The 448,684-nt window shown below is 60.2% G+C and carries 433 protein-coding genes, 2 tRNA genes, 1 other RNA gene, 12 pseudogenes and 1 riboswitch (2 of these 449 cut by a window edge); of the genes and pseudogenes, 226 read left to right on the top strand and 222 right to left on the bottom strand.

The features are described from left to right. The 3 genes from ACQY1P_RS17045 to ACQY1P_RS17055 form a co-directional block, all read left to right on the top strand. Positions 1–923, top strand: partial view of an efflux RND transporter periplasmic adaptor subunit gene (locus ACQY1P_RS17045; RefSeq protein WP_430254553.1) — the 3' portion only. 322 nt of this gene lie to the left of the window's left edge; 923 of the gene's 1,245 nt are visible here — the last part of the coding sequence; its start codon lies beyond the left edge, outside the window; its stop codon occupies positions 921–923. Between the two features lie 10 nt (positions 924–933). Further along, positions 934–4,245, top strand: a complete 3,312-nt coding sequence (locus ACQY1P_RS17050; protein WP_430254555.1) for an efflux RND transporter permease subunit — start codon at positions 934–936, stop codon at positions 4,243–4,245. Between the two features lie 187 nt (positions 4,246–4,432). Next, positions 4,433–5,119 carry a Crp/Fnr family transcriptional regulator gene (locus ACQY1P_RS17055; protein ID WP_062455259.1) on the top strand — a complete coding sequence of 229 codons (687 nt, stop codon included), beginning with the start codon at positions 4,433–4,435 and terminating at the stop codon, positions 5,117–5,119. 107 nt (positions 5,120–5,226) lie between these two features. Here the strand turns inward: ACQY1P_RS17055 and ureG are convergent, their stop codons facing one another. From ureG to urtA, 18 genes are all read right to left on the bottom strand, one after another. After that, on the bottom strand, positions 5,227–5,838 hold the full coding sequence (gene ureG, locus ACQY1P_RS17060) for an urease accessory protein UreG (protein ID WP_062582696.1): 612 nt from the start codon (positions 5,836–5,838) through the stop codon (positions 5,227–5,229). Between the two features lie 42 nt (positions 5,839–5,880). Next, the gene (locus ACQY1P_RS17065) at positions 5,881–6,582 is read right to left on the bottom strand and encodes an urease accessory protein UreF (protein WP_244476123.1); all 702 of its coding nucleotides are present in this window, start codon (positions 6,580–6,582) and stop codon (positions 5,881–5,883) included. Between the two features lie 6 nt (positions 6,583–6,588). Beyond that, positions 6,589–7,065: an urease accessory protein UreE gene (gene ureE / locus ACQY1P_RS17070; protein WP_062457838.1), complete on the bottom strand. Its 477-nt coding sequence runs from the start codon at positions 7,063–7,065 to the stop codon at positions 6,589–6,591. A gap of 103 nt (positions 7,066–7,168) precedes the next feature. Next, the gene (locus tag ACQY1P_RS17075; protein ID WP_430254557.1) at positions 7,169–7,852 is read right to left on the bottom strand and encodes a TIGR02117 family protein; all 684 of its coding nucleotides are present in this window, start codon (positions 7,850–7,852) and stop codon (positions 7,169–7,171) included. Between the two features lie 25 nt (positions 7,853–7,877). Further along, entirely contained in the window at positions 7,878–9,587 is a 1,710-nt protein-coding gene (ureC, locus tag ACQY1P_RS17080; RefSeq protein WP_430254559.1) for an urease subunit alpha, read from the bottom strand. A 3-nt stretch (positions 9,588–9,590) separates the two neighbouring features. After that, positions 9,591–9,998 carry a PIN domain-containing protein gene (locus ACQY1P_RS17085; protein WP_113109901.1) on the bottom strand — a complete coding sequence of 136 codons (408 nt, stop codon included), beginning with the start codon at positions 9,996–9,998 and terminating at the stop codon, positions 9,591–9,593. Next, entirely contained in the window at positions 9,995–10,264 is a 270-nt protein-coding gene (locus ACQY1P_RS17090) for an AbrB/MazE/SpoVT family DNA-binding domain-containing protein (RefSeq protein WP_062455249.1), read from the bottom strand. The genes ACQY1P_RS17085 and ACQY1P_RS17090 overlap by 4 nt, the downstream gene beginning before the upstream one ends. Before the next feature lie 84 nt (positions 10,265–10,348). Beyond that, entirely contained in the window at positions 10,349–10,765 is a 417-nt protein-coding gene (locus ACQY1P_RS17095; protein WP_174196334.1) for a lysozyme inhibitor LprI family protein, read from the bottom strand. After that, on the bottom strand, positions 10,762–11,067 hold the full coding sequence (locus ACQY1P_RS17100; protein WP_430254561.1) for an urease subunit beta: 306 nt from the start codon (positions 11,065–11,067) through the stop codon (positions 10,762–10,764). Before ACQY1P_RS17100 ends, ACQY1P_RS17095 begins: the two co-directional genes overlap by 4 nt. 11 nt (positions 11,068–11,078) lie before the next feature. Then, entirely contained in the window at positions 11,079–11,357 is a 279-nt protein-coding gene (locus ACQY1P_RS17105; protein WP_430254563.1) for a DUF1272 domain-containing protein, read from the bottom strand. Positions 11,358–11,367: 10 nt separating this feature from the next. Beyond that, a complete protein-coding gene (locus ACQY1P_RS17110) occupies positions 11,368–11,670 on the bottom strand; it encodes an urease subunit gamma (RefSeq protein WP_062455242.1) in 303 nt (100 codons plus the stop codon). Between the two features lie 33 nt (positions 11,671–11,703). Then, positions 11,704–12,528 (bottom strand): urease accessory protein UreD, encoded by an 825-nt coding sequence (locus ACQY1P_RS17115; protein WP_430254565.1) that lies wholly within the window; start codon positions 12,526–12,528, stop codon positions 11,704–11,706. Further along, positions 12,465–13,619, bottom strand: a complete 1,155-nt coding sequence (locus ACQY1P_RS17120) for an alpha/beta hydrolase family esterase (RefSeq protein WP_209901560.1) — start codon at positions 13,617–13,619, stop codon at positions 12,465–12,467. The genes ACQY1P_RS17115 and ACQY1P_RS17120 overlap by 64 nt, the downstream gene beginning before the upstream one ends. Before the next feature lie 202 nt (positions 13,620–13,821). Beyond that, entirely contained in the window at positions 13,822–14,517 is a 696-nt protein-coding gene (urtE, locus tag ACQY1P_RS17125; RefSeq protein WP_113165714.1) for an urea ABC transporter ATP-binding subunit UrtE, read from the bottom strand. 184 nt (positions 14,518–14,701) lie between these two features. Next, complete coding sequence (gene urtD / locus ACQY1P_RS17130) at positions 14,702–15,463, bottom strand: urea ABC transporter ATP-binding protein UrtD (protein ID WP_430254568.1); 762 nt, start codon at positions 15,461–15,463, stop codon at positions 14,702–14,704. A 4-nt stretch (positions 15,464–15,467) separates the two neighbouring features. Beyond that, positions 15,468–16,643, bottom strand: coding sequence for an urea ABC transporter permease subunit UrtC (urtC, locus tag ACQY1P_RS17135; protein WP_430254570.1), 1,176 nt, complete (start codon positions 16,641–16,643; stop codon positions 15,468–15,470). Further along, entirely contained in the window at positions 16,640–18,247 is a 1,608-nt protein-coding gene (gene urtB, locus ACQY1P_RS17140; RefSeq protein WP_430254572.1) for an urea ABC transporter permease subunit UrtB, read from the bottom strand. The genes urtC and urtB overlap by 4 nt, the downstream gene beginning before the upstream one ends. 207 nt (positions 18,248–18,454) lie before the next feature. Beyond that, positions 18,455–19,747 (bottom strand): urea ABC transporter substrate-binding protein, encoded by a 1,293-nt coding sequence (urtA, locus tag ACQY1P_RS17145; RefSeq protein ID WP_430254574.1) that lies wholly within the window; start codon positions 19,745–19,747, stop codon positions 18,455–18,457. Between the two features lie 240 nt (positions 19,748–19,987). On the opposite strand from urtA, the gene ACQY1P_RS17150 reads away from it, so the two are divergent. The 4 genes from ACQY1P_RS17150 (at position 19,988) to ACQY1P_RS17165 (ending at position 22,935) form a co-directional block, all read left to right on the top strand. Continuing rightward, positions 19,988–20,299, top strand: a complete 312-nt coding sequence (locus tag ACQY1P_RS17150; RefSeq protein ID WP_430254576.1) for a hypothetical protein — start codon at positions 19,988–19,990, stop codon at positions 20,297–20,299. Between the two features lie 134 nt (positions 20,300–20,433). Next, entirely contained in the window at positions 20,434–20,910 is a 477-nt protein-coding gene (locus ACQY1P_RS17155) for a PepSY domain-containing protein (RefSeq protein WP_430254578.1), read from the top strand. A 4-nt stretch (positions 20,911–20,914) separates the two neighbouring features. Then, entirely contained in the window at positions 20,915–21,580 is a 666-nt protein-coding gene (locus ACQY1P_RS17160; protein ID WP_430254580.1) for a response regulator transcription factor, read from the top strand. After that, positions 21,577–22,935: a sensor histidine kinase gene (locus ACQY1P_RS17165; RefSeq protein ID WP_430254582.1), complete on the top strand. Its 1,359-nt coding sequence runs from the start codon at positions 21,577–21,579 to the stop codon at positions 22,933–22,935. The genes ACQY1P_RS17160 and ACQY1P_RS17165 overlap by 4 nt, the downstream gene beginning before the upstream one ends. 12 nt (positions 22,936–22,947) lie before the next feature. Here ACQY1P_RS17165 and ACQY1P_RS17170 read toward each other — a convergent pair whose 3' ends face one another. Continuing rightward, positions 22,948–23,076, bottom strand: a complete 129-nt coding sequence (locus ACQY1P_RS17170; RefSeq protein ID WP_256413792.1) for a hypothetical protein — start codon at positions 23,074–23,076, stop codon at positions 22,948–22,950. A 178-nt stretch (positions 23,077–23,254) separates the two neighbouring features. Between ACQY1P_RS17170 and ACQY1P_RS17175 the strand changes: the two genes are divergently transcribed. The 4 genes from ACQY1P_RS17175 to ACQY1P_RS17190 all read left to right on the top strand — a co-directional run bounded on the left by ACQY1P_RS17175 (position 23,255) and on the right by ACQY1P_RS17190 (position 30,677). Then, positions 23,255–24,916, top strand: coding sequence for an alpha-amylase family protein (locus ACQY1P_RS17175; protein ID WP_209901573.1), 1,662 nt, complete (start codon positions 23,255–23,257; stop codon positions 24,914–24,916). Between the two features lie 90 nt (positions 24,917–25,006). Then, positions 25,007–28,411: a hybrid sensor histidine kinase/response regulator gene (locus ACQY1P_RS17180; protein WP_430254584.1), complete on the top strand. Its 3,405-nt coding sequence runs from the start codon at positions 25,007–25,009 to the stop codon at positions 28,409–28,411. Beyond that, positions 28,404–29,339 carry a response regulator gene (locus tag ACQY1P_RS17185; RefSeq protein WP_430254586.1) on the top strand — a complete coding sequence of 312 codons (936 nt, stop codon included), beginning with the start codon at positions 28,404–28,406 and terminating at the stop codon, positions 29,337–29,339. The genes ACQY1P_RS17180 and ACQY1P_RS17185 overlap by 8 nt, the downstream gene beginning before the upstream one ends. Before the next feature lie 108 nt (positions 29,340–29,447). After that, positions 29,448–30,677 carry a hypothetical protein gene (locus ACQY1P_RS17190; protein ID WP_430254588.1) on the top strand — a complete coding sequence of 410 codons (1,230 nt, stop codon included), beginning with the start codon at positions 29,448–29,450 and terminating at the stop codon, positions 30,675–30,677. A 124-nt stretch (positions 30,678–30,801) separates the two neighbouring features. On the opposite strand, the gene ACQY1P_RS17195 is transcribed toward ACQY1P_RS17190, so the two are convergent. The 7 genes from ACQY1P_RS17195 to ACQY1P_RS17225 form a co-directional block, all read right to left on the bottom strand. Beyond that, complete coding sequence (locus ACQY1P_RS17195) at positions 30,802–31,926, bottom strand: branched-chain amino acid ABC transporter substrate-binding protein (RefSeq protein ID WP_062455215.1); 1,125 nt, start codon at positions 31,924–31,926, stop codon at positions 30,802–30,804. 140 nt (positions 31,927–32,066) lie between these two features. Further along, the gene (locus ACQY1P_RS17200) at positions 32,067–32,420 is read right to left on the bottom strand and encodes a DUF6867 family protein (protein ID WP_062455213.1); all 354 of its coding nucleotides are present in this window, start codon (positions 32,418–32,420) and stop codon (positions 32,067–32,069) included. A 39-nt stretch (positions 32,421–32,459) separates the two neighbouring features. Beyond that, entirely contained in the window at positions 32,460–33,188 is a 729-nt protein-coding gene (locus ACQY1P_RS17205; RefSeq protein ID WP_062455212.1) for an ABC transporter ATP-binding protein, read from the bottom strand. Further along, entirely contained in the window at positions 33,188–34,066 is an 879-nt protein-coding gene (locus tag ACQY1P_RS17210) for an ABC transporter ATP-binding protein (protein WP_062455210.1), read from the bottom strand. Before ACQY1P_RS17210 ends, ACQY1P_RS17205 begins: the two co-directional genes overlap by 1 nt. Beyond that, on the bottom strand, positions 34,066–35,454 hold the full coding sequence (gene livM / locus ACQY1P_RS17215; protein ID WP_092660116.1) for a high-affinity branched-chain amino acid ABC transporter permease LivM: 1,389 nt from the start codon (positions 35,452–35,454) through the stop codon (positions 34,066–34,068). The genes ACQY1P_RS17210 and livM overlap by 1 nt, the downstream gene beginning before the upstream one ends. Before the next feature lies 1 nt (position 35,455). Continuing rightward, positions 35,456–36,358, bottom strand: coding sequence for a branched-chain amino acid ABC transporter permease (locus ACQY1P_RS17220; protein ID WP_062455207.1), 903 nt, complete (start codon positions 36,356–36,358; stop codon positions 35,456–35,458). A 280-nt stretch (positions 36,359–36,638) separates the two neighbouring features. Next, positions 36,639–39,065, bottom strand: coding sequence for a GcvT family protein (locus ACQY1P_RS17225; protein ID WP_430254590.1), 2,427 nt, complete (start codon positions 39,063–39,065; stop codon positions 36,639–36,641). A 206-nt stretch (positions 39,066–39,271) separates the two neighbouring features. Between ACQY1P_RS17225 and ACQY1P_RS17230 the strand changes: the two genes are divergently transcribed. Both ACQY1P_RS17230 and ACQY1P_RS17235 read left to right on the top strand, forming a co-directional pair. Next, positions 39,272–39,538, top strand: a complete 267-nt coding sequence (locus tag ACQY1P_RS17230) for a hypothetical protein (RefSeq protein WP_062582644.1) — start codon at positions 39,272–39,274, stop codon at positions 39,536–39,538. Between the two features lie 80 nt (positions 39,539–39,618). Continuing rightward, complete coding sequence (locus ACQY1P_RS17235) at positions 39,619–39,921, top strand: HigA family addiction module antitoxin (protein WP_174196320.1); 303 nt, start codon at positions 39,619–39,621, stop codon at positions 39,919–39,921. 24 nt (positions 39,922–39,945) lie between these two features. Here the strand turns inward: ACQY1P_RS17235 and ACQY1P_RS17240 are convergent, their stop codons facing one another. Genes ACQY1P_RS17240 through ACQY1P_RS17255 form a run of 4 tightly spaced genes read right to left on the bottom strand, consistent with a single transcriptional unit; the run spans position 39,946 to position 45,038 of the window. Beyond that, on the bottom strand, positions 39,946–40,497 hold the full coding sequence (locus ACQY1P_RS17240) for a sarcosine oxidase subunit gamma (RefSeq protein ID WP_430254592.1): 552 nt from the start codon (positions 40,495–40,497) through the stop codon (positions 39,946–39,948). Positions 40,498–40,507: 10 nt separating this feature from the next. Continuing rightward, complete coding sequence (locus ACQY1P_RS17245) at positions 40,508–43,465, bottom strand: sarcosine oxidase subunit alpha family protein (protein ID WP_430254594.1); 2,958 nt, start codon at positions 43,463–43,465, stop codon at positions 40,508–40,510. Next, positions 43,462–43,734, bottom strand: coding sequence for a sarcosine oxidase subunit delta (locus ACQY1P_RS17250; RefSeq protein ID WP_062582640.1), 273 nt, complete (start codon positions 43,732–43,734; stop codon positions 43,462–43,464). Before ACQY1P_RS17250 ends, ACQY1P_RS17245 begins: the two co-directional genes overlap by 4 nt. 50 nt (positions 43,735–43,784) lie before the next feature. Further along, a complete protein-coding gene (locus ACQY1P_RS17255; RefSeq protein WP_430254596.1) occupies positions 43,785–45,038 on the bottom strand; it encodes a sarcosine oxidase subunit beta family protein in 1,254 nt (417 codons plus the stop codon). A gap of 263 nt (positions 45,039–45,301) precedes the next feature. On the opposite strand from ACQY1P_RS17255, the gene ACQY1P_RS17260 reads away from it, so the two are divergent. Then, on the top strand, positions 45,302–46,330 hold the full coding sequence (locus ACQY1P_RS17260; protein ID WP_430254598.1) for a DUF2793 domain-containing protein: 1,029 nt from the start codon (positions 45,302–45,304) through the stop codon (positions 46,328–46,330). Between the two features lie 288 nt (positions 46,331–46,618). Then, entirely contained in the window at positions 46,619–46,894 is a 276-nt protein-coding gene (locus ACQY1P_RS17265) for a DUF1153 domain-containing protein (RefSeq protein ID WP_062455190.1), read from the top strand. Positions 46,895–46,982: 88 nt separating this feature from the next. Here the strand turns inward: ACQY1P_RS17265 and ACQY1P_RS17270 are convergent, their stop codons facing one another. Together ACQY1P_RS17270 and ACQY1P_RS17275 are read right to left on the bottom strand one after the other, a co-directional pair. Then, a complete protein-coding gene (locus tag ACQY1P_RS17270) occupies positions 46,983–47,441 on the bottom strand; it encodes a paraquat-inducible protein A (protein ID WP_174196316.1) in 459 nt (152 codons plus the stop codon). A 154-nt stretch (positions 47,442–47,595) separates the two neighbouring features. Beyond that, positions 47,596–47,946 (bottom strand): hypothetical protein, encoded by a 351-nt coding sequence (locus tag ACQY1P_RS17275; protein ID WP_062455186.1) that lies wholly within the window; start codon positions 47,944–47,946, stop codon positions 47,596–47,598. Positions 47,947–48,373: 427 nt separating this feature from the next. On the opposite strand from ACQY1P_RS17275, the gene ctrA reads away from it, so the two are divergent. After that, positions 48,374–49,075: a response regulator transcription factor CtrA gene (gene ctrA, locus ACQY1P_RS17280; protein WP_062455185.1), complete on the top strand. Its 702-nt coding sequence runs from the start codon at positions 48,374–48,376 to the stop codon at positions 49,073–49,075. A gap of 117 nt (positions 49,076–49,192) precedes the next feature. Here the strand turns inward: ctrA and ACQY1P_RS17285 are convergent, their stop codons facing one another. The 3 genes from ACQY1P_RS17285 to chpT form a co-directional block, all read right to left on the bottom strand. Further along, positions 49,193–49,444: a hypothetical protein gene (locus ACQY1P_RS17285; protein ID WP_430242780.1), complete on the bottom strand. Its 252-nt coding sequence runs from the start codon at positions 49,442–49,444 to the stop codon at positions 49,193–49,195. Positions 49,445–49,498: 54 nt separating this feature from the next. Further along, positions 49,499–49,861, bottom strand: a complete 363-nt coding sequence (locus ACQY1P_RS17290) for a response regulator (RefSeq protein ID WP_062455181.1) — start codon at positions 49,859–49,861, stop codon at positions 49,499–49,501. Between the two features lie 153 nt (positions 49,862–50,014). Next, entirely contained in the window at positions 50,015–50,689 is a 675-nt protein-coding gene (gene chpT, locus ACQY1P_RS17295; protein ID WP_062455179.1) for a histidine phosphotransferase ChpT, read from the bottom strand. A 255-nt stretch (positions 50,690–50,944) separates the two neighbouring features. Here chpT and ACQY1P_RS17300 point away from each other — a divergent pair, with 255 nt between their 5' ends. Then, entirely contained in the window at positions 50,945–51,481 is a 537-nt protein-coding gene (locus ACQY1P_RS17300; RefSeq protein WP_062457827.1) for a DUF1134 domain-containing protein, read from the top strand. A gap of 100 nt (positions 51,482–51,581) precedes the next feature. Then, positions 51,582–52,832 carry a hypothetical protein gene (locus ACQY1P_RS17305; protein ID WP_430254600.1) on the top strand — a complete coding sequence of 417 codons (1,251 nt, stop codon included), beginning with the start codon at positions 51,582–51,584 and terminating at the stop codon, positions 52,830–52,832. Positions 52,833–52,848: 16 nt separating this feature from the next. Here ACQY1P_RS17305 and ACQY1P_RS17310 read toward each other — a convergent pair whose 3' ends face one another. Then, positions 52,849–53,670, bottom strand: coding sequence for a TrmH family RNA methyltransferase (locus ACQY1P_RS17310; protein ID WP_430256724.1), 822 nt, complete (start codon positions 53,668–53,670; stop codon positions 52,849–52,851). After that, entirely contained in the window at positions 53,670–54,059 is a 390-nt protein-coding gene (locus ACQY1P_RS17315; protein WP_430254602.1) for a hypothetical protein, read from the bottom strand. Before ACQY1P_RS17315 ends, ACQY1P_RS17310 begins: the two co-directional genes overlap by 1 nt. A gap of 45 nt (positions 54,060–54,104) precedes the next feature. Between ACQY1P_RS17315 and ACQY1P_RS17320 the strand changes: the two genes are divergently transcribed. After that, a complete protein-coding gene (locus ACQY1P_RS17320; protein WP_092660092.1) occupies positions 54,105–55,130 on the top strand; it encodes an RluA family pseudouridine synthase in 1,026 nt (341 codons plus the stop codon). Between the two features lie 205 nt (positions 55,131–55,335). Next, positions 55,336–56,238: an RNA polymerase sigma factor RpoH gene (gene rpoH / locus ACQY1P_RS17325; RefSeq protein ID WP_062455169.1), complete on the top strand. Its 903-nt coding sequence runs from the start codon at positions 55,336–55,338 to the stop codon at positions 56,236–56,238. Between the two features lie 150 nt (positions 56,239–56,388). On the opposite strand, the gene ACQY1P_RS17330 is transcribed toward rpoH, so the two are convergent. Together ACQY1P_RS17330 and ACQY1P_RS17335 are read right to left on the bottom strand one after the other, a co-directional pair. Next, complete coding sequence (locus tag ACQY1P_RS17330; protein ID WP_430254604.1) at positions 56,389–58,839, bottom strand: hypothetical protein; 2,451 nt, start codon at positions 58,837–58,839, stop codon at positions 56,389–56,391. 58 nt (positions 58,840–58,897) lie between these two features. Beyond that, positions 58,898–60,193, bottom strand: coding sequence for an adenylosuccinate synthase (locus ACQY1P_RS17335; RefSeq protein ID WP_062455165.1), 1,296 nt, complete (start codon positions 60,191–60,193; stop codon positions 58,898–58,900). Positions 60,194–60,530: 337 nt separating this feature from the next. Here ACQY1P_RS17335 and ACQY1P_RS17340 point away from each other — a divergent pair, with 337 nt between their 5' ends. Next, entirely contained in the window at positions 60,531–61,418 is an 888-nt protein-coding gene (locus tag ACQY1P_RS17340) for a DMT family transporter (protein WP_113109872.1), read from the top strand. An 83-nt stretch (positions 61,419–61,501) separates the two neighbouring features. Here the strand turns inward: ACQY1P_RS17340 and ACQY1P_RS17345 are convergent, their stop codons facing one another. Next, positions 61,502–62,056, bottom strand: coding sequence for a transglutaminase-like cysteine peptidase (locus tag ACQY1P_RS17345; RefSeq protein ID WP_430254606.1), 555 nt, complete (start codon positions 62,054–62,056; stop codon positions 61,502–61,504). 224 nt (positions 62,057–62,280) lie between these two features. Between ACQY1P_RS17345 and ACQY1P_RS17350 the strand changes: the two genes are divergently transcribed. From ACQY1P_RS17350 to ACQY1P_RS17360, 3 genes are all read left to right on the top strand, one after another. Continuing rightward, on the top strand, positions 62,281–62,628 hold the full coding sequence (locus tag ACQY1P_RS17350) for a hypothetical protein (RefSeq protein WP_062582620.1): 348 nt from the start codon (positions 62,281–62,283) through the stop codon (positions 62,626–62,628). Between the two features lie 160 nt (positions 62,629–62,788). Beyond that, positions 62,789–62,992 carry a hypothetical protein gene (locus tag ACQY1P_RS17355; RefSeq protein ID WP_139283786.1) on the top strand — a complete coding sequence of 68 codons (204 nt, stop codon included), beginning with the start codon at positions 62,789–62,791 and terminating at the stop codon, positions 62,990–62,992. Between the two features lie 177 nt (positions 62,993–63,169). Further along, the gene (locus ACQY1P_RS17360) at positions 63,170–63,745 is read left to right on the top strand and encodes a hypothetical protein (protein ID WP_062455153.1); all 576 of its coding nucleotides are present in this window, start codon (positions 63,170–63,172) and stop codon (positions 63,743–63,745) included. 35 nt (positions 63,746–63,780) lie between these two features. Here ACQY1P_RS17360 and ACQY1P_RS17365 read toward each other — a convergent pair whose 3' ends face one another. Both ACQY1P_RS17365 and ACQY1P_RS17370 read right to left on the bottom strand, forming a co-directional pair. Beyond that, positions 63,781–64,197 carry a L,D-transpeptidase gene (locus tag ACQY1P_RS17365; RefSeq protein WP_430256725.1) on the bottom strand — a complete coding sequence of 139 codons (417 nt, stop codon included), beginning with the start codon at positions 64,195–64,197 and terminating at the stop codon, positions 63,781–63,783. 210 nt (positions 64,198–64,407) lie between these two features. Next, a complete protein-coding gene (locus tag ACQY1P_RS17370) occupies positions 64,408–64,797 on the bottom strand; it encodes a RidA family protein (RefSeq protein ID WP_062582616.1) in 390 nt (129 codons plus the stop codon). Between the two features lie 180 nt (positions 64,798–64,977). Between ACQY1P_RS17370 and ACQY1P_RS17375 the strand changes: the two genes are divergently transcribed. Further along, the gene (locus tag ACQY1P_RS17375) at positions 64,978–66,018 is read left to right on the top strand and encodes a phytanoyl-CoA dioxygenase family protein (RefSeq protein ID WP_430254609.1); all 1,041 of its coding nucleotides are present in this window, start codon (positions 64,978–64,980) and stop codon (positions 66,016–66,018) included. Positions 66,019–66,061: 43 nt separating this feature from the next. Here ACQY1P_RS17375 and ACQY1P_RS17380 read toward each other — a convergent pair whose 3' ends face one another. From ACQY1P_RS17380 to galE, 5 genes are all read right to left on the bottom strand, one after another. Then, the gene (locus ACQY1P_RS17380) at positions 66,062–66,685 is read right to left on the bottom strand and encodes an alpha/beta hydrolase (RefSeq protein WP_184653820.1); all 624 of its coding nucleotides are present in this window, start codon (positions 66,683–66,685) and stop codon (positions 66,062–66,064) included. 11 nt (positions 66,686–66,696) lie between these two features. Continuing rightward, entirely contained in the window at positions 66,697–67,626 is a 930-nt protein-coding gene (locus tag ACQY1P_RS17385; RefSeq protein ID WP_430254611.1) for a VOC family protein, read from the bottom strand. Between the two features lie 143 nt (positions 67,627–67,769). Continuing rightward, positions 67,770–68,462 carry a uracil-DNA glycosylase gene (gene ung / locus ACQY1P_RS17390; protein WP_062455148.1) on the bottom strand — a complete coding sequence of 231 codons (693 nt, stop codon included), beginning with the start codon at positions 68,460–68,462 and terminating at the stop codon, positions 67,770–67,772. Positions 68,463–68,473: 11 nt separating this feature from the next. Next, a complete protein-coding gene (locus ACQY1P_RS17395) occupies positions 68,474–68,869 on the bottom strand; it encodes a VOC family protein (protein ID WP_430254613.1) in 396 nt (131 codons plus the stop codon). An 11-nt stretch (positions 68,870–68,880) separates the two neighbouring features. Next, positions 68,881–69,870, bottom strand: a complete 990-nt coding sequence (gene galE, locus ACQY1P_RS17400) for a UDP-glucose 4-epimerase GalE (RefSeq protein ID WP_430254615.1) — start codon at positions 69,868–69,870, stop codon at positions 68,881–68,883. A 193-nt stretch (positions 69,871–70,063) separates the two neighbouring features. Here galE and ACQY1P_RS17405 point away from each other — a divergent pair, with 193 nt between their 5' ends. Continuing rightward, on the top strand, positions 70,064–70,420 hold the full coding sequence (locus tag ACQY1P_RS17405) for a YbaN family protein (RefSeq protein WP_062582604.1): 357 nt from the start codon (positions 70,064–70,066) through the stop codon (positions 70,418–70,420). Between the two features lies 1 nt (position 70,421). Here the strand turns inward: ACQY1P_RS17405 and ACQY1P_RS17410 are convergent. The 3 genes and pseudogenes from ACQY1P_RS17410 to ACQY1P_RS17420 all read right to left on the bottom strand — a co-directional run. Then, a pseudogene (locus tag ACQY1P_RS17410) lies at positions 70,422–71,195 on the bottom strand (heme ABC transporter ATP-binding protein); the annotation flags it as partial. 31 nt (positions 71,196–71,226) lie between these two features. Continuing rightward, a complete protein-coding gene (locus ACQY1P_RS17415; RefSeq protein ID WP_082476258.1) occupies positions 71,227–72,315 on the bottom strand; it encodes a FecCD family ABC transporter permease in 1,089 nt (362 codons plus the stop codon). Further along, positions 72,315–73,214, bottom strand: a complete 900-nt coding sequence (locus tag ACQY1P_RS17420) for a heme/hemin ABC transporter substrate-binding protein (protein ID WP_430254617.1) — start codon at positions 73,212–73,214, stop codon at positions 72,315–72,317. The genes ACQY1P_RS17415 and ACQY1P_RS17420 overlap by 1 nt, the downstream gene beginning before the upstream one ends. Positions 73,215–73,375: 161 nt before the next feature. Here ACQY1P_RS17420 and ACQY1P_RS17425 point away from each other — a divergent pair, with 161 nt between their 5' ends. Continuing rightward, positions 73,376–73,723: an antibiotic biosynthesis monooxygenase family protein gene (locus ACQY1P_RS17425; protein ID WP_062582599.1), complete on the top strand. Its 348-nt coding sequence runs from the start codon at positions 73,376–73,378 to the stop codon at positions 73,721–73,723. Positions 73,724–73,731: 8 nt separating this feature from the next. Beyond that, complete coding sequence (hutX, locus tag ACQY1P_RS17430; protein ID WP_062582596.1) at positions 73,732–74,256, top strand: heme utilization cystosolic carrier protein HutX; 525 nt, start codon at positions 73,732–73,734, stop codon at positions 74,254–74,256. Between the two features lie 78 nt (positions 74,257–74,334). Here hutX and ACQY1P_RS17435 read toward each other — a convergent pair whose 3' ends face one another. Next, positions 74,335–74,577: a hypothetical protein gene (locus ACQY1P_RS17435; RefSeq protein WP_062455136.1), complete on the bottom strand. Its 243-nt coding sequence runs from the start codon at positions 74,575–74,577 to the stop codon at positions 74,335–74,337. 245 nt (positions 74,578–74,822) lie between these two features. On the opposite strand from ACQY1P_RS17435, the gene ACQY1P_RS17440 reads away from it, so the two are divergent. The 3 genes from ACQY1P_RS17440 to ACQY1P_RS17450 all read left to right on the top strand — a co-directional run bounded on the left by ACQY1P_RS17440 (position 74,823) and on the right by ACQY1P_RS17450 (position 75,982). Further along, positions 74,823–75,113 (top strand): hypothetical protein, encoded by a 291-nt coding sequence (locus ACQY1P_RS17440; protein ID WP_062455134.1) that lies wholly within the window; start codon positions 74,823–74,825, stop codon positions 75,111–75,113. A 128-nt stretch (positions 75,114–75,241) separates the two neighbouring features. Further along, the gene (locus ACQY1P_RS17445) at positions 75,242–75,634 is read left to right on the top strand and encodes a DUF983 domain-containing protein (protein ID WP_062455132.1); all 393 of its coding nucleotides are present in this window, start codon (positions 75,242–75,244) and stop codon (positions 75,632–75,634) included. 99 nt (positions 75,635–75,733) lie between these two features. Further along, a complete protein-coding gene (locus ACQY1P_RS17450) occupies positions 75,734–75,982 on the top strand; it encodes a hypothetical protein (protein ID WP_139283784.1) in 249 nt (82 codons plus the stop codon). A gap of 329 nt (positions 75,983–76,311) precedes the next feature. Here the strand turns inward: ACQY1P_RS17450 and treY are convergent, their stop codons facing one another. The 5 genes from treY to ACQY1P_RS17475 all read right to left on the bottom strand — a co-directional run bounded on the left by treY (position 76,312) and on the right by ACQY1P_RS17475 (position 82,747). Then, complete coding sequence (gene treY, locus ACQY1P_RS17455; protein ID WP_430254619.1) at positions 76,312–78,849, bottom strand: malto-oligosyltrehalose synthase; 2,538 nt, start codon at positions 78,847–78,849, stop codon at positions 76,312–76,314. Next, entirely contained in the window at positions 78,846–80,657 is a 1,812-nt protein-coding gene (gene treZ / locus ACQY1P_RS17460; protein ID WP_430254621.1) for a malto-oligosyltrehalose trehalohydrolase, read from the bottom strand. The genes treY and treZ overlap by 4 nt, the downstream gene beginning before the upstream one ends. A 129-nt stretch (positions 80,658–80,786) precedes the next feature. After that, positions 80,787–81,473: a metallophosphoesterase family protein gene (locus ACQY1P_RS17465; protein WP_062457815.1), complete on the bottom strand. Its 687-nt coding sequence runs from the start codon at positions 81,471–81,473 to the stop codon at positions 80,787–80,789. Positions 81,474–81,547: 74 nt separating this feature from the next. Next, on the bottom strand, positions 81,548–82,351 hold the full coding sequence (locus ACQY1P_RS17470; protein WP_062457812.1) for a nucleotidyltransferase family protein: 804 nt from the start codon (positions 82,349–82,351) through the stop codon (positions 81,548–81,550). Between the two features lie 162 nt (positions 82,352–82,513). Next, entirely contained in the window at positions 82,514–82,747 is a 234-nt protein-coding gene (locus tag ACQY1P_RS17475; protein WP_062455125.1) for a hypothetical protein, read from the bottom strand. A 137-nt stretch (positions 82,748–82,884) separates the two neighbouring features. Here ACQY1P_RS17475 and ACQY1P_RS17480 point away from each other — a divergent pair, with 137 nt between their 5' ends. Next, complete coding sequence (locus ACQY1P_RS17480) at positions 82,885–83,067, top strand: DUF3008 family protein (RefSeq protein ID WP_062582591.1); 183 nt, start codon at positions 82,885–82,887, stop codon at positions 83,065–83,067. A gap of 81 nt (positions 83,068–83,148) precedes the next feature. Next, positions 83,149–84,510, top strand: coding sequence for an amidase (locus ACQY1P_RS17485; RefSeq protein ID WP_430256726.1), 1,362 nt, complete (start codon positions 83,149–83,151; stop codon positions 84,508–84,510). 24 nt (positions 84,511–84,534) lie between these two features. Here ACQY1P_RS17485 and ACQY1P_RS17490 read toward each other — a convergent pair whose 3' ends face one another. Further along, positions 84,535–85,548 carry a zinc-binding alcohol dehydrogenase family protein gene (locus ACQY1P_RS17490; RefSeq protein ID WP_430254623.1) on the bottom strand — a complete coding sequence of 338 codons (1,014 nt, stop codon included), beginning with the start codon at positions 85,546–85,548 and terminating at the stop codon, positions 84,535–84,537. Positions 85,549–85,654: 106 nt separating this feature from the next. Here ACQY1P_RS17490 and ACQY1P_RS17495 point away from each other — a divergent pair, with 106 nt between their 5' ends. From ACQY1P_RS17495 to ACQY1P_RS17530, 8 genes are all read left to right on the top strand, one after another. Next, a complete protein-coding gene (locus ACQY1P_RS17495; RefSeq protein WP_430254625.1) occupies positions 85,655–86,044 on the top strand; it encodes a winged helix-turn-helix transcriptional regulator in 390 nt (129 codons plus the stop codon). Between the two features lie 113 nt (positions 86,045–86,157). Further along, positions 86,158–86,865, top strand: a complete 708-nt coding sequence (locus ACQY1P_RS17500; protein ID WP_062455117.1) for a hypothetical protein — start codon at positions 86,158–86,160, stop codon at positions 86,863–86,865. 132 nt (positions 86,866–86,997) lie between these two features. Beyond that, positions 86,998–87,759: a glycosyltransferase family 2 protein gene (locus ACQY1P_RS17505; RefSeq protein WP_430254626.1), complete on the top strand. Its 762-nt coding sequence runs from the start codon at positions 86,998–87,000 to the stop codon at positions 87,757–87,759. Continuing rightward, positions 87,756–88,412 carry a hypothetical protein gene (locus ACQY1P_RS17510; RefSeq protein WP_192086131.1) on the top strand — a complete coding sequence of 219 codons (657 nt, stop codon included), beginning with the start codon at positions 87,756–87,758 and terminating at the stop codon, positions 88,410–88,412. The genes ACQY1P_RS17505 and ACQY1P_RS17510 overlap by 4 nt, the downstream gene beginning before the upstream one ends. Before the next feature lie 25 nt (positions 88,413–88,437). Beyond that, the gene (locus ACQY1P_RS17515; RefSeq protein WP_174196299.1) at positions 88,438–89,097 is read left to right on the top strand and encodes an HAD family hydrolase; all 660 of its coding nucleotides are present in this window, start codon (positions 88,438–88,440) and stop codon (positions 89,095–89,097) included. Then, positions 89,094–89,801 (top strand): glycosyltransferase family 2 protein, encoded by a 708-nt coding sequence (locus ACQY1P_RS17520; RefSeq protein ID WP_092660047.1) that lies wholly within the window; start codon positions 89,094–89,096, stop codon positions 89,799–89,801. Before ACQY1P_RS17515 ends, ACQY1P_RS17520 begins: the two co-directional genes overlap by 4 nt. 9 nt (positions 89,802–89,810) lie before the next feature. Next, entirely contained in the window at positions 89,811–90,140 is a 330-nt protein-coding gene (locus ACQY1P_RS17525) for a cupin domain-containing protein (RefSeq protein ID WP_430254629.1), read from the top strand. Between the two features lie 206 nt (positions 90,141–90,346). Continuing rightward, positions 90,347–91,114 (top strand): 2-keto-4-pentenoate hydratase, encoded by a 768-nt coding sequence (locus ACQY1P_RS17530; RefSeq protein ID WP_325265811.1) that lies wholly within the window; start codon positions 90,347–90,349, stop codon positions 91,112–91,114. Between the two features lie 57 nt (positions 91,115–91,171). On the opposite strand, the gene ACQY1P_RS17535 is transcribed toward ACQY1P_RS17530, so the two are convergent. From ACQY1P_RS17535 to ACQY1P_RS17545, 3 genes are all read right to left on the bottom strand, one after another. Then, positions 91,172–91,798 carry a nuclear transport factor 2 family protein gene (locus ACQY1P_RS17535; protein WP_325265810.1) on the bottom strand — a complete coding sequence of 209 codons (627 nt, stop codon included), beginning with the start codon at positions 91,796–91,798 and terminating at the stop codon, positions 91,172–91,174. 100 nt (positions 91,799–91,898) lie between these two features. Beyond that, positions 91,899–92,726: a tetrahydrofolate dehydrogenase/cyclohydrolase catalytic domain-containing protein gene (locus ACQY1P_RS17540; RefSeq protein ID WP_430254632.1), complete on the bottom strand. Its 828-nt coding sequence runs from the start codon at positions 92,724–92,726 to the stop codon at positions 91,899–91,901. 9 nt (positions 92,727–92,735) lie between these two features. Further along, positions 92,736–93,500, bottom strand: a complete 765-nt coding sequence (locus ACQY1P_RS17545; protein WP_430254634.1) for an IclR family transcriptional regulator — start codon at positions 93,498–93,500, stop codon at positions 92,736–92,738. A gap of 129 nt (positions 93,501–93,629) precedes the next feature. Between ACQY1P_RS17545 and ACQY1P_RS17550 the strand changes: the two genes are divergently transcribed. Genes ACQY1P_RS17550 through ACQY1P_RS17585 form a run of 8 tightly spaced genes read left to right on the top strand, consistent with a single transcriptional unit; the run spans position 93,630 to position 101,516 of the window. Further along, positions 93,630–94,430 (top strand): creatininase family protein, encoded by an 801-nt coding sequence (locus ACQY1P_RS17550; RefSeq protein WP_430254636.1) that lies wholly within the window; start codon positions 93,630–93,632, stop codon positions 94,428–94,430. Further along, positions 94,427–95,722, top strand: a complete 1,296-nt coding sequence (locus ACQY1P_RS17555) for an amidohydrolase family protein (RefSeq protein WP_430254638.1) — start codon at positions 94,427–94,429, stop codon at positions 95,720–95,722. Before ACQY1P_RS17550 ends, ACQY1P_RS17555 begins: the two co-directional genes overlap by 4 nt. After that, on the top strand, positions 95,719–97,110 hold the full coding sequence (locus ACQY1P_RS17560; RefSeq protein ID WP_430254640.1) for an FAD-binding oxidoreductase: 1,392 nt from the start codon (positions 95,719–95,721) through the stop codon (positions 97,108–97,110). The genes ACQY1P_RS17555 and ACQY1P_RS17560 overlap by 4 nt, the downstream gene beginning before the upstream one ends. A 16-nt stretch (positions 97,111–97,126) precedes the next feature. Then, complete coding sequence (locus ACQY1P_RS17565) at positions 97,127–97,708, top strand: NAD(P)H-dependent oxidoreductase (protein WP_430254642.1); 582 nt, start codon at positions 97,127–97,129, stop codon at positions 97,706–97,708. Between the two features lie 34 nt (positions 97,709–97,742). Next, on the top strand, positions 97,743–98,543 hold the full coding sequence (locus ACQY1P_RS17570; RefSeq protein ID WP_430254644.1) for an ABC transporter ATP-binding protein: 801 nt from the start codon (positions 97,743–97,745) through the stop codon (positions 98,541–98,543). 5 nt (positions 98,544–98,548) lie between these two features. Next, a complete protein-coding gene (locus ACQY1P_RS17575) occupies positions 98,549–99,433 on the top strand; it encodes an ABC transporter permease (RefSeq protein WP_430254646.1) in 885 nt (294 codons plus the stop codon). Between the two features lie 47 nt (positions 99,434–99,480). Continuing rightward, entirely contained in the window at positions 99,481–100,653 is a 1,173-nt protein-coding gene (locus ACQY1P_RS17580; protein ID WP_430254647.1) for a hypothetical protein, read from the top strand. A 2-nt stretch (positions 100,654–100,655) separates the two neighbouring features. Further along, positions 100,656–101,516, top strand: a complete 861-nt coding sequence (locus ACQY1P_RS17585; RefSeq protein ID WP_430254649.1) for a bifunctional 5,10-methylenetetrahydrofolate dehydrogenase/5,10-methenyltetrahydrofolate cyclohydrolase — start codon at positions 100,656–100,658, stop codon at positions 101,514–101,516. 6 nt (positions 101,517–101,522) lie between these two features. On the opposite strand, the gene ACQY1P_RS17590 is transcribed toward ACQY1P_RS17585, so the two are convergent. The 3 genes from ACQY1P_RS17590 to ACQY1P_RS17600 form a co-directional block, all read right to left on the bottom strand. Then, the gene (locus ACQY1P_RS17590; RefSeq protein ID WP_430254651.1) at positions 101,523–102,308 is read right to left on the bottom strand and encodes an ABC transporter ATP-binding protein; all 786 of its coding nucleotides are present in this window, start codon (positions 102,306–102,308) and stop codon (positions 101,523–101,525) included. Continuing rightward, positions 102,305–103,336: a FecCD family ABC transporter permease gene (locus ACQY1P_RS17595; RefSeq protein ID WP_430251180.1), complete on the bottom strand. Its 1,032-nt coding sequence runs from the start codon at positions 103,334–103,336 to the stop codon at positions 102,305–102,307. Before ACQY1P_RS17595 ends, ACQY1P_RS17590 begins: the two co-directional genes overlap by 4 nt. Positions 103,337–103,417: 81 nt before the next feature. Further along, complete coding sequence (locus tag ACQY1P_RS17600) at positions 103,418–104,425, bottom strand: ABC transporter substrate-binding protein (protein ID WP_184653847.1); 1,008 nt, start codon at positions 104,423–104,425, stop codon at positions 103,418–103,420. A gap of 130 nt (positions 104,426–104,555) precedes the next feature. Further along, positions 104,556–104,750, bottom strand: a riboswitch (cobalamin riboswitch). A 293-nt stretch (positions 104,751–105,043) separates the two neighbouring features. Here ACQY1P_RS17600 and ftsZ point away from each other — a divergent pair. After that, the gene (gene ftsZ / locus ACQY1P_RS17605; RefSeq protein WP_062455086.1) at positions 105,044–106,039 is read left to right on the top strand and encodes a cell division protein FtsZ; all 996 of its coding nucleotides are present in this window, start codon (positions 105,044–105,046) and stop codon (positions 106,037–106,039) included. A 74-nt stretch (positions 106,040–106,113) separates the two neighbouring features. On the opposite strand, the gene ACQY1P_RS17610 is transcribed toward ftsZ, so the two are convergent. Further along, positions 106,114–108,675: a GcvT family protein gene (locus tag ACQY1P_RS17610; RefSeq protein ID WP_430254653.1), complete on the bottom strand. Its 2,562-nt coding sequence runs from the start codon at positions 108,673–108,675 to the stop codon at positions 106,114–106,116. A 174-nt stretch (positions 108,676–108,849) separates the two neighbouring features. Between ACQY1P_RS17610 and ACQY1P_RS17615 the strand changes: the two genes are divergently transcribed. Further along, positions 108,850–109,254, top strand: coding sequence for a hypothetical protein (locus ACQY1P_RS17615; RefSeq protein ID WP_192077489.1), 405 nt, complete (start codon positions 108,850–108,852; stop codon positions 109,252–109,254). A 62-nt stretch (positions 109,255–109,316) separates the two neighbouring features. Next, complete coding sequence (locus ACQY1P_RS17620) at positions 109,317–109,793, top strand: DUF3597 domain-containing protein (RefSeq protein WP_113109845.1); 477 nt, start codon at positions 109,317–109,319, stop codon at positions 109,791–109,793. Positions 109,794–109,917: 124 nt separating this feature from the next. Here the strand turns inward: ACQY1P_RS17620 and ACQY1P_RS17625 are convergent, their stop codons facing one another. After that, positions 109,918–110,295, bottom strand: coding sequence for a hypothetical protein (locus ACQY1P_RS17625; RefSeq protein ID WP_156466453.1), 378 nt, complete (start codon positions 110,293–110,295; stop codon positions 109,918–109,920). A gap of 54 nt (positions 110,296–110,349) precedes the next feature. Here ACQY1P_RS17625 and ACQY1P_RS17630 point away from each other — a divergent pair, with 54 nt between their 5' ends. Next, complete coding sequence (locus tag ACQY1P_RS17630) at positions 110,350–111,762, top strand: FAD/NAD(P)-binding protein (RefSeq protein WP_430254656.1); 1,413 nt, start codon at positions 110,350–110,352, stop codon at positions 111,760–111,762. Positions 111,763–111,813: 51 nt separating this feature from the next. Here the strand turns inward: ACQY1P_RS17630 and ACQY1P_RS17635 are convergent, their stop codons facing one another. After that, a complete protein-coding gene (locus ACQY1P_RS17635) occupies positions 111,814–112,122 on the bottom strand; it encodes a hypothetical protein (RefSeq protein WP_062455075.1) in 309 nt (102 codons plus the stop codon). Between the two features lie 151 nt (positions 112,123–112,273). Here ACQY1P_RS17635 and dinB point away from each other — a divergent pair. The 5 genes and pseudogenes from dinB to ACQY1P_RS17660 form a co-directional block, all read left to right on the top strand. Continuing rightward, positions 112,274–112,735: pseudogene (gene dinB, locus ACQY1P_RS17640) on the top strand (DNA polymerase IV); the annotation flags it as partial. 46 nt (positions 112,736–112,781) lie between these two features. Beyond that, positions 112,782–114,146 (top strand): tyrosine-type recombinase/integrase, encoded by a 1,365-nt coding sequence (locus ACQY1P_RS17645; RefSeq protein WP_430254658.1) that lies wholly within the window; start codon positions 112,782–112,784, stop codon positions 114,144–114,146. 64 nt (positions 114,147–114,210) lie between these two features. Beyond that, positions 114,211–115,752, top strand: coding sequence for a site-specific integrase (locus tag ACQY1P_RS17650; protein ID WP_430254660.1), 1,542 nt, complete (start codon positions 114,211–114,213; stop codon positions 115,750–115,752). Continuing rightward, entirely contained in the window at positions 115,749–117,794 is a 2,046-nt protein-coding gene (locus ACQY1P_RS17655) for a hypothetical protein (protein ID WP_430254662.1), read from the top strand. Before ACQY1P_RS17650 ends, ACQY1P_RS17655 begins: the two co-directional genes overlap by 4 nt. Positions 117,795–117,904: 110 nt before the next feature. Further along, entirely contained in the window at positions 117,905–118,228 is a 324-nt protein-coding gene (locus ACQY1P_RS17660; protein WP_430254664.1) for a hypothetical protein, read from the top strand. A 454-nt stretch (positions 118,229–118,682) separates the two neighbouring features. On the opposite strand, the gene ACQY1P_RS17665 is transcribed toward ACQY1P_RS17660, so the two are convergent. Next, positions 118,683–119,210: a helix-turn-helix domain-containing protein gene (locus ACQY1P_RS17665; protein WP_430254666.1), complete on the bottom strand. Its 528-nt coding sequence runs from the start codon at positions 119,208–119,210 to the stop codon at positions 118,683–118,685. Positions 119,211–119,685: 475 nt separating this feature from the next. Between ACQY1P_RS17665 and ACQY1P_RS17670 the strand changes: the two genes are divergently transcribed. Together ACQY1P_RS17670 and ACQY1P_RS17675 are read left to right on the top strand one after the other, a co-directional pair. Beyond that, a complete protein-coding gene (locus tag ACQY1P_RS17670; RefSeq protein WP_430254668.1) occupies positions 119,686–121,644 on the top strand; it encodes an AAA family ATPase in 1,959 nt (652 codons plus the stop codon). Positions 121,645–121,735: 91 nt separating this feature from the next. Then, complete coding sequence (locus tag ACQY1P_RS17675) at positions 121,736–122,548, top strand: metallophosphoesterase (protein ID WP_430254670.1); 813 nt, start codon at positions 121,736–121,738, stop codon at positions 122,546–122,548. A gap of 307 nt (positions 122,549–122,855) precedes the next feature. Here the strand turns inward: ACQY1P_RS17675 and ACQY1P_RS17680 are convergent, their stop codons facing one another. Genes ACQY1P_RS17680 through ACQY1P_RS17695 form a run of 4 tightly spaced genes read right to left on the bottom strand, consistent with a single transcriptional unit; the run spans position 122,856 to position 128,287 of the window. Next, a complete protein-coding gene (locus ACQY1P_RS17680; protein WP_430254671.1) occupies positions 122,856–123,317 on the bottom strand; it encodes a DUF411 domain-containing protein in 462 nt (153 codons plus the stop codon). Beyond that, the gene (locus ACQY1P_RS17685; protein ID WP_430254673.1) at positions 123,310–126,483 is read right to left on the bottom strand and encodes an efflux RND transporter permease subunit; all 3,174 of its coding nucleotides are present in this window, start codon (positions 126,481–126,483) and stop codon (positions 123,310–123,312) included. Before ACQY1P_RS17685 ends, ACQY1P_RS17680 begins: the two co-directional genes overlap by 8 nt. Beyond that, positions 126,480–127,892, bottom strand: coding sequence for an efflux RND transporter periplasmic adaptor subunit (locus ACQY1P_RS17690; protein ID WP_430254675.1), 1,413 nt, complete (start codon positions 127,890–127,892; stop codon positions 126,480–126,482). Before ACQY1P_RS17690 ends, ACQY1P_RS17685 begins: the two co-directional genes overlap by 4 nt. Next, positions 127,889–128,287, bottom strand: coding sequence for a FixH family protein (locus tag ACQY1P_RS17695; RefSeq protein ID WP_430254677.1), 399 nt, complete (start codon positions 128,285–128,287; stop codon positions 127,889–127,891). Before ACQY1P_RS17695 ends, ACQY1P_RS17690 begins: the two co-directional genes overlap by 4 nt. Positions 128,288–128,443: 156 nt before the next feature. Between ACQY1P_RS17695 and ACQY1P_RS17700 the strand changes: the two genes are divergently transcribed. From ACQY1P_RS17700 to ACQY1P_RS17720, 5 genes and pseudogenes are all read left to right on the top strand, one after another. Further along, entirely contained in the window at positions 128,444–128,731 is a 288-nt protein-coding gene (locus ACQY1P_RS17700) for a hypothetical protein (protein WP_430254679.1), read from the top strand. Between the two features lie 158 nt (positions 128,732–128,889). Then, positions 128,890–129,090 carry a heavy-metal-associated domain-containing protein gene (locus ACQY1P_RS17705; protein ID WP_430254681.1) on the top strand — a complete coding sequence of 67 codons (201 nt, stop codon included), beginning with the start codon at positions 128,890–128,892 and terminating at the stop codon, positions 129,088–129,090. A 121-nt stretch (positions 129,091–129,211) separates the two neighbouring features. After that, the gene (locus ACQY1P_RS17710) at positions 129,212–129,748 is read left to right on the top strand and encodes a hypothetical protein (protein ID WP_430254683.1); all 537 of its coding nucleotides are present in this window, start codon (positions 129,212–129,214) and stop codon (positions 129,746–129,748) included. Then, positions 129,738–130,373: pseudogene (gene arsH / locus ACQY1P_RS17715) on the top strand (arsenical resistance protein ArsH); the annotation flags it as partial. The gene ACQY1P_RS17710 and the pseudogene arsH, both read left to right, overlap by 11 nt. Positions 130,374–130,593: 220 nt before the next feature. Next, complete coding sequence (locus tag ACQY1P_RS17720; protein ID WP_430254685.1) at positions 130,594–131,607, top strand: Abi family protein; 1,014 nt, start codon at positions 130,594–130,596, stop codon at positions 131,605–131,607. Between the two features lie 368 nt (positions 131,608–131,975). Here ACQY1P_RS17720 and ACQY1P_RS17725 read toward each other — a convergent pair whose 3' ends face one another. Further along, positions 131,976–132,797 (bottom strand): hypothetical protein, encoded by an 822-nt coding sequence (locus ACQY1P_RS17725; protein ID WP_430254687.1) that lies wholly within the window; start codon positions 132,795–132,797, stop codon positions 131,976–131,978. Positions 132,798–132,862: 65 nt separating this feature from the next. Here ACQY1P_RS17725 and ACQY1P_RS17730 point away from each other — a divergent pair, with 65 nt between their 5' ends. From ACQY1P_RS17730 to ACQY1P_RS17740, 3 genes are all read left to right on the top strand, one after another. Further along, entirely contained in the window at positions 132,863–135,343 is a 2,481-nt protein-coding gene (locus ACQY1P_RS17730; protein WP_430254688.1) for a heavy metal translocating P-type ATPase, read from the top strand. 44 nt (positions 135,344–135,387) lie between these two features. After that, positions 135,388–135,828, top strand: a complete 441-nt coding sequence (cueR, locus tag ACQY1P_RS17735) for a Cu(I)-responsive transcriptional regulator (protein ID WP_430254690.1) — start codon at positions 135,388–135,390, stop codon at positions 135,826–135,828. Between the two features lie 67 nt (positions 135,829–135,895). Next, positions 135,896–136,786, top strand: a complete 891-nt coding sequence (locus tag ACQY1P_RS17740) for a hypothetical protein (RefSeq protein WP_430254692.1) — start codon at positions 135,896–135,898, stop codon at positions 136,784–136,786. Between the two features lie 2 nt (positions 136,787–136,788). On the opposite strand, the gene ACQY1P_RS17745 is transcribed toward ACQY1P_RS17740, so the two are convergent. Genes ACQY1P_RS17745 through ACQY1P_RS17755 form a run of 3 tightly spaced genes read right to left on the bottom strand, consistent with a single transcriptional unit; the run spans position 136,789 to position 139,059 of the window. Continuing rightward, the gene (locus ACQY1P_RS17745; RefSeq protein WP_430254694.1) at positions 136,789–137,448 is read right to left on the bottom strand and encodes a hypothetical protein; all 660 of its coding nucleotides are present in this window, start codon (positions 137,446–137,448) and stop codon (positions 136,789–136,791) included. After that, positions 137,435–138,031, bottom strand: a complete 597-nt coding sequence (locus tag ACQY1P_RS17750; protein WP_430254696.1) for a 7-cyano-7-deazaguanine synthase — start codon at positions 138,029–138,031, stop codon at positions 137,435–137,437. The genes ACQY1P_RS17745 and ACQY1P_RS17750 overlap by 14 nt, the downstream gene beginning before the upstream one ends. Further along, the gene (locus ACQY1P_RS17755) at positions 138,028–139,059 is read right to left on the bottom strand and encodes a PfkB family carbohydrate kinase (protein ID WP_430254698.1); all 1,032 of its coding nucleotides are present in this window, start codon (positions 139,057–139,059) and stop codon (positions 138,028–138,030) included. The genes ACQY1P_RS17750 and ACQY1P_RS17755 overlap by 4 nt, the downstream gene beginning before the upstream one ends. Positions 139,060–140,021: 962 nt before the next feature. Here ACQY1P_RS17755 and ACQY1P_RS17760 point away from each other — a divergent pair. Then, positions 140,022–141,236, top strand: coding sequence for an acyltransferase family protein (locus ACQY1P_RS17760; RefSeq protein WP_430254700.1), 1,215 nt, complete (start codon positions 140,022–140,024; stop codon positions 141,234–141,236). Positions 141,237–141,427: 191 nt separating this feature from the next. Here ACQY1P_RS17760 and ACQY1P_RS17765 read toward each other — a convergent pair whose 3' ends face one another. After that, positions 141,428–141,925: a cytochrome c gene (locus ACQY1P_RS17765; protein WP_430254702.1), complete on the bottom strand. Its 498-nt coding sequence runs from the start codon at positions 141,923–141,925 to the stop codon at positions 141,428–141,430. 585 nt (positions 141,926–142,510) lie between these two features. Between ACQY1P_RS17765 and ACQY1P_RS17770 the strand changes: the two genes are divergently transcribed. From ACQY1P_RS17770 to tnpC, 4 genes are all read left to right on the top strand, one after another. Then, positions 142,511–144,736 (top strand): copper-transporting P-type ATPase, encoded by a 2,226-nt coding sequence (locus ACQY1P_RS17770; protein WP_430254704.1) that lies wholly within the window; start codon positions 142,511–142,513, stop codon positions 144,734–144,736. A 313-nt stretch (positions 144,737–145,049) separates the two neighbouring features. Beyond that, positions 145,050–145,439 (top strand): IS66-like element accessory protein TnpA, encoded by a 390-nt coding sequence (tnpA, locus tag ACQY1P_RS17775; RefSeq protein ID WP_430254706.1) that lies wholly within the window; start codon positions 145,050–145,052, stop codon positions 145,437–145,439. Next, positions 145,436–145,789, top strand: coding sequence for an IS66 family insertion sequence element accessory protein TnpB (gene tnpB, locus ACQY1P_RS17780; protein WP_052637679.1), 354 nt, complete (start codon positions 145,436–145,438; stop codon positions 145,787–145,789). Before tnpA ends, tnpB begins: the two co-directional genes overlap by 4 nt. A gap of 69 nt (positions 145,790–145,858) precedes the next feature. Continuing rightward, on the top strand, positions 145,859–147,442 hold the full coding sequence (gene tnpC, locus ACQY1P_RS17785; protein WP_430254708.1) for an IS66 family transposase: 1,584 nt from the start codon (positions 145,859–145,861) through the stop codon (positions 147,440–147,442). A 62-nt stretch (positions 147,443–147,504) separates the two neighbouring features. On the opposite strand, the gene ACQY1P_RS17790 is transcribed toward tnpC, so the two are convergent. The 6 genes from ACQY1P_RS17790 to ACQY1P_RS17815 form a co-directional block, all read right to left on the bottom strand. After that, positions 147,505–147,927 (bottom strand): hypothetical protein, encoded by a 423-nt coding sequence (locus tag ACQY1P_RS17790; protein WP_430254710.1) that lies wholly within the window; start codon positions 147,925–147,927, stop codon positions 147,505–147,507. A gap of 292 nt (positions 147,928–148,219) precedes the next feature. Next, positions 148,220–148,675 (bottom strand): DUF305 domain-containing protein, encoded by a 456-nt coding sequence (locus ACQY1P_RS17795; RefSeq protein ID WP_430254712.1) that lies wholly within the window; start codon positions 148,673–148,675, stop codon positions 148,220–148,222. A gap of 257 nt (positions 148,676–148,932) precedes the next feature. Beyond that, positions 148,933–149,265, bottom strand: coding sequence for a four-helix bundle copper-binding protein (locus ACQY1P_RS17800; RefSeq protein WP_430254714.1), 333 nt, complete (start codon positions 149,263–149,265; stop codon positions 148,933–148,935). Next, positions 149,265–149,693: a DUF305 domain-containing protein gene (locus ACQY1P_RS17805; protein WP_430254715.1), complete on the bottom strand. Its 429-nt coding sequence runs from the start codon at positions 149,691–149,693 to the stop codon at positions 149,265–149,267. Before ACQY1P_RS17805 ends, ACQY1P_RS17800 begins: the two co-directional genes overlap by 1 nt. 898 nt (positions 149,694–150,591) lie before the next feature. Next, positions 150,592–151,947, bottom strand: a complete 1,356-nt coding sequence (locus ACQY1P_RS17810) for a sensor histidine kinase (protein WP_430254717.1) — start codon at positions 151,945–151,947, stop codon at positions 150,592–150,594. After that, entirely contained in the window at positions 151,934–152,611 is a 678-nt protein-coding gene (locus ACQY1P_RS17815) for a winged helix-turn-helix domain-containing protein (protein ID WP_233741726.1), read from the bottom strand. The genes ACQY1P_RS17810 and ACQY1P_RS17815 overlap by 14 nt, the downstream gene beginning before the upstream one ends. Before the next feature lie 173 nt (positions 152,612–152,784). Between ACQY1P_RS17815 and ACQY1P_RS17820 the strand changes: the two genes are divergently transcribed. The 12 genes and pseudogenes from ACQY1P_RS17820 to ACQY1P_RS17875 all read left to right on the top strand — a co-directional run bounded on the left by ACQY1P_RS17820 (position 152,785) and on the right by ACQY1P_RS17875 (position 160,899). Beyond that, positions 152,785–153,054: a hypothetical protein gene (locus tag ACQY1P_RS17820; protein WP_430254719.1), complete on the top strand. Its 270-nt coding sequence runs from the start codon at positions 152,785–152,787 to the stop codon at positions 153,052–153,054. A 322-nt stretch (positions 153,055–153,376) separates the two neighbouring features. Beyond that, positions 153,377–153,805: a hypothetical protein gene (locus ACQY1P_RS17825; protein WP_430254721.1), complete on the top strand. Its 429-nt coding sequence runs from the start codon at positions 153,377–153,379 to the stop codon at positions 153,803–153,805. Positions 153,806–153,893: 88 nt separating this feature from the next. Further along, positions 153,894–154,109 carry a hypothetical protein gene (locus tag ACQY1P_RS17830; RefSeq protein WP_233741723.1) on the top strand — a complete coding sequence of 72 codons (216 nt, stop codon included), beginning with the start codon at positions 153,894–153,896 and terminating at the stop codon, positions 154,107–154,109. 5 nt (positions 154,110–154,114) lie between these two features. Further along, positions 154,115–155,560: a TolC family protein gene (locus tag ACQY1P_RS17835; protein WP_430256727.1), complete on the top strand. Its 1,446-nt coding sequence runs from the start codon at positions 154,115–154,117 to the stop codon at positions 155,558–155,560. Positions 155,561–155,573: 13 nt separating this feature from the next. Next, positions 155,574–156,932 carry a multicopper oxidase family protein gene (locus ACQY1P_RS17840; protein WP_430254723.1) on the top strand — a complete coding sequence of 453 codons (1,359 nt, stop codon included), beginning with the start codon at positions 155,574–155,576 and terminating at the stop codon, positions 156,930–156,932. Between the two features lie 31 nt (positions 156,933–156,963). Continuing rightward, complete coding sequence (locus ACQY1P_RS17845) at positions 156,964–157,440, top strand: plastocyanin/azurin family copper-binding protein (RefSeq protein ID WP_325262896.1); 477 nt, start codon at positions 156,964–156,966, stop codon at positions 157,438–157,440. Between the two features lie 17 nt (positions 157,441–157,457). Next, positions 157,458–157,742: a copper-binding protein gene (locus tag ACQY1P_RS17850; protein ID WP_430254725.1), complete on the top strand. Its 285-nt coding sequence runs from the start codon at positions 157,458–157,460 to the stop codon at positions 157,740–157,742. Positions 157,743–158,212: 470 nt separating this feature from the next. Further along, positions 158,213–158,851: pseudogene (locus ACQY1P_RS17855) on the top strand (DNA polymerase thumb domain-containing protein); the annotation flags it as partial. A gap of 51 nt (positions 158,852–158,902) precedes the next feature. After that, the gene (locus tag ACQY1P_RS17860) at positions 158,903–159,652 is read left to right on the top strand and encodes a DNA polymerase III subunit epsilon (protein WP_430254727.1); all 750 of its coding nucleotides are present in this window, start codon (positions 158,903–158,905) and stop codon (positions 159,650–159,652) included. 28 nt (positions 159,653–159,680) lie between these two features. Continuing rightward, positions 159,681–159,998: a hypothetical protein gene (locus tag ACQY1P_RS17865; RefSeq protein ID WP_092660009.1), complete on the top strand. Its 318-nt coding sequence runs from the start codon at positions 159,681–159,683 to the stop codon at positions 159,996–159,998. 70 nt (positions 159,999–160,068) lie between these two features. Then, positions 160,069–160,650 (top strand): 2'-5' RNA ligase family protein, encoded by a 582-nt coding sequence (locus ACQY1P_RS17870; protein WP_430254729.1) that lies wholly within the window; start codon positions 160,069–160,071, stop codon positions 160,648–160,650. 6 nt (positions 160,651–160,656) lie between these two features. Beyond that, complete coding sequence (locus tag ACQY1P_RS17875; protein ID WP_192086110.1) at positions 160,657–160,899, top strand: hypothetical protein; 243 nt, start codon at positions 160,657–160,659, stop codon at positions 160,897–160,899. 63 nt (positions 160,900–160,962) lie between these two features. Here the strand turns inward: ACQY1P_RS17875 and ACQY1P_RS17880 are convergent, their stop codons facing one another. Further along, positions 160,963–161,445 carry a pyridoxamine 5'-phosphate oxidase family protein gene (locus ACQY1P_RS17880; RefSeq protein ID WP_062455064.1) on the bottom strand — a complete coding sequence of 161 codons (483 nt, stop codon included), beginning with the start codon at positions 161,443–161,445 and terminating at the stop codon, positions 160,963–160,965. A gap of 217 nt (positions 161,446–161,662) precedes the next feature. Between ACQY1P_RS17880 and ACQY1P_RS17885 the strand changes: the two genes are divergently transcribed. Beyond that, complete coding sequence (locus tag ACQY1P_RS17885; protein WP_062455061.1) at positions 161,663–161,881, top strand: hypothetical protein; 219 nt, start codon at positions 161,663–161,665, stop codon at positions 161,879–161,881. An 82-nt stretch (positions 161,882–161,963) separates the two neighbouring features. Continuing rightward, positions 161,964–162,680, top strand: coding sequence for an SDR family oxidoreductase (locus ACQY1P_RS17890; protein ID WP_430254731.1), 717 nt, complete (start codon positions 161,964–161,966; stop codon positions 162,678–162,680). Positions 162,681–162,690: 10 nt separating this feature from the next. On the opposite strand, the gene ACQY1P_RS17895 is transcribed toward ACQY1P_RS17890, so the two are convergent. Then, a complete protein-coding gene (locus tag ACQY1P_RS17895; RefSeq protein ID WP_325262910.1) occupies positions 162,691–163,530 on the bottom strand; it encodes a helix-turn-helix transcriptional regulator in 840 nt (279 codons plus the stop codon). Between the two features lie 98 nt (positions 163,531–163,628). Between ACQY1P_RS17895 and ACQY1P_RS17900 the strand changes: the two genes are divergently transcribed. After that, on the top strand, positions 163,629–164,513 hold the full coding sequence (locus tag ACQY1P_RS17900; protein WP_325262911.1) for an SDR family oxidoreductase: 885 nt from the start codon (positions 163,629–163,631) through the stop codon (positions 164,511–164,513). A 29-nt stretch (positions 164,514–164,542) separates the two neighbouring features. Here the strand turns inward: ACQY1P_RS17900 and ACQY1P_RS17905 are convergent, their stop codons facing one another. From ACQY1P_RS17905 to ACQY1P_RS17915, 3 genes are all read right to left on the bottom strand, one after another. After that, positions 164,543–165,799, bottom strand: a complete 1,257-nt coding sequence (locus tag ACQY1P_RS17905) for an arsenic transporter (protein ID WP_325262912.1) — start codon at positions 165,797–165,799, stop codon at positions 164,543–164,545. A gap of 20 nt (positions 165,800–165,819) precedes the next feature. After that, positions 165,820–167,079 (bottom strand): MFS transporter, encoded by a 1,260-nt coding sequence (locus tag ACQY1P_RS17910; RefSeq protein ID WP_430254734.1) that lies wholly within the window; start codon positions 167,077–167,079, stop codon positions 165,820–165,822. A 157-nt stretch (positions 167,080–167,236) separates the two neighbouring features. Next, positions 167,237–167,815, bottom strand: coding sequence for a hypothetical protein (locus tag ACQY1P_RS17915; protein WP_430251169.1), 579 nt, complete (start codon positions 167,813–167,815; stop codon positions 167,237–167,239). Between the two features lie 136 nt (positions 167,816–167,951). On the opposite strand from ACQY1P_RS17915, the gene ACQY1P_RS17920 reads away from it, so the two are divergent. Both ACQY1P_RS17920 and ACQY1P_RS17925 read left to right on the top strand, forming a co-directional pair. Continuing rightward, entirely contained in the window at positions 167,952–168,614 is a 663-nt protein-coding gene (locus ACQY1P_RS17920) for a response regulator transcription factor (protein ID WP_062455050.1), read from the top strand. After that, the gene (locus ACQY1P_RS17925) at positions 168,611–169,993 is read left to right on the top strand and encodes a sensor histidine kinase (protein ID WP_430254736.1); all 1,383 of its coding nucleotides are present in this window, start codon (positions 168,611–168,613) and stop codon (positions 169,991–169,993) included. The genes ACQY1P_RS17920 and ACQY1P_RS17925 overlap by 4 nt, the downstream gene beginning before the upstream one ends. A 120-nt stretch (positions 169,994–170,113) precedes the next feature. Here ACQY1P_RS17925 and ACQY1P_RS17930 read toward each other — a convergent pair whose 3' ends face one another. The 3 genes from ACQY1P_RS17930 to ACQY1P_RS17940 form a co-directional block, all read right to left on the bottom strand. Beyond that, positions 170,114–170,641, bottom strand: coding sequence for a DUF4142 domain-containing protein (locus ACQY1P_RS17930; protein WP_430254738.1), 528 nt, complete (start codon positions 170,639–170,641; stop codon positions 170,114–170,116). 11 nt (positions 170,642–170,652) lie between these two features. Beyond that, a complete protein-coding gene (locus ACQY1P_RS17935) occupies positions 170,653–171,705 on the bottom strand; it encodes an alpha/beta hydrolase (protein ID WP_197978013.1) in 1,053 nt (350 codons plus the stop codon). Positions 171,706–171,967: 262 nt separating this feature from the next. Next, the gene (locus ACQY1P_RS17940) at positions 171,968–172,399 is read right to left on the bottom strand and encodes an organic hydroperoxide resistance protein (protein ID WP_062582523.1); all 432 of its coding nucleotides are present in this window, start codon (positions 172,397–172,399) and stop codon (positions 171,968–171,970) included. Positions 172,400–172,526: 127 nt separating this feature from the next. Between ACQY1P_RS17940 and ACQY1P_RS17945 the strand changes: the two genes are divergently transcribed. Together ACQY1P_RS17945 and ACQY1P_RS17950 are read left to right on the top strand one after the other, a co-directional pair. Then, entirely contained in the window at positions 172,527–172,988 is a 462-nt protein-coding gene (locus ACQY1P_RS17945; RefSeq protein ID WP_082472002.1) for a MarR family winged helix-turn-helix transcriptional regulator, read from the top strand. A 113-nt stretch (positions 172,989–173,101) separates the two neighbouring features. After that, complete coding sequence (locus tag ACQY1P_RS17950; protein WP_430254740.1) at positions 173,102–173,911, top strand: formate/nitrite transporter family protein; 810 nt, start codon at positions 173,102–173,104, stop codon at positions 173,909–173,911. A gap of 7 nt (positions 173,912–173,918) precedes the next feature. Here ACQY1P_RS17950 and ACQY1P_RS17955 read toward each other — a convergent pair whose 3' ends face one another. Beyond that, on the bottom strand, positions 173,919–174,959 hold the full coding sequence (locus ACQY1P_RS17955; protein WP_062582519.1) for a phosphatidylglycerol lysyltransferase domain-containing protein: 1,041 nt from the start codon (positions 174,957–174,959) through the stop codon (positions 173,919–173,921). A gap of 142 nt (positions 174,960–175,101) precedes the next feature. Between ACQY1P_RS17955 and ACQY1P_RS17960 the strand changes: the two genes are divergently transcribed. The 7 genes from ACQY1P_RS17960 (at position 175,102) to ACQY1P_RS17990 (ending at position 180,762) form a co-directional block, all read left to right on the top strand. Next, positions 175,102–176,262 (top strand): flavin-containing monooxygenase, encoded by a 1,161-nt coding sequence (locus tag ACQY1P_RS17960; RefSeq protein WP_430254742.1) that lies wholly within the window; start codon positions 175,102–175,104, stop codon positions 176,260–176,262. Between the two features lie 117 nt (positions 176,263–176,379). Beyond that, positions 176,380–176,562 carry a hypothetical protein gene (locus ACQY1P_RS17965; RefSeq protein ID WP_062582515.1) on the top strand — a complete coding sequence of 61 codons (183 nt, stop codon included), beginning with the start codon at positions 176,380–176,382 and terminating at the stop codon, positions 176,560–176,562. A 14-nt stretch (positions 176,563–176,576) separates the two neighbouring features. Next, the gene (locus tag ACQY1P_RS17970) at positions 176,577–177,101 is read left to right on the top strand and encodes a GXWXG domain-containing protein (RefSeq protein WP_430254744.1); all 525 of its coding nucleotides are present in this window, start codon (positions 176,577–176,579) and stop codon (positions 177,099–177,101) included. Positions 177,102–177,212: 111 nt separating this feature from the next. After that, positions 177,213–177,614, top strand: coding sequence for a DUF2177 family protein (locus tag ACQY1P_RS17975; protein WP_092659988.1), 402 nt, complete (start codon positions 177,213–177,215; stop codon positions 177,612–177,614). A gap of 270 nt (positions 177,615–177,884) precedes the next feature. Then, a complete protein-coding gene (locus tag ACQY1P_RS17980) occupies positions 177,885–179,258 on the top strand; it encodes a PAS domain-containing sensor histidine kinase (RefSeq protein WP_162238002.1) in 1,374 nt (457 codons plus the stop codon). After that, complete coding sequence (locus ACQY1P_RS17985; protein WP_062455024.1) at positions 179,258–179,629, top strand: response regulator; 372 nt, start codon at positions 179,258–179,260, stop codon at positions 179,627–179,629. The genes ACQY1P_RS17980 and ACQY1P_RS17985 overlap by 1 nt, the downstream gene beginning before the upstream one ends. A gap of 41 nt (positions 179,630–179,670) precedes the next feature. Continuing rightward, a complete protein-coding gene (locus ACQY1P_RS17990; RefSeq protein WP_430254746.1) occupies positions 179,671–180,762 on the top strand; it encodes an HWE histidine kinase domain-containing protein in 1,092 nt (363 codons plus the stop codon). A 64-nt stretch (positions 180,763–180,826) separates the two neighbouring features. On the opposite strand, the gene ACQY1P_RS17995 is transcribed toward ACQY1P_RS17990, so the two are convergent. Next, the gene (locus ACQY1P_RS17995) at positions 180,827–181,243 is read right to left on the bottom strand and encodes a nuclear transport factor 2 family protein (protein ID WP_430254748.1); all 417 of its coding nucleotides are present in this window, start codon (positions 181,241–181,243) and stop codon (positions 180,827–180,829) included. Between the two features lie 89 nt (positions 181,244–181,332). Between ACQY1P_RS17995 and ACQY1P_RS18000 the strand changes: the two genes are divergently transcribed. Then, positions 181,333–181,710 (top strand): GFA family protein, encoded by a 378-nt coding sequence (locus ACQY1P_RS18000; RefSeq protein WP_430254750.1) that lies wholly within the window; start codon positions 181,333–181,335, stop codon positions 181,708–181,710. Positions 181,711–181,737: 27 nt separating this feature from the next. On the opposite strand, the gene ACQY1P_RS18005 is transcribed toward ACQY1P_RS18000, so the two are convergent. Together ACQY1P_RS18005 and ACQY1P_RS18010 are read right to left on the bottom strand one after the other, a co-directional pair. Then, a complete protein-coding gene (locus ACQY1P_RS18005) occupies positions 181,738–182,535 on the bottom strand; it encodes an alpha/beta hydrolase (RefSeq protein WP_430254752.1) in 798 nt (265 codons plus the stop codon). Positions 182,536–182,799: 264 nt separating this feature from the next. Further along, on the bottom strand, positions 182,800–182,976 hold the full coding sequence (locus ACQY1P_RS18010; RefSeq protein WP_165699875.1) for a hypothetical protein: 177 nt from the start codon (positions 182,974–182,976) through the stop codon (positions 182,800–182,802). Positions 182,977–183,298: 322 nt separating this feature from the next. On the opposite strand from ACQY1P_RS18010, the gene ACQY1P_RS18015 reads away from it, so the two are divergent. Together ACQY1P_RS18015 and ACQY1P_RS18020 are read left to right on the top strand one after the other, a co-directional pair. Continuing rightward, positions 183,299–183,934, top strand: coding sequence for a hypothetical protein (locus tag ACQY1P_RS18015; RefSeq protein WP_430242549.1), 636 nt, complete (start codon positions 183,299–183,301; stop codon positions 183,932–183,934). 131 nt (positions 183,935–184,065) lie between these two features. Further along, on the top strand, positions 184,066–184,569 hold the full coding sequence (locus ACQY1P_RS18020) for a CopD family protein (RefSeq protein ID WP_180215467.1): 504 nt from the start codon (positions 184,066–184,068) through the stop codon (positions 184,567–184,569). On the opposite strand, the gene ACQY1P_RS18025 is transcribed toward ACQY1P_RS18020, so the two are convergent. Then, positions 184,547–185,047, bottom strand: a complete 501-nt coding sequence (locus tag ACQY1P_RS18025) for a DUF2231 domain-containing protein (protein WP_062460587.1) — start codon at positions 185,045–185,047, stop codon at positions 184,547–184,549. The two genes, ACQY1P_RS18020 and ACQY1P_RS18025, sit on opposite strands and share 23 nt — an antisense overlap. A 60-nt stretch (positions 185,048–185,107) precedes the next feature. Between ACQY1P_RS18025 and coxB the strand changes: the two genes are divergently transcribed. From coxB to ACQY1P_RS18040, 3 genes are read left to right on the top strand one after another with little or no spacing between them, the layout of a single operon-like run. Then, positions 185,108–185,776, top strand: coding sequence for a cytochrome c oxidase subunit II (gene coxB / locus ACQY1P_RS18030; RefSeq protein ID WP_430256728.1), 669 nt, complete (start codon positions 185,108–185,110; stop codon positions 185,774–185,776). Then, positions 185,773–188,280 (top strand): cytochrome c oxidase subunit I, encoded by a 2,508-nt coding sequence (gene ctaD / locus ACQY1P_RS18035; protein ID WP_430254754.1) that lies wholly within the window; start codon positions 185,773–185,775, stop codon positions 188,278–188,280. Before coxB ends, ctaD begins: the two co-directional genes overlap by 4 nt. Then, positions 188,281–188,625 (top strand): hypothetical protein, encoded by a 345-nt coding sequence (locus tag ACQY1P_RS18040; protein ID WP_209901708.1) that lies wholly within the window; start codon positions 188,281–188,283, stop codon positions 188,623–188,625. Positions 188,626–188,647: 22 nt separating this feature from the next. On the opposite strand, the gene ACQY1P_RS18045 is transcribed toward ACQY1P_RS18040, so the two are convergent. Beyond that, on the bottom strand, positions 188,648–189,157 hold the full coding sequence (locus ACQY1P_RS18045) for a sigma-70 family RNA polymerase sigma factor (RefSeq protein WP_062460596.1): 510 nt from the start codon (positions 189,155–189,157) through the stop codon (positions 188,648–188,650). A gap of 199 nt (positions 189,158–189,356) precedes the next feature. Between ACQY1P_RS18045 and ACQY1P_RS18050 the strand changes: the two genes are divergently transcribed. After that, positions 189,357–189,791: a pyridoxamine 5'-phosphate oxidase family protein gene (locus ACQY1P_RS18050; RefSeq protein ID WP_174196260.1), complete on the top strand. Its 435-nt coding sequence runs from the start codon at positions 189,357–189,359 to the stop codon at positions 189,789–189,791. Positions 189,792–189,886: 95 nt separating this feature from the next. On the opposite strand, the gene msrA is transcribed toward ACQY1P_RS18050, so the two are convergent. Beyond that, positions 189,887–190,390 (bottom strand): peptide-methionine (S)-S-oxide reductase MsrA, encoded by a 504-nt coding sequence (msrA, locus tag ACQY1P_RS18055; protein WP_174196259.1) that lies wholly within the window; start codon positions 190,388–190,390, stop codon positions 189,887–189,889. Between the two features lie 160 nt (positions 190,391–190,550). Here msrA and ACQY1P_RS18060 point away from each other — a divergent pair, with 160 nt between their 5' ends. Both ACQY1P_RS18060 and ACQY1P_RS18065 read left to right on the top strand, forming a co-directional pair. Beyond that, a complete protein-coding gene (locus ACQY1P_RS18060; protein ID WP_430254757.1) occupies positions 190,551–190,994 on the top strand; it encodes a hypothetical protein in 444 nt (147 codons plus the stop codon). A 31-nt stretch (positions 190,995–191,025) separates the two neighbouring features. Continuing rightward, a complete protein-coding gene (locus ACQY1P_RS18065) occupies positions 191,026–191,403 on the top strand; it encodes a PH domain-containing protein (protein ID WP_430254759.1) in 378 nt (125 codons plus the stop codon). Positions 191,404–191,524: 121 nt separating this feature from the next. On the opposite strand, the gene ACQY1P_RS18070 is transcribed toward ACQY1P_RS18065, so the two are convergent. The 5 genes from ACQY1P_RS18070 to bdcA form a co-directional block, all read right to left on the bottom strand. Further along, positions 191,525–192,688, bottom strand: a complete 1,164-nt coding sequence (locus ACQY1P_RS18070; protein ID WP_062460610.1) for a zinc-dependent alcohol dehydrogenase — start codon at positions 192,686–192,688, stop codon at positions 191,525–191,527. Positions 192,689–192,743: 55 nt separating this feature from the next. Beyond that, a complete protein-coding gene (locus ACQY1P_RS18075; protein ID WP_113165546.1) occupies positions 192,744–193,700 on the bottom strand; it encodes an SDR family oxidoreductase in 957 nt (318 codons plus the stop codon). 204 nt (positions 193,701–193,904) lie between these two features. After that, the gene (locus ACQY1P_RS18080; RefSeq protein WP_092659955.1) at positions 193,905–194,276 is read right to left on the bottom strand and encodes a hypothetical protein; all 372 of its coding nucleotides are present in this window, start codon (positions 194,274–194,276) and stop codon (positions 193,905–193,907) included. Between the two features lie 9 nt (positions 194,277–194,285). Further along, entirely contained in the window at positions 194,286–195,086 is an 801-nt protein-coding gene (locus tag ACQY1P_RS18085) for an alpha/beta hydrolase (protein ID WP_062460619.1), read from the bottom strand. A 165-nt stretch (positions 195,087–195,251) separates the two neighbouring features. Continuing rightward, positions 195,252–195,965 carry an SDR family oxidoreductase gene (gene bdcA, locus ACQY1P_RS18090; protein ID WP_062460623.1) on the bottom strand — a complete coding sequence of 238 codons (714 nt, stop codon included), beginning with the start codon at positions 195,963–195,965 and terminating at the stop codon, positions 195,252–195,254. A gap of 74 nt (positions 195,966–196,039) precedes the next feature. On the opposite strand from bdcA, the gene ACQY1P_RS18095 reads away from it, so the two are divergent. Further along, positions 196,040–196,630 carry a TetR/AcrR family transcriptional regulator gene (locus ACQY1P_RS18095; protein ID WP_062460626.1) on the top strand — a complete coding sequence of 197 codons (591 nt, stop codon included), beginning with the start codon at positions 196,040–196,042 and terminating at the stop codon, positions 196,628–196,630. A gap of 99 nt (positions 196,631–196,729) precedes the next feature. On the opposite strand, the gene ACQY1P_RS18100 is transcribed toward ACQY1P_RS18095, so the two are convergent. Further along, the gene (locus ACQY1P_RS18100) at positions 196,730–198,031 is read right to left on the bottom strand and encodes a PQQ-dependent sugar dehydrogenase (RefSeq protein WP_062582477.1); all 1,302 of its coding nucleotides are present in this window, start codon (positions 198,029–198,031) and stop codon (positions 196,730–196,732) included. Between the two features lie 156 nt (positions 198,032–198,187). After that, on the bottom strand, positions 198,188–198,898 hold the full coding sequence (locus ACQY1P_RS18105) for a FadR/GntR family transcriptional regulator (RefSeq protein WP_092659950.1): 711 nt from the start codon (positions 198,896–198,898) through the stop codon (positions 198,188–198,190). Between the two features lie 156 nt (positions 198,899–199,054). Here ACQY1P_RS18105 and ACQY1P_RS18110 point away from each other — a divergent pair, with 156 nt between their 5' ends. The 5 genes from ACQY1P_RS18110 to hydA all read left to right on the top strand — a co-directional run bounded on the left by ACQY1P_RS18110 (position 199,055) and on the right by hydA (position 204,081). Continuing rightward, positions 199,055–199,852 (top strand): ABC transporter substrate-binding protein, encoded by a 798-nt coding sequence (locus ACQY1P_RS18110; protein ID WP_430254762.1) that lies wholly within the window; start codon positions 199,055–199,057, stop codon positions 199,850–199,852. Positions 199,853–199,930: 78 nt separating this feature from the next. Beyond that, positions 199,931–200,602 carry an amino acid ABC transporter permease gene (locus ACQY1P_RS18115; RefSeq protein WP_092659948.1) on the top strand — a complete coding sequence of 224 codons (672 nt, stop codon included), beginning with the start codon at positions 199,931–199,933 and terminating at the stop codon, positions 200,600–200,602. After that, a complete protein-coding gene (locus ACQY1P_RS18120; RefSeq protein WP_430254765.1) occupies positions 200,602–201,351 on the top strand; it encodes an amino acid ABC transporter ATP-binding protein in 750 nt (249 codons plus the stop codon). Before ACQY1P_RS18115 ends, ACQY1P_RS18120 begins: the two co-directional genes overlap by 1 nt. Before the next feature lie 28 nt (positions 201,352–201,379). Beyond that, the gene (locus tag ACQY1P_RS18125) at positions 201,380–202,648 is read left to right on the top strand and encodes a cysteine desulfurase-like protein (protein ID WP_430254767.1); all 1,269 of its coding nucleotides are present in this window, start codon (positions 201,380–201,382) and stop codon (positions 202,646–202,648) included. A 14-nt stretch (positions 202,649–202,662) separates the two neighbouring features. After that, a complete protein-coding gene (gene hydA, locus ACQY1P_RS18130) occupies positions 202,663–204,081 on the top strand; it encodes a dihydropyrimidinase (protein WP_430254769.1) in 1,419 nt (472 codons plus the stop codon). A 107-nt stretch (positions 204,082–204,188) separates the two neighbouring features. On the opposite strand, the gene ACQY1P_RS18135 is transcribed toward hydA, so the two are convergent. The 10 genes from ACQY1P_RS18135 to kdpF all read right to left on the bottom strand — a co-directional run bounded on the left by ACQY1P_RS18135 (position 204,189) and on the right by kdpF (position 214,631). Further along, on the bottom strand, positions 204,189–204,614 hold the full coding sequence (locus ACQY1P_RS18135; protein WP_062582465.1) for a plastocyanin/azurin family copper-binding protein: 426 nt from the start codon (positions 204,612–204,614) through the stop codon (positions 204,189–204,191). 100 nt (positions 204,615–204,714) lie between these two features. Further along, positions 204,715–205,533, bottom strand: a complete 819-nt coding sequence (locus tag ACQY1P_RS18140; RefSeq protein ID WP_062460654.1) for a GGDEF domain-containing protein — start codon at positions 205,531–205,533, stop codon at positions 204,715–204,717. 207 nt (positions 205,534–205,740) lie between these two features. Then, entirely contained in the window at positions 205,741–206,412 is a 672-nt protein-coding gene (locus ACQY1P_RS18145; protein WP_430254771.1) for a DUF2161 domain-containing phosphodiesterase, read from the bottom strand. Between the two features lie 75 nt (positions 206,413–206,487). Then, positions 206,488–207,177, bottom strand: coding sequence for a response regulator transcription factor (locus ACQY1P_RS18150; RefSeq protein WP_209901730.1), 690 nt, complete (start codon positions 207,175–207,177; stop codon positions 206,488–206,490). Further along, on the bottom strand, positions 207,174–209,876 hold the full coding sequence (locus ACQY1P_RS18155) for a DUF4118 domain-containing protein (protein ID WP_430254773.1): 2,703 nt from the start codon (positions 209,874–209,876) through the stop codon (positions 207,174–207,176). Before ACQY1P_RS18155 ends, ACQY1P_RS18150 begins: the two co-directional genes overlap by 4 nt. 55 nt (positions 209,877–209,931) lie before the next feature. Further along, positions 209,932–210,498, bottom strand: coding sequence for a potassium-transporting ATPase subunit KdpC (gene kdpC / locus ACQY1P_RS18160; protein WP_113109811.1), 567 nt, complete (start codon positions 210,496–210,498; stop codon positions 209,932–209,934). A 12-nt stretch (positions 210,499–210,510) separates the two neighbouring features. Then, positions 210,511–212,598, bottom strand: a complete 2,088-nt coding sequence (gene kdpB / locus ACQY1P_RS18165; protein ID WP_174196246.1) for a potassium-transporting ATPase subunit KdpB — start codon at positions 212,596–212,598, stop codon at positions 210,511–210,513. Between the two features lie 41 nt (positions 212,599–212,639). Continuing rightward, positions 212,640–212,795, bottom strand: coding sequence for a hypothetical protein (locus ACQY1P_RS18170; protein WP_156461899.1), 156 nt, complete (start codon positions 212,793–212,795; stop codon positions 212,640–212,642). Between the two features lie 9 nt (positions 212,796–212,804). Further along, a complete protein-coding gene (kdpA, locus tag ACQY1P_RS18175; RefSeq protein ID WP_430254775.1) occupies positions 212,805–214,508 on the bottom strand; it encodes a potassium-transporting ATPase subunit KdpA in 1,704 nt (567 codons plus the stop codon). A 33-nt stretch (positions 214,509–214,541) separates the two neighbouring features. Next, positions 214,542–214,631: a K(+)-transporting ATPase subunit F gene (gene kdpF / locus ACQY1P_RS18180; RefSeq protein ID WP_062460674.1), complete on the bottom strand. Its 90-nt coding sequence runs from the start codon at positions 214,629–214,631 to the stop codon at positions 214,542–214,544. 405 nt (positions 214,632–215,036) lie between these two features. On the opposite strand from kdpF, the gene ACQY1P_RS18185 reads away from it, so the two are divergent. The 3 genes from ACQY1P_RS18185 to ACQY1P_RS18195 all read left to right on the top strand — a co-directional run bounded on the left by ACQY1P_RS18185 (position 215,037) and on the right by ACQY1P_RS18195 (position 218,762). Then, positions 215,037–215,501 (top strand): hypothetical protein, encoded by a 465-nt coding sequence (locus tag ACQY1P_RS18185; RefSeq protein ID WP_139283775.1) that lies wholly within the window; start codon positions 215,037–215,039, stop codon positions 215,499–215,501. A gap of 195 nt (positions 215,502–215,696) precedes the next feature. Continuing rightward, positions 215,697–217,643 (top strand): AI-2E family transporter, encoded by a 1,947-nt coding sequence (locus tag ACQY1P_RS18190; RefSeq protein ID WP_113109808.1) that lies wholly within the window; start codon positions 215,697–215,699, stop codon positions 217,641–217,643. Between the two features lie 123 nt (positions 217,644–217,766). Next, positions 217,767–218,762, top strand: coding sequence for an MDR family oxidoreductase (locus ACQY1P_RS18195; RefSeq protein WP_062461830.1), 996 nt, complete (start codon positions 217,767–217,769; stop codon positions 218,760–218,762). A gap of 50 nt (positions 218,763–218,812) precedes the next feature. Here the strand turns inward: ACQY1P_RS18195 and ACQY1P_RS18200 are convergent, their stop codons facing one another. Beyond that, the gene (locus ACQY1P_RS18200; RefSeq protein WP_244631411.1) at positions 218,813–220,258 is read right to left on the bottom strand and encodes an aldehyde dehydrogenase; all 1,446 of its coding nucleotides are present in this window, start codon (positions 220,256–220,258) and stop codon (positions 218,813–218,815) included. Positions 220,259–220,667: 409 nt separating this feature from the next. Between ACQY1P_RS18200 and ACQY1P_RS18205 the strand changes: the two genes are divergently transcribed. The 6 genes from ACQY1P_RS18205 to ACQY1P_RS18230 all read left to right on the top strand — a co-directional run bounded on the left by ACQY1P_RS18205 (position 220,668) and on the right by ACQY1P_RS18230 (position 226,503). Next, positions 220,668–221,792: a metallophosphoesterase gene (locus ACQY1P_RS18205; protein WP_430254778.1), complete on the top strand. Its 1,125-nt coding sequence runs from the start codon at positions 220,668–220,670 to the stop codon at positions 221,790–221,792. 184 nt (positions 221,793–221,976) lie between these two features. Next, positions 221,977–223,281: a sn-glycerol-3-phosphate ABC transporter substrate-binding protein UgpB gene (gene ugpB / locus ACQY1P_RS18210; protein WP_062460687.1), complete on the top strand. Its 1,305-nt coding sequence runs from the start codon at positions 221,977–221,979 to the stop codon at positions 223,279–223,281. Between the two features lie 68 nt (positions 223,282–223,349). Then, positions 223,350–224,231 (top strand): sn-glycerol-3-phosphate ABC transporter permease UgpA, encoded by an 882-nt coding sequence (gene ugpA, locus ACQY1P_RS18215; RefSeq protein ID WP_062460690.1) that lies wholly within the window; start codon positions 223,350–223,352, stop codon positions 224,229–224,231. An 8-nt stretch (positions 224,232–224,239) separates the two neighbouring features. Further along, entirely contained in the window at positions 224,240–225,088 is an 849-nt protein-coding gene (gene ugpE / locus ACQY1P_RS18220; RefSeq protein WP_062460693.1) for a sn-glycerol-3-phosphate ABC transporter permease UgpE, read from the top strand. Further along, positions 225,088–226,137 (top strand): sn-glycerol-3-phosphate import ATP-binding protein UgpC, encoded by a 1,050-nt coding sequence (locus ACQY1P_RS18225; protein ID WP_062460696.1) that lies wholly within the window; start codon positions 225,088–225,090, stop codon positions 226,135–226,137. The genes ugpE and ACQY1P_RS18225 overlap by 1 nt, the downstream gene beginning before the upstream one ends. 120 nt (positions 226,138–226,257) lie before the next feature. After that, positions 226,258–226,503, top strand: a complete 246-nt coding sequence (locus tag ACQY1P_RS18230) for a hypothetical protein (RefSeq protein ID WP_062460699.1) — start codon at positions 226,258–226,260, stop codon at positions 226,501–226,503. A 141-nt stretch (positions 226,504–226,644) separates the two neighbouring features. On the opposite strand, the gene ACQY1P_RS18235 is transcribed toward ACQY1P_RS18230, so the two are convergent. The 3 genes from ACQY1P_RS18235 to ACQY1P_RS18245 all read right to left on the bottom strand — a co-directional run bounded on the left by ACQY1P_RS18235 (position 226,645) and on the right by ACQY1P_RS18245 (position 229,386). Further along, positions 226,645–226,721: transfer RNA gene (locus ACQY1P_RS18235), tRNA-Met, on the bottom strand. A 156-nt stretch (positions 226,722–226,877) separates the two neighbouring features. Next, entirely contained in the window at positions 226,878–228,074 is a 1,197-nt protein-coding gene (mnmA, locus tag ACQY1P_RS18240) for a tRNA 2-thiouridine(34) synthase MnmA (RefSeq protein WP_062460702.1), read from the bottom strand. A 178-nt stretch (positions 228,075–228,252) separates the two neighbouring features. Beyond that, a complete protein-coding gene (locus ACQY1P_RS18245) occupies positions 228,253–229,386 on the bottom strand; it encodes a mechanosensitive ion channel family protein (protein ID WP_430254781.1) in 1,134 nt (377 codons plus the stop codon). Positions 229,387–229,492: 106 nt separating this feature from the next. On the opposite strand from ACQY1P_RS18245, the gene ACQY1P_RS18250 reads away from it, so the two are divergent. Continuing rightward, entirely contained in the window at positions 229,493–229,933 is a 441-nt protein-coding gene (locus ACQY1P_RS18250) for a DUF1810 domain-containing protein (protein WP_092659917.1), read from the top strand. Here ACQY1P_RS18250 and ACQY1P_RS18255 read toward each other — a convergent pair whose 3' ends face one another. The 3 genes from ACQY1P_RS18255 to ACQY1P_RS18265 all read right to left on the bottom strand — a co-directional run bounded on the left by ACQY1P_RS18255 (position 229,934) and on the right by ACQY1P_RS18265 (position 234,117). After that, on the bottom strand, positions 229,934–231,007 hold the full coding sequence (locus ACQY1P_RS18255) for a Tim44 domain-containing protein (protein ID WP_062460715.1): 1,074 nt from the start codon (positions 231,005–231,007) through the stop codon (positions 229,934–229,936). Between the two features lie 244 nt (positions 231,008–231,251). Next, on the bottom strand, positions 231,252–232,847 hold the full coding sequence (serA, locus tag ACQY1P_RS18260; protein ID WP_062460720.1) for a phosphoglycerate dehydrogenase: 1,596 nt from the start codon (positions 232,845–232,847) through the stop codon (positions 231,252–231,254). A 91-nt stretch (positions 232,848–232,938) separates the two neighbouring features. Then, entirely contained in the window at positions 232,939–234,117 is a 1,179-nt protein-coding gene (locus tag ACQY1P_RS18265) for a phosphoserine transaminase (RefSeq protein ID WP_209901750.1), read from the bottom strand. A gap of 367 nt (positions 234,118–234,484) precedes the next feature. On the opposite strand from ACQY1P_RS18265, the gene ACQY1P_RS18270 reads away from it, so the two are divergent. Further along, positions 234,485–234,748 carry a hypothetical protein gene (locus tag ACQY1P_RS18270; RefSeq protein ID WP_062461833.1) on the top strand — a complete coding sequence of 88 codons (264 nt, stop codon included), beginning with the start codon at positions 234,485–234,487 and terminating at the stop codon, positions 234,746–234,748. 23 nt (positions 234,749–234,771) lie between these two features. On the opposite strand, the gene ACQY1P_RS18275 is transcribed toward ACQY1P_RS18270, so the two are convergent. The 3 genes from ACQY1P_RS18275 to ACQY1P_RS18285 all read right to left on the bottom strand — a co-directional run bounded on the left by ACQY1P_RS18275 (position 234,772) and on the right by ACQY1P_RS18285 (position 236,563). Next, entirely contained in the window at positions 234,772–235,071 is a 300-nt protein-coding gene (locus ACQY1P_RS18275; protein WP_430254784.1) for a hypothetical protein, read from the bottom strand. A 262-nt stretch (positions 235,072–235,333) separates the two neighbouring features. Then, positions 235,334–236,167, bottom strand: coding sequence for an outer membrane protein (locus ACQY1P_RS18280; RefSeq protein ID WP_174196167.1), 834 nt, complete (start codon positions 236,165–236,167; stop codon positions 235,334–235,336). A gap of 246 nt (positions 236,168–236,413) precedes the next feature. Continuing rightward, positions 236,414–236,563, bottom strand: a complete 150-nt coding sequence (locus ACQY1P_RS18285) for a hypothetical protein (protein ID WP_162728259.1) — start codon at positions 236,561–236,563, stop codon at positions 236,414–236,416. A gap of 153 nt (positions 236,564–236,716) precedes the next feature. Between ACQY1P_RS18285 and ACQY1P_RS18290 the strand changes: the two genes are divergently transcribed. Next, on the top strand, positions 236,717–238,552 hold the full coding sequence (locus tag ACQY1P_RS18290) for a glycoside hydrolase family 15 protein (protein ID WP_430254786.1): 1,836 nt from the start codon (positions 236,717–236,719) through the stop codon (positions 238,550–238,552). Between the two features lie 70 nt (positions 238,553–238,622). On the opposite strand, the gene glmM is transcribed toward ACQY1P_RS18290, so the two are convergent. From glmM to ybgC, 10 genes are all read right to left on the bottom strand, one after another. Continuing rightward, positions 238,623–239,978 (bottom strand): phosphoglucosamine mutase, encoded by a 1,356-nt coding sequence (glmM, locus tag ACQY1P_RS18295; protein ID WP_430254788.1) that lies wholly within the window; start codon positions 239,976–239,978, stop codon positions 238,623–238,625. Positions 239,979–240,230: 252 nt separating this feature from the next. Further along, positions 240,231–242,165 (bottom strand): ATP-dependent zinc metalloprotease FtsH, encoded by a 1,935-nt coding sequence (gene ftsH, locus ACQY1P_RS18300; protein ID WP_062461836.1) that lies wholly within the window; start codon positions 242,163–242,165, stop codon positions 240,231–240,233. Between the two features lie 103 nt (positions 242,166–242,268). Then, complete coding sequence (tilS, locus tag ACQY1P_RS18305) at positions 242,269–243,603, bottom strand: tRNA lysidine(34) synthetase TilS (RefSeq protein ID WP_430254790.1); 1,335 nt, start codon at positions 243,601–243,603, stop codon at positions 242,269–242,271. Between the two features lie 10 nt (positions 243,604–243,613). Then, a complete protein-coding gene (gene ybgF, locus ACQY1P_RS18310) occupies positions 243,614–244,636 on the bottom strand; it encodes a tol-pal system protein YbgF (protein ID WP_113109796.1) in 1,023 nt (340 codons plus the stop codon). Positions 244,637–244,941: 305 nt separating this feature from the next. Further along, positions 244,942–245,484 carry a peptidoglycan-associated lipoprotein Pal gene (pal, locus tag ACQY1P_RS18315; RefSeq protein WP_062460745.1) on the bottom strand — a complete coding sequence of 181 codons (543 nt, stop codon included), beginning with the start codon at positions 245,482–245,484 and terminating at the stop codon, positions 244,942–244,944. A 173-nt stretch (positions 245,485–245,657) separates the two neighbouring features. Further along, positions 245,658–246,962, bottom strand: coding sequence for a Tol-Pal system beta propeller repeat protein TolB (tolB, locus tag ACQY1P_RS18320; RefSeq protein ID WP_062460748.1), 1,305 nt, complete (start codon positions 246,960–246,962; stop codon positions 245,658–245,660). Between the two features lie 11 nt (positions 246,963–246,973). Further along, positions 246,974–248,155: a cell envelope integrity protein TolA gene (locus ACQY1P_RS18325; protein ID WP_062460751.1), complete on the bottom strand. Its 1,182-nt coding sequence runs from the start codon at positions 248,153–248,155 to the stop codon at positions 246,974–246,976. Positions 248,156–248,164: 9 nt separating this feature from the next. After that, the gene (tolR, locus tag ACQY1P_RS18330; protein WP_062460755.1) at positions 248,165–248,623 is read right to left on the bottom strand and encodes a protein TolR; all 459 of its coding nucleotides are present in this window, start codon (positions 248,621–248,623) and stop codon (positions 248,165–248,167) included. 27 nt (positions 248,624–248,650) lie between these two features. Then, positions 248,651–249,370: a protein TolQ gene (gene tolQ, locus ACQY1P_RS18335; protein WP_062460759.1), complete on the bottom strand. Its 720-nt coding sequence runs from the start codon at positions 249,368–249,370 to the stop codon at positions 248,651–248,653. Between the two features lie 267 nt (positions 249,371–249,637). Beyond that, positions 249,638–250,087, bottom strand: coding sequence for a tol-pal system-associated acyl-CoA thioesterase (gene ybgC, locus ACQY1P_RS18340; RefSeq protein ID WP_430256729.1), 450 nt, complete (start codon positions 250,085–250,087; stop codon positions 249,638–249,640). A gap of 122 nt (positions 250,088–250,209) precedes the next feature. On the opposite strand from ybgC, the gene ACQY1P_RS18345 reads away from it, so the two are divergent. The 3 genes from ACQY1P_RS18345 to ACQY1P_RS18355 are packed head-to-tail and all read left to right on the top strand — an operon-like array spanning position 250,210 to position 253,113. After that, positions 250,210–251,430 (top strand): NAD-dependent epimerase/dehydratase family protein, encoded by a 1,221-nt coding sequence (locus ACQY1P_RS18345; protein ID WP_113165977.1) that lies wholly within the window; start codon positions 250,210–250,212, stop codon positions 251,428–251,430. Between the two features lie 7 nt (positions 251,431–251,437). After that, a complete protein-coding gene (locus ACQY1P_RS18350; protein WP_430254792.1) occupies positions 251,438–252,247 on the top strand; it encodes a glycosyltransferase in 810 nt (269 codons plus the stop codon). Continuing rightward, a complete protein-coding gene (locus ACQY1P_RS18355; RefSeq protein WP_430254794.1) occupies positions 252,244–253,113 on the top strand; it encodes an NAD-dependent epimerase/dehydratase family protein in 870 nt (289 codons plus the stop codon). The genes ACQY1P_RS18350 and ACQY1P_RS18355 overlap by 4 nt, the downstream gene beginning before the upstream one ends. Before the next feature lie 18 nt (positions 253,114–253,131). On the opposite strand, the gene ACQY1P_RS18360 is transcribed toward ACQY1P_RS18355, so the two are convergent. The 6 genes from ACQY1P_RS18360 to ruvC all read right to left on the bottom strand — a co-directional run bounded on the left by ACQY1P_RS18360 (position 253,132) and on the right by ruvC (position 256,911). Then, on the bottom strand, positions 253,132–253,557 hold the full coding sequence (locus ACQY1P_RS18360) for a hypothetical protein (RefSeq protein ID WP_348270996.1): 426 nt from the start codon (positions 253,555–253,557) through the stop codon (positions 253,132–253,134). Next, positions 253,550–253,771 carry a DUF2945 domain-containing protein gene (locus ACQY1P_RS18365; RefSeq protein WP_113165980.1) on the bottom strand — a complete coding sequence of 74 codons (222 nt, stop codon included), beginning with the start codon at positions 253,769–253,771 and terminating at the stop codon, positions 253,550–253,552. The genes ACQY1P_RS18360 and ACQY1P_RS18365 overlap by 8 nt, the downstream gene beginning before the upstream one ends. A 55-nt stretch (positions 253,772–253,826) precedes the next feature. Further along, positions 253,827–254,315, bottom strand: coding sequence for an NUDIX hydrolase (locus ACQY1P_RS18370; RefSeq protein WP_430256731.1), 489 nt, complete (start codon positions 254,313–254,315; stop codon positions 253,827–253,829). Positions 254,316–254,346: 31 nt separating this feature from the next. Next, positions 254,347–255,387 (bottom strand): Holliday junction branch migration DNA helicase RuvB, encoded by a 1,041-nt coding sequence (ruvB, locus tag ACQY1P_RS18375; protein ID WP_062460777.1) that lies wholly within the window; start codon positions 255,385–255,387, stop codon positions 254,347–254,349. 215 nt (positions 255,388–255,602) lie between these two features. After that, positions 255,603–256,220, bottom strand: a complete 618-nt coding sequence (ruvA, locus tag ACQY1P_RS18380; RefSeq protein ID WP_430254797.1) for a Holliday junction branch migration protein RuvA — start codon at positions 256,218–256,220, stop codon at positions 255,603–255,605. Between the two features lie 181 nt (positions 256,221–256,401). Further along, a complete protein-coding gene (ruvC, locus tag ACQY1P_RS18385) occupies positions 256,402–256,911 on the bottom strand; it encodes a crossover junction endodeoxyribonuclease RuvC (RefSeq protein WP_062460782.1) in 510 nt (169 codons plus the stop codon). 218 nt (positions 256,912–257,129) lie between these two features. On the opposite strand from ruvC, the gene ACQY1P_RS18390 reads away from it, so the two are divergent. Further along, a complete protein-coding gene (locus ACQY1P_RS18390; protein ID WP_062460785.1) occupies positions 257,130–257,981 on the top strand; it encodes a methyl-accepting chemotaxis protein in 852 nt (283 codons plus the stop codon). 129 nt (positions 257,982–258,110) lie between these two features. After that, on the top strand, positions 258,111–259,121 hold the full coding sequence (locus ACQY1P_RS18395) for an LLM class flavin-dependent oxidoreductase (protein ID WP_062461844.1): 1,011 nt from the start codon (positions 258,111–258,113) through the stop codon (positions 259,119–259,121). A 57-nt stretch (positions 259,122–259,178) separates the two neighbouring features. Here the strand turns inward: ACQY1P_RS18395 and ACQY1P_RS18400 are convergent, their stop codons facing one another. After that, positions 259,179–259,925, bottom strand: coding sequence for a YebC/PmpR family DNA-binding transcriptional regulator (locus ACQY1P_RS18400; protein WP_062460788.1), 747 nt, complete (start codon positions 259,923–259,925; stop codon positions 259,179–259,181). Positions 259,926–260,066: 141 nt separating this feature from the next. Between ACQY1P_RS18400 and ACQY1P_RS18405 the strand changes: the two genes are divergently transcribed. Then, entirely contained in the window at positions 260,067–260,579 is a 513-nt protein-coding gene (locus ACQY1P_RS18405; RefSeq protein ID WP_062460791.1) for a pyridoxamine 5'-phosphate oxidase family protein, read from the top strand. A 33-nt stretch (positions 260,580–260,612) separates the two neighbouring features. On the opposite strand, the gene ACQY1P_RS18410 is transcribed toward ACQY1P_RS18405, so the two are convergent. The 8 genes from ACQY1P_RS18410 to ACQY1P_RS18445 all read right to left on the bottom strand — a co-directional run bounded on the left by ACQY1P_RS18410 (position 260,613) and on the right by ACQY1P_RS18445 (position 267,927). Next, positions 260,613–261,476, bottom strand: a complete 864-nt coding sequence (locus ACQY1P_RS18410; protein ID WP_430254800.1) for an MBL fold metallo-hydrolase — start codon at positions 261,474–261,476, stop codon at positions 260,613–260,615. A gap of 142 nt (positions 261,477–261,618) precedes the next feature. After that, positions 261,619–261,813, bottom strand: coding sequence for a hypothetical protein (locus ACQY1P_RS18415; RefSeq protein WP_156461898.1), 195 nt, complete (start codon positions 261,811–261,813; stop codon positions 261,619–261,621). A gap of 145 nt (positions 261,814–261,958) precedes the next feature. Next, the gene (locus tag ACQY1P_RS18420) at positions 261,959–262,783 is read right to left on the bottom strand and encodes a TIGR00282 family metallophosphoesterase (RefSeq protein ID WP_062460799.1); all 825 of its coding nucleotides are present in this window, start codon (positions 262,781–262,783) and stop codon (positions 261,959–261,961) included. An 11-nt stretch (positions 262,784–262,794) separates the two neighbouring features. Further along, on the bottom strand, positions 262,795–263,397 hold the full coding sequence (locus ACQY1P_RS18425; protein WP_430254802.1) for a 5-formyltetrahydrofolate cyclo-ligase: 603 nt from the start codon (positions 263,395–263,397) through the stop codon (positions 262,795–262,797). Between the two features lie 13 nt (positions 263,398–263,410). Then, positions 263,411–264,691 carry a hemolysin family protein gene (locus ACQY1P_RS18430; RefSeq protein WP_082476442.1) on the bottom strand — a complete coding sequence of 427 codons (1,281 nt, stop codon included), beginning with the start codon at positions 264,689–264,691 and terminating at the stop codon, positions 263,411–263,413. 255 nt (positions 264,692–264,946) lie between these two features. Next, the gene (locus ACQY1P_RS18435; RefSeq protein WP_062460805.1) at positions 264,947–265,978 is read right to left on the bottom strand and encodes a sensor histidine kinase; all 1,032 of its coding nucleotides are present in this window, start codon (positions 265,976–265,978) and stop codon (positions 264,947–264,949) included. Positions 265,979–265,987: 9 nt separating this feature from the next. Then, a complete protein-coding gene (locus ACQY1P_RS18440) occupies positions 265,988–266,431 on the bottom strand; it encodes a response regulator (protein ID WP_062460808.1) in 444 nt (147 codons plus the stop codon). After that, positions 266,428–267,927, bottom strand: a complete 1,500-nt coding sequence (locus tag ACQY1P_RS18445; protein WP_174196153.1) for a sensor histidine kinase — start codon at positions 267,925–267,927, stop codon at positions 266,428–266,430. Before ACQY1P_RS18445 ends, ACQY1P_RS18440 begins: the two co-directional genes overlap by 4 nt. A gap of 223 nt (positions 267,928–268,150) precedes the next feature. Here ACQY1P_RS18445 and ACQY1P_RS18450 point away from each other — a divergent pair, with 223 nt between their 5' ends. Beyond that, a complete protein-coding gene (locus ACQY1P_RS18450; protein ID WP_062460811.1) occupies positions 268,151–268,429 on the top strand; it encodes a BON domain-containing protein in 279 nt (92 codons plus the stop codon). A 96-nt stretch (positions 268,430–268,525) separates the two neighbouring features. Here ACQY1P_RS18450 and ssrS read toward each other — a convergent pair. The 3 genes from ssrS to ACQY1P_RS18465 form a co-directional block, all read right to left on the bottom strand. Continuing rightward, positions 268,526–268,684: non-coding RNA, 6S RNA (gene ssrS, locus ACQY1P_RS18455), on the bottom strand. Between the two features lie 99 nt (positions 268,685–268,783). Next, on the bottom strand, positions 268,784–269,155 hold the full coding sequence (locus ACQY1P_RS18460; protein ID WP_062460814.1) for a cell division protein ZapA: 372 nt from the start codon (positions 269,153–269,155) through the stop codon (positions 268,784–268,786). A gap of 10 nt (positions 269,156–269,165) precedes the next feature. Next, positions 269,166–269,438, bottom strand: coding sequence for a DUF4164 domain-containing protein (locus ACQY1P_RS18465; RefSeq protein WP_062460818.1), 273 nt, complete (start codon positions 269,436–269,438; stop codon positions 269,166–269,168). A 319-nt stretch (positions 269,439–269,757) separates the two neighbouring features. Between ACQY1P_RS18465 and tkt the strand changes: the two genes are divergently transcribed. Continuing rightward, positions 269,758–271,734, top strand: coding sequence for a transketolase (gene tkt, locus ACQY1P_RS18470; RefSeq protein ID WP_430254804.1), 1,977 nt, complete (start codon positions 269,758–269,760; stop codon positions 271,732–271,734). A 73-nt stretch (positions 271,735–271,807) separates the two neighbouring features. Further along, complete coding sequence (gene gap, locus ACQY1P_RS18475) at positions 271,808–272,818, top strand: type I glyceraldehyde-3-phosphate dehydrogenase (RefSeq protein ID WP_062460824.1); 1,011 nt, start codon at positions 271,808–271,810, stop codon at positions 272,816–272,818. A 128-nt stretch (positions 272,819–272,946) separates the two neighbouring features. Here the strand turns inward: gap and ACQY1P_RS18480 are convergent, their stop codons facing one another. Further along, on the bottom strand, positions 272,947–273,180 hold the full coding sequence (locus ACQY1P_RS18480) for a hypothetical protein (protein ID WP_092659879.1): 234 nt from the start codon (positions 273,178–273,180) through the stop codon (positions 272,947–272,949). A gap of 191 nt (positions 273,181–273,371) precedes the next feature. On the opposite strand from ACQY1P_RS18480, the gene ACQY1P_RS18485 reads away from it, so the two are divergent. From ACQY1P_RS18485 to ACQY1P_RS18505, 5 genes are all read left to right on the top strand, one after another. After that, on the top strand, positions 273,372–273,932 hold the full coding sequence (locus tag ACQY1P_RS18485) for a histidine phosphatase family protein (RefSeq protein WP_430254806.1): 561 nt from the start codon (positions 273,372–273,374) through the stop codon (positions 273,930–273,932). A gap of 370 nt (positions 273,933–274,302) precedes the next feature. After that, positions 274,303–276,129 carry a potassium/proton antiporter gene (locus ACQY1P_RS18490; RefSeq protein WP_430254808.1) on the top strand — a complete coding sequence of 609 codons (1,827 nt, stop codon included), beginning with the start codon at positions 274,303–274,305 and terminating at the stop codon, positions 276,127–276,129. Positions 276,130–276,246: 117 nt separating this feature from the next. Then, positions 276,247–277,446 carry a phosphoglycerate kinase gene (locus tag ACQY1P_RS18495; RefSeq protein WP_192086060.1) on the top strand — a complete coding sequence of 400 codons (1,200 nt, stop codon included), beginning with the start codon at positions 276,247–276,249 and terminating at the stop codon, positions 277,444–277,446. Positions 277,447–277,719: 273 nt separating this feature from the next. Continuing rightward, the gene (locus ACQY1P_RS18500; protein ID WP_113109778.1) at positions 277,720–278,616 is read left to right on the top strand and encodes a fructose bisphosphate aldolase; all 897 of its coding nucleotides are present in this window, start codon (positions 277,720–277,722) and stop codon (positions 278,614–278,616) included. A gap of 231 nt (positions 278,617–278,847) precedes the next feature. After that, entirely contained in the window at positions 278,848–279,765 is a 918-nt protein-coding gene (locus ACQY1P_RS18505; RefSeq protein ID WP_430254810.1) for a PhzF family phenazine biosynthesis protein, read from the top strand. Here the strand turns inward: ACQY1P_RS18505 and ACQY1P_RS18510 are convergent, their stop codons facing one another. Continuing rightward, positions 279,766–279,930, bottom strand: a complete 165-nt coding sequence (locus ACQY1P_RS18510; protein WP_174196147.1) for a hypothetical protein — start codon at positions 279,928–279,930, stop codon at positions 279,766–279,768. Positions 279,931–280,137: 207 nt separating this feature from the next. On the opposite strand from ACQY1P_RS18510, the gene ACQY1P_RS18515 reads away from it, so the two are divergent. The 3 genes from ACQY1P_RS18515 (at position 280,138) to ACQY1P_RS18525 (ending at position 282,579) form a co-directional block, all read left to right on the top strand. Then, positions 280,138–281,415: an MFS transporter gene (locus ACQY1P_RS18515; RefSeq protein ID WP_430254812.1), complete on the top strand. Its 1,278-nt coding sequence runs from the start codon at positions 280,138–280,140 to the stop codon at positions 281,413–281,415. An 18-nt stretch (positions 281,416–281,433) separates the two neighbouring features. Next, complete coding sequence (locus ACQY1P_RS18520) at positions 281,434–281,625, top strand: DUF1192 domain-containing protein (RefSeq protein ID WP_062460843.1); 192 nt, start codon at positions 281,434–281,436, stop codon at positions 281,623–281,625. 441 nt (positions 281,626–282,066) lie between these two features. After that, positions 282,067–282,579, top strand: a complete 513-nt coding sequence (locus ACQY1P_RS18525; RefSeq protein ID WP_062461855.1) for a DUF1465 family protein — start codon at positions 282,067–282,069, stop codon at positions 282,577–282,579. A 56-nt stretch (positions 282,580–282,635) separates the two neighbouring features. On the opposite strand, the gene ACQY1P_RS18530 is transcribed toward ACQY1P_RS18525, so the two are convergent. Both ACQY1P_RS18530 and rpmE read right to left on the bottom strand, forming a co-directional pair. Further along, positions 282,636–283,172: an AAA family ATPase gene (locus ACQY1P_RS18530; RefSeq protein ID WP_430254814.1), complete on the bottom strand. Its 537-nt coding sequence runs from the start codon at positions 283,170–283,172 to the stop codon at positions 282,636–282,638. Positions 283,173–283,237: 65 nt separating this feature from the next. Next, a complete protein-coding gene (gene rpmE / locus ACQY1P_RS18535; protein WP_062460846.1) occupies positions 283,238–283,459 on the bottom strand; it encodes a 50S ribosomal protein L31 in 222 nt (73 codons plus the stop codon). 188 nt (positions 283,460–283,647) lie between these two features. Here rpmE and ACQY1P_RS18540 point away from each other — a divergent pair. Next, a pseudogene (locus ACQY1P_RS18540) lies at positions 283,648–285,443 on the top strand (ABC transporter transmembrane domain-containing protein). Continuing rightward, positions 285,443–286,717, top strand: coding sequence for a glucoamylase family protein (locus ACQY1P_RS18545; protein WP_430254816.1), 1,275 nt, complete (start codon positions 285,443–285,445; stop codon positions 286,715–286,717). Before ACQY1P_RS18540 ends, ACQY1P_RS18545 begins: the two are co-directional and overlap by 1 nt. Here ACQY1P_RS18545 and ACQY1P_RS18550 read toward each other — a convergent pair whose 3' ends face one another. The 4 genes from ACQY1P_RS18550 to ACQY1P_RS18565 form a co-directional block, all read right to left on the bottom strand. Continuing rightward, positions 286,718–286,939, bottom strand: a complete 222-nt coding sequence (locus tag ACQY1P_RS18550; protein ID WP_062460856.1) for a hypothetical protein — start codon at positions 286,937–286,939, stop codon at positions 286,718–286,720. It lies immediately after the preceding gene. Between the two features lies 1 nt (position 286,940). After that, entirely contained in the window at positions 286,941–287,972 is a 1,032-nt protein-coding gene (locus ACQY1P_RS18555; RefSeq protein WP_062582385.1) for a peptidoglycan -binding protein, read from the bottom strand. 3 nt (positions 287,973–287,975) lie between these two features. Then, positions 287,976–289,046, bottom strand: a complete 1,071-nt coding sequence (locus ACQY1P_RS18560) for a hypothetical protein (RefSeq protein WP_062460863.1) — start codon at positions 289,044–289,046, stop codon at positions 287,976–287,978. A gap of 154 nt (positions 289,047–289,200) precedes the next feature. Next, entirely contained in the window at positions 289,201–290,001 is an 801-nt protein-coding gene (locus tag ACQY1P_RS18565; RefSeq protein ID WP_062461861.1) for an inositol monophosphatase family protein, read from the bottom strand. Between the two features lie 208 nt (positions 290,002–290,209). Between ACQY1P_RS18565 and ACQY1P_RS18570 the strand changes: the two genes are divergently transcribed. Beyond that, positions 290,210–290,566, top strand: a complete 357-nt coding sequence (locus ACQY1P_RS18570; protein WP_062460866.1) for a hypothetical protein — start codon at positions 290,210–290,212, stop codon at positions 290,564–290,566. 23 nt (positions 290,567–290,589) lie between these two features. Here ACQY1P_RS18570 and ACQY1P_RS18575 read toward each other — a convergent pair whose 3' ends face one another. Both ACQY1P_RS18575 and ACQY1P_RS18580 read right to left on the bottom strand, forming a co-directional pair. Next, positions 290,590–291,717 (bottom strand): tetratricopeptide repeat protein, encoded by a 1,128-nt coding sequence (locus ACQY1P_RS18575; protein WP_425503203.1) that lies wholly within the window; start codon positions 291,715–291,717, stop codon positions 290,590–290,592. Between the two features lie 8 nt (positions 291,718–291,725). Then, positions 291,726–292,379, bottom strand: coding sequence for a thiamine phosphate synthase (locus ACQY1P_RS18580; RefSeq protein WP_430254818.1), 654 nt, complete (start codon positions 292,377–292,379; stop codon positions 291,726–291,728). Between the two features lie 136 nt (positions 292,380–292,515). Between ACQY1P_RS18580 and ACQY1P_RS18585 the strand changes: the two genes are divergently transcribed. Together ACQY1P_RS18585 and ACQY1P_RS18590 are read left to right on the top strand one after the other, a co-directional pair. After that, positions 292,516–293,301, top strand: a complete 786-nt coding sequence (locus tag ACQY1P_RS18585; RefSeq protein WP_092659855.1) for a sulfite exporter TauE/SafE family protein — start codon at positions 292,516–292,518, stop codon at positions 293,299–293,301. Positions 293,302–293,408: 107 nt separating this feature from the next. Continuing rightward, positions 293,409–293,666 (top strand): ArsR/SmtB family transcription factor, encoded by a 258-nt coding sequence (locus tag ACQY1P_RS18590; protein ID WP_062460875.1) that lies wholly within the window; start codon positions 293,409–293,411, stop codon positions 293,664–293,666. Between the two features lie 118 nt (positions 293,667–293,784). Here ACQY1P_RS18590 and ACQY1P_RS18595 read toward each other — a convergent pair whose 3' ends face one another. Further along, the gene (locus ACQY1P_RS18595; protein WP_082471995.1) at positions 293,785–293,961 is read right to left on the bottom strand and encodes a YdcH family protein; all 177 of its coding nucleotides are present in this window, start codon (positions 293,959–293,961) and stop codon (positions 293,785–293,787) included. Between the two features lie 229 nt (positions 293,962–294,190). On the opposite strand from ACQY1P_RS18595, the gene ACQY1P_RS18600 reads away from it, so the two are divergent. The 6 genes from ACQY1P_RS18600 to ACQY1P_RS18625 all read left to right on the top strand — a co-directional run bounded on the left by ACQY1P_RS18600 (position 294,191) and on the right by ACQY1P_RS18625 (position 298,073). Beyond that, positions 294,191–294,394 (top strand): YdcH family protein, encoded by a 204-nt coding sequence (locus ACQY1P_RS18600; RefSeq protein ID WP_062461867.1) that lies wholly within the window; start codon positions 294,191–294,193, stop codon positions 294,392–294,394. A gap of 21 nt (positions 294,395–294,415) precedes the next feature. After that, positions 294,416–294,913 (top strand): 5-(carboxyamino)imidazole ribonucleotide mutase, encoded by a 498-nt coding sequence (gene purE, locus ACQY1P_RS18605; protein ID WP_062582383.1) that lies wholly within the window; start codon positions 294,416–294,418, stop codon positions 294,911–294,913. 8 nt (positions 294,914–294,921) lie between these two features. Beyond that, the gene (locus tag ACQY1P_RS18610; protein WP_430254820.1) at positions 294,922–295,995 is read left to right on the top strand and encodes a 5-(carboxyamino)imidazole ribonucleotide synthase; all 1,074 of its coding nucleotides are present in this window, start codon (positions 294,922–294,924) and stop codon (positions 295,993–295,995) included. 144 nt (positions 295,996–296,139) lie between these two features. Next, on the top strand, positions 296,140–296,265 hold the full coding sequence (ykgO, locus tag ACQY1P_RS18615; RefSeq protein ID WP_003497670.1) for a type B 50S ribosomal protein L36: 126 nt from the start codon (positions 296,140–296,142) through the stop codon (positions 296,263–296,265). 107 nt (positions 296,266–296,372) lie between these two features. Then, positions 296,373–297,026 carry a tetratricopeptide repeat protein gene (locus ACQY1P_RS18620; protein WP_430254822.1) on the top strand — a complete coding sequence of 218 codons (654 nt, stop codon included), beginning with the start codon at positions 296,373–296,375 and terminating at the stop codon, positions 297,024–297,026. A 9-nt stretch (positions 297,027–297,035) separates the two neighbouring features. Continuing rightward, on the top strand, positions 297,036–298,073 hold the full coding sequence (locus tag ACQY1P_RS18625) for an alpha/beta fold hydrolase (RefSeq protein WP_430254824.1): 1,038 nt from the start codon (positions 297,036–297,038) through the stop codon (positions 298,071–298,073). Between the two features lie 62 nt (positions 298,074–298,135). Here ACQY1P_RS18625 and pyk read toward each other — a convergent pair whose 3' ends face one another. Continuing rightward, positions 298,136–299,575, bottom strand: coding sequence for a pyruvate kinase (pyk, locus tag ACQY1P_RS18630; RefSeq protein ID WP_062460890.1), 1,440 nt, complete (start codon positions 299,573–299,575; stop codon positions 298,136–298,138). Further along, positions 299,575–299,949: pseudogene (locus ACQY1P_RS18635) on the bottom strand (DUF1036 domain-containing protein); the annotation flags it as partial. The pseudogene ACQY1P_RS18635 and the gene pyk, both read right to left, overlap by 1 nt. Positions 299,950–300,239: 290 nt before the next feature. Between ACQY1P_RS18635 and ACQY1P_RS18640 the strand changes: the two are divergent. The 4 genes and pseudogenes from ACQY1P_RS18640 to ACQY1P_RS18655 all read left to right on the top strand — a co-directional run bounded on the left by ACQY1P_RS18640 (position 300,240) and on the right by ACQY1P_RS18655 (position 301,975). Then, positions 300,240–301,037, top strand: coding sequence for an N-formylglutamate amidohydrolase (locus tag ACQY1P_RS18640; protein WP_246453970.1), 798 nt, complete (start codon positions 300,240–300,242; stop codon positions 301,035–301,037). Between the two features lie 23 nt (positions 301,038–301,060). Beyond that, positions 301,061–301,369 (top strand): DUF1244 domain-containing protein, encoded by a 309-nt coding sequence (locus ACQY1P_RS18645; RefSeq protein WP_113109767.1) that lies wholly within the window; start codon positions 301,061–301,063, stop codon positions 301,367–301,369. A gap of 97 nt (positions 301,370–301,466) precedes the next feature. Next, positions 301,467–301,601: pseudogene (locus ACQY1P_RS18650) on the top strand (GapR family DNA-binding domain-containing protein); the annotation flags it as partial. A gap of 116 nt (positions 301,602–301,717) precedes the next feature. After that, positions 301,718–301,975: a DUF2312 domain-containing protein gene (locus tag ACQY1P_RS18655; RefSeq protein WP_430254827.1), complete on the top strand. Its 258-nt coding sequence runs from the start codon at positions 301,718–301,720 to the stop codon at positions 301,973–301,975. Between the two features lie 47 nt (positions 301,976–302,022). On the opposite strand, the gene ACQY1P_RS18660 is transcribed toward ACQY1P_RS18655, so the two are convergent. The 3 genes from ACQY1P_RS18660 to ACQY1P_RS18670 are packed head-to-tail and all read right to left on the bottom strand — an operon-like array spanning position 302,023 to position 307,492. Continuing rightward, entirely contained in the window at positions 302,023–302,799 is a 777-nt protein-coding gene (locus ACQY1P_RS18660) for a hypothetical protein (protein WP_430254829.1), read from the bottom strand. Further along, positions 302,796–306,209, bottom strand: a complete 3,414-nt coding sequence (locus ACQY1P_RS18665) for a hypothetical protein (RefSeq protein ID WP_430254831.1) — start codon at positions 306,207–306,209, stop codon at positions 302,796–302,798. Before ACQY1P_RS18665 ends, ACQY1P_RS18660 begins: the two co-directional genes overlap by 4 nt. Next, positions 306,209–307,492, bottom strand: coding sequence for a hypothetical protein (locus tag ACQY1P_RS18670; protein WP_430254833.1), 1,284 nt, complete (start codon positions 307,490–307,492; stop codon positions 306,209–306,211). Before ACQY1P_RS18670 ends, ACQY1P_RS18665 begins: the two co-directional genes overlap by 1 nt. A gap of 913 nt (positions 307,493–308,405) precedes the next feature. On the opposite strand from ACQY1P_RS18670, the gene ACQY1P_RS18675 reads away from it, so the two are divergent. After that, entirely contained in the window at positions 308,406–309,245 is an 840-nt protein-coding gene (locus tag ACQY1P_RS18675) for a hypothetical protein (RefSeq protein ID WP_430254835.1), read from the top strand. 500 nt (positions 309,246–309,745) lie between these two features. Here the strand turns inward: ACQY1P_RS18675 and ACQY1P_RS18680 are convergent, their stop codons facing one another. Then, complete coding sequence (locus ACQY1P_RS18680; protein ID WP_430254837.1) at positions 309,746–310,774, bottom strand: response regulator; 1,029 nt, start codon at positions 310,772–310,774, stop codon at positions 309,746–309,748. Between the two features lie 143 nt (positions 310,775–310,917). On the opposite strand from ACQY1P_RS18680, the gene ACQY1P_RS18685 reads away from it, so the two are divergent. The 3 genes from ACQY1P_RS18685 (at position 310,918) to ACQY1P_RS18695 (ending at position 312,811) form a co-directional block, all read left to right on the top strand. After that, positions 310,918–311,073, top strand: coding sequence for a hypothetical protein (locus tag ACQY1P_RS18685; RefSeq protein ID WP_430254839.1), 156 nt, complete (start codon positions 310,918–310,920; stop codon positions 311,071–311,073). A 328-nt stretch (positions 311,074–311,401) separates the two neighbouring features. Then, complete coding sequence (locus ACQY1P_RS18690; RefSeq protein ID WP_430254841.1) at positions 311,402–311,779, top strand: hypothetical protein; 378 nt, start codon at positions 311,402–311,404, stop codon at positions 311,777–311,779. Then, positions 311,780–312,811, top strand: a complete 1,032-nt coding sequence (locus ACQY1P_RS18695; RefSeq protein ID WP_430254843.1) for a serine/threonine-protein kinase — start codon at positions 311,780–311,782, stop codon at positions 312,809–312,811. 444 nt (positions 312,812–313,255) lie between these two features. Here the strand turns inward: ACQY1P_RS18695 and ACQY1P_RS18700 are convergent, their stop codons facing one another. Next, positions 313,256–313,498 (bottom strand): hypothetical protein, encoded by a 243-nt coding sequence (locus ACQY1P_RS18700; protein WP_430254845.1) that lies wholly within the window; start codon positions 313,496–313,498, stop codon positions 313,256–313,258. A gap of 365 nt (positions 313,499–313,863) precedes the next feature. Between ACQY1P_RS18700 and avs3a the strand changes: the two genes are divergently transcribed. Then, positions 313,864–320,139, top strand: a complete 6,276-nt coding sequence (avs3a, locus tag ACQY1P_RS18705; RefSeq protein ID WP_430254847.1) for an AVAST type 3 anti-phage nuclease/ATPase Avs3a — start codon at positions 313,864–313,866, stop codon at positions 320,137–320,139. 13 nt (positions 320,140–320,152) lie between these two features. Continuing rightward, complete coding sequence (gene avs3b / locus ACQY1P_RS18710) at positions 320,153–320,872, top strand: AVAST type 3 anti-phage proein Avs3b (protein WP_430256732.1); 720 nt, start codon at positions 320,153–320,155, stop codon at positions 320,870–320,872. Between the two features lie 426 nt (positions 320,873–321,298). Here avs3b and ACQY1P_RS18715 read toward each other — a convergent pair whose 3' ends face one another. The 3 genes from ACQY1P_RS18715 to ACQY1P_RS18725 form a co-directional block, all read right to left on the bottom strand. Further along, complete coding sequence (locus ACQY1P_RS18715) at positions 321,299–322,579, bottom strand: AAA family ATPase (RefSeq protein ID WP_430254849.1); 1,281 nt, start codon at positions 322,577–322,579, stop codon at positions 321,299–321,301. Then, a complete protein-coding gene (locus ACQY1P_RS18720) occupies positions 322,537–323,166 on the bottom strand; it encodes a hypothetical protein (protein ID WP_430254851.1) in 630 nt (209 codons plus the stop codon). Before ACQY1P_RS18720 ends, ACQY1P_RS18715 begins: the two co-directional genes overlap by 43 nt. 100 nt (positions 323,167–323,266) lie before the next feature. Then, positions 323,267–323,560 carry a DUF6634 family protein gene (locus tag ACQY1P_RS18725; protein ID WP_430254853.1) on the bottom strand — a complete coding sequence of 98 codons (294 nt, stop codon included), beginning with the start codon at positions 323,558–323,560 and terminating at the stop codon, positions 323,267–323,269. Between the two features lie 168 nt (positions 323,561–323,728). Here ACQY1P_RS18725 and ACQY1P_RS18730 point away from each other — a divergent pair, with 168 nt between their 5' ends. The 5 genes and pseudogenes from ACQY1P_RS18730 to ACQY1P_RS18750 form a co-directional block, all read left to right on the top strand. Continuing rightward, positions 323,729–324,016 (top strand): helix-turn-helix domain-containing protein, encoded by a 288-nt coding sequence (locus ACQY1P_RS18730; protein ID WP_430254855.1) that lies wholly within the window; start codon positions 323,729–323,731, stop codon positions 324,014–324,016. A gap of 318 nt (positions 324,017–324,334) precedes the next feature. Then, on the top strand, positions 324,335–326,560 hold the full coding sequence (locus tag ACQY1P_RS18735) for an AAA family ATPase (RefSeq protein ID WP_430254857.1): 2,226 nt from the start codon (positions 324,335–324,337) through the stop codon (positions 326,558–326,560). Continuing rightward, entirely contained in the window at positions 326,560–327,459 is a 900-nt protein-coding gene (locus ACQY1P_RS18740; RefSeq protein WP_430254859.1) for an HNH endonuclease, read from the top strand. Before ACQY1P_RS18735 ends, ACQY1P_RS18740 begins: the two co-directional genes overlap by 1 nt. 382 nt (positions 327,460–327,841) lie before the next feature. Next, positions 327,842–327,985, top strand: a pseudogene (locus ACQY1P_RS18745) (GapR family DNA-binding domain-containing protein); the annotation flags it as partial. A gap of 73 nt (positions 327,986–328,058) precedes the next feature. Beyond that, a pseudogene (locus ACQY1P_RS18750) lies at positions 328,059–329,348 on the top strand (flavin monoamine oxidase family protein); the annotation flags it as partial. On the opposite strand, the gene ACQY1P_RS18755 reads toward ACQY1P_RS18750, so the two are convergent. The 3 genes and pseudogenes from ACQY1P_RS18755 to ACQY1P_RS18765 all read right to left on the bottom strand — a co-directional run. After that, the gene (locus ACQY1P_RS18755) at positions 329,332–331,311 is read right to left on the bottom strand and encodes a DUF882 domain-containing protein (RefSeq protein WP_180215466.1); all 1,980 of its coding nucleotides are present in this window, start codon (positions 331,309–331,311) and stop codon (positions 329,332–329,334) included. The pseudogene ACQY1P_RS18750 and the gene ACQY1P_RS18755 overlap by 17 nt on opposite strands. 195 nt (positions 331,312–331,506) lie before the next feature. Further along, a pseudogene (locus ACQY1P_RS18760) lies at positions 331,507–331,719 on the bottom strand (helix-turn-helix domain-containing protein); the annotation flags it as partial. A gap of 182 nt (positions 331,720–331,901) precedes the next feature. Further along, a pseudogene (locus tag ACQY1P_RS18765) lies at positions 331,902–333,090 on the bottom strand (sigma-54-dependent transcriptional regulator); the annotation flags it as partial. A 190-nt stretch (positions 333,091–333,280) separates the two neighbouring features. Here ACQY1P_RS18765 and ACQY1P_RS18770 point away from each other — a divergent pair. After that, on the top strand, positions 333,281–335,125 hold the full coding sequence (locus ACQY1P_RS18770) for a M3 family oligoendopeptidase (RefSeq protein ID WP_430256734.1): 1,845 nt from the start codon (positions 333,281–333,283) through the stop codon (positions 335,123–335,125). A gap of 36 nt (positions 335,126–335,161) precedes the next feature. Beyond that, positions 335,162–335,815 (top strand): aminotransferase class IV family protein, encoded by a 654-nt coding sequence (locus tag ACQY1P_RS18775; protein WP_062460911.1) that lies wholly within the window; start codon positions 335,162–335,164, stop codon positions 335,813–335,815. Between the two features lie 10 nt (positions 335,816–335,825). Here the strand turns inward: ACQY1P_RS18775 and ACQY1P_RS18780 are convergent, their stop codons facing one another. Together ACQY1P_RS18780 and ACQY1P_RS18785 are read right to left on the bottom strand one after the other, a co-directional pair. Then, the gene (locus ACQY1P_RS18780; RefSeq protein WP_092659841.1) at positions 335,826–336,158 is read right to left on the bottom strand and encodes an Atu4866 domain-containing protein; all 333 of its coding nucleotides are present in this window, start codon (positions 336,156–336,158) and stop codon (positions 335,826–335,828) included. Between the two features lie 14 nt (positions 336,159–336,172). Beyond that, positions 336,173–336,892, bottom strand: coding sequence for an SDR family oxidoreductase (locus ACQY1P_RS18785; RefSeq protein ID WP_430254861.1), 720 nt, complete (start codon positions 336,890–336,892; stop codon positions 336,173–336,175). Positions 336,893–337,004: 112 nt separating this feature from the next. Here ACQY1P_RS18785 and ACQY1P_RS18790 point away from each other — a divergent pair, with 112 nt between their 5' ends. The 6 genes from ACQY1P_RS18790 to ACQY1P_RS18815 all read left to right on the top strand — a co-directional run bounded on the left by ACQY1P_RS18790 (position 337,005) and on the right by ACQY1P_RS18815 (position 344,729). After that, positions 337,005–337,895, top strand: a complete 891-nt coding sequence (locus tag ACQY1P_RS18790; RefSeq protein WP_430254863.1) for a LysR substrate-binding domain-containing protein — start codon at positions 337,005–337,007, stop codon at positions 337,893–337,895. A 529-nt stretch (positions 337,896–338,424) separates the two neighbouring features. Then, the gene (locus tag ACQY1P_RS18795; protein WP_430254865.1) at positions 338,425–339,873 is read left to right on the top strand and encodes a homospermidine synthase; all 1,449 of its coding nucleotides are present in this window, start codon (positions 338,425–338,427) and stop codon (positions 339,871–339,873) included. Between the two features lie 285 nt (positions 339,874–340,158). Further along, the gene (gene omp10 / locus ACQY1P_RS18800; RefSeq protein WP_062460929.1) at positions 340,159–340,521 is read left to right on the top strand and encodes an outer membrane lipoprotein Omp10; all 363 of its coding nucleotides are present in this window, start codon (positions 340,159–340,161) and stop codon (positions 340,519–340,521) included. Between the two features lie 222 nt (positions 340,522–340,743). Beyond that, a complete protein-coding gene (locus ACQY1P_RS18805) occupies positions 340,744–342,858 on the top strand; it encodes a 5'-nucleotidase C-terminal domain-containing protein (RefSeq protein ID WP_430254867.1) in 2,115 nt (704 codons plus the stop codon). A gap of 132 nt (positions 342,859–342,990) precedes the next feature. Further along, positions 342,991–344,025 carry a ferrochelatase gene (hemH, locus tag ACQY1P_RS18810; RefSeq protein WP_430254869.1) on the top strand — a complete coding sequence of 345 codons (1,035 nt, stop codon included), beginning with the start codon at positions 342,991–342,993 and terminating at the stop codon, positions 344,023–344,025. A gap of 17 nt (positions 344,026–344,042) precedes the next feature. Continuing rightward, positions 344,043–344,729, top strand: coding sequence for an SDR family oxidoreductase (locus ACQY1P_RS18815; protein ID WP_430254871.1), 687 nt, complete (start codon positions 344,043–344,045; stop codon positions 344,727–344,729). Positions 344,730–344,732: 3 nt separating this feature from the next. Here ACQY1P_RS18815 and queC read toward each other — a convergent pair whose 3' ends face one another. Next, the gene (gene queC / locus ACQY1P_RS18820; RefSeq protein WP_430254872.1) at positions 344,733–345,443 is read right to left on the bottom strand and encodes a 7-cyano-7-deazaguanine synthase QueC; all 711 of its coding nucleotides are present in this window, start codon (positions 345,441–345,443) and stop codon (positions 344,733–344,735) included. A gap of 148 nt (positions 345,444–345,591) precedes the next feature. Here queC and ACQY1P_RS18825 point away from each other — a divergent pair, with 148 nt between their 5' ends. Together ACQY1P_RS18825 and ACQY1P_RS18830 are read left to right on the top strand one after the other, a co-directional pair. Then, positions 345,592–346,629: an SPFH domain-containing protein gene (locus tag ACQY1P_RS18825; protein WP_430242420.1), complete on the top strand. Its 1,038-nt coding sequence runs from the start codon at positions 345,592–345,594 to the stop codon at positions 346,627–346,629. Between the two features lie 7 nt (positions 346,630–346,636). After that, complete coding sequence (locus tag ACQY1P_RS18830) at positions 346,637–347,116, top strand: NfeD family protein (protein ID WP_430254874.1); 480 nt, start codon at positions 346,637–346,639, stop codon at positions 347,114–347,116. A gap of 14 nt (positions 347,117–347,130) precedes the next feature. Here the strand turns inward: ACQY1P_RS18830 and ACQY1P_RS18835 are convergent, their stop codons facing one another. Continuing rightward, a complete protein-coding gene (locus tag ACQY1P_RS18835; RefSeq protein WP_113109756.1) occupies positions 347,131–348,126 on the bottom strand; it encodes a KpsF/GutQ family sugar-phosphate isomerase in 996 nt (331 codons plus the stop codon). A gap of 307 nt (positions 348,127–348,433) precedes the next feature. Then, positions 348,434–348,619, bottom strand: a complete 186-nt coding sequence (locus ACQY1P_RS18840) for a Flp family type IVb pilin (RefSeq protein ID WP_062460949.1) — start codon at positions 348,617–348,619, stop codon at positions 348,434–348,436. 459 nt (positions 348,620–349,078) lie between these two features. On the opposite strand from ACQY1P_RS18840, the gene ACQY1P_RS18845 reads away from it, so the two are divergent. Both ACQY1P_RS18845 and fucP read left to right on the top strand, forming a co-directional pair. After that, the gene (locus ACQY1P_RS18845; RefSeq protein ID WP_139283774.1) at positions 349,079–350,602 is read left to right on the top strand and encodes an outer membrane beta-barrel protein; all 1,524 of its coding nucleotides are present in this window, start codon (positions 349,079–349,081) and stop codon (positions 350,600–350,602) included. A 393-nt stretch (positions 350,603–350,995) separates the two neighbouring features. Then, positions 350,996–352,273, top strand: a complete 1,278-nt coding sequence (fucP, locus tag ACQY1P_RS18850; protein ID WP_244474112.1) for an L-fucose:H+ symporter permease — start codon at positions 350,996–350,998, stop codon at positions 352,271–352,273. Positions 352,274–352,354: 81 nt separating this feature from the next. Here fucP and galU read toward each other — a convergent pair whose 3' ends face one another. After that, positions 352,355–353,242 (bottom strand): UTP--glucose-1-phosphate uridylyltransferase GalU, encoded by an 888-nt coding sequence (galU, locus tag ACQY1P_RS18855; protein WP_062460958.1) that lies wholly within the window; start codon positions 353,240–353,242, stop codon positions 352,355–352,357. 198 nt (positions 353,243–353,440) lie between these two features. On the opposite strand from galU, the gene ACQY1P_RS18860 reads away from it, so the two are divergent. From ACQY1P_RS18860 to ACQY1P_RS18870, 3 genes are all read left to right on the top strand, one after another. Then, on the top strand, positions 353,441–354,661 hold the full coding sequence (locus ACQY1P_RS18860) for a lytic murein transglycosylase (protein WP_082472037.1): 1,221 nt from the start codon (positions 353,441–353,443) through the stop codon (positions 354,659–354,661). Between the two features lie 109 nt (positions 354,662–354,770). Next, positions 354,771–355,937 (top strand): SGNH/GDSL hydrolase family protein, encoded by a 1,167-nt coding sequence (locus ACQY1P_RS18865; RefSeq protein WP_430254877.1) that lies wholly within the window; start codon positions 354,771–354,773, stop codon positions 355,935–355,937. A 118-nt stretch (positions 355,938–356,055) separates the two neighbouring features. Further along, positions 356,056–356,976: an alpha/beta hydrolase gene (locus ACQY1P_RS18870; RefSeq protein WP_325263139.1), complete on the top strand. Its 921-nt coding sequence runs from the start codon at positions 356,056–356,058 to the stop codon at positions 356,974–356,976. Between the two features lie 251 nt (positions 356,977–357,227). On the opposite strand, the gene ACQY1P_RS18875 is transcribed toward ACQY1P_RS18870, so the two are convergent. Together ACQY1P_RS18875 and gltB are read right to left on the bottom strand one after the other, a co-directional pair. After that, entirely contained in the window at positions 357,228–358,682 is a 1,455-nt protein-coding gene (locus ACQY1P_RS18875; protein ID WP_325263141.1) for a glutamate synthase subunit beta, read from the bottom strand. Between the two features lie 182 nt (positions 358,683–358,864). Beyond that, positions 358,865–363,601, bottom strand: coding sequence for a glutamate synthase large subunit (gene gltB / locus ACQY1P_RS18880; RefSeq protein WP_430254880.1), 4,737 nt, complete (start codon positions 363,599–363,601; stop codon positions 358,865–358,867). Between the two features lie 477 nt (positions 363,602–364,078). Here gltB and ACQY1P_RS18885 point away from each other — a divergent pair, with 477 nt between their 5' ends. Next, positions 364,079–365,131 carry a threonine aldolase family protein gene (locus tag ACQY1P_RS18885; protein WP_113109752.1) on the top strand — a complete coding sequence of 351 codons (1,053 nt, stop codon included), beginning with the start codon at positions 364,079–364,081 and terminating at the stop codon, positions 365,129–365,131. A 3-nt stretch (positions 365,132–365,134) separates the two neighbouring features. Here the strand turns inward: ACQY1P_RS18885 and ACQY1P_RS18890 are convergent, their stop codons facing one another. Then, positions 365,135–365,992 carry a LysR family transcriptional regulator gene (locus ACQY1P_RS18890; protein WP_062460971.1) on the bottom strand — a complete coding sequence of 286 codons (858 nt, stop codon included), beginning with the start codon at positions 365,990–365,992 and terminating at the stop codon, positions 365,135–365,137. A gap of 97 nt (positions 365,993–366,089) precedes the next feature. Here ACQY1P_RS18890 and ACQY1P_RS18895 point away from each other — a divergent pair, with 97 nt between their 5' ends. Next, complete coding sequence (locus tag ACQY1P_RS18895) at positions 366,090–367,091, top strand: bile acid:sodium symporter family protein (RefSeq protein ID WP_430254882.1); 1,002 nt, start codon at positions 366,090–366,092, stop codon at positions 367,089–367,091. Between the two features lie 16 nt (positions 367,092–367,107). On the opposite strand, the gene mazF is transcribed toward ACQY1P_RS18895, so the two are convergent. The 3 genes from mazF to ACQY1P_RS18910 form a co-directional block, all read right to left on the bottom strand. Then, positions 367,108–367,443: an endoribonuclease MazF gene (mazF, locus tag ACQY1P_RS18900; protein WP_113165486.1), complete on the bottom strand. Its 336-nt coding sequence runs from the start codon at positions 367,441–367,443 to the stop codon at positions 367,108–367,110. Further along, entirely contained in the window at positions 367,440–367,682 is a 243-nt protein-coding gene (locus tag ACQY1P_RS18905; RefSeq protein WP_430254885.1) for an AbrB/MazE/SpoVT family DNA-binding domain-containing protein, read from the bottom strand. The genes mazF and ACQY1P_RS18905 overlap by 4 nt, the downstream gene beginning before the upstream one ends. 168 nt (positions 367,683–367,850) lie before the next feature. Continuing rightward, positions 367,851–368,333 (bottom strand): Hsp20 family protein, encoded by a 483-nt coding sequence (locus ACQY1P_RS18910; RefSeq protein ID WP_062460976.1) that lies wholly within the window; start codon positions 368,331–368,333, stop codon positions 367,851–367,853. A gap of 291 nt (positions 368,334–368,624) precedes the next feature. On the opposite strand from ACQY1P_RS18910, the gene ACQY1P_RS18915 reads away from it, so the two are divergent. Continuing rightward, entirely contained in the window at positions 368,625–369,614 is a 990-nt protein-coding gene (locus ACQY1P_RS18915) for an alpha/beta fold hydrolase (RefSeq protein WP_430254887.1), read from the top strand. 6 nt (positions 369,615–369,620) lie between these two features. Here the strand turns inward: ACQY1P_RS18915 and hisN are convergent, their stop codons facing one another. After that, a complete protein-coding gene (gene hisN / locus ACQY1P_RS18920) occupies positions 369,621–370,397 on the bottom strand; it encodes a histidinol-phosphatase (RefSeq protein WP_062460982.1) in 777 nt (258 codons plus the stop codon). Positions 370,398–370,776: 379 nt separating this feature from the next. After that, positions 370,777–371,664: an N-formylglutamate amidohydrolase gene (locus ACQY1P_RS18925; RefSeq protein ID WP_430254890.1), complete on the bottom strand. Its 888-nt coding sequence runs from the start codon at positions 371,662–371,664 to the stop codon at positions 370,777–370,779. 180 nt (positions 371,665–371,844) lie between these two features. On the opposite strand from ACQY1P_RS18925, the gene cpdR1 reads away from it, so the two are divergent. Both cpdR1 and ACQY1P_RS18935 read left to right on the top strand, forming a co-directional pair. Further along, positions 371,845–372,207 carry a response regulator CpdR1 gene (cpdR1, locus tag ACQY1P_RS18930; RefSeq protein ID WP_062460988.1) on the top strand — a complete coding sequence of 121 codons (363 nt, stop codon included), beginning with the start codon at positions 371,845–371,847 and terminating at the stop codon, positions 372,205–372,207. A 97-nt stretch (positions 372,208–372,304) separates the two neighbouring features. Continuing rightward, positions 372,305–372,379 (top strand) — tRNA-Val (locus ACQY1P_RS18935). Between the two features lie 314 nt (positions 372,380–372,693). On the opposite strand, the gene ACQY1P_RS18940 is transcribed toward ACQY1P_RS18935, so the two are convergent. The 4 genes from ACQY1P_RS18940 to ACQY1P_RS18955 form a co-directional block, all read right to left on the bottom strand. After that, positions 372,694–372,867, bottom strand: coding sequence for a DUF1328 domain-containing protein (locus ACQY1P_RS18940; RefSeq protein WP_082471987.1), 174 nt, complete (start codon positions 372,865–372,867; stop codon positions 372,694–372,696). 100 nt (positions 372,868–372,967) lie between these two features. Continuing rightward, a complete protein-coding gene (locus ACQY1P_RS18945; RefSeq protein WP_430254892.1) occupies positions 372,968–374,029 on the bottom strand; it encodes an ABC transporter ATP-binding protein in 1,062 nt (353 codons plus the stop codon). Continuing rightward, a complete protein-coding gene (locus ACQY1P_RS18950; protein WP_430254894.1) occupies positions 374,026–375,606 on the bottom strand; it encodes an ABC transporter permease in 1,581 nt (526 codons plus the stop codon). The genes ACQY1P_RS18945 and ACQY1P_RS18950 overlap by 4 nt, the downstream gene beginning before the upstream one ends. 72 nt (positions 375,607–375,678) lie before the next feature. Then, positions 375,679–376,629 carry an iron ABC transporter substrate-binding protein gene (locus ACQY1P_RS18955; protein ID WP_430256735.1) on the bottom strand — a complete coding sequence of 317 codons (951 nt, stop codon included), beginning with the start codon at positions 376,627–376,629 and terminating at the stop codon, positions 375,679–375,681. Between the two features lie 221 nt (positions 376,630–376,850). On the opposite strand from ACQY1P_RS18955, the gene ACQY1P_RS18960 reads away from it, so the two are divergent. The 3 genes from ACQY1P_RS18960 to ACQY1P_RS18970 all read left to right on the top strand — a co-directional run bounded on the left by ACQY1P_RS18960 (position 376,851) and on the right by ACQY1P_RS18970 (position 380,727). Further along, the gene (locus ACQY1P_RS18960) at positions 376,851–378,920 is read left to right on the top strand and encodes an ATP-dependent helicase (protein ID WP_430254896.1); all 2,070 of its coding nucleotides are present in this window, start codon (positions 376,851–376,853) and stop codon (positions 378,918–378,920) included. Between the two features lie 52 nt (positions 378,921–378,972). Then, positions 378,973–379,713, top strand: coding sequence for a pentapeptide repeat-containing protein (locus tag ACQY1P_RS18965; protein WP_430254898.1), 741 nt, complete (start codon positions 378,973–378,975; stop codon positions 379,711–379,713). A 171-nt stretch (positions 379,714–379,884) separates the two neighbouring features. Then, positions 379,885–380,727, top strand: coding sequence for a DMT family transporter (locus ACQY1P_RS18970; RefSeq protein WP_062461885.1), 843 nt, complete (start codon positions 379,885–379,887; stop codon positions 380,725–380,727). Between the two features lie 7 nt (positions 380,728–380,734). On the opposite strand, the pseudogene ACQY1P_RS18975 reads toward ACQY1P_RS18970, so the two are convergent. From ACQY1P_RS18975 to ACQY1P_RS18995, 5 genes and pseudogenes are all read right to left on the bottom strand, one after another. Beyond that, positions 380,735–381,030 (bottom strand): annotated as a pseudogene (locus ACQY1P_RS18975) (type II toxin-antitoxin system RelE/ParE family toxin). Next, positions 381,030–381,284: a type II toxin-antitoxin system ParD family antitoxin gene (locus ACQY1P_RS18980; protein WP_430256736.1), complete on the bottom strand. Its 255-nt coding sequence runs from the start codon at positions 381,282–381,284 to the stop codon at positions 381,030–381,032. The pseudogene ACQY1P_RS18975 and the gene ACQY1P_RS18980 overlap by 1 nt, the downstream one beginning before the upstream one ends. 73 nt (positions 381,285–381,357) lie before the next feature. Beyond that, on the bottom strand, positions 381,358–382,065 hold the full coding sequence (locus ACQY1P_RS18985) for a DUF1003 domain-containing protein (RefSeq protein WP_092659788.1): 708 nt from the start codon (positions 382,063–382,065) through the stop codon (positions 381,358–381,360). A 4-nt stretch (positions 382,066–382,069) separates the two neighbouring features. Then, positions 382,070–383,863 carry an ABC transporter ATP-binding protein/permease gene (locus tag ACQY1P_RS18990; protein WP_430254899.1) on the bottom strand — a complete coding sequence of 598 codons (1,794 nt, stop codon included), beginning with the start codon at positions 383,861–383,863 and terminating at the stop codon, positions 382,070–382,072. Positions 383,864–384,000: 137 nt separating this feature from the next. Next, positions 384,001–385,224 (bottom strand): ROK family transcriptional regulator, encoded by a 1,224-nt coding sequence (locus ACQY1P_RS18995; protein ID WP_062461012.1) that lies wholly within the window; start codon positions 385,222–385,224, stop codon positions 384,001–384,003. A gap of 243 nt (positions 385,225–385,467) precedes the next feature. Here ACQY1P_RS18995 and ACQY1P_RS19000 point away from each other — a divergent pair, with 243 nt between their 5' ends. The 14 genes from ACQY1P_RS19000 to ACQY1P_RS19065 all read left to right on the top strand — a co-directional run bounded on the left by ACQY1P_RS19000 (position 385,468) and on the right by ACQY1P_RS19065 (position 408,920). Beyond that, positions 385,468–386,493, top strand: coding sequence for a sugar ABC transporter substrate-binding protein (locus ACQY1P_RS19000; RefSeq protein WP_062582192.1), 1,026 nt, complete (start codon positions 385,468–385,470; stop codon positions 386,491–386,493). Positions 386,494–386,683: 190 nt separating this feature from the next. Continuing rightward, a complete protein-coding gene (locus tag ACQY1P_RS19005; RefSeq protein WP_062461017.1) occupies positions 386,684–387,763 on the top strand; it encodes an ABC transporter permease in 1,080 nt (359 codons plus the stop codon). After that, positions 387,763–388,554, top strand: a complete 792-nt coding sequence (locus ACQY1P_RS19010; protein WP_062461891.1) for an ATP-binding cassette domain-containing protein — start codon at positions 387,763–387,765, stop codon at positions 388,552–388,554. Before ACQY1P_RS19005 ends, ACQY1P_RS19010 begins: the two co-directional genes overlap by 1 nt. Positions 388,555–388,854: 300 nt before the next feature. Next, entirely contained in the window at positions 388,855–392,214 is a 3,360-nt protein-coding gene (locus tag ACQY1P_RS19015) for a DUF2126 domain-containing protein (protein WP_430254901.1), read from the top strand. 39 nt (positions 392,215–392,253) lie between these two features. Further along, positions 392,254–394,695 (top strand): circularly permuted type 2 ATP-grasp protein, encoded by a 2,442-nt coding sequence (locus tag ACQY1P_RS19020; protein ID WP_430254903.1) that lies wholly within the window; start codon positions 392,254–392,256, stop codon positions 394,693–394,695. Between the two features lie 19 nt (positions 394,696–394,714). Then, entirely contained in the window at positions 394,715–395,593 is an 879-nt protein-coding gene (locus ACQY1P_RS19025; RefSeq protein ID WP_192077638.1) for a transglutaminase family protein, read from the top strand. A gap of 136 nt (positions 395,594–395,729) precedes the next feature. After that, positions 395,730–396,950, top strand: a complete 1,221-nt coding sequence (locus ACQY1P_RS19030; protein ID WP_430254905.1) for a vWA domain-containing protein — start codon at positions 395,730–395,732, stop codon at positions 396,948–396,950. Positions 396,951–397,171: 221 nt separating this feature from the next. Next, entirely contained in the window at positions 397,172–399,634 is a 2,463-nt protein-coding gene (locus tag ACQY1P_RS19035; RefSeq protein WP_062461031.1) for a glycogen/starch/alpha-glucan phosphorylase, read from the top strand. Beyond that, the gene (glgB, locus tag ACQY1P_RS19040) at positions 399,634–401,841 is read left to right on the top strand and encodes a 1,4-alpha-glucan branching protein GlgB (protein ID WP_430254907.1); all 2,208 of its coding nucleotides are present in this window, start codon (positions 399,634–399,636) and stop codon (positions 401,839–401,841) included. Before ACQY1P_RS19035 ends, glgB begins: the two co-directional genes overlap by 1 nt. An 18-nt stretch (positions 401,842–401,859) precedes the next feature. Next, positions 401,860–403,122 carry a glucose-1-phosphate adenylyltransferase gene (glgC, locus tag ACQY1P_RS19045; RefSeq protein ID WP_062461037.1) on the top strand — a complete coding sequence of 421 codons (1,263 nt, stop codon included), beginning with the start codon at positions 401,860–401,862 and terminating at the stop codon, positions 403,120–403,122. A gap of 13 nt (positions 403,123–403,135) precedes the next feature. Further along, positions 403,136–404,581, top strand: coding sequence for a glycogen synthase GlgA (glgA, locus tag ACQY1P_RS19050; protein WP_430254909.1), 1,446 nt, complete (start codon positions 403,136–403,138; stop codon positions 404,579–404,581). A 1-nt stretch (position 404,582) separates the two neighbouring features. Beyond that, positions 404,583–406,211: an alpha-D-glucose phosphate-specific phosphoglucomutase gene (locus ACQY1P_RS19055; RefSeq protein WP_430254911.1), complete on the top strand. Its 1,629-nt coding sequence runs from the start codon at positions 404,583–404,585 to the stop codon at positions 406,209–406,211. Between the two features lie 203 nt (positions 406,212–406,414). Continuing rightward, positions 406,415–408,358 (top strand): glycogen debranching protein GlgX, encoded by a 1,944-nt coding sequence (gene glgX / locus ACQY1P_RS19060; protein WP_430254913.1) that lies wholly within the window; start codon positions 406,415–406,417, stop codon positions 408,356–408,358. A gap of 76 nt (positions 408,359–408,434) precedes the next feature. Continuing rightward, positions 408,435–408,920 carry a MaoC family dehydratase gene (locus ACQY1P_RS19065; RefSeq protein ID WP_062461045.1) on the top strand — a complete coding sequence of 162 codons (486 nt, stop codon included), beginning with the start codon at positions 408,435–408,437 and terminating at the stop codon, positions 408,918–408,920. Between the two features lie 27 nt (positions 408,921–408,947). On the opposite strand, the gene ACQY1P_RS19070 is transcribed toward ACQY1P_RS19065, so the two are convergent. From ACQY1P_RS19070 to ACQY1P_RS19095, 6 genes are all read right to left on the bottom strand, one after another. Further along, the gene (locus tag ACQY1P_RS19070; protein WP_113109735.1) at positions 408,948–409,268 is read right to left on the bottom strand and encodes a hypothetical protein; all 321 of its coding nucleotides are present in this window, start codon (positions 409,266–409,268) and stop codon (positions 408,948–408,950) included. Between the two features lie 75 nt (positions 409,269–409,343). Further along, on the bottom strand, positions 409,344–409,898 hold the full coding sequence (locus tag ACQY1P_RS19075) for a sarcosine oxidase subunit gamma (RefSeq protein ID WP_113109734.1): 555 nt from the start codon (positions 409,896–409,898) through the stop codon (positions 409,344–409,346). Then, positions 409,891–412,866, bottom strand: a complete 2,976-nt coding sequence (locus ACQY1P_RS19080; protein WP_430254915.1) for a sarcosine oxidase subunit alpha — start codon at positions 412,864–412,866, stop codon at positions 409,891–409,893. The genes ACQY1P_RS19075 and ACQY1P_RS19080 overlap by 8 nt, the downstream gene beginning before the upstream one ends. Further along, complete coding sequence (locus ACQY1P_RS19085; protein ID WP_209901918.1) at positions 412,863–413,219, bottom strand: sarcosine oxidase subunit delta; 357 nt, start codon at positions 413,217–413,219, stop codon at positions 412,863–412,865. Before ACQY1P_RS19085 ends, ACQY1P_RS19080 begins: the two co-directional genes overlap by 4 nt. Positions 413,220–413,238: 19 nt before the next feature. Continuing rightward, positions 413,239–414,492: a sarcosine oxidase subunit beta family protein gene (locus ACQY1P_RS19090; protein WP_430254917.1), complete on the bottom strand. Its 1,254-nt coding sequence runs from the start codon at positions 414,490–414,492 to the stop codon at positions 413,239–413,241. Positions 414,493–414,791: 299 nt separating this feature from the next. Continuing rightward, complete coding sequence (locus tag ACQY1P_RS19095) at positions 414,792–415,766, bottom strand: zinc-binding dehydrogenase (protein ID WP_430254919.1); 975 nt, start codon at positions 415,764–415,766, stop codon at positions 414,792–414,794. Between the two features lie 310 nt (positions 415,767–416,076). Between ACQY1P_RS19095 and rpsU the strand changes: the two genes are divergently transcribed. The 3 genes from rpsU (at position 416,077) to ACQY1P_RS19110 (ending at position 418,458) form a co-directional block, all read left to right on the top strand. Beyond that, positions 416,077–416,325 (top strand): 30S ribosomal protein S21, encoded by a 249-nt coding sequence (gene rpsU / locus ACQY1P_RS19100; RefSeq protein WP_062461068.1) that lies wholly within the window; start codon positions 416,077–416,079, stop codon positions 416,323–416,325. A gap of 127 nt (positions 416,326–416,452) precedes the next feature. Next, entirely contained in the window at positions 416,453–417,349 is an 897-nt protein-coding gene (locus ACQY1P_RS19105) for a tetratricopeptide repeat protein (RefSeq protein ID WP_430254921.1), read from the top strand. Positions 417,350–417,363: 14 nt separating this feature from the next. Continuing rightward, a complete protein-coding gene (locus tag ACQY1P_RS19110) occupies positions 417,364–418,458 on the top strand; it encodes an NAD(P)/FAD-dependent oxidoreductase (RefSeq protein ID WP_430254923.1) in 1,095 nt (364 codons plus the stop codon). Between the two features lie 6 nt (positions 418,459–418,464). On the opposite strand, the gene ACQY1P_RS19115 is transcribed toward ACQY1P_RS19110, so the two are convergent. The 4 genes from ACQY1P_RS19115 to ACQY1P_RS19130 all read right to left on the bottom strand — a co-directional run bounded on the left by ACQY1P_RS19115 (position 418,465) and on the right by ACQY1P_RS19130 (position 423,354). Next, positions 418,465–419,487, bottom strand: a complete 1,023-nt coding sequence (locus tag ACQY1P_RS19115) for an LLM class flavin-dependent oxidoreductase (RefSeq protein ID WP_062461071.1) — start codon at positions 419,485–419,487, stop codon at positions 418,465–418,467. A 222-nt stretch (positions 419,488–419,709) separates the two neighbouring features. After that, positions 419,710–419,934, bottom strand: a complete 225-nt coding sequence (locus tag ACQY1P_RS19120; RefSeq protein WP_062582159.1) for an aa3-type cytochrome c oxidase subunit IV — start codon at positions 419,932–419,934, stop codon at positions 419,710–419,712. A gap of 171 nt (positions 419,935–420,105) precedes the next feature. After that, complete coding sequence (locus tag ACQY1P_RS19125; protein WP_430254925.1) at positions 420,106–420,864, bottom strand: N-acyl amino acid synthase FeeM domain-containing protein; 759 nt, start codon at positions 420,862–420,864, stop codon at positions 420,106–420,108. Positions 420,865–421,029: 165 nt separating this feature from the next. Continuing rightward, the gene (locus ACQY1P_RS19130) at positions 421,030–423,354 is read right to left on the bottom strand and encodes a putative bifunctional diguanylate cyclase/phosphodiesterase (protein WP_062461077.1); all 2,325 of its coding nucleotides are present in this window, start codon (positions 423,352–423,354) and stop codon (positions 421,030–421,032) included. A gap of 302 nt (positions 423,355–423,656) precedes the next feature. Between ACQY1P_RS19130 and ACQY1P_RS19135 the strand changes: the two genes are divergently transcribed. Both ACQY1P_RS19135 and ACQY1P_RS19140 read left to right on the top strand, forming a co-directional pair. Further along, positions 423,657–424,196, top strand: coding sequence for a TRAP transporter small permease subunit (locus ACQY1P_RS19135; RefSeq protein WP_062461080.1), 540 nt, complete (start codon positions 423,657–423,659; stop codon positions 424,194–424,196). A 31-nt stretch (positions 424,197–424,227) separates the two neighbouring features. Beyond that, positions 424,228–425,745 (top strand): TRAP transporter large permease, encoded by a 1,518-nt coding sequence (locus ACQY1P_RS19140; protein ID WP_430254927.1) that lies wholly within the window; start codon positions 424,228–424,230, stop codon positions 425,743–425,745. 434 nt (positions 425,746–426,179) lie between these two features. Here ACQY1P_RS19140 and ACQY1P_RS19145 read toward each other — a convergent pair whose 3' ends face one another. Continuing rightward, positions 426,180–427,298 carry a TRAP transporter substrate-binding protein gene (locus ACQY1P_RS19145; protein ID WP_062461086.1) on the bottom strand — a complete coding sequence of 373 codons (1,119 nt, stop codon included), beginning with the start codon at positions 427,296–427,298 and terminating at the stop codon, positions 426,180–426,182. Positions 427,299–427,556: 258 nt separating this feature from the next. On the opposite strand from ACQY1P_RS19145, the gene ACQY1P_RS19150 reads away from it, so the two are divergent. Further along, positions 427,557–428,357, top strand: a complete 801-nt coding sequence (locus tag ACQY1P_RS19150) for a gamma-glutamyl-gamma-aminobutyrate hydrolase family protein (protein WP_430254929.1) — start codon at positions 427,557–427,559, stop codon at positions 428,355–428,357. 27 nt (positions 428,358–428,384) lie between these two features. Here ACQY1P_RS19150 and ACQY1P_RS19155 read toward each other — a convergent pair whose 3' ends face one another. The 3 genes from ACQY1P_RS19155 to ACQY1P_RS19165 form a co-directional block, all read right to left on the bottom strand. Further along, positions 428,385–429,347 (bottom strand): 2-hydroxyacid dehydrogenase, encoded by a 963-nt coding sequence (locus tag ACQY1P_RS19155; RefSeq protein WP_430254931.1) that lies wholly within the window; start codon positions 429,345–429,347, stop codon positions 428,385–428,387. A gap of 25 nt (positions 429,348–429,372) precedes the next feature. Continuing rightward, a complete protein-coding gene (locus ACQY1P_RS19160) occupies positions 429,373–430,392 on the bottom strand; it encodes a LacI family DNA-binding transcriptional regulator (protein WP_062582147.1) in 1,020 nt (339 codons plus the stop codon). Positions 430,393–430,524: 132 nt separating this feature from the next. Beyond that, complete coding sequence (locus ACQY1P_RS19165) at positions 430,525–431,022, bottom strand: MarR family winged helix-turn-helix transcriptional regulator (RefSeq protein WP_062461102.1); 498 nt, start codon at positions 431,020–431,022, stop codon at positions 430,525–430,527. A gap of 83 nt (positions 431,023–431,105) precedes the next feature. On the opposite strand from ACQY1P_RS19165, the gene ACQY1P_RS19170 reads away from it, so the two are divergent. From ACQY1P_RS19170 to ACQY1P_RS19190, 5 genes are all read left to right on the top strand, one after another. Continuing rightward, complete coding sequence (locus ACQY1P_RS19170; RefSeq protein ID WP_430254933.1) at positions 431,106–431,906, top strand: creatininase family protein; 801 nt, start codon at positions 431,106–431,108, stop codon at positions 431,904–431,906. Between the two features lie 49 nt (positions 431,907–431,955). Then, positions 431,956–432,201, top strand: a complete 246-nt coding sequence (locus tag ACQY1P_RS19175) for a type II toxin-antitoxin system VapB family antitoxin (protein ID WP_062461108.1) — start codon at positions 431,956–431,958, stop codon at positions 432,199–432,201. 6 nt (positions 432,202–432,207) lie between these two features. Next, entirely contained in the window at positions 432,208–432,612 is a 405-nt protein-coding gene (locus tag ACQY1P_RS19180) for a type II toxin-antitoxin system VapC family toxin (protein ID WP_062461111.1), read from the top strand. Between the two features lie 109 nt (positions 432,613–432,721). Beyond that, complete coding sequence (locus ACQY1P_RS19185) at positions 432,722–433,870, top strand: CobW family GTP-binding protein (RefSeq protein WP_430254935.1); 1,149 nt, start codon at positions 432,722–432,724, stop codon at positions 433,868–433,870. Then, complete coding sequence (locus ACQY1P_RS19190) at positions 433,870–434,856, top strand: WD40 repeat domain-containing protein (protein WP_113109722.1); 987 nt, start codon at positions 433,870–433,872, stop codon at positions 434,854–434,856. Before ACQY1P_RS19185 ends, ACQY1P_RS19190 begins: the two co-directional genes overlap by 1 nt. A 79-nt stretch (positions 434,857–434,935) precedes the next feature. On the opposite strand, the gene ACQY1P_RS19195 is transcribed toward ACQY1P_RS19190, so the two are convergent. The 3 genes from ACQY1P_RS19195 to odc2 all read right to left on the bottom strand — a co-directional run bounded on the left by ACQY1P_RS19195 (position 434,936) and on the right by odc2 (position 437,950). After that, on the bottom strand, positions 434,936–435,967 hold the full coding sequence (locus ACQY1P_RS19195) for a serine hydrolase domain-containing protein (protein ID WP_430254937.1): 1,032 nt from the start codon (positions 435,965–435,967) through the stop codon (positions 434,936–434,938). Positions 435,968–436,136: 169 nt separating this feature from the next. Continuing rightward, positions 436,137–436,706 carry a GNAT family N-acetyltransferase gene (locus tag ACQY1P_RS19200; protein ID WP_430254939.1) on the bottom strand — a complete coding sequence of 190 codons (570 nt, stop codon included), beginning with the start codon at positions 436,704–436,706 and terminating at the stop codon, positions 436,137–436,139. A 110-nt stretch (positions 436,707–436,816) separates the two neighbouring features. After that, a complete protein-coding gene (gene odc2 / locus ACQY1P_RS19205) occupies positions 436,817–437,950 on the bottom strand; it encodes an ornithine/lysine decarboxylase (RefSeq protein WP_062461910.1) in 1,134 nt (377 codons plus the stop codon). Positions 437,951–438,503: 553 nt separating this feature from the next. Here odc2 and ACQY1P_RS19210 point away from each other — a divergent pair. From ACQY1P_RS19210 to ACQY1P_RS19230, 5 genes are all read left to right on the top strand, one after another. After that, complete coding sequence (locus ACQY1P_RS19210) at positions 438,504–438,728, top strand: hypothetical protein (protein WP_062461120.1); 225 nt, start codon at positions 438,504–438,506, stop codon at positions 438,726–438,728. Next, positions 438,725–438,925 (top strand): type II toxin-antitoxin system PemK/MazF family toxin, encoded by a 201-nt coding sequence (locus tag ACQY1P_RS19215; RefSeq protein WP_430242341.1) that lies wholly within the window; start codon positions 438,725–438,727, stop codon positions 438,923–438,925. The genes ACQY1P_RS19210 and ACQY1P_RS19215 overlap by 4 nt, the downstream gene beginning before the upstream one ends. 152 nt (positions 438,926–439,077) lie before the next feature. Beyond that, positions 439,078–439,971, top strand: coding sequence for a LysR family transcriptional regulator (locus ACQY1P_RS19220; protein ID WP_062461123.1), 894 nt, complete (start codon positions 439,078–439,080; stop codon positions 439,969–439,971). Between the two features lie 145 nt (positions 439,972–440,116). Next, positions 440,117–440,773, top strand: a complete 657-nt coding sequence (locus tag ACQY1P_RS19225) for a DUF1007 family protein (RefSeq protein WP_209901939.1) — start codon at positions 440,117–440,119, stop codon at positions 440,771–440,773. Beyond that, positions 440,767–441,852 carry a nickel/cobalt transporter gene (locus ACQY1P_RS19230; RefSeq protein WP_430254941.1) on the top strand — a complete coding sequence of 362 codons (1,086 nt, stop codon included), beginning with the start codon at positions 440,767–440,769 and terminating at the stop codon, positions 441,850–441,852. Before ACQY1P_RS19225 ends, ACQY1P_RS19230 begins: the two co-directional genes overlap by 7 nt. A 4-nt stretch (positions 441,853–441,856) precedes the next feature. On the opposite strand, the gene ACQY1P_RS19235 is transcribed toward ACQY1P_RS19230, so the two are convergent. Beyond that, positions 441,857–442,765 carry a LysR family transcriptional regulator gene (locus tag ACQY1P_RS19235; protein WP_430254943.1) on the bottom strand — a complete coding sequence of 303 codons (909 nt, stop codon included), beginning with the start codon at positions 442,763–442,765 and terminating at the stop codon, positions 441,857–441,859. Between the two features lie 93 nt (positions 442,766–442,858). On the opposite strand from ACQY1P_RS19235, the gene ACQY1P_RS19240 reads away from it, so the two are divergent. Beyond that, positions 442,859–443,734 (top strand): aldo/keto reductase family oxidoreductase, encoded by an 876-nt coding sequence (locus ACQY1P_RS19240; protein ID WP_430254945.1) that lies wholly within the window; start codon positions 442,859–442,861, stop codon positions 443,732–443,734. Between the two features lie 88 nt (positions 443,735–443,822). Here the strand turns inward: ACQY1P_RS19240 and ACQY1P_RS19245 are convergent, their stop codons facing one another. The 5 genes from ACQY1P_RS19245 to ACQY1P_RS19265 all read right to left on the bottom strand — a co-directional run bounded on the left by ACQY1P_RS19245 (position 443,823) and on the right by ACQY1P_RS19265 (position 446,698). Continuing rightward, complete coding sequence (locus ACQY1P_RS19245; protein ID WP_062582124.1) at positions 443,823–444,023, bottom strand: hypothetical protein; 201 nt, start codon at positions 444,021–444,023, stop codon at positions 443,823–443,825. Continuing rightward, positions 444,020–444,715 (bottom strand): GNAT family N-acetyltransferase, encoded by a 696-nt coding sequence (locus tag ACQY1P_RS19250; RefSeq protein ID WP_430254947.1) that lies wholly within the window; start codon positions 444,713–444,715, stop codon positions 444,020–444,022. The genes ACQY1P_RS19245 and ACQY1P_RS19250 overlap by 4 nt, the downstream gene beginning before the upstream one ends. A gap of 112 nt (positions 444,716–444,827) precedes the next feature. Continuing rightward, the gene (locus tag ACQY1P_RS19255; RefSeq protein WP_430254948.1) at positions 444,828–445,211 is read right to left on the bottom strand and encodes an ester cyclase; all 384 of its coding nucleotides are present in this window, start codon (positions 445,209–445,211) and stop codon (positions 444,828–444,830) included. Between the two features lie 11 nt (positions 445,212–445,222). Next, on the bottom strand, positions 445,223–445,936 hold the full coding sequence (locus ACQY1P_RS19260) for a tellurite resistance TerB family protein (protein WP_062461148.1): 714 nt from the start codon (positions 445,934–445,936) through the stop codon (positions 445,223–445,225). Between the two features lie 99 nt (positions 445,937–446,035). Next, the gene (locus ACQY1P_RS19265; protein ID WP_430254949.1) at positions 446,036–446,698 is read right to left on the bottom strand and encodes a 2-dehydro-3-deoxy-phosphogluconate aldolase; all 663 of its coding nucleotides are present in this window, start codon (positions 446,696–446,698) and stop codon (positions 446,036–446,038) included. Between the two features lie 217 nt (positions 446,699–446,915). Between ACQY1P_RS19265 and ACQY1P_RS19270 the strand changes: the two genes are divergently transcribed. The 3 genes in view from ACQY1P_RS19270 to ACQY1P_RS19280 are tightly spaced (at most 55 nt apart) and all read left to right on the top strand, a layout consistent with a single transcriptional unit that may run on beyond the window. Continuing rightward, the gene (locus tag ACQY1P_RS19270; RefSeq protein ID WP_062461154.1) at positions 446,916–447,413 is read left to right on the top strand and encodes a CYTH domain-containing protein; all 498 of its coding nucleotides are present in this window, start codon (positions 446,916–446,918) and stop codon (positions 447,411–447,413) included. After that, on the top strand, positions 447,388–448,296 hold the full coding sequence (locus ACQY1P_RS19275) for a CHAD domain-containing protein (RefSeq protein ID WP_062461157.1): 909 nt from the start codon (positions 447,388–447,390) through the stop codon (positions 448,294–448,296). The genes ACQY1P_RS19270 and ACQY1P_RS19275 overlap by 26 nt, the downstream gene beginning before the upstream one ends. 55 nt (positions 448,297–448,351) lie before the next feature. Beyond that, a protein-coding gene (locus ACQY1P_RS19280; RefSeq protein WP_430254952.1) for a rhodanese-related sulfurtransferase crosses the window boundary here: on the top strand, positions 448,352–448,684 show its start. The gene runs 612 nt beyond the window's last position; the window shows 333 of its 945 coding nt (coding positions 1–333); the start codon lies at positions 448,352–448,354; the stop codon falls past the right edge of the window.

The raw sequence follows: 448,684 nt of genomic DNA on the forward strand, positions 1-448,684 counted from the left end.
TGCAAAAAAGCCAGCTTGAGGCAAACAGGGCCAAGGCCGAGGCCGGCGTCGCGCAATACAAGGCGCAGGTGATCGAGGCCGAAGCCAATCTTGCCGACGCCATCCGCCAGCGCGACCGCACCAGAAAACTCGGACAAAACGGCACCAGCAGCCAGAGCCAGGTCGAACAGACGCAGGCCCAGGTTGAAGTCGCCGAAGCAAGGCTCAATGCCGCAAGACAGGCCGTTTCCGTCAGTGAAGCCGACGTCAAGGTCGTCGATGCGCAGATCAAGGACGTCGACCTCAACCTTGCCCGCACCGGCGTCAAAAGCCCGGTTGATGGCGTCGTCACGGCCAAGAATGCGCGGATCGGCGCGATTGCCGCCGGCGCCGGCGAACCGCTCTTCACCATCATCAAAGACGGCGCGATCGAACTCGTGGCCGATCTTTCGGAAACCGACATCCAGAAGGTGAAGCTCGGCCAGAAGGCGATCATCACCATCGCCGGCGGCACACGCAAGATCGAAGGCAAGGTGCGGATCGTTTCGCCCTCCGTCGATGCGACCACCCGCCTCGGCGCCGTGCATATCGTCGTCGATGACGAGAGTGGTGCCCGATCGGGCATGTATGGCAGTGCGGAGATCGTCATCACCGAAACGACGGCGCTGGCCCTGCCGCTCTCGGCCGTGACCACGGCGCCTTCGGGCTCGGTCACCCGCAAGGTGGAAGGCGACACCGTCAAGCAGGTCAAGATAGAAACCGGCATTCAGGACGGCGCCTTCATCCAGATCGTCAGTGGCATTGCCGAGGGCGACCGGGTCGTCGCCAAGGCCGGCGCCTTCGTGCGCGACGGCGACAAGATCAACCCGGTCCTGCCGGGCTCAAAGGCTGGCGCCGACAAGGCCGAAGCTGACCGGGCCCCGCCCGCCGCTGTTTCGAATTGAGGACGCGAAGATGAACTTCTCCGCCTGGTCCATCCGCAACCCGATCGCGCCGCTTCTCGGCTTTGCCCTGTTGCTGTACGTCGGCATTCAGTCCTTCTATGCGCTGCCGATCACCCGCTTCCCGAATATCGACGTGCCCGTCGTCTCCGTCACCGTCGTCCAGTCCGGCGCCTCGCCTGCCGAACTGGAAGTACAGGTGACCAAGGAGATCGAGGATGCCGTTGCCTCGATCAGCGGCATCGACGAAGTCCAGTCCACCATCACCGATGGCCAGTCGCAGACGGTCGTCGTCTTCCGCATCGAAAAGCCAACGCCCGAAGCTGTGCAGGATACCAAGGACGCGATCGACAAGATCCGCGGCGACCTGCCGGCCGGCATCGAGGAACCGATCGTCACCAAGGTCGATGTCGAAGGACAGGCGATCCAGACATTCGCCGTCTCATCGCCCAACATGACGCTTGAGGAACTCTCGTGGTTCGTCGACGACACGGTGACGCGGGCGCTGGAAGGCCAGGCCGGGATCGGCCGGATCGACCGTTACGGCGGCTCGGATCGCGAAGTGCGCGTGTCGCTCAATCCCGCCAAGCTCGATGCCTATGGTATCACGGCGGCCGACGTGAACCAGCAGATCCGCGGCACCAATGTCAATCTCGGCTCCGGCCGCGGCCAGGTTGCCGGCAACGAACAGACGATCCGCACGCTCGGCGATGCCCGCGATGTGGCGCAACTGGCCGAGACGTCGATCAGCCTTTCCAACAATCGTTTCGTGCGGCTGTCGGAACTCGGCACCGTCACCGATACCTATGAGGAGCAGAAATCCTTCTCGCGCTTCAACGGCACGCCGGCCGTCACCTTCGCGGTCTTCCGCGCCAAGGGTGCGAGCGAAGTCTCGGTCGCCGAAACCGTGGCGGAAAGCCTCGACGGCGTGCGCAAGGCGCATCCCGACGTTGCGATCGCCATGGTCGACGACTCCGTCTATTTCACCTACGGCAATTACGAAGCGGCCCTGCACACGCTGGTCGAAGGCTCGATCCTTGCCATCATCGTCGTCATGCTGTTCCTGCGCAACTGGCGCGCAACGCTGATCGCAGCCGTCGCCCTGCCGCTGTCGGCGATCCCCACCTTCTGGGTCATGGACTTGATGGGCTTCTCGCTCAACCTTGTCTCGTTCCTGGCGCTGACGCTTGCGACCGGTATTCTGGTGGATGACGCGATCGTCGAGATCGAAAACATCGCCCGCCATATCAAGATGGGCAAGACGCCATACAAGGCCGCACTCGAGGCGGCCGACGAGATCGGCCTCGCCGTCATCGCGACCAGCTTCACCATCATCGCCGTGTTCGTGCCCGTTTCCTTCATGCCGGGCGTTCCCGGACAGTATTTCATCCAGTTCGGCCTGACCGTCGCCTTCTCGGTCTTCTTCTCGCTGGCGGTCGCGCGCCTGATCACGCCGCTGATGGCGGCCTATCTTATGCGCGCCGAAGACGGGATGGAAGACCATCACGACAATGACGGCTGGATCATGCGCGCCTATACGCGCCTCGTCACCGGCACGACCCGCAAATGGTACTGGCGCTATGCGACGCTTCTCGGCGCCATCGCCTTCCTCGCCGGCTCGCTCATGCTGCTGAGCAAGGTGCCCGGCAGCTTCCTGCCGCCCGACGATTCCTCGCGCGTCGTTCTCTCCGTCGAGCTGCCGCCCAATGCGACGCTGGAGGAGACCGCCGAGACGTCTGAAAGGATCGACCACGCGGTTCGCGATATCGACGGCGTCGAAAGCGTCTTCGTGCTCGGTGGCGCCTCGCCCAAGGGTGATCTCGAACTGCGCCGCTCGACCGTCCGCGTCATCCTCGAAAACATCGACCATTCGCTGATCAAGACGCTAGTCAACAAGGGGCTGGGCGGCCTGCCGCTGATCGGTTCCTATATGCCGAAGATCGAGGAACACGGCCGCACCCGTCCGCAATGGGACGTGGAGAAGGATATCTTCGCGGCCGTCCGCGATATTCCGGACGTGCGGATTTCCAAGGTCAACGACCGGGCCGAGCGCGAGCTTGCGTTCAACTTCCTCTCCGACAACGAGGCCGACCTGAACGACGCGATCGGGCTCCTGGAATCGCGCCTGCGCGCTTCGCCGATCCTTGCCAATGTTTCCTCCGATGGTGCCTTGCCCCGGCCGGAACTGCAGATCCGTCCGCGTATGGCCGAAGCCGCGCGCCTCGGCATCACGCCGCAGCAGATCTCCGAGACCGTACGCGTCGCGACCATCGGCGATATCGACGCCAATCTCGCCAAGATCAATCTGGATGACCGGCAGATCCCGATCCGTGTCCAGACCTCGCTCGATGTGCGGCGCGATCTGGCATCCATCAAGGCGTTGAAGCTTCGGACTTCAAGCGGCGCCACCGTGCCGCTTGCGAGCGTTGCCGACGTGGACTATTCGGAAGGCCCGAGTTCGATCAAGCGAAACGACCGCAACCGCGTCGTGGCGATCGGCTCCGACGTCCCCTTCGGCACCGCCCTCGATACGTCGTCGGCCGAGTTCAAACGCATCGTCGACGAAACCAACCTTCCGCCATCCGTTCGGCTGGCCGAAAGCGGCGACGCCAAGGTGCAGGCGGAAATGACCCAGAGCTTCGGCAATGCCATGCTGATGGGCCTGCTTCTGGTTCTGGTCGTGCTGATCCTGCTGTTCAAGGACGTCATCCAGCCGCTGACCATCCTGTTCTCGCTGCCGCTTGCGATCGGCGGCGTGGCGGTGGCGCTGATCGTCACCCAGAACGCGCTGTCGATGCCGGTTCTGATCGGTATCCTGATGCTGATGGGGATTGTCACGAAGAACGCCATCCTGCTCGTGGATTTCGCCATCGAGATGAAACGCCACGGACTGGAGCGTGTTCACGCGATGGTCGAAGCCGGCCGCAAGCGCGCCCGCCCGATCATCATGACGTCTATCGCCATGTCGGCCGGCATGTTGCCCTCGGCGATGGGTATCGGCGAAGGCGGATCGTTCCGCGCCCCGATGGCAATCGCCGTGATCGGCGGCATCATCGTTTCCACCGTCCTGTCGCTCCTCGTTGTCCCCGCCTTCTTCCTCATCATGGACGATCTTTCCGGCCTGCTCGGGCGGATCTTCGGTCGCCTGGTCGGCAAGAAAGAAGAGGAGGATTTCGGCCTTTCCAACGAGGAACTGACCCAGGAGAACCGTGACCTTGGCGAGCGGCTTCGCCGGCTGGAACGCGAAAACGGCATCGACCACGATATGCTCAGCGCCTCTGGCGGCGCCAAGGTCCTGCGGCTTCCGCCCATGGCTGCGGAGTAAAAACACCGGTCCGAGCAAGCAATTCCGGGTGGGGCAGAAGACGTCGAAGGGTGCGGAAATGCAAAAGCGCATCCCGATCGCAAAGAATCTTGGACGATTTGATCGACGTCAAAACGCGCTTCGGAGCACGTGTTAATTTAGAATAATTACATTCTAGGAAGCTCCCCGCCAGAAAAGAAGAACGGACATGGGCAACGGCGACATCAAACTCAACAATCGCGACCGCGCGGTTCTCATGAAAACGCCTTTCATGCACGGCCTGACCGGTAACTCGCTGGTCAAGATGCTGTCGGCGATGAGTGTCGAGACAGTGTCCGCCCGTGACCTCATCGTGCGAGAGGGCCAACGTGCCGAAGCGTTTTACTGTGTGCTGAACGGCTATGTCCGCCTCTACCGGCTGAGCCGAGACGGGCGCGATGCGGATATCCGCATTTCCGCACCGGGAGATACGTTCGGCGAGTGCATGCTTTATGCGGACCGGAAGTATCCCTTTTTCGCCCAGGCCGCAGAGACCTGCACGCTGGTGCGTTTCGACCTGCAGACGGTCAAGGATCTGGCTGAAGAGGATCCCGGTATCTCCCGCGCCGTGATGACGACCCTGTCGCGTCATCTGATCAGCACGATGGACTGTGTTGCCAACGACCGGCTGTTCACGGCGCCGCAACGGGTGGCAAACTACATCCTCAGCCGCTGCCCGGTTGACGGTGGACCGGCAGCCATCCGCCTGCCGTTCCAGAAAAGCCTGCTCGCCGGCATGCTGGGACTGGCTCCCGAAGCCCTGTCGCGCGCCTTTTCGTCCCTGCGCAAGACAGGCGTCACGGTTCGCGGCCGCATCATCCAGGTGGTGGACGTGCAGGCGCTGCGGGAAATCTGAACCGTCGAAGCAAGTAACCCGGGAGGCCGGCCTAAGCAGGCCGGCCACTCGCGTCAGCATGGCTTGCCTCAACGGATCAGGAAACCGCAGACCTCGTCATCGCGATCTCACAGCCCGCCCTGCGTCTCCAGGAACCGCACCACATGCTCGACGCCCTCGCCGCGCTTGAGGTCGGTAAAGACATGTGGCTTCATCTCGCGCATCCGTGAAGCATCCCTGTCCATCACGTCGATATCGACATCGACGTAAGGCGCCAGGTCCTTCTTGTTGATGATCAGGAGATCGGAGCGGGTGATACCCGGTCCGCCCTTGCGGGGAATTTCCTCTCCCTGGCAGGTGGAGATCACGTAGATTGTGATATCGGCGAGATCCGGGGAAAACGTCGCCGCCAGATTGTCGCCGCCGGATTCGATGAACACGATGTCGAGATCGGGAATGCGCTCGTTGAGACCGGCGATCGCCTGAAGATTGATCGTCGCATCCTCGCGGATCGCCGTATGCGGACATCCGCCCGTCTCGACGCCGACGATCCGGTCCGACGACAGCGCCTGCATCCGCACCAGCGCTTCGGCATCCTCTTTCGTGTAGATATCGTTGGTGACGACTGCGACCGAATATTTGTCGCGCATCGCCTTGCAGAGCTTTTCGGTGAGCGCCGTCTTGCCGGAGCCGACCGGCCCGCCGATCCCGACGCGAAGCGGTCCGTTTGCCGATTTCATGAGGACATTCCTTTCGATTGCTGCAACAGCTTATCCCGGTCGCTAGGACCGGAACAGCCGCGAATGCTGTGTTTCGTGGCGAAGCGAGGCGATCTCCGCCTGCACGGCGGCACCGCCGAGATCATCGAGCGTTGCGCCTTGCGCCTTGGTCGCAATCTCGCCAACCAGAGCCTCGAGACCGGCCAGAATGCCGACGCCGTGGGCCTGACCGCACACACCAAGGCGGATGCCGGCTGAGACCGATTGCGAGACAGCCGCATGCAGATAGGCGGCGATTGCGCTCGTCTTCGGCACGCCATGGGCCGCCGAGATGGCGCCGACCGCGATCGGAAAGGGCACCTGTTTCGGCAAAAGCTGCAGCACAGGGTGCGGCCAGGCGATGGCCGCCGTGACGAAGGCCTGGCCGAGCGATAACGTTTCCGCATGACGCTCTGCCGAGCCTACCAGCGCCAGACCGAGTTCGGAGAGGTCCTTCAACGCGTCGGGTTGATCGACAGCCTCGAAAGCGCTCGAAAACAGAACCGCATCGTTCCAGAGCGAACCGTGAAGCAGGATGGTTTCGAGCCAGGATGCGAGATCCGAGGCCGATGTCACCAGCCGATCCGCCACCGCGCGCTCCAGCCCGCCCGACCAGGCAAAGCCGCCGATCGGAAAAGCCGGAGACAGCCATGCCATCAGACGGAGCAAGGCGTGCGTATCTAGCCCCTGCCCAAGCTTACCCTGCAGACCCACGTCTTGCATCATACCGGTTCAGTCATGGGCATGATGACCGTGACTGCCGTGATCATGGCCGCCATGCGCGTGATAGGCGCCGCGGGCCGGCTGGAAGGGTTCGTCAATGTCGGTGACGGTTGCGCCGAGGCCCTGCAGCATGGAACGGATGACGTGATCGCGCAGGATGAGGATACGGCCGTCCTCGATCTGCGCCGACAGGTGCCGGTTGCCGAGATGCCAGGCAAGCTCGATCAGGTGCAGCGTATCGCGCGCCTTGACCTCGAACAGCTTTTCCGGCGCCGCCTGCACTTCCACCGTATCCCCGTTCTCAAGCACCAGCCGGTCACCATGGTGAAACAGCACCGCTTCCTTGAGATCGAGCATCACCATGTCGCCGTTCGACAAATGCAGCAGCTTGCGGCGCAGGTGCCGCAGATCATGCGGCAAGGTGACGACATCCACCGGCGGATCGCTGATTTCACCGGCGGGACGATAGGAATGGATATGCTGCATTGATGTCTCCTTGAAGGCGGCATAATCACCAAGCGCGATGCTCGGCACAAGGCCTAGTTACGCTCCCGGCTGCAAAATCCGTGGCCGGGAAAAGCATGGGCCGTCAATTGAAAATCCGGAGCGACAGCGCCAGCAACTGCGGCAGTGGATTCCACAGCCCCGTGCGCAGTCCCGCGGCCCTCAGCGCCCGCGCGGTCCAGGTGTTGCAGCCGACAAGCGCGTTGAACGATCCATGCGCTTCAAAGAAGCGGTCATAGACGCCGTAGCCTGCGCCGGGGATGGGCACGACCTTGTTATCCACCTCCACAAAACTGGCACGAATGAAGTCGGACATGGCTTGGAATTGATCTGCATCGAGATCGAACGCCTGCACGGCCGGATGCGTGTCGTCTATGCCGCCGGCGACATCGACATGCATGACCGAGGAATCGATGGTCAGCGCGCGGAAGGCCGGCATGGGTTTGAGATCGGCCCAGGTCGGCGTTTCCAGATAGAAGGACCGCCCTCCCCAGCCGATCACCAGCCATTCTGCCGCGGGATCGGCGACGGGAATGCCTGATGAATCCAGAAACGAATAGGACGCCCGCGTTTCCGCATCGAGCGGGATGACGAGATCCGTATGGATCGGGTTCGAAAGAACCAGAATCCGGCGCGTGTTTTCGGAAGCGTGCGGGGGATCCGGCGCAAACAGTGGCCGCGGCACGAATGTGCCGATGGCGACCGCCAGCACGATTAGCAGGCCAATGACAGGGATCGCCAGCAGCAACCGCCGTGCAAACCTCTTCATGCGCCGTGTCCGGGAAGGTATTGCATCAGAAGAGGAAGTACCGCTGTGCCATCGGCAGAACCGTTGCCGGCTTGCAGGTCAGGAGCTCCCCATCGGCGCGTACTTCGTAGGTTTCCGGATCGACCTCCACATGCGGCGTCAGCGAATTGTGGATCATCGACGCTTTCGAGATGCCGCCACGGGTGTTGCTGACGGCCAAGAGCTTTTTAGCAACCCCCAGCCTGCCGACGATGCCTGCGTCGAGCGACGCCTGGGAAACGAAGGTGACGGAGGAATTGGTGCGCAGCTTGCCATAGGCTGCAAACATCGGGCGATAGTGCATCGGCTGCGGCGTCGGGATAGAAGCGTTCGGATCACCCATCGGCGCTGCCGCGATCGAGCCGCCGAGCAGCACCATTTCCGGCTTCACGCCGAAAAAGGCAGGGCTCCAGAGCACCAGATCTGCGCGCTTGCCGACTTCGACAGAGCCGATTTCATGGCTGATGCCGTGCGCGATCGCGGGGTTGATCGTGTATTTGGCGATATAGCGTTTGACGCGGAAATTGTCGTTGTCGCCGGTTTCATCGGGCAGATGACCGCGCTGGCGCTTCATCTTGTCGGCCGTCTGCCAGGTGCGGATGGCAACTTCGCCGACGCGGCCCATCGCCTGGCTGTCCGACGAGATGATCGAGAAGGCGCCGATATCGTGCAGGATGTCCTCCGCAGCGATCGTCTCCTTGCGGATGCGGCTTTCGGCAAAGGCGATGTCTTCCGGGATCGACGGCGACAGGTGGTGGCACACCATCAGCATATCGAGATGTTCGGCCAGCGTGTTGATCGTGTAGGGCCGTGTCGGATTGGTCGAGGACGGAATGACGTTGGGATTGCCGCAGATCTTGATGATGTCAGGCGCGTGACCGCCGCCGGCCCCTTCCGTGTGGAAGGCATGGATGGTGCGGCCCTTGATGGCGCCGATCGTGTCTTCCACGAAGCCACTTTCGTTGAGCGTATCGGTGTGGATCATCACCTGCACGTCGAAAGCGTCGGCGACTGTCAGGCAGTTGTCGATGGCGGCGGGCGTCGTGCCCCAGTCCTCGTGCAGCTTCAGCGATGACGCGCCGGCGAGGATCATTTCCTCGAGCGGCGCCGGCAGCGAGGCATTGCCCTTCCCGGCCAGCGCGAGGTTCATCGGAAACGCATCAAAGCTTTCGATCATCCGCTCGATATGCCAGGCGCCGGTGCAGGTGGTGGCAAGCGTACCGTGCGCCGGTCCCGACCCGCCACCAAGCATCGTCGTGATGCCCGACATCAGCGCTTCCTCGATCTGCTGCGGGCAGATGAAATGGATATGCGCATCCATGCCGCCGGCGGTCAGGATCTTGCCTTCGCCGGCAATCGCCTCGGTGGATGGTCCGACGATGATCGTCACGCCCGGTTGCGTATCCGGATTGCCCGCCTTGCCGATCGCATGGATCCGGCCGTCCTTCAGACCGACATCGGCCTTGTAGATGCCGGAGTGATCGACGATCAGCGCATTGGTGATGACAGTATCGACAGCGCCCTCGGCCCGCGTTGCCTGGCTCTGTCCCATGCCGTCACGAATGACCTTGCCGCCGCCGAACTTGACCTCCTCGCCATAGACGGTGAAATCCTTCTCGACTTCGATGATGAGTTCGGTATCGGCAAGCCGCACCTTGTCACCGGTGGTCGGGCCGAACATGGAAGCATAGGACGCGCGGGACATTTTGTAGGGCATGGATCAGACTTCCTGAGAAAGCAGAATGAAAGGCATGTTCTTGGCGGCGGCGTGGTCGAGTGTCACGGTTGGTGACGCGCCGGCAGCCGTGTTGAGTTCGGCAATAAAGTAATCCGCAAAACCGGCAGTTCCCGTCCTGAACGACGCAAGCGCTCTGACCACCGCATCAGCGTCGCCGATGACAAGACGATCGGACGAGATAAGTCCTTCGATAAGGCTGGCCAGTCGTTCGCGATCGTAACCGGTTTTGCGACGAAGTACCCAGACGAGTTCAACCAGCGTGATGGGATTGATGAACCCCGGCCGGCTCGTGGAAAGTCTTTCGTGAAAAAATTGCGCCACCCGTGGCGACCAAAGAGGGTCATCGTCCAGAAAATATCGAGCAAGAATATTGGTATCGAGACCGATCAAGGATCATCCTCCGAGCGACTGGGAGACGTTCGGCGGGCGACCGTCTCTGTGATCGCCTCCTCGATATCCATTGGCGGGCCGTCGTGCTTGCCGAAGATGCCGCGCAAATGCGCGAGATCGCTCTTCTTCGCCTCGACGGTGACCTTGCCCTCGTCATCAACGATGAACTGCAGCGAGCCCCCAGGCTTCAGGCCGAGCGCCTGACGCACCTCGACCGGGATCGTTGCTTCTCCATCCGTCGATGTTTTGGCTTCGAACCTGCCCATTATCGTGCTCCGGCGCTATCGAAAGCGCCTAGTTTACCGCAAAAATTCCTGCCTAACCAATGTCGCTTCTGGCGCAAAAAAGGCTCAGTTCCCCTCTTCCGTCAGCTCCTTCAGCTCGTCCGTCCGCTTCGCAGTCAGCCCCGCCTGGCAGCCATAGATCAGCATCGGTTCCATCGAGCCGCCGCGGGCCTGGAAGCCGTAGGAGGCGCATTGGGCGTCGCGGTAGGCGACCCAGGCGCGTTGCGCTGCGACGAGGGCTTTCTCCGCACCTGCCGTGGAGGGATCGGCATCCGCATCACGGGCCCGCATCAGGTCGCGGGTCTTCTTGTATTGAGTGTTGAGAAGCTTGTCCGCGGCGATGAATTCCTGCTCGGCGCAGTAGGTCAGTTCCATCTGGACCTGGGCGTTGTCGCAGTCCACGTCCGGCCTGTCCTCGCCGGATGCCGGAGCATCGATCAGGAGCACGCAGCCACAGGCGGCCAGAAGCGCCAGCGATTTCATAGGGCACCCATGATCTTCTGCTGGAACCCGTAGACCTTGCGGGCGCCGGACAGCGGGATCAGCGTGATCGACCGGGTCTGACCCGGTTCGAAGCGAACGGCGGTGCCGGCGGGGATATCGAGCCGCATGCCGCGCGCCTTGTCGCGATCGAACGCAAGTCCGTTATTGGTCTCGAAGAAATGGTAGTGGCTGCCCACCTGCACCGGCCGGTCGCCGGTATTGGAAACCTCGATCGAGATCGTCGGGGCGCCGACATTGAGTTCGATCTCGCCTGCAACGGTAAAGAGTTCACCGGGTATCATGGTCCACCTCCTCAGGCGCTCAATGCTAATTTCGGCTGGGCGAGTTTCGGCTGGCAGCCTTCGGCCTTCAGAACACGCACCGTCGAGGCCGGATTGTTGACGAGTGCTGCGGCCGGGCGCACCGGACGACGCACCAGTTCACCATTGCAATTCGGGCAGATACCGGCAAGCACGCTCGTAGCGCAATCGACGCAATAGGTGCATTCGAACGTGCAGATCATCGCCTCGCGGCTGTCGGGCGCGAGATCCTTGTCGCAGCATTCGCAGTTGGGGCGCAGTTCGAGAGCCATGGCGAACCTCTCAGCGGATCGGTTCGTGCACGGTGACGAGCTTGGTCCCGTCCGGGAACGTCGCTTCCACCTGCACGTCGTGGATCATTTCAGGGATGCCATCCATCACCTGGTCGCGGGTGATGACATGCGCGCCCTCTTCCATCAAAGCGGCCACGGAGCGGCCATCGCGCGCACCTTCCACCACATAGTCGGTGATCAGCGCGATCGCTTCCGGATAGTTCAGCTTGACGCCCCGCTCCAGGCGACGACGGGCAACGACCGCGGCCATGGAAATCAAGAGCTTGTCTTTTTCGCGTGGGGTGAGGTTCATGGGCTTCCCGCAATCGGCGTCATCAATGACAAATCAGATGTTCCAGACTTTCGGCACTGGCGCGCCGTTACGCAATACGGAAATTGCCGGTACCAGGCTTTTTCTGAGCTCGAACCCCGTCGGTGCCGTGAGACGCGCAACGATCTTGCCGTTGAAGAAGCTCGCCCCGCCGGACGTGGGCCCGAGACAGTCCCTCAGCTTCGGAAACAGAGCCTCCGCCAGCGGTCCGGAATAAAACAGCGTCGCGAAGGCGACCTGGCCCGAAAGGACGGCGGCCGCTTCCGCCAGTCGCGCGATTTCGCCGTCGAAACGCATTTCTTCCGCATGAATGAGCGAGCCTGCGCGCCGGACACGCCAGCGATCGCGGAAGAAGCCGAGATTGACCGCTTCGCCCATCATCTTACGACCGAGAATGACGGCCTCGACCGCGAGAAATTTGGCGGTTTCGGCGAGATCCACATCGAGCCGGCGGGTCAGCGAGGAACGGTCGAACAGGATGGTTTCCTGCGGCAACCAGTGGACGGAGGCGTTTTCGCCGACGGTGATATGAGTGGAGACGGAGGCAGTGTCTGCGGCTGCCTTGTATATCTTCTCGTTGGCCTGCGTGGTGACCGAGAGGCGGGTGGAATCGGATGCGGCGACGGACCAATCGATCACGTCGCCGCCCGTCAGTCCCCCTGACGTGTTGATGAGGATCGCCTCCATTTCAGGCGAAAAGGTTTCCGGAAGGCGTATTTTTGCGCAGCCTTCCTGGAAGAACTGGTCAAGCCGTGTGCGCCCGGCAAACGCCTTGGTTACAAGGCGTCCCGAACCCCTTGCCCGCTGCGGCGGGGTGTCGTCGGCTGAATGCTGCTGCACGTCGTGTCCTGCATGTTGATCTGTGTCGAGCAGTCAGACGCAACAGTCGTGCCAGACTTCGATCCGCTAGAGGATTTCGCAGGCGCGGCCGTGGCGACCATATCCGTCGTGTCGGCCTTCGAGAAGAAATCCCACATGCGGAAAGCCGGATCGACATTGGCGTCGAAGGCAGGCTTGGCCGGCACGACGCTCGAAACCTTGGTGACACCGGCAACGCCATCCTTGGCGGCAGCCATCACCGCTTCCCGGGCTTCCGAAGGCCTCGGCCAGTCATGCGTGCCCTTTTCGAAGACGTAGGTCGCGATGCGGGCGCCGTTGGTGCAGGTGCCGTACATCGTGTAGGTCACGCCTTCGACAGTCTTTGCGTTACCGTTGCCCTTGCAGCCGTCGAGATCGGTCCAGCGCTTGATCGCGGTCTTGAAACCATACTGCCAATAGGCGCTGCCGCCGCCGGCATAGGGGTTCTGGGCATCTTTTTCGCCCGCAAAGGCCACGATCGAGATCGGCTTGGCCGGATTGCAGTTGGCGGCATCGGGCCCCCACTTGCCATCGGTCTCGACGGGACGACCGGCGCGCAGCGAATTCACAAAACCTGCCGCGACGAAATCGTCCTGACCGGAGCAGACATAGGCCGACAGCATGCGGCCGCCACCGGAATAACCCGAGGCAAAGATCCGGTTCGGATCGACGCAGAGGTCATCCTTCACCTCTTCGACGGCATCCTCGATAAAGGCGATCTCGTCCTGGCCGCCCTGGGCGCCATTGGGAAGAATAGCCTGGCTCACCTGCACATGCGGAACGTTCCAGCCATAGGTGCCCGGCGCCTTGCCGGACAGGCTGCCTTGCAGCGCCACGGCGATAAACCCGTTCTTTTCGGCAACCTTGTCCCAGGAAGAGCGCTTCAACTGGCCGACCGGATTGGAGTTGCTGCCGTGAAAATCGAACACGACGGGCAGTTTGTCCTTGCCTGTATAGGACGACGGCACGAAGTAGACGGCCTGGCGTTCGATACCGTCGGTCTCGATGGTGACCGGGTGGAGACCCGGCGTCATAGGCTGGCCACAGCCGGCAAAAGCGGCACCTGCGGCCAAGAAAAACGCTCCGGTCGCGGTGGCGCGAAGGGCGGAGCGGGAACGAGAACCAACAATGCGTTCAAAGACCATCAGCGCCTCATCATGGGGTGCGGGGGTTATCTACGATGTTCGGAAGATGCGTTCATCTGCTGTTCATCTAGCACACAGGCCCAGGCTTTGAAACCGCGTTAACGAATAGAAGCCATGCAAACATTGACCCCTAAACAGTTAGGTGTCGCCTTGCTTCTGCCGTATCCAGTGTCTCAGCGGCGCCTTCGTGCACGATCTCGCCACGATCCATAATATAGACATGATCTGCCAGCTCCCGGCAGAAGTCGAGATACTGTTCGACCAGCAGGATCGCCATGCCGGTACTGTCGCGCAGGTAACGGATAGCCCGGCCGATATCCTTGATGATCGACGGCTGGATGCCTTCGGTCGGCTCGTCCAGCACCAGGATTTTCGGCCGCGTGACCATGGCGCGTCCGATCGCCAGCTGCTGCTGCTGGCCGCCGGACAGATCGCCGCCGCGGCGCCCGAGCATGGATTTGAGCACCGGGAACAGCGCGAAGATGTCGTCCGGGATGAACTTGTCCTTGCGCTCCAGCGGTGCGTAACCGCTTTGCAGGTTTTCCTGAACGGTGAGCAGCGGGAAGATTTCGCGCCCCTGCGGCACATAGCCGATGCCGTGCCTGGCGCGGTGATAGGGTGCAAGCCCGTTCAACGTCTCGCCCTGAAAGCTGATCGTCCCCGCTGACACCGGATGCTGCCCGGTGACGGCGCGCAGCAGCGACGACTTGCCGACGCCGTTGCGACCAAGCACGCAGGTGATCTTGCCCATATCGGCTTTGATCGACACGCCGCGCAGGGCCTGGGCTGCACCGTAATGGAGATTGACGTTTTCGACTGTCAGCATGGTCGGTCTCTTTTCTCTTTGTGTCGGCCGTTCGAGGATCGACAAGCTTGCCGCACCCCTTCACCTCCCCCTTGAGGGGGGAGGTCGCAGCGAAGCTGCGGGTGGGGGTGACCGCCGGGATCCCAAAGATCACTCCACCCCGGCGCTTTGCGCCGACCCTCCCCCTCAAGGGGAGGGTGAAGCCTCACCGCCCCAGATAATTCTCAATCACCTTCGGATCGTTCGACACGAAATCGATCGACCCTTCGGCCAGCACCGACCCTTCCGCGAGACACGTCACCTTGACGCCGAGATCGCGGATGAAGCCCATGTCGTGTTCCACCACCACGACCGAGCGGGTCTTGGCGATTTCTTTCAGCAGCAAGGCGGTCTCGGATGTCTCGGCATCCGTCATGCCGGCGACCGGTTCATCGACCAGAAGCAGCTTCGGTTCCTGCGCGAGCAACATGCCGATCTCAAGCCACTGTTTCTGGCCGTGGGAAAGATTGGCGGCATATTCGTTTTTGCGGTGGGACATGCGGATCGTCTCGAGGATCTCCTCGATGCGCGCCTTGTCGTCGGCAGACAGCGTATAGAACAGCGTGCCGAACACGCTGCGCGACCGGTTGAGCGCCAGTTCGAGATTGTCCCACACGGTGTGGCTTTCGAACACGGTCGGCTTCTGGAATTTGCGGCCGATGCCGAGCTGGGCGATATCGGCCTCGTCCTTCTTGGTGAGGTCGATCGTGTCTTCGAAGATCACCCGGCCGGTATCGGGACGCGTCTTGCCGGTGATGATATCCATCATCGTCGTCTTGCCGGCACCGTTCGGGCCGATGATGGCGCGAAGCTCTCCCGGTTCGACCACAAGCGACAGCGAGTTGATCGCCTTGAACCCGTCGAAGGAGACCGAGACGTCTTCGAGATAGAGCAGGCTTTTGGCGCGTGTTTCGGCAATCGTGTTCATCGTCTCACTCCGCTGCCTGAACCTGTCGGGCGACCGGGACCGCCCCGGCATCCCTGCCCTTTTCCGCCTCGACCGCTGCCTTCAGCGCCTTGCGGCCAGCAAAGCCGTGCTGGATTGTGCCGACGATACCGCGCGGCAGGAACAGCGTGACGGCAATAAACAGCCCGCCCAGCGCAAACAGCCAGATCTCCGGGAAGGCGCCGGTGAAATAGCTCTTGCCGGCATTGACGAGGATGGCGCCGATGATCGGGCCGATCAGCGTGCCGCGCCCGCCGACAGCCGTCCAGACGACGACTTCGATGGAGTTGGCGGGGGCAAATTCGCCCGGATTGATGATGCCGACCTGCGGCACGAACAGCGCACCGGCAATGCCGGCAAACATGGCCGAAACGACGAAGGTGAACAGCTTGATATTCTCCACCCGGAAGCCAAGAAAGCGGACCCGGCTTTCCGCATCGCGCACGCCGACGAGCACCTTGCCGAATTTCGAGCGGGTGATGGCCGAGGCGACCAGCAGGCAGAGAGCCAGCATGATGGCCGACATCGCAAACAGCGCTGCACGGGTGCCGCCGGCCTGCACGTTGAAGCCGAGGATTTCCTTGAAATCGGTCAAGCCGTTATTGCCGCCGAAACCCATGTCGTTGCGGAAGAAGGCAAGCAGCAGCGCATAGGTCATCGCCTGGGTGATGATCGATAGATAGACGCCGTTGACCCGGCTCCGGAAGGCAAACCAGCCGAACACGAAGGCAAGCAGGCCCGGCACGACCAGAACCATCAGCATGGCAAAGGCGAAGTTATCGAACCCGTACCAGAACCACGGCAGTTCCTTCCAGTTGAGGAAGACCATGAAATCGGGCAGCAGCGGATTGCCGTAGGTGCCGCGCGAGCCGATCTGGCGCATCAGATACATGCCCATCGCATAACCGCCGAGCGCGAAGAACGCGCCGTGGCCGAGCGATAGGATGCCGCAATAGCCCCAGACCAGATCGAGTGCGAGCGCCAGAAGCGCGTAGCAGAGATACTTGCCCATCAGCGCCATCGCATAGGTCGGGATGTGGAGCGCGCTGTCGGGCGATGTCAGGAGATTGAGCGCCGGAACGATCAAGGCGACGCCGAGCAGGATGGCGATCGCAACGACGATCTTGCCTTCGAGTGCACGCAGAATGAAGCCGGTAATCATGCTTCGATCGCCCTTCCCTTGAGCGCGAACAGGCCGCGCGGACGTTTCTGGATGAAGAGGATGATGAGAACCAGAACCAGGATCTTGCCGAGAACGGCGCCGACCGAGGGTTCGAGGAACTTGTTGAGCACCCCGAGCGAAAGTGCCCCGACCAGCGTGCCCCAGAGATTGCCGACGCCGCCGAACACCACGACCATGAAACTGTCGATAATGTAGCTCTGGCCGAGATTGGGCGAGACGTTGTCGATTTGGCTGAGCGCGACGCCCGCAATGCCGGCAATGCCCGAGCCGAGCGCGAAGGTCAGTGCATCGACCCATGGGGTGCGGATGCCCATGGAGGATGCCATGCGGCGGTTCTGGGTGACGGCGCGCATGTTGAGGCCGAAGGCGGATTTCTTCATCACCACCAGCAGCGCGAAGAAGATCGACAGCGAGAAGATCACGATCCACATGCGGTTCCAGGTGATCGTCATGCCGCCGAGCGGAAACGAACCGGACATCCAGGACGGATTGCCAACTTCCTTGTTGGTGGGGCCGAAGATGGAGCGGATCGTCTGCTGCAGGATCAGCGACACGCCCCAGGTGGCGAGCAGGGTTTCCAGCGGACGGCCATAGAGAAAGCGGATGATACCGCGCTCCACAACGAAACCGACGGCACCGGTCACGAGGAAGGCGACCGGCAGCGCGATCGTCAGCGACCAGTCGAACAGGCCGGGCGCGTGGCTGCGGATCACTTCCTGCACCATATAGGTGGAATAGGCGCCGAGCATGACCATTTCGCCATGCGCCATGTTGATGATGCCCATCACGCCGAAGGTGATGGCAAGCCCGATCGCGGCCAAGAGCAGCACCGAGCCGAGCGACACGCCGTACCAGACGTTCTGGGCCAGATCCCACAGCTGCTGCTCGTTCTGGATTGCTTTGATCGCCGCATCGAGATCGGCCTTCAGGCTCGGATCGATGGTTGACGAGACCGAACTCAGGATGCCGAGCGCACTGCGCCCGCCGAGATTGCCCATGGTCTGGATGGCGGCGCGCTTTTCGTCGAGCGAGCGGTCGGATGAGAGCACCGAGACGGCGCGCGCCTCTTCCATGCGGAATTTGACGTCGCGGTCAGTTTCCTTGGCAATAGCAGCCTCAACGAGATCGAGCGCCTCCGCACTCGGCGACAAAAGGATTGCATCGGCTGCCGCAAGACGGACACCGCGATCCTGGCTCATCAGCGTCAAACCGCCAAGCGCTGCACGAATGGCGCGCCGCAGCGTATTGTTGACGCGGATCTTGGTGACGGCACCCTTCGCGACCTGGCCGGCGCTTTCCGCCGTCACCGGATCGATCAGATCCAGCTGCGAACCGGCGGGTTTGGCCACGAAGACGGCCTTGTCGGCCTTGCGGAAATAGAGATCACCCTCGGCAAACGCCTCAAGCGCCGGCACAACGCGGATATCGCCACTGGTGGCGATCTGTGCGACGATCGATTCAGCCTGACCGAAATCGGCATCGGCGAGCTGGTTAAACAGCGGCTTTGGATCCGCCCCTTGCGAAAAGGCTGGCGCTGCAAACGAAAAGATCAGAAAAATCAGCGTGAAAAAACGGATAGGCATATCTTTGTCCCCCGGATGGCCGCGTGGGGCGGAGGGCTCGATCGCCCCTCATCCGCCTGCCGGCACCTTCTCCCCGCCAGCGGGGAAAAGGATGATCGTCACGCCCTCACCGACCCCCGGTCACGCTCAAGCGTGGCACGTCCCCTCGCCCCGCATGCGGGGAGAGGGTTAGGGTGAGGGGCAAGCTCAACTTTCGCCGAGACTGGATCAGCTGCCGCCCTTGCCGCCGCACTTGCCGGTGGCAACGTTGAAGTTGCCGCAGGACATGGGCTTGCGCCAATCGGAGATCAGGTCCTTGGAGTCCGGCAGGTAATCCGACCATTCGTCACCGACGACGGCCGGCGTTTCCTGGACGATTTCGAACTGGCCGTCGGCCTGGATTTCACCGATCAGCACCGGCTTGGTGATGTGGTGGTTCGGCATGACGGTGGAATAACCGCCCGACAGGTTCGGCACCGAAACGCCGATGATCGAGTCCAGGACTGCGTTCGTGTCGGTCGTGCCGGCGGATTCGACGGCCTTAACCCAGGCCTGGAAACCGATATAGGCGGCTTCCATCGGATCGTTGGTCACGCGCTTGTCGTTCTTGGTAAAGGCGTGCCATTCCTTGATGAAGGACGCATTGACCTCGGCATCGACGGACTGGAAGTAGTTCCAGGCAGCGAGATGGCCGACCAGCGGCTTGGTATCGAGACCAGCAAGCTCTTCTTCGCCGACCGAGAAGGCCACGACCGGAATGTCTTCGGCCTTGATGCCCTGGTTGCCGAGTTCCTTGTAGAACGGCACGTTGGCATCACCGTTGATGGTGGAAACGACGGCGGTCTTCTTGCCAGCAGAACCGAACTTCTTGATGTCGGAAACGATCGTCTGCCAGTCGGAATGACCGAACGGCGTGTAGTTGACCATGATGTCGGCCTCCGCGACGCCCTTCGACATCAGGTAAGCCTTGAGGATCTTGTTGGTCGTCTGCGGATAGACATAGTCGGTACCGGCGAGAACCCAACGCTGCACGCCTTCTTCCTTGGCAAGATAATCGACCGCCGGAATGGCCTGCTGGTTTGGCGCGGCACCCGTGTAGAAGATGTTGCGCGAGGATTCTTCACCCTCGTACTGGACCGGGTAGAACAGGATCGAGTTCAACTCTTCGAAAACTGGAAGAACCGACTTGCGCGACGACGAGGTCCAGCAACCGAAGACGGCTGCAACCTTGTCCTGGCTGATCAGCTGGCGGGCCTTTTCGGCAAACAGCGGCCAGTCGGAGGCCGGATCGACGACGACGGCTTCGAGCTTCTTGCCGAGAACGCCGCCCTTCTTGTTCTGCTCTGCCACCATCATCAGCATGGCGTCTTTCAGCGTCGTCTCGGAAATCGCCATCGTACCGGACAGCGAATGCAGAACGCCGATCTTGATCGTGTCGTCGGCAGCGTATGCGCCCGAAAGCGCCGTGGCGGACATGGCAGCGGCAAGCAGCGCGCCGGTAAGTTTCACCCTGAATGTCATTGGTCGAACCCCTCTTCTTGTTCGTTCAAGCAACCGGAGATTTAACCGTTGCTTAACCGGACTATCGGCTGCTGCACCGCAAAAACGTATACGTCGAATGACGTATCGAGAGGGGTGAACCGGCCCGTTGGAGGGCAAGCCCTCGCCAGTCTGACAGTTTGCTGACAGCGGCACTCAGTGGCCTGTCAGGGCCCCGATGGCATTCTGCACTCGTCAACCAAATACGAGAGGAAACATGCCATGAAAACGAAACTTGCTCTGACGACCTTCGCCGCCGCACTCGCCCTCACCGCTTCGCTGCCACTGGTCCAGGCAGCCGTTCCCTTTGCCGGCACATCCGCAGCCTTTGCCCGCCAGGGTGCGGACGATGGTCCGAACCATGATGCCAATGACGACAAGGGTGGCAAGCGCGGCGGAAAGAGCAGCGATGACGCCGCGACCCACGACAAGAACGACGACAAGGGCGGAAAGCGCGGCGGAAAGAGCAGCGATGACTCTGCAAACCACAACAAGAACGACCACAAGGGCGGCACGCGCGGCGGCCACAAATAGGCTTTGTCCGACCACTGTCCGCACCCCCGCCGGATGCCGGCGGGGGTGCGGCCGTTTGCAGCAACATCGCCATCATGGCAGAGTAGTGTTTCGCGGCTTAAAAGCGCTGCCACACAGTCCTATCCGGAGTATCAATGGGCGTGACCCGTCGTATCTGTCTTGCTGCGCTGCTCGCGGCCACACTCGGGTCGGCGATTGTCGCATCCGTTGCGCCCGCATTCGCCAAGGATGGCGACGGCGGCGGCGATGGCAGCGGATCTTCCGGCTCGGGCAATGACGGCGGTGGCGATGATGGCGATAACCACGGCGGCGATGACGATGGCGGTGATGACGACGGCAAGGACGGTGCGGGAAGCCATGACGCATCGGGGGGCGGCTATGGCCCAAACGATTCCGATCGGGCCCGCGATGCGGTTCGCAGCGGTCAGATCATGCCGCTAAAGACGATGCTGAGAAAGATCGACGCGACCAGGTATGGTCGCATCATCGACATCCGTCTCAGCCGCTCGCAGTCGCGCGACGTCTATCAACTGAAACTGCGCGACAACAACGGTGCCATCCGCACCCTGCGGGTCGATGCGAGAAGCGGCTCGCTTCTGGGAGGCGGTTGATATCATGAAGATCCTGCTTGCCGAAGACGACCCCCAGATCGCAGCGCTCGTTGTCGAGAAGCTCAGTCGCGAGGGCTATTTCGTCGAAACGCTTTCGAACGGACCAGACATTTGGGAACGGGGAGAGACAGGCGACCATGCAGCCATCATCCTCGATCTCGGCCTGCCGGGGATGGATGGGCTTTCAATTCTCAAGCGCTGGCGGGCAAGCGCCGTCGAAACACCCGTCCTCGTGCTGACGGCGCGCGGTTCGTGGATGGAGCGCGTCGATGGCTTCGACGCCGGCGCCGACGACTACCTGCCGAAACCGTTTCGCAGCGAGGAGCTGCTCGCCCGCCTGAAGGCCCTGCTTCGCCGAACCGGCAAGGTTCAGGCCCGCGTCAAATCGGCCGACCGGTTCACGCTGGACGAGCAGGCCCGCCGTGTGACGTTCGACGGACGCGAGCTGGATCTGAGCCCTCTGGAATACCGCATGATCTCGCTGTTCATCGACCGCCCGGGCGCCGTCCTGACACCGGCGGAGCTTGCAAGCCAGGTTCAGGGCCGCGACGACGACGCCGCCAAGAACGCCGTCGAGGCGATGGTTGCCCGCTTGCGCAAGAAAACCGACAGCGACGCGATCGAGACCCGCCGCGGCTTTGGCTATGTCTTGCCGGAGAAACGCCCGTGATCCGCTCCCTGCGTTTCCGGCTGGCAATCGGCGCCCTGATATCGATCGGTGTGGCCCTGTGGCTCGCCTGGTTCGTGCTCGGTCACCTGTTCGAGGATTATGTCGCCGACCAGTATTCCGCGGAGATGACGGCCGTCTCGGACGCGCTCGGCGCCCGGCTGACAATTCAGCAGAACGGTCTCTCCCTGGCCAGCGAGCCGTCCGATGCACGCTTCCAGATCCCGGCCGGTGGCCTCTACTGGCAGATATCGCCGGCCGACGGGAAACCGCCGCTGCGCTCGCGCTCGCTTTGGGACCAGGAACTTTCGCGGCAGTTGTTTTCTCCCGATCTCTATTGCGGCTTCTACCAGACCGAGGGACCCGATGGTGGCCCGATCCTGATCACGGTCAGGGAGATGTCGATCGGCGAAGGCGATGCCCTGCAGCGCTTCACCCTCTACACCGCCTTCTCCAAGAACGACATGGAGGAAGCGCTGGCGACCTATCACCGACCGTTGGTCATGATGCTGGTAGCCATTGGCGCGCTGCTTTTTATGGCCGCGCTTCTGCAAAGCCTCGTCGGCCTGAGGCCGCTCGCGCGCCTGCGCCGGGATGTGGCCGATATCCGGGCGGGCCGCCTGCCGAGCATCGGTGCGCAGGGACCAAGCGAAGTCACGCCGCTCGTCAACGAGATCAACCTTCTTCTGTCTGAGCGGGAAAATGCCGTCGAGAGGGCGCGCGCCCGGGCAAGCGATCTGGCACATGGCCTGAAGACGCCTTTGACCGTTTTGTCCCATCTCGTCGAAGATTTGCCGGGCGCCCGTCGCGAAACGGCCCTGCAGCAGATCGAGCTGGTGCGCCAGCGCGCCGACCGGCAGTTGCAGGCCGCTCGAATGGGCGTCGAACAGATGGCGACGACATCGCTTCTCGGCATTTCGGGAAAGCTTGTGAGCGTGCTGTCGCCCGTCACAGAAAACCGCGGGATCGACTGGGAGCTCGACATCGATCCGGCGCTCACGGTCCAGGCGGACCCGGCCGATGCGGCCGAAGCGATCGGCAACATTCTCGACAACGCTGTCCGTTTTGCAAGACGGCGCATCGCGCTGACGGCATCGAGGGGCGACGGCGGGATGGTGTTGCTGCGTATCGCGGACGATGGCCCGGGCGTCACGCCGGAGCGTTACGCCTCCATGCTGAAGCGCGGTGTCCGCGGCCAGCAGGAGGAAGACAACGATGGCGCCGGAACAGGCCTTGGCCTGGCGATTTCCGGCGACATCGCAAATGCTTACGGCGGGAAGCTGAGCCTCTCCCGGTCGCATATGGGAGGTCTTGAAGCCGTCCTGTGTCTGCCGGCGACCAAGGAGATCGCGGCATGACGAAGGAGCAGACTACTTCTTTTTGGTGTTGCTTTCGGCCGACTTGACCTGCGAACCCAAAGTCGGCGCAGCCGCTGGAGCGGCCTTGTCCTTCTTGGGTTTGCGCGTTTCCTTGTTGCCGCGTACCTGACCCTTGGCCATGACCTATCTCCTCATGTTGATGGTGAAGCATAGCCGCTGATCCGGGTAAAATAGCAAGCGTTATTACACCGGTTTGATAGGGCATTTTCCGACGCTTGATCGCAAACTCACAATCGGACGGGAACAATTCAACGTCTGATGCAATTGCCCCGGATCGATCGAAGCCGTGGAGCATCCCGTGATCAACGACCTCTGGTACAAAAATGCCGTCTTCTATTGCCTCAATGTCGAAACCTTCATGGATTCCAACGGCGACGGGGTCGGTGATTTTCAAGGGGTGCAGCGGCGCCTGGACTACCTCGCCGGCCTCGGCGTAACCGCGATCTGGCTGATGCCGTTCCAGGCGTCTCCCGGCCGCGACGACGGATATGATGTCTCCGACTATTACAATGTCGATCCGCGCTACGGCACGCTCGGCGATTTCGTCGAGTTCACCCACAGTGCCAAGCAACGCGGCATCCGTGTCCTGATCGATCTCGTCGTCAACCACACATCGGACGAACATCCCTGGTTCAAGGAAGCCCGTGCCGACAAGAATTCGCGCTACCGCGACTGGTATGTCTGGTCGAAGACGAAACCGGCCAATGCCGATGAGGGCATGGTGTTTCCGGGCATCCAGAAGACGACCTGGACGCGCGACAAGGCCTCCGGCGAGTACTATTTCCACCGCTTCTACGAATTCCAGCCGGATCTCAACACCGCCAACCCGCATGTGCAGGCCGAGATCCTGAAGATCATGGGCTTTTGGCTGCAGCTCGGCGTCTCCGGCTTCCGCATGGATGCGGTTCCCTTCGTGATTGCCGAAAAGGGCGCCGACGTCACAAAGCCGAAGGAGCAGTTCGACATGCTGCGGTCCTTCCGCGAATTCCTGCAATGGCGCCAGGGTGACAGCATCATTCTGGCCGAAGCGAATGTCGTTCCGAAGGAGAACCTGCAATATTTCGGCGACGACGGCGACCGGATGCAGATGATGTTCAACTTCCACGTCAACCAGTCGCTGTTTTACGCGATGGCCAGCGCCGACGTGAGGCCGCTCGCAAAGGCGATGAACGACACCAAGGAACGCCCGGCGACCGGCCAGTGGGGCATTTTCCTGCGCAACCACGACGAACTCGATCTCGGCCGCCTGACCGACAAGCAGCGCCAGACGGTGTTCGACAAGATGGGTCCGGACAAGGACATGCAGCTCTACGACCGCGGCATCCGCCGCCGTCTGGCGCCGATGCTGGGCGGCGATCCGCGCCGCCTGAAACTCGCCTACAGCCTGATGTATTCCCTGCCCGGAACCCCGGTTCTGCGCTACGGCGACGAAATCGGCATGGGCGACGACCTGTCGCTGCCCGAGCGCAACTGCGCCCGCACGCCGATGCAATGGTCGAACGAGCCTCAGGGCGGCTTCACCAAGAGCGACAAACCGATCCTGCCCGTGATCCACGAGGGACCCTACGGCTTCGACCACGTCAACGTCGCCATCCAGCGTCGCGATCCGGATTCCATGCTCAACTGGACGGAGCGGATGATCCGTATGCGCAAGGAAGCGCCGGAGATCGGCTGGGGCACATTCGAATGCCTCGATACCGGCGACGACGGCGTGCTCGCCATGCGCTACGACTGGCGCGACAACGCGCTGGTGATCCTCCACAATTTCCACGACCGGCCGGTGGAGATCACCTTCGACGTCGGCCTTGAGGATGCGGGCAAGAACCTGATCGACATCGCCGACGACTCGGACAGCACAGCGGACGACAAAGGCAAGCATCACATCGTGATCGAGCCCTATGGCTATCGCTGGTATCGCGCCGGTGGGCTGGATTACCTGCTGAAGCGCAGCGAGGTGTGAGCGGCGGTAAAACCGCCCTTGCAAAACCCTGCACCAAAGTCGAAACTGCCTAAATATCAGTCTCCCCGATAAAGGCGATCGTTTTTAGGCATGGCAGCACGCCAACGCATCATACCGGTTCGCCGTGAGTACAATCGCTGGGTCGCAAACCAGACGCTGGAAGACTATGCGCTGCGGTTTACCGCAAAGAGCGCGCGCCGTTTCTCATCCAGCCGGATTTCGCAGACGGCGATCGGTGCGATCTCGTTTCTGGCGCTGGAGGCGATCGGCGGGGCGATTACGCTCTCCTACGGCACGACCAACGCGTTTTTCGCCATTCTGGTGGCCGCTCTCGTCATGCTGGTCGTGGGATTGCCGATCAGCCGCTATGCGATCCGCCACGGGGTCGATATCGATCTCCTCACCCGCGGCGCCTCGTTTGGCTATATCGGCTCCACCATCACCTCGCTGATCTATGCGAGCTTCACCTTCATGCTGTTTGCGATCGAGGCGTCGATCATGACCGGCGCGCTAGATCTCGCCTTCGGCATTCCGCCCTGGATCGGCTATATCATCTCGGCCGCGGTGGTGATCCCGCTGGTCATCTACGGCGTGCAGTTGATCTCGCGCTTCCAGCTTCTGACCCAACCGTTCTGGATCATCCTCAACATTCTGCCCTTTGTCTTCATCGCCTTTATGGACTGGCAGAAATTCGACCTCTGGCGCGCCTTTGCCGGCATCGGCCATTCGAACGGCGAAGTCGGCGGGGCCGCGCCGTTCGATCTGGTGGAGTTCGGGGCAGCGTCGGCCGTCATCCTGGCGCTGATGCCCCAAATCGGCGAGCAGGTCGACTTCCTGCGCTTTCTGCCGCCGGAAGGGCAGCGCAAATGGCGCCACCGGTTCGCGGTCTTCCTGGCTGGACCCGGCTGGGTTCTGGTCGGCGTTCCAAAGCTTCTCGCGGGCTCCTTCCTCGCCGTGCTGACGCTCTCGAGTGCTGTGCCGGTCGAGGACGCGGCCGATCCCGCCCACATGTACCTCGCCGCCTTCGGCTACATGATCCCCAACGAGACGGCGGCGCTGATGCTGATGGCCGCCTTCGTGGTCGTCTCGCAGCTGAAGATCAACGTGATGAACGCCTATGCGGGGTCGCTTGCCTGGTCGAACTTCTTCTCGCGGCTCACCCACAGCCATCCCGGCCGCGTCGTCTGGCTGGTGTTCAACGTCATCATCGCGCTGCTTCTGATGGAACTTGGCATCTACCGGCTGCTGGAAGAAACGCTCGGCATCTTCTCGATCGTCGCAATGAGCTGGCTCTGCACGATTTCGGCGGATCTGTTCATCAACAAGCCGCTCGGTCTGTCGCCGCCCGGCATCGAGTTCAAGCGCGCCCATCTCTATGACGTCAATCCGGTCGGCCTCGGCGCCATGTTTACAGCGACCGGCATTGCGCTGACAGCCCATCTCGGCCTGTTCGGCCCGCTGATGGCGTCGCTCGCTACCTATCTGACACTGACGGCCTTCCTGGTGTCGCCGGCGATCGCGTTCGCCACAAAGGGCAAATACTACCTTGCTCGGAAACCGCGCCGGAGCTGGAAGACGCTGGGTTCGATCACCTGCTCGATTTGCGAACACCCGTTCGAGCACGAGGACATGGCCTGGTGCCCGGCCTATGCTGCGCCGATCTGTTCGCTCTGCTGCTCGCTCGACAGCCGCTGCCACGACATGTGCAAGCCGCATGCGCGGCTGAACACGCAGGTCGGCACCGTGGCGCGCACCTTCTTGACCGAAAGCGTCATCGCCAAGCTCACCACCCGGCTTGGCCGCTACGGGATGACGGCGGTGATCTCGATCTCGGCGATCGGCGCCATCCTGTCGCTGATCGCCTATCAGGTGGGCCAGGCAGCGCCCGCCAATGCCGATGTCATCTACGGCACGATCCTGATCGTCTTCTTCGTGTTTGCCATCATTACCGGCATCTTCTCCTGGTTCTACGTGCTGGCGCATGACAGCCGGATGGTGGCCGAGGAGGAATCCTCGCGGCAGAACACGCTTCTTCTCAAGGAAATCTCGGCGCACAAGAAGACCGACGCGGCGCTGCAGGATGCCAAGGAAACCGCCGAAGCCGCCAATCGCGCCAAGAGCCGATATGTCGTTGGCCTCAGCCACGAGCTGCGCACGCCGCTCAACGCCGTTTTGGGCTATGCCCAGATACTGGAACGCGACGACACCATCCCTGCCCCGCGGCAATCGGCGATCAAGGTCATCAAGCGGTCCGCGGATCATCTTTCCGGGCTCATCGACGGGTTGCTGGACATTTCAAAGATCGAGGCCGGGCGGCTGCAGGTCTATTCAAACGAGATCAACATCCAGGATTTCCTCGACCAGATCGTCGAGATGTTCAGCCTGCAGGCGCAGGCCAAGGGTCTCGCCTTCGAACACGTGCGCGCCCGCACGCTTCCGCAATATGTGCGCACCGACGAAAAGCGGCTTCGCCAGATCCTCGTCAACATCCTCTCCAACGCAGTCAAATTCACAGACGAAGGCACGGTTCGTTTCGAGATCGCCTATCGCAGCCAGGTCGCCACCTTCACGGTGACAGATACCGGCCGCGGCATCGCGGAAAAGGATCTCGGCCGCATCTATGAGCCGTTCCAGCGCGGCGAGGCGGAAAGCATCCGGCCGATGCCCGGGCTTGGGCTCGGGCTCACCATCACTCAGCTTCTGACCAACACGCTCGGCGGTGAAATCTCCGTTGCCAGCACGAAGGGCGAAGGCTCGACCTTCAAGGTGCGTCTCATGCTGTCGGCGATCGAGAGGCCGAACACGACACCGGAGGCCGAGCGCAAGATCGTCTCCTACAGCGGTCCGCGCCGCACCATCGTCGTGGTGGACGACAACCAGGATCACCGCGACCTGATGCGCGAAGTGCTGGCGCCAATGGATTTCGTCATCCTCACGGCCGTCGACGGACCGGAATGCCTGACGCTGATCGAGGGTGTGCGGCCGGATCTTTTTCTGGTCGATATCTCCATGCCCGGCATGAGCGGCTGGCAGCTGGTTTCGCGGTTGCGCGAGGAGGGCCAGACGGCGCCCATGATCATGCTCTCGGCCAATATCGGCGATGGCACGACCGCAGATGCCGGTGGCGAAGGGCATGACGATACGCTTTCAAAGCCCGTCAACCTGCGCCGTCTTGCCGACAAGCTTGCCTCGCATCTCAGCCTCAAATGGGTCTACGAGGACGAAGCACCGGCACTGGCGCTTTCGGCGCTGGTCAAGCAGCCGGTCATCAGCCCCGGGACGGGCCATCTTCAGGATCTGCTGCGGCTCGGCGAAATCGGCTACGTGCGCGGCATCGAAGCCAAGCTCGCGGATCTGGCGACCGACCAATCGCACCGCCCGTTCGCGGAAGAGCTCGGAACCTATGTAAAGGCCTTCGACATGGCCGGTTACATGAAATACCTGGAACGCATGGAGACAGCGGAACTGAAAGAACGGGAAAACAACGATGGCTGACGCGACGACACCGCGCGATATCGTCCTCCTGGTGGACGACAGTCCCGAGACGCTCGGTTTTTTGACCGAGGCGCTGGAGCAATCCGGCTTTTCGGTGCTGATCGCCACGTCGGGTCAGGCAGCGCTTTCGATCGTCGAGCGCATCACGCCCGATATGATCCTGCTCGACGCCGTGATGCCCGGCATGGACGGGTTCGAGACCTGCCGCAGACTGAAGGCGCATGCGGCAGCTCAAGTGCCAGTGATCTTCATGACGGGCCTGACCGAAACCGAACACGTCGTCAACGCGCTGGATAGCGGCGGCGTCGACTATCTGAGCAAGCCGATCAATATCGACGAGCTGCGGGCGAGAATACGGGTGCATCTTTCCAACGCCCGCTCCGCCCAGAGCGCCCGCGTCGCGCTCGATGCCGCCGGCCGGCATCTGCTTGCTGTGCGAAACGACGGTTCGATCCGCTGGTCGACGCCGCAAGCAACGCGGCTGATGAATGCCGCAACGGAAAGCGATGACGGAATCGCGATCGTCGCGGGCCGCATCGGCGCCTGGATGGCGGAGCGCGATACGGCAGGCTTTGCCCGCAACGCCGCCTTCTCCCTGTCGGAAAACCTGCAGACCAGCCTGCAGTTTGCGTTTCTCGGCGCGATCGGCGCCGACGAATTCCTGTTCCGGCTGTCGGCCGCCGTCATCAAGCGGCCGGACGACGAAATCCTGCGCCAGCATTTCCCGCTGACGCAGCGGGAGTCGGAAGTGCTCTTATGGATCGCCAAGGGCAAGGCGAACAAAGATATCGGCGATATCCTCGGCCTATCGGCCCGCACCGTGAACAAGCATCTCGAGCAGATCTACATCAAGCTCGGCGTCGAAAATCGCGCCTCGGCAGCGGTCATGGCGGCGAACGTCCTGCACGCAGGCGACCGGCCCGACTAGACGCAAACGGGCCGACCGGGGCCAGACACTTGCAGTCGGCGATGCCAAGGGATAGATCCGCGCGCACCCTCAACGGCTTAGACAAGCCGCATCCGGAACTCCGCAGTCATGACTACACAATCGCCTTCGACGGCACAGACGCCCCACGACGCAGATAACTCCCCGACGGCGGACCGGGTGAGGAAACGCGTCGTCCTGCATTTCCCGGGCTTCGAGCCGCTCGACGCCGGCATGCACCATGCCCGCTATGTGCGCGCGGCGGCACAGAGCGCCAAGACATGGAACCTGGATCTCCAGACAGGTGAGCTGCAGCGGACCGCAAAGACGGCGTACTTCGACATTACCTGTCGGGTGCGGGATGCGGGCGACGGCGTCACGCAAAGCCGGTTCTACATCTTCGACCACTGCGCGCTGGTCAACAGCCTGAACGGCAAGCCGCTGCCGCGCCGTATCCTCGACGGTTATCGAAGCGCCTTGCGTATCGTCACCCAGGGCGGCATGGCCTGCTATCTCAGGCATGCGTGGCGGTTCGGCCTGTTCTTCCTGTTTCCGTTCCTGCTGGTGGCTGTAGTCCTTGGGCTCACCGCCGTGATCGCTGCCCTGCCCGCGCTGCTCGGGCTCAATATGTTGCATCTGTTGTGGAGCATCCCGCTTGGTCTTGCGCTGTTCCGCTACGCCTTCCTCCCCTTCATGGCACGGTTTCACACGCTGCACCTGTTTGCCGACTGGGAGATGGCCGACGCGATGGGCAATCTCGACAGGCCCGATGTCAACGCCTGGCTGGCGAGCTGCATGGAGGGTGTCCGCGAGGCACTGACTGAGGATGCGGACGAATATCTCATCACCTCGCACAGCATGGGATCGGCGGTCGCCACCCACGTGATCGGCATGCTGCTTGCGGAAAATCCTGATGTACTCAGGCGGGGCGCAGATCAGAGCGACCGCAAGGTGAGCTTCGTGACGCTCGGTGGCGCGATCCTGCAATGCTCGCTGCTGCGGCCCGCTACGACATTGCGCGAATGTGTCGGCCGCATTGCGCGGACGCCCGGGATCTTCTGGCTGGAGGTTCAGTGCCTCACCGACAGCATTCATTTCTACAAGAGCCGCGTCGTGGCGCTTGCAGGACATGAAGATGCACCCCAGGCGACGCTTGCCTTCATCAGGGTCAAGCGGATGATGGCGCCCGAGCGCTACAACAGGATCAAGCGCGATTTCCTGCGCGTGCACCGTCAATACGTTCTGGGATCGGAAGCAAAGTCGAATTTCGATTTCACACTGATGACCGCCGGCCCTCTCCCCGCGGCGCGGTTCGCCAGTTTCACCCCCGAAAGTTTCTGATGGGATTTTCAGGGTTTGAGCTCGGGAAACTTAGAGCTCGATATCTGAACCCTGCAGGCATCAATGCAAAAAGCCCGGCCAATGGCCGGGCTTCCTGTCAATCGATGGTTCAAGCCTTGAAGGCTCAGCCCTGCGGGAAGTAGCTGTACTTGCCGTCCGGACCCTTCTTCCACTCGTACATGACGTAGCCTGGGAGCTTCGGGTCGCCCTTGGCGTCGAAAGCCATGTCGCCGAGAACGGTCTTGAACGGACCCTTTTCCTTGAGAGCCTTGGCAACGACTTCTGCGTCGTCAGGGCTGCCAGCAAGCTTGATGCCTTCGGCGATGACCTGAACGGCTGCGTAGGAATAGAGCGTGTAGGCTTCAGGGTTGAAGCCGGCAGCCTTGAACTTGGCAACCAGTTCCTTGTTCTCCGGACGCAGTGTCGGATCGGGGCCGAACGTGTTCAGCGTGCCTTCGACTGCATCGCCAGCGATCGAGGCCAGTTCGTTGGAGACGATACCGTCACCCGATACGAGCGTTGCCTTGAGGCCAGCATCCTTCGCCTGACGGATGATCAGGCCGGCTTCCGTGTGGAGACCACCCCAGTAGATGATCGAAACGCCGGCTTCCTTCATCTTGGAAATCAGCGCTGAGAAGTCCTTGTCGCCAACGTTGACGCCTTCGCGGATGACCTGCTTCTTGCCGGCCGCGTTGTAGGCTTTCATGGTTTCTTCAGCGAGACCCTGGCCGTAAGGTGTCTTGTCGTCGATGATCGCGATCTTTGCATCGGCGAACTTCTCGGCGAGATACTTGCCGGCGACGCCGCCCTGCTGGTCGTCACGGCCGCAGGTGCGGAACGTGTTCCACAGACCGCGCTCGGTGAAGACAGGGTTGGTTGCTGCAGGGGTGACTTCGAGCATGCCGTTTTCGGCATAGACTTCCTGCGAAGCCGGGATCGAAACGCCCGAGTTGAAGTGACCGACCACATACTTCACGCCATCGGACGCGAACTTGTTGGCGACGGAAATGCCCTGCTTCGGATCGGAAACGTCGTCGCCGAGCGCGATGACCAGCTTTTCGCCGTTGATGCCGCCGGCGGCATTGATATCGGCGATAGCCTGTTCAGCACCCTTCTGCAGCTGCGCGCCGAATGCAGCATTCGGGCCGGTCAGCGGGCCGCCAACGCCGATGATGATATCGGCCCAGGCGTTGCCGCTGAATGCGACCATCGCCGTCAGCGCGACGGCGGAAAGAAGAGACTTCTTCATTGATTTACTCCCAGTTTTTAGGTGAGCGGTTTTTTGGGACCCGGACGCAATACCCACCATCATTGCGCCGGAGAAATGTTCCACCCTCTGGTGTATTCTTATTTGACCCAACCCAATCTGAAGTCAGAAATGAGCGACTGTCAATCTTTCTTCTTCCATGAGAAAGCGGAGACAGGCTGATAGAGCCAGTAGTAGTTCTGAACCATCTGACGGGTGCGGCGAATGCGGAATCCGGAGATGGAAAACGCCATCAGCAGCACCACATCGATGATGTAATGGAACGGGCTGATGAACGGTCCCTGGAACAGCGCGTAATGCATGAACTGCATCGCGACGGCCAGCAGCAGCGTGTAGGCGATGACATGGCCATAGCCGTTCCAGCCTTCTGCGACCGCCTTGCCGGCGCGCCACGCCGTCCAGAAGCCGAGGACCATGACGAGTGCGCGCAGGAAATAACGCACGCCAGTATCGGTTTCGAAAAACAGGCCCTGCATCTCAGTGTCCCCCGGTCGCCGGAATGGTGATCATGGTGCTCAATGCCGGCCCCCCTCGAGATAGGCGGCGCGGACTTCGGGATTTGCGAGCAGTTCCTTGCCGGAGCCGGACATCGTCACCTTGCCATTGACCATCACATAGGCGCGATCGGACAGTTTGAGTGCCGCAAACGCGTTCTGCTCGACGAGGAAGACGGTGAGCCCCTCTTCCTTGTTCAGCTTCTTGATCGCCTCGAAAATGCCCTTGACGATCAGTGGTGCGAGGCCGAGCGACGGCTCGTCCAGGAGAAGCAGTTTCGGACGCGCCATCAGCGCACGGCCGATCGACAGCATCTGCTGCTCGCCGCCCGAAAGCGTGCCGCCGCGTTGGGCCTGGCGTTCCTTGAGGCGCGGAAACAGGGTGAAGATCTTTTCGACGTCCTCTTTGAAATACTTGAGGTTGTCGAGACCGGCGCCCATCTGCAGGTTTTCGTGCACGGTCATGCGCGGAAAGATGCGGCGGCCTTCCGGCGACTGGGCGATACGCCGACGCGCGATCAGATGCGTCGGCACCTGCGTGATGTCTTCGCCGTCGAAGATGACCTGACCCTTGCGGGCCTGCGGGCTGCCGCAGATCGTCATCATCAGCGTCGACTTGCCGGCACCGTTGGCGCCGATCAGACTGACAATCTCGCCCTTGTTGACTTCGACATTGACGCCGTCGAGAGCCCGGATGTTGCCGTAGTAGGTTTCGACGCCCTGGACTTTCAGAAGGGGTTCACCGGCCATCAGACGGACCCCTCTTCGATAATGCCCTTGTCGAGCTTTTCCTCGATTTCTTCAACTTCATCATCCTCGACGCCGAGATAGGCTGCGATCACCCTCGGGTCGTTCTTCACGTGATCAGGCGTTCCGTCGGAAATCTTCTGGCCGTATTCCAGAACCACGACGTGATCCGAAATCTCCATGACGACGGACATGTCGTGCTCGATCAGGAGCAGCGACGTGCCTTCGTCGCGGATGCCGCGCAACAGCGCGTTGAGCGTCAGCGATTCCTTCGGGTTGAGGCCGGCGGCGGGCTCGTCCAGGCACAGAAGTTCCGGCCCTGTGCACATGGCGCGGGCAATTTCCAGCCGGCGCTGGGCACCATAGGAAAGATCGCCGGCCGGGTCGTCGGCGCGGTCTGTCAGATCCGCCTTGTCCAGCCAGTATTCGGCCTTTTCGATCGCGGCCTTGGCAGCGTTCTTGTAGGTCGGCAGACCCAAGAGGCCGAGGATCGTGTAACCCGAAGCCTTCATCAACACGTTGTGCTGCGCGACCAGCAGGTTTTCGAGAACCGTCAGGCCGGAAAACAGCCGGATGTTCTGGAAGGTACGGGCAACGCCCGCGACCTTGTTGATCTCGAAATCGCGAAGGCGTTCCAGAAGGAACTCCCGGCCGTTGCTGCGATGCAGGGTCAGCATGCCCATCGTCGGCTTGTAAAAGCCGGTGATGCAGTTGAACACCGTCGTCTTTCCGGCGCCGTTCGGGCCGATCAGCGCGGTGATTTCGCCGCGCTTGGCTTCGAACGAGAAGTCGTCGATCGCCATCAGGCCACCAAACCGCATCGACAGATGCTCGACCCTCAGGATCGTGTCTTTCGTCATAGTCGTCATATCCGTCGCCATCAGCCGTGGCCTTCCTTGGTGAAGCTGCCGGAGATGGCCTTTCGCTCCTTCAGGAAGGCTGTCGGCTCACGCGAGCCCACGAAGCCACGCGGCTTGAACAGCATGACGATGATCATCGCCAGCCCGAACAGCAGCATGCGGTAGAGTTCCGGAGTGAAGTCGGGGCCGAAGATGATCTTCAGGAACGACATCTCGCGCAGGATTTCGGTGCCGCCGACCATGATGACAGCCGCGATCGCGATACCGGTCAGAGAACCCATGCCGCCGAGAACCACGATGGCGAGGATCACAGCCGATTCCAGGAAGACGAAGCTTTCCGGAGAGACGAAGCCCTGGCGGGTCGCGAAGAAGGAGCCCGCAAAACCGCCGAACATCGCGCCCGTGGCAAATGCCGTGAGCTTGGTGGTGACGGTGTTGATGCCGAGCGAGCGGCAGGCGATTTCATCTTCGCGCAACGCTTCCCATGCACGACCGATCGGCATGCGACGCAGGCGAATGGTGACGTAGGCCGTCAGCATGCAGAGCGCGAGGATGATGTAGAACAGGAAGATCTTGTAATAGACCGACGAAGCCGAGAGGCCCCAGGCCTTGACGAAGTTGTTCGGGGAGCCCGTATCGAACGACCAGATGCCGAAGAACGACGCCTTGGCGATGCCCGAGATGCCGAACGTGCCCTTGGTGACGTCGGTCCAGTTGATCAGAACAAGCCGGATGATTTCCCCGAAGGCGAGCGTCACGATGGCAAGGTAGTCACCCCGCAATCTCAACACCGGGAAGCCGAGGATGACGCCCCAGAGCGCGGCGAGAATGCCGGACATCGGCAGCAGCAGCCAGAACGAGAAGCCGAAATAGGATGACAGAAGCGCGTAGGAATAGGCGCCGACCGCATAGAAGGCGACATAGCCAAGATCGAGCAGACCGGCGAGACCGACGACGATGTTGAGGCCCCAGGCGAGCATCACATAGATGAGGATCTGGATGCCGAAGTTGTCGACATATTTCAGCGAGCCCTGCTTGCCGACGATCAGCAGCGACAGGAATGGATAGATGAGCAGGAAGACCAGCGCGAACTTGAGGAAGTGGCGATGGAAGAAGCTCTTCTCTTCCGAAATCTCGAGAATGCCGGCTTTGGCCTTGGCAAGTTTGCGACGGTCGAGATGGGGCTTGATAAAGGCGACGGTCATGAAGCGACCGACGGCAGCGACTGCCACGAACACCGCAAGCAGGCCCCAGCGGGTGCGCCAGACGAGCTGGTTGTTGATGTCCTGATAGGTCTCGATGCCGACGAACAGGAGGAACATCAGGAAGGCGATGACGCCCGCAAATATGCCTTCCTTGATCGCCTTGGCCATGACGTTGTTGGGAACGGTTTCCGATACGGTCGCCATGTTACACCTTCTCCACTTCAGGACGACCGAGGATGCCGGTCGGCTTGAAGATCAGCACGAAGGCGAGGATCGCAAAGGTCGCGACATCCTTGTAGGCGATCGAGAAATACGCCGACCACAGGCTTTCGATGAGGCCGATCAGCAACCCGCCGAGAACAGCGCCCGGCAGCGAGCCGATGCCGCCGAGAACGGCTGCGGTGAATGCCTTCACACCCGGAATGAAGCCGTCGTTGAACGAGGCGACACCGTAATACATCAGGTACATGGCACCGGCGACGGCAGCGAGAGCCGCGCCCATGATGAAGGTGATCGAGATCGTCTTGTCGACGTCGACGCCGAGCAGAGCCGCCATCTTGCGATCCTGTTCGGTGGCGCGCTGGGCACGGCCGAGCGGCGTCTTGTTGACGATGTACCAGAACGCAAACAGCAGGATCGAGGTGATCACGACGATCAGGATCTGCTTCAGCGACACCGTGATCGCACCGAAATGATAGGTGTCGGTGACCAGCGGCGGGATCGGCTTGTTGCGCGGACCCTGCGTCACTTGGATGAAGTTCGACAGGAAGATCGACATGCCGATCGCGGTGATCAGCGGCGCCAGGCGGAACGAGCCGCGCAGCGGACGGTAGGCGATCCGCTCGATCGTCCAGTTCCACAGGCCTGTCATCAGCATGCCGACGAGCAGCATCAGCAAAAGCAGCAGCGCCACCGGAATGCCGGCGAAGAAGGATGTGGCAAGCAGGAACACGATCAGGGCGGCAAAGCCGCCGAGCATGAAGATGTCACCATGGGCAAAGTTGATCATGCCGATGATGCCGTAAACCATCGTATAGCCGATTGCCACGAGCCCATAGATGGATCCGAGAGTCAGCCCGTTTATGAGCTGCTGGATAAAATATTCCATATATTTTCCCCTGCGGATGCGATCCTTGGCGGCCGCATCTTTCGCTTGAATGTCCCTGATAGGATCTTCAATTTTTTTGATTCCTACCGGTTTCGATCGAAATGTGAAGTGCAAAAGAAAGAGGCAGACATAATTTCAGTGGCTTTTGCAGCACGTGACGCAAATCCGCTTGGCATTGTTGAAAAAACGGCACGATTTCCACACGAATGGCAAAAACTATAGAGAAATAACCTCTGGTCTGCTTCGGTCTTGGCTTATCCGCTTCTTCAGCTTTCGACGGTCAGGACCGCATGCGCGACCCGTTGGCGTCAAAGATCGGATGCGGCTGAAGCCGGGCGATGAGCATCTCGCCGAGCACCTCGATCTGCCACCCCTCCTCCGTTCGGGAGACCTCTTTCGGCACATAGCCCATGGCGACCGACACGCCGGCGGCATGGGCGTATCCACCCGAGGTCACCCAGCCGCAGACCTGGCCGTCAAGCGAGATCGGCTCGTCGCCGAGCACGTCCGCATCTTTTGCATCGACGACGAAGGTGACGAGACGCAGCGCGCCGCCCGCCGCCTTTTCCTCGATCGCCGCGGCCTTTCCGATGAAATCGGCCTCCTTGCCATAGGCGATGAAGCGACCGAGCCCGGCTTCCACGGGACCGTAAAGCGGCCGGTATTCGCGAGACCAGCTGCCGAAGGATTTTTCGACACGCAGCGCATTCAACGCCCGAAGGCCGAACAGGGTGATCCCGAACTCCGCACCGGCCTCCATGATGAGATCGAACAGATAGCGCTGGTATTCCGGCTTCATCCACAGCTCGAAGCCGAGATCACCGGTATAGCTGACACGGCCGAGGATGACCGGGGCCATGCCGAGATCGATCTCGACGATGCCCATGAACGGCAGAGCTTCATCCGACAGGTCGAGATGGGTCAGCTTCTGCAGCACATCGCGTGACCGGGGACCCGCAATCGAAAGGCCGACCAGACCGAGATTGAGGCAATCGAACGAAACCGAATCATCGTCCGGCAGATGCGTCTCGAACCAGCGCATATGAAAGTCTTCGGCAATGCCGGAGCCGATCAGCAGGAAGGCATCGTCGCCGAGATTGGCGAGCGTGAAATCGCCAATCAGCTTGCCGGCCTCGTTCAGCATCGGCGACAGTGCCATACGGCCGACGAGCGGAACCTTGCCCGCGAGAATATGATCGAGCCAGGCATGCGCGCCCTCGCCCCCGATCGAATATTTGGCGAACCCGGATGTCTCCATCAGCCCGACACTATCGCGCACCGCGTTTGTCTCGCGGCCGACATGCTCGAAATCTGTGGAACGGCGCCAGGAAAACGCATCCTCGACGCCTTCAGGCGCAAACCACAGCGGCGTTTCCAGCCCGTAGGACGCGCCGAACACCGCACCCCTCGCCTTCAGCGCGTCGTAGATCGGCGTCGTCAACAGTGGCCGCGCAGCCGGCAGTTCCTCGTTCGGGTAGCGGATCGAGAAGCGGCGGGAATAGTTTTCGCGCACTTTCGCATTGGTATAGGCAAGCGACGCATAGTCGCCGTAACGGGTCACATCCATGGCGAACACGTCGAAGCCGGGATCGCCCTCGACGATCCAGTTGGCAAGCGCCAGACCAACGCCGCCGCCCTGGCTGAACCCGGCCATGACAGCGCAGGCCGACCAGAAATTCGTCATGCCGCGCACGGGCCCGACAAGCGGGTTGCCGTCTGGCGAAAAGGTGAAGGGCCCGTTGATGATCGTCTTGATGCCGGCATTGTTGAAGGCCGGGAAATGCCGGAAGCCAACCTCCAGCTCGTTCGTGATGCGCTCAAGGTCCTCGGCCAAGAGTTCATGGCCGAACGTCCAGGGCGTCTCGATTGGCGACCACGGCCGGCAGTCCTTTTCATAGGTGCCCATCAGCATGCCGTTGCGTTCCTGGCGAATGTAGATCTCGCCGTCGAAATCGACGCAGTGCATCAGTTCGCGGCCGGACGTCTTGTTGAAGTCGATGACCTCAGGCATGTCCTCGGTGATCAGATACATGTGCTCCATGGCCAGCACTGGCAGCTCCAGCCCGACCATGCGCCCCACTTCGCGGGCCCAGAGACCGGCCGCATTCACCACATGTTCGCAGCGGATCTCGCCCTTGTCCGTGATCACCCGCCAGGTTCCGTCGGGAAGCTGCACCAGATCCTCGACCTTGGTATGCAGGTAGATCTCGGCACCGTTCTTCTTAGCCGATTTCGCATAGGCATGGGTGGTGCCGTAGGGGTCGAGATGGCCCTCGTGTGGATCGAACACGGCGCCCACAAACTGCGTCGGGTCGAGCAGCGGCATCATCGCATGCGCTTCCTCGACCGAGACGAGCCTTGCTTCACCATTTGCGTATTTGCCCTTGGCGAGCAGCGACTTGAACCAGTCGAACCGCTCCGGCGTCGCCGCCAGCATCAGTCCGGAGGTCATGTGCAGGCCGATGTCCTGACCGGAATAGGCCTCGATCTCCTTGTAGAGTTCGACCGTGTATTTCTGCAGCTTGGCAACGTTCGGATCGCCGTTGATCGTATGCATGCCCCCTGCTGCATGCCAGGTGGAGCCGGAGGTGAGTTCCGAACGCTCGAGCAAAACGACATCGCTCCAGCCGAGCTTGGTCAGATGGTAGAGGACCGAACATCCGACGACACCGCCACCGATGACGACAACTCGAGCATGGCTTTTCATGGATCCCGTTCCCATAACTTGATGCCTGTTTGGGGTGAGCCTAGAACCTCCTGAGAATTGCCAATAGGCTGTTCTGCGAACCCGGATTTGTCGTTTCCGACATAGTCGCTGTTCGTTTCGCGCCATGTTCGAGCAAGAGCGTGAAACTTATTTTTCAATCCTTGCGTATGCCCTTTCATGAACGCCAACCGACAGGGAATAGCGCAATGACAAACGTGCTGAGCTTCGACGAACTGGTAGGCAGCGTATTGACCACGATGCGCGATGCGACACCGCGCAAGACAATCGAGTTCGGCGTGATCCAGGGCTTCTGCCGCGATTTCGCCGAGGACCTCGCCCCCGAATTCGTCGACCTCCTGAACCGGGTCGAAGGCCTCTCAAGTCTCGTCCCGGCGCTCGAAAAGCGGCCGGACCTCGTCATGGCAGCATCCGAAGAAAAGGGTCTCTGGAGCTTCGTTCGCGAGAAGCACTGAGGCGCTTCGACTTGACGCCTTTAGTATCAATGCGTGATACTAAAAGTTGGATGCACCCATGAGGCATCGAGGCGACGTGAATGGTGAACTCTGTACTCCCGGCAATTCATCCAGGCGAGATCCTGCGAGATCTCTATCTTGAGCCGCTGGACATGACCCCTTACGCTCTTGCCAAGAAGCTCAATGTTCCACGCACGCGGATTGAACGCATCGTCGGGGAGAAAGTCGGCATCACGCCGGATACAGCGCTGTGTCTCGCGAGGTTCTTCAAGACCTCGCCTGAACTGTGGATGAATATGCAGACGAGCTACGACCTGAAAACGCAGGCGCAGGCTCTTGAGGCGGAACTCGCGACTATCGAGGAATATGCCTTGGCGGGTTGAGACCTGTCACGGCCCGGACGAATTTCACCCGCCCGAAAACGATGCCGTCAGGGCGAATTCGCGGCCCATTTCCATCAGGTCCTCGTAGACCGAGCCGGCGAACGATCGGGGCGTGATGATCTCGAAGGCATCGGGGCCGGTGCGCGCCAAATTCACTGCGACGTGGCCGAACTGCATGTTTGCGGAATGCCCCTGCGCAAACGCCTGCGGATGCAGATCGACGCCGACGCATTTTGCAAGGATCTGCCGCACGCTGGGTCCCGAAATCGCCATCAGCACCTTGCCGTCGCTCTGATCAACGACGGAGGCGCCGGATATTTCGGATAAGTGACCGGCAACGGTCTCTGAGCCTGCGGTGAGCGACACCGCCAGCCATTCCGCCGGGCCGCAGAAGCGCGGCGCGATATCCGGGGCAGCCTTGAGTGCTAGGCCCACGGCCTGCTCCTGGCCCGCATGGGCAAGCACCGAAAAGATCACCGGGCGCCGCGCGACGGACACGTGGTTGGGGTTGGCGTTCGCCTCGAAGCCCAGAATGTGATCTTCGAGCGCATGGCGGTGAAGAAGTGTCAAAGCCATCGTCATGCCCTCAAAGATGCAGTTTTGTGTTTTGTGGATCGACAAAGACCGGCAGGCAGACTTCCGCCGCGACTTCGGTGCCGCGAAGGCCGTCCCAGACAGTGATCTTCTCGCCGATCCGCTCGCGGCCGGATTTGAGAAGGCCGAGACCGATCGTGTGTCCGAGCGTCGGCGAATAGCAGGCTGATGATACGAAGCCCTGGTCGCCCGCAAGCGTCGCGGCGGCGCCGTCCTTGAGCAGATGGGCGCCCGCCATGAACTGCTTGTCGGTTTCCACAGGCTTCAGGCCGACGAGCTGAAGGCGATCGGCGGCGGTGAGGCCGAAACGGGTCGAGAGGCGCTTGCCGATGAAATCCGGCTTGGTCATCGCCATCATCTTTCCGTAACCGAGATCGTCGGGTGTCGTGCGGCCTTCCAGTTCGGCATGGGTGACAAAGCCTTTTTCGATCCGCAGGACGTTGAGCGCCTCGACGCCGTAGGCACAGATACCGTCCTCGCGGCCCGCTTGCATGATCGCATCGGCCACCGCCTCTCCGTAGCCTGCGGGCACTGCCAGCTCATAGGCCAGCTCGCCCGAAAACGAGATGCGGAACAGACGCGCCTTCAGCCCACCCTTGAGCGTGACGACCTTCGCACCGAGAAACGGCATCGCCGCATCGGAAATGTCGTCTTCCACGATCCGGGCAAGGATGATCCGCGCCTTCGGTCCGGCCAGCGACATCTGCGCCCACTGGTCGGAGGAGGAGACGAAGCGCACGTCGAGATGAGGCCAGAAGGTCTGGCTTGCAAATTCCAGATGCGCCATCACTTCTGTCGCGTAAGTCGTCGTGGTGGTCATCACATAGTGGTTTTCCGACAGGCGGCTGGTCGTGCCGTCGTCGGACACCATTCCGTCTTCGCGCAGCATCAGGCCATAACGCGCCTTGCCGACCGGCAGCTTCAGGAAGGCGTTGGAATAAACCCGGTTCAGGAATTCAGCAGCGCCTGTGCCGAAGATCTCGATCTTGCCGAGCGTCGAGACATCGCAGAGACCGGCGTTTTCGCGCACGTTGCGCACTTCGCGGTCAACGCTGTCGCGCCAGGTTTTTTCTCCGTCGCGCGCAAACCAGGAGGAGCGGTACCAGAGGCCGCTCTCGACGAAGGTCGCGCCATTCTTCTTGGCCCAGCCATGCAAAGGCGAGGTCCTGACCGGCGCCGCGTGCTCGGCCCGCGATGTGCCGGCGAGCGCGCCCATCGAGACCGGCGTGTAGAACGGCCGGAAGGTCGTGGTGCCGATTTCGGCCGGCGACACGCCGCGCATGGCAGCGACGATGCCGATCGTCGCGACATTGCCGAGCTTGCCCTGGTCGGTCGCCATGCCTGACGTGGTGTAGCGCTTGGTGTGCTCGATGTGCCTGAACCCCTCGCGCTGGGCGAGGCCGAGATCGCCCACATGCACGTCGTTCTGGAAGTCGACAAAGGCCTTGTCCTTGGCCCCCGGCACATACCAGAGCGGCGCGAAATCAGGATCGTATTCGCCCTCAACCTCGGGAATATTGGCCGCGTAGGCGGCAAAGCCGAGTTCGGTTGCGAGTGCCGCCGCCTTGGACGCCCCGTCGCGAAGGCAGGCGGCGATGGTGTCGGCACCGCCTGCCGAGCCGGCAGCGACAAAGCTTGCGCCTACATCCGGTGCCAGAAACGCCTTCGCCGCGTCCGACCAGACGGGCTTGGCACCGCGCTGGCACATCAGATGCACGATCGGCGACCAGCCGCCGGCCATGGCCAGCGCATCGCAGGCGATCTCTTCCTCGAAACCGGCCCGCTCTGCCACCAGCGCATCGATGCGGTTGCGGCCCCTTGTGGCGACGACGGCACCGCCATGGATGACACGAATGCCGTAGGGTGCCGGATCGGTGGACGCGGCGCGCGCATCGATGATCGCGGCAACCTCGACGCCACGGGCGGAAAGATCGGCCGCCGTGCGATAACCGGAGCCACCGTTGGTGAAGACGGCAACCTTGGAGCCGACGGCGACGCCGTAGCGGTTGAGATAGGTGCGCGCCGCATTCGCGGTCATCACGCCCGGCCGGTCGTTGCCGCCGAACACAAGAGGCCGCTCTTCGGCACCGGAGGCTAGGATCGCCCGCTTGGCGACAATGCGCCAGACACACTCGACTGGCAGATCCGGCGACGGCGTTTCCACGTGTTTCTGCACCCGCTCGACGGCGCCGAACACCATATCGTCATACCAGCCGAACACTGTCGTGCGCGGCATCATCGTCACGTTCGGAAAGGACGCGAGTTCCTCGACCAGAGTTGCCGCGTAGTCGCTCGCCGCCTGCCCGCCAATCACGACGTTTTCAGACAGAAGCGAGCCTCCCAAGCGGGCGCTTTCATCGGCAATCAGCACGCGCGCACCGGCCCGGGCGGCAGAAAGTGCTGCCATCAGTCCCGCAGGCCCTGAGCCGACGACGAGCAGGTCGCAATGCGCCCAGGCTTTCTCGTAGCGATCCGGATCCGCCTCCATGGTCAGCTTGCCGAGACCGGCGGCACGACGGATGACAGGCTCGTAGAGCTTTTCCCAAAGCATCGCCGGCCACATAAAGGTCTTGTAGTAGAAGCCGGCGCCCAGAAACGGCGACAGCAGGCCGTTGACCGCGCCCATATCGAAGGCGAGCGACGGCCAGCGGTTCTGACTGACGGCGGTGAGGCCATTGTAAAGCTCGGCCACCGTCGCGCGCACGTTCGGCTCAGACCGGGCACCGCTGCCAACAGTCATCAATGCGTTGGGCTCGGCGGAACCTGATGTCACCGGGCCACGCGGGCGGTGATACTTAAAGCTGCGGCCCATCAGCATCTGGTCGTTGGCGATCAGCGCCGAGGCGAGCGTATCGCCGTCGAACCCGGTATAGCTTTTGCCGTCGAACGTGAATGTCAGGGGATTGGCCCGGTTGACGAGACCGCCGGCATCAAGACGATAGGCGCTCATCGGCTCCCCTCCTGAGATGCTTGCGCATCCGTCACACCGAAGACCTCATGCGTGAGGTTGTCGCGATCGACCACCAGCCAGCGGCGGCAGCCGGCCGCGTGATGCCAGTATTCCTGATATCGGCCCTTTGGATTGTCGCGGACATAGACATAGCGGTGCCAGGCCTCGTCCTTTTCGGACGCCGACGGGCGGGCAATCACGGCGCCGCGCACCGAAAACTCTTCCTTCGGCCGCGTTCCGCAATGGGGGCAGGTAATCAGGCTTGCCATGTCTTGATCTCGGTCTTTGTTCTCGGTCTTCGTCTCGGTGCGGATACGGCTCAGTGCATGTTCGGCTGCGGGCCTTTGCCACCCTCGTCGAGCACATAGCCTCGCTCGAACCGGTCGAGCCGCATGAAGCGCGAGACGTGATGGGTTTCGTTCTTGGCAATCAGATGCGCGAAGCAGAATCCTGAGGCCGGCGTGGCCTTGAAGCCGCCGTAGCACCAGCCGGCGTTGAGATAGAGATTGTCGATCGGCGTGCGGTCGATGATCGGTGATCCGTCCATCGACATGTCCATCACGCCACCCCAGGCCCGCAGCGCCTTGGCGCGCGAAAGTCCGGGGATCAGCGACACGCCCTCCTGCATCGTCTCCTCGACGGTCGCAAGATTGCCGCGCTGCGCATAGGAGGAATAGTAGTCGATATTGGCGCCGAACACGAGACCGCCCTTATCCGACTGCGAGATGTAGAAGTGCCCCGCGCCATAGGTGATGACGTTGTCGATGATTGGCTTCAGCCCCTCCGACACGAAGGCCTGCAGCACATGCGTCTCGATCGGCAGGGCAAGATCCGCCATGCGCCCGACCGTCGTCGTGTTGCCGGCCGCCGCCAGCGCCAGCCGGTTGCAGCCTATAAAGCCCTTGGTCGTCTCGACACCCTCGACTTCGCCGCCGGGGCCCCGACGAATGCCGGTCACCTCGCAATGCTGGATGATGTCGACGCCTCTCGCATCTGCACCGCGCGCATAGCCCCAGGCGACCGCATCGTGACGCACCGTGCCGCCGCGCTTTTGCAGCAGACCGCCCATGACGGGAAAGCGGCCGTGGTCGAAATTGAGATAGGGTGCGAGCCTGCGCACCTGTTCGCGGTCCAGCAGATCCGCATCGACGCCGTGAAGCCGCATGGCATTGCCGCGACGGGCATACTCGTCGCGCTGGCCGTCGGAATGGAACAGGTTCAGCACGCCGCGCTGCGACACCATGGCATTGTAGTTGAAGTCCCGTTCCAGCCCTTCCCACAGCTTCAAGGACATCTCGTAGAACGGATTGTTGCCTTCCAGCAGATAGTTGGACCGGATGATCGTGGTGTTGCGGCCGACATTGCCCGACCCGATATAGCCCTTCTCGATGACAGCGACATTGGTGATGCCGAATTCCTTGGCAAGGTAATAGGCGGTCGCCAGACCATGCCCTCCACCACCGACGATGATCACATCGTAATGCGGTTTCGGCTCCGGCTCGCGCCATGCCGGCGTCCAGCGCCGGTTGCCCGAAAGCGCCTGCTTGATGATCGATAAGGCGGAATATCGCATGCCGTGTTCCCGTGCTCGTTGCGCCCACATTCGCACATGCGGACGAAGAAACAAGGGCAATCGGGACATCGAAACGCCAGTTTCCAGCCTTGGCGAGACAAGCCCCCACACCGTTGCCGTCCCGCCACGCCGAACGTTGCGGGCGCCGATTTTGGCGCAGGCACTTATTGTATTTCAGTCACTTAACACGAGTTACATCCTCACGCGCAGGCACGGCCGTAAAATCCACGCGACCAACACAAGCCAACCTTTGGGAGCGCGACATGCCCGATACGACCACCCTTCTCGACATGCCCTTCATCCTGCCGTCGCAGGCGCAGAAACACGTCACCCATAACGAGGCGCTGCTTGTTCTGGATGCGCTGGTGCATCTGACAATTCTCTCCGAACTGTCGGCCCCACCGACCTCGCCTGCCGACGGCAATCGCCATCTGGTGGGTGCGAGCGCGACCGGGGCATGGACTGGCAAGACCGGCAGCATCGCCGCCTGGCAGGACGGCGCCTGGACCTTCCTGACCGTGAAGACGGGATGGCGGGCATGGTTTGCGGAAACTTCTCGCCTGCGTGTGTTTGATGGCGCTGCATGGCGGGATGTTCCGCTGCCGGATCAGGGCACCCTGAGCCTGCTCGGCATAAACGCTGTCGCCGATGCCACCAACCGATTGTCGCTGTCGTCTCCTGCAAGCCTCTTCAACCATGCCGGCAACGGTCACCAGATCAAGGTCAACAAGGCGGCCGCAACCGACACCGCATCGCTCCTGTTCCAGTCCAACTGGACCGGGTTCGCAGAAATGGGGCTTGCCGGAAACACCGAATTCTCCATCAAGATCAGCGACGGCACCACCTGGCGCACGGGTCTCGCCATCAGCCCGACAGGTCGCGTCAGCCGACCGAACCAGCCGGCAGCAAGGGCCTATCGCACCGGCACCACGTTCACACCGACATCAGGTCAGCAGAGCGGCTTTACCACCTATGCCCTCAACCAGGGCAGTTTCGTGCTGGGGGCTGCAGCCGCCGGCGGCGGCAACGGGATCACGGTTCCAGCAGCCGGCATCTACCTCGTCACCCTCAATCTTGTCGTCACCACATCGTCGGGACACGGAGCAGTGCTGCTGCGCAACGGTACGGAAACACTGATGACCCTCACCGGCATAACGGGTGGTGCGCAGTCGCAGAGTGCGAGCGGCGTGTTTTCGCTGAGCGCAGGCGATAGCCTGACGCTTCAGCACTCCGGCACCGCACAGGTGACACTGGGTGCCGGCAAGACGGAGCTCTCGCTGACCCTGCTCTGACCAAAATCGACGTGGCCGATTATCGCAATTCCAGTTGCAAAGATCGGCCATTTTACCCGCGCGGTGGCCACAATGTGTCCTCTTCCGGAGCAGCCATGAAATAAAACAAGAAATTTATCACTTAAGACAACTCTAACAATGCCTTGTTTTAAAAGGTTTTTGTCGGCTCGAATCAAGTGAATTGCGACCAATGCGGGTTTGGCCACAAATGGCGCGTCTCGTTTAGTCAAATGTTAAAACTGCCCCGGTAGGCTCTCGTTTGTGGTCTTGCGTTGTGTAGAGAGTCCAATGACCGAAATGATACGTCCCCGAGTTAAATATGTCATCGGTCCCGATGGCAGCCCGCTTACGATTGCGGATCTTCCGCCGGCCAATACGCGCCGCTGGGTTATCCGTCGTAAGGCAGAGGTTGTCGCCGCGGTTCGCGGCGGCCTGTTGAGCTTGGAAGAAGCCTGCGAGCGTTATACGCTCACCGTCGAAGAATTCCTGTCCTGGCAAGCGTCTATCAACGACCACGGCCTGGCCGGTCTTCGGACCACCCGCATTCAGCAGTACCGCCATTAGGCGAAGTCAGCAGACCACTGTTCATCGGTAAAATCGAAGTGCCGTTGCCTCACCGCAGCGGCACTTTTTATTTGCCCTGGTTTGAAACTTACCGGGACAAGGACGGTTCTCGCCGCGCCAGTTGCGGCAATATGCCGGCGATGATCGCCGAAGCCGCATAGAACCACAGGCCGGGTTGCGCTACTGCCTGCGCGAGGCCGGATGTCTTGGCCGCAAACACCACGAGTGCCACCAGCATCACATCCATCATCGACCATTTTGCAAGATGCGGCATCACGCGCGCAAAAAATCCCGGCTGACGATTGCCGCGAAAGGCTTGCGCGCCGAGCGCCATAAGCTTTGCAACCGGGAAGACGATCGAGAACAGTCCGACGATCAGCGAAAGCGCAACATCGCCCTGCCCCCAAAGAGCCGAAACCAGTTCGACCAGCGACGGCGTCTCGCGGAAAAAATACAGGCGGTCGAAGCGAATGATCGGCAGGGTCAGACCCAGGGCCAGAAAAACACAAGCGACGGCATAAAGCGAAAACCAGATGAGCCTTCTCATCGGGCACCCATAGCAAAGCTTGGGCCACACGTCTGCCCTGCCGCTCCGTGGAAAAAGTCGAAAAAGCAAAAACGGGGGCACCGGTCCGCGGTCCCCTCGTCAAAGTCCTCTCGCTATCGTGTGATGCGCTCGGCTGGCAACCAGCCGTAAGGCATCAGGCGCGGGCGCGCATACCGGTGTCGCGCTCTTCGAGCGCCGACGCCTTTGCAAATTCGGCTTCCGCCTCTTCCAGCGCAAGCTCGGCGGCATCCTGCTGGATCCGAAGTTCCCGGATCGAGACTTGCAGATTGTCGGCCCGCTGGCGGGCAGCCTTGGCAAAAGTTGGATAGGCGAAGTGATTCGGGTCGGAAATTCCCGATTTCTTCTCCTCGACGGTGATCTGGTGCTCCAGTTCCTTCGCCATTCTTTCGAATTCGGCCATCATCGTCTGCAACTGCTGCAGTTGACGACGCTTTTCGTTAACCTGAAAGTTCTTCAGGCGAACAAGATTGTCACGCGATTTCATACGCAATACTCCGTGGATAGCGAGACCCAGGCCGGTAAACCCCTGTTCAATACAGTGCGAGGCTCAAAAAATTTCCGAGGCGTTAACAAATTTGGCGCCGCGTTAACCTTTCATTTACAGGCATCATTAACAATAAGCCTGATCATTTAAGGGTCGGTAAATGCCAAGGCCGGTTTTCGGTCACGACAATGTCGGAGTCGTTTGAATCACTTAGCGGGGTTTCCTCCTCCGCTGAATCAAGCTGGCGATGGCCAATCCTTAAAGTAAAACAGGCTGCTACTAATTTTGCTTAACAAAATGATGCACCTTGCCAGGACCGCTCATAATTTGTTAACCAGTTTCTGGCAGCTTCCAAATCAGGCTCAGTCTGGATCCGTATCGAGTAAGGGGGCATCGGTAACCTTACGCGGCGGTAAAGGGGAAAATTATGCGGGTTCTACTCATCGAAGATGACAGCGCGACGGCCCAGTCGATCGAGCTGATGCTGAAATCGGAAAGCTTCAACTGCTATACGACCGACCTTGGCGAAGAAGGCGTCGACCTTGGTAAGTTGTATGACTACGATATCATTCTTCTTGACCTCAATCTCCCCGACATGTCGGGTTATGAAGTGCTTCGCACTCTGAGATTGTCAAAGGTCAAGACGCCAATCCTGATTCTGTCGGGCATGGCGGGCATCGAAGACAAGGTACGAGGCCTTGGTTTCGGCGCAGACGACTACATGACCAAGCCGTTCCACAAGGACGAACTGGTTGCACGTATCCACGCCATCGTTCGCCGTTCGAAGGGCCATGCCCAGTCGATCATCATCACCGGCGAACTGATCGTGAACCTCGACGCCAAGACCGTCGAAGTCGGCGGCCAGCGTGTGCACCTGACGGGCAAGGAATACCAGATGCTGGAGCTTCTTTCGCTCCGCAAGGGGACCACGCTCACCAAGGAAATGTTCCTCAACCACCTTTATGGCGGTATGGACGAGCCGGAACTGAAGATCATCGACGTCTTCATCTGCAAGCTGCGCAAGAAGCTCGCAAATGCGGCCGGTGGCGCGAACTACATCGAGACTGTCTGGGGCCGTGGCTACGTGCTGCGCGAACCTGACAATGTCGAGCTCGCAGAAACCGCCTGAGCCTGAAAACTTTTCCCTATCCCGGATTGAAGAGCACCCGCGCAAGCGGGTGTTTTTGCGTTTGAGATTGCCGAGGTGAAAGCGCTGAGGATTGACGAATTCAGCGCGGTGTCCGGATCAAGTTTCCATAAACACGGTTCGAGCTTGTTGCCACTCGTCCCAGCAGTTCTCAGGATCGATGTCGAGATAGCCGCGCTGCTCGTCCATTTTCTGAGCAACATCACGGGAAACTGCGATGACCTCACACGTGTCGGTGATTTCGAGGACCTCGTCTTCCGTCAGAGGGCTCCCCTTCGCTCTCTCGCTTTGAAGTAGCGTCGCGATGAGACTGGGTACGGGGTAGAGAACGAGAAGTTTGTCTTCGCTCACAGGACACCTCCGAGACGCGGCTTCACTCAGCGCACGCCGCAAACGCTGAAACTATCAAGCCGCAACAGCGAAGCCGCCGAACACCGATGTCAGGATCTTGCGGTCGAAAGGTTTGAGGAGAAAATCGCTGGCGCCGGCGCGTTTGCCGGCCATCATCTTCTTCAGGTCCGTCTCGATGACGCAGTAGAAGATCTTGACGTCCTTGCCGCGATCCATTGCCCGGACAGAGGCGATCAGACCGAGCGCGTCGTCGAGGCCTGCATCGACGATCAGGAAGTTCGGCAAGGTTGCACGGCAGCCGGTCAGTGCTTCCTGCGCAGTGCCCGCTTCGGAAACCAGAAAGCCGATCTCCGAGAGAATGCGCTTGCCCACTTTGCGCACGATGTCCGAACTGTCTGCAATCATCATTCGCTGCATCGTGTTTCCCCTGATGCTGTGCCCGTCCCTGGGCAACATCCACCATGACCCGAATGAAGCTAAGAAAGAGTTACGCGTCAGGCGCAGCGCGAAAAGCGCGGGCCGCCTCAAGGCAACCCGCGCTTTTCACATGTCAGAGCGCTTGATCGGGTCTCAGACCTCTTCGGAAACGGCCGGCACTTCGGCAGGGACGGTTTCCGCGATGAAGGTGATCTTGTCTTCAGACACCACGTATTTCAAATCCATGCCGCATTCGTCGGCCAGCAGAACCGTGTAATAGGGCTGGATCGTGTGGGCATCGACCGCCTCTTCCATGGCACCCGACAGCACTTCGACGAATTTCGCCGGCACGCGCATCATCCGGCCTTTGATGGTGATGATGAACTTCGCGTCGAATTCCGGGTTTTCGAGTGTCACATCGAGAGAGCCGCCGCGCGGAATGCCGCCGTAAGCGACAGTGAAGAGGTTGAGGAGCAGCTTGACCCGGTTCTTCGGGATGATGGCGCGCGGGCCGTTCCAGGAGACTTCCGTCTTCTTTTCGGCGACCGCGAACTCCTTGGCAGCCTTTTCGGCCTCGCCCGTATCGATCGATGCACCAACAGAGCCGGAGGCGCCGAAAGCAAGCCGCGCGAATTTCAGACGCACCGAGGCGTTCATGGCCGATGTACGGATCAGGTCGAGCGCATCCGCGTCGGCGGCTCCCTCATCGAGAAGCTCCAGGCCATTGTTGATGGCGCCGACCGGCGAGATGATATCGTGGCAGACCCGGCTGCAGAGGAGAGCTGCCAGATCCGGACCGCCGAGGGTTAGATTGGGATTTTTAGGCATGCGTGTCTCCGGCTGGATGAAAATATTCCCTCGCGCATGTGCCACAGCAACATTGCGCGGGGATTGTCGACGGTCAATGTGTATAGGTGCCGCCATAATGACACCATTTGTGGTAAACCGATTGTTAACGTCATGCCGCCAAGATAGAGGCGGCTTAAGCATGACGCTTGATAACGGAAGATTTAACAAACGGACTTCAATATGCGCCGCCAGAACCTTTCCGCCTTCGCTCGCTTTGCCACCGCTTTCGTGGTCATGGCAACCGCTTTCTGTGTCACAATCGAAAGGGCATCCGCCCAGCAGAATGCTTCGCAGTATTCGATGCAGGAAATTGTCGATGCCGGCCACGGCTTTTTCGGCTCCACCAGCGGCGGTCTCGCCAAGGTGGTGGAAAACGCTTTCTCGAAATACGGCCTGCCCAACGGTTACATTCTCGGCCAGGAAGGCTCCGGGGCCTTCATCGCCGGCCTGACCTATGGCGAAGGCCAGCTATACACGAAGAATGCCGGACAGCATCCGACCTACTGGCAGGGCCCATCGCTCGGCATCGATTACGGCGGCCAGGGCACCCGCGCCATGATGCTGGTCTATGACCTGCCGACGGTCGATTCGCTCTATGCCCGCTTCGGCGGCGTTTCCGGCTCGGCCTTCGTGGTCGCCGGCGTCGGCATGACGGTCCTGCGCAACAACAACGTGATCCTGGTGCCGATCCGCACCGGCCTTGGCGCCCGTCTCGGCATCAATGTCGGCTATCTGAAGATGACCCGCGAAGCCACCTGGAACCCCTTCTGAGCGGCAGGCTGACACCTCCACCGGGCGAGCCCACTTGCCGGGTGCAGGCGCCCGTGCTTAAAAAGAGCCTGTCCGCTCCAGACACAAAGAACGGCTTTCCGTGATCCAATACGCACTCCTGTTTGGCCTGGGTTTCCTCAGCGCGGCGCTGCTTGCCATCCTGATTTCGCCGGCGATCCACAGGCGGATCGTGCGCTACACGGAAAACCGCATCCGCGCGACACTGCCGATCAGCCCTGAGGAAGTGCGTGCCCAGCGTGATATGGCACGTGCCGTCTATGCGGCGGAAAACGCCCGGACCTCTCAGGAACTGAGCCAGGCGCGCGAGAAAAACACCCGCCTGATGCTCGATATCGAGGCGCTGAACGCGACCATCCGCACGCTTGAAGACGACCGGCAGGACCTGAAGATGCAGGCCGACACGCTGGATGTCGAGGCTGCCGCCACCCGCTCGCGTCTTCGCCAGGAAGACAGCTATATCCAGGAGCTGAAGGTGGCGCTGGAACAGTCCCACGACGACCTGCGGACGCGCGATGTCGAGATCGGCGAACGCCAGCAGCACGTTGCCCGGCTGATTGCCGATACGGACAATTTCCGCATCGACCTCTCGTCTCATACCGCCGAGATGGAAGGCCTCAAGGCCCGGATCGGCAATCTTCGCGACGAACGCGAGACGCTGCGCACGGAAATCCGCGACATGACCACCCGCGCCAAGGAAGCCGAGGGCAAGGTCAAGCTGGAAGAGCAACGCCGGATAGCGCTGCAGGAAAGGCTGGACCGGGAGATCGCCGAGGGTGCCGACAGGGCCGAGGCGCTGGAACGCCGTCAGCAGGAAATCGAACGGCTGCGCGAAAAACTGAAAACTGCCAATGCGGAAGCCCGTGACGCGAGCCGGGCCCTGCGCAAAACCGGGTTGCCAGCCGGATCAAAACCGAAGTCGAATTCAGGCAAGATCAACACGCCCGGTCCCGAAGAAATCGCAGCTGCGCATCTCCTCGAGGAGGGGGCGTTAGCCGTCGCCCGCCCGACGGGCATGGACCCAGAGCCCACCATGATGACAGCTGCCATGATGACGCCGGCCATGATCGATCTCGCAGACGATGCCCGCAACCGGGCGACCGCGGTGTCGGAACGGCTTTTAAAGAGCCGCGATGGCGCTAACGATGCAGCGCTTCGGCAGGAGCTTGCAACCATCGCTGCAAGTCTTGTGGCGCTCACGGCCGCGCGCGAAGGCAAGGCCTCGCCGATCAACACGATCCTGTCTGGAAAATCCGGCAACAGCGATCGCGAAAGCCTGGCTGCCAGGGCCAAGAAGGCCATGGCGAAACTGAACGAGCAGTCGTCGTCCTGAACGACACCTGAAATCCCTAGAGCCGGCCCTGCCGCATGGCGATCTCGTAGAGCGCGATCCCGGTCGCGGTTGCGGCATTGAGGCTGTCCAGCCCAGGCATCTGGGCGATGCGGGCGGTCTTCACCGCAGACAGAATATGCGCCGGCAGTCCGTCGCCCTCGGTTCCGGTGATCAGCGCCATCTTCGGATGCGCCGGCACGTCCCGGATTTCGACGTGTCCGGCAGGCGACAATCCCCAGATCGCGAAATCGCGCGCCATCAGCGCATCGAGAAGATCTGTCATCGTGCCGGTGCGCGCATAGGGCACCGAGAGAACGGAGCCGACCGACACGCGCAGCGATTTGCGATAGAGCGGATCGCAGCAGGCGGCGTCGAGCAGCACCGCATCGGCGCCGAAGGCTGCGGCATTGCGAAAAATTGAGCCGATATTGTCGTGGTTGGAAATCCCGAAGGCGGCAACGACCAGCGCCCTCTCAGGCAGGGTCTGCATGAGCTCCGCAAGCGACGGCTCCTCGGCCCGACGACCGATGGCCAACACGCCGCGATGGAGGTGAAAGCCGACGATACGGTCGAGAACGGCGGAGGATGCGACATAGACCGGCACGTCCTCGGCGAAACGGCCAAGGATCTCCTCCAGTCCGGAGACCCGGTTTTCCAGAAGCAGAAGCTTCTCCGCGACGAAGCCGGACTTGGCCCGGTGTGCCTGCGCCAGCATGCGCAGCACGACAGTGCCCTCGGCGATAAACCGCCCGCCCCTGCCCGTCAGGTCGCGATCGCGGACCGCCTGAAATTCGGCGATCCGCGGGTCGTCCGCATCCTCGATGCGGATTGTCTCCATCACGGACCGGTGGCGATCGTCACGTCGGCGACGATCCGCCCGAGCACGATGTCGAACACGAACACCTTGCGGGCGCCGTTGAGCTGGCCCAGGAACACGAGTTGGCTGCCGGACATCGACACATTTTCGATCGCAAAACCGGTCGGCAGTGCGGCGGTGGCCTTCAGCGGCTGGTCCGACGGGACGGTGAAACTTCCCGACGTGGCGACCGTTGCCGGGCCGTCTGCGGGGCGCTGGGAGATCTTGTAGACAATCGCGGCGAGGACCGCCATAAAGCAGACAAACAGGATCCCGCCCGAAACGAGCTGCAGAAGCACCATCTTCCGGCGGATTCTCTCCATCGCCGGATCAAGCGGCTCTTCCTTTTCCTCGACTTCTGGTTGGGGCATGAATTGTCCTTATGCGTGCAAGAATGCGAATTGACGGAAACCGGAATGAACGATCCCTTTAAACAAGCCGAAGCCCCGAGGAAAGTCCTGACTGCCGATGAGGCAGCAGAAGGGCGGTTGGATGCGTGGCTGACACAGGTTCTGGACGGCGAATTCTCCAGAAACCGCATCAAGGCGCTGATCGAACAGGGTGTCGTACTGCTGAACGGCAAGGCCTGCACCGAGCCGAAGAAGAAAGTGTCCCCCGGCGATCAAATCGAGATCACATTGCCGGAACCGGAGGATCCCGAACCCAAGGGCGAGGATATTCCGCTTGATGTTCTCTATGAGGACGAGGACCTGATCGTCATCGCCAAGCCGCCGGGTCTCGTCGTGCATCCGGGCGCCGGCAACTGGACCGGGACCCTCGTCAACGCGCTGATCCACCATTGCGGCGACACTCTTTCCGGCATCGGTGGCGTCAAGCGGCCGGGTATCGTCCACAGGCTCGACAAGGATACGTCGGGCGTGATGGTTGCCGCCAAGAACGATCTGGCGCATCGCCACCTCGCCGACCAGTTCGCCGACCATGGCCGTTCGGGTCCTCTGGAACGCGCCTATATGGCCGTCGTCTGGGGTCGCCCGAAAGGTTTGAAGGGCACGATCGACGCACCGCTCGGCCGCGCCGGTGGCGACCGCACCAAGCGCGCCGTCACCCGCGAGAATGCCGTGGACGCGCGCGAGGCGGTGACCCATTATGAGGTGATCGAGCGTTTTCACGAGACGCCCGAGGCAACCTCGCTGGCGGCCCTGATCGAATGCCGTCTGGAAACCGGCCGCACGCACCAGATCCGAGTCCACATGGCTCATATCGGCCATCCGCTGATCGGCGACCTCGATTATGCCGGCGGCTTCAAGACCAAGGTCAACAAGATCCCCGAGCCCGCCCGCACCGTCGTCAGCGCCTTCCCGCGCCAGGCGCTGCACGCCTATCTGCTTGTGTTCGAACATCCCCGCACCGGCGAGGTGATGGAATTCGAGGCTCCGATCCCCGACGACCTGGAACAGTTGATCGAAGCCCTGCGGCAATGACGGCCTGACCGTCGCCGGAAGTCCGATCGATCATTACGCATTTGTAATGTCATAACGTTGGTGTGAACGCTTGAATCGCTGTTCCGCCACACTTATCTGACACTTGCATTGGTGCGGGGTCGGGAACGATCCGCGCCATAATCGGTTCGCCGTAAGGGCAGATGAAATCTGCCGGGAACCGACAACGATCGGAAAGGGGTGCTTCATGGCCCGTAACAATCTGCCTTCGATTACCGCCGGCGAAGCCGGTCTCAATCGCTATCTCGATGAAATCCGCAAATTCCCGATGCTGGAGCCGCAGCAGGAATACATGCTCGCGAAGCGTTACGCTGAGCATGGCGACCGCGCTGCCGCACACAAGATGGTGACGAGCCACCTGCGTCTCGTCGCAAAGATCGCCATGGGCTATCGCGGCTACGGCCTGCCGATCGGCGAAGTCGTGTCGGAAGGCAATGTCGGTCTGATGCAGGCCGTCAAGAAATTCGACCCGGAACGCGGCTTCCGTCTGGCGACCTATGCAATGTGGTGGATCAAGGCCTCGATCCAGGAGTACATCCTGCGCTCCTGGTCGCTGGTCAAGATGGGCACGACCGCCAACCAGAAGCGGCTGTTCTTCAACCTGCGCCGCCTCAAGGGCAAGATCCAGGCGATCGAGGAAGGAGATCTGAAGCCGCACCAGGTGACCGAGATCGCCACCAAGCTGAACGTATCCGAGGAAGAAGTGATCTCGATGAACCGCCGCCTCTCCGGCGACGCTTCGCTCAACGCCCCGATCCGGGCGGCTGAAGGCGAAGCCGGCCAGTGGCAGGATTGGCTGGTTGACGATCACGAGAGCCAGGAAGCGGTTCTGATCCAGCAGGACGAACTCGACACGCGCCGCCGCATGCTCGGCAAGGCACTTGCCGTGCTGAACGAACGCGAGCGCCGCATCTTCGAAGCCCGCCGTCTGTCGGAAGACCCGGTGACGCTCGAAGAACTGTCCACCGAGTTCGACATCAGCCGCGAACGCGTCCGCCAGATCGAGGTCCGCGCCTTCGAAAAGGTGCAGGATGCGGTGCGCAAGGAAGCCCTCGCCCAGGCCCAGGCATTGCGCGTCGTCGACGCGTAACGAGAGACACCAGCACTCGCAGACCGAAGGCCGCATTTTGCGGCCTTTTTCTTTGACCGGAGCCATGGGAGTTCGCAACGGGAGGCTGGAAATGGAAAAGGGCCGCTTTCGCGACCCTTCTCGTATGACCTATGTCCTGCGACCGGTCGCTTACTGGCCCGTCTGGCCGCCGGCCTGGCCCCATTCGCGGATGGCCTCGTTGAACGCCTTCTCGCCCTCAGGCCCCTTCTGGAGCGTGAACAGCGCGCGGCGTCCGTTGCGATAGGCGACCGGGATGTCGATCCAGTTGCGGGTGCGCAGCAGCTCCATATTGGTGTTGCGAGCATCCGGGAAGTCGTTGAGCGCGATCATGTGGAAGTCGTCGGTGATCTTGGCCGGAACCGCGATCAGGGCGTTGCCGCGATCCTGCTCGGATGTCTTCATCGCAATGCGCTGGACGCTGTCGATGGCACCGCCCTCGAAGTCCGGCGGGACGGCAAAGACGATCTCGATCAGATGGCTCGCGGGCAGCGACGGATCCGAGTTGCGCTTGAACGTCACAAGCGCGGTCAGACCACGACCGGGTATGGTGATGCGGGCCTGGACTTCAGCCTGAGGCGGACCGCCGTTGGAACCCGGTTCGCGCTGCAGAGACCAGGAAACGCTTCCGTCGATCGCGGTCGGCGCGGTCTGGCCAAGACGCTCTTCGTAGAGGAACATCTTTTCGCCGGAGACCGCAGGGGTCGCTGCCGGATTGGCGTCGGGGGCAGGCGCTGCAGGTGCGCCGGGCGCGGTTGCAGCCGTCGCGGCAGCGCCAGGCGCCGCAGGCGGCGTGGTCGGCGGGGCGTTGAGCTGCGCCACCGACTGCCCTTCGGCGTTCTGGGCAAGGCTTCCGGCCGAACCCGGACCTTCATCCACCTCTGTGCCATCCGGCATCAGACGCTGGGTGAATTTCGGGCTGGCGGTCGAACCGTCCGCGGCTGGCGGCGGGCTCGTCTGACCGGCGGGCTGGCCATTTGCCTGCTGCGTCGAAGGCGTCGGGTTGGCCGGCGCTGTTGCCGGAGCCGTAGTTGCGTTCCCGGAGGCCGGTTGCGAGGTCGCGGGCGTTTCAGCGGTCGAGACCGCCGTGTCCGTCGAGGAAGACGGCATGAAGCCTTCGACCATCTCGCTCAGCGCGTCGCGGTTCATCCAGGCGGCATAACCAGCGCCACCCAGCAGCAGAAGGCCGACCAGTCCGAGTGCGAGGCCACCGTAATTGCGCTTGCGCGTCGTCGTCACCCGGTATGGCTTAGCCGGGGTCGGCATCAGGTCTTCGAGATTGTCATCCGACTGGGCCTGTCTCGGGCTCGAGGCGGCAGCGCCGGCGCCGGCAATTGCCGCGCCCTTGCTGTACCCGATCAGGTCATCCAGATCGCTCCAGGGATCCTTTTCGTGATCCTTGCCGGCAGGTTTTTGTGCCTGCTCATCCGCTTTTGCGTCAAGCTGGTAGCCTGCGAAGAAATCGTCGCTGTCGTCTTTGCGCCCGGTCTCCGTCCCGGTCTGACCGAAACTTGGGAGCTCAGCGACCGATGGCATGCGAACTGCATCGGCAGAAACATGGGTTTCCTGGTCGAAATGCGCATCGACGCGATCACCACTGTGCAGATCGGCCTGCGGCTGGTGCTGATGGACCGGCTCGACGGGACCGGCCGGCACCAGTTCCGGGACGTCGTCCCAAGCGGCTGCGGCGGTGTTTTCGGAATGCGCCGGCTCATGCCAGGTGGGCTCTTCGAAAAGCGGCGCATGTTCCGTGCGCGCTGGCTCCGCACTGGTCTGCGGTGGCCACTGGACGTGGGCGACGTCATCGTCCTGACGGGCAGCCGAGTAGGGAAGATCATCATCCCGCTCGTTTGCAACAGGCTCGTCGACAGTCCCGGGATACTGCTCGATCGGCGCGTCGACGGAATGTGCCCGGCCGTCATCGGCCACAGGTTCGTTGTGGACCTGCTCATTGCGTTCACCGACGGCAGCGACATCACCGACCGGCCATCCACCTTGATGAACAGTGTCCTGCTCCTCGGACGGCGCAGGCTCTTCGTAAAGCGGACGCTCTTCGTAGGCCGTGCGTGCCTCATACGTTTCAGGCTCTACAGCCGGTTCGTAAGGGGCAACGTCAGGTTCGCGTTCTTCGGCTGCAACAGGAGCAACAGGCTCGTGCCGTTCCTCATAGCGCGGCGGCTCGTCATACGAATAGCCAGCCGGCTCGGTAGCGGCGAGCGGTGCTGCCTGTTCGGGCTCTTCGCCCGGAGCGGGTGCCGGTTCCTGCTCGGGCTCCGCTGGAGCCGGCAACACCGTCTCTTCAGCGGGCGCAGGCTGGCCGGCGGCAAATTCGTCGTCGGCGAAACCAGCCTCGTTCTCGAACGGCGCCAGCGCCTCCGCGTGCTCGCTCTCGACTTCGACGATCGCCGTTTCGAGCTTGTCCATCTGCCGCCGAAGCATTTCTTCCGGCGGCCGCGGCTTCATGTTCTCGAGCTGCCGTTGAACGGCACCACGCGCTTTTTCATACACTTTCGCGCGGGCTTCAGGCGAGTTTGTCGCCAGACCATCAACAGCGCGGCGGATCACCGCTACAAAATCTGCCATCAGCACTTCTCATTGTCGCCGGGCTCAAGCCGGCTGAATGGATAATCAATAGTTGACATTAATCTTCAAACGGGTCCGTCACAAGTATGGTGTCGTCGCGTTCCGGACTTGTGGAAAGTAGCGCAACTGGCGCGCCAATCAATTCCTCAACCTGACGAACGTATTTGATCGCCTGTGCCGGCAGGTCCGCCCAGGACCTTGCACCAACGGTCGATTCCTTCCAGCCTTCCAGCGTCACGTAGATCGGCTCGACCCGAGCCTGTGCCGCCTGGCTTGCGGGAAGATGGTCGATCCGCTGGCCGTCGAGCATGTAGCCGACGCAGATCTTCAGTTCTTCCAGACCGTCGAGAACGTCGAGTTTCGTCAGCGCGATCCCGGTGATGCCGTTGGTCGCGACCGACTGGCGAACCAGAGCCGCGTCGAACCAGCCACAGCGACGCTTGCGACCCGTGACGGTGCCGAACTCATGGCCCTTTTCACCGAGGAACTGACCAATTTCGTCATGGAGTTCGGTCGGGAACGGGCCTTCGCCGACGCGCGTCGTGTAGGCCTTGGTGATGCCGAGGATGTAGCCCAGCGAGCCCGGGCCCATGCCGGAACCGGCAGCAGCCTGACCGGCGACCGTGTTGGACGAGGTCACGAAAGGATAGGTGCCGTGGTCGATGTCGAGCAGCGAGCCTTGAGCGCCTTCGAACAGGATGCGCGAGCCCTTGCGGCGCTCCTTGTCCAGCAGTTCCCAGACGGTTTCGCGGAACGGCAGAACCTGTTCGGCGACGGACGTCAGTTCCTGCATGATCGTCTCATGGCTGACTTCCGGCTCGCCCAGACCGCGGCGCAGCGCGTTGTGATGGGTGAGGATGCGATCGACCTTGGCCGACAGCGTATCGAGGTCGGCGAGATCCATGACGCGGATCGCACGACGGCCGACCTTGTCTTCGTAAGCCGGGCCGATGCCGCGGCGGGTGGTGCCGATCTTGGTGCCGGTGTTGGATGCCGCATCTTCGCGCAGGCCGTCAAGCTCGCGGTGCAGCGACAGGATCAGCGTCGCGTTGTCGGCGATGCGCAGCACGTCCGGGGTGACCTTGACGCCCTGCCCGTCGAGCTTTGCGATTTCAGCGACCAGCGCGTGCGGATCGACGACGACGCCGTTGCCGATAACCGAAAGCTTGCCGCGGACGATACCGGAGGGCAGTAGCGACAGCTTGTAGCTGACACCGTCGATGACGAGCGTATGGCCGGCATTGTGGCCGCCCTGGAACCGAACGACGATATCCGCCCGTTCAGAGAGCCAGTCGACGATCTTGCCCTTGCCCTCGTCACCCCACTGCGAACCAACCACGACTACATTCGTCATCTTTGCTTTCCTGCGTTTCGGGCCTGCCCTTCAAGCACGCCACGGCGCCGCGACAGCACCGCTGCTCTGAGACAGCGGCGTTGCGAGCGCCAGATAGAGTTCTCTCCCACAAGGGCGCTCGTCCGAAACCGCGCCGGACCCGCCCCTGCAAACGCGCGCATCTATAATGCCTTGGCCCGAGGAAAGCGACCTGTTTGTGAATGCTGGACGGTTTTTGCGTGACAATTTGCAAATTCCCACGCTATGGCCCACGCCAAGCGTTCCGGCCAAGGTCGGCGCCGACGAAAGACGATAGGGCAAGGACGGGCCGTCGATACGGCACGCGGAGGAGATTATCGTGTACCGCAGAGCCTATATCTTCCTGATCGTTGCGACGCTGTGCTGGGGCGGCAATGCGGTCGCGGGCAAGCTTGCCATCGGTCATATCAGCCCGATGCTCCTGACCTTCTGGCGATGGGCGTTCGCGACCGTCATCATTTTCGCGATCTCCATACCCGATCTTCGCCGCGATTGGCCCGTGATCCGGTCGAACCTGCCGCTTCTCGCCTTTCTCGGCCTCGTCGGCTACGTCGTCTTTAATGCGGCGCTCTACACCGCGGTCAATTACACCACGGCGATCAACGTCACCGTCGAGCAGACGCTTATTCCGGTGCTGATCTTCCTGTTCAATTTCGTGCTGTTCCGGATGAAAGTATCCTGGCTGCAGATCGTCGGCTTCGCGCTGACCCTGATGGGCGGGCTTTTGACGGCAGCCCATGGCGACCTGTCGACCATCGTCACGCTCAGCGTCAATTTCGGCGATGCGGTCATGATGATCGCGATCGTCGCCTATGCGGTCTATACGGTGGCGCTGCGTTTTCGCCCGGCCATCAGCTGGCGCAGCCTGATGGCAATCCCGGCGCTGTTCGCCCTGCTCGGCAGCATTCCCGCCGCCGCCTGGGAATATTCGGCTGACCGAATGATCTGGCCGGACGCCAACGGCTGGATCATCGCAGTCTACACCGCCGTCTTCGCATCGCTGATCGCGCAGGTGCTCTATATCCGCGGCGTCGAGGAGATCGGTGCCAACCGGGCCGGCCTGTTCATCAATCTGGTGCCTGTTTTTGGCACCCTGCTTTCGGTGATCGTGCTTGGCGAAAACCTGCAGGCATTCCACATCGTGGCGCTGGTTCTGGCGCTGGGCGGCATTGCCATCGCAGAATGGGGAAAGCCCGCACAGCGATAGACGCGAACGGGCGACAACCTGGAAAAAAAGGGCCGGCAGCGTCAGGGCACGTCGACGCCACCGGCCAGCAGGGTCAGTGAGCTTTAGATATCGTAATGGTCGGCAGTTACAGCTGGCGCAGGCAAAGCATCGCTAGCCTTCGTGGTCTCGGTCATCGTCTGGGCAGTCCTGTCGACCGTCAGGCCGCCATGCGAGAGCACGATGTCGCCGCGCGGCGTTGCAACAACCAGGACCCGTTCGATCCGGCCCTCGTCGTTGAGAGCGTAGCCGATCGTCAGGTTGCGGCTATCCCAGCCGATGGAAACGAGATGGTCGCGCTTGAGATCGGCGCAATCGAGGCAGAGATCCTGATCGGCAGCAAGGTCGCCGGCGAACGTGTCGAGATAGCCGTCGACGGCTGCAAGCGTGCCGTCGACCGCGTCGTTGACGCGCTTCAGTTCGCGGACCTGGTCGATAGTAAATTCGGAAATCGTGTTGGAGCCTTCAGCGCCTTGGGTACGGTTCTGGGCGACCTGCATGTGAAGAGCGGAAACGCCTGAGAGCGAGCGGGCAAACGAGCCCGGACCTGCAGCATTGGCTTCCTTGCCTGCAACCAGCGCGGTCAGTACGATCGCGGAAATGATGAGCTTCTTGATCATGGCCCGTACCCTGTTTGGCGGATGGCTCTGTTGCCATCTCGTTTCGTTATGGGACGACCATACGCAGCCAGGTTTGCGGCGCGCTTAAACGAATAGATGCAATTTTATTGAAATCCATTTTTTTCCCGCGCTGGCACACAAAAGGAATTGCCGCGCAATAGCTGGAACCAACGGCACCTGGGGCGGTTTGGTAACTGTGAGGACAACAAGAAGGAAACATTCCCATGAGCATTAAACTATTCACCGTCGCAGCCCTTTCGCTCGGTCTCGCAACCTCGGCTTTTGCACAGACCAGCGGCTCCGGTTCGGGCGGCAATGACGGATCCGGAAGCACCGGCAAGTCGATGCCGATGTCCGGTGTCGAACAGACCGCGCCGACAACGTCGCTGCCGGGCGTGGATTCGTCCTCGACCAACAGCACATCCGGCACAACGCCATCGACCAACTGCCAGGCAGGCACGATGAAGGATCCGGGCGTGGCTTCCGGCAACAACTCCAATCCGGGCGCCAGCACCAACACTGGTACCGCCGGTGGAGCCATGATGACCATGGAAACCAATCCAACTTGCTGATCGCCCTCTGGCGTATCGCAGACATGATCAAGGCCGCTCCATTGAGCGGCCTTTTTCTGTCGTTATCGGGGCTTCCGCGAACGCCCCTGTTACTGCGCTATAAAACTTCTCTGCGCAGTTCGTGTATGTGAAAACATACTCATGAATTGGAGAGATCTTCGTGCTATGTGTGCAGGCCGAGGCAACCGATCGGGCAACCTGGATGAAGCCGATGATCAACCGCATTTTATGGGCGCTGGCAGCCCTCGCCTACGGTGTCGCCACCGTGGTCGCGTTTATAGTGCTTTTGCCCGCAGCGCTGATCCAGTCAGCCTTCTCGAAAAAAGCGACGGTCGAGGACCGCGAAAGATACCTCGACGATTAGTCCTCGTCTCCGCAACCCCTTCAATGTCGACGATCGCAAACCATCGCGCCGAGGCGAGCACGTGGAGCCTTTTGGCTGCTTTCCGGGCCGTTAAACTTTTCGTTAAGTTTTAGTGGCATTGTTCCAATCTGAAACCTCAGAGATAGAGCCTTAAGTCCAAGCCTGAAAGAACGCGCGATGCGTAATGCGTTTTACATCGCCCTTCTGATGATGTCCCTCACGGCTTGCGCCTCCGCGCCGAGCCGGATCGGAGATGCCTGCGCGATTTTCGAGCAGAGAGACGGGCTTTTCAACAACTGGGCCCGCCAGGCGCGCGCGGCAAGCCGCGAATACGGCGTGCCGGTCCCGATCCTCATGGCGACGATCTACGTCGAGTCGAGTTTCCGCGCCCGCGCCCGCCCGCCGCGCAAATATGTGCTCGGCATCATCCCGTGGGGCCGTATCTCTTCGGCCTATGGCTACGCACAGGCGCTGGACGGAACCTGGGACGGTTACCGCAAATCGACGGGTCGCTGGGCCGCCAGCCGCAGTGACTTCGGCGATGCCATCCGCTTTGTCGGCTGGTATCACCACCAGAGCCATATCCGGAACAACATCCCCCTCAGCGATACCTACAACCTCTACCTCGCCTACTATACCGGCCACGGCGGCTATGAGCGCGGCCAGTTCGGCGGCGGGGTTCGCCAGACCGCAAAGAAATCTGCCGCCATGGCAGCCAGATACGAGGCGCAACTGCGCCGTTGCGGATACTGAACCTTGGTTCCCGTGCAGGCTAAGCTGCACACGGCCTAATAGCCGACAACGATGCGGGTGTTAGCGGTTCCATACCGGCTCGTCAGCGCGAAAAAGGTTGCGGCATTTTCCGGATGCAGTCTGATACAGCCATGGGAGGCTGGTCGACCGAGGCGCTTGGTATCGAACGTCGCATGCACGGCATAGCCGCCATTGTAGAACACGGCGAACGGCATTGGGGCGTTGTCGTACTTGCGCGACCTGTGGCTCCTCGAGAGCCATTTTGCGCTCCAGCTGCCGAGCGGCGTGCTGTAGCCTTTCCGAGCGGTCGATACCGGCCAGCGGTAGACATCAACACCGTCTTCGCTCACCGTCATCGTCTGGGACGACAGGCTGACGCTGGCGACCAGGCCGGCGGACAGTGCGGACGACGCAAAGACAAGCACGCACGTAAACAGTGCAGCTCCAACCATGTAGTGGCGCATGAAATGTCCCCCGGAAAGCCCCTTACCCTGAAGAGACATCATCACTTTGCGAGAAACGTTTCAATATAGGCTAGCGTGGCCGTCGTTGATTATTTCGAATTTTGTTTAATCGGCACAGTAAATTTCGAAAACAAGGCATCAACTGACAAGATTATTACCATTTGATCGTGATAGTATCGTGGCAAAGCGAGATCCGCCCTAAAATACCTTTGCAGCCGTCACCTCGACCTCGACCAGAAATTCCGCGCGGGTGAATCCGCCGACGATGATCAGCGTCGAGACTGGCTTTGGGTCGAGCGTGAAACGATCGCGCACCGCCATGTAGGCCTGGAAGTCCTCGCGCCTCGTCACGAAGCCGGAAATGCGGATGACGTCGGCATAGGTCATCTTGGCCTCGTCAAGGATCGCCCCAATCGCCTTAAAGCAGAGTTCTGCCTGGGCGGTAACATCGGCCGGGATCGCATCGTCAAGGCCAATGCCGAGCTGGCCCGAGGTGACCAGCAGACTGGCTCCTGGCGGCACGAGCAGACCGTGATTGTAGGCGCCGAACGGCTGACGGACGGATGGCGGATTGAATGTCGTCTTCATCGAGGAATGCTACTCTCTTCAAAGCATGGCAATGGCGCACTAGACCTCTCAACGGCCGACGCTGCAAGCCAACCCTCCCCTGAAAACGAGCCTGGGACGGGGCAAAGAGCAGGCGACCTGATCCCTTGCGGCCTCAATGCCTGATGGTATGATCGCAGCGACGAAGATACGGGGTTGGGTATGGCGCAGCAGACAATTCAATGGTGGCGCTATCCGCGGCTGGCGCTTGGCATTCTTGGCAGCGACAAGTCGTTTCGCAAAAACCCGCTGATCGGCCATCCGCACCTGAACGAGCTTGGCCTGCATCGGGAGCGGGTGCGGATAGCCGCTTGGATGGCAGACTACCGTCGCCGCATCCTGGGGTCACAGGTCAGACCGGAGGAACGCAGCGCGTTTGATCGCGACGGGTTCGTGATCCGGCAAAACGCATTGCCGCAGGACGTCTTCCTGCGCATCCGCGATTTCCTCAAGAGCGAGCCTCTGCCGGCACGCGAGATGCGGCAGGGACAGGCGGTGACGCGGATGGTTCCGATCGGCCCGACAGCGCTGAAGCGCCTGCCGGATCTGGCTCGCTTCAGCCACAACGAGTCGATCGCCGGCCTCCTGCGCTATGTCGGCGGTGCCGGCGGCGATCCGATCCACTTCATCCAGACGGTGATTGCCGAACCGGCGCTGGCCAAGGCCGATCCGCAGACCGCACTGCACGCGGACACGTTTCACTCGACCTCCAAGGCCTGGCTGTTTCTCGATGATGTGGAGGCGGACAACGGTCCCTTCGTATTCGTGCCGGGCAGCCACAAGCTGACGGAAAAGCGGATCGAATGGGAATATCGGCAAAGCCTGATCGCCAGCACGGACAACCGCGCCCATCACGCGGACGGATCATTCCGCATCACGCCTGAAGAGCTGACCACGCTTGGTGATTTCGAGCCGAAGAAGGTGACTGTGCCGGCCAATACGCTTGTCGTTGCCGATACCTATGCGTTCCATTCGCGCGCGGTCAGCTTCAAGCACACGATGCGGGTGGAACTACATGCCTATCACCGCACCAATCCGTTCTCGCCGCTGCCCTTCTCACCGCTGAGCCTGGTTCCCGGCCTGCACGACCGCCGCCTTGATCTCTATCTGGGCCATTCCGATCGCAAGGCAAAGCGCGCCGGCAGAAAGCCGACATGGCAGGATGTCGGCGAGTGCACGGCCTATTCCGAGCCGCATATCTGACGGCTAAGCCAGGCCCGCGGATCTGCGGGCCCGGCGATCTCAATTATTCGCCGCGGGCACCATAGGGCGCCAGAAACGTCTTGATCGCTTCGATCTCGTTCGGGCGAATCTCGTGGCCGCTGGCATGCCATTCTAGCGTCACCTCGTCACCGGCCGCGCGGAGATAGTCGGCAAGTGCCTGCGTCTGCGGAACCGGGCAGATCGGGTCCCGCTCACCGGCGGTGATCAGCACATGCGCCTTCTCGCCCGTCGTGCGCGCAGATGGCGTGAACGGGATGAGCGGATGCATCAGCACGCCCGCCTCGAACAGGCCGGGCCTTTCGATCATCACATTGGCGAGAATGTTTGCGCCGTTCGAAAACCCGAGGCCAAGCACGGTCGAGGATTCGTAGCGGTCGCGATTGGCCTCCACGAACTCCGACATCCGCTTGGTTGCACGGGCGAGGTCATCGAGATCGTAGACCCCTTCTGCCTTGCGTCGAAAAAAGCGCGCCGCCCCATGCTCGGCGACGTCGCCGCGCGGAGAGATGATCGTCGCGCCCGGAACGAGCCGGCTCGCAAAATCGAAGAACTGGTTCTCGTCGCCGCCCGTGCCGTGGAAGGTGAACAGGATCGGCGCACCGGGAGCACCGGGCCGCGCCCGGTGCTCATAACTGTCGAAACTCATCGTATCTCTCCTTAAGCCAGCGGCTCCAGATGCCCTTCGAGCACTGAGCGCATATGCTCGTGCTGGGTCGGCAGCTTCAGGGCCTCGCCCAGATGCGCGGGATCCTCGTCGCGATCGAAACCGGGTTCATTGGTCGCGATCTCGAACAGAACGCCGCCGGGGGTGCGGAAGTAGATGGCCCAGAAGTAATCGCGGTCGATCACCGGCGTGACCTGGTAACCCGTATCCATCAGCGCCTTGCGGACTTCGAGCTGCTTTTCACGGTTCTCAACCGCAAAGGCCAGGTGATGCACGGAGCCGGCACCGAGACGTGCGCCCGAAATATTCGGCATCGTCTCGACGTCGATAAAGTCGGCGCCGTTACCGCCGGGCATGCCGAACCGCGTGACACCGTCTCTGGCATCAACCTGTTCATAGCCCATGAACTTCAAGAGCTCGGCATTGGCACCGTCGTCGCGCAGTCTGAGCGAAGCGGAGTGAAAGCCGCGGATCGCTTCGTCGGCACCGACGCCGTTGCCCGTCCACTGGGCGCGGTCGTCATCCTTGACTTCGACCAGCGCAAACCCGTCGCCGTCTGGACCTGCAAACTGCAGGCGCTTTTCGCCAAAGGCTTCGTCGGCCTTCAAACCATCGGCACCGGCTTTCGTCAGACGATCCGTCCAGTAACCGAGCGAGCCCTGCGGCACGGAGAAGACGGTCGTGCCCACTTCGCCCGAGCCGGGACGGCCCCTGGCGATATGTGGGAACGGGAAATAGGTCATGACCGAGCCGGGCGTGCCGATTTCGTCGCCGTAATAGAGATGATAGACGTCAGGTGCATCGAAGTTGACGGTCTTCTTGACCCGGCGCAGGCCGAGCGTATCGGTGAAGAACTTGTTGTTGGTGGACGCGCTGGCCGCCATCGACGTGACGTGGTGGAGGCCCTTGATCTGGTTAATCATGACAAACCCCTTTTCAATTTGTCGGCTCGGGAGCGAGCCGTTGTCTGGGGTGATAATTGGTGATCGGATGCGAATTGGATAGAGGATCACATCCGAACGGATTGTTCATTTTTCGTTGACGAGGTGACCTAAGCGTTCACCGCTCAGACGGTTTCCGGCAGCTGCCAGTCGACAGGATCCTTGCCGATGGACTGCAGATACTCATTCGCCTTGGAAAACGGCTTGGAGCCCAGAAACCCGTTATGGGCCGAGAGCGGCGACGGGTGGGCGGACTTGATGACGAGATGCCGTTCCTCATCGACAAAGGCCGCCTTCTTCTGGGCATAGGCGCCCCAGAGAATGAAGACGACGCCGTCGCATTCCTCGTTGACGGTGCGGATGACAGCATCGGTGAAGCGTTCCCAGCCCTTGCCCTGATGCGCCGCAGCCTTGCCCTCTTCCACGGTCAGCACGCTGTTTAAGAGCAGCACGCCCTGTTCGGCCCAGTGCTCAAGGAAACCGTGCTTTGCCGGCGCGATGCCGAGATCTGCTTCCATTTCCTTGTAGATGTTGACGAGTGACGGCGGGATACGAACACCGGGCCGGACGGAGAAACACAGGCCATGCGCCTGGCCTTCCCCGTGATACGGGTCCTGTCCGAGGATCACCACCTTCACCTCATCGAGCGGCGTCAGGTCAAGTGCGCGGAAATACTCCGAACCCTTTGGAAAGATGAGCTTTCCCGCCTTCTTCTCGGACACAAGGAAGCTCTTGAGATCCGCCATATACGGATCCTCGAACTCGGTTTCGAGCGCGAATTTCCAGGTTTCCTCGAGCTTGATATCGCCGTCCGCCATACAGGTGTCCTTTAGGTGAAACGTCCGCCGCACTGGATGACTTCGGTCTTGTAGCCATCCGGATCGGTGACGAAGAAGAATTTCGCAAACGGCCGGCCCTCATGCGGCATGTCCGCAAGCTTGCCCACCGTCAGGCCCAGTTCGGAGAAGCGCTTGTGTTCCGCCTCGACATCCTCGACCGTCACCGCCAGATGGCCGTAACCGTCTCCAAGGTTGTAGGGTTCAGAACGATTGCCGTTGACCGTCAGTTCCAGTTCGAAACCGGTTTCGAGATTGGAGAGGTAGATCAGCGTGAACCCGTCGAACGGCCTGCGATCGGCGACCTTCAGGCCGAACGCCTTGTCGTAGAACTCGACCGAGCGCCCTTCGTCCAGCACGCGGATCATCGAATGCACCATCTTTGCCATCGGAGCGCTCCTTAACGAAGGATGTGGTTGGACTTGGAATGCCAGTCCCAGGCTGAGCGGATGATGTCTTGCAGGGAATATTGGGGCTCCCAGCCGAGCACGGCCTTGGCCTTGTCGTTGTTGGCGACGAGCGAGGTGGAATCGCCTTCGCGGCGGCCGACATATTCGACCGGGAACGGCTTGCCCGACACGTCGGAAATGGCGTCCAGCAGTTCCTTCACAGTGGTGCCGGTGCCGGTGCCGAGATTGAGCTCGACCGTATCGCCGCCCGCGAGCAGGTAATCGACGGCGCGGACATGCGCGTCGGCCAGATCGAGAACATGGATATAGTCGCGGACGCAGGTACCATCACGCGTGTCGTAATCGTCGCCGAACACCTTGAAGCCCTGGCGACGGCCAAGCGCTGCCTCGATGGCAAGCGGGATCGCATGGGTTTCGGGCGTGTGCCATTCGCCGATCAGGCCTTCGAAATCGGCACCGGCGGCGTTGAAATAGCGCAGCATGACCGATTTCAGGTCCTTGTAGGTGCCGTAGTCTTTCAGCGCCTGCTCAATGATGAATTTGGTGCGGCCGTAAGGGTTGATCGGCGCCTGCTTGTGCGTCTCGTCCATCGGCACCCGGTCTGGAAGACCGTAAGTTGCGCAGGTCGAGGAGAACACGAAGGCCTTCACGCCGGCGTCGATCGCGGCCGACAGGAGCGTCAGCGCACCGATGACATTGTTGTCGTAGAAGCCGACCGGGTTCTTGACGGATTCGCCGACTTCGATCAGCGCGGCGAAATGCAGGATGGCGTCCGGCTTGTGCTTGGCGAGCACTTCGTCGAGCCGTGCACGGTCGCGGATATCGCCCTGTTCGAGCTCGCCCCAACGGACAAATTCCGCATGGCCGTTGGAAAGATTGTCGAAAACGACGGGCTCGTAACCCCGGTCCGCCAGAACGAGGCACGTATGGGACCCGATATACCCTGCCCCACCAACGACAAGCACCTTTTTCTTAGACATCATCGCTCCTGCTTCTTCGAAATCGGCGGCACTATACCGACAGGGTTTCAAATGGGAAGGGTAGAGGCCATATCAGGGGTCCCGCTCCCCATGGCAGAACACCAGACAGCATCCCCGTGCAGTTGATTCTTTACATGAAGACGGGCGCCGCGAACTTGTCTATCCTTGTCAGCAGATTCCCGTAGGTCCTTTGATGCGTTACATCTTTCTCAGTCTCGGCTGGCTGTTCGTGGGGCTTGGCGTGATCGGCGCCTTCCTGCCGATCCTGCCGACGACGCCATTCCTGCTGCTGGCCGTCGCCTGCTTTGCGCGCTCGTCGCCAAAGCTGGAAGCCTGGCTGATGGACCATGAGACGCTGGGCCCGCCGCTCAGGAACTGGCGCGAGCGCGGCGCTATTTCGCGAAGGGCAAAGGTCACGGCGATCTCGCTGATGGCCGTCAGCTATACCGGCTTCTGGTTCGGCTCGCACCCGGCAGCCTGGCTCGCCATTCTGGTCGCCGCGCTGATGATCGGCCCGGCCATCTTCATGCTGACGCGACCGGACGCCTGAGCTAGCGATGCCGCGACTGCGGCAGAACGTAAGGCACATGCGCTGCCGGCACGCGACCAACGGCACCGGCGATGCCATAGACGGAAGCAATCATCTCGTCGCTCACGGTGTCATGGCACGGACCTTCCGCCACCACGCAGCCGTGGTTCAAAACCACCAAATGGTCGGCAAATTCCGCAGCGAGGTTGAGGTCGTGCAGGATGGCGAGAACCATGCCGCCGGCAGCCGCAAAATCGCGGGCCGTTTCCAGCACCGAGATCTGGTGGCCGAGATCGAGGCTGGCTGTGGGCTCGTCGAGGAACAGCGCGCACGGCACGCCGTCGACCACCGCCCTTGGCACCTGCGCCAGCGCCCGGGCGAACTGGACGCGCTGCTGCTCGCCGCCCGACATCGACGGATAGGGCCGGCTTTCGAAACCGCGCAGGCCCACCCGTGCCAGAGCCTTGCGCGCTTCCTCTCCCGGATTCAGCGAACCGTTGGCAACCGCACCCATGCGGGCGATCTCCAGCGCCGAGAAGGGAAAGGCCAGCTGCGTCGCCTGCGGTAGCACCGCTCGGCGCCTCGCCAGATCGACCGGCTTGCAGGCGGCTACATCGACACCGTAATAGGAAACATGCCCGCTATCCGGGACCATCTCGCCGGACAGGACCTTCATCAGCGTCGATTTTCCGGCACCGTTCGGGCCAATCACCACGCTGAAACGGCCGGGCTCCAGCGTTAGGCTGACTTGATCGATCAGCTTGCGACCGGCGCGGCTGACGGTGACGTTTTCTGCCCTGATCATGCCCGTCCTCCTCGTATGCCCCTCATGGCAGGTCCCGCATGCCGATGCCGTTGCGTCCGATCAGCAGGAACAGAAAGACCGGCGCGCCGAACAGCGCCGTAATCACCCCGATCGGCAGTTCCGCGGGGGCGGCAACGGTACGTGCCACGGCATCGGCGATCAGCAGAAGCGCGCCGCCGCCGAGCGCCGAGCCCGGCAGCAGAAACCGGTGCGACGGCCCCATCGCAAGCCGCAGCAGATGCGGCACCACGATCCCGACAAAACCGATCGAGCCGGCGACGGCAACCGTCGAGCCGCACGCGGCGGCAACCGCGACGATGACGATCCGCTTCAGCCGCTGCACCGGCACGCCCATGTGGAAGGCCGCCGCATCGCCAAGCACAAGCGCATCGAGACCGCGCGCGACGAAGGGGATGATCGCCATCACAAAGACGATGAACGGAAGGATCGACAGCACCCGCCCGTAGGTGGCACCGCCGAGGGAACCGAGGCTCCAGAACGTGATGTCGCGCAACTGACGGTCATCGGCCATGACGATCAGAAGCCCCATGAAGGCGCCCGACAGGGCACCGATCGCGATGCCGCAAAGGATTAGCGCCGTGGTCGAGGTGCGCCCGTCGCGGGTGGCGATGACATAGAGCATCCAGGTGTTGATCAGGCCGCCGAAAAACGCCATCAGCGGGAGGAACTGGTTTCCGAGCAGCATCGAGACCGGGGCAAGCACCGTACCGCCGAGCACGATCGCCAAGACCGCCGCAAGCCCGGCGCCGGATGTGACGCCGACAATGCCGGGATCGGCGAGCGGATTGCGAAACAGGCCCTGCATCATCGCACCTGAGACAGCCAGCCCCGCGCCGACCAGAAGGCCGAGCGCCGTGCGCGGCAGGCGGACGGCTTCGAGGATGACCCGTTCCTGGGTGGTGAGGCTGTCACCGTTGCCCGTCAGGTAGGCGAAGAGATCGCGAAGGCCGACGCCGGTCGGGCCGACGCCGAGCGAAAGAAGGCAGGCGGCGATCAGGAGCACCACGAGAAGGACGATGACCAGCACGCCCTGCGACGTGCGATCGCCCTCGCCCGTGTTGCGAAACGGCATGGCCAGCGCCTTCATCATCAGTGCATCGCATCCGGATAGAGTTTTTCGGCAAGCGCACGACCGGCCTCAGGCGTGCGCGGACCAAAGCCCAGCAGCAGCAGGCCATCCATCGAGATTAGCGACTTGGACGCGGCGGCCGGCGTCGTCTGCATCGACGGCAGCGCGAACATCTCATCCGGCGTGGTCGAATGGTCGCCGCGTGACATGGAGAGGATCACGTCAGGAGCCGCGGCAATCACCGCCTCGTCGGACAGCGGCTTGTAGCCCTTGATCGAGGGCGCGGCATTGACGCCACCCGCCATTTCGATGATTGCGCCGGCTTCCGTATCGGCACCCCCCGCCATCAGCCGCCCGTTGGCGACGGAGAGGACGAACAGCACCTTCTTCTTTTCGCCGGCAATCTTCACCACATCGTCAGCGAGCGCCTTCAGTCCATCCTCGGTCTTTGCGGCGAGTACCCCCGCCTTGTCGGCAAGGCCGATAGCCGCACCGACGTCGCGGATCTTCTGGCCGATCTTTGCCGCATCCGGCGGTGTCGGGATCACCACGACAGGGATCTCGCTGGCCTTGAGGATCTCCAGCACCGGCGGCGGGCCGGACCCCTCTTCCATCAAGATCAGATCAGGTTTCTGGCCGAGAATGCCTTCGGCAGAGAGTGCCCTGATATAGCCGACGTCAGGCTTGGAATTTGCGGCGGCAGGATAGGAACTGGTGGAATCTCGCGCTACAATACGGTCCTCGGCGCCCAGATCGTAGAGGATTTCGGTGATCGTGCCGCCGATCGAAACGATGCGCCGGGCGTCCGGATTGCCCGTTTCCGATGCCGTGGCGCTGCTGAATGCGACCGCGGAGGTGACGATGGCAAGCGCGATCAGACGTGTAACGCTTGGTGAGGAAGCCCGGAGAGAGAAAACCATGAGACCCGCCCTTGTGATACCAGAGGGCAAACTCGGTTGCGATGCGATCCGCCCCAGCCGCCCTATAACTTGAGTTGACTAGACAAGTTTTTTCCGGTTTTCAAGACAGGCATCAAGAGATAACTTGAGTGCGAAGTGAAACTTATGTGAGGATTGATTCCATGTACATCGCCATGAACCGTTTCCGCGTCGTGCCGGGCTTCGAGCAAGCGTTTGAAGACATGTGGAAAAGCCGCCAGGGCCGGCTTGCCGAAGTGCCAGGCTATGTCGAGTTTCACATGCTGAAGGGACCGAAGGCCGACGATCATACGCTCTATGCGTCCCACACGATCTGGGAAACCGTTGAGCATTTCCAGGCCTGGACCAAGTCCGAACAGTTCCGCGCCGCCCATGCCAATGCCGGCCAGAACCGCGGCAAGGTCGAATACCTCTCCGGCCCGCAGTTTGAAGGTTTCGAAGTCATCATCAGTGAAGACAAGAACGGCGTCCGCGCCGCCGACGCAGCCTGAGGTCCGCAATGGACACCCACTCGGAGATCGCGCCCGACCGCCGCGAACGCGCGCTCAAAGCCCTCTCAGAAAAGCCCGACGGCGTCGTTGAATCGATTGCAGCAGGCGCCGATGTGACGGCGGCAGAAATCCTGGCAGTCCTGCCGGAGGGGTCGGCCGTCATTGCCGGCAAGGAACGCTTCGACGAAATCTGGTCGGAGCTGACCACCTGGGGCGTCGTGCTGTTTCTCGTTCACACGGAGGACGTGGTGGCCGAGATCGACGGCATCCTTCCGGCCGGATCGGAAAGCCACGGCTGGTTCAACATCCACGGCGACAGCCCGATCGGTGGCCACATCCGCAAGGACAACTGCGCCTCTATCACCTTCGTCGACCGTGCGTTCCATGGTCGCCGTTCCTGCTCGGTCTGGTTCATGAACCAGAAGGGCGCCGCCATGTTCAAGGTGTTCGTCAAGCGCGACGCTGGCCGTGAACTGATGGCGGATCAGCTGGTGAAATTCGAGGCTTTGCGCGATCGTTACGCGAGCCTGTAAGTGATGTAGGTTCGGATTGGATAATTTCCGAACCTACACGATTTGCGCAGCAGCGCGGATCAGCGGACAACAGGCTCCTTAAAGAGCCGGCACCCATTTCCAGAACACGCCTTCCAATCTTTCCGGGTAATATTTGAACTCGCACTCGAGTTTTCGGCCGTAGGTTTCGGCCTGCGACAACGCCTCGGCACTGACAGGGCTCATGCCCGTCCCTGGCGCAAACCAGTCTTCCAGAAGATCTTCCGGCACATAGATGCCGGTCCTCAGAGGCAACGCCGTTAAGGCAGCATCGAGTTCTGCGGGTATCGTCCGTGGCGCCATTGTTTCATCCCTTCGATCGTTGATTGGAATCGCGCTCGATCTGTGAGCTTTCAGGAGGTTGTCCGTTTACAAGAATGCCCCACTGACACCGTTGCGTCGAGAAGAAATGGCGCCCGCTGTTCCCGCTCGCCCGCTGCCGACGGCATGAGCGCACAGGCAGAATGGTTCAATCTAGCCAAAAGCGCTCTGGACCCTAAGTTGGATAGAGGTGGGTGCAGCGTGTGCTAACCAATGAGGATAATGTCATGAAAATCGTCGCCTTCTCTGCCGGCCTTTTGGGACTTGCCCTGGCGCTCAGCAGTTGCACGACCGCCGGCGCCAGTGGCGGCGGATCTGACATTGCCCCGATCAAGGGGAGCATCACCTATGGCGGCCAGCCGCGTTCGAAGCTGACCAAATCCCCCATCGGCAGCACGTTTCCGCATGAGTTCATCGACCAGTTCGGCGACCGGGTGAGCGAGACCTATGTGATCGAGCCGGACCGCAGCCTGCGCATCATCGATCGGCACGTGATTTCAGAGTCCTTCTCCGACTAGAGGGCGCCCTGCGATCGACTTTTGTCGGGCGAGGCAGATTGACGCGCCTCACGCGCGCCTCTTGTGGGTTGCAGCCGTTGCACTTATTCCGTGTCGGATAGATCGATATGGCATGATTGGGAGGCAACATGGCAGACGACGGGAACTGGGCGCCGCTTTCGCCTTACGCAACGGGCGTGCGAGGGCGCTGCCCGCGCTGCGGCCAGGGCCATCTCTTCAAGGGCTTTCTGACGATCAGGCCGCGATGCGAAGCGTGCGGGCTTGATTACGCCTTTGCGGATCCCGCAGACGGTCCGGCCTTCTTCGTGATCTGCTTTGCCTGCGTGCCCTCGGTGGCACTCGCAGTGTGGATCGAGACGGTGTTTTCGCCGCCGTTCTGGGTGCATCTTCTCATCTCTCTCCCCTTCCTGCTTCTGACCTGCATCCTGCCGCTGCGACCGCTGAAAGGCTGGCTCGTCGCCAGCCAATATATCTACCGGGCGCGGGAGGGCAGATTGCAAGGAAGCCCAAACGACGTCTGATTCTGGTGCGACCGGGTGGTCTCCGACCGCCGCTCGTCGCGCGAGTACCGGAACAATTTCCCGCGCCAACCATTCGACATGACAAGCAAGGAGCCTGTCATGCCGGAAATGCAAGAGACTGAGACGGAAGCACAGCGGCGGTCGCTGGCGCTTGAGGGCGCAATGCTGCTGATGATCGACGGCCTTGCCGCAAGAGGCACCATTTCGGTGGATGAGGCAGAAGACATGCTTCGCATCCTGTCCACAAGCTCCGACGGATCGGCCCTCCGAGCCAACAATTCCCTGCGCGTCGTCAACCAGCTGAAGCGGTTGCGCCGGGGCGATGGCAGTGCAGCACCCGGCGCCTGAGGCGGACTCACATCTGTCGACGCAGAGATCACGTTTTCAGGAACCTTTTTTACGCCTCACCGTTCACCTCCCAACAGCAAAAGGAGACACTATCATGAATAGCATCGTATGGTTGGTAGGCGCAGTCGTCATCGTAATCGCGGTTCTGAACCTCGTTGGATTCGCTTGATTTGATTGCCCTTTTCCACTGAACTTCAGGTTCAGGTGGAGAAACAAAAAGGCGCCGGTTCTGATCGAACCGGCGCCTTTTTCGTATTGGTGACGTCCCGCCTGGGTGGGTCACTGCCCGCCGTCACTTCGGCGAGCAGTGTGATCAGATGAGGGCTCGCCTATTCGGCAGTCAGCAGTGCAAACGGATGATCGGCAAAGGCGAGGTTGACGGCGATGCTGTCCTTGGCCTCGACGTCCTTGCCGGTGGAGAGATCGCGGTAGCGACGGTTGGCGAGCTGTGTAGGCAGCTCCACTTCCGTCTCCGCCCAGCGCTCGCCCCGTGACGGATAGACGTCGCCGTTGAGCGCGCCGAAGACAAGCCGCGGTACGATTACGATCACGGCTTGATCGCCATCGGTGCGGGCGAAGGCCAGGATGTTTTCGGCCCGGTTTCCGGTCGCCTTGAGCGGCACGTAGTCGCCCTTGCGGAACAGGTCCGGCGCGTCGCGACGCTGGTGCAGCAGACGCTGGATCAGGTGCTGTTTCAGCCGTCCGCTCAGCCATCCGTCCTCTGTCGAGGAGTCCGGATTGTCGTTCTCCGCAGGGAGGTCCTGCAGCATGGCGAAATCCGGTTCGCGACGGTTGTCGGGGTCGACAAGGCTGAAATCGAGGGCTTCACTGCCCTGATAGATGTCAGGCACGCCTGGTGCCGTCAGCTTGACGATCGTCTGGGTCAGGCTGTTGACCAGACCGGCCCGGATGAAGGGCTGGAGCGCCGAGGAGAAGTCCGCCAGGAATTCCTGGTTTTTCGGCGACAGCATGTAACGGGCGTAGTCGAGCACAGCGTTCTCGTACGCCTCGTTGCCGTCACCCCAGTTGGTGCGCAGCTTGGCTTCCTTGATCGACTTCTCGACATAGGCAAGGAAACGCTCCTCGAGTGCCTTGAGGCCGCTCTCGTCCTTCGGCTGCAGCGTCGTCGGCCAGACGCCTGCGAGCGCCTGATAGAGCATCCATTCGACTGCAGGCTCCGGTGCCGGGCCATCATCCAGCGAGACGACCTTCGTCGCGTTCATCTTGCGCCAGCGGGCAACGCATTCCGACCAGAGTTCCGGCGCCTCGGTCAGCACGTAGAGACGGGCACGGGCATCTTCGCCGCGCTTGGTGTCGTGCGTGGATGTCCCAGACAGCGCATCCGGCTGACGCTGCAGCCTTGTTTCCATGTCGTGGTGGAAACGCTCGATCGAGAAATCGCGCGGCAGCGGTTCGGCGCCGACTTCGTTGAGTGCAAGCGCCATATGCTGACGGAAGAACAGCGTGTCCTCGACGGACTTTGCCATCAGCGGGCCGGTCAGCTGCTGGAAGCGGGTACGGAAATTCGCCGCATCATGAGAGGCCTTCTCGGAGACGTCGTTGCCGAGGATGCGGGTGATCAGATCGAGGCCTGCCTGATCCGGCGCATTCGGTCCCTGCCTGACCTTGTCGACGACGCTCTTCAGCATCTCGTGGCCTTCCGGCGGCAGACCTGTTTCCGTCCCGTAGGTCCGGTAGACCGGGAATGCGACCAGCAGTTCGCGCAGTGCAGACCTCGTGGTTTTCTCGTCCACGCTGATGCCATCCGTGTTGGCGATCGCGACGGCAAGTTTCAGCAGCGTCGTGAACTCGCCCTCGAAGTTCTTGTCGGCCATCAGAAGCTTGGCAGCGCGCAGTTCGGCCGCCATGTCGACCGGCTTGCCGACAACGTCGTCATAGGCTTTGCGCAGACCGGCGATCTTTGCACCGTCCACAAGAGCGTCGGACAGCGAGGCGATGAACTCGTAACCCGTCGTGCCTGAGATCGGCCAGTCTGCAGGGATGTGCTCACCTTCGCCGAGGATCTTCTCAACGGTGATGTAGCAATCGGGACCGGCTTCCTGGCGCAGGAGCTCGATATAGGCCTTTGGATCGGCAAGGCCGTCCACGTGGTCCACGCGCAGACCGTCGACGGCGCCGGAGTGAACCAGTTCGAGGATCAGGCGGTGGGTGTCGTCAAATACCTGTTTGTCTTCGACGCGGACGCCGGCAAGGCCGGTGATCTCGAAGAAGCGGCGGTAGGAGAGATCGCGCGGCGCTTCCCGCCACGACATCAGACGGTAGGGCTGGCGCTCGTGCAGCTCTGCAAGCGATGTCTTGTCGGTAAGTTTGATCACCTCGGTTTCGCGGCCCTGATAGGTTTCCGGCGCGAGCGGATAGTAGCTGTCGTAATAGGCGAAAGCCGGCTTGCCGGTCTTCGGGTCGGGCTTCACCGAGATGTCGCCATTGGAAAGTGCGGTCTCGAACGAGTCGCCGAGGAAAGGCAGCGTCAGCGGGCGCGACCAGTTGATGTCGAAATGCTTTGCAAACCGGCTGTTCTGGCCATTTTCAATAACATCGCGCCACCACGTGTTTTCAAGCGATGCGGCCATGTGGTTGGGCACGATATCGAGGATCAGGCCAAGACCTGCGTCCTTCAACGTTTTCACCATGCGATCGAAGCCTTCGCGACCACCGATCGAGGGTTCGATCTCGTTGGCGTCGGTCACGTCATAGCCATGGGTTGACTCCGACGTGGCCGTGAAGATCGGCGACGCGTAGAGGTGGCTGATGCCGAGGCGCTTCATGTAAGGCACGAGCTCGCTCGCGCGATCGAAAGTCATGCCGTTGCGGAACTGGATACGGTAGGTAGCTGTCGGGATGGTCACTTGATGTCTCCGGCGGGCGCGAGGCGGACGATGATAGAGTTCTGGGGCAGATCCGGCGTTTCGGACGGCCAGGCAAAGAGCGTCTCACCCGGCAGATCGGGAAGCGGCTGCGCCTTTTCGCCGATGTTGAGCGCGATCGACAACGTTCCTTTCGGGAAAGTCCAGCTAACGGCCAGGAAGCCCTCGCCGGTCTTCAGAACCTTGCCCGAGTTGCCGGTGGCCGTTGCAAGCATCGGCACGATGTGCTGCTGGCGAAGGGAAAGCAGTTCCTTCGTCAGCGCAAGCCACTCCTTGCCATCGCGGCTATCGTGCTTCTTCCAGTCGAGCTTGGAGGCGTCGAAGGTCGTCTTGGCATTCGGATCGGGGACGACATCGCCCTCGTGGCCGGCATGGCCCTGGAATTCCTTCGCGCGGCCCTCGCGCACGGCCTTGGCAAGGTCGCCGTGGAAATCGGTGAAGAAGAGGAACGGATTCGTCTCACCATATTCCTCGCCCATGAATAGAAGCGGAATATGCGGCGAGAACAGAAGCGAGGCGTAAAGGACCTTGGTGCGATCGGCACCGGCAAGCTCGATCAGACGTTCGCCCTCGGCGCGGTTGCCGACCTGGTCGTGGTTCTGGATGAAATCCACAAAAGCGACGGGCGGCTGGCCTGCGCTTTTCACGCCGCGCTTTTCGCCGGCATGCGGCGAGACTTCGCCCTGATAGGCAAACCCTTCGGCCAGAACCCGGGCGACGAGCTTTTCCGGCTGCTTGGCGAAATCCTCGTAATAGGCGTGCGTTTCGCCGGTCGCGAAAACATGGACGGCATTGTGAAAGTCGTCGTTCCACTCCGCGGTAAACAGAGGTGCGTTGCCGTCTTCGTCGCGCGGATGCAGGTCGATGATGTTGCGGGCGTCCTCGGTCGTCAGGTGGATCGGCCGGTCGGTAATCTCGGCGCGGATGCGCTCGGCGATCTCGTTCAGCACGTGGCTGTCGGAAATATCCTCGATCTGGTCGATCGCATCGAAGCGAAGACCGTCGAAATTGTATTCATGCAGCCAGTAGAGCGCGGCCTCAACGATGTAGCGGCGGGTCGCATCGACGTCATAGGCGATGGCCGCACCCCACGGTGTCTGACGCTCCTTGTGGAAGAAGTCGGGCGCCAGAAGCGGCAGATAATTGCCCTCGGGGCCGAAATGATTGAGCACGAGGTCAAGCACGATGGAGATGCCATGCGCGTGAGCGGCATCGACGAAGGCTTTGACATCATCGGGTGAGCCATAAGCCGCGTGCGGCGCATAAAGAAGAACGCCGTCGTAACCCCAGCCACGGTTGCCGCCGAACTGCGCAATCGGCAGGATCTCGACCATGGTGATGCCGAGTTCTGCGAGATAAGGCAGCTTCTCGATCGCTGCGCGGAACGTGCCGTCAGGGGTGAAGGTGCCGACATGCATCTCGTAAACGACGGTTTCTTCCCAGGGGCGACCGGTCCACTCCGTTGTCTGCCAGTCGTAACTGGTCGGATCGATGACAAGCGAAGCTCCGTTGACCTCGGACTTCTGGGCACGGGATGCGGGATCGGCGACAACGGTACCATCGGCCAGCACGTAGTTGTATTCCGCGCCTGGTTCGACGCCGGTTGCCAGGATCTCGAACCATCCGTCGTCGCTGCGGCTCATCTCGGCATCCTTGCCGTCGAGACGGAGCACGACCGTTTCCTGGCCCGGAGCCCAGAGACGGAATCTTACCTCGCCAGCAGCGACATATTCCGCTCCCCAGGTTTTCGGAAAGCTTCGGAGTTCGGCGACGGCATTGACGTCCGACATGGGGTCCCTTTCATCAGGTTGAGAGCGACCGGCAAACGAGTGAAAGGCGTGACAGTTCCATCATGGAACAGGCAAACCTTTCACGATCAGTGATTTTCGCAGGCTGATGTTTTTCAGCCTGGAAAGCGCTCAAAGATCGAGCAGCGCATAAGGCCGACCTGTCGGCTTTTCGATATGCGAAGCAACGTTATAGACCGGCGCGCCCCCTGGCGTCCTGCCTTCGTAGCGGCCGCGGTGGGCATGGCCGTGGACAACGGCCTTGACCGGGAAGCGGTCGATCGTTTCGGCCAGACGCGACGAGCCGAGGAAGGGGAAGATTTCCTCCGGTTCGCCTTCCACCGTCTCGCGGATCGGAGCGTAGTGGAGCACGACCATGGCGCGTTCGGAGCGAACCTGACGCAGCGCGTTTTCGAGCCGCATCGTTTCCTCGACGCTTTCGGCCACCATCGCCTTGATCGCCGGCTCGCCGAACGAACCCAGCATGTGACGCCCGAAGCCGCCGGCAAAACCCTTGGCTCCGGCGAAACCGACGCCGTTGATTTCGACTGCCTGACCTTCGAGAAGGTGAACGCCAGCGTCCTTCAGGATGTGGGTGACTTCCTCGACGCAGCCACATTCATAATCATGGTTGCCAAGTACGGCGACCATCGGGATCGAGCATGAGCGCAGATCGGCGGCAAGCAGTTCGGCTTCCTTGACCTTGCCGAGGTCTGTCAGGTCCCCGGTCAGGACCAGAATGTCCGCCTCCTGCGAGATCTCGGCAAACAGGTCTTTGTAGGATTCCGAGCCGTGTTCCTTGACATGAAGATCGCCCATGGCGGCAATGCGCTGCAGGCCCTCAGGCTTCTTGCGATCGCTTTTCTGTTTTTCGGCAGCCTTGTCAGACTTGCTCATACCGGGCCTCCTTCCAAAGTTTTTTCATCGACGCCCGCGCGCAGTTCTCCTTCGCCACCGACGTCGGCGAAACCCCATTCCTTGACATCGATCTCGAAATCGATGCGGCTGAACATGCGGCCACGGCAGACCTTCATCTGCGGCAGGGGCAGTTCGCGCTGCGCCTTCAGGCGGTCGAGAAGCTCGTCGAGCAGCCAATCAGGAACCTTGTCGCGCTCGGTCGGGTAGATCCAGCGGAAGTTGAGAAGGTGGATCAGCAGCACTTCCCAATGCACTTCCATATGGTTGAGCAGCCGCTCCCAGTCGATCTGGTCATGGGCGCGCAGGATCGTGTGGACGATGTCGCCGCCGTCGTAGCGGTGGCGAAGCTGGACGAAGCATTTCGACCAGATCAGCTCCGTCGGCGCGATGATGCGCACCTTGTGGCCGTTCATCTCGATCTGTCTGGCATTCTCGAACCAGCTGTCGCTGATCGGCATCGTGCCGTTGGAGGCTGCAAAGATCACATCGAAGAAGTGCTTGCCCTTCTTGACCTTGCCCAGCCAGCGGTCGTCTTCGACCTCGATCTCGTATCCCTTCTGTTTGAAATGCGAGAGGATCCGGGCGTAGTCGCCGGCCTTGCAGAAGATATCGAGATCCTTGGTCTGACGGGTAATGCCGGTATAGGCGCTGAGCGCGAACGTGCCGGCCAGAAGGAACGGGATGTGGCAATCGACCAGATCCTCCAGCGCCACGGCAACGAAGGCCTCCGCATCGGCATCGGCCAAAAACGGCGCCGCCTTGACCTCGAGATCGGGCATTGCCTGGAGCGGATGGGGCGGCGTTTCTCGCGCCGCCGTCGGTGCGGGGGCGAGCCCATGGCGCTTTTCTACATCGGCATTCATCGGTTTTCTCCGAATGTCAGTGGGTAGCGGGAACAGCGCGTTTTCTCGCTGTTTCCCGCCTGAGCGTCAGGCTCAGCCTCACGGCTTTTCCTGGTTGTCCGCATTGGCCATCGGGCTTGGGCGTCCGTCCGGCTGGTCGCCGTCTTCGCGCTGGTCGATGTCTTCAAGATCGGTCTTGACCATGAAACGGTCGATTTCGCCGCGACGCGCGGCTTCGCGCACGGCTGCCGGGTTGGTCGTTTCCATCTGCTCGCTCAATTCGTCACGAACCGGTTCGCGCGCCTTGTCGTCTTCGTGCTTTTCGTTTTCCATCAGGGTCTCCTTTGACGTCGTCAGGCCAGCAATGTGGCGAGCCGGTGGGGAAACCGCCTAGACGCTGCAGAGGTTCCGTGCTGTCGGGAACCGGGACACGGTTTGCCAAGTTTTAAGCGGAAACGAAGGAGGACGACATGCCGGCGAAATCAAGTGCGCAGCAAAAGGCAGCAGGCGCCGCGCTTTCCGCAAAGCGCGGCGAGACCAAGAAATCGGAACTGAAGGGTGCTTCCAAAAGCATGGAGAAGTCGATGAGCGAAAAGCAGCTCGACGAACTGGCCTCCACGAAACGCAAGGGAAAGCCGGAACACGCTTCCTGAAGCTGGAGCGGCAACGTCTTCTCCTTTTGCACGAATCCGTTACACCTCTGATCCCAGGTGAACGGATAAAGGATGAGCACTGTGACCAAGTCTTTCGGATCAATGTCGATTGCCGAGCTTTCGACGCTTTTGCAGCTTGGCAAGGTCGATGCGGTTGAAGTGACCGAATCGGTCCTGTCGGCGATTGAATCCTATTCCGACAAGGCCGTGTTCGTGACGCTTCTGCGGGACCGTGCGCGTTCCGAAGCACAGGCTGCGTCAAAGCGCCTGCGCGAAAACCGCTCGCTCGGCATTCTCGATGGTATCCCGATCGCCTGGAAGGACTTATTTGACATCGAAGGCCTTTCGACCACGGCAGGCTCGAGCGTGATGGCCAAAGATCCGGCGGCGACCAAGGATGCAGCGGTCGTCGATCTCCTGAAACAGGCCGGCATGGTCGCGATCGGCCGCACCAACATGAGCGAATTCGCATTTTCGGGCATCGGCATCAATCCGACCTACGGCACGCCGGAAAATCCGCGCTCGACAGACATGCCCCGCGTGCCGGGCGGATCCTCGTCAGGTGCTGGCGTGGCCGTGGCCGCTGGCCTCGTGCCGGTTGCCATGGGGACCGACACGGGCGGCTCGGTCCGCATCCCGGCTGCCTTCAACGGCGTCGTCGGCTACAAGGCGACCCGTGGCCGATATGCCATGGACGGCGTCTTCCCGCTGGCGAGAAGCCTCGATTCGCTGGGACCGCTTTGCAATACCGTACAGGACGCCGTGTGGATCGACGCGGCAATGCGGGGTCTCGGAACGCCGCTGACGCCGCGAAAGCCCACGCAGACGCTCGATATCGTCATCCCCACCAATGGCGTGTTCGACGGCGCCGAGCCGGGTGTGGTCGAGGCGTTCGAGGCAGCGATCGAGAGGCTGGCAGCAGGCGGTGCCCGCATCACCCGCCTCGCCTTCCCGTCCTTCGACGAACTGCCGCAACTGATGGCGAAATACGGACCGATGGTGACCGCGGAAGCCTTTGCGCTCCATCGAGAACGACTGGCGGGTGCGGATGCTGGCGGAATGGACCCGCGCGTCGTTGCCCGCACCAGGCTTGGCGAAAAGACCACGACCGCCGACTATCTCGCAATCATCGATGCTCGCGCCCGGATGACGGCAGAGACCGAGGCCCTGATCGCCGGTCGCCTCGTCGCCTTCCCCTCCGTCGCCCATGTGGCACCAGCCATTGCGCCATTGAAGGCCGACGACGAGGCGTTTTTCGCGGCCAACGGCAGGACGCTCCGCAATACCGGCTACGGCAATTTCCTCGACTGGTGCGGCGTGTCGATCCCCTGCGGAACCGGCGAAGCCGGCATGCCGGTCGGATTCCTCCTGTCGGCGGTTGCTCACGACGACGAGAAGCTTCTGACCGCTGCCATGGGCCTGGAAGAGGTGATCCGGGGCTGACCCCGGATCATTGTTTCGCAGGCCTCAGAACCCTTCGAGCACGATCTTGCCGCGGGCCTTGCCGCTTTCCAGCGTGGCATGCGCCTTCTTCAGGTTTTCCGCATTGATCGGGCTCATCACGTCGGTGACGGTGGTGCGGATCCGGCCGGCATCGATCAGTGCGGCGACTTCGTTCAGAAGCTCTCCCTGCTCGTCCATGTCGGCCGTTTCATAGATCGACCGGGTGAACATCAGCTCCCAATGCACAGAAAGAGCCTTGCGCTTGAAACCGGTGATGTCGAAGGTTTCCGGATCGTCGATCAGCCCGAACCGACCCTGCGGCGAAATCAGTTCGATGATCTCCTTCGTATGACGTGGCGTTTCGGTCGTCGAGAAGACGAAACCGGGCGCGCCGATCCCGAGCGCCTTCACCTGTTCGGCGATCGGCTTGGAATGATCGATGACGTGATGGGCGCCCAGTTCCTTGACCCAGGCCTGGGTCTCCGGCCGTGACGCCGTCGCAATCACGGTGAGGTCGGTCAGAGCCCGGACCAGCTGGATGGCGATCGATCCGACACCGCCGGCACCACCGATGATGACGATCGCATTGGCTGCACCCGGGACCGGCTTTTCGACATCGAGCCGGTCGAACAGCATTTCCCACGCGGTGATCGCCGTCAGCGGCAAGGCGGCCGCCTGCGCATTCGAGAGCGACTTCGGCTTGTGGCCGACGATCCGCTCATCGACCAGATGGAACTCGCTGTTAGCACCTTGCCGGATCAGCGAACCCGAATAGAACACTTCGTCGCCCGGCTTGAAGGCGGACACGTCATCGCCGACTTCGACCACCTCGCCCGCCACATCCCAGCCCAGCACCTTCCACTGGCCGTCTTCAGCCGAGACGTTCTTGCGGATCTTGTAATCGACCGGATTGACCGAAATCGCTTTCACCGCAACGAGAATATCCCGCCCCGTCGCCTTCGGCCGGTCCAGTTCGACATTTTCAAGCGCGTCGTCCCGATCGAGCGATCCGGCAGTTCTGTAGGCTATGGCTTTCATGGCGTTCTCCTTTGCGGGCAGAATTGATGTAAGCCTCATATGGCGCTATGATCATCCAAAGCCAATACGCACAAAAACAGCCTATAGTGTCAAAAAGGATACCGTGATGGCCAAGGCCCACCATACCAGGTTCGACTGCAGCCCCGGCTGCTCGGTCGAAGCGGCGATCGGCCTGATCGACGGCAAGTGGAAGTCCGTCATCCTGTTTCATCTGCTGGACGGCACGCTGCGCTTCAACGAGATCCGCCGGCAGATCCCGGCCGTGACCCAGCGCATGCTGACCAACCAGCTACGCGAGCTGGAGGCCGACGGGTTGATCACCCGCAAGGTCTATGCCCAGGTGCCACCCAAGGTGGAATACAGCCTCTCGCCGCTCGGCCTCACCATCAAACCGATCCTGACCGCGTTAAAGGCCTGGGGCGACGAGAATATCGGGCTCTACGGCAAGCCGAAACAGACCGCGACCGATCCGCAGGCGGCGTCGATTCCGGCCTGAAAGAGGGCCTGACCTGCTCCGCACCAGCTACGGGGACTATCGCAGAGAGACAGGATCGGCGGGGGCAAGACGTTGATCAGCGACTGCGATAATCGTTTCCATAGGGGGCAACGTTGAGACTTTCCGTACTGATCCGGGGCAACAATTACATCGAGAAGGACCGTTTCGGCCTGCCGATGGATGCGCGCAAGAACATCGACTCGATCATCGAGAACATTGTCGCGCCGGTGCGTGAAAGCAATCCCGATGCAAAAATCTACCTCGCCACCTATGACAGCCCGGCCCTGGCCGAGCTTCAGGATAAGCTTGGACCGTGCGAGCTGATCAAGCTGGATGCGCAGGGCAGCTCGCAGATCGAGACCTACAAGGAAGGCCTCAAGCACGTCTTCGCCCAAGACGAATACGATGCGCTCGCCGTGATCCGCTTCGACCTGCAGTTCAGGAAGAAGATCACGGACTGGAATGTCGATATCAGCCGCGACAGCATCTACTTTCCTTTCAAGGAATACAAATCCTACTGGCGTGACCACTGGCGCGTCGGCGACGCCGTGCATGTGATCGGCAAGAGCGCTATTTCACATTTCTACAATGCCATGATCATGAACCAGCTTTCGGGCCGCGCTCACCTGCATCTGATGTATTATTTCCTGCGCACCATGCACGCAAACCTGCGCTTCATCGAAGACGGCTACTTCGATTCCAACACGCTGTTTGCCAATCCGGAATGCGACAACCCGCTCTACAAGATCTTCAACCGGCCGCGACTGACCACGCCGTCGCCGTCGATGGGCATGCAGCTCGGCGAAATCCAGGCCGAATAGGCGTTTCGACCTTGCCCGCGGTCGGGCGCGGACGCTGGAAATTGACCTGTTTGACAGCTTGGCACCAGCTTCAAGCCTTAAGGTTTCAGGCACTAGATCAACTGCAAACTTTTATTTTGGATACCGCCGCAGATGCTCAATATCGTCGTGCCGATGGCAGGTCACGGAAGCCGCTTTGCAAAAGCCGGCTATACGCTTCCAAAACCGCTCCTGCCCGTGCATGACGTCGCGATGATCCGCCTCGTGATCGAGAACCTTAAACCAAAGGTCGAGCACCACTTCATCTTCATCTGCCAGGCATCGCATGTTCGGGACTACGGTCTCGACGCGCATCTGCGCCAGTGGGCGCCGGGTTGCGATATCTATCTGGTCGAAACCGTGACCGAGGGCGCCGCCTGCACCGTGCTTCTGGCGCGCGACGCGATCGACAACGGCAACCCGATGATGATCGCCAACTGCGATCAGTATGTCGATGTCGACATCAACGCCTACCTTGCCGCCGCAGACGGTCTCGATGGCCTGATCATGACCATGTCGGCGGACGATCCGAAGTGGAGCTTTGTCTCCTTCGGCGACAACGGCTTTATCGACAACGTCGTCGAAAAACAGGTGATCTCCAACCACGCCACCGTCGGGATCTACAATTTCGGCAAGGGATCGGATTTCGTCGCCCATGCCGACCGGATGATCGAGCGCGACTTCCGCGTCAACGGTGAGTTCTACGTGGCGCCCGTCTACAATTTCATGATCGAGGACGGCATGAAGATCGGCGCCTACTCGATCGGCTCCGTCGACAAGGGCATGCACGGCCTCGGCGTTCCCGACGACCTCGAAAGCTTCCGCAATCTGCCGCTGTCTCTGAGAGTGACGCAGTCCATCAAGGAACCGGCATGATCCAGATCCTCAGTCATCGGGGATACTGGAAATTCCCCGAAGAAAAGAACACGGTCGAGGCCTTCGTCCGGTCGTTCTCGCTCGGCTACGGCACCGAGACCGATGTGCGCGACTGCCTCGTTGGCGGCAAGCCGCGGCTGGTCATCTCGCACGACATTCCGAACGGTACCGAAATCTCCTTCGCTTATCTTCTGAGCCTCGCCAGACAGCACGGGTCTCCGACGCTTGCACTCAATATCAAGGCCGACGGGCTGCATGATATGCTGGCCGAAGTGCTGACCGCCGAAGGCTACGACAACTATTTCCTGTTCGACAGCTCGGTTCCGGACCTGATCCAGGGCGTGAAGCGCGGCATGACCTCGTTCACCCGGCTGAGCGAATACGAGCGCGTGCCATCGCTATACAGCGAGCCCGGCATCACCGGCGTCTGGTTGGACAATTTCCTGCCCGGCCGCTGGTACGAAGCGCCGCTGGTCGAAAAACTGCTGGATGACGGCAAACTGGTCGCGCTTGTCGCGCCCGACCTGCATCGCCGCCACGACGAATACGAACCCTTCCTGCACTGGCTGGTCTCGTCCGGCCTGCGCGATCGCGAAGGGCTGATGATCTGCACCGATTTTCCCGAGAAAGCCAAGGAACTGCTGCGCGTATAGCGCAAAGTCTGGCGCACGAGGTTTGATGACGATGATTAAGGCTGTAATTTTCGACATGGATGGCGTGCTGATCGATGCCCGCGAGTGGCATTACGAAGCGCTCAACCGCGCGCTGGAACTGTTCGGCTTCACCATTCCGCTTCACGAGCACCTGACCACGTTCGACGGCCTGCCGACCCGCACCAAGCTGCAGATGCTGACTGCCACCCGCGGCCTTCCGGAATCCCTGCACGGCTTTGTCAACGAGATGAAGCAGCGCTATACGACCGAGCTGATCCACACCAAGTGCAAGCCGGTGTTTCGCCAGCAATACGCGCTCGCGCGGCTGCGCGGCGAAGGCTACCGTCTCGGCGTGGCCTCGAACTCCATCCGCAGCACCGTCAACCTGATGATGGCAAAGGCCGGCCTCGAGGACTACCTGGAGTTCCAGCTCAGCAACGAAGACGTGAGCGTCGGCAAACCCAGCCCGGAAATCTACCTGAAGGCCATCGGCATCCTCGGCCTTTCGCCCGAGGAATGCCTGATCGTCGAGGACAACGACCACGGGATCCGGGCAGCGCGTGCCTCCGGTGCCCATGTCATGGTCGTCAACGACGTCTCCGAGGTGAACTACCAGTCGATCTGCAAGTCGATCGACAAGCTGCAGGCATCGTTCGAGCTTCCGGCATTGCAGGTGGTCGCATGAACATCCTGATCCTGATGGCGGGCGAGCCCCGCATCCTTTCCGCAGACAGCTTCCCGACCCCGCTGGTCGAGGTGGACGGCATGCCGCTGGTGCAGCGCCTGCTCGAACAATGCGCGCGCATCACCGGCCACCGGGTGATCATCGCGATGCAGGAAAAGGAACTGCGCCGCTACCATCTCGACGACGTCGTGCGGCTGATCGATCCGACAGCCGAGATCGTTGCCGTCAAGGACAAGACACAGGGTGCGGCCTGCACCGCACTGCTTGCCGCCGGCAGCATCGACAACGACACACCGCTTCTGATCCTCAACGGCGACGAATTCCTGACCGTTCCGATGGAAACCATCATCGCCGATTTCAGCCGGCGCGAGCTCGATGGCGGCACCGTCACCTTCCGGTCGGTGCATCCGCGCTATTCCTTCGTCCGGCTCGACGAGCGCCAGATGGTGGTCGAAGCGGCCGAAAAGCACCCGATCAGCGACAATGCGACGGCGGGCTTTTACTACTTCCGCAAAGGGTCCGATTTCGTCAAGGCAGCCAAGGCGGCGATCCGCAAGGATGCCCGGCACAACGACATGTTCTATGTCTGCCCGGTCTATAACGAGCTCGTTCTCGAGGACAAGAAGATCGGCGTCTACCCGATCGACGCGAAGGACTATCATCCGATCAAATCGGACCGCCAGCTGAGCGAACTGTCGATCTGAGAGGGCAAGATGAGCGAAGCTTCCTATAATCTCGACGACATGATCGGCGGCTGGTTCGTCGGCGATTTCGATCCGAGCGTCGTCAAGACCGACGCGTTCGAAGTGGGCGTCAAGAGCTACAAGGCGGGCGATCGCGATGCCCGGCACTACCACAAGATCGCCCGGGAAATCACGCTCGTCGTCTCCGGCCGTGTCCGCATGCTGGACAAGGAATGGGGCGAAGGCAGCCTGATCGTGATCGAGCCCGGCACAGTCAACGCGTTCGAAGCGCTGACGGACGCGACGCTGACGGTGGTGAAGATACCGAGCGCGAAGAACGACAAGTATCTCGTCGACTGACGCAAAATCCCGACCTCTAAACGAACGATATCAGCAGGTTAAGCCTACCTGCTGAACGGATACCTTCGCGCCGGGTCGGGATATTGCCCGCAAAGCCTTGACGGACGGCTCTGCGTTCGCGACGATCTCCACCCCGCTGAACCACAGCGAAACGCTGGCGAGAGCCCAAAAAAGCTCAGCCGCAAATCATTCGATCGGAGACATTCATGGCCGAACTCTCAACCCAGGCGTTCAACCCCGAAACGCTGGCCGAGAGCCTGATCGCGCTGCGCAACGAAGGCCGCAAGGCGCCGTCCGCAAGCTTTGCCCTGCCCCAGGATTTAAGCGCCGGCATGGCGGCACAGAACGCCGTGGCACAGAGGATCGGCGCCAGCGCGAAGATGATCAAAGTCGCGATGTCGACGGACAAGCAGCCGGTGATCGCGCCGCTGTTCCCTTACGTGGAAACGACCAGCGAAGCGAAGCTTCCCTATTCCCCCGGCACACGGTTCGAGGTCGAGATCGCCGTCAAGCTCGGCGCGGATCTGCCGGTAAGATCCGAAGCCTATACAAGGGCGGAAGTGCTAGACGCGGTGGCGGATGCCTATCTCGGCTCGGAACTGCTTGTCACCGCAGTCGAGGAAGGTGGCAGCGTCTCCTTCCCTCTCTACCTCGCCGACCGCATCGGCAATGGCGGCTATGCGCTCGGCCCGAAGGTCCCGAAGACGCTGATCGACACGGTCGGCGGGCTTGTCCTCAAGGTCACCCACGACAGCAGCCCGGTCTATGACGGACCAGTGGCCCATCCGGTCGGAGACGTGCTCGCCTGGCTGGTCGCCTATGCCAATGACGCCACACGCCCGGCCACATCACTCACGTCAGGCATGGCGGTGACGACAGGTGCGCTCTCGGGCGCAATGCCGCTGCCCGGCGCCGGGCGCGTCGTGGTGGAACTCGAAGGCGGTTATCAGATGAGCGTCCTGCTCACGGCTTAACCGGAAATCTGCAGCACGCGACCCCAAGGCTCGCGTGCTGCCTTCACGACGTGAGGACTACGGGCAGGTGTTGACCGGTGCTGCCTTGACGATCGGGAAGCAGCCCTTCCACTGTTCGGTGCGGGCCGGCCATGGCGTCAGCGTCTTCGGGCTTTCCTCGAGCTGAAGCACGCCGAGCGCCTGCAGATCCTTCACCCGGCCGTCGAGATATTCCTTGATCACCGAAATCTTGCCGTCCTTGACATGGGCGATCCAGACATCGTTGACGACCTGACGGTTGCCGCGCTGGAACGTGCGGAACTGCAGCTCGACCGCGATGCGGCCGGTCGTCGTATCGATGAAGAACGCGTCTTCCGGAAGGTAGATGCTGGTATCCTTGGCCGCCTTGCAGAACGTGTCGAGGTCAGCCAGCATCTTGTCACGGCCGGTAACGCTGCTGGTCGGATAGGAGAAGGCGACGTCTTCGGTGACCGCATTCTTCAGGAGGTCGGCGTTGCAGGAGGCCCAGGCGGAGGCGAGGTCGAAGACCAGGTTCTCCATGGCGGCACGCGCGGGATCGGTGGAGGGCGTGCCCGCGTAGGTCACACCGGGACGGATGTCTGCCGCCTGAGCCGAGCCGACGGAGGCGACGACGAGAGCGGCGGAAAGCGTTTTGAGCACGAAGCTGCGAAGATGGAAGGTCATTACGAGTTCCCCGTTATTGTTCGTTTATCGAACTTGTGTTCGGATATGAGTAGAGAAGCGCAAAATCTGGTGCAGTGCAATATCACCGCACTGATTTCCGTCAGGACACTCCAAGTGCCGCATCCGCGACATTGCGCATCAGGCAGGCGGTGGTGACCGGACCGATGCCATCGGGCACATGCGTCACCGTGACGTTGCGACCGGCAACCGCGTCGAGATCGACATCACCGACAAGTCCGACCGGGCCGCGATTGATCGAGACATCAAGCACGACTGCACCATCTTGCAGATGCTCCGACCCGATCAACCCGGCAACGCCCGCAGCCGTCACGACGATATCGGCGCGGCGGCTATGAGCCGCCAGATCCCGGGTCGCCGCATGCGCGATCGTCACGGTCGCCTCCGCATCCAGCAGCATATTGGCGAGTGGACGACCGACGATGCGCGATGCGCCCACCAGCACGATCTCGCGTCCCCCCAGCGAACCGGCCAATGCCTGCGCCATCAGGAAACAAGCCTTCGCCGTCGCCGGCGGACGGGTCACGGCGCCGAGCGCCAGGTCACCGGCATTAAGGGGGTGCAGTCCGTCCACGTCCTTGCTCGGCCCGATCAGAAGCGCAGCCGTGCGCGCATCCATGCCCGCCGGCAACGGATAGAGCGTGGCAACCGCATCGATCTCATCCACCGCTGCCAGTTCCTCCAGCTGCGCAGTCAGCCTCTCGACATCCGACGGATAGGCTTCGAGCTGCAGGTCTATGCCGACCTCCCGCGCGGTGACCTGCTGCCGACGCGCATACGCCGCCATGCCGGGGTTGCTGTCATCGAGCAGCACGACGTAGCGAACCGTCCGGTCACTTGCCGAGATACGCCGGCGCGTTTCAGCGTTGATCCCGGCGGCAATTTCGAACCCGGTGACGATCTCAAGCATGTGACTTCCCTAGAGTGTGGAGGCAATCTGCCCGGCGCAGACCTTGAGCCGTGCTGCCATCTCGGCCAGCGCCGCCTCGTCATACTGCCCATGCTCGAAGATGATCGATACGGCACCGACGACCTCGCCGATGCCGGGGTGAAACACTGGCGCCGCGAGCGACGCGACGCCGCTCACATATTCGCTATCGGTCAGCGCATAGCCGCGCTCGCGGATCTGTTTCAGCGCGTCCTCCAGGCGATCCCGGTGGGTCTCGGTCTGGTCGGTATGGGCAGAGTAGGCGGCACTGTCGAGGATCGCATCCAGCCGGACGGTATCGAGGAATGCAAGGATCGCCCGCCCCGAAGCCGTCGGCAGCAACGGCACCCGCGTGCCTGTCGTGACCCGGTTGAGCGTGAATTTCGACGGTAGGAAAGCATGGGCGACATAGACGGCATCCGTCTCGTCCAGCATCGCATAGGACACGGACTCGCCGACCTCCTGCGCCGCATTGCGCAGCACCGGCTGGATGATCTGCGGAATGCCCCGACCCTCGATAAAACCCTGGCTCAGCCGCAGTACATGCGGGGTCAGCTCGTAGCGGCCGCGATCGCAGGCGAGATAGCCGAGCTGTTCCAGCGTCCGCACCAGCCGCCGTGCAACGGCGCGGTTGAGCTGGACCTTGTCGGCAATCTCGCTGATCGTGATGGCGCGATCCTTCGCATCGAAGGCGAGCAGGACCGCAAGCCCCTTGGCGAAGGTCAGCGAGACTTCCTTGTCGTTTTCATCCAGCACCGGCGCTCCTTCCAGACCCGAGGTTGAACTCGTGTGCCTATCTTTTCCGCACCGCAACATTTTTCACCTTGACGAACCGGCGACATAAGTTACGATTTAGCGAACAATTGCTCGATAAGCGAACAAACCATGCCGTTTCAGTTTTGGCAAGACCTCAAGACCACCGATTTCGCAGCCATCGACAAAGGTCGCGCTGTCGCGGTTCTGCCTGTCGGCGCAACGGAGCAGCACGGCCCGCACCTGCCGCTGGCGACCGACAGCATCCTTGCCGAACGTATGGCGATGGAGGCAGCCCAGCGTGTCGAGGATGCTGATGTCTACATCCTCCCGACCATCACTTACGCGAAATCCGACGAGCATCTGTCGTTCCCCGGAACCCTCACGCTCGATGCCGCGACGCTTCTGGCAAGCCTCACCCAGATCGGTCACAGCGTCGCCCGCGCAGGCTTCTGCAAGATGGTATTTCTCAATGCCCATGGCGGCAACGTTCCGGTCCTCCAGATCGCGGCGAGAAGCCTGCGGCTGGAAACGGAGCTGTTCGTGGTATCCGCCGGCTGGATCTCGATGGGCTTTCCGCCGGGCCTCGTCTCACCGCTCGAACAGCGCGACGGCATCCATGGCGGACTGGTCGAAACCGCGGCCATGCTGCATTTCCGGCCCGATCTTGTCGATATGAACGAAGCCCGCAATTTCGTGCCGGCCTCGGCAGCCATCGCCGACAACAACGAGGTGCTTCGCCTGCTCGGCCCGATCAGCGCCGGCTGGGTCGCGGAGGATCTGCACCCGGCAGGCGTCGCCGGCGATGCCGCGTCCGCAACGCCCGAGATCGGCGCCGCGATCGTTGCCCATGCGGCAACCCGCTACGCCAAGCTTCTGGACGAGGTCGCAGCGCATCCGGGAACGGCTGCCATCGGGACACCGCCGCTATGAGCGCCGTTATCCCGCCATTCGGGGACGCCCCGCTCACCATCCGCAATCTGCGTGCACCCGCAGCGCTGGTCGATGGCCTTCCCCACCACGCAGCAGACAGCCGCAGCAGCCTTGTCACCTTCGACGTAACGATACGAGACGGTCGCTTCCATGCGCCAACCTCAAGCGAGCGCGAGTGGGATGCGCAGGGACGCCTCGCTTTGCCCGGCTTCATCGACATGCACGTCCATCTCGACAAGGCTTTCACTTCCGAGCGAACCGGCTTTTCCGACAACGGCCTTGCCTCGGCGGTCGAGCTGGCGATGGCCGACGCGCCCAACCGGACGGTGGAGGATATCGTGGCGCGCATGGACCGCGCACTCGTGAGGGCCGAACAGCATGGCACGGTCGCGTTACGCACCCATCTCGATACGTTCGAGGAACCCGACACCAGCCCCGCCTGGATCGCCTTTGGCGAAATCCAGTCCGCCTGGAAGCACCGGCTGACCCTGCAGGCTGTGGCCCTGATGGCATTGTTTCGGGTGGAGCAGGACGGTTTCGATCGACGCTGCGCGCAGATCGCGAAGCGCGACGGCGTGCTCGGCGCCTTTATCGGACCGGGCAGCGCCACGCCGGAGCGGATCGACAGGCTGTTTCTGGCAGCCACAAGACACGCGCTCGACCTCGATCTTCACGTGGACGAAACGACGGACGCATCCGCTGACGGCCTTTCGCTCATCGTCGAAACGGCCCTGCGGCACAAGTTTGCCGGACGCATCGTCGCCGGACATTGCTGCGCGCTTGCTCAAAAGAACGAGATCGAAGCGCAAGCCCTGATCGCTGGCATTGCCGAAGCCGGCATCCATGTCGTCGCGCTGCCGCTCACCAACGGCTTCCTGCAGGACCGCAAACCCGGCCGCACGCCGCGTCTGCGCGGCCTTGCCCCGGTCACCGAACTGCGCGCTGCCGGCGTCAACGTCGCCTTCGCGTCGGACAATGTGCAGGACGCATTCTACCCCTACGGCGATTTCGACATGCTGGATGTGATGCGCCAGGCGCAGTTCCTGGGCCAGCTCGAAGGCGATCCCGCCGGCTGGGCCACCGCCTGCAATGCAGGACCGGCGGCCGCCATGGGTCTCGACGGCGCCGGCATGATCCGCGCCGGCGGTGCGGCGGATGCGATCATCTTCGAGGCAACCGGATGGACCGACCTTTTCTCCCGCACCAACACCGCCCGCACGGTTATGCGCAACGGCAAAGCCTTGGGTGCTGCCACTGCCGAGGCAGTCGGGATCGAACGGAGGCGCGCGTGAGTGCAGATCTCGAAGCCTGCCGGACAGCGCTCGCCCGGTTCGATATCGACGACAATCCGCGCACGGTTCAGCAGAAAAGCCGGGACTTCTACTGGTATAGCCCAATCCTGAAGGATCTCCTGAAAGACGTCTGCGGCGATCTGGTTGTTGCGCCCCGCAGCGAGGCCGAGGTGATCGAGATCCTTTCGATCTGCCACCGCTGCAACGTGCCCGTCACCGTCAGGGGTGCCGGAACCGGCAATTACGGCCAGTCCATGCCGCTGCAGGGCGGCGTCGTTCTGCATATGAAACACATGAACGAGGTCGTTCGCATCGGTGAAGATCATCTCGTTGCCCAAGCCGGCGCCGTCATGGCGGATCTCGAACAGGCGGCGCGCGAAAAGGGCCATGAAATCCGCCTGTTTCCCTCCACCACGGCAACCGCGACGCTCGGCGGTTTCATCGCCGGCGGATCGAGCGGCGTCGGCGCCATCCGCTGGGGCGGCCTGCGCAACCCCGCCAATATCCGCCGCCTGCGTCTCGTGACGATGGAGGCAGAGCCTCGTGTCCTCGACCTTGTCGGCGACGACATTGCCAAGGCGGCACACGCCTACGGCGTCAACGGCGTCATCATCGAGATCGAGATCCCGGTCGACCCGGCCGGAGACTGGGTCGACGTGCTGATCGGCGCACCCGATTTTGCCTCCGCGAACCGTCTTGCCTTTCGTCTCGGTGAAGATGACGCGATCACGCTGCGCATGCTTTCGACCTTCGAAAGCGCCATCCCCGATCGCTATTTTACCCGGCATGCACCGTTCCTGAAATCCGGCGAAGCCCTGGTTGCGGTCATGGTTGCAAGACAGGATCTCGATAGGCTGGTGACCGCAGTCGAGGAAGACGCCGGCGCCGCCATCCGCTTCCGCGCCGACCGCGATGGTGCCGGCATGCGCCTGCCTCCGGCCTATGAGCTGGCCTGGAACCACACGACGCTTCGGGCAATCAAGATCGATCCGTCGATCACCTACCTGCAGATGATGCTGCCGCAGGACGATCTCTACGGCGCGATCGACCGCATCGCTGAAACCTTCGGCGATGAGCTGATCCTGCATTTCGAATTCACACGGTTTTCCGGCAAGGTCGCCGCCGTCGCCATGCCGCTGCTGCGCTATGAAGGCACTGAGCGGCTCGAAGAGGTGGTCGAGATCCTGGAAACACGGCTGGGCGTCACCGTGTTCAACCCGCATCGGGTGACGCTGGAGGAAGGCGGCATGAAGCGCACAGATCCCGCCCAGCTCGAATTCAAGCGCCAGACGGATCCCAAGGGCCTGCTCAACCCCGGCAAGATGATCGCCTGGACGCATCCTGACTGGGTCCCCGCTCCCGGCCGCATCTTCCTTTTCAACCGATAACGAGAATTATGGACCGATGAAGGTACATGTCATTTACGCCCACCCGCTGAAGGAAAGCCTCGCCTCGCGCCTGCACGATACGGTGGTCGCGAGCCTGCTCGAGGCCGGGCATACGGTGGACGACCTGGATCTTTATGCCGAAGGTTTCGATCCGGTTCTGTCGGCCGAGGATCGGCGCGACTATCACGACCTTTCCATCAATCGCAGCCGCGTCGCGCCCTATGTCGACCGGCTGATGTCCTGCGACGCGCTGGTTCTCTGCCATCCGGTGTGGAATTTCGGCTGGCCGGCCATCCTCAAGGGTTATTTCGACCGGGTGTTTCTGCCCGACGTGTCGTTCAAGCTGCAGGACGGTCAGCTTTCTCCTGGCCTCACCAATATCCGCAAGCTCGCGACCGTCACCACCTACGGCTCGAAACGCTGGCGTGCGATGGTTCTCGGCGATCCGCCACGCCGCAATGCCACCCGCTTCCTGCGCGTCGTCTGCAATCCGCGGGTGAAGGTGGAATATCACGCGCTCTACGATATCAACAACGTCACCAATGAGCGCGCGGAGGCCTTCATCGAGCAGGTCCGCATGTCCATGCTGCGGTTTTGAGAGACGGGTCTGAGATGAGAAAAGGGGATTTGTCATGACGGGATCGCCGACAGTCGCCGCCACCGATATTGGTGCACATCCCCATCCGCCCCTGCCCGGCGGCAATGCCGTGGTGTTCGAAAAGGTCTCGATGACCTTCCCTGATGGAACGGAAGCGCTCTCCGATGTCGACCTCGCCATCGGCCACGGCGAGTTCGTGTCGATCGTCGGCCCGTCCGGCTGCGGGAAATCGACGCTGCTGCGGATCGCGAGCGGCCTGTCGAGCCACAGTTCCGGCGATGTCTGGGTCGATCGGCAACAGCTCGGCTACACGTTCCAGGATGCGACCCTGCTGCCATGGCGGCGCGTGCAGGGGAATGTCGAACTGCTGATGGAGCTGCGCGGTTACCCGGCCGCCAAACGCCGCGAAATCGCGAAGGAAAAGATCGAGCTTGTCGGCCTTTCCGGCTTCGAGGCCCATTATCCGCGCAGGCTTTCCGGCGGCATGCGGATGCGCGCCTCGCTGGCACGGTCGCTCGCGCTCAATCCCAATGTCTTCATGTTCGACGAACCGTTCGGCGCGCTCGACGAGATCACCCGCGAACGGCTGAACGACGAGGTGATCGACCTTCATTGCCGCGAAGGTTTCACCGGCATCTTCGTCACCCACTCCATTCCCGAGGCCGTCTACATGTCGAGCAAGGTCGTGGTGATGTCGCGCCGGCCCGGCCGCATCATCGATACGTTCGACATCGGCTTTCCCTTCCCGCGCCAGCCGGACCTGCGTTACGTGCCGGAATTCTCGAAACTGTGCGGAGCGGTATCGCGTGCCCTTCGCCATGCCATAGAGGCCTGAGCGCCATGTCGGATCCTATTGTCGCCGCTTACAAATCGACGCCGCTGAAGGCGCAGGTCGAGCGCTACAGCCCCGTCCCGCTTGCACCGGCACCAAGCGTCGGCCGCCGCCTCGTCTTAAGCTTCGCACCGCCTCTCATCCTCGGCATCCTGATCGTCGCAGCCTACGCCCTGATACGTGCTGACCTTCCGGCGCATCGCCAGTTCCTGATGCCGAGTGCGGAGGGCCTGTGGAACCAGGCATTTGGCATTGCGAGCTTCCGCAGCGAACTGCTCGTGCGGGCGCTGACGACCATCTCGATCGCCATCACGGGGCTCGCCGTCTCGATCCCCGTCGGCATCATGCTCGGCATCGTCATGTTCCGCGTCTATGCGCTGGAAAAGGCGGTCTTCCCCTATCTCGTGGCGCTGCAGTCGATCCCGATCATGGCGATCATCCCGCTGATTCAGAGCGCGCTCGGCTTCGGCTTTCTGCCCAAGGTGCTGATCGTCGCGCTGTTTACCTTCTTCGCCATTCCGACGACGCTGCTGCTTGGCCTCAAAAGTGTCGACCGCAATATTCTCGAATTGTTCAAGCTGCAGAATGCCTCGTGGTGGGTGATGCTGCGCAAGGCCGCGCTGCCGTCTGCCGCGCCGACGCTGTTTGCGGGCCTGCGGATTTCCGGCAGTCTCGCCGTCATCGCCGCGATCGTTTCGGAACTGTTCTTCCTGTCCGGCAAGGGAGGCCTCGGCCAGCTGCTGATGAACGCCAAGATCGATTTCAAATACGAGCAGATGTATGCCGCGCTGATCGTCGCCTCTGCCCTGTCGATCACCGTCTACCTGACCTTCAACTGGCTCGGGAACCGGCTGTTTGCGCATTGGCACGAATCGAGCGACAGGCAACGCTGACACCGCCGCTGAAATGACCTAGAAAAAAAGCAATCAGGGGAACGAAAATGACAAAAAAGCTGACTGCCAGACTGACCACCGCCGTGGCGATCGCCACGTTCGCAACGGCTTTGTCTACAGCAAACAGTGCGACTGCCGGCGAGTTCGCCAAGACCCGCTACACGACGCCGCTCGCCGATGTCTGCCCCAGCCCGTTCATCATCCAGAAGGACTGGCTGGCCCAGGCCGAGCAAGGTCCCCTCTATCAGCTGATCGGCTCGGGCGGAGAGATGACGTCGGGACAATATACCGGCCCGCTCGGCTCGACCGGCATCGAGCTCACCATCCTCGAAGGTGGCGGCGGGCTTGGCATGGGCGATGGCGAGACCGCCTATTCGGCGCTCTACATGGGCAATTCCAAGGCCGGCGTCACACCGCATCTCGGCTATCAGGAACTGGACAACGCCTTCATCTTCTCTAAGCGCTTCCCCGTCGTCGGCGTCATGGCACCGCTCGACATCGCCCCGACGGTTCTCCTGTGGGACAAGGCTACCTATCCTGACGGCTTCAAGTCGATCGCCGATCTCAAGACCTTCTCGGAAAGCGGCAAGGGCAAGATCTACGTCTCGACCACTAAGCGCACCTTCGGTCTCTATCTCGTCGAGCAGGGCATTCCCGCAGACGTGTTCGTCGAGGGCTATCGCGGTGACGGCGAGAATTTCGTCACCAACAACGGCACATGGCTGAACCAGGGCTTTGTCACCAGCGAAGTCTACAAGTTCGAGCACGGCAACAACTGGGGCAAGCCGATCGGCTACCTCAACATCAACGACCTCGGCTATCGCAACTACACCGGCATGCTGTCCGTCGCGACAGCGAGGATGGAAGAGCTGGCGCCGTGCCTGGCAAAGCTCGTTCCGCTTCTGCAGCAGGCGACCGCCGACTATGCCAAGGATCCGGCCGAGGCGAACAAGGTGATCGTCGACTTCAACACTGCCGGGCACGCGGCAAGCTGGTGGAAGACCGCGCCGGAACTGATGGCCTATGCCGCAAAGACGATGGTCGACACCGGCATTATCGGCAACGGCCCCAACGCGACGATCGGCGATTTCGACATGGACCGCGTCGCCGAGATGCTCAAACTAGTGAAGCCGCGCTTCGACGAGCGCGCCGATCCGGATGTGAAGCCGGATCAGGTCGTCACCAACCGCTTCATCGATCCCTCGATCGGGCTGAAATGAGCGTGACCACGCCAAGAACGCCCGCAACACTGCTGGACGGCGAAGCCCTCGCCGCCCGGCTGAGGCGCGAGATGGCAGCCGAGGTTGCCGGTCTCCGCGCGCGCGGCATTGCGCCGAAGATGGTGACGGTGCTGGTGGGAGACGATCCGGCCAGCGCCACCTATATCGGCCGCAAGCATGCCGACTGCGTCGAGGTCGGTATCGAAGCGATCGACCTGCGCCTTCCCTCGGATACGACCACCGAAGCCCTGCTCGAACGGATTGCCGCCGTCAATGCCGACCCCGCCATTTACGGGCAGATGGTGCAACTGCCGCTGCCGCCTGACATCGACGAGACGAAGGTGATGACCGCCGTGTCGCCGGCCAAGGATATCGACGGCCTGCATCCGCAAAACCTCGGCCTCCTTCTGGCGGGAAAGCCGGGCCTCCTGCCCTGCACGCCAGCCGCCATCCTCGCGCTTTTGCAGGGCAATGCCGTTCCGCTTGCCGGCCGCCGGGTGGCCATCATCGGCCGCGGCCAGCTCGTCGGGCGCCCGCTCGCCATGCTCCTCTCGGCCAAGGGAATCGATGCGACGGTGACCCTGCTGCATAGCGGCTCGCGGGATATCGCCGAGGACGTCAGGCGCGCCGATATCGTCATCGCCGCCCTTGGCCAACCCGGTTTCGTCACCGCAGACATGGTCAAGCCCGGTGCCGCCGTCGTCGGCGTCGGCATCAGCTACGGCACTGACGGCTCGATGATCTCGGATGTGGCCGCCGATGTCGCTGATGTCGCAGGCTGGGTAACGCCGCCGCAGGGTTCGGTCGGCGCGCTCACCCGTGCGATGCTCTTGCGCAACCTGCTGCAGATCGCCGCCGCCTAGACCGGTTCACATCAGGAACTGGATATGCAGCCGGCCGTGATGTGGCGAGGTCGCGACATGGGCTGCAACGCCGAACACATGGGCGATCATCTGCTCGGTCAGAATATCGGTAGGCGGACCGCAGGCGACCAGACGTCCCTCCGAAAGCACGGCAATCACATCGCAGAACCGGGCGGCGAGGTTGAGATCGTGGATCGCAACGACCGTCGTCAGCGGTAGCTCGGAGACCAGCCTCAGAATGTCGATCTGGTGCTGGATATCGAGATGGTTGGTCGGTTCGTCGAGGATCAGCACCGAAGGCGACTGTGCGAGCGCCCGGGCCAGCTGCACGCGCTGACGCTCTCCCCCCGACAGCGTATGCCAGAACTGCCCGCGGCGATCATCCAGCCCGACGCGGATGAGCGCTTCGGTCACGATCCGGTCGTCCTCCTGCGTCCACGGCGACAGAGCCGACCGGTATGGCGTGCGTCCAAGCCGGACGACATCGATGACCGTGACATTCGCCTCGGTTGCCGAATGCTGTTCGACCACCGAAACCCGGCGCGCGAGCTCCCGCCGCGCGAAACCGCTCATCGGCTTTCCATCCAGCGTGACATTGCCGGCGGCGGGTGGCCTGAGACCCGCAAGCAGCCGGATCAGCGACGACTTGCCGGAACCGTTGGGTCCGATCAGCCCGAGCGTCCGGCCCTCATCGACCGACACGGTGACGCCATCGACGATCACCTTGCGCCCGGCGAGCCAGCGAACCCCACTGGCGGCCAAAACCGGGCCGGAGACGGTATCGGTTGTCATGCGACCCTCCTCGCCCGGTAGAGAATGACGCAGAAGAAGGGAACGCCGACCAGCGCCGTCACCACCCCGATCGGCAGGATTTGCGGTGCGATAACGATGCGCGACACGATATCGGCGAGCACCATGAACAGCGCCCCGATCAGCGCACAGGCAGGCAAAAGCCGGATATGGCCGGGACCGACGATGAACCGGGCCGCATGCGGAATGACCAGCCCGACAAAGCCGATCGCACCCACCATGCTGACGATCGTCGCCGTCATCAGCGCCGTGACAAGCAGCAGCACCACGCGGACCCGCCGCACCGCGATGCCGAGCGACCGCGCCGCATCCTCGCCGAAGGTAAACGCATCGAGCGCCCGCGCATGCCAGATGCAGACGATGAGCCCGACGGTCACCACCGATGCGGCGAGCGTCACCTCCGGCCAGCGGACGCCGGCAAGGCTGCCGAGTAGCCAGAACATCACGCTGCGCGCCTGTTCGGCATTGGCAGACGTCGAGACGATGTAGGAGGTCAGCGCATTGAACAATTGCGAGGCGGCAACGCCCGCAAGAATCGTCCGGTCCGCCGTCTGCCGTCCGCTCGACAACATCACCACGAAGACAAAGGCTATCAGCGCGCCGGCAAAGGCACCGGCCGAAAGCGAGATCGCGCCCGCCCCGAACCCGAGCAGCATGACGCTGACCGCACCGGTCGAGGCTCCCGCCGAAATCCCGAGAACATAGGGTTCGGCCAGCGAGTTCCGCAGCAGAGACTGCAGAATCGCCCCCGATAGCGCCAGTCCGGCGCCGCAGAATGCCGCGACCAGCGACCGCGACAGGCGATAATCCCAGATCACCGCTTCCTGGATGCGCGGCAAGGCCACGGCCGTAAAGCCGAGCCGGTTCGTCACCGCCGCAATCGTCGTCTCCATGGGAATGGTCATCTCACCGATCGCCACCCCGGCAACGATGGCGACGAGGAGCGCTAAGAGCACCAGGAACACGCCTGCGGCACCTAGCGCCCAACGTCCGATACGGGATCGCGTCACTTGGGGCGCCTGGGCAGGTCGGGCAAATTCGCCTCATCGACGATGGCGGAAACAGGGAAAGATATCATCTCCCGCCGCACCCTAATTCGCAAGGCCGAAGGACTGGATGCCCCGGGCGAGCGTCTCGATGCCCTCGATCGTGCGGATCGTCGGGTTCATCGACTGGGCGTCCATCATCACGAAACGCTTCTTTCTCACCGCATCCAGCTGGCTGACGACGGGATCAGTCTCGAGGAACTTGATCTTCACGGCAGGATCATCCGCGGCATAGCGGCGACGGTCCATGGTGGCTACGACGATGACGGAGGGGTTGGCCTCAGCAATCGTTTCCCAGCCGACCAGCGGCCATTCTTCTTCCGTCGTCACCACATTGCGGGCGCCGATCGTCTCAAGGATATAAGCCGGTGCGCTGTTCTTGCCCGCGATAAAGGCGTCGCCCTTGGTCTCTTTGCTGGAATACCAGAAGACGATCGGCAGGTTCTTTAGCTCAACGCCCTTGATCGATGCGACGGCTGCGGCTTCGCGCTGTTTCAGGTCTGCGATCAGGGCCGTGCCCTTGTCCTCGACGTCGAAGATCTTCGAGAGCTCGGTAATCTCGCGGTAGATCAGGTCCATCTTGAACAGTTCGTTGCGAACGCCGTCCCCGCCATCGACATTGGTCTTGGCGACGCAATCGGCGGGCGAGACATAGGTGTTGATGCCGAGATCGGAAAACTGCTCGCGCTTGCCGACGGATCCCATCGGCCCGACATGCCACTCGAACTCGGCAGCAACCAGATCCGGTTCGAGACCGACGACCGATTCAAAGCTCGGGTCGTTGTCGGCAAGCCGTTTGATCTTCGCATCCACCTCTGCATAGGGCGAAAGCACCGGCCCGACCCAGACGGCAGTGCCCGCCACCTTGTCGGCCAACCCGAGCGAATAAAGCACTTCGGTCATGCCCTGACCGATCGAAACGATCTTCTGGGGCGCGTTCTCGAACGTGACGGAGCGACCGCAATTCTCGATCGTCAGCGGGTAGCTGGTCGGTGCGGCAAAGGCGAATGTGGGAAGTGCCGCAACTAAGGCGGCGATAAGCCCTGATTTCATGTCCTGTCCTTTAATGATCGGAAAAAAGGGCAGGACGACCTGAAGCCGCATCGCGGCTCGACGTCAAAATGGCGCACGAGCGCATTGCTTGCGTCATAATCATCTCCCTGCCGGAACCCCTCGTCCGGTGTTGGTTGTCCATGCCACGGCAGGTCTCCTGACTTGCGGCTCGAACGCCTTCCATCGCCTTCCCGATCGGATGATCAGTGGTATCGATGGCTGGCTCGCCGCTTACAGTTGCGAGGGCAGTCGCGGACTTGGCCCGAAAGCCTCACCGCATTCCCTTTTCATCTGCGATTGCAGAACCGTAGCGCCCCAACTGATAGGGAACACGCCGGTGCTTGTCCAGAGCGATCCCCGCGCGATCTCTGTCGTTGCCGAGTGTAATAGTATAACATACCAATTTACGCAACGGTCTATTTTGGATTGGTCGCGACCTTCGTGAGGCGCTCAATTCAGGGATGCTGTACATTAAATTGCGATGACATCGCCCTCACCCTACTCCTGCCTCTTTGGCCTGACAGCGCTCTGGTCTATGACCTTGCGGACAGATAGCCTGCGGGGCGATTCGCCGTCCTTCTGGTATGGGACGACCGGAAGGAGCTGAAGGAGACGAAGATGACGGATATTAAGAGCGGCTTGACCGAATTGAAACCGCAGATAACCGTGATCGGTGTCGGAGGCGGTGGCGGTAACGCGATCAACAACATGATCACGGAAAATCTCCACGGCGTGGAATTCATCGCCGCCAATACGGATGCCCAGGTTCTGGCAACATCCAAGGCGTCGCGCCGAATTCAGCTGGGTGCGCAGGTGACCGAAGGTCTCGGTGCTGGCTCGCTGCCGGATATCGGCCGCGCGGCGGCCGAAGAATCGATCGACGAGATCATGGATCATCTCGCCGGCTCGCACATGTGTTTCGTCACCGCCGGCATGGGTGGTGGAACCGGAACCGGTGCCGCGCCAGCGATTGCACGCGCAGCGCGCTCTGCCGGCATCCTGACGGTTGCGGTTGTCACCAAGCCCTTTTCGTTCGAAGGGCATCGCCGCATGAAGACGGCAAACGAAGGCATCGAGGCCCTGCGTGAGGCCGCCGACACCGTCATCGTCATTCCGAACCAGAACCTGTTCCGCATTGCCGACGCCAAGACCAGCTTTGCCGACGCGTTTATGATCGCGGACCGCGTGCTGTTTTCCGGCGTCAGCTGCATCACCGACCTGATCGTCAAGGAAGGCCTGATCAACCTCGACTTCGCCGACGTGAAATCGGTGATGAAGGGCATGGGTCGTGCGATGATGGGAACCGGCGAAGCCTCCGGCGATGGCCGCGCGCTGATCGCTGCCGAAGCCGCTATCGCCAATCCGCTGCTCGACGACATCTCGATGAAGGGCGCCAAGGGCGTGCTCATCTCGATCTCAGGCGGTACCGACATGACACTGTTCGAAGTCGATGAAGCTGCGAGCCGCATCCGTGACGAAGTCGAAGCCGAGGCCGACATCGTCGTCGGCGCGATCTTCGACAAGAACCTCGACGGCAAGTTCCGCGTGTCGGTCGTCGCAACTGGCCTCAACGGCAACCAGCAGGGGTCTTCATCCCCGACTGCGCAGTACTAAGACCAGTCTCAGCCAATAAAAAAACGCTCCGTGGACATCCGCGGAGCGTTTTTTGTTTGTCGGATCCGAAGAAATCAGCTTCTCGGCTTGAGGTTCTCAGGATCGTAGAGCGGCTTGTAACCAACCGCTGCGACTTCCACCGGGAAGGCCTCGTTGAAATAATCCACCGTCAGTTTGCGACCGACCTGGCAATGCGACCAGGGCAGATAGGCGAGCGCGATGTTCTTGCCGATCGTCGGGCCGTAGGCGATCGACGTCGTATAGGACCGCCGTCCAAGCTCATCGATGAGAACCTCGCCCGTGTCAGGATCCATCACCGGCAGCGAGCCGACCGGATAGCGGGCCACACCGGACGCATCGACATTGTCGGTCATCACGAGCGTGCAGAGCATCGCCGGCTGATGGTCGCGGGCCTTGTATTCGAGATGCTTCGCCTTGCCGCAAAAATCGGCTTCCTTGACCTTTGGACGGGCAAGATCCGCTTCGATCAGGTTGTACTGGGTCAGGAGATCGCCGTTCTGCAGGCGCAGGCTCTTTTCCATGCGGCGTGAGTTGGCATAGGTCTCGACGCCGAAGGCCATCACGCCGGTGGCGCGCAGCGCGTCCCAGACGGCAACGCCGTCTTCGTATTTCATATGCAGTTCCCAGCCCTGCTCGCCCACATAGGAGATGCGGAATGCCGTGACATGCTTGCCGGCGATCTCGATAGGCTTGATCGCGGCGAAGGCGAAGTTCTCGACATTAAGACCATCGGGGTCGGCCACGACCTTCTTCAGCGTCTCGCGCGCGTTCGGGCCCCAGATGCCGATGGTGATGTACTTTTCCGAGACATCGGTAATCGTGACGTCGAGCCCGCGATCCTGCGCGACACGCTTCATGTAGAGCAGGTCACGCGGCCCTGCATCCGCGCCGTTGACGAGACGGCCGCGATCAGCCAGGCGGAACACGGTGAAATCGGCCCGCACCATGCCCTTGTCGTCGAGGAAGTGGGTATAGATGCCCTTGCCGATATTGCCATCGCCGCCGATCTTGGCCGCACACAGCCATTCGAGCAGCTCGACATGATCGGGCCCCTCGATATCGACCATGTGGAAATGCGACAGGTTGACGATGCCGCAATCCTCGCTCATCGCCAGATGCTCGGCGTTCGACACGCGCCAGAAGTGGCGGCTGTCCCACTCGTTTTCGCGCTTCGGCACCCGGTCGCCGTATTTCTCGAGAAGATGCTCGTTGGCGGCGTAACCGTGGGCACGCTCCCAGCCGCCGAGTTCCATGAAGTAACCGCCCAATTCCTTTTCGCGGTCGTGGAACGGCGAGCGCTTTGCGCCACGGCCCGTCGCGTAGGGTTCGCGCGGGTGGACGGCCGGGAAATAGATCTTCTGGGCAGCCTCGAAGGTGCGGCCCTCGATGAACTCTTCGGTCAACTGATGGGGATAGAAGCGCGCGTAATCGATCGAGTTGTGGTCGATCTCGGTGCGACCGTCGGTCATCCAGTCGGCGATCAGCTTGCCATAGGCCGGGCCGTCCTTGACCCAGATGGCAACGCAGTACCAGAGCCCGCGCACCTTCTGGCTTTCGCCGCAGGAGGCACCGCCGCCGGCCGACACCTGCAAGAGGCCGTTGAACGAATGCCCTTCGTTATAGCCGAGTTCGCCGAGGATCGGCGTCAGCTCGATCGCCTTTTCCAGCGGCTCGATGATCTGTTCCATGTCGAGATCGCGCTGCGACGGCGACAGCCGCGCTTCGTGCTTTTCAAGAATGTCGCGGGGATGACAGAGGCGCGGATGGGTGGTCTCGTAGTAACCCCACTCGATCTGACCACCCTCGGTCGTCTTCGGATCGCCGGTGTCGCGCATATAGGCCGAATTGCCCTGGTCGCGCAAAAGCGGATAGCCGATTTCCTTGCCGGTGCCTTCGAACTCGTTATAGGGCCCGAAGAAGGTCAGCGGATGATCGACCGGCATGACCGGCAGATCCTCACCCGCCATCTCGGCAATCAGCCGGCCCCAGATGCCGGCGCAGACGACGACATGGTCGGCCATGATCGTGCCGCGGTGGGTGACGACACCCTTGATGCGGCCATTCTCGATGATCAGCGACTGCGCCGCCGTATTGCCGAACACACTGAGCTTTCCGGCCTTCTCGGCGGCATCCACCAGCTTGCCGGCAACCGTCTGCGAACGTGGAATGACAAGACCTGCATCCGGATCGAACAGACCGCCCTGCACCTGATCCTCCTCGATCAGAGGAAACAGCGCCTTGATCTCGGCCGGCGACAAGTAGTGCGCCCGGGTGCCGAAGGCCTTGGCAGAGGTCAGCTTGCGCTTGATCTCTTCCATCCAGGCATCGTCGCCGGTGCGCGCGACTTCAAGACCGCCGATGCGGGCGTAGTGCCCCATCTTCTCGTAGAAATCGATCGAATACTGGGTGGTCCAGACCGACAGGTAGTCATGGCTGGTCGTGTAGCAGAAGTCCGAGGCATGCGCGGTCGACCCGATATCGGTCGGGACCCCAGACTTGTCGATGCCGACGATATCGTCCCAGCCGCGCTCGACAAGGTGATGCGCGATGGACGCACCGACGATGCCACCGAGCCCGATGATGACGACCTTAGCCTTTTGCGGAAATTCTGCCATTGCATGCCCCAACCGAGTGAAGCCGCGATACTAGAGGGACAAAAGCGACAGGTCACCTCAGATTACGACATCAAAAACTGTTGCAGCGCCACGCACGCCCGAAGAGGTATATGAGGAACTTCTTGGCCCCTTCTCCTGTTTAGCACTCGATAAAATGGTAACAGGGGCAATCACATGAAATTTAGAGCATTGAAGGCGGTGACCGCTGTCGGTCTTGCCTGCCTGATGCTGGCGGGCTGCGTCAGCGAAGGCGGCACCTACACCGAGTATCGTTCGTCCGATCGCTACGACCGGTTCAACCGTTACGACGGTCCGAACTACCGTTACCGTCATCACCGCGACCGCGATCGCCACCACGGCCGTCACGACGGCCGCCGGCCCGACCGTGACAACGATCGCCCGCACCGGGACTGGAACCGCGGCGACCGCCCGGAGCGCCCCGGCTACATCCGCAACGACCGAGACGGCCGCAATGATCGGGGTGGTCGCGATGGCCGTGACCGTTCCAGCGGTCGTGGCGGACCGGACCGTTCAGACCGCGGCTCAGGCGGCGATCGCGTCGTCGTCCCGCAGAACTAAAGTGATCCGTCATCGACGCGATCTCGTACCATGTATGGCATAAACCAACGGAGGAACTATCCATGAGCATATTCAGCAAGATCAAGGACGCCATCTTCGGTCATCCTGCTGCAGCAGCACCGGCTTCGCCAACAGGCGCCGAGCCGACACCGACGTCCATGGCAACGCCAGAACCTGCTGCGACCACAGCCCCGCCGGTCGGCGGAACAGCCCAGGCTGCTCCGAAGACCGCAGGCGCACCGCCAGTCGCAACTCCAGGCTCGACCTCTGCCACGATGCAGACCGTCGATATCGCACCAGTCCTCGACGCAGCCGTCAAGAAGAGCGGCCAGAAGCTCGACTGGAAGCATTCGATCGTCGACCTGATGAAGGCGCTCGGCATGGACGCGAGCCTTTCGGAGCGCAAGGAACTGGCCGAAGAACTCGGCTACACCGGCGACCAGAGCGATTCCGCCACGATGAACATGTGGCTGCACAAGGCGCTGCTGAAGAAGCTGTCCGAAAACGGCGGCAAGGTGCCTGCCGAACTTCTCGATTAATGGTTTCGGGCGCTCCACTGCGGGCGCCCGAACTTCTATCTGATGAAAACTGCTTGCGATTCCCGTCATCCGGACGGTTGAGACATGACGAAGGCCCGGCTGAGACCGGCTTCCGCGTCATGTCTCAGTAGGCGAGAGACGTACTCCAGAGAAAAATGTCCTGCTGGTCGGTATCCGTCAGTCGATCGGCATCAGTCTCCTCGACCTTCTGCGTCTTGAGCCGTGGCAATGCCGCGGCTTCTTCTTTTCGGTCACCGGCCAACTGCCTTGTCGATCCGAACAGATCGATCCCAAATATCGAAAAGCCGCCACCAATCATCACGCTCTCCATTCCTTCCCGATCTTTGATGTGTAATGTCGCGTCAGAGGGAGTCGTGAACAATATTGCCTGCGAGAACCCTGGACTAAATTTTGCCGCGCGAAGGGATAAACGTGCTCCGTTTCCGATGCCTTGGAAAAAGCCCGTTTTTGCAAGCGCAGCGCCTATCGATTTTTGATTCAACGACGTGCCGTGCGAATTTAAGAGAGCGGCCGCGTCTAACCGAAGTGACTGACAGTGACAGCATCGAAGACGTCTGAACGGCCTGAACCAACACGATCTTCAATCGTCATTATCGGCGGCGGCGTGACCGGGGCAGCGGTCGCTTTCCATCTCGCGACGGGCCACAAGGCGGACGCCGTCGACATCACCATTTTCGAGCCGCGTGCCGAAATCGGCAGGGGCCTCGCCTACGATACGCGCGACCCGGTGCACCGGATCAACGTCCCGGCAACGCGAATGAGCATACTTCCTGGCGATCCCGAGCATTTTTCGAGATGGATGGAAACGACCGGCTCCGTTGCGGAGGATGAGGCGGCATTTCGCGCCGATGGCAACGTGTTTCCGCGCCGGGGCATCTTCGGAAACTATGTCCTGTCCAACCTTCAACCTCTTTTGGCATCAGGAGCCGTCCGCCATATCTGCGCCGCGGTGACCGGCGTCGAAAAGCGGCACGACCAATGGCATGTCACCGATACCACCGGGCAGACGCTGGTTGCCGATATCCTGGTGATCGCTGCCACCCACCCTGCTCCCGTTGCCCCACGCTCCTTGCGACGACTGGCCGAGCATCCGCGCTATGTCGCGGACCCGACAGCGCCGAACGCATTGACGCCGATCCGGGCCGACGATCGGGTCCTCGTCGTCGGCAACGGGCTGACCTCCGCAGATGTCATCGCTTCGCTGAAGCTTTGCGGGCATAGCGGCAGCATTACCGCCCTCTCGCGCCGTGGCCTCCGCTCGCGCGGACACGCCACCTTCGCGCAGGAACCGTTCGGCGACTTTCTCGACCATCCCGCCACTAGCGCATCCGAGATCCTACACCGCGTGCGGGCCGCGATCAGGGAAGCACAGGCAGATGGTCAGACCTGGCATGCGGTTCTCGACCAGTTGCGCTCGCAAGGCGGCGGCATCTGGAAGCATCTGCCGCTCGAGGCACGCCGCCGGATCGTGCGACACCTGCGTCCCTATTGGGACGTCCACCGCTTCCGGATTGCGCCGCAGGTGGAAGACGTGCTCGACGCGGAGGCGGCAGCCGGCAGGCTCGACATCCTCGCCGCAGGCATCGTCGACGTCAGCACCGACGGAGACATCATCGATGTCACCATCAAGCGGCGCGGGAAGAATGGTGTCGAAGTCCACCAGTTCGATGCCGTCGCGGTCACGACCGGCCCGGCCCACGGCAACGTGCTGCAGAGCCAGCAATGGCTGCGGCAACTCGGCGATCACGGCTTTCTGCACCTCGATCCGACGGGGCTTGGTCTTTCCTGCAACGAGCAGTCCAACGCGATAGACGCGGATGGCAAGTCCGAACCAAGGCTTTTCATCGCCGGCCCGCTGGCACGCGGACATTTTGGCGAGCTGATGGGCTTTCCGCAGGTTGCGGAACATGCGCTGCTCGTCGCCGATTCGATTGCAGCAAACCTCTGAGCCCACCGCCATACGGAGCCGGCTGAGAGCCGGCCCCTTGGTTCGCTGAAATCAGCGGCCGGTGACCCGTATCGCGCCTGCTTCGCCAAAACTCTTTTGCACCGCGGCCATCTTGCTCTCGGTGATATCCGCCGAAACCTCGATCTCGCCCTCCAGCGGGCCATCGGTGCGCTCTCCGCCATCATGCGACGCATCGCCACCCGACGGAGCGGATCCGACCGTGTTGTCGGCACCGACGGACTGGATGAAGATATCCGGACGCGAGATACCGTGCTGCTGAACCAGATGTTCGACCGCAAGGTCTGCGGCCGCACGGGTGTCGAAAGTCGCTCGAATGGTTGTCGTGCTGTCGTCAGCCATGAAACTGTCTCCTGTTGATAGATCACCAGAAGCAAACGCCTTCAAAGCCCGCTTGTTTCCCTCATGCACAGGAAGCTGGGCAGAGAGCTTGGATATTTGTCGCAAGACTGCTATGTTCTCTTTTTGTTTCTATCTCATCCTGCAAACTCGCATGAATGTCACGGTTCCCATATCCACCCGCAAGATCATCCATGTCGACATGGATGCGTTCTATGCATCCGTCGAGCAGCGCGACAATCCTGACCTGCGCGGCAAGCCGCTGGCTGTCGGCGGTTCCGCGGCACGCGGCGTGGTGGCCGCCGCAAGCTACGAGGCACGCGTGTTCGGCGTCCACTCCGCCATGCCCTCCGTCACGGCCAAGCGCAAGTGTCCGGATCTGATCTTCGTGCCGCCGCGCTTCGAGGTCTACAAATCGGTATCCCAGCAGATCCGAGAGATCTTTGCGGAATATACGCCGCTGATCGAGCCTCTGTCGCTCGATGAGGCCTATCTCGACGTCACCGAGAACCTCAAGGGCATGGAGATCGCCACCGAGATCGCGCTGGAGATCCGTGCCAAGATCAAGCAGGTCACCGGCCTCAATGCATCGGCCGGCATCTCCTACAACAAGTTCTAAGGCACATGAAATCATCTCTGTGTAAACTAGACCGGATAAGGCGATGAAACTACAATATGATTCGTTATGTTTACAGGTTACTTTAGAAGGAAATGATTTAAAAATGACTGGGCGGCTGGAACGAAGCCCCACTCAGCCGAGGATCGAACTCATCGTGTTCTCCAACGGAGAGCGCTGCCCGATGCTCCTCGATGGGATGGGGGTACCATTTTTTGACGCGACTGTATGGACGCTAACGAGCTACCGCCACAAGAGCGCATCTACAGTGGAGCAAGCCCTTAGAGGCGCTATGCTGCTACATTTGTTCTGTTGGCGTGCTGAGATAGATTTGCTTCAGCGTGTGAGAGACGGCGTGTTCTTTGGCTTGGGCGAGCTAGAAGCTCTCGTCACGGCCGCCCACCAGCCCTTCGATGCGCTACGGAAGCCCCTTGCCAAGAAATCCAGACGCCGAGCGCGGACCGATGACAATGCAGGCCGTGCGGCGCTGGTTCGGCGTTTACCATCTGCAAAGCGGGTCCGAACGGTAAGTTCGCAGACCACTCTGATAAGACTGCATTATCTGCGCAGCTATCTGCGCTGGCTTGGTGAGCGACAAAACAGCCGCTTCGGCTATGAAGGCGGCGAGAGCGCGTTCTCCCGTGCGCACGATTACGGAGCACGCTTGGCTGAAGTCTTAAACCAAATAAGGCAGAGAGAGCCATCTGTAAGCCCGAATGGTAGGCAAACTCTTGATCCTGCTGCTCAGGCCCGACTGTTAGCCGTTGCTGAGCCGTCAAGCCTCGAAAATCCTTGGAGCAACCCATTTGTGCGCCTCCGGAATTGGACAATTGTAAAATGGCTCCTGGGCACAGGTATGCGAAAGGGTGAACTGCTTGGCCTTCTGGTTAAAGATTTCAATCGAGGACAGTCCTACTGCGAAATTCGCCGTAGACATGACGACAAACGAGACCCTCGTCGCAGGCAGCCAGCAGCAAAAACCCTTGAACGGCTCGCGCCTCTCAACGCGATCCTAGCGGAGCTAGGTGAAGACTACTTGAAGGCTCGCTCCAAGATCGAGGCCGCACGAAAGCACGGCTATCTCTTTGTTGCGACGGATGGGAAGCCCCTTTCTGGAAGCGCCGTGACTGAACTGTTCGCAACTTTGCGCAAGAAGTTTCCTGAACTAGCTGAAGTCAGCGCTCATGTTCTTCGCCATCAATGGAACGAGAATTTCTCTGCCTACGCCGATCTCATTGGGATGAAGCCCGAGGATGAATTGAGGGAAAGGGCTTGGCTAATGGGGTGGTCTGCGAACTCTACTATGCCCGGTCACTATCTAAAACGGAGGACGAAGGCGAAAGCAGACGAGCACAGTCGTCAGATGCAGGAACGTCTGATGATGCATGACGAAGAACTAGAGGCGCAGTGAATCCACCATTGACGCCCTGCCCCGAGGGTAAGGCGCTGCGGTTGATAATTTCGAGGATACTACTTTGCTTAAGACGTCGTCTAGCAGACTGGCCGCCGAGAATATCGAAGATGAATTGCCCGACGAGGCAATCACACTTGATGGCTTTTCCTACTTACCCCGTTTAGACCACTGGATCATTGTGACCGCAACCGGAAGAAAACATTTCCGCTTTCATGATCTTCATGTGTCAGCAGAACTGATTACCTGCTGTAAGCGTTTTGCCGCATCTCTTCTACTATCAGAGAACCCTACATCAGCCTATACAACCTTCCAAACCCTCAGGTACTTTTTGCTGCATATTGGAGAATATGACAGCTCCTCAAAAGAGATCATGCCAGCGCACCTGCTGAATTTCAGAGGCTCACGGGCGCAAAAACAGCTCTACCGTTCCACAACAGTGAATTACATTGTTCGGCTTTGGGCTCAATTGGGTATTCCTGGTGTTTCGCAGGCAGCGTTCGTGACGGCTACCGAAATGCCTTCCGACGCGCCGAAGCGGGGACTCGCTGTTCGCCTGCTAGACCCTGAACTGGGAGCCTATACAAACCTCGAATTCGATGGTCTGCACAAGGCTCTGCACGCGGCGTTTGCAACAGGATCGCTCTCCCTTAGCAACTACGGTATATGCCTGCTGAGCGCCGCGTTAGCACCTCGCCCAGTTCAGATCGCAAGTCTTCGGCTGTGCGACCTCAGGATACGCGAGAACAATGGCGTGACCACGTATCTACTGAGTGTGCCCCGCGCGAAGCAGGGAGGGACGGCGTATCGCTCCCAATTTACGGATCGGCCACTTATAGAAGACATTGGCATCGTTTTGCTAGCCCAGGCACGTATCGTGCGCAGACAGGCCGAAGCTTCCGGTATGGATGACCCAGATCAAGCCCCGCTCTTTCCGGCTCAGCACGTAAATAGCACATTCTACTCCGACAGCGGTACACCTGCGGCTCCAACACGTGCGTCCATCGGAATGCGCATCATTAACGTCATGGAGGCTCTGGAGGTTAAATCGGAAAGGACGGGAAAAGTCATCAACGTTAATGCCAGACGAGCACGTCGGACGTTAGGGACCCGGGCAGCTCAAGAAGGCCGTACGCTTGAACAGATTGCCCAACTGCTTGATCATTCATCTCTGACAGCTGCTCGCAACTACATTGAGGTGAGTTCGAAAACCCTCCAGAACATTGACAAAAAGGTTGCGATCCTACTTGCGCCTCTGGCTCAGCGCTTCGTTGGGTCAGTCCGCGTTAAAAGTGACAGCCAAGACCAAAGCATTCAGAAGCATGTGTTCGGCGCTGGCGATGGCGGAGCCCCTACCGATATCGGTGGATGTGGCAAGTTCGGCTTCTGTGGGCTTGGAAAACCGCTAGCCTGTTATACGTGCCGATTATTTCATCCTTGGACTGATGGCCCCCATGAAGAGATTTTGGAAAGCCTTCTCGCACGCCGCACAAGAATGGCGGTCGAAGGCTCTGCTATCGTTGCTCAATCCCTTGACGATACAATAGTTGCTTGCGCCGAAGTTGTCAGGCTGTGCCGAATGAATGGGCGGGAGATGGTTGAGTGAATGACCTGATCCCCTTTATCCCAAAAGCAGATCGCTCTGCTTCCAAGAACATGATTGACTTCATCTCCTTCAGCCGAAACCACCTTACAGTGTTCGGTACCCAGCTGGAGTTTGATGCCGTAACCTGGGACGTCAGCGAACGTTTCCAGCGTCGAGGTCACTCAGGAAGAATCCTGCTGAACTTCACGAAGATCAGCCCTTCTAACGGTTTTCTGGGTGAGCCATTTCCCGAGCCTTTCGCTAGTCAGTGTAGAGCCTACATTCGGTATAACGCTGCGGCGAATGTCAATGCAGGCCCTCCCCAAAACACCATCATGGCCTTTCGGGAACTACTCCGGGTTTTCGAAGGCAAGAATATGGTCGCAGATTTGTGTACGATTGATGCCCATATTTTGGACAATGCTGTGGCAATGGCAAGTTCCAGGAAATCAGGCAACTACGCCTCGACAATAGGTACTCTGCTTCGTCCACTTGCAAAGTTCCTCCGTGACAAGAAGCTTGCTGTCCATGCTCCGATAGACTGGAAACACGGCCGCCCGTGGAAGACTCAAGTTCGAGGAATTGGTGCGAAGTCTGATGAAAGACGTGGCGCATCACTACCGTCTCAGGAGGCGCTCGACGCTTTACCAGAAGCCTTCCTTCTCGCGAAAGAGCCCGGCGATATTATCCTGTCGTCGGTCGTCGCCCTCCTCGCATGCGCACCAAGCCGAGTGAACGAAATTTTTGCGCTACCAGAGGATTGCGAGATAAAGCCTCTTGTAGAGGGCGAGGAAGGGTACATGCTCCGTTGGGCGGGCTCGAAAGGGTACCATGACTTCGCAAAGGCGATCCCTGAGGTTATGACTGATTTGGCACAACGTGCCATCGAAAGAATCAGGGCCGCAACGACTGAAGCCCGTGAGATTGCGTTGTGGTATGAATCAAATCCAGACAAGCTGTACCTGCCCCCCGACTGCAGCCATCTACGAGGTCAGATGCTGTCGTACCGCGACCTCGCGCAGATCATCGGCTACACCGCGACTGATAGCGCGGGAGACTGGGTGCGTAGCCGGAAGATCGTTCCAGTCTTTGGTCACGACTCAAAAGGTCGAAGACTCAATCTTCTTCGATTCGAGGATGTTGAGCGGGAGATAGTCGCGCTACTCCCGCGCGACTTCCCGATTGCCGACAGAGCAACAGGACTTAAAGTCAGTCAGTCTTTAACAGTCGTTCGGCGCAACGAGTTCGGGGACGAAGGCAAAGGCCGATGGCGTTGTATGATCTCACTCCTTGGCTACAACAATATCCAAAATAACTTTCACCACGCCTATCCGAACATCTTTTCTCGGCTCGGCTTGTCTACGCGCGACGATCCGATAACGATCCGGACACATCAGCTCCGCCACTACCTCAATACGCTCGCCCAACGTGGCGGGTTATCAGAAGTCGAAATAGCGGCTTGGAGCGGACGGAAGGATATTCGCCAAAACGCCGTCTACGACCAACGGTCACCTGAGGAAATCCTCGCCTCTATACGCACCAGAGAAAAGCAGCTGCCCGCACACGGAGCAGGAAAAATTAGCATCAATGCGCCGGTCAGCCGTACGCAAGCAGCATCGATAATCGGCCACGGCCATGCGACCGATCTAGGCTTTTGCGAACATGACTTCGCATCCTCCCCCTGCAATATGTTCATGGAGTGTCTGCAGTGCACGAAGCACGTTTGCGTAAAAGGTCATGATCCGAGACATTTGGAACGAGTGGCGATGGCGTTAGAGCATGCCCGCAAGAGCATGAAGGCGGCGGAAGCCGGGATGGCGAACGAGTATGAGGGAGCTGCTGAATGGTACGAAGCTCACACCGAGATCATCAGACGCCTCGAACAGTTGCACGCCCTGCTCTGCGACCCGGAAATTCCGGATGGCTCTGTCATCCGTTTATCGAAATCGGGACGATTTTCAGCGGTTGAGCAAGCGATGCACGATCAGGGGCTGACCCGAGACGCAGACCTGGTCTTGCGTCATGGTTTAGGTGAGACAGCCTTGCCTTACGGGAACTTATGATGGCAAAGCGCAAGGTACTCAAGAAGCGACCCTCAAGGCGCAGGTCACCTCCGCTTGATGCAGTCCGCATTACCGAAATCCTCTCAATCATGACCGCATGGAAGGGTCGTATGACCTGGAACGGCCTCTGCAACAGTATCGCGGTTCAAACCGGCAATCTTTACACCAGGCAAGCCCTCAATAACTACATCGAGATCAAAGCAGCATACGCCGCCTACCAGACGAAGCCGGGGCGTTCGGCAGCTTCCAAGCCTTTGTCTGGTGCGCAACAACGGATTGTGGAGCTTGAACGGAAGGTTCTAGAGCTTGAAGCGGTTCGCAATGCCCTTCTTGAGAAGTTTGCCCGCTGGGCAGTTAACGCAGCTACGCGAAATCTGGATGAGGATTTTTTAAATCAACCGCTTCGACAGATCAGTCGCGCGGACAATCACTGAGGGCCTCACGATACTTCCTAATTGGAATGGAGCTGCGCGTTCCTAATGAACGCAATTCGTTCAGCGGATATGACTTAATACCGAGGTCATGCATGGCTTTCCTCACGCCGCGACTGCGGACGGCTCCGTCAGGACCTATCGCCTGGACGCAAGCAGACGCCAGCTTTGCCTCTGCTTCTTTTCAGCAGTTCGTTATATGACGTCCGTTCGGTTTAGTCGACAGAGCCATTCTTGCTGCCAGCCCTCCGAGGAACGATAGATGTCGCCTGGAAATGTTCATCCTTGGAAACGGTCAAGGTTGCCGGGCATAGTTCCACAGCATAGGTGAACTATCTCGGGCGCAGACTTTCAAGTAATCAGGCTGAAGCTGCGCGTCCTCAATAACGCTGTAGCTGCTTCAGCCTAATAGGGCACGACGCCGACGGACCCTGGCCGCGACGCGGACAGGGCTTTCTCATTGTGATCGGGCGATTGGTACGGGTTTGTTAAGGCGAATGCCAAAACCGCTGTCCTTGGTATCATTCAGAAACTGAATTCCTTCCCTTTCCAACACTGTGAAGGCCAACGCTAGAAACTCTCTCGGCGGGACTTTCAAGATGCCGGACTCGAACTTTGTTATGTAGTTGCGAGTGACATTTAGCTTCGAAGCGAAGTCGCTCTGGCGCAGGTCAGCCGCGACGCGCCCTGCTTGAAGATGCCTTCGATTAAATATGTCCCGAATACCGCGATCTCGCCAACGGACGCCTGGCCCCAGCCCGTTTGCGGCATCCAGGAATTCAAGGCCTCGGTCTTCATAGAACAGCCACACTTTGTGGGCCGCTTCTGTGGGCTCGCGATAGCCTGCCCCCTCAAGCTTCATGACCACGCGCGGACCCACTCCGGCAACGGAAGCTATGGTTGCCTGGTCCTCACCGATCAATGCTCTCGCGGCTCTAAACGAGCTTGCCCAAAACTCCATGATCGCGATGAGCGAAAAAACCACGAAAATGTCAACATTACGTATTTCAGGCTCTATTAAAGGGAGGAAAGTTCTGCTTATTGACAAAATGTTCCTATCCGTGATTTGTCTGGTATCTCCTTAGGGAGTCAAAAATCGAATCGGAGAACGAATTGCCGAACCCTTGGCTTGGACAAAATCCGAGTGACCTAGTGCGGTCGCTGCGTGCTCTTGCTGATGATCTGGAGAACCTCGCGGAGGGTCGTTCACCTGTGGCTTCCAACAGCATGGTAAAAATACGGGAGTACACGATTTCCCAAAGGACAGTTCCATGCCTGATTGGTCGCATGTCAGGACATCCGTCCATTCGCGATGGTGCCGCAGGTATGTCGACAGAACTCTACTATGTAAACGAGAAGCAGAAGCTCGTGAGATCGGCCAACCGGTTCTATCGGCTGGTCGGCAATCCACTCTGACGGTCAGAAAGCGGTGAAGACATCTTATGGCGTGGGACAGTTGGATGGGGGCCATTTTGACGGACAAAGAAGAATTACTTAAGCGTGGGTATCTTTTGACAACCACCGTGAAGATCGACACAGGCCGGGCTCGACTTGCTCTGAACCATTCGGCCCCAAGATTTTTGGCCTACTGCGCGTTCGCCCGCTTCGCGCGAAAGAACTTTTCCCTGCTCTTACAGCGATCATTTCTAATTGTAGTCCGTTTTCCCGAGAACTGGGAACCGACGGAACTTGTCACAATGGCGAAGCTCGTCCTTAAGGCGAGCCCTGAAATTGTGATCTACAACCACCCCAAAAAGGAAAAGCGTGGGCACGAATTCGACGCGGACGATGTATTGCGATTCTCGCGAATTATCCTTTTTGCGCGTGAAGGGATGGAAGTTCACCCGGACGCTCTTGTTGCAGCGACCGCCGACCTGCCCATCGAGATTTGTCTTCCGAGCCATCTCTTGGCACTTAGCAGACTTCTCGGGTGTGGCGAGCTGAGTGACCCGGAACTGGCTGCACTAAAGGACGTTCCCAGTGAGCGATTTAATGCAATCTTCCGCATAAGCCGAAGTGCCTCACAGGCATTGAAGCGACTCACTTCGCCACTCAAGGAGCAAATCTCAGTATCGCCTGACTTTGTGATCGATCCTTTTAAAGGCTTCGGCGAGGCGAGCATGTGGGCCAGGAACCTTCGGGACGACTTGGCTGCCTGGAGAGCTGGTGAGATGGGCTGGTCTGAAATAGACAAAGGCATCCTTATCTACGGTCCGTCGGGTACCGGAAAAACGATATTCGCAACAGCGTTGGCCAAAGCGCTCGACTTAAACTCGGTAGCGACCTCTGTGACCCGTTGGCAATCGGCACGGGACGGCCACTTAGGCGATCTGCTCAAGGCGATGTACTCCACGTTCTCAAATGCCACTGAGCAGGCACCTTCCCTCTTGTTTCTCGATGAGTTCGACAGCATCGGTCACAGAGGCCGCTTCCCGGCAAAATGGGAAAATTACTCGCTGCAAGTTGTAAATGGATTACTGGAGTGTCTGGATGGGGCCACCGGCCGAGAAGGCGTAATAGTCATCGGTGCGTGCAATTTCCCGGAAAAGATTGATCCAGCCCTTCTAAGGAGCGGGCGTCTCGAAAAGCACGTTCACTTTCCCTTGCCTGACGCCGACAACAGACTTTCGATCTTCGAAAGCTATTTGCCTCACCTTGCAGGCGATGATCGTCTTCGAAGAGCGGCTGAACGGTTGCCGGGAAAAACGGGTGCCGACATAAACCAGATGGTTCGAGGAGCCCGACGTCTAGCCCGAAAGGGAATGAGAGACGTTACAGTTGCCGACATTGAGTTCCTGATGCCTGAAACTCTGGTCCTGAGCGACGAGGAGCTATTCCGGGTTTCCGCGCACGAGTGTGGTCATGCGATCATAGCAGGCTTACTCGATGTCGGAGTGGTTCATGCCGTCGAGGTGTACGACTACGAAAATACCTACCCCACGGAGGTTCAAGCACACGGCCTCACCGTAGTCTCACCACCGCGCCGCCAAATCTCGACGCGGTCAAAGCTGATAGCCGATATTGCGGTGCTTCTTGCGGGCATAGCGGCCGAAGAGATTTTGTTGGGAGACCGGTCCAACTCAGCAGGCGGTAGCCAGACTAGCGACCTCGACCGCGCGACCAGATTGGCGATGGAGTTTATTACTAAATATGGCCTCGGCAACAGTCTTACCGCCTCGCATGACGCCATTGATCGACATGGAATGCACGAACTGTGGCGAGATCAGGCGCTGAGGGAAGAAGTGAACCGTCTGCTCCAGACAGAATTTCGGCGCGTCAAAGATTTGTTGAACGGTCGTAAGCGGCCTCTCCTAGCCATGACCCTTGCGCTCAAGGAGAAAAAGACCCTATCAGGCAACGAACTTGGGGTCTTCATCAAGCCAATGGACGATACCGCTCACAAAGCGCGTTCTGGCTAAGCAGCACCTGAACTTTCAGTCGACTTCTTTCAGGACTCGGGGATCACCCCCGCGTCCACAACCTCGGTTGCCCGCGAACAAGGAAAATCGAATGAAAGCGTGGATAGTCAGTGACATACACAATTCGCCCATGGACCTCTTATGGGGAACGAAACTACAGGTGCCGGAAGCTGACCTTTGCATCTGCGTTGGCGACATCAGCAATCTCATCTCGACCAGCATCGGATATCTACAACGACACATTGCTCCATACATGCCGGTCCTATTGGTCCTGGGAAATCACGACTTCTACGGGTCCAGCATCGATCACGCATTTGAAAAGGCTCGTCTCCTGACGCTGGGCACCGAAATCCAACTACTAGAAAACCAACGCGCCGATGTAGGTGGCTGCCGTTTCCTTGGCGCAACACTCTGGACTGATTTTTCGGTCTCAATAGGCGGGGACGAGCATCTCCAGCCAGAGGAGCGTAGAGCCAAGGCTTTCGAACTGTTGCCCCATCACATGGCCGACTACAGCAGCATATTCAGGTCTGACGAGCGCCACCGAGGCGAAAACGGTATGGTCACGGTGCGGGAAATCTTTGCGCGACATAAGGAAAGTCGACGCTTCATTGATCTAGAGCTGTCGAAACCCTTCGACGGCCGCACAATCGTTTTAAGCCACCATGCACCTCTTGCTGAGAGCTTTGACGAACGATTTCACGGCAACCTAACGAATGCGGGTTTCGGGAGCGATCTCTCTGATATGATCATCAGGCACAAGCCATCAATTTGGGTGCACGGGCACATCCACCGAGACCGCGACTATTTTTTCCACAAAACCCGAATTTTATGTAACCCCAGAGGTTATGGTCCTGAGAGGGAAATGAACGGGTTCAGGCCTGGCCTTGTAGTCGAGCTTTGAAGTCCGGTGCGGCATCATAATTGAGCTACAGTTCGCTACTAAGACTGGTGGCCGAGCGCCCCTACCTCACAAAATGGCGACAATGGCGTCGATTAAGGACAGGCCTCAATATCCTTCCAATGTCTACACCACGCATCTCATTGGACAGAATGAAATGCTAACGCTTTGGAGCCGTGCACACTCGATCAGATCGGATGGCGCAGCTGATTGACGAACTAGAAATCCCACTGGACATCAGCAAACGGCAGGGAGCAGAAGGAATGTGGCCTAGTCCTCATCAGTCTCCGCCATTGTCGCGGTTTGCCTATCAGCTCTTGCTAGGCCGAACGCTCATGTAGATCGCTGTGTCACCACTCTTGCCCACGCTCCAGACGTCGTAGGATGCCACCTTCGGGTTACTGCCCATGCCGAGCGACCCGACCGGCATACCGGCCACGGCAAGTCCTGCAATCGCGGGCGCTTCATTCAGAAGTTTCTCAACCGCTTCAAGAGGAACGTGGCCCTCGATGAAATACCTGCCAATCACTGCGGTGTGGCAGCCTTCCACGGATTTCGGTACTCCGTACTTCCGTTTGATCGTGTTGATGTCTTCCACCTCCTCGACGTCGACCGCAATGTCGGCTTCTCCAATGGCGCTTGCCCAAGCGCCGCAACAGCCGCAGGTCGGGTCTTTGTAAACGGTCATTGTCGGCTGCGACGCATGCGCCGAGGGTACGCGGCCAGCCGCAAAGCATGCCGCTGCCGCGCAGATAAGCTGTCTTCTATTCATGCGAGAACTCCTTTTTGTTCTGTCCCAAATGGTGTTGCGGGAACTTAGGCCCTGGTGCTGGGAGACCCCAGCCTTTTACCAGTGCATAGACGGCGGGAATGACGACAAGCGTCAGAACCGTCGACGAGACCATCCCGCCAATCATCGGGACGGCAATGCGCTGCATAATCTCGGAGCCTGCTCCTGTGCTCCAGAGGATTGGGATCAATCCCGCCATGATGGCTACAACGGTCATCATCTTCGGCCTCACCCGCTCAACAGCGCCGACCATAATCGCGTCCCGTAAGTCATCCCTGTTCAGCTCCCGCCCCTCTGCGTTGCAAAGGTTCCGTCGCTCCTCAAGAGCGTGATCTAGGTAGATCAACATGATGACACCGGTTTCGGCGGCCACGCCAGAGAGCGCTATGAAGCCGACCGCCACGGCGACCGATACGTTGAAGCCAAGCCACCACATGAGCCAGATTCCGCCAACCAATGCGAATGGCAGCGACAACATCACGATCAACGTTTCCGTCAGCGCCCTAAAATTGAGGAAGAGAAGCAGGAAGATTAGGGCGAGCGTCAGGGGAACTACGACCGAAAGCCGCGCCTTGGCCCGTTCAAGGTATTCAAACTGGCCGCTCCATTCCACCGAGTAGCTGGATGGCATCTTCACGCTCTTCTCGACTGCCTCGCGTGCTTCAGCGACATACCCACCCAAGTCTCGCCCTGCGATGTCGACGAAGACATAGACGGCCAGCTGACCGTTTTCAGTACGGATGCTGGTTGCTCCTCGGCTGAGCCCGACATGGGCGACCTGTCCGAGGGGAACGGACCCTCCACCGGGAACTGCCACCTGGACATCGCGAGCAATAGCCTGGGGATCGCTTCTGGAGGCTCGCGGGTAACGCAACGCCACGCCGTATCGCTCACGGCCTTCTACCATGTTTGTCAAGACTTCCGATCCAAGGGCCATGCCAACGACGTCCTGCACATCATCGACAGACAGGCCGTAGCGACCAAGCGCGATGCGGTCAGGGACGATGTCGAGGTAATAGCCACCAATGACCCGCTCGGCATAGGCGCTGGATGTGCCTGGGACTGCCTTCAAAACGGTCTCGACATCGCGGGCGATACGCTCGATCTCCTTCAGGTTCGATCCGAAGACCTTCACTCCGACCGGCGTTCGGATGCCCGTCGAAAGCATGTCGATGCGAGCGCGGATAGGCATCGTCCATGCATTTGAAACACCAGGAAACTGTAGTGCAGCGTCCATCTCCTGCTTCAGGCTGTCAATCGTCAGCCCTGCTCGCCATTTGGCTTTAGGCTTGAGGGTAATAATGGTTTCGAACATTTCCATGGGCGCTGGATCGGTTGCCGTCAGTGCCCTTCCAGCCTTGCCGAAAACGGTCAGGACCTCCGGGAAAGATTTGATGATCCTGTCCTGCGTTTGCATCAGTTCCGCCGCCTTGGTGACGGACAGGCCGGGCAAAGTGGTTGGCATGTACATGAGAGTGCCCTCGTTCATGCTCGGCATGAACTCCGTTCCCAGCTGCCGTGCGGGCCAGACCGTTGCTGCCAACGCCGCTAGAGCAAGGAGTATCGTTAAAATCTTCGCCCGCAGGACCAACTTGATAATGGGACGGTAAAGCCAAATCAGCAACCGGTTCAGCGGGTTGCGGCGCTCCGGTATGATCTTGCCCCTTACGAACAAGATCATAAGAGCTGGCACGAGGGTGACCGACAGCAGCGCGGCAGCCGCCATCGCGAATGTCTTTGTGAAGGCAAGCGGCCCGAACAGCCGCCCCTCCTGGGACTCCAGCGTAAAGATCGGCAGAAACGAAACCGTGATTATCAGGAGGCTGAAGAACAGGGCTGGACCAACCTCAGTGGCCGCCTCGATCAAGACTTCTGATCTGCTCTTATCCGGGGGCGCACGTTCAAGATGCTTGTGCGCGTTTTCTATCATGACGATAGCAGCATCGATCATCGCGCCGATGGCGATGGCAATTCCGCCGAGGCTCATGATGTTTGCGCCGATGTTCAGGGACCGCATGGCTACGAAGGCCAGCAGGATTCCGACGGGCAACATAATGATAGCGACCAGTGCGCTACGGACATGCAGCAGGAACGCGAGCGTCACCAAGGCCACGACGATGGACTCTTCAATGAGCGTCCCTCTTAGAGTTTCGATGGCGGCCTCGATAAGCTGTGACCGGTCATAGACCGGAACGATCTCGGTGCCCTCAGGCAGAGTCTTGCTGATGTTGGCCAGGTTCTCCTTGATCCCATCGATCACCGTCAATGCGTTGGACCCGAAGCGCTGCAACACGATGCCGCTGGCTACCTCACCGTCGCCGTTGAGTTCCGTGATACCTCGTCGCTCGTCTGGAACTGCTTCCACCCGAGCCACATCCCGAAGCCGAAGCGGGACGCCCCGCTCAGACATGAGGACAATGTTTTCGATGTCCGGGATGCCGCTTAAATATCCCTTCCCTCTCACCATGAATTCGAACTCTGACAGCTCGATAGTTCGGCCTCCGACGTCGCGGTTACTCGCTTTAACTGCGTCCGCAATCTGCTTGATCGTGATGTTCTGAGCGCGAAGCCGGATTGGATCGACGACAATTGAATACTGCTTTACGAAGCCGCCGACGCTGGCAACTTCAGAGACGCCATCTGCCTTTGCCAAGCCAAAGCGAACGACCCAATCCTGAAGAGACCGAAGTTCGGCCAACGAAAGCTCTTTGGCGAGCAAGGCATACTGATACACCCAGCCCACGCCCGTCGCGTCGGGCCCTAGACTTGGCGCGACGCCTTCAGGTAGACGGCGGGCAGCCGCATTCAGGTACTCCAGCACACGGCTTCGAGCCCAGTAGGGGTCAGTCCCATCATCGAAGATGACGTAGACGAACGACACTCCGAAGAACGAGAAGCCCCGAACGACCTTTGATCGTGGAACGGTCAACATCGATGTTGTCAGAGGATAGGTGACCTGATCCTCAACAACCTGTGGTGCTTGCCCAGGATAGTCGGTGTAAACGATAACTTGGACGTCAGAAAGATCAGGAATTGCGTCTAGAGGGAGCGTCCTGAGTGAGTAGACGCCCGCCGCTATCGCCAAGGCTGCGCCCACGAAGACCAGGATCAGGTTCCTGGCGGACCACGCGATGACAGAGGAGATCATGGCGTGGGTGCCTGTGGTGCAATGGCATTGAGAGCCGAGATAAGGTTGCTCTCTGCATCCAGCAAGAAATTAGCCGAGGTGACGACTACGTCTCCAGGGGCGAGACCATCGCGAACTTCAACCAGGTCCCCTCCCCGCATGCCAAGCTGCACGTCCCGCGCTTCGAACCGACCCTCGCCTTTGTCGACGAACACAATCTGGCGGCTACCAGTATCGATAATCGCAGAGCTTTGAACCGCAACGACCGGAGCCGCATCGCCACTCTCGATCTCGACCTCGGCAAACATGTTGGCGAGCAGAGTGCGGTTTGGGTTGGGCACCTCTATTCGAACTCTGCCCGTCCTCGTTTGTGTCTGCAGGTCAGGGTAGATCAACCCAATAGTCCCGAGATACTCCTGCCCCGGACCATTAGTAAAGCTCATCCTGACTGGCTGGCCTACCCGCACCGCCGAAAAATCGAATTCCGGAACGTCCGCAACAACCCAGACGACGGAATTGTCAACCATTCTGAAAAGGATGTCTCCGGCTTCAGCCATCATGCCGGGTACTGCCGGTCGCTCAAGAACGACCCCGTCCATCGGCGATACGTACTGCAGCGATCTGGGCACTGACTTCTCTTTGGCAATGTCACGAATGGTTTCGTCGGGCACGCCGAGGTTACGCAGCTGCAATCCCACACCGCTACTGAGGCCACCACCGCCCGTTCGCAAAGAGGCAGCAAACTCGGCGGCCGCTCGCGCTATATCGCCCGAATAGAACGAAAATAGCTTTTCCCCTTTCCGGACCGTGTCGCCGGTCGTTACCATCGCGACTTCATTGATGAAGGCGTCGGTCCGCATAGAGACCACTCGGATGCGTCGCTCATCGAACTGGACGACGCCGGGCACCCTGATCTTCTGCTGGATAGGCTGACTCACGACGGCCGCCGTCCTGACGCCGGTTCGCTGAAGCTTACCGAGTTGAACCCGCAACTCACCCGCCTGGGGCTGGTCCCCTTCATAAACGGGCAGGTAATCCATGCCCATGGAATCCTTCTTCGGGATTGAGGACGTATCCGGAAGGCCCATCGGGTTTCGGTAGTAAAGAACCTTCCTGCTCGGTTCTGCATCAGACCGTACCTGCGAAGGTGCGACCGGCTCGAAGCTAACATCCTCGCTCTGCCGCACATCCCGGAAGGATCGTCCATCAAACGTCTGCTTCGGCGCTGCAGAATACTCCGGCAGTCCGTCGGGGTGCTGGTGGTAGATGATACTGCCGGTCGCCGGAGATCGTTCGCCGCTGGAAAGACCTATGACAGATGAAGCCCTTGCGAAATGCTCTTTCCCGTATCCCAAGCTTCCAGCTGCGTAGCCCGCTACCGCAACTACGGAGAGTGCCGTCGTGGCGACAAGCAATGTGCCGGACTTCATGGCTTCGCCTGCAGCACGAGTTCGCCCTGGACGGTCTCAAGCTCGCCTTGGACCTTCATCGCCAGCTTGAGCCGCCATCCGCCTTCCATCGAGAGGTTTGTCTTGAAACGGTAGATGCCTGTTTCCTGGGATGGCATCGGCTCGATGCGGGTCGTCATCGCCTCCATCCCCTCTGGAGCCATGTCGAGACGCGTCGCGAAGATGACTGCATCCTCAACAGGCTTTTCCGTGCGTTTGTCTATGAGACGGACAGCAATGACAGCGTCCGGCCCTTGGGCGACTGCTGTGTCGACAAGCTGTAGCTGGTAATCCTTTGAACCAGCATAGGCGGCGGCAGGAAGACAGAGTGCGGCGACGGCAACCAGTTGCCGAAGGTCAGAAGAAAACAGTCTCATAATAATATACTCACCTGAGCCTACGCGCAGCGTGGCTCAACAAACCTGACAAGCTCCCGACACAAGGAAGCCAATTTGGGAAATGGGTGAGATCAGACCTTAGGAGGTCGTGCAGGTGGTTCGGTCATAGCGGAACGTAGTTGGCCTTCCTCAGGAATGAAGAAGATTGAGCTACTCCTATCGGCAGGAACAGCCCAGCTTGCAGTGGTACCGAAGTTGCAAAGCAAGCTGGTTGAGCAGATCAATGCCAAAGGACATGCCTTGTTGCAATCAGGCGTCTTAGCTGGCTGCACGTCTGGACAGCAGGGCATTTCGTCGCCCATCGCCATCTCGACTTCAGAGGAGGCCGACGCCGTCATCGATGCCATGGCCGTGCCAATGCTGGCCGGGGCAAAAACAAGCCCCAGAACGCTAAGCATCAGACAGAAGCGCCGTAACGCGTGAATAACGACCATAAGGGAAGCCTGACACACATCCAGAACGCTGTGAAGTCACGTCTGCATGTATGGTTGCGCAAGTTGCGCGAAAAACTCGCCATGTAGCCTTGACCTTCCCACCGTTGGAACCACCAGATATGGGAGGTCAACTACCTGGAGACCCCGATGATGAAGTTCGAAATCCCCGACATGACCTGTGGCCACTGCGTGAGCACAGTCGAGAAGGCCATAAAGGCCGCCGATCCCAATGCATCCGCGAGCATTGATCTGGCGAGTAAAACCGTCTCAGTCGAGACTACGCTTGCTCCGGAAGTGATTGGGGCATCGATTTCCCAAGCTGGGTATTCCCCCTCACTCGCCAAGTGATGCGTCTCAACGAGCTGCGACTGGTCGCAGCTCGTTGTACTTCTAGGTCGACGAGTTCTGCCGCCTGTGCTTCATCGACCGAAGCCACAAACAAGGCCCAATTTGCGCGGACAAGAGTGGAATGAAAGCAACAGCGTACCTTGCCGCCATTCTTCTCGCTGCTTTCCCGGCCATGGCTGATGACAGGGCTCCCGCGCTGGAAGCCTTTCTGACCCTCTGCTTGGCAACAGGACCGCATTATGACCAGGTACTGGCTGCTTCTAAGTCAAAGCAGTGGACGCCGTTGGCCGCTGACATGGCCATGGCATTTACCCCGGTGCGCGATCCATCATCCATAGAGGGTTGGCTTCTGGAAGGTCGTGAAGACCATCCGTTTGAAGCGCTGGTGACTTTTAAGGCCAAGGTATCTGAGAAAGCTGTTGAGGGATGCACCGCAGCGGTTTCAAGCATGGATGGTCCATTAGTCGAAAGGCAGATCGTCGATCCAGCGGCCGCTAAACCGGCTGGCGAGGAGCAAAGCGATGATTCCACCTACAAGCGCTTCTCTGCAAAAATTGATGGCCGCGATAATGCCATCACCGTGACTGTGCCCCGCTATCCCAAGGGCTCGGACCAGGTGGTGGTGAGCGTCGTTGCTGTTGTAGCGGTCGACAACTGAGCCGCGCATCCTGATCCTGTACGGGTCTCTGCGCGAAGTTTCTTACAGCCGCCTCCTGGCGTTTGAATCCAAGCTTCTGCTGGAGCATTTCGGATGTGAGGTACGCGTCTTCGATCCTAAAGGCCTGCCGCTTCCGGATGAAGAACCAGCCTCACATCCGAAAGTTCAGGAGCTTCGTGATCTGTCCGAATGGTCTGAGGGCCAAGTTTGGATCAGTCCCGAACGTCACGGTGCAATGACCGGCGTCATGAAATCTCAGATCGACTGGATTCCTCTGGCGGTCGGTTCCGTCCGACCGACACAGGGCATGACGCTCGCGGTCATGCAGGTTTCAGGCGGTTCGCTGTCATTCAACGCGGTCAGCCAGCTTCGTATTCTCGGCCGCTGGATGCGGATGATCACGATCCCAAACCAGTCATCCGTTGCAAAGGCCTTTCAGGAATTCGATGACAATGGCCGGATGAAGCCCTCTTCTTACTACGACCGCGTCGTCGACGTCTGCGAAGAGCTGGTCAAGTTCACGCTGCTGACGCGAGATGCGTCGTCTTATCTCACTGATCGATACAGCGAGCGGAAGGAAGACGCCGAGAAGCTGGAAAAACGGGTCCAGCTGGGGTCCGTCTAGCGCTCTTCTGACGAAAGATATAGGAACAGGCTAGCTCCTCCTGATGACGGCGAGCCTTCGGGACTCTACCATCATTAAATGAACGCGGATTTAGGTTGACAACTCCACCGACTTTGCATATGTTCACGTTAACAACGCCTGCACACTTGCGGTGAGCATCTTCGGAAGCGAGCTGTAAGGGGTAGCAGGCTTTTTCTTTGTCTTTTTGCAGGTTTTAGCATTGCTGCATAAGCGACTTCGGTCGTGGGCAAGACGGCAGTACAAGCGCCGGTTCCCACTGCATTACGCGAAAGATAAAGGGCTTCAGCCTTACGCGAAGCCATTCGCCGACTCCCTGGTGCTGGTGCAAAAGCTTCAAGCCGACGGCCTGATTGTAGCAAATGCTCCCGATGCAGCGCAGTTCATCGAACGCAATAACTATTATCGCTTTAAGGTCTATTTACGACCGTTTCTCACCTCCCCCGGTGCAAAAGATTTCATTCCTGGCAGCAGATTCGAAGACGCTCTTGAGCTTCACGAGTTCGATGAAGAGCTGCGAAGATTTGTCTTGGGCCTTACATCGACTATCGAGCTGCAGCTTAGGCATAAGCTTGATCAACGGATAACGGTCTACAGCAGTGATCCATTCTGGTATCTGCGCAACAAACACTACCGCACTTTTCCTGCGCAAACCCTCAGGATGGCCCGGCATACTTTGGAGCGGTCTCACGAAGAGTTCGCCCAACATTACCTGAACAAGTACCACAGTGGCGTTGGTGGAGAGTTCAATTTTCTGCCGCCTTTCTGGATTGTGTCTGAATTACTTACCATCGGACAACTTGACTATTTGATCCGTAACTTCGACAAATCGTCCTTTGACAACCCAACCCCCACACCAAACCAGCTGGATTTATTGGCCCGCGACTTCGGGGCCTACAACATTGGTTACCTGCAAAAGTGGGTAGAGTACGTTCGCAACATCAGAAACTGGTGCGCCCATCATTCTCGTCTTTGGAACCGACATATGGCTACACCGCCAAATGTTGAGCGAAGCCTGTCCAAGTCGATAAAGGCGGCCAGTAAACATCGGCTTTACCACAGCCTCGCAATGCTGCGGATTATGATGAAGTCGCGAGGTGTCGATGACGACATCAAGTCAACAATGATTATGCTCTTTACCAAGTATCCAGCAGCGGATGCCAACAAAGACAAAATGGGATTTCCTTCAAATTGGCAAGCCGATCCCTTCTGGTAACCTCCTGACTTCACGACGACCATCAAGGGCTACGTGTTTGAAGCCGCCTCCCAAAGCGGAACACCGCTACTTGGCGAAACTGCCGTGCGTCCGGACAAAATACAAAAATGGTGGGGTCACGCTCCGAGCGCCCGCGAGCTTATGGGTAACGGAAGCGAGCCTGACTAAAACGGCGAAAGGGAGCAACTTTCGTGGCCCCCTTCGACGTTTAGTTCCCTTGCGGGACGTGGACACCGAATTGCGTCGGGCCATAGACAACCCAAATGTGCCCTCTCTAATCGCCGCCTCATCCACCCTTTGTTGCTCGCAGTTTGTTCGGACGACGGGCAACTATTGGAACGCCTCCAAATACCGGGGTTCTACTCAATTCAAGGAGATGTCTGATCCTGGGTTTCGCCCTGGCTACGATCCGAAGATAGGATCACCAACGGCATCATCCTTTCTTTGTCGCCAAGGTTTCTACCAGGAATGTCGCAACAGCCCCTGCGGTGTTCACAGCGAGGCTGGCGTGGCGAGGTGACGGTCGAACTGGTAAGGCCCCGCCTCGTCCATGCGCATCGCTCAGGCGGTTTCGTAACGTGCCAATGCTTGATCGGCTCCTCCGTGTGTTGGTCCGGTGCCAAATTTAGTTCCTTGGCCGCCATCCGATAGAGCTGCGGAAGGTCCTCCTTATCGGTGTATGTCACCTGCAGTTCATCCAGAACCCGCTTACACACCGTCTCCAGGAGCGTTCGAGCGATAGTGATCGCACCCTCAGGGTCGCTCTGCCGCCTGGCAAGCGCCTTGTTCCAAACCGCGTGGACGCCATCCGCGTCAAAACTGACGAGAGCGTCGGACGTGACGTTGTCCCCGGGATGCCGGTTGCGGCCTTCCAGATGCTCGATAAGCGGCAAGAACTGCTGGCTGATGAATTCTCGGCGTTCAGCATAGGACGCCGCTGTTCTTTTTATAAACGGCCAGAAGGTGTCGAGTGTACGACTGGTGCGAACGAACGAAGGTAAAAGGTTCTTCAGTTCATCCGACTGCATAAATTCCTGACGGAGATACTCGTAGATACTGGTGTCGGCAGCGCTTCCCGTTGCACTGGCTGTCAGCAACTGCTCCATCATCAAAGCCCGTTCGAGCGGAGACCTGGGCAATTCCTCTTCATCGACCACTTTTTCAGCCCTCGTTGGAAAACTACTCGCCACGCCCTTGACCTTACCATATTGGGAAGGTCTACCTATCTATGCAGTTGAGGAAAAGGATTCCCGCGATGACTGCGATATCGAAAATCACGCCTGCCTCCCCTCTGCCGGTTGCGACCGATTTCGGCATTGAAGGGATGACTTGCGCATCCTGCGTTCTGCGCGTTGAAAAAGCCATCGCTGCCGTGCCAGGAGTAGCATCTGCCCACGTAAATCTCGCAACAGAGCGAGCGACGGTACAGTTTGCTAGCACCCCGGACGCACCTGCCGTTTTGAGAGCCATCGAGCGGGCGGGTTATGAACCTAAAGTGGCGATCCAAGAGTTCGGCGTCGAAGGAATGACGTGTGCGTCCTGTGTCGGGCGAGTCGAGAAGGCGATAAAGGCAGTGCCAGGCGTCATTGATGCCTCGGTTAATCTTGCCACGGAACGAGCAACCGTTCGGTCCCCGGCTGGTGCCGTTGATATGTCGGCGCTTGCAGCCGCCGTCGAGAAGGCAGGTTACGCAGTTCGCCCTTTACAGCAGGTGCATTCCGCCGGAGAGACAGGAGACCAACGCGCGGCGGAGGCGTCAAAGATCAAGACGCTTCTGATCTTCTCCGCGATCCTAACCCTGCCGCTATTCCTGCTCGAAATGGGGTCTCACTTCATTCCAGGTGTCCATGTTCTGATCATGAACACTATCGGGATGCAGAACAATCTCTACCTCCAGTTCGTGCTAGCGAGCATTGTCCTTTTTGGCCCAGGCCTCAGGTTCTTCCGGAAAGGTGTTCCAAACCTCTTGAGGTGGACACCAGACATGAATTCCCTGGTCGTCTTGGGTACAACGGCAGCTTGGCTATATTCAGTCATCGCGACATTTGCACCAAGCCTCCTGCCAGCGGGCACCGCCAATGTCTACTACGAAGCTGCGGCCGTGATCGTCACACTTATCTTGCTTGGTCGTTTCCTTGAAGCGCGGGCGAAGGGGCAAACCAGCCAGGCGATCAAGCGTCTTATTGGTTTACAAGCGAAGACGGCGTTCGTGTCGCGCAATGGAGAGTTTGTCGAGACTGAAATTGCGGAAGTTGTAGTCGGAGACGTGGTCCGCATCCGCCCTGGTGAGAAGGTGCCTGTCGACGGCATTGTTGTAGAAGGCAGCTCCTTCGTTGATGAGTCTATGATCACGGGCGAACCGGTTCCAGTTGAAAAGGGTGCCGACAGCGAAGTCGTTGGCGGTACAATCAACAAGACCGGCTCGTTCTCCTTCAAGGCAACAAAAGTCGGTGGAGACACCCTGCTTTCGCAGATCATCAAGATGGTTGAAGCCGCACAAGGGTCAAAGCTCCCGATCCAGGCGCTGGTCGACAAGGTCACGGCGTGGTTCGTACCAGCTGTCATACTTGCTGCTGTGGTGACGTTCGCAGCGTGGTACGTATTGGGCCCCTCACCCGCCCTCAGCTACGCGCTTGTGAACGCTGTAGCGGTCCTAATCATCGCTTGCCCGTGTGCGATGGGCTTGGCCACACCAACTTCAATCATGGTTGGCACCGGCCGCGCAGCAGAACTAGGCATCCTCTTCCGAAAAGGTGAAGCTCTGCAAAGCCTTCGCGAAGCCGACGTAGTTGCTCTCGACAAGACGGGGACACTGACCAAAGGCAGGCCAGAGCTGACAGACTTCATCGTGCAAAATGGCTTTTCTGCAGCCGAGGTCCTTCGTCTGGTTGCGAGCGTAGAAGCTCTGTCAGAACATCCAATTGCCGAAGCGATAGTTGCAGCGGCAAAAGCCGACGGGCTTGATCTCCAGCAAGTGACGGGTTTCTCAGCTTCTCCGGGCTTTGGTATCGAAGGGACTGTCGAGGGACGCCGAGTTCTCGTTGGCGCGGACCGGTCCCTGCAGAAGGCTGGGATGGATTTGTCCAAAGTGAGAGCAGAGGCATCTGCTCTGGGTGATCAGGGCAAGTCGCCGCTTTACGCCGCAATTGATGGAAAGCTTGCTGCCGTTATCGCAGTCTCCGATCCGGTCAAGGAAACGACGCCCGCAGCGATCCAGGCCCTGCATTCACTCGGGCTAAAGGTCGCAATGATCACTGGTGACAACAGACGTACAGCGGAGGCAATCGCTCGCAAGCTTGGAATCGATGAAGTCGTGGCGGAGGTTCTGCCCGAAGGAAAAGTTGATGCCGTGAAACATCTTCGTAACGGAGGGCGGACGGTGGCCTTCATTGGAGACGGCATCAACGATGCTCCTGCCCTGACGGAGGCCGACGTTGGATTGGCCGTCGGAACCGGCACTGACATTGCAATCGAGAGCGCTGATGTTGTTTTGATGTCTGGCGACTTGAACGGGGTGCCGAAGGCAATCGCCCTAAGCAAGGCTACAATCAAGAACATTAAACAGAACCTGTTCTGGGCCTTCGCCTACAATGTCAGCCTGATTCCGGTGGCCGCCGGGGCTCTCTATCCGGTGAACGGCACGTTGATGTCGCCGATCTTCGCGGCAGCAGCCATGGCTATGTCCAGCATCTTTGTACTTGGCAACGCACTGCGCCTTCGCTCAGTGAACCCGTAGCGGTCATCGGCTGTCCTCCGGACAGCATTCATCGGAGAGAAAATATGAATATCGGAGAAGCTGCAAAGGCAAGCGGGGTCTCAGCAAAGATGATCCGCTATTACGAGCAGATCAAGCTGATCAGTCCCGCTCACCGTACCGAGTCGAGCTACCGGACCTACAGCGAGAACGACATTCACACCCTGAAATTCATCCGCCGGGCGCGTGACCTTGGTTTTTCAGTCGAGCAAATGAAGACGCTACTGACCCTGTGGCGCGATAAGTCTCGAAGCAGCGCGGACGTCAAGACCATCGCGCTGCAGCATGTGGCAGAGCTGGAGCGAAAGGCTGCTGCAATTCAGGTGATGTCGAAGACGCTCAAGCACCTGGCAAGCAATTGCCACGGCGATGACCGTCCGGAATGCCCGATTATCGATGACATCGCCAACGCACCCGATGATGGTCTGCCGCCCGTTGACGCGAAGTTCGGGGTGCACGCTCGATAAACAGAAAGGAGCACATGTCGTCGAAAACGTAGGCGCGTCTGGTTGGATTGTTTCGCGCAAGCCTACGATGTTCCCTGTTGATATCTGGGAAAACAGCATCGGCAGGAACGATATGACTCGACCATGTCGCCGCAATCCGCTTGATGCCCCCCACAACGCGATGGCCGATATGCAGATTGTTTGGATTAATGCAGGCGACAAGTTTGAGGAGCTGGCTATACCTTCAGCTGGGCAGGAGGTTGTAGCAGGTGTTCCATGGGGTGCAGTCGACCAATTCTACACGGCGGCATTCTGGAAGTGCCAGACCGAACTTCATGTCCGCAAGAACCAGTACACGAGCCATCAACTAGGACGAAACCTTACAGAAGAAGTCGCAGTCTGTCTCCTTGGAGGATACGGCATCCCGGCGGAGATGGGATTGCTTGCTTTCGACCGGCTTCGTGCTCAAGACCTTCTGAAGCCGGGAATATCGGAAATCGTATTGCAGGAGCAGCTGGCTGAACCGTTCTGCATTGGCGGCAAGAGTAGACGCTATCGCTTCCATTCGCAGAAGGCACGATACCTGTCACTCTGTCTGGCTGCGCTTGAGGACATACCTACTGACTGCTCCGACCTGGAGCTTCGAGAGGCTTTGATGGGGTTGCCGGGTATCGGCCCCAAGACAGCTTCGTGGATTGTCCGAAACCACCGATGCTCCGACTCTGTTGCGATCATCGATATCCACTTGCATCGCGCCGGGCAAATAATGGGGTTGTTCCCGCAAAACTCGGAGCCTACAAGGGACTACCTGAAGCTGGAAGCCAGCTTCCTCGACCTCTGCCTTGCCATTGCCGTGAAGGCCAGCGTTCTAGACGCTTTGATCTGGGACTATATGAGACGAGCCGGTCCAACCTCGGGCTTGACGGCACCTGCAAAGCAGAAGAGCTACCAGTCGACCCAACTGGCCCTCGCCATCTGACCTCAGCCCTTCCTACCTACAGCAGCAACCCCAACCGCCAAGAAGTTCGATTGATCCTGCAGCAGCGCATCTACGCCTTGCTGCCCGAGAAGGCCTAGCGGGCAGAAGGCAAGGCCTGCTGCCTCACAGATCAATGCCATCGCCTGGAGCACTGCCCCCGCATCTCGCCATAGCAGGGACTCAGGATTGTCGTAGGCCTGAGCCGTCTTGCCACGGTCCGCAATCAGCAGCAACCAATGCCCGTCGCAGTCCGGCAGCACCGCCCGGCAATCATTGATAAACCCTCTCAACGCCTCTTCATCAAAAGCAGCGACATGCATGAACAGGTCATTGTCATCGTCATAGACCATGACATCCGAAACCGAGCGAAGGAACACACAACGTAGCGGGTGAAGAGCCCCGGCCGACAGGACAACCTTTTGGGCTCGCTCTGCCGCTAAAAACCTTTTCGAAAGCGTCTCGCGAACAATGGAAGCGACGGCGGGCGTGGCAGCGGCCGTAATTGCTCGCGATGAGCGCCTTCCTGTCAGAACATCGCCGAATTTGGTGTCGCTCTGCCACGGCTGCTGGTGCACAAACTCCACCACCCGAATGGAGGTGAATGGCCATGGACGGGTTGCGAACTGCTGGCTCGCCTTCGGCCTTGGATCACCATGGCTCATGGCCAAGAGCCTTCATCGTACGATAATGTTTTTCGCATCCACGGCATGTACCGCAGGCGTAGTCGCTGACATGGCAGGAGTGCGACCAGGCGAGCAATTCCATCGGTATCTTCGACTCGACGACCAACTCTTCGGCAGAAAGGTGAACGGCTGGCGCTGAAAGCCTTAGGCTTCCTTCCTGCATTGCAAGCAAGCTGCTCAAGGTCTCAATGAACTCTACGCGTCCATCGACGTGAAAGCCGTCTGTGCGAAGGGCTCCGATCTCCAAACATTCCATTCCATGCTTGGCGCATACCATCGCTGCTAAGGTGACGAGCATCTGGTTCCTGTATGGCCACCACTCGCTGGCAGGAGCATTGGCATTCGGTTCCGAACCGGCCAAATCGCCACTCCCGAGCAGAGACAGGTCACATGAGATGACTTCATGTGGGATGCCCACGGCCTGACAAATGGCGGAGGCCGCGCGAAGCTCACCAGCCGCAGGCCGCTGACCATAATCGATGGTTATCGCCAGATCGGGCGGTCGCCAAAATGCGATGGACGTTGAGTCCATTCCACCGGAGAGAAGTAGCGCTCGTTTCATGTTGATCGCCACGCAATTTGGAAAAGCACACTGACGTAGTCGTCGTGCATGTAAGCGCCCGATCCGCGAGGCAGTTTCAAGTCGCCATGCCGCAGGTTTTGGGCGACGCAGAACACTGGCTTGTCGAGCGCTCTTGCAAAACCCACCTCAAAGACCGTCCCTGGACTGCTCCCGTTCAAGATCGCAAAGACTGCGTCGCACTGGCGGATGGCATCGAGGTCCTTCTCAACCACCACCTCGGCCTCTCCTGGGCCAATATCGTGGATCGGACTGAAGACCTTCATCTTCAGCGCCGAAAGGTGGTCCAATGCGTCATCGATCAGCATCCGCTGACCAACCTCTCGGAATGGGCCAGCCAGATAGATGTTACCACCGGCCAGTTTCACTGGTTCACGATGCTTATTCTGAATAGCCTCCGGCAAAGGTATTGGCAGATTTCTGGATTCGACGTATTCGGCGGTTGCCAGGGAGGCGTAAGTCGCTGCCTCTTGTGGTGAACGGCGTTGAACTGCCCAAGCCAATGTAAAGGCGGCGACGAATACGTCTCCAGAGCCAATTGTAAAGACACTGTTGGTCTTGAAGGCTGGAATCGCGTGTCTCGTCCCTGAAGCGTAGACCGTCGCGCCATTGAGACCGTCCTTAACGACGACCAGGTCTGCCTTGTCGGTTTGGAAGACCTGCTGGACCGCGTCATCAACGTCTTGCAACGACGTCATCTTCAAGATTTCAGATTTGTTTGTGATGACGGCCAAATGAGACGCCGTCGAACCCGAGGCGGTGAAAAACCTTGGCGAGAACGCGGACTGAGGATCGTAAACGCACCAATTTGCTTGGACGCAGGGATCGGTCTCTAGCATGCCGAACTTGATGAGGATGTCTCCGGCGATCACGCCACTAAATGTGCCGTCGCTGCGCCTCGGTGTGATAATGGGTACCGACAGGCAATGCACATAGTCGAAGCTGATCGGCGCATCACGATCTCCAGCCGATACTTCAATTCCCCTTGGAATGAAGATCGCGTCTGCCAACCTCCTTTCCTTAGGCGCAAGCAGTGTGTGGAGCCGCAGGGCAACGCCCTTCTCACTGAGAGCCAGCGCTGCTCGTCCTGCGGAACCTAGTAGCTCATCCCAGTACGGGAAAGCGCATCTCTCGGTGTAAACACCTCCGACGACATCAACTGAAATCATGCGGGATGAATCTCGACCGTTACCCTGCCTCCAGCGATATCTCTAACCGTGGCAGCGTAGTTGTAACCCCGTCGGATACACTCCATCATGTCGAGAAGCTTCGCCGACGTAATGGAACCCGCTATACGGTGGCCTCCGGTCATCACAATGAGCCTGGGAACCGGTTGCGTTTCCATCACCACGGCTAGGACATCTCCGACCGACAGACCAGCAACGACTGCTGGATCAGGGGAGCTGAGAATGGTGATTTCGGTAAAGGCGCATTCGCCAAGCGAGCCGCCTCCACCGCCGCCACCCCCATCTCCAGTCGAGGTAGGAGGCACTTTCGTCGGCACCGGCCTAAAGGGCTCACGCTCTGAACTTGGACCACCACCGGACATTTAGCTCTCCCCTACCATCGTCGATGGAGAGTAAGCTGAGTCTCACTCAACAGGCAACCTGGCGTTGTCAGAATTGCTTGGCTGAATTGGAGGCTGCCAGTTAACAGTCAACGCACCTACGGCTCCAGGATTAGTTCAAGCGACGGGCCCGACGATTGACATCCCAATTAGACCGACCAATCATTTATCACCGCCAGACGTCCATGTCCCAAGGTGCACTCGACGGGACGTGGATTCGAATTCGGGTGAGGGTAGTTCACCGCTAGCGAATGCGGCATCAACAGCTTCATGCGGTGCACAAGATAGTTCTACTTTTACATTTAATTTACGCTTTTTGGCGACTTTTTGTTTAGCGACTTCCCTCGAACAGCTTGATCGGTAACTTGACGGCACCTGTTCACGAAAATCACGGGATGTGGCCCAATGACGGTATTTGCCAGCACCGACAGCACGCAAGGTAGTACAATCGCTTTGGGCGGAAGAGCAGCCGTTGGCACAGCGAGCGAGCGCCAATCGGGTCCTGACATTCTGCGCTCGATGGCGATTTTACTCGTCATGCTGGTTCATCTACCGCTAAATGCAACGCCAAACGCGCTCGTGTCGATCCGCGAATATGCGTGGCTCGGTGTCGACGTCTTTTTCGTGCTCAGCGGGTACCTGATCGGCACACAACTGTTCAAAGAAATCACGCGAACGGGGACTGTCGATTTCAGGGCGTTCTACCTCCGCCGAGCCTTCCGAATATTCCCTGCTTTCTTTGTCGTCCTCGCGCTATACGCCGCCTTTCCGATCCTGCGCGACGCGCCGACTATGCAGCCCATTTCGAAGTTTGCCACCTTCACTGTAAACCTCGGCTTCGACCCGAGAGAAGGCAACGCCTTTTCCCAGGCATGGACGCTTGCTGTTGAAGAACAGTTCTATCTCCTCTTGCCGTTGTTGATCTTTCTCCTTTACCGGCGGGTCCGCACGAGTTGGGTCCTCACTCTTGCGACAATGCTGACAGTGGTCGGGATCGTGCTGCGTTACGTGATCTGGGACGCTCAGATCGGTGGACTGGTGAGCGAAGGACAGTTCCGTCCGGCTTTTGCGACATACCTTCGTGAACTTTATTACCCGACCTACACGCGTTTGGATGGGCTGTTGTTTGGAGTGGTGCTGGCGGCGGCTCGTTTCTTCAAACCAGAAGTCTGCCGAAGATACCTAGCGCCCAAAGCGACTCTTCCTTTGGGACTGGCTCTAGTGATCGCAGCGCTGCTTTGCTTCACGAGCCGTGGGCCTTTAGGAGGTGCAGGTGTCTTTCCGGTGTTTCAGGCCCACCTTGGGACAGTAGCTGGGTTCCCGCTCATCTCTGGCGGGATCGCCCTATTGTTTTGCGCGATGCTGGATTTAGAGCGGTCCTTAAGCCGCTGGACCCCGCCCGGAACAGCTTTGATCGCCACCCTTTCGTACAGCCTATACCTTACCCATAAGTCGGTGTTCCATGTCCTGCGCCTGGTTATTGGGGAGCAGCATTTGCAAGGCACCTTCGGCTTTATTGCATATTGGACGACAAGCTTCATAGTCGCAGCCATCCTGTGGTTTTGCGTCGAGAGAACATTTCTCCGTCTTCGAGACTGGGTGCTGTCGAAGACGCAATAATTTTCATAATGGTGTGCTCTATCGCTTCAAGGTGAGCAGGCGGATGTGCGCAGCGGTCTCGGCTCACACGCTGCGATCACTGGAAGTGAGGTCGGCGAGATACTGAGCAGCAAAACAAGTTGCTCCTGTGGCGGATGTCCCGGCGGCGGCGATGGCGGTCAGGGCAGCATCAGCAGTCGATGCGTTCGACTTCAGTTACTCCGGCGAAAACGGGAATGACAGGCTGTACAGGTCTGCAACATCAGGTGAAACGAGTGCTCTGCTGACATCGAGGAAACAGATGCCTCACTCCTCATTCGGGTCCCCAGTGGCCCTCCGCCCATTGGCTCCTTGTCGGTCATCCGCATATCTTCGGTCATCTTGTCTGGATGCTCGTCAGCTGCCGTCGCCAGTCTGTCCGCGTAGGTCTTCAGGTCTTGCGCGAGATCATCGAAGCGGTCACGAGCCCCACCTATCGCTTCAGTAGCCTTCGAACCGTCGGCTGTCGTGACCATGTCGAAATTTTCGACGAGCCGTTGACCGGCACGATTACTAATTGCTCTGGCCGCCTGCTTGAAGTCCTGAGAGGAATATTTTTCTGGAAATTTGAACACGTCAGCAATGATCTTGGTAGCTGCCGCGATCTCCTTCATCTCCCGCTGGCGAATAGCCACAGTTTCGTCGAGCCCCGCCGCGACAGACATGAACATGAACGGGCCAGTAAACGCTATAATGGCCCCGAAGAATCTTAGCCGAAAGGCGATTTGCCGGTGGGGAAGTGGGGCTCCAGGTTGGGCTTTTAGGTGGTTCACCAGTCCATTACTCTGCTGCATCGTTCAAGAATGTCATCGACTGCGAGATCAAGCAGTTTTGGGTACGCTTCCGTTCCTGTGAAGCTTTTCCGCGTGGCAGGTACGGCAGTGATCATCTGTCTGGCCATGCTCAACAGGACAATGGCTGTTCCTATCTCCAAATCGCGGGCAAATCTTGTCCAATGTTGGACCCGTGAAGTCACGTTCGGCTTTAACACCGAACGGTTCTAAATGAACGTGCATACCAGCTTTTATATCGTTCAGTTACAAAACATAACGCTTGACCTTCCCACTGTTGTAGGGCGCACAGATTGACACGCCTTTGGCAAGTTGACGGACATCAAGGGCGATAGACCTGCATGCGGCATCTCTCATCAAAGGCAGACGATGATGTACTTGCAACATTTGAGAAGAATGAGCTGCACCAGGATGCGGAAATGAGTGACTCCATCACCTACAGTGGCGGGATTCGAGGAGGATTACATGACCAACGAGAACCACGGGCACTCTCATCATCAACATAATCATGATCATGGTGATCACCATCACCGTAGCGATGCCGCAGCTTCGATAGGGGTAGCGCCGGTTACCGGAGAGGGTGTTGTCTATACGTGCCCCATGCATCCACAGGTTCGACAAATCGGCCCAGGCAACTGCCCGATATGTGGGATGACCCTGGAGCCCGAAACGCCTGTCGTTGTAGACGGACCGAGCGCTGAATTCGTCGACATGACCCGCCGCTTCTGGATTGGTCTTGTACTTTCGCTCCCAGTTCTCGCACTGGAGATGGGCGGGCACCTGACCAACCTCCATATGCTCATTCGGCCGCAAACCTCGAACTGGGTTCAAATGGTGCTTGCGACACCCGTTGTACTTTGGGCTGGCTGGCCGTTCTTCGAACGCGCGTGGCAGTCGCTCGTCAACCGTCACCTGAACATGTTCACGCTCATCGCAATGGGCACGGGCGTAGCGTGGATATACAGCGTGGTCGCGACGCTCACACCTGGCATTTTTCCTGAAACGTTCCGATCCGGCGAGGGTGCGGTAGCTGTCTATTTCGAGGCTGCCGCCGTGATCACTGTTCTCGTGCTCCTCGGCCAAGTCCTGGAACTCCGAGCACGAGAGCAGACGGGTGGCGCAATACGCGCCCTCCTTGATCTCGCACCCAAGACAGCACGACGGGTAAAGGATGATGGTACCGACGAGGACGTCACTCTCGACGACGTTAGCGTCGGAAACCGGCTGCGCGTTCGCCCTGGTGAAAAGGTCCCAGTCGACGGTTCGTTGTTGGAGGGCCGTAGCTCCGTCGATGAGTCAATGATTACCGGCGAATCGATGCCCGTGACCAAGGAAGTCGGTTCAAGGCTAATCGGCGGCACGATGAACCAGACGGGCGGTTTCATCATGGAGGCGGGCAAAGTCGGCAAAGACACGATGCTTTCTCAGATCGTGAAAATGGTAGCTGAAGCCCAACGCTCCCGCGCACCGATACAGCGGTTGGCTGACGAGGTTTCCGGGTGGTTCGTGCCCGTAGTAATCGCCGCCGCCATCCTGTCCTTTTTCATATGGTTTTTCATCGGTCCGGAACCGAAATTCGCACATGGGCTGGTTGCTGCAGTCGCCGTTCTGATTATCGCCTGCCCTTGCGCCCTCGGACTAGCAACACCGATGTCCATTATGGTCGGCGTCGGCCGAGGTGCGAAGCTGGGGGTCCTGATCAAAAATGCTGAGGCCTTGGAGCGCTTCGAAAAAGTCGACACGTTGGTCGTCGACAAGACCGGCACCCTTACTGAAGGTCGACCAAAGGTCACCGCCATAGTACCGACGGAAGGCCTGTCGGAGTCTGAGCTGTTGCAGGCGGCGGCATCAATTGAGCGTGCGAGCGAGCATCCTCTTGCGCTCGCCATTGTCAATGCCGCTGCCGAACGGGACATTCAACTCGGTGACGTCCAGGATTTCGACAGCCCGGTGGGCAAGGGCGTGACCGGAACCGTCAACGGCAAGACGCTGATCCTGGGGAGCCATCGGATCATGGAAGAAAGCCACGTCGACATATCCGCGATGACTGCCAAGGCTGAGGACATGCGCGACGAAGGGGCAACGGTCATCTTCATGGCATCTGATGGTCAACTAGCAGGGCTATTTGCCATCGCCGACCCAGTTAAAGCAACGACACCCGAGGCCGTGAAGGCGCTCGTTTCGGAAGGCATCAGGGTCGTCATGCTGACCGGCGACAACAAGACGACAGCCCACGCGGTTGCACGGAGGCTAGGAATTTCAGAGGTGGAAGCCGAGGTTCTACCTGAAGACAAGAGCAAGATCGTATCGAGGCTCAGGAGCGAAGGCAAGATCGTCGCCATGGCCGGGGACGGCGTTAACGACGCCCCTGCCCTCGCCGCCGCCGACGTCGGTATTGCCATGGGCACAGGGACTGACGTAGCTATCGAAAGTGCAGGCGTCACCCTGCTCAAGGGCGACCTACAGGGCATTGTGCGAGCGCGTCAGCTGAGTCGGGCGACAATGGCTAACATCCGGCAAAACCTATTCTTTGCGTTCATATACAACGCTGCAGGCATCCCAGTTGCCGCCGGTCTGCTTTATCCTACGTTTGGTATCCTGCTTTCGCCGATCATTGCCGCCGCAGCCATGGCTTTGTCCTCTGTGAGCGTGATCGGCAATTCCCTTAGGCTCAGGAGCATAAAGCTCTGATGGCAAATGCGAACATGCCTCCTCGTCGCGGCGTCGGTGGCAGTCATCGCCATCTTCTTCATACTACAAGAGCACTAGGCGGACGCGCTCGGGCTACGTCCCTATCTTCTGCTTGTTGCTTGCCACTCCTGCAGCTTTTGCACGGTTATGGCGGGCGTGATGGACATGGCCCCAAACCTTGACGCAGCAGCGCTAGAAAACCCGTGATACCGACGTGGAATAGTTGAACAGTAACCGGTGTTCTGCCCCCACATTGTCCGCCGTCGCCTGATATGTGATCGACGTTCCATGGATGAAGAACGGGAGTTTCTCCATGGAGACTACATTGGAGTTTCTCACAACCGGCAAGACCGGACGTGAGGTTCACCGACATTGGCCTGATGAGGTCAAGGCGCGGATCGTGTCGGAGAGCTTGAGGCCCGGCACGACAGTCAATGAAGTTGCGCAGCGCTATGGATTACGAGCCAACAGCCTTTCCACCTGGCGGACGATGGCACGGCAGGGCAAGCTAATCCTGCCAGCACCGGAGGATGCGGTAGAGTTCGCGGCCATGGTTGTCGAGCCGCCGTCGCCTGAGCCGCTGACGGTCAAGGCCGCGACACGCGCAGAGATTATCGTCGGTCCGGTGACGATCCGTCTTGAGGAAGGTGCGTCTGCTGCCAGGATCGCTGCCATTGCTCGCGCCCTGGCGGCAGCGGCATGATCTTCCCGTCGAACCGCGTCAGGATCATGGTGGCGACCAAACCCGTAGACTTCCGCAAGGGGCATGACGGACTGGCGGCGCTGGTGAAGAACGAACTGCACAAGGACCCGTTCACCGGAACTGTCTTCGTGTTCCGGTCACGCAAGGCGGATCGGCTGAAGCTGATCTACTGGGATGGCTCTGGGATCGTCATGGCCTACAAACGGCTGGAAGAGCACAGCTTCACCTGGCCCGGCATCAAAGATGGATTGATGACGCTGACCCATGCCCAGTTCGAAGCCCTGTTCGCGGGCCTTGATTGGCGGCGGGTTCATGCCGTCCAGACGAGAACACCGGAGGCCATCGAATAGCTGCGGCACGATGACTCAGCACCCCAAATTCCAAAGGCAATTCGGCTTGGGATTTGGTAGGTTCCGACTATGCTTGATGCCGCCGACCTTCCCGATGATGTTGCCGCCCTGAAGGCGATGCTGATCGCGGCGCAGGCCCGCGAGGCGGCCAAGGATGTCGCGATAACCAGTAAGGACGAACATATCGCTCGCAAGGACAAGCGGATCGAGCGGCTTGAGAAGCTCGTCGCAGCATTCAGGCAGGCAGCCTTCGGGCGCAAGTCCGAGAAGACCCATCCCGACCAATTCGATCTGGCACTGGAAGACCTGGAAACGGCCATGGCGGCGATCCATGCCGAAGACGAGGCGGACACTCCTGCCGGGACCAGGACCACCAAGCCACGCGCGATCAATCGTGGCTCCCTTCCAAAGCATCTTCCGCGTGTCGAGGAGGTGATCGAGCCAGAAAGCCTGATCTGCACCTGCGGCGGTTGCCTGCATTGCATCGGGGAGGATGTCTCCGAACGGTTGGACGTCGTCCCCGCACAGTTCCGCGTCATTGTCACGCGTCGCCCCAAATATGCATGCCGAGCCTGCACAGATGGCGTCCTTCAGGCCCCAGCTCCGGCTCGCCTGATCCAGGCGGGGTTGCCGACGGAAGCGACCGTCGCCCATGTGCTGGTCTCCAAATATGCCGATCACCTTCCGCTTTATCGGCAGGCCCAGATCATGAGCCGCCAAGGGATCGATCTCGACCGCTCCACGCTGGCCGATTGGGTCGGTCGGGCAGCCTATGAACTGCGGCCTGTCTTCGATGCGTTGATCGCCGACCTGAAGCGCTCGACCAAGCTGTTCATGGACGAGACCCGTGCCCCGGTTCTCGATCCCGGCTCCCGCAAGACGAAGACTGGATACTTCTGGGCGCTGGCGCGGGATGATCGCCCTTGGGGCGGCGGTGCTCCACCGGGCGTGGCCTTCACCTATGCGCCTGGTCGCGGGGGCCTTCATGCCGAGCGGATACTGCAGGGTTTCTCCGGCATCCTGCAGGTCGACGGCTATGCCGGATACAACAGGCTGATCGCGCCAGAGCGAATTGGCCTAGACATTCGGCTTGCCTATTGTTGGGCACACGCCCGTCGCAAGTTGGTGGAGATCACCCGCAACGGAGCAGCACCTATTGCCGAGGACGGCGTCAAACGCATCAGCGAACTGTATCAGATCGAGGTCGAGCTACGAGGCCTTGATCCGGAGGCTCGCCTCGCAGGACGGCAGGAGCGGTCAGCGCCACTCGTCACCGACATGCAGGCGTGGCTCATCCATCACCGCGCCCGCGTGGGTACAAAGTCCCCGCTCGGCGAGGCTTTGGCCTACATTGCCAAATACTGGGATGGTTTGAGGCTCTTCCTGACCGACGGCCGTATCGAGATCGACAACAATAGCGTCGAGCGAACCATCCGGCCGATTGCCTTGAACAGGAAGAATGCTCTCTTTGCAGGTCATGATGCTGGTGCGGAGAACTGGGCGACCGTCGCCTCGCTCATCGAAACCTGCAAGCTCAATGCTATCGATCCCCTGGCCTATCTGACCACCGTGCTCGCTGCCATCGTCAGTGGCCACAAGCAGAGTCGAATTGGTGAGCTTTTACCGTGGAATTTTCGGCCTCAAGTGGGATAGCCTGACCGCAACAATGCACTTGGGCCAACCGCACCTCCCACCAAGACAAAAGACGATTTTTCTTACGACGTCGTATTGGGTGGCAGGCAAGGAACACTCGCGCCATTGCGAGATCGAAACCTGAAGGCCTTTTCCACCCGGTGGATTTCAATCCTTGGCGCTTTGTTTTTCTCCAGGATTACGACGCCAGCGCCATCGTCACTCCCTGAGCACGCTCTTCGAAAGGCCTTCATCACAGGGCCATAAATAAACAGGTAGCGACCAAGGTCGATGCAATTTGGTTCGCCCGTAGTCGTCGGGTTTCCATTGGCATCACACTTTTCTGTATAGGAGAAGTTGCTTGCCGCCGCTGATAGGCGGCTGAGGGCGGCGCTTGAACTGTAGGTTTCCCAAAAGAAGAACAGGATCAAAGCGACACATCCAAAGAGGACGCCGAGTCTGAAAAGACCACGAGCTAGGCTAGGGTTGGTGTCGTCATCCTGCAATTTGATGCTCCTCTCCCAACGCTGCAAGTGACCGCAATCGGCACGTAACTGCTTTGCCATGTTGGCTGTAGATGCTCAACACCGATCAAGCATTTGCTGTCAACGTGGGAGTGAAACACCGCTTACGTTGAACAAGGGCGAGACAGCAATTATTCCCCGGCGCACGTCGCCAGCTTCATGAGAGAAATCTCGCGAAAGCGGTGCCGCAGCTCCGTTATGCTCTGCCTCGTCTTCACGAGGAGGCAGGCTGTCTTCGGCTGGTAGGCTGTCGATGCCTTTAGGTGACGCTGGGTTAATTTCGGCGATTCAAATCAGCGATGAGGGTTTTCATCTCTGAAATTTCCCGTACCTGCGCCTCGATAATTCCATCGGCCAACTTGCGGACACGAGGATCGGAAATTTGCGCTCGCGTGCTCGTCATGATCGCGATGGAATGATGCGGTATCATCGCACGCATGTAGTCGACGTCGTCAACAGTGACCTGGCTTCGGACGAGCCACAGTGACGCGGCGGCTACAGCGATTGCTCCACCGAAAACGATCATGTTGAGGGCCTTGTTCCTATACATGCCGAGCATGAAGGCCAGCATTATGACGGCCATGACTGAACCCATCATCAGAGCCATCCAGGCCCTTGTTTCGCTCCAATACACATGCTCCCAAGCGTAGGTGTTTAAATACATCATCAGATACATGACGATGGTTGATGCCGCGATCATTGCGGCAAAACGCCAGTAGGACATTGTCATAGGTGACCTCCGCGCTGTCAAAGCGCATGGTGGTGTTTCAGTGTGCCTTAGGGAAGGTTGGCGAACAGTGGTCGCAATAATCTGTTTTTCCGCCGAAGCGCGAAAATCGACGGTCCAGTAGGCGGCTTGATGACTTGACGCGCTCGCCTTTCCGGCACTGAATTTTTTTCAGCCCTGGAACGGCCGTAGCGGCCTGGACCTAGCAATCCCTATGGCGGTTCAAGACGTAGGAGGCGCTAAGCGCCCCCTACTCGGTATCAGGCCGCCATCTTTTCGCAGCTCTCGGCACACTTGCGGCACGCGTCGACACAACCTTGCATGTCGCCAACGCGTTCGCAGTCTTCCGCGCACTGGCGGCATATCTCTGCGCACTCACGGCAGGTGTGCTTATGATGCTCTGAGCCTATCAGCATGAAATGCGCTGAAGTTCTGCACATTTCCGCACAAGCCATCATCAGTTTAAGATGCTTTGGCTCAGTATGCTTGCCACCCATCTCCAGGCAGTGTCCCATGGCCATCGACAAGCATTCGCTGTAGCACGCGAGGCAGTTGTCGACGCAGGCCTTCATCTCGGAGGACATGTGGTGCATCACTTGGCCTCCTTCTCGACCCAGGCGGTCAGTTCCTTGATCTCCTTGGTCTGGTCGTCGATGATCTTCTGAGCCTTGGCCTTTGTCTCGTCGTTATCCCCGTGTTTCAACTCGACTTGGGCCATACTGATGGCCCCCATGTGGTGGGCGATCATCCCGCAGGCGAAGGACACATCGGCGTCCTTTTTCATCATACCCTGCATCATGTTCATGTTCATAGCCTTCATGCCGTCCATCGATTCTTTTTGATAGTCGGTCATGTCGGCCATCGCCATGTTGTGACCTTGCATGGCCATATCGCCGGACATGGGCATCTCTGATTTACATTTGTCGGGGTAAGCCATCTGAGCTGAAGCAGTGCCAGACAGGGCAGCGGTGGCAGAAGAGATTGCGAAAGCTGCGAGCGACATCTTGATAAGCGTTCTCATCGCTAAAAATCCTTGTTGTGATGTGTTGAAAGAAATCCTCTTCATCTCGCAACAACGCGTGGAGGAGGATCAATCGGATTCACGAGGAGGAGCGCTTGCTCTGCGCTTTCCATTGCCACTGCCTGGAACTTCACGGCCATTGGTACCATCGGGTCAGGCTGGTACGATAGCATCGGGCAGCAATGCATATCGCTGCAACAATTGCCAGAAGCATTAGATTGCTTGGGATGATCCGCGATGAATCCATCAACGGCAATACACGGCCGCGATGGCGATGCGCTCGCAGGTAAGATCGCTATCATGTTTACCAGGACCAGAACTGATGCAAAAACTCCGATGACGGTCCGGAAACGGTGCATGTAGGTCATATTGCTGCTCCTTTCCAATCGGGAACACCACAGATCGTTGAAGGTTCCCATTGCGACATCAACGGCTGAGAGGGGTCGCAGCAGCGTCGAGGCACACGGATGCGCCACGGGCGGTAGTATCGGTGGAGCAAAATCCAGGATTTAAGGCTCCAGTCCCCACGACTCGTCCGATGGCAAGCCCCACTCTGACAGCTTTTAGTCCGTCTGGAAGGACGTGTTACGGACGCTTCTGACCACAATGCCGGTATCCCTATTCCGTCTGCGAACCCTCGATCTACCGTGACAATGGCGGTTACTACCTCGGCTGCTCTGAGCATGAACGAGATGTCAGATACACCCAAGGTGGTTACGGCACCCGCCGTTACACATAGTACGGTAGCGTCTGCCTTTGTCGCGCCCAGCGCGGGCCGCAGCGCCACCACCACGCTCAGTTCAACCTATCCGACCGGATACCCTGCAGAAGGGTCGTCAAAACCGGTTGCCGCTACCGCGTCCTTCGACTTCGGCCGCTTTGGCAACCCGTGAAGAGGTCAATCAACGCGAGGCTTAAAGGTCATGATAACCTTGAGCCCAGGATGATTTTCGAGAAGCTGGATTTCCGCATCGTGAAGATCGCATATTGCTTTGGCCAGGCTCAGACCCAACCCTGAGCCTGCCGTGGTCCTGCTTTTCTCTAGACGATAGAACCTGTCGAAAACCCGCGAACTCTCCTGCTCCGGTATGCCGGGACCATTGTCCTGAACCGTCAGGATGATACTTTCGCGCTGTCGGATCACCGAAACGTCAATGCGTGAGCCTTTCGGAGTGTGACGCATGGCGTTCGACAAGAGGTTTGCCAAAAGCTGACGCAATAAATCTGGATCACCCTCGATTTTTGTATCAGCTGGCTCTTCGTGCCAGTACAATTGATAGCCGTCATCCTGCGCAATCGCCTCATACGTTTCGCAGATGTCCTTGGCGACAACGCTCAGATCGACGGCGGCAAAATGAGCCAATCGGCTACGCGACTCGATCTGCGCGATCCGCAGAAGAGCATCGAATGTCTTCGCGATTTCACCTAATTCCCCTAGCGCGGTACTCACCGCGCTCTGCATCTGCTCAAGGTCTGGAGACTGTAGCGCATCGTCGAGCATCAAAAACGTTCGGCCGATGGGCGTCTTGAGATCATGGGCGATATCGATGGTCACTTGCTTCAAAGCCGAAACACTCGTCTCCAACCGCGTCAGCGCCACATTGACCTGTGTGGACAGCACATCAATCTCATCCATCCGCGCTGAAACCGGAAGTCTTTTGGAAAGTTCACCGTGGCCAATCGCATGGGCGGTCTGTGACAAGACAGATATTCGACGGCGGGTTCGATATGACAGCACCGCCGCACCACCCAAACCGACTGCGAAGACGATGGCTGTTGTCCATCCGAAGCTCATGAGCACTATACGCGCGAGCTGATCGGTGTCGCTATAACTGATACCGACAATCAGATCGCTGTCGCCGATCTCCCCGCGAAACAGTTTATAGTTGGTGTCTTTGTCAAATTGGTCCCGGGGACTCATGACAGAGTACCCATCAGGAACGCCGCCGAGCGAAGTGTTCCCAGCGATCAGACTGCCTGCCGGGTTCCTGAGCGTATAGATTGTCTCCTGACCCCGAATTGCGGGGCCATGACTGTTGATCATATCCACTGCCCCAGGCATCCCTCGGGTTTGATAAGCAGTTTCAATCTCCCGATACCGCTCCATCACGTTGGAGTTTAGGCGGCCATCCAGGTAGGCCAGCACCATCTGGTAGGCAATCACGTTCGCGCCGAGATAGGAAACCACGAAAAGGCAGATATAGATGACCGCCAGCCGAGCTGCTGTGCTTTTAAAGAAGCTACCTTCGCGCATGTAGGGAATAACCTGTATTGCGGACGGTATGTAGCAAGGGGAAACCAAAGGGTCGGTCGATCTTTGCCCGCAACCTGCTGACATGGGTTTCGACCACAGAGCTTTGGGGGTCAAAGTTGAAGTTCCAGATTTTCTCCAACAGCATTGTCTTGGTCAGCACCCTGCCCTCGTTCCGCATGAGAAGTTCCAAGAGGGCAAACTCGCGCGGCAGCAGATCGAGCGGAGTTCCAGCTCGGTCCGCAATGCGCCTCACGAGGTCGATCTCAAGGTCGCCAACCCGCAGTTTGGTCTTCTCAGTGGCAATCGGTGGTCGCCTTACCAACGCATTGATTCGCGCCGTAAGCTCAGAGAAAGCAAATGGCTTGACCAGATAGTCATCACCCCCGGCCTCCAGGCCTTCAACGCGATCATCAACCCCACTCATCGCGGTGAGGAAGAGGACAGGCGTACGGATCGAGGCGGCACGAAGGCTCTTCACCATTGTCAGCCCGTCCAGCCCGGGTATCATCCGATCAACCACCACGACATCATAAGAAGCGTCGAAACCAGCACTTAGGCCGTCTCTTCCGTCCCGAAGCCAATCCACTACATGGCCCGCTGACGTCATTCCCTTTGAGATGTATGCGCCAGTCTTCTCGTCGTCTTCAATAAGAAGGATTTTCATGCCGCGTCCAAATGATTTGCTACAGGAAACCCGAAGGCATCAATTCCGGCTTTGTTGCGGCGACTGCTCCCTTCCAAGTTTACAAAAATGTAAAGTACGGGAAAGGTAGCTGACAATCCCACGATCTAACTTCCTCATGCTGCACCTCCGCAGCTTACATCGAGGAAAAGATCATGAAGTTTCAACTCGCCATCGCTTTAGCTGCCCTTGCTGCAGCCACCTCCACAGCATCCGCCAACGGTCCGATCAGCGCACGAGCGTCGGATGTCGACAAAATTGTTCAGGGCCACGGTAAACCCGGCGATACAGCAAACGCGAAGTCCGACGCAGTAACGTTCGAGGTTCTGGGTAACGGTTTGGTCAAGCGCACCAACACGAGATACGGCACGGTGTCTGTGATCGATCCTGCGGAAGACCTTCGAAAATCTAGTAAGAATCGTTGATCTCGCAGAATCGAACCCGACACTTAGTAGAAGCAAGGCTTACTGAAATGCTGACAACACGCATCAAAACCGCCGCTGGTACCATGGTAAAGGTCCTGTCCCTGGTCATAGCGCAGACGGCCTGGGCGGAGCACGAACAAGCCTACCGGGCAGAAGGGCCTAAAACATCTAGCCGAAGCATCGATAGAGGCCGGGTCCGGCTGTAACGGTTGAACAAGTCGAGTCCGCTGTGCTCAGAGCAGCGGGCCGCTGACCTACAACCAGAAAGCGTTGTGGCAAAGCCACACAAAGGACGCGAATTCGTGGTGGAAGATGGCAACGATTGACAACCTTGAAGGCACTGGCAATCCTATTGGGCATGGGCGGGATGTATCGAATCACATCTAGAGTGTTGGCACTGCTGGTAAGACTGGTGATGGTTCTGTCACTGGCTGGATACAGCTTTTCTGCCGTCAACGCCGCGATGCATCCAGATGCGTCTGTTAACGTCTCGCAATCGGATGAACATTCGTCAGATCATAGTGATGATCACGTCACCGTAAGTGACGCAGGGGCTCACGGTGACCAGCACGACCATAGCAAGCCTGAAAAGTCCAAAACCTCTTGCTGTCAGGATTATTGTGGCGTGGCCGCAATAACTTGCCCGGGTTCCTTGATGCCCCACCCGATAGTCGTCGCGATCCGCGAATTCATTGACGACACGGAGACTGTTGGTCAAGCACCGAGCCTTCATCGTCCTCCTAATATCTGAGAACTAGCACCCGCACGGCGGGGCTTGCTGTGCCTTTGCGCGACTACGCGCGGCGGCACAATCGCATTCTTATTCTCGGATTTTCATCATGAAACTTTTGTTCCTGGTGGTTGCCTTGCCGCTCGTCGTCAGCGGATGCGCTTCCACATTGCCCGAAGTCGTGGCTTCGAACGACAACCCTGACACCTTGTCCGTCAGGCCTGTTCGGTACCAGAGCCCTATCGGCGGCTACACGCATCGTATGCCCGTTGATCCGAAGCCTTGGCGTGGTCTCAACGACGCCCAAGCTCCGAAGAAGGGATGATCATGATGACAATGCGTCATACCAAGTTCATTTCAGCCGTCGTTCTCCCGCTGATTGCAGCAGGTTGCGTCACGACAGACTATGCTGCCAAAGATGCTGGGTTCACCAATGCATCGCTCAAAAGCAACGAGGCGACCGGAAAACAGACGGTTTGGGTTCAAAACCGGCAGCAAGCCGAGGCCGTGCGATCTCGGGTGAAGTCGCTGATGGCAAAAAAGACCATCGACGTCGAGACCGCCGTGCAAGTAGCTTTGCTTAACAATAAGGGCCTTCAAGCTGCTTACTCGGAGCTTGGCGAAAGCGCCGCAGATGTCTGGCAAACTCAGCTGTCCGTCTTCCCGACTTTCTCGGTTGGCTTAACGGGCATCGGAAGTCCGGGGCTCGAAGCTTACCGCGTTATCGAGGGAGCTATCGCCGCCAACATTCTAGCACTGGCGACGTACGACAAGAACATCAAGCTTGCGGAAACCCGCTTCCGCCAGGCTCAGCTAACGGCAGCACTGGAAACCATCTCCCTGGCATCGGAAACTCGCCGTGCCTGGATCACGGCCGTCTCCGCCTGGGAAAATGTCGGCTACCTTAACCAGGCTAAGGTGGCGGCAGACGCTGCATCTGACCTTGCAAAGAAAATTGGCGAAGCTGGGTCCTTACCGAAAGCAGATCAGGCCCGCGAGCATGTCTTTTATGCCGAGCTGACGGGGGAGACCGCAAAAGCACGGCTTGAAGCAAAGCTGGCCAAAGAAGAACTCGTCCGGTTGATGGGTCTCTCAGGCTCCGATATCGACTTCCAGATTCCAAACCGCTTGCCCAACCTGCCTAAGGCACTGATCAAGCGGGACGACATCGAAGCGGAAGCTATTCGCAAACGGATGGACCTCCAGGTGGCTCGACTGGAACTTCAGGCCACGGCGCAATCCTACAAGCTGGAGGACGTCACCCGCATTGTGACGGATATCGAGTTGGTCGGCACATGGGAGAAGGAGCGTGAACGAGAAGATGGGAAAGTTGTTTCCGAGACCACTCGCACAGGTGGCCTAGAATTCACGATCCCGATCTTCGACTCCGGCCAAGCTCGTCTTCGTAAAGGCGAACTTGCCTACATGCGAGCAGCCAACCAGCTCGCGGAGCTGGCAGTCAACGTGCGTTCGGAAGCCCGCTCCGCTTACGTGTCGTACAAATCGAACTACGACATCGCCCGCCATTACCGCAACAGCGTCCTGCCGCTGCGCAACGCAATCGAAGAGCAATCGATGCGCAGCTACAACGGCATGATTACCAGCACGTTTGAGCTGATCTCGGACACCAGAGAGAAGATTGAATCCACCATCCTCGCCGTCAACGCAAAACGGGACTTCTGGCTGGCTGAAGCAAATCTAGCCCCCGTGATCTACGGCGGCAGCAAATCTTCAGAAGCAGAAGAGACCGAAGTCGCGTCGGCTGATGCGGACTAAGAAAGGAAACACGATGTTTAGCAGACGACAGTTACTCGGAGCGGGCGCAGCCAGTGCCGCCCTCGTCTCCTCCCAAACATGGAGTCAAACCTCAAACATGGGCCTGCCGGAAGCGGCAGTCATGGAGTCCCCTACAACACAGAAGCCTGTGAAGCCTTCAGTTGGTCCTGATTACAATCCGGTCGTTACATTGAATGGCTGGACCGCACCTTTCCGGATGAACAACGGCGTCAAGGAATTTCACCTTGTTGCTGAGCCGGTTGAACGCGAGATGGCAGAAGGAATGACTGCCTATCTTTGGGGTTATAACGGCCAGTCTCCGGGGCCCACCATCGAGGCGGTTGAAGGTGACCGCGTACGCATCTTCGTCACCAATAAACTTCCGGAGCATACGACCATCCACTGGCACGGCATGATCCTGCCATCTGGTATGGACGGCGTTGGCGGGCTGTCGCAGCCGCATATCCCTGTCGGAAAGACCTTCGTCTATGAGTTCGACCTCGTGAAGTCTGGTACCTTCATGTACCACCCGCATTCGGACGAGATGGTGCAGATGGCGATGGGCATGATGGGCTTCTTCGTGGTCCACCCAAAGGACCCGACGTTCATGCCCGTGGACCGGGACTTCGTCTTTCTCCTCAGTGGGTATGACATCGACCCTGGCACTTATGTCCCGCGCGTCATGGAAATGACAGACTTCAACCTGTGGACATGGAACAGCCGCGTGTTTCCAGGAATCGATCCGCTGGTGGTTTCCAAGGATGACAGGGTGCGTGTCCGCGTCGGCAACCTGACGATGACGAACCATCCGATCCACATGCACGGCTACGACTTTGAGGTCACCTGCACCGATGGGGGATGGGTGCGGCCAGAGGCTCGGTGGCCCGAGGTCAGCATCGACATCCCGGTCGGCGCAATGCGTGCCTACGAGTTCGATGCGAAGTATGTCGGCGACTGGGCCATTCACTGCCACAAGTCCCACCATACGATGAACGCCATGGGCCACGAAATTCCTACTTTTATCGGCGTCGACAAGAAGGAAGTGGCCAAGAAGATTCGACAGTTCCGTCCCGAGTACATGCCCATGGGTACCGCCGGTATGGCGGATATGGGTGAAATGTCGATGGAAATCCCGGAGAACACCGTTCCAATGATGACAGGCTGGGGTCCGCACGGCCCCATCGAAATGGGCGGCATGTTCTCCGTTGTGAAGGTCCGCGAGGGTATCTCGGCGGGCGATTACAGCGACCCCGGTTGGTATGAAAACCCTCCGGGCACGCAGGCCTGGGAGTGGACGGGAAGTCTTCCCGACGCGCCCAAGGCCAAAGACTCCAAAACTAAGCTGTCTCCGAAACATTCGGACCACGGCTGATTCCACCTCAGTAGAAAGAAGGACTACAACAATGAAGACAGCTATTTTCGGCCTACTTCTGGCCTCCCTCGCGACTCCGGTTCTCGCTTCCGGTAGCCACGCTGGCGGCCACGGCGAAGCCATGGTCGTTGGCGAAGCTGGTGACAAATCCAAGGTCACCCAGACGATCCGCGTCAGCATGAAGGAGACGCCCGACGGGAAGATGATCTTCAGCCCTAACAACTTCAAAGTCCGGAAAGGCCAGACCGTCCGCTTCACTATCAAAAACGAAGGCGAACTAGATCACGAATTCGTCCTCGACCAGGAAGACAAGGTCATGGAGCACAAAGCCGTGATGGAGAAGTTTCCTGAGATGGAACACGATGATCCAAACGCAATCCGCCTCAAGGCGGGCAAGTCTGGAGAGATCGTCTGGAAATTCACGAACGACGGCGTCTTTAAGATCGCCTGCCTCGTTCCCGGTCACTACGACGCCGGGATGCATGGCGACGTCGCTGTCGCAAAATAAAAGAAAAGGAACCCAATATGAAAACCTTTACCAAAATCGCGCTTGCCGTAGCACTCGCGGTCGCTTCTGCGTCCGGTGCGTTCGCACAGGAGTTTACGAACGGCACCGTCAAGAAGCTCGATGCGAAGACCAAAAAGGTCACGCTTATCCATGAGGAGCTGAAAGGGCTAGAAATGCCTGCAATGACAATGGTCTTTGAAGTGAAGGACGACGCACTGCTCGCAAAGCTGAAAGAAGGTGCGAAGGTCCAATTTGTGGCCGAGCGGGTGAACGGAAAGCTCACTGTAACACAGGTGAAATAAGATTTCGGGCCGCGCCCCACTGCGCGGCCCGAAATTACCACCACGCGATTGCAACAATTGCAAAATCGCCGCTTCCCTGGGATGTTCCCGCGATCAACTGGTGAACACCTTAGGGACATTTGACACTTTTGAGGGCGAGCCACCTATTCCACTTTGACAATCCGTTGGGCGACGCCGCGAGATCGTGTTCAAAGTCTCTGGCGTTCAGAGCAGAAATTGCTGCTGCACGTTACCGCTTCCGAGCGTTGAATTTGTCCAATACGCGCCAAGCAATTCATTCGGCCGGTCCGCTCCGAGTTTCGGTTCGCTCCACGGACCGGCCGAATTACCGTCGTGCCTGACGTCGGCGAGCCTCCAACCTCGCGCCCGAGAAAACGAAATATTATTTACAGCTATTGACATCAAAGCTGATATTTGATTAGTGTTCACAGAGACTTAAGGGATGTAATTTACAGCGATTTTGTGCTGAAAAATTCCTCGCCAAGATGGCAAGCGACCTCAACAAGCCGAACGGCCAGGCCGTGATCACGCCAAAGAACGGTCCGGGCTTCGTGGAATCGCTGCCTGTCAAGAAATTCCACGGCGTCGGGCCGGCGACTGCCGAGCGGATGAAAAAATACGGCATCGAGACCGGTGCCGACCTCAAGTCGAAGTCGCTGCAGTTTCTCGCCGAAAGTTTTGGCAAATCCGGACCCTATTTCTACGGCATCGCACGCGGCATCGACGAGCGCCAGGTGCGTCCCGACCGCATCCGCAAATCCGTCGGCGCCGAAGATACGTTCGTCGAGGATATAGACGCCCTCGACCTCGCCACGGCCGAACTGAAGCCGCTCGCCGAAAAGGTCTGGCGCCACTGCGAAGCGCATCGCATTTCGGGAAAGACGGTCACCGTGAAGATCAAATATTCCGACTTCACCCAGGCGACCCGCAGCCGCACGGCGTCCCTCCCCTATGCAAGCGTCGCGGAAGTGCTGGCGGCGGCATCCGGGCTCCTGGCTACCGTCTACCCTTTCCGGCGTTCGGTGAGGCTGCTGGGCGTATCCCTCTCTTCGTTGGTCGGCGCCGGGCCGGATGACGTGGAACAACCGCAGCTCGGTCTCGATTTATAATCGACAAGCACACAAAGAGCGCGGCCAATAAGCGTCGACAAGGACTTCGACATGAGCAATCCCACCATCCGCGTCATCGACCTCGAGACCGGCGGCAACGGACCGAACGACGTCTGCGAGATCGGCTGGCAGGATGTCACCCTAGGGGCAGACGGAAGATGGCAGATTAACGAGGACCGCGGTGCGCTTCTGGCCAATCCCGGCCGTCCGATGTCGCCCGACACGATCGCGATCCATCATATCCTCGACAGCCATGTCGCCGACGCGCCGTTCTGGAAGGATATCGCACCGACTGTCCTGCGTCCCCCGCACCGGATCGAAGCGCTTGCCGCCCATCGCGCCGCCTTCGAACAGCGATACTGTACACCGCGGCTAACGGGCGGCCTGCCCTGGATCTGCACCTGGAAATGCAGCCTGCGGGTCTGGCCCGAACTGCCGCGGTTCTCCAACCAGATGCTGCGCTACCTGCGCATGCCCGAAGGTCTGGTCCACGAGATCGGCCTGCCGGCGCATCGCGCCATGCCTGATGCCTATGTCACGGCGCACCACCTGCGCGACCTCCTCAACGAGGCATCACTCGAAGAACTCCTGGCCTGGAGCAGCGAGCCGGGTCTGCTGCCGCGCGTGCCGTCAGGCGCGGATCGCGGCAAGACCTGGGACCGAATCAGCGAAGATGCGCTTCGGGACCTCGCGGAAGACCGGGATATTGATATCCGCTTCACCGCCCGCGCCGAATTGACGCGCCGCGGTGAACAACCACAGCCGCCCGTCGTTGACCCTCCGCAGGGAACGCTCCTGTAATCGGTATGGCGAAAACCGGGGTTGGACGATGAGCGAGACGTATCCGGATACACCCGACGGCAAATACTTCGTCGTCCGCGGCAGGCTCTGGCGTCGAAGCAACCCGGCACTGGACGCCGAGACGCGTCAGGAGCTGGTCTCGGACCTGATGTCGGCACGCCGGGCCGTCCGCGATGCGAAAGGCAAACCCGACGCGATGGCCGAAGCGCGCCGGCGGGTCGACGATGCCAAGGTTCAGCTTGGCGAACGCGGCCCTGTCTGGTGGGATGACGGCGAGCCGGATCTCAACCGGCATATGGCCAAGAACACGCCCTATGCCGACTGGTTCGCGCAACTGAAGGATTGATATTGAGGGCCCGCATCCCAGATCTCGGCTTCGAAGACCCGTTCGCAACCTGGCCCGAAGGTTCATCGCCGTGAAGACGCTTCAACCGCTGATCCTGACAGCCCGTATCGCGCAAGCGGACAAAGCACCTTTCGATCTGTTGCGGAAAACCCATTTCCCGCCCGACCGGAATTTTCTCGATGCGCATCTGACGATGTTTCATCGGTTGCCGGGCGAATATACCGACGGGATCGTCGAGCATCTCAGACAGGTCACTGAGGCAGGGTCATCGATCAAAGCCGAGGTCAGCGGCGTCCGCCATCTCGGTGCGGGCGTCGCCTTCACGATCGACAGTGCCGCGCTTCAGGATGTGCGAGCCCGGTTGAAGGAGGCCTTCCTTCCATGGCTCGGCCCGCAGGACATGCAGAAATGGCAACCGCATATCACGATCCAGAACAAGGTATCGAAGGACCGGGCCGACCGGCTGTATCAAGAGCTTCGTGCGGAGTTTCAGCCATACACAATCGAGATTACAGGTGTTGATCTGTGGAAATACCTCGATGGACCCTGGCAGCATGAATCCTCCGCGATATTTGCGGAAGATCGAGACGCCGTTGTTTCCGGTCGCGATCAAAGAGAGCGTGCCCGCGTCCAAAGCCATATCAAGGAATGAAAACTGATGCCCGGAGCGTTCAAATCTATCTTCGTCCTCGCCTTCGATCTCGATGAGAGAGGGCAGACAGTTCCGGCGTTCGCGGTAAGGGAAGCACAAGACGAGACGGCTGCGATCGATGAGGCCCGCAAACTCGGCGATCGACATGCCGGCGTGGTGGTCTGGAAGCGCGAGGCATCGCCAGCTATTGGTGAGGAAGGCGAACCGGTGATTATCTTTCAAACCGGAACGATCGGCGATTTCAACTGAGACGCCGGCCCGTCTATGCGGGCCGCAGAAGAATGGCGGACGGTTGCCCGTCCGCCATGAAGGTTACATCTGAACCTTGGCATTGTCGCCCATGTCGGGCTTCGAACTGGAAACGGCGGCTGCTGCCATCTTGATGTAGCTGATGACGGTGCCAGGGCTATCCCAGTATTCCGCTGCTGACGGCGTGATCTTCAGGACGCGGATCGAAGGATCCTCGGGGCTGTCCCACCAGGCCTTTGCCGGTGTCGCCCAGAGGTCGCGGATCTTTTCGCGGTCGTTCTGGACTTCTGCGGTCGCCGAAATCGACACGTATTTCTGGCCCTTGGAATCGGCAAACGCCAGGCAAACGTTCGGGTAGCGCGCGATTTCCTCGTCCTTGTGGCTTGCCACATCCGTCAGAAAGTAGAACGCATTCTCAAGACGCTCGGCATAGGCCGCCATCGGCCGTGCCCGCAGATCCGTACCCGACTGGGTCGTGAGCATGCAAAATCCGATCTTCTCCGCAAGGTCCCAGACCTTCTCGTGTTCGTCTTCGATGTGAGCCATGCGATTTCTCCTTTTGATGACGCGGGTCAACTGGCGAGCTTGGCTTCTGTTCCAGACCCGCCGATATCTTGCACCGGAAACGTGCAGCGGCAGGAACAGGATGACCGGGGCGCCGTTAATCTAACTCAAGGTCCGATCTTACGAGCGCTTGCGACAGCGCTTGAGCGGGGTCGAGGCGACTTGGCACACGATTGACGCAACGGGAAGGAACCGGTTCATGACCGATCAGGAAACCTCGACCAAGAAACTCGCGATGAAGTATCTCGAACTCGGCGGCACACGCCGCGCGAAGCTCGATGACAACATCGCCGACGTCCGCAAGTGGGATGACGAACCGGCCGAGGCAGACGAGTTCTGGAAGACGCAGATCGAACCGCTCGAAGCCGCGCGCCTGCGAGAAGTCGAAACCCATCTGCCGACCATCAACTCCGACTGACGACGCCTACCCAATACCGTGGAGTTCGGGCATAGTGCGATGAAGAAGCGACCTACACGCGCGTATCTCGGATATGTCAGACATGGCAGGCACTGAAACCAGTCTTCTCGCATCGCTGCCGAACGGGTTCCGTGCGGCAGTGATCGGGGCAAGCGGCGGTATCGGTTCCGCGATCTGCGAGTGTCTGCAAAACGAGCCGCATCTCGGCGAACTGATCGCCTTTTCCCGCAGCCGCGACGGTCTGGACTTCGCCGACGAGACGAGCGTGGCTGACGCTGCAGGCTCGATCTCGGCAAAGCCGATCCACCTCCTCATCTGCGCCACTGGCATCCTCACGACCGATGGCCGCGGGCCGGAAAAGTCCCTGCGGCAACTCGATCCCGATACGATGATGGCCCAGTTCCGCACCAATGCCGTCGGCCCGGCGCTTGTGGCAAAACACTTCCTCCCCCTTTTCGATCGCGAAACCCGCTCGATCGCGGCATTCCTGTCGGCCCGCGTCGGATCGATCGGCGACAACAGTCTCGGCGGCTGGGTGTCCTACAGATCAGCCAAGGCGGCGCTTAACCAGATCGTCCGCACCGTTGCAATCGAATATGGCCGCACCCATCCGGCAGCGGTCATCACCGCCATTCATCCGGGGACGGTTCGCACGGGTCTATCAGACCCCTATTCACGCGGTCACAACACGGTCAGCCCGGAACAGGCGGCAGCGTCGATCCTCTCAACGCTGGACAGCCTCGCCCCGGATAATTCCGGCTCCTTCGTCGCGTATGACGGAAGCGGTATTCCCTGGTAAGATCAAGCGTTCAGGATTTCGTGGCCGCCGAACGCTCCGCGACGCGCTGCCGGATTCTCGCGGCCATCGCCGGATCGACCGGGTTGTAGACCATCATCCCGAGATCCGGACGACCGTCGACGGAGAATGCGGAATATTCCAGCTCGACCGTGCCGAGATCCGGATGTTCGATCCGCTTCAGGCCATCGCTTTGAAGCCTCACGTCGTTTTCACCCCAGAATGCCGCAAATTCCGGACTGGACTTCGAGAGCTCGTCGACGAGATCCGAAACCTCCGACATCGCACCGGCCCGTGCGGCATCGGCGCGAAAGGCGCCGACGACAAACCGGGCGAGCCCTTCCCAGTCATGTTGCTTGGCGCGGAGCGACGGGCTCGAGAAAATCTGTCGCAGGAGGTTTCGCTGGCCTTCGGGCAGTTTCCCGTAGTCGGTCAGAACCACGGCCGCCGCCGCATTCCACGCCACCACGTCCCATGTCGCGGTCTTGACGAAAGCGGGGCTCGCATCGAGCGTATCCAGCAAACGCTGGAGCCTGGGCGTGATTCCCTCCGTGGACTTGTAGCGAACCTCCGGCGGCCGTCCGAGACCGAGCATGAAAAGGTGTTCGCGTTCCGGCTCCGTCAGCATCAACCCAGAAGCGATCCGGTTCAGAACGTCCGCCGAGGGCGCGCCGCCGCGGCCCTGCTCCAGCCACGTGTACCAAGTCGGGCTGATATTGGCGCGTTGAGCAACCTCCTCCCTGCGCAGCCCAGGCGTCCGTCGTCGTCCCGAAAACCCGAAGGCAGCAGGGTCGAGCCTCGTGCGGCGATCTTTCAGAAACGCTGCCAATGAATTCGGCGTGATGTCCGGCATCGATACCCTGTTAGCAATTATACCCTGATACGGTCACTACTTTAACGGAATAACAAGAGCGCAGATAGTCCCGGTGTGAAAGCAACTGGAGAATGACAATGCGTGTGTTTCTCACCGGAGCCACGGGCTTCATCGGCTCGGCACTGGTTCCTGAACTTCTCGACGCGGGCCACGAAGTCATCGGCATGACCCGCTCGCAGGCAGGCGCCGAAAAGCTGATCGCATCAGGGGTCGAGCCACATCTGGCGACGCTCGAAGACCTCGAAAGCATCGAACGCGGCGCCCGGAATGCGGATGCCGTCATCCATACGGCGTTCGACCACAACTTCGAACGGTTCGCCGAGAATTGCGAAAAGGACCGGCGGGTCATCGAAGCGCTGGGATCAGCCCTTACCGGCTCCGACCGCCCGCTGCTGATCACCTCGAGCATCGCGATGGGCGCGCGCGGCAAAGGCGAGCTCGCTGTCGAAGACGTCTTCGATACGGATCACCCAAACCCGCGCATTGCTTCTGAGCGCGCTGGAAACCGGCTTCTGGACGGAGGGATCAACGTCTCCGTGCTCCGTCTGCCGCAGGTCCACAACACGTTCAAGCAGGGCCTCATCTCGCCGCTCCTCGACATTGCCAGAGCAAAAGGCGTTTCAGCTTACGTGGGGGACGGAACGAACCGCTGGTCGGCCGGTCACCTTGGCGATGTTGCGCGCCTCTACCGCCTTGCCATCGAGAAAGCGGAACCAGGTGCGCGCTATCACGCGGTCGGAGAAGAAGGCGTGGAGATGCGCCTCATCGCCGAAGCGCTGGGTCGCGGCTTGAATGCCCCTGTTGTTTCCCTCTCAGCCGACGAGGCTTCGGAGCATTTTGGCGCGATGGCACGGTTCGTCGGTCTGGACATGAGGGCGTCGAGCGCAAAGACACAAGCAAAGCTCGACTGGCACCCGACCGGCCCAACGCTGATCTCCGACCTCGATGCGATGGTCTATTGATGGACTAGCCCGCAAAGCGCGCCAGCGCCTCATTGGATGAGAAGGACTGCAAGCGACAGGGCGAGCGCCGGAAGCATGACGACGGCGCCCAGCTTGAGAAAGCTCAGGGCGCCGATGTGCAACCCTTCGCGCTTCAGCGCCGTCAGCCACAGAATGGTCGCGAGCGACCCGGTGACCGAGAGGTTGGGGCCGAGATCGACGCCGATCAGCACCGCGCCGGCGATCTTGTCGGACACATGCGCCAGTTCCACGGCGCTTCCGGCAACGAGGCCGGCCGGCAGATTGTTGACGAGATTGGAGCCGAGCGCCACGACCGTGCCGGCGAACGCTGCCGTCTGGGCGGGATAAAGCGAGGCATTCTGGGTCAGCTGATGCGCCAATGCATCGATCAGGCCCGTCCGGTTCAAGGCTTCGACCACGACGAACAGGCCGGCCACCAACGGCAGCACGCTCCAGGACACGCCCTTCAGCGTTTCGACAGGGTTCTGCCGGGTGATCGCGAGAACAGCCGCCGTCGCGATGCAGCCGGCCACAAAGGTGGGCAACCCGAGATCGAAATGCAATGCCGATGCGCCGAGCAGCAGGACCGCCGTCGCGCACAAGGCAATCCCCGTCAGCCTTGCGCTATGCGACAGCGGCACGCTTTCAACCACGGGGGACACGCTGTCGGCCGCGATGGTCGAGCGCTGCGTCCAATAAAGTGCGATAAACGTAACGACGATCGAGACGATCGAGGGAAGACCGAACGTGGCGAGCCAGCGCGACAGAGGCGGCATCGTTCCGCCGCCGAAGATCACCAGATTGGCCGGGTTGGAGATGGGCAGCACGAAGCTTGCGGCATTGGCGATGAAGGCGCAGATGAGAAGATAGGGCATCGGATCCTTCACCTTTGCCGTGCGGCACGCCGCATAAACGGCAGGCGTCAGCACGACCGCGGTCGCATCATTCGACAGGAACGCGGTGACGACGATGCCGACCCCATAGATCAGGACGAACAATCGCTTCGGCGAGCCTTTCGCATAGGCGGTCGCAATCGATGCCAGCCAGTCGAACAGCCCTTCCCGTCTCGCGAGTTCCGATAAGAGCATCATGCCGATCAGGAACAAGTAGACGTCGAGCCCCTTGGCAACACCGGCCCAGGCATCCCAGGGGGCGATCAGGCCGAACATCAAAAGGAGCGATGCGCCGAGCACGGCCCATATCGCTTCCGGCCAGGCAAACGGCCGGGTAATGACGCCGAGCGCTGTCAAGCCGGCGATGCTCCAGGTCATGGTCAATGCGTTCATGGATGGTCCAACCGAAACGATTATGGTGCGACAGGGATCTGGCGATCGTCTCCTGCCTTGTTCGCACCTTTTTGGGAAGGGGCAATCCTCTTGCGCCCGGTGAGAAAGGCCGCAACCGCCAGCGCTGCAACGCCGCCATGCACCCAGTAGGCGAGCGCATAGCCGCCGACATTCGTCAGCCAGCCGGCCACCACGTTGCTCAGCGACGCGCCGATGCCCTGAACGGTCATGACCGCAGCCAGTCCGACATTGAAACGACCGGTCCCCGCGAGGATCCGTTCTGCCGCAATCGGGGTCGCGATACCGATCAGGCCTGCGCCAACTCCATCGAGGATCTGCACCGGATAGATCACAGCGAAATTGCTGAAGGAGCCTGCGATCGCACCGCGGATCGGCAATGCAAGCAGCGCGATGAGGAAGACCGTCGCCAGCCCGAACCGTCGGATCAGGAAAGGCGCCGCTAAAGCCATGACGATCATCGACAGCTGCGACACGCCTGTCGTCACCGCCGTCGTCTGGAACGGCGTCCCGAGATGGATCGAGAAGTCCTGGGCAATGAGGCGGCTGATCGGCGCGTTGCCGAAGTGGAAGATCATCAGCGTCACGGCAAGCAGGATCAGCCCCTTGCTGCCCACGAGGACGGAATAGCCGGAGGGACCGGGCGCTCCATCGTCATGCGCCAGACCGCGCGCCGCGTTGTGATTGATCCGCTCCGGGTCGATCGCAAGCGCTGCCAGAATGGCGGCGACCGCCGTAACGATCATCAATCCGATGACACCGCTGACGCCGAAGTAGACCGTCGCTAAATAGATGCCGGCGAGCGAGACGACGTTGCCAAGATGGTTCCAGAACTCGTTTCGCGACACCTGACGGGAAAACGCCTTTTCGCCGACAAGGCCAAGCGTCAGCCCCATCAGCGCCGGACCGACGACGGCGCCAACGATGGCGGTTGCCGACTGACCGCCGAACACCGATGCGTTTCCGGGGCTGGCAAGCGTCCACAAGGCTGCCGCCGTCACCAGGATCACCGGGATGATGATGAGCGTGCGTTTACGCTTGGAGGCGTCCACCCATGCGCCGAACAGCGGTGTCGCGATCATTCCGAGTACACCGCCAAGCGTGGCGATGAAGCCGAGCGTCATCGGCGACCACCCGTGGGTAGCGAGAAACCCGTCGAGAAACGGTCCAAGCCCGTCGCGGGCGTCGGCGAGAAAGAAGTTGAGGACGGCAAGTGCCACCAGGGATCGATCAGTCAGGCCTGTCTGTAGGTTGGATCGCATGCCAGCCTCGCTTCATCATGCTACATGCTTGAAAATTGTGGCGTCCAACGCCGGTGGCGGACTCGGGGTTCCAGCGTGCCCGAAAGAAGATCGGGCAACGCTTTCCTGTTACAACCCTGCCGTCAGGGCTCCGCCACCAGGTTTCGCAACCAGAACTTTACCCTTTTGGCGCAGGGGGTGTCGGCATATCACCGCGCGGACCGTCATACGGAGGAACGCCGGCCGGGCCATGAGGCGGAGGGCCACCAGCTGGTCCGTGACGCGGAGGGCCGCCGGCCGGGCCGAGCGCTTCCATGCTGCCGTCCTGGCGAACGATATAGGTCGCGTGCAGGAAGCCGTTGTCGAAGCGACCCTGGACGCTGACGGCTTCGTTGAGATCGACAAGCTTGCCGTCGTCACCCGATGGCCCGGTTTCAACCAGTGCCCGTCCGCTGTCGTCCTGAACGACGAACTTGTTGCCGAATACCTCGGCTACCGTCCCCTTAACCGTCACCAGGCTGTCCTCCTTGACGGCGGAGATGGCGACCGGGTTCATGGGCGCAAGCTCGACGCTCGGCCCGGTCAGCTTCATTGCGCCGGCTCCGGCCGCGGCCCCGATGGCAAGGATCGCCAAGGCCGTGACGCCGAAGGTTGCCATGCGCCCGTTGCCGGTCTTGTGCGGGGGCTTGGGTGCATGCGGCTTGTCGGCCGAACCATCCTTCTGATCGACGGTCGTGTTGTTGTCCGAAATTGACATGGTCTTCTCCTGTTTTGGTATGCCAGGAGAGATTTATCAGCCGACGACCGATAACAGCCTGAACCTTGTGGTTCAGTTTGAGTTAAGCCTTGCCGCCATAGGACAGCGTCTCTCCACCACGGCAAACGGGTTGCACATGCGCGTACTTCTGGTCGAAGACGACACCGATCTTTCCAAACGCATCGCAGCCAGCCTGCGGGCCGAAAGTTTTGTCGTGGACATTGCAAAGAACGGCGAGGATGCCGAGCACGCAGGCCTGACCGAACTCTACGACGTTGCCATTCTCGATCTGGGCCTACCGAAGATCGATGGCGTGTCGGTTCTGAAATCGTGGCGGGCCGCGGGCCGCACCCTCCCCGTCCTGATCCTGACCGCGCGCGACGGATGGCCGGACAAGGTCGAGAGCTTCAAGGCGGGCGCCGACGATTTCCTCACCAAGCCGTTCAAGATCGAGGAACTGGTGCTGCGCATGCGCGCCCTCGTCCGCCGCGCCACGGGCCATGCATCCTCCAAAATCCTCTGCGGTCCCCTGGAGTTCGACGCCCAGCTCGGCACCTTCCAGTTCAATGGCCTGTCGCTGAAGCTGACCGCGCTGGAATGGCGCGTGCTCTCTTGCCTGATCCTGCGCAAGGACGTCATCGTCGATCGGCGCGAGCTGATCGAGCGCGTCTACGAAGGCGATGCCGAGGTCGATTCCAATTCGATCGAGGTGATCGTCGCGCGACTGCGCCGCAAGATCGGCGCGGAACTGATCGAAACGGTTCGCGGCCGCGGCTACATGCTGACGGCAGCGCCATGAGCGGGCTCAACCTATCCGGCCAGGCGTCGATCGCCCGGCGGCTGGCCGGCTTTTCCATCATCTTCGTGACGGCGACGGTGATCGTCGCATCCGTCATTCTCTACCTGATCGTGGCGGGCGTGGTGAGGGAACAGATCGATCAGCGGCTCGACACCCAGATCGAGGGATTGCGAAATGCGCTGACCACCGACAGTGCGGGCGACGTCGTCCTCTCTGCAGACCTCGACGGCCCGCCATTCGATCGTCCGCGCTCCGGTTGGTACTGGCAGGTGTCCGAGGATCGGACCCGCATAACCTCCCGCTCGCTGGCCGAGGAAACCCTGGAAAGCCCGCCTCGCCCTTTCGACTGGCGCCACGCGGCGAGGCCCAAGCCACAACCGGCCGATCGCATCGCCTTCCGCGACGAGACACTGTATCTGCGCACGCTGGAAACGATGGTCGGAGATCGGACGGTCGAGATCATTGCATCGGCGCCGCAATCTTCCCTGAGCGCACCCGCCGGGCGGGCATTGTTGTGGCTGGTTCCTGCGATGCTTCTTCTGGGTGGCGTTCTCGTCGGCGGCATCCTGCTGCAGGTCCGCTACGGGCTTCGACCGCTGAGACAACTGACGTCAGACATCGCATCCATTTCCGCAGGCGCGCTGCCGCGGTTGCCGGATCAGGACGTCGAGGAGTTGCAGCCCGCATCCCGCGAGATCAACCGCCTCGTGGACAAGAATGCCGAGAGGCTCGCCGAAACGCGCCTGCATTTCGCAAACCTCGCGCACGGCCTGAAGACTCCAGTCGCAAGCCTGCAATTAGCCTTGAACGGCGCTAACGATCCCACCAACGAGATGCGCGATCTGGTCGACAGGATCGACCAGCGCATCCGCCACCATCTCGCCCGTGCCCGCAAGACTGCCTCCAGCGGCACCGTTTCGGCAACGCAGGTGAACCCCCGCATAGACGATCTTGTGCTCGTCATGTCGCGCATCCACGCTGACCGGGGCATCTCGGTGCAATGCACGATCGAGCCGCAAATTTCGGTTGCCTGTGCGGCCGAGGATTTCGACGAGATCGTCGGCAATCTCCTAGACAACGCGTTCAAATGGGCCGGCAGCCTTGTCGCGATCGATGCCCGCACGGACGGACGCTCGATCGTCATCACGCTCGAAGACGATGGCCCCGGCATCTCCGACGATACGATCGAGAAGGCATTTCTGCCGGGTGTGCGGATGGATGAGACGGTCGCTGGAGATGGGTTCGGCCTGACGATCGCCAACGAACTCGCACAGCTCTATGGCGGAAAGATTGCGCTTCGCAATCAAGACGATAAGGGACTGCGCCAAACCATCACATTGCCGAAAACGGCCGCAGGATCGTCACCCGTTCCAGCCTGAATCGCCTCTCCCCCGACCCCTGGAACAACAATGGCCGCCCCGTTTCCGGAGCGGCCATTGTTTTAAACGTCTCGACATTTACCCGGCCTGCTGAGACGCAGGCTCCAGATGCTGCCCGCCTCAGTGAGCCGCGACGAGCTTCGTCACGTGCATCTTGTGCGTTTCAAGCTTCGGCAGAGTCTTGGCCGCGAACTCCTTGACCGCCGCATCGTCACCGCCCTTGGCATAGGTCGCAAACAAGCTGACCGCTTCCATATGCGCTGTTGCCTGCATGTCGATATAGAGCGGCTCGAAGTCCTGGTCAGATGCACCCTTCAGCATTTCAAGCATGGCCGCGTGCTTTGGCGACATAACCGGTGCCTCGTCTCCGAGCTTGGCCGCCTTTTTGAGTTCTTCGCCCGCCATCGTATGATCCTTGATCATCTCTGACGCGAACTTCTTCACGTCGGCATCCTTGGCCTTTTGTTCGGCAAGCTTGCTCGACTCGATCTCGAAGGCGTTGGAGCTGGTGACGGCTTTGACAAAGGAAGCCTTGTCGACGTTGAACGCGGCAGCGGCTTTGTCGGCGCTGGCGGGCTGTGCCGCAAAGCTTGCCGAGGACATCAGAAGCGAGAGCGATACGAGCGAGGCTGAAATCATCTTGTTCATAGGGGCTCTCCTTACTTGGCTTTGTCGAAGGCTGCGGTGAGATCGGCGACAGCGAGATCCAGTGCCTGCTTGGCTTCCGGAACCACCTTGCCCATGCCGAAGAACTCGTGTGTCACGCCGTTATAGGTCTTGGTATTTACCGCAACGCCGGCGTCCTTGAGCTTGGACGCATAGGTCTCACCGTCGGAGCGCAGCGGATCGATCTGGGCGAGGATCACGGTTGCCGGAGCAACGCCTGCAAGGTCGGAGCGACCGTTGAGGTTGATGCGCGGGTCCTTGGTCTCATCCATGGACGTGACCGTGTTCTTCACGAACCATTCCATATCGGCCTTGCCGAGCGGCTTGGCATTGGCGTTTTCCTTGTAGGACGCCGTTTCCATGTCGTTGCCGGCGACCGGGTAGACGAGAAGCTGGTGAACCGGCTGCTTCGCCTTCATCTCCTTGGCCATCAGGGCGACGTTGGCCGCCAGGTTGCCGCCCGCGCTTTCGCCCGCAACCGCGATCTTGTCGGAGTTGCCGTTCATGTCGTGAATGTTCTCGACAACCCACTTATACGCCGTCCAGGCATCGTTATGAGCAGCCGGGAACTTGTGCTCCGGCGCATGACGGTACTCGACGGAGACGACGATGGCTTTGGCGCCGAGCGAGAGGGCACGCGGTGCGCCGTCATAGACGTTGAGGTCGGCAACCACCCAGCCACCGCCGTGATAGTAGACGACGACGGGGAACGGACCCTTGCCGGCCGGCATGTAGACGCGCGCGGCGATACCGCCTTCAGCCGTCGGAATGGTGATGTCCTTGGTGGTCACCTGGGCTTCGGGATTGGACGACAGGCGCTTTTCCCACTGGACAGCCTTCGCAGCATCGGCAGGGCTTGCCTGTGTGCGGGCTTCCGGAACGCTCAAGCTCGAAAACGGCTTGGCGTCTAGCGCACCAAGCTTGTCGAGCACCGCCTGCATATCTGTGGTGGGTTTTGCCATCTCCTGCGCAAACGACGGGGCGGCAAGCGGGGCGGCCATTACCAGTGCGAGAGGAAGTGCTTTCGCAAACATTGAGGACTTCATGTTGGGTCTCCGGTTTAGATGGCTAGCTAACCGGGACGATGGCCTTATGTTCCAGATAATGCTGTTTTTTCAGATACTAATTTACAGATGCTGATTTTCGGCGGACACCGCTTGCGGGATGCGGCGACGGCGAGTTGCGGCCAAAACCGACAGGCGACCGTTGCCGGCCGCCTGCGATAGTTGTCAGATAGATTTACTGGTGGGCGGCGTTATTCCAGAGCCGTCCATCACATTTTCCCAATCGAACGACTTCCGTTTTCGATCAGGTGCGGATCGTAAAATCGACGTCGACGCTTGCCTTGATCGCGTTGGAATACGGGCAGATGTCGTGGGTGACCTCGACGAGCTTCTGTGCGTCGGCTTCCGACATACCCGGCAGATAAACATCCAGGGCAGCGGTGATGCCAAAGCCACCTTCCGAGCGCGGGCCGATGCCGACGGTTGCATCAACGGTCGAACCATCCGGAACCTTGGTCTTCAGCTGCGTAGCGCCGACGCGCAGGGCGCCGAGGAAGCAGGCCGAATATCCAAGTGCAAACAGCTTCTCCGGATTGGCGCCATCACCACCGGGGCCACCGAGTTCCTTCGGCACGACCAGCTGCAGTTCCAGCGTCCCGTCGGAAAGCGCCGTCTTGCCGTCACGGCCACCGCCGGATGCAGTTGCGCTGGTCTTGTACTTCGCGTCGACAGACATAGTCTTCTCCTGGGTTGGGGCGGATCAATTTTCTTAATTCGCAACTCAATTGCACGCCATTGATATCGCTCTCGGCAGTGCATGTCAATTGCTTGCAATTACCTTGCGCACAATATAGATTGCGCTAATGACAGATATCCCTGAAAAACCGGCATCGGTTGAACTCGACCAAATGCTGTGCTTCGCCGTCTATAGAGCCGAACAGGCCTTCAACCGGGTCTACCGGACTGCGCTGGCGCCGACGGGGCTGACCTATCCGCAGTTTCTCACGATGAAGCTTCTGTGGAGCGAGGGCAGCCTTTCCGTGGGCGAGATCTCGCTAAGGCTCGGCGTCGATTCCGGCACGACCACGCCATTGATCAAGCGGCTTTCGCTGATGGGTCTCGTGACAAAGATGCGCAGGGACGACGACGAGCGCCGCGTCGATATCTACCTGACGGAAAAAGGCCGCGCCCTGCAGGAGAAGTCGGACGCCGTGACGAAGTGCATCGTTGATGCCGTCGGCATGGATCAGCCTCAAGTCAACGCGACCTTGGCGACCATAAACGCTCTCAGCGCGAAACTGAGTGGAACCACGTCCGACCTCTAAGGACGCAGGCGCACGACACCCTCCTTAAAACAGGCTCACGGGATCGTGCCCTTCCCGGATCCGTCAACTGTCTCATCTACGTCCTCGCCGGACACGATCGACAGGAGGATGTCATGTCGGACACCAATTCACTGCCACCACCGCCCGACCTTTGCGAGACGGTCTTTTCTGCCTGCGAGGACAAAGCCGGCCTTCCCCTCAGTAAGATGATCATTCTCGGCATGCTTGCCGGCATTTACATCGGCTTCGGTGGACTGTTTGCGACGGTGGCACTGGCTGGCGCCGACAGCCTTCCCTTCGGCGTCGCGCAGATCCTCGCCGGCACGGTGTTTTCGCTTGGCCTCGCACTGGTGATGATCGCCGGCGCGGAATTGTTTACCGGCAACACACTGATGATCGGTCCGGTGGTTGCCGGACGGATCCCCGCTGGACGGGCGGCGGGGGCGTTGACGACTGTCTATCTGGCCAATTTCGCCGGTTCGATTGCGCTCGCTGTCGTCGCGGTTTTCGCCGGCTTGCATGAGGCCGGCGACGGAGCGGTCGGTCGCGCGGCAGTCGAGCTTGCTGAAACGAAGACTGCCAAGGGGTTCGCAACGACGCTTGCAAGCGGCATCCTTGCCAACACGCTTGTCTGTCTCGGTGTCTGGCTCGCCTATGCGGGCCACACGGTCACGCAGAAGATTTTCGGTCTGCTTCTGCCGGTCGCAGCATTTGTCGCGGCAGGCTTCGAGCACTCCATCGCCAACATGTATCTGCTGACCTATGCCACTCTCGTCCAGGGCATGCTTGAACCCTCGACGGCGCTGTTGGGCACCAGCGACATCTTCGGCAACTTGCTGCCGGCAACGATCGGGAATGTGATCGGCGGAGCCTTCGTGGCCCTCGCCTATTCTGCGGCTTACGGAAAGCCGGCTAAGAAGTGACCTCGGCTCAGAGGGTCTTGAGCAGTCTCAAAAGAGCAAGCATCTCCAGCGGGCTGCGACGCTTGAAGGCGATGTAGGTCGGCTCTTCGGCGCCATGGAACCGGCGCTTGAATGCCGCCTGTCCCTGCAGGTTGAAGATCCTCTTGTTGATGGCAGGCGACTTGTAGGCATATTCGAACCTGCCGCGCCAGAACGCGCTTTCCGCAAACCCGCTTGTCGTGATCGCCGCAAGGGGCGAAAGCCCAAGCGTCACCAGCGACCTGCCCTCTTCCCTGAAGCGGTCCGTCGCGAACTTCGTCAGACCGATCTCGGCATGCGGGGTCGTCCCTGTCTTCTTCCGCTTGAACGTGGACGTGTATCCCGTCACCTGCCCCGCATCGAAAATTGGATCGAAATCGAGCACGGCGATGGTTTCGCCTTGCGGATCGAGGATCAGGAACCGGCGCATATGCGCCGACAGCTCGGCTTTGAACGGCCTGTTCAGGAAACACATTTCCCGCCGACGGACGATGCGGCCAGCGCGCCATTCTTCGGAAACGGCCTTGATCTGGTCGGGCCTGGCCAGACTGCCGTCACACTCGACAATCCGGTAACCGTTCTTCAGCAGCCACCGCTCCGAATAGCGGACCGTCTCGTTCTTCTTTCCGGCAAACGAATGCTCGTTGAGCACGAGACGGGTATCGACGCCCATCTGATTGATCCGGTAGCCGAGCCGAGACAGTGTCTCTGCCGTCTGCCGGCCGATCTGCACGAAACAGGGACGTTCGGCCGCTGCGACGAAATCAGACACGTACCGGGCACGATCGGCCTTGTCGGCGACAGGATCGCCCAAGGCAAACATGTGCCCCATCTTCGTCGCGTAGGCGATATATCCCTTGTCGTCGCCGAAGTGGCTGAGGTTCTTCTGAACCGCCGTCGAATACGCCAGCGAGAAGTCGCCGTGTTGCCGGCAAAGCTCCATCCTGCGTTCATCTGACAACTGAGCGGACGCGAGATGCGGAAGGCCACGGTCAAGAACCGAGTCGATATACCCGCGGAGGCCTGCCATACGATTTTCCTCAAAGTCGATGTCCGTACTTTTGGCATGCGCGTCTTACGGTACATAGAGATATTCTAAACTGGGAGGGCATCTCCCCGCTGTTTCAGGATTGGGTGTTGCAGCAGCGCATGTTTTTCAGCATTGTCTGGCCATGAATCTGCCCGCTGAGCCTCTCCAAATCGAAGATGTCGTGGTCATTGGTGCCGGGCTTTCTGGAATGACCGCCGCCTGTGAGCTGGGAAGGCGCGGCATCCGCGCCCGAATCATTGCCCGTGAAGAGCAGGTCGGATCGACCTGGCGCAAGCGCCATCCGCAGCTCTCTCTCAACACACATCGCGACATTTCCCACATGCCGGGGCTGCAATACCCGAGCGGAACCTCGGCTTTTCCCAAACGGGACGTTGTTGCCGCTCATCTGGCACAGTTTGCCCGTGACAACGCCCTTGATATTGAACACGGCGTTTCGGTTGAGGCGTTGAGCAGACGCGACGGCGTCTTCCATCTTGCAACATCCGCCGGTCCGGTTTTGTGCCGCAACGTCGTGGTCGCCACAGGACGCGATGGCGATCCGTGGCAGCCTCTGTTCAAGGGTGCGGAAAACTTCGGCGGACAAAGCATACACGCTTGCGACTTCGGGGATGCGAAGCAGTACCGGGGAAAGCGGGTGCTGATCGTCGGCGCCGGCAATTCGGGGTTCGACATTGCCAATCACCTGGCGAAGGTCGGTCTGGCCGACTGCTGGTTTTCCGTTCGCACCGGTTCATCGGTTCTTCCCAAGCGTTTGTTCGGCGTGGCCGTCCATAAATTCTCGCCATGGCTGGCACGTCTTCCCACGCCTTTGGTCGATATCGCGATCTCGCTGACGGAACGCATGGCCTTCGGGGATCTGACCAAGCTCGGGTTTCCCAGATCATCGCACAAGGCCGCAACGCGGCTTGCCCGCGATCATGTGGCGATCCCGGTGGATGACGGCGCTATCAAGGCCGTACGTGAAGGCCGCATCAAGGTTGTCGGCGAAGTTGTCGAATTCACGCAAGCCGGCACCGTTCTGCACAAGAACGGCGTGGTGACAGCCCCGGATGTGATCATCTACGCGACCGGTTACGGCGCGCAGCATCAATCGCTTCTTGGCGAACTGGCCATCGAGAACAGTCACGTCCCATCCCCGAGCGGCCCTGATATTCCAGGCCTCTGGTTCATCGGCATGACGCCGGGCCTTATCAGCTATTTTCACAATGCCAGAGAAGAAGCCGTAGAGATGGCCGCCGCGATTCGATCGCGCCTGGACACGGACGCGCGCTCAGGCCGTTGACACAGAGTTTTGCCAACCGGTGATGCGGCGGACAACGGCCCCCGTGGAACATTTTGCCGTGCCCACCCATTCCTGACTGAGCCTCTACAGTCTTGTAGCAGCCGAATGGGAGATATCATGGACGATAACAAGAACGCTCAGGAAGCCGTCGAAGAAACTGGCAAGAAAGCGCCGGCGACATCGGATAGCCCCGCCGCCGGTCCGCACGCCAAGCCTGAACTGATGGATGAGAGCAAGACGCCTGGCACAGGCTCGTTGCCGGATACGGATGACGAGAGCGTTTCGCCGGGCGGCGGCTGAGGACCGCGAAAATAATGACAAAAAGCCCAGCGCAGGCATTGCAGGATGAAAGCGCCGAGTGGTTCGCGTCCCTTGAGCCGGTCAGGCCACAGGACATGGTCGGCCTGTGGAGAGGCCGCGGCCACCCGTCCGGCCATCCGCTCGATGGCGTCCTTGAAAACCTGCGCTGGTTCGGAAAGCGCTTCCATCCGGACGGGCGGGCTGATGCGCTGCTGTTTGAGAGCGCACCGGGCAGGCTGGTTGCAGTCGACCCGAAAGTGTTTCCCATCCGGTGGGCAATCCGGCTTGCAAGGTTCGGCCGCACCTCGAGCGCGGTGAACCTCTTTTCCCACATACGCCCGCGCGTGCGCGCAAAATCCACCACCGCATCCCTGGAAAACAGGATGGATCGCGACGTGTTGACTGCTGCGATGGTCTACGACCAGCAACCGATTACCGACATTTTCCGGCGGATCTCCGATACAGAGATCGCGGGCAAGATGATCATCGAAGGCGACCCACGCCGGTATTATTTCCGTCTCGAGAAAGTCGTCGATTGACCGCTGCGCAAACGGTCCTCGCCGCCTGCGATCACAACCACATTGGTCGGGCGGAACAAGGTGAACAACACAGGGTTATCTCTGCACTTCAACCCTGATGTGGAACGCCTCATGAAATCTCTCGCCATTGCCTATGTGGCCACTCTTGTTTCCTTTCTCGCAATCGACGCTGTGTGGCTCGGCCTTGTTGCCGGCAAGATGTACCGGGAAAAACTCGGCGACCTCATGCTTCCCTCTCCCAATCTCGGGATCGCTGCGATCTTCTACCTCTTCTTCGCGGTTGCGATCGTCATCCTGGCGGTAAAGCCGGGTCTCGATGGAGGTTCCTTGTGGGTTGCGATCGGATGTGGCGCATTGCTCGGTCTGGCCGCCTACGGCACCTATGACATCACCAATCTCTCGACGCTGAAAAACTGGCCGGCCTCGCTTGTCGTCATCGACATGATCTGGGGAACAGTCCTGACGGGCATCGCCAGCGCCTGCGGTTACATCGCCGCCCGCTCCATGAGCTGAGCTTGATCCGCTCAGTCCGCCCCCGTACGAAGCAGCTCCGTCGTTGCTACCTGCTTCCCAGCCATTGGAAGCAGGGGAAAGTTATGATTTATGGGCGGCCGTAGAACACTCTTCTAGCACCTGGAACAAACGACCGGTAACCGCGTTCCTGTGCGCGCGCTGATGAAGGACGGTAAGGAATTGACGCTGGAAACCAATCCAGAGTGTCGAAATCTATTCGACGTATATGACTGGGAATCCTCAGATATAGGCCCGAAGGATCGCTGGGCCGTGGAGTTGCGGACTCTGGTGAACGTCATGCTCGGGTCGCTGCAACCGATGCTGATCGTGTGGGGCCCTTCACAGACGACGCTCTACAACGACGGCTACGCCGAAATGTGCGGCAAGCGGCATCCGGCCGCATTCGGAAAACCCTTCGGCGAACTGTGGCACGACATCTGGGATCAGGTGGAGCCGATCATTTCTGCAGCCTATGCCGGACAAGGTACGTCGATGGACGATATCGAGTTCGTCATGCATCGCAACGGCGTTCCAGAAGAGACACATTTCGCCTTTTCCTACACGCCGGTCCGAGACCCCTGGGGAACGGTGCTGGGAATGTTCTGCGCCTGCACCGAGCAGACATCGACCGTGGCGGCACGAAACGCCGAACGGACCCTGCGAGAGCGCTTCGAGCAAGTCTTCGAACTCAGCCCCGGCGGTATCGCCATGCTGACCGGACCCAATCACGTCTTTGAATACGCCAACGAAGTCTACTACTCGATGATCGGCAGCGGCCGCGACATCATCGGCAAGACGGTCGCCGAGGCCGTGTCGGAAGTGGTCCGCCAGGGTTACATCGACATCCTCGACAGAGTTTACCAGACGGGCGAACCCTTCGTTGCGAAAAACCTTCGGATCGAATTGAACAGAGGAACCGCCGGCGAAAAGCAGGACCGGGTCATCGATCTCGCCTATCAGCCCATGGTGGAGGATGACGGCAAGGTCATCGGCATTCTCGTTCAGGCAATCGATGTCACGGAGCTTCGAGCGGAGGAGGAAAAACAGGCACAGCTGTCGCATGAACTGGGGCACCGCCTGAAAAACCAGCTTGCAATGGTGCAGGCGATCGCATCGCAGACGCTTAGAAATTCGACAGACCTCGCCAGCGCCAGGGTCCGCCTATCGGACCGGATCGCCGTCCTTAGCGCCGCCCACGATACCATTCTGCTAGGCGGTATGGGCGCCTCGACTGTCACGCAGCTCGTCGACAAGATGACGTCCCTTCACGACGACCCTGCAAATCCCCGCATCACCGTTACAGGCACGAATATCAAGGTCGGCTCGCGCCCTTCCCTCTCTCTCTCGTTGATCCTTCACGAGCTGGCGACGAATGCGGTCAAATACGGAGCCCTTTCGCTTCCGGACGGGCGGGTCAATATCCAGTGGAAGATCGCCGGCCCGAAATCGGATCGCTTCGAACTCATCTGGACCGAGACAGGCGGACCGCCGGTGCAACAACCCGAAGGCCCCGGTTCCGGTTTGCGTCTGATCAATGCCGGGCTCAACGGGACCGCAGACAGTACCGTCGCCTTCACATTCCAGCCTTCAGGTCTCACCTTCCGGATTGACGCAGACCTCCAGGGTTTCCAGCAGGAACATTGATGAAACATCATCCCATCCTCGTGGTCGAAGACGACGGCCTGATCCGCATGGATCTGGCGGACGTCCTCAGCGACAGCGGCTTCGATGTGGTCGAAGCCGCCAATGCCGATCAGGCGCTTGCGCTTCTGGAGGCCGGCATTCCGGTCAAGGCGATGCTGACGGATATCGACATGCCGGGATCGATGAACGGCATCAAACTCGCAAACCTGACGGCTTCGCGGTGGCCGGAATGCAGAATCATCGTCATCTCTGGACGTTTCTCGCCCGATCAGGGTAGTTTACCGCAGGGAGCACGCTTCCTGTCGAAACCGATCTCGGAACGCCAGCTCAGCGTCGCGCTCTTCGAATTGGGATTATCTTCAACGATCTGAATGAGGTACATCGAGATCGCCCACCGCGAAAGAACCACGAGATGACAAGACCTCTGTCCAATATTGGCAACGGCCGGATGGCGAGGCTGACGGCTGAATACGACTGGTCGCCAACATCGCTGGGACCGATTTCGTCATGGTCCGAAGCGCTGACCTCTGTCATCGAAATGATGCTGGGCCAAAAGCATGCGATCTGCGTGTTCTGGGGGGAGCAACTCAACATCCTCTATAACGATGCCTACGCACCGCTTCTGGGCGCAAAGGAAGCCGGCGCCCTCGGTCAGCCTGCCAAACAGGTCTGGTCGGAAATCTGGCCGGATATCGAGCCTTTCGTCAACCAGGCGCTGTCGGGAGATGGAACCTGGGCCGAGGAACTTCCTCTGACGATGCGGCGCAACGGATACGACGAAGAGACCTTCTGGACCTTTTCCTACAGCCCGCTCTACGAGAAGGGCGAGATCAAGGGCATGATCAACATCGCCCTCGACGCAACGCCGGGAGTGCTCGCCCGCAGGAACCAGCGCGCATTGCAGCGCGAGCTGGTACACCGCGTCAAGAATACGCTTGCGGTAACAGCCGCGGTCGTTTCCTCGACGCTGCGTCAGGCAAGCAGCCTCGACCAGGCAAGGGCCACCGTCTCGGACCGGATCGCCGCGCTTGGGAGCGCGCAGGAACTTCTGCACGATTCTGCCGACAACACCCCCGTCCGGGGGATCGTCGAGGCAGCCCTTGCAGCGCATCTCGATCGGTCCGATCGTGCGGTGATCTCCGGGCCGGACCTCTACGTGGCATCGCAGCAGGCGATCGGACTCTCGCTCGCGGTCTACGAACTTGCGACAAACGCCGTGAAATACGGCGCCTTATCCACAGAGACCGGGCGGATCGGAATTTCGTGGGAAGTGACTGCGGATGGGACGTTCCATTTGGTCTGGCAGGAAACCGGGGGCCCACCCGTAATGGCTCCGGCCAGGACGGGATTTGGATCACGGCTGACCAACAAGATCGTGCCCGCGTATTTTGAAGGCGAAGGCAAGACCCTCTACAACTTCGACGGCGTGCGGTTCGAGCTTCATGGCAAGATCCAGACCAGGCGCCTGAACAGCGCCCGGGAGAACGCTGCCGCCCTGGTCTGACGGGGCTTCGGCAGACGGGATTTGGCAGACGGGATTTGGCAGCGATGACGATCTCGACATAAAGTCAGGCGGGCTCAACGTCGCTCGGCGTTGCATCAACCGCACGGGTATCGACTTTGGCGACAAGCTCGCGAGGATCGAAATAGGCCCGGAACGACTTGATCTTTTCGCCATCGCTTTCGAGAACGCTGACGCCTGAATAGGCCACGGACTGCCCCTCGACAACCGCGTCACTGCGCCATTCGAGTATCGCGACGCCATCGTTTTCGACGACGTTGATGAATTCGGACTCGATCGTTGAAAACGCGGCGCGATAGGCCGTCCAGAACGTCTGTGCGGCTCCCGACTCGGCTGAATCATGGATCGACAACGGGTTGGACAGGACAGCATCGTCGCGGAACAGGCGGGCGATGGCATCGACGTCGCTGGACTTTTCCAGACGATGAAGGGCAGCGATGAAATTGTCGGTCAGTTGGGTCATATCGGTTCCTTTTTAAATCTTGCAATTTGAACCAGCACCGGACGATGATGTTCCGGACAAAGACGAAGCGCATTCTGGAGGAGGTCGTCATGACGGTCGTGCGAAAGGGTGGATGCCTCTGCGGCAAGGTGACATTCAGTGTGGCGGGCGAACCCACGCGGGTTGGGCTCTGTCACTGTACCGACTGCCGTCAGGAGAGCGGATCGGCTTTCACCTATTTCGGCATCTGGCCTGCTCATGCTTTCTTGAGTGAAGGAACGACGGCCGAACATGGGGGACGGCGCTTCTGTCCGTCGTGCGGTTCACGGCTTTTCGTCTGCGACGAGCACGAGGCCGAGGTCAAGCTCGGAAGCCTGCACGACGCGCCTTCGGGTATCGTGCCGACCTACGAACTCTGGATCAAACGACGGGAGCCATGGCTTGCCGCGCTGCCGGACGCGGAGCAGTTTGACGAGGACCGACCTTAGCACCCGAACGGTGCCCCGTGCTTGTTGCTAGCGATCAAACCGGTCGCGCAGAAAAAGCACGGCTTGCCTCGCCTCTTCGGACGAGATCGTGTGCCCGACCTGGGGATAGAGTTTCAAAGTAACGTCGTAACCCGCGCCCCGCAGCTGGCCGGCGGCGGCAACGGATGCCACGGACGGGATCGTCTGATCCGCCTCGCCATGCATCAGAAGAACCGGTATCTTCGAGGCCGAGGCCTTGGGCGGCAGCGGCAACAGGCCGGCGATACTGACGACTGCGCCGACCTTCCAGCGCCCGGAGGACACGGCATCCAGCGCCATGATTGCACCCTGAGACACGCCGACAAAGGCGACACTTTCCAGATCACTTTTGAAACCTTCGCGTTCGACGATGCCGGCCATCAGCTTGTCGAAAGCCTTTCTGGCACCTTCGATACGATCCGGCCGCAGCACCTGATCGTCGACCGCAAACCACTGACGACCGCCGGATCGATGCGCAAACGGCGCATCCGGCGCGACGAACCGCGTGTCCATCAGGCTTGACTGCCAGGAATTGCCGATGGCCGCCATGACCGAACCGGAGCCTCTGATGCCGTGCAGGAAAATCACCAGACGACGCGGTTTCGTTTGAGAGGTTTTGATGGCAACTTCTCCTTTCGCCTGATCGACAAGAGGGACGCCCGCCTCGATCGGCCCTGCAACCGGTTTTGGCGCGCGCAGGTCAGCGCGCGCTCCCGAGGCATCCAGGGCATGAGCCGGGCTGGACAGAAGCATCATCAAGAAGATGGATGCAGATTTGAACGGGACGGCGAAGTTCAGGCGCGGCATGGGTATTCCTGATTGATCCCACCCGAAACCACAGCCATTCCAAATCGTTCCGGAAACCCGCGGCAACGATTGCCCCTCGGCGATTACACTTTCGTGTGCAGTCCGGCGGCGGTTCGGCCAGAGCCGGTGCGAACCGCGTCCCGCATCGCCTGAGGTGGCGTCAAAACAAGACGGGCAGCGATGGAGGGGGAAGATACCCAACCCCTAAAACGACAAAACCCGCCGTGGTGAACGACGGGTCTGATCAATAGTGTGGTAGCCCGCTTACTTCTTGGCGGAGCCGCCGCGGGGCGACGCCTTGCGGCCCTGGCTGTGCGCGCCGGTCGTCTTGGCATCATAGCCTTGGCCGTGATTTGTGCCACCGAGATGACCACCGCCGCTGGTATTCGCAATCTGTCGCTCAGCCTTCTTGAGAAGCAGCGCCGCATCGGTCTTTTTCATGATTGTCTTTCGGTATGTTTAGAATGAAAAAAGGCCGGGCAAAATTGCACCGACCTTCCTCATCGTCGCTTCATTCACCGGTGCCAGTACATCCGTGGTCAAAGGTAGGAAGCGAAAGCGGCAGTTGCGAACATCGAATAGCCCGACGCTCATCAGCAATGCCGATGCGCAGACCATGTCATGAGAATGTGTTCCTAACAAGTTGAAGGCACTGCTCGTCTGGCAGGACCTCAGATGAGTCATTTCGCACCAGGCATTCATCCGGCGTGCTACAGCCGAAATCGGCATTGACGCTAGAGGCCCCGCGGACCATCTATCCCTGATGCCAAAACAAAAGACGAATGAGGCGCCGGAACTGTTCAAACAGTGGCCCCTGCCTCCCAAGGCAACGCTCGGCTCGGCGGTCCGCGCCAAGGGGATCCTGCTGGAGATCCGCGCGCGCCTGCCTATGGCGTCGCGCAAGTTGCTGGATCTCGATGGAGGCAGCCTTGTGCTTGCGATGCCCGAGACGTCGAAGACCGAATTCCGTTTTGTGTCGGGCGTTGTCAGCCAAGCGCTCGTCGGCATCGAAAGCCTCGCCGTGATACCGCGCGAAATCCAGGATATCCTAACGATCTCCCCGACCGAGCGACTTCGTTGGCTCACCGATGGCCGCTTGCCCAGCGCCGGAACTCGCACCGTGCGGCTGGCGGGACGCGCGAAGAAGATCACCTTCCATGTCTTCGATCCCCGCCTCGTCGAAGAACTCCTCGACGGTGGCACGGTCGACGAGTGGCGTGAGGACGACAAGGCGATGGCGGCGGAAAACAGACGGCGGGCCGCGCTCAAGACGAAGCTGACCCGATCGCTGAAGACCGCCGCCAAACGCCAATCGACGGCTGGAAAAACGGCTGATGACAACGAGGGCGCGGGCCTGTCGGGCTGGGAAGAATTCGGGCGCGACGGGTTGCTCGGATAGTCCCACAGCCTTCGATCTCCCCGCGCACGGACGGCCGCTACGAGGTCCTCACAGATTCGTGTCCTGGAAAGACGGGTACACGGCTCCATTTACGCACGCTTGCACCACATCCGTCATGCATTGGGCCGGTATTGATCATCGCATTCCTGAAATTCGTTCACATCACCACGATTGCCATCTGGGCAGCCGGGTTGATCAGCCTGCCGGGCCTTTACGTGCAACGTGCCCATGTGAAGGATAAGGATGCGCTTTACCGTCTTCAGATGATCGTACGCTACGCCTATGTGGCGATCATTTCGCCCGCGGCTTTCGTGGCGGTGGCCAGCGGCACGGCTCTGATTTTTGGACAGCAGACGTTTGCTGGCTGGTTTTCGATCAAGCTGCTGTTCGTTGGCCTGCTTGCCATCTTGCATGTCCTGACCGGCCTGATCATCATCCGGCTTTTCAAGGAGGGAGAGACGTATCCCGTCTGGCGCTTTGTTGCGGCAACCATCGTCACCACCGCGGTCGTCGGAGCAATCGTTTTCGTCGCACTCGCCAAACCGTTTATCGGACTGGAATTGCCCGGCGAATTCATGCGCCCGGGCGGCCTGCGCACGCTTGCCGAGCGCATCAGTCCTTGGCCGATACCATGAGGCCGACACCATGATCGAAAATCAGCTTGCCGCCATGCCATCCAGCCATGCCCGTCATGATGCAGGTGAGCAGAGACACAAGAATTCCATGCGGCAACACGTCGCCGGCGCCAGTGACCCGCAGACCCCAGTTGAGACCGGCGCAGGCGATGAGCGTCACCGCGGCGATCGCATGTGCCCAGCTGGCGACGCGGCCGCGAATGCCCGGCACCGACAAAAGCTCGATCGTGCCGACAGCACCGGCTGCGAGACCGAAGAAAAAGACGCCACCGGAACTCCAGAGACCGGCCCGCAGCCAGAACGGATCGGCGGACCACCAGAACAGCGCATCGACCGCAAGCGTTATGAAGGCAAGGGCGATCGGGAAGTGCACGCTCATCGCATGCAGCGGGTGCCCGGCGACGGCAATTGCCGAGCTGGCATCCTTGTCCCTGACATCGGCCACGACCGGGTTCGTCGTTTCGGTATCGTCTTTCATTACGTCCCTCCGTTCGCAGGGCAAATCCATCAGGTCCGCACTTGGTTCCGCGTCCTCGCGCTGGCCTCTGTTTCTGCAGCGCTCAGCAGTTGCACCGGCGACCTCTCCGCGCTCGACCCCGCCGGACCATCCGCGGGTTCGATTGCCCAGCTGTGGTGGGTGATGCTGTGGGGGTCTGTCGTCCTCTTTACCCTCGTCGTCGGGCTCTTTGCCGCCACCCTGTTTCGCCCGCGCTTTGGACGCGGCCTCTCCCAGAGCGGCTGGATTGTATGGGGCGGCCTCGTTCTTCCCCTGCCCGTCCTCACCGCACTGACCTTCTACGCGTTTTCTCAAGGCGAATTTCTGTTGAGCGGCGGCAGCGCGAAGACAGAGGATGTGCTGGAGGTCAGGGCTGTCGGCAGCATGTGGCAATGGCAGTTCTCCTACCCGTCCCTGCCGGGCAGCCGGACCGCAACAGGCCTCCTGCATATTCCGGCGGGCCGAACTATCGAAATCATCGCCGAAAGCGAGGACGTCATTCACAGTTTCTGGGTTCCCCGCCTCGGCGGCAAGATCGATGCCGTTCCCGGCCATGCCAACCGGCTGCGCATACGCGCCGACCAGCCCGGACGATATGGCGGCGTCTGCTCGGAATATTGCGGCACCGGACACGCCGGCATGCGCTTCGAGGTACAGGCGCACACGGCTGACGATTTCGAAAAGGCAATCATTGGGGAAGTCACCCGATGAACGAACCCACGTCACCCGGCCACAATCCGATCGAGCTGCATCGCGCGCTGGACCGCTTATGGGCTGGAAAGCCCGGCTGGGGTCGTCTCGCTGCCGTCAACCACAATGTGGTTGGCGTCCGTTTCATGCTGACCGCTCTCGTGTTCTTTGCGATCGGCGGCATCCTGGCAATGTTGATCCGCACCCAGCTTGCCTCCGCCAACAGCGTGTTCATGGACGCCGAGACCTACGGTCAGGTGTTCACGATGCATGGCACCATCATGATGTTCCTGTTCGCGATCCCCTTCTTCGAGGGCATGGCGATCTACCTCTTGCCGAAACTGCTCGGCACCCGCGACCTCGCGTTTCCCCGTCTCGGGGCCTACGGCTACTGGTGCTACCTGTTCGGCGGCACGATCCTGATCGCAGCGCTCATCGGCGGCGTCGCGCCGTCGAGCGGCTGGTTCATGTACACGCCGCTGTCCTCCTCGGTCTATGCGCCCGGCATCAACTCCGACGTCTGGCTGCTCGGCATCACCTTCGTGGAAATCTCCGCTCTTTCCGCCGCGGTCGAGATCATCGTGTCGATCGTAAAAATTCGGGCCGCCGGCATGTCGCTCGACCGGATGCCGATCTTCGCATGGTACATGCTCGTGGTCGCAACCATGATGCTGGTCGGGTTTCCGCCACTGATCCTCGGCTCTATCCTGCTCGAGGTGGAACGCGCCTTCGACCTGCCGTTCTTCGATCCCACCCGCGGCGGCGATCCGCTTCTGTGGCAGCACCTTTTCTGGCTGTTCGGTCACCCGGAAGTCTACATCATCTTTCTGCCCGCAGCAGGCGCGATCTCGACCATTCTACCCGTACTCTCGGGCACGCCACTTGCGGGTTACCGGGTGATTGTCGCCGCCATCGTGTCGATGGCGTTCCTGTCCTTCGGCCTCTGGGTGCATCACATGTACACGGTCGGCATACCGCATGTGGCGCTCTCCTTCTTCTCGGCGGCAAGCGCGCTGGTCGCGGTGCCGACGGCGATCCAGATCTTTGCCTGGCTCGCCACGATGGCGCATGGACGCCCGCGCTTTTCCATTCCGATGCTGCATATCTTCGGGTTTTTCTTCGTCTTCGTCATCGGCGGCCTGACGGGTGTCATGCTGGCCATGGTGCCGTTCGACTGGCAGGCCCACGACACCCATTTCGTGGTTGCCCACCTGCACTACGTTCTCGTCGGCGGTTTCATCTTCCCGATGCTGGCCATGGCCTACTACTGGCTGCCGCATCTGACCGGAAAACAGCCCGTTCAGCACCTGTCGAATGCGGCGTTCTGGATGATCTTCATCGGGTTCAACGTCACCTTCTTCTTCATGCACCTGACCGGTCTGCTCGGCATGCCGCGGCGTGTCTTCGAATATCCGACCGAGTTCGGATGGGAGACCCTGAATTTCATCTCGTCGATGGGAAGCTTCATCATGGCGATGGGGTTCGCGCTGGTGGCGCTCGACTTCATCCTTCTGTTCAAGTTCGGTCGGCCGTTCAGACGAAATCCCTGGAAGGCCGGCACGCTGGAATGGGCGATGCCGACACCGCCGCCATCCTACAACTTCGCTTCCCTTCCGAGGATCGACAAACGCGCAGACCTGCTCGATCCGGATACGCTCGGCCCCTACCTAGCCGCTGGACGCGGTTATCTCGGCATGCCGCGCAACGATCGCATGGAAGTGCTGGGCGTGGATCCGGTAACGGGAGAGCCGGACCAGGTGGTGATGCTTCCGCGCCAGACATACCTGCCTCTCTGGACCGCGATCGCCACAGGCGCATTCTTCCTGATGATGCTGTTCAAGATCTATTGGGCGATACCGTTCGCGCTGATCGCTGTCATCGTATGTTTCTGGCTCTGGACGCGCCGCGATCCGCTGCCCGTGGAAAATGATCTCGTTCCGATCGGGCATGGGTTAAGCGTGCCGGTTCACCTCCATGCGAGCACGCCGCCATCCTATCTGGCGATGGTTCTCACGCTTGTCGCCGATGCGACGCTCTACATATCCCTGTTGTTCGGCTGCCTTTTCCTGTGGGTTTCCGCCCCCAACTGGCCGCCGGCCGGCTTTGTCGTCGACGTGAAGCTGTTGGCGCTCGCCGTCGGCGGGGTGATCATGAGCTGTGTTGGAGGTCGCCTGGCCGCAGGTCGCAACGGGGCAGTGACGGTGGGCAGCGCGCTGGCGATGCTCGGACACTTGATCTCGACCGGGCTGTTCCTCGCCATCGCATTGCTGGTCCTCCCCGCGCCGTCAGGCCATGCCGCGATCGCCTCCGTGTTCGTGATCTTCAACTATGCAGCCCTGCACGGGACGATCGGCGCGGTGTTTGCAGCCCACGCTCTGTGGACGAGCCTTGGAAACAGGAAGGCTATTCTCTCCATCGATCTCAGGATTGGCAGGCTCTGGCATGACTATACGGCAGCAGCAGGCATCAGTGCCGCGGCATTCTATCTGGCGCTGCAAAGCCTGATCGGCGAGGGAGGCCTCTAGATGCGCCACCCGCTTCTGCTTGCTATCTCGGCGTTCGTGGTCTGGAGTGGTGCATTCCTGACGATCTACGCGGTTCAGGCGACCGGCTGCAGCCTGGACTGGCAGAGTGGCAACCTTGGAGCCTGGACATCGCCGCTCCGGCTGCTGTTGATATCGATGATGATCGCAAGCGTCATGGCGGTTGTCGTAATTCTGCTGCGCCAGCTACGGTCGAGCCGGACGTCACCCGTTTCCGAGACGTCCAGCTTCATGAACCGTGTGGCGATCTACGTCTCGATAGCGGCCCTGTTCTCGACCGCCTTCTGCTTCACCGGCGTCGTCTGGCTGACACTGTGTTCAGCCTGACGATATTCGGTCACGGTGGCGCTCAGATCGACGCCACTGTGGAGACAGTCTCGCCCATCTGGGCTGCGAGGAAATGCCTGGCACGGCTGATCCGGCTCTTCACCGTACCGACGGCGACATTGCATTTATCGGCTGCAACGTCATAGGACTGACCGTCCTCGATCACCAGCTTGTAGGCATCCCGGTACGTCTCCGGCATCGCCATCAATGCCCGGTCGAACTCGCTCTTGCGGATGGCCCACTCCTGGGGCGAAGACGCTGCAGGCATGAGGTGCTCGAGATTTTCGGTTCCGATGCTCATGCGCTTTGCCCGCTGAAAGGCGGTATGATGGGTGTTGCGCATGATGGTGAACAACCATGATTTGAGGTTGGTCCCGGTGGCGAACGAAGGCAGCGCCGCGAGGCCCCGGAGCAAGGTTTCCTGGACAAGGTCGTCAGCATCGGTCGCGTTTCGATGGAAGCGCATCGCAAAGCGCCTCAGCGCTGGAATAAGTGCTACGACTTCGTGGTGCAATCTGAGATCGGCATCCATTCTCGTCTCCTCCTACTAGAGGTAACTCAAGTCGCAGTTGCGCTCATCGTTCCGTTCGATGACGCCCAATCCGGGAAGGGTACGTTAACGTACGTAGGTAGGTGACCGGATGCCGGTCTATGGCGCCCGAGACTGGCGCACCGGAACCAACGAGAGAACCGCCAGTTCCTACTCCATTCGAGCAACACCTGGAGCAACCATGTCCGAACTTACGCTGCACGACCTGTCGAAGAAGATGGCAAAGCTGGACTTTGCCATGCTGACCACCACGACATCATCCGGCAACCTCACTTCGCGGCCGATGAGCAACAACGGCGACGTCGAGTACGACGGCGACAGCTATTTCTTCGCCTACGAGCAGTCGAGAAAGATTGCGGAAATCCGCGCCGACAGCGCAGTCGGCCTTACCTATACGGGCGCAGTCGGCATGCTGGGTGGTTCGCCGCTCTTTGTCGGCGTTGAAGGCTCGGCAACGCTCATCACCGACAAAGCGACATTCAAGGATCACTGGACCAAGGACCTCAACCGGTATTTCCCGGAAGGGATCGACACTCCCGGTGTCGTGATGATCCGCGTGACGGCTAAGACGATCCGCTATTGGGACGGCAGCGACGAAGGCCAGATCTCGCTGTAAGCTGATCTGTCCTTACGTGGGATGGCATTACGACTTGGGCCCGGTGTTTCCACCGGGCCCAAGTGCGTTTCGGGATAATGTTATCGGGCGACCCGTTACGCTGCACGCTTCGGCAGCCGCCAGTTGGGCCGCGGGAAGTGGCAGGTATAGCCATTGGGGATTCGCACCAGATAATCCTGATGCTCAGGCTCTGCCTCCCAGAATTCTGCCTCAGGCACGACTTCCGTCACGACCTTGCCCGGCCAGATACCGGACGCATTCACATCGGCGATCGTGTCAGCGGCAACATTCTTCTGTTCGTCACTGGTGAAGAAGATCGCGGAGCGATAGCTCGAGCCGACGTCGTTACCCTGCCGATTGCGGGTGCTTGGATCGTGGATCTGGAAGAAGAACTCCAGCAGGTCGCGGTAGGTCGTCTTGGTCGGATCGAAATTGATCTCGATCGCCTCCGCGTGACCCTCGTGATTGCGATAGGTCGCGTTTGCAACACTTCCGCCCGTATAGCCCACGCGTGTGGATTGGACACCGGGAAGCTTGCGGATCAGATCCTGCATTCCCCAAAAGCAGCCGCCTGCTAAAACTGCGCGTTCGGTTGTCATGATGTATCTCCTGTTCGTCCGTCTCGCCAATATATGGTGTCGCCTTCCGCATTTAACCAGACGGCTCGAACGACTGATCGCAGCACTTGTCGGTAAACGAGCAGAGCAGTGGAACTGTGCAACCCGCCGGCAGTTCGGGAACCTTGCAGGAGAAAACGCAATGTCTGATATCGACGACATCCACGGTGACAAATTCTCGGACACCTCGATCAGCGAGACAAGGGTTGGGCAATCGGTCGAAAGCGAGGCCCAGATCAGAGACGCGTCGGTGACGACCACGCCCGGCGAAACGCTCAACATCTACAGGCTCGAACCGACCGCCCGTAGCGACGATCCGCGGTGGCAGAATGCTCCCATGCAGGGCGCAGTCACGGTTGCCGCAAGGACTGCCGGCGATGCAAGGATTGTCGCGACCAGCCAGGAAGTTGACTTCCAGCAAGTTGACTCAGCGCCTGCCGAAGGCGTCAGCACCGACTTCGCCAGCGCGTTCCGGGACGAAAAGCTCTACACCGTCATTGAAATTGCGCGTGGCCGAACCGATCTCTCTCGCGGCGTCATCGACGCCGGTGGAGTGATCGAGATGATCAAGCCGCTTCAGGACTGAGACCCAAAACCTTTGCCGGGAGATTGCAATCATGGGCCTTTTTGACGGATTTCTGGGCCATGGATCGACAGTCGACCCGGCAGACCTGAACAAGCGTCTCGATGGCGTGCTGATCGAGGGAGAACAGCCGCAACTCGCCTTCAAACTCATCCGCGATTTCTTCGTCTTCACCCAGTATCGCATCATTATGGTCGACATCCAGGGGATGACGGGAAGTAAGGTCGACTACATGTCGATTCCCTACCGGTCGATCACCCGGTTTTCGGTCGAGACTGCGGGAACGTTCGATCTGGATTCGGAGCTGAAAATCTGGGTATCGGGTAGCGACAGCCCGATTGCGAAAACGCTGAAAAAGGGCACCGATGTGCGCGGCATACAGCGCGCGCTCGCGACCGGCATCTTCCGTTAAAATCAAGGTATCAAAACGACAATGCGGCTGAATGCACGGTACGCGCCCGGTGCTTCGCCGCATCCTCTTCATGCTTACAAGAGAATGGCCTGCGGCAGATGCCGCAGGCCATTCGATCTGATTAGCCGTTCGGGCGTATCACGACCTTGACGCAGCCGTCCTGCTTGTCGCGGAACGTCTTGTAGGCCTCCGGACCTTCCTCAAGTCCGATGCGGTGCGTGATCAGGAATGACGGATCGATCTTGCCATCCTGGATCAGCTTCATCAGCGGCTCGAGATAACGCTGAACGTGGGTCTGACCGGTCTTGAGGGTCAGGCCCTTGCCCATGAAGGCGCCCAGCGACGTCGGAACGGCCGGACCGACAAACACGCCGGGAAGAGAGACCGTACCACCGGGCCGGCAGGCGAGGATGGCCTGGTTGAGCGCGTAGGGACGCTCGGTTGCCGACAGTTTGGTCTGAAGCGTTTCCATCACGCCACCGGCGCCATGGCTCTCAAGACCCACCGCCTCGATGACCGCATCCGGCCCAAGACCGTTCGTCATGTCGAGAATGCGCTGCTGCAGATCCTCATCCGCATAGTCAAGCGTCTCGGCACCGGACTGTTGCGCAAGCGCTAAGCGCTCCGGCACGGTGTCGATCGCAATCACGCGCTCTGCACCGAGCAAGAACGCCGACTTGATCGCAAACAGGCCGACCGGACCACATCCGAACACGGCAACCGTCTGGCCCTGCTTGATGTCGCAGTTTTCGGCCGCCATGTAGCCTGTCGGGAAGATGTCGGAGAGGAACAGGACCTGTTCATCGGTCAATCCATCCGGCACCACGATCGGCCCGACATCGGCGTAGGGAATGCGCAGGTACTGGGCCTGGCCGCCCGGGATCTGGCCGTACATTTCCGAGAAGCCGAACAGGCCGGCCGTCGGATAGCCGATCTGCTTGGCCTGCATCGCGCCGTTGGGGTTGGATCGTTCGCAAAGCGAGAACTGACCCCATTTGCACTGACGGCACTCGCCGCAGGAAATCGTGAACGGCACGACCACGCGGTCGCCGACCTTGAGCTTCGAGTTTCCGCGGCCGACTTCGACCACCTCACCCATCGTTTCATGGCCCATCACGTCGCCTGCGTGCATGCCGGGAACGAAACCACCATAAAGGTGAAGATCCGAGCCGCAGATGGCGCAGCTCGTGACCTTGATGATCGCATCGCGGTCATGCTGAATGATTGGATCGTCTACTTCTTCGCAGCGGATATCACCGCTGCCGTGCCATGTAAGAGCTTTCACGTTCTAACCTCCGGTCGTGTTGCATTCGCGTTGGTGTTCATGCGCATGTTCATGTTCAAGGTTGCCCGCTGCCACCGGCAGCACCGTAGATCTGTCCCGTCGAGAAGCTTGCGCCGTTGTCGGCAAGCTGGACGTAGATCGACGCAAGCTCGGCAGGCTGACCCGGTCGGCCGAGCGGCGTATCGCCACCGAACTCGACCAGCTTTTCCATCGTCGCACCGCCCGACACCTGCAGCGGCGTCCAGACCGGGCCCGGCGCAACGCCGTTGACGCGGATGCCTTTCGGGCCGAGCTGCTTGGCCATCGACTTCGTGAAGCTCATGCCGGCCGCCTTGGTGATGGCATAGTCGACCAGGTTCTCGGACGGATCGTAGGCCTGTTCGGACGTCGTCTGGATGATCGACGATCCCGGCTGCAGATGCTTGAGCGCCGCCTTGGTCAGCCAGAACATCGCGTAGATGTTCGTCTTCATCGTCGCGTCGAAGGCTTCGGTGGTGATATCCGACAGCGACTGGGCCTGCTGCTGACGGCCCGCATTGTTGACCAAAATGTCGAGACCACCCAGAGCCTTTGCGGCATCTTCGACAAGCTTCACGCAGAATGCCTCGTCGCGCAGATCGCCGGGAAGCGCGATGCCCTTGCGACCTTCCTTTTCGATCAGGGCGATGACTTCTTTGGCATCCGGCTCTTCATCGGGAAGATAGTTGATCGCGACATCGGCACCCTCGCGGGCATAGGCGATGGCAGCCGCACGGCCCATCCCGGAATCGCCGCCGGTGATCAGAGCCTTGCGACCGGCCAGCCGGCCCGAGCCCTTATACGAGGTCTCGCCGTGATCCGGCTTCGGCGTCATCTTGCCGGCCAAACCTGGGAATGGCTGGGTCTGCTTCTGAAACGGAGGCTGCGGGTACTTGGTCGTCGGGTCTTCCATAATGGATGCCTTTACAGTCGTATCTTGAGAAAATGCCGGCAACGCCGAAGCGGCGAGCGCCGCTGTGGTGGACGCAAGCATGTGTCGGCGCGAAAGAATGAGCGGTGGGAATGTCGGCACGATAATGTTCCTGGATTATAACCCAAGAACTAAGGTGGACGGGGAGTGTTCCCACATTCGCCTGTCTATCTTCACGGGAGGCTTCGTTCAGCCACCAGACCAGGCGTAATCCATGCAAAGAATGCACCGGCCGCAGCTCTGCCGCCGGTGCAATATGTCAGTGGTTCAGCGGATACGGCTGAGAAGCTGTCCGGCGATCAGCGGAACGGCAGCCGTCCCCACAGGTCCAAGCCGCAACCGTTGTGCAAGCCGACCAAGAACGAAGGTTGCGGTGGCGGTTCCGATCAGCTTCACCCACGAATTTTCTGGGGTCTGGGAGGACGGCGATGCACGCCGGGTCTGGCCCTCGCCTTCGATCTCGGCAATCCGGTTGCGCAGATAGACGACTTCCCGACGCAGCCGCTCCATTTCGGCTTCGCTGCCGGACATGGCCCCGGCCGATGCGCCGCGATCGCCATAGGCGACGTCGTCCAACTCGTCGAGATGTTCATTTAGAAGAGCGGTGCTTTCGAACCCGCGTGCTTTGATATTGGTCATGGTTGTCCCTCAGATCGCGCTTGGAGCATAGATACGGTTGTCGACGTCGAACCGGTTCTGCTGAAGCCAGCCGTCGATATAGGCGGCGACCTCTTCCCAGCCGGGTTCGCCGCAGATGTAATGGCCACGGTTGGGGAACTCGCGGAAGTCGGTCACGCTGCCGGTATTCTCGTAGGCCTTGAAATTCTTCTCGTTGAGATCGGCGGGAATGATCTCATCCTTCTCGCCGGCAACCAGAAGCAAAGGTTCATGCGGACGGCTGAGATCGATCTTGCCGGACGAACCCATGCAGTCGCGCAGAACGTTGCGGCTGTCGTGGGTCGCCGTCTTCTCGAACTCGACAGCCGCCTGCTCTTCCGACAGCGTGTTGGCGAAGGAGCCATGGAACGTCTTTGCGTCCATGTAGACCGGCTCGTCGCCCTTCAGCGGATTGGTGATGATGGCGCTGTTCTTGATGAAGCCCCAGTCGAAATCGAGCATGGCATTCGGCGCAACCGACGAGATCGCCACTGCACCCGAGACGTGGCCATCCGCGAGCAGCTTCTGCGCGATGAGACCTCCGACAGAGTGACCGATGACGACAGGCTTATCGAGGCCTGCGACCGCCGATTTGATGGATGCATAGATGGCATCGAGGCTCAGCTCACCGAGCCCGGCTGGCGGGTTGTCGCGCAATGCCTTCGGATCGCCATCGTGGAGAGGCCATGCCGGGGCGCTGCAGTCGTAGCCTTTGTCGCTGAAGTAGCGAACCCAGTTGTCCCAGCTTTTGGGATTTTGAAACATGCCATGCACGAAAACGATCTGCGTCATCGATAATCCTCTCTTTTCTGAGAGAGAGGAACCGAAAACCCGCGCCGTTGTTCCCACGCGCTGAAAGACTTGGGCAAGCAGATCGCAGATTGCTGAGTCGAGAGCTGTAAGGCCAGTCGTGCGACTGGCCTTATGCGATGTCGCCCCGGATGGGGTATGCCGGGATTACGCTCCGAACGCACCGTCGATCGTGTGCATTGCCCCGGTCACGAACCCCGCCTCCGGGCCGGCGAGCCAGGCGACCATTCCAGCAACCTCTTCCGGACGACCGTGGCGCTTGATCGCCATGAAGCTGTGCATCAGGTCTTTCATCGGTCCGTTTTCCGGATTGGCATCCGTATCGATCGGCCCCGGCTGAACGACGTTGATGGTGATGCCGCGTGGCCCGAAATCGCGCGCCAGCCCGCGGGCCAGTCCCTGCAGGGCAGACTTGCTCACCGCATAGGAGGCCATGCCCGGAATGGGCATCCGGTCACCATTGACGGAACCGATGACGATGATCCGCCCGCCGTCCGGCATCTGACGCGCCGCTTCGACCGAGGCGTGATAGGGCGCATGGATATTGATCTGGAAAAGCCGGTCGATCGCGTCCGGATCCTGTTCAAGCGCATCGCCGAAGACAGCAATTCCGGCATTGACCACCAGCACGTCCAGCGGGCCGCTTTCTCGCACCCGGGCAATCACGGCATCGCGGCTGGAGCTGTCGGTCTGAACAGCCGTAGTCTTGGTCTCTGCCGCCAGCTCATCCGCCGCCGCGCGAGAGCCGGCATAGGTGAAGGTCACGTTGGCACCGTCGTTTGCAAACCGCCGCACGATGGCGGCGCCGATACCCCGGCTACCGCCGAGAACCAGAACGGATTTTCCCTGAAAAGTCGTCATCTGAGATCCTTGAGAAATACAGTAATGACTGCTACATAAATCATCAGGGTTCATCGTCAAGGTATTTTGTAATAATGACTACAGATATTCCGCGTACCCGCGGTCGCCCACGTCGTTTTGATGCCGACCAAGGTGTGGAGATCGCCCAAAAGCTGTTCCATGCGCGCGGCTATGATGCCGTGGGGGTTGCCGATGTCACGCAGGCACTCGGCATCAACCCGCCCAGCTTCTATGCCGCATTCGGCAACAAGGCCGGCTTGTACGCGCGCGTTCTTGAACGCTACTCGCTAACGGCGGCGATTCCGCTTGCTGATATCCTGAGGCCCGACCGCCCGGTTGCCGAATGCCTTGCGGCCGTGCTGGAAGACGCCTGCCGGCGCTATGCGTCCGACCCGGCTACCGCTGGCTGTCTCGTTCTGGAGGGAACCCATTGCGATGATCCGGAGGCACGCGCGGCGACCCGTGCATTGCAGGCAGCAGCGGAGGATGTGATCCGCGGCTTTATCGCAGCGCGGCATCCGGAAAAGGCGGAAAGCGTGACCGATTTCGTCTCGACCACAATGACCGGCCTCTCCGCCAAGGCCCGCAGCGGATTGGAACTGGACCGCCTCATGGCCATTGCCCGCCTTGCCGGACGGATCCTGACGCAAGAGCTTGCGGATTGATCATCGCCGCTGCGGTCGGGCCTGCAGCGACGGAACGCGATTGCTGCGCACCCATCGGGTGGCACGCAGCAATCAACTCAAATGTTCTACGTCGCGCGATCAAGCGCCGGTGACGCGCCAGATGACATCGCCCACATCGTCCGCCATCAGCACGGCACCGTCGGCGGCGAGAGCCACTCCGACCGGACGGCCGAAGGAGTGCTTTTCGTCCTTGGACAGGAAGTCGGTGAGGATTTCGCGCGGCATTCCCACGGGCTTGCCGTTCTCAAAAGCGACGAAGGCGAGCTTGTAGCCGGAAAGCTTGGACCGGTTCCACGACCCGTGCTGGCCAATCGCCATCCCCGCCGGAAAGCCGGGCAGCGTGCCCGCCGGCAACCAGCAGAGCCCGAGCGACGCCGTATGGCCGCCCAGCGCATAGTCGGGCTGCTGCGCGGATGCCACCTTGGCGGCGTCCTGCGGAACCCGGTCGTCCACGACCCGGTTCCAGTAGCAGTAGGGCCAGCCGTAGAACCCGCCGTCGCGAACCGATGTCAGATAATCCGGCGGCGTCTCGTCACCCAGGCCGTCACGTTCGTTGACGACGGTCCACAGCATGCCGCCCTCGGGCTCGAACGCCATGCCGACGGGATTGCGAAGACCACCGGCAAAGATGCGCGACTGGCCCGTCTGAAGGTCGTATTCGTGAATGCAGGCGCGATTTTCTTCCACGCCCATGCCTTCGTCGGCAATATTGCTGAGCGATCCGACGGCGACAAAAAGCTTGGTGCCGTCCTTGCTGACGATCAGGTTGCGCGTCCAGTGTCCGCCAGGCACCAGATCCATCAGCTTCTTCGGCTGCGCGGTAATCTTCGTCGCGCCGGCCTCGTAGGGATAGGCCAGAAGCGCATCGCTTGCTCCCACATAGAGCGTGTCGCCGACAAGCGCGATGCCATAGGGCTGGCGTACGTTTTCGATATAGGCGAAACTTTGCTCGGCCACGCCGTCGCCATCGGCGTCGCGCAGCAGCGTCACGCGGTTGGGGCTGTCGCCGGAAGCGCGCGCCCGCTGCATCGTCGCCGACATCGCATGGTCGAACAGGCTGCGCGGATTGCCCCGCTCGCCCATCGATTCCGCCACCAGCACATCGCCATTCGGCAGAACATGCATGTTGCGCGGATGCACAAGCCCGCGCGCAAAGGCGTTGACCTTGAGGCCCGCCGCTGCCGTTGGCTTGTGATCGCCCTCCCAGCCTTTGGCTGTCGGCATCTTCAGCGTCGGGATCTTGCCCTGCGGCTTTGCGGCCGGAATGGCCGGCGTCGTGCCGAACACCGGCTGCCGCGGGCCATCCCCCGAATGACGAATGAGAACAGCGCCCTGGCCGATAAAGGCGACGACGCGGGCAAACAGAGAAGGCTCAGTCATGGGGGAACTCTGACATTGAGGAATCCGAAGAGCAGAACGCTAAAGCCTTTATGCAACAGACACTAGAGGGCAAAGGCACAATTTATCAGAGCATCCACCACCACTCGGGTTGCCGCCCGGGTGACCCTTCGGCCACCGGATGCGGCCGCCTTCAGCCTATGGCTGAAGGCCTGCACAGCGCGCGGTGTTGCGAATATGCGTTTCCATTTCGCTCTTCGCCAAAGCCGCATCATTCGATCTCAGGGCCGCAATGATGCGCCGGTGCTCGGCGATCGACTGTCGCATGCGCTCGGGATCCGTCATCGGGATCGGTTGCCGCTGGGTTTCGGTGACCTGATCGCGCACCGTCTGGTAGAGCGCCTTCAGCATGGTGTTTGCGCAGGCTGAAACGATCGTGCCGTGAAAATCGAGATCCGCCTCGACGTTTGCGAGCAGGTCCTGGCGGGCCCAGCAATCCTCCATCGTCTGCGTCGCCATTTCCATCTTCTCGAGCTGCGCCTGCGACAGGCGGCCCGCGGACAGACGCGCGATCTCCCCTTCCAAGAGGATGCGGGTCTGGAACACGTCGAACACCGAATAGCTGTCCGAGTAACGCCACGGCGCCATGTGACCGGACTGGCTGATGGCGCCGTCCGAGACCGAGCTCGAACCCGCCGTCACGAACGTGCCGCGACCGGCTTCGGTCTTCAAAAGGCCTAGCGTTTCCAGGGTCAGCAGCGCCTCGCGCAAAGACGCCCGGCTGATCCCGAACTTTTGCGAAAACTCACGCTGTGACGGGATCTTCTCCCCGGCCTTCAGCTGGCCGGCCTGGATCATCGTCTGGATTTCGCGGGCCACCGACTGCGGAACGAGCGTTTTGTTGAGCATGCGAACCTATTCCAGCTGGGCCCCTGCGGCCTGTCAGATATATTTTTCCCCGACCTATCTTGCAAAGCCCAAAGTGCCGTGCTTGTTTGGTCGGACTGGTCTGACCAGTTAGACCAACATAGATTGCGTCTCATCATAAAAACAAGGGGTTCTTCAATGCTACATGCGTCACGCATCAAAACCACTGTTCTCGCCAGCCTGTTTACAGCGCTTGGCGCAATCGGCGTTCATGCCGCCGATCTTACCGTCGGCGCCAATATCGGCAATGTGCCCTGGGAATTCGAGGATGCCAGCGGCAAGGTGACCGGTTTCGAGATCGATCTCGTCAACGAAATCGCCAAGCGCCTCGGCAAGACCGTCGAATTCGTCAACACGCCGTTCAACGGCCTGTTCCCGGCCGTCCAGTCGGGCCGCATCAACATGGCGGTGTCATCGATCACCATCACCGAGAAGCGCCTGCAGTCGGTGTCCTTCGCCCAGCCCTATTACGATAGCGACCAGTCGCTGACCGTCACGGCCGCTTCCGGCATTACCGGCCTCAAGGGCATGGATGGCAAGGTCGTCGGCGTCGATACCGGCTCGACCGGCGACATGTGGGCAGACAGCCACAAGGGCGAATACAAGCTCGGCGAAATCCGCCGCTTTGAAGGCCTTCAGCCGGCCATGCTCGATCTCGTCGCCGGCCGCGTCGACGGCTACATCTCCGACATTCCGGCCCTGCTCTACTACGCCAAGGACAAGCCGGAACTGAAGGTCGTCGAGCGCATTCCGACCGGCGAAAAATACTCGATCATGTTCAACAAGGGCGATCCGCTGGCGACCGAAGTCAACGCCGTCATCACCACGCTGAAGGGCGAAGGCTTTATCGCAAAGCTCCACCAGACATGGTTCGGTGCAAAGGCCGAAGACACGACCTCGACCGTCGCCGTTCTCGACATGCCGAAGGCCAAGTAAGGCTCACCCGAGCACGCTTGAATTGCATCCGGCGGAGCGCAAAACGCTCCGTCGGCTTGCCAAGGGAGCCGATCCGGCATGAACCTTCTCAATACATTCTTCAACATACCGGTCTTTCTGAACAGCCTGCCGCAGCTGCTCTGGGGTCTGGTCGTCACGCTGCAGATCGGCATCACCAGCATTCTGGTCGGCCTTGGCGGCGGACTGTTTCTGGCAGTGGCACGGCTTTACGCTCCGGCATTCTTTCAGGCCCTGATCCGCATCTATATCGACATCTTCCGCTCGATACCGCTGCTGGTTCTGCTGATTGTCGTCTACTACGCCCTCCCCTTCGTCGGCATCCGCCTGTCGCCGTTCCTGTCGGCCGTAACCGCGCTGTCGCTTGTCTCGGCCGCCTACACCGCCGAGATCTTTCGCGCCGGCATCGAGGCCATTCCGCACGGGCAGTTCGAGGCGTCGGCAGCGCTGGGCCTGTCGGGTCGCAGCACGATGATGGATATCATCCTGCCTCAGGCGATCCGCATCGTTATTCCGCCGCTCACCAACAATTGCATCAACGTCATGAAAGACACGGCGCTTGCCTCCGTCGTCGCCATGCCGGATCTGCTCAAGCAGGCAACCCAGGCGCAGGCGCTCAACGCCAACCCGACGCCGCTGATCGGGGCTGCTCTCATCTATATCGCGCTGCTCTGGCCGATGGTGGCCGTCGTTGCGCGTCTCGAAAAGCATTATAGCCGGGGGAAACGCTGATGGCGAAGACAACCGGCCCCCTCATTTCGATCCGCCGCCTGAACAAGGCCTATGGCACATTCACCGTTTTGCACGATATCGATCTCGATGTGGCCGAAGGAGAAGTGGTCTGCATCATCGGCCCCTCCGGCTCCGGCAAATCGACGCTGATCCGCTGCATCAACCACCTCGAAGCGTTTTCACCCGAAAGCACCATCACCGTCGACGGCACCCGTGTCGCGCCGGGCCCGGCTCTTGCGAAAGTGCGCGCCGAAGTCGGCATGGTGTTTCAGTCGTTCAATCTCTTCCCGCATATGACGGTGCTGAGAAACGTCATGCTGGCACCGATGCGCGTCAGGAAGGCATCGCCAGAAGACGCCGAGCGCAAAGCCCGCGAACTACTGGCGCGGGTCGGCATTTCTGAACAGGCGGAAAAGTTCCCCGGCCAGCTCTCCGGCGGCCAGCAGCAACGCGTGGCAATAGCCCGGGCGCTCGCCATGGAACCCGGCGTGCTGCTGTTCGACGAGCCGACCTCCTCGCTCGATCCCGAAATGGTCGGCGAAGTGCTGGACGTGATGCGCAAGCTCGCCGGCACCGGCGTCACCATGATCATCGTCACCCATGAGATGGGATTTGCTCGCCAGGTCGCAGACCGGGTGATCTTCATGGATGCGGGACGCCTTGTCGAAGCGGGCACGCCGGCCGAAATCTTCGACAATCCTAGGGAAGAACGGACACGCAGTTTCCTGCGCGCCGTGCTCAATCATTGACAAGAACAACAAACGCAGGACCACAGGGATGAACACCACCTCTCCACTCGATCTCGACTACGTGCGCAGCCAGTTTCCCGGCCTCGCGCGCGGCTGGACGCTGTTCGACAACGCCGGAGGGTCGCAGATCCTCAAAGGTGCGGTTGAGCGCATCAACACATTCCTGATCGAGAAGAACGTCCAGATCGGCGGTTCCTACGCGGTCTCGCAGGCAGCGGCCGCCGCACTCTACGAGTCGCGGACTGCTGCCATGCATCTGGTCAACGCATCGCGTCCGGAAGAAATCGTCTTCGGCGCTTCCACCACTCAGCTGCTGCAAAACCTTGCCCGTGCCATGCAGAGCCAGCTCTCGCCCGGCGACGAGATCATCGTCACGGTCAGCGATCACGAATCCAATATCGGCCCCTGGGACCGGCTGCAGGAGCGCGGCATCACGCTCAAGTTCTGGCCGCTCAACAAGGACACGCTGACGCTCGATCTGGCCGACCTTGCACCGCTGATGAGCGATCGCACCAAGCTGGTCTGCGTGACGCACGTGTCGAACATCCTCGGATCGATCAACCCGATCAGAGAGATCGCCGATTTTGTGCATGCCCGCGGCGCAAAGATCTGCGTCGATGCCGTGGCCTATGCCCCGCACCGCGCCGTCGACGTGCAGGCGCTGAATGTCGATTACTACGTCTTCAGCCTCTACAAGACTTATGGTCCGCACTACGCGCTGATGTATGGCAAATACGATCTGCTGGCCGAGCTCGACACGCTCTACCATTACTTCTACGGCAAGGACAAAGTGCCGGGCAAGCTGGAGCCGGGCAACCCGAATTACGAGCTCGCCTATTCAACCTGCGGCATCGTCGATTACCTGACGGCGCTCGGCGAACAGGCCGGCGAGACCGGCACGGTGCGCCAGAAGATCGAAGCGGCCTTCGCTGCGATCACCGCTCAGGAAAACCTGCTGGTGGAACGCCTTCTCGCTTACCTGCGCACACGCAACGACTGCCGCATCGTCGGCCAGACGACAAACAGCGGTAGCACGAGGGTCCCGACGATCGCGTTCCGCTTCGATGGCCGCGACGCCGGCGAAGTCTGCAAGGCGATGGACGGCGACAAGATCGCCATCCGCTTCGGCGATTTCCACTCGCGCCGGCTTGCCGAATATCTTGAGCTGACCGACCACAGCGGCATGGTTCGCGTGTCGATGGTGCACTACAACACGCTGGAAGAGATCGATCGCTTCACCGCAGCACTCGATCGGATCCTCGCAACCGACGCCGGTCGCGCGGCCGCCGCCGCTTGAAGAAGGAACGGATCATGCGCTTCGATACGGTCATCAGACACGGCACGGTGGTCACAGCGAGCGACACGTTCGTGAGCGATGTGGGCATCAAGGACGGCCGCATCGCTGCCCTTGCGGCAGAGCTTACCGAAGCCGATGAGGTGATCGACGCGACAGGACTGTTGGTCCTGCCGGGTGGTATCGACAGCCATGTCCATCTCGACCAGCCGTCCGGCGACGGCATCGTCATGGCAGACGACTTCGATTCAGGCACCCGGTCGGCGGCGATCGGCGGCAACAGCACGGTTCTGGCCTTCTGCATGCAGGAGAAGGGCCAGAGCCTGCGCGAGGCGCTGAAGATCTATCACGCCAAGGCCGAAGGCAAATGCCATGTCGACGTCGCCTTCCATCTTGTCATCACCGATCCGACCCCTGAAGTCCTCGGCCAGGAACTGCCGGCACTCGTCGAGGACGGCTACACCTCGCTCAAGGTGTTCATGACCTATGAGGGTCTGCGGCTGCGCGACGACGAGATCTTGGCCACGCTCGACACCGCACGGCGCACCGGCGCGCTGGTCATGGTTCATTGCGAGAACGAGGATGCGATCCGCTACCTGATCGGCCGGCATGAGGAAGAAGGCAAGTTCGCGCCGAAATTCCATGCCACGACCAGACCAATCGCCGCCGAACGCGAAGCCACCCACCGAGCGCTGTCGCTGGCCGAAATCGTCGATGTGCCGATCGTCATCGTCCATGTCTCGAACAGAGAGGCGATGGAGGAAATCCGCCGCGCCCGAAAGCGGGGCCAGAAGATCGCCGGCGAAACCTGCCCGCAATATCTGATGCTGACGGCTGATGATCTCGACCAGACGGAGATGGAAGGCGCCAAATTCGTCTGCTCGCCGCCGCCGCGCGACAAGGCGAGCCAGGATGCCTGCTGGGAGGGACTGGAACAGGGCGTCTTCGACCTGTTCTCCTCCGACCACTGCCCTTTCCGCTTCGACGATCCGGAAGGCAAGCTCAACGAAAAGGGCAAGCGGAATTTCCGCTGGATCCCGAACGGCATACCGGGCGTCGCCACCCGCCTGCCGATCCTGTTTTCCGAAGGGGTCATGAAGGGGCGCATCGACATCAACACGTTCGTTGCCGTGACCTCGACCAATCATGCCAAACTCTACGGTCTCTATCCCCGCAAAGGCACGATCGCGATCGGCGCCGATGCAGACATCGCGCTTTGGGATCCGGACAAGCGCGTCACCGTCACGAACGACCTCCTGAAACACGGCGCGGACTATACGCCCTATGAAGGGCTCGAGATCCGCGGCTGGCCGGTGCAGGTGCTTCTTGGCGGCAGGACCATCGTCAAGGACGGAGAGCTGACCGGGCCCGAAAGCCGCGGCCGCTATCTCCCGCGAAACCGCTCGTCCCTGACATCGAGCCGCGGTTCAACCTGAGGCGTTGCACAGCTGCAACGCCTTTCGCTGGCCACCACGTCTGCCTGACGGTCCGATCGTGACTTGACCGCCGCTATGAGGCGGCGGAGCCCACACGCAAGCGGTGATTACTTCGTCACCGTGAGGGTCGCATGCATGCCGGCTTCGTAATGGCCCTTGATGTTGCAAAAGAGCATATACGTTCCGGGGACGAGCTTGGCCTTCAACTGGCCGTCGGCACCGGGCTTCAGATCGGCAACTTCGCCAAGGCTTTTCAGCGTCTTCTCATCGACGCGATGTTTGGCCTTGACTACGGTGAGTGTCTGATCTGGCGACTTCAACTTGACGAGCACCATTTCGTGCTCCTCGGTCGTCGCGTCGTTGTGGACCATAAACGTTGTGTCGCCTGCCGGAACGGTCGTCTGATCCATCGTCAACGTCATCGGCTCACCCGCTTCGCCGGACTCGACAACCTTGACCATAGAGCCGGCCAGTGCAGGCGTTGCAGCAACGAAAAGGGCAAGTGCAATAGCGGTGTTTCGGATTGTGAGCATGGGTTTACCTCCGGTTGTCATCACCGGATGGGTATGACGGCAAGCTGACAGCGGCCTGAACGAATTGGAGCGTGTTCTCACCGCCTACCGGAGCAGGCCGTTACATCGTGGCCACCTTATGGGCGTCGAGAATGACCGCGATGTCTTTGCTGTGAACGACACAATTGCGCCCGGACGCCTTGGCAACGAACAGCGCCTTGTCGGAGGCCTGGTAGAGAGCCTCGAACGTAGGGTAGTCCTCCTGGTCCGCAACGCCACCGGACACCGTGATATCGACCTGCCTTTTGCCCGCTTGTATGGGCCGCGCAGCAATCAGGGCCCTGCAGCGGTGCGCGAGCGAGAGACGCTCCGTCGGCGAAAGCGCTGACACGAGGACTGCGAACTCCTCACCACCGATCCGGGCAACGGCACGACTTTGCGAAAAGATCTCGGCGAGCTGATGCGCAACTGCAATGATGGCCTGGTCCCCGATATCGTGGCCAAAGCGGTCGTTGATCGCCTTGAACTTATCGATATCGAACAGGATGAGAGAAGATGCGGCGGGAGCGCGCGTCACCTCATCCAGGAACGCTCGCCGATTCATCAGCCCCGACAACATGTCCGTCCGGCTCAAATGCTCGAAAGCCGCCCGGGAGATCGTGAGGTGATGAATTGCTAGACCAACGATATAGACGATCGAAAATGTCAGCGCCGATGCAACGACAGTCGAGATGATAACCCCAACCGTTGCGGCGGGCACGACGTCATACGGCAGCCATCCCAAGGCATGAAGCGTGTAGTGGGCCGCAACGTTGAGAATGTCGGCAACAACGGTGACGCAAACGGTCATGAGCAATGCGAATGCGAGGACTTTGCGTCGCGTCTCGAACCGGTCCGACGCACAGGCCTGCTTGATGTAGCGGTCGATCAAAGCAAGCATGCGGTAATTCCAATACGGTTCGAAACGACCACGCGGACGCGCCTGGCGGCTTTCAGCTCGCCACACTGAACTACAAACGCATTGAGACTTCGTGAATCCGAACACAAGTTAATTCGCGATTAAGTGTCGCAAATAATTCTCGCATTTCCTCATAAAACTGATGCAGCCATGGAACATTGGCGTGGTCGTGGGAGCCCCTGCCGGTAATCAAACGTCAGAAGACCGGGGATCCGGCTGGGGCCATCTCTCCAGTGCTTCACGGCCAGCGTCGGTGAGGCCGTAGACGCCTCTGTCGAGCCGCTCGAACCATCCATAGACGTTGGAAAGCAGGATCTTGCCGGCATCCGGGGCAACCGCCCTGATATCGCGCACGCGGGACGGACCGTTGGAGACCATGGCGGCGCAGCTAAGCGCCTGCTGGCGATAGGCGGTCATGACGGGAACCCGCGTACTGCCGCCCAGCACGGGATCGCCGCGTCTCTTCTGGTGTTCGCGCATCAGCCTGGAACGTCGTTTCGGATTGGTCCGCGGCATCGGCGACACGGAGCCGACGATGACGCTCACATCTCCTGCGGCCGAAACGCCGAGAATACCGATGCCAAGCCGGCGGCAGAGGTCGCGGTAGCGCTTGTCGGTTTCGCGGCCCTTGCCCTTGAGCGAAAGTTTTGCCGCGATCCAGACCTCGTCCGCGATTGCCGCCCTGTCCACCGCCTGGAGAATAAGCTCGAGATTGAAGCTCAGCTTGAGCTCGCAAATGACGACGACCGTGGGATCGCCCTCGCTCAGGCCGACGAGATCACAGCCGCCGACTTCGCCCTTTACCACATAGCCTGCAGTCTCGAGGAAGGATTTGACCGGTCGATAGAGGGAGGTTTCCATGGATGCGCATCACAGTCGGGAATCAGGCTGCAGACATACACCGATCAACCGGCCAGATCACCCCGCCGCCGGATTTCAGCTTTCGGTCAGCCGGTAACCGACGCCCGTTTCGGTCAAGATATACCTCGGCTGGTCGGGCATTTCCTCGATCTTCTGGCGGATCTGGCGCACGTAGATGCGCAGGTACTGGATGTCGGTGACCTCCCCCCAGACCTGATCGATCAGGTACCGGTGGGTCAGCACGCGCCCCGCATGCTGCACGAGGATCCGCAGGATGTCGTATTCCTTGCGCGAAAATTTTACCTCCTCGCCCTTCACCCTGACCACGCGCCGCACGAGATCGACACTGAGATCACCCGTCTGGAAGATCGGTTTTTCGCCCTGGGTCTGCAACCGGTGACGCAACGCAACCCGGATCCGCGCAATCAGTTCGTTCATGTTGAACGGCTTGGTGAGGTAATCGTCTGCCCCCATTTCCAGCGCCTTGACGATCCCTTCCTCATCCGTCCGGCTCGACAGGATCACGATCGGCAGCGTCAGCCCCTCGGCGCGCCATTTCGCCAGAAGATCGTGCCCGGCCATATCGGGCAGGCCGAGATCCAGCAGAACGAGGTCGGGCTGATCGGCAGCCACGAGTTCCATTGCGGTCTTCGCGTTCGGTGCTTCGATGATGACGAAATCCTGCGTCGAAAGCCCGACCCGCAACAGCTTGCGGATCGGCGGCTCGTCATCGACGACCAGAATTCTCGTGGCGGCCTGGTTCATCGCATGTCTCCGTCAATCTGCAGCTGGGCCGGAATTGGCATACGGATCGTAAAGATCGCTCCCTCACCCGCTGGTCTGTTTCCCGCCGTCAGACGCCCACCCATCGCTTCGATGAAACCGCGGCTGATGGACAGTCCAAGGCCCGTGCCGGCCTTGACATGATCGATCTTGCGCACCCGGTAGAAAGTGTCGAACACCCGTTCCAGGTCGGCATCGGGGATCCCCGGCCCCTCGTCCAGAACGGCAAGGGTGACGTATTTCGCATCTGACCAGCCCAGAACCTCGATCGTTGTACCCTCTGGCGCATATTTGGCCGCGTTGTCGATGAGATTGAAGAGTGCCTGCTCCAGAAGCACCGGATCGCTTCTGATCATCGGCATTTCGGATGGAATAGCCACCTTCAGCTTGTGATCCGCGGTGATTTTCTGTGCCCGCTTCAAGGCCGTCCCGACGATATCGCCGACATAATGAAGCGCAAAGTTTGGCTCCATGGCGCCGGAGCCGATGCGCGTCATGTCGAGCAGGTTCACGATGAACCGGTTAAGGCGCTCGGACTCCTCGATCACGGTGGTCAGAAGTTCATCTCGCGAATGATCGGTCAGGTTCGCCCCGAAATCCTTGAGCGTGCTCGCCGACCCGAGCACGGCCGAAAGCGGCGTCTTCAGGTCATGCGAAAGCGAGGTCAGCAGTGCGGTGCGCAGTTTGTCCGTTTCGGCGGCAAGCTTTGCCTTGTCGACATCAGCGACGAGTTGAATACGCTCGATCGCGAGTGCGGCCTGATCGGCCAGCGCATCGAACAGACGCTGCTGGTCCGGGGTGAGCAACGGTCCCTGCCGGTCGTTGTCGAGCCCGACAACGCCGATCGCCCCGCGTCCGGTGCGCAACGGCAGGTACAACCGCTTGGCGCCGGGTAACGTATCGGCCGCGCGGCCGGCCGGACGATTGTGTTCCCATGTCCACTTCGCCGCCGCGATGTCGGCATCGACAAGCGTGTCATCAGGCGGATAGCCGGCCCGGACGGCAAGGGTGTCGTTCTCGGGCAACAGAATGACGACCCGAACCTTCAGCATGGAGGCGATCTGGAACGCGGTGGCCCAGAGCACGTCGTCAAGCGTTCCCGTGCCGGCAAGCTTCTTCGAGAACAGGTAGAGATCCTCGGTCGTGCGGGCTCTCTGCCGGGCGGCGATTGCCTGCCGTTGAACCGACGCGGCCAGATTGCTTGCGACAACTGCGGTTCCGAGAAACGAGAGAAGCGCTACGACGCTTTCCGGATCTCGGATCGTGAACGTGAAGCGCGGCTCGAGAAAGAAGAAATTGAAGGCGAGAGCGCCGATGAAGGACGCATAGAGACCCGGCCCCAGCCCTCCCCGGATTGCCGAAGCGAGCACGCCCATCAGGAAGACGAGTGCCAGGTTCTGCACGTCGAGCGCCTGGTCGAGCAGCGAGCCGACCACAACCGCTGCCGTCATGAAGAGGGTGGCGCGGATATAGTGTTTCGGGTTGATCTTCCTTGCCGGCTGCGCCGAACGGACGCCCGTCGAGACAGCCTCCTCGCTGCCGCCGGACATGACATGAACGCTGATTGCCCCGGAATAGCGGATCAGATCGTGCGTGATCGACCCATCCCACAGCTCCCGCCAGCGCGGCTTGGTCGACTTGCCGATGATCAGGTGATTGAAGTTGTGAGCATTGGCGTAAGCGATGATTTCGCGCGACACCCTTGAGGCAGGCAGCGTCACGGTTTCGGCACCGAGCTGTTCAGCAAGCCGCATCGCCGCCGAAAGACGGTCCTTGTCGGCCTCGCCCAGATTGGCAGATCCGGGCGTCTCCAGATGCAGCGCCGTCAAGGGTGCCCGCAGCCTGTCGGCCTGGCGTCTGGCGTAGCGCACCAGTGCCGCGCCGTTTCGGCCATGATCGAGGCAAACGAGAATGCGTTCGCCCGCGGCCCAGGGACCCGCAATGGCATGCGCCTGCATGTGATTGAGAAGCTGATCGTCCACCCGTTGCGCGGTGCGACGCAGCGCCAGCTCGCGCAGAGCAGTCAGGTTGCCGGGAGAAAAATAGTTCTCGACCGCACGCCGCGCGGTCGTCGGCAGATAGACCTTGCCGTCATGCAGCCGCTTGATCAGATCCTGCGGCGTAATATCGATGATCTCGATATCGTCGGCGCGGTCGATCACCGAGTCCGGCACTGTTTCCCGAACACGGATACGCGTGATCTGCGCGACGATGTCGTTCAGGCTCTCGACATGCTGGATATTCAGCGTCGAAAATACGTCGATGCCACTGGCGAGAATTTCGAGGACGTCGAGGTAGCGCTTGGGATGGCGGCTGCCGGATGCGTTGGTGTGGGCGAGTTCATCGACCAGCACCAGCCGCGGCTTCCTGGCAAGGATCGCATCGAGATCCATCTCGTCGAGCTGCTGGCCGCGATAGTCCAACACGCGGCGGGGAATCATTTCGAAGCCCTCGACCAGCGCTTCGGTTTCTTTCCGCCCGTGGGTTTCGACCACGCCGATCGCCACATCGATGCCGTCGGCCTTTCGGCTGCGGCCGGACATCAACATTTCATAGGTCTTGCCGACGCCGGGTGCGGCCCCGAGAAAGATCTTTAGCCGGCCACGCCCCTCCTGCCGGGCGTACTCGAGAAGAGCGTCCGGTGATGGTCTGCTAGCGCCTTCGTGTTTTGCGTCCGGCATGGAGGTCTTTCGTTCCGCAAACGAGCGGCGGCCAAACTGACCGCCGCTCGTTCAACTACGACTTCTCGGCGTCGAGCGCCATATTGAGCGCCAACACATTCACCACTGGCTCACCCAGAAAGCCCAGTTCCCGCTGTTCGATATGACGCTCGACCAGGGCGCGAACCGCGGCTTCATCCATGCTGCGCGCCCTTGCGACACGCTGCACCTGAAACAGCGCCGCTTCCGGCGAGATATGCGGATCAAGACCACTGCCCGATGCGGTGACGAGGTCGATCGGCACATCCGCGCCCGGGTTGGTCGCTTTCGCAGCTTCCGTGTCGGCCTTCACGCGATCGATCAGCTTCTGACTGGTCGGGCCGAGGTTGGAACCAGACGACGAGGCCGCGTTATAGCCATCGCCTGCAGCCGACGGGCGACCATGGAAATACTGCTCGCCGGTGAAGGCCTGGCCGATCAGCGCGGAGCCGACGACCTTGCCATCCTGTTCGATCAGGCTGCCATTCGCCTGGACGGGGAAGATCGCCTGGGCGATGCCGGTCATGGCAAACGGATAGATGAGGCCGGTGATGACGGTGACGGCAACGATCATGACGATTGCCGGACGGATCTGTTTCAACATGACGAAAGCTCCTTAGGCAAGACCGATGGTCGTGATGACCATGTCGATCGCCTTGATGGCAAAGAAGGGAAGGATGATACCGCCGAGGCCGTAGATCAGCAGGTTGCGCGACAGCAGAGCGCCGGCACCGACGGCGCGGTATTTGACGCCGCGCAGCGACAGCGGGATCAGGGCAACGATGATCAGCGCGTTGAAGATGATCGCCGACAGGATGGCGCTTTGCGGTGTCGCCAGTCCCATCACGTTGAGAACGCCGAGCTGCGGATAGAAGGCCAGGAACATGGCCGGAATGATCGCAAAATACTTGGCGATGTCGTTGGCGATCGAGAACGTCGTGAGCGCGCCGCGGGTCATCAGCAACTGTTTGCCGATCTCGACGATTTCGATGAGCTTGGTCGGATCGCTGTCGAGATCGACCATGTTGCCGGCTTCGCGGGCCGCTACCGTGCCGGTATTCATCGCCACGCCGACATCGGCCTGGGCGAGCGCCGGCGCATCGTTGGTGCCGTCGCCGCACATGGCGACCAGCTTGCCCTTGGCCTGCTCCTCGCGGATCAGCGACAGTTTGTTTTCCGGCGTTGCCTGGGCGAGGAAGTCGTCGACCCCTGCCTCGGCCGCAATCGCTGCCGCAGTCATCGGATTGTCGCCGGTGATCATCACGGTGCGGATGCCCATGCGGCGCAATTCGGCAAACCGCTCGCGAATGCCGCCCTTGACGATATCCTTGAGCTGGATGACGCCCAGCAACCTTCCGCCGCGGGCAACGGCCAGCGGCGTGCCGCCGGCCTTGGCGATCTCGTCGGCGATCGCCTGGCATTCCACCAGGACGGCGTCCTGCGTGACGGGCCCACCGGCCACGGCATTCTGGCGGATATAGGAAAGGATGGAATCGACGGCACCCTTGCGGATCTGCTCTCCGTCCAGATCGACACCGCTCATGCGGGTCTGTGCCGTGAACGGAACGAAGGTTGCCTTGAGGCTCGCCATGTCGCGGCTGCGGATGGCGTATTTTTCCTTGGCAAGCACGACGACGGAACGTCCCTCAGGCGTTTCGTCGGCAAGCGAGGCCAGTTGGGCTGCATCGGCAAGATCCTGTTCCGATACGCCCTTGACCGGACGGAAGGACGTCGCCTGGCGGTTGCCGAGCGTGATCGTGCCGGTCTTGTCGAGCAGAAGCGTATCCACATCGCCGGCAGCCTCAACCGCGCGGCCGGACATGGCGAGCACGTTGAAGCGCACCAGGCGGTCCATGCCGGCAATGCCGATCGCCGACAACAGCGCGCCGATCGTCGTCGGGATCAGTGTCACGAACAGCGCGACCAGCACGATGACCGGAATGGAGCCGCCGGCATAGGAGGCGAACGCCGGAATGGTCGCGGTTGCCAGAACGAAGATCAGCGTCATGCCGGCGAGAAGGATGTTGAGCGCGATCTCGTTCGGGGTCTTCTGACGTTCGGCACCTTCGACGAGCGAAATCATCCGGTCGATAAAGGTCGAGCCGGCAGCGGCCGTGATGCGCACGCGGATCCAGTCGGAGAGGACCTGCGTGCCGCCTGTGACGGCCGAGCGGTCACCACCGGATTCGCGGATGACCGGCGCGGATTCGCCCGTGATCGCAGCTTCATTGACGGAGGCGACGCCTTCGATCACCTCCCCATCGGAGGGAATGATGTCGCCGGCTTCAACCAGAACGATGTCGTTCAGCTTGAGGGTGGTGCCGGCAACCATCTGGTAGTCGGTCCGCTCTTTGCCGGTGAGAAGTTTCGCCTGGACCTCGGTGCGGGCCTTGCGCAGCGATTCCGCCTGCGCCTTGCCTCGTCCTTCGGCAACGGCTTCCGCGAAATTGGCGAACAGGACGGTGAACCAGAGCCAGATGTTGAGCTGCAGGGAGAAGCCCAGGTCGTCGCTGCCGGCGGCAAGATCGCGCAGGAACAGAACGGTGGTCAGCACAGACACCGTGGCCACGACGAACATGACCGGGTTTTTGACGAGGGTTTTCGGGTTCAGCTTGGTAAAAGCACCGCCGATTGCCGGAACGAGGATGCGCTTGTCCAGGATACTTGCGGATCTTGGTGCGCTATCGGATTTTGCCTGGCTCATATGAGGCTCCAGCCTTGGAAAGGGAGGCGACCGGGGAAAGGTCAGCCACGAAGGATTTCTAGTGTTGCGACGATGGCGAGCACTGCCGTCATCATCACGAGAATGGCGTTCGATCCGCACCACCAGCGGGGGACCATCCCGCCACGCTTTGGCGTGACGGGAGGTGACTGTGCGGGGTGCGTCTGACGGTTACGCATGGTGCGACCTCAGAACGTCTGGCCGGCGATCATCATCAGGTGCTCGACGACGGGACCGAGCGCCAGTGACGGCAGGAAGGTAAGGCCACCGACGATCATGATCGTGCCGACCAGCAGACCGACAAACAGGGGGCCGTCGGTCGGGAACGTGCCGGCAGACGCCGGAACCGTCTTCTTGGCGACCAGCGAACCGGCAATTGCCAGCGCCGGAATGATGACCAGGAAGCGGCCCATCAGCATGCCGATGCCGAGCGTGATGTTGAACCAGGGCGTGTTGGCGGACAGTCCCCCGAAGGCGGAGCCGTTATTGGCGGCAGCCGAGGTATAGGCATAGAGGATCTCGGAGAAGCCGTGCGGACCGGCAGTCCCGATCGAGGCGACCGCCGACGGCAACACGCTGGCGACAGCCGTAAAGATCAGCATGGCGAGCGGCAGGCAGAGAATGGCCAGAAGCGCCATCTTCATGTCCTTGCCCTCGATCTTCTTGCCCAGATATTCCGGCGTACGACCAACCATCAGGCCTGCCACGAACACGGCGACGATGATGAACAGCACGATGCCGTAGAAGCCCGCGCCGACACCGCCGACGATGACTTCGCCGAGCTGCATGTTGATGAGCGGGATAAGGCCGCCGAGTGCCGTGAACGAGCCGTGCATGGCATTGACCGCGCCGCAGGAGGCCGCCGTGGTGATGACCGCAAACAGCGACGACATGACAACGCCGAAGCGGACTTCCTTGCCCTCCATGTTGCCGCCCGAAAAGCCGAGCGTATGCATGATCGGGTTTCCGGACGCTTCTGCCCAGTAGACAACGGTGACGCCTGCCAGAAACAGGATGCCCATCGAGGCGAGGATCGCCCAGCCCTGGCGCTGATTGCCGACCATCCGGCCGAACACGTTGGTAAAGGCGGCACCGATCGCAAAGATCGACAGCATCTGGATCATGTTGGAGATGTTGTCGGGGTTTTCGAAAGGATGCGCCGAGTTGGCGTTGAAGAAACCGCCGCCATTGGTGCCGAGCATCTTGATGGCAAGCTGCGACGCGACAGGGCCGACCGCAATCGTCTGCTGGACGCCTTCAAGCGTCGTGGCATTGACATAGGCCGAAAACGTCTGGGGAACGCCGAGCGAGACATAGATAAGCGTCAGCACGACGCAGAGCGGCAGGAGGATGTAGAGCGTGGCGCGGGTCGTATCGACCCAGAAATTGCCGATCGCCTTGCCCGATGCCCGCGAAAACGCGCGAATGAGACCGATGGCGATCGCCATGCCTGTCGCAGCCGAGGCAAAGTTCTGCACCGCGAGCCCAGTCATCTGGCTGAAATAGGACATGGTGCTTTCGCCGCCATAACTCTGCCAGTTGGTATTGGCGACAAAGCTGACGGCGGTGTTGAACGACAATTCCGGTCCGGGCGATGCGAGACCTGCCGGGTTCATCGGCAGAACGTCCTGGAGGCGCAGGATACCGTAGAGCAGCAGGAAACCGGCAAGATTGAACATCAGCACGGAAAACGCATAGGCGGTCCAATGCTGCTCTTCACGCTCGCTGGTGCCGGCCAGCGCGTAAAGCCCGCGTTCGATCGGACCGAACACGGGGGAGAGAAAGGTGCGCCCGCCGGAAAACACAAGGGTCATATAGGCCCCGAGCGGTTTGACGAGCAGAAGGAGGATCCCGCAATAGACGAGGATCTGTAGCCATCCGTTGAAGGTCATGGGAAGAGACTTTCGGGCAAGCTGAAGCTTTGGTCAGAAGCGTTCGGGGCGAATGAGAGCATAGGTGAGGTAGAGGGCGAGGAAGACGGTCACACCGCCGCCGAGGATATAATCGAGGGTCATGGCATCCCTCTCAAAGCCTGTCGCAGGCGCGGGTATAGACCGAGCAGAGACCGAAGAAGCCAACAGTCGCCGCGACGAGAATAAGGTCCATCATTGTTCTGGAATCCTGGTTGTTCGTGGTGTCAGCCAGGAAGGGCGTCGTTCTGATAACGCGTCATTCTCTCTCCGGCTGGAGACGATCACGATCCGTCTCGTCCTCAATATGCGGCGGAACCCCATAGGGATTCGAGATGGCCCAGAAGCCTAAGAAATATAAACCGCATAGGAATTTGCCCGCACGCTCGCGTGTCGGTACCTTGCCGTCGGCCGCTTAGGGCTTGGCCTTTGCGGAGTTCCCGTTGCGGTTTAATCTCCAAATCCTTACATATACGGAGTTGATATCACTCCGGAAAAGACAGGTGCGCGATGATTTGGGTAATAGGCGCAGCAGCCGTCGTGGTTCTCTACCTGTACTCGCGACGGGCGGGGATAGTGGCGGTGGCCGTTCTGGCTGTGCTTTATGTCGGCCTCTGGCTGATGTCGGGACAGATCAACTCGAAAGTGCCGACCAACCAATCCGTCGCCGTGGTCGCAAGCTCCGGAGGCGAGACATGCAAGGCACCCGGCGCGCCCGTCTCCGTCACCTTCACCAACAACGCGGACAGACAGCTGCTCGCGACATCCTTCACGCTGAGTGCACGCCAGGCGGGTCACAGCTCGCTGATCTACAGGGCAACGCTTCGAAGCGACAAGATCATCGAACCGGGCGGCAGCTGGACCGAGTGCTACGGCCTCAATCCGCTGTCGTTTTCCGAACGGGACGTCCACTACAACCCCAGCGACCTCGAATGGTCGGCCGAGGTCTCGCTCTCGCGATTTGCGTCCAGCTAATCGTTTCTGGGACAAACCGTGCCGCAACGACTTGCGGTTTTGCTTGGCTTGAATGCTTCCAACTTCCCCGTCAGCGTTACACGCAAACGGCTCTCGCGAATTATTTTCGCGTCACCGCTCGATAAGTTTTGTTCCAAGCGCATTTACACTGACATGCCTGGGTTCTGGCAGCAGCGCATTCAATCGGGGACGGCTATGAGCGACATGAGTAAAGGGGCTATCGCAGCGGCGGGGATCGCGAACAAGCCTGTCGGGCTGAGCGCGCCGACCCTTTCGGGCCGAACGATCCTTATTCTTATCGGCGTGGCGGTAATCCTCTATGTCGGCCAGGAAGTGTTTGTGCCGCTTGCGCTCGCACTCCTTCTCACCTTCACGCTCGCACCCATCGTCAGTTTCCTGCGCAAGCGCTACGTCCCGCGAATCGCCGCCGTCCTCCTCGCCGTCGCCACCGCGTTTTTTGTCATTGCAGCCTTCGGTTTCATCGTTGCCGGACAGGTCGCCAATCTGGCGGACAATATTCCGACCTATCAGCGCAACATCGTCGCTAAGGTGCACTCTCTCAGCCAGGCGGGCTCCGGCAACGGCGTGTTCGAACATCTCAGCAAGGTCGTCGAGCGCATCGGCTCGGAACTGCAGGACAACGCGGAAGAGAGCAAGGAAGACGCGCCGCCACAGATCAAGCGTCGCGATCCGATGCCTGTCGAGATCGTAACCCGCGCCAACCCGATCGAAACGCTCGGCAATTTCATTCTGCCACTCATCAGTCCCTTTGCAACCGCGGGTCTGGTTATCGTCCTCGTGATTTTCATGCTGCTTGAGCGGGAGGAACTGCGCGACCGGTTCATACGCCTTGTCGGCCTCGGCGATCTCCACAGGACAACGGCGGCTCTTCAGGACGCGGGAAAACGCGTCGGCAAATATCTGCTGATGCAGTTGGTCGTCAACGCGCTGTATGCCTTGCCGATCTCGATCGGCCTCTGGCTGCTCGGCATTCCGAACGCCATCCTGTGGGGACTGTTGACGCTCGTCCTGCGCTTTGTCCCCTACATCGGTCCGGTCATCGGCATGATCCTGCCGCTGTTTCTGGCACTGGCGATTGCCCCCGGATGGTCGCTGGTTGCCTGGGTCGCCGCACTGTTTATCGTCACCGAACTCGTCAGCAACAACGTCGTCGAACCGTGGCTCTATGGAAGCCATACGGGCCTTTCGCCGCTCGCCATCATCGTCTCGGCCATCTTCTGGTCGTGGCTCTGGGGGCCTGTCGGACTGATGCTGTCGACCCCCCTTACCGTCTGTCTCGTCGTTCTCGGTCGCTACGTCCCGCAGTTCAGCTTTCTCGACGTGCTGCTCGGCAACGAGCCGGTTCTGCAGCCGCAGGAAAAACTCTACCAGAGGCTGCTTGCCGGCGATCCCAACGAGGCGACCGACAACGCGGAGGATTTTCTCGAGGAGGAGTATCTCGTCGACTATTATGAAAAAGTCGGACTGCCTGCACTCAGGCTGGGTGAACTGGACCGGCAGCGCGGCGTGATGAGCGAGGCCCAGATCGCCCTGTTTGCCTCCACCACCCAGACGCTGATTGGCAATCTGGCGGAGATCGCGATCGAGGAAGAAGCGGAAGACGATCCGGTCGAAGGGGAAGCCGCTGTCACAGAGCAGATCACCGGTGAAATCGACCTGCCCAGCGGCGAAGGGAAATCCGTTCTCTGCCTCGGCGGCAGAGGCGCGATCGACGATGCCGCGGCCGCCATGTTGTCGCAGGTTCTCGCCATTCAGGGCGCCACCGTGTCTCAGGCCGACCACACGGCCGTGAGCGGCAAGACGGTAAGCCTGATGAACCTGACCGATGTCGACACGGTTCTCATCGCTTTCCTCAATGGCGGCTCCAAAGCCCACGCCCGCCAGGCCGTCCGCCGGTTTAAGCGACAGAAGCCGTCGGTTCGGGTGGGGATCATGATCACCGGCGTTGACGGTCAGCGGGAAAGCCCGCTTGCGACCGAGGATATCGATGCAGACTTTGTGGTCACCACCATTTCCGATGCGGTTCGTGGCGCGCTGACCACAGCCCAGGCGGTCGAGATCAAGGCGCCGAAGCGGATCGGCCGGCCTCGCGAGCGCAAGACCACGCCGCTCGTCGCGTGATCGGAGCACCCCGCAGGCAGGCCTAACCTGTGGGGTCCTCGATGCCGACGCGCCTGAGTGCATTGAGATCTGGATAGACAAGGATCAACTCGTCAAGACCTGAAGAGCCCGGGAGGCATGGACATGACCGAGACATTTACCGCCATGGTGATCGATACCGTCGACGGCAAGCCGAAAGGCGCCTTCCGGGAAATCTCCCTCGCCGATCTGCCTGACAATGACGTTCTGGTCGAGATTGCCTATTCGACGGTCAACTACAAGGACGGTCTGGCCATCACCGGCAAGGGCCGGATCGCTCGCCGGATGCCGATGGTCGGCGGCATCGATCTTGCCGGAACCGTGGTCGAATCACGCTCGCCAGATTGGAAGCCGGGCGACAAGGTGGTCGTGAACGGCTGGGGCCTGTCAGAAACGGAATGGGGCGCCTATGCCCGCTACCAGCGGGTCAAACCGGAATGGCTGATCCCGCTGCCCGACGCCTTCACGATGGAACAGGCGATGGCAATCGGCACGGCCGGCTATACCGCGGCGCTCTGCGTCGACGCGCTTGAAAAATGGGGCTCGATCAAACCCGGCGCGGGCGAAGTCCTGGTGACCGGCGCCGCCGGTGGCGTCGGCTCGGTGGCGATCGCGCTTCTGGCGGCGCGCGGCTACGTCGTCACAGCCTCGACCGGGCGTCCGGAAACCCACGACTATCTGGCCTCGCTCGGTGCCACCAGCTTCATCGATCGCGCGACGCTTGCCGAAAAGGGCGGCCCGCTGCAGACGGAGCGCTGGACCGGCGGCATCGACAGCGTCGGCTCGACGACGCTTGCCAACGCCCTGTCGCAGACCATGCGGGGCTGCGCAATCGCAGCCTGCGGCCTTGCCGGCGGACCCGACCTGCCAGCGACGGTCCTTCCCCATATCCTGCGCGCCGTCACGTTGATCGGGGTCGATTCGGTCATGGCCTCGCGCCAACAGCGCCTCACCGCCTGGTCGCGCCTTGCCCGCGATCTCGACAGCCGAAAGCTTGCCGCCATGACCAGAACGGAACCGATGTCCAACCTGCCGCAACTGGCAGAAGAGATCATCGCCGGCAAGGTGCGCGGCCGGATCGTGATCGACGTCACGAGGTAACCCCGCGCACCGTCCGCATTGGCCAGCCTCCCTCTTCAGCCGCGTTCGCGCTAGAACGGATAGTGCTGGTGCGGATCCTCGATGGTGATCCAGCGCAGATCGGTGAATTCGTTGATCGCCGCCCTGCCGCCGAAGCGGCCATAGCCGGAGCCCTTGACACCGCCGAACGGCATCTGCGCCTCATCCGCGACAGAGGGGCCGTTGATGTGGCAGATCCCCGATTGGACCCGGCCGGCGACGGCGAGCGCGCGCTGGATATCGCGGCTGTAGACCGAACCCGAGAGACCGTATTCAGTATCGTTGGCGATCCGGATCGCCTCCTCCTCGTCCTTGACCCGGATGATCGGCTTGACCGGACCGAAGCACTCCTCGTCATAGATGCGCATGCCGGGCTTGACGTGATCGAGCACCGTAGCCTCCACGACGCTGCCGGTGCGCTTGCCGCCCGCGGTGAGACTGGCCCCCTTGGCGATCGCGTCGGCAATGATCTCTTCCATCTTCTCCGCGGCACCGATTGTCACCAGCGAACCGAGCACGACGTGACCGCGGGGATCGCCCGCCGGAAGCTTGGCTGCGCGCTCGGACAGTTTAGCCACGAATTCATCGGCGATCTTGTCGTGGACGATCAGCTTTTCGGTCGCCATGCAGACCTGGCCCATGTTGATGAACGAGCCGAAGATCGCGCCGTTGACGGCCGCATCGATATCGGCGTCCTCAAGCACGAGCATCGGTGCCTTGCCGCCCAGTTCGAGAAGCGCCGGCTTCAGATGGCGGCCGCAGAGTTCGCCGATGATGCGGCCGACCTTGGTGGAACCGGTAAAGTTGACGCGGCGGACTTCGGGTGCCGAAACCAGCGCCTCGACAACGACGGCGGCATCCTCGGGTGCATTGGTGATGACGTTGACGACTCCATCCGGGAAACCGGCCTCGATAAACACCTTGCCGATCGCGACATGCAGTCCGGGGCATGCTTCGGAGGCCTTGAGGATGACCGTGTTACCGCAGGCAAGCGCCATGGCGATGGCCCGCACGCCGAGAATGATCGGTGCATTCCACGGCGCGATGCCAAGGCAGACGCCGACCGGTTGGCGCATCGCCATCGACAGGTTTCCGGGCTTGTCCGACGGGATGATCTCGCCCTGGATCTGGGTCGTCATGGCCGCGGCTTCCCGCAGCATGTTTGCCGCAAGATGCGCGTTGAAGCCGGCCCATCCGCCGGTCGCGCCGGTCTCGGCGGTCATCAGCTCGGTGAGCTCGCCACCCTTGGACGCAAGAACATCGGCCGCCTTGTTGAGAAGCGCGCGACGCGCACCGGGACCGGTCGTCGACCATGCCGGAAAGGCGGTCTGCGCTGCGGCGACGGCTGCCTTGGCATCCTCGATGCCGGACGCCGGCGATCGGCTCGCGACATCGCCCGTAAAGGGATTGATCCGTTCGAACGTCTTGCCCGAAATGGCGTCGGCCAACTGGCCGCCGATGATCTGTTTGATGTCCAAGGTCGCGTCCTTTTTTTGGGAAAACAGATAGCCAGCTTTGAGGGATGCGCCACAGCCGTAAACGACGGCATCACACGTCCGCTTTCTCGACCGATCGCGCGAACAAACAGTCAGCCTGCGCATGACTTCGCACAGTCTGACCGTCAGTTTCCGCGGTTTCCATCGAGAAGCGAAGCCCCTCCTCCAACAGGCATGTTAACGAACTCCAGCCGCGACTCAAGGGGAGGATCAAACAGCCGCAGCCACGAACATGGCACTTGCCTCAAGCCGTCAAACGGAAAGATACGGGACTGATCTGCGCTACTTCGAGCAGACACGGCCCGCTCGGCTCTTTCACACCCTATCGACGAGGGATAGGTAGGATTGCGGAACCGGCGCCGCAGTCGACATGCGCAACTGAAAGTACCCAATGTTTCATCTCATCTTTGGACTGCCCTGGCTGATTGTCGTCCTCCGCTTCATTCAGCCGCTGCCCTGGCACTGGTCGGCGAAGGTGGCAGTGGCGGTGCTTCTGCTGATCGCCTCGCAATACCATTTCTTCAGCCGGCTCTCCTCCGGCTCGGTCTTTTCGCCGGAGTTTCCGCGACCGCTGATCATTGCGTTCAACCTCCTGTTTGGCGCGATCGTTTTCGTGGCCGTCTTCCAGATCGCACTCGATGTCGCCTCGCTCCTGATCATGCCCTTCAACGGACACTTCCCCGCCGCACCCGCCGGGCTCCGTTATGCCATGGGTGGCGTCGCGCTCTGCCTTTCCGCCTATGGTGTCAGCCAGGCAATCCGTGTACCGCCACTCAACGACATCGAGATTGCAATCGCAAACCTGCCGCCGGAATTCGAGGGCTATCGCCTCGTCCAGCTGACCGATCTCCACATCAGCCGGCTGTTCCCAGCGAAATGGGCCGAGGCGGTCGTATCGAAAACCAACGCGCTCGATGCGGACCTCATCGTCATCACGGGAGACTTTATCGACGGAAGCGTCGCAGACCGCCGCGGCGACGTCGCATCGCTGGCAAGCCTGCGGGCGCGCGATGGGGTCTATGCCATCCCTGGCAACCACGAATACTTCTTCGATTACCGGGACTGGATGCGCCACCTCGCAACCTTGAACATGACGATGCTTCAGAATGCCCACGTGGTGCTGACGCGAGGGAGCGGCAGGCTCGTGCTGGTCGGTGTCACGGACCTTTCGGCACGCGGCCACGGAGCGCCGGCCCCGGACCTCGATACGGCTATTGCGGGCGCTCCCGCCGACGCGCCGATCATTCTTCTCGACCATCAGCCCAGGTTGGCACAGAAAGCCGCCGCATCGGGGATCGCCCTCCAGCTGTCGGGACATACCCATGGCGGTATGGTTTTCGGTCTTGATCGCGTGGTCGCACGCGCCAACAACGGCTTTGTTTCGGGCCGCTATCAGATCGGCGGGATGACCCTCTACGTCAACAACGGCACGGGGATTTGGCCCGGTTTCGCGCTGCGGATCGGTGTTCCCTCCGAACTGACCCGGATCACGCTTCGGGCCGGTCAGCCGCTTTGAAGGCTGAAGTGACACCGCTTCATCTGCTTTCTCTATCCACAACCATCGGCCCGCCGCGAACGACAGTTGTTGACGCGGGCGCTCTCGCCAACACATAGTCGCCGCCAATGCGCCGTCATCGACACGGTGCGTCGATCGGGATTGGAGGATCTCGACCGGTATTCATGCCAAGGGAGGAATTTTCATGAAAGTCATTACAGGCTCGGCAATTCTGGCGACCGCATCGTTTCTGATGGGATCAACCGCCATGGCCGCGACGGAAATCTCGTGGTGGCACGCCATGACCGGCGCCAACAACGAGGTTGTCGACCAGCTCGCCAAGGAATTCAACGAAAGCCAGTCGGACTTCAAGGTCATGCCTGTCTTCAAGGGCACCTACCCGGAAACGCTGAACGCCGGCATCGCCGCCTTCCGCGCCAAGCAGCCACCGGCCATCATGCAGGTGTTTGACGCCGGCAGCGGCGTCATGATGGGCGCCCAGGGCGCCATCGTGCCGGTTGCGGACGTTCTGGAAAAGGGCGGCTTCAAATTCGACAAGAGCCAGTACCTGCCGGGGATCGTTGCCTACTATTCGAAGCCTGACGGCACGATGCTGTCCTTCCCCTACAATTCGTCCTCGCCAATCCTCTATTATAACAAGGATATCTTCGAGAAGGCCGGGCTCAACCCCGACACGCCGCCGAAGACCTGGGGCGAGGTGTTTGACGCTGCCAAGAAGATCAAGACCAGCGGTGCCGCTCCCTGCGGCTTTACCTCGACATGGCTGACCTGGATCCAGACGGAAAACTTTGCGGCGTGGAACAACCTCTCCTACGGCAGCAATGAAAACGGCCTTGGCGGCACCGACGTCAAGCTTGCCTTCAACGCCGAACCCTTCGTCAAGCATTTCCAGGCTATCGCTGATCTCGCCAAGGACGGCACGTTCCGTTACGGCGGCCGCACGTCTGAAGCCAAGCAGTTGTTCACATCAGGCGAATGCGCCATCCTGACCGAATCCTCCGGCGGTCTGGGAGACATCGTCAAGTCCGGCCTGAAATACGGCATCGGCCAGCTGCCCTATGCAGAAGGTCCGGGACGCCCGCAGAACACCATCCCCGGCGGCGCCAGCCTCTGGGTCTTCGGCGGCAAGAGCGATGCCGAATACAAGGGGGTCGCGACCTTCTTCAACTTCCTGTCCCAGACCAAGATCCAGTCTAGGCTGCACCAGGTTTCCGGCTACATGCCGGTCACGATGGCAGCCTATGAGGATACGAAGAAATCCGGCTTCTACGAGAAGAACCCGGCGCGCGAAACGCCGTTGCTGCAGATGATGGGCAAGGCTCCGACCGAGAACTCCAAGGGCGTTCGCCTCGTCAACCTGCCGCAGGTCCGCGACATCATGAACGAAGAGTTCGAATCGATGCTTGCTGGCAAGCAGGATGCCAAGGCCGCCCTCGACAAGGCTGTCCAGCGGGGCAATGCCGCCATTCAGCAAGCCATCGGCAAGTAAGCGGTAAGCGTAAGGGCCGCCCCGGCGACTGTCGCGGGCGGCCTGCAGCATTTCAACGGAGCCTGCCCGTGCAAAGCGTCGTATTTCCCAACAAGGTGCTGCCCTATTTTCTGGTGGCGCCGCAGATTGTCCTGACCGTCGTGTTCTTCTTCTGGCCGGCCAGCCAGGCGCTCTACCAGTCGGCCATGCGCGAAGATCCGTTCGGGCTGCAGAGCAGCTTTGTCGGCTTCGCCAACTTTTCCGCCATCCTGGCCGACGAGAGCTATCTTCACGCGCTCCGCGTCACCGTCGTCTTCAGCGTGGCAACCGCGCTGCTTTCCATGGGTGTCGCACTTCTGCTGGCGACAGCTGCCGATACCGTCGTGCGTGGTAAGGGTTTCTACCGCACGATGATGATCATCCCTTACGCAGTGGCGCCGGCCGTTGCCGGCATGCTGTGGCTGTTCATGTTCAACCCGGCCATGGGCACGTTTGCCTATATCCTGCGGCGCAACGGCATTGCATGGGACCCGCTGCTGAACGGCGACCAGGCAATGTCTCTGGTCGTGGTGGCAGCCGCCTGGAAACAGATCAGCTACAATTTCCTTTTCTTCGTCGCCGGCCTGCAGGCAATCCCGAAATCCCTGCTCGAAGCCGCCGCGATCGATGGCGCGCGAGGCAGCCGAAGGTTCTGGACGATCGTCTTCCCGCTGCTTGCACCGACCACCTTCTTCCTTCTGGTCGTCAACACCGTCTACGCCTTCTTCGACACGTTCGGCATCATCCATTCGGTGACCGGCGGCGGACCGGCAAAGGCTACCGAAACGCTGGTCTACAAGGTCTATAACGACGGCTTCGTGAACCTCAACCTCGGTTCGTCTGCGGCCCAGTCGGTGATCCTGATGGTCATCGTCATCGCGCTGACCGCCTTCCAGTTCCGCTTCGTCGAGCGACGCGTCCATTACGGGTAAATTATCAGATGATCGAGAACCGTCCTGTCGCACGCCTGATGGCGCATCTGATGCTGATCCTTGGGATCATCATCGTCGCCTTCCCCATCTACTACACATTCATTGCCTCGACGGCGACGTCGAGCGCGATCATCCGACCACCGCTGTCGCTGCTGCCTGGCGGCCATATGGTCGAGAACTACAGCGAGTCCATCTCCGGCGGCGTCGAACGCGTCGTCGGCGTCAGTCTGGAAAGACTGCTGTTCAACAGTTTCGTGGTGGCGGTCGCAATTGCCGTCGGCAAGATCATCATCTCCTTCCTGTCGGCATTCGCCATCGTCTTCTTCCGCTTCCCGTTCCGCATGGGTTTCTTCTGGATGATCTTCATCACCCTGATGCTGCCGGTCGAAGTGCGCATCCTGCCGACCTACAAGGTAATCGTCGATCTCGGCCTGCTCAACACCTATGCCGGCCTCACCCTGCCGCTGATGGCATCGGCGACGGCGACCTTCCTGTTTCGCCAGTTCTTCCTCACCATTCCCGGCGAAATGGTCGAGGCGGCGCGGATCGACAATGCCGGACCGTTCCGCTTCATGCGCGATATCCTGCTGCCGCTGTCGACGACCAATATCGCGGCACTGTTCGTCATCCTGTTTATCTACGGCTGGACCCAGTATCTCTGGCCGCTGCTCGTCACCGACCGCGCGGAGATGAACACGATCATCATCGGCCTGCGCCGCATGGTCGATTTCACTGATGCATCAACTCCTTGGAACTACGTCATGGTCACGGCGATCCTGGCAATCATCCCTCCCGTCATCGTCGTGGTGCTCATGCAGCGCTGGTTCGTCAAAGGTTTGGTGGAGACCGAAAAGTAATGGCAACAATTGAACTGAAAGACGTCCGCAAGGTCTATGGCGGCAATATCGACGCCATCAAGGGCGTGTCACTGGACATCGCAGACGGCGAGATGATCGTTCTGGTCGGCCCATCCGGCTGCGGCAAGTCCACGCTGCTGCGCATGGTCGCCGGGCTCGAAAGCATCACCGGTGGCGACGTCATCATCAACGGCAAGCGCGTCAACGACATGGAACCGGCCGAGCGCGATATCGCGATGGTGTTCCAGAACTACGCGCTCTATCCGCACATGACGGTCAAGCAGAACCTTGCCTACGGTCTGAAGAACCGCGGAACCTCGAAGGACGAGATCGAACGGCGCATCACCGAGGCCGCGCGCGCACTCGAAATCGAGCCGTTCCTCGCCCGCAAGCCACGGCAGCTTTCCGGCGGCCAGCGGCAGCGTGTGGCGATGGGCCGCGCGATCGTGCGCAAGCCCGCAGCCTTCCTGTTCGACGAGCCGCTGTCGAACCTCGACGCGAAACTGCGCGTGCAGATGCGGGTCGAGATCCGCCGTCTGCAGCGGTCCTTGGCCACGACGTCGATCTACGTCACCCACGACCAGATGGAAGCGATGACGCTCGCCGACCGCCTCGTCGTCCTCAATGCCGGCCGGATCGAGCAGGTCGGCACGCCGATCGAGCTCTACGAGAAACCCGCAACGACCTTCGTTGCAACCTTCATCGGATCGCCCTCGATGAACCTGATGACGCTCGGCAAGGCCGGCGGCTGGAGCGTGGCCGAAGGCCTTCCCTCCACTGTCGCCACCGTCGGCATTCGTCCGGAAGACATCGTGATTGCCGAGGGAGAGGTTTCCTCGCCTTTCAGAGCCGAGGTCGAGGTCATCGCCGTCGAACTGGTCGGAGCAGAAAGCTACGTCCATGGTGCGACGTCGGACGGAAGCCCTCTTGTCTTCCGGGTCCCCGGGCGCTCCCGCATCGCGATCGGCGAGAAACTGCCCGTGACGACAGCGCCCCACCACCTTCATCTTTTCGACAGCGCCGGAAAGCGCATCGAACGTACCGGTTGATCCGGGATGCGCAGGAGTGCGCTCTCGACGGACGCCTGCGCACTCCTGCAACTTCGCGACATTGACCCTATCGGAAAGTGAGCTATTACTCATGCGAGCAAAAAGGTTCGCATCGCAATAATGGTCACCATTCTCGTAACACTGCTGGGTTTCCTGGTCCTTCTGATTGCAGCCGTGTTCTTCGCAGTTCGCGCGCGCGCGCTTGCGTACGACAAGCACTTCCGCGATCAGGTCCGCCTGCAGCGAAGACTGGAGAACCGGGAGGCCAAGCTCAAGATCAGAGCTCGCAAGCACCGCCGCAACCTCGCAAAGAAACGCCTCGCCAGGATGAAGCGGGCGAAGGCGTTAGCCGCGCGCGCGAAGTGATCGAGCAGAACAGCCGCTACCTGTGAAAACTGGCCAGCTGCAGGATTTAGCACGAGACCGTGCTGAAGAACTCAGCCGAGCGAACGCTCGCATATCTCGAGCTTGAAGCAGCAGAATATCAATCGGACAATCTGGGAAATTTGGTAGCGGAGGGCAGAATTGAACTGCCGACCTCAGGGTTATGAATCCTGCGCTCTCACCAACTGAGCTACCCCGCCACAGGGTGGATCGAGTGTCTCGATCCGTTTGGATGTGCGGCTTATAGAACCCGCGTCACTGAAGTGTCAAGCGCAGGATGGGAGAAAAACGGCGAGATTTGAACCGCTATTTTCCCGATCCCTCGTTCATTCTCCAGGCCGAATAAAACCGGTCTTTCAAGCGGCTACAGGGGTCGCCAGAAGCGCCCGCAACGATGCCTCGGCATCGGCCGCCCGTTCGGACCGTTCGACGAAGCCGCCGCCGTGGACGCGCGCATCGGCACCTTCGGCGGAATAGAGAACGCAGGCCTGACCGGGTGCCACGCCCTGCTCGCCGATCGCCAGATCGACATAGACGCCGCGCTCATCCGTATGCAGCGTGGCAGGTGACGGCGGGCGCGTCGAGCGTACCTTGGCAAAGCACGCAAAGCCGTTGCCCGCATCATCCTGCAGCGTCCCGTCGCCGATCCAGTTGACGTCGCGCAGATAGACCCGGTGCGTATCGAGCGCTTCCTTCGGCCCGACGATGACGCGGCGCGAGCGGGCATCGAGATAAACCACGTAGAGCGGCTCGCCGGTCGCAACGCCCAGACCCTTGCGCTGACCGATCGTGTAATGGACAATCCCCTCGTGGCGGCCCAGCACGCGGCCGTCCATGTGGACGATATCGCCCACCAAAGCCGAGTTCGGCTTCACCTTGGCGATAATATCGGCATATTTGCCGGCGGGGACGAAACAGATATCCTGGCTGTCGGCCTTCTTGGCAACCACCAGCCCCATGTCTTCGGCCAGCTCGCGCACCTGCGCCTTGCCCATGCCGCCCAAAGGAAACCGCAGGTAGTCGATCTGCTCCTGCGTGGTCGCAAACAGGAACCAGCTCTGGTCGCGGTCCGCATCGATCGGCCTGAACAGCGCACGGCGGCCCGGATTGTCCGCCGTAGGGTTCGGCGCCGAACGGATGTAATGGCCGGTTGCCAGCGCATCGGCGCCGAGCTCGCGCGCGGTCGCCAAAAGATCGGCAAACTTGACCGTCTGGTTGCAGGCAACGCAGGGAACCGGCGTTTCGCCCATCGCATAGGCTTCGGCAAATGGATTGATCACCGTCTCGCGGAAACGCTTCTCATAGTCGAGCACGTAATGCGGAATACCAAGCGTCTCGCAGACCCGGCGCGCGTCGTCGATATCCTGGCCGGCGCAGCAGGAACCCGCCCGGTGCACGGCCGCGCCGTGATCGTAGAGCTGAAGCGTGATCCCGATCACGTCATAGCCTTCGCGCTTCAAAAGGCCTGCCACGACTGACGAATCCACGCCGCCCGACATGGCGACCACGACGCGCGTATCTTCCGGCTTCTTGTCAAAATCCAGCGTATTCACGGGGTACTCTCTTAAAGTCTCTCAGGCCGCGGCAGCAAGCACGCCGGCAGAGTGGCACCAGATGTGCGGGATCGTCCGCGCAAAGGCTTTCAGAAAGAGGATATAGAAAGGAATGAGCTGGCGCGCAAGAGAAGCGCACTCAACCCATCTGCGCCCTCAGTGTCAGAGAGCAGCAACATCAGGACTGGAAGTTCGCGTGACGCAGGGCCGTATCCGCGACGGCGCCGTTTGCGTGCCCGTTGCTGTTGCTCGCACCTTCGACCCTTAGACGAGGCAGCGCTGCCGGATATTCCCGCTGAACGAAGTCGATGATCTTCTCGCGCATCTCGCAACGCATGTCGAACGTCTTCGGCGCGTTGTTGGCGGAGATCAGGATACGGATCTCCATCACGCTTTCCTTGAAATCCGTCACCTGAACATTGACCACGCGCCTGTCCCAGATCTTCGACTCGTTGGCGATTTCCTCGACCCTGCGCCTGATGGCGCTGACGGGAACGGAATAGTCGAGATAGATCATCACGGTGCCAATCAGGGCCGAACCTTCGCGGGTCCAGTTCTGGAACGGATTCTCGATGAAATAGGAGAGCGGCAGGATCATGCGCCGCCAGTCCCACAGCTTCACCACCACATAGGTCGACGTGATTTCCTCGACATTGCCCCACTCCCCTTCGACGATCAGCGCATCGTCGATGCGGATCGGCTGCGTGATGGCAAGCTGGATGCCGGCAAAGATGTTTTTAAGCATGGGCTGCAGGGCAAGGCCCAGCACGATACCGGCGACACCGGCGGAGGCGAGCACACTGACGCCGTATTGCTGGACGGCCGGGAAGGTCATCAGCATCGCGGCAACCGTGACGATGACGATCATCGCGCCGGCAATGCGCTCGGCAATCCGCGACTGGGTCACGTGGGTGCGGGCAAGAAGGTTGTCTTCCGCATCCAGCTTGAAGCGGCGCAGATAGACCGTCATCCAAATATGCAAAGCCGTCTTTGCGACCCAGCCGAGCACGAGGATGAAACCCAGCAGCAGCACATGCCGGATGATTTCGGCGGGTCGAGCCGCAAGCGGTGCGATAGATGATGCAAACGATACAGTGAATGTCAGAACCGTCAAACGCATCGGCCGGCGCCCGCGCGACACCAGCGATCGCCAGAACAGGTCCTTGTCTTCCACCAGCCGCTTGAAGATACCGAACGCGAAACGGTGGATCGCCAGACCAATCAGGACCGCGCCCACGAGAAGGCCGACGCTCACCATCCAGTTCGGCAGCCAGTCGGTATATTGACGAAACTCTGTAATCAAAAAATCCATCCAACCGATTTAGGGTGCAGTGCAGCATGAAACACCCCTGCCGCAAAAATTTCACAGTTGCGGTGTCTTCATGGCGGCCGTTGGGAGATGATGCGAGGAGCGCGGCATGACTGTCGATAACGGAAAATCCGACCTTACCCGGTTCGTGGATGCACAAGACCCGGTCTACGCGCAGGTCATGAGCGAACTGCGAAACGGCCGCAAAGAGTCGCACTGGATGTGGTACATTTTCCCGCAGATCGCCGGTCTTGGTCCCTCGATCATGTCACAACGCTTCGCACTTACCTCCCTGGAAGAAGCCCAGACCTATCTCGACCATCCGGTGCTTGGACCACGTCTCCTCGAATGCACGCACGCCATGCTTCCGCATGAAGGACTTACGGCGCGCACCATCCTCGGGTCCCCCGACGACATGAAGTTTCGCAGTTCGATGACGCTGTTCGATAAAGCCGCAACAGAAAAGGGCTCGCCTTTCGAGCGAGCCCTTGAGAAGTTCTTCGGCGGTCAGCGCGACGACAAGACGATCGCGCTGCTGGGAATTGGCTGATCAGGCAGCCGACTGGATGGCCGAGACCTTCCAGTCATTGGCCGGCTTGCGCACGAAGGTCCAGATCTCGACCGTTTCCGTCACGGCATTCGGATCACCTTCGGCGACAGCGCCGGTGTTGCGATCGCTGAGGAAGTCGACGCTCGAGTAGCGCATCGCAACCGTTGCGTATTCCTGGCCGTTTTCGCGCCAAGCTTCCGAAAGGTCGCCCTGCAACAGGGTCACGTCGCGGACTTCGTTCTTCACGCCATTGGTGGCGTTTTCACCAAGCTCTTCGGCCAGATAGGACATGGCTTCCGGCGTGGTGAGATTGCGAAGCTTCGCGTAGTCTTCCGCGCCATAGGCAGCCTGGACATCCGTCAGCATCTTTTCAAACAGGCCGAGATCGCGACCGGTGATACCGACTTCATCCGTGTCGGGACCCGCCTGACGCGGAGCAGACGCAGCCTGCGTGGCACCGAAGCCACCCATCGCACCGCCGCCAGAACCGATCTTAGGGATCTGGAAGCCGCCACCGTTGTTCTGCGGTGCCTGATAGGCATGGTTGTTGTTGTCACGGCTGTTACCGCCGAAACCGTTATCGCGCGCGTTGCCGGCAGGACCCGCCGGGTGCTGCTGCTGGCGACGACGGGCGAAGAAGCGGAAGGCCAGCATGGCAAGACCCGCGATCAGCGCGATCTGCAACAGCATGCCGAACATGCCGGCCATACCGCCAAAACCGTTGCCCATCATCATGCCGAACAGGCCACCGAGAGCCAGACCGCCGAGAAGACCACCAGCCATGCCGCCGAACAGGCCACGACGCGGCTGAGCCGCCTGGGCGCCTGCGCCGTTAGCAGGAGACGCTGCGTTCTGCTGCGTGTTGGGCGTCATCGAACGATTGATGCCGGTCGCCGTGCCCGGTGCCGTGTTCGTGGTCGGCGGCGGTGCGAATGTGCGTGTACCGCGGCTGCCGAAGCTGGAACCGCCGCCGGCGCGGCGCGCCTCCGCCATATCGACGGCTGTTAGCGAAACTGCCATTCCGACCGCGAAGATCGCGAAGAGTTTCTGGAAACGCCGAAGCTTGGATAACATTGGTTTCTCCTCTGGCCGCCCGATGCGGTCGTGATCCTAGATATAGAGAGTGGCAGGCAATTATTTTAGAGCCACCACCATCTTTTCCCGTCGAAGTAGATATCGGACGATGAAACGGGAGCCAAGCGATGCAAATACAACCAGCGGGAGATTTAGCGTATGGACCGATCACATCGGCTTGATCACAACGAAAAAGCCCGGCGCGCTGGCACCGGGCTTTTTCTTGGTCAACCGGGAGGATGGTTTACTCGACGTTGAAGACCAGCTGGCGGGCCTGACGGATCGCCGGGTTGGCGGTCAGGCGGGCAAGCACGTCGTTCGAAACAGGACCATCGACATAAAGCAGCGCGATCGCATCGCCGCCATCCTTCTCGCGGCCGAGATGGAAGTTGGCGATGTTGACGCCGGCATCACCGAGCGTGGTGCCCATGAAGCCGATCATGCCGGGTACGTCGGTATTGGAGATGTAGACCATGTTGGCGCCGACATCGGCGTCCATGTTGATGCCCTTGATCTGGATGAACCGCGGTTTGCCGTCCGAAAACACGGTGCCGGCGACGGAACGGCTCTGCTTGTCGGTGGTGACCGTCAGCTTGATGTAGCCGTCATAGACACCGGTCTTGTCGCGCTTGACCTCGGACAGGACGATGCCTTTTTCCTTGATCATGATCGGCGCGGAAACCATGTTCACGTCTGCCACCTGGTTACGGATCAAACCAGCCAGAAGCGCGGAGGTGAGCGCCTTGGTGTTCATTCCGGCCGTTGCGCCATCAAACAGGATCTCGATTTCCTTGATCGGATCTTCCGTGACCTGACCAACGAAGGCACCGAGAACATCGGCAAGACGGATGAACGGCTTCAGGATCGGTGCTTCTTCAGCGGTGATCGAGGGCATGTTGATGGCGTTGGAAACGGCACCCTTGACCAGATAGTCCGACATCTGTTCAGCCACCTGCAGCGCAACGTTCTCCTGGGCTTCCGTGGTGGAGGCGCCCAGATGCGGCGTGCACACGACGTTGTCGAGACCAAACAGCGGGCTTTCCGTCGCAGGCTCGACTTCGAACACGTCGAAACCAGCACCGGCGACATGGCCGGACTTGATGGCTTCAGCAAGCGCTGCCTCATCGACGAGACCGCCGCGGGCGCAGTTGATGATCCGCACGCCCTTCTTGGTCTTGGCAAGGTTTTCCTTGCCGAGAATGCCGCGGGTCTTGTCGGTCATCGGAACATGCAGGGTGATGAAGTCGGCGCGCGCCAGTAGATCGTCCAGCTCGACCTTCTCGACGCCCATGTCCAGCGCGCGTTCAGCCGAGAGGAAGGGGTCGTATGCGATGACATGCATGCCGATGCCGATTGCCTTCTTGCAGACGATGCCGCCGATATTGCCGGCGCCGATGACGCCAAGCGTCTTGCCGGTGATTTCGACACCCATGAACTTCGACTTTTCCCACTTGCCGGCCTGCGTCGAGGCATCGGCCTGCGGCAGCTGGCGGGCAACCGCAAACATCAGGGCAATCGCATGTTCGGCGGTCGTGATCGAGTTGCCGAACGGCGTGTTCATGACGATGATGCCGCGCTTGGAGGCAGCCGGGATGTCGACATTGTCGACGCCGATACCGGCGCGGCCGATGACCTTGAGGTTGGTCGCAGCAGCGATCAGCTTCTCGGTCGCCTTTGTGGCGGAACGGATGGCGAGGCCATCGTAATTGCCGATGATTTCGGCGAGCTTGTCCTTGTCCTTGCCGAGCTTCGGCTGGAAATCGACTTCGACGCCGCGATCGCGAAAGATCTGGACAGCGGTTTCGGAGAGTTCGTCGGATACGAGAACGCGAGGTGCCATGGGTTGGGCTCCTGATAAGGGGTGTAATCTCTAAATGCGGATGAAACGGTGCCGCGTCCCTAGACGGGTGAGCGGCGGCACCGGAATTCGATCAGGCAGCGGCCTTGGACAGCGCGGCCTTCTGCGTTTCGAACGCATAGGTGAGCCACGGCATCAGCGCCTTCATGTCCGCCTCTTCGACGGTGGCGCCAGCCCAGATGCGCAAGCCCGACGGTGCGTCGCGGTAAGCGCCGACGTCGAGTGCGACGCCTTCCTTTTCGAGGATTGAGGTCACGCCCTTGGCAAAGGCTGCCTGTGCGTCAGCGTCGAGAGCGGCGACATCGGCATCGGCGATCTTCAGGCAGACCGAGGTGTTGGAGCGCGTCTCATCGACCTGCGCCAGATTGGCGATCCAGTCGTTGGCCGCCACGAAATCGAAGATCACCTTCGCATTGGCGTCGGCACGGGCGATCAGCGCCTTGAGGCCGCCGAGCGACTTTGCCCACTGCAGTGCATCGATATAGTCCTCGACGCAGAGCATCGACGGCGTGTTGATCGTCTCGCCCTTGAAGATGCCTTCGGAAATCTTGCCGCCCGAGGTCATGCGGAAGATTTTTGGAAGCGGCCACGCCGGGACGTAGCTTTCAAGACGGGCGACAGCGCGCGGCGACAGGATGATCATGCCGTGGCCACCCTCGCCGCCCAGCACCTTCTGCCAGGAGAAGGTGGTGACATCGAGCTTGGCAAAATCGAGGTCCTGCGCAAATGCGGCCGACGTTGCGTCGCAGATGGTGAGGCCCTTGCGGTCATCAGGGATGAAGTCGGCATTCGGAACGCGAACGCCAGACGTCGTGCCGTTCCAGGTGAAGACCACGTCACGGTCGAAATCGATAGTGGAAAGGTCGGGAAGAACGCCGTAATCGGCCTCGATCTTGCGGACATCCTTCAGCTTCAGCTGCTTGACCACGTCGGTGACCCAGCCGGCACCAAAACTCTCCCAGGCGACCATGTCGACGCCGCGTTCGCCAAGCAGCGACCACATCGCCATTTCAACGGCGCCGGTGTCGGATGCGGGAACGATGCCGATACGGTAATCGGCCGGAACGTTCAGAACTTCACGGGTGAGATCGATGGCCTGCTTGAGCTTGTCCTTGCCAACCTTGGCGCGGTGCGAACGACCGAGCGGGGCATCGGAGAGAGCGTCGAGCGACCAACCGGGGCGCTTCGAGCAAGGGCCAGAAGAAAAATGGGCGTTATTCGGACGCAGGTCCGGCTTTGCGGCAGTGGCCATATGTATACCCTTCCAGGTAATTGGCTCCTCGTTGGGGAGGAGTGTCCCGCCGCCGTGGATAGTGGAAAGATGAGAGAAGCGCAAGTGGAAATGGGTTTCTGGAGAGTGCGGCTAGCAAGATCGCGCTGATGGAGCCGGAGTAGCACAAGACCGGGATCGGTCTGCTAGCATATGTTTGATATGCCGATTCCCCGACTGATCACCCTTGCAAAGTTCAAAGACTATCGCGCCAATACTGTCGAAATGGCGTGCAGCCCTGCAACGTCAGTGCGTCTTCAGCAATATGAGTTTGAAGCCCGCAGCCTATCGGGAAACTTTTCTCCGCCCTGGCTGTTTGACAGCTTACCTACAAATCCAGGAGCAGACCATGAAACGCTTTCTTGTACTGGCTGCAGCAGGCCTCCTCACGGCCTGCTCGACATCACAGGTCGACCTTTCCCCCATCCCCGGGAGCATCACATACAAAGGGCAGCCTCACACGCGGCTGAAAAACGCACCGGTGGGCAGCAGGATACCCCATGAATTTCGCAACCAGTTCGGTGAACGGATCAGCGAAACTTACGTCATCGAACCTGATCGTAGCCTGCGCATAATCGACAGACACAGGATCGACGGTCCGTTCGATGACTGACCGTCGATCAGACTTCCCTGTTGTCAGTAACGTGGCCGACGTCTTGGATCACAATCCTGGCGATCAAGCCTGTCGATGTCGTCGATCACGCCTCTGCCTCCGTGCAACGCGAGGCAGGTTCGGCCGTCGAACATGAGTGCGTAGCTGCCGCGCCGGTCCGAAATGCGTCCAACATCGCGAAAGCCCTGGTCGCGCAGATCGTCTTTCACGGCATTGATGCGCCGTCCAACGTAGTCATCAAGGTATCTCTGGGCCGATGCCGAACCGGCAAACGCTGATACTGCAAGGCCAGCTACAACCGTCGAAACAAAATACTTCTTCATTCATCCTCTCCCACTGCGCGATCAAAATCGCGTTTATCGACAATTTGGGCGGAGAGTGCGTTCGTCAAGAGTTCGTGATTGGCTGCCGATGCGGTTGGTGCTGTGACCGCTCTATCGCGCAGTCCTCGTAACGATCCCGGTGTCCCAGTGAGATGATAGGGCGAAAGCAGCCGGGCCAAACGGAAATTCGTCTTCGTCGGGGCCGCCAAACGAAAAAAGGCCGCCGGGAAGGCGACCCTTTTTCTCGAGATCGAGATGAAGCTTACTTGTAGACCAGCGGAGCCGGTTCCGGCTCGTAGGCGACGGGTGTCGCGCAGCCGCCGAAGACGTAGCGAGCGCCAAGGCGTGCTTCGTGGCTGTAGAAGCCCTTGTCGCGGCCCGGGCCACCATTCGAGGCGTAACCGAACATGTCGCCGCCGTCGACATAGCGGAAGCGGTAGCCGACATCGGCCTTGACGTTGCAGGTCACGTCGATGGTCGCGCCAGCCATCAGGGCACCGGTCGCGCGCCACGAGCCCTTGCCGCCGTGTTCAACCGAATCATCGCACAGCGCCGGGTTTCCGGTGGCGCAGGACGTGTTGCGCAGCTTGTCCCATTTCACGTAGGTCGCACCGATACCGGCGCCGACATAGGGCGTGAAATACGCATAGGTGCCGAGGTCGACATAGACGTTGGCGAGAAGGCTATACGCCCTCATCGAGGCGCGATCCTTGGAAATGCAGTCCGTCGCCACGCCGCAACTGCCGCTTGTCGACCCCTCGAAGTCGCTCTTCGTCAGGTAATCGAATGTCACGTCCGAGCGCAGGTAGTTGTTGATCTGGTAACCGACACCACCGCCGAACGTGAAGCTGTCGTCGATATCCGTCGACCGGAAATCCGTTTCGCTTTCCGAGCTGCCGCCTTGAAAGAACTTGGCGCCGCGCAGCTTGTTGAAGGAATAACCGACGTCGCCGCGCAGGTACCACCCGGTCGACTCCTGAACCGTCACTTCCGGTGCATCCTGAAAGGCTTCCGGCTGCGGCTGATAGACATCCGCGGAATAGGCAACGGTGGTCGTCAGCAAGAACGCCATCGTGGCTGCTAGGCACTTCTTCATGGCTCATCTCCAAGCTTGTCGCGTCAATGGCAGGCACGACGCCCGGCCACCTCTTTGACAATGAAGAATGAAGAAAAAAGGTTAAATGCTGATTAACTATAACCCCAGCAAGGTTATATTCGTGAAGATTTGCGGTTAACAGCACACTGCTCTTAACGACATGTTCACATTATATAAGTGAATTCTAAAAAATTATGGGCGAATTTTTCGTGAATGACGCCCTCGCCTGCCGCCCTCTCGCGTCGGTCAGCCTTCCCGGTCCGCTTTGGCTTTGCGTTTCAGCTCGGCCACGGATCGAAGATGGTCGGCGAGCGCAGTCCTCAGTTTTTCCTGCTCATGCCTTGCGACAAGTTTGACCGCTGCCCTGCGGACAGCTTCGATTTTCACGTGCTGCATCTCTTCCATCCCGTCCTTGCGGGAAAGAGAACGCACCATCTCGAAGTTCGATCCCTAAAAAATCAGGGGTAACTTCTTGGCGAGCCGAGACATTATCGGCGAACCGATCTGCTGCTTCGGAGTTGTCCGTTTTGCATAGGAAAGGGTCAGGTTTTGACACAACTGAATACCGATACTGGGAAATCATTGGCGGTCCACGCCAACGTGCCGCGACCGATCGCCGAACATGGTGCGGTCGGCAATCTGAGAACCCTAGCGCTGGTTGCGCGCGATGGTGCGATCGATTTTCTCTGCTGGCCGGATCTGGACAGTCCCAGCATCTTCGCCGCACTCCTCGATCCGGAAAAGGGCGGCGCGTTCGAGCTTTCGCCTGACATCGACGATGCCCGTCGTCTGCAGATGTATATCCCCGAGACCAACGTCCTCCTCACCCGCTGGCTCGGACAGCACCAGAGCGCCGAAGTGGTCGATCTGATGCCGGTGCCAAAAACCGAGGACGGGGTAGAGAACCTGATCCGCCGGGTTGAAGTTACCCGCGGCGAGATGACCTTTTCGCTGCGTTGCTGGCCGCGCTTCGACTATGCCCGCAAGGTGCCCGAGGTCACGGTCGACGGCGGCGTGTCAACGTTCCGCTGCGGTGATTTCACCCTTCGCCTCTCGGGCCCGGTGACCTTCGAAAACGAAGACGGCGGCGTCAGCGCCAGGTTTTCGTTGAAAGCCGGAGAGACGGCCGACTTTGTTCTGGACGGAAATGACGGCGACGTCTGGGATAAGGACGCTGTCAGCGCTGCAATCGAGGACGCCATAGAATACTGGCAGGGCTGGGCAAAACGCTCGACCTATACCGGTCGCTGGCGCTCCTCCGTCACCCGCTCGGCACTGGCGCTCAAGCTTTTGACCTCGCAAAAGAACGGTTCCATCGCCGCAGCGGGCACATTCGGTTTGCCCGAAGCTCCGGGCGGCCCGCGAAACTGGGATTACCGTGCGACCTGGATCCGGGATGCCTCCTTCACGATCTACGCGCTGATGCGCCTTGGCTATCAGGACGAAGCGAACGCATTTTCCCATTGGCTCGTCGACAGGACGGACCGGTCGCCAGGTGGGGAAATACAGATCATGTACAATCTCGATGGCAGTCGCGTCGACACCGAACAGGAACTCGACCACCTCTCGGGCTATGGCGGTGCCAAACCCATCCGCGTCGGCAACAATGCCGCCGAACAGATCCAGCTCGACATCTACGGCGAGCTTCTCGATTCGGTCTATATAAGCAACAAATACGGCGAGGCGATCTCCCACGACAACTGGAATGCTGTCCGGCGCATCGTCGACCATGTCTGCGACATCTGGCAGGACGCCGATGCCGGCATCTGGGAAATCCGCAGCGAGCCGCAGGAACATCTGCATTCCCGGCTCATGTGCTGGGTCGCTGTCGATCGCGCCATCCGGCTGGCTCAGAAGCGGTCGCTAACAGCTCCGTTCGGACGCTGGGTCGAGGCACGCAATGCCATCAGCGACGACATCTGGGCAAACTTCTGGAATGCCGATCTCGGGCACTTCGTTCATGCCAAGGGCGGCAGTGATCTCGACGCGTCCATGCTGATGATGCCGCTCGTGCGCTTCATCAGTGCCACCGACCCGGCCTGGCTGGCGACGCTCGATGCAATCGGCAATGAACTTGCCGATGATGCGCTCGTCATGCGCTACAAGCGCAAGGACGGCCTGGACGGCGATGAAGGCTTCTTCGCCGCCTGTTCATTCTGGTATGTGGAGTGCCTCGCCCGCGCCGGTCGCCTGGCGGAAGCCGAGATCAACATGGAAAAGCTGCTCCTGTTCGGCAATCACCTGCAGCTCTATGCGGAAGAATTCGATCCGCGCGGTGAGTTCCTCGGCAATTTTCCGCAGGCCTTTACCCACCTCGCCCTGATCAGCGCCGCCTTCTACCTCGACGGCGCACTGGACGGCAAGTTCAGACAGTGGCGGCCGTAACCAGCGAACGGCCACGAGGTCGCGCCCCCTCTCCCGTCATAGCCGGGAGAGGCTAGATCCGAACGATCCGTCAGGCCGCTTCCGGTCTGGCGTTGGCAATCACCGTGACGAGATCGCCGACGATGCGCTCGACCTGGGCCCGGTCGTCGCCTTCAGCCATGACACGGATCAGCGGCTCGGTGCCCGACGGGCGGATGACGAGGCGGCCCTTGGTGGCAAGCTCGGCTTCCGCATCCGCGATCGCCTGCCGCACAGCGGCATTTTCCAGCGGCTTTCCACCGGCAAAGCGTACGTTTTTCAACAGCTGCGGCACCGGCTCAAACCGGCGGCAGACTTCGCTCACCGGGCGATCGAGCCGCTTGACGCGGGCAAGAATCTGCAAGGCTGCGACAAGACCGTCACCGGTGGTGCCGAAATCCGACAGCACGATATGACCGGACTGTTCGCCACCCACGTTGAAATCGTGATTGCGCATGTGCTCGACCACATACCGGTCGCCGACCTTGGTGCGCGCAAGCGTCAGGCCCTTCGTCTCCATGAAGCGCTCGAGCCCGAGATTGGACATGACGGTCGCGACAATGCCGCCACCGGTCAGCTTGTCGTCTTCCGCCCAGCTTTCGCCGATAACCGCCATCAGCTGGTCGCCGTCGATGATATCGCCATTCTCGTCGACGATGATGACACGGTCCGCGTCGCCGTCGAGCGCAATGCCAATATCGGAGCGCGTCTCGTGGACCTTGCGCTGCAGCGCCGCCGGGCTGGTTGAGCCGCAATCGAGATTGATGTTGGTGCCGTTCGGCTCGTTGCCGATAGTGACCACTTCGGCGCCGAGCTCCCACAGAGCCAGCGGCGCGACCTTGTAGGCGGCACCATTCGCACAATCGATCGCGACCCGAAGACCGTGCAGCGTCACGTCACGCGGGAGCGTGCGCTTGGCCTGTTCGATATAACGGTAGATATCGCCCTCGACGCGCTTGGCGCGACCGATATCGGCCGATTTTGCCAGCTGCGAATGGAGGTCGCTGTCGAGCAGATCCTCGATCCGCATTTCCAGCTCATCGGAAAGCTTGTAGCCGTCGGGGCCGAACAGCTTGATGCCGTTATCCTCGAACGGGTTGTGTGAAGCGGAAATCATCACGCCGACATCCGCACGCAGCGAGCGCGTCAGCATGGCAACGGCGGGCGTCGGGATCGGGCCAAGCAAAAACACGTCAAGGCCGGCTGCGGTAAAGCCCGCGACCATGGCATTTTCCAGCATGTAGCCGGAAAGACGGGTATCCTTGCCGATCACCACGCGGTGGCGGTGCGTTCCGTTGCGAAAAATTGTTCCGACGGCAATACCGACGCGCATCGCGAGATCTGGCGTCATCGGATAGACGTTAGAATGCCCGCGGATGCCATCAGTCCCAAAATAGCGGCGTGTCATGTAAGCTCCCTGGTACACGCGCTCTCAAAAGCGCGGTCTTCGCCCGGTTATGTCTGTATGTGCAACATGCCCGAGCGGATCGGCGGCACTGCCGTCCAAGATCGGCTCATGCCACAGTTCATCTGCGTTGGCACCTAAATTACCGTCAAAATCGCTTATATCCCGTTACCGAACCAGCCCCGCTGAAGTCTATAAGCAAAAGCCGCCGCGGATGTTTCCGCAGCGGCTTCAATAGGTTTGATGCAGTAGAGATTAGTGCGGCTGAGGTTCAAGACCGCCTTCGGGCGCATCGCCCTTCGGCTCGTCCTTCTTTGCACCGGCGCTCGGCACAGCCGAACCACGGCTTGGCGTCGAATCGTCGCCAAGGTCGCGCGACGGCTTCTGGCCGAGAATCAGCGCTCTGATTTCGTCACCCGAAAGGGTTTCGTACTCGAGAAGGCCCTCAGCGATGGCCACGAACTGATCGTGGTATTCGGTCAGGATATGGCGCGCTTCCGTATAGGCTTCGTCGATCAGACGGCGCACTTCGCTGTCGATCTTCTGGGCCGTCGATTCGGACACGTTCTTCGACTGCGAAACCGAATGTCCGAGGAAGACTTCCTGCTGGTTTTCACCATAGGCGACCTGACCGAGGATGTCGGAGAAGCCCCACTGGGTGACCATGGCACGCGCAAGCTTGGTCGCCTGCTCGATGTCAGAGGATGCACCGGACGTGATGTTTTCCTTGCCGAATGTCAGTTCTTCGGCAACGCGGCCACCCATCATGATGGTCAGGCGCGACACCATCCACTTGTAGCTCATCGAATAGCGGTCGCCTTCCGGCAACTGCATGACCATGCCGAGCGCACGGCCGCGCGGAATGATGGTCGCCTTGTGCAGCGGATCGGCAACGGCCACCTTGAGGGCGGTGATCGCATGACCGGCTTCGTGATAGGCGGTAAGCTTCTTTTCGGCTTCGGTCATGGCGGACGAGCGACGCTCGGCACCCATCATGATCTTGTCCTTGGCGTCTTCGAATTCCTGCATGGTGACAAGGCGCTTGTTACGGCGGGCTGCCATCAGGGCAGATTCGTTGACGAGGTTCATGAGGTCGGCACCGGAGAAACCGGGCGTACCGCGGGCAAGAACCTTGAGATCCACATTCGGAGCGAGCGGCACGTTGCGTGCATGCACCTTGAGGATGCGTTCGCGACCGACGATGTCAGGGTTCGGCACGACGACCTGACGGTCGAAACGGCCTGGACGCAGAAGAGCGGGATCGAGAACATCAGGGCGGTTGGTCGCGGCGATGAGGATGATGCCCTCGTTTGCCTCGAAGCCATCCATCTCGACCAGAAGCTGGTTCAGCGTCTGCTCCCGTTCGTCGTTACCACCGCCGAGGCCTGCGCCACGATGACGGCCGACGGCGTCGATTTCGTCGATGAAGATAATGCAAGGCGCATTCTTCTTCGCCTGCTCGAACATGTCACGCACACGGGATGCACCGACACCGACGAACATTTCGACGAAGTCCGAACCGGAGATCGTGAAGAACGGCACGTTGGCTTCACCTGCCACCGAACGGGCGAGCAGCGTCTTACCGGTGCCCGGAGGGCCGACAAGCAGCACGCCGCGCGGGATACGACCGCCGAGACGCTGGAACTTCTGCGGATCGCGCAGGAATTCGACGATTTCCTCGAGGTCAGCCTTGGCTTCGTCGACGCCGGCAACGTCCTCAAACGTGACGCGGCCATGCGCTTCGGTCAAAAGCTTCGCCTTCGACTTGCCGAAGCCCATCGCACCGCGTGAGCCACCCTGCATCTGGCGCATGAAGAACAGCCAGACACCGAGGATCAGCAGCATCGGCAACAGCGTGCCGATATAGCTCAGGAAGCCAGACGATCCGTCTGTCTCGGGGCGAGCCATGATCGAGACGTTCTTCGACTGAAGACGCTCCATCAGGCTGTCATCGATGACCGGGGAGTATGTCTGGAAATTGGTGCCGTTCTCGGTATAGGTGCCGAGGACACGATTGCCGGTCACGACGACGTCGCGAACGCGGCCGGAATCCACGTCACGCAGGAACTGCGAATACGGAATTTCGCGCGAGGACGTCTGCGACGGCGCCGTCTGGAACATGCTGAACAAAGCGATCAGCAGCAGGGCTATAATGGCCCAGAGGGCAAAATTGCGAAAATTTGGGTTCATCGAACTCCCCAGTATGCCAACGGTCACATCATGGCGACCGCCCTTCTTGGAACCTAACATAGGGTTGAGCTTTGGCATTGCCAAGGCGAACCGGCACGGACGCCTAGCTTTTCCGCTGCGAAAGCTTAACCGGAAGCGGGGGTATATCGTCGCATCCGACCAAATCGGCGAACTGGGCTGCAATCTCGAGCTCGAACTGCGACAGGAAGCGTTCGAACGTCCCCAGGACCGGGTGCATGTCAATCGCGTGCAGCAGGCCAGTTTCGAGTGTTTGCACCTGTGGCATTGCCGCCATGGCCCGCATCGCGACCGACCCGGGCGCATTCGGGAAAAGCGAGCCCGCCAGCGTGCGATCGGGAATGGTCGGCCCGATCACGATTTCGCTATTGGTTGGGTTGTGGACGCGGTATCGGCCATCGCAGACCTTCACCGCCCCCGCCGCGATGCGAACAGGGTTCAGATTGCGGCTTTCCCGGTAAAGATACAGCCCATCCCGACGCAGATCGAGGATGACCCGCCCTCCAGACATTCGGCCGAGGTGCCGGCCATCCAGAAATGCCGCGACCCGTGTCATCGTCTCGGTCGAAGGAATGTGTTCCCGTCCGCCCAGGAGCGCGATGAGATGTCCGAGCAGATGGTCCCGAGCCAGTGGATCGCCGCCCAATGCTTCGACCGGAAGATAAGCCAGAACCCCATGGCTGATCGTCAGCTGCTCGCGGGCCAGTTCCGCCGCGAGACTGGAAAGGGACGTTCGCGAAGCGCCGGCCGCAGCGATCTCGTCCATCGTCACCGTTTCGATGCCCGTCAGAGCATTTCGAGTTCTGACCCTCTCGTAATGGCTGTCGAGGTTGCTCGGGTCGTCGATCCAGCCCTCGCCTCCCGCTGCAAGAAAATCCCGGATCGCTGAGCGACGCACAGACAGAAACGGTCGCAGCAGCCAGCGCCGTCTGTCGAGCAGGACTGCACCTGCCATGCCCGCCAGACCCAGGTTGCCCTTCGTGCCGTTGCGCACTGCGCGCATCGCCACCGTTTCGATCTGGTCATCCAGCGTATGGCCCGTGAGGATGGCGGTGGCTGCGATCTCGTCAGCGATCTCCATCAGCAGCCGGTAGCGAGCTTCTCGTGCAGCAGCCGGAATGCCGGTCGTTGGTTTGTCGCCGTCCCAGCGGCGGATTGTGTGGGGAATGCCCTTGCGTGCGCAAAGAGATGCCACCGCGCCGGCCTCCGCGCCTGATTCGGCTCGCAGCGCATGATCGATCGTGGCAGCGGCAAGTTCGATCCCGCCTTCCGGGTCAGTAGCCAGCGCCTCCTGAAGCGCGAGCAGAAGCCCGGTCGAATCACTGCCGCCGGAGATCCCCACAAGCAGTTTCGCCGGCCTTGAAAGACCGGCGAGAAATTCACGAACCGCTGACTGCGGGGATGGATCCGGGGTGGTCACCGCCGCAGGATCAGCAGGACAGCCGCTTCTGCTCGGTCGTCACCTTGCCGAGCACGGCGCGCTGCGCATTTGGATAGCGCTTGGGTACCTCGCGAAGCGTCGCGCAGGCCGTATCCTTGTTGTCGAGAGCCGCAAGCGACATGCCGAGCTTCAGCAGCATTTCCGGCGCCTTGGCGGACTTGCCGTAGGTCTGGTGCGCGTTGAGAAAGGTCTTTGCCGCATCGGCATATTTCGCCTGCGAGAACTGCGCTTCGCCGAGCCAGAAATTGGCGTCTGCGGCCCTTGAGCTCTTCGGGTAGCTGGCGAGGTAGCTGGAGAATTCTTTCTCGGCGAGCGGGTAGTCGCCGGAAAGAACATGGTCATAGGCGATCTTGTAGCTGTCGCCCTCACTGCCAAGCGAGGCCGTCTGCTGCGGATCCTGCGACCCACCGCTGCGCGACGAGCCGGAAGCAACACCGGGAAGACCGGCCGAATTGCGGGCATTGTCGTTGCGGGACGCACCGACAGTATTTCCGCTCGTGTCGAGATTCATCGATCCAAGCGTTGTTGGCGCAGGTGCGGCGCGGTTGCCTGTGGTCGCGGATGGGCTGGATGGCTCACCGATGATGCGAGCCACGTCGTCGGCGCCTTGCGCGGCGGGTGGGGAGGTTTCGCCGGAGGAAGCCGAAGACGAAGGGCGGTTGGACGCCACGGCCGGTTGCCCGCCCGTGTCGCCCAAGTCGCTTCTCTTCTTCTTTTCCAGGTCCTGGAAACGGAATTCGTTATCTTCCTGCGTTTTGCGCAGTTGTTCCTGCATCTGCAGGAGCTGATAACTCATTTCCTCGATACGGCCGTTAAGCTGCCGTACCTCTTCCTGAAGCTGCTGCGTCCGGACGGCATCGCCGCCCTGCGCGAGGATCACAGGCCGTTGTTCGGCCTGCGGCTGTTGCGGAACGCTTTGCTCGCCCTGGAAGAGTTTCGGAAATGAGAAGGCCCCAGCAGGGCCCGCCATCGCCGCCAGCCCCAGCATCGCTGCCAAGACAATTTTCTTCATGTCGTCCGTCCTGCTTCCCGCGCTTCGGCCCTTAAGCCGGAATGGCTTTCGGAAAGAACGAAGCGCAACCTATGTTCTACAACGCGCTGTGCGCATCGGAAACCCGGTGCGCGGCGCTGTAGCTTGCGCCGGATTGGCGCAATACGGATTTTTCTGAACTGCCGTCAAAAAGCAACCAAGTCGACGTTCAAAATCAAGGGAAACGGGGCCAAACTAAGGAAAAACAAAAAAGGTGGCGCGAAGGCCACCTTTTCTCACCAAAATGTCATGTGTGGAACGGGGACTGGCCCCGCCCCTCACCGGCATTACATGCCAGCGCCACCGAGAACGGTAACCGCGCGGCGGTTCTGCGACCAGCAGGAGATGTCGTCGCAAACTGCGACCGGACGTTCCTTGCCGAAGGAAATGGTCTTGATGCGGTTGGCAGGAATGCCGCGCGAAGCAAGATATTCCTTGGTGGACGAAGCGCGACGGGCGCCGAGTGCCAGGTTGTATTCGCGTGTACCGCGTTCGTCGGCATGGCCTTCGACGGTGATCGCGTAGTTCGGGTAACGCTGCAGCCACTGAGCCTGACGATCGAGCGTCTGCTGGGCATCTGCACGGATCGAGGTCGAGTCCGTATCGAAGAAGATCCGGTCGCCGACATTGACCGTGAAGTCCTGGCTCGAGCCAGGTGTTGCCGAGCCGCCGGCACCACCGCCGTTGAGGCCAAGGTCACCCGCGTTGTTCGGAAGGTTCTTCTTGTTGGCGCAGCCTGCGAGAGCGAGGGCCAGCGTCAGAGCGATGACGGCCGGGTTGCGAGCGAGGGTCTGCATACGGCTCATCGCCGGGGTATGAATGCGGCTCATGGCCGTTCTCTCCTTGATCATTTAATTTAAGAGTTGCCGAACTCTAACGGATTTAGGTTAACCATGATCAAACGCTTATGGTTAACGAATTCCTTCCGGTGCCCTATTTTTCAGTCGTTCGCTGCCGGTTGGAACGCAAGCGCGGCAGATCTGCCGCGCCTCAAACGTGCCTCCTATTCAAGAAGCGGCGACCAGGCCGGGTCGGACCCGAATGCCGGTGTCTTGACCATCTGCTCGTTATAGCCGCTGAGATCGATCGAATACAACTGCGGACCACCGGCGCCGGCGTTCTGGCGGAAGAACATCAGAACACGCCCGTTCGGTGCCCAGGTCGGACCCTCGTTATGGAAGCCCGATGTCAGAATGCGCTCGCCAGAACCGTCCGGACGCATCACGCCGATCGAGAACTTTCCGCCCGACTGCTTGGTGAACGCGATCAGATCGCCACGCGGCGACCAGACCGGCGTCGAATAGGAACCATCGCCGAACGAGACGCGGCTCTGGCCCGAACCGTCTGCACCCATCACATAGATTTGCTGGCGGCCGCCACGGTCGCTTTCGAACGTGATGCGCGCACCATCGGGCGAATAGGATGGCGCGGTATCGATCGCAGCCGTCGACGTCAGGCGCGTCGTCGTGCGCGAACGCAGGTCCATCGTGTAGATATTGGCGTTGCCTTCCTGCTGAAGGCTCATGATCACCTTCTGACCGTCAGGCGAGAAGCGCGGCGAGAACGTCATGCCGGGGAAATTGCCCACCACTTCGCGCTGTCCGGTTTCCAGCTGCAGCAGGTAGACCCGCGGCTGGTTGCCCTCGAACGACATGTAGGTGACTTCCTGGCGGCTTGGCGAAAAGCGCGGCGTCAGCACGAGATCCTTGGTGCCGGTCAGCATGCGGACGTTGAAACCGTCCTGGTCCATGATTGCCAACTGCCGCTGACGGGCAGTCTTCGGACCGCTTTCGGATACGAACACGACGCGGGTGTCAAAGTAGCCCTGCTCGCCGGTGATCTGCTTATAGATCGCGTCGGCGATGATGTGCGCCAGACGACGCCAGTTTTCCGGCTGAGTAAAGAACTGCTGGCCGGTCATCTGCTGGCCGGCAAACGTATCCCAGAGACGGAATTCGGCGCGCAGACGACCGTCGCCTTCACGGCTGACACGGCCGACGACCAGCGCCTGGGCGTTGATCGCCTTCCAGTCTTCGAAACGCGGCGCGCGGCCCGGATCGGTGATCTTTTCGATGAACGCCTGCTTGTTCACAGGCGCAAAGAGGCCCGAGCGCTGAAGATCAGCGGCGATAACCTGCGAAATCTGCGGTCCAAGCTCGTTGTTGGACAGGAAATCGGTAATCGCGATCGGCAGCGGCTCGACATTGCCCTTGTTGATGTTGATCTCGACCACCGCGTTTGCGGGGTTGGAGATCGCGGCAGCACCGGCGGACGCCATCATGAGCCCGAGGAAGGAACGTCTGATCATGGTTTGGCCTTTCAAAGCATATCAAGATCGCTGGGGCTGAAGTTCACGATGACTTCGCTCCACGCATCGTATTTGTCTGCCGGCAGGTTCTTGAACGGCGACGAACGCAAGACAGCGCGGCGCGCGCTGGATTCGAGCGTCCGGCGGGCCGTATCTGAACCGCCGCTTGAGGAAACTTCGGGTTCGCCGACGATCATGCCCGACTGGTCGAGCCGCATATGGACGCGGATGACCACGCCTTCTGCACCTTCGATGCCGGCGATATAGGACCAGTTCTTGCCAATCTGGCCGCGCAGTGCGTCCATTTCGCTGACGCTGAGCTTCGAACCGGTGGATGGCTTCGTGCTGCCCGTGGAAGCAGGCGAAGTCGAACGCTTCGCACCGCCGCCGGACGCGTCCTGCTTGTTGAGGAGCGCTGCGATCTGGTCGGCATTGAAGTCGCTGGCCTTGGAAGACGAGGACTTGGCCGTCTCCTGCTTCTTGCCTTCCTTCTTGTCGGTCGGCTTTGAAGCTTCCGTCGCCTTGGTATCCGCCTTGGCGGTTTCTGTCGGCTTCGGCGGGTCAGGCTTCTTCTCGACCGGCTTTTCGACGGGCTTTGCCTGCTCCTTCGGCGGTTCCTGCTTCGGCTTGGCGGCCGGCAGCGGAACGCTGTCGGGAAGCGGCGCTTCCTCGGTCTTGGCTTCGGTCGGAGTTGGGGTCGGTGGCGGTGTCTCGGCCTTGGGCGGCGTCGGCTCGGGCTTTGGCGGGGTCGGCTCCGGCTTCGGCTGCGGCAGCGCTGCCACTTCCTGAGGCTTCGGCGCCGTCTCTTCCTTGACGATATCCTTGACCTGGTTGTCCTCGTCCGTCGGGGTCGGCGTCGGGCGCTCCACCGGCTTTGGCGCGGCGGCGGCTTCGGTCTTCAGGGGCTTCTTGGCGGGTGTCGGCGGGGACTTCAGGTCGATGTCGCTCTCGCCGGCATTCTCGGCGTTTTCGACGACCTTCTGGTTCTTGGTTTCCTTCACCGAAGGCTTTTCGGTGAGAGGCGCCTTCTTGTCACCCTGCTGCATCTGGGTGATCGATTCCACCGGGACGATGTCGACCGGAAGCGCCTCGACGTCGGCGACGTTGAGCTGCATCGGTGAACTCAGCGAGACAAGCGCCCAGCCGAGAAGCACCGAATGGAGAACCAGCGATGTGCCGATACTACCCTTCATGGCGTGGGATCACTGCTCCTGTTCCTGAAGGGTAACGAGGCCGAGGTTCTTGTAACCGGCAGACGAAATGCGGGCCATGACCTTCATCACCACGCCATAGGCAGCGGCAGTGTCGCCACGCACATAGATGCGCTCGTTATAGCCGGTCGTGGCGATCGCCTGCAGCTTCGGCAGGATCTCGTCGATCGTGATCGGGGTTTCCTGCAGGAAGATCTGCCCTTCCGGATTGACCGAAACGGTGATCGGCTGCGTATCGGAATTCATCGCCTTGGCCTGGGTTTCAGGCAGGTCGATCGGCACGCCGACAGTCATCATCGGTGCGGCGACCATGAAGATGATGAGAAGCACGAGCATGACGTCGACAAGCGGCGTGACGTTGATTTCGCTGATCGCGCCGCTACGGCTGCGCCCACCGCGACGTCCGCGACGACCGCCTCCCGACTTTGCTCCTCCGGCCGACATGCCCATGGTGCTTACTCCTGGCGTTGTGCCTGATTACTGAGCGGCCTGGCGTGGCTGCAGCTTCTCGTCGATCTGGCGCGAAAGGATGGCCGAGAACTCATCGGCAAAGCCTTCCATCCGTGATGAAAGCTTGCCAGCCTCGCCCATGAAACGGTTGTAGGCGATAACCGCCGGGATAGCGGCGACGAGGCCGATGGCGGTTGCCAGCAGCGCTTCGGCGATACCCGGTGCAACGACCGCAAGGTTGGTGGACTTCGATCCTGCAATCGCCTGGAAGGAGGTCATGATACCGATGACGGTACCGAACAGACCGATGAACGGACCGGCCGAACCGATGGTCGCCAGCGAACCGAGACGCGCCTCGTAGGCTTCGCCTTCGCGCGACATCGTCACGTCCATGGCGCGGTCGATACGCATCTGCAGACCGATCGGCGAACGGGCGCCGCGCTCAAAGCTTTTCTTCCACTCGCGCATGGCAGCGACGAAGATGGCGGCAAGGCCGGTGTTCTGGCGCTCGCCAAGGGTGCGGTAGAGTTCTTCGAGCGACTGACCCGACCAGAAGACCTGTTCGAACTGATCGAACTGGCGCCGCGCCTTGGCAAAGCTCATATATTTGTCGATGACGATCGCCCAGGTCCAGACCGAGGCACCCATGAGCCCGATCATCACCATCTTGACGATCAGTCCGGCCTGCATGAACAGCGCCCAAAGGCTCACGTCATGCGTCGCAGCTTCCAGAGCTACCTGTTCCATCTGTCTTCAATCCCCGAATCCAAACGCCCGGCATTTCACAACCGGGCGGGTTCCAAAGCGCGCTCTCGCGAGAATGTTTCTGTCCGCCGAGATCGCCGCCTAACGCCCAAGATGTCCTGAGTTTTCAGCTTGGCTTCTCGCCTTCAAATTTGGTCAAAGGAAGGCGTGCGTTGCACAAATTCCTCACGGGTTAGTAAGACTACATTATCGTTAATAATGTGTTACGGCCGCAAGCTTGATCAGCGCTTTGGCTCTATTGTCTAAAGCTCAGATCGGCGCTGTCAGAAACTTCTCCGCGATCGCCTCCGGCAGTCGTCGTGGACGGCCGTGTCTGTTGATGACGGCGATGACCACCTTCGCCGCGATCAGCAGCGTTTCGCCGCGGCGGATTTCCTGGGTCAGCACCATCTTGGCGCCACCGGCCTTTTCGGTGATCGTCCGGATCGTCAGGATATCGTCCATCTGGGCCGGTTGCTTGAAGTCGATCTCCATGCGGTGCACGACGAAGACCAGCCCCTCCTCATCCGCCGACAGAAGCACGCTCTGTTCGCAGCCGAGGCAACGCAGATAATCGGTTCGGCCGCGCTCGAGAAAGTGCAGGTAGCGGGCGTGATAGACGAGGCCGGAGAAGTCCGTGTCCTCGTAATAGACCCGCTGGACGAGGCTGTGACCGCCCTCGATCAGTTCTCCGGATAACAAAAAATTCTGCTCTGTCATAAGCTTGCCTTGAAATTCCATCTTCATCCCCTGGATAAAGGCGGAATACCGATCCACTTTCGGTGTCCTGTCATACTTCCCGCCCGCATAAAATAGGGCACCCGCGAACGGAGAGAACATTCATGAAGATTGCAGTCCTTGGCGGCGATGGTTTCGTCGGCTGGCCGACATCGCTTCACCTGTCCGATGCCGGCCACGAGGTGCATATTCTCGATAACCTGTCGCGCCGCTGGATCGATACGGAACTCGGTGTTCAGTCGCTGACGCCGATGGACAGCATTCAGGAACGGACCCGCATCTGGCACGCCGAGACCGGCCGCCGCATCCACTTTCACCTGATCGACCTTGCCAAGGATTACGAGCTTCTGAAGGGTTGGCTGGCGGCAAACCGTCCAGACGCCATCATCCATTTCGCCGAACAACGGGCAGCGCCCTATTCGATGAAGAGCGACCGCCACAAGAACTACACTGTCAACAACAACGTCAACGCCACGCACAATCTGTTGAATGCCATGGTCGAGCTCGATCTCGACGCGCATCTCATCCACCTGGGCACAATGGGTGTCTATGGCTACTCGACCGTCGGCGCGGCGATCCCGGAAGGCTACCTTCCTGTTGGCATCGAGACGATGGATGGGCGCACGGTTAGCCAGGAGATCCTCTATCCAAGCAATCCCGGCTCGATCTACCACATGACGAAATGCCTCGATCAGCAGCTGTTTGCGTTCTACGCGAAGAACGACGGCCTGCGGATCACCGATCTCCACCAGGGCATCGTCTGGGGAACCCACACGGAGCAGACCCGCCGCCACGAGCAGCTGATCAACCGGTTCGATTACGACGGCGATTACGGCACGGTTCTCAACCGCTTCCTGATCCAGTCGGCGATCGGCTATCCGCTGACCGTCCACGGAACCGGCGGGCAGACCCGGGCCTTCATCCACATCCAGGATTCGGTACGCTGCATCGAGATCGCGCTCAACACACCGCCCGCCCGAAACAACCGGGTCGAGATCTTCAACCAGATGACGGAAACCCACCGGGTCCGTGATCTCGCCGAAATGATCTCCAAGATGAGCGGCGCCCAGATTGCCTGGCTGCCCAACCCGCGCAAGGAAGCCCCTGAAAACGATCTCGTCGTGAAGAACGACAAGTTCCTGAGCCTCGGCCTGCAGCCGACCACGCTCGGCGAAGGACTGCTCGCCGAGATCGTTGATGTCGCGAAGAAATATGCCTACCGCGTCGATCGCAGCCGTGTGCCCGCCGTTTCCGCCTGGACGCGCGATATCGCCGCCAAGGTCGAGCACGATCCGGAAGGCATGCGGCTGAAATCCGTCTCGTGATGGCGCAATGAAAAACGCCTTCGTCACCCTCGTCACCAATGCCGATTACGCGATGGGCGCGACGGCGCTGGCCCGATCGATCAGGTTGACCGGGACCACGGCCGAGATCGTCGTGCTGTATACGGCTGCGGTCTCAGCTTCCGACCTTGGCCCGCTCGAGGCCCTAGGCTGCAGGCTGGTGGAAGTCGCGCACCTTCCGCTGTCCGACGCGTTCAACGACCGTCACGCCCGAAAGAACCTGCATGGGGCGGCGCCCTTTACCAAAGGCAACAAGCCGGAGTTCCACACGCCGCTCGACAACTTCTGCAAGCTGCGCCTGTGGCAACTGACCGACTACGACACAACAGTTTTCATCGATGCCGACGCGCTGGTGCTGAAGAACATCGACAAGCTGTTCGCCTATCCGGAGTTTTCCGCGGCACCGAACGTCTACGAGAGCATGGCCGACTTCCATCGGATGAACTCCGGCGTGTTTGTGGCCACGCCATCGCTGGAGACCTTCGACGGTATGATGGCGGCGCTGGACGTTCCCGACGCCTTCTGGCGGCGCACCGACCAGACGTTTCTGGAACACTTCTTTCCGGACTGGCACGGCCTGCCGGTGACCATGAACATGCTGCAATATGTGTGGTTCGCAATGCCCGATCTCTGGAACTGGGAAAGCATCGGCATCCTCCACTACCAGTATGAAAAGCCCTGGGAGAAGGATCACCCGAAGGCGCAGCAGTTGAAACCTCTGATCGATCTCTGGTGGAACTTTTACGAAGGGCGCTCGCCCGACATCACCGCGCTGCCCAATCCGGCGCCGTTACCATGAAAGTCCTCGTCTCGGGCGGGACCGGGCTTGTGGGCCGCTATATCATCGAAGCGCTGCTGGACGCTGGTTATGAGGTGATCGTAGGAGGCCGGACACGACCGGGAATCGACCTTTTCTCGAAACCCGTCGAGTTCGCCCCCCTCTCGCTCGATCCCGATCTCGACCAGGTTGATGTCTTCACCGGTGCCGATTTCTTCGTCCACGCCGCCTTCGACCACGTCGCGGGGAAATACCGGGGCGGCGAAGGCGACGATCCCAAGCGGTTTGCCCGCATGAACCTCGATGGCACGATCAAACTGTTCGAGACTGCCAAACGAGCCGGTCTCCGCCGCGCCGTCCTCATCTCCAGCCGCGCTGTCTATGACGGCCTGCCTGACGGGTTGCCGCTGATCGAAGACACGGATCTTTCACCGACAAGTCTCTACGGCGAAATCAAGCATAAAGGCGAATTGGCAGTCGCCGGGCTTTGCGACCCGGACTTTTCGACCGCAAGCCTGCGGTTGACTGGTGTCTACGGAGATCTGAGACCCAACAAATGGGATCAGATGTTTGAAACCTACCGTTCCGGCGGCGTCATCGAACCGCGTGCGGGAACGGAAGTAAACGGCAGCGATGTCGGCTCCGCCGTTCGTCTGATGCTGGAAGCCGAGGCCTCCAGGATCGCCGGCGAAAGTTTCAACGTGTCAGACATACTCACCGATCGAAGCGAGATCCTCAGTCACGTCGACAATGGCCGCCGCTTGCCCGAGAAGGCTGATCTGTCGCAAGTGCGCGTCATGCCGACGGCAAAGATCGAGGCGCTTGGCTGGAGAGGCGGTGGCAAACCGCTGCTTGCGCAAACAATTCGCCGCCTCGCCTCCTCCTGATCTCATCCACGCTACGACCTAGTGGGACGAGGCGCGTTGCGTCTTGGCCTCTTGCTTCGTCTTGTCGATCTGCTTCATGTGCTCTTCAGCCCACTTCTGGCCGGCGTCGCCGCCCCACAGAAGCCAGGCAATGTAACCAGCAGATGGGTTGCCGTCGTCGCCGAAATTGTCGGAGCGCTTGTCGACATTGTGACGCTTGAAGTAGCTCACCATCCGCTTCACCGTCTGTTCCGACAGATGCTTGCGATGCTGAAGATCGCGAGCGCGTGCTATCCCGACCGTCGTGCCGCCGCGGCGGTATTCGGCGCGCAGCTTCAAGCCCTTCTCGGCCGCAGCCGCAACGTCGGCCGGCGGCTTGTGGTCAAGCTGCGATGGTTTGGACGGGCTGCGCGCGCGAGTCTTAGACTGCTCGTGCTGATGTTCGTGCGAAGATCTTTCAGCCATCGGTCTTCTTCAGCTCCGATTGGCTTTTCAGAACCTTGTCGCCGTCTTCCTGCTTGACGAGGAAGGCGGGCTTGTCGGCATCTGCCTTGCGCTTGATCGTCTTGCCCTTGATCTTACGCTCGACATCCCTGGTGAACTTCTCGGCGACCTTACCTTCGGCCTTCGACTTTCCCCATTTCCATTCGACTTCGTTTCCGACGCTGATCTTCTGCATGGATCGTCTCCTTCTACTCCTGAAAAAACTCAAGGGAGCAAAGGATGTTCCAACATCAGTCCTTCAGATCGAGATCGCCATCGCGCCAGACCACGTGTTTCGGGCTCATGGGCAGATCTTCGATCTCGTCCGCGATGAAATAGGGCGGGATATCCAGCGCCTTCAACGAGACCCTCGTCGCCTTCACCCACTTGAACTCGAGTTCGTGCGTGTCGACGATCCGATGGACGATATCGGTCGGATGAAACGGAAAGCTCTCCGGCAGCTCCATCAGGTAGTAGAAGCCGAGTTCGTGCCAGTCGCGGTCTTCGTAGTGGAAGAAGTTCTCGACCGCCCAGAGCAGCCGTCCGACCTTCACCTCGACCCCGAGTTCCTCGACCATCTCGCGTTTCAGGGTCTCCTCGGAGGTTTCGCCCACTTCCGCGCGTCCGCCGGGAAAGGTCCAGAACGTCTCATGCACGGCGCGGTGCACCAGCACATGGCCATCGCGGAAACCAAGCCCCGCGATGCGCATCTGAAAAATGCGCTTCGGCTTGAATTTCATCCGGATGCGCAGATCCTGGGGTTCGTCGCTTTTACTCATCGTCGAAACTGATCCTGAACTGGGCCGCTTCCATATCCTTGGGCGGCTGCAGGCCGAGATGCTTCCAGGCGACTGCCGTCAGCACCCTGCCCCGCGGCGTGCGCTGGATAAAGCCCTGCTGGATCATGTAGGGCTCGATAATGTCCTCGATCGCGTCGCGCGGCTCCGAAAGTCCCGCCGCGATCGTCTCGATACCCACGGGCCCGCCGCCGAAGTTGACGGCGATCATGTTGAGATAGCGCTTGTCGAGCTGGTCGAAACCGGCGTGGTCGACATTGAGGCGGATCAGCGCCTCGTCGGCGATCTCCTTGGTCACGGCTTCCGCACGCGCCACTTCGGCAAAATCGCGCACACGGCGCAACAGCCGGCCGGCGATACGCGGCGTGCCACGGGCGCGCCTCGCGATTTCGCGCGCACCGCCATCGGTCATCGGCAGGTTCATCAGGCGAGCGCCACGCCGGACGATGCCTTCCAGCTCTTCGACCGTGTAGAACGACAAGCGCACGGGAATGCCGAACCGGTCGCGCAGCGGCGTGGTGAGGAGCCCGATGCGGGTGGTGGCAGCAACCAGCGTGAATTTCGACAGGTCGATCTTCACCGAACGTGCCGATGGCCCTTCGCCGATGATCAGATCGAGCTGGAAATCCTCCATCGCCGGATAGAGGATTTCCTCGACCGCCGGGTTGAGACGGTGGATTTCATCGATGAACAGCACGTCGCGGTCTTCGAGATTGGTCAGAAGCGCCGCCAGATCACCGGCCTTGGCAATGACAGGACCGGAGGTCGAGCGGAAATTCACGCCCAGTTCCTTGGCCATGATCTGCGCAAGCGTGGTCTTGCCGAGACCCGGCGGGCCGACGAACAGCACGTGATCCAGCGCCTCACCCCGGTTCTTGGCGGCCTCGATGAAGATCTTGAGGTTGGCGCGAGCCTCTGCCTGCCCGGTAAACTCGTCGAGCGACTGCGGGCGCAGCGCCGTATCGAAATCTTCGCCCCGTTTTTCCGGCGAGATGAGGCGGTTTTCGTCGGTCATGCAAGAATTTCCATCTCGGGCGCGCAGGATGCGGCCTTTATGTCTGATGTCATGGAGCAGTCGAGCCAGACATGCGGGGCGGCAACTCTCGGCACGTCGCGATCCTCGATCGCTATCCCAATCTGACCTTCAAGAGCCATGGTCGTGAACGCACCCAATCTGTTACTTCCCGCAATTGTCCGGCCCTACCGATATCCCAGTGCTTACCCCGGATATCACGACCTCGCCAGTTCCTTCAGACCCAGCCGGATCAGCTTGGCGCTGTCGGCATCCTCACCGGCTGCCTTCAGAGCAGCGGCGACGGCATTGGCCGCCTGATCGCGAGAATAGCCAAGATTGGTGAGCGCCGAGACCGCATCGCTGACGGGCGCAGACGCCACGCCCTCGCCCAGTTCCCGCTTGAAGCCGATATTTGCGGATGCCTCGCCGGCAAAGGCGGGCGCCTTGTTCTTGAGTTCGGTGACAATGCGGACGGCGACCTTGGGGCCGACGCCGGGTGCCCGCGAAACTGCGGTCTTGTCCTGCAGCGCAATCGCATTGGCCAGTTCGCCCGGTGTCAGCGTTGAGAGCAAGGCCAGCGCCACCTTGGCGCCGACGCCCTGCACGCTCTGCAGGAGGTTGAACCACTCGCGCTCCAGTGCCGACAGGAAGCCGAACAGTTTCAACTGGTCCTCGCGCACATAGGTCTCGATAAACAGCACTGCCGCTTCGCCCACATTGAGGCGGGCCAGCGTGCGGGCCGAACAGAAGGCTTCGTAGCAGACGCCGTGCACGTCAACGAGCGCGTAGTCCTCGCCGATCTCGTCGATAGTGCCTTTGAGCTTGCCGATCATGTTTTAGGTCCGCCGCTGAGGATGAAGGAGAATGGGTTCCGGAAATCATGATGCCGAGCATCGGGAAACAGGCACGATAGCGCGCCGCATCGCGCGTCAGAAGCCGATGCGAGCGTACGGCCTCTGCCGAAATACCTACTGAGGGCGTCAGAACAAGTCAAGAACAGAGGAGGCTGATGCGTCAGCCGGCCAAAGCTTGGCGCATGCGGTTTGCAACGCGGTTATGGGCGTGGCAGATGGCGATCGCCAGCGCGTCGGCGGCATCGTTACCCTTGAACTCCGCCTTCGGCATCAGGATCTTCACCATCATGTGGATCTGCTGCTTCTCGCCGTGGCCAACGCCGATGACGGCTTTCTTGACCGCGTTTGGCGCATATTCGGAAACAGGCAACCCGGCACGCGCCGGCACCAGCATCACGACGCCACGCGCCTGACCAAGCTTCAGCGTCGCCACCGCATCCTTGTTGACGAACGTCTGCTCGACCGCCGCCTCGTCTGGCGTGTAGGTATGCACAACTTCGGCCAGACCATCGTGCAGCTGGCAGAGGCGCGAGGCGAGGTCGATGTCACCGTCGGACACTACCGTCCCCGATGCCACAAAGCGCAACGAGTTTCCCAATGTCTCGATAACACCCCACCCTGTGCGGCGAAGCCCCGGATCGATGCCGATGATGCGAATCGGTTTTGTCATGGCAACTGTTGTGTCACGCCGGGAATCCTGCGCCAAGGCCGAAACGCGGAGTGACTCTGCAGGCCAACATGCGGACCGAAGCCGTCGGAAGCGTTCATATTTTGTTAACCATAACCGCATCGTTTTGGGCAGAAGTGGTGATCCAACCGCAACAACCTTTTCCTAATGGCGTTGGTTCGTCACAAAGGGTTTCTTAAGAATCACGAGGAGGCGCCCGAATGATACGGGACTATGATCGGAATGAGACCGAGCTGCGCGATCTTCGCAGAACCGCCGACATCCTGGACGGCGGTCTGCGCCGCTTTGCAAGCGGTGATATCCGCACCACACTTGATGAACCCATGCCCCTGCGTTTTGAGGGCATGCGCCGCGATTTCAATCGTGGCCTCGCAACAATCGACCGGACCATCGGCACCGTCGTTTCGAGTGTCGAGACGATGCGGGCCGACACCGAAGCCATGGCCGCCATCCTGCGCAGCCAGGCTCAGGCCCGCCAGGATCAGGCAGACAGGATTACCCGCGCGAAGTCAAAGACCAGCGCGCATGAGAGAAGCGCCAAGCAGCGTCAGGCAATCACCCGTCATGTCGGCACGATCGCCCACAACACCAAGCTCGACATGCGCCGACCGCGCGAAGCGGTTGCTGCCGCGTTGAAGCTGATCGAGACGATGGAACTGTCGGCCGGCACGTCTAGTGCTACAGGCATGAGCGCAATCCGCGCCAAGACCGAAGAGATCGAGCGCGAACTGCGTGCGATCGGCCTTTACGTCGATGCATTGGCCCAGAATGTCGAGGAACTGACCGAATCCGCCGATGCTCAGGCGGCCGAGGCCGAGGCTATCCGTGGCGAACTCGACGAAATGGCCAAGGCAAAGGATGCCCAGGCCCCCGAAATCCTGACCACGCCGCTTGTTCTCGACAGCCTGAACCGCAGCATCGGCGAGATCGATCGCGCTGCCGCACGCTACTCCGACGTGACAATTTTGCCGGCGCCGCCAGTCTTTCCGCCTGAAGGATCGCCCCCGTCGTCGGGAGGTCGCAAGCCCTTCCTGCGCCTGATCAAGACCTGAGGCAGCGACCTCACTGTCGGACCTCCACCGACCCCGCCTAGCGACTTTCATCGCCGGCGGGGTCGTATTTGCAAGACCGGCTGCCTAGATAGGGAGAACACGTTTTCCTATCCATTTCAGGATATGCCGATGATCCCGTTTTCCATTCTCGACCTTTCGCTGATCGGCGAAGGGTATTCCGTCAGCCAGGCTCTCGACCAGTCCCGCAGGCTTGCGATCAAGGCCGAACAGCATGGCTATAACCGCCTCTGGCTTGCCGAACACCATGGCATGCCGGGCATTGCCAGCGCGGCCACCGCGCTCGTCATCGCCCATGTCGGCGCCGCGACCAAAACCATCCGGGTTGGCTCCGGCGGCATCATGCTGCCGAACCACTCTCCCCTCGTGATCGCCGAACAGTTCGGCACGCTGGAAGCGCTGCTCCCCGGCCGCGTCGATCTCGGCCTCGGCCGAGCGCCCGGAACCGACATGCGCACGGCAAATGCGCTGAGACGCAATCTCGATGCCGGCGCGGAGAACTTTCCGCAGGATATCGTCGAGCTCAAGCATCTGCTTGGAACGCCCGTCCCGAACCAGGCGATCCTTGCCGTGCCGGGAACCGAGGCGAATGTGCCGATCTGGCTGCTCGGCTCCTCGACCTACAGCGCCCATGTGGCGGCAGCTTTGGGTCTCCCCTACGCGTTTGCCTCGCATTTTGCGCCAGATATGCTGCTCGACGCGATCGCCATCTACCGCGATCGCTTCCAGCCCTCGGCGGATCTCGACAAACCGTATGTGATGGCCGGTGTCATGGGTGTGGCAGCAGATACGGATGAGGAAGCAAACAGGCTCTTCACCTCGTCGCAGCAGCAGTTTGTCAACCTTCGCAAGAACGTCCGCGGCCTTTTCCCGAAACCGCTCGATACGATGGACGGTTTCTGGACGCCGATGGAGAAGATGAATGTGGAGCACACGTTGCGCTACGCAGCGGTCGGCTCGCCACGAACCATCGAACGCAAGCTCGGTGAGTTCCTGGCCGAAACCCAAGCCGACGAGCTCATCATCTCGATGCCGATCCACGATATCGACAAGCGTCTCCGCTCGGTGGAATTGTTTTCGCAGCTGTCGCTGATGGATAGCCAGCTGCAGCGAGCCGCGTAAACGAATACGGGCCGGTCTCAACGACCGGCCCGCTTCATTTCAGGACTAGAGAGGCGATCAGGCCGACAACTTGGCCATGACCTCATCCGAGACTTCGAAGTTCGAATAGACGTTCTGCACGTCGTCGTCGTCTTCGAGATTGCCGATCAGCTTCATCAGCGACAGCGCACGTTCCTCGTCGACTTCGATCGTATTCTGCGGCTTCCAGATCGACTTGACGGTCTCGGCACCGCCGAGCGTGGCGTCGAGTGCCTTGGAGACTTCACCGAGCGCCTCGAACCCGCAGATGATCGTGTGGCCTTCCTCGTCGGAAATCACATCGTCCGCACCGGCCTCGATCGCAGCTTCCATGACCGTATCCGCATCGCCGACTGACGCCTTGTAGGTGATCTCGCCGACATGGTCGAAGGAGAAGGACACCGAACCGGTTTCGCCAAGAGCGCCGCCGGCCTTGGTAAAGATCGAGCGAACGTTGGAGGCGGTACGATTGCGGTTATCGGTCAGCGCTTCGACGATCACGGCTGTGCCGCCGGGACCGTAGCCCTCGTAACGCACCGCGTCGTAGTTCTCGGCGTCGGCGCCCGAAGCCTTCTTGATGGCCCGGTCGATATTGTCCTTCGGCATCGACTGAGCCTTGGCGTTTTGAACGGCAAGGCGCAGCGCCGCGTTCATATCCGGGTCGGGTAGACCGGATTTTGCCGCAACGGTGATTTCGCGTGCAAGCTTGGAGAACATCTTGGAACGGATACCGTCCTGCTTGCCCTTGCGGTGCATGATGTTCTTGAACTGTGAATGGCCAGCCATGGCACCCCTGTCTGCATCATTATCTGGAATTGTGCCGCCTTATAGTTTCGAAGCGGAGGCCGTTCAAGAGCCTTTCGGATGAGGAACAAACCCCGCCCCGCCTCCGTTCTTCAACCGCACGACAAAGAAGGAGAATTATAGATGGCGAGCCTTACCGAAGCACGCGAAGCCCCCGAACGTCAGATGTGGGACGAAATCAACGGAATCCATGCGGGCATGCTCGGCATCGAAGGTGCGCACATGCACTTCCAGCCGATGGCGCCGAATGTCGATTCCGAGACCAACACGATCTGGTTCTATACCAGGACCGATACGGATCTGGTGAAGGCGCTCGGCACAGCCTCCCGCGCCCACTTCAACGTGGTCGGCAAGGATCACGATTACCACGCCTGCCTCTCGGGCACCCTGGAAGTCCGCAAGGACGAGGCGAAGATCGATGAATACTGGAGCGCCGTGACGGCTGCCTGGTACGAACACGGCAAGTCCGATCCGCATCTGACCATGCTGGCCTTCCGCGTCGACGACGCCGAAATCTGGGCGTCGACCGACAGCACGCTCAAGTTCGGCTGGGAAATCGCCAAGGCGAACCTCAACGACGAGAAGATGCCGGAAGTCGGCGTCAACAAGCGCCTGACCTTCACGCGTCACGCCTGATCAAACGAAAGACAGGGGCTTAAACAGCCCCTGTCACAGCCCTCGCGGCACCATGATCGTCGGCTTCTTCGGCAGGCTGCGCATCGACACGGTGATCGTCTCGCTTGGCGCGTAGGCGATCTCGAACTTGCCGTCGAACATCGACAGGAACCGCTCGAGCGGCGGTCCGAAACGGTGCATCGGCAGGATCAGCGACGACCGCAGCCGTTGAACGACGCGGCTCATGCTGTCCGCCCCCATCGTCAAACCACCATCGACCGGCACCATCAGAATATCGAGCCGACCGATCTGCGTGTACTGCTGTTCGTTGAGTTCGAAATGCAGGTGGCCGAGATGCCCGATGCAGAGACCGGCGACTTCGAAGATGAAGATCGAGTTGCCGTCCGGCTCGATCCCGCCGCCCCAGTTGCGGATATCCGAGACGACATTGCGGATATAGACATCCCCGACCATTTCCCGATGCTCGGCCTTTTCACCCGGCACATCGCTCCATCCGCGCATCACGTGGGGGATCGCAGGATCCGGCATCATCGTGTAGTGGGTGGAATGCGCCTTGTTCATCGTCACCACGTCAGGCATCCGCGACGGCTGGTGAACGCCGCTGTAATCGGTGGCGATGCCGATACCGTCGGGGCTCTCGATAAAATAGGTCGAGTGGCCGACGAAGGTTATCTTCACCTCTTCCCGCGCCGACAGGTTTACCGGTTTGATGACTGGCGCAAGCGTGGGACCCGAGGGATTGAAGCTGGCATAGCGGACATGGGGGAAATTCTCGCCCGGCAGGTTCTGCGCAATCGCCTGGCATTGGCTGACCGGCAACCCGCCCTCCTGCGCCAGCGCCGATATGGCGGATAGAATGAGAGCCGAAAAACCGAATGCCAGCGTTCGCAGCTTCATGCCACACCCCGAACCGCGTTGCGAAAAATCGAGCCGATGCGTTCATGCCATTCCGGGGCTCAGGATGCGGCAAGCATGGCGAAGCGTCCAGCGACGAAGCGCCGTGGTCGTCTCACAATCATGTCATTGAGTGGTTAGCGCCTCAACGCGTCCGGCAGACGAAGGGCAGAAATGAGCTCGCTGTCCCAAAGTTCATCGCGGCCATGGTGAGGCGATTGGCAAGATCGATATCACCCTTGGACGACGGGCACACATCCGCACCGTTGGAGCAGCCGGCTGCAATGAAAGCATTGTTTCCATCGATAAAGGCGCGGGTAATGTCCCGATCTTTGGACATGGAAAGCAGGTCTTGCCAGGCTTTGGCGTAGAAACTGCACTTCTTCTGAGCCCACGTTCCGGCTGAAGGCTGGACGCTTTGCTGTGCCGATGCCCCGAAAACCGGAAGCATCAGAACCGCAAACAGAAGCAGCGCCCGAACCATTCTACCGCCAGAAGCTCGGAATGGTCTCCGCGAGCCGCGGCCCGATCCGGAGCGGCTCGATCTTCTCGGCCAGTCCCGTGGTGTCGGAAATCTCGATGCCGAGACCGCAGATCGTTGCGGGGCCGTTTGCCGCCTCGAAACGGCCTTTCGGCATTTTCGAGATGAACCGGTTGAGCGGCTCTTCCTTGTCCATGCCAAGCGACGAGTCGTAGTCGCCGCACATTCCGGCATCCGACATGTAGCCGGTGCCGCCGTTCAGGATCTGGCAGTCGGCGGTCGGCACATGCGTGTGCGTGCCGACGACGAGCGACGCACGACCATCGACGAAATGGCCGAAACACTGCTTTTCGCTGGTGGCTTCCGCATGGAAGTCGAAGATGATGGCATCCGCCTGTTCCTTCAGCGGGGCCGCGGCAAGGATCGCCTCGGCGGACTTGAAGGGATCGTCGAGTTCCGGATGCATGAAGACCCGGCCCATGATGTTGGCGACGAGGATGCGGGCGCCGTTGCGGCCGTAGAAGATGCCGGATCCCTTGCCGGGCGTGCCGGCCGGATAGTTGGCCGGGCGCAGGAACTGGTCGTGGCGGCCGGCAAACCCGACGGCTTCCTTCTGGTCCCAGACATGGTTGCCTGTCGTGACGACGTCGGCACCGGCATTGATCGTCTCGAGAAAGATCTCCTCGGTAATGCCGAACCCACCAGCGGCATTCTCGCCGTTGACGATGACGAAGTCGAGTTTCAGGTCGGACACCAGCCCCGGCAACTTGTCCCAAACCGCCGTACGGCCGGTTTTGCCGACCATGTCACCCAGAAACAAAAGACGCATGCTTGTCCAATCTACGCGGGCATATCCGCGAACGGCCGATAGCCGCTTTCGGTCAAGACGGCATCGAGCTTCATATCATGAGGTTCTTCGGGCACTGATGCCACTTCCTGGCAGTCGAATGCAATGCCGATCAACCGCGGGTTCAAGCCTTTTTCGCGCAAACGGTGAATGGCACGGTCATAATATCCGCCGCCATAGCCAATTCGGTGGCCACGCGCATCGAAGGCGGCAAGCGGCACGAGCATGATCTCGGGCTCGAGTTCGGCCGCCTCGGGTCCGGGACCCGATGTCCCGAACGTACCGGGCACAAGCACCGTCTCAGGCGCCAGTTCGCGAAACACGATCGTTTCCTTGTCGAGGACGACGGGCACGCAGATGCGCCCGCCGCGATCCCGCAGCAATGCCATGAGAGGATGGAGATCCACCTCGGATCGGATCGGCAGAAAGCCCGACACGATCGCTCCGGTATGCAACTCGATTGCCCCGGCGCCATGAACGGCAAGCGCTTGGCTCTTTCCGACCCTATCCGAAACAGACAGAGCGTCTCTCGCGGCGAGGCTCTGGCGCCGCAGTTCGGTCTTGCGTAAGCGATTGTCGGAAAAAGCCTCGCTCATCGGTCCCGTGCCGTCAGTCTGGTGCTCGGCTGAGCAGCAGCTTGTCGATACGACGTCCGTCGAGATCGATCACCTCGAAGGTCCAGCCTCGCGTGGTGAACTTCTCGCCCAGTTCCGGCAGATGCTTCAGCTCGTCGAGAACGAAGCCTGCAACGGTCTCGTAACCCGGGTCATCCTCGATCGGCACGCCCATCTGCGCGGAGAACTCGTCGACTGCCATCCAGCCGGCGACGAGATAGGATCCGTCGTCGCGCGCGACGATGGCGGGTTCTTCAACCTCGTCCTCCTGGAACACACCGGTGATGGCTTCGAGCACGTCGCCGGAGGTGATGATACCTTCGAAATGGCCGTATTCGTCATAGACGAGAACCATATGTGCCGGTGACTTGCGCAGGGCCTGGATGACGTCGAGCGCGCCGGTCAGGTCGGACACGACAGGCGCTTCGCGCATCAGCGAGGCGGGATCGCCGCCCCTGCCGCCGGCCATGAATTCGTAGGCGTCCTTGACGAAGAGCACGCCCTGGATCTCGTCCGACGAGCCCTTGCGTACAGGCAGACGCGAGCGTGTCGTCGCCCGCAGCTGCGCACGAAGCTCTTCCGGCTCATCTTCGGTATCGAGCACCTCCACATCGCGGCGTGGCGTCATGAGGCCGCGCGCGGTACGGTCGGCCAGTCGCATGACGCCGGAGATCATCGCCGATTCCTCGGTCTCGATCACGCCCGCGCTATGCGCTTCGGCAAGCACGGTGCGGATTTCCTCGTCGGTGACTTTCTCGTTCGATTCCCCGCTCTGGCCGAGAAGGGCCAGAAGAAACCGACCCGAGATGTCGAGAAACCACACGACCGGGGCACCGATTGTCGCGACCATCTTCATCGCCGGCGCCACTTTGGCCGCCACGAGCTCAGGCGCCCGCAATGCGATCTGCTTCGGCACGAGTTCGCCGACAATCAGCGACATATAGGTGATGACCACGACGACACCGCCGACGCCGAGCCAGTCGGCGAAGTTTTGCGGCATACCCTGCTCGGACAGCCAGTTGGTCAGACGGGTGCCGAGCGTTGCACCGGAAAACGCGCCGGAGAGAACGCCGACAAGGGTGATGCCGATCTGAACGGAGGAGAGGAAGCGGCCCGGATCTTCAGCCAGCTTGATGGCGGCAGCTGCGCCACGATTTCCCTGCTCTGCCATGACCCGGAGGCGCACGGGACGCGAGGACACGACGGCAAGTTCCGACATTGCGAGGACACCATTGAGAATGGTGAGTGCAACGACGATGAATATTTCGGTTAACAAAAGGGGCTCTTAATCTGGAACAATATCCTGCCTGCAAAAATGACGCCACGGCCCACTTCAACGAGAACCGTTATCGAACGCACCCTATGGGCGCGTCGGCGCTGCTTCGCGCACAGTTCGGAAAACCGCCCGCAATCCTTGGGGGTTCTCGGAGCTATGCACCTTCGCTCGCGGTGGAAATCATAGGGTCAGCATGCGTCCAATGCAATGGCCGTCACTGTGGAACTTGCGAGCGTCCGGTCGGAAAGGGAGAAATCACGCCGTCAGGTCGATCAGCAGTTCGGCGCGGGTGCCGCTTTCGCGCGGCACATACTGGATGGAAGCACCAAGCGTTGCCGCCATCGACTTGACGATTCGACTGCCTAGACCCGTGCCCTTCGGCATGTCGCCTTCCTTCCAGCCGACGCCGTCGTCCTCAACCGCAAGCAGCGCCTTGTCATCATCCTGCCGCTTGAGAAGCACACGCACCTCGCCCTCAGCGCCCGGCGGATAGGCATATTTCAGCGCATTGGTGAGAAGTTCGGTCACGATCATCCCGACGGAGACGGCCCGGTCGGACTTCAGCGAGAGTTCGTCGGCCTGCAAAAGGATCGTCGCGCTCTGGTGATCGTTGACCGTACCCTGCACTTCCTTGACCAGAGTGCCGAGATACTTGTCCATCTCCACCTGGCGCACGTCGTCGGACGTGTAGAGGCTGCGGTGCATGCCGGCGATCGCGGAGATGCGCGCCTGCGTCTCCGACAGGGCCGCCTTGACGTCGTCGTTCTTGCTGCTCGACACCTGGAGGCGGATCAGCGCGGCGACCAGCGCCAGGCTGTTGGCGACGCGGTGGTTGACTTCCGTCAACAGCACCTCGGCGCGTTCCTTGCCAAGCCGGATCTCCTGATCGGCGCGCTCCTTGGCGCGGCGAAGCTCGGCGGTCGCAATCCCCTGGCCGATCGCGCTCTGCATCAGCGGCCAGAACTCGTCGCCCACCGTCTTGATGACATAGTCGGACGCGCCGTTCTTCAGCGCGTCGATCGCGATCGTCGCATCGCTCGAACCTGTGACGTAGATGACCGGGAGCCCCGCCCCCATCTCGTTCAGCCTGTGAAGGATTTCGAGGCCGGTACCGGTGCTGAGATAGTGGTCGAGAACCACTGCGTGCACGCCACCCTTCTCAACGGTCTCCATTGCCGCGGACAGATCCACGGCATGGACGACCTGATAGCCGAAGCGACCCAGATTGCGCACGGCAAGCCGCGCAAGGGCAAGGTCGTCATCGACGTAGAGAATGGTGTGCTGCATTACGTCTCGTCATTGTCCGGGAATTTGCATCACGGCAAAGAACAGACCGAGCTGTCTGATGGCGTGCGCGAAACTCTCATAATCCACTGGCTTCGTTATATAAACGTTGGCACCGAGATCGTAGCACCGCTGGATCTCTCGCTCGTCGTCGGTCGTGGTCAGGATGACCACAGGCAGTCGCTTCGAGTGAGGGTTGGACTTCACCTTCTCAAGTATGTCAATACCCGACATATCGGGGAGGTTGAGGTCGAGAAGGATCAGCAAATACCGATCCGCATTGGCCGCTCCCAGGCGGTCAGCGCCGAGAATATAATCGAGCGCCGCGTTTCCGTTTGTGAACGGTACGATCTCGTTGTTGACGCCTGCTCGACGGACATTCTTTTCGATGAGGCGCGCATGCCCCTCGTCGTCCTCGACCATAACGATGGTAACTTCTTTGCCGGCAGCATTCATGACCCATGACTCCTGACATATTGGGACAGATCGGTGGGCAGACGGATGATGAATGTCGCACCGCCGCCCAAGGTTGACGTGATCGTAATCTCGCCACCTAAATTTCTGACTAATGATCGCACATGCGCAAGTCCGATGCCCTCGCCGGGCTGGTTCTGCACGCCGGAACGCCGGAACAGCTCGAACACCCGTTCGTGGTCTTCCGGCGCGATGCCGCGCCCGTTATCGGCAACCTCGATCCGGACGAAGCTTCGCCCGAGCGGCGTTGACGTGATCGACAGCGCCAGCGGCCGGTCGGGATGCTGGTATTTGACCGCATTGTCGAACAGGTTACCGAAAACCTGCTCCAGCGAGAACCGGTCGGTGACGAGGGTCTTTGCGGCCGACGTGGAAATCGCCACTTCGCCGCCGCCCTCGTTGACCTGATGGTAGACACTCGCGGCAGTTGCCTCCAGGAGTTCGCTCAGGTCGATCCGCTCCGGCTTCAGCTCACGCCGACCGTCGCGGGAGATCTTCAGGATGGCGTTGATCAGGCCATCCATCTTCTTGGTCGAGGACCGGATAAAACCGATTGCCTCTGGAAGATCTTCCTCGACTGCAAGCCGGGCGTCCCTCACCTGAAGTTCGCTCGGCTTGACGTCATCGGCCAGCACGTAGGCGGAGATCGATTTGAGCGAACTATCCAGCTCGCTGGTAAAGCCCATGATGTTGACAAGCGGCGCTCTCAGATCGTGCGAGACGATATAGGCGTATCGCTGGATCTCGCGGTTTGCCTGGATGAGGTCTTCGGTACGCTCGTTGACCCGCTCCTCCAATCCGGCATTCAAGGTTTCCACCTCGGCACGGGCCTTCTGAAGCTGGCGGACATGCTGGAAGACGATGGCAATCGCGCCGCCGAGAACGAGAATGATCAGGATACCGCCGCCGACGGTAAACCACTGCAGCTTTTCGGAACTTCCGCGAATCTCGCCAATGCCGGAAATCAGGTGTCCATCCAGTTCGCCGATCACGCCGCCAAGCAGGGCGCGCAATTTCTGCATGGCCTCAAGGCCCGACTGGTTGCGAACGATGGCGACTGCCTGCTCGACCTGACCCGAACTTGCGAGCGACAGCGTCGCCTGCATCTCATTGGTCTTTAGCGCGATCAGGCTGCGGATCTCGTCCAGCGGAACGCTGACGATGTCCTGATTGGCCGCCGTCCGCTCCACCTTCTGCAGCTGGAGCGGCAGCGCACCGATGGATGTCCGGTAGGGTTCGAGGAACAGCGGATCCTGCACCAGCAGGTAGCCGCGCTGTCCGGTCTCGGCGGTTTGCACAAGCAAAAGCAGATCGGCAGTGGTCGCGCGCAATGCTCTCAGCTTCGTGACGTCATCGAAATAGGTCCTGGTCATCTGCGCCAGGAAGAAAGAAGACATCACGATGCCGAGCAAGATGGCCGCGCCGATGACGAGCATCAGGAGCGACGAGCGGGCGAACGTGGCTTTTGCGTTGGGCATGAAGAAGTCCGCCGATTGAAAACACGCAGACTTACTCGGAAACGGCGCGGCCATTGTCAAGCGTCAGACAGGGGCGCCTGATGCCACATCAGGGGAAAACCGGACTGGCAATCTGACGAACTCGTGTACTGGAAAAAGAAATTAGAAAAAGCGCGGACACATTCGGAACATAAACGTAAGACAACAGTTCATTCATCAGACGTTCATGTTGGGAGTTTCGACAATGTTCTTGAGCAGCCTTCAGCCTACCGCTTCATTCGCCTTTGCCCATGACCACGGCATGATGATGGAAAAGACCGCTATCGAAACGGAACTGAGTTACCTCCCCAACTTCGACAGCAGCAATCTCACCGTCGACGTGACCGGCGACTTCATTGTTCTTGAAGGCGTTGTCAGCTCCAGTGGCGATCATGCCCGCGTTATGCGGATCGCCCGCGAAATCGTCGGCTATGAGCGCGTTCTCTCCCGTGTTCTGGTCTGCTCGATCGAAAAGCGCTCGTAAGCATCCCATCGACTAGACGTGCAAAACCCCGCCTTGAGCGGGGTTTTTCGTTTTTGGGCCCGACCATTATGAATGATCGAGCCCGAATTCTGTAAGGTGCGATCCGCGGCGACCGATGGATTTTTACGATCCTGGGTGCCTACAAACGTAGGTGGGCGCCATATGTCCAAGCCCACGGGCCTGGCCAGGGACAGCTCCCTTTGGATCGAGTATGGCCCCAGGGATTGTGGTTCCTGTCGAGAAGCGCAGAACGCATTTTCAATATAAGGCTGAAGTCGATGGCGCGCCAGTGGCATCGCGAGGCATTTTTTTCTGCAGGCTTTCAGCGACGCTGAACACCGGCGTGAGACGGTCTTAGTTCGCCGGCACACGGCCGTTGAGCTTCGCGGTCAGGCCTTCCAGCCTGGATGAAAGCTCGCTCAGGGCGGAGACGACAAGCTCGTCGCTGCGGCTCTGGTTTTCAGCGGCACCGGCGCGGTTGGATTTCAGCGACTGCACCTCGCCTTCGAGCGCACCGACCTTGCGGGTCAGCTCGGAAAGCTCATCCATGATCATGATCCCGGCCATGACCGTGATGCGAAGATCACCGATCTCGCCGAACTGGCCCTTCAGATGTCCGACATAGCGGTCGAATTGGTCGGCGAGATCCGTCAGGTGCTGTTCCTGACCTTCTTCGCAAGCCATCCGATAGGCTTTGCCGTCGATCGTTACCGTTACCTGGGCCATCTCTTTTTCCTTACCGGTCCAGAACCGCGCGGATCGTCTCCATCGCCGTCACCAGACGGCGGGAAACCTCGCGGTTGACCTCTTCGAGACGATTTGCCCGAAACTGCGACTGATCCAGCTCCTGCGCCAGGCGCGATCGATCGGCATGCACGCGCTTGACCTCGCCTTCCATCTCGCCCTGGTCTCTTTGCTGCTCGATGCGCACATCGACGGCATTCTCCAGCCCGCTTATCGCAGCCCGAAGTTCCGAAAGCGCCAGATCCACCGTCTTTTCTGCCGGCATGCGTATATCCCGTGAGGTCGCGATCGGCGCCGAATCGTACGGCAGCGCCTCGCCAACAAGCGCCGTAGACTATTCACCGCTTGAAAGCCGGTCAATAAAACACGCAGACGATACCGCATCGAACTGTGGATCGTCGCTGATCAAGGGCACTCGGCGGCGCTGCCGAAATAGCAGGCAGACTGTGCTAAACCCGATCAATATGTGCCGCCGGTGGCCTGCCTTTTGTTGACTTGCGCGTCCCAACTGATATGGATCGGACGCTTCCTTACGAGGCCCGATCAAAGGGCCTGACCGACACTCGGACGATAGTGGATTAGCCATGATTTCTCGCGAACAACACGACCGGATGGCCAATGCGATCCGTTTCCTTGCCATGGATGCCGTCGAAAAGGCGAATTCCGGACACCCGGGCATGCCCATGGGCATGGCTGACGTCGCAACGGTCCTGTTTACCAAATACCTGAAATTCGACCCGACCAAGCCGCATTGGCCCGACCGCGACCGCTTCGTGCTGTCGGCCGGCCACGGCTCGATGCTGCTGTACTCGGTACTGTATCTGACCGGCTACCCTGACATGTCCATCGACGACCTGAAGGGCTTCCGCCAGCTCGGTTCCAAGACTGCCGGACATCCGGAATACGGCCATGCGACCGGCATCGAGACCACCACCGGTCCACTCGGCCAGGGCATCGGCAACGCCGTCGGCATGGCAATCGCCGAACGCAAGCTGCGCGAAGAATTCGGCGCGGACCTGCAGGATCACTACACATACGTGATCAACGGCGACGGCTGCCTGATGGAAGGCATCTCCCACGAGTCGATCGCGCTTGCCGGCCACCTGAAGCTGAACAAGCTGGTCCTGTTCTGGGACAACAACTCAATCACCATCGACGGCGCCGTGTCGCTGTCGGACTCGACAGACCAGATCGCCCGCTTCAAGGCCGTGCACTGGAACACGATCGAGATCGACGGTCACGATCAGGCCGCCATCGCAGACGCGATCGAGCAGGCCCACAAGTCTGACCGCCCGACCTTCATCGCCTGCAAGACCACGATCGGCTTCGGTTCGCCGAACAAGGCCGGCAGCCACAAGGTTCACGGCTCGCCACTCGGCGCCGAGGAAATTGCAGCGACCCGCAAGGCCCTGAACTGGGAATACGAACCCTTCGTCATCCCGAACGACGTTCTGTCCGACTGGCGCGAAGCCGGCATCCGCTCTACGGAAGCCGTCAAGGCCTGGGAAGGCCGTCTTGCCGCGTCTGCCCACAAGGCCGAGTTCGATCGCCGCTTTGCCGGTGATCTGCCGGAAGGCTTCGACGCTGCCATCAACGACTACAAGAAGAAGCTTGCCGAAACCAAGCCGACTGTCGCGACCCGCAAGGCGTCCGAGGACGTGCTGGAAGTCATCAACGGCTTCCTGCCGGAAACGCTCGGCGGCTCCGCCGACCTGACGCCGTCGAACAACACCAAGACCAGCCAGATGATTTCGGTCACGCCGACCGACTTCTCCGGCCGCTACATGCACTGGGGCATCCGCGAACACGGCATGGCATCCGCCATGAACGGCGTCACGCTGCATGGCGGTCTGATCCCCTACGGCGGCGGCTTCATGATCTTCTCGGACTACTGCCGTCCGCCGATCCGTCTCGCCTCCCTGATGGGTATCCGCGTCATCCACGTTCTCACGCATGACTCGATCGGCGTTGGCGAAGATGGTCCGACCCACCAGCCGGTTGAACAGGTGGCAAGCCTTCGCGCCATCCCGAACCTGATGGTGTTCCGCCCGGCCGATGCGACAGAGACGGCAGAATGCTGGCAGATCGCGCTCGAAACCAAGGACCGTCCGTCGGCTCTTGCACTGACTCGTCAGAACCTTGCACCGGCCCGCACCGAATATTCGGAAAAGAACCTCTGCACGCTTGGCGCCTACACGCTGTCGGGCAATGCGGATGCCAAGGTCACCATCTTCGCATCCGGTTCGGAAGTCGAACTGGCGATTGCGGCGGCAAAGACGCTTGAGGAAAAGGGCGTCAGCACACGCGTCGTTTCCGTGCCCTGCACCGAACTGTTCTTCGAACAGCCGGACGACTATCGCCGCGAGATCCTCGGCAACTCGCCGGTCAAGATCGCGGTTGAAGCCGCTGTCCGCGAAGGCTGGGATGCCTTCATCGGTCCGGAAGGCACGTTCGTCGGCATGAAGGGCTTTGGCGCTTCGGGTCCTGCCAAGGATGTCTTCAAGCACTTCGGCATCACGGCTGACGCCGTTGTCGCCGCAGCGCAAGCAAAGCTCGCTTGATATTTTCGATGACGGGGCGACGGTCAAACCGCCCGCCCCGTCCTGCTTGCCATAATTTTCTCGGGAGAACTCTATGACTGTAAAGGTTGCCATCAACGGCTTTGGCCGTATCGGCCGTAACGTCCTGCGCGCGATCGTCGAATCCGGCCGCACCGACATTGAAGTCGTCGCGATCAACGATCTCGGCCCGGTCGAGACCAATGCCCACCTTCTCCGCTACGACTCGATCCACGGCAAGTTCCCGGCGGACGTCAAGGTCGAAGGCGACACCATCATCGTTGCCGGCGGCAAGCCGATCAAGGTCACCGCAGTGCGTGACCCGGCCCAGCTGCCACACGCCGAAATGGGCGTCGATATCGCGCTCGAATGCACCGGCATCTTCACCGCCCGTGACAAGGCCGCCGCCCACCTGACGGCTGGCGCCAAGCGCGTCATCATTTCGGCGCCTGGCGACAATGCCGACCTCACGGTCGTGTTCGGCGTCAACGACGATCAGCTGACCAAGGACCACCTGGTCATCTCCAACGCATCCTGCACCACGAACTGCCTGGTTCCGGTCGTCAAGGTGCTGAACGACGCCGTCGGCATCGACCACGGCTTCATGACGACGATCCATTCCTATACCGGCGACCAGCCGACCCTCGACACGATGCACAAGGACCTCTACCGCGCCCGTGCAGCGGCTCTGTCGATGATCCCGACTTCGACCGGTGCAGCCAAGGCCGTCGGCCTCGTTCTGCCGGAACTGAAGGGCAAGCTCGACGGCACGTCGATCCGCGTTCCGACCCCGAACGTCTCGGTTGTCGACTTCAACTTCGTTGCCAAGCGCGCCACCACCGTTGCCGAAATCAACGATGCCATCAAGTCTGCCGCCGACGGCAAGCTGAAGGGCATCCTCGGCTACACAGACGAGCCGCTGGTTTCCCGCGACTTCAACCACGACAGCCACTCCTCGATCTTCGCTTTCGACCAGACAAAGGTTCTCGAAGGCACGTTCGTGCGCATCCTGACCTGGTACGACAACGAGTGGGGCTTCTCCAACCGCATGTCGGACACCGCAGTTGCCATGGGCAAGCTGATCTAAACACAACGCCAATCCCGGTTCTCACGGACCGGGCCTGACGCTCAGGCTTTTGACCCCCTCCCATTAAAAGGAGGGGGTTTTGCGTTATGGGACATGGTCGGGAGAGAGATCGCCCGCGCGTAAATCCCTCAGGACGCCGTAAACTTCACCGTCACGCCGCGCTGGCGAAAATAGGCCTGCATCAGCTTGCGGCCCTGACGATTGTTCTGCACGATCCGCGCCGGGTCGAACTCAGCTTCCTTCTGGCCAGCCTGGGTCAGCGCTGCCTTGAGGGTGGCGATATGCGTATCGAGATCGGCATTGTTGGCCTGAAGCGATTCATAAATGCGGTTTGTCGCTTCGGCTACGGTCGGTTCGCTCATGTCATGCTCCAGTCATTGTTTCGCCGGCGCTTAGCACACTTTCTGGCACGACCCAATTGCGATCATGACTGCCGGCGTCGGTACATACCCCATCCAAGGGATGTTATTTTCCGTGAGGGTGGAAACCACGCAGTATCATTGCACGTATTGGCTTTGGACAGACAAACGCCGGCACCACTTGGAGATACGCCATGTTTCTGCGACGCCAGTTGCTGATCGCCTCCGCTCTTGCCCTGACCAGCAATGCAAAGGCGCAATCCGATCCATGGGCAGAGCTTCGCACTGGCGCGGCTCTGGTGCTGCTTCGCCACGCGATTGCGCCCGGAACCGGCGATCCGGCGAATTTTGCCGTCAATGATTGCAGCACGCAGCGCAATCTCTCCGCGCAGGGCATCGCTCAGGCGAGCCGGATCGGCATGCTCTTCCGAGAGAATGGCGTGGCGCAGGCGCGGGTCTTTTCCAGCCAGTGGTGCCGCTGCCTCGATACCGCCAAGGGTCTTGGTCTAGGGTCGGTCGAGCCTCAGCCGTTGCTCAACTCTTTCTTTGGCAGTTCCGAAGATGGCAGGCCGCAGACGCAGGCCCTGCGCGCCTGGATGACGGGCTTGCAACCCGGCCGGCCGGTTGTGCTGGTCACCCATCAGGTCAACATAACAGGCCTTACCAACATCGTTCCTGCCAGCGGCGAACTCCTGTTCGTCACGGCCGGTGCGGCCGATCCACTGACGGTGATCGGCAGGGTCGCCGCTGAGTAATAGGCAGCGACCGGCAACGTTTTCCGGCTCGTTGACTCGGTCCTGGGGTCAGCTCTTCGGCGTGTCCGCGACCACGCCTACCTTCACGACGTGCTGACCGACATTGACGCCATCCTGGCCGAGGTCGCTGCCGATCGGGCCTGCGCCAACCATTCACTTCGCACCGGCGTGATTTTTCTTCAGCCCGGCCCTTCTCTTGCCGGATTTGTTCCCGTCTATTTGAATATGCACATCGAATCGCCCGGCCACTGACCGGGATCTGCTCCATGGCTATCTTGCCGCATCGCGGCAGCGGCACAGGATCCGGCAATCGCCGGACCTGCTGATGGATGGATTTCCGTAAACGGCGGCGAGAGGAAGGACGGGGACTTTGGAGGCTTTCTACATCATCCTGCTGGTCGGCACGGTTCTGGTGTTGGCTGCGGCCTTTTCCAGCCTGCTTGCTTTCCGGTTCGGCGCTCCCCTGCTTCTCGTCTTCCTGTCGATCGGCCTGCTTGCCGGTGTCGATGGTCTTGGCATCCGCTTCGAGAACTACTCCTTCACTTTCATGCTGGGGTCGTTGGCGCTCGCCATCATCCTGTTCGACAGCGGCTTCGGCACCTCGCTCCACTCCTTCCGAATAGCCGCGGTTCCCGCCCTGACGTTGGCGTCCGTCGGCGTGCTGTTGACCGCCGGCGTCTTCGGTGTCGCGGCGAAGTATTTCCTGGGCTTTAGCTGGCTAGAAGGCTTTCTGCTCGGGTCGATCGTCGCCTCGACTGATGCCGCCGCGGTGTTCTTCCTGCTGCGCATCGGCGGCATCAACATCCGCGACAAGGTGCGCTCCACGCTCGAAGTGGAATCCGGCACCAACGACCCGATGGCGATCTTCCTGACGATCGCGCTGTCCGAACTGCTCGCCACCGGCCAGGGCTTCGGCGGCCTCGACCTGCATTTCGCCGTCATGTTCCTCGAAGAAATGGGGCTCGGCGTCATCTTCGGCCTGCTCGGCGGCTTGATGATCGTCTGGGTGCTGAACCGCTTCACCTCCGATCGGGGTCTGGCGCCAATCCTCGTCCTGACGCTTGCCCTGCTCGTGTTCGCCTTCACCGGCGCGATGGGCGGCAGCGGCTTCCTTGCGGTCTATGTGGCCGGCATCTACTCGGGCAATCGCAAGATGTTTGCCAAGCACCAGATCACGCGCTTCAACGAGGGGCTGACATGGCTCGCGCAGATCATCATGTTCCTGGTGCTCGGCCTGCTTGCGACGCCGTCTCAATTTCCGATCCTGCTCGTGCCCGCGATCGGTCTGGCGCTGTTCCTGATTTTCGTCGCCCGCCCCATTGCCGTCTGGATCAGCCTGATGGCCTATGACTTCACGCAGCAGGAAATCGGCTTTCTGTCCTGGGTCGGCCTGCGCGGCGCGGTCTCCATCCTGCTCGCCATCACGCCGATCCTGTCGGGCGCCGAAAACGGGTCAGTCTTCTTCAACGTCACCTTCATCATCGTGCTCGTCTCGCTTCTTCTGCAGGGTTGGACGATCAAGCCGGTGGCGCGGTATCTCGGGTTGATCATTCCGCCGCGGATCGGCGCCGTCGACAAGCTGGAACTCGATCTTCCCGGCAAGGCGACGCATGAGCTGATCTCCTACCGCGTCCTCAAAGACAGCCCGATCCTGTCCGGCGAGCGCATTCCGCGCTGGGCCATGCCGTCGCTCGTGATCCGCGACGGCCGCAGCCTGCGCTACCAGTATGCCGGACGCCTGCGCGAGAACGATCAGGTCTACCTGTTCGTGACGCCGAACTACACGAAACTGCTCGATCGGCTGTTTGCGAGCCGCGTGCCTGTCGATGATGACGACGCGGAGTTCTTCGGCGCCTTCGCCATCTCGCCGACACGGCCTGCAACCGAACTGGACCTCGCATACGGCCCGGGCCTGCTCTCAACAACCGAACAGGCAATGACGATCGGCGAACTGATGCATTCGAGGCTGGGCGGCAAGACGGAATATGCCGACCGCGTGCGCTTCGGCTCGATCGTTCTGATCGTGAGAGAAACCGACGAGCTCGATCATGTCACCAAGATCGGCGTCTCCCTGGAGCCGGTGGAGCCCGCCACCAAGCTGCCGATCTTCATCAACATGCGCGAAATCGCCCACCGCATCCGTGACCAGATCCGCAAGTATCGCGGCAAGCCGGTCCCGACCCGCCGGTCCGCCTGAGGTCGGGCGACCTCCGGCGACCGGTGCGCAGGTCATTTCATTGACCCGACAGCCTTGCGCCGTCGGACAAGCATAGTATGGTCCCGCCACCCTTTATCAAGCAACGGGATCAGTACCATGCCGGCCTTCAAGACCCTCGACGACCTCACCGATATCGCAGGTAAGCGCATTCTCGTCCGCGTCGACCTCAACGTTCCCGTGAGCGACGGCAAGGTGACGGATGCAACCCGTATCGAGCGCGTTGCCCCAACGATCACGGAACTGTCGAAGAAGGGCGCCAAGGTCATCCTGCTCGCCCATTTCGGCCGCCCCAAGGGTGAACCGGTCGCCGACATGTCGCTGTCCCAGATCGTCATGGCCGTCAATGAAGTGCTCGGTCAGAAGATCCTGTTTGCATCCGATTGCATCGGCCCGGAAGCCGATCAGGCTGTCGCCTCGATGAAGAACGGCGATATTCTGCTTCTCGAAAACACCCGCTTCCACAAGGGCGAGGAAAAGAACGACACCGGCTTTACCGAAGAACTGGCTAAGAACGGCGACATCTATGTCAACGACGCCTTCTCGGCCGCCCACCGTGCCCATGCCTCCACGGAAGGCCTTGCCCACCGCCTGCCCGCCTATGCCGGCCGCACCATGCAGGCTGAACTCGAAGCGCTGGAAAAGGGCCTCGGCGATCCTGCCCGCCCGGTCGTTGCCATCGTCGGCGGCGCCAAAGTGTCCAGCAAGATCGATCTGCTGCAGAACCTCGTGAAAAAGGTGGATGCGCTGGTGATCGGCGGCGGCATGGCCAACACGTTCATTGCCGCACAAGGCATCGATGTCGGCAAGTCGCTCTGCGAGCATGATCTCGCAGACACTGCCCGCGCCATCATGGCGGAAGCCGAAGCGTCCGGCTGCACGATCGTGTTGCCGACCGACGGCGTTGTGGCACGCGAATTCAAGGCGAATGCCGCAAACGAAACTGTCGCGATCGACGCCATCCCCTCCGACGCGATGATGCTCGACGTCGGCCCGAAATCCGTCGAAGCCGTCAACGAATGGATCGGCAAGGCCTCGACGCTGGTGTGGAACGGCCCGCTCGGCGCCTTCGAGATCACCCCGTTCGACACCGCGACGGTCTCCGCTGCAAAATTCGCAGCAAGTGAGACCAAGGCCGGCAAGCTGGTTTCGGTCGCCGGTGGCGGCGATACGGTGGCGGCGCTCAACCATGCGGGCGTTGCCGACGATTTCTCCTACGTCTCGACCGCAGGCGGCGCCTTCCTGGAATGGATGGAAGGCAAGGAACTGCCCGGCGTCTCGGTGCTGACCAAGGCCTGATCGACCGGCTTCCCAGAACGCAACCCTCGATGGGTTCAGTGGCGCGGGAAATAGGTTTCCGCGCCCGATCTGCAAGCTAAGTTTAAATAAATTCAATATTTTAAACGATTGAAACCATTTCAATCGTTTCAATGGCTTAGAGCATCATTTCCCTTTAAAAGAACTTCTGTTATCGGCGGGAGAGAACTTCGGATATTGCTTTTAATATCGGATTTTCCGAAGATTGAATGGGCATAAGCGCGCAACGCGCCATTGTGAGGGATAGGAGCGATTATGGTAGACGCGAAGATGTTGGACAAAGTCAGGTCGGCGCCCGGTTTCATTGCGGCGCTTGATCAGAGCGGTGGTTCGACACCCAAAGCGCTGCTGCTCTACGGCATTGCCGAAACCGAATACCAGGGCGACGAAGAGATGTTCCGCCTGATGCACGCCATGCGCGCCCGCATCATGAAGGCACCGGCCTTTACAGGCGACAAGGTCGTCGGCGCCATCCTCTTCGAGCGCACCATGGATGGCGATGTCGATGGCGAACCTGTTCCCTCCTACCTCTGGGAAAAGCGCGGCGTCGTCCCTTTCCTGAAGATCGACAAGGGCCTTGCTGCCGAAGAAAACGGCGTGCAGCTGATGAAGCCGATGCCCGATCTTGACGCTCTCCTGATCCGCGGCCGCGAAAAGGGAATTTTCGGCACAAAGATGCGCTCGGTGATTGCCTCTGCCGACAAGGCCGGCATCGCTGACGTCGTGCAGCAGCAGTTCGAAGTCGCGCGCCAGATCATCGCACAGGGCCTCGTTCCGATCATCGAACCGGAGATCCTCATTAACAGCCCGACCAAGGCTGAAGCTGAGACTATCCTGCGCGACGAGATCGCCCAGCAGCTCGACACGCTCGGTCCGGGCGAAGACGTGATGCTGAAGGTAACGATCCCAACGGTCGCCGACTTCTATGCGGATCTTGCCGCTCACAAGTCGGTCGTTCGCCTCGTCGCCCTGTCCGGCGGCTACAGCCGTGCCGACGCCTGCGAAAAGCTCAGCCACAACCGCGACATGATCGCGAGCTTCTCGCGCGCGCTCACCGAAAACCTGCGCGTATCGATGAGCGATGCAGATTTCGACGCGAGCCTGGCTGAAACCATCGACGGGATCTATTCCGCAAGCGTCAACAAGGCCTGATGCTCTAACCCTGATGCTGCGGCATCGGGAACACGAACCTGGAAAAGGCCGCCTCAGCTTTAATAGCTCTGGCCCTTTTCACGGGAGGAAGAGGCCGCACCGGGGGGTGCGGCCTTTCTCGTTTCCAGACCCTGCCCAGACAATCAGGATTGATGTCTTCCATCAAAACCATTGTCTGGTGATGGGAGATCGCAGGCTCTAGAAGTGGGGCCTCAACTGAGGAGCCTGTCCATGCCTGTTGCCGATTTCGTCACCGTCGATGTCTTTACCGACCAGCGCTTCTTCGGCAATCCGCTTGCGGTCATCACAGACGCCCGCGGCCTTTCGGGCGATGAGATGCAGGCGATCGCAACGGAGTTCGGCTATTCCGAAACCACGTTCGTGCTTCCACCGGACAATCCAGCCAACACGGCGCGCGTGCGCATCTTCACGCCGACGACAGAGGTTCCCTTTGCCGGCCATCCGAATGTCGGAACTGCCTTCGTCCTTGGCAACCTGCCCGACCTGTTCGGCAACGCTTCAGGCAACACGCTCCGCTTCGAGGAAATCGCCGGACTGGTCGAGATCGACCTGATCCGGGAGGGCGATGTGGTTGTCGGCGCAACCATCCGGGCACCGCGGCCACTTGAACTGGGCGCCGAGATCGAACCTGAACGTATCGCCGACTGCGCATCGATCGGCGTCGGGCATGTCGTCACGCACAATCACGCACCCGTCTTCGCATCGGTCGGCTTGCCATTCGCAATTGCTGAGTTGGACGGCCTGCAGGCGCTCGCCGCGGCCAGGCCGGATCTCACGTCATTCCATCGCGCGGCCGAGATCAGCCCGGGCGATCAGATGGAGTTTTCGCTGTTTCTCTATGTCCGTGATGCCAAGGATCCCCTGCATATCCGTGCCCGCATGTTCGCACCGCTCGACAATGTGCCGGAAGACCCGGCAACGGGTAGCGCGTCTGCAGCGCTCGGCGCGTTCCTCGCGACGCTTGCCCCTGAAACTGACGCCGATATCCGCATGACCGTCGAACAGGGTGTGGAGATGGGCCGCCGCAGCGTGATCGAGCTCGCCATGGTCAAAAGACAGGGTCGCGTCACCGATGTGCGGATCAGCGGAAGCTGCGTGAAGGTGATGAGCGGCCGGATCGAGCTGTAATCAGCCGACGAACTCGCGCAGCAGCAGTGCTAAGGACCAGAGCGCGAAGGCGACCAGCGCCAGCTTCCAGAAATCCATCCGGCGCCTGAGGCCCGGGAGGTTCAATGGCTTGATGATCTGCACGACCATGGCCAGCATCAACAGGACGGAGATTGTTTTTGTCATCTGTCTTTCGTCACTGTTTCAAAGGCTCGCCACAGGCTGGACATTTTTGCTCTCCACCACAGTTAGACCGGGAGGAGAATCGGGGTCTGTTGCGTCATGATCTCTGATCTGCCTTACCTTCGTTAACGTCCTGTGCCGGTCTGCGCAACATCGCTCCGGCACGGCAGGGCGGATCACCGACCACGAAGAGAGCTGACAGTATAGACGATGAGCCGTAATCTCCTTCCCGTTCTCGCCCTCCTCACTGGTACGCTCTTTCTGTTCCTCGGCAATGGCCTGCAGGGTCTTTTGTTGCCGGTGCGCGGTTCGATCGAAGGCTACTCGAACGAGGTTCTCGGCCTGCTCGGCACAACCTGGGCCTCAGGCTTCGTCATCGGTTGCTTCGTGGCACCGAATGTCGTGCGCCGCATCGGGCACGTTCGGGCCTTCTCCGGCTTTCTGGCCCTGATCTGCCTCAACGTGCTTATGACCGGCCTGCTGGTCGATGACGTCGCGTGGCTCATCCTGCGGGCAATCACCGGCTTTTGCACTGCCGGTACGTCGATGATCATCGAAAGCTGGCTCAACGAACGTGCCACACCGGAAAACCGGGGCACGATCTTTTCCTTCTATATCTCCATCACCCTGTTCGGCGTTGTCGGTGGCCAGTTGATGGTGCCGTTTGCCGATGTGACGCTGCCGACACTGTTCATGGTCTGCGGCATCCTCTACTCGATCGCCGCCCTGCCGACGACGCTGTCCAAGGCTGCGTCACCACAACCGCTGAAACGCGCGCGGCTGGATCTCAAGGGACTGTTTCGAAACTCGCCGATCTCCTGCGTAGGCATTCTCTTGGTCGGCATCGCCAACGGCGCCTATGGCACCCTCGGCGCCGTGTTCGCCACCAAGGTCGGCCTCGACAAGGGATCGGTCGCCGCAATGGTCTCGATCACCATCTTTGCCGGCGCGATCATGCAGTTTCCGGCGGGCCGGTTGTCGGACAGGCTGGACCGCCGTCATGTCCTTGCAGTCCTCTCCGGCGTCAGTGCTCTGGCAGGCCTTGCCGTTGTGCTGGTTGCGCCGACCAACGTCTACACGATCGTTATCCTCGTCGCGACCTACGGCGCCGCCGCAAACGCGCTCTACCCGATCGCCGTTGCCCATGCCAACGACTTCGCCCAGCCCGAGGACTTCGTAAAGGTCTCCGGCGGCCTGTTGCTTCTTTACGGCATCGGGACGATCATCGGCCCGACGCTCGGAGGTCCTGTCATGACCTGGGCCGGCCCGCACGCTCTGTTTGGCGTCACGGCTGTCGCCCATCTGCTGATCACCGTCTATGCGATCGTCCGAAGCCGGCAGCGCGCACCCGTCCCTGCCGGCGAACGCGACGCCTACACGACGGTGACAGGAACCAACGGACCACTCGCGACACCCGAGGGCCTCTCGCTCGATCCGCGCGCAAGACCCAAGGATGCAGCCGCGTCTGAACAGCAGACGACGCCATAACGGCCAAGGAGCCTTGAAATGTCATTTCTTGACGACGACCGCCCGAAGAAACCCGCAGCCCACGAGATCGGCGCCGATCTCTCGCTGCTCTCTGCGGACGAACTGCAGACGCGCATCACCATCCTGCAGGAAGAGATCGCGAGACTGGAAGCAGAGAAGGCGAGGAAGGCTGAGGGTCGCAAGGCCGCTGACAGCTTTTTCCGGACCTGATGTGCCGGACTAAGAATAAACCGCAAAACCACGATCAATCTTAAGCAAACATTAATCATTAACAGAGAATATAGCGATGTTCGGTTCTGCCGGACTCAGACAGTTTCACCGCTCGGCGAATGGTCTGATTTCTCCCTGTTTTACCTTGAGAGCCGCTTTTGCGGCTCTTTTTTTTGGCTGTCAGTCCGTACAAGCTCACGCAGCAATCAAAAACCCGTGCCAAAGGCCATTTTCAGGGGACTTGCGCTTTCGCAAGATCTGTTTCATTTCAAGAAGATCGAGGGCGTTTACCGGTTCCTGTGGGTATTAACCTTTCATTAAGAAACGCCTTGCGGATTTCCAGTATAAGGATCATGTTCACTTCATTCAGCGGGCCAGATGGAACTTTTTGAGCCACTTCGCCATTGCCTGAGTAAGAAAGCATTAGCAGGAATGAATTCGATGTCCGAGCAGGGATTGAACACAGTGAGTTTTGCGGGCCGCGCCGCAAGCTCTGCCCAGTTCAAGTCACTATACTCCGAAGGCATGGCTCTTGTTGAAGAGACAGCAAGCTATCTGGACGGTCAGGGTCGTGCTGCATCCAAGGTTCTGCCGCGCATGGCCTCGGTTCTGTATGCAGCTGAATCCATGCGTCTGACGACTCGCCTGATGCAGATGGCATCGTGGCTTCTGCTTCAGCGTGCCGTCAACAACGGCGAGATGAGCCGCGATCAGGTGCTTTCGGAAAAGAGCAAGGTGCGTCTCGACGGCTTCAATGTCGATCGCAACGCTCCGGGCTGGCTCGATCTGCCGGAAAGCTTCCGTGATCTTGTCGAACGCTCGCTTCGTTTGCAGAACCGCGTCGCTCTTCTGGACCGCGAAATCTATCGCGCCCCGGAAGCCGTTGTCATCTCCGACAACGAAAACAGCGTTCGCGCCCAGCAGAACCTGCTTCACACCGCATTTGGTGGCTGAGATCTGAACGTCGACAGTCCAAAGGCAGGCATTGGCCTGCCTTTTTGCGTTTGGAACTATGGAGATAGCGACGCCAGATAGGCGTTGACACTGTCACGACAGTCCAGCCGGTGTTTCGGGCCCTCGAAGGCGCTGAACATCCGGTCATGCGCCTCGAATGAATTCCAGTTGTTGTGTCGGAAGCGATAGCCCGCCACCCAATGGAGTAGCTCTTCGAAGGACGCAACGCTTCCCCCACCCTGAAGACCGCGATGGCGAATGTTTTCGAGGCAGACGTCGTCGGCGATGTCGAGGAAGATCAGCGTCGTTGCCCGGGTGATGGCGAGACTGGCAAGCCGGCCATAGACGCCCTCGATCAGCCAGACATCCTGTGCTGCAATCCGGCAAACGTCGTCGTCAACGACCTGCCTGTCACGGGCGATGCCGTAACGTCCCGGCTCCCAGTGGACGTCGTCCAGATGAATCGGGTGATGGCCGAGCGCCTCCCCCATCCTTGTCGCAAGCCACGTCTTACCCGATCCGCCATTGCCGAAAATGAGCACGCGGCAGAGCGGAAGCGGTAGCTTGGACAGACAGTTGGCCTTCTCCTCCATGCCTCCTAGAAAAACAAAAAAGCCCGGCTTTCGCCAGGCTTCTTTTGTCAAAATGCAAAAAGCGATTAGAGGCCGAGACCGCCGAAACGCTTGTTGAACTTGGAAACGCGGCCACCGCGGTCCAGCATCTGCTGGTTGCCGCCGGTCCAGGCCGGGTGCGACGTCGGGTCGATTTCGAGGTTCATGGTGGCGCCTTCGGTGCCCCAGGTCGAGAACGTCTCGTATTCGGTACCGTCGGTCATGACGACCTTGATCTTGTGGTAGTCGGGATGGATGCCAGCCTTCATGTCGATATTCCTGCTCTGCGAGGTCCATTCGTCGCATTGCGCGAGCAAGAACCGTCTTTAATGAATGAAGCCGCAAACCGGCGCGGTCACGGCTTCCCAATTGGATGCGGAGCCTATACAGGAAGGGCGCCGCAAGTACAAGTCCCCGAAAGGCTGAGATTCCGCTGCCCGGGGGCCATGGAGACGACATGGCCGAAAGCCGAGAAAATCAGAAGAAAAACCGCAGTCTCAAGCCGCTTTCCCGACTGCTCCCCTATCTTTCCCGCTATCGAGCCATGGTCGCCGGCGCGACTTTTTTCTCGTCCTTGCCGCCTGCACCACACTTGCGCTGCCGCTGGCCGTCCGCCGCATGGTGGATCATGGATTCGCGTCATCTGACGGGCATTTCATCAACAACTATTTCGTGATGCTGTTCGTTCTGGCGGTGCTTCTCGCGATCGCAAGCGGCATGCGCTACTATTATGTGATCACCATCGGCGAGCGCGTGGTGGCGGATCTTCGCCGTGAGGTCTTTTCGCATGTGACGCGTTTGTCTGCTTCCTTCTTCGACGTCAACCAGTCCGGCGAGATCGTCTCGCGACTGACCGCCGATACGACCCAGATCAAGTCCGCCTTTGGTTCTGCCGCATCGCAGGCCCTGCGCAACACCATCCTCTGTCTCGGAGCGATGGGCATGATGGTCTATACGAGCCCTAAACTCTCGGCTCTGGCGCTTGGCGCCATCCCGCTGATCGTGTTCCCCCTCGTTGGCTTCGGCCGCTCGGTGCGCCGCCGGTCGCGCGCCGCACAGGACATGCTGGCCGCGACCTCGGCATATGCAGCCGAAACGATCGGCGCCACACGCACCGTTCAGGCCTTCACCGGCGAGGCTGTCGCCACCTCGCGCTACAGCGACACAGTCGAGAATGCCTTTGAGGCCGCCCGCAAGTCGATCCGCGCCCGAGCGCTTCTGACCGGCTTCGGCATCGTGCTGATCTTCGGCTCGATCGTCGGCGTCCTCTGGTACGGCGCCCAGAGCGTGCTTGCCGGCACGATGACACCGGGCACGCTCGGCCAGTTCGTGCTCTATTCGGTGATTGCGGCAAGCTCGCTCGGCACACTGTCGGAAGTCTGGGGCGAACTGTCGTCTGCAGGCGGCGCCGCCGAACGGCTGTCCGAACTGCTGGATGAAGTGTCCGCCGTGCGTGACCCGGAACACCCGAAAGCGCTCCCCTCACCCCCGCTCGGCGATGTCGCGTTCGACAGCGTCTCGTTCGCCTATCCGGCACGCGTCAGCGCCATCACGCTCAATGCGCTTTCCCTGCATGTGGCACCGGGAGAAACTGTCGCCATCGTCGGTCCCTCCGGTGCCGGCAAGAGCACGATCTTTTCGCTGCTGCTGCGCTTCTACGATCCCACAGCCGGATCGATCCGCCTCGACGGCGTCGACCTCCGCCATGCGACCCTTGAAGACATCCGCTCACGGCTTGCGATCGTACCGCAGGACGTGACGATCTTTGCGGCCTCCATCCACGACAACATCGCCTTCGGCGTCCCGAACGCGACTCGCGACGCCGTGCGTGCAGCAGCAATCGCCGCACAGGCGGACGAGTTCATCGCGAAGCTCGACAACGGCTATGACACGCTCGCCGGCGAACGCGGCATCACCCTGTCCGGCGGCCAGCGCCAGCGGATTGCTATCGCCCGCGCGATCCTGAAGGATGCTCCGGTCCTGCTGCTCGACGAAGCCACCTCGGCGCTCGATGCGGAAAGCGAAACACTGGTGCAAAAGGCGCTCGACGGTCTCATGCGCAACCGCACCACGCTCGTCATCGCCCATCGCCTTGCGACGGTGTTGAAAGCCGACCGGATCCTGGTCCTGGAAAACGGTCGCGTCGTCGAGGAAGGCACGCACCAGAGCCTGGTGGCGGCTGGCGGTCTCTATGCCAAGCTCGCGCGGCTGCAATTCCATGATCTCGAGCAAACTTCCGTCAGCGCGATCTGATGGACGCGACCCCCATCATCTCCGCAGATCTGGATAGTCTGCTCGATGACGTTCAGCAGCGCACCTTCCGGTATTTCTGGGATGGTGCCCATCCGCAGAGCGGTCTCCCTTATGACAAATGCCTTCTCGACGGCACACCCGGCATCGATGCGATCTCGATCAGCGGCACGGGCTTTGGTCTGATGGCAATTCTGGTCGCCTGCGAGCGCGGCTGGATCACCAGCGACGAGGCGCTGGTTCGCATTACCACGATTGTCGAGAGCCTCGAACTGGCACCGCGCTACCACGGCGCGTTCTCTCACTTCATCAATCCCGCTACCAGCGCAATGATTCCGTTTTCTGCGCTGGATGATGGGGGCGACATCGTCGAAACGACGCTTCTCCTACAGGGCCTGATCTGCGCGCGTGAATATTTCGCGGCAGAGACCATTTCCGAGAAATCGCTGCGCACCGCGATCACCCGGCTGTTCGACGAGGTCGAGTGGACCTGGTACACCCGCGGCAAGACCGACGGCCCGATCTACTGGCACTGGAGCCCGATCAACGAGTGGGCGATGAACCTGCCGATCACCGGCTGGAATGAGGCGCTTTCAACCTATGTCTTTGCCGCCGGGTCGGACACGTTTCCGATCGATCCGCAGAACTATCACTGCGGATGGGCACGCAACGGCGCTATGAAGAACGGCGAAGAATATTTCGGCATACAGCTGCCGCTGGGCGAACCCATGGGCGGGCCGCTGTTCCTGTCGCAATATTCCTTCTGTGCGCTCAATCCACGCGGCCTGTCCGATCGCTACGCCGATTACTGGCGCCAGGCGGTCGCGCATTCACGGATCAATCGCGCCTATTGCCTGACGGTGCCGGAATATGCCGCAGCCGGCGTCTGGGGCCTGACGGCATCGGAAGCCCAGGCCGGCTACGCCGCCAATTCGCCGCTGGTCGATTTCGGCGCGATTGCACCGTCTGCAGCACTGTCGAGCTTTCCTTTCGTGCCCGGCCATGCGGAAGAAGCCTTGCGCGCGCTCCTTGCCTACGAGAACGGACGGCTGGTCAACCGCTTCGGCTTCGCCGACGCGTTTGCGCCGAAGACAGGCTGGGTCGCATCGACCTACATCGCTATCGACCAGGGTCCGATCGTCGCGATGATCGAGAACCACCGCTCGGGTCTGTTGTGGAAACTGTTCATGGCCGCTCCGGAAGTGCGCCGCGGCCTCGACCGGCTGGGATTCCGCTATCCGGCCACTCCGCCTATGCACAAAAACGTCGGCACCTGATCACTTCGCGCGTTTGAACGTCCATTTGACGACATGATCACCGTTGCGCTTGATCTTGGTCTTCATCTTCAGCTGCACCGATTGCTCGCCGAACGCAGCCTGCGCCTCCTCGAACGCCCGCCGCGCCTGCGCCATCGCCTCGTGATAGGCGGTATTGTCGCGGCGAGGCGTATCTGCCACCGCCTTGGCGATCGCGTCGATGTCGGGTTTGCTGTAGGTCATGTCAGCGTTCGGTAAGCTTCAGTTCGATGCGGCGGTTCTGGTTTCTAGCATCCGGCGTATCGCCAGCCGCGATCGGCTGGAACTCGCCAAAGCCCGCGGCCACCAGGCGGTTGGCCGGCACGCCCTTCGAGATCAGATACTTGACCACGGACGTCGCGCGCGCAGACGAAAGCTCCCAGTTGTCGCGGTAGCGCCCGGTGCCGGAAAGCGGCGCGTTGTCCGTATGTCCGTCGACCCGCAGCACCCAGTTGATCTCGGCCGGAATTTCCTTGGCGAGATCGAGCAGTGCGGCGGCAAGCTTGTCCATCTCCACGAGACCGGCAGCATCGAGTTCGTTGCCGCCGATCGGGAAGAGAACTTCCGACTGGAACACGAACCGATCGCCGACGATGCGGATGTTTTCGCGATCGGAGAGAATCTCACGCAGACGCCCGAAGAAGTCGGAGCGGTAGCGATTGAGCTCCTGTACGCGGGCCGCAAGCGCCACGTTGAGGCGACGACCAAGATCCGAAATCTGCGCCTGCGAGTTGGCGTCCTTCGTTTCCGACGCCTGCAGCGCCTGTTCGACGGCGGCGATCTGGGCCCGCAGCGCCGCGATCTGCTGGTTGAGAAGCTCGATCTGGCTCATCGCCCGGGCGCTAACCTGCCGCTCGTTGGAGAGTTCACCCGTCAGAGTGGTCACGCGGGAATTGGCCGCGTCGCTTGCACCACTGCCCTGGTTGAGAAGCTGCTGCAGCCGCGACCGGTCGCTTTCAGCAACCGCCAGCGACGATTGCAGGTTGGCGAGCTGGTCTTCGATATCCTGATTGTTGCCCTTTTCCAGCGCCAGAAGCTCTGTCAGTTCCGCGATCTGGCTGTTCAGCCGGTTCAGAACCTCGTCGCGACCGGAAATCTCGCGGGTGAGCAGAAACTGCGCCAGCACGAACACCGTCAGCAGGAACATGATCGCCATCAAAAGCGTGGTCAGCGCGTCGACGAAGCCCGGCCAGTAGTCCACGCCGTGCTGGCGGCGACGGTTCTTGCCCAGCGCCATGGTCTACTTGCTCCCGATCTTGTCGGACTGACCGATCTTGTCGGAGAGCCGGTCCAGCGTGCGCCGCAGGGCCTTCGATTCTTCCTGCTGCGCCTCGATCCAGTCGCGCAGCATCTGCTGCTCGTTGCGCATGTTCTTGACCAGCCCCTGAATGCCTTCGGCAAGGTTTGCCATGGCAGCAAGCGACTTCTCGTTCTGCTGGACATCACCGCTGCCGGTTCTGCCCTGAGCCGCCGCAATCTTGCGCAGCTCGTCGGCAAGCGTCTTGAATTCGCCAGAGGAACCAGCTGAAAGCCCTGCCGCCGCAACCGGCGCGTCCGATCCCGTATCGGTCACCGATGAGAGCCAATTTTCGAGTTCCGTATAGAACCGGTTCTGGGCACGTCCTGCCTGGAGATCGAGGAAGCCGAGGATCAGCGAGCCCGAGAGGCCGAGCAGCGACGAGGAGAACGCCGTGCCCATACCGGCAAGCGGCTGCGCAAGACCGGTCTTGATAGCCGACAGAATGTCGTTGGAGCCGCCGGCGCCCGGATCGAGCGCACCGATGACGTCGCTGATCGAGCCGATCGTGCCGATCAGGCCCCAGAACGTGCCAAGCAGGCCGAGAAACACCAGGAGCCCGATCAGGTAACGGGACGTATCCCGAGATTCGTCGAGGCGGGTGCCGATCGAATCGAGAATGGAGCGCAAGGTTGCGGTCGAAAGCGCCGTCTTGCGGCGACCACCGATCAGCGAGCGCATCGGCGCCAGAAGTTTCGGCTCGCGGCCCACCTTGTCGACGGTGCCGGCAGCGCGGAACGAGTTGAACCAGCGCACTTCCGGAATGAGGCCGATGACCTGCAGGAAAACCAGGACGATACCGATCAACAGGACGCCGAGGATCAGACCGTTCAGACCCGGATTGGTCTGGAACGCTTGTGCGGCCTGGCGGTACAGGATCGAGCAGACAAAACCGACGATGATCAGGAAGATCAGCATCGTCCAGAGGAAGGAAGCCGGGTTGGAAAGCTTTTCGGTAAAACGGCGGCGGTTAGCTTCAGTTTCGTCCAGATCGTCCACTGTCGCATTCGCCATAATAAGCCTCGCCTCTGGGTCGCGTCGCGCGGAGGCTAGAGCAAAATTGCGACGAATTGAAGTGTCGCCACGGTGCAAAGACCGGGACAAGCCGAAGTTTTTTCCTCGCCATTTCAAATGACAAGCAGCACTCCGGCCGTCACCGCATCAGCAATCAGCGCGACGGAACCGGACGATTGGAAACTTCCAGCAGCGCCTTCTGGATCAGCTCGTTGCCGGCAACAATGCTCTTGGTGCCGAACATGTCGGTCGAGCCCTTGATGTCGCTGACAAAGCCGCCCGCTTCGCGGATGAGGACGAGGCCGGCAGCAATGTCCCACGGCGAAAGACCAATTTCCCAGTGACCGTCGAAGCGACCGGCAGCGACATAGGCAAGATCAAGCGACGCAGCGCCAAGGCGACGAACGCCCGCCACTTCGCCCATCACATGGCGCAGTTCGACCAGGAACTTGCCGTGATCGCCGCGGCCGAGATGCGGCACGCCGCAACCAACCACGCAATCGGACAGGACCCGGCGTGCGGCAACGCGAATGCGACGGTCGTTCAGGAACGCGCCGCCGCCCTTTTCTGCCGTATAGAGTTCGTCGGTGCCCGGGTTGAAGATCACGCCGGCGACGATTTCGCCATTGCGCTCCAGCGCGATCGACACCGCGAACTGCGGAATGCCGTGCAGGAAGTTGGTCGTGCCGTCGAGCGGATCGACGATCCAGCGATGGGCGCCGTCCGTGCCCTTCTCCTCCTGGCTTTCCTCACCGAGGAAGCCGTAGGTCGGGCGCGCCTTCATCAGCTCGTCATGGACGATCTTTTCCGCCTTGAGATCCGCCTGGGTCACGAAATCGCCCGGTCCCTTGACCGAAACCTGCAGGTTCTGAACTTCGCCGAAATCCCTGGAGAGCGACTTGCCAGCCTTGAGGGCGGCCTGAACCATGACGTTGAGAAGGGCTGAGCGGGCCATGCGGGAAATCCTGATCGTATGGTCCCGAACATGCATCAGCCGGGACGTGTCTGTGGCGAATTGTCTTGATTGGCCGGTTCAAGACCACAAAACCAAGGGAAATTCAAGTCGAAGCCGACAAAGCCCGCGTGAACGGACAAAATGCGACATTGCCCGCCTGCCTGCGATCTGCCAGAACGCCGGCTATCGAGATTTTAGGAGTATCACCGTGAAGATCGCATTGCCATTCGGCATCAGCCTCGGACTTGTGGGCGTGATGACCATGCTGTCGCTGGGTCTGATCTCGGCGCTGCCGGCCGATACCCAGTTGCCGATCCACTTCACCCTGACCGGCACACCGACCAGCACGGCACCGGCCATGATCGCGCTGCTGCTTCTGCCGGCCTGCGCGCTCTTCGTGACAGCCATGTTCGCACTTGGCCCCCGCATGGGCGGCCGTATCAAGGCCTCGCCGGGCATCTACCTGATCGTCTGGCTGGTAACGCTGCTGATCCTGGCGCTTGCCCACGGCTTTATCATCCGCCACGCCCTGTTCACGCTGGCGGCGATGAAGGCAACCGCCTGACCACTTGAACTACTGGCGGTTGACTACTGGCGGCGGAAGCGGTTCGCCGCGTCGATCGCCTGGCGCTGCTGCTCGTCGTTGATGCCGAGGTAGAAATCCTCAAGCGCCGCATCCTGCAACCCGGCACGCCTTGAAAGCACATACCACTTGGCGGCCTCGACCGGGTTCGGTCGTGTCCCCAGCGCCTCGATATAGAGATGCGAGAGCTTGTTCTGGGCAACCACATTGCCGCGATGGGCCGCAATCCGCAGCCATTCGAAGCCCTTGTCGTAGTTGCGTTCGCCGCCGACTCCGTTGACGAACCAGATGCCCATGTCGAGCTGCGCCGTGTCGAACCCGGCCTTCGCCGCGCGCTCCAGCCAACGGCGAGCCTCGGCCTTCTTCTCCTCGGGCACGCCCTTCATGTTCACGTAGAGCTGGGCCACCGCATATTGCGCATCCGCCACGCCCTGCTTTGCCGCCCGCTCGTAGAAGGGCAACGCCAGCTTGAAACCTTTATCGCCGGGATTGTCCGACACCAGGATCTGGCCCCAGTTGAACTGCGCCGATGAATTGCCGGCTTCCGCCGCCTTGCGCATATAGTCGTCGGCCTTCTTCTTGTCGGCGGGCACGTAACGGCCGCTCATCAAAAGAAGCGAATACTGGAACATGGCGGCAGGATCGCCGCGCTCGGCAGCCTGCCCGTACCAGAAGGCCGCGGTCTTTGCGTCGCGGTTGATGCCGAGCCCCTTGCTCATCATTTCGGCGACAAGCGTCTGCGACGCCGCATCGCCGGCCGACGCACGCTTCAGTGCGACATCGAGCGCCTTGACGTACAAGCCGCGCTGGAACGCACCATAGGCCTCGTCGATCGGGCCCGTATAGGGCTTCTCCGGCGGCAGTGGCGGCAAGGTCACGCCCATGCGCTGATAGAGTTCGACACCGGCGGACGGCACGATGCCATCGGGCTGTGCACCGCGTTCGACGCCCATTGCATCCGGCGCGACCGGTCTCGTCACCACTTGACGCGACTGCGCCGCCGTCGGCCCCTCCTGCTCCACCGCACCGGGTTGCTGCACCTGCGCAATTGCCGAATGCGGCAAGACGGCCGACGCGGAAAGGCTGGCGGCAAGCATCAGGACGGTGGATGAGGCGCGACGAATCGATGGCATAGAGACCATCAAGCCTCAAACCGTGGCGCTTTTTCGTCCAGATCGGCGTTGACCAGTCGAACTGCTTCCTGCGGTCCTTCGGGATGATCGAAGACAGCCAGTCTCAAAGCCACGAATTCCGCTCCGTTTTCGGCAACCTCGAGCGCCGAGGAAATGTCCGTGCCGCCCATGGCGATGCAGGGAATTTCCACCATCGAAGCCCACCATTCCGCAAGCGCGACGTTCTTCGGATGCGCCTCCGGCTTGATGTCGCCATCGAGCTTGCCGAAGAAAATATAGTCGGGGCGGCGCTCGCCCACTTCGAGCGCCGTGTGACGCTCGGATGCACCACCGGCGCCGACGATCATCTTCGGGCTGAATTTCTCGATCGTTTCTTCCAGCTCTTCCATCGAACCGGCCATATGCAGGCCATCTGCCTTGACGCGACCTGCGACGCGGCTGTCTCCGGCGATCAGCGCTGCGGCACCCGCAGCCTGGATCATCGGCACCATGAGTTGGGCGCGGTCCTGGAACGCGGTATCGTCTTCATCGTATTGCGGCAGGATCACCGAGGCGACATCGCCGCCCGCAAGCGCCTTCTCCAACCGGTCCGCCTGCGCTTTCGCATCCGCATCCTGCGGCACGATCAGCACCAGACGGCAACGCTCTTCCTGTTTCTTCATGTTTCTTCCCATGCAGCGAACCGCAACCCGGCGATCCGCACTCGTTTTCTCTTGAATGATTCGATAGACCGGAAGGATTGCGCAATCAACCGCTCATCCCATCTGCCCGCCTCAACGGTGCAAGCCTGAAGTGCCCATGCCAGACATATTTTCCTCCGATACGCTCAGCCTCGCCTTCTTTGCAGCAGCGGTGCCCGCCGTGATGCTGGTCGGGCTTTCCAAGGGCGGCATTGGCGGCGCGATCGGCCTGATGGGCATGCCGCTGATGTCGCTTGCCGTCGACCCGGTCAAAGCGGCGGCGATCTTCCTGCCGATCCTGATCCTGATGGATATCGTGGCGCTTTGGTCCTGGCGCCATTTCAACGACAGTAAAACCCTGCTGATGATCCTGCCGGGCGGTGTCATCGGCATCGCGCTCGGCTGGGCAACATCGGCCTATGTCTCCGACGACGCATTGCGGATCGTCATTGCGGCAGCAACCATCTTCTTCGCCCTCCGCTACTTCTGGCAGGTCTACGGCCCGGATAAGAACCGTCCGGCCGCCGCACTGCCGCATCGTCCGGCGGCCGCCACGTTCTGGGGCGCGCTGTCGGGCTATGCCAGTTTCGTGGCGCATGCCGGAGGCCCGCCCTTCCAGATCTACGTTCTGCCGATGAAGCTGGATCCGAAGAAATACACCGGGGCCAGCATCCGCTTCTTCGCCATCGTCAACGCCGTCAAGATCATCCCCTATTTCCTTCTTGGCGCATTGGGGGCCGAAAACCTGACGATCTCGGCGACATTGCTGCCGGCAGCCCTGGTCTCGACCATGCTCGGTGCCGCGATCGTCAAGCATCTGAAGTCGGAAGTGTTCTATCCGATGACCTACGCGCTCGCTCTCGTTGCCGGCGTAAAGCTTCTGTGGGACGGCCTGCCGATCTGACCGGTCCATCCGAACATCATAAAAAACCCAATTACAATAAGGCCTTCCGCCGGTCGCGAGACACGAAAACGGTTGATGCTTCGTCAAGTTATGCTTAGCTTCAAACGATGACACTCGATCCGTTTTCAGCCATTGCCGACCCGAACCGGCGCCATCTCCTCGAAGAGCTGAGACGCGCGCCGAAAACCGTGAATGAACTTGCACAAGGACTGCCGATCAGCAGGCCGGCCGTCTCGCAGCATCTGAAAGCACTGCTGGACAGCGATCTCGTGACTGTCACACCAGAGGGAACGCGGCGCATCTATGCCGTGAACGGCAGCGGCTTCACCCGGCTCAACCTGTGGCTCGACCAGTTCTGGACGTGAATTCTGGCCGCGACTGTGACGTTACGACCAGAACTGTTGCTTTTAGTCTTGGAATTTATCGTGCCGCTGTGGGCACCCTCTCACGAATGTACGTGAGGCGCGTGGCGCTTTTGATCGCCTAATGACGGGTGTCGGTCTTTAACCGCTCCACCTCGTCTTTGATGCGCAGCTTGCGGCGCTTGAGCTCTGCGATCTCACGATCGTCGGCGGATGGAGATGCGAGAACGGACTGGAGTTCCTCTTCGAGGTCGCCGTGCTTCTTTTCAAGCGATGCGATATGCGCCTGGACGGTCATGTGGCATGTTCCTTCCTTAGGTACCTGCCTTGGCACTCCTCTGAGCCAAGGCTTCAGGTTTGCAACAGAAGTGTGACACGGTTGGTCCGCTTTGTCGAAGGAGAAATCATGGTCTCTCAGCGGCAAATTCGTGGCGTCGGCTAACTTCCAGTTAACGCGGTTTGATGGTAGGAGCTTGCGGATGAAGCCGGGGTTTGCAAAAAGCCGGCGTAAAGAATGGGGACTGAGCATGCGTGATCAGGAACAGGCGGATAACCGGCTGGTACTCGCGAAACTTCGCCAGGAACACGAAGATTACGACGCCGCGATCAATGCCATGATCAAGGTCGGCTGTGAGGCTCTTCGCATCCAGCGCATGAAGAAGAAGAAGCTGGCCATCAAGGACCGGATGACCCAGATCGAAGACCAGATCATTCCCGACATCATCGCTTGAGTTCACCTTAAAGGGCCTGGAATGTCAGAAAGACCCGCAGTCGCCATCATCATGGGCAGCCAGTCCGACTGGGAGACCATGAAGAACGCCGCCGACACGCTTGATACGCTCGACATCGGTTACGAAGCACGGATCGTCTCGGCACACCGCACGCCGGACCGGATGTACGAATTCGCCAAGAGCGCCCGCGACGAGGGCTTCAAGGTCATCATCGCCGGTGCCGGCGGCGCTGCCCACCTGCCGGGCATGACGGCGGCCCTGACGCCGCTTCCGGTGTTCGGCGTGCCCGTCCAGTCGAAAACGATGAGCGGCACCGACAGCCTCTACTCGATCGTCCAGATGCCGGCCGGAATTCCCGTCGGCACGCTGGCCATCGGCCGAGCCGGCGCGATCAATGCCGCCCTTCTTGCTGCAGCGGTGCTTGCCCTTTCCGACGATGACCTTGCCGACCGGCTCGACGCCTATCGCGCGCACCACACCGCATCGGTCGCCGAATATCCCATCGACGAAGCACCCTGAGAAACATCATGACGATCCGCACCATCGGCATAATCGGCGGCGGCCAGCTCGGCCGCATGCTGGCGATCGCTGCCGCACGCCTGAACTACCTCATCATCATCCTTGAGCCGCAGGCCGACTGCCCGGCCGCCCAGGTCGCGAACGAACAGATCACGGCGGCCTACGACGACAGGACGGCGCTGGCCGATCTCGCCAGCCGCTGCGACGTCGTGACCTACGAATTCGAAAACGTACCGGTCGAGGCAGCCGAGTTCCTGCAGCAGTCGGTTCCAGTCTACCCGCCGGCCAAGGCCCTGGAAGTGGCGCAGGACAGGATTGTTGAAAAGCAGTTCCTCAACGGCTGCGGCATCGAGACCGCAAGGTTTCATTCCGTCGACAGCCAGTCCGATCTCGAAGCAGCGCTTGCAGACTTCGGCGGCAAGGGTGTCTTGAAGACCCGCCGCATGGGCTACGACGGCAAGGGCCAGCGCGTGTTCCGCTCCAGCGACGACAAGGCCGACGGCGCTTATGCGGACCTCGGCTCGGTGCCGATGGTTCTCGAAAGCTTCGTGCCCTTCGAGCGCGAAATCTCGATTATCGCCGCGCGCGCCAAGGATGGCACGGTCTCCTGCTACGATCCGGCCGAGAACATCCACCGCAACGGCATCCTTCATACCTCCACCCTGCCCGCGACCATTCCAGACACGACCGCGCAGACCGCGCGCAGTGCCGCCGAAAAGCTCCTCGCTGCCCTCGACTATGTCGGCGTGATCGGCATGGAATTCTTTGTGATGGCCGATGGCACCCTGATTGCCAACGAGATCGCACCGCGCGTGCACAATTCCGGTCATTGGACAGAGGCTGCCTGCGTGGTCTCGCAGTTCGAGCAGCATATCCGCGCGGTGGCCGGCGCAAGCCTCGGCGATCCGCGCCGTCATTCCGATTGCGTGATGACCAACCTGATCGGCGACGACATCCTCGACGTGCCCGGCTGGCTCGCCAGGCCCGACGTGCTGGTCCACCTCTACGGCAAGACAGAATCCCGTCCGGGCCGGAAAATGGGCCATGTCACGGAGCTGAAGGGGCGGAAAACCCGGTCATAAAGTGCGTCACAAGGTTGACACGCATCCAGCCACGGGTTATCTGCACGCCAACCTGAGCGCGCCCCTCGTCGACAGATAGGCGGCACGCTTTCGATTGATAGAGACAAGCGGCTCTTTGAGCCCACAGACTTCTGGACCAGTACAATGAAGATCAAGAACTCGCTCAAGGCGCTGAAGGCTCGTCATCGCGATAACCGTCTGGTTCGCCGCAAGGGCCGCGTTTACATCATCAACAAGCAGAACCCGCGCTTCAAGGCCCGCCAGGGCTGATTTGCGCTGATATCGACGTTTTGTCCGGGCACGCCTGAGACGATCAAATTGTCGGTAGCGTGAAATTTCGGGTTTGACCTTCGGCGCATGCGGATTACTTTATCCGCATGCGCTATTTTCGTTCAAGCTTCGTGATCCTTGCTGTGTGTGTTGCGGCGCCTGCCTTTGCGCAGACGCTGCCCCAGCCCATGCCGCCATCCCAACCGATGCCTCCCGCTCCGCCGCTGGAAAGTCCGGCGCAGGGAGGTACGCAGGCAGCACCGAATGCCGGCCAGCCTCTCAACGCCAGGGTCGACCCGCTATTTGCGGCGCTGAAACGTGAGCGCAATCCGGAAAAGGCGCGCGGCATCGCCACGCAGATCGCCATGAACATGGGTGAGTCGGGCAGTCCCACAGTCAATCTCCTGATGGGCTGGGCGGCCACGGCCGCCAAGGAAAAGCGCAACGCCGCCGCCCTCGACTTCCTCGACCGCGTCACTCTCATCGATCCCGCCTATGTCGAAGGCTGGAACCGCCGCGCCACAATGCATTACGCGATGGGCGACCAGCGCAAGGCGATGGCCGATATTGCCGAAGTGCTGAAGCGTGAGCCTCGCCATTTCGGCGCGCTGGCCGGTCTTGCCGGAATCCTCACCGAAGCCGGACGGGACAGCCAGGCGCTGAATGCGTGGGAGCGTTATCTCGACATCTACCCCGCCGATCGCGAGGCGCAGGAGGCTGTGACCAAGCTATCCGAAAAGATCGCCGGCAACCGAACCTGATGGGCCGCCATGGGGATTGTACCTCTCATCTTGTCTCTCATCGCATTCGGCTTCGGCTTCACGGCCTGGAAGGCGAAAGCGATCGAGGCCAACCTGCCGAACGACGGTGAACTTACCGATCTCGGCGATATCCGCATCAACGCCCTTCACGTCGCAGCACCAGCCGAGGGCGACCTTCCCCCGATCGTCTTCATCCACGGCGCCAGCGGCAATCTGAAGGACCAGGAAGCAGCGTTCCGCAGACCGCTAGAAGGGCGCGCCGAAATGCTGTTCGTCGACCGTCCAGGTCACGGTTATTCCGAGCGTGGCGGAGAAGAGAACGGTTTCCCGGATGGCCAGGCCGACACGATTGCGCGCCTGATGGATCGTTACGGCATCGACAAGGCAATCATCGTCGGTCACTCCTTCGGGGGCGCGATCGCCACATCCTTCGCGCTTTACCACCCGGAAAAGACAGCGGGCCTGCTTCTGCTTGCGCCTGCCACCCATCCATGGCCGGGCGGCGTCGACTGGTACTACAATCTGGCAGCCCGCCCTTATCTCGGACGCCTGTTTACCCGCTTCCTGGCGCTGCCTGCCGGGCTGGTGCTGATGGAGAAGGCAACCCATGCCGTCTTCCATCCCAACCCCCGTCCGGACCGCTATCTGGACGGCGGCGCCACCGCACTGGTGTTGCGGCCCGAGAACTTCCGCAACAACGCGATCGACGTCGCCAATCTCAACGACTACGTCACCAGGGTCGCACCGCGCTACAGCGAGATCACCGCACCGACGCTGATAATCAACGGCGACAGCGACAAGATCGTCTCGATGGATATCCATGCGAAGGCGCTGACGGCCGCCGTCGCCGGTGCCGAACTGGTCGTCATCCGCGGCCTCGGCCACAAGCCGGATTACCTCGCGACCGATCTCGCCATAGCCGGGATCGAAAAGCTCGCAGGCCACCACCGCGACCTGCAGTCCGTTGCCCGCAGGGTCGAGGCGCGACTGGCGCAGGTGGTCGACGAGCCCATGCCGGACATGGATTTCTCGATCGAGAAGACCTGAAACGACAAAGGCCGCCGGATCACTCCGACGGCCTTTCATATTTCGCACTGTTGAAAGCGGGTTTACACCCCACTCTGTCCATCTGCGCCGATATAGGCGATGCGCAGCATGTTGGTGGCGCCCGGTGTGCCCAGTGGCACGCCGGCCGAGATAATGATCCGGTCGCCTGGCTTGCCGAAGCCTTCGGAGGCGACGATGCGGCAGGCGTTGTTGACCATGTCGTCGAGGTCAGTCGCGTCGTGGGTGACGACGCAGTGCATGCCCCAGCCGATCGACAGTCGACGCGCGGTCTTGACGCTCGGCGACAGTGCCAGGATCGGAACGTTCGGACGCTCGCGCGAAGCGCGAAGGCCTGTTGTGCCCGACGATGTGTAGGTAACGATCACGGCAAGCCGCAGCGTCTCTGCAATCTGGCGGGCAGCAAGCGAGATTGCGTCGGCACCGGTTGCTTCCGGCGTCGCGCGCTGCGCGTAGATGATGCTCGGATAAAGCGGATCGTCTTCCACCTTGCGGGCAATCGACGCCATCATCGAAACGGCTTCGACCGGATACTGACCGGACGCCGATTCGGCCGACAGCATGATCGCATCGGCACCTTCGAACACGGCAATCGAGACGTCGGAAACTTCGGCGCGGGTCGGAACCGGCGCGCTGATCATCGATTCCAGCATCTGGGTCGCGACCACGACCGGCTTGCCGGCGCGGCGACATGCGCGTGTCAGCTGCTTCTGGATGCCGGGGACCGCCTCGATCGGCATTTCGACGCCAAGATCGCCACGGGCCACCATGACGGCGTCGGAGAGATCGATGATCTCGTCGATCCGCTCGAGTGCCTGCGGCTTTTCGATCTTCGACATGATGCCGACGCGGCCGCGGGCAATCTTGCGAACTTCGGCTAGATCTTCCGGGCGCTGAACGAAGGACAAAGCGACCCAGTCGACATCGTCGGTCTCAAGCACGGCATCGAGATCGGCGCGGTCCTTGTCGGTGAGCACGCCAACGGCGAGCAGCGTATCGGGAAGGCTCACACCCTTGCGGTCGGAAATGCCGGTGCCGGCCACGACGGTGCAGGTGATCGACGTTCCGTCAACCTTTTCGGCCCGCAGCGCCAGCTTGCCGTCATCGATCAGCAGGCGATCGCCGACCTTCACCGATTCGAGAATTTCGGGATGCGGCAGGAAGACTCGGTTCTCGTCGCCGGGAGCCTCGTTATTGTCGAGTGTAAACGTCTGGCCTGGGACCAGCGTCACCTTGGTATCGGCAAACTTGCCGACGCGCAGTTTCGGACCCTGGAGGTCGGCGAGGATGCCGATCGGGCGACCGGACTTCTTTTCGACGGAGCGAATACGCTCGATCAGCGTCCGCATCATCTCATGGCTCGAATGGCTCATGTTGATGCGGAAAAGATCCGCGCCTGCCTCGTGCAGCTTGGCAATCATCTCCTCGTCGGAGGATGCCGGGCCGAGTGTGGCAAGGATCTTAACTTTGCGGTATCGCCTCATCAATTCTGGCCTTCCTGGGATCCGGACGTGTCTGAAAGCTGGACCATCCAGCTGCCCTGACGGCCCGTGTCATATTCCTTGAAACCCATGCGCTGGAAGCCACGGGTGAAGCAGTCGTCGACGCCGACGACCTTGAACTCGTTCTCGGCAACGCACATGTTGACGCCGCCGGTCCAGCGGCCGCCGCGGGCCGCGTCCTCGGCATACAGATAATAATAGCGGGACTGCAGCTCGCCTTCGATCAGCGTCGCGCAGGTTGATGCGGGTACCTGCCACCAGCCTTCGGTGTTCCAGCCATCCTTGGCACGGTAGCCGATCGCCACGCCGACGAGGTTCTGGGTTCCGTTGCAGACGCGGAAATCCGCAAGTGCCGGAGACGCCATCAACAGCGGCGCACTGACGCAGAGCGCGGATGCCACGGCAGGCACAGAAAACAGGGCGGAAAGATATGTTCTAAGGGATTTTTTCGACACGGTTTCCGTCAGGACTCCATGGTTATTCGTGATGCACTTTCTCGCGCGGCAGGGTTTGAAAGTCAACGCAATCTAATCGATTATATTCTGAACGCCCGCCGGGGGCCGCTTGCCTTGTCCGCGGCGACCATGGCAGGAAACGGCCGAGATATCACCGGGACAGGCTGCGCAAAACAATGGTACAAGCCCCGATGGACACAGACGACTTCCAACCGTTCGAAATCATAGACGGCGATTATGACGGCGGGATGGTTCTTCTCGCCGACCACGCAATGAACCGCCTGCCCGCCCGCTACGGCGATCTTGGCCTGCCAGAGGACGCATTCCGGCGCCACATCGCCTTCGATATCGGCATCGAGGGATTGACCCGCCGGTTGGCCGACATTCTGAACGTGCCGGCCGTGCTCGGTTGCTTTTCCCGCCTGCTGATCGATCCGAACCGCGGCGAAGATGATCCGACGCTGATCATGAAGATCTCCGACGGCGCCATCGTTTCCGGCAACCACCCGATCACCCAGGAAGAATGGGATTTCAGGCTTACCACCTACCACCGGCCCTATCACCGCGCCGTCGAACAGACGATTTCAAGGGCCAGCGCGTCCGGCCGGGCACCGCTTGTTCTGTCGCTGCATTCCTTCACGCCGTTCTGGCGCGAAACGCCGCGGCCCTGGCATGCAGGCGTACTGTGGGATACCGACGATCGGGTCGTGGTGCCGCTGATCGAGCAGCTTCGCCTTCCCGGCGATATCGTCGTCGGCGACAACGAACCCTATGACGGCGCACTCAGGGGCGACACCATGTACCGGCACTGCATGATCCCGGGCATTCCGCACACCCTGCTCGAAGTGCGCCAGGACCTGATCGGCGACGAGCAAGGCATCGAGGACTGGGCACAAAGACTGGCGCCGATCTTCACGACGCTCAATGCAGACCCCACATTGCACGAGTACAAAATCTTTCCGTCGCGCACCGGCCCCTACCCCGCGTGAGCGTTCAGACAAAGGAGGTCACGATGACCGAACTTTCCAAGGAACAGCAGACCGAGCTCGAGGCTGCAGCCTTCCGTCGCCTCGTGTCACATCTGCGCGAGCGGACCGACGTTCAGAACATAGATCTGATGAACATGGCCGGCTTCTGCCGAAACTGCCTGTCCAACTGGTACAAGGACGCAGCCGACGAGGCAGGCCTTGCGCTCACGAAGGATGCATCCCGCGAGATCGTCTATGGCATGCCCTACGAGGACTGGAAAAATCTGCACCAGGGAGAATCCACAGGCGCTCAAAAAGCCGCATTCGAGGGCAACAAGCCGACCCATGGCTGACGCCCACGGACAAGGCCCGCGTATTTGGGCCTTGACCTTGCCGCCGCTTTTCGGCAGGTGACAGCCAATCAACACAGATCAAGATCAGGAGGCCCCGATGTCTGATGCTCATGGCGTCGCCCGCGACCAGCTCCGCGCATTTATCGAGCGTATCGAGCGACTGGAAGAAGAGAAGAAGACCATCGCCGACGACATCAAGGATGTCTACGGCGAGGCAAAGGGCATGGGCTTCTAAACCCCCTCAGATTCTATGTTATCAAAGCAAATTCAACAACTTGGTCGAAGCATATATGGCCGAGACGGTATGTGCGGTCGCCAGGACGGCCGACCCGGAAAGAGAAGTCAGACATGAGCGAGATCGAGACAAGCACTACGAACGTCGCCGCCGCCGAACTGCGCCAGTTCATCGAACGCATCGAGCGCCTGGAGGAGGAGAAGCAGACGATCGCCGATGATATCAAGGATGTATTCGGCGAAGCGAAAGGCCGAGGCTACGATACAAAGGCGATGAAAACGATTATCCGGCTAAGGAAAAAGGACGCCAACGAGCGCATCGAGGAGGAAACAATTCTGCAGACCTACATGGCTGCGCTTGGCATGGAGTGATAACTGGAGCGTCGATCCGGCTCGTCGGCCGGCGGCACTTAGGCTCGTCAGCCCACGGTATTGGACTGGGCGTCGAGCCCTGCCAGCCGGACCAGCACTCTCAGCTCGTCGGTCTTCACAAGGACGGCATCGCCGTAGTCTGTCCGGATGCGTCCCGCCTCGTTGATAAGTCCCATGGTCACTAGAAGCTCGTTGTCATACAGTCGAACCGCAAGTCTCGCGAGTGCCTCGCGATCATCAGTAGATATCTGGCCCCTGATCGAGCTGGCGACGTCTTCGAACGAGAAGCTCTCCCGATTCCCGAGGTCGATTCCTGACAGCCTATGGAAGAACGCTGCGAGCGTATCAAACTTGAGCTTTGCAAGCCGGCCTTCGATCAGCTCCGTCCTTACGATGGCTTGATCAGTAAAATCCAGTTTCTCCGCAATGATGTCGTCAGATCTGCGTGCTCGCGTACCGGATCTCGGCCGGGGCGGTCGGTTCACTGCCATGCGCTCACTCTCGCGCGCTTTCACGTAGGACGAAAGACCATGGTCATGTGCGATCGTGTCTCGCGTCGGGCCCGTCGGCTCAGTGCGCGGAGACCTGTTGTGCCTCATTTTCCGATACTCGTGAACGCTGCGGACGACAAGCGGACGATTCGGCATAAACCAGTCCTTCCTCCACCCTAACTCCCGCGCCAGCTTGAGCGCCTCCCCGGAGAGCACATCGTCGCAGGCTTCCTTCAGCCTCGACAGCGTGGCCAGACGAACCTCGCTCCCGTTGTTCTCGGCCTCTAGCACCAGCGCCTGCAGAATTGCTTCCGACTCCAATCGCTTGTTCAAGATGCGTTTCCTTCCAACGCATTGAGTAAACGCGCGGCCTGGAGCGTTCCATCACGCCGCGGCTTCGTCGCCGCTTCCTCGATGGCGGCGGCAAGGTTCTCGATCGCCGGCTGCGGCATATCTTTCGCACTGTCGTCGAGGACCCGTTGGAAGTCCTCCACCTCTCCAAACAGATCGAGGAATATGTCGCCGATGGCGACGAGCGACTCGATCTTCTCGCCTTCCGGAATCCGGTGCAACACATGCTCCAGACGGTTCGCCCGGAGGATGGATCGGACCTGCCGCTCAAGTTCGAATGTGACGACGGGTGGCAACTCCACGCGCGCCGCAGGAATAAGGACGGCATCCTTCATGACGATCTGAAGCATTTCGAAGTCGTGGACACGGCGCTCTTCGGTTTCTACCTTACTTAAATCGAATTCGGAGTTCAGCAGCACCACCGAGCTCGGCGAGCGGCCGGCGAGCCGCGCCGCTTTCGCAGCAATGTCAAGGCGTTTGAGATGATCCTGCTCGAGGCGCAGTTCATTGGCCAGATTGCGACGAAGTGTCTCCTCGGAAGCCGCATTGCGGGCTAGTGCCTGAACGGGCTGCCCATCGGCCTCAAGCCGGGCGATCGTCCGGTTAAGCTCTGCGCTTGCATTCCCGGACATTCGGAGTTCGATCTTGAGGAGGTTGATACGATTGACTACACCAGCGCGCTGAGCCCATGTCCTGCCGCTATATGTACACCCACCGCACGCCCGTGGACGAAAGACCGGAATGGCTTGGCTACCTTTTCTACCTCCCGTCGCACAGTCGCCTCCCAGACAGAGGCAGTGCATGAAGATGTCGAGGGGCGGGAACCGTCCACCCTTGCGCATTTCGCGAAATCTCGAAGCCTGAGGAGAGTCCTTTCCCGAAACTGCTTCCACCTGCGCACCGATCTGCTGAAGAGCGTCCGGCCGGTTGTCAGCGAGGCCCTCGAGCAGATCAGCGTCGTAGGTAGCGAGTTGACCGAGGCCATGAATGCGCCGGTCCCGCACGCGATTGTACTTGTGCGTCGTAGCATCGGCCGCGTGTCCAAGATGAACCCTGCTGACAGCGATAGGAATTCCCGCCTCATCATTATTAGTGACAAAGCTTCGTCGATTGTCATGATAGGTGGCCAAAACGAGATCAGCCTCAAGATCCACCAAAGGATAATCCCGACCCAGCCGCTTGTTGACGATCGGCTGGGCCATTTTTAGTAATGCCTTGTAATAAGCTCTCGCCCTAGCGTCGGAAACGACATCCTGAAAGGTCCCAGGAAATCGAAGCACCGGGAAGACGGGCGCAAACAGATCGTCCTGGGTCTCTGCCACCCTGTCCTTATTGTCGATGGAGGCCACAGGCGCCTTCATCGGATTGAACCTGATCTGTAGGTCACGCATTTTGCAGATGGGCTCGATCAGTTCTGGCGGAAGATAGGCAGTTTCATAGGGCCCACCTTTCGCGACGCACAAGTACATCGCATTGACTTCGGTACGTTTGTCATCATCCAATCGAAGTCGGCGGACTGCAAACATCTGCCTTCCGGGCATAGCACAGGAGAGCATGTTAGGCTGGTCAGTCATCGTAACCGGATCGTACAGCCGCTCATCACCCTCCCCGGAGTCAAGCCAACGGATCGACCGCAGCCGGTGTCCGGTCCGCAACGATATGTCCGCGGCGATCGCGACGGCCGGCCAGAAGACGGTCGAATATTCGCCTGTAGCGACGTCCCTGACGTTGAATTCGTACAAACCCAGGCTGCGGGCGAACCCGTAGTCGTCCTTTCGGTTCAGCTCGATCAATATGTCGACCACCTCCTGATCCAGAGCCCTTCCGGCCCTGCCCTTCCTTCCACCCTTCTTCGGCATACGGTCGAAAGATGTGTCGAAGGGGCACGGAAGGTCTCTGTCGTAACCGTCCCTAAGAGCGCCGGCCTTCCATAGCTGGCTCATCTTGCTAATCGACGCGCGTGCGGAGTGAGAGCCGACATCGCTGCATCGCGTCAGCAGAAATTCGAAGAACGTCTCCTCCATGGTCGTCTCCGACCGGACATGGTCATACCGACGGATGTCGCGGAGGCGGCTCACCCTGCGGTCCTCCGTAAGCAGCAGCGTGTAGATCAGGAAAAGTTCAACCGCGTTCCTGACTTGTTTCATGTGCTGTACCTTGAACGTCGGCAGCAACTCGCGGATTTCGGCGGCGAGTAGTCGGGTGTGCTGCGGAACGGCCACGTCGGACCACTCCCGTTCAAGGATCCTACAAACTTTGCGCAGGTTTGACTTTGATGGATAGTCGACCCAACGGAAGGCCTGTATCGACGACAGGTTTTTGCGCCCGTCCATCAGACGGGCTTCGTCCCGCTGGAGCACGTCCACATCGAAGCAAGACATTAAGAACTTGTAGACATGGTTGATCGATGCGGACCGTCCACCGTCGGGGGCACCCAAGTGGGCCTTCATATGGAAAAGACCCGCTGAGCAGAAGCGGCGCTCCGACCACATATTGCTGGAAAGCGCTGCCATCGCGAAGACGGCGGGAACCTGACGGAGAGACGTCAGATCCCGCGATATGCTACCTAAAACAGCGTCAGCTATATCGCGCGAGTGCGCTGGAACGGACATGGTCAGCAGAAGTGGCCGGAAATGGTCGGGCCAGAAAGCAAGGAGCCTGTCGTACATTCGCATTGGAAAGAGCCAGATGCCTCGCGCAGCCAGGAACTGTGAAAACCAGATTGGAGCATAGGAGCGGCCGGTCCCCTTCGCAGCAGAGGCGCCCTTGATCTTGGGGACTGGAGCGACGTTTCGTTCCATCTGGTCCGCGATGTGTCGTAAGGCCTCAACGGTGCTGGTGTCGCGTGACAGCACCGTTCTCTTAAGGGCCGAGAGACCAAGGAGATCTCGTTGGCTTAAACGAAACGCGTCATCGAGATCGCCGCTCAGGACGAGGTCAATGACTTGGATGCGCGTGTCGGCAGGAAGACCCGCAAGGACCTGCGTCACAGTTCCGGACTCTCGTGGAATATTCTGTCGCGGGCGCCCGTGAGGCGTGAGCGCCGGTACGACCCCAAGCTTGATCAGCGCCTGGACCACCGCACGGTTCTCTAAGATGTGAAGTCTGTCGTCAACGCCGCGCGAAAGTAGTCCGAACGGCGTATGCCAACGATCCTTGATATGCTTTTCATTGAGATTCAAATTACCGTACCGCTGCACCACCTCACCGTATTCCATGACGAGCAGAGTTCGGAACTCTTGGCGCAAAGTTTGCGTGAATTCCTGCCAAAGCATGGAGAGGTCGATCTTACCGGGCGGGTGAAGGAGTACAAAATTCTCCGACACGTTGATTGCGCAACCACCATCTGAGTCAGAAAAAGACAGATGTTCCTCGGGATATACCTCCAACATCAGCACCTTCCCTTGAGCTTAGTGTGCACGTCGGCCAACCGCCGGCCGTATGTCTCCTGCGAGTTGACGCTCTGATGGCGAAGCACTAACTGAACTTCCTCAGGCGACATGCCGATTTTCTTCTCGGCGTACCATTCACAAAAATGCCTTAAGCCATGGCCGTGGCCGCCGTCATCGAAAACAGGTTCGATGCCCACTCGTTGACACGCGACGCCAATAATCCGTCGTAGGTTCCTCTTTTTCATCTTGTTGCCACGATGTTGAGGATCGCTGGGGTTGATCCAGAAGTAGGGGTGACGAGCCTCGGTTTCGAACTGTTCGTGCAGCCCGAAGATATGAGGAACCAGACGCGCGAATTCTTTCGCATAGCGGTCGACCACCCAGAACCCCCACGAGAGCGCCCTCCGATCGAACAGCAGCATGGACTTCCATCCGTCCCGATCCTTGCGAGTGTGTTTCCAAGGGGACGGCGTCGTCGACCACTCGCGTTCCAGCACCTCTTTACGAGTTTCGTTGCCTCGTATTGCAAAGCTTTTACCGGTCCAGATTGACGCCGAGGGATGGGCATAAATGATGAAGGGATTGCCGTCGTCCGACGCGCCGAACTTGCTTGCGTATACTGACGGCAGCACGTCGCATCGCCACATTTGGAGACACTCCGATAGCCGTGCGCCGTGTGAGGCGAGCAGACACAACAGCGCGCGGTACAGCGGGTTTGGCTCAAGGTCGATCATGTCGTCCATCTGAAGCTCCGTCGGGAACCTGACGAGCTTCGTTCCCGACTTGACGGAAGGGCCGGATAGCTTCTTCAAGTCCGTCGGAAAGGCCGCTTCACTTTCTTGCAGATCAGCCCAGCGGCGTCGCTGAACGTCAAGATGCTGCAGGAATTCCGCGGTCGGCCGCATCGGCAATCTCTGACTGAAGAGCTTGCTGTCCGCCTTGAGCGCGCGTGCGAAGGGAGAATCGCCCCGGTCCTGATCGCGGCAAAAGCGTGCATAGGTCCGAATGTCGCCAAACTCGGCTCGCACCGTAGAATATAAAACGGAGGCCAGACGCTCCGCCATATAATTCCAAATGGTCAGGTCCGCATCTTCTCCATCCTCCATCGGACGACCTGAACGTCGCCAGAAATCATGTAGCGAACCAATTGCCACAAACATACGTCGCAGGGCGTCGAATTTTTCTACCTTGGCGCGGTTTAACGCGAATTGGAAAACGTCATCCGGGACCTCCACTTGACCGTCTTCAGTCGGAACAATCAGGAGCGGAAACGGAACCAGCATGGTATCCCTTCCCCTGCGGATCCGTACCGGGATATCAAGCACGACGCTTACTGGTGTCGAGTCCGTTTCCTCGGGCGCACATACCGCACTAAGCGAAGCGCCTAGCTGACCAGGCGCAGCAACTTTATAATTTTTCATCAGTTCAAACCCGTTTCACCGTCGGACTGTCTCCGGATTGACGTGTCTTGGATCGCCCAGTCGGTACGCGAAGAGACATCTGACATATCGTCGGATGATCGATCTCTTATTTTCATCACGTCATCTCCCATCAGGTAAGGCAACCAAATCAAGGAGCAGCGGTCGGATGTAAAGATCCACCGCCGTCACAATGTATAACGGCGATGTCTCGCTTATTCATTTGATTTCAACGTATATATATGCTATTCACGAAGTATAATTGTTGACAATATTGCGATCTAAGAATATTTCGAATCCTTTAGGTAGCCTCCTGCGACCTCATCAGAGGCGACAACACGACCCCATCGAATCCTTCGGCTTAGTCGTCGCCTCCAAAAAAGCTTGTTGATTTTTCGGTGCTTCTCGCGTTCCTAATGAAACCGGGAGTCCTTGAATTTAAAGCTTCTCCCGAGCGAAGGCGGGAGTGAGAGGCCCCCCTCAGGTGCCGCATGAACGGTAAGCGGTGTTTCCTCGCACACTGACCAAAGCTCGATTGGGCTCTCCGAAAAATGCCGCTACGATATTGATGTCAAGAATGCGCCATAAGGAGACATGAACAGCGTCGAGTTTTACGGCTGTTACGGCCGGGGCGGACTGGCGGGTTTTGGCGTCGAAGATGGCGGATGCGGAGGGAACCTCGCGCAGGAGCTGAGTTATTGTTGCTGCAACCACTACAAAGCCAACGGCACGAGCGTTACCGTTACGTCGCAGGCGACGAGGAGGGATAGCGGAACATATGTACAATCCAAAAGCAATCGAGACCATTAAGAAGCTCTTGCAGGAAAACACCGAGGCCAGTCTCACGTATGCAGCCTTAGAGTGCAGGCTCGCTATCGAGCTAATCTGCTATTCTCGTCTTCGAGTTGCACACGACTACATTTCGCATGATGATTTACGGGCATGGCAACCACGACAAATTATTGATGCCTTAATACAAAATGTTGATCCGCGTGCCGCTTCGATCTTTACGCTCAGCATTTCAAAGGAACCCCTGGGATCAAATGCTGACGACCCAACGGCAGAAGACTATTCGGAGACGAACTGGGTTGAAGTAGGAACCCAAGTAGGTTTTGATCCAAAAAGGCTCGGCAAGCTTTGGAACAAACTTGCCAACGCAGCACTGCACGTAAAAATTCCCAAAGGCAGCGCAGATGAGCTTCGGAGGTACGGCGACCCGGAACTAATACGGGAGGCTGTGTTGGACGCTTTGGCCGAAATTGAAAGAATTGATGCAAGTACACTCACTTTGGGAGGAACTGGTGCTTCTATGTCCTTTAAATGTTCATGCGGGATAATGAACAAGCGCCGCCTCGCGCTGTTAAAGGACAGGCAGATTGTAAACTGCATTAGCCCAAGATGCTACGAAAGCTATGTCTACTTAAGTGAAACAAAAGAATTCCAGAGGAGAAATTTCCCAGTACAATGTGTGTCATGTGGCGAAGAGAAGTTCGTCCCCATTATGTACATGGAGAAAGAGCTTAAAGTTGGCTCCCGCCTTGGCGTCCGTTGTGAATGCAGCGGCGAAACATACATCGAATGGCGACTTATGCAGGCACAAAAACCCACCAGTGCTTAAAGCTTGCGGTGCGGCCCGGATCGGGCCAGTGAATTTGCGAGGGGATATTTAAGTCCCTTTGCGCTGCCATTCCCCCCATGGGGTGCGGCTGGTTTGGTAGCGTTCAAGCCACTCCTGTGGAACGCATACGATCTTCCATTACCCGTTTCATCCTCGACGGAAGGGGACATATGGCGGGGTACAGAGGTTGGTCTGCACGGGTATACCTTTGTGGAAATCGTTTATTGCCGCAGTTGCCTGTCCGCAAGGTACACATTTTATTATCGGACAGCCGGTTTAGCGGACAGGACCCTTCTGAACGCACGACCAACCTGGATCGGAGTCCGGTCTTGATACACCGTCGTAAATCCTAGGGCCGAGATGAAGGCGAGGCTGTGCCATCGCATTCGGCCACCAATGGCCGGTTTGGGCCGAAACAGACCAGTACCCGAGTCTTATCTGCGCTGCCGGAAGTGTGGCAACACTCAGGGCAAATGCTTCCTGTTCAGCTCCGTGCCGCGCTAGTCGTTGCTTGCTTGACCGGCTAGGCGGGCTTCGCGCTCACGCATTCCCAGCAGCGTGCCGTGGGCTTCACGCAGCACCGCTTTTAGGTTGGCCGGGTCATAGGGTTTGGTCACGAGGAACGAAGGCTCGGGGCGCTTCACGCTCAAGAGCCGTTCCGGATAGGCTGTGACGAATACTGCTATCGTATCGAAAATGGCTTGTATCTCATGGACGGTATCAACGCCGTTGCTTCCGTCAGCCAGGCGAATTTCGGTAGTCATGAGGTCGGGCTTCAATCTATTTGCCTGCACCATAGCTTCCGCCCCCGTGCGTGCGATGCCAACGGTGTAACCTTGCTTTTCCAAGATAGAGGCAATGTCTTCCGCTATAAGAGGCTCACTCTCAACAACAAGCGCAACTGGCCTTATGGACTTCATTGCCTGAAGCTGCGCACGGGCTTCTAAAAGCTCCTGCCTACGCTCCGCAAGCTTTACCTTTAGCACCTGATTATCATCCTTGAGTTCCTTATACATCTCGGCGGGAATTTTCGGAGAGGGCGCAAGCCGTTCCAGAGCTGCCGCAAGGTCTGCCTCCCAACGCAGTCGCTTCCGTTGAAAGTTGTGGTTGCCGCGTCCGGGGGTGTCCAACGTCTTCAGAACGGTCTGCCGGAACGTCTCAAGGCCTTTGTTGTCGGTGATGTTCCAGCCCTGTATCTGGCCGATGGTGTTGGTCACATCCGCAAAGGTAATCGGCGGCACGATAATCGGCAGAGGCCTCAGCTCTAAGGCCCACGTTCCGCCCAGCTCCATGACACAAAACCGACTGTCCAAATAGGCTGGAGTCATCAGCAGAATGACGAGCTTCGGGTGCTGTATCTGCTCCCGCATGTTCTTGTTGAAGTCGTGCGTCAGCGGGTTGCCGTGACCCTCAAGGCTAGAACAAAAAATGCTGGTTTCTGGTACGCCGATGGCATCAGTGAGGAAATCAACCAGCAGCTCGGCAAGGTCCCGATCGGCAGTGGCATGGCTTATGAAGATGTCGCTCATCAGATGCTCTCAATGTGTTCAGTATCTATATCTGATGACCGTACCGGTTTACTTGCAAGGGGCGGGGCCGGCATGTCCACAGTAGGCGGGTACCCGTATCGAAGATGGGTCCGGAAGAGGAAGCGGATGCCCAGGACGCCGTAATGGACTGGGCGCTCTCCGCGCCGGGCGCAACGACAGGATTGACTGCGCCGTCGTTCGCGGCTCGAATGGCCATGGATGGCAACGGATCGGGAGAAGTCATGCCGCAACCCGCTGCTGAAGCATTCGACCATGTTCGCTTCTCGTCGGACGGCTAGAAGGCGGCTTACGACTTCGCCAGTTCATGGCCTACTGTAAGCACGGCACGCCTTCGTCTTCCACGTAAGTCCGCGCCGGCTCCTTTTCTTCCGTCAAAGCACAGGTGGAGCTAAATAACATCCTCTTCCGGAGCTTGACCGAATCATCAGCCTCATCAACTATCCTCCTAGTTTCAAACAACTAAGCATCCCTACGTTTTGAGGCGGAAGCCTACGATGGATGCTTCAAGGATTCGGAGTGGCTGTGGCAGACCGATGGCTGGGAGTGCATGTTTCCAGAGACGGACTCGTCATTGTGGACGCGGAAGTCCCTCAAGACGGTCCGATTGTGATAGTTGCCGACGAATCCTGGAAGCTGGAAAACGGTGGCCGCCCCAAGGCCTTCCAGACGATCTACAAGCGTCTGTCGGACTATGTCCGCGACAAGGGAATTGCGAAAGCCGTGATCAAGGAAAGTGCAGCGAACGCGCGCGGGATGGGGTTGGCGCATCTGCAGGCCGCCGAGCTTCGCGGGGTCGCCATCTGCGCCCTGGCTTGCGGATGTCCGGTCGAGCAGGTCTCGAAATCAACGATCAGCAAGGGTTTCGGCAAGCGAAAGGCCGACGAATACCTGAAGGACAATGACTTCTGGCAGGAGAACCTGGGCGGCGTGGCAATGCGCGCGGGAAGTCGCGAAGCCGCTCTCCTCATTCTGGCGACGCGCTGAATGAGCGGGTTCACTTCGAGTCTCAAGGTCGGCCCCAAGCTTGGAAACGGGCATTTCGGCGACGTGCACCTGGGAAGCGACGACATTCATCCAGAGCTTGCCGTAAAGGTCATCCGGCCCAAGGATACCGATACTCCCGAAAAATGGCAGCAGCGAAAGGAAGACCTCGTAAAGGAGGGCGCTAACCTCAAGAAGGCGACACACGACAACGTCGTCCAGGTCTACTATGTGAACCGCTCGACGACCGAGGACGCGATCTACCTTGTCATGGAACTGTGTGAACGCGGATCGCTCCAGAAGCCTTATGAAGCAGGACCGATCTCGTCACCGGAAGTCCACCGGATAGCGACGCACATCTGTCACGGTCTTGGATCCCTGCATGATCGCGAGATGCTCCATCGCGACCTCAAGCCCGGAAATATTCTTGTCACAAAGAACGGCATCGTGAAGCTGGGCGACTTCGGTCTCGTGACTGACGAGATGGTGCTGGGTTACGCCGATCTGGGCTACTCCTACACCGACCACTTGGCTCCGGAATCCCATGGGACGGGGCTTTCCAGCAAGAAATCAGACTTCTGGGCCCTTGGGATGACCCTGTACCGACTTCTTCATGGTGATGCCTGGTACAGGCAGGGTCCCCTTCCCCGATACAGTGTCAGGGAAGGCGGGTACGCCGACAGGCTGACATGGCTTCCGCACATTTCCGGAAAATGGCGTCGTCTCGTGCGGGCGATGCTCACCGATGACACTGAGACGCGGTTGGCGACCAGCAGAGGGGCGCTGGACGCGCTGGCCGTGATTGCCGGAGAGGTTGCATGGGAATGCACCCTCAACGAAGGCAGCGTCAGATGGACCCGCGAGATCAAAGGTCGCCGGATCGAGGTCGATCTCGTCAGGCAGGGCAAGCTTTGGAGCTGGGCAGCGGTGAGCCATCCGCTTGGCAAGGGTTCGAAGAAGACCCTAGGGAGTTCAGGCGGTCCCGTCGCCAAAGCCCTGGCAGACAGTCAGCTCAGAAAATATTTAGGCGGCTAGGCTCGTACTGGGGAGCGTTTCAGATACCTGCCGGACGCTTCGATTTCAGAACGCGACACCGGACGAGCCTTCAGAACTGCCGCCGCGATTGCCCTTCGGTCACCACTGCATGCCGCACAAAACCGGTCAGGCAAGAAGTCATCGCCATCACGAAGGTGCTGTCGGTCGCAGTGCTCGCAGGTTCTGTAGAGAATCGCCAACGACATGGTATTTTCCGGGTGCGTGTAGTCAATATAATGCGAACTGTTTAATAGTCAATCAAGACCATCGCCGCAGACAGACTGCGGCGCATCATGGGATCTTTCGGCCGGAATGGTTCTCACCAGACGATGGCTTCGGTTTTTGCACCACGAACTCCACCGCCACTGATCCAGCATTTTCGAACTCAAGCGTCCCCTGAACTTCTCGCCTGATTGAAGACAACCCAGCCGCCCCTAACAGCAATCAAGCCGAACACTCGTCGTCGTCATTATCGAATTCTATTTCGCGCAGCGCCTTTCGGGCGTCGGCACCTCGTTTCTCGGAGAGGATCGAGCGATCCAAAACGCGCGTCTGTTCCGCAGCAAACTTCCCGACGGCGCCACCTTCTTCCAGCCACGGCTGGATCAGTCCTTTCTTCGCCCGAAGCGTCTCGACGAAGCCGTGAACAACCCCGGTGTTGCGAATGCTATCCCGGAGATCCTTCACTGGACCCAATCTGCTTTGCGCCTCGAAGTATATCATTCGATGCCGTTTATGGTGATCCCTAAAGCGGCCTTCACTTCATAATGGTCTAACCGCCGAAACTGCTCAATATCGTTGGTTCGTCGACGCCGCCCGGAGCTTGTCCTGTCCGAGCTACCGCCCGCGTCCTATGCGTATCTTGGAGTGCCATTTCGAGTAGAGGAATTTGGTCTCTTCGGCGATCTCTCCGTTGCCATTGTTGCCAATACTGCTGGCAAATCCGATAAACTATCCGTACTCATTCTCCTTACTCAATTCACGCTTGCTATCTGCTACAGGATTCTCCTACCGGCTCCGGCGCAGCAAAAGGCATTTTAGGCACGATTGAAATGGCAAAAACAAACCTCGTCCGCCCCAGCCGCGATGGCGATCAGTTTCATTACCTCTGGGCAGCGCGACGATGCTTGAAGCTATTGTCCGCCACCAGCGACCTAGTGGCAGTCACTATTGAGGGAATATCACCGAGAGAAGCTGGTAGCGCCGAAGCCGTTACGGCCGGAGAAGACGTTATCGATATCGCCGAGTACTTTGGCAGCGAGGATTTTTCTGACGCACGGCTCGTGCGCTACATGCAACTCAAGCATTCAACCTTGCAGGCGCATGAAGCGTGGACGGCCAGTGGACTGGAGAAATCGATTACGGGCTTCGCCGAGCGGTACAGGGAATTGCTTAAGACCTTTGTTAAAGATGCCCTAACTGGAAAGCTGGAATTTTGGTTTGTAACGAATCGACCAATTAGCGGTGCCTTCGCCGAGACCGTCGAAGACGTTGCGGAAGGGCGTACTGTTCGCCACATCAAAGAAGTCAAGAAAATCAAGCGTTTCACAGGCCTTTCCGGCGATGATCTTGCGGTGTTCTGTAAGCTTATACATTTTGAAGGGCGACAGGATGACTACTGGGATCAACGCAACATTCTATTCCAGGATGTTGGTGGCTATCTCCCAGATTCGGACGTGTATGGTCCCCTGAAGCTAAAAGAGCTTGTGACGCGCAAGGCGTTGTCGGAGGGAGAGCGCAATCCTTCCATTACAAAGATGGACGTGTTCCGCGCTTTGGATACCGATGAGAGCGCCCTCTTTCCGGCTGCGAACCTCATTGCAAAATTGGACGGCTCGGTGGCTCGGGATCAAGAGCTTGGCCTCGTCGCCGAAATTATTGCGGCCAAAGCCCCGGTGGTGATTCATGCGCCTGGAGGTATCGGCAAGACGATCTTCGCGAATAGAATTGCAGACAATCTTCCCAGGGGCTCGAAATGCATCCTCTACGATTGCTTTGGAAACGGCCAATATCGCAATGCATCCGGCTATCGTCACCGTCACAAGGACGGCTTGGTACAAATTGCAAATGAGTTGGCGAGCAAAGGGCTCTGCCATTTGCTTATTCCGACCGTTCATGCGGATTCGGCTTCTTACGTCAGAGCCTTCGTTCATCGCATAGGGCAAGCTTCGAACTTCATACGGCTTCAAGACCCCAAAGCGTTGCTGTGTATCGTAGTCGATGCCGCAGACAACGCCCAGATGGCCGCTGAGGAGATTGGAGAAAAGAAATCATTTGTGCGCGACATTATCAGGGAAAAGATGCCGGATAACGTCCGGTTGGTATTCCTTTGTCGCTCACACCGTCAGCACTACCTCGACCCACCTAGAGAAGCGTTGAGTCGTGAACTGGAACCATTCAGCCGCGCAGAAACGGCAGTGCATCTTCGACTGCGTTTTCCCGAAGCCAATGAACATGATGTGGACGAGTTTCATCGTCTCAGTTCATGCAACCCCCGCGTTCAGGCTCTTGCCCTTTCTCGTAACGAGACCCTGCCCATTACACTTCGCTTGCTTGGTCCCAACCCCAAATCAGTTGAAGACACTATCGGCAGCTTGCTCGAAGCAGCCATAGACAAGCTGAAAGATCACTTGGGGCCATTAGAAAGATCTCAGGTCGATAGTATATGTACCGCGCTGGCCGCGCTTCGCCCGCTCATCCCTTTGTCGGTCTTGTCTGCGATTTCGCACGTTCCCGAGTCAGCAATAAAAAGCTTCGTCATAGACATCGGAAGGCCGCTGCGTTTGGCAGGCGATTCTGTGCAATTTTTCGATGAACCTGCAGAGACGTGGTTTCGAGAGAGATACAAGCCAACGAGCGCCTCGATGGGCGGCTTCATCAGTATTCTGTATCCGCTCGCCTCAAAAAGCCCCTATGTTGCATCTGTTTTGCCGCAATTGATGCTGGATGCCGGGCAATTCTCCAATCTTGTTGACCTTGCGTTGAAGTCCGATGCCCTCCCAGAGACGAGCCCCCTAGAGAGGCGCGATATCGAACTGCAGCGACTACAATTCGCGCTGAAAGCAGGACTACGTTCGAAACGCTATCTTGATGCGACCAAACTCGCGCTGAAAGCGGGCGGTGAAACGGCGGGAGACGACAGGCAGAGGAAGATTTTGCAGGCCAACACTGACCTGTCTTCGACGTTTCTCGACGTTGACCTAATTCAGGAAATTGTGTCGCGAGGAACGTTCGGTTCAGGCTGGCTTGGATCGCATCATGCCTACGAAGCAGCTCTGATGTCAGGGTGCCCGGCTTTGGTGGGCGATGCTCGGAGCCGTCTGCGCATGGCATCCGAATGGCTTAGGAACTGGAGCAGACTGTCTGAAGAAGAGCGAGGGAAGGAACGAATTTCGGACGAAGACATCGTTGCATTGACCTTTGCCGAAATTAATATCCATGGTGCCGAAGCTGCAGCACACAGCCTTGGCCGCTGGACACCAAGGGAGGTTTCGTTCCGCGTAGGGCTTGCTGTTGCCAAACGACTTATCGATCACAACCGCATAGATGATTTGAATGCTTTCGCGGTAGCCGCTGACAACAATCTGTGTTTGGTGCTGGGGATCGCCGTAGCATTGCAGCGAATTAGAAAGGTGCCGCCTTTCGAAGTGACGCAAAGAGCGTTCCGATTGCTTGCCAGTACCCGAATAAGCCTTAGCGATGGCGGTTCGTTTACTGATCGCTATTCTGCCCTGAATGCGGTAGTTATTCTCGTGGAAGCGGCTTTAGAGCACTCACATTGTTCTAAAACGGAGGCTGCATCAGTCCTTTCGCGCTACCTGCCAAGTGAGCCTCCGTCAGATATTGCGTCGCGTTTCTCTAACACGCGATCTTATCTCCTACGTGGCTATAGCCTACGTGCTACGCTGATCGATACGCCCCTCAAACTCGTGGATCTTGCGCATGGTTCTCTCCGACAGGAATTAGAAGGGAAAAACCAACATTCGACGTCTCGCGATCTTCAAGAATTCAAAGAGGACATCGGCGCGCTCCTGCCTTGGCACAACCTAAGGGCAAGGGTTGTTTGCGGGATCGTTACCGGCCCTACGCTGAATAACGAGCTTGCCTTAGCGCGTGAGGCGTCAAACACGGCAGCTCGAATTCATTACCGCGACGACCATTACACTTCGAACGAGATAGCTTTGCTATGGTTCGAAATCCTATTCAGACTGCAGGCCGCCGACGAGACAACGCTGGGCGCGTTCTCCAGTTGGAAAAGCAGTTTGAAACGACCGCTCTTCACGCGCACTTTGACCACTCTGGCAAGGCTATGTTGCGAAAATCCCAATGGGAGGAAAAACGCGCTCGAGTTTGCGTTGGAGGCATTCAATCTTACCAATGATGAAAGATCCGATGCTGAACAAAAGTCGGATGGCTTTATCGAAGCGTCACGTGCGATCCTTTGCCTTAGCAAAGGAGAAGCCCACGGATACTTCAACGAGGCGGTGGAAGTTGCGAGTAAAATTGGCGATGAGAATTTGTCACGGTGGGATGCCATCCTCGATCTGGCTGATCGATGCTCTCGCACAGACCGCCCAGTTCCCGAGACAGCGTACCGCTTTGCGCGCTGTGCGGAGCTAACCTACGACTACGTTGTTCGAGACAAGCATTTCGATTGGCACGCAACAGTTAAGGCTTTGACCGGGCTGTGCCCTCCCTCATCGCTGGCGGTTTTTAGCCGTTGGCGGGACCGTGGTTTTGGATCGTCCGAACGAATCTTCCCTACAGCAGTAAGAAAGCTCATTGAACGGGGCGCACTAGATCCGCTTGACGCACTCCCATTGATAGGCTTTCGAGGGGGCTGGCGACATGAGAAGCTCCTTGATGAGGTGCTTAACGCTTGCAAGTCCTCAGACGAAAAAGCATCTATAGCTGCTCACTTTTTCCGCTATTCTCAATTTAATTCTAGCAACTTTAAAGAACTGCAAGAAGTCATACGTCGCCACGGGATGCTTCTGGAAGGGCTCGACGAAGCCGTTCAGTTCAATGACGACATGGAACTCAAGCGAAAGTCGAGGAAAGTCGAAGAAAACGGCCCAGACTTAGTGGCCGTTTCGGTGCAGCCCAGAGATTGGAACAGCGTTTTCGAAGGGATAAATCTGGCTAGTGCCAACGGTATTTCCGAGAGCTACAGGAAATATAAAGCCTCAGAGCGCCCTTGGGATCACGAGCATTTCTTCCAGCAAACGCTCATCCGCGTACCTATTGGTTCGGAAGTCGAATTCATCCTGTCGTTTGGCGAAGTGCCCGAATTCGAACTCTATCATCTGAGAGTTTTCTTGGAGCAATGCCCGAGGGAGTGGAGTCAGCGCCCAGCAATCAGGCGCGCCTTCGAGACTATCCTCAAAAAGCTTTGCCGACGGTATTGCCTTAACGTAGCAAAGTATCGGCATTACGAGATTTTCCCGTTCAGGACCGCATGCCTTCTCAGCGGAGCGGACGAAGCCGATATTGTCGAAGTTGTCCTGGATGGTATCGGTGAAACAGCAGACTCGGCCGATGCGGCAAGGCTATTTTCGCTGGTCGGGCTTTTGGCAATCAAGCTCTCAGAAGATGAAGCGTTAGAAGCGCTCAATTTTGGACTGGAACTTTTCTCCAGCTCTTTGGAGGAGAAAGACGGCGATGGTCCTTGGTCGACTGGTCTTCTGCCACCTTCAGACATCAATGCCGCCGTGGCGGGCTATGTCTGGGCCGCAATGGCCGCGCCAGAGGCCGTCACGCGTTGGGAAGGCGCGCATACCGTGCTGGGCTTTGTCGCCCTCGGACGGAAAGATATATTAGAGCACCTGTTTAACTTCAGCTCTGAGAATGTAGGAGGCCCATTTGTCGATGCCAAATTGCCGTTCTACAGCCTGCACGCGCTCCAGTGGTTTCTGATCGGCGTAACTCGAGGAGCAATGGCAAACCCTGCGGCGCTGGCCTTATATGGCCAACGTCTCATGGACTTGGCACTGAAAGGAGAGCCACACATCCTCATCAGGCTTTTCGCAGCTCGCGCGGTCCGCATCTTAATGGACCACGGGGTGGTCGACGATCAAGCGACTCTTCGGCACGACTTAGAGCACGTCGCTAAATCACCATTTCCTGCCGTAGAATCTAAATCTTACGATCGCTTCACCAGAAGCGATGAGGCAGGAGATGGGAATGATGATGACAGCTTCTATTTCAGCTTGGACATCGGTCCGTATTGGTATGCACCGTTGGGAAGAGTATTCGGTTTGTCGCAAGGGAAAATCGAATCAGAAGCACTGACCGTTATCCGGGGGCAGTTGAGATTTGCTGGCCGCGGACGCTGGGACGAGGACGAGAGATCTCGCCGTAAACTGTACCAACAGGACCACACCTACCACTCACACGGTTCTTACCCTCGTGCAGATAGTCTCAATTTCTATCAGGCCTACCACGCTATGCTAATCGTCGCGGGCAGAAATCTGGCATGCGGGCCAGTCCATTGCGACTCGGAATATGGTGTCACGGATGAATTTGCTGATTGGCTAGAGAGGCATGACCTGTCGCGTCAAGATGGACGCTGGCTTTGGGACCGGCGAGACCCAGAACCGCTCGAACAGCTATCTTGGTTGGATTGCGACAAGACAGACGAAAACTATAACATCGTCACGACAGCCGATTTTCATGAGGCATTACATGGCGGTGCAATGACCAGCGTCTGGGGCCATTGGACGACCGCAGATGCCGAGCGCGAGCAGTCTGTCGACGTCCATAGCGCTTTGGTATCTCCGGAACATTCGGAGGCCTTGTTACGCGCACTTAGCACGGCCGAGAATAGATACGATTACGCTATTCCCGCTGCCGAGAGTGATATGGAAATCAAGGAGTTTGGATACTCGCTGAAAGGTTGGATCATCGACCGCAGCGGCGACAGGGGGCTGGATGGCCAAGATCGGTGGGCCGGAGGTATCAGTTACCCAGCTCCACGTCCGGCGGAAGAGATACGCGACTTGATGGGTTTGCAGACAGATACCGATCAACGGATGTGGATTGGCAAGGATCATTCAATTGCGATGATATCCCAGGTCTGGGGCAACTTCGACGATGGGAACCGTCACGAAAACGTCAGCCCGGAACGCGGAAACCGCATCAATGCATCGCATGACTTCCTGAAAGCACTCCTTGGCAAACTGCAACGGGATCTGATTATCGCAATAAACATCGATCGTCGGCGACGTTACAGATCATATGAAAGCAGTATAGAAAATGACAAAGATAGAATCCCAACAAATTCAAAAATCTACCTGCTCAAAGCCGACGGAAGCTTGCACACAATCTGACGCAATACTGGCTTTGGGTCGAAAGCTGGTGGATGCAATGAATATCGACGGATCTGCAGATACGCTTGGCAGGTGGATGGCCCACTATGTTGCTGAGTTGATCGATGAAGCAGAGAGAACCTTTGGTCCCGAGAAGGCAGCAGCCCAGCACAGATGCTTTACGGCAATCCTTGAGCTATGGAGTCACCGAGCGGAATTTCCTAGAGGAATGCGGCCGCACCAGGCGTTGGAGCCGATCTTGCGGGTAATGGAAAGTCTCGACATTGCGACTGAACACCCAAGGTATTACCCATCCGCACAACCATCGGAGAATGATACTCAAAGCGCTGAAGCAGAAAATTGGCTCGATCTGGCTCGGGGCCTCGACTATTCAGCAAAACTCCTGATCAGGTACTGCCTGTCTCAGGCAGCCGATTTGGCAACGGACAAGTCGAAAGAGTGGGTAAAGCTTGCCGAAGCTGCGGGAGCCAACTCCGGTATCTCCGAAATTTTCATCCGTTTCATATCCACAGTCGAGGATCTGGACGACGAGGGCGAACTCAACAAAGGGCTGCGAAAAGACCTTGAGGATAGATTGCAGCGCCTCCAAGGATTTAGGACATTAACGGAAGGGTTGGCGGAACATCTTCAGGCTGAACTCGATAAATTGCCGCAGGTGGATGACGCAAGGGAAGATGAATTGCGCATTACCTTGCACTCCTTCCCCCCATTGCCCGAGTCAAACCTCGACTAATGAGCTGTATGGTGTGTAGAATTCAGGCCAAGAGCTACGCTGACACAGAGACGGGAAACATGGACTAGCCCCGTTCAAGGCGCCAGAGAAATATCTGCGTGACTCTCACAGCGTACGCGGGCGGAAAGGATTTGGCAGTCTCGTAAACGTCCGACCTGACCGCATATCTCGCAGGTTACGAGAGATAAGATGCGCGCGCGTTCTCGGAGTTCAATAAAGGCTTTGAAGGGATGCGGTTCCGCACTACCGACGGATACGTCAGGAGAGTGGAATTGGGCTAGAAGTTGCAAGGCGCCTTTTCGACGGGTCGCTCCCGTGAGCTCAAAACACCACTCATCTGGAAAGCGAGCTGCATCGTCGATCATGGCAGCCAGAATAGGCCACCAGCCGTTCCCAACGGAAAAATCATTTATCATGACTACGCCTTTACAGATCTAGGGCTTTTTGGAGTGTCTCACACTTCATTGCTTCCTCGACTATGGCCAGAACTCTTTCACCGGATAATTCACTGTGCTCAAGCAACTCACCATGGAGCTTTATCGACGCTCCACGGTGACGTTCGATAATCTTGCGGGCTCTAGCGATTTGCTCACGCAAGATTCCATCGACCCGTACGCTAACACTCTGATCAACATGTCCGTACTCCTTCATACCTCGGTCGATATTCTTGGAGTGTGCAAAGAGATGCTCGCCTAATCCAAGGACGAGTTCCATGTCGATGGCGAGCCTCGTCGCTCGTTGTAAATCGGATGCTTCGCCTATTGCCCACCCGTCATCGTGACTGCCAAGAAAGATATCCTCCGCAACGGACCCGGCCACGTAAACCGCAATCATATCTAAGTAATACTGCCTTGTTCGCCGCTCCCACGGACGGGAAGCAAAAATCACGCCGCCTAGTCCTTGGACGTCCGACGTCAGTCGTACAACGGGGCAGATCGTTACTTGACGCAGTTCTAGGCCAAGAGCAACGCCGGCGATGGCGTGACCGACCTCATGTATTGCGGTTGAATAAAGGTTCTCCGGTGGGATCACCTCTGATTTCGGCATCACGGCTCGCAGGTCCTGCTGAAGCATTGGTCGTCGTTTCCGCCGCGCGAGCCTTCGCGCGTCTCGGATCAGTCGTGCAATATCGGCTCCAGTCGCGCCGCCAGAAGCAAAAGCGAATTCAGTGATGTCCTCAAGTGCAAGGTCACCACGGAGATGAATGCGAAAAATTGCTTCTCGTGCTTCTGCATTCGGAAGCTCGATCCTGATATGCCTGTCCAGCCGTCCGGAGCGCAGGATGGCATCATCAATCCTGTCGGGAAAGTTACATGCAGCCACGACCACGACACCGTCGCGGTCTTGTGAGCCGTCCAGGCATTCCAGAAACCCATTGATAGCCTTGGTGTCATAGGACTGATTGTCGCTCCCGTCGTTTCGGTCGCCAAAAGAGTCCAGTTCGTCGATGAAGAGAATGGCTGGGGCTAACTTCTTGGCTTCCGCAAAACTCGTGCGCATGGCTTTAAGAAAATCCCCCAGATGCCCCCGAGCCTGCCACTGCGCGGCCGATGCATTAACGACGGGCACGCCGCACGTTCTCGCCAGCGCATTAGCGTAGATAGTCTTTCCTGTACCTGGAGGCCCGGACAGAAGCAGCCCTTTGTCAACATCATTCCACTTGATCAGCCCTGCTTTCCAATCGCGGATGTCGGTGGCCAATTCCAAACCCAGTCACGGGCCTCGCCGTACCCTGCCATGTTCTGGAGCAATAGTTCCGAATTGTTGGACTCCGACAGAACCGATGCAGCCATAGTATTGGAATTAGTCAGCATCGACAGCACACGCGAAATCGGGCGACCGGGCCGCACAACGTGCCGCAGCCTCTCCCAATCATGAGCAAGAAGCTCCTTGGCCTGAAAACCAGAAATCTCCGTGTGATAAACCCAACGCATTACACCTCTTGCCTGTTCAGGTGTCGGCTTCTCGATGCGCACCACTAGGTCTAGCGCGACGCGGATATCACGAGGAATACCGTCCTCCCGTTCGAAGAGAATGATAACCTTATCGTTTTCAAGCGCCTCAATGGCGTTACTGTGCGACGTTTGAGGCTGTGCATCTTTGAAAATGATTGGAAGTGTTTTTACTTCAGAGTTTCGCCTACCGTTGCCAGGTTTCAATACAGCGTGGGCCGCGCGGTAGTACGTATCAATTTCCGCCCAGTGGCTGACAACGAGGCCCACTGCATAGTGAGGTGCTCTGCGGATGTGACGAACAGCGGCGGCGACGCTGCAGTGCGCGAGGTAGTCCGGCAAGCAAAAATTCGGCCGCGTCCGCGATATGAACTTCATCGCCGCACCAGCTTCTTAGCTACCCAGCCCAACAGTGAGGCATTCAGGATCGGATAAATTGGTTTCACTTTAGGTACTCTAGGCTGCCTAACCGGTACCAGCGACTGAATGTGCGCGCTGCTCGCTTGTGAGGATCCATGTAGAAGATCTGACTGGTGACCGACGATTTCCCATCTCTCAGCAAAGGGTGATTAGAGATCTGGCCGGCCAAACATGGGATTGTCCGATGAGCTATTCGGAATTCATCGATTATGGGCGCCGATCCAAGAACGGAAAAATCAAAGGTGCCGTTTTCGAGATCGTTCAGATCTCTAGCAAGGTCAACAACAGCCGCGAGGTTGGCGTAAATATTGGTCACAAGACTCTCCAAGTTAGGCGAATCTGATTCGAGAAATTGCAATCACAATATGAAATCATAGTGCAATTTGACTGCATGATCGTGCGAATCAGTTGCACTATCGTGCGATATTTTCGCACGTTGTCAACAATATTTGCAAGGAGCAGGTTTGCGTGACATTGAATCCTTATGAGGCCTCCATCGAAGATACTAATTGCGGCACGCGTGCTCCTCGGTCGAACTCAGGCCGAGGTCGCTAAGGAATCTGGAATTGGCGCACGGACAATTTTCAAGGTGGAGCACGGCGCGGGCGATGTCGTGACTGTCGAGAAATTGGTCCGCCACTACGAAGAGAATGGAATTGAATTCTCATTTCCTACCGGCGGAAAAGGTTGGGGACTGTCGAGCCTCCATCTACTGGAATCCTTCGACCAAGAAAGATACCGGCACCGTTCGTCCAAGTCAGTTAGTGCATAGTATACCGAATTCTGACTTGAATGTCCTAGCCAGCGGTAGCCTCATTTGAACTAGCCGGCATACAGCAAGGGTCCGTCGCCCAAGGCGTGAGAATTTCGAAGCACTCAATCCAGCGTCTTCAAATAATCGAGCACGATCCGGTACATGGAGCTATCCTCCTGTAGACCTTTTACGGCTGAAAGGGGATGATTTTTGTTCGCTCAGCAGATCAAAATAGCTAGGTTGTTCGACATCGTCTTTTCACGGATGTTCCAAAACCTAGTTGCCGGTAGGTTTCTACGTAACCGCTACAACGTTCGCTAATTTCGGAAAATCGAAATGCTGAGAATAACGAGACGCAAGCCGAATGCTAACTTCTACACTCTTGTAGAGGAGCCTAAGAAGGTCCTGTTCAACTGGGCTCGTCGGCCTTCAACGCAGCGAGAGCAACTTCGGGCACCCATTGACCATGACATGTTCCGGTATGGTTACCTTGTCGACGTTGTTGCTAAAGCATTCGACGGCAGATGCGCCTACTGTGAACGTGAGATTGGTACTTCAGAAGGCATCGGACACTTCAGGCCACTGAATCTGACCACGCGCTATGCGGCTGGAACTGTAGATCACTACAGTTGGTTGGCGTATGAATGGCGTAACCTCGTTCTATTATGCAAGCGATGCGAGTCGGCTAGGGAGGATAAGTTCCCCGTGGAGGGACGTCACTCGCCATTCCTTGCCACGCTTGATGAAATTGAGGCGATCGAGCGCCCGCTTCTTATCGATCCAACCCGTGAAAATCCTCTTCACCATCTTTCTTACCTTGTCACAGGTGAGTGCTTTCCTGACTGGAATTCGCGCAAAGGTAAAGTCACGGCAGATATCTTCCGACTCAATGAGGAATTCCTTATCCAGGAACGCCGAACTGCAATTGAACACACCATCTCGGTATGGAGGAAGATAATCGAAGCAGGCAGTGGACTTCCCGACGATTTCCTTAAAGGAGGCTCGTATCTAGGTGCGTGCCGTAATGTCGTTTCCAGGGCCATCGCAGAGTTTGGTATCTCGGGCGTTCAGGTAAGGCCGACATCATCATTTCATCGGGCACTACGCACGCTGTTGGCATTAATCCGGCCGAGTGAGCGCGACCGTATGCTTGCCGCGATAGATTCACTCGAAATCTCTGACAGAAAGAAGCGCTACGAACTAGAAGACCGCCGCTCGCATATTTCTCCGACAAATAGCGCCCTTCCCGCGTCGCTTCCTCTGACACCTAAACCTGCTTTCCGCTCAGAAATTAAAGACTTCCGGATATCAAACCTGCGCGCCGTCGACGAGCTGGAAATTAGATTTCCGCAGGTACGATCGAAAAAAGCTGGCGCACCCTGCCTACTTTTTCTTGGGGAAAATTCGGTAGGCAAGTCAACGTGTCTCTTAGCCCTTGCGCTTGCCCTTGTGGGAACAAAAGAGGCGAAGAGACTGAACCTGCCCTATCGCGATTTTGGAAGGAGCTCGGCGCAGGATGGATGGGATCTTTGGGGAGGGCAAGCGGTCAGAGTGGACGTAACCTTCCACGACCGCGCAGAGACTGCGGCATTTCGATATAATCCGACGCGCGAGGAGTTCGGCGGAACTGAAGACCCTGCTACAATTGTTCTTGGCTACGGTCCTCACCGGTATATTGCAGACGTAGCAACCGAGCGACGAACGCGCCCTGCTGACAGAGTTAGAAGCCTTTTCGACCCGCTCGCATCAATCCCGGATCCTTCTCCCTGGCTGATTGAGCTTGCAGAAACAGACAGCGAAAAATTCGATCAAGTTGTTCGCGCGATACGAGGAATTTTGCCTGTAGGTGATGATGATCGTCTCGCTAATGATGCTGCCAGAGGAATCGGTGTCTTTGCCCACAACCAGTTTACGCCGATTAGCCAGTTGAGCGAAGGGTATCGGTCAATGTTCGCGATGATAACCGATGTCTGCCGATCGCTGCTAGATCATTACTCCAACCTTGAGACGGCGAGAGGGGTAGTACTCATAGACGAGATCGAAACTCACCTGCACCCCCGATGGAAGATGCGCGTAATGACCGCCTTGCGGCAGGCTTTTCCCCGCGTCCAGTTCGTGGTCACTACCCATGATCCGCTTTGTCTTCGTGGAATGGATGACAACGAAGTCATCGTCCTTACACGTGATGACGCCGGTCGTGTTCAGCTCGTGGAGGATCTTCCGCCCATCGGCGGAATGAAGATTGAGCAAATCTTGACCTCAGAGTACTTCGGTCTGTCGAGCACAGTAGACCCAGAAACTGAGCTGGAAATCGTAAGGGTGGCTGACAAGATCGCTGATGGCTCGAGTGCATCAATTGGACTTCGCGCAGCAGAACTCGTTTCAAAGATCACTGTCGGGGATACCGCTACAGAGCAGATCATACACGAGGCGTTGCGAAAATTCCTGATTGATCGAGAGAGGCCGAAAGACGGCCTCACCAGCACCGCACGACCAGCCGCGGTCGAGGCTGTAGTCCGCGCATTGCGTGCGGCTAAAGCGAACAAGACTGCGATCGATTAATGCGCAAACTTGACCGTACAGTGCTCGCCGCGCCGGCATCCATATCGACGCCTATCGCATCCGTAGAGGCTGAGATCAATGACGCCGCCGTCTACTACGAAGCAAGAAATCCGTGGGTGACCGGATACACTGCGTATTCGTTTAAGATGTACAAGCAATACGACGTAAAGGCAGCTTTAAAATTACTCACGCATGGAAAATGTGCCTTCTGCGAAAGCAAAGTCAACGTGGTAGGAGCGCGGGAAGTAGAGCACTTTCGCCCTAAGGGGGGGATCAAAGGATTGACTGGCCATCCTGGATACTGGTGGCTTGCCCATAGTTGGGATAATCTGTTGCCAGCATGCATCGACTGCAACCGGAGCAAACGGCAGCATATTGTTACTGCCGAAATGACGCGTGCTGAGGTCGAAGAACTACAACTAAGACGACCGAGCTCGAGCTTTGGGAAGAAAAATCAATTTGATATTAAGGGCGTTAGGGCTTCCGATCATACCGGCGACCTAGAAGCAGAAGACCCGTTGCTGATCGACCCGACACTTCGCGATCCGGCTGACCATCTCACTTGGAACTTCGACACCGAACTTACTATCGTGGAACCGCGAGGCGGCTGTGAATATGGGAACTATACGATCAATACATGCGCGCTCAACCGGGCGGACCTTGTACTAGCGCGGATACCCGCACTTAGGCCAATGCGCGCCATTCGAGTTCAAATTCTCAACCGCCTCAAGCGGTGGGCGGGCAGCGACGACGAACTTCATGACATCTTAGAGACCGTAGGCGTCCTGGGCGAGTTCGCCGAACCGGATCAGCAATACTCCGCAATGGCGACCGACTTTATCTCAGGTTTGGAACAAGAACTCAGCGCCTGGCTCAACGATAGAGGTATCCACCTATGACCCCTCAGTAAGTGATAAGCGGCGAAATTTCCGAGGTGAAGCTACGGCCGACATATTGCGGAATGATTCGGAATAGCCAAAAATCCTTGGCTGGATCTACGGTACGTGGTATATTAGTCGCACGGTACAGGCAGGGATGCCGATGACCGTGAAGGGTTATGAGGATTTGATTGTTCCTGCGGTGCAAAAAGCACGTTGCGGGATTTTTGCGTTTTGCGCTTTGCCAGGCAGCCGTACGTATTGAAAATTAAATGCCCGCGCGCAAGACCGGGGGCTTTCTGCCCCCGGACCCCCGAGGATATTTCACGAAGGGTTATAGAATGACCCGTGCCTGGTGAAGGAACCTCGTTAATACGAACATATAAACCGTACAGGGGTATAAGGCTACGATACCAAGATCATGAAAAAGGTCATCGCCCTTCGCAAGAAGGACGATCAGGAGCGGATGGAAGAGGACCTCATCCTCGACACCTATCTGGCCGCCCTCGGCATGATCGAAAGCCCGGCCGAACAGGACGCCGCTTAAACAATTTCGAAGACGACAAGGAACCCGCCGGCCACGGCGGGTTTTTTCATGGGCGCAAGCATCGCATCTTCCTCAGAGACGCTCGGAATCGGTCATGGATTATGATGTCATCGTCGTTGGCGCCGGCTTTACCGGTCTGACTGCTGCAACGCAGCTGATGAAAGCGGGCGTGAACGTTGTTCTGCTCGAAGCGCAGGAGCGCGTCGGCGGCCGCGTCGAGGCGCAGGTTTTTGAGGATGGCACGGCCGTCGATGCGGGCGGACAGTTCTTTTGCCGCGACATGCCGGAAGTGGTCTCATTGGCAAGAGAGTTCGGCAGGACATTTGTGAAGACCTATGCCGAGGGCGACACCACATACTTTCCCGAAGTCCCCCGCGGGCGGGCAGAAGCGATCTGGAACGGCGTCGATGAACTGCGCGAGACGATGATCGCGAGCGATCTTTCCGATCCGGCGCTCAGAAAGCTGACGGCTTACGACTGGGCGCAGAGACAGCCGGTCGAGGACGATATACGGCAGGGGTTTCTGCGCATGGTGACAGGCCTCTGGTGCCGCGCGCCGGAGGAGATTGCCTTCACCTATCTCGCGGCAAACGACAGACGCATCACCAACACCACGTCCGAGCTCGAGCTGTTTCTCGCCGGCACGATGCATGCGCTGGCCGACGATCTGGCGGCAACTCTCGGCGATCGGCTAAGGCTTGGCACGCCTGTCAATGAGGTTGCCATTTCCGGTGGCGGTGTCACGTTGATGACCGGCACGGGAAAAATGACGGCCGCGCAGGTCGTGCTCGCAGTGCCGCCCATCATGGCGCGCCGCCTGTCCTACGCCCCACCACTCCCGCCGCATCTGACAAGAGCACTGGATGCGTGGATCCCCGGCATGGTCATCAAGCTCAACATCCGCTTTGAGCGACCCTTCTGGCGAGACCGGGATCTCAGCGGCATGACCATGTGGAATGATCCGCAAGGCCTGTTTGCCTGCGACGCCAGTCGCGACGGTTACGCCGGACTGATCGTCTTCGTTAGCGGACCTTTGGCGGCGACGTGGCACGACAAGCCCGCCCGTGAGCTTGAAACGTTCGTAATTGAGAAACTGGCGGAGGCGTTGGGCGACGAGGCCAGACACAGTCTGGACATTCGCATGCGTGACTGGGTCGACGACCGCTGGAGCGACGGCGCCTATAGTGACGTGATCACCAGTCTCGACGCTACCGACGCGGAAGCGACCCTGACAACCGGCATGCCGCCGGTACATTTCGCATCGTCGGAACTGTCGCCGTCTTTCCCGGGCTACGTCGAGGGGGCAATCGTCGCCGGCAAACAGGTGGCGGCCAAAGTCCTGAAACTCAGTCCTGGCCGCTGAACCGGTTGGGATCGATGGCGACGGCAGCACTCACAGGCTTGAAGCCGCTGCTGGTGTAACCGGCCGAATAATCACGATCGAGCGTCCGGCTGACCACGCGAGGCGCCTTCATCGAAACCGGGTTCTGACCTTCGGCGCGATTGTTGTTCACCGCCCATTTCGCCACCATGTCACCGGTCAAGCCGTTCTTGCCAGCTTTGGCCTGCCCCTGTGCAGTCGCAGGCTTGCCAGCGCGGCCGCTCTTGGCGGTGCCGTAGCTCGGCATGGTACCCAGCGACGCCGTTGCAGGACGCGGCGCGTCAAACCCGTCGCCGAACTGCATCTGCTTGGTGGACGGCTGAATCACCTTGGGCGAAAGAGCCGCCATCTGGCGCTGCGCAGGCGCGGCCATCGGCACCGGTGCCGACACGGCGACCGCCTGGGCTGGCGCTCTTGCTGGCGCCGCCTGCGGTGCCGGAACAACCGGCGCTTCGACGCTTCGCGACAGCGCTGCCACCAGTTCCGGCGTGAGGCTCTGCTGATCGCTCTGCGGGCGCGATGCAACGAGCGGCGCTGCTGGAGCACCCGGGCGGTGGATCGGAACTGGCACGGAGCCAAGGTTTTCGAATGGCGCCGGCTCTATCGAGGCAGTCAAGACGCTGGTTTCCGCATCACCCTTCAGCCCGCGAGGGCCAAGGAGGGTCGGAACCGGAATGGCGTAACCGGACAGATCGGCGAAATTTTCAGCCCGCTGCACATCGGCTGCAGCAGCCGTCTGCATGGCAAGCGCGTCCTGCGCCGCATTGCGGGTCGGCTGATAGAGCGCCGTGGCAAGCCCACCCGGACCCGCGGTGCTGGAATCGGAACGGAAGGCCGGCCGTGACAGCGGCACAGGCGCTGCAATCGCCGGCTCGACCGGCTCAGCAGCAGCAACGAGTGTCGGTGCAGTCGGCGTCGGGGCAGTCGGCGTCGGCGCAACCCGTGCAGTCGCGACCGGTGCCTCTTCGCCATCGTCGGCAGCCGGCGCGGAGCGCGGTGCTCCACGGCTGGCGACCATTGGTGCCTTCATGTCTTCGTTGTCTTCGACCTCGTCGGCACCACCGCCGCCAAACAGTGCGGCAAGGAACCCGCGACGCTTGGGTGCTTCGCCGCGGATCGAGCCGCCGGCTGTGCTGGCAATCGCAATCGAATCAGAACCAACGCGCTTCTTGTAATCGGCGAGAGCGACCTCGTAGCCCGGCAACGGATTGCCGTCAGCCGGAAGATGCAGCGTGTTGCCCTTCGGGAAGATCTGAACCAGTTCCTTGCGGGTCATGCGCGGCCAGGCACGAACGCCGCCAACATCGAGATGCACGAAAGGGGAACCGGAAGTCGGGTAGAAGCCGACGCCGCCCACCTGCATCTGCATGGCGAGCGCCCGCAGGGTCGAGAGCTTCACGCCCGGAATGTAAAAGTCCATCGCCTTGCCGAGCATGTGCTGGCTGTTCTTCGCGACGCCGGTCTTGCGCGAGCGACCGCGCAGCATGCCGTTTGTGGTCGGCGAACGGAAAGCGGAGACGATGTGGATGGAATCGGTGGCGCCGGAGCGCTGGTAGACTTCCCAAACCAGGTCGAACAGGCGCGGATCCATCTTCGTCGGCTGGTTCTGGCGCCAGTCGCGGAGGAACTGGTTGAGCTGTGCCAGACCGCGCGGATCGAATCGTCCATTGCGCTTGTAGGTGATGGTGGCCTTCTCGCCGGTGTGGACGAAATAGAGCTTCAGGCTGCGGGTATCGCCAGCGGCCTCTGCCTCGTGCACCGAAGCTGGAAGAATCGTAAATGCGATTGCAGCAAGGGTCGACGCCACGACGAAACGCTTGGCGATCCGCTTGAAGATCGACGATCTGATCCCTGCAAGACGACCAGATCCGGCGCCAACGCGCGCCGCACGGTCATCGTCAGAGCGCACACCCGAAGGCGTTTTCTGAACTTTGAAATACGGCAAAGCGTTCCCCGTCCTGTCGACAACTACCCTCGTCGTCTCATCTGACTGCTAAATGCGGTGACAGCATGGCAAATGTGTCACACAAGCACAAGCACCTCTCGTATAGTCAATGAATTGCTAATGAGAGATTGACAAGGTTAGGGGAAGAGGCTTGCGCGAAGACTATCGTCATTAAAATCCCGATTTCGCGCCGATTCAGGCCGCTTCCTTCAGCGGATCGTCGGGATCGATGCCATAATCCTTGAGTTTTCTGTAGAGGGTCGAGCGCCCGATGCCGAGTTTGCGCGCCACCTGGCTCATCTGTCCGCGATAAAATTTCAGTGCAAAACGGATCAGCTCTTCTTCCACGTCGGCCAGTTTACGCACTTCGCCGGTGTCGTCCGTGCTGACGATGACGTTGTCGGAAGCCGGATAGGCGGCCGCCAGCAGCGCGCGCGGATCGGGCCGCATTGGCTGGGTATGCATGGCGGACCGTACCGGGATCGGGAAGCCACCATCGACAACGGCCTCGTGCCGCAGACGCGGACGCGGATCCATCTCGAGCGATGAAGGCTGCACAGCAGCGCCGGTCGCGGCCAATTCTTCGCTGCGGAATTCCGGCAGCTGAGCTGCAATCTGCGGGAAATCTTCGTCCGTCAGCTTGTCGCCCTGGGTCAGAACCACGGCGCGGAAGATCGCGTTTTCCAGCTGGCGGATATTGCCCGGCCAGTCGTAGGCGGTCAGAAGTGCCATCGCGCTGGCGCTGATCCCGACACTGCGTTCGAGTTTCTGTTCCGCCGAAAAGCGCTCGGCGAAAACCCGGACCAGATGCGGAATGTCTTCCTTGCGGCGACGCAGCGCCGGGATGGTGATGGGGAAGACGTTGAGACGGTAATAGAGGTCCTCGCGGAACCGCCCTGCCCGGACTTCCTCGATCAGGTCCTTGTTGGTCGCCGAAATCAGCCGCACGTTGACCTTCTGGACCTTGCCGGCCCCGACAGTCTCGATTTCGCCCTGCTGCACGGCGCGCAGAAGCTTCACCTGAACTTCAAGTGGAAGATCACCGATCTCGTCCAGGAACAGCGTGCCGCCGTCAGCCTCGACGAACTTGCCCGTGTGCCGCTCGGAGGCGCCGGTAAACGCGCCCTTCTCGTGACCGAACAGGATGCTCTCGACAAGATTGTGCGGGATGGCACCGCAATTGACGGTGATGAATGGCTTTCCTGCGCGGTCGCTGGCGGACTGGATGGCGCGGGCCACCATTTCCTTGCCAACGCCCGATTCGCCTTCGAGCACCACCGGAATGTTGGAATGCGCGGCGCGCTGGGCCAGATCGATGACGCGCAGCATGTCCGGGCTTGCCGAAACGATATCGTTGAAACCGACGATGCCGGCGCGGCGGCGACCGGTGCGCGACTTGGTTTCCTTCTGGCCAACCTTGAGGGCATTGCCGATCGACGCGCCGATCCGTTCCGGCGAAACCGGCTTGACGACGAAATCGAAGGCACCGGCGCGCATGGCTTCCACCACCGTTTCGATGCCGCCCTGGCCGGTCTGCACGATGACGGGCGTATCGATGCCCATGCTGCGGATGGTTGAAAGAAAGCTCAGCCCGTCCATTTCCGGCATCATCAGGTCAAGCACGATGACATTGACCGGTCCGCTGAGGTTCTGGAGAAAGTCGAGAGCAACGAGGCCGTTCTCGGCGAGATGGGCGACATGTCCGAACCGTTCGACGGCATTCTTCAAGAGGCGGCGCTGGATCGGATCGTCATCTACGACTAGGACATGGGCAATCATGCTCGGCTCCTGCAACGTTCATCGTGCACCCTTGATGGGCTCTTATGCTGCAAGTTGTGTCAGAGAGGCTTGAACATCCCCTTTTGAGAAAAGCTTGCATTTTAACGGCCGAGGGGGAAAACAGTCGGTTCTGGCACAGGATCGCCGTCGACAGGAGAAAACCGTGAGAAATTTCCGTAACTGGCACACCATGACCGCCTCTCCTGCTTTTTCCGGCGCGTCGCCCGCTGCTTCGCCCGCCGACCCCGCGCTAGGTGGCCTGCCAGTCTGGAAATTGTCCGATCTCTACGCTGCCAAGGACGCCCCGGAATTTGTGGCCGATCTGGAAAAGGCGCGCACGCTGTCGCTGGCTTTCGAGGAAAAGTGGAAGGGCAAGCTTGCAGACGCTGCCGCAAAAACCGGTGCCGGCGGACTTGGCGAGGCCTTGTCGGAATATGACGCGCTCGACGACCTCCTCGGCAAGATCGGCTCCTTCGCCGGCCTCACCTATTTTTCGGACACGTCCAACCCCGCAAACGGCAAGTTCTACGGCGACATCCAGACAAAGCTGACGGATCTCTCCTCGCATCTCCTGTTTTTCGCGCTGGAACTGAACCGGATCGACGATGCGGTCATCAATGCGGCGATGGACCGCGATCCAGCAACCGGCCATTTCCGCCCCTGGCTGGTGGACTTGAGAATGGACAAGCCCTTCCAGCTGGACGACAAGCTGGAACAGCTCTTTCTCGAGAAGTCGATGACGTCGGCCGCAGCCTTCAACCGCCTGTTCGACGAGACCATGTCGGAGCTGCGCTTCGAGGTGGACGGAGAGAAACAACCGCTCGAAATCACGCTCAACATGCTGGTAGAGCCCGAGCCGGAAACCCGCGCCAAGGCGGCCGTAGCACTGTCGAAAACCTTTGGCGAAAACCTGCGCGTCTTCACGTTGATCACCAACACGCTCGCCAAGGACAAGGAAATTTCCGACCGCTGGCGCGGCTTTGATGATATCGCCGACAGCCGTCACCTGGCGAACCGTGTCGAACGCGAGGTCGTCGACGCGCTTTCAGAAGCTGTCACGCAAGCCTATCCGCGCCTGTCGCACCGCTATTACGCGATGAAAGCGAAATGGCTCGGCGTCGACCAGTTGAACTACTGGGACCGCAATGCGCCGCTGCCGGAAACGCCGAAAGGCCTGATTTCCTGGCCGGAAGCAAAGGATACCGTCCTGTCCGCCTACGGCGCCTTCTCGCCCGAGATGGCCGCCATCGCCGGCCGCTTCTTCGACGAGGAATGGATCGACGCGCCGGCACGGCCCGGCAAGGCACCGGGCGCGTTCGCGCATCCGGTCGTGCCGTCTGCGCACCCTTACGTTCTCGTCAACTATATGGGTAAGCCGCGCGACGTGATGACGCTTGCCCATGAGCTTGGCCACGGCGTGCATCAGGTTCTCGCCGGCGGCCAGGGCGCGCTGATGTGCCAGACACCGCTGACGCTTGCCGAAACCGCCTCCGTGTTCGGCGAGATGCTGACGTTCCGGGCACTCTTGGAAAAGACCAGGGACAAGCGCGAACGCAAGGCGATGCTCGCCCAGAAGGTGGAGGATATGATAAATACGGTCGTCCGCCAGATCGCCTTCTACCAGTTCGAGCGCAAGATCCACACGGCCCGCAAGCAGGGCGAACTGACGTCGGAGCAGATCGGCGAACTGTGGCTGTCCGTCCAGAACGAGAGCCTCGGCCCGGCAATCCGGATCTCGGAAGGCTACGAGACGTGGTGGACCTATATCCCCCACTTCATCCATTCGCCCTTCTACGTCTATGCCTATGCCTTCGGCGACTGCCTGGTGAACTCGCTCTACGCGGTCTACCAGAACGCCGCCCCCGGCTTCCAGGACAAGTATTTCGACCTTCTGAAGGCAGGCGGCACCAAGCATCATTCGGAATTGCTCAAGCCATTCGGCCTAGATGCCACCGATCCGTCCTTCTGGTCGAAGGGCCTGTCGATGATCGAAGGTCTGATCGACGAGTTGGAAGCTTTGGACAAGGCTGTCTGATCAACGGACGGTCAAACGCAGGTCGGAGGGGTTGCGATGTCTGTGAAGGCCAAGGGTCGCGGTGCAAAACCGGTGGATCTTTCGCTGATCGAAACCATGCGCTGGGAGCCGGGTTCCGGTTTTACCCGGATCGACCAGCATTTGCGTCGGCTGAACCGTTCGGCCGATGCCCTGGGCTTTCGCCCGGCCCCGCCAGACCTGATGAAACAGCTCCAGGCCTCGGTCGAAGGAGAGACGCCGCTTCGCGTGCGGCTGGAAATGACGTTCCGCGGCAAGGTCGAGATCGTCGCCACGCCGTTCGCGCCCGTTGCCAAGGATGCGATCTGGCGGATCGGGATCGCGCAGACGCGCCTGCCCTCGGATGATCCGATGTATCGCCACAAGACATCGCGCCGCGAAGTCTATGACGCCGCCCGCGCCGAATTCCCTGAAGACGTGGACGAGGTGATCCTGCTCAACGAACGCGCAGAGGTCTGCGAAGGCACGCGCACCAATCTCTTCGTGGAGCAGGCCGACGGCACGCTGACGACACCGCCGATCTCATCCGGTCTGCTTGCGGGGATCCTGCGCGGCGATCTGATCCGCGAGGGCCGCGCCAAGTCTGGCCTTGTGAAACAGACCGACCTTGCCGGGAAACGCCTCTTCGTCGGCAATTCCCTGCGCGGCCTGATCCGGGCCGAACTGGTCTGACGCGAAGCCCCTACTGTTCCCGGTAGAGCACCATCCCCGCATGATGCAGCACGCCGTCGATGAAGTCGCCATCGGCGGTGAACCCGGTATCGTCCCAATAATCGATGTGATCGCCGGTGACGAGATACCGGCCCTGATACGCGCTTTTGCGAGAGCCGCGTGCTTCATCATAGCGGTTATCTTGCTGCAGCTCGTGGCGGATATGTCCGTCTGCCGTTACCCACATTCCGACGTAGGGATGACTCGCGGGTTGGATCTTGTTGTCCATGATGTCCTCTGCATGGGAAGGAAGCGCCGCGCCGAAAGACGCGGCGGCAACGAGGAGGAGATGGCGGCGGTTCATGGCAGCCGTACCCTTCACTGCGCCCGCGTCGGGCGAACGACAATCTCGTTCACATCGACATCGTCGGGCTGCTCGATCGCAAAGCGCACAGCGCGACCGATCGCATCCGGCTTCAGGGCAATGGCGCGGTAGGTCTTCATGGCCTCGGCAGCCACGGCATCGGTGATGGTATCGGCAAGCTCGCTTTCCACCACACCCGGATGGATGCAGGTGACGCGCAGGTTGTCATGCTCCTGCCGCAAGCCGTCGGAAATCGCCCGCACCGCATATTTGGTGGCGCAATAGACTGCAGCCGTGGGTGAAACACTGAGAGCGCCGACCGATGCGATATTGATGATCTGGCCGGAACCCTGCGCCATCATCAGAGGCAGCACGGCAGCGATGCCGTAGAGCACGCCCTTGATATTCACGTCGATCATCCGGTCCCACTCGTCGACCTTGAGCGAAGACATCAGCGATAGCGGCATGACGCCCGCATTGTTGACGATAACGTCGACGCGGCCGAATTGGTCTTCCGCCACTTGCGCGAACGCCGCCACATCGGCGCGATCGGTGACGTCAAGCCTGCGTGTCGCGACCTTGGCGCCCAAGTCCCGAAGTTCCCAGGCGAGCTCCTCCAGCCGGTCCGTGCGGCGGGCGCCCAGCATCAGTGTCGCCCCGGCTTTTGCCAGTTCGCGGGCGATACCTGCACCGATCCCGCTCGATGCGCCGGTGATGAGAACAACCTTGTCCATGTGATTAGCTCCTTCGCTCTCCGCTTGCCTGCGGATTGCAAGGACCCTATTCCTCCTCCATTGTCGCGATAAGCCGCCTAGTTGTTTCCACAGTGGCAAGGAATTCTAACCAATGCCGACTGATTACAATGCGCTCGCGGTCTTCACGCTGGTTGCAGAAGAAAAAAGCTTTCGTGCCGCCGCCGACCGCCTCGGCGTCACCCGCTCGGCCGTCAGCCAGACGATCCGCCGGTTGGAAGAGACGCTCGGCATCGCGCTCGTTGCACGCACCACCCGCAGCGTTGCCCTGACGGAGGCGGGCGAGCGGCTCTATTCCGAGGTCGCGCCAGCGCTGTCGGAGATGCGCAGCGCCACCGAGGCGGCAGCAAACCTGCACGGACGTCCGCGCGGCCGCCTGAACCTTGCGGTCTCCTCGATTGCCGAAAGCTTTCTATCCGGCCCCGTGCTCGCGTCCTTCGCCGAGGAACATCGGGAGGTGACATTGCATATCACTGTGACCGACGAAGAATTCGATATCGTTGCGGAGGGCTATGATGCGGGCGTGAGGCTCGGCGAAGTCATCGCGCAGGACATGATCGCCGTGCCGGTTTCCGGAAACCAGCGCCAGATCGCCGTCGCCTCGCCGGCCTACCTCAAAGGCTACGGCACCCCGGCTCACCCACGCGAACTTGGCGTTCACCGTTGCATCGGGTGGCGGGCCTCCGTCCATCAGGCGCCCTATCGCTGGGAGTTTTCGCAAGACGGCAAGGAATTCTCGGTCGCCGTTTCTGACACGATCACCACGACCGACATGGCGCTGATGGTTCGCCTGGCCATCGCCGGCGCGGGCATCAGCTTCGGCATGGAAGAGAGCTTCCGCCCGGCGATCGCCACGGGCGAGCTGGTGCCGGTGCTCGAAGAATTCAGCCCGTGGTTTCCGGGCTTCTATCTCTACTATCCGAGCAGGCGGAACATGGCGCCAAAACTGCGCGCTCTGGTGGATCACCTGCAAGGGACCAGATGAGTGATGTCAGGCGGGCGACCGGGCGACAGCCACCGCCATGGTGCACCCAAGCGCCAGCACCAACCAGAACACGACCCACAATCCCCACGCCGGAAAAGCACGTCCCATCGACACATTGCCGCGACGGATCCTGCTAAGCTTCGACGGCACCACGATCGCCCCGATGCCCCCGCGCCCTGACCTATTCGGCGACAAACGCAAACCGAATTTCAACATGACATTCCCCTGGTCGTTCCCAGCAGATTTTAGGGTGCGCGAAAACGGTTCCAAGGGACAGGTGCTAGATTTAGCATTATCCACGCAAAACGGACCAACCGAGCGGAAACCACATTTTGGGCGCCCGGCGCGCCGGTCGGGCGAAAACAACCTCGGGACCGTTATTCCAGCGTACGCCTCAAACGCGACCCCTTTATTGTGACGAAATTTTGTGATCTAGGCCGGGCATCAGATGCATGTCACACGGGTCCGTTACGCCTGCAAAACGCAGGCTGCGGCGGTGGAAGAGCAGTCGACCCATAGGGAGAATACGATGAAAGACGAGACCTATCCGGTATATGGCGAAATCACCGGTCCGATCGTGATGATCGGTTTCGGATCGATCGGCCGCGGCACGCTGCCGTTGATCGAACGCCATTTCAAGTTCGACAAGAGCCGGATGGTGGTTATCGACCCGCGCGAAGAGCCCTCCGACATGGAGATCCTCAAGAAGCACGGCATCCGTCACATCAAGGACCATGTCACCAAGGAAAACTACAAGGAGCTGCTGAAGCCGCTTCTGACCGGAGGCGAAGGCCAGGGCTTCTGCGTCAACCTGTCGGTCGACACAGGCTCGCTCGACCTGATGAAGATGTGCCGCAAGCTCGACGTCCTTTATATCGACACGGTCGTCGAACCCTGGCTCGGCTTCTACTTCGACAAGAGCATGAAGAACTCCGAGCGCACCAACTATGCGCTGCGCGAGACCGTGCGCCACGAGAAGAAGAAGAACCCGGGCGGCACCACGGCCGTTTCCACCTGCGGCGCAAACCCGGGCATGGTTTCCTGGTTCGTCAAGCAGGCGCTGGTCAACCTTGCCAATGACACCGGCCTCAAATTCGACGAGCCGGACCAGCACGACCGCGAAGGCTGGGCTAAGCTGATGAAGAAGCTGGGCGTCAAGGGCGTTCACATTGCCGAGCGCGACACCCAGCGCACCAAGAACCCCAAGCCGCTCAACGTGTTCTGGAACACCTGGTCGGTCGAAGGCTTCATCTCGGAAGGGCTGCAGCCGGCCGAACTCGGTTGGGGCACCCACGAAAACTGGATGCCGAAGAACGCCAAGAAGCACAAGAAGGGCTGCCAGGCCGCAATCTACCTCGAACAGCCGGGCGCCAACACCCGCGTTCGCACCTGGTGCCCGACGCCGGGTCCGCAATACGGCTTCCTCGTTACCCACAACGAGTCGATCTCGATCGCCGACTATTTCACCGTCGAAAAGGACGGCGAAGTCATCTACCGTCCGACCTGCCATTATGCCTACCACCCGGCCAATGACGCGGTTCTGTCGCTGCACGAAATGTTCGGCAATGGCGGCACGCAGCAGCCCGTCCTGCACGTGCTCGACGAGCATGAACTGGAAGACGGTGTCGATGAACTCGGTGTGCTGCTCTACGGTCACGAGAAGAATGCCTACTGGTTCGGCTCGCGCCTGTCGCTGGAAGAAACCCGCCGCATCGCGCCTTACCAAAACGCAACCGGTTTGCAGGTAACTTCGGCGGTTCTCGCTGGCATGGTCTGGGCGCTCGAAAACCCGAAGGCCGGCATCGTCGAAGCCGACGAGGTGGATTACAAGCGCTGCCTCGAAGTGCAGATGCCGTATCTCGGCCCGGTCGAAGGCCACTACACCGACTGGACCCCGCTCGAAGGTCGCCCGGGTCTGTTCCCGGAAGACATCGACGAAAAGGACGCCTGGCAGTTCAAGAACATCCTGGTTCGCTAGGAATCAATGAGGGGGCTCGCGTCAGCCGCGGGCCCCACCCCCTCTCCCGCTTGCGCGGAGCGGAACCCCGCCTCGATCGCGCCTTGCGGCGGCAACTTGCGGCCTCTTCCAGGCCATGACGGGAAGAACCGGCTGGAGCGTATAAAAGCCACACCCGCGCCCGTTCTTCACAAAGCGAAAACTCCTGCCTGTCCCCAGTCTTCCCAATCCGCAGTCTTGCTTTACATAGGCTCCAGAAGGCATGGTTGCAGACCACAAGCCGGACCGAATCGCGGGAGACAGATCATGAACTTCAAAACGGGCCTCGTGCTCATTGCGGCAGCCAGCCTCACGGCCTGCGTCTCTTCTCCGCCGCCACGCATGGTATCAGCACCAGTGCAGCCGCAGGGCGTCGAGGGTGCATGGGTCGATCCGAACGGTATCGTCTCCACCTTCCAGGCGGGCACGTTCAACACCCGTGCAAGCGACAGCAACGCGCTTCTCGCCTCCGGCACCTATAACAAGCTCTCGCCGACGCTGGTCGAGATCAACATGACCTCGCTGGTGCGCAAGACGCAGTCGCGCGTCAACTGCTCGTTGGTCACGCAGAGCCAGCTGAACTGCACGCAGGATAGCGGCGCGCAGTTTTCGCTCGCCCGCCGCAGCTGATCGCCCAGCTTCACAGTCATTCCAGAGTTAGGGAGGGCCTCGCTTGATGCGGGGCCTTTCGCGTTGTGCGCGAGGGCGAATAGCTCCGGCCTTGTCACATTTACCTTGAAACCAGTTTTGCTTGGTGAAAACATGCGCTGCACAACGATCGTCACCATGGCGTGATACAAAAATCGGGAACATGCACGCCCACACGCGCGCAATCATAAAAGGAGAGAGATGATGATGAGAACTATCGGATTGGGGATCGTGACCGCATCGGTCATTGCCCTTTCGAGCGGCGTCGCAATGGCCGACTTCGAACTCAACATTCTCCACATCAACGACCTGCATTCCCGTATCGAGCCGATCAACAAATACGATTCCACCTGCACGCCGGCCGAGACCGAAAAGAACGAATGCTTTGGTGGCATCGCGCGCGTGAAGTCGGCCATCGACGCCCGCCGCAGCGAATTGCAGGGCAAGAACGTTCTCGTTCTCGATGCCGGCGACCAGTTTCAGGGTTCGCTGTTTTACAGCACCTACAAGAGCGCACCCGTTGCCGAATTCATGAACGGCATCGGCTTCGATGCGATGGCGATCGGCAACCACGAGTTCGACGACGGCCCGCAGGAACTGCTGAAGTTCATTACCGCGCTGAAGTTTCCGATCATTTCCGGCAATACCATCGCCAAGGCTGGAACACCGCTGGCCGACAAGTACAAGGGTTACGTGATCAAGGATTTCGGCGGCCAGCGTGTTGCCATCGTCTCCGTTCTCGCGAAAGATACGAGCGAGACCTCTTCGCCGGGTCCCGACATCACCTTCGAGGACGAGATCACCTATGTGAAGAATGCCGTAGCGGACCTTCAGTCGCAGGGCATCAACAAGATCGTGCTCCTCTCCCATGTCGGCTACGTCAAGGACAAGGAAATCGCGGCAGCCGTTGCCGGCATCGACGTGATCGTCGGCGGCCACAGCCACACCTACCTGTCCAGCACCGACCCCAAGGCATCCGGCCCCTACCCGACCATCGTCAAAAGCCCGGCTGGCGTCGATATTCCGATCGTGACGTCCTACGCCTATTCCAAATATCTCGGTGATCTCTCGGTCGTTTTCGATGACAACGGCGTCGTCAAGTCTTCCGCGGGGGCACCGAAGCTGCTCGATTCCAGCGTTCCGCAGGACGCGGCGTTTGTCGCCAAGGTCAAGGAACTCGGCGGCCCGCTCGAAGAGATCAAGAAGAAGGTCGTCGGCTCAACCGAAGGCGTCATCGATGGCGATCGCCTCAACTGCCGCGCCAAGGAATGCACGATGGGCAACCTGCTTGCCGATGCACAGCTTGACCGCGTCAAGGATCAGGGCATCACCCTTTCCATCCAGAACGGCGGCGGCCTGCGTGCCTCGATCGATTCCGGCGAAGTGACGATGGGCGAAATCCTGACCGTCCTGCCGTTCCAGAACACGATCGCAACCTTCCAGCTGAAAGGCTCGGATGTCGTCACCGCCCTCGAAAACGGCGTCAGCCAGATCGACGACGGCGCCGGTCGCTTCCCGCAGGTGGCAGGCATGAAGTTCTCCTTCGACCGGTCGAAGTCGAGCGGCAGCCGCATCAGCGACGTTCAGGTCAAGGAAGGCGAGGCCTTCGTTCCGATCGACCCGAACAAGACATACGGCGTCGTTACCAACAACTACGTCCGCACCGGCGGCGACGGCTACAAGATCTTCAACACCGCGGCCGTCAACGCCTACGACTTCGGACCCAACCTCGAAAACGCCGTTGCCGACTACATCTCGGCCAACAGCCCCTACAAGCCCTATACCGATGGCCGCATCATCGACCTGACACCGGCAGACTACAAGCCGTTACCGAAGGCAGCTGCCGCCCCGGCACCGGCACCGGCTGCAACGCCTGCTCCGGCGCCTGCTACAACTCCTGCCCCCGCTGCCCCGGCTACCCCTGCACCGGCCACTCCTGCTACTCCTGCTCCGGCCACTCCTGCGCCAGCGGCACCGGCAACCCCGGCACCTGCGACCCCCGCACCAGCAGCACCGGCTCCTGCACCAGCCGCTCCAACCGCTCCCGTGCCCATGACAACGGAACCGGCAGCACCTGCACCAGCCGCACCGGCACCGGCCACCCCTGCACCGGCCACGCCGGCTCCGGCAGCTACAACGGCGTCCCCGGCTCCTGCTGGCCCGAGCAAATACACCGTGGTCAAGGGTGACTCGCTGTGGAAGATCGCCGAAAGCACCTATGGCGACGGCGAGAAGTGGATGGACATCTCCAAGGCCAATAGCCTTCGCAACCCGGATGTCATCCAGATCGGCAAGGAGCTGGAACTGCCGGCCAGATAAAATCGAAAGCGGGACAATTTGTCCTGATGCAACCGACGGCTCGGGGCTTCCCCGGGCCGTTGATTGTTTCTAAATAGAGCCAGACAATCCTCCGGCCGCATCCTGCGGTCGAACCCGATCGGAAGTGACCGCATGAATATCGTGCCCTCAAAACTGCCCACCGGTCATCCGAAGGTTACCTTCGGCAAAGTTGGCGTCCTGCTCGTCAATCTCGGCACGCCCGACGGCACGGACTACTGGTCGATGCGGCGTTATCTCGCCGAATTCCTGTCCGACAAGCGCGTCATCGAATGGTCGCGGCTGTTCTGGTATCCGATCCTCTACGGCATCGTCCTCAACAAGCGTCCGCAGAAGGTCGGCAAGGCCTATGAGGAGATCTGGAACAAGGATCTCGACGAGAGCTATCTGCGCACCTACACCCGCAGCCAGGGTGAGAAGATGGCCGAGCGGCTGGCCGATCTGCCAAACGTCGTGGTCGACTGGGGCATGCGCTACGGCAAGCCCTCGATCGCCGAGCGCATGGACGCGCTGAAGGCGCAAGGTTGCGACCGGATCCTGCTGTTTCCGCTCTATCCGCAATACGCGGCGGCAACGACGGCGACCGTCAACGACAAGGCTTTCGAGTACCTGATGAAGCAGCGCTGGCAGCCGGCTCTGCGCACGGTGCCGACCTATCATGACGACCCCGCCTATATCGTGGCGCTGGCCAATTCCGTTCGCCAGACGCTGTCGACGCTCGAGTGGGAACCGCAGTTGCTGATCACCTCGTTCCACGGCATTCCGCAGTCCTATTTCAAGGCCGGTGATCCCTATCACTGTTTCTGCTACAAGACCGCGCGGTTGCTGCGCGAAGAGCTTGGCTATACCGAGAAGCAGTTGCGCCTGACCTTCCAGTCGCGCTTCGGGCCCGAGGAATGGCTGCAGCCCTATACCGACAAGACGATGGAAACGCTTGCCGCCGAAGGCATCAAGCGCGTCGCCATCATGAACCCCGGCTTCGTCTCCGACTGCCTGGAAACGCTTGAGGAAATTGCCGGCGAGGCAGGCGAGATCTTCATGCATCATGGTGGCGAGAAATTCGTCCATATCCCCTGCCTCAACGACAGCGTCGACGGCATCAATGTGCTTGAGGCGGTGGTTCGTCGCGAGTTGCAGGGCTGGGTCTGAGCATTAGGGAGATCGCGATGAAGCGAGCCATCGTCACTGGCGGTGCCGGCCTGATCGGAAGCGGGATCTGCACTGATCTGGCCCACCACGGTTTCGAGGTCGCCTCGTTCGATTTCGTTGAAACGGCTGATGTCCCGAAGGGCGTCCAGCCGGTTCTCTGCGATGTCTCCGACGAAGCCTCGGTCGAGTCAGCCTTTGCGCTGCTCGGCTGGGACAGTCTCGACCTGCTCGTCAACAATGCCGGCATCGCCAGCCCGAACCATGGCCCGATTGCGCAACTGTCGCTGGCCGACTGGCGCCGCGTGACCGATAGCCATCTCACCGGTGCCTTCCTGATGACCCGCGCTGCGGTGCCGCTGATGTCATCAGGTGGGTCCATCGTCAACATGGTGTCGACGCGCGCCTTCATGTCGGAACCGGATACGGAAGCCTATGCCGCGTCCAAGGGCGCATTGGTCGCCTTCACCCACGCACTTGCGATCAGCCTTGGCCCGAAAATCCGGGTCAATGCCATCGCGCCGGGCTGGATCACCAATGAGACGACGCTGAGCGAGGAAGACCACGCACAGCATCCGGTCGGCCGCGTCGGCCGCCCGAAGGACATTGCCGACGCCGTTCTCTATCTGACGGGTGCGGGCTTCATGACCGGACAGGTCCTGACGCTCGACGGCGGCATGACGAAAAAGATGATCTACGCCGAATAGTGCTTACCGCACCTCGTCGGCGCGAAACCCGTCCGTTGCAGCCTTCCAGAAATCGGCATCCTCGTAATCGGTCGGATCCACGACGCCAGCGAGATGAAACGCTTCGCGACGCTCGACGCAGGTGCCGCACCGGCCGCAATGGTTTTCGCCACCCTTGTAGCAGGACCAGGTGTCGCCGAACGGTGTGCCATGCTTCGCGCCGTCGGTGACGATATCGGCCTTCGACCCATTCACATAAGGCGCCAGCAGCCGCACCGAGGCGTATCCGTCGAGCGCATGATCCTGCATCGTCTGGAACGCGTCGATAAAGCCCGGCCGGCAATCGGGATAGATGAAATGGTCGCCGCCATGGACGGCAATCGCCACCGCATCCGCGCTCTGTGCCGCCGCCACGCCGAACGCGACCGCCAGCATGATCGCGTTGCGGTTCGGCACGACGGTGACGCGCATGGTTTCCTCAGCGTAATGGCCGTCAGGCACGTCGAGATCGTCCGTCAGCGCCGATCCGGTCAGCTGGCTTCCGATCGAGCGCATATCGATGATCTGGTGGGGTACACCCAGCCGCGTCGCGCAAGCCGCGGCATAGTCGAGTTCCTTCCGGTGCCGCTGGCCGTAGTCGAACGAGACGAGCCCGATCAAATCCTGCTCGGCATCAATCTTGTGGGCAAGCGAAACGGAATCCAGTCCGCCGGAACAGACGACGATGGTCTTCATGGTTTTGGTCCTTGTTTTGTCGGGGTAGGCTGCGACCCGTGTGTCCGGCGGTTTCTAGTGCAAGAACATGCGCTTGTGAACACCTCCACACATCTCTAGGGTTGTCGGGTATGAAACGAACGCAATTTATTGGGCAGGAGGCCTCTTCATGAGCCTGGACGGTTTCGACTATTTTGTCATCGGTATCGTAATCCTCGCGATACTCCTGCTCTTTGCCCTCGTGAAGACCGTGCCGCAGGGCTATAACTACACCGTCGAGCGGTTTGGCCGCTACACGCGCACGCTGGAGCCGGGCCTCAATATCCTGACACCGTTCATCGAGCGCATCGGCGCGCGGATGAACGTCATGGAACAGGTGCTCGACATTCCCACCCAGGAAGTCATCACCCGGGACAATGCCAGCGTTTCGGCCGATGCCGTCGCCTTCTATCAGGTGCTCAACGCCGCCCAGGCCGCCTACCAGATCACCAATCTCCAGCTCGCCATCCAGAACCTCACGATGACCAATATTCGCTCGGTCATGGGTTCGATGGACCTCGACGAGCTGTTGTCCAACCGCGAAGTCATCAACGAACGGCTGCTGCGCGTCGTCGACCAGGCGGTTCATCCCTGGGGCATCAAGGTCACCCGCGTCGAGATCAAGGACATCCAGCCGCCGGCAGACCTCGTGCAGTCCATGGGCCGCCAGATGAAGGCGGAGCGCGAGAAGCGCGCCCAGATCCTCGAGGCCGAAGGCTCGCGCAACGCGCAGATCCTGCGGGCCGAGGGCGCGAAACAGGCAGCCGTGCTGCAGGCCGAAGGCGAGCGCGAAGCAGCGTTCCGCGATGCCGAGGCGCGCGAGCGTCTGGCAGAAGCCGAAGCGCGCGCGACGCAGGTCGTCTCCGAAGCAATCGCCTCCGGCAACGTGCAGGCGATCAACTACTTCGTGGCGCAGAAATATACGGAAGCGCTGGTCGAGATCGGCAAGGCGAACAATTCCAAGATCGTGCTGATGCCGCTTGAAGCCTCGTCGCTGATCGGTTCGCTCGGCGGCATCGGCGCCATCGCCAAGGAAGTCTTCGGAGATGGCGACGGCCCTGCCCCGGCAGCGCCCCGCACGCAACCCGGCCAGCCTTCGCGCACCACCCGCAGCACGCCAAGCGTGACCGCCGTCATCCCGCCCTATACGCCCTCCTCCGACAAATGAGGCTGCAATGATCATCGATCTGGTACGCAGCCTCGGCTCGTGGAGCTGGTGGCTCCTCGGCCTCGTCCTGCTCGCAGCAGAACTTGCCGTTCCCGGTGCCTTCCTGATCTGGATCGGGCTTGCCGCCATCATCATCGGCGCGCTGTCTCTGGCTCTCTGGGATACCGGCATCTGGGCTTGGCAGGTTCAGCTTTTGCTGTTTGCTGTGCTCTCGGTCGCACTGGCGCTGGTCGGGCGTCGCTTCTATTCGGGCCGCGGCGGCATCAGCGATCAGCCGAACCTCAACCGGCGCGGCGAAAGCCTCGTCGGGCGCACCGCAACGCTGCACGAGCCGATCGCGGAAGGTCGCGGACGGATCAGGCTTGACGATACGTGGTGGTCGATCATCGGGCCGGACCTGCCAGCCGGCACGCAGGTGGTGATCATCGAATCAAATGGCCGCGATCTTCGCGTCGAAGCAACGGCGACAGTCTTGCGTCCCACCTGAAACTCAGATGGGTTTCAGGCGACGCCGACGCGCAGCAGATCGTGGAAATGGACGATGCCGATCGGGCGCTGATCTTCGCCGACGACGAGAAGTGCACCGATACTGTACTGGTTGAGAAGCGCAAGAGCCGCAGTCGCCAGCGTATCCTTGCCGACAGTCTTCGGGCGCACGGTCATGACCTCGTCCACGGACATCTTCGTCAGGTCGACGTCGAGATGGCGCGCAATGTCGCCATCGGTGACGACGCCGACAAGCCGGCCCTCATCATCGGTAACACCGACGCAGCCGAACCGCTTGCGCGACAGTTCCTGCACCGCTTCCGGCATCAGAACGCCCTGGCGCACCAACGGAATGCTGTCGCCGACATGCATGAGGTCGCTGACATGCGACAGCATGGCGCCGAGCTTGCCGCCGGGATGATAGACGCGGAAATCGGTTGCCGAAAAACCGCGCGCTTCCAGCAGCGCAACAGCAAGCGCATCGCCCATCGCAAGCTGCATCAGCGTCGAGGTGGTTGGAGCCAGTCCGTGCGGACAGGCTTCCTGTTCCTTCGGCAGAAGCAGAACGACATCGGCCGCTCTGCCGAGCGCTGAGACCTCACCAGACGTGAGTGCGATCAAAGGAATAGAAAAGCGACGGGTGAACGATACGATCCCCTGCAACTCGGCGGTCTCGCCGCTCCAGGACAGCGCCAGCACGACGTCGCCAGGCGCAATCATGCCGAGATCGCCGTGGTTTGCTTCGACCGGATGAACGAAGAAGGCCGGCGTTCCTGTCGAGGCAAAGCTTGCAGCGATCTTCTTGCCGATATGGCCGCTCTTGCCGATGCCGGTCACGATGACACGACCGCTGATGCCACCGATCAGCTCGGCCGCTGCGCGGAACGGGCCGCCCAGGCCATTCTGAAGGGCATGATCAAGGGCTACAAGGCCCTGTTTTCCAAAGGCAATCGTCCGCAGGGCGGAATCAATGACATCGACCTCTGCGGCCTGCAACGCTCTCTTTATCATGTCGCAGGCTTAGCGCTTTTTCCTGGTCAAGTCCATCGCATTAGCCGCTGAGCAAGTATTGCGGACTTCAAGAAAACAATGCGTCGATCTTCGAAACCGGTCGCTGGCTAGAGTGTCGCTGAGCAAGGAACGGACCATGCAACGGAAAATCGTACGGCTGTTGGCGTTCATCAGCAACGAGTCCTGCGTTTCAAGATTTTCGCGGAATAAATAGGTCCAACAGGACCCAGCACACTGCAGCCTGATGACGAACGGAGCCCCCTCGAATGTCGAGACGGCTCCTTCTATGGCATTTCGCAGACTGCAATCAGCAAGTGGTGGCACTTCCGTCGCAGGTGAGCTTTCCTGCTATGTTGCTAAACTGGTTATTTAAAGCGCCGCCGAGCGTTGTTGCGCCGGCAATCAAAGCAACGGAAATGAGTGCGGCAATGAGGCCATATTCGATGGCAGTCGCGCCCGACTCATCCTTCATCATGCGTGCAAGAATTGACATATAACTCTTCCCTGACTCGCCCCTCGGAACGGAATTGCTCCGATGTCAAGTTTCTATACTTGAACTGTAGATACATTTTCTTAATGCGCTTCAACAAATCCAATGTGTGTAAATGTCACGTTTGACTTGGTTAAATCACCGTAAACGCGCGAATTCGCCTGCCTGGGCAACCGGCGTTTGTGCCCTGCGACCATCCATGCGCGCTGGGAATGTTCATGCAAATGTAGTGGCATCTCCTGGCGAGTGGACGGATAGCGTGAAGGGCAGTCGCGCAGCCCCACGCGGCCGGTTTCACCAACTGTTAACCATAAACTAACCCTTTCGAGGCATACTTCGCGATAAATCCGACAAGGTGACATTCGTGTTTCAAAGCATACACTTAGCCAGGACGGACCTGTGGATGCGGAGCGACGCTGGACTTTGCCTTTGGATCAGCTTTTCCGATTTCCGGGCAGTCCGATGATTATCAGCAGGACAAAAGCCACGACGCTTTCGTTGCGCGGCCGTGCGTATGGACTGCTGCTTGCCGGCTCGGCGCTGATCCTCCCGTCGGCTGCCGTTTCGCAGAGCCTTTTTCCAGACAGCGGCAGCGCGCTTCCCGCCATTCCCAGCAGCCAGGTCGGAACAGCCGGAACATCGACGATTACCCGCAACACCCCGACTGCACCGGTCGGCGGGACGATTCCCGGCATAGTCGCCGTCGCCGGAGACGAACGGACCGCCGATACGACGGCGCAACAAAGTGCGGCCGCGCGTGTTCAGGAGCCGGAAGTCGATCTCAACCAGCCGATCGGTCCGTCCGATCTCGAGCCGCTCGATGATGGTCCCGAGGCAATCGATCCGCAGGAGGCTCCGCGTCAAGAGGTGGATCCGACCGGCATCCGGCTCGGCACGTTCATGCTGCGCCCGTCCATCAATCAGAGCATCAACACAGAAATCACCCGCGAGAACGGATCGAAGGAAACGCGCAATTACGCGGCAACCGGGATTCGCGGAACGCTGACCTCCGACTGGTCACGGCATGCGCTGACAGTTACCGGCGAAACCACGATCGAGCACAATTTCACCAAGAGCAAGGAAGGCGAGGATCCGGAGGGCAAGATCAGCGCGGATCTGCGTCTCGATCTTGCAGACGATACCGTTGCGCATCTGACCAGCGGTTACAGCTTTACCCGTGAGGACAATGACGACCCGAACGCCGTCGGTGGCGCCGACGTCCAGTCCGGCGTGCACCTGTTCCAGACCGGGGCCTCGATCGGTCGCGACATCGGCAAGATCAGAGCACTCGCCGCCGTCAACGGCTCTCGATATGTCTATACCGAGGCAAAGCTTGCGGACGGCGGCACGCTCAACATGAAAGACCGCAATCGCAGCGGCATCGATGGTCGACTGCGCCTCGGCTATGAACTTTCGCCTGCCCTCATCCCGTTTGGGGAAATCGCATCTGGCCACACATTCTACGATCGCAAACGCGATGCTTCTGGCTATCAGCGCTCATCGCAGACCTATGCCGCACGCACCGGCGTCGAGTTCGATTTCGGCGAGAAACTGCGCGGCGAGTTGGGAACGGGCTATGAGGTCGTCGACTACGAGGATAACCGCCTCAAGAATGTCGGTGGCATCAGCTTTGATGGCGATGCGACCTGGTCACCACAGCGCGGCACCGACGTCAATCTCGGTCTGCGCACGACAGTCCAGGATTCCACAACGCCCGGCGAAGGCGGATGGGTGGAGTATGAACTCACCGCAGCGCTTGCGCACGAGATGCGCGACAGCGTCGTGGCACGCCTGAGCGGCAGCACCGTGTTCCGCAACTTTGATTCCGGTAGCGAAGACGAGGTCACCTGGCTTGCCGGCGCGGGGATAACATGGGCGATTAACCGCTATCTCGATCTCACGAGCGACGTTGAATACGAGAAAACCACGGGCGGCACCGAACAGAACATCGTTCGCGCGGGCATGGGGCTGACTCTGAAGCGATAGCGCCCATCAGGCAATCACGTTTCCGTGACATCTATCCCGGTACTGCCGCCACTCGGCGCCAATGCTTCGACATGTGTGCCTTCACAATAGGCATAAAGTACGAAGTCGCGCTAAACGGCCCGGGATCGGAATGGGTTCTGTCTCCAACATACCTTCCCGCGAACAATAATTTCCGCACTGCAGCAATCGCTGCTCCAGCTACTCCTCCAGCGCATGGCTTCTCCAGCCGATCACGCCGTCCATGCACGTTGTACAAAGCTTGCACCCGGGCTTCCGCCCACTTCCCCTCAGGACTGTGCGCAACATATAAGCGGTCACGACGAATTGTCGCAGTGCAGCATTAATGCACTCCATCGATACATCCTGATAGATTAGAGGCTCAACGTGGCTGGAATTCCAACAGACAGCGCGACCACACCGCGCACAGCAACAAGTTCGACGGCAGGTAACAATTACCGCTTCGCTCTCGTTGCCCTGACTTCCCTGTTTTTCATGTGGGGCTTTATCACCTGCCTGAACGACATTCTGATCCCGCACCTGAAAAACGTCTTCCAGCTCAACTATACCCAGTCGATGATGATTCAGCTGTGCTTCTTCGGCGCCTATTTCATCGTGTCGCTGCCGGCCGGCGCGCTTGTGAAGCGCATCAGCTACAAATGGGGCATCGTCGTCGGCCTGCTGATTGCAGCGATCGGCTGCGCGCTGTTCATCCCGGCTGCCAGCTACCGCGTCTATGCGCTGTTTCTCGGCGCGCTGTTTGTGCTGGCAAGCGGTGTCACCATTCTGCAGGTTGCCGCCAATCCCTATGTAACAGAGCTGGGCGCCCCTGAAACTGCCTCGAGCCGGCTGACGCTGACCCAGGCCTTCAACTCGCTCGGAACCACGATCGCACCGCTCTTCGGCGCCTTCCTCATCCTGTCGGCCGCGACCGGCGACATCCAGAACGCGAGCGGCGAACAACTCGAGGCCTTGCGCCTCGCAGAGGCGGATGCCGTCCGCTTCCCTTACATGCTTCTGGCAATCGCCTTCCTCGTGCTGGCCGCCGTCTTTGCAGCCCTGAAGCTGCCGCATGTCGAAACGGAAGACACGACGGTCGCTGAAGGCGGCGAACGGAGCTCCGCGTGGGCCTACCGTCACCTCGTTCTCGGCGCGATCGGCCTGTTCGTCTATGTCGGCGCCGAAGTGTCGATCGGCTCGTTCCTGGTCAATTACCTGGCAGAACCAAGCATCGCCGGCATGCCGGAATCGGAAGCCGCCCATTACGTCGCCTATTTCTGGGGCGGCGCCATGATCGGTCGTTTCGTCGGCGCCTATGTCATGCGCTTCGTCGACGACGGCAAGGCGCTGGCGTTCAATGCCGGTGTTGCGATCCTGCTGATCCTGCTCACGGTGTTTGCGGGCGGCTCGCTGGCAATGTGGTCGGTCCTCGCCATCGGCCTGTTCAACTCGATCATGTTCCCGACCATCTTCAGCCTGGCACTTAAGGGTCTTGGTCGCCACACCAGCCAGGGATCGGGCATCCTGTGCCTGGCGATCGTCGGCGGTGCCATCCTGCCGGTCGTTCAGGGCATGCTGGCCGATACGGTCGGCATCCACCTCGCCTTCCTGATGCCGGCGATCTGCTACCTCTACATCGCCTACTACGGCCTCAAGGGTCACAGGGCCGCCTGATCGAAGGCATGGATCCCTGAAACGAAAAACGCCCCCGCGATCGTCTCGCGGGGGCGTTTTCTTTTGCAGTAACGGATAGGCTTACATCAGCTTCGAGACGAGCGCCTTCAGCGGCTCTTCGATCGCCGGGCGAATGTCCGGGCGCTGCAGGGCAAAGGCGATATTGGCCATGATGAAGCCGTCCTTGGCGCCGCAGTCGTAGGTCTCGCCCTTGAAGTGGTAGCCGGCAAATTCCTGGCTCTTGGCCAGCGCCAGCATGCCGTCGGTCAACTGGATCTCGTTGCCGGCGCCACGTTCCTGGGTTTCCAGGATCTTGAAGATCTCCGGCTGCAGGATGTAGCGGCCGTTGATGAAGAAGTTCGAAGGGGCCGTACCCTTGGCAGGCTTCTCGACCATTTCGGTGATCTTGAAACCGTCGCCGACGGTCTCACCCTTGCCGACGATACCGTACTTGTGGGCCTGGTCCGGATCGCATTCCTCGACCGCGAGAACGTTGCCGCCGGTCTGGTCGTAAAGTTCGACCATGCCCTTGAGGCAGCTCTTTTCCGACGACATGATCATGTCCGGCAACAGGACCGCGAAGGGTTCGTTGCCGACGATGTCGCGCGCACACCAGACGGCGTGACCAAGACCGAGCGGAACCTGCTGGCGGGTGAAGCTCGCCGTACCGGCCTTCGGCAGGATATGCGAGAGCAGCGTCAGTTCGGCATTCTTGTTGCGCTCGCGCAGCATCTGCTCGAGTTCGAACTGAATATCGAAATAGTCTTCGATCACACCTTTGCCACGGCCGGTCACGAATACGAAATGTTCGATGCCGGCTTCCGCCGCTTCATCGACCACATACTGGATGACCGGCTTGTCGACGACCGTCAGCATTTCTTTTGGCACAGCCTTTGTGGCCGGCAGGAAGCGGGTGCCGAGGCCCGCAACAGGGAAGACTGCTTTACGAATTTTCCGTTCTTGTGACACTCATGCCTCCTGATGCATTTCGCTGTGCGGTTTCGGGTCTTTTGTCGGCTGTAATAAACATTTGCTACCTTTTAGCAAAGATCTGCCCCGGCCGCGCGTTTCATGGTAAAGAATTTGTTGACCCTATCCTGTTATCACATCGTTGAGCCGCATCCCGATCTCGCCATGATGGCCAGAATAAAAATGGACCGACTGCCGATGAAAAAAATCAGCCCCAATCGCTTCCGCGCAACGATCTTCTCGCTTGTCGCCGGCCTTGCCATATCGACCTGCGCGATAGATGCCCGCGCCGATGCCGGTTTCAAGACGTGGGTTGCAAATTTCTATTCGACTGCTGCCAAAAGCGGCATCAGTCGCTCGACCTATGATCGCGCCTTTGCAGGCATCAGCGGTCCCGATCAGGAAGTCCTGCGCAAGGCCGAGTACCAGCCGGAATTCAAGTCGAAAATCTGGGATTATCTCGACAGCCGCGTCAATCCCTACACGGTCAAGATCGGCCGCGAAATGGCTGCCCGCCATGGCGCGACGCTGAACGCCGTGGAGCGGCATTTCGGTGTCGACAGAAACATTCTCCTCGCCATCTGGTCGATGGAATCCAACTATGGCGCAGCTCTGGAAAATCCCGAACGTCTGCACCACGTGCCGCAGGCACTGGCGACGCTCGGGTGGGGCGATCCGAAGCGCGGCAAGTTCGCGCGCAACCAGCTGATCGCCGCCTTGAAGATCCTGCAGGCAGGCGACGTATCCCCCAAGCAGCTGACCGGTTCCTGGGCAGGCGCGATGGGCCATACCCAGTTCATCCCGACGAGCTACCTGCTCTATGCGGTCGACGCTGATGGCAACGGCAAGCGCGACATCTGGCATTCGGTTCCCGATGCGCTGGCGACCTCCGCCAACCTCCTGGCCAAGAACGGCTGGACTGCCGGCAAGACCTGGGGCTACGAATCCGTGCTTCCCGCCGGCGCCGCAAAATACGAAGGCCAGAGCAAGACCTTGGCGCAGTGGGCAGCGCTGGGCTTCCAGCGTCCGAACGGCAAGGGTTTTCCGCGCGGAGCAGACCGCGCGACATTGAAGCTGATGGCCGGCGCGAACGGTCCAGCCTACCTGATGCTCTCCAACTTCTTCACCATCAAGCGCTACAACGCAGCCGACAGCTACGCGCTCGCGGTCGGTCTTCTCGCCGACGAGATCGCAGGTTTCGGCGGTGTACAGCAGTCCTGGCCGCGCCCCAACGGCACGCTCGACATCAAGGAGAAGTTCGAGCTGCAGAGCCGCATGAAGGAACTCGGCTATTACGAAGGCGAAGTGGACGGCAATTTCGGCTCCGGCTCGAAGGCCGCGATCTCCGCCATTCAGAAGCGCCTTGGCATGCAGCCGGATGGCGAGCCGTCGCATTCTCTTCTCAAGGCGATCCGTTGAGGCTAGCATGCGATGCGCCGCATCGTGAACGGTGCGGCCAAAAGGCATGAAAACGATGAAGCTCTTGCGCCACAACAGGCCAAACCGACGCCTGGTCCGGACGGTATTCATGGTAGCGACCAGCCTCGTGCTGTCGCTGCCATCAACCGTTTCGTTTGCCCAGGACGGCAGCGATCGGCGCAACCTGTTCAACATGCTGTTCGGTGCGCCGCGCACAGAGCGATATGAACGCTACGAACGTCCGACCCGGCGATATGACCGGCAGGATGGATCGATCATCGAGATGGCGCCACGCCGGCAAAGAAGCCGTGCCACTCCGCAGGCTGCGGTTCCCCGCGCGAGGACGGCGCCGATACCCTTTCAGCCCCAGGCCGAACCCGTCGCCAAACTGGAAACCGCCAAGAAAATACTCGTTATCGGCGATTTTCTCGCCGGCAATATCGGGGGTGAGCTGGAAACGACGTTTGCGACCTCCCCGGGGGTTTCGATCATCAGCCGCAGCGACGGATCCTCCGGCCTGGTGCGCGACGACCATTACGACTGGCTTGGCCAACTGCCGGCTATTCTCGACGAGGCCAAACCCGCGATCGTGGTCGTCATGCTGGGTGCCAACGACCGCCAGCAAATGGACACCGCCAGCGGCCGCGAGAAATTCCGCACGGATGCCTGGTTCAAACAATATGAAACCCGTGTCGCGGAGCTTGCCGGCATGATCGCGCAGCGCAAGCTGACGCTGCTTTGGGTCGGCCTGCCGGCGTTCCAGTCGCCATCGATGATGGCGGACGCGGTCACGCTCAACACGCTTTATCGGGGACAGGTGGAGAAGGTCGGCGGCGAATTCGTCGACATCTGGGACGGCTTCGTCGACGAGGACGGCAGGTTCGTCCTGACTGGCTCGGACGTCAACGGACAGCAGGTACGCCTGCGTAATTCCGACGGCATCACGCTCACCAAGCCCGGCAAGGAAAAGCTCGCCTTCTATGTCGACAAGGTCCTGCGCCGGCATCTGGGTGACATGGCAAGCCCCGATCTCGCCAAATTCGACAGCAGCACTCTCCCGCCGCTCCAGACACTCGAATCTCCTGCCAACCCCGAAGTGCCCGTACGGCCGATCAGCCTAGTTGACCCGGAGCTGGACGGCGGCCAGGAGCTTCTGGGCGGCAATGCGCCACCGGCCCGTCTGACGGAAACGCCGCGCGACAAACTGGTCAAACGCGGCGAACTTGACCCCGCCCCGGCCGGTCGGATCGACGACTACCGGCTCACGACCCAGTAGGTCTTTGACACGAGCGCGAGCTCTCGCCTGTAGCTTCGTGAAAAAACGTGCTACATAGTCATAAATTCCCAGTTCAGACGTGCATGGCCTAGCTGATCTCTTTTATCGGAGTGCCCGCATGAACCTGCTTTTTCGCGTTATCGTATCCACGATTCTGCTTGCGACGCCGGTCCTTGCAGAGGTTCCGCCGTTTCCATCCACCTTCAGGACCCAAACTGTCCATGTCGGCAACGTAGACATCCATCTTCGGATTGGTGGCAAGGGACCTGCCGTCGTTCTGCTACATGGCTACGGCGAAACCGGCGACATGTGGGCGCCGCTGGCTGCAAAGCTCGAGATGGATCATCTGGTCATCGTTCCCGATCTTCGCGGCATGGGTCTGTCATCACACCCCGAAGGCGGCTTCGACAAGGCGAGCCAAGCCCGCGACCTGGCCACCATTCTGAACGGACTGCACATTGATCGTTTCGCGCTGGTCACGCACGATATCGGCAACATGGTGGGCTTCGCCCTCGCGACGCAGCAACCCGCTCGCGTGACCCGCTTCGCGCTGCTCGATGCGCCCGTTCCCGGCATCGGCCCATGGGACGAGATCCTGAAAAACCCGCTTCTCTGGCATTTCCGCTTCGGGGGGCCGGACATGGAGCGTCTCGTCGCCGGGCGCGAGCGCATCTATCTGGACCGGTTCTGGAACGAATTTTCCGCCGACCCAAAGCGGTTCGACGAAGCATCCCGCAAACACTATGCCGCCCTCTATGCCTTGCCAGGCGCCATGCATTCCGGCTTCGCCCAGTTCGCGGCCTTCGACCAGGATGCGATCGAAAACCGCGCCTGGGAAGCCACGGGCGCAAAACTGGAAATGCCCATTCTGGCCGTTGGCGGTGAAAAGTCCTTCGGGCCGGGCATGGCGGCGGTCATGCGCACCGCAGCCACGCAGGTCAGCGAAGGCGTAATCGCCGATGCCGGCCACTGGCTGATGGAAGAACAGCCGGATGCCACCATCAAGATGATCGACGCGTTTCTCTCCAGCAGCGAGTGATGCGATCGTTAGACCAGACGCTTATCGTGGAACGCAAGCGTCGCCTAAGCAGCAATTCGGGTCGATCCTTGTGATGACCGTCTGAGCGCAGGAATCCGATCGTGAAAGTAATGATCCGAGCGATGCACAGCGTATCGAGGAGGCCAAGATCGATTGCGGGATGGTCATGGGCAAGCATGACCTGATTCTGCCGAAACGAAAACGGCCCCTCCCCGCAAAACGGAGAGAGGCCGTTCATTTTAACAAACCGGTTAGCGCGGCAGAACGCTCGATCCCATCAGCGCTTCGTCGATGGCTCGTGCTGCCTGACGGCCTTCGCGGATCGCCCACACGACCAGCGACTGGCCGCGGCGCACGTCGCCGGCGGTCCACAGCTTGTCGACCGAGGTCTTGTAGTCGCGTTCGTTGGCGATGACGTTGGTGGAGCCGCGACGGTCGACGTTGAGCGCCAGCTTGCCGTCGAGTTCGGACAGCACGCTGTCGGTTGCCGGACCGGAGAAGCCGATGGCGATGAAGGCGAGATCGGCTTTGATGATGAAGTCGGTGCCCGCGATCGGCTGGCGGCGATCATCCACTTCGCAGCAGCGAACGCCGGTCAGCTGGCCGTCTTCTCCGACGAATTCGAGCGTTGCTACCTGAAACTCGCGGATCGCGCCTTCGGCCTGGCTGGACGAGGTGCGCATCTTGGTGGCCCAGAATGGCCACACCGCGAGCTTGTCTTCCTTTTCCGGCGGCTGCGGGCGGATGTCGAGCTGGGTCACCTTGACGGCGCCCTGGCGGAACGCGGTACCGACGCAGTCGGACGCCGTATCGCCACCGCCGACGACGACGATATGCTTGCCACCGGCAAGGATCGGCTCGGCGGCCCAGGCGACGCTGTCGATATTTTCGCGTCCGATGCGGCGGTTCTGCTGCACCAGATACGGCATCGCATCATAGACGCCATGCAGATCCGTGCCGGGAATCCCGGCCGGACGCGGGGTTTCCGAACCGCCGCAATAAAGCACCGCATCAAATTCAGCCGTCAGTTCCTCCACCTTCTTGTCGACGCCGATATTGACGCCGTAATGGAAGGTCACGCCTTCGCCGGTCATCTGCTCGACGCGGCGGTCGATGAAGTTCTTCTCCATCTTGAAATCCGGAATGCCGTAGCGCAGCAGACCGCCGGCCTTGGACTCGCGCTCGAACAGATGCACGTCGTGACCGGCACGCGAAAGCTGCTGGGCCGCGGCCATGCCGGCAGGACCCGAACCGATCACGGCGACCTTGCGGCCGCTCTTCACCGTCGCCGGCTGCGGCACGATATACCCGAGCTCATAGGCCTTGTCGGCAATCGCCTGCTCGACAGTCTTGATCGCGACAGGCGCATCTTCGAGATTGAGCGTGCAGGCTTCCTCGCACGGCGCGGGACAAACGCGACCGGTGAATTCCGGGAAGTTGTTGGTGGAATGAAGGTTGCGGATCGCCTCCTCCCACTTGTTGTTGTAGACGAGGTCGTTCCAGTCGGGGATCTGGTTATGAACAGGGCAGCCGGTCGGGCCATGGCAATAGGGAATGCCACAGTCCATGCAGCGGGCTGCCTGTTTCGTCACTTCCGCATCCGACATCGGAATGGTGAATTCGCGGAAATGGCGGATACGATCGGACGCCGGCTGGTACTTGCCAACCTGCCGGTCGATTTCCATGAATCCCGTAACTTTGCCCATAGTCTTTCCCTCAGTTCACAGAGGCGGCCATTGCGGCCCCCAGTACCAGTAGGCGAAACCGATCACCGCCCCCAGCACCACAAATTCCAAAACTAGCGCACCATTGACCAGTGCGGCGACCGTTGGAACGGCCGCGGCGATTGCCACAGCCACTCCGGCATGAACGATGCGTCCCTTGCGGTTCACTCCGCAGCCACGCCCATCCGCATCCGTTCCATCTCCACCAGTGCACGGCGATATTCGACCGGCATGACCTTGCGGAATTTCGGACGGAACTCGCTCCAGCGGTCGAGAATGTCCTTGGCGCGGGTCGAGCCGGTATAGTGCATGTGGTTGGAGATCAGCTGATAGAGCCGCTCCTCGTCGTGACGCGTCATGTCTTCGGAAACGTCCACGCGTCCCTTGTGCATGATGTCGCCGCCGTGATGGTGCAGCTTTTCCAGCATGTCGTCTTCTTCCGGAACCGGCTCCAGTTCCACCATCGCCATGTTGCAGCGCTTGGCGAAATCGCCCGTCTCGTCGAGCACGTAAGCCACGCCGCCCGACATGCCGGCTGCGAAGTTGCGGCCGGTTTCGCCGAGAACGACGACGATGCCGCCGGTCATGTATTCGCAGCCGTGGTCGCCCACGCCCTCGACCACCGCGATGGCGCCCGAGTTGCGGACGGAGAAACGCTCGCCGGCAACGCCGCGGAAGTAGCACTCGCCGGTCGTTGCGCCGTAAAGCACGGTGTTTCCGACGATGATCGAGTTCTCGGCGACGATGTTGGAGTTTTCCGGCGGCCGCACGATGATGCGTCCACCCGACAGGCCCTTGCCGACATAGTCGTTGCCGTCGCCGATCAGATCGAACGTGATGCCGCGTGCGAGGAATGCAGCGAACGACTGACCGGCCGTGCCGCGCAGCGTCACATGGATCGTATCGTCCTTCAGGCCCTTCTGGCCCCAGCGCTTGACCAGCGCACCCGACAGCATGGCGCCGACGGAACGGTCGACGTTCTTGATCGGCACTTCGAAGACCACAGGCTCCTTGCTTTCAAGGGCTGCCTGCGACTTCTCGATCAGCTTGCGGTCGAGAATATCGTCGATCGGATGCTTTTGCCGCTCGGTCCAGTAGGTCGCAGACTTCGGAGCCTCAACCTTGTGAAACAGCTTGGTGAAGTCGAGACCCTGCGACTTCCAGTGCGCCAGCATGTCGTCCTTCTCGAGCAGCTCGGAAAGGCCGATGATCTCGTCGAACTTGGTGAAGCCAAGCGATGCGAGGATCTCGCGCACTTCCTCAGCCACGAAGAAGAAGTAGTTGATCACGTGTTCCGGCGTGCCCTTGAAGCGCTTGCGCAGAACTGGATCCTGCGTCGCGACACCGACGGGGCAGGTGTTGAGATGGCACTTGCGCATCATGATGCAGCCGGCGGCAATGACAGGCGCCGTCGCAAAGCCGAACTCGTCGGCTCCGAGCAGGGCACCGATGATGACGTCGCGGCCGGTCTTCAGGCCACCATCGACCTGCAGCGCGATCCGCGACCGTAGACCGTTCAGCACCAGTGTCTGCTGGGTCTCGGCAAGGCCGATTTCCCAAGGAGAACCCGCATGCTTCAGCGATGTCAGCGGCGAAGCGCCGGTGCCGCCGTCGAAGCCTGCGACCGTGATATGGTCGGCGCGTGCCTTGGCAACGCCGGCCGCAACCGTGCCGACGCCCACTTCCGAGACCAGCTTGACGGAGATGTCGGAGGTCGGGTTGACGTTCTTCAGGTCGTAGATCAGCTGCGCCAGATCTTCGATCGAGTAGATGTCGTGATGCGGCGGCGGCGAGATGAGGCCGACACCCGGCGTCGAGTGACGGGTCTTGGCCACGGTCGCATCCACCTTGTGGCCGGGCAACTGACCGCCCTCGCCGGGCTTTGCGCCCTGCGCCACCTTGATCTGCAGCATGTCGGCATTGACCAGATACTCGGTCGTCACGCCGAAACGGCCGGATGCGATCTGCTTGATCGCCGAACGCTCCGGGTTCATCGAACCGTCGGCGAGCGGCAGATAACGATCGCTTTCCTCGCCGCCTTCACCGGTGTTCGACTTGCCGCCGATGCGGTTCATGGCAATCGCAAGCGTCGTATGCGCCTCACGGGAAATCGAGCCGAACGACATGGCGCCGGTCGAGAACCGCTTGACGATATCGACTGCGGGCTCCACCTCGTCGAGCGACACCGGCTTGCGGCCGGACCGTTCCGCCGACTTGATCTTGAACAGGCCGCGAATGGTGTTCATCCGCACCGCGCTCTCGTTCACCATTTCGGCAAACTCGCGGTAGCGATCCTGGCTGTTGCCGCGCACGGCGTGCTGCAGGGTGGCGACCACATCCGGCGTCCAGGCATGGCTTTCGCCACGCATGCGGTAGGCATATTCGCCGCCGATATCGAGCGAGGAGGCCAGAACCGGATCCTTGCCGAAGGCTGCGCGGTGGCGGGTGACGGTTTCCTCGGCGATATGATCGAGACCGATACCTTCGATCGACGTCGCTGTGCCGAAGAAATACTGGTTGACCAGCTCCGTGTTCAGACCGACGGCATCGAAGATCTGGCCGCCGCAATAGGACTGGTAGGTCGAGATGCCCATCTTGGACATGACCTTGAGAATGCCCTTGCCGACCGCCTTGATATAGCGCGAGACGATTTCGGAACTGTCCACTTCCTTCGGAAACTCACCGCGCATGTGCATGTCGGTCAGCGTATCGAAGGCGAGATAGGGGTTGATTGCTTCTGCACCATAACCGGCGAGAAGGCAGAAATGGTGGATCTCGCGCGGCTCGCCCGATTCGACGACGAGACCGACCGAGGTGCGAAGACCCTTGCGGATCAGATGGTGATGCACGGCAGCAGTCGCCAGAAGCGCCGGGATGGCAATCCGGTCCGGTCCGATCTGGCGGTCGGAGAGGACGATGATGTTATAGCCGCCCTTGACCGCCGCTTCCGCACGCTCGCAGAGGCGATCGAGCATTTCCGGCATGCCTTCGGCACCGCGCTCGATATCATAGGTGAAATCGAGCGTCTTGGTGTCGAAACGGTCTTCCGTGTGACCGATCGAGCGGATTTTTTCCAGATCGCCGTTGGTGAGGATCGGCTGGCGCACTTCCAGACGCTTGGCGTTGGCGGCACCTTCATGGTCGAGAATGTTCGGCCTCGGCCCGATGAAGGAGACGAGGCTCATGACGAGCTCTTCGCGGATCGGATCGATCGGCGGATTCGTCACCTGCGCGAAATTCTGCTTGAAATAGGTGTAGAGCAGCTTCGACTTTTGCGACATCGCCGAGATCGGCGTGTCGGTGCCCATCGAACCCACGGCTTCCTGCCCGGTCGTCGCCATCGGCGACATCAGGATCTTGGTGTCCTCGGATGTGTAGCCGAATGCCTGCTGGCGATCGAGCAGCGATACGTCGCGGCGCAGCGCGCGCGGTTCAACCGGCTTCAGGTCCTCGAGGATCAGCTGCGTGCGATCCAGCCACTTTTCGTAAGGATGGCGGGTTGCAAGCGTGGTCTTCAACTCCTCGTCGGAGATGATCTGACCCTTTTCCATGTCGATCAGCAGCATCTTGCCCGGCTGCAGACGCCACTTCTTGATGATGCTTTCTTCCGGCACCGGCAGCGTGCCGGCTTCGGACGCCAGAATGATGCGATCGTCGTCCGTGACGAGATAACGCGCCGGGCGCAGACCGTTGCGGTCAAGCGTCGCGCCGATCTGGCGGCCATCGGTAAAGCAGACGGCAGCCGGACCGTCCCATGGCTCCATCAGAGCCGCATGGTACTCGTAGAACGCCTTGCGCTCCTTCGACATCGACTGGTTGCCGGCCCAGGCTTCGGGGATCAGCATCATCATCGCATGCGCCAGCGAATAGCCGCCACGCAGCAGGAATTCGAGCGCGTTGTCGAAGCAGGCCGTATCCGACTGGCCCTCGTAGGAGATCGGCCAGAGCTTGGAAATGTCGTCGCCGAACAGTGGCGAGGACACCGACGCCTGACGCGCCGCCATCCAGTTGACGTTGGAACGCAGCGTGTTGATTTCGCCGTTATGGGCAACCATGCGGTATGGATGCGCGAGCTTCCAGGACGGGAACGTGTTGGTGGAGAACCGCTGGTGCACGAGGGCGACAGCACTTTCAAACCGCGGGTCGGCCAGATCCTTGTAATAGGCGCCGACCTGATAGGCGAGGAACATGCCCTTGTAGACGATCGTCGTCGATGACAGCGATACCGGATAGAAGCCGGTTTCCTGGCCGCCGAACTGATCGTAGATACGGTTGGAGATGACCTTGCGAATGAGGAAGAGCTTGCGCTCGAAATCCTGATTGGTCGCGGCATCGCGGCCGGCGCCAATGAACACCTGGAGGTGATAGGGCTCGGTACCGGCAATATCCGGCGCCTTGGACAGCGAGGAATTGTCGACGGGCACTTCGCGGAACCCGAGGAACTGCTGGCCCTCTTCGGCCGTCACATCGACGATCACCTTCTTGAAGTGCTCGATCTGATCCGGGTCGCGCGGCAGGAAGAAGTGACCGACGGCATACTCGCCAGCCTTGGGCAGAGTGATGCCCTGCTTTGCCATTTCCTCGCGGAAGAACTTGTCGGGGATCTGCAGCAGAATGCCGGCACCATCGCCCATCAGCGGATCAGCGCCGACGGCGCCGCGATGGGTGAGGTTTTCCAGAATGAACAAGCCGTCCTTGATGATCTGGTGCGACTTCTGGCCCTTCATATGGGCGATGAAGCCGACGCCGCAGGCATCGTGCTCGTTGCGCGGGTTGTAAAGGCCTTGTGCTGCCGGAATGCCGGAGGCAATGAATGGCAGACGCTGTTCGACGCCCGAGCCAGCTTCCGCCGCGGTCGCGGTGGCGGGCAGACAGTGCACTTCAGGAACATTCTTCGTCATTGCTATTCCTCCTGTTGGCCACTCACGATCGAGCTTGCAAACGGCGTATTCTTCATTTCACCCGAAGAAATGCCTCGTCCTTTCAGGTGGCAGACTGCTGAAGCAGGAAGCCCTTGAGAGTGCGAAGCATACCCTTGAACACGTCGACGGTCACCGCTCGGAAGCGAAAAACCACCTTCAGTTCAAAAATTAGGACAACATTTCTGTCCTAATTCTCGAATTTTATGACATATGTGCCGCCTGTCTTCAATCCCCGGCCCACGAAAAAGTTAAAGCTAAACGACACTTGATTACTGGTTGCGATGCCAGCTTGAAATAATCTTGCGCCGCGAATGACAAAACTCGGCTTTGATTACGCGGCACGAGCAGACACCGCTCATTCGGCACGTTTCCGGATTGATCAACGGTCCAAAAGGCTTATGGTCCGCCTCGCTCAAAGCCCCGCATCTTATCCCACATCGCTTGCAAGGTACCGTCATGTTCTTCGCCTCGGACAACTGGGCTGGCGCCCATCCCGCAATCAATGAACGCTTGTCGAAGGAATCCACCCGCTTTGCCGCGGCCTACGGCAACAGCGAGCTCGACCGCTCGATCGAGGCTCGCTTCAACGAGATGTTTGAACGCGACGTCGCCGTCTTCTTTGTCGCGACCGGCACGGCAGCCAATTCGCTAGCGCTTGCCAGCGTCGCCCGCCCCGGCGGCCTCACCTTTTGTCATTCCGAAGCGCATGTGATCGAGGACGAATGCGGAGCACCCGACTTCTTCTCGGGCATGCGCATGGTCGCGGTCGAGGGCCCGGCCGGCAAAATGCTGCCGGAAAACCTCGTGGAGCGCATCTCACGCTACCCGCAGGACGCCATTCACCACGGCCGCGCCGCCGCCATCACCATGACGCAGGCAACAGAAGTCGGCACGATCTATACGCTCGATGAAATCGACGCGATCGCAAAGATCGCCAAGGACAACGGTCTGCCGCTGCACATGGACGGCGCCCGCTTCGCCAATGCTCTGGTCGCGCTTGATTGCTCGCCCGCCGAGATGACCTGGAAGCGCGGCGTGGACGTGCTGTCCTTCGGCGGCACCAAGAACGGCTGCTGGTGCGCCGAGGCGATCGTGTTCTTCAATCCTGATCTCGCCAAGGATTTTGCATTCCTGCGCAAGCGCAGCGCACAGCTGTTTTCGAAATCGCGCTTTATCGCAGCCCAGTTCGACGCCTATCTGAAGGACGACCTGTGGATGGGTCTCGCCGGCCATGCCAACACCATGGCCGATCGCCTGCGCACCGGCTTCGGCGCGCTCAACAGCGCCCGGCTTGCCTGGCCGACGACATCGAACGAAGTGTTCGCGGTCCTGCCGAAAGCCTCCGCCAAGGCCGCCGAAGAACAGGGCGCACGCTTCTACAACTGGCCGGCGCCCCGCGACATTCCGGAAAAGGTCAAGGCAGACGAAGTGCTCATCCGCATGGTCACATCGTTTGCGACCACGGAAGAAGACGTCGACCAGTTCCTGTCGATCTGCGCTTCCACCTAATCGTCAGCCCTGCTTTTGCGGCGCAATCTGCGCCGTAATCAGGCTGGACAGGGCCTCGACCAGCGCTGCATCTGCGCCGCGCCTGGAAATCAGCACGAACTCGACATCCTGCAGCGTTGGCAAACGGTCCCCGGTGATCTCCTTGAGGCCTTCGGGCGCCATGCTGCGCGGCTGCACGAGCACGCCCATTCCCGCCCGCGCCGCAGCCGTCAAACCGCTGAGACTGCCGCAGGTGCAGACGATCCGCCAGGACATACCGGCTCCATCCAGCGCCTCTTGCGCCACCCGCCGCGTGATCGAGGGCGACGGGAAGGCGATCAGCGGCAGAGCATCGGTCCGGTCGATCATGCGCTCCGGATCCCGCGCCAGCCACACAAGCGGCTCGCGGTAGAGCAGACGCCCATGGGTTTCCCCCACATGCCGTTTGGCGAGAACCAGATCGAGATCGCCCGCGTCCTGCATCTGATTGAGCACGGCCGACAGCGCGACGGTCAGCTCCAGATCGACGAGTGGATGCAAACGAATAAAATCTTCGAGAATGCCCGTCAGCCGGCTCGCAACCACATCCTCGGAAACGCCGAGCCGCAATCTGCCACGCAGCCGGCTTTCGCCGAACAGCGAGGACACCTTGCTGTTGAGATCCAGCATTCCGCGCGCATAGCCCAGCAGCGCCTCCCCTTCCGTCGTCAGCCGCACGTGGTGCGTATCCCGCGAAACGAGCTGACGCCCGAGCGACTTTTCCAACCGCTGGATATGCTGGGTAACGGTCGACTGCCCGAGCCCCAGCCGCGCTGCCGTATCGGTAAAACTTCCCGTCTGCTCCAGCACGAGAAAACTGTTCAGGTGATGCAGGTTGAGCATGGTTATCCGACTTCACGATAGCTGTTAGTGTTTGCATTCAAATTCATGATAAGCGAAGACAGCCTCGACAAACAATGAAATCGTCGAAGGATTTTCCATGCGCCGCTACCTGCCGGATCGCTTCACCGTCATGCTCGTCTGCACCGTCATCCTCGCCTCCTTCCTGCCGATCCAGGGCGTATGGGCGGAATGGTTCGGGGTGGCGACAGACATCGCCATCGGCCTCCTCTTCTTTCTGCACGGCGCTCGCCTGTCGCGGGATGTGGTGGTCGCAGGCGTCCTTCACTGGCGCCTGCATCTGACGATCCTTCTGACGACGTTTGCGATCTTCCCGATCCTTGGGCTCATGATCGGTTTCGTTCCGGAAGACATCCTGCCGGCACCGCTTTACATGGGCATCCTCTTCCTCTGTGTGCTGCCGTCCACCGTGCAGTCGTCGATCGCCTTTACCTCGATGGCGGGTGGCAACGTGCCGGCGGCAATCGTTGCGGCATCCGGTTCCAACATTCTCGGCATGTTCCTGACCCCGCTTCTGGTCGGCCTGCTTCTGTCGACGACCGGCGACGCCGGCGTTTCGACCGATGCCATCCAGAAGATTGGTCTTCAGCTTCTGGCACCGTTCATCGCCGGCCAGATCCTGCAGCCGTGGATCGGCAACTGGATCCGCTCCAAGAAGAAGATCCTCTCGCCCGTCGACCGCGGCTCGATCCTGATGGTCGTCTACCTCGCCTTCTCGGAAGCGGTCATCGAAGGAATCTGGAGCCGATTTTCGGTGAGCGACATCGCGGCAGTCGTCGTCATCGACATGCTGCTTCTGACCGTCGTTCTCTGCATCACCATGTTCGGCAGCAGGCTTCTCGGCTTCAAGAAGGAAGACGAGATCACCATCACCTTCTGCGGCTCCAAGAAATCGCTCGCAAGCGGCGTACCGATGGCCAACGCCATCTTCTCCGGCCAGTCGGCCTCGATCGGCGCCATCGTCCTGCCGATCATGCTGTTCCATCAGATCCAGCTGATGGCCTGCGCCGCGATCGCCCAGAAATACGCCGAGCGCGCCAGGGCCAAGGAAGAAGCCCTCGCCAAGGTCGCCGCAGCCTGAAACCGGCGTACAGACCTTAAGGTCTGCCAATCAGGGCCGAAGCTTTGGTCCTGATTTCCTGAAGCTCAGAGGCTGAAACACGGCTCTTGCGTTCGGCGCGGCGTGAGCGCCAGTCGAGGCTTTTTACCTGATCTGCAAGGACGCATCCTTTGTCGTCCTTCAGAACGACCTCGAATGGATACCCTTTCACCTTCGTCGTCATCGGGCAGCAGAGCATCAGTCCGAAACGATTGTAGCTTGCGGGACTAAGGACGACTGCAGGCCGCCGCCCCGCTTGCTCGTGTCCGGACTGAGGCGAGAAATCAAGCCAGAGGATGTCGCCGGCATCGGGAACGTTGGACTGAGCGTTCACAACGCTTCTCTGCCGACCGGCGCACCAAAGTCGGCCTCGTCATGCAGATTGGTGGCGTTCATACCGGCAACAAGGTGGTCTAGCGTTGTGTCCAGTTCGGTAACAGCCTGGATAACGATACGGCCGTTTTCTTCGGATACTTCGACGACGGAATCCGGCTTGAGGTTTGCCGCTTCCATGACGGCTGCCGGAATGCGAACAGAAGCGCTGTCGCCCGATTTCTTGACAGTAACACGCATCGGCACTCCCTCACGTTGAAGATCAGGCTGAGATAATGTCGATACGGTAGGCCGCCCGGCAAACCCGGTCAATGCCAACCAAAAACGCCCCCTCCCGGCGTGGGAAGAGGCGTCTGTATGCTACCCGTGACTGGAGGTCATTGGGCTGTCATTACTCTCCGTGGCGGGTCAGTTGACCTGCTGCGGAGCGATCTGTGCTTCGATCGTCTTGACGCTGTCGGACGCATCGGCCGCAATCGAGATACGGCGTGGCTTGAGCGCTTCCGGAATGTTGCGCACCAGATCGATGTGCAAGAGACCATTCTTCAGCGAAGCGGTTTCGACTTCCACGTGATCGGCGAGCTGGAAGCGGCGCTCGAAGGCGCGCTTGGCGATGCCGCGGTAGAGATATTCGGTCTCGGCACCGGCTTCGTCATCGCTCTTCTCGCCCTTCACGGTCAGCGAATGGGCCTGGAATTCGATCGAGAGTTCCTTCTCGTCAAATCCCGCGACAGCCATCGTGATGCGATAGGTGTTGTCGCCGGTCCGCTCGATATTGTAGGGCGGATAGCTCTGCGCCTGATCGCCAAGGTTGCGATTGTCAAGTAGATTGAAGAGACGGTCGAAACCGACGGTGGAGCGGTACAGGGGGGAAAAATCGACGTGACGCATAAAGTCCTCCATTGAAGCGACGTTGCGGTTTAGGTTTGGCGTCTCACCCCGTTCTGGCGATGAAGACCCCGTTCTGCAGGCCCTTTCGGCGCCTGCAGAGGAAAGATGGGAATTGATTTTCCGTCATTCAAGAGGTTTTTTCATTGGGGAAATTCATCCCGTGACGGGCTCGGCTTCCTGGTTATAGGCCGACAGGTCAGAGTTCTCCGCTCCGGCCTCGCCTCTATCCGCATCCACCATTTCAGATGATTTCACTTGACGTGGCGGCCCGGATCGCTTGAGCCTGTCGGCATGACTGACACGCCCCACGCCTCACAGACCCTGTTGCGATCGACGCCGGAAAACCCGGCGCCGGCCGATTACACCGCTGGCCATTTCACCGGTCACCGCGGCACGAAGCTGCGTTACGCGCTTTTCCGCTCACCGGTCTCGCCGGCCCGCGGCACGATCGTGCTGCTGCAGGGGCGCAATGAGTTCATCGAGAAATATTTCGAGACTATCCGCGAGCTCAACGCGATGGGCCTGTGGGTCGCGACCTACGATCTGCGCGGCCAGGGCGGTTCCGACCGCGAGACACGGCACCCGAAAAAAGGCCATATCAGACATTTTTCCGACTACCAGAAAGACCTCGACATCTTTCTCGAGCAGATCGTGCTTCCGGATGCACGCCTGCCGTTTTTTCTGATCGCCCATTCCACCGGCGCTCTGATCGCACTGTCGTCGGCGCCGAAACTTGCCAACCGGATCAGCCGCATGGCGCTGCTGTCGCCCTATATCGGCTTTCAGGGCCAGGCCCTGCCGGAACGCATCGTCTGGCCGCTCTCGACGGTCATGCGCTGGACCGGGTTCGGCAAGATCCAGCTTGGCGGAGACAAGCGCTTCATTCCCTTCGAACGAAACGGCCTGACCGGCGATCGCACCCGCTTCGAGCGAAATCTCGGCCTCTACGCCGCCTATCCGGAACTGACAGTCGGCGCACCGACGGCCGGCTGGGTTCACGAGACCCTTCGCGCAGGCCGGCGCGTCTCGTCGCAGGCGCATCTGACACGGATCACCATTCCGACGCTGATCATCGCGCCTGTCCTCGATGGTGTCGTGCCCTATACGGCGCAGGAGGAACTCTCGCGCAATTTCCGCGCGGCACAGCTCATCACGATCACCGGTGGCCGCCATGAGCTGCTGCAGGAGAAGAATATCTACCGCGCCCAGGTGATGGCGGCGCTCGAGGCCTTCATGCCTGGGCTCGATGGCGGCATAGACCTTAGCGAAACCGCGGCCTGACTCGTCTTATCGGCGCGCCAGCAGCGCAAGCGCTTCGGCGTGCACGCTGCGCGAACCGGCGGCGATGATATTGCCGCCGTTCTCCGGCCGGCCACCGTCCCAGTCGGTGATGATGCCGCCCGCCTGCTCGATGATCGGGATCAGCGCACCGACATCATAGGGCTGAAGATTGTTCTCAACCACGAGATCGATATGACCGCCCGCCAGAAGGCAATAGGCGTAGCAATCGCAGCCATAGCGGAACAGCCGCACCTTCTCTTCGATCGAGCGGTAAAGGGCCAGATCCTCGCCCTCGAAAATATGCGGTGACGTGGTGAAGAGAACCGCATCGGATAGCTGTCCGCAGTCACGCACGGCAAGGACGGCCTCACCACCCGGGCCGCGATAGGTTGCGACCTTGCCATCGGCAAAATAGCGTTCGCCGGTAAACGGCTGGTCCATCATGCCCATCGTGGCCCGACCATTCGACTGCAAGCCGATCAGCGTGCCCCACAGCGGCACGCCTGAGATAAAGGCCCGCGTCCCGTCGATCGGATCGATGACCCAGACATGCTCGCGGTCGAGCCCGACATTTCCATGCTCTTCGCCCAAGATGCCGTGTTCGGGAAACCGCGCCTCGATCAGGGCCCGGATGGCGGTTTCCGCCGCCCTGTCGCCCTCGGTCACCGGATCGAAACCGCCGGCCAGCTTGTTGACGACGGAGACACCGGTGCGGAAGCGCGGCAGCGTCTGCTCGCGGGCGGCATCGGCGAGCGTATCGAAAAAGGCGCGATCAGGCAGCATCAAAAACTCCGTCCCAGAAAAGCTGCCCCTGTTCTAAAGCAGGTCTTGGCGCTTAGAAAGGCCTGAACCGCTCTTGGACTGACCAAAACTCGGTCACTTCGCCAAATAATGATGCAATTTTCATCACATAAAATAATTGATTGACAAATGTGCATAACGGACGTAGCGTCTTCCTACAGTCTTTGACTGTAAATACCCTCCTTGGGTGTTTCCTCCCTAGACTTAGCCGCGCTGTAAGCGCGGTTTTTTTTGTCCAAAATACACGGGCGGAAGGGTATCGCTCGATGAGCACGCAGATGTCTGCATGCTGCGGCATCGAATGCGCTCTGTCAGGGAAGTCGGCTACCTCGGCGATCGAAGTCAGCCTGATGCGGGGATACTATTCCGCTGCGAGCGCAGTGTCGCTGGCCGAAAAATCAGCGACGAAGTCGGCCATCTGGCGCATGAAGAGCGAGAGTGCGGCGGCGATCGCATCGAATTCCGGCCGCTTCGAAAGCGTCCCCTCATCCACGTAAAGCCCGCGGTTGATCTCGATCTGCAGCGCGTGCAGGCCGCGCACGGGCCGGCCGTAGTGTTCGGTGATGAAGCCGCCAGCATAGGGCTTGTTGCGCACGGCGGCAAAACCCATCTCGCTCAGGAAGCTGAGCGCCGCGCGGGAAAGCTCGGCAGACGCGCTTGTGCCGTAGCGATCGCCGATGATGAAGTCGGGCTTCACGTTCGAACCCGAAAGCCGGATATTGCCAGGCATCGAGTGACAATCAATCAGCACGCAGATGCCGAACCGGGCATGCGTGGCCGCGATCAGCCGGCGCAGGCAGGCATGGTATGGCTTGTAGATTGCCTCAATCCGGGACAGGCCCTCCGCCACCGAAAGCTTGCGCCGGTAGATATCCATGTTCTCGGCGACGATGCGCGGAATGGTGCCAAGCCCACCGGCAACGCGCATCGATCCGATATTGGCGTAAGGCGGCAACGGACCATCGAACATACGCGGATCGAGTTCGAACGGCTCGCGATTGACGTCGAGATAGGCCCTGGGGAAATGGGCGGTCAGCAAGGGCGCGCCAAGTTCCGGCGCATCGGCGAAGAGATCGTCGACATAATGATCTGCCGAACGGCGAATCGACATCGAGTCGAGATTGCTGTCGGCAAGAAAGCTTTCCGGGTAGCACCGGCCGCTATGGGGAGAGTTGTACACGAAGGGAATGGTTTGCCTGGCGGGTTCCCTTACCTCGAAATGCTCAGGATCGCCGGCGTTGAAATCCATTCCGTTTTTACCATGTCATGAACAAGTCGGATGAGGTATGTTGCCAGTTGCCCGGCGGGAAGTCCATACTATGTAATCCCACCAAGGCTGCTTCGGCTCTTATTAAACGGATGTTTACCGTCAATTGAGAGTGTAGACGGCCATACAGCCACGACTCATAGACAGATAGCGGTCCCCGAGATGCTTCCAAAAATCCTTCTCGCCGAAGATGACAACGACATGCGCCGGTTCCTGGTGAAAGCGTTGGAAAAGGCGGGCTACAAGGTCATTTCCTTCGACAACGGCGCCAGCGCCTACGACCGGCTCCGCGAAGAGCCTTTCTCGCTGCTCCTGACCGACATCGTCATGCCCGAGATGGACGGCATCGAGCTCGCCCGGCGCGCGACCGAACTCGACCCCGATCTCAAGGTCATGTTCATCACAGGGTTTGCCGCCGTCGCTCTGAATTCTGATTCGAAGGCCCCGAAGGATGCAAAGGTTCTCTCCAAGCCCTTCCACCTGCGCGATCTTGTGGACGAAGTGAACAAGCTTCTGGCCGCGTAAGCCCGGTTTTCCGGCGGCTGTCAAAAAGACTTCACAAAACCGGAAAAAGCCTATTGACGGCACATCGGTTTCTGTGGTCTTAAGCCGCCCATCGGATGGGCGTATAGCTCAGCGGGAGAGCACTACGTTGACATCGTAGGGGTCACAGGTTCAATCCCTGTTACGCCCACCATCCTGATTAGCCGCAAGGCACGAAAGGCTTCCGGGAAACCGGAAGTCTTTTTCGTTTCAAGCCGTTAACCGACCGCATAACGTCCCGTCACCATTCTTCCATCCGTAACAATACCAATAGCGCGAGGCTTGCGGATGCGGGAGCTTGTGGGTCTGAGTTTGTGGCTGGCCTCTCGGCCAGTGGCACTCAGGCGGCCGGGGTCGTGTGGGGCTCCGGCCGCTTCAATAGCGCTTCACTTCCCGAATTTACCGCAAACAAAAGCCGCCCGTGGAAGCTCCAGGGCGGCTTTGCTGTTGTGATCCTTGGGGTCTTTCTTAGAAGACCACGGCGCCTGCCGTCAGTGCCAGAACCAGGAAGATAAGGAAGATCACGATAGCGATAAAGAACAGGATTTTCGCGATGCCCGCGGTGGCAGAGGAGACGCCGGAGAAGCCGAGGAAGCCTGAAATCACGGAGATGACGAGAAAGATGAGAGCCCATTTCAGCATGGTATTATTCCTTCATATTTGATGCGGGAACAACGTGACAAAAGGTTCCAGGTTCCAGCGCCGTGATGGCCGCGAAGAAATATTCCGGCAAAAATGTGAACTACGCGTCGGCAAGCAGATGCACTCGTCCCGAGATGCCGATCGACACCCGGTCGCCTGACGCAAGCAGCTCGCGGCCGGGGATATCCAGGCGGAAGGAAATCTCGCCCTCGGCGATACCGTCTCCGGCGAGTGTTATCCTCGCATCAAGCGATGGCCCGCAGAAAACCACGTCGCTGACCACAGCCGAGACCCCGTTGTCCGGCGCGTATTCGATCCGGCTGACGGTAAACTGCTCAGGCCGGATCATGATCTGCGCCCGGCCGCGATAGGTGACGTCCGCAACCTCTAGCCGGCCGATCGGGCTGTCGGCTATCCCGTCGCTCACCATGGCCGGCAGCACGACCGCTTCTCCGAGGAAGGTGGCCGTCGCCCGGTCGACGGGTTTCAGATAGACCTCGCGCGGCGTGCCGACCTGGGCGAATTTTCCCGCCCGCATCACGACCAGCTCATCGGCGAAGGCAAGCGCTTCCGCCTGGTCATGGGTCACGAGAATGGTGGTGACGCCGGCAGCCGACAGTACGTCGGCCACAGCCTTTCGGGTGGCGGTCCTCAGGCCCATGTCGAGCGCCGAGAAGGGTTCGTCCAGCAGCATCAGCCGCGGCCTGCGGGCAAGCGCCCTTGCCAGCGCCACGCGCTGCTGCTGGCCGCCGGAAAGCTGATCCGGCTTGCGGGCAAGCATCGCCCCGTCAAGTCCGACCATCTCCATCAGTTCCGCAGCCCTTGCCTGTTTGGCCGTGCGATCCGCGTCCATGCCGAAACCGATATTGTCGAGCACCGAAAGATGCGGAAACAGGCAGCCGTCCTGCGCCACGATGCCGATATTACGTCGGTAGGCAGCAACATGCGCGTCCGCATTGGACATGATCTCGCCGCCAAGCGTGATCGAGCCGGCGTCAGGAACCTCGAACCCGGCAATCAGCCGCAAAAGCGTGGTCTTGCCGCAGCCGGAAGGGCCGACGATGGCCGTGCGGCTTCCGCTTTGGGCTGCAAGGTCGACACCGGCAACGGCTGCGACGGAACCGTAGCTCTTGGCAACGGAGGAAAGGGTAAGCAGCGTCATCGCCCGGCGATCTTTTTTGACTGGTGGTGAAGGAGAAGGGTGAGCGGCAGCGAAAACAGGATCATCAGCAGCGCATACGGTGCGGCTCCCGCATAGTCGATCTCGCTGGTCAGCGCCCAGAATGCCATGGCAAGCGTGCGCGTGCCGTTGGGCGCCAGCATCTGGGTCGCGGTCAGCTCGTTCATGATGCCGAGCGAGGAAAGCGCCATGGCAGATGCAGCGCCGGGCGCCGCCAGCCGCACTGTGGTGGACCAGAGCGCCCGCGCGGGCGAACGTCCGAGACTTTCGGCCGCCTGTTCCAGCTCTGCCGGCACCTGCGCGATACTGGCGCGCAGGCTGACCAGCGCCCGCGGCAGGAACATGATGACGTAAGCGATGACGATCGTCGCCACCGTCTGGTAAAGCGGCAGCATCACCCGGATGGAGATCGTTACCAGAGCGAGCGCGACAACCACGCCCGGCATCGAGCTTGCGAGATAATAGCAGCCTTCGAGAAACCGACTGGAACGCGTCGGGCGACGCACCGAAAGCCAGGCGATCGGCACGGCGGCAGCAGCCGTCGCCACACCGCCGATCACGCAGATCGTCAGCGTCTGGGAAAGCGCCAACCCGATCTCGCTGAATTGCCAGATATCAGCACCACCGGCGATCAGCCAGCGCCCGAGCGTCAGCACCGGCACGCCAAGCGAAACCGCAGTAGTCACGACCGGCAGCAGCAGGCAGGGATATCGCCAGCGGCCAAGCGAGGCGCGCACCGGATGGCGGGCAACGCCCGAGCCCAGCCGGGCATAGCGACGGCGGCCCCGCACAGCGGCATCGACGCCGATCAGCACGAAGCAGCATGCCACCAGCACCAGCGCCAGCATATGCGCTGCAACGCCGTTGTAGGTGGACTGGAACTGGTCAAGAATTGCCGTCGTGAACGTGTCGAACCGGATCATCGCATAGAGCCCGTATTCCGACAGGAGATGCAGGCTGATCAGCAGCGCCCCGCCACACAGCGACAGTCTGAGTTGCGGCAACACGACGCGCCGCAAGACCGCAGCAGGCGAAAGACCGAGAGAGGCCGCCTGATCCTCCAGTGCCGGATCGATCAGCCGAAGGGCCGCCGACACGGGCAGGTAGACGAAGGGAAAGTAGGTTACGACAGAAATCGCGACGCCCGCTCCAAGCCCGTTCAGCCGCGGCCACATACCGATCCAGGCATAGGACTGCACGAAAGCGGGAATGGCGAGCGGCACGATGGCAAGCAAGGCCCACAGCTTTGCGCCCGGCAGGTCGGTGCGCTCCGTCAGCCATGCAAGCGCCGTTGCGAGAACCAGCGCGATCGGCACCGTGAGGACGATCAGCGCAACGGTATTGAACAGGAGGTCGCCGACACGGGAACGGAAGATCAGCTGCGATGCCGTTTCCCAGCCGGTCGCAAGCGTTGCCCAGAACACGAACCCGAGCGGCGTCAGCGTCAGGGTGGCAATCGCAACGGCGATTGCCAGCGTCCATGACGATCCTGCAAGGGGTTTCCCCGCAGGCTTCCGGCGCGGCCGGCTGGCAACCATGCTCTCGGTGGTAAACGTCATCGCGTGCTCAAGAAAGAAGAGACATCGCAGGTACGCCCTGCGATGTCCGTGCGCAACAGGATTCGATGGTGTTTAGAGAATGCCGGCGGCTGTCATCATGTCGGTGACCTTGGCATTGTTGAGGCTCGAGGGCTCGACCTTTGGCGCCTGAAGGTCGGCAATCGGAACGAGCGCCTTGTTGGAAGCCTCGTCCTTGCCGACGGCGTATTCGAACGAGGTGCCGTCACGCAGAATCTTCTGGCCGCCCTTGCCGGCAAGCCATTTCAGAAATGCCTGCGCCTGCTCCTTGTGCTTGGAAGAGGCCAGAATGCCGCCGCCGGAGATCGACACGAAGGCGCCCGGATCCTGGTTCTTGAAGTAATGCAGCGCAACGTTCTTGCTGTTTTCGCCGGTCTTCGCCTGATCGCCGAAATAGTAGTAGTGATAGATCAGCGCGCCTTCGAACTGGCCCGCATTGACGGCCTTCATGGCGGTGGAATTGCCACGCACGGCGGTGAAGTTCTCTTTCATGCCCTTCAGCCAGGAAGCGGTTTCCGGCTCACCCTTCAGCTGCAGAAACGCGCCGACGATCGCCTGGAAATCGGCGCCCGACGGAGATGCGGCCCAACGGCCCTTCCATTCGGGCTTGGCGAGATCGAGCATCGATTTCGGCAGCTTGTCCTCGGTGAGCTTGGTCTTGTCATAGGCAAACACTGTGGAGCGCGCGGCAATTCCGGTCCAGTGACCGTTGGCCGGGCGGAACTGCTCGGGAACGAGATCGAGCGTTGCCTTGTCGACAGGCTCAAACAGACCCTTGCCATCGACAAGCGCCATGGCCGGCGAATTCTCCGTCAGAAACAGGTCGGCCGGCGAGTTGGCGCCTTCCTGCACAATCTGGTTTGCCATTTCGAGGTCGGATCCGTTGCGCACCGTAATGACGATGCCGGTCTCTTCCTTGAAGGCCTCGACCCATTCCTTGGTCAGGCCCTCGTGCTGGGCATTGTAGATCGTCAGGCTGTCGGCGACCTGCGCGTTGGCCGGCATGGACAGAGCGAGTAGCGAAACGGCGAGCGAAGCTCCGGCCGAAAGAGCAGACAGAATTTTCAAGTTTGCCTCCAATTTATAAGCGTCATCGCATCGATAGCCAAAGCCGACCTGCGTAGTCAAGTTTAAGAATCGAACGGGGATGGAGACCGATTGCGGCAAATGCCGGCGAATCAGGTAGAGCTGAAACGAACACATCAAGAACAAGCCGCGGAAACTGAATGTCGGTTGCTTATCTGGAAAAATTGAACGAGGCCCAGCGCCGCGCGGTCGAGCATGGTTCGGACGTGCCGGATGGCGGCGCTGCCGGACCGCTTCTGGTCATTGCAGGCGCAGGCTCCGGCAAGACCAACACGCTTGCCCATCGCGTCGCCCACCTGATTGTGTCGGGCGCCGATCCGCGCCGCCTGCTGCTGATGACGTTTTCCCGCCGTGCGGCCTCCGAAATGGGCCGCCGCGTCCAGCGCATCTGCCGCGAAGTGATGGGGGCGAAGTCCGGCGTCATGACCGATGCGCTCGCCTGGGCCGGCACGTTTCACGGCATCGGCGCAAGGCTGTTGCGGATCTATGCCGAACAGATCGGCCTCGACCAGGAATTCACCATCCACGACCGTGAGGATTCCGCCGACCTGATGAACCTCGTTCGCCACGAGCTCGGCTTCTCCAAGATGGAAAGCCGGTTTCCGACCAAGGGCACCTGCCTTGCGATCTATTCGCGCGCCGTCAATTCCGAGACGCCGCTGGACGAGGTCCTGAAGACCTCCTTCCCGTGGTGCCTTGCCTGGGAACCGCAGCTGCGCGATCTGTTTGCCTCCTATGTGGACGCCAAGCAGGCGCAGAACGTGCTCGATTACGACGATCTCCTGCTCTACTGGGCGCAGATGATGAGCGAGCCGCTGATCGCACAGGATGTCGGCGAACGGTTCGATCACGTCATGGTCGACGAATACCAGGACACCAACCGGCTGCAAGCCTCGATCCTGATGGCGATGAAGCCCGGCGGCCGCGGGCTGACGGTGGTGGGCGACGACGCCCAGTCGATCTACTCGTTCCGCGCCGCCACGATCCGCAACATCCTCGATTTCCCCGCGACCTTCGATCCGCCCGCCAACATCGTCACGCTCGACCGCAACTACCGCTCGACCACCACCATTCTGGCAGCGGCCAACGGCGTCATCGAACTTGCTCGCGAGCGGTTTACGAAAAACCTCTGGAGTGACCGCCAGTCGGAGGAGCGGCCGCGTCTGGTCACCGTCAAGGACGAGACCGAACAGGCGAGCTATATCGTGGAAAAGATCCTCGAGAACCGCGAAACCGGCATGCTGCTGAAACAGCAGGCCGTGCTGTTTCGTGCCTCGCACCATTCCGGCCCGCTGGAAGTGGAACTGACCCGCCGCAACATTCCCTTCGTCAAGTTCGGCGGCCTGAAATTCCTCGATAGCGCCCATGTCAAGGACATGCTGGCGGCTTTGCGCTTTGCCCAGAACCCGCGCGACCGGGTTGCGGGTTTTCGGCTTCTGCAGCTCATTCCAGGCATCGGCCCGCAAACGGCGGCGAAGATCCTCGATGCGATCGCGGCCGATCCGGAACCGCTGGCCGCACTGCAGGAAATTCCCTCGCCTCCAAGGTCCGGCGAAGACTGGCCGGCCTTTGTCGAGATGCTTGGCGCCGTCAGGAAAAGCGAAGGCTGGCCTTCCGAAATCGGTCTCGCCCGCCAATGGTACGAGCCGCATCTTAGCCGCATCCACGAAGATGCCGACACCCGCAAGGCCGACCTTCTGCAACTGGAGCAGATCGCCTCGGGCTACGCGTCGCGCGAACGCTTCCTCACCGAACTGACGCTCGATCCGCCGGATGCGACGAGCGATCAGGCCGGCGTTCCGCTGCTGGACGAGGATTACCTGATCCTTTCGACCATCCATTCCGCCAAGGGCCAGGAATGGCGCTCGGTTTTCCTGCTCAACTGTGTCGACGGCTGCATTCCCTCCGATCTCGGCACCGGCACGACAGCCGAAATCGAGGAGGAACGGCGGCTGCTCTACGTGGCGATGACGCGCGCGAAGGATCACCTTCACCTGATCACGCCGCAGCGTTTCTTTACCCACGGCCAGCATTCCCAAGGCGACCGACACGTCTACGCCTCGCGCTCCCGCTTCATCCCGGCAACGCTGCTGCAGTTCTTCGAAAGCACCGCCTGGCCGGTGGTGGCGCAGATGACCGAAGCCGAACGCCAGGCCCGCCACCAGATCCGCATCGACGTAACCGCAAGAATGCGCGGGATGTGGCGGTGACCGTCACAAGTTGCGCGAACGTATAGGCAAGCTGCCTGACAATGGAGATTGCGTGTTGGAAATATCGTCGCTTGAAACCGCATTCTCGATGAAGGAGCCGGTCATCGGCCTCCGATTTGCATCCGAAGACCTGTCCGATTTCATCACGTCCGAATCGAAATTTTCGGATTGCCGGTTCAACGACTGCGTCTTCGACGGCGCGAAGATCAGAGAATGCGAATTCATCGGCTGCAGCTTTTCCAACTGCTCCTTCAAGGAAGCCGAGTTTTTCAACTGCATCTTCGTCGATCGCGAAACGCAGGCAGGATCTGCGTGGAATTACTGCGACCTCAACGAGGCGAAGTTTAAGGCCTGCAACCTTTCCAACAACCGCATCGTCAAATGCGAAGCCTTCCTGCTCGAGATCACCGATTCGTCGGCCGTCGGTCTGCAGTTCGACGCCGAGGTTCATCGCAAGATCAGCAAGCGCATGATGTTTGGCGGCGTCGTCTTACAGCGTTGCAAGCTGCAGTACGCGGTGTTTGCGGCCTCAAGCTACGAAGAGAGCCGGTTCGAGAGCTGCGATCTCAGAGACTGCTCGTTTGTCGAAAGCAATCTCAGCCGCGTCAGCCTGATGGGATCGAGCCTCAACAATATCGATTTCACCGGCGCGACGCTTGATTTCGCCAACCTCTCGCAGGCGACCTTCGACGAGATGGATCTTGCAGCCATGGCGTCGTTCAAGGGCATGACTGTCAGCCGCGACCAGCACGAAAACCTGCTCCGCTCGATGGGAATTCTGACGTCGGGATAAGCAGCAGACACAACCGGTGGGCGGAAAGGCTTTCCTTTCAAACCGAAAAAGCATTAGAGCGACCGTTCTGCGTCGAAGGAGACTGAAGTGGACAGCAATCAATCGGCAAGGGCCTCGCGGGCGACGTCGTCAGCCCAGCCGGCCCCGTCGACGAAGAAGGCTGCAGCGTGGATGCTGACGTCGATCAGCCTGCTGCTGCTGATGGCGATTTCCGGCCGGATCATCACCCGCGAGATCGACGTCTTCCAGGTGATGGAAATGCGCTCGATCATCGCCTTCTTCATGCTTTTGCCGCTGGTGTTTCGCGAGGGCGGCTTCAAAGCCATGCGGACCACCATCCTGCCGGCCCATATCGGCCGCAACGTCGCCCACTATATCGGCCAGTTCGCCTGGCTGATGGGCCTGACGCTGATCCCGCTCGCGCAGGTCATCGCCATCGAATTCACCGCCCCGATCTGGGCGGCGCTGATGGCAGCGGCTTTCCTCGGGGAGAAGCTGACATGGCGCAAGGGTGCGGCGATCGGCTTCGGGCTCGCCGGCGTGCTTCTGATCCTGCGGCCAGGCGCCGCCCCGCTCAACCCCGGCCACCTGATCGTGCTGGGCGCTGCCTTCTTCTTCGCCATCTCCTTCATCACCACCAAGCTCCTGACGCGCACCGACAGCGCCACCAAGATCATCTTCTGGATGCTGATCATCCAGTCGATCATCGGGCTGATCCCGGCGCTCCGGGTATGGACCTGGCCGTCCGCGGGGATCTGGCCGTGGATCTTCCTGATCGCGTTCACCGGGACATTCGCGCATTACTGCATGGCAAAGGCGCTGTCTTATGCCGATGCGACGGTGGCGATGCCGATGGATTATCTCCGCGTGCCGGCCTCGGCCCTCATCGGCTACCTTCTCTACGCCGAAGCCATCGACGGCCTGACCGCCGCCGGCGCAATCCTCATCCTCGCCGGCAACCTCTTCAACCTCCGACGCCCGAACGCCGGAAGAATCCAACAGACTCCGCCGTGAGATCGGTTTAGTCTTGTTCCTTGAATGCTGAGGGGATATCGCGCGCGCCGTGCAGGATGCGCTCAATTCTCACACCATCCTGGGACACGGTGTAGAACATCACGTACCGTTTGAAGTGGATGCAACGAAGCCCGGCTGATAGTTCCGGCCGAGCCGTCCCCTGTATGGTGTCTCTGAAAGACGTTCGCAGTGGTTCCGCAACTCGGCGATAAAACGGTACGCCGCGGCCGGATTTTTCAGGGCAATGTAGTCGCCAACCTCTTCCAGATCTTTCGAGGCGGAAGGGGCAAACAGTACGCGCATCAGGAGCGGCGTCCGCCATATCTGACTTCGAGCCGATCGAAGACGTCATCTGCCGGAATGCCCGGCCCGCTCTCGATACCGGTGCGGATATCCGCCTTCAGTGCATCGAGCCCAGCCTTGCCGTGCTCCTCCATCTCTTCGAGCAGGCGAAGGCTATCGCGCATGACCTCGCTTTCGCTCGCATAGCGTCCGCTTTCCACCAGTTTGCGCACGAAGCTTTCGTAATGGGGGCCGAGTTCATAACTGGAAGGCATAAGATCCACCCTTGTTTCACCGAAATTATCAATCTTCGACATCCACGTAAAGCGTATCCCCTCGCGCAACTCGTCACCGCTTCTCCAGCAACTCGATCTGGATCTGCTGGAGTTCTGCGAGCCGTTCCCACTGCTTGGCCATCTGGTGATCGATCTTTTCATGCAGCTGGCGGATTTCGAGTTCGGCTCGAAGGTTGACCATGTAGTCGTTTTCGCTGCGCAGCCGGTCCTTGTCCTCCTGCCGCCTCTGGCTCATCATGATGACGGGTGCCTGCAGGGCGGCAAGCGAGGACAGGACGAGATTGAGCAGGATGAACGGATAGGGGTCGAACGGATCGGCGGACAGACCAACCACGTTGAGCGCCATCCACAAAACCAGCACGGCTAAAAAGGACAGGATGAAAGTCCAGGAGCCTCCGAAGGCGGCGACCCTGTCGGCGACCCTTTCCCCGAACGTTTCCGCCTGGTCGATTGCGGCGGGCGCGCCCGCCTGAACCGTGAGCGTTCCCTTTTCGAAACTGTCGAGCACGCGGGCGTCGAGCTCGGTGATCTCGCCCCGCTCCTCTTCCAGCAGTGCCTCCACGTAGCGCCGCCTGAAGCGCGCCAGATCCTCGTCGCAGATCAGACTGTCGGCGCTACAGGTCTTTACCTCCTCCGCGATCATCTCGAAGAGATGCGGCCTTAGAGTGCCCGCCTTGTGAAGCTTCGATACCGCAAACGTGCGACCGCAGATGAGGCATTGCCCGGTTCTCCCTGTCGTTTGAGAAGCATGCTTACCCATTGTCTCAAGCCTCGTTCTTCGTATCGACAGCCAGGAGCGGCGCCAGATGAAATACCTTTGGTGAAAATCTGTCCGAAAACACGTCGGAGCGGCCGATATAGATCAGTGTCGAGCCGGTAAGCCCGGCCAGCACGTCGAGCAACAGCGCCTGCGTCTCCGGTTCGAGCCCTTCCAGGACGTCGTCCATGATCAGCCAGTCCGGCTTTCGAAGCACGGCATTGGCGATCTGCAGCGCCACTTCCTCGTCCTTGTCGAGCAGCCGGTCCCATCGCTCCACCTCGTCGAGTTTATCGACGAGCCGATGCAGACCGACTTTCTCCAACGCTTGCGCCAGCGCCGCGTCGGTCATGTCGGGAATGCCATCGCGCATGCCAGCAGGCCCAGTCGCCGGATAGGTCATGACCTCGCGCAGTGATGCGGTCGGCAGATAACCTTCCTGCGGCATCATGATCATCCGATCTGCGGCCGGCAGTCGGATCTCGCCCTTGCCCCAGGGCCAGATACCGGACAGTGCCTGGAACAGAAGATGCCGGTCTGTCCCCGGATTGCCGTTGATCAGCACGCGCTCGCCGGGTCGGATGGTGAAGGCGCCTTCCGCGACCCTGATGCCATGGCCGTCCCCACCCTTGTCGGGTTCGCCGAAGACCGCAAGGTCGGTGACGGACAGCACGTCCTCCCCATCGCTTTTCCGGTAGGTGAGGACGGAGCCTTCCATCGCCGGCGTATCCATCGAAACCAGGGCATTGCGGAACGAGGAGACACGGCCGAGCGTCGCCCGCCAGTCGGCGATGACGCTGAAATTCGCCACATACCAGCGCAGCGCCTGGTTGACCTGGTTGAAGGCGCCGACCGCCATCATCAGACCGCCGAACGAAAGATTGCCGGAAAAATACATCGGCGAGGCAATGATGATCGGCGCCACCAACGCCAGCCAACCGAAACCGGCCGACACCCAGGTCAGGTTAGTGAGCGCCCAGGCAAGCTTGCGCAGCATGCCGAGCACACCATCGATTGCGGCGTGAACGCGAAAAAGCTCGCTTTCCTCGCCGCGCGCAAGCGTGATCGGCTTCATGTTCTCGTTCGCCCGGACAAGGGTCGCGCGCAGATCAGCCTCGCGGGCATAGCGCTGCGCATTCAGTCGCGCCAGCCGGCTGCCGACGACGTTGCTCATGACGGATCCGAAAAGGGCGTAGAGGATCGTCGCCCACAGCATATAGCCGGGAATGACGATGGTACGACCGCCGATCTGCAGGCCAAAATCAGTCGAGATCGCCCATAGCACGCCGATGAAACTTGCAAGAAGAATGGTCGAATTGACGAGGCCGATCGACAGTGACGTCGTGTTCTCGGCCAGGATGCGGGTGTCCTCGTGCAGTCTCTGGTCCGGATTGTCGGCGATCGCGCCGGCACCGGCAAGCTTCAGGGCCCGCCCCGGCGTCAGCCAGACATCGGCGAGATCGCGGGCCAGCCCTTCTCGCATCCGCATCGCGGCGATCTGGTTCAGCCATTGCTGGATGACGTTGAGCAGTGTCAGGAGCGAGGCGAGGACTCCGAACACCACAAGCTGGTGGAGGAATTCGGGCATGTCGCGCCGCGCCAAGGCATCGTAGAACGGTCCGTTCCACTCGTTCAGCCGATAGGTGGCGTAGGTGGTCGCAAAGATGACGCAGAGCAGCGCGGCCGTGAGCGCGAGAACGGGATTGCGCACCGGGGACGCCCAGAACGCCCCTGTCATCATTTTGAGCTGGCCAGACAGAGGAAGTTCATAGGGCTCCGCCTTATCTTGCGAATTCACCATCTGCCGCCGGCTCCTGCCTGTCTGTGTCGAGTCCTAACTACCACAAGGGAATTGCGAAGGTGCGAGAAAGGCGTGCCGTTCACGGCTGACCGGGAACAGCGTCGAGCGTCCCACGATCGAATGCGGACGTCCCCTCGTCACATCGCCTTGAACAGCACACTCGGATCGGTGAGGTATTTCGCAAAGATCGGCAGGCTGGCGCCGCCGATGGCGCGGGCGTGGCTGCCGACCTTGCCCTCGATGATATCGGGGATGATGACACCTTGCAGGTCCAGCCGCTTGACGGCCTCGATCGTCTCGGTGACGATCCGCTTGCGCACCCATGACGGAAAGCCGCCATCGATCACGGCAGCCCCGAAATCGATGATCGAGGCGCTGGCAATGATGGCCTGGGCAAGCGCTGCCGCCGTCTCGCCGATCCACAGATCGAGCGGCGCGCCGAAATCGATCCATTCGTCGGCCGAATACCAGAGCGGCTCCGGATCGATCCCCTTTTCCTTCAGCATGTTCTCGAGAACGAAAATTGAAGCGACGTCGAGCAACTGCCGGGTTGAACCGTCCCTGCCGCGCACCGGAAGTGGCGCGACGGCGCCTGCCGTCCCGGTACGGCCGGAAAACACCGCGGAGTTCAGAACGATGCCGCCGCCGATAAATGACCCGATGAAGAAATAGACGAAGTCCGGATAGGACGGACCGATCCCGAACACCAGCTCCGCACCGCAGGCGCTGGTCGCGTCGTTCTGCAGGTAGACGGCATGCTTGGTCGAGGCGGAGACCTCCTGCTGCAGGTCGAAATCGCGCCAGAGGTCCATCGCGCCCGCAGGCGCGCCGACCTCGTCTGCCCAGTTCCACAGTTCGAACGGCGCCGAGATCCCGATGCCGGCGATCCGCTCACGCTCGACCATGCTGAGCTGGCCCTCGAGCCTGCCGATCCCCTTGCCGATGATCTCGATGATCTTCTGCGGCACTGGGTAGGCGTAGGTTTCGTGATGATGCATCCGGATCTGCCCGACGAAATCCATCAGCACCAGATCGGCGCTGCGCCGGCCGATTTTCACCCCGAAGGAAAACACGGCATCGGGATTGAGCCGCATCGGGACCGACGGCTGCCCCACCCGGCCGCGGATCGGTTCGCCGCGCAGCAGAAGCCCGTCCTTTTCGAGCGATCGCATGATCACCGACACAGTCTGCGCCGACAGTCCGCTGGCGCGGGTAATGTCCGCCTTCGACATTTCGCCGTGCATGCGAACAAGCGAAAGGACCAGCCTCTCGTTATAGGCACGCACGCGAACCTGGTTCGATCCGCCCGAAAAACTGCCGAGCGGCATCGACCCTGTCGCGGTACTTCCCGCGATCGACATTGGAACTCCTCCCGAAACTCGCCGTGGATCGTCGCTCCACGCATGCCGAATATGCCACCGTGGATAAATAATTCAATCGGAATTAATTATTGACAGCTCATGGAAAACTGGTCTTAATCCGGGCTGCAGAGGACATGGGAGGCTTGGAGACGGCGCTCGTCGAATTCGATGGCACCCGGTGTTTCTGAACATTTGCATCAATCGCCCCAAGCTTGGGGAAAAGATCTCTCGGGAGGAGATATCATGAAAAAGACTGTGCTTTCTGGCGCCTTTGCGGCGCTTGTCCTCGGCGTTGCGTTTTCCGCTCCGGCGCACGCAGCCGACGTCTCCGCCTGCCTCATCACCAAGACAGATACCAATCCGTTCTTCGTGAAGATGAAGGACGGTGCGACCGCGAAAGCCAAGGAACTCGGCGTCACGCTGAAATCCTATGCCGGCAAGATCGATGGCGATTCCGAAAGCCAGGTTGCCGCGATCGAAACCTGCATCGCCGATGGCGCCAAGGGTATCCTGATCACCGCGTCCGACACCAAGGGCATCGTGCCGAACCTCAAGAAGGCTCGCGACGCCGGCATGCTGATCATCGCCCTCGACACGCCGCTGGAGCCGATCAACGCGGCCGACATGACGTTTGCGACCGACAACCTTCTGGCCGGCAAGCTGATTGGCCAATGGGCCAAGGAAACGCTCGGCGACAAGGCCAAGGAAGCCAAGGTGGCCTTCCTCGACCTTACCCCGTCGCAGCCTTCCGTCGACATCCTGCGCGACCAGGGCTTCATGATCGGTTTCGGCATCGATCCGAAGGATCCGAACAAGATCGGCGACGAAGACGATCCGCGCATCGTCGGCCATGACGTGACCAACGGCAATGAAGAAGGCGGTCGCACCGCGATGGAAAACCTTCTCCAGAAGGATCCAACCATCAACGTCGTCCACACGATCAACGAACCGGCAGCAGCCGGCGCCTATGAAGCGCTGAAGGCCGTCGGACGTGAGAAGGACGTGCTTCTGGTCTCCGTCGACGGCGGCTGCCCAGGCGTCAAGAACGTTGCCGGCGGTGTCATCGGTGCAACCTCGCAGCAGTATCCGCTGCAGATGGCGTCGCTCGGCATCGAGGCGATCAAGAAGTTCGCCGATACCGGTGAAAAGCCGAAGCCGACTGCCGGCAAGGATTTCTTCGACACCGGCGTGACCCTCGTGACCGACAAGCCGGTTCCCGCGATCAAGTCGATCGACACCAAGGAAGGTCTGAACAAGTGCTGGGGCTGATCCCCACCTGCATTTGAAAGATCAAACCATTACCCTCCCCGCAACGGGGAGGGCTTGATCCGGCGGCAACCGCTCAGACAATCCCTGCGTCCGCCGCAAGTCTTCTCCCACCGGGGTGGGAGAGATGGCCGGTAGGCCGGAGAGGGTCTCTCACTGTCGAGCGACAACGGAATTTCTCGGAGGAACATCCATGACCGAGCCAACGGCGGCATCGCCGCATCATGACTACGAAAAGGTTCTGAAGGACAGTTCGACCGACGTCGCGTCCTTCGACGGCGACAAGAAAACGCCAGTCCAGAAATTCCAGCACTTCCTGCACACCAGTCCGTCGGCGGTTTCGCTGATCGTCCTCGTCGCAGCCCTGCTGGTGTTCGGCATCCTTCTCGGCGGAAAATTCTTCAACGCCTTCTCCCTGACGCTGATCCTGCAGCAGGTGGCAATCACCGGCATTATCGGCGCGGCGCAAACACTTGTCATCATGACCGCCGGCATCGATCTTTCGGTCGGCGCCATCATGGTCCTCTCCTCTGTGGTCATGGGCCAGATGGTCTTCCGCTACGGAGTTCCTGTTGAAATCGCAATTCCCTGCGGCTTCGCGGTCGGCGCGATTTGCGGCTTCATCAACGGCTTCCTGATCGCCCGCGTGAAACTGCCGCCCTTCATCGTCACGCTCGGCATGTGGCAGATCGTGCTTGCCACCAACTTCCTCTATTCCTCCAACGAGACGATCCGCTCGCAGGAAATCGAGGCGACGGCTCCGCTTCTGCAGTTCCTCGGCACGACGTTCAAGGTCGGCGGTGCGGTGTTCACCTTCGGTGTCGTCGCGATGGTGCTGCTGGTCGCCGTCCTCTGGTACGTCCTCAATCAGACCGCCTGGGGCCGACATCTCTACGCGGTCGGAGACGATCCTGAAGCGGCAGAGCTGTCCGGCGTCAACGTCAAGCGCATGCTGATTTCGGTCTACGTTCTGGCCGGAACCATCTGCGCGCTTGCCGGCTGGGTCTCAATCGGCCGCAACGGTTCGGTTTCCCCGACTGTCGGCCAGTTCGCCAACATCGAATCGATCACCGCTGTGGTGATCGGCGGCATATCGCTGTTCGGTGGCCGCGGCTCGATCCTCGGCATGGTGTTCGGCGCCCTGATCGTCGGTGTGTTCTCGTTCGGCCTTCGAATGCTAGGCACCGACGTGCAGTGGACCTACCTCCTGATCGGCGTGCTGATCATCGCCGCCGTCGCAATCGATCAATGGATCAGAAAGGCAGCCGGCTGATGGCACGCGATCCGAACACTCAACCCATCCTGGCCGCCCGCGGCCTGGTCAAGCGCTACGGTCGCGTGACCGCCCTCGACAACGCGGATTTCGACCTCTATCCGGGCGAAATCCTCGCCGTCATCGGCGATAACGGCGCCGGCAAGTCGTCGCTGATCAAGGCGATCTCAGGCGCGATCCGTCCCGACGAGGGCGAGATCACGCTGGAAGGCAAGCCGGTCCAGTTCCGCTCGCCGATCGAAGCCCGCGATGCGGGCATCGAGACCGTCTACCAGAACCTCGCGCTCTCGCCGGCGCTGTCGATCGCAGACAACATGTTCCTCGGCCGCGAGATCCGCAGCAAGGGTTTCATGGGCAAATACCTGCGCAAGCTCGACCATGGCGCCATGGAGAAGTTTGCCCGCGGCAAGCTTTCCGAACTCGGCCTGATGACCATCCAGAACATCAACCAGGCGGTCGAGACGCTCTCGGGCGGTCAGCGCCAAGGTGTCGCTGTGGCGCGCGCTGCGGCCTTCGGTTCCAAGGTGATCATCCTCGACGAACCGACGGCGGCGCTTGGCGTCAAGGAAAGCCGCAAGGTTCTGGAACTGATCCTCGACGTGCGCTCGCGCGGCATTCCGATCGTGCTGATCAGCCACAACATGCCGCATGTCTTTGAAGTGGCCGACCGTATCCACATCCACCGGCTCGGAAAACGACTGACCGTCATCAACCCGAAAGACTACACGATGTCCGACGCGGTCGCCTTCATGACCGGCGCCAAGGTCCCGACGGAAGCCGTCGCGGCCTAACGAAATACCTGGGAATGCCCACTCCCCGCTCGCGGGGAGTGGGCACGTACCCTGATCTGACTCTGAGCGCGCAGCCTGCGTCCTTCTCCCCGCCCGCGGGGAGAAGGTGCCGGTAGGCGGATGAGGGGCAATCTCAGCCGGATGACCCTTACCCGGCACAACGATCGAAAACCGAACGAGCTCACCTTTCGACGTGAGCGGGAAAACAGCCTGCCCCGCCTTGCATTCTTTTCATGCATTGCACAAACTCGCGGCAACGATGACGTAACGGCCCGTTTAACAAGGCCGGCAAGGGGCATAATGTCGATCAAGGCGAGCATCTACCACCTCACCCATTACAGCTATGACAGGCCGGTCCGCATGGGGCCGCAGATCATCCGGCTGAAGCCCGCCGCCCATTCCCGCACAAAAGTGCTGTCGCATTCCCTGAAGGTCACGCCGGAGAATCACTTCGTCAACCTGCAGCAGGACCCCTACGGCAACTACCTCGCCCGCTTCGTGTTTCCCGAACCGGTGACCGAATTCAAGATCGAGGTCGACCTCGTCGCCGACATGACGGTCTACAATCCCTTCGACTTCTTCATCGAGGAAGAGGCGCAGGCCTGGCCGTTCACCTATCCGGCCGACCTTATCGAAGACCTGTCGATCTACCGCACGCCTGAGCCGCCGGAACCGGCGCTCATTGAATACCTGAAGACGCTGGACATGTCGCCCGGCCAGCCCACCGTCGACATGGTGGTCGGCATCAATGCCCGCCTGCAGCAGGCGATCGGCTATGTCATCCGCATGGAACCCGGCGTCCAGACGCCCGAGCAGACGCTGACCTCGGCAATGGGTTCCTGCCGCGATTCGAGCTGGCTGCTGGTGCAGATCCTGCGCCATCTGGGCTTCGCCGCCCGTTTCGTCTCCGGCTACCTCATCCAGCTGACGCCGGACCTGAAGGCGCTCGACGGCCCCTCCGGCACCGAAGTCGATTTCACCGATCTGCATGCCTGGTGCGAAGTCTATCTGCCAGGCGCCGGCTGGATCGGCCTTGATCCGACATCGGGCCTGCTGACCGGCGAAAGCCACATTCCGCTGGCCGCCACGCCCCATTACCGCAACGCCGCGCCGATTTCAGGCGGTTACTTCGGCGAGGCGAACACGTCGTTCGACTTCGCCATGAACGTCACGCGCGTTGCCGAACATCCGCGCATCACCAAGCCCTTCTCGGATGACAGCTGGGACGCGCTGAACGATCTCGGTGAACAGGTGGACCGCGTGCTGGAAGCCCAGGACGTGCGCCTCACCATGGGCGGCGAACCGACCTTCGTGTCGATCGACGACTTCGAATCCGACGAATGGAACACCGGCGCCGTCGGCCCTACCAAGCGCGAAAAGGCCGACGTCCTCATCCGCAAGCTGCGCGAAAAATTCGCGCCTGGCGGCTTCCTGCATTACGGCCAGGGTAAATGGTATCCGGGCGAAAGCCTGCCGCGCTGGACCTTCTCGCTCTACTGGCGCAAGGACGGCAAGCCGATCTGGAGCAACCCGGATCTGGTGGCCGAAGAAGGCCGCGACTATGGCAGCGGCGAGCAGGACTCGCAGCAATTCCTGACCGCACTCGCAGCGGAACTCGATATCGGCGAAGAGATGGTCGTGCCGGCCTATGAGGATCCGGCCGAGTGGATCATCAAGGAAGGCTCGCTGCCTGATAATGTCGATCCGTCCAATTCGAAACTCAAGGATCCGGAAGAGCGCAACCGCATCGCCCGCGTCTTCGAACGCGGCCTGACCAACCCGTCAGGCTATATCCTGCCTGTTCAGGCCTGGCAGTCGCACGCGAGAGGCGGCAGCATGGGCGCAAAGCGCTGGATCAGCGAAAAATGGAGCACCCGTCGCGGCAAGATTTTCCTTGTGCCCGGCGACAGCCCCGTCGGCTACCGCCTGCCGCTCGGCACGCTTCCCTATATCCCGCCATCGCAGTTCCCCTATATCCACGAGGCCGATCCCTCGATCCCCCGCACCGCCCTGCCCGACGTGATCGTCCCGCCCGGTCACGAGGCGACGGAAGGCCGCGCGATGCCGGAGCAGTCGTTCACGGCCGGCGACCCGGTCAATCCCGGCCGCGTCGAGCAGACGCTCGGTGAAATCGGCGGCGCTGTGCGCACGGCAATTTCCGTCGAGCCGCGCGATGGCCGCCTATGCGTCTTCATGCCGCCGGTCGAAAAGATCGAGGACTATCTTGAGCTGATCGCCGCTGCCGAAAACGCCGCGACGAAGCTTGGTCTCGCCGTGCATATCGAAGGCTACGCGCCGCCGCATGACGAGCGCATCAACGTCATCCGCGTCGCGCCCGACCCTGGCGTCATCGAGGTCAACATCCATCCGGCCGCAAGCTGGAAGGAGACGGTCGAGACGACGACGGCGATCTATGAAGAGGCTCGCCAGAGCCGTCTTGGCGCCGACAAGTTCATGATCGACGGCCGCCATACGGGCACCGGCGGCGGCAACCACGTCGTGGTCGGCGGCGCCAACCCGAACGACAGCCCGTTCCTGCGTCGTCCGGACCTGCTGAAAAGCCTCGTACTGCACTGGCAGCGCCATCCGTCGCTGTCCTACCTGTTCTCCGGCCTGTTCATCGGACCGACCAGCCAGGCACCGCGTCTTGACGAGGCGCGTCACGATTCGATGTACGAGCTCGAAATCGCGATGTCGCAGGTGCCGATGCCGGGCCAGGGTGCAGCACCGCTGCCATGGCTCGTGGACCGGCTGTTCCGCAACCTTTTGACCGACGTCACCGGCAATACGCACCGTTCGGAAATCTGCATCGACAAGCTGTTTTCCCCCGATGGACCCACCGGTCGCCTCGGCCTTGTCGAATTCCGCGGCTTCGAAATGCCGCCGAATGCGCGCATGTCGCTCGCCCAGCAGCTTCTTGTGCGGGCACTGATCGCCCGCTTCTGGAAAAACCCGGTTCAGGGCAGGTTTACCCGCTGGGGCACGGCGCTGGCGGACCGGTTCATGCTGTCCCATTACATCTGGGCCGATTTCATGGACGTGCTGGCGGACCTTCGCGAAAACGGCTTCGACCTTAGGCCCGAATGGTTCGAGGCACAGCTCGAGTTCCGCTTCCCATTCTTCGGTGAAGTCGAGTACGAAGGCGCCAAGCTGGAACTGCGCCAGGCGCTGGAGCCCTGGCATGTGATGGGCGAACAGGGCGCGATCGGCGGCACGGTGCGCTATGTCGACAGTTCCGTGGAGCGCCTGCAGGTGCGGCTCGAGACCAGCAACCCGCAGCGCTATACGGTCGCCTGCAACGGCCGCACCGTGCCGTTGACGCCGACGGGCGTATCCGGCGTTTCGGTCGCCGGCGTCCGCTTCAAGGCCTGGCAGCCATCTTCCGGCCTGCATCCGGTATTGCCGGTAAATACACCGCTGACATTCGATATCTATGATACATGGTCCAGCCGCTCGATCGGTGGCTGCATATATCATGTTGCCCATCCGGGTGGTCGCAACTATGAGACCTTTCCGGTCAATGGCAACGAAGCGGAAGCGCGAAGGCTCGCACGGTTCGAACCGTGGGGACACACGGCGGGCAGTTATGCTTTGATGCAGGAAATGCCGTCGCCCGAATTTCCGCTGACACTCGATCTGCGCCGGCCACCCGGGATTTAACTGAACCACCTGGGTTTTAACTGGAGTTGACAGCAAGCCATGTCCAACGGACCGGCAACAGAGGGCGCCAAGGCGGAAGCGGGCGTTGGCGAGATCGGCATTGACCCGATCCTCGGCTACGCGGCCTTGGCCGGCGTCACCGACGAGATGCTGGACGCCGAAGGTCGTATCAAGCCGGTCTGGGAGAACCTGATCGCGCATCTGAGCCGTCTCTCGGAAGCCGAGCTGCACGAACGGTTTGCCCGCGCCGACCGCTACCTCCGCGATGCCGGCGTGTTCTACCGCACCTATGCCGCACCCGGCTCCACGGCCGGAAGCGGCAGCGGCGAACGGGCCTGGCCGATCAGCCATATTCCGGTTCTGATCGCAGAAAAGGAGTGGGAAGAGATCTCACGCGGCCTCAAGCAGCGCGCCGACCTTCTCGAAGCGATGCTTGCCGATATCTATGGCGACAACAAGCTGGTCGAGGAAGGCTTCCTGCCGCCGCAGCTGGTCGCCGGCAACCCGGAATTCCTGCGCCCGCTGGTGGGCGTAAAGCCGGTCAGCGGCCATTACCTTCATTTCTGTTCGTTCGAAATCGGCCGCGGTCCGGATGGCGACTGGTGGGTTCTCGCCGACCGCACGCAGGCTCCATCCGGCGCAGGCTTTGCGCTGGAAAACCGCGTCGCCACCACGCGTGCGCTGTCGGATATCTATGCCGAAAGCCATGTCCACCGCCTCGCCTCCTTCTTCGGCGCCTTCCGCGATGCGCTGCAGAGCCACAAGCAATATCCCGACGACCGGATCGCGGTTCTTTCCCCCGGCCCCGCCAACGAAACCTATTTCGAACACGCCTATATCGCCCGCTATCTCGGTTTCATGCTGCTGGAAGGCGAGGACCTGACCGTTCTCAACAACCGCGTCATGGTGCGCACCGCGGCGGGTCTCAAACCCATCGGCGTTCTCTGGCGCCGCCTCGACGCCTCCTATGCCGATCCGCTGGAACTGAACCAGAGCTCCCATATCGGCACGCCCGGCATGGTGCAGGCCCTGCGGTCCGGGTCGCTGACACTCGTCAATGCGCTCGGCTCCGGTATCCTCGAAACCCGGGCGCTGCTCGCCTTCATGCCCGCCATCTGCCACCGCCTGCTCGGCGAAGAACCGATCATGCCGTCGATCGCGACCTGGTGGTGCGGCCAGAAGGCCGAGCGGGACCATGTGGCCAAGAATATCGGGCGGATGGTCATCGGCCCGGCCTATTCCGGCCTGCCCTTCTTCGACGACAACGGCCAGTCGGTGCTCGGATCGTCCTTGAGAGAGACCGCAAGAGAATCGATCGGTGAATGGCTGTCGAGCGAAGGCGCCAAGCTCGTCGGCCAGGAAGTCGTGACGCTGTCGACAACGCCTGCCTATGTCGATGGCAAGCTGGTCCCGCGTCCGATGTCGCTGCGCGTCTTTGCGGCGCGCACCGAAGATGGCTGGCAGCTTATGCCCGGCGGTTTTGCCCGTATCGGTTCGGGCGACGACGTGGCCGCAATCGCCATGCAGGCCGGCGGCACCGCGGCCGATGTCTGGATCGTTTCCGACAAGCCCGTCGACAAGCCGACGCTGCTGCCGCCGGAAGAAAGCTTTACCCGTAACATGCCGGGTTCACTGCCGTCGCGCGCCGCCGACAATCTGTTCTGGCTTGGTCGCTATATCGAGCGCTCGGAAGGCGCGTTGCGCATCCTGCGCTCCTGGCACCTGCGATACGCCGAATCCGCCGATCCCGACGCGCCGCTTCTGGTCGACGTCGCCGGTTATCTGAAATCGATCGATATGGACATGGCGAAGGCCGTGCCGGCGCCGCTTCTGTCCCACCTCAACAGCGCCATCTATTCGGCCAGCAACATCCGCGACCGCTTTTCGCCGGATGGCTGGCTGGCCCTCACGGATCTTGCCAAGACCACCAAGCGCTTTCATGAAACCGCACAACCGGGCGACGATGCCGCCCATGCCAGCACCATCCTTCTGCGCAAGCTGGCGGGTTTTGCCGGTCTCGTGCACGAGAACATGTATCGTTTCACCGGCTGGCGTTTTCTTTCCATCGGCCGCTACCTTGAACGCGGCCTGCATATGACGCGGCTGCTCGCCCATATGTCCGGCCCGGACGCACCGGATGGTTCGCTCGACATGCTGCTTGAGATCGGCGACAGCGTCATGACCCACCGGCGCCGCTACAACGTCAACACCGCGCGGCTGACGGTCGCCGACCTCCTGGCGCTCGATCCGCTCAACCCGCGCTCCATCCTGTTCCAGCTGGCCGAGATCCGCACCGAAGTCGAGCAACTGCCGAATGCCGTTCTCAACGGCCAGATGTCGCCCTTCTACCGGGAAGCGATGCGGCTCCATTCGGGCCTTGCGGTCATGACCCCCGAGGGCATGGATGTGGAGGTTTATCGCAAGCTCGAGCAAGAGCTTGAACGGCTTTCCGATATTCTCGCCCGAACCTATTTCAACTGAGCGGGAGAGAGGACACGCCATGCTTTACGACCTCTCCATGCACATGGGCTATGTCTATGACCAGCCGGCCTCGGTCGCACGGCATGTGATCCGGGTCCTGCCCCTGTCGCTGCCCGGCCGCCAACGGCTGATTGCAGGCACGATCACCGTCACGCCGAACGCAGAGGAGAAAGCCACCTTCATCGATTTCTTCGGCCAGCAGGCGACCTCAATCCTGCTGCGCGCGCCGCATGAGCGGTTCGACATCCGTATGCAGGCGCGCGTCATGGTCGAGACCCCGACGATCTCCGCGGATCTGTCGCCACGGCTCGATGGCTTGAGGCGGGAGCTTGCAGCGTATCTTAGCGTCGACGGCAGCTCGCCGCACAACCTGACCGGCGCAAGCCCTCGCCTGCCCGAAGATCCGCAGATTGCCGCCTATGCCCGCGACGTCGTCAAGCCGGGCCAGACGGTGCTGGAGATTGCAAAGGAGCTCTGCACCCGCATCTACGACGACTTCAAGTATGACTCCAAGGCGACCAAGGTCGACACAACCCCGCGCGAGGCCTTCAAGCTGAAGCGCGGCGTCTGCCAGGACTTTGCCCATATCATGATCACGGCGCTGCGCAGCCTCGGCATTCCCGCAGGTTATGTTTCGGGCTTCCTGCGCACTCTGCCGCCCCCGGGCAAGGAGCGTTTGGAAGGCGCCGACGCGATGCATGCCTGGGTCAAGGTCTGGTGCGGCGAGGCGGTCGGCTATGTCGAACTGGACCCCACCAACGACATCATGGCCGGCACCGACCATATCGTGGTTGCCTACGGCCGTGACTATTCCGATATCGCACCTGTCATCGGCGTGCTCAAAGGTTACGGAAATCGAAAGATCATCCAGGCGGTTGATGTGATACCGGTCAGATAGACCCGTTTTGGCGCTGAATCGTCGTGTTGGTTCAATTTTTAGAGGTTGATTTAGCGGTTCCTCCACCCGCTCCGCGCTATCAAGACCACGTGTTAGTGCAAATGAGTTGCGCGGTTACGGCACGGGGGTAAGTGCGATGACAGCATCAATTTGGACGCGGTTTGCCAAGAACCGCGACGGAAATTTCGGCCTTATGACAGCGGTGCTCCTGCCCATCCTCCTGGGTTCGGCGGGCGTCGCGCTTGATTTCACCAATGCCATGCAGATCAAGAGCAAGATGCAGGGTCTGGCGGATTCCGCGGCACTGGCAGCTGCCTCATCGATGGCCCAGAAAGGCATGAACGAGAAGGACGCCCAGGAACTGGCGACCGACTACCTCGCCGGCCAGATCCTTGCCAATGGCATAGACGCGAACGCCACACCTGAAGAAAAGGCAGCGCAGCAGGAGGCGATCCGCAAGGCCACCGCCGTCAGCGCCAAGACCACCAACAACAGCGCTTCCAGCAAGGGCTACACGGTGGCGCTCAACACCAAGTACACGATGAAGCTGAATCCGATCACCAGCATGATCGGCGGCCAGTCCATCACGCTGAATATTGCGGCCACGGCATCCAGCAGTTCGGAAACGACCAACGGCATCTCGATGTACCTGGCGCTTGACCGGTCCGGCTCGATGTCCTTTGTCACCAGCGACAGGAATACACTACGGTCCTACTGTGACAACTACACCAACGCTGAGTGGCCGTCGGTCGCCTTCTACTGGCCCTGCTACATCCGCAAGATCGAGGCCCTGCAGACGGCGGCGACGGGGCTGTTCACGTCGCTGAAGACGTCCGACCCGAAAAATACGCTGATCCGTGTCGGTGCGGTTTCCTACACCGATGAGACGCAGTCTCCGACACCGATGACATGGGGTACGACCGAGGCTGCCAAGTACGTGGCGGCGCTTCCAAGCGTTCCGACCGGCGGCACCGATGCCAGCGGCGCGATGACCCTCGCACTGAATGCACTGAAATCGAGCAACACGACCGAGGCAACGGCGCATACGGCCAAGGGCAATGCCACCTTCAACCGCTACATCGTGCTGATGACGGATGGCGAGATGACCGGCAAAAGTGCCAACTGGAATCCGGCGCTGGACAGAACAGTGCGCAGCCAGTGCGAAACCGCCAAGGCCGATGGCATCAAGATCTTCACCGTTGCCTTCATGGCGCCGGACAAGGGCAAGTCGCTGCTGAGCACCTGCGCAAGCGCCAGCGACTACTATTACGAGCCTGAAGACATGACCGATCTCGTCAACGCGTTCGGCGATATCGCCAACAAGGCGGCAAAATCTGCGGTTCGCCTCACCAACTAGGCGGCAGTCTAAGTCTCTCGGAACGTTTGATTATTTGCAGAACCCCGTCCAACCGGCGGGGTTTTGCTTTTTTGCGATTTTACATGCCCATGACATATTTCAAGACCAATATCATTGCCCGTTGCAAGCGTTTCGTAACGGTGCATAACTGGTTTCCCAGATCTTCAACGAGGGTCCGAATCGGACGCAATTCTCACGCTTAACCAGAAAGTTAGCGCGACATGGACAAGACCTCTTCTAACGTCGAACTCCCCTTTCCGGCACCACGCAGCTCCCGGCCTGAAATCATGGCGGAGGAGATCATCGAGCGCCTGACCTATCGGATCGGCAAGGATGCGCAGGTCGCCAAGCCGCATGACTGGCTGACAGCAACGATCCTGGTGGTGCGCGACCGCATTATCGACCGGTGGATGGATTCGACCCGCAAGGTCTACAAGACAGGCGAGAAGCGCGTTTACTATCTATCGCTGGAATTCCTGATCGGCCGCCTGATGCGCGATGCCGTCAGCAATCTCGGCCTGATGTCGGAAATTCGCGATGCGCTGACATCGCTCGGCGTCGATGTGGCTGTCATTGCCGGCCTCGAACCCGATGCAGCCCTCGGCAACGGCGGCCTCGGCCGTCTCGCCGCCTGTTTCATGGAGAGCATGGCAACCGTCGAGATCCCGGCCTATGGCTACGGCATCCGCTACGTCCACGGCCTGTTCCGTCAGCAGATGGCCGATGGCTGGCAGGTGGAACTGCCGGAAACCTGGCTCGCCCACGGCAACCCCTGGGAATTCGAGCGCCGCGAAAGCTCCTACGAAATCGGCTTCGGCGGCACGGTGGACACGGTCGGCGGTTACGACGATGCGCCGCGCTATGTCTGGAAGCCGGCCGAACGCGTCATCGCCATGGCCTACGACACGCCGATCGTTGGCTGGCGTGGCAAGCGCGTCAACACGCTGCGCCTCTGGTCGGCCCAGCCGATCGATCCGATCTTGCTCGATGCCTTCAACGCCGGCGACCACATCGGTGCGCTGCGCGAAAGCAACAAGGCCGAAAGCCTCACCCGCGTCCTCTACCCGGCCGATGCCAATCCGGCCGGCCAGGAACTGCGCCTGCGCCAGGAATTCTTCTTCTCCTCGGCCTCGCTCCAGGACATCCTGCGCCGCCACCTGCAGCAGTATCCGGATTTCACCAATCTTCCCGACAAGGTCGCGATTCAGCTCAACGACACCCACCCGGCGATCTCGATCGGAGAACTGATGCGCCTTCTGGTCGACATCCACGGCGTGGATTTCGACGAGAGCTGGGAGATCGTCCGCAAGACCTTCTCCTACACCAATCACACGCTTCTGCCCGAGGCGCTGGAAAGCTGGCCGGTCCCGTTGTTCGAGCGCCTGCTGCCGCGCCACATGCAGCTCGTCTATGCGATCAACACCAAGATCTTGCTCGAAGCGCGCAAGCTGAAGAATTTCTCCGAAACCCAGATCCGTTCGATCTCGCTGATCGACGAGGGCGGCGAGCGCCGCGTGCGCATGGGCAACCTTGCCTTTGTCGGCTCGCATTCGATCAACGGCGTCTCGGCCCTGCATACCGACCTGATGAAGGTCACCGTGTTCCAGGACCTGCACACGCTCTATCCCACCCGCATCAACAACAAGACCAACGGCATCACCCCTCGCCGCTGGCTGATGCAGTGCAATCCGGGCCTCACATCGCTGATCCAGGACGCCATCGGCGACAAATTCCTTGATGACACCGAGGCGCTGACAGATCTTGAGAAATTCTCAAGCGACAGCTCGTTCCAGGACAAGTTTGCGGCGATCAAGCGCACCAACAAGATCGCACTTGCCAATCTGGTCGGCAGCCGCATGGGCATCAGGCTCGATCCGTCGGCCATGTTCGACATCCAGATCAAGCGCATCCACGAATACAAGCGCCAGCTCCTCAACATCATCGAGGCGGTAGCGCTCTACGACCAGATCCGCTCGCATCCGGAACTTGACTGGGTGCCGCGTGTCAAACTGTTCGCCGGCAAGGCGGCGCCGAGCTATCACAACGCCAAGCTGATCATCAAGCTCGCCAACGATGTGGCTCGCGTCATCAACAACGACCCATCGGTGCGCGGTCTCCTGAAGATCGTCTTCATACCGAACTACAACGTGTCTCTCGCCGAGATCATGGTCCCCGCGGCCGATCTTTCCGAGCAGATCTCGACGGCCGGCATGGAAGCGTCGGGAACCGGCAACATGAAGTTTGCCCTGAACGGGGCACTGACGATCGGCACGCTCGACGGCGCCAATGTCGAAATGCGCGACCATGTCGGGGAAGACAACATCGTCATCTTCGGCCTGAAGGCGGACGAGGTGCAGAAGGTCCGCGACGAGGGCCACGATCCCCGCGCCGTTATCGACCAGTCTCCGGAACTTGCACAGGCCCTGAATGCCATCGCGACAGGCGTGTTTTCGCCGGATGACCGGTCTCGTTTCACGGTCCTGATGGACGGGATCTACAATCACGACTGGTTCATGGTTGCCGCCGACTTCGATGCTTACGCAGCAGCGCAGCGCAGCGTTGACCAAATCTGGTCGGACCCTAAATCATGGTATTCAAAGACCATTCTCAACACCGCCCGCATGGGTTGGTTCTCCTCCGATAGAACCATTCGCCAATACGCGTCGGAAATCTGGAGAGCCTGATGACAAAAGCGCCGCGTACGCTCGATGACGGGAGAGCTCCTGGAGAAATCCCGTTATCCGAGATCGAGGCGATTTTGGAAGGCAGGCATACAAACCTCTTTGCCGTTCTCGGCCTGCACAAGGTCGGGGACGTCTACAGGGTCCGCTGTTTCATCCCCGGCGCCGAGGCCGTCACGGCCACGGCGCTGAACGGCACGGAACTGGGGGAACTCACCTGCCGCCACGAAGCCGGTTATTTCGAAGGCATCGTCTCCGCCTCGCAACGCCAGCCCGTCCGTTACCGCGCCCGCCGCGGTGATGACGAGTGGGCGGTGACGGACCCCTACTCGTTCGGCCCGGTTCTGGGACCGATGGACGATTATTTCGTCCGCGAGGGATCGCATCTGCGCCTGTTCGACAAGATGGGCGCCCATCCCCTCAAGCACGAGGGCGTCGAGGGATATCATTTCGCCGTCTGGGCACCGAATGCCAAGCGCGTCTCCGTCGTTGGCGATTTCAACACCTGGGATGGCCGCCGCCACATCATGCGGCTGCGTCAAGACACCGGCATCTGGGAAATCTTCGCGCCCGACATCCTGGCCGGCACACCCTACAAGTTCGAGGTCGTCGGCAGTGACGGCGAAGTCCTGCCCCTCAAGGCCGACCCTTACGCCCGGCGCGCCGAAATGCGCCCCAAGACGGCATCGATGACGACACCGGAACTGGTGCAGAAGTGGGATGACGAAGCCCATCGCGAATTCTGGGAAAAGGCCGACCATCGCCGGCAGGCGATCACGATCTATGAAGTTCACGCCGGCTCATGGCGCCGCAAGCAGGACGGTTCGTTCCTCTCCTGGGACGAGCTTGCCGCCGAACTCATTCCCTACTGCACCGACATGGGTTTTACCCATATCGAATTCCTTCCGATTACCGAACATCCCTATGATCCGTCCTGGGGCTATCAGACCACCGGCCTCTACGCGCCGTCGGCCCGTTTCGGAGAGCCGGAAGGCTTTGCCCGTTTCGTAAACGGCTGCCACAAGGTCGGCATCGGCGTCATCCTCGACTGGGTGCCCGCCCACTTCCCGGTCGACGCGCACGGGCTGCGCCATTTCGACGGCACCGCACTCTACGAGCACGAAGATCCGCGCCAGGGTTTCCACCCTGACTGGAACACGGCGATCTACAATTTCGGCCGGCTCGAAGTCCTGTCCTACCTCGTCAACAACGCGCTCTACTGGTCGGAAAAATTCCACCTCGATGGCCTGCGTGTCGATGCGGTCGCCTCGATGCTCTATCTCGACTATTCGCGCCGCGAAGGCGAATGGGTGCCGAACGAATACGGCGGCCGCGAGAACCTCGAATCCGTGCGCTTCCTGCAGAAGATGAACGCGCTTTCCTACGGCAATCATCCCGGTGTGATGACCATTGCCGAGGAATCCACATCCTGGCCCAAGGTCTCGGCGCCGGTCCACGAAGGCGGTCTCGGCTTCGGGTTCAAATGGAACATGGGTTTCATGCATGACACGCTGAGCTATCTCGCGCGTGAGCCTGTTCACCGCAAGCATCACCACAACACTATGACCTTCGGCATGGTCTACGCCTATTCCGAAAACTTCGTCTTGCCCCTCAGCCATGATGAAGTCGTTCATGGCAAGGGCTCGCTGATTGCCAAGATGGCCGGCGACGACTGGCAGAAATTCGCCAATCTGCGCGCCTATTACGGGTTCATGTGGGGTTATCCCGGCAAGAAGCTGCTGTTCATGGGCCAGGAATTTGCCCAGTGGAGCGAATGGAGCGAAGAACGGTCGCTGGACTGGAACCTGCTGCAATACAGCCCGCACGAAGGCATGCGCCGTCTCGTCCGCGATCTGAACTTCTGCTACCGCTCCAAGCCCGCCCTGCATGCCCGCGATTGCGAGAGCGAAGGGTTCCGCTGGCTGATTGCCGATGATGCCGAAAACTCCGTGTTTGCCTGGCTGCGTATGGCGCCGGGGGAAAAGCCGGTGGCGGTGATCACGAATTTCACCCCGGTCTACCGGGAAAATTACCGTATTCCCTTGCCAAGCGAGGGCAGATGGCGGGAAATCCTCAACACCGATGCCGAGATCTATGGCGGCACCGGCAAGGGGAATGGCGGACGAGTGCAGGCGGTGAATGCGGGAGGAACGATCACCGCCGACATCACGTTGCCGCCTCTGGCGACGATCATGCTGGAATTGCAATAACGACCGGGAGGGAGAACCATGAACGACAAACGCATACAGCCACTCTCACGCGACGCGATGGCCTATGTCCTGGCCGGCGGCCGCGGCAGTCGCCTGAAGGAACTGACGGATCGCCGCGCCAAGCCCGCGGTCTACTTCGGCGGCAAGGCGCGCATCATCGATTTCGCGCTGTCGAACGCGCTGAATTCCGGCATCCGCCGCATCGGCGTTGCGACCCAGTACAAGGCGCATTCGCTGATCCGCCACATGCAGCGCGGCTGGAACTTCCTGCGTTCAGAGCGCAATGAAAGCTTCGACATCCTGCCCGCCTCCCAGCGCGTTTCGGAAACGCAATGGTATGAAGGCACGGCCGACGCGGTGTTCCAGAACATCGACATCATCGAAGGCTACGCGCCGGAATACATGGTCATCCTTGCCGGCGACCACGTCTACAAGATGGACTACGAGTACATGCTGCAGCAGCACGTGAACTCCGGCGCCGACGTCACCGTCGGTTGCCTCGAGGTTCCGCGCATGGAAGCCACGGGCTTCGGCGTCATGCATGTCAACGAGAAGGACGAGATCATCGATTTCGTCGAAAAGCCGGCCGACCCACCGGGAATTCCCGGCAATCCGGATTTCGCGCTGGCCTCGATGGGCATCTACGTCTTCCACACCAAATTTCTGATCGAAGCGCTGAAGCGCGACGCGGAAGCAGAAGGCTCCAGCCGGGACTTCGGCAAGGATATCATTCCCTATATCGTCGAGCACGGTAAGGCCGTCGCGCACCGCTTTGCCGATAGCTGCGTCCGGTCCGATTTCGAGCGCGAGCCCTACTGGCGCGATGCAGGGACGGTGGACGCATACTGGCAGGCCAATATCGACCTGACAGAAATCGTGCCCGGCCTTGACCTCTACGACAAGTCCTGGCCGATCTGGACCTTCGGTGAAATTACACCACCGGCAAAGTTTGTGCATGACGACGAAAACCGCCGCGGGTCCGCAACGTCCTCGGTCATTTCCGGCGACTGCATCATTTCCGGTTCGTCGCTCAACCGAAGCCTTCTCTTCACCGGCGTGCGTGCCAATTCCTATTCCAAGCTCGAAGGCGCGGTTGTGCTGCCGAACGTGCGGATCGGACGGCGCGCCCAGCTTCGCGATGTCATCATCGACCACGGCGTCACCATTCCGGAAGGCCTGATCGTCGGCGAGGATCCGGAACTCGATGCCAAGCGCTTCCGCCGCACCGAGAGCGGTATCTGCCTGATCACCCAGGCGATGATCGACAAGCTCGAGCTGTGAACGGGATCCTCCGATGAATGTTCTGTCGGTCGCGTCCGAAGTCTTTCCGCTGGTGAAAACCGGCGGCCTCGCCGATGTGGCCGGCGCTCTGCCGCTGGCACTCAAGAGCCAGGGCATCTCGGTGAAGACCCTGATGCCGGGCTATCCGGCTGTCATGCGGGTGCTGAAGGATGCAAAACTCGTCATGAGTTTCGACGACCTTCTCGGTGCCAGTGCTGATATCCTCGAAGTCACGCACCAGGGGCTAGACCTCCTGGTGCTCGACTGCCCCATGTTCTTCGACAGGCCGGGCGGCCCCTATCTCGATCAGACGGGCAAGGACCATCCCGACAACTGGAGACGCTTCGCGGCGCTGTCCAAGGCGGGTGCGATCATTGCGCAGGACGGCATCGCGGGCTGGAAGCCCGACATCGCACATGTGCACGACTGGCAGGCAGCCATGCTTCCGGCCTTTATGCGCTACTCGGAAACGCCTGAAATCCCGACGCTGATCACCATTCACAACATCGCCTTCCAGGGCATGTTCGGCGCCGATATCTTCCCCTTTCTCGGTCTGCCGGATCATGCCTTCGCCATGGACGGGATCGAATATTTCGGCGGCATCAGCTATTTGAAAGCCGGGCTGGAGACGAGCTGGGCAATCTCCACCGTCTCGCCCTCCTATGCCGAGGAAATTCTGAGCGGCGAATACGGCATGGGGCTCGAGGGCCTGCTTTCTCGCCGCTCCGTGGATCTGACGGGTATCGTCAACGGCATCGACGCTGAAATCTGGGACCCGGAAACCGACATCAACCTGCACACCCGCTACGGTGCCGGAAGCCTCAAGAGCCGCGCTGCCAACAAGCGGGCGATCGAGGAGCGGTTCGGCCTCGTTGAAAGCGACGGTCCGCTGTTTTGCGTCATCTCCCGCCTCACCTCGCAGAAGGGCATGGATCTGCTGGCGCAGGAGATCGACAACCTTGTCGAAGCCGGCGGCAGGCTGGCGGTGCTCGGCTCCGGCGATCAGGCACTCGAAACCGCATTTCACGCCGCTGCAGGCCGCCATCCGGGCAGCGTTTCGGTTCTGACCACCTATGACGAGCCGCTGTCGCACCTGCTTCAGGGCGGCTCCGATGCCATCATCATACCGTCCCGGTTTGAGCCCTGCGGCCTCACTCAGCTCTACGGCCTGCGTTACGGCTGCATCCCGGTCGTTGCCCGCACCGGTGGCCTCAACGACACGGTCATCGATGCCAGCCCGGCCGCACTCGCTGCGAAGGCCGCAACCGGTGTCTCCTTCGGCCCGGCAACAGCCGACAATCTTGGCCGCGCCCTGCGCCGCGCCATCCGTCTCTACAAAGACCCTGATGTCTGGACGGAAATGCAGAAGCAGGGCATGAAATCCGACGTTTCCTGGGACAGGAGTGCTGGCCTCTATGCCGCGCTCTATTCCGACCTACTTGCAAGAAAAGGCATTTGAGATGATCAAAACCGTATCGACCACGCCCTATCAGGATCAGAAGCCTGGAACCTCCGGCCTGCGCAAGAAGGTGCCCGTCTTCGCCCAGGAAAACTACGCCGAAAACTTCATCCAGGCGATCTTCGACAGTCTCGAGGGATTTGCCGGCAAGACGCTGGTGATCGGCGGCGACGGCCGCTATTACAACCGCGAAGTCATCCAGAAGGCGATCAAGATGGCCGCGGCCTCCGGCTTCGGCAAGGTCATGGTCGGCCAGGGCGGTATCCTGTCGACGCCGGCCGCCTCCAACATCATTCGCAAATACCACGCCTTCGGCGGCCTGATCCTGTCGGCCAGCCACAATCCCGGCGGCCCGAACGAAGATTTCGGCATCAAGTACAACACCGGCAACGGCGGCCCGGCGCCTGAAAAGATCACCGATGCGATCTATGCCCGTACCAAGGTCATCGACACCTACAAGATCGCTGATGCGGCCGATATCGACCTCGATGACGTCGGAACGTTCAAGATCTCCGGAATGGAAGTCCAGGTCATCGATCCGGTCGCTGACTATGCCGAACTGATGGAGCAGCTGTTCGATTTCGTGGCAATCCGTGCCCTGCTTGCGAGCGGCGTCCGCATTGCGATCGATTCGATGGGCGCCGTCACAGGCCCCTATGCCGTGGAAATCTTCGAGAACCGGCTTGGTGCGCCCGAGGGCTCGGTACGCAACGCGACCCCGCTTCCCGATTTCGGCGGTCATCATCCGGACCCGAACCTTGTCCATGCCAAGGAACTCTATGACGACGTGATGAGCAAGAGCGGCCCGCATTTCGGTGCCGCCTCCGATGGCGACGGCGACCGCAACATGGTCGTCGGCAAGGGCATGTTCGTGACACCGTCGGACAGCCTGGCGATCATCGCAGCAAACGCGACGCTCGCACCGGGCTACGCCAAGGGTATTGCAGGCATTGCCCGTTCGATGCCGACAAGTGCGGCAGCCGACCGCGTGGCCGAAAAGCTGAAGATCGGCATGTACGAAACGCCGACCGGCTGGAAGTTCTTCGGCAATCTGCTCGATGCCGGCAAGGCCACCGTCTGCGGCGAGGAAAGCTTCGGCACCGGTTCCGACCACGTGCGCGAAAAGGACGGCCTCTGGGCGGTTCTGTTCTGGCTGAATATCATGGCAGCCAGAAACGAGAGCGTCGCTGAAATCGTCAAGTCGCATTGGGCCGAATACGGCCGCAACTACTATTCCCGCCACGACTACGAGGAAGTGGATTCGGATGCAGCGAACGCTCTCGTGGCGGCCCTGCGCGAAAAGCTCCCGACGCTCCCCGGCCAGACCTTCGGCGCACTCAAGGTCGAATTTGCTGACGATTTCGCCTATCTCGACCCGATCGACGGCTCCGTTTCGAAGAACCAGGGCATCCGCATCCTGTTCGAAGGTGGCTCCCGCGTCGTGTTCCGCCTGTCGGGCACCGGCACGTCGGGTGCGACGATCCGCGTCTATGTCGAGCGCTACGAACCCGATGCCAGCCGCCACGACATCGAGACCCAGACGGCGCTCGCCGACCTGATCGCAGTGGCAGACGAGATTTCGGATCTCAAGAAGCGGTCCGGCCGGGTTGCCCCGACGGTGATCACCTGATCGAGGCTGCCGGGTGACATTGCCCCTCATCCGGCGACAGCAACCTTCTCCCCGCAATCGGGGAGAAGGATTTGCCGCAGCGACACGGGACCCTACTTCCATAGGACACGTCTCTTCTTCCCACCAAGCGAGAGAAGGCAGGCTGATTGTCAGCCGCGAACGCACGGTCGCTGGCGAAATGGATGAGCGATAAGGAACCCGATATGTCTCACGCACACGCTCAAAGACGCGGCGCTGTTCTCCTGGATAAGATGGCGGAATTCTCGGTCTGGTCGCAGCATGCGGAAAAGATCGAACTCTGCCTGTTCGATGCCGATGGCGAGACGGAAACCGCCCGCTACCCGATGACGCGCGGCGACGACAACCTTTACCGCATCGACCTTCCCTCGATCAGACCCGGCCAGCGCTATGGTTTTCGTGCGCATGGCATCTACGATCCGGATAAAGGCCTCTGGTTCGACCCGTCGAAACTGCTTGTCGACCCCTACGCCAAAGAACTCGACCGCCCCTTCGTCTACGATCCGAACCTCTCGCAGTTCAACTTCGACACGGCCGGCCTGGTGCCCAAGGCGATCGTCACGGAGCACGTCGCAGCCAAGATCGAGGCGCCGCGGTTTACCCCCGGCGGACTGATCTACGAAGTCGCCGTAAAACCCTTCACCATTCTCCACCCCGACGTGCCGGAAGATATCCGCGGCACGGTCGCAGCGCTTGCGCATCCAGCGATCATCGCCCATCTCAAAAGGATCAGCGTCGACGCGATCGAGCTGATGCCAATCACCGCCTGGATCGACGAACGGCACCTCCCGTCGCTCGGTCTCACCAATGGCTGGGGCTACAATCCCATCGCCTTCATGGCGCTCGACCCGCGCCTTTGCCCGGGCGGGGTTGAGGAACTGCGCGACACCGTCACCGCCCTGCACGAGGCCGGCATCGGCGTCATCCTCGATCTCGTGTTCAACCATTCGGGCGAAAGCGATCGCTACGGCGCAACCCTGTCGATGCGCGGGATCGACAACCTCTCCTATTATCGTCATGCGCAGGACGAGCCTGGCCTTCTCATCAACGACACCGGCACCGGCAACACGCTCGCCTGCGACCATCCCGAAGTCCGGCGCCTGATCGTCGATACGTTGCGCCATTTCGTGATCCACGCTGGCGTCGACGGCTTCCGCTTCGATCTGGCGCCGATCCTCGGTCGCACCTCGAACGGTTTCGACGCCGATAGCGAAACGCTGACCGCGATGCTCGAAGACGAGGTCCTGAAAGACCGCGTCATGATCGCCGAACCCTGGGATATCGGCCCCGGCGGCTATCAGCTCGGCAATTTTCCGGAAAAATTCCTCGAGTGGAACGACCGCGCCCGCGACGACATCCGCCGTTACTGGCGCGGCGACGAGTGGACGACAGGCGCGCTCGCCACCCGGCTTGCCGGCTCGTCTGACCTTTTCTCCGGACACACGCGCACGGTCAATTTCCTCGCCGCCCATGACGGCTTCACGCTGATGGATCTCGTGTCCAACGAGCACAAGCACAATGAGGCGAACGGCGAAGACAACCGCGACGGTCACGGCGACAACATGTCCTGGAACAACGGCGCCGAGGGCGTGACAAGGGACCGCGATATCCTCGCCGACCGTCGAAGGGACGCCGAAGCCCTGCTTTCGACGCTGTTTGCCAGCCGAGGCACGATCATGCTGACGATGGGCGACGAGGCCGGTCGCTCCCAGCGCGGCAACAACAACGCCTACGCGCAGGATAACGAGATCACCTGGATGGACTGGGCCACGCTCGACAAGGCGCTGGTCGAGCACACGGCAATGCTTTCAGCCCTCCGCAAACGGTTCTCCGTATTCTCCGAAACCAGCCTGCTCACGGGCGATGGCGATATCGAATGGATCTCGCCAAGCGGCCAGCCGATGCAGGTCTCCGACTGGGAAAACCCCGCCAATCCGGTCCTCGGTTTCATGCTGAAAACCGACGATGCAACGACCGGAAAGGCCACGCGGCTCGCCATCATCGTCAACCGCGGCCACACCCCGCAAACCTTCGCCCTTCCCGGCCCGAACTGGCGTTGTTATCCTGATAACCAGCCGTGGGATACGGCACTTGCCCCCCGGTCGGTCAGCTTTTGCATCGAAAATTGATGCACTGCAAAAACCTGTCGCCAAGTCCTTCAAAGCCTGTAAGAGTCCGCATCACAACCAACGGAAAGAGCAGCGCATGCGTGAAATTTCCCTCGCCGATGTTGCAGGACTGGTCGGTCAGGAACTGGGTGTTTCCGACTGGATCACCGTCAACCAGACAATGATCGACCAGTTCGCCGATGCGACGCTCGATCATCAGTTTATCCACGTGGATCCAGAGCGCGCCAAGGCCGAAAGCCCATTCGGCGGCACCATCGCCCACGGCTTTCTGTCGCTGTCGCTGCTGTCGGCCATGAACTACGAGACCATGCCGAAAATCCGCGAACAGACGATGGGGATCAACTACGGGTTCGACAAGGTCCGCTTCATGTCGCCCGTCAAGAGTGGCGCGCGGGTCCGCGGCCACTTCACGCTGGCCGACAGCCGCTTCCGCGGCGCCGGCATGCTGATGACCACATACGAGGTTTCGATCGAGATCGAGAACGAGAAAAAGCCGGCACTGACCGCCACCTGGATCACCATCGTCCAGTTCGACCCGAAGGATCGGCCGGAAGACGCCTGAGTTACCTCCCGTTCATCTCCTGTCGCGTCATCCCAATTCCATCATCAGCAACCCGATGAGTGGCGGCAAGGCGGCACCGATCAGAAGGGGCGCCGTCCGGGATGCCGTCAGCCCCAGCGCAGAACCGGAAATCCCGGCCGCGATCAACCCGGCGATCGGCATCGACAGACTGCGGTCGATCCCCGGCACGAGCGAAGCCAGTAGCGCCGCAATGACCGCTACTCCGCCGACCAGAATGCCCTTCCACAGTTCGACACCGGACAACTTCGCAGCCACCGCGCCCCCGGCAATGGCGGCAGCGATCCCGAGCAAGACCCACTGAATATCCGGCCAACCAGCGTCCACCATAAAAAACCCTCCCATTCTGCAATGGGAGGGTGCGGTATTGTCGAACCCAATTCAAGTCAGGCGATGGTCGAAGAGCTAGAGCGCAGCGTCTTTCGCGCCCTCCGAAAGAAGGCCGAAGGCGTAGTCGGAAAACGACCGCCATACTTCCATCCGGAACGCCTCCTCGCCCGTGCGCAGAAGCACCACTTCCACCTTGCCAAACAGCGTGCGCGAGCAGGCACCGACCGGAAAGACTGAAAGCGACAGATCCTGCGGGCAACCCGTGTTGATCGCGGCCTCCGCACCCGGACCCGAAATCAGGATCGCGGTGTTGCGGTGAGACACGTCGGTCGCGGAATGCAGCACACCGGAATTGGCGGCAGCGGTCATCAGGCCGCTTTCGCTTTCGTCGATCACCAGCCACTCGTCCGGTCCGAGCCATAGCGCGGTGCGGCCATTGGCGGATGCGGACGTCTTCGGCCTGACCGGCAGATCGACGCCGAGCGAGCCTGAAAGTGCGGATACATCCTCCGCCTTCGCCCGCAGCGAAATGCGGCCGGCCGGAGCTGCCGGTTCGAGCCGGACGACGGAAGATCCGCCGTGAAAACCGGTCATCGGGACTACGCGCTGAGCCATTGCAAAATCAGCCATTGATGCGGCCTCCTTCCTTGTCGAAGAACACCATGTCGGTCACTTCCACCGAAATCGTCCTGTCGGCCATCGGCACGTAGAGCGTGCTGCCCATCTTTGCGCGTCCGCCGGCAACCAGCGCGATCGCGATCGATCGGCCGAGAGTTTCCGACCAGTAGGACGAGGTCACATGGCCGAGCGTGGTCATCGGCTTCGGCTGGTTCGGATCGGCAACGATCTGCGCGCCCTCTTCCAGCACATCCTTCGGATCCTTGGTGAACAGGCCGACCAGCTGCTTGCGTCCCTCGCGCACAAGGTCCGGACGCTTCAGCCCTCTGATGCCGACGAAATCGGTCTTCTTCTTCGAGACGGCCCAGCCATAACCGGAATCGTCAGGGGTGACCGTGCCGTCCGTATCCTGGCCGACGATGATATAGCCCTTTTCGGCGCGGAGAACGTGCATGGTTTCCGTGCCGTAGAGGCAGGCCCCCATCGATTGCGCGCGTTCCCAGATCGCCTTCCAAACCGCCGCCCCGAAATCGGCGGGCACATTGACTTCGAACCCGAGCTCGCCGGTAAACGACATGCGGAACAACCGCCCCGGAACGCCCATGATCGTGCACTCGGCAACGCTCATATGCGGGAAGGCTTCGTTGGAAATGTCGAGCCCGTCGATGAAGGGCGCAATGATCTCGCGCGCCTTCGGACCCTGAACTGCGATGACAGCCCATTGTTCGGTGGTCGATGTCAGCCAGACGTTGAGATGAGGAAATTCCGTCTGCAGATAGTCTTCCATATGCTGCAGCACCCGCGGCGCGCCGCCGGTCGTGGTCGTCACATGGAAACGATCTTCCGCCAGGCGCCCGACGACACCGTCGTCATAGATGAACCCGTCTTCCCGCGTCATGATCCCATAACGGCTCTTGCCGGGTTTCAGCGTATCCCAGGCATTGGTGTAGAGCAGATTGAGGAATTTCGCCGCATCCGGGCCAACCACCTCGATCTTGCCGAGCGTCGAGGCATCGAACACGCCGCCGACCTCACGCACGGTTCTGCACTCGCGGTTGACCGCTGCGTGCATGTCTTCGCCGCGCTTTGGAAAATACCAGGCGCGCTTCCAGTTGCCGACATCCTCGAACTCGGCGCCCTCGGACGCCTCCAGCGAATGCATCGGCGTCTTGCGGGCCGGATCAAACAGGTCGCCGCGCGAATGTGCAATCAGCGTGCCGTAGGTGACAGGCGTGTAGGGCGCACGGAACGTGGTGAGACCCACCTGCGGGATCGGCCGGTCGAGCATTTCCGACGCGATGGCGAGGCCATGCATGTTGGAAAGCTTGCCCTGATCGGACGCCATGCCGTTAGTGGTAAAGCGCTTGATATGCTCGATCGAATGCATGCCCTCGCGCACCGCAAGGCGGATGTCCTTGGCGGTCACGTCATGCTGGAAATCGACGAAAGCCTTGACCGCATCATCAGGTCCAGCCCCTTCGGCCGCGCCGATCATGCCGCCGGTCCATTCGAACCGGTTTTCGCCTGATACGACAGCCGTACCGCCGCCTGCGGCAATCGCCTCGTCGATCATATCAGCCAGATCGTCGGTTCCGTTGCAGGCACCGACCGAGATGCAGTTCTGGGCATAGATATCCGGCAGGAACCGCTGGTTTGCCGCGTCGAACCGCAGTTTCCCGCGAGACTGCGAGAACAGATGCACGGACGGAGTCCAGCCTGCCGAGATGAGCAGCGCGTCGACCTTGATCTTGCGGACATTGGCGCCGCCATTGCGGGTGACGGTGATGGAATTGATCCGCAGCCGGCCGGACGTGTCGGTCACGGCATGGCCCGTCAGCACGTCGATCCCGAGCGCGCGAGCCTCTGCCAGCACACCATCGCCCGGATGGCTGCGGCTGTCGATGATCGCAGCGATCGAGACGCCTGCCCGCTTCAGGTCGAATGCTGCCTCATAGGCGCTATCATGCGCGGTATAGACGCCGACATTGCGGCCGACAGCAACGCCGTGATGATTGAGGAAGCTGCGCGCGGCAGACGACAGCATGATGCCCGGCCGGTCGTTGTTTGCAAATACCATATGCCGTTCGATCGACCCGGTCGCCAGCACGACCTTTTTGGCACGCACCTGCCAGAGGCGCTCACGCGGCAGGTCCCTGCCCGGCAGCGCCACATGGTCGGTCACCCGTTCCACAAGGCCTAGGAAACCGTGATTGTAATAGCCGAACACGGTGGTGCGGGTGAGCACGGTGACATTGTCCATCGCCTTCAGCTTTGCAGCCATGGCCTGTGCCCAGTCGAAACCGTTCTGGCCGTCGATCAAAGTGGAACTGTCGAAATGCAGCGCACCGCCGACTTCCGGCTGTTCGTCGACGAGAATGACCTTCTTTCCGGTCGCAGCCGCGGAAAGAGCCGCCGTCAGGCCAGCAACACCGGCGCCTGCAATCAGGATGTCGCAATGCACGTACCGGCTGGCGTAATGATCGGGATCCGCTTCCTTCGGCGCTTCGCCCAGACCCGCGGCGCGACGGATGATCGGCTCGTAGAGTTTGTGCCAAGCTTCCCGCGGCCACATGAAGGTCTTGTAGTAGAAACCCGCGGCAAAGAACGGCGACAGCATGTCGTTGAACGCGCCGATATCGTATTTCAGCGACGGCCAGCGGTTCTGCGAGGCGATCTTTGCGCCATCGAACACTTCCTGCACCGTGGCGCGCACGTTCGGCTGACGGCGAGCGGCATCGCGCGACACGTCGAGCAGCGCATTCGGCTCTTCCGGACCTGATGTCAGGATGCCGCGCGGGCGGTGATATTTGAACGAGCGGCCGAGCAGATGCACGCCATGCGCCAGAAGCGCTGACGCGACCGTATCGCCCTCCAGCGCCGTATAGCTCTTGCCGTCGAATGTGAAGCGCGCGGTGCGGGCGGGCGTATGGCGGCCGGCGCCCTTGATGCGGAATTCGCCCGAGTTGGAGGAAGAACTCATCTCGCGTCTCCTTCCGTAGCTTCCCAGGTTTCGACGGTCTTTTCTTCGGCGATCGCCGCAGCATGGCTTGCGACCGGGATCGGCTGTTTCGGCAGACCCGCCTTGTAGGTCATCAGGAACCTGTCGCTCACCGTATCGCGGGCCGCGTTGAAGAAGCGGCCGCAGCCGTGAATATGCCGCCACCGTTCATAGGTGAGACCCTTCTCGTTGTTGCGCAGAAAGAAGAACTCCGCGAACTCCTCGTCGGAAATTGCCGCGATATTCTCCGGCCGGGCAATATGCGCCTCGCCGGCCCAGCGAAATTCCAGTTCCGAGCGATCTTCTTCGCAATAGGGGCAGTGGATCAAAAGCATCTGGTCTATCCCCTCACTATCAGTGCGCGACGGCAGCGGCTGCCGCCTCGTCGATCAGGCGGCCCGTGCGGAACCGGTCGAGATTGAGACCCGAAGCCAGTTTATGCGGTTCGCCCTTGGCGATCAGATGCGCAAACAGGTTGGCCGAGCCCGGCGTCGCCTTGAACCCGCCGGTACCCCAGCCGCAGTTGACGAACAGGCCTGGAACGGGCGTGACACCCTGAATAGGCGACCTGTCCGGCGTGTTGTCGGTAATGCCGCCCCACTGCCGCATCATCTTGACGCGGCGGAAGATCGGAAACAGTTCGCAGATCGCATCGAGCGTATGGGTAATGATCTGCAGGCCGCCGGTCTGGGAGTATGAATTATACTGGTCGGTGCCGGCGCCGATCACGAGCTCGCCCTTGTCGGACTGCGAGATATAGGCATGCACCGTGTTCGACATGACGACGCAGGGGAAGATCGGCTTGAGCGGCTCCGAGACCAGCGCCTGCAGCGGGGTGGAATGAAGAGGCACGCGAACGCCCGCCATTTCCATCACCACCGACGAATGGCCGGCCGCCGATACGCCGACCTTGTTGGCACCGATAAAGCCTTTGGAAGTCTCGACGCCCTGAACTTCGCCACCCGGTCCGCGGCGGATGCCGGTGACTTCGCAGTTCTGAATGATATGGACGCCGCGATCGGCCGCCGCGCGCGCATAGCCCCAGGCGACGGCATCGTGGCGGGCTGTGCCGCCGCGGCGCTGCAGGGCAGCACCATTGATGGCGTAGCGCGCCGTCTTCGAGATATCGAGAACCGGAACGAAGGCCTTGGCCTGTTCCGGCGTCAGCCATTCGTTGTCGATGCCGTAGAGCCTGTTGGCATTGATATGGCGCTTGAACGACTGCTGGTCATGAATGTTGTGCGACAGCATCATCACGCCGCGCGGCGAATACATGACGTTGTAGTTGAGCTCCTGGCTCAGGCCTTCCCACAGCTTGAGGGAATGCTCATAGATGTCCATGCTCTCTTCATAGAGATAGTTCGAGCGGATGATGGTCGTGTTGCGGCCGGTATTGCCGCCGCCAAGCCAGCCCTTCTCGATCACCGCGATATTGGTGATGCCGTGTTCCTTGGCAAGATAATAGGCGGCACCCAGACCATGACCGCCGGCACCGACGATGATCACGTCGTATGAGCTGCGCGGCTCGGGAGAGGTCCACTGCGCCTCCCATCCCTTGTGGGCGCGCAGTGCCTCGCGGGCTATGGCGAAAACCGAATATTTGCGCATGAGGCCGCTTCTCCTTGATCCGCCGGTAAGGCTCTTGGGTAGAACCATACCCATCGCAAATCAATATGCGCCGCAATGGCCGTTTTGCGACGCCTCAGAGGATTGTTTCGACACGCGCGGAAAACAGGCCCGGGAACCTCGGACGAAAGGCCCGGCCGACGTTCATGTGACGACGGCGGAGGGAAGATGGGGTCGTGACGTTAGAGCGACCGGCCGTTAACGCGGCCACAGGCTTCCTGTGAATTTTGGACAGACAGAAACCGGGGAAAGTTGCCCCGGTTTGTCATCGAGAGGCAAAATCAGGCCCGGAGCAGCACCTTACCGGTGCGGCCGTGCTCGCCGGCTGCCTTGGCCGCCTTGGCGATGTCATCGAGACCAAAGACCTCGGAGACGGTGAGGGTCACGATGCCGTTGGCGACGGCTTCGACGATCTCGCTGATATGGCTCTTCATCTTTTCCGCAGGAAGCTTGGGCGCGATCTTGGCGAGCCAGAAACCCTTGACCACCGCCTGCTTGAAAATCATGTCGCTGGCTGAAAGCTGCATCGGCGTTCCCGACATCAGTCCGAACGAGATCAGCAGGCCGTTTTCGCCAAGCACCGACAGCAGGTCTCCGGAGGCCGGGCCGCCGACGCCATCGACCCCCGCCTTGATCGCGGCTCCGCCCGAGAGCGCATTGACCGTCTCGCGCCATCCGGTCTGCGACGTCGAGACGACATTCTGGATGCCGAGATCCGCCAGTTCGCGCACCGCCTCGTCACGTCGGACGAGGTTGATGACATTGATCTGACGCGGCTTGGCAAACATCGCGAGCGTCTTGCCGACCGCACCATTGGCCGCGTTCTGGATGATCCAGTCACCTTTTTCGACACCCGCAAAATCGAGCAGTGTCAGGGCGCTGAGCGGCATCGAGATCAGCTGCGCGCCAGCCTCATCGGAAATCGAATCGGGAAGCGGCACGGCTGCCATGGCCGACGCGATATAATACTCCGCCCAGGTGCCCTGCCCTGAGGCCGCCACACGCTGCCCGACCTTCAGGTGCGAGACACCCTCGCCCAGCGCATCAACGACACCGGTTCCTTCGGTGCCGGCGACGGCGGGCAGGTCGGGCTTGTAGCCGTAATCGCCGGAAACCGTCAGAAGATCGTGGTTGTGGATCGCCGCCATCGACATGCGGATCCGGATCTGGCCGGGGCCGGGCTGCGGAATTGGGCGATCCTCGATCGACAGGACGGAAGACGGATCGCCGAAACTGGAATGAATGGCACTACGCATGAGATTTCTCCGTTCGGTCCCGCGTGGCTCGGCAGGACAAGGCTTGGGCCGGTTGGGAACAGGTTCCCGCATGGGCGCAAATCGACTATGGCTTGGTGGCGGATATAGGACATCGCTAGGCTGATATAACCCCGCGCGGAGCAGCGGCTGTAAAATTCTTGAGAAGCCCGCAGCCGCGGGTAGACTTTTGACATCTCCTCTGTTAAGTGCCTTCACCAATCGCTTCGGCTATCCGCCGGGCTCCGACATTCTTTCGCCTCGAATCCTGCAGATTCCCTGGCGATAACAAACCAAAGGAACGGGATTTCACGTGCAGGTACTTGTCCGCGACAACAACGTTGATCAGGCTCTCCGCGCTCTCAAGAAGAAGATGCAGCGCGAAGGCATTTTCCGTGAAATGAAGATGCGTGATTACTACGAAAAGCCTTCGGAAAAGCGCGCCCGCGAAAAGGCTGAAGCCGTTCGCCGCGTCCGCAAGCTGGCCCGCAAGCGCATGCAGCGCGAAGGTCTTCTTCCGGCAACGCCGCGCCCGGCAACCGCCCGTCCGGCTGCTCGTTGATCGGTCGTTTTTTCGACGTTTTCATGTGATTATGAGCGGTGGCGACATGGGCGCCGCCGCTTTTTTGATTCGGAACGGACGACATTCCGACACCGTTCTGCCGATCCCGACAGCCCGATACGAGGACATGCGCCTGATGGCCGCCAAGACTGCCGTTTTTTCCGATGGAACCCGAAACTCCGGCCATTCCTTGACCGTCGCCCCAATTCGCAAGGCCCTCGCTCCGATCGGTATCGTGGCAGTGCTCGCGCTGGCCGGCTGCTCGACGACCACGTCGACGGACATGATCAGCGTCGATCGCGCCCAGGGGTCGGAACAGAACATCTCGTCCCTGTCCTCCGTCATCAGCTCGAACCCGTCTGATCCGGAAGGCTACAACATTCGCGGGTCGGCCTATGGTCGCGCCGGCGAATTCAAGCGGGCACTGGAAGACTTCAACCGCGCGCTCCAGATCAATCCGCAGTTCTACCAGGCCTATGCGAACAGGGCGCTCGTCTATCGCAACATGGGCAAGCCTGTCGAAGCCGCGAACGACTACAACCGCGCGCTCCAGATCAATGCCAACTACGACGTCGCCCTGATCGGCCGCGGCAATATCTATCGCCAGGCCGGCCGCCTCAACGAAGCCTTCAGTGACTTCAACAAGGCCATCGATCTCGATACGACCGATGGTCGCGCTTACCACAACCGCGGCCTGATCTATCAGGCCCGCAATCAGCACGCGCAGGCGATCGACGACTTCTCCAAGGCGATCTCGCTCTCCTCCAGCTCGGCCGAGCCTTATAACGGTCGCGGTATTTCCTATCTCGCCATGAACGACGACGAGAATGCGTTTGCCGACTTCAACCGTGCCATCGAGCTGAACGACAAGCTTGCCGAATCCTGGGCCAACCAGGCACTGGTGTATGAGCATCGCGGCGACCGTGCCCGCGCCAACCGTTCGTTCTCGCATGCCGTCCGCCTGGACCCGAACTACAAGCCGGCCCAGGACGGCGCGGCACGTACACGCGGCGGCAATAGCTAAGCGGAGCCATGACGATGCAGCAGTCCGGTCGCCATGATATCATCGTCATCGGCGGCGGGATTGTCGGCGCCTCGATTGCCTGGCACCTCACAGTGTCAGGCGCCAAAGTCCATCTTCTCTTTGAAAAACCAGGCGGCATAGCCACGCCGAATTCCTTCGCCTGGATCAACGCCAGCTGGGGCAATCCGCGCGCCTATTTCGACCTGCGCATGCGCGCCATCGCCGAATGGAAACGCCTTGCGAAGGACGTCCCCACCCTACCCCTATCTTTCGCGGGCGGCCTATGCTGGGACATGTCGCAGGCTGACTTGACGACCTACGCCAGCCAGCATTCCGGCTGGTGCTACGATATCGCTGAGGTCGATGCCGTCAGGATTGCCGCCATCGAACCGGCCCTGAACGACGTGCCTAACACCGCGCTTTACGCCGCGATGGAGGGTGTAGCCGAGCCGCAGGCGAGCGCCGAGATCCTCATCGCAGACGCCCAAAGACGCGGCATGCTTCTCACCGAAGGCATCCGGGTCACTGCCCTCAGGCGCAATGGCGAAGGCCATGTTGCAACTGTGGTCACCGACAGCGGCGAATTCACAGCCGGTGAAATCGTGCTCGCCGCCGGCGCCGGCACCACGACCCTTGCCGCTTCTGTCGGAATAGACGTCCCGGTCGAAACACCACCGGGTCTCCTCGTCCACTCGACGCCGGTCGCACCGATGCTCAACGGCCTCGTCATTGCGCCGGAACTGCATGTCCGGCAAACCGCCGACGGTCGGCTCGTCGCCGGGACCGATTTCGGCGGCATGGATCCGGGTACCGATCCGGATGGCGCGGCTGACGAGCTGTTCGGCAAACTGAAGCGGTTCGTCAAAGGCGGCGACAGCCTGGTCATGGACTTCTACACCGTCGGTTATCGCCCCACGCCAACGGACGGCTTTCCGATCATCGGACGTGCCGAAAATCAGACCGGCCAAACCCTCCCCGGCCTCTACATTGCCGTAACCCATTCGGGCATCACGCTCGCTCCGGCGATCGGCTTGTTTGCCGCCACCGAAATCCTGGAAGGGGCGCAAGAACCTCTTCTCGCCCCCTACCGTCTGTCGCGCTTTAGCTGACAGCCCTCAGCGCCAGCCGAGCGCCGGCGCCACATGCTTCAGGATCGACTCGATGACATGGGCGTTGTAGTCGACGCCGAGCTGGTTCGGCACGGTCAGAAGCAGCGTATCGGCCTCGGCAATGCCCTCATCCTGGCGCAGCTCCTCGATCAGGGCTTCCGGTTCTGCCGCATAGGAACGACCAAAAATCGCCCGCGTGCTATCGTCGATATATCCGACCGAGTCCTGCTCCTTGCCGCCGCGGCCAAAATAGGCCCGGTCGCGATCGTCCGTCAGCGCGAAGATCGAGCGGCTGACCGATACCCGCGGTTCGCGCTGATGGCCGGCCGCCTTCCAGGCGTCGCGATAGGCTCGGATCTGCTTTGCCTGCTGAATGTGGAAAGGCTCGCCCGTCTCGTCGTTCTTCAGGGTCGAGCTCTGCAGGTGCATGCCCTTCCCGGCCGCCCAGACTGCCGTTGCATCGGAGCTTGCGCCCCACCAGATGCGGTCTCGCAACCCTTCCGAATGCGGCTCCAGACGCAGCATGCCCGGCGGGTTAGGAAACATCGGCCGCGGGTTGGGTTTGGCAAACCCCTCGCCCTTCAGCACGTCGAGAAAGACTTCGGCGTGGCGGCGACCCATGTCGGCATCGGTCATTCCTTCGCCCGGCTCGTAGCCAAAATAGCGCCAGCCTTCGATCACCTGTTCCGGCGAACCGCGGCTGATGCCAAGCTGCAGGCGTCCTTTCGAAATCAGATCCGCCGATCCCGCATCTTCCGCCATGTAGAGCGGGTTTTCATAGCGCATGTCGATGACGCCAGTGCCGATCTCGATCTTCGACGTGCGCGCACCGACGGCGGCCAGAAGCGGAAACGGCGAAGCCAGCTGGCGGGCGAAATGGTGAACGCGGAAATAGGCGCCGTCGGCACCGAGTTCTTCGGCAGCGACGGCAAGATCGATCGACTGCAACAGCACGTCGCCCGCAGAGCGCGTCTGCGATTGTGGCGACGGCGTCCAGTGGCCGAATGATAGGAAACCGATTTTCTTCATGATAGGGCTCCGGCAATATGCGCATGAGAAGAGGTATTGCCCCCTACATGGCATGCCGCAGCAGCATCCGTTAGGGCCCTGCCGCGAATTGGGCGCAGACGGATTGTTCGCAGATTGCGAACGAGTGTTGTGAAGATCGAATGAAATAGCGCCTGGAGTACCTGTCGGCAGGGTCGCGCGGGTGCAACGTCACACCCGCGCCCCGACAGAAACAGATCCGGCTTAGCGCAGCAGGAAGACGCCAGCGATATTCAGGATGATGAAAACGATGAGGCCGCCGAGAAGTCCAGCGCCGCCGAAAAAGCCGGCCGCCATGGCGATCATCAGAACGACGGTGGACATCGTGCCCCATTTTGCAGCGGCCAGAAAACCCTCGTAGGTTTTCTCGTGCTCGCGATAATCCATGGGAGCACCGGTCTCCATAGGTCCGCTCTGGTGATTGTCCATCATCGATCTCCTTCAACGCCGCGCCAACGAGCCGATCACGGCGGGGTGGCGCGGTAGCCTCCTCCTCGCTCTTCGAATCCTTGGCAGATCACCGAAAAGCGCCTCTCGATCCAGATTACACACACCGCTTCAAAGCGCAATCGCGCCGCGCCGCGGCTGGTGCTTTAACACCTACTCGGCGAACGCCATTTCCTGAGAGGTCGGCCTTCCCGCGATCCTCGCGGTCGGCAGAACGGTGAGTGGCGGACTGTCGAACTGCGCTTCGTTGCCGAACATCATCCGCCGTTCATAGGCCTCCGACCGGAACAACGGGAACCGCCGCATCAACTGTGGCCTTACCTCCTTGACGCGTGACGCAAGAAGCGTGAGCTCGAAGCCGTAGATGCCGGCCATCGTTGGCGGCACGACGATATCCGCCAAGAAGATGCGCTTGTAAAACGAGGCATGCGGCGGGCGGATATGCTGCAACACCCGGTCGGCATCGAAATGGATGGCAGCCATGATGCTGGGCCGCAGCGTGATATAGGGGATGGTCGGCAATTCGGCGACGACAGCCGGATCGACCGCAAACCGGGCGGGATCGATCAGCGTCATCCCGGCATCGAGGAAAGCGTGGACCGCATCGGGAAACACGCCTGTTGACTGGCACACACGATGGTCAGGCGTCACGTAATGGACGCGGATCGTGGCGATCAGTTCTTCGTAATGATGAATGCCGAAGACATAGGCGTTGCGGTCGAAATCGATCTCATCGAGCATGTCCACCGCACCGACGGGGAGAACATCCTGCGCCTTGTAGGCTTTGTATCTTAATCTGGCGATATCTTCGAAATCTTCGGCGTTCTGAATGCGGCGGTATTCGATGTGGTCGAGGGATGCGAGGAGCTTTTCGGAAAAGGGTGCTTCAGGAACAGATTGCTTTATCGGCATGTGAATTATCCATGGGACGTTAACCCAGGATTAACCGTGAACTGAGCCTTGATCGCAATCGCCGAAATTATGTTTAACAAACTTTAAACAGAAATAGTTAACCGCCAGCGGTAACCTTATGCCGCGGGTGCAAAAAATAGCCCGTGAAGATATGGGGAAGCGCTCTTAGCCAGCCGCGCTCAATGACCGCGGCGCGTCGTTCTTGCGGCCCGATACGGCACGACTACCCGCCTTGCTGAGAGCAACGCCGTTAACGCGCAGACTCTCCAACGCATCGACCGGCACCGGCGGCGAGAAGATGTAGCCCTGAACCAGGTCCGCAAAATTGTGCTTGCGCACGAGATCCAGCTGTTCCTGGGTTTCGACGCCTTCGAGAACGATGCGGAGATCGAGCTCGCGTGAAAGATGCACGATGCCGCTCAAAAGCTTCATGCGGCGCGGATCGGTACCGATGTCGCGCACGAAGGCGCGGTCGATCTTGACGATATCGATCGGCAGGGAATCCAGATAGCTGAGGCTCGAGAACCCGGTGCCGAAATCGTCGATTGCGATCGTCACGCCGTTGGCGCGCAATCGGCTGAGCGTCGCACTCACGGCGACAGGCTCCTCCATGAAGCAGCTTTCGGTTACTTCCAGATGCAGCCGTGCGGCAGGCAGACTGTAGCGCGCCAAAGTCTCGGCCACCATTGCCGTGATCGCACCGCCACGAAGATCCTTGACCGAGAGATTGACGGAGACCGCCATGCCGCCCGACCATTCGGCGCAGTCGGCGCATGCCTTGTCCAGCACGAACCGGGTGACGTCCGAAATCAGGCCCATGCTTTCGGCAAGCGGGATGAAGATGTTGGGGCCGATCCAGCCGCGCTCGGGATGCGACCATCTCACCAGTGCCTCGCAGCATTCCATCTCGGACCCGTCCGGCCGGTACATCGGCTGGTAGACGACGGACAGATGGCCGTTTTCGATGGCATGGCGCAGATCGGTCCGCAGACGCTGCTCGGCCACATACCGACCATCCATTTCCGGCCTGAAGGTTCTAACCGTGCCGTTGCCGGTCGACTTTGCCTCGTTGAGGGCGAGGTCCGCCTTGATCTGCCAGGATTCCATGTCGAAATCTTCAGCGGGCAGAATGACGCAACCGCTGTTGAGCGATACCGAAAGACTAAGCCCGTCGACCCGGTAATCCCCCTCGAATGTCCGATGAATCTCGCGGATACGTGCCTCGATCGCGCAAGAACCGTCTTTGCCGGTCACCAGCAGAACGAACTCGTCGCCCACCAGCCGGCCGATCAGAACCTCGTCGCTCGCAAACGCCGCTGCCCGTTCGGCAATTGCTGCAAGAAGCTTGTCGCCCACCACGTGGCCGCGCATGTCGTTGACATGCTTGAACCCGTCGACATCAAGAATAGCAAGCCCGGCCCACATCTCCGGACCTGCATTTGCCAGCCGACGTTTGACCTGTTCGGTGAAATGTCCCCGTGTCGGCAGGCCGGTCAGCGTGTCGAAACGAACAAGGTGAAGGATTTTCTCTTCGGCAGCGACCCTTGCGCTGACATCCTCGAAGATCATCACGAGACCGCCCTCGGAACGGCGGCTGAGCGAGAATTCCAGATAGGTGTCGTCATTGAGACGCAGCAGCGTCTTGCCCGCCTGCCCTTCCAGCAAGCCGCCGATCTGCGTCAGGATCTCGTCCGGAAACGCATTTTCGCGGTCGCGAAGGGCGGCGATGAAACTCGCGCCCATCAGGTCTTCGGCATCGCCCAGTCCCAGCAATTCGTGCGCGCGCCGGTTGACGACCTGCACCCGGCCATCGGCGTCCAGCATGATCAGCGCATGCGTCATGGTACTGAGCGCACTGTCGAGCTGGTCGGCAACCGTCTTCATCTCGCGCGAAACGATGACGTTCTTGTAGAGAAATTCCCGCACCCCCGTCGCCATCGACTGGGTGGTCAACCCGAACGGCACGAGAAAGAGCGCCATCAGCGCAAGATTGATTTCGCCGGTCAGCACGCAGGCAATGATCAGCGGCAGGCAGCAGCCGGTCGTCTGCAGCGCAACCGCGCGAGCAGACCCGTAGTTGCGGCCGACGATCGACACCATCGACGCCATGGTGACCGCGATGCACATGAAGGCGGCCATCATGTCCCGCAGGACAAGAACCGCATAGGCGCTGCTGATACCGAGAAGAAAAGCAGTCGCCGCGGCGCCGTAGACGTAGCGTGTTTCCCAGCTTTCGATCTCGTCGCGGGAAAGAACCGCACGGTCGAGACTGTCGAAGCGACGGAACGAGATGACCCGGAACGTGAAGACGGCCAAGAACACCGCAATCAGCATGATATAGAAGGTAGAGCCCGTCGTGGCAAAAATCACTGCGCACGACAGGATATGGACCACCATTCCAGTCCACAGCGTTCCACGATTTCTAAACAGCGATTCGACGAACGACAGATACACTTCTGTCGGCAGCGTTTGCGCTTCCGCATTCTTCATAGGGGCACATTCCCTTGCCATCAGACCGACAATGGAGAAAACGTTTTAAAAATTGATTGTTGTCGGAGTGCGACCCCTTGGATTGTGGGGGTTCGTCGAAAAGCGATCAATGAACGGTAACAGGGATTGCTAAAACTCTCCAAACTCAATTATGCGCTCTCGCGACCACCTTCGCAATAATATTTCGCGCAATGCCTGGAAACGGCATTTATGCGACCTATGGGGGTCTTTTCTTTTAATAAGCGTTCGTTTACATCGCCTCATTCGGGCAGAGGTAAAGACCTGCTGGGGAGCGAGTGAGTATGGCGGGCCTGTTGAAATTCAGCGCGTTAATTGACCGTGTCAGCGAAATCGTCGGAAAATTTGCGGGTTATCTCGTTCTGGCCTGCTGCCTGATCAGTGCCGGTAATGCCTGCATTCGCTATGCGTTCAACTACAGCTCGAATGGCTGGCTGGAAATCCAGTGGTATCTGTTCGCGTTTATCGTTCTCTTGGGCGCATCCCATACGCTTCGTCTCAACGAACACGTCCGCGTCGATCTGATCTACGGCGCCGTCTCGGATCGCAAGCGGTTGTGGATCGATGCGATCGGCCTGGTGATCTTTCTGATCCCGGCATGCCTCTTTCTGGCATGGCTGTCCTGGCCGTTCTTCTCCCTGTCTTTCATGCAAGGCGAAGTGTCTTCGAATGCCGGCGGCCTGATCCGCTGGCCCGTCAAATTCATCATCGTCTCGGGGTTCGTGCTCCTTGCCTTTCAGGGCCTGTCCGAGCTGATCAAGCGCATCGCCGGCCTCACAGGCACCCTCCAGGTCGACACGACCTACGAAAAGCCACTGCAATAAGACCGCGCCATTCCGGGGGGAAACCAAGCTCATGTTTGAATACGGCGTAATGCCACCGGCCATGTTTCTGGGCATGATCATTTTCATGCTCTACGGCTTTCCGGTCGCCTTTTCCCTTTCGGCGGTCGGGCTGTTTTTCGGCTTCCTCGGTATCTACACCGGTCATTTCGAATATGCGTTCATGCAGGCCCTGCCGCTGCGCATTTTCGGCATCGTCTCCAACGACCTGCTTCTCGCCATTCCCTTCTTCACCTTCATGGGTGCCATTCTTGAACGCTGCGGTCTTGCCGAGGACCTGCTCGAAGGCACCGGAAAACTGTTCGGCGCAATTCCCGGCGGCCTTGCCTATGCGGTGATCATCGTGGGCGCAATTCTCGGCGCCATCACCGGCACGGTTGCCGCATCCGTCATCACCATGGGTGTGATTTCCCTGCCGATCATGCTGAAATACGGCTACAACCCGCGTCTCGCAACCGGCGTGATTGCAGCCTCCGGCACGATCACTCAGGTCATCCCGCCGTCGCTCGTCCTCATCGTTCTGGCCGACCAGCTCGGCCGTTCGGTCGGCGACATGTATCTCGGCGCCATCGGTCCTTCGATCCTGCAGGTCGTGATCTTCCTGCTGTTCATTCTCTTCACCTCGATCGTCCGGCCCCAGGATGTTCCGGCGCTACCGCCGGAGGCCCGCGGCGAACTCAATACCGCGCTGGTGTTGAGAGTGCTGTGGGGCATGGTCCCTTCGGTCGTGCTGATCTTCCTTGTCCTCGGCACCCTGTTCATGGGACTTGCCACACCGACGGAAGCCGGCGCGCTCGGCGTCGTCGGCGCCATGGCGCTTGCTGCCATGCACCGCCGCCTGACCTGGGACCTCGTCAAGCAGGCCATGCATTCGACAATGACGATCACCTCGATGGTCGTCTTCATCCTGGTCGGCGCCACCTGCTTCAGCCTTGTGTTCCAGGGCATGAACGGTGGGCTTTGGATCGAATTCCTGCTGTCTCATATTCCGGGCGGCGCCCTCGGCTTCCTGATCTTCGTAAACATCTTCATTTTCTTCCTGGCGTTCTTCCTGGATTTCTTCGAGATCGCCTTTATCGTCCTGCCGATGCTGGCACCGGTCGCAACGGCGCTCGGCATCGACCTGATCTGGTTCGGCGTGCTGCTCTGCGTCAACATGCAGACCTCGTTCATGCACCCGCCATTCGGCTTCGCACTCTTCTACCTGCGCTCGATCGCGCCGAAGACTGTGAAGACGAAGGACATCTATCTCGGCGCCATCCCTTGGCTCGGGATGCAGTTGATCCTCGTCGCCATCATCATCTTCTGGCCGGAATCCGTCACCTACTGGCTGGACAAGGCTCCGGACGTCGATCTCAATACGATCAAGATCGAAATCCCCGGCTTCGGCAATGATAGCGGCAACAACCAGATGCCCAATTTTGGCCTGCCGCCGATGGATGGTGCGCCCGGTCAGGGCGGCGGCGCGCAACCTGCCCCCGGACTACCCGGCATGCCCAACTTCGGCGAGCCACCCAAGATCAACCCTTAACGGCTTCGTCTTGCCAGAAAACCGGCGCAGTAGTACATTGGAGTGGAGAGCAAAGCGCGAACTCTGCTCTCCCTTTGTTATCTAATGTAGAAAATGAACCGGACGGACACTGACCAGCCCGTCCGGTATTTCCTAACCAGCAACGTAATGCTCAGTGGAAACCACATCGCATCACCTACTGTTCGACGGCAAGGCTTTTGCCTTAAGTCGGTGAAGCCCGTCTTCACCGATACTCCGGCTGGCCACGGAGTGCTCTGCTTTTGCCTTCGAACGCCACCATCATAGATACCAGCGTGTGATTGTGGAGCCGACACAACCGGGCATACGTGCAGCGCGTCTATTGCGTGAATCCAGTCCGGCGCCATCCCTCAGCTGCAAAAGAAAACCCCGGACCTTGCGATCCGGGGTACGTGTCTAAGCAACGCTGTAGACGTTCAGATCTTGCCGTTGCGCTGCTGGATCATCATGAACGTGTCGAACGTGTACTCCGAAAGCTGCATCCAGAGGTAACCTTCCTTCTTGAATGCGACCTGGTCGTCGTAGACCTTCTTGAAATCCGCGTTGGTTGCGGAGATACCCTTGTAGACGTCCATTGCCGCCGTGTAGCAGGCCTCGAGGATATCCTGGCTGAACGGCCGCAACGTCGTCCCCTGCGATACGATCTGCTTGATCGCCATCGGGTTCTTCAGATCGTATTTCGCCATCATGTTGGTATTGGCGAAAGCGCAGGCATCGGTCAGCGCCGACTGATAATGCTTTGGCAGGCTGTTCCACTTGTCGAGGTTGATGAAGGCATGGATTGTCGGGCCGCCTTCCCAGAAAGCCGGATAGTAGTAATACTTGGCCACCTTGTAGAAGCCGAGCTTGTGGTCGTCATAGGGACCGACCCACTCCGCCGCATCGATCGTGCCCTTTTCCAGCGCCGGATAGATATCGCCTCCGGCGATCTGCTGCGGTACGGCGCCGAGCTTTTCGAGCACCTTCCCGGCAATGCCGGCAATGCGCATCTTCACGCCCTTAAAGTCGTCGACGGTGTTGATTTCCTTGCGGAACCAGCCGCCCATCTGGGCGCCGGTATTGCCGGCCGGCATGCCGTAGATCTGATGCTTGGCATAGAACTCGTTCATCAGCGTATTGCCGTTGCCCTGGTAGAACCACGAGTTCGTCAGGCGCGCATTCATGCCGAAGGGGATCGCCGTGCCGATCGCAAAGGTCGGGTCCTTGCCGACAAAATAGTAGGAGCAGGTATGGCACATCTCGACCGTGCCAGCGGAGACCGCATCGGCCGCCTGCAGACCCGGGACGATCTCACCACCTGCAAACGGCTGGATCGTGAAATTGCCGTCGGTGGCGGCTGCAACATGCTTCGCGATATCGTCGGCGCCGCCATAAATCGTGTCCAGCGATTTCGGAAATGACGATGTCAGGCGCCAGTTGATCTTCGGGTTCTGCTGGGCAATGGCAGGTGTCGAAAGCGGAACAGCAAGCACTGTGGCTGCAGCGGCTCCCGCGCCGCCGACTGCCGTCTTTTTCAGGAATGAACGACGATCCATCAAAAATCCTCCCGGGTTGAACAGACCGCGAAGATGTCTCCTCCCATACCTCGCCAGTCCTAGATGAGGTAATCATGTTGCTTGAATGCTTGCAAGCAGACCATGTAACAATGACGGCGGACCAAGGTTAAACCGCATTATACTTTCGTCTTCCGCGATCGTCGTGGTTCACGCTGCACGGCGTCGCCACGGCTTGACTTCACCCCGCCTCCGGCAGCAATACGGGATGAGAACCACTGCCCCGCCTGGAGATTGTTCATGCCCGTCTCGTGCCGCAAGCCCATCGTCGCCGTTCCCGCCGATCTCAGGCAATTCGAAGGCGCCCTCTGGCACGCTACACCCAACCAGTATGTCAATGCGGCGCTGAAAGTGGCAGACGTCATGAGCTTCATCGTTCCCGCCTTCGAAGAGGGCAACGATGTCGACACGATCCTCGACCGGGTCGACGGCGTGCTGGTTTCCGGCGCCGTCAGCAACGTCCACCCATCGCTCTACGGCCGCGAAGCGACCGAGGCAGACGGCCCGTTCGATCACGGCCGCGACGCCACCTCGCTGCCGATGATCCGCCGCGCGATCGAGCGCGGCATTCCTCTTCTCGCCATCTGTCGCGGCATCCAGGAGCTGAATGTCGCGCTGGGTGGCACGCTGGCAAGCGAGATCCAGGATCAGCCGGGCAACTGGGACCACCGCAAGCCCGACGTGCCAGACCGCGACGCGATGTACGCGATCCGCCAGCCGGTCTTCGTCAAGGAAGGCTCCTGCATCGCGGATTTCCTCGGATTTTCCGGCGAAGTCCAGGTGAATTCGCTCCACCGCCAGGCGATTGCAAAGACCGCTCCCCGCCTGAAGGTGGAGGCGACGGCCGCAGACGGCACGATCGAGGCGGTGTCGGTGATCGACGCGAAGAATTTCGCCGTTGGCGTCCAGTGGCATCCGGAATACTGGGCCGAAACCGACGCACCGTCGGGCGCCCTGTTCCGGGCGTTCGGCGATGCGGCCCGCGCCCATGCGGCATCGACAAGCGGTGCGACCAGCCCACCGGTTGCCCGCACCGCGTGAATCAAACGCCCTCGCCGTGTTTGCCGGTTATCCCTTGACAGGGGTTTCCGGAACCGGCGTCAGCACGCGGCCGTCCTTGAACCAGCCGATCAGGTTGTCGACGACGAGATCGGCCATCGCATTGCGGGTCTGAACAGATGCGGAGGCGACATGCGGCAGAAGGCAGGTATTGTCGAGAGCGATCAGCTCCGCCGGCACGTTCGGCTCGTCGAAGAAGACGTCGAGGCCCGCTGCGGCAATCGTCTTGTCGCTGAGGGCGGCAATCATTGCCTCCTCGTCAACGCTCGATCCACGTCCGACATTGATAAACACGCCGCCCGGCCCAAGCGCTTCGAAGATCTCCGCATTGATGATCTTGAACGTATCCGGCGTCCCGGGCGCGATGCAGATCAGCGTATCGACGGCCTCAGCCATCTCCTTTAAGGACGGATAGTAGATATAGCCGACATCCGAGCGCTGGCTGCGGCTATAATAGCCGATCGTCACCTTGAACGGTTCAAGCCGCTTTGCGATCTCGAGACCGATGCGGCCGAGGCCGAGAATGCCGATGCTGCGGCCCTTCAGTGAAAACGGCGACAGCGGAAACGGCCCTTCGCTCGCCCACCGGCCTTCGCGCAGATAGGTCTCCGCCTTCGGAAACTGCCGCAGCGTATTGAGAAGCAGCGCGATCGCTGTATCGGCCACTTCATCGTTCAGGACGTCAGGCGTGTTGGTGACGATGATGCCCCGTCCGGCCGCCGTCTTCGTATCGGTGCCGTCGTAACCGACACCGAAGCTGGAGATGACTTCGAGATTGGGAAACGCATCGATGATGGCAGCATCGCATTTGCCGGAAACCGCGATGCCACGCACGCGCGCCCTCGTCTCGGCGTCGACGGATGCCAGTTCGGCATGCGGAGCCGAGATGACCTCGAAACTGTCGTTCAGACGCTCCAGAACGCGCGGATGAATACGGCCCGGCACGAAGATGGTGGCAGGATTCTCAGACATGCAGCAACCTCTTTATGAAGATAAATCAGCGTGGACGAAAGACGCCGGTCGACTGGCGCAGACGCATTTCCGGCTTGATCAGATGGAGACCGTCAGGCTCATGGCTCCCGGCAAGACGATCGAGCAGTGCCCGCGCCGCTAAGCGCCCGACATCGGCCTGTCCGTTGGAAACGGTGGTCAGAGACGGCGTCGAGATCGAAGCTTGTTCCAGATCGTCATAGCCGGTGACGGAAATATCGACGCCCGGTGTCAACCCGGCCCGCGCGATGCCGTTCATCAGGCCGATCGCCACCAGATCGTTCCAGCAGACCGCAGCCGTCGGCTTTTGCGGCAGGGACAGGAAATGCACCGCCGCCTCGAACCCGCCCTGCATCGAACGGGGTCCCGGAATGCGCAGGTTCGGATCGACCTCGATATTGGCTTTCAGCAGCGCGTTGACGTAGCCCTGGTAACGGTCGCGACCGGTCGATGTCTGGTCGGTGCCGCCGATCATGGCGATCGCCCGGTGGCCCAGTCCGATCAGATGGTTGGTGGCCAGCGAAATGCCATAAGCATCGTCGCCGCGATAGGTCGGCAGGTCGAGGCCTTCCATCGAGCGGGCAACAAGAATGGCCGGCATCCCGTTTTCTTCGGCAAGCTTCATGTCCTCGATCGGCGTCCCGATCGCCGGCGACATGATCACCCCGTCGCCGCCAAGCTGCAGCAACGTCTCGATAAACGTGCGCTGCTTTTCGACCGAATCGTAATGGTTGGAGAGAATGAACGTGTGACGGCTGCGGTCCAGCTCGCTCTCGATGGCTTTCAGGATTTCACCGTAGAACGGGTTCATCACGTCATGCACGACGACTCCGATGATCCCGGAGCGCGAGGTGCGAAGGCTGGCGGCACGGCGATTGTAGATGTAGCCGAGGGCCCGCGCCTGTTCCTTGATCTTCTCGCGGGTATCGGCGGCGACAAGCGGACTGTCCCGGAGAGCAAGCGAAATCGTGGCTGTTGAAAGACCGAGACTTTCGGCAATCGTCGACAGTTTGATTTTCTGCGCCATCTAGCCCCGCGTTCTCATGCAGCCTGCATTCTTACGCAGAGCACCCGAATTAAAGTTTAAATAAACAATTTAATTCCTTGCGACAATCCTGTGACGGGATTTTTCGGACGAGCAGGTTGGCAAACGCAACCCTCAGTCGCGATCGCCCTCATCCGACTGAAGATTGTGCTCGACGGCTTTGAGAAGTTTGAGAAGGGTGCGAACCTCCTTGTCCGAAAGACCTTTGACGGCCAGTTCGCCGCACTCGGCCACCGCGCGGCCGATCTGCTCGACGCTCTTCAGACCAGTCTCCGTCAGATGCACCTTGGTCAGGCGACCATCCGTTCCATCCGACCGGCGCTCCAGAAATCCCTGCGCTTCCATGCGGCCGATCGTGCGGGTCATGGTGGGAGCCTTGACGCCCATGCGGTTGGCAAGATGACCCGGCGTCATGCCGTCTTCCTCGGAAAGCGCTAGGATCACCCCGTCCTGCCCGGCATAAAGGCCGCTTTCGACCAGACTGCGGGACAAGGCGGTGCGCATTGACCGGGCGGTCTGTGTAATGACAGGCGCAAGGTCGGTTGCGGAAAGACCAGCGCCGTCCTTCTTCTTGCCCGACTTGGATTTCTTGTCGCCTTTTTTCTTGCTCATAGGCTCCGCCCGTTTTGCGTCATGGAAGTCGGCGCTATAACTATACCACGCCACCCTTATCGAAACCCGGAATTGACCGCCAGATGCCGCATCCCTTGCCGCGCTATCATGACAACGATGTTACGCCCCCGTCCACAGAAAGCGCTAAAAGAGGCGACTGGATCGCCGTTCTGCCGCTCGGCGCCTACGAACAGCACGGTCCGCACCTGCCTTTCGAGACCGATACGCTGATCGCACAGGGCCTTGTCGACCGCATTATCCCTGCCCTTCCGGCTGATCTTCCGGTGACGTTCCTGCCGGTAGAGCCAGTCGGCTACTCGATCGAGCACATGGATGTGGCAGGAACGAAGACGCTGGCCGCCGCCGAGGCCATCGACCGCTGGCTCGGCATCGCCGATGAACTTCACCAGCAAGGCATCCGCAAACTGGTGATGCTGAATGCCCATGGCGGCAACGCGCCGCTGCTGACGATCGTTTCGACAGAGGCCCGCGTCCGTTTCAACATGCTGGCGGTGGCGACGAGCTGGACGCGCTTCGGCCAGCCCGAAGGCTGGATCGCTCCGGAGGACAAGGCAATCGATATCCACGGCGGCGATATCGAGACCTCCGTCATGCTGGCACTGTGGCCGGACCGGGTGAAAATGGAGACGGCCGAAAACTTCCCATCGCGCCAGACAGATTTCGCGAAAGACTTTCGTCACCTGCGCGCCTACGGCCCACATGCGTTCGGGTGGAAGATGTCTGACCTCAACGCCAAGGGCGCCGCCGGCAACGCAACCGCTGCCACCGCAGAACGGGGCGAGCAGCTGGTGAAGCATGCGGTCAACGGCATCATCGAGTTGCTACGGGATGTGGCACGGTTTGATGTTGACGCGTTGAAGTAGCGCTGAGCCGCATAATGTGCGAGACTTGCGCACACGAAGGTGGTGTCTCATGACCCTCAACATTAGCAGTGAAGAAGCTCAGGCACTTGCGAAAGAGCTCGCGCAGATAGATGGAACGACAATCACGCAAGCGGTGGTCACCGCACTGCGGGAAACCATCGACAAGCGCGCGCAGCAGGAGACGCCAGGCGAGACAGCCAGCCGCATCCTTGCAAAGCACGGGCTTTCCTTCAAACAGACTCGACCCGTGCCCCCAGCTTCCGCCTATCACGATCTCGACCACGACCTGGATTGATCGCACATGTTTGTCGATGCTTGTGCGATCGTATCGTTGATGGCTGGCGAAGATACCGCGGAAGCCTATGAAAGGGCGTTGGCAAAATCGACACTGCCATTCACGTCTCCTCTCGCTGCCTGGGAAGCAATTATCGTCCTTTCTCGGCCCGACCAATTAGACTGCGCCTACGGCCAGGCAGAAAGCGCTGTCGTGGAATGGCTCGACGCGCGCGGCATTGATATCCGTGAGGCGGGCTCGCCGCGTGCGCTTCTGAGCTTTGCTGTCGCGGTGGCTCAGAAACATGGCATCGGTAAGCGGCACCTGAGCAACTTCGACTGTTTCCATTACGCGCATGCGAAAGTGGCCGGCGAGCCGCTTCTCACGCTCGACCAGCTTCTTCGGCAAACCGACGCGTCGACATTGCCTTGATGTGATCATATAACATTCAAAACCCTTTGAACTCGCGCGGCCTTGCCCTTATATGAGGCCAACACGCTTCCGCGCTCCCCGAGCGCTCCAGAACCCTTAGAGGTTTCCCATGACTGAAAACACCGCTCCCGTCGCTGCAAAGCCAATTCCTGTGACCGTGCTGACCGGCTATCTCGGCGCCGGCAAGACGACCTTGCTCAACCGCATCCTGTCGGAGAGCCACGGCAAGAAATACGCCGTGATCGTCAACGAATTCGGCGAAATCGGCATCGACAACGATCTGATCGTCGAGTCCGACGAAGAGATCTACGAGATGAACAACGGCTGCGTCTGCTGCACGGTTCGTGGCGACCTGATCCGTGTCGTTGAGGGCCTCATGCGCCGCCCGGGCCGCTTCGACGGCATTATCGTCGAGACGACGGGCCTGGCCGATCCGGTTCCGGTCGCCCAGACCTTCTTCATGGACGACGATGTTCGCGCAAAGACCGAACTCGACGCCGTCATTGCTCTGGTCGATGCCAAGCATCTGCCGCTGCGACTCAAGGATTCCCGCGAGGCCGAAGACCAGATCGCGTTTGCCGACGTCGTGCTGATCAACAAGACCGATCTCGTGACGCCGGAAGAGCTGGCGATCGTTGAAGACGTGGTGCGCGCCATCAACCCGACTGCCCGCATCTACAACACCAGCCGCTCGGGCATCGATCTCGCCCGCGTGCTGGATCAGGGCGCCTTCAATCTGGAACGGGCGCTGGAAAACGATCCGCATTTCCTCGACCACGACCACGAAGACCATGTCTGCGGCCCCGATTGCGGTCACGACCACAGCCACGACCATCACGGGCATGACCATCACGCGCACGACCACGATCATCATGATCACGGGCACGATCACAAGCATCATGACCACGGCCATCATGCGCATCACGATGCGATGTCGCCGATCCATGATATCACGGTGAAGTCTGTCTCCCTGCGCGGCGGCGAGATGAACCCGGATCGTTTCTTCCCGTGGATCCAGAAGATCACCCAGGCGGAAGGTCCGAACATCCTGCGCCTCAAGGGCATCATCGCCTTCAAGGGCGACGAGGAGCGTTACGTCATCCAGGGCGTCCACATGATCGTCGAAGGCGATCACCAGCGTCCGTGGAAGGATGGCGAGAAGCGTGAAAGCCGCCTCGTCTTCATCGGCCGCGACCTCGATTTCGACAAGATCCAGAAGAGCTTCATGGCTTGCCAGGCTGAGGTTGCTGTCGCCTGATGCCAACCGTTGCACCTCTTGATATCGACGGTCATGTCGTCGCGGCTCACTTTCTCGGCGACATCCCGATCTTTGCCACCGCAGCCGGCACCATTCACCGCCTTGACGGCGGTGAGAAGGTAACGGACGCGCATCACGGCCTGTTGACCTGCATCCGCGACCCCTTCAGCGCCACGCTTTTGAGTGGCGGCGAAGACGGCAGGGTGCAGCGCATCTCCCATGACGGCACCGTCAGCACGATTTCGGAAACGCCGCGCAAGTGGATCTCCGTCGTTGCCGGTGGCCCTCAGGGTGCGGTCGCCTGGGCGCAAGGGAAATCGAGCTTCGTCAAGCTCTCCGACGGCACCGTCAAGGAAGTGAAGGAAGAGCGCAGCGTCGAAGCCATCGCCTTCGCACCGAAGGGGCTGAGGATCGCGGCAGCGCGCTATAACGGCGTCTCCTTGCATTGGGTCGGTACCAACAGTCCGATGCAGGATCTCGACTGGAAAGGCGCCCATACCGGCGTCACCTTCTCTCCGGACGGCCGTTTCCTCGTCACCATGATGCAGGAAAACGCCCTGCACGGCTGGAAGCTCGACAGCAAGTCGGGCGAAAGCCGCCACATGCGCATGACCGGCTATCCGGCCAAGGTGAAATCGCTGTCCTGGTCGGTCAAGGGAAAGTGGCTCGCCTCCTCCGGCGCACCGGCCGCGATCGTCTGGCCGTTTTCGGCCAAGGACGGCCCGATGGGCAAGGCACCGATGGAACTCGGCACGCGCGCCAATATCATGGTGACGCAGGTGGCGTTTCATCCGCTGGAAGAAGTGCTCGCCATCGGCTTCATCGACGGCATGGTCCTCGGTGTGCGCATTGCCGACGGCAAGGAAGCACTGCTGCGCCGACCCGGTAAGGGCGCCATCACGGGCCTTAGCTGGAGCGCCAGCGGCAAGCTGCTCGCATTCTCGTCGGAAGCCGGCGATTGCGGCGTGATCGACATTTCTGGCTGAGCTGACAGTTCTATTTCCAATAAAACATGCGGGGCCTGCCCCGCATGTTCGTCGCGCATCTCAAGGCGGAGCTTGGCGCTTACGCTGAAGCGACAGCGCCGATAATCTCGGCGAGAAGGTCGTGCAACTGGTCACGGTAGCCGTTCCGGGCAGACGGACCGCTCTCCTTCGACGTCATCACCACGGTCATGTCGAGCGCCGGAACCACGTAGACCATTTGCCCGCCATACCCCCAGCCGAACTTCACATCCTGTCCGCCGATCTGGCGCAGAAACCAGCCATAGCCATAGCCATCGCCGGAAAAGCGCGAGTTCGTGCGTGGCATCCAGGATTGGTCGATCCAGCTCTGAGAGACAACCTGCCGGCCGCTCTTGGTTTTCCCGCCGTTGCGGTAGAGATCGCCAAATGCCAGCAGGGATGCAGCCGTCATCGCCATCTGGTTTCCGCCGAGATAGATGCCCTGCGGATCGCGCTCCCAGGCCCCGATACGAAACCCGTCGACCGGCTCCAGCCAGTCGCGCGCCAGCGCAAGCGTCGGCCGTTTGCCGACGCGGGTGAGGATAGCCGACAGAAGATGCGTCGACGCTGTCGAATAGAGCATCTGACCGCCCGGCTCGCCGTCGAACGGCTCCGACAGTGCAAACCGAACCCAGTTGGAACTGGCCACCCAGCGCCCGTAATTCGGGCCGGACATCCGAGACAGACCGGCCTGCATGGAGAGAAGATTGCCGATGGTGACGTCGGCGAGGCGCGGATCCGCGTCGCGCGGCAGATCGGCCTTCAGGATCGAGGCAATCTTCTGGTCCGGCCCTTCGAGCAGATTACGATCGATCGCGATGCCGACAAGGCAGGAGATGATCGATTTCGACGCCGACTTGATGTTGGTCGAGGCGTTGAGGCCGCTGCCGTTGAACGCTTCCCTGGCAATCGTCTCGCCCTTGCGCGACACCATCACGACCTTCAACGGCTCGAGGTCAGCCGCCCGGCCGAGCACGGCCTTCAGCGTCTGCGGCGCCTGCGCCACGCCAGTCCCGCCGGATTGCTGCGCGAAGGCCCGCATGGATGTGAGGACGAAGGGAGTGGCAAGAAGGGCTGTGCGGCGTGTGATCATGGATGCCAATCTAGGTCGAGACCAGCACGCGACTATGGCCGAGCCCAACGATTCACGCGAAGGTGACGGAGCGTGAGACCATTGCGCCACCCGTCGCCGGCCGGAAAACGAAAAACCCCGCCTCCTCTATGGGAAGACGGGGTCTATGGTTATTTCGATCAGCAGCAGCTCAGGCGAGCTTGCGCCCACTCGCAACGATCATGCCGGCGGCACCTTCCAGCCAACCGGCTTTCAGCTCCAGCGCCAGGAAGCGCGCACGGTCGCAGGGGCCTGGCATCACCAGATGCTGGGTCTTGCCACCGAAGAAGCCGAAGCGCTCGTAATAGGCGGCGTCACCGACCAGAAGCACGGCGCCGTGGCCACGGTCATGCGCCTGCGCGATCGCCGCACGCATCAGAGCCGCACCGATTCCCTTGCCCTCATGCGACGAGCAGACGGCAAGCGGTCCGAGCAGAAGCGCGTCGATGGCGTTGCCTTCTGGCGAAATGCCGGCCTCGATGTTCCACAAGCGCACCGTGCCGATGACGTGGCCGTCCTCGTCGCGCGCAACGAGCGCCAGGCCTTCGGCCGGCACGCGGTTCTGGCGGATCTTTTCGGACGACTTCAGGCGTCGGTCGGCGCCCATGGCGCGATCGAGCAGAGTTTCACGAGCCACCACGTCGGCGGGAGTTTCGGCAGTGATGGTGAATGTGGACGCGGGCGCAAACAGCGCACGGACAGAATCAAGAACAGTGGCCATCTTGGCCTCCCGCACTTAAAACCGTTTCAAACGGTATCGGACGATCATTGTGAATTTGCGGCTCCCGTCTGGAGGTCGGGAACCGCGAAAGTAGTGACGCTTGTAACGCCTTAGATGACGTAAGCCTTGAGCGGGTCGAAGCCGTTGAACGCGACCGCCGAATAGGTGGTCGTGTAGGCGCCGGTGCCCTCGATCAGAACTTCGTCGCCGATCGAAAGCGAGATCGGCAGCGGGTACATGTTCTTCTCGTACATCACGTCGGCCGAATCGCAGGTCGGGCCGGCCAGAACGCAAGGCTCCATCGCGTCGCCGTCGCGCTCGGTGCGGATCGGGTAACGGATAGCCTCGTCCATGGTTTCGGCGAGACCGCCGAACTTGCCGATGTCGAGGAAGACCCAACGGTGGTTGTCGTTGTCGGACTTCTTCGAGACGAGAACGACTTCAGCCTTGATGACGCCTGCATTGCCGACCATGCCGCGACCCGGCTCGATGATCGTCTTCGGCAGGTTATTGCCGAAATGCTTACGCAGCGAAGCAAAGATAGCCTGGCCGTATTCTTCAGCCTTCGGCACGTCGCGCAGGTACTTGGTCGGGAAACCGCCGCCCATGTTGACCATCTGCAGAACGATACCCTGCTTTGCGAGCTGGCTGAACACGCGCTTGGCATCGGCCAGAGCCGCATCCCAGGCATCGACCTTCGTCATCTGCGAACCGACATGAAACGAGACGCCGTAGCTTTCGAGACCAAGCTGGTGTGCGTAGACGAGAACGTCGACGGCCATCTGCGGCACGCAGCCGAACTTGCGCGACAGCGGCCATTCGGCGCCTTCGCCATCGGTCAGCACGCGGCAGAACACCTTTGCACCGGGAGCTGCACGGGAAATCTTTTCGACTTCCTCATGGCTGTCGACGGCGTAGAGGCCAACGCCGAGCGCGAAAGCACGCGCAATGTCGCGTTCCTTCTTGATCGTGTTGCCGAACGAGATGCGCGATGCGTTTGCACCGGCATCGAGTGCCATCTGGATTTCGGCGACGGAGGCGCAGTCGAAGTTGGAACCCATCGAAGCGAGAAGCTTGAGGATTGCCGGCTCGGGATTGGCCTTCACGGCGTAGTAGATCGCGCTGTCCGGCAGGGCATGACGGAAGGCGTTGAAATTGTCGCGCACGACATCGAGATCGACCACGAGGTAGGGACCATCGGGACGCTGGGTCTTGATGAAGTCGAGGATGCGGGCAGTGGTCATGGTCAATCCCTTCCAAATCTCAAAGGCTCCGGCTTGCGAACCGGAGGACAAAGGACGGATGAACATGCGCCAGGATCCAGTCGGTGGAGACACCGGTTCCCTGACACGCTCAAACGCGCGGTAAGTGGATCAACGTTCTGCCAAGAACGAAAATCCGGCTTTGTCTGCCATGGATTGGAGGGAGGTCCCTACCGCACTTCCGGCAATGATGGTGTGCCTCTTCAGTAACCCCGGCTGTTGGAAAGCCGGGAGAGAACAAAAAGGCCCGCACCGTCGTTGCTTTAGATGTCCTCGCATTTCCCGGATGGCCGGAATAGCGACTGGAGGGGTTAGTTCCAGGTACCTTACCGATGACCTCACCAAATAGAGGGTCGGCGGACACCCACGGGCACGTGCGACTTTGGGCTGCACGGGAGATAAGAATATTCGCGGTCATAATCAAGCGGTATTTTGGGCCGGGGGGAAAATAATCAAAAGGCAGCCCGCGGTAGAATTTCCACGAGGGCACGCGCACGATTCGACTGGTGAAACAGGCCAGCGTTGGAGATACTGGATGCCGACGGTTGAGAAGCAGACCACACATGGATCACCGTCCTCAACGGTGATCTCACCTGAAATTCGGGAGCAGCTTCTGGAGCTGAAAAGCCCCGAGGCCCAGGCTCGGCTGGCAGCCGTGATCGCAAGCCTTGGTCCGGAAGAGGAACGTGAGATCCTCGAATGGATGGAGAGGGTTGCGGATTGGAATGAGGACGAGCCAGGCGGGACGCGGCAAGAATGAAACGAGGCGACATCGTCACCGTTTCCATCTCCGGCGACTACGGGAAGCCGCGCCCGGCCATCGTGATCCAGACGAACGATTTGTCCGATACCTGTCCTTCGGTCGTCGTCTGCCCGATGACATCGACACGTCTTGATCTCGACTTCGGCATCCTTGTCGAACCCGATCCGGAAAATGGCCTGCGGCATCCGTCATAGGTCATGACGGACAAGTTCATCGGCGTGCTTGAAATTGGCAGCAGATCGGCGCCGTCAGCCAGAAAGACATGCGTCGGCTCAGCACAGCGCTTGTATTTCTGCTTTCCCTGGCGGAGACAGAAGACTTCTGAGATCGGGAGCACCCTTCGCCCATGGACACACTCACCCGCATGCGCGCCTTTATCGACGTGGTCGAGGCCGAGGGCTTTTCGGCCGCCGCACGCCGCACCGGCCGTTCCAAGGCGCTGCTGTCGAAATATGTCCGCGAACTGGAAGACGATCTCGGCGCGCTTCTTCTCAACCGGACCACCCGCCAGTTCTCGATGACGGAGGCGGGCCATACCTATTATCGCACGGCTGCCGATATCCTGAAGGAGATCGACAATCTTGCCGACCTCGTGCGCGAGAACAATGCCGATCTCAAGGGCCGCCTGCGGATCTCCGTGCCGCGCACCTTCATCGATGCGGATGTCGGCCAGTCGTTCATCGATTTCGCCAAGGCGCATCCGGACGTCCAGTTGGAAATCGTCGCCGATGACCGGTTTGTCGACCTGATCGAGGAAAATTTCGATCTGGCGATCCGAATCACCCGCCTGGAGGATTCCGGCCTGATCGCCAAGAAGCTTGCCGATTTCCGGGTCCATGCGGTCGCAACGCCCGATGTCGTGGCGCAATACGGGCCCCTTACGCATCCGCAGCAGCTGAACAAGGTACCGTTCATTATCGACACCAATTCGCGCTGGCACAACAATATCCGCTTCGTCGATCCTGATGGCTCGATGATTTCAGTCGCGGTCTCGGGCCCGATCGAGGTCAACAGTCCGCAGGCAACCTTGCGCGCGGCCCGCGCCGGTCTCGGCGTCGCGATCATCCCCGACTTCGTCGCCATGGCCTCGATCCAGTCGGGCGAACTCGTCAATCTGTTCGACGAATACATCACCCGTGAACGCGGCATCTATGCGGTCTATCCGCATCGCCGTTACCTCCCGGCCAAGGTGAGAAGCTTCGTGGATTTCCTCGCCAACTGGTTCCGCCAACCGCGCTGACCTGTAATTCTATAACGTCGAAGTCGAAATTCCGTCCCATTTCGGGGCCAGACCACAGCTTGCGGACGGACGAACGACACCCCTTTTGATTTGGCGCAGGTCCGGACGCAATGCCGCTGCGCAACTATGCTGGACCTGCTCGGATATGCGAAACAGACTTGCGACAATTCTGACGGCAGCGGCCCTGGCTGCACCCCTGGCCGTTCCCGCGCCGGCTCTTGCCCATCCGCATATCTTCGCCGAGGCGCGGCTGGAAATTGTCGCAGGCGCCGATGGCACCGTGCAGGAACTGCGCAATGTCTGGCGCTTCGATGAAGTGTTCTCCTCGAGCGTCATCCTCGATTTCGACAAGAACGGCGATCTCAAGCTCGATCCGCATGAACTCGCCGAACTCGGCGAAACCATCCGCACCTCGCTTGCCGACTACCACTACTTCTCCACCGTGACGCTGGATGGCGCACAGATCGGCATAAAGAAGCCGGACGTCTTTCACACCACGATGCAGGACAAGCAGTTGATGCTGATCTTTGCGGTGAAGCCTGAAAAGCCCGTGCCGCTCAAGGGCAAGCTCACATTCGGCATCTACGATCCCACCATGTACACGGCAATCGACTTCCCCACCGACAAGGATCTGGTGCTGAAGGGTGCCGCTTTCGAGAAGTGCCAGCACAAGGTCGTACGGCCCGATCCAGACGACGTGATTTCGCAAAACAGCGCGTCTCTGACAGATGCTTTCTTCAACGATCCGACGGGGACCGACATGACCAAGCTCTTTGCCACCCGCATGGAAGTGACATGCTGAGGAAAGCGTCGACCAGCCTGCTGTTTGCCGCTCTCGCGGCGGCGCTGGTCGCCACCGCCGCGCACGCCCAGTCGCCGCTCGGCGTCGGTGCAGCGGAACCCTCTTTCTCGGTGGGCGGGCCGCTTGCCCCCTTCTTCCAGTGGATCAACGCCTACCAGCAGGGCTTCTACCGCTCTCTGACCGGCGCGCTGCGGGCGATGCGCGAGGATCCGTCTGCACTTGTCGGCCTGATCGGCCTGTCTTTTGCCTATGGCGTCTTCCACGCCGCCGGCCCCGGCCACGGCAAGGCGGTGATTTCCTCCTACATGATCGCCAACGAAGTCGAACTGCGCCGCGGCGTCACGATCTCCTTCATCTCCGCGCTTTTGCAGGGCCTGGTCGCGATCCTCGTGGTCGGCGCTGCCTTCGTCCTGCTCCGCGGCACCGGCATCACCATGACCCAGGCCACCTGGACCATGGAGGTTGCAAGCTTTGCCATGGTCTCCCTGTTCGGCGCCTGGCTGCTGGTCAAGAAGATCCGGGCACTCCGCATGCGGGTCGTGCGCGCTCCAGACCGCGGCCGCACGGCGGCAGCGGCGACTTCAGCCGGCGGATCGACCGCCATGCTGTTCGACGGCTCTTCCAACGGACGACGCGCGACCGGTCTCAATTTCCAGGCGGTCGAGATCGACGACCACGCATTTCAGGGAGACAGCGACACCTGCGAGGCCTGCGGCATCAGCCACATGCCTGACCCGTCGACGCTCGGCGCCCGCAACTTCAACCTCAAGGAAGCTTGGTCGGCGATCATTGCTGTCGGACTTCGCCCCTGCTCCGGCGCCATCCTCGTCATGAGCTTCTCGCTTCTGAATGGCCTCTATCTCGGCGGCGTGCTGTCTGTCCTCGCCATGTCGATCGGCACGGCGATCACGGTGACGATCCTCGCAACCCTTGCCGTCGGCGCCAAGGATATCGCGCTCAGGTTCGCAGGCCCCGGCTCGCGCAGCGGACGACGCATCGGCCATGCGATCGAGATCGGCGGCGCCCTGTTCATCCTGCTGATCGGCCTTTCCCTGCTAGGCGCCTCGCTGCAGGGCTGAACGCTCAACGCGGCTGCGGCATCGCCTTGATGAAATCGATGAACGTGCGCAAGGGCGCCGGCACCAGCCGTCGCCCCGGATAGTAGAGAAACGGCCCTGAAAATGAGGGCCACCACGGCTCGAGCACCGGTTCCAGCGCACCACTGTCAAAATGCGGCTTCAGCCAGTCCTCGAACAGCGCGACGATACCGGTGCCGGCGATTGCCGCGTCCACACCGAGATCGGACCCGCCACCCGCCTGCACGATCAGCTGCGCCGGTGGATCCACCACCACCTCTTCGCCATCGCGTTCGAACTCCCAGGGCGTGACCGGACGGTCCCTGAACCGGCTCCGGATGCAGGAATGCGCCAAAAGATCCCGCGGATGGCCCGGTCGGCCCCGCGCGGCAAGATAGGCGGGAGACGCCGCCAATGCGAAACGCTGTACGCGCGGACCGATCGGCACGGCGATCATGTCCTGCTCCAGCCGTTCGTCATAGCGAATGCCGGCATCGCAGCCGGCAGCGATGATATCGACGAAGCTCTCGTCGGTCATGATGTCGAGACGGATATCCGGATAGGCCGCCAGAAACGCCGGCACGATCTGCGGCAGGACGATCCGCGCCGCACTGGCCGGCACATTCAGCGTCAACAGCCCGGCCGGCCGGCCCCGAAACCCGGCAGCCATGTCGAGCGCCGCTTCCATTTCCGAAAGCGCCGGCCCCAGCCGGTCGAGCAGTGCCCTGCCCGCCTCCGTCGGCGTCACGCTGCGGGTCGTGCGGTTGAGAAGCCGGACCCCGATCTTCTCTTCCAGGCGCCTGACCGCATCGCTCAATCCGGAAGCGCTTCCGCCGGTCAGCCGGGCCGCATCGCGAAACCCTTTAGACCTCGCCACCGCGACGAATGCCCCGAGATCACCAGCGTCGTATTTCATTGTCCGCCCTGCCGTACAGCCCGTCCGAATTGTAACCAATTATCGCGCGGCCTGGATAGCCCTATCTCTGCCTCACCGATAGGGAGTAAAACCATGACCAATCTTGAAAAAGCCGGCACCTATAAACTCGGCGACCGACACGTAAAACGTCTCGGCTACGGCGCCATGCAGCTTGCCGGCAAGGGCGTGTTCGGCCCGCCGAAGGACCGCGCGGAAGCCGTTGCGGTGCTGCGCGAGGCCATCGAAGCCGGCGTCGACCATATCGACACCAGCGACTTCTACGGTCCGCATATTACCAACGAGATCATCCGCGAAGCGCTGCATCCCTATAGCGACGATCTCGTTATCGTCACCAAGGTCGGCGCCATCAGAGGCGACGACGCATCGTGGAACCCGGCCTTTTCGAAAAAAGCACTCACGAAGGCCGTCCACGATAACCTCAGGAACCTCGGTCTCGATGCGATGGAGGTGGTCAATCTGCGTTCCATGCTGGATGTCCACGGTCCGGCCGAAGGCTCGCTGGAAGAACCGCTGACGATCCTTGCCGAACTCCAGCGCGAGGGCCTCATCAAGCATATCGGCCTGTCGAACGTGACGCGAAAGCAGGTTGAGGATGGCCGCAAGATCACCGAGATCGTCTGCGTCCAGAACCAGTACAATCTCGCGCACCGCGACGACGATGACCTCATCGATCATCTGGCGGCAGAAGGCACGGCCTACGTCCCCTTCTTCCCGCTCGGCGGCTTCTCGCCCCTGCAATCCTCGACGCTGTCGGATGTCGCAGCAAGGCTCGACGCAACGCCGATGCAGGTGGCACTGGCCTGGCTGCTGAAGCGCTCGCCGAACATCCTGCTGATCCCGGGCACCTCGTCGCGCGGGCACCTGCGCGAAAACCTCGCCGTCGCCGACATCGAACTGTCGGAAGATGTGATGGCGGAGCTGGAAGCGATCGGCGCCAAAGCGGCTTAAGGGCGAGCGGCTAGCTTTCCACACTCATCCCTGTGACAGGCACAGGGATGAGAACGTCTTCACGCTTGCGCCCGACCATACCCTGCAATTACTTCCGCCGCTGATACCTTGCTCGCAGCCAGAAGATCAGGAAGAAGCCGAGAACCAGCAGCGCGCCGACGAAAAACGCCAGCAGCGGCGAGTAATTGCCGATCCACAACACGATGGTCGGCATGAGATAGATGACCACCGCCGCGCCGAAGAGAATGGCGGCAGCCGCGATCGCCTGTGATTTCGCTTCTGGCGTCATGTGGTTTTCCCGCCGGCAAATTCGGCCCTGAGATCTTCCAGCCGCTTTTTCTGCCGGCCGTCTTCATCGAAATTATCGGGCGAGAGCCAGGCCTCGAACCCGGCCTTGATCACCGGCCACTCGCTGTCGATCATTGAGAACCAGGCCGTATCGCGGTTGGCACCGCGCGAAATGATGTGCTGGCGAAACACGCCTTCGAAGGTAAAGCCGTAACGCAGCGCCGTCACCTTGGAGGGCTCGTTCTCGTTGTGGCATTTCCATTCGTAGCGACGATAATCGAGCGTATCGAACACGTGGCGTGCCATCAGGTAATGCAGCTCCGTCGACATCGGCGACCGCTTCATCGCAACGCCATGTGCCACAGAACCCACCTCGATCACGCCGTTCTTCGGGTCCGGCCGCATATAACTCGCCATGCCGACAACGGCGCCTGAGGCGTTTTCGCGCACGACCAGCGTCACGAAGCCGAGGTTCGCATTCACATTGTCCAGCCACGCGCCGAACTCTTCGGCGGTCGAATAATGATCGTTCGGAAAATAGCGGATCAGCTCGTTGATCCCCTCGGCACCGCCCAGCGCCTCCCAGAGATCAGCCAGATGCTTTTCACGGTCATAGGGCTCGAGCGTCACGAACCGTCCGGTCAGGGTGACGGGGCTGGGAGCGGCAACTTTGTAATTGGAAAGATCGCGCATTCGGGCAGGTCCAGCAAGATGGCAGCGGCTGCGTCGCAACCGCTGCAGATGAGGCATCAAGGCTTAGGCCAGCACCTGTCGAAAGGCAACCGGCGGAAGCGATCGATGGAGCTTACAGCTGCGCCTCGATGGCGGCCTTGTCGACAATCGACCAGACCTGCACGATCTTGCCGTCGCGGAACCCGTAAAAGACGTTTTCACTAAACGACACCCGGCGCCCGTTGACCGGAAGCCCCAGAAACTCGGCCCGAGGCGAACACTCGAACAGCAACCGGCTGACCACATGCGGCGGATCGACGACCAGCAGATCAATGCTGAAGCGAAGGTCGGGAATATCGCTGAAATTTCCGACGAGCATGTCGCGGTAGCCGGACAGCCCGAGCGGCCGGTCATTATGGATGACACCGTCATCCACAAAGTCCCCGAGCCGCTCCCAGTCCTGCCGGTTCAGGCAATGGATGTAATCGCGGTAGATGTAACCGAGATCGTTACCCATGTTCTCGCCCTTTAAGCGGGCACTTTTGCCGCGGTGACCGTCGCATCGATATGCTCGAGCAGAGCATCGGGCAGACCCAGGCGTCCCGCGAGAAGATCGAGGTAACCGCGCTCGGCCCGTGTATCGGGATCGATGGTCATGCGGGTCGCGGTGTAAAGCTCCACCTTCTGCTCCTCGGTGCGGGCAGCGGCGACCAGATCGTCGATATCGACGGGGTTGGCAAGCTCGTCGCGGATGAAGGCTTCCGCCTCGTCGCCGAGATCGACCTCATGCACCTTGTTCATGATATTGGCCCGCTCGGCCGCATCGATATGACCGTCTGCCTTAGCGGCGGCGATCATGGCGCGCACCAGGGTCAGGGCGAAATCGTTGGTCAGCTCAGGCGACTGCAGCGAAAACGGGCTGTCCGGCGGCGGCAGCGCGATAGGCTCTGCAGCAGACGGCGTCGGCTGAATCGCGGCCTGCGGCGACTGGCCGGACTTGTAATTCTTGTAGGCGAGATAACCGAGACCCGCGACGGCTGCGATGCCACCCACGGTCACCACATTGCCGGCAATCTTGCGGCCGGTCTTGGTGCCGAGAAGTGCTGCGGCAATGCCGGCAGACTTCAGCGGATTGTTCTTCGCCATATCGCCGAACTGCCCAGCCCGGCCCTTCACGCTTCCCGAAAGACCGGGAACCTGCGAGCCCAGGAACTGGTCAAGAAGCTTCTTTGCGTCGAACATCCGTATCTCCTACTGTTGAATTCGAACACGGAGATAGGAACGGCAGCCCAGGAAAACAATTTTCCCGCGCCGCCGATAACGAAAATGTCAGAAACGGATTTAAGCCCTGAGCGCGAATGCCTCGGAAGCGAGCTTGGTGATGGCGGCCCAGTCGCCGGCTGCGACGAGTTCCTTCGGGGCTACCCAGGAGCCGCCGACGCAGATGACGTTGGGGAGCGACAGGTAGTCGTTGGCATTCTTCAGCGAAATGCCGCCAGTTGGGCAAAACAGCGTGCCTGCGAGTGGCGACGACAGGGCCTTCAGATAGGCGGCGCCACCGGCCTGTTCGGCAGGAAAGAACTTCATCACGTTGTAACCGGCTTCCCGGAGCGTCATCACTTCGCTGGCAGTCGCTGCACCCGGCAAAAGCGGAACCGGCGAATCCTTGGCGGCCGCGAGAACACCCGGAGAAACGCCCGGCGACACGATAAAGGTGGAGCCCGCCTTCACGGCGGCTTCCCAGTCTTTCGCGTTGAGGATCGTGCCGGCACCGACATTGGCGCCTTCGACTTCGGCTGCAACCGCCTTCACGGCGTCGAGCGCTGCCGGCGTGCGCATGGTGATCTCGATTGCCCGAAGCCCGCCGGCGACCAGCGCCCGCGCAAGCCCGACAGCAGACTTCGCATCGTCAACGATCAGCACCGGAACGACGGGCTGCAATTTCAGGATGGTCAGCAGCTTTTCAGTCTTGCTTGGGTTCTGGCCCGGATTCTGTTCAGCCATGAAGAACACTCCCTAAAACGATTGAAATCCCTTGCCCGGAAATAACGGTCGATCACGTCATTGTCGAGGACAAATCCCCCGATCGACGCAACCTATCGCCCCTTGCGTGCTTCTCTTGAGGACCCGGCCGAAGCACCGCTTTACCATGCTCTTGCCGATACTCTTGCCCTTGTGCATCTTTGCGCTACGGTACATCTCAACAACCAAGACGGGACCTATGGGACAGGAAATCGAGCGCAAGTATCTGGTCAAGAACGATGCCTGGCGGCACGAGATCGCATCCTCCTCGCGGTTCCTTCAGGCCTATATCGCCGTGGCCGACGATCGCTCGGTTCGCGTCCGTATCATGGATGACGAGAAGGCCAAGCTGACCATCAAGATCGGCTCGGAGATGTTCTCGCGCTCGGAGTTCGAATACGAAATCCCGCTGGCCGATGCCAAGGACATGGCTGAGGGCGCGACCGGCATCGTGCTCGACAAGACCCGCTTCAATGTCGAGCATCAGGGCTATACCTGGGAAGTCGATGTCTACGCAGGCGTCTACAAGGGGCTCGTCGTCGCGGAAGTGGAACTTGAAAACGAAACCGATCAGCCGCCGATACCGGACTGGATCGGCGACGACGTCACCGGCGATCGCCGCTATTCCAATGCCGTCATGGCCAACCAGGATCTGAGCAGGGAGCTTCTCGATGGCCTACCACCTGCGACCCGATAAGCCGTTTACCGTCGAGTTTGTCGCGGTTGCCGAGCAGCAGCTGTCGAAGGCGGTCCGCTATCTCGCCGACAAGCCCGATGGGGCTCACACGGCGATCCACGATGCGCGCAAGCGTTTCAAGCGCGTGCGGGCGCTGTACCGCCTGATCCAGCCGGACGCCAAAGAGTTCAGAAGCCGCGAAAACAAGCGTATCGGCGACATGGCCCGCAGCCTCTCTGCCGTGCGCGATGCAACGGCACTTGTCGAAACGGTCGATTATCTCGCCGGTCAATCTACTCTGCCGGAAGAACAGGCAGCCCTTGCATTCGCCCGCGACGCGCTTTCCAAACGCCGCGACGAGATTGCCGAGAGCCAGGAAGACCTGCCCGCCCGCATGGCGACGGCGGTGATCATCTGTCACGAGGCAATCGACGCGCTGCACGGCCTGTCGCTGGACGACAAGCCGGAAAAGACCGCCCACCGGCTTGCCAAGGTCTGGAAGAAACAGCGCCTGCAGGCGCTGGCGGCGATCAAGGAATGCGAAGGCAACGCCCATGCCGAGGCATTCCACGAATTGCGCAAGAGCGGCCAGACCTACTGGATGCATCTTGCCCTCCTGCGCGACATCTGGCCGTCGGCGATGCGCGCCAAACAGGCCGAGGCGAAATCACTGGTCGATCTTTTAGGTCACGAGCACGATCTTTCCGTTCTCTCGGGCCTCGTCAACGAAAGCCCCGACCTTTTCGGCGACAGCGACACGCTGGCGCGGCTACTCGCCGCCATCATCGCCCGCCAGCAGGCGCTCCGGAAGGAAGCACTGCCGATCGCCCAATCGGTGTTTTCCGATAGTGCCGCCACCGAAAGCAGGATGATCGCGCTCCTCTGGAAACACGCGGCGTCGTGAAGACGACAGCGCCCAATCCATTGCGCAACAGCGCATCTGGTTGTATGGGACCGGCATGACCGAAAGCCACCTTCTCCCCCGCCCCGAAGCCACGGGCGCATTTCTCGTTGCCGCGCTCTATCACTTTGCGCGGTTCGAACGTTTTGCGGATTTCCAGACGCCGCTGCAGGCGTTCTGCGACGCGCGCGGCATCAAAGGCACGCTGCTGATCGCGCGCGAAGGCATCAACGGTACGGTGGCGGGTTCCGATACTGACATCGCCGAGCTTCTGACGTTTCTGCGCGCCCAGCCGGAATTTTCTGGCCTGGAGCACAAGGAAAGCCGCGCCTCGAAAATGCCCTTCGTGCGCATGAAGGTAAAGCTCAAGAAGGAAATCGTCACGATGGGG

The organism is Neorhizobium sp. DAR64872/K0K18 (assembly GCF_050500175.1).
Classification (GTDB): Bacteria; Pseudomonadota; Alphaproteobacteria; order Rhizobiales; family Rhizobiaceae; genus Neorhizobium; species Neorhizobium soli.

What these genes read in the sequence shown, in the direction of transcription:
- ung (WP_062455148.1), bottom strand. Translation starts at nt 68,462, where the DNA reads ATGGCGGACGGCGATATCAAGCTCGAGGAAACCTGGAAATTCGCGCTC.
- ACQY1P_RS17310 (WP_430256724.1), bottom strand. Translation starts at nt 53,670, where the DNA reads ATGGAGACAATCCGCATCGAGGATGCGGACGACCCGCGGATCGCCGAA.
- ACQY1P_RS19135 (WP_062461080.1), top strand. Translation starts at nt 423,657, where the DNA reads ATGGCGGGCCTGTTGAAATTCAGCGCGTTAATTGACCGTGTCAGCGAA.
- ACQY1P_RS18450 (WP_062460811.1), top strand. Translation starts at nt 268,151, where the DNA reads ATGTTCTTGAGCAGCCTTCAGCCTACCGCTTCATTCGCCTTTGCCCAT.
- ACQY1P_RS19140 (WP_430254927.1), top strand. Translation starts at nt 424,228, where the DNA reads ATGTTTGAATACGGCGTAATGCCACCGGCCATGTTTCTGGGCATGATC.
- ACQY1P_RS18655 (WP_430254827.1), top strand. Translation starts at nt 301,718, where the DNA reads ATGAGCGAGATCGAGACAAGCACTACGAACGTCGCCGCCGCCGAACTG.
- ACQY1P_RS17415 (WP_082476258.1), bottom strand. Translation starts at nt 72,315, where the DNA reads ATGATGAAGGCGCTGGCCATGCCGTTTCGCAACACGGGCGAGGGCGAT.
- ACQY1P_RS18500 (WP_113109778.1), top strand. Translation starts at nt 277,720, where the DNA reads ATGGTAGACGCGAAGATGTTGGACAAAGTCAGGTCGGCGCCCGGTTTC.
- ACQY1P_RS18730 (WP_430254855.1), top strand. Translation starts at nt 323,729, where the DNA reads ATGAGGCCTCCATCGAAGATACTAATTGCGGCACGCGTGCTCCTCGGT.
- ACQY1P_RS18740 (WP_430254859.1), top strand. Translation starts at nt 326,560, where the DNA reads ATGCGCAAACTTGACCGTACAGTGCTCGCCGCGCCGGCATCCATATCG.
- ACQY1P_RS18665 (WP_430254831.1), bottom strand. Translation starts at nt 306,209, where the DNA reads ATGTTGGAGGTATATCCCGAGGAACATCTGTCTTTTTCTGACTCAGAT.
- ACQY1P_RS17320 (WP_092660092.1), top strand. Translation starts at nt 54,105, where the DNA reads ATGAACGATCCCTTTAAACAAGCCGAAGCCCCGAGGAAAGTCCTGACT.
- ACQY1P_RS17375 (WP_430254609.1), top strand. Translation starts at nt 64,978, where the DNA reads ATGGCGCAGCAGACAATTCAATGGTGGCGCTATCCGCGGCTGGCGCTT.
- ACQY1P_RS18675 (WP_430254835.1), top strand. Translation starts at nt 308,406, where the DNA reads ATGTACAATCCAAAAGCAATCGAGACCATTAAGAAGCTCTTGCAGGAA.
- serA (WP_062460720.1), bottom strand. Translation starts at nt 232,847, where the DNA reads ATGGCACCTCGCGTTCTCGTATCCGACGAACTCTCCGAAACCGCTGTC.
- ACQY1P_RS17955 (WP_062582519.1), bottom strand. Translation starts at nt 174,959, where the DNA reads ATGGCAGGCCTCCGCGGGTATATCGACTCGGTTCTTGACCGTGGCCTT.
- ACQY1P_RS18530 (WP_430254814.1), bottom strand. Translation starts at nt 283,172, where the DNA reads ATGGAGGAGAAGGCCAACTGTCTGTCCAAGCTACCGCTTCCGCTCTGC.
- ACQY1P_RS19110 (WP_430254923.1), top strand. Translation starts at nt 417,364, where the DNA reads ATGCAGCAGTCCGGTCGCCATGATATCATCGTCATCGGCGGCGGGATT.
- ACQY1P_RS17315 (WP_430254602.1), bottom strand. Translation starts at nt 54,059, where the DNA reads ATGCCCCAACCAGAAGTCGAGGAAAAGGAAGAGCCGCTTGATCCGGCG.
- ACQY1P_RS18905 (WP_430254885.1), bottom strand. Translation starts at nt 367,682, where the DNA reads ATGCGTGTTACTGTCAAGAAATCGGGCGACAGCGCTTCTGTTCGCATT.
- ACQY1P_RS18110 (WP_430254762.1), top strand. Translation starts at nt 199,055, where the DNA reads ATGCTACATGCGTCACGCATCAAAACCACTGTTCTCGCCAGCCTGTTT.
- ACQY1P_RS19105 (WP_430254921.1), top strand. Translation starts at nt 416,453, where the DNA reads ATGCGCCTGATGGCCGCCAAGACTGCCGTTTTTTCCGATGGAACCCGA.
- ACQY1P_RS18695 (WP_430254843.1), top strand. Translation starts at nt 311,780, where the DNA reads ATGAGCGGGTTCACTTCGAGTCTCAAGGTCGGCCCCAAGCTTGGAAAC.
- ACQY1P_RS18095 (WP_062460626.1), top strand. Translation starts at nt 196,040, where the DNA reads ATGACTACAGATATTCCGCGTACCCGCGGTCGCCCACGTCGTTTTGAT.
- ACQY1P_RS19015 (WP_430254901.1), top strand. Translation starts at nt 388,855, where the DNA reads ATGTCGATCAAGGCGAGCATCTACCACCTCACCCATTACAGCTATGAC.
- ACQY1P_RS17660 (WP_430254664.1), top strand. Translation starts at nt 117,905, where the DNA reads ATGACCTGGAACGGCCTCTGCAACAGTATCGCGGTTCAAACCGGCAAT.
- ACQY1P_RS17180 (WP_430254584.1), top strand. Translation starts at nt 25,007, where the DNA reads ATGGCAGCACGCCAACGCATCATACCGGTTCGCCGTGAGTACAATCGC.
- ACQY1P_RS17475 (WP_062455125.1), bottom strand. Translation starts at nt 82,747, where the DNA reads ATGGAAAACGAAAAGCACGAAGACGACAAGGCGCGCGAACCGGTTCGT.
- ACQY1P_RS18775 (WP_062460911.1), top strand. Translation starts at nt 335,162, where the DNA reads ATGTCTGTGAAGGCCAAGGGTCGCGGTGCAAAACCGGTGGATCTTTCG.
- ACQY1P_RS17975 (WP_092659988.1), top strand. Translation starts at nt 177,213, where the DNA reads ATGAAATCTCTCGCCATTGCCTATGTGGCCACTCTTGTTTCCTTTCTC.
- glgX (WP_430254913.1), top strand. Translation starts at nt 406,415, where the DNA reads ATGTCTCACGCACACGCTCAAAGACGCGGCGCTGTTCTCCTGGATAAG.
- ftsZ (WP_062455086.1), top strand. Translation starts at nt 105,044, where the DNA reads ATGACGGATATTAAGAGCGGCTTGACCGAATTGAAACCGCAGATAACC.
- ACQY1P_RS18445 (WP_174196153.1), bottom strand. Translation starts at nt 267,927, where the DNA reads ATGCCCAACGCAAAAGCCACGTTCGCCCGCTCGTCGCTCCTGATGCTC.
- ACQY1P_RS17970 (WP_430254744.1), top strand. Translation starts at nt 176,577, where the DNA reads ATGACAAAAAGCCCAGCGCAGGCATTGCAGGATGAAAGCGCCGAGTGG.
- tkt (WP_430254804.1), top strand. Translation starts at nt 269,758, where the DNA reads ATGATTTCTCGCGAACAACACGACCGGATGGCCAATGCGATCCGTTTC.
- ACQY1P_RS18980 (WP_430256736.1), bottom strand. Translation starts at nt 381,284, where the DNA reads ATGCCTTCCAGTTATGAACTCGGCCCCCATTACGAAAGCTTCGTGCGC.
- ACQY1P_RS18620 (WP_430254822.1), top strand. Translation starts at nt 296,373, where the DNA reads ATGCGCTATTTTCGTTCAAGCTTCGTGATCCTTGCTGTGTGTGTTGCG.
- ACQY1P_RS18825 (WP_430242420.1), top strand. Translation starts at nt 345,592, where the DNA reads ATGAGCCTGGACGGTTTCGACTATTTTGTCATCGGTATCGTAATCCTC.
- ACQY1P_RS18735 (WP_430254857.1), top strand. Translation starts at nt 324,335, where the DNA reads ATGCTGAGAATAACGAGACGCAAGCCGAATGCTAACTTCTACACTCTT.
- ACQY1P_RS18585 (WP_092659855.1), top strand. Translation starts at nt 292,516, where the DNA reads ATGCCAGACATATTTTCCTCCGATACGCTCAGCCTCGCCTTCTTTGCA.
- treZ (WP_430254621.1), bottom strand. Translation starts at nt 80,657, where the DNA reads ATGTCGGACGTCAATGCCGTCGCCGAACTCCGAAGCTTTCCGAAAACC.
- ACQY1P_RS17800 (WP_430254714.1), bottom strand. Translation starts at nt 149,265, where the DNA reads ATGCACCACATGTCCTCCGAGATGAAGGCCTGCGTCGACAACTGCCTC.
- ACQY1P_RS18345 (WP_113165977.1), top strand. Translation starts at nt 250,210, where the DNA reads ATGAAGATTGCAGTCCTTGGCGGCGATGGTTTCGTCGGCTGGCCGACA.
- ACQY1P_RS17090 (WP_062455249.1), bottom strand. Translation starts at nt 10,264, where the DNA reads ATGGGCAGGTTCGAAGCCAAAACATCGACGGATGGAGAAGCAACGATC.
- odc2 (WP_062461910.1), bottom strand. Translation starts at nt 437,950, where the DNA reads ATGACCACTGCCCGCATCCTCGACTTCATCAAGACCCAGCGTCCCGAT.
- ACQY1P_RS18870 (WP_325263139.1), top strand. Translation starts at nt 356,056, where the DNA reads ATGAACCTGCTTTTTCGCGTTATCGTATCCACGATTCTGCTTGCGACG.
- bdcA (WP_062460623.1), bottom strand. Translation starts at nt 195,965, where the DNA reads ATGACGACTTTTCAGGGAAAATCCGTTCTGGTTCTCGGCGGTAGCCGG.
- ACQY1P_RS19115 (WP_062461071.1), bottom strand. Translation starts at nt 419,487, where the DNA reads ATGAAGAAAATCGGTTTCCTATCATTCGGCCACTGGACGCCGTCGCCA.
- ACQY1P_RS19215 (WP_430242341.1), top strand. Translation starts at nt 438,725, where the DNA reads ATGAAACGAGGCGACATCGTCACCGTTTCCATCTCCGGCGACTACGGG.
- ACQY1P_RS18145 (WP_430254771.1), bottom strand. Translation starts at nt 206,412, where the DNA reads ATGGAAACCTCCCTCTATCGACCGGTCAAATCCTTCCTCGAGACTGCA.
- ACQY1P_RS17520 (WP_092660047.1), top strand. Translation starts at nt 89,094, where the DNA reads ATGAACATCCTGATCCTGATGGCGGGCGAGCCCCGCATCCTTTCCGCA.
- ACQY1P_RS17250 (WP_062582640.1), bottom strand. Translation starts at nt 43,734, where the DNA reads ATGGCAAGCCTGATTACCTGCCCCCATTGCGGAACGCGGCCGAAGGAA.
- ACQY1P_RS18120 (WP_430254765.1), top strand. Translation starts at nt 200,602, where the DNA reads ATGGCGAAGACAACCGGCCCCCTCATTTCGATCCGCCGCCTGAACAAG.
- ACQY1P_RS17425 (WP_062582599.1), top strand. Translation starts at nt 73,376, where the DNA reads ATGTACATCGCCATGAACCGTTTCCGCGTCGTGCCGGGCTTCGAGCAA.
- omp10 (WP_062460929.1), top strand. Translation starts at nt 340,159, where the DNA reads ATGAACTTCAAAACGGGCCTCGTGCTCATTGCGGCAGCCAGCCTCACG.
- ACQY1P_RS17880 (WP_062455064.1), bottom strand. Translation starts at nt 161,445, where the DNA reads ATGGCTCACATCGAAGACGAACACGAGAAGGTCTGGGACCTTGCGGAG.
- ACQY1P_RS17850 (WP_430254725.1), top strand. Translation starts at nt 157,458, where the DNA reads ATGAAAACCTTTACCAAAATCGCGCTTGCCGTAGCACTCGCGGTCGCT.
- ACQY1P_RS18045 (WP_062460596.1), bottom strand. Translation starts at nt 189,157, where the DNA reads ATGGATGCCGATCTCAGATTGCACCACGAAGTCGTAGCACTTATTCCA.
- ACQY1P_RS18365 (WP_113165980.1), bottom strand. Translation starts at nt 253,771, where the DNA reads ATGCAGAAGATCAGCGTCGGAAACGAAGTCGAATGGAAATGGGGAAAG.
- tolR (WP_062460755.1), bottom strand. Translation starts at nt 248,623, where the DNA reads ATGGGCATGTCGGCCGGAGGAGCAAAGTCGGGAGGCGGTCGTCGCGGA.
- ACQY1P_RS19010 (WP_062461891.1), top strand. Translation starts at nt 387,763, where the DNA reads ATGGCACGCGATCCGAACACTCAACCCATCCTGGCCGCCCGCGGCCTG.
- ACQY1P_RS18550 (WP_062460856.1), bottom strand. Translation starts at nt 286,939, where the DNA reads ATGACCTACAGCAAACCCGACATCGACGCGATCGCCAAGGCGGTGGCA.
- ACQY1P_RS17105 (WP_430254563.1), bottom strand. Translation starts at nt 11,357, where the DNA reads ATGGCTCTCGAACTGCGCCCCAACTGCGAATGCTGCGACAAGGATCTC.
- tolQ (WP_062460759.1), bottom strand. Translation starts at nt 249,370, where the DNA reads ATGGAACAGGTAGCTCTGGAAGCTGCGACGCATGACGTGAGCCTTTGG.
- ACQY1P_RS17570 (WP_430254644.1), top strand. Translation starts at nt 97,743, where the DNA reads ATGACGGGATCGCCGACAGTCGCCGCCACCGATATTGGTGCACATCCC.
- ACQY1P_RS17480 (WP_062582591.1), top strand. Translation starts at nt 82,885, where the DNA reads ATGCCGGCGAAATCAAGTGCGCAGCAAAAGGCAGCAGGCGCCGCGCTT.
- ACQY1P_RS19035 (WP_062461031.1), top strand. Translation starts at nt 397,172, where the DNA reads ATGGACAAGACCTCTTCTAACGTCGAACTCCCCTTTCCGGCACCACGC.
- ACQY1P_RS17380 (WP_184653820.1), bottom strand. Translation starts at nt 66,685, where the DNA reads ATGAGTTTCGACAGTTATGAGCACCGGGCGCGGCCCGGTGCTCCCGGT.
- ACQY1P_RS18390 (WP_062460785.1), top strand. Translation starts at nt 257,130, where the DNA reads ATGATACGGGACTATGATCGGAATGAGACCGAGCTGCGCGATCTTCGC.
- ACQY1P_RS19190 (WP_113109722.1), top strand. Translation starts at nt 433,870, where the DNA reads ATGCCAACCGTTGCACCTCTTGATATCGACGGTCATGTCGTCGCGGCT.
- ACQY1P_RS19085 (WP_209901918.1), bottom strand. Translation starts at nt 413,219, where the DNA reads ATGCTTTTGATCCACTGCCCCTATTGCGAAGAAGATCGCTCGGAACTG.
- ACQY1P_RS17150 (WP_430254576.1), top strand. Translation starts at nt 19,988, where the DNA reads ATGAAAACGAAACTTGCTCTGACGACCTTCGCCGCCGCACTCGCCCTC.
- ACQY1P_RS18480 (WP_092659879.1), bottom strand. Translation starts at nt 273,180, where the DNA reads ATGAGCGAACCGACCGTAGCCGAAGCGACAAACCGCATTTATGAATCG.
- ACQY1P_RS18185 (WP_139283775.1), top strand. Translation starts at nt 215,037, where the DNA reads ATGATTTGGGTAATAGGCGCAGCAGCCGTCGTGGTTCTCTACCTGTAC.
- ACQY1P_RS18795 (WP_430254865.1), top strand. Translation starts at nt 338,425, where the DNA reads ATGAAAGACGAGACCTATCCGGTATATGGCGAAATCACCGGTCCGATC.
- rpmE (WP_062460846.1), bottom strand. Translation starts at nt 283,459, where the DNA reads ATGAAGGCTGGCATCCATCCCGACTACCACAAGATCAAGGTCGTCATG.
- ugpB (WP_062460687.1), top strand. Translation starts at nt 221,977, where the DNA reads ATGAAAGTCATTACAGGCTCGGCAATTCTGGCGACCGCATCGTTTCTG.
- ACQY1P_RS17200 (WP_062455213.1), bottom strand. Translation starts at nt 32,420, where the DNA reads ATGCAGGGCCTGTTTTTCGAAACCGATACTGGCGTGCGTTATTTCCTG.
- ACQY1P_RS18440 (WP_062460808.1), bottom strand. Translation starts at nt 266,431, where the DNA reads ATGAATGCTGCCGGCAAAGAAGTTACCATCGTTATGGTCGAGGACGAC.
- ACQY1P_RS17915 (WP_430251169.1), bottom strand. Translation starts at nt 167,815, where the DNA reads ATGTCAATTTCGGACAACAACACGACCGTCGATCAGAAGGATGGTTCG.
- ACQY1P_RS18105 (WP_092659950.1), bottom strand. Translation starts at nt 198,898, where the DNA reads ATGCTCAACAAAACGCTCGTTCCGCAGTCGGTGGCCCGCGAAATCCAG.
- ACQY1P_RS17600 (WP_184653847.1), bottom strand. Translation starts at nt 104,425, where the DNA reads ATGAAATCAGGGCTTATCGCCGCCTTAGTTGCGGCACTTCCCACATTC.
- ACQY1P_RS17245 (WP_430254594.1), bottom strand. Translation starts at nt 43,465, where the DNA reads ATGAGCGCCTATCGTCTTGATGCCGGCGGTCTCGTCAACCGGGCCAAT.
- ACQY1P_RS18125 (WP_430254767.1), top strand. Translation starts at nt 201,380, where the DNA reads ATGAACACCACCTCTCCACTCGATCTCGACTACGTGCGCAGCCAGTTT.
- ACQY1P_RS18155 (WP_430254773.1), bottom strand. Translation starts at nt 209,876, where the DNA reads ATGCCGGACGCAAAACACGAAGGCGCTAGCAGACCATCACCGGACGCT.
- ACQY1P_RS18915 (WP_430254887.1), top strand. Translation starts at nt 368,625, where the DNA reads ATGACTGACACGCCCCACGCCTCACAGACCCTGTTGCGATCGACGCCG.
- ybgF (WP_113109796.1), bottom strand. Translation starts at nt 244,636, where the DNA reads ATGAAGAAAATTGTCTTGGCAGCGATGCTGGGGCTGGCGGCGATGGCG.
- ACQY1P_RS17360 (WP_062455153.1), top strand. Translation starts at nt 63,170, where the DNA reads ATGCGTAATGCGTTTTACATCGCCCTTCTGATGATGTCCCTCACGGCT.
- ACQY1P_RS18485 (WP_430254806.1), top strand. Translation starts at nt 273,372, where the DNA reads ATGTTTCTGCGACGCCAGTTGCTGATCGCCTCCGCTCTTGCCCTGACC.
- ACQY1P_RS18250 (WP_092659917.1), top strand. Translation starts at nt 229,493, where the DNA reads ATGACTGTCGATAACGGAAAATCCGACCTTACCCGGTTCGTGGATGCA.
- ACQY1P_RS18195 (WP_062461830.1), top strand. Translation starts at nt 217,767, where the DNA reads ATGACCGAGACATTTACCGCCATGGTGATCGATACCGTCGACGGCAAG.
- ACQY1P_RS18360 (WP_348270996.1), bottom strand. Translation starts at nt 253,557, where the DNA reads ATGGCTGAAAGATCTTCGCACGAACATCAGCACGAGCAGTCTAAGACT.
- ACQY1P_RS19150 (WP_430254929.1), top strand. Translation starts at nt 427,557, where the DNA reads ATGCCCGTCTCGTGCCGCAAGCCCATCGTCGCCGTTCCCGCCGATCTC.
- ACQY1P_RS19145 (WP_062461086.1), bottom strand. Translation starts at nt 427,298, where the DNA reads ATGGATCGTCGTTCATTCCTGAAAAAGACGGCAGTCGGCGGCGCGGGA.
- ACQY1P_RS17680 (WP_430254671.1), bottom strand. Translation starts at nt 123,317, where the DNA reads ATGAATAGAAGACAGCTTATCTGCGCGGCAGCGGCATGCTTTGCGGCT.
- ACQY1P_RS18865 (WP_430254877.1), top strand. Translation starts at nt 354,771, where the DNA reads ATGGTAGCGACCAGCCTCGTGCTGTCGCTGCCATCAACCGTTTCGTTT.
- ruvA (WP_430254797.1), bottom strand. Translation starts at nt 256,220, where the DNA reads ATGATCGGCAAGCTCAAAGGCACTATCGACGAGATCGGCGAGGACTAC.
- ACQY1P_RS18950 (WP_430254894.1), bottom strand. Translation starts at nt 375,606, where the DNA reads ATGACGTTTACCACCGAGAGCATGGTTGCCAGCCGGCCGCGCCGGAAG.
- ACQY1P_RS17095 (WP_174196334.1), bottom strand. Translation starts at nt 10,765, where the DNA reads ATGAAATCGCTGGCGCTTCTGGCCGCCTGTGGCTGCGTGCTCCTGATC.
- ACQY1P_RS19235 (WP_430254943.1), bottom strand. Translation starts at nt 442,765, where the DNA reads ATGAAATACGACGCTGGTGATCTCGGGGCATTCGTCGCGGTGGCGAGG.
- ACQY1P_RS18420 (WP_062460799.1), bottom strand. Translation starts at nt 262,783, where the DNA reads ATGCGTCTTTTGTTTCTGGGTGACATGGTCGGCAAAACCGGCCGTACG.
- ACQY1P_RS17750 (WP_430254696.1), bottom strand. Translation starts at nt 138,031, where the DNA reads ATGAAACGAGCGCTACTTCTCTCCGGTGGAATGGACTCAACGTCCATC.
- ACQY1P_RS17900 (WP_325262911.1), top strand. Translation starts at nt 163,629, where the DNA reads ATGCGTGTGTTTCTCACCGGAGCCACGGGCTTCATCGGCTCGGCACTG.
- ACQY1P_RS19120 (WP_062582159.1), bottom strand. Translation starts at nt 419,934, where the DNA reads ATGGACAATCACCAGAGCGGACCTATGGAGACCGGTGCTCCCATGGAT.
- urtB (WP_430254572.1), bottom strand. Translation starts at nt 18,247, where the DNA reads ATGCCTATCCGTTTTTTCACGCTGATTTTTCTGATCTTTTCGTTTGCA.
- ACQY1P_RS18080 (WP_092659955.1), bottom strand. Translation starts at nt 194,276, where the DNA reads ATGACCAATATCAAAGCACGCGGGTTCGAAAGCACCGCTCTTCTAAAT.
- ACQY1P_RS17525 (WP_430254629.1), top strand. Translation starts at nt 89,811, where the DNA reads ATGAGCGAAGCTTCCTATAATCTCGACGACATGATCGGCGGCTGGTTC.
- ugpE (WP_062460693.1), top strand. Translation starts at nt 224,240, where the DNA reads ATGATCGAGAACCGTCCTGTCGCACGCCTGATGGCGCATCTGATGCTG.
- cueR (WP_430254690.1), top strand. Translation starts at nt 135,388, where the DNA reads ATGAATATCGGAGAAGCTGCAAAGGCAAGCGGGGTCTCAGCAAAGATG.
- ACQY1P_RS18410 (WP_430254800.1), bottom strand. Translation starts at nt 261,476, where the DNA reads ATGAAGCTGCGAACGCTGGCATTCGGTTTTTCGGCTCTCATTCTATCC.
- urtD (WP_430254568.1), bottom strand. Translation starts at nt 15,463, where the DNA reads ATGAACACGATTGCCGAAACACGCGCCAAAAGCCTGCTCTATCTCGAA.
- ACQY1P_RS18370 (WP_430256731.1), bottom strand. Translation starts at nt 254,315, where the DNA reads ATGAAATTCAAGCCGAAGCGCATTTTTCAGATGCGCATCGCGGGGCTT.
- ACQY1P_RS17905 (WP_325262912.1), bottom strand. Translation starts at nt 165,799, where the DNA reads ATGAACGCATTGACCATGACCTGGAGCATCGCCGGCTTGACAGCGCTC.
- ACQY1P_RS17515 (WP_174196299.1), top strand. Translation starts at nt 88,438, where the DNA reads ATGACGATGATTAAGGCTGTAATTTTCGACATGGATGGCGTGCTGATC.
- glgC (WP_062461037.1), top strand. Translation starts at nt 401,860, where the DNA reads ATGAACGACAAACGCATACAGCCACTCTCACGCGACGCGATGGCCTAT.
- hemH (WP_430254869.1), top strand. Translation starts at nt 342,991, where the DNA reads ATGAATATCGTGCCCTCAAAACTGCCCACCGGTCATCCGAAGGTTACC.
- ACQY1P_RS17395 (WP_430254613.1), bottom strand. Translation starts at nt 68,869, where the DNA reads ATGGCAAAGATGGTGCATTCGATGATCCGCGTGCTGGACGAAGGGCGC.
- ACQY1P_RS19130 (WP_062461077.1), bottom strand. Translation starts at nt 423,354, where the DNA reads ATGAAGAATGCGGAAGCGCAAACGCTGCCGACAGAAGTGTATCTGTCG.
- ACQY1P_RS18010 (WP_165699875.1), bottom strand. Translation starts at nt 182,976, where the DNA reads ATGAAAAAGACCGATGCGGCGCTGCTTCTCAAGAAGGCTGAGCGACAG.
- hisN (WP_062460982.1), bottom strand. Translation starts at nt 370,397, where the DNA reads ATGCTGCCTGATCGCGCCTTTTTCGATACGCTCGCCGATGCCGCCCGC.
- ACQY1P_RS19030 (WP_430254905.1), top strand. Translation starts at nt 395,730, where the DNA reads ATGACAGCATCAATTTGGACGCGGTTTGCCAAGAACCGCGACGGAAAT.
- ACQY1P_RS17535 (WP_325265810.1), bottom strand. Translation starts at nt 91,798, where the DNA reads ATGACCTTCCATCTTCGCAGCTTCGTGCTCAAAACGCTTTCCGCCGCT.
- ACQY1P_RS19255 (WP_430254948.1), bottom strand. Translation starts at nt 445,211, where the DNA reads ATGGGTAACGATCTCGGTTACATCTACCGCGATTACATCCATTGCCTG.
- ACQY1P_RS17890 (WP_430254731.1), top strand. Translation starts at nt 161,964, where the DNA reads ATGGCAGGCACTGAAACCAGTCTTCTCGCATCGCTGCCGAACGGGTTC.
- ACQY1P_RS17110 (WP_062455242.1), bottom strand. Translation starts at nt 11,670, where the DNA reads ATGAACCTCACCCCACGCGAAAAAGACAAGCTCTTGATTTCCATGGCC.
- ACQY1P_RS18910 (WP_062460976.1), bottom strand. Translation starts at nt 368,333, where the DNA reads ATGCGTCACGTCGATTTTTCCCCCCTGTACCGCTCCACCGTCGGTTTC.
- ACQY1P_RS17845 (WP_325262896.1), top strand. Translation starts at nt 156,964, where the DNA reads ATGAAGACAGCTATTTTCGGCCTACTTCTGGCCTCCCTCGCGACTCCG.
- ACQY1P_RS18945 (WP_430254892.1), bottom strand. Translation starts at nt 374,029, where the DNA reads ATGACGCTGCTTACCCTTTCCTCCGTTGCCAAGAGCTACGGTTCCGTC.
- ACQY1P_RS17765 (WP_430254702.1), bottom strand. Translation starts at nt 141,925, where the DNA reads ATGTTCATGTCTGTCGCGGCGGGGCTCGACGAAACTGTGGCTATTCGC.
- ACQY1P_RS17530 (WP_325265811.1), top strand. Translation starts at nt 90,347, where the DNA reads ATGGCCGAACTCTCAACCCAGGCGTTCAACCCCGAAACGCTGGCCGAG.
- ACQY1P_RS18085 (WP_062460619.1), bottom strand. Translation starts at nt 195,086, where the DNA reads ATGACGCAGATCGTTTTCGTGCATGGCATGTTTCAAAATCCCAAAAGC.
- ACQY1P_RS17300 (WP_062457827.1), top strand. Translation starts at nt 50,945, where the DNA reads ATGGCAACCGCTTTCTGTGTCACAATCGAAAGGGCATCCGCCCAGCAG.
- ACQY1P_RS18625 (WP_430254824.1), top strand. Translation starts at nt 297,036, where the DNA reads ATGGGGATTGTACCTCTCATCTTGTCTCTCATCGCATTCGGCTTCGGC.
- ACQY1P_RS18555 (WP_062582385.1), bottom strand. Translation starts at nt 287,972, where the DNA reads ATGGCGCTGGGCAAGAACCGTCGCCGCCAGCACGGCGTGGACTACTGG.
- ACQY1P_RS18225 (WP_062460696.1), top strand. Translation starts at nt 225,088, where the DNA reads ATGGCAACAATTGAACTGAAAGACGTCCGCAAGGTCTATGGCGGCAAT.
- ACQY1P_RS17985 (WP_062455024.1), top strand. Translation starts at nt 179,258, where the DNA reads ATGAAACATCATCCCATCCTCGTGGTCGAAGACGACGGCCTGATCCGC.
- ACQY1P_RS17220 (WP_062455207.1), bottom strand. Translation starts at nt 36,358, where the DNA reads ATGGAATATTTTATCCAGCAGCTCATAAACGGGCTGACTCTCGGATCC.
- ACQY1P_RS17770 (WP_430254704.1), top strand. Translation starts at nt 142,511, where the DNA reads ATGACCAACGAGAACCACGGGCACTCTCATCATCAACATAATCATGAT.
- ACQY1P_RS18595 (WP_082471995.1), bottom strand. Translation starts at nt 293,961, where the DNA reads ATGACCGTCCAGGCGCATATCGCATCGCTTGAAAAGAAGCACGGCGAC.
- ACQY1P_RS17670 (WP_430254668.1), top strand. Translation starts at nt 119,686, where the DNA reads ATGGGGGCCATTTTGACGGACAAAGAAGAATTACTTAAGCGTGGGTAT.
- ACQY1P_RS17465 (WP_062457815.1), bottom strand. Translation starts at nt 81,473, where the DNA reads ATGGGCGATCTTCATGTCAAGGAACACGGCTCGGAATCCTACAAAGAC.
- ACQY1P_RS19275 (WP_062461157.1), top strand. Translation starts at nt 447,388, where the DNA reads ATGGCCTACCACCTGCGACCCGATAAGCCGTTTACCGTCGAGTTTGTC.
- ACQY1P_RS17255 (WP_430254596.1), bottom strand. Translation starts at nt 45,038, where the DNA reads ATGCGATATTCCGCCTTATCGATCATCAAGCAGGCGCTTTCGGGCAAC.
- ACQY1P_RS18680 (WP_430254837.1), bottom strand. Translation starts at nt 310,774, where the DNA reads ATGAGCGACATCTTCATAAGCCATGCCACTGCCGATCGGGACCTTGCC.
- livM (WP_092660116.1), bottom strand. Translation starts at nt 35,454, where the DNA reads ATGGCGACCGTATCGGAAACCGTTCCCAACAACGTCATGGCCAAGGCG.
- kdpC (WP_113109811.1), bottom strand. Translation starts at nt 210,498, where the DNA reads ATGTTGAAACAGATCCGTCCGGCAATCGTCATGATCGTTGCCGTCACC.
- ACQY1P_RS19070 (WP_113109735.1), bottom strand. Translation starts at nt 409,268, where the DNA reads ATGGTGGACGCTGGTTGGCCGGATATTCAGTGGGTCTTGCTCGGGATC.
- ACQY1P_RS18885 (WP_113109752.1), top strand. Translation starts at nt 364,079, where the DNA reads ATGTTCTTCGCCTCGGACAACTGGGCTGGCGCCCATCCCGCAATCAAT.
- ACQY1P_RS19000 (WP_062582192.1), top strand. Translation starts at nt 385,468, where the DNA reads ATGAAAAAGACTGTGCTTTCTGGCGCCTTTGCGGCGCTTGTCCTCGGC.
- ACQY1P_RS17935 (WP_197978013.1), bottom strand. Translation starts at nt 171,705, where the DNA reads ATGAAGTCCTCAATGTTTGCGAAAGCACTTCCTCTCGCACTGGTAATG.
- ruvB (WP_062460777.1), bottom strand. Translation starts at nt 255,387, where the DNA reads ATGACCGACGAAAACCGCCTCATCTCGCCGGAAAAACGGGGCGAAGAT.
- ACQY1P_RS17610 (WP_430254653.1), bottom strand. Translation starts at nt 108,675, where the DNA reads ATGGCAGAATTTCCGCAAAAGGCTAAGGTCGTCATCATCGGGCTCGGT.
- rpoH (WP_062455169.1), top strand. Translation starts at nt 55,336, where the DNA reads ATGGCCCGTAACAATCTGCCTTCGATTACCGCCGGCGAAGCCGGTCTC.
- ACQY1P_RS17190 (WP_430254588.1), top strand. Translation starts at nt 29,448, where the DNA reads ATGACTACACAATCGCCTTCGACGGCACAGACGCCCCACGACGCAGAT.
- ACQY1P_RS18600 (WP_062461867.1), top strand. Translation starts at nt 294,191, where the DNA reads ATGCGTGATCAGGAACAGGCGGATAACCGGCTGGTACTCGCGAAACTT.
- ACQY1P_RS17810 (WP_430254717.1), bottom strand. Translation starts at nt 151,947, where the DNA reads ATGCGCGAAGGTAGCTTCTTTAAAAGCACAGCAGCTCGGCTGGCGGTC.
- ACQY1P_RS19230 (WP_430254941.1), top strand. Translation starts at nt 440,767, where the DNA reads ATGCTGAGGAAAGCGTCGACCAGCCTGCTGTTTGCCGCTCTCGCGGCG.
- pyk (WP_062460890.1), bottom strand. Translation starts at nt 299,575, where the DNA reads ATGAGGCGATACCGCAAAGTTAAGATCCTTGCCACACTCGGCCCGGCA.
- ACQY1P_RS17260 (WP_430254598.1), top strand. Translation starts at nt 45,302, where the DNA reads ATGCCCGATACGACCACCCTTCTCGACATGCCCTTCATCCTGCCGTCG.
- ACQY1P_RS17895 (WP_325262910.1), bottom strand. Translation starts at nt 163,530, where the DNA reads ATGCCGGACATCACGCCGAATTCATTGGCAGCGTTTCTGAAAGATCGC.
- ACQY1P_RS17925 (WP_430254736.1), top strand. Translation starts at nt 168,611, where the DNA reads ATGAGCGGGCTCAACCTATCCGGCCAGGCGTCGATCGCCCGGCGGCTG.
- ACQY1P_RS19210 (WP_062461120.1), top strand. Translation starts at nt 438,504, where the DNA reads ATGCCGACGGTTGAGAAGCAGACCACACATGGATCACCGTCCTCAACG.
- ACQY1P_RS17405 (WP_062582604.1), top strand. Translation starts at nt 70,064, where the DNA reads ATGCGTTACATCTTTCTCAGTCTCGGCTGGCTGTTCGTGGGGCTTGGC.
- ACQY1P_RS18415 (WP_156461898.1), bottom strand. Translation starts at nt 261,813, where the DNA reads ATGTCCAAAGATCGGGACATTACCCGCGCCTTTATCGATGGAAACAAT.
- ureG (WP_062582696.1), bottom strand. Translation starts at nt 5,838, where the DNA reads ATGAAATCGGCAAACGGACCGCTTCGCGTCGGGATCGGCGGGCCGGTC.
- ACQY1P_RS17445 (WP_062455132.1), top strand. Translation starts at nt 75,242, where the DNA reads ATGGCAGACGACGGGAACTGGGCGCCGCTTTCGCCTTACGCAACGGGC.
- ACQY1P_RS18005 (WP_430254752.1), bottom strand. Translation starts at nt 182,535, where the DNA reads ATGCCGCGCCTGAACTTCGCCGTCCCGTTCAAATCTGCATCCATCTTC.
- ACQY1P_RS17885 (WP_062455061.1), top strand. Translation starts at nt 161,663, where the DNA reads ATGACCGATCAGGAAACCTCGACCAAGAAACTCGCGATGAAGTATCTC.
- ACQY1P_RS17505 (WP_430254626.1), top strand. Translation starts at nt 86,998, where the DNA reads ATGCTCAATATCGTCGTGCCGATGGCAGGTCACGGAAGCCGCTTTGCA.
- ACQY1P_RS18790 (WP_430254863.1), top strand. Translation starts at nt 337,005, where the DNA reads ATGCCGACTGATTACAATGCGCTCGCGGTCTTCACGCTGGTTGCAGAA.
- ACQY1P_RS19225 (WP_209901939.1), top strand. Translation starts at nt 440,117, where the DNA reads ATGCGAAACAGACTTGCGACAATTCTGACGGCAGCGGCCCTGGCTGCA.
- ACQY1P_RS17730 (WP_430254688.1), top strand. Translation starts at nt 132,863, where the DNA reads ATGACTGCGATATCGAAAATCACGCCTGCCTCCCCTCTGCCGGTTGCG.
- ACQY1P_RS17235 (WP_174196320.1), top strand. Translation starts at nt 39,619, where the DNA reads ATGGTGAACTCTGTACTCCCGGCAATTCATCCAGGCGAGATCCTGCGA.
- ACQY1P_RS17700 (WP_430254679.1), top strand. Translation starts at nt 128,444, where the DNA reads ATGAAGAAGATTGAGCTACTCCTATCGGCAGGAACAGCCCAGCTTGCA.
- ACQY1P_RS19165 (WP_062461102.1), bottom strand. Translation starts at nt 431,022, where the DNA reads ATGAGCAAGAAAAAAGGCGACAAGAAATCCAAGTCGGGCAAGAAGAAG.
- ACQY1P_RS17990 (WP_430254746.1), top strand. Translation starts at nt 179,671, where the DNA reads ATGACAAGACCTCTGTCCAATATTGGCAACGGCCGGATGGCGAGGCTG.
- ACQY1P_RS17565 (WP_430254642.1), top strand. Translation starts at nt 97,127, where the DNA reads ATGAAGGTACATGTCATTTACGCCCACCCGCTGAAGGAAAGCCTCGCC.
- ACQY1P_RS19065 (WP_062461045.1), top strand. Translation starts at nt 408,435, where the DNA reads ATGCGTGAAATTTCCCTCGCCGATGTTGCAGGACTGGTCGGTCAGGAA.
- ACQY1P_RS17580 (WP_430254647.1), top strand. Translation starts at nt 99,481, where the DNA reads ATGACAAAAAAGCTGACTGCCAGACTGACCACCGCCGTGGCGATCGCC.
- ACQY1P_RS17195 (WP_062455215.1), bottom strand. Translation starts at nt 31,926, where the DNA reads ATGAAGAAGTCTCTTCTTTCCGCCGTCGCGCTGACGGCGATGGTCGCA.
- ACQY1P_RS17550 (WP_430254636.1), top strand. Translation starts at nt 93,630, where the DNA reads ATGCCGTTTCAGTTTTGGCAAGACCTCAAGACCACCGATTTCGCAGCC.
- ACQY1P_RS17510 (WP_192086131.1), top strand. Translation starts at nt 87,756, where the DNA reads ATGATCCAGATCCTCAGTCATCGGGGATACTGGAAATTCCCCGAAGAA.
- ruvC (WP_062460782.1), bottom strand. Translation starts at nt 256,911, where the DNA reads ATGACAAAACCGATTCGCATCATCGGCATCGATCCGGGGCTTCGCCGC.
- ACQY1P_RS19090 (WP_430254917.1), bottom strand. Translation starts at nt 414,492, where the DNA reads ATGCGCAAATATTCGGTTTTCGCCATAGCCCGCGAGGCACTGCGCGCC.
- ACQY1P_RS18780 (WP_092659841.1), bottom strand. Translation starts at nt 336,158, where the DNA reads ATGAACCGCCGCCATCTCCTCCTCGTTGCCGCCGCGTCTTTCGGCGCG.
- ACQY1P_RS17910 (WP_430254734.1), bottom strand. Translation starts at nt 167,079, where the DNA reads ATGCGATCCAACCTACAGACAGGCCTGACTGATCGATCCCTGGTGGCA.
- kdpA (WP_430254775.1), bottom strand. Translation starts at nt 214,508, where the DNA reads ATGACCTTCAACGGATGGCTACAGATCCTCGTCTATTGCGGGATCCTC.
- ACQY1P_RS18350 (WP_430254792.1), top strand. Translation starts at nt 251,438, where the DNA reads ATGAAAAACGCCTTCGTCACCCTCGTCACCAATGCCGATTACGCGATG.
- ACQY1P_RS18115 (WP_092659948.1), top strand. Translation starts at nt 199,931, where the DNA reads ATGAACCTTCTCAATACATTCTTCAACATACCGGTCTTTCTGAACAGC.
- ACQY1P_RS18895 (WP_430254882.1), top strand. Translation starts at nt 366,090, where the DNA reads ATGCGCCGCTACCTGCCGGATCGCTTCACCGTCATGCTCGTCTGCACC.
- ACQY1P_RS17945 (WP_082472002.1), top strand. Translation starts at nt 172,527, where the DNA reads ATGACAGATATCCCTGAAAAACCGGCATCGGTTGAACTCGACCAAATG.
- ACQY1P_RS18890 (WP_062460971.1), bottom strand. Translation starts at nt 365,992, where the DNA reads ATGCTCAACCTGCATCACCTGAACAGTTTTCTCGTGCTGGAGCAGACG.
- urtE (WP_113165714.1), bottom strand. Translation starts at nt 14,517, where the DNA reads ATGCTGACAGTCGAAAACGTCAATCTCCATTACGGTGCAGCCCAGGCC.
- ACQY1P_RS19195 (WP_430254937.1), bottom strand. Translation starts at nt 435,967, where the DNA reads ATGATCACACGCCGCACAGCCCTTCTTGCCACTCCCTTCGTCCTCACA.
- ACQY1P_RS19240 (WP_430254945.1), top strand. Translation starts at nt 442,859, where the DNA reads ATGACCAATCTTGAAAAAGCCGGCACCTATAAACTCGGCGACCGACAC.
- ACQY1P_RS19175 (WP_062461108.1), top strand. Translation starts at nt 431,956, where the DNA reads ATGACCCTCAACATTAGCAGTGAAGAAGCTCAGGCACTTGCGAAAGAG.
- ACQY1P_RS18060 (WP_430254757.1), top strand. Translation starts at nt 190,551, where the DNA reads ATGTCTGATATCGACGACATCCACGGTGACAAATTCTCGGACACCTCG.
- ACQY1P_RS17225 (WP_430254590.1), bottom strand. Translation starts at nt 39,065, where the DNA reads ATGAAAAGCCATGCTCGAGTTGTCGTCATCGGTGGCGGTGTCGTCGGA.
- ACQY1P_RS18770 (WP_430256734.1), top strand. Translation starts at nt 333,281, where the DNA reads ATGACCGCCTCTCCTGCTTTTTCCGGCGCGTCGCCCGCTGCTTCGCCC.
- ACQY1P_RS18525 (WP_062461855.1), top strand. Translation starts at nt 282,067, where the DNA reads ATGTCCGAGCAGGGATTGAACACAGTGAGTTTTGCGGGCCGCGCCGCA.
- ACQY1P_RS19185 (WP_430254935.1), top strand. Translation starts at nt 432,722, where the DNA reads ATGACTGAAAACACCGCTCCCGTCGCTGCAAAGCCAATTCCTGTGACC.
- queC (WP_430254872.1), bottom strand. Translation starts at nt 345,443, where the DNA reads ATGAAGACCATCGTCGTCTGTTCCGGCGGACTGGATTCCGTTTCGCTT.
- ACQY1P_RS19125 (WP_430254925.1), bottom strand. Translation starts at nt 420,864, where the DNA reads ATGCCGATAAAGCAATCTGTTCCTGAAGCACCCTTTTCCGAAAAGCTC.
- ACQY1P_RS17290 (WP_062455181.1), bottom strand. Translation starts at nt 49,861, where the DNA reads ATGCAGCGAATGATGATTGCAGACAGTTCGGACATCGTGCGCAAAGTG.
- ACQY1P_RS17100 (WP_430254561.1), bottom strand. Translation starts at nt 11,067, where the DNA reads ATGATACCCGGTGAACTCTTTACCGTTGCAGGCGAGATCGAACTCAAT.
- ACQY1P_RS18960 (WP_430254896.1), top strand. Translation starts at nt 376,851, where the DNA reads ATGTCGGTTGCTTATCTGGAAAAATTGAACGAGGCCCAGCGCCGCGCG.
- ACQY1P_RS18835 (WP_113109756.1), bottom strand. Translation starts at nt 348,126, where the DNA reads ATGATAAAGAGAGCGTTGCAGGCCGCAGAGGTCGATGTCATTGATTCC.
- ACQY1P_RS18285 (WP_162728259.1), bottom strand. Translation starts at nt 236,563, where the DNA reads ATGCAGCACGTGAAAATCGAAGCTGTCCGCAGGGCAGCGGTCAAACTT.
- ACQY1P_RS18265 (WP_209901750.1), bottom strand. Translation starts at nt 234,117, where the DNA reads ATGGCCACTGCCGCAAAGCCGGACCTGCGTCCGAATAACGCCCATTTT.
- ACQY1P_RS18140 (WP_062460654.1), bottom strand. Translation starts at nt 205,533, where the DNA reads ATGCTTGCTTTGATCGACCGCTACATCAAGCAGGCCTGTGCGTCGGAC.
- ACQY1P_RS18255 (WP_062460715.1), bottom strand. Translation starts at nt 231,007, where the DNA reads ATGTTATCCAAGCTTCGGCGTTTCCAGAAACTCTTCGCGATCTTCGCG.
- ACQY1P_RS19180 (WP_062461111.1), top strand. Translation starts at nt 432,208, where the DNA reads ATGTTTGTCGATGCTTGTGCGATCGTATCGTTGATGGCTGGCGAAGAT.
- ACQY1P_RS18050 (WP_174196260.1), top strand. Translation starts at nt 189,357, where the DNA reads ATGTCCGAACTTACGCTGCACGACCTGTCGAAGAAGATGGCAAAGCTG.
- ACQY1P_RS18190 (WP_113109808.1), top strand. Translation starts at nt 215,697, where the DNA reads ATGAGCGACATGAGTAAAGGGGCTATCGCAGCGGCGGGGATCGCGAAC.
- ACQY1P_RS18670 (WP_430254833.1), bottom strand. Translation starts at nt 307,492, where the DNA reads ATGCTGGTTCCGTTTCCGCTCCTGATTGTTCCGACTGAAGACGGTCAA.
- ACQY1P_RS18000 (WP_430254750.1), top strand. Translation starts at nt 181,333, where the DNA reads ATGACGGTCGTGCGAAAGGGTGGATGCCTCTGCGGCAAGGTGACATTC.
- ACQY1P_RS17230 (WP_062582644.1), top strand. Translation starts at nt 39,272, where the DNA reads ATGACAAACGTGCTGAGCTTCGACGAACTGGTAGGCAGCGTATTGACC.
- ACQY1P_RS18040 (WP_209901708.1), top strand. Translation starts at nt 188,281, where the DNA reads ATGCGCCACCCGCTTCTGCTTGCTATCTCGGCGTTCGTGGTCTGGAGT.
- ACQY1P_RS19260 (WP_062461148.1), bottom strand. Translation starts at nt 445,936, where the DNA reads ATGTTCGACGCAAAGAAGCTTCTTGACCAGTTCCTGGGCTCGCAGGTT.
- ACQY1P_RS17745 (WP_430254694.1), bottom strand. Translation starts at nt 137,448, where the DNA reads ATGAGCCATGGTGATCCAAGGCCGAAGGCGAGCCAGCAGTTCGCAACC.
- ACQY1P_RS18150 (WP_209901730.1), bottom strand. Translation starts at nt 207,177, where the DNA reads ATGAACCAGGCCGCCACGAGAATTCTGGTCGTCGATGACGAGCCGCCG.
- ACQY1P_RS18925 (WP_430254890.1), bottom strand. Translation starts at nt 371,664, where the DNA reads ATGGATTTCAACGCCGGCGATCCTGAGCATTTCGAGGTAAGGGAACCC.
- ACQY1P_RS18400 (WP_062460788.1), bottom strand. Translation starts at nt 259,925, where the DNA reads ATGGCTGGCCATTCACAGTTCAAGAACATCATGCACCGCAAGGGCAAG.
- ACQY1P_RS18515 (WP_430254812.1), top strand. Translation starts at nt 280,138, where the DNA reads ATGAGCCGTAATCTCCTTCCCGTTCTCGCCCTCCTCACTGGTACGCTC.
- ACQY1P_RS17795 (WP_430254712.1), bottom strand. Translation starts at nt 148,675, where the DNA reads ATGACAATGTCCTACTGGCGTTTTGCCGCAATGATCGCGGCATCAACC.
- ACQY1P_RS17435 (WP_062455136.1), bottom strand. Translation starts at nt 74,577, where the DNA reads ATGGCGCCACGGACGATACCCGCAGAACTCGATGCTGCCTTAACGGCG.
- ACQY1P_RS18990 (WP_430254899.1), bottom strand. Translation starts at nt 383,863, where the DNA reads ATGGTGAATTCGCAAGATAAGGCGGAGCCCTATGAACTTCCTCTGTCT.
- ACQY1P_RS17635 (WP_062455075.1), bottom strand. Translation starts at nt 112,122, where the DNA reads ATGGCTGACGACAGCACGACAACCATTCGAGCGACTTTCGACACCCGT.
- purE (WP_062582383.1), top strand. Translation starts at nt 294,416, where the DNA reads ATGTCAGAAAGACCCGCAGTCGCCATCATCATGGGCAGCCAGTCCGAC.
- urtC (WP_430254570.1), bottom strand. Translation starts at nt 16,643, where the DNA reads ATGATTACCGGCTTCATTCTGCGTGCACTCGAAGGCAAGATCGTCGTT.
- tnpB (WP_052637679.1), top strand. Translation starts at nt 145,436, where the DNA reads ATGATCTTCCCGTCGAACCGCGTCAGGATCATGGTGGCGACCAAACCC.
- ACQY1P_RS17185 (WP_430254586.1), top strand. Translation starts at nt 28,404, where the DNA reads ATGGCTGACGCGACGACACCGCGCGATATCGTCCTCCTGGTGGACGAC.
- ACQY1P_RS18355 (WP_430254794.1), top strand. Translation starts at nt 252,244, where the DNA reads ATGAAAGTCCTCGTCTCGGGCGGGACCGGGCTTGTGGGCCGCTATATC.
- ACQY1P_RS18565 (WP_062461861.1), bottom strand. Translation starts at nt 290,001, where the DNA reads ATGGCCCGCTCAGCCCTTCTCAACGTCATGGTTCAGGCCGCCCTCAAG.
- ACQY1P_RS17835 (WP_430256727.1), top strand. Translation starts at nt 154,115, where the DNA reads ATGACAATGCGTCATACCAAGTTCATTTCAGCCGTCGTTCTCCCGCTG.
- ureE (WP_062457838.1), bottom strand. Translation starts at nt 7,065, where the DNA reads ATGCAGCATATCCATTCCTATCGTCCCGCCGGTGAAATCAGCGATCCG.
- ACQY1P_RS18460 (WP_062460814.1), bottom strand. Translation starts at nt 269,155, where the DNA reads ATGGCCCAGGTAACGGTAACGATCGACGGCAAAGCCTATCGGATGGCT.
- hutX (WP_062582596.1), top strand. Translation starts at nt 73,732, where the DNA reads ATGGACACCCACTCGGAGATCGCGCCCGACCGCCGCGAACGCGCGCTC.
- ACQY1P_RS17170 (WP_256413792.1), bottom strand. Translation starts at nt 23,076, where the DNA reads ATGGCCAAGGGTCAGGTACGCGGCAACAAGGAAACGCGCAAACCCAAG.
- ACQY1P_RS18075 (WP_113165546.1), bottom strand. Translation starts at nt 193,700, where the DNA reads ATGCTTGCGTCCACCACAGCGGCGCTCGCCGCTTCGGCGTTGCCGGCA.
- ACQY1P_RS18685 (WP_430254839.1), top strand. Translation starts at nt 310,918, where the DNA reads ATGGACTGGGCGCTCTCCGCGCCGGGCGCAACGACAGGATTGACTGCG.
- ACQY1P_RS17335 (WP_062455165.1), bottom strand. Translation starts at nt 60,193, where the DNA reads ATGACGAATGTAGTCGTGGTTGGTTCGCAGTGGGGTGACGAGGGCAAG.
- ACQY1P_RS18805 (WP_430254867.1), top strand. Translation starts at nt 340,744, where the DNA reads ATGATGAGAACTATCGGATTGGGGATCGTGACCGCATCGGTCATTGCC.
- ACQY1P_RS17065 (WP_244476123.1), bottom strand. Translation starts at nt 6,582, where the DNA reads ATGATGCAAGACGTGGGTCTGCAGGGTAAGCTTGGGCAGGGGCTAGAT.
- glmM (WP_430254788.1), bottom strand. Translation starts at nt 239,978, where the DNA reads ATGACACGCCGCTATTTTGGGACTGATGGCATCCGCGGGCATTCTAAC.
- glgA (WP_430254909.1), top strand. Translation starts at nt 403,136, where the DNA reads ATGAATGTTCTGTCGGTCGCGTCCGAAGTCTTTCCGCTGGTGAAAACC.
- ACQY1P_RS17830 (WP_233741723.1), top strand. Translation starts at nt 153,894, where the DNA reads ATGAAACTTTTGTTCCTGGTGGTTGCCTTGCCGCTCGTCGTCAGCGGA.
- ACQY1P_RS18640 (WP_246453970.1), top strand. Translation starts at nt 300,240, where the DNA reads ATGGACACAGACGACTTCCAACCGTTCGAAATCATAGACGGCGATTAT.
- ACQY1P_RS18560 (WP_062460863.1), bottom strand. Translation starts at nt 289,046, where the DNA reads ATGGCGAATGCGACAGTGGACGATCTGGACGAAACTGAAGCTAACCGC.
- ACQY1P_RS18590 (WP_062460875.1), top strand. Translation starts at nt 293,409, where the DNA reads ATGACACTCGATCCGTTTTCAGCCATTGCCGACCCGAACCGGCGCCAT.
- ctrA (WP_062455185.1), top strand. Translation starts at nt 48,374, where the DNA reads ATGCGGGTTCTACTCATCGAAGATGACAGCGCGACGGCCCAGTCGATC.
- kdpF (WP_062460674.1), bottom strand. Translation starts at nt 214,631, where the DNA reads ATGACCCTCGATTATATCCTCGGCGGCGGTGTGACCGTCTTCCTCGCC.
- ACQY1P_RS18830 (WP_430254874.1), top strand. Translation starts at nt 346,637, where the DNA reads ATGATCATCGATCTGGTACGCAGCCTCGGCTCGTGGAGCTGGTGGCTC.
- ACQY1P_RS18815 (WP_430254871.1), top strand. Translation starts at nt 344,043, where the DNA reads ATGAAGCGAGCCATCGTCACTGGCGGTGCCGGCCTGATCGGAAGCGGG.
- ACQY1P_RS19220 (WP_062461123.1), top strand. Translation starts at nt 439,078, where the DNA reads ATGGACACACTCACCCGCATGCGCGCCTTTATCGACGTGGTCGAGGCC.
- ACQY1P_RS18170 (WP_156461899.1), bottom strand. Translation starts at nt 212,795, where the DNA reads ATGCGTAACCGTCAGACGCACCCCGCACAGTCACCTCCCGTCACGCCA.
- ACQY1P_RS18970 (WP_062461885.1), top strand. Translation starts at nt 379,885, where the DNA reads ATGCTGACGTCGATCAGCCTGCTGCTGCTGATGGCGATTTCCGGCCGG.
- glgB (WP_430254907.1), top strand. Translation starts at nt 399,634, where the DNA reads ATGACAAAAGCGCCGCGTACGCTCGATGACGGGAGAGCTCCTGGAGAA.
- ACQY1P_RS18785 (WP_430254861.1), bottom strand. Translation starts at nt 336,892, where the DNA reads ATGGACAAGGTTGTTCTCATCACCGGCGCATCGAGCGGGATCGGTGCA.
- ACQY1P_RS17155 (WP_430254578.1), top strand. Translation starts at nt 20,434, where the DNA reads ATGGGCGTGACCCGTCGTATCTGTCTTGCTGCGCTGCTCGCGGCCACA.
- ACQY1P_RS18505 (WP_430254810.1), top strand. Translation starts at nt 278,848, where the DNA reads ATGCCTGTTGCCGATTTCGTCACCGTCGATGTCTTTACCGACCAGCGC.
- ACQY1P_RS18985 (WP_092659788.1), bottom strand. Translation starts at nt 382,065, where the DNA reads ATGGGTAAGCATGCTTCTCAAACGACAGGGAGAACCGGGCAATGCCTC.
- ACQY1P_RS17055 (WP_062455259.1), top strand. Translation starts at nt 4,433, where the DNA reads ATGGGCAACGGCGACATCAAACTCAACAATCGCGACCGCGCGGTTCTC.
- ACQY1P_RS18545 (WP_430254816.1), top strand. Translation starts at nt 285,443, where the DNA reads ATGGACGCGACCCCCATCATCTCCGCAGATCTGGATAGTCTGCTCGAT.
- ACQY1P_RS18205 (WP_430254778.1), top strand. Translation starts at nt 220,668, where the DNA reads ATGTTTCATCTCATCTTTGGACTGCCCTGGCTGATTGTCGTCCTCCGC.
- ACQY1P_RS17820 (WP_430254719.1), top strand. Translation starts at nt 152,785, where the DNA reads ATGAAGTTTCAACTCGCCATCGCTTTAGCTGCCCTTGCTGCAGCCACC.
- ACQY1P_RS17270 (WP_174196316.1), bottom strand. Translation starts at nt 47,441, where the DNA reads ATGAGAAGGCTCATCTGGTTTTCGCTTTATGCCGTCGCTTGTGTTTTT.
- ACQY1P_RS18395 (WP_062461844.1), top strand. Translation starts at nt 258,111, where the DNA reads ATGATCCCGTTTTCCATTCTCGACCTTTCGCTGATCGGCGAAGGGTAT.
- ACQY1P_RS17940 (WP_062582523.1), bottom strand. Translation starts at nt 172,399, where the DNA reads ATGTCTGTCGACGCGAAGTACAAGACCAGCGCAACTGCATCCGGCGGT.
- ACQY1P_RS17240 (WP_430254592.1), bottom strand. Translation starts at nt 40,497, where the DNA reads ATGGCTTTGACACTTCTTCACCGCCATGCGCTCGAAGATCACATTCTG.
- ACQY1P_RS17440 (WP_062455134.1), top strand. Translation starts at nt 74,823, where the DNA reads ATGAAAATCGTCGCCTTCTCTGCCGGCCTTTTGGGACTTGCCCTGGCG.
- urtA (WP_430254574.1), bottom strand. Translation starts at nt 19,747, where the DNA reads ATGACATTCAGGGTGAAACTTACCGGCGCGCTGCTTGCCGCTGCCATG.
- ybgC (WP_430256729.1), bottom strand. Translation starts at nt 250,087, where the DNA reads ATGACAGAGCAGAATTTTTTGTTATCCGGAGAACTGATCGAGGGCGGT.
- ACQY1P_RS17860 (WP_430254727.1), top strand. Translation starts at nt 158,903, where the DNA reads ATGAGCAATCCCACCATCCGCGTCATCGACCTCGAGACCGGCGGCAAC.
- ACQY1P_RS19250 (WP_430254947.1), bottom strand. Translation starts at nt 444,715, where the DNA reads ATGCGCGATCTTTCCAATTACAAAGTTGCCGCTCCCAGCCCCGTCACC.
- ACQY1P_RS17690 (WP_430254675.1), bottom strand. Translation starts at nt 127,892, where the DNA reads ATGAAGTCCGGCACATTGCTTGTCGCCACGACGGCACTCTCCGTAGTT.
- ACQY1P_RS17930 (WP_430254738.1), bottom strand. Translation starts at nt 170,641, where the DNA reads ATGAACAAGATGATTTCAGCCTCGCTCGTATCGCTCTCGCTTCTGATG.
- ACQY1P_RS17685 (WP_430254673.1), bottom strand. Translation starts at nt 126,483, where the DNA reads ATGATCTCCTCTGTCATCGCGTGGTCCGCCAGGAACCTGATCCTGGTC.
- ACQY1P_RS17495 (WP_430254625.1), top strand. Translation starts at nt 85,655, where the DNA reads ATGGCCAAGGCCCACCATACCAGGTTCGACTGCAGCCCCGGCTGCTCG.
- ACQY1P_RS17995 (WP_430254748.1), bottom strand. Translation starts at nt 181,243, where the DNA reads ATGACCCAACTGACCGACAATTTCATCGCTGCCCTTCATCGTCTGGAA.
- ACQY1P_RS18465 (WP_062460818.1), bottom strand. Translation starts at nt 269,438, where the DNA reads ATGCCGGCAGAAAAGACGGTGGATCTGGCGCTTTCGGAACTTCGGGCT.
- ACQY1P_RS19155 (WP_430254931.1), bottom strand. Translation starts at nt 429,347, where the DNA reads ATGTCTGAGAATCCTGCCACCATCTTCGTGCCGGGCCGTATTCATCCG.
- ACQY1P_RS17275 (WP_062455186.1), bottom strand. Translation starts at nt 47,946, where the DNA reads ATGAAATCGCGTGACAATCTTGTTCGCCTGAAGAACTTTCAGGTTAAC.
- ACQY1P_RS17695 (WP_430254677.1), bottom strand. Translation starts at nt 128,287, where the DNA reads ATGAGACTGTTTTCTTCTGACCTTCGGCAACTGGTTGCCGTCGCCGCA.
- ACQY1P_RS17365 (WP_430256725.1), bottom strand. Translation starts at nt 64,197, where the DNA reads ATGGTTGGAGCTGCACTGTTTACGTGCGTGCTTGTCTTTGCGTCGTCC.
- ACQY1P_RS17370 (WP_062582616.1), bottom strand. Translation starts at nt 64,797, where the DNA reads ATGAAGACGACATTCAATCCGCCATCCGTCCGTCAGCCGTTCGGCGCC.
- ACQY1P_RS17920 (WP_062455050.1), top strand. Translation starts at nt 167,952, where the DNA reads ATGCGCGTACTTCTGGTCGAAGACGACACCGATCTTTCCAAACGCATC.
- ACQY1P_RS18940 (WP_082471987.1), bottom strand. Translation starts at nt 372,867, where the DNA reads ATGCTGAAATGGGCTCTCATCTTTCTCGTCATCTCCGTGATTTCAGGC.
- ACQY1P_RS17645 (WP_430254658.1), top strand. Translation starts at nt 112,782, where the DNA reads ATGAAACTACAATATGATTCGTTATGTTTACAGGTTACTTTAGAAGGA.
- ACQY1P_RS18230 (WP_062460699.1), top strand. Translation starts at nt 226,258, where the DNA reads ATGGTCACCATTCTCGTAACACTGCTGGGTTTCCTGGTCCTTCTGATT.
- ACQY1P_RS17265 (WP_062455190.1), top strand. Translation starts at nt 46,619, where the DNA reads ATGACCGAAATGATACGTCCCCGAGTTAAATATGTCATCGGTCCCGAT.
- ACQY1P_RS17420 (WP_430254617.1), bottom strand. Translation starts at nt 73,214, where the DNA reads ATGGTTTTCTCTCTCCGGGCTTCCTCACCAAGCGTTACACGTCTGATC.
- ACQY1P_RS19080 (WP_430254915.1), bottom strand. Translation starts at nt 412,866, where the DNA reads ATGAGTTCTTCCTCCAACTCGGGCGAATTCCGCATCAAGGGCGCCGGC.
- ACQY1P_RS17540 (WP_430254632.1), bottom strand. Translation starts at nt 92,726, where the DNA reads ATGCTTGAGATCGTCACCGGGTTCGAAATTGCCGCCGGGATCAACGCT.
- ACQY1P_RS17710 (WP_430254683.1), top strand. Translation starts at nt 129,212, where the DNA reads ATGAAAGCAACAGCGTACCTTGCCGCCATTCTTCTCGCTGCTTTCCCG.
- ACQY1P_RS17805 (WP_430254715.1), bottom strand. Translation starts at nt 149,693, where the DNA reads ATGAGAACGCTTATCAAGATGTCGCTCGCAGCTTTCGCAATCTCTTCT.
- ACQY1P_RS17815 (WP_233741726.1), bottom strand. Translation starts at nt 152,611, where the DNA reads ATGAAAATCCTTCTTATTGAAGACGACGAGAAGACTGGCGCATACATC.
- ACQY1P_RS18875 (WP_325263141.1), bottom strand. Translation starts at nt 358,682, where the DNA reads ATGGGCAAAGTTACGGGATTCATGGAAATCGACCGGCAGGTTGGCAAG.
- ACQY1P_RS19005 (WP_062461017.1), top strand. Translation starts at nt 386,684, where the DNA reads ATGACCGAGCCAACGGCGGCATCGCCGCATCATGACTACGAAAAGGTT.
- ACQY1P_RS18270 (WP_062461833.1), top strand. Translation starts at nt 234,485, where the DNA reads ATGAAACGCTTTCTTGTACTGGCTGCAGCAGGCCTCCTCACGGCCTGC.
- ACQY1P_RS18840 (WP_062460949.1), bottom strand. Translation starts at nt 348,619, where the DNA reads ATGTCAATTCTTGCACGCATGATGAAGGATGAGTCGGGCGCGACTGCC.
- ACQY1P_RS19095 (WP_430254919.1), bottom strand. Translation starts at nt 415,766, where the DNA reads ATGCGTAGTGCCATTCATTCCAGTTTCGGCGATCCGTCTTCCGTCCTG.
- ACQY1P_RS17615 (WP_192077489.1), top strand. Translation starts at nt 108,850, where the DNA reads ATGAAATTTAGAGCATTGAAGGCGGTGACCGCTGTCGGTCTTGCCTGC.
- ACQY1P_RS17490 (WP_430254623.1), bottom strand. Translation starts at nt 85,548, where the DNA reads ATGAAAGCCATAGCCTACAGAACTGCCGGATCGCTCGATCGGGACGAC.
- ACQY1P_RS18575 (WP_425503203.1), bottom strand. Translation starts at nt 291,717, where the DNA reads ATGCCATCGATTCGTCGCGCCTCATCCACCGTCCTGATGCTTGCCGCC.
- ACQY1P_RS17450 (WP_139283784.1), top strand. Translation starts at nt 75,734, where the DNA reads ATGCCGGAAATGCAAGAGACTGAGACGGAAGCACAGCGGCGGTCGCTG.
- ACQY1P_RS19170 (WP_430254933.1), top strand. Translation starts at nt 431,106, where the DNA reads ATGCCGCATCCCTTGCCGCGCTATCATGACAACGATGTTACGCCCCCG.
- ACQY1P_RS17210 (WP_062455210.1), bottom strand. Translation starts at nt 34,066, where the DNA reads ATGGCGACGGATATGACGACTATGACGAAAGACACGATCCTGAGGGTC.
- ACQY1P_RS19245 (WP_062582124.1), bottom strand. Translation starts at nt 444,023, where the DNA reads ATGACGCCAGAAGCGAAATCACAGGCGATCGCGGCTGCCGCCATTCTC.
- ACQY1P_RS17385 (WP_430254611.1), bottom strand. Translation starts at nt 67,626, where the DNA reads ATGATTAACCAGATCAAGGGCCTCCACCACGTCACGTCGATGGCGGCC.
- ACQY1P_RS17330 (WP_430254604.1), bottom strand. Translation starts at nt 58,839, where the DNA reads ATGGCAGATTTTGTAGCGGTGATCCGCCGCGCTGTTGATGGTCTGGCG.
- ftsH (WP_062461836.1), bottom strand. Translation starts at nt 242,165, where the DNA reads ATGAACCCAAATTTTCGCAATTTTGCCCTCTGGGCCATTATAGCCCTG.
- ACQY1P_RS19075 (WP_113109734.1), bottom strand. Translation starts at nt 409,898, where the DNA reads ATGGCTGATTTTGCAATGGCTCAGCGCGTAGTCCCGATGACCGGTTTT.
- ACQY1P_RS18245 (WP_430254781.1), bottom strand. Translation starts at nt 229,386, where the DNA reads ATGGATTTTTTGATTACAGAGTTTCGTCAATATACCGACTGGCTGCCG.
- ACQY1P_RS17740 (WP_430254692.1), top strand. Translation starts at nt 135,896, where the DNA reads ATGTTCCCTGTTGATATCTGGGAAAACAGCATCGGCAGGAACGATATG.
- ACQY1P_RS19160 (WP_062582147.1), bottom strand. Translation starts at nt 430,392, where the DNA reads ATGGCGCAGAAAATCAAACTGTCGACGATTGCCGAAAGTCTCGGTCTT.
- ACQY1P_RS19025 (WP_192077638.1), top strand. Translation starts at nt 394,715, where the DNA reads ATGCTTTACGACCTCTCCATGCACATGGGCTATGTCTATGACCAGCCG.
- pal (WP_062460745.1), bottom strand. Translation starts at nt 245,484, where the DNA reads ATGAGCCGCATTCATACCCCGGCGATGAGCCGTATGCAGACCCTCGCT.
- ACQY1P_RS18845 (WP_139283774.1), top strand. Translation starts at nt 349,079, where the DNA reads ATGATTATCAGCAGGACAAAAGCCACGACGCTTTCGTTGCGCGGCCGT.
- ACQY1P_RS17965 (WP_062582515.1), top strand. Translation starts at nt 176,380, where the DNA reads ATGGACGATAACAAGAACGCTCAGGAAGCCGTCGAAGAAACTGGCAAG.
- kdpB (WP_174196246.1), bottom strand. Translation starts at nt 212,598, where the DNA reads ATGAGCCAGGCAAAATCCGATAGCGCACCAAGATCCGCAAGTATCCTG.
- ACQY1P_RS18065 (WP_430254759.1), top strand. Translation starts at nt 191,026, where the DNA reads ATGGGCCTTTTTGACGGATTTCTGGGCCATGGATCGACAGTCGACCCG.
- gap (WP_062460824.1), top strand. Translation starts at nt 271,808, where the DNA reads ATGACTGTAAAGGTTGCCATCAACGGCTTTGGCCGTATCGGCCGTAAC.
- avs3a (WP_430254847.1), top strand. Translation starts at nt 313,864, where the DNA reads ATGGCAAAAACAAACCTCGTCCGCCCCAGCCGCGATGGCGATCAGTTT.
- ACQY1P_RS18495 (WP_192086060.1), top strand. Translation starts at nt 276,247, where the DNA reads ATGCCGGCCTTCAAGACCCTCGACGACCTCACCGATATCGCAGGTAAG.
- ACQY1P_RS17960 (WP_430254742.1), top strand. Translation starts at nt 175,102, where the DNA reads ATGAATCTGCCCGCTGAGCCTCTCCAAATCGAAGATGTCGTGGTCATT.
- ACQY1P_RS18405 (WP_062460791.1), top strand. Translation starts at nt 260,067, where the DNA reads ATGGCGAGCCTTACCGAAGCACGCGAAGCCCCCGAACGTCAGATGTGG.
- ACQY1P_RS17705 (WP_430254681.1), top strand. Translation starts at nt 128,890, where the DNA reads ATGATGAAGTTCGAAATCCCCGACATGACCTGTGGCCACTGCGTGAGC.
- ACQY1P_RS17350 (WP_062582620.1), top strand. Translation starts at nt 62,281, where the DNA reads ATGAGCATTAAACTATTCACCGTCGCAGCCCTTTCGCTCGGTCTCGCA.
- ACQY1P_RS17675 (WP_430254670.1), top strand. Translation starts at nt 121,736, where the DNA reads ATGAAAGCGTGGATAGTCAGTGACATACACAATTCGCCCATGGACCTC.
- ACQY1P_RS19265 (WP_430254949.1), bottom strand. Translation starts at nt 446,698, where the DNA reads ATGGCTGAACAGAATCCGGGCCAGAACCCAAGCAAGACTGAAAAGCTG.
- ACQY1P_RS18955 (WP_430256735.1), bottom strand. Translation starts at nt 376,629, where the DNA reads ATGCCGGCCAACGCGCAGGTCGCCGACAGCCTGACGATCTACAATGCC.
- ACQY1P_RS19020 (WP_430254903.1), top strand. Translation starts at nt 392,254, where the DNA reads ATGTCCAACGGACCGGCAACAGAGGGCGCCAAGGCGGAAGCGGGCGTT.
- ACQY1P_RS17590 (WP_430254651.1), bottom strand. Translation starts at nt 102,308, where the DNA reads ATGACAACCGATACCGTCTCCGGCCCGGTTTTGGCCGCCAGTGGGGTT.
- tolB (WP_062460748.1), bottom strand. Translation starts at nt 246,962, where the DNA reads ATGATCAGACGTTCCTTCCTCGGGCTCATGATGGCGTCCGCCGGTGCT.
- ACQY1P_RS17865 (WP_092660009.1), top strand. Translation starts at nt 159,681, where the DNA reads ATGAGCGAGACGTATCCGGATACACCCGACGGCAAATACTTCGTCGTC.
- ACQY1P_RS17760 (WP_430254700.1), top strand. Translation starts at nt 140,022, where the DNA reads ATGACGGTATTTGCCAGCACCGACAGCACGCAAGGTAGTACAATCGCT.
- ACQY1P_RS17575 (WP_430254646.1), top strand. Translation starts at nt 98,549, where the DNA reads ATGTCGGATCCTATTGTCGCCGCTTACAAATCGACGCCGCTGAAGGCG.
- ACQY1P_RS18015 (WP_430242549.1), top strand. Translation starts at nt 183,299, where the DNA reads ATGCCAAAACAAAAGACGAATGAGGCGCCGGAACTGTTCAAACAGTGG.
- ACQY1P_RS18510 (WP_174196147.1), bottom strand. Translation starts at nt 279,930, where the DNA reads ATGACAAAAACAATCTCCGTCCTGTTGATGCTGGCCATGGTCGTGCAG.
- ACQY1P_RS18580 (WP_430254818.1), bottom strand. Translation starts at nt 292,379, where the DNA reads ATGAAGAAACAGGAAGAGCGTTGCCGTCTGGTGCTGATCGTGCCGCAG.
- ACQY1P_RS18645 (WP_113109767.1), top strand. Translation starts at nt 301,061, where the DNA reads ATGACCGAACTTTCCAAGGAACAGCAGACCGAGCTCGAGGCTGCAGCC.
- ACQY1P_RS18610 (WP_430254820.1), top strand. Translation starts at nt 294,922, where the DNA reads ATGACGATCCGCACCATCGGCATAATCGGCGGCGGCCAGCTCGGCCGC.
- cpdR1 (WP_062460988.1), top strand. Translation starts at nt 371,845, where the DNA reads ATGCTTCCAAAAATCCTTCTCGCCGAAGATGACAACGACATGCGCCGG.
- ACQY1P_RS18435 (WP_062460805.1), bottom strand. Translation starts at nt 265,978, where the DNA reads ATGCAGCACACCATTCTCTACGTCGATGACGACCTTGCCCTTGCGCGG.
- ACQY1P_RS17075 (WP_430254557.1), bottom strand. Translation starts at nt 7,852, where the DNA reads ATGAAGAGGTTTGCACGGCGGTTGCTGCTGGCGATCCCTGTCATTGGC.
- ykgO (WP_003497670.1), top strand. Translation starts at nt 296,140, where the DNA reads ATGAAGATCAAGAACTCGCTCAAGGCGCTGAAGGCTCGTCATCGCGAT.
- gltB (WP_430254880.1), bottom strand. Translation starts at nt 363,601, where the DNA reads ATGACGAAGAATGTTCCTGAAGTGCACTGTCTGCCCGCCACCGCGACC.
- ACQY1P_RS17840 (WP_430254723.1), top strand. Translation starts at nt 155,574, where the DNA reads ATGTTTAGCAGACGACAGTTACTCGGAGCGGGCGCAGCCAGTGCCGCC.
- ACQY1P_RS18860 (WP_082472037.1), top strand. Translation starts at nt 353,441, where the DNA reads ATGAAAAAAATCAGCCCCAATCGCTTCCGCGCAACGATCTTCTCGCTT.
- ACQY1P_RS18425 (WP_430254802.1), bottom strand. Translation starts at nt 263,397, where the DNA reads ATGAGCGAGGCTTTTTCCGACAATCGCTTACGCAAGACCGAACTGCGG.
- ACQY1P_RS18995 (WP_062461012.1), bottom strand. Translation starts at nt 385,224, where the DNA reads ATGTCGATCGCGGGAAGTACCGCGACAGGGTCGATGCCGCTCGGCAGT.
- ACQY1P_RS18025 (WP_062460587.1), bottom strand. Translation starts at nt 185,047, where the DNA reads ATGAAAGACGATACCGAAACGACGAACCCGGTCGTGGCCGATGTCAGG.
- ACQY1P_RS17875 (WP_192086110.1), top strand. Translation starts at nt 160,657, where the DNA reads ATGCCCGGAGCGTTCAAATCTATCTTCGTCCTCGCCTTCGATCTCGAT.
- ACQY1P_RS18520 (WP_062460843.1), top strand. Translation starts at nt 281,434, where the DNA reads ATGTCATTTCTTGACGACGACCGCCCGAAGAAACCCGCAGCCCACGAG.
- ACQY1P_RS17345 (WP_430254606.1), bottom strand. Translation starts at nt 62,056, where the DNA reads ATGATCAAGAAGCTCATCATTTCCGCGATCGTACTGACCGCGCTGGTT.
- ACQY1P_RS17555 (WP_430254638.1), top strand. Translation starts at nt 94,427, where the DNA reads ATGAGCGCCGTTATCCCGCCATTCGGGGACGCCCCGCTCACCATCCGC.
- ctaD (WP_430254754.1), top strand. Translation starts at nt 185,773, where the DNA reads ATGAACGAACCCACGTCACCCGGCCACAATCCGATCGAGCTGCATCGC.
- ACQY1P_RS17050 (WP_430254555.1), top strand. Translation starts at nt 934, where the DNA reads ATGAACTTCTCCGCCTGGTCCATCCGCAACCCGATCGCGCCGCTTCTC.
- ACQY1P_RS17950 (WP_430254740.1), top strand. Translation starts at nt 173,102, where the DNA reads ATGTCGGACACCAATTCACTGCCACCACCGCCCGACCTTTGCGAGACG.
- ureC (WP_430254559.1), bottom strand. Translation starts at nt 9,587, where the DNA reads ATGCCCTACAAAATGTCCCGCGCGTCCTATGCTTCCATGTTCGGCCCG.
- ACQY1P_RS18100 (WP_062582477.1), bottom strand. Translation starts at nt 198,031, where the DNA reads ATGACTGAGCCTTCTCTGTTTGCCCGCGTCGTCGCCTTTATCGGCCAG.
- msrA (WP_174196259.1), bottom strand. Translation starts at nt 190,390, where the DNA reads ATGACAACCGAACGCGCAGTTTTAGCAGGCGGCTGCTTTTGGGGAATG.
- ACQY1P_RS17620 (WP_113109845.1), top strand. Translation starts at nt 109,317, where the DNA reads ATGAGCATATTCAGCAAGATCAAGGACGCCATCTTCGGTCATCCTGCT.
- ACQY1P_RS18280 (WP_174196167.1), bottom strand. Translation starts at nt 236,167, where the DNA reads ATGAAGAAGTGCCTAGCAGCCACGATGGCGTTCTTGCTGACGACCACC.
- ACQY1P_RS19055 (WP_430254911.1), top strand. Translation starts at nt 404,583, where the DNA reads ATGATCAAAACCGTATCGACCACGCCCTATCAGGATCAGAAGCCTGGA.
- hydA (WP_430254769.1), top strand. Translation starts at nt 202,663, where the DNA reads ATGCGCTTCGATACGGTCATCAGACACGGCACGGTGGTCACAGCGAGC.
- chpT (WP_062455179.1), bottom strand. Translation starts at nt 50,689, where the DNA reads ATGCCTAAAAATCCCAATCTAACCCTCGGCGGTCCGGATCTGGCAGCT.
- tnpA (WP_430254706.1), top strand. Translation starts at nt 145,050, where the DNA reads ATGGAGACTACATTGGAGTTTCTCACAACCGGCAAGACCGGACGTGAG.
- tnpC (WP_430254708.1), top strand. Translation starts at nt 145,859, where the DNA reads ATGCTTGATGCCGCCGACCTTCCCGATGATGTTGCCGCCCTGAAGGCG.
- ACQY1P_RS19200 (WP_430254939.1), bottom strand. Translation starts at nt 436,706, where the DNA reads ATGGCCACTGTTCTTGATTCTGTCCGTGCGCTGTTTGCGCCCGCGTCC.
- ACQY1P_RS17470 (WP_062457812.1), bottom strand. Translation starts at nt 82,351, where the DNA reads ATGCCCGATCTCGAGGTCAAGGCGGCGCCGTTTTTGGCCGATGCCGAT.
- ACQY1P_RS18135 (WP_062582465.1), bottom strand. Translation starts at nt 204,614, where the DNA reads ATGCTCACAATCCGAAACACCGCTATTGCACTTGCCCTTTTCGTTGCT.
- ACQY1P_RS17160 (WP_430254580.1), top strand. Translation starts at nt 20,915, where the DNA reads ATGAAGATCCTGCTTGCCGAAGACGACCCCCAGATCGCAGCGCTCGTT.
- ACQY1P_RS17205 (WP_062455212.1), bottom strand. Translation starts at nt 33,188, where the DNA reads ATGGCCGGTGAACCCCTTCTGAAAGTCCAGGGCGTCGAAACCTACTAC.
- ACQY1P_RS18325 (WP_062460751.1), bottom strand. Translation starts at nt 248,155, where the DNA reads ATGAAGGGTAGTATCGGCACATCGCTGGTTCTCCATTCGGTGCTTCTC.
- galE (WP_430254615.1), bottom strand. Translation starts at nt 69,870, where the DNA reads ATGTCTAAGAAAAAGGTGCTTGTCGTTGGTGGGGCAGGGTATATCGGG.
- ACQY1P_RS18275 (WP_430254784.1), bottom strand. Translation starts at nt 235,071, where the DNA reads ATGAAGAAGTATTTTGTTTCGACGGTTGTAGCTGGCCTTGCAGTATCA.
- ACQY1P_RS19270 (WP_062461154.1), top strand. Translation starts at nt 446,916, where the DNA reads ATGGGACAGGAAATCGAGCGCAAGTATCTGGTCAAGAACGATGCCTGG.